The organism is Oryzisolibacter sp. LB2S (genome assembly GCF_040732315.1).
GTDB lineage: Bacteria > Pseudomonadota > Gammaproteobacteria > Burkholderiales > Burkholderiaceae_C > Alicycliphilus > Alicycliphilus soli.
The window spans coordinates 57672-506347 of record NZ_CP160388.1 but is presented as its reverse complement, the minus strand read 5'-3'; the positions used below and the strand labels follow the sequence as shown (position 1 = coordinate 506347).

General features: G+C 68.0%; 419 protein-coding genes, 6 tRNA genes, 3 pseudogenes and 1 riboswitch (2 of these 429 cut by a window edge). Of the genes and pseudogenes, 181 read left to right on the top strand and 247 right to left on the bottom strand.

What is annotated here, in order from left to right:
* On the bottom strand, positions 1 to 699 hold the 5' end (the start) of the coding sequence (gene fliD / locus ABUE11_RS02400) for a flagellar filament capping protein FliD (RefSeq protein WP_367067463.1). Its footprint begins 744 nt before the window's first position; 699 of the gene's 1443 nt are visible here — the first part of the coding sequence; its start codon is at positions 697 to 699; its stop codon lies off the left edge, out of view.
* A gap of 228 nt (positions 700 to 927) precedes the next feature.
* A complete protein-coding gene (locus ABUE11_RS02395) occupies positions 928 to 2409 on the bottom strand; it encodes a flagellin (RefSeq protein ID WP_367067462.1) in 1482 nt (493 codons plus the stop codon).
* A gap of 339 nt (positions 2410 to 2748) precedes the next feature.
* Here ABUE11_RS02395 and ABUE11_RS02390 point away from each other — a divergent pair, with 339 nt between their 5' ends.
* From ABUE11_RS02390 to ABUE11_RS02345, 10 genes are all read left to right on the top strand, one after another.
* Positions 2749 to 4227, top strand: coding sequence for a flagellin (locus ABUE11_RS02390; protein WP_367067461.1), 1479 nt, complete (start codon positions 2749 to 2751; stop codon positions 4225 to 4227).
* 248 nt (positions 4228 to 4475) lie between these two features.
* Positions 4476 to 5336, top strand: coding sequence for a flagellar motor stator protein MotA (motA, locus tag ABUE11_RS02385; RefSeq protein ID WP_367067459.1), 861 nt, complete (start codon positions 4476 to 4478; stop codon positions 5334 to 5336).
* 21 nt (positions 5337 to 5357) lie between these two features.
* Positions 5358 to 6293 carry a flagellar motor protein MotB gene (gene motB / locus ABUE11_RS02380; protein ID WP_367067457.1) on the top strand — a complete coding sequence of 312 codons (936 nt, stop codon included), beginning with the start codon at positions 5358 to 5360 and terminating at the stop codon, positions 6291 to 6293.
* Positions 6294 to 6362: 69 nt separating this feature from the next.
* Positions 6363 to 6749: a chemotaxis response regulator CheY gene (gene cheY / locus ABUE11_RS02375; protein ID WP_367067455.1), complete on the top strand. Its 387-nt coding sequence runs from the start codon at positions 6363 to 6365 to the stop codon at positions 6747 to 6749.
* A 2-nt stretch (positions 6750 to 6751) separates the two neighbouring features.
* A complete protein-coding gene (locus ABUE11_RS02370; RefSeq protein WP_367067454.1) occupies positions 6752 to 7387 on the top strand; it encodes a protein phosphatase CheZ in 636 nt (211 codons plus the stop codon).
* 143 nt (positions 7388 to 7530) lie between these two features.
* On the top strand, positions 7531 to 8724 hold the full coding sequence (locus tag ABUE11_RS02365; protein WP_367067453.1) for an EscU/YscU/HrcU family type III secretion system export apparatus switch protein: 1194 nt from the start codon (positions 7531 to 7533) through the stop codon (positions 8722 to 8724).
* Entirely contained in the window at positions 8721 to 10814 is a 2094-nt protein-coding gene (gene flhA, locus ABUE11_RS02360; RefSeq protein ID WP_367067452.1) for a flagellar biosynthesis protein FlhA, read from the top strand. The genes ABUE11_RS02365 and flhA overlap by 4 nt, the downstream gene beginning before the upstream one ends.
* Positions 10811 to 12379, top strand: coding sequence for a flagellar biosynthesis protein FlhF (gene flhF, locus ABUE11_RS02355; protein WP_367067451.1), 1569 nt, complete (start codon positions 10811 to 10813; stop codon positions 12377 to 12379). Before flhA ends, flhF begins: the two co-directional genes overlap by 4 nt.
* Positions 12369 to 13172 (top strand): hypothetical protein, encoded by an 804-nt coding sequence (locus ABUE11_RS02350; protein WP_367067450.1) that lies wholly within the window; start codon positions 12369 to 12371, stop codon positions 13170 to 13172. Before flhF ends, ABUE11_RS02350 begins: the two co-directional genes overlap by 11 nt.
* 4 nt (positions 13173 to 13176) lie before the next feature.
* Positions 13177 to 13893, top strand: coding sequence for an RNA polymerase sigma factor FliA (locus ABUE11_RS02345; protein ID WP_367067449.1), 717 nt, complete (start codon positions 13177 to 13179; stop codon positions 13891 to 13893).
* A 75-nt stretch (positions 13894 to 13968) separates the two neighbouring features.
* On the opposite strand, the gene ABUE11_RS02340 is transcribed toward ABUE11_RS02345, so the two are convergent.
* A complete protein-coding gene (locus tag ABUE11_RS02340; protein ID WP_367067448.1) occupies positions 13969 to 14991 on the bottom strand; it encodes an AraC family transcriptional regulator in 1023 nt (340 codons plus the stop codon).
* Positions 14992 to 15131: 140 nt separating this feature from the next.
* Here ABUE11_RS02340 and ABUE11_RS02335 point away from each other — a divergent pair, with 140 nt between their 5' ends.
* Complete coding sequence (locus ABUE11_RS02335; RefSeq protein ID WP_367067446.1) at positions 15132 to 15953, top strand: class I SAM-dependent methyltransferase; 822 nt, start codon at positions 15132 to 15134, stop codon at positions 15951 to 15953.
* A 100-nt stretch (positions 15954 to 16053) separates the two neighbouring features.
* A complete protein-coding gene (locus tag ABUE11_RS02330; RefSeq protein WP_367067445.1) occupies positions 16054 to 17421 on the top strand; it encodes a tetratricopeptide repeat protein in 1368 nt (455 codons plus the stop codon).
* Positions 17422 to 17432: 11 nt separating this feature from the next.
* On the opposite strand, the gene ABUE11_RS02325 is transcribed toward ABUE11_RS02330, so the two are convergent.
* The 3 genes from ABUE11_RS02325 to flgA all read right to left on the bottom strand — a co-directional run bounded on the left by ABUE11_RS02325 (position 17433) and on the right by flgA (position 18870).
* Complete coding sequence (locus ABUE11_RS02325) at positions 17433 to 17771, bottom strand: hypothetical protein (RefSeq protein ID WP_367067444.1); 339 nt, start codon at positions 17769 to 17771, stop codon at positions 17433 to 17435.
* A 28-nt stretch (positions 17772 to 17799) separates the two neighbouring features.
* Complete coding sequence (gene flgM / locus ABUE11_RS02320) at positions 17800 to 18120, bottom strand: flagellar biosynthesis anti-sigma factor FlgM (RefSeq protein ID WP_367067442.1); 321 nt, start codon at positions 18118 to 18120, stop codon at positions 17800 to 17802.
* 93 nt (positions 18121 to 18213) lie between these two features.
* Positions 18214 to 18870 (bottom strand): flagellar basal body P-ring formation chaperone FlgA, encoded by a 657-nt coding sequence (gene flgA / locus ABUE11_RS02315; protein WP_367068724.1) that lies wholly within the window; start codon positions 18868 to 18870, stop codon positions 18214 to 18216.
* Positions 18871 to 19149: 279 nt separating this feature from the next.
* Between flgA and flgB the strand changes: the two genes are divergently transcribed.
* From flgB to ABUE11_RS02245, 14 genes and pseudogenes are all read left to right on the top strand, one after another.
* Positions 19150 to 19566 (top strand): flagellar basal body rod protein FlgB, encoded by a 417-nt coding sequence (flgB, locus tag ABUE11_RS02310; RefSeq protein ID WP_367067441.1) that lies wholly within the window; start codon positions 19150 to 19152, stop codon positions 19564 to 19566.
* 15 nt (positions 19567 to 19581) lie between these two features.
* Entirely contained in the window at positions 19582 to 19986 is a 405-nt protein-coding gene (gene flgC, locus ABUE11_RS02305; protein ID WP_367067440.1) for a flagellar basal body rod protein FlgC, read from the top strand.
* Positions 19987 to 20003: 17 nt separating this feature from the next.
* Positions 20004 to 20666, top strand: a complete 663-nt coding sequence (locus ABUE11_RS02300; RefSeq protein WP_367067439.1) for a flagellar hook capping FlgD N-terminal domain-containing protein — start codon at positions 20004 to 20006, stop codon at positions 20664 to 20666.
* A gap of 33 nt (positions 20667 to 20699) precedes the next feature.
* Complete coding sequence (gene flgE / locus ABUE11_RS02295; RefSeq protein WP_367067438.1) at positions 20700 to 21863, top strand: flagellar hook protein FlgE; 1164 nt, start codon at positions 20700 to 20702, stop codon at positions 21861 to 21863.
* 25 nt (positions 21864 to 21888) lie between these two features.
* Positions 21889 to 22629 (top strand): flagellar basal-body rod protein FlgF, encoded by a 741-nt coding sequence (gene flgF, locus ABUE11_RS02290; RefSeq protein ID WP_367067437.1) that lies wholly within the window; start codon positions 21889 to 21891, stop codon positions 22627 to 22629.
* 117 nt (positions 22630 to 22746) lie between these two features.
* Positions 22747 to 23529, top strand: a complete 783-nt coding sequence (gene flgG / locus ABUE11_RS02285; protein WP_367067436.1) for a flagellar basal-body rod protein FlgG — start codon at positions 22747 to 22749, stop codon at positions 23527 to 23529.
* 11 nt (positions 23530 to 23540) lie between these two features.
* On the top strand, positions 23541 to 24224 hold the full coding sequence (locus tag ABUE11_RS02280; protein ID WP_367067435.1) for a flagellar basal body L-ring protein FlgH: 684 nt from the start codon (positions 23541 to 23543) through the stop codon (positions 24222 to 24224).
* A gap of 140 nt (positions 24225 to 24364) precedes the next feature.
* Positions 24365 to 25510: a flagellar basal body P-ring protein FlgI gene (locus ABUE11_RS02275; protein WP_367067434.1), complete on the top strand. Its 1146-nt coding sequence runs from the start codon at positions 24365 to 24367 to the stop codon at positions 25508 to 25510.
* On the top strand, positions 25510 to 26436 hold the full coding sequence (gene flgJ / locus ABUE11_RS02270) for a flagellar assembly peptidoglycan hydrolase FlgJ (RefSeq protein ID WP_367067433.1): 927 nt from the start codon (positions 25510 to 25512) through the stop codon (positions 26434 to 26436). Before ABUE11_RS02275 ends, flgJ begins: the two co-directional genes overlap by 1 nt.
* Positions 26437 to 26453: 17 nt before the next feature.
* Positions 26454 to 28433 carry a flagellar hook-associated protein FlgK gene (flgK, locus tag ABUE11_RS02265; protein WP_367067431.1) on the top strand — a complete coding sequence of 660 codons (1980 nt, stop codon included), beginning with the start codon at positions 26454 to 26456 and terminating at the stop codon, positions 28431 to 28433.
* A 1-nt stretch (position 28434) separates the two neighbouring features.
* A complete protein-coding gene (gene flgL, locus ABUE11_RS02260; RefSeq protein ID WP_367067430.1) occupies positions 28435 to 29688 on the top strand; it encodes a flagellar hook-associated protein FlgL in 1254 nt (417 codons plus the stop codon).
* A 58-nt stretch (positions 29689 to 29746) separates the two neighbouring features.
* Complete coding sequence (locus ABUE11_RS02255; protein ID WP_367067428.1) at positions 29747 to 30943, top strand: HDOD domain-containing protein; 1197 nt, start codon at positions 29747 to 29749, stop codon at positions 30941 to 30943.
* A gap of 96 nt (positions 30944 to 31039) precedes the next feature.
* Positions 31040 to 32434, top strand: a complete 1395-nt coding sequence (locus tag ABUE11_RS02250; RefSeq protein ID WP_367067426.1) for a sodium-dependent transporter — start codon at positions 31040 to 31042, stop codon at positions 32432 to 32434.
* 119 nt (positions 32435 to 32553) lie between these two features.
* Positions 32554 to 33534, top strand: a pseudogene (locus ABUE11_RS02245) (nitronate monooxygenase); the annotation flags it as partial.
* 49 nt (positions 33535 to 33583) lie between these two features.
* On the opposite strand, the gene ABUE11_RS02240 reads toward ABUE11_RS02245, so the two are convergent.
* A complete protein-coding gene (locus tag ABUE11_RS02240; RefSeq protein ID WP_367067425.1) occupies positions 33584 to 35044 on the bottom strand; it encodes a PLP-dependent aminotransferase family protein in 1461 nt (486 codons plus the stop codon).
* Between the two features lie 193 nt (positions 35045 to 35237).
* On the opposite strand from ABUE11_RS02240, the gene ABUE11_RS02235 reads away from it, so the two are divergent.
* From ABUE11_RS02235 to ABUE11_RS02215, 5 genes are all read left to right on the top strand, one after another.
* Positions 35238 to 36170, top strand: a complete 933-nt coding sequence (locus ABUE11_RS02235; protein WP_367067424.1) for a DMT family transporter — start codon at positions 35238 to 35240, stop codon at positions 36168 to 36170.
* Between the two features lie 111 nt (positions 36171 to 36281).
* On the top strand, positions 36282 to 37472 hold the full coding sequence (locus ABUE11_RS02230; RefSeq protein ID WP_367067423.1) for a PLP-dependent aminotransferase family protein: 1191 nt from the start codon (positions 36282 to 36284) through the stop codon (positions 37470 to 37472).
* A 166-nt stretch (positions 37473 to 37638) separates the two neighbouring features.
* Entirely contained in the window at positions 37639 to 38400 is a 762-nt protein-coding gene (locus ABUE11_RS02225) for a metallophosphoesterase (protein ID WP_367067422.1), read from the top strand.
* A 4-nt stretch (positions 38401 to 38404) separates the two neighbouring features.
* Positions 38405 to 39844, top strand: coding sequence for a bifunctional serine/threonine-protein kinase/universal stress protein (locus tag ABUE11_RS02220; protein WP_367067420.1), 1440 nt, complete (start codon positions 38405 to 38407; stop codon positions 39842 to 39844).
* A gap of 65 nt (positions 39845 to 39909) precedes the next feature.
* Positions 39910 to 40944 (top strand): serine/threonine protein kinase, encoded by a 1035-nt coding sequence (locus ABUE11_RS02215; RefSeq protein WP_367067419.1) that lies wholly within the window; start codon positions 39910 to 39912, stop codon positions 40942 to 40944.
* A 67-nt stretch (positions 40945 to 41011) separates the two neighbouring features.
* On the opposite strand, the gene ABUE11_RS02210 is transcribed toward ABUE11_RS02215, so the two are convergent.
* The 5 genes from ABUE11_RS02210 to ABUE11_RS02190 form a co-directional block, all read right to left on the bottom strand.
* Positions 41012 to 41989 carry an alpha/beta fold hydrolase gene (locus tag ABUE11_RS02210; RefSeq protein ID WP_367067418.1) on the bottom strand — a complete coding sequence of 326 codons (978 nt, stop codon included), beginning with the start codon at positions 41987 to 41989 and terminating at the stop codon, positions 41012 to 41014.
* Positions 41986 to 43503 carry a serine hydrolase domain-containing protein gene (locus ABUE11_RS02205; protein WP_367067416.1) on the bottom strand — a complete coding sequence of 506 codons (1518 nt, stop codon included), beginning with the start codon at positions 43501 to 43503 and terminating at the stop codon, positions 41986 to 41988. The genes ABUE11_RS02210 and ABUE11_RS02205 overlap by 4 nt, the downstream gene beginning before the upstream one ends.
* A gap of 32 nt (positions 43504 to 43535) precedes the next feature.
* A protein-coding gene (locus ABUE11_RS02200; RefSeq protein WP_367065164.1) for an IS5 family transposase occupies positions 43536 to 44299 on the bottom strand; the annotation gives its coding sequence in 2 pieces (ribosomal slippage) (positions 43536 to 43984 and positions 43984 to 44299; 765 coding nt in all).
* A 52-nt stretch (positions 44300 to 44351) separates the two neighbouring features.
* Entirely contained in the window at positions 44352 to 45431 is a 1080-nt protein-coding gene (locus tag ABUE11_RS02195; RefSeq protein ID WP_367067415.1) for a Tat pathway signal protein, read from the bottom strand.
* Positions 45432 to 45576: 145 nt separating this feature from the next.
* A complete protein-coding gene (locus tag ABUE11_RS02190; protein WP_367067414.1) occupies positions 45577 to 46557 on the bottom strand; it encodes a tripartite tricarboxylate transporter substrate binding protein in 981 nt (326 codons plus the stop codon).
* Positions 46558 to 47064: 507 nt separating this feature from the next.
* Between ABUE11_RS02190 and lldP the strand changes: the two genes are divergently transcribed.
* The 3 genes from lldP to lldD are packed head-to-tail and all read left to right on the top strand — an operon-like array spanning position 47065 to position 50709.
* A complete protein-coding gene (gene lldP, locus ABUE11_RS02185; RefSeq protein ID WP_367067413.1) occupies positions 47065 to 48750 on the top strand; it encodes an L-lactate permease in 1686 nt (561 codons plus the stop codon).
* Positions 48751 to 48770: 20 nt separating this feature from the next.
* Positions 48771 to 49559 (top strand): transcriptional regulator LldR, encoded by a 789-nt coding sequence (lldR, locus tag ABUE11_RS02180; protein ID WP_367067412.1) that lies wholly within the window; start codon positions 48771 to 48773, stop codon positions 49557 to 49559.
* 10 nt (positions 49560 to 49569) lie between these two features.
* A complete protein-coding gene (gene lldD / locus ABUE11_RS02175) occupies positions 49570 to 50709 on the top strand; it encodes an FMN-dependent L-lactate dehydrogenase LldD (RefSeq protein ID WP_367067411.1) in 1140 nt (379 codons plus the stop codon).
* Positions 50710 to 50719: 10 nt separating this feature from the next.
* On the opposite strand, the gene ABUE11_RS02170 is transcribed toward lldD, so the two are convergent.
* From ABUE11_RS02170 to ABUE11_RS02150, 5 genes are all read right to left on the bottom strand, one after another.
* On the bottom strand, positions 50720 to 51169 hold the full coding sequence (locus tag ABUE11_RS02170; protein ID WP_367067410.1) for a hypothetical protein: 450 nt from the start codon (positions 51167 to 51169) through the stop codon (positions 50720 to 50722).
* 26 nt (positions 51170 to 51195) lie between these two features.
* A complete protein-coding gene (htpG, locus tag ABUE11_RS02165; RefSeq protein WP_367067409.1) occupies positions 51196 to 53160 on the bottom strand; it encodes a molecular chaperone HtpG in 1965 nt (654 codons plus the stop codon).
* A gap of 116 nt (positions 53161 to 53276) precedes the next feature.
* Positions 53277 to 53990 (bottom strand): Crp/Fnr family transcriptional regulator, encoded by a 714-nt coding sequence (locus tag ABUE11_RS02160; RefSeq protein WP_367067407.1) that lies wholly within the window; start codon positions 53988 to 53990, stop codon positions 53277 to 53279.
* Between the two features lie 133 nt (positions 53991 to 54123).
* Positions 54124 to 54897, bottom strand: coding sequence for a general secretion pathway protein GspB (locus ABUE11_RS02155; protein ID WP_367067405.1), 774 nt, complete (start codon positions 54895 to 54897; stop codon positions 54124 to 54126).
* Between the two features lie 5 nt (positions 54898 to 54902).
* Positions 54903 to 56570, bottom strand: a complete 1668-nt coding sequence (locus tag ABUE11_RS02150) for an AAA family ATPase (RefSeq protein ID WP_367067403.1) — start codon at positions 56568 to 56570, stop codon at positions 54903 to 54905.
* A gap of 223 nt (positions 56571 to 56793) precedes the next feature.
* Here ABUE11_RS02150 and ABUE11_RS02145 point away from each other — a divergent pair, with 223 nt between their 5' ends.
* The 8 genes from ABUE11_RS02145 (at position 56794) to ABUE11_RS02110 (ending at position 66302) form a co-directional block, all read left to right on the top strand.
* Positions 56794 to 58725: an AMP-binding protein gene (locus tag ABUE11_RS02145; protein WP_367067401.1), complete on the top strand. Its 1932-nt coding sequence runs from the start codon at positions 56794 to 56796 to the stop codon at positions 58723 to 58725.
* Between the two features lie 10 nt (positions 58726 to 58735).
* On the top strand, positions 58736 to 59521 hold the full coding sequence (locus tag ABUE11_RS02140; protein WP_367067400.1) for an ABC transporter ATP-binding protein: 786 nt from the start codon (positions 58736 to 58738) through the stop codon (positions 59519 to 59521).
* Positions 59522 to 59542: 21 nt separating this feature from the next.
* A complete protein-coding gene (locus tag ABUE11_RS02135) occupies positions 59543 to 60472 on the top strand; it encodes a branched-chain amino acid ABC transporter permease (protein WP_367067399.1) in 930 nt (309 codons plus the stop codon).
* Between the two features lie 14 nt (positions 60473 to 60486).
* Positions 60487 to 61563 (top strand): branched-chain amino acid ABC transporter permease, encoded by a 1077-nt coding sequence (locus ABUE11_RS02130; protein ID WP_367067398.1) that lies wholly within the window; start codon positions 60487 to 60489, stop codon positions 61561 to 61563.
* Between the two features lie 40 nt (positions 61564 to 61603).
* Positions 61604 to 62950 (top strand): ABC transporter substrate-binding protein, encoded by a 1347-nt coding sequence (locus ABUE11_RS02125; protein WP_367067396.1) that lies wholly within the window; start codon positions 61604 to 61606, stop codon positions 62948 to 62950.
* Positions 62951 to 63086: 136 nt separating this feature from the next.
* On the top strand, positions 63087 to 63896 hold the full coding sequence (locus ABUE11_RS02120; RefSeq protein ID WP_367067395.1) for an ABC transporter ATP-binding protein: 810 nt from the start codon (positions 63087 to 63089) through the stop codon (positions 63894 to 63896).
* A gap of 87 nt (positions 63897 to 63983) precedes the next feature.
* Entirely contained in the window at positions 63984 to 65231 is a 1248-nt protein-coding gene (locus ABUE11_RS02115; RefSeq protein ID WP_367067394.1) for an AMP-binding protein, read from the top strand.
* Positions 65232 to 65312: 81 nt separating this feature from the next.
* On the top strand, positions 65313 to 66302 hold the full coding sequence (locus ABUE11_RS02110; RefSeq protein WP_367067393.1) for a tripartite tricarboxylate transporter substrate-binding protein: 990 nt from the start codon (positions 65313 to 65315) through the stop codon (positions 66300 to 66302).
* Between the two features lie 162 nt (positions 66303 to 66464).
* On the opposite strand, the gene ABUE11_RS02105 is transcribed toward ABUE11_RS02110, so the two are convergent.
* Both ABUE11_RS02105 and ABUE11_RS02100 read right to left on the bottom strand, forming a co-directional pair.
* A complete protein-coding gene (locus ABUE11_RS02105; protein ID WP_367067391.1) occupies positions 66465 to 67406 on the bottom strand; it encodes a tripartite tricarboxylate transporter substrate binding protein in 942 nt (313 codons plus the stop codon).
* A gap of 26 nt (positions 67407 to 67432) precedes the next feature.
* Positions 67433 to 68350 (bottom strand): LysR family transcriptional regulator, encoded by a 918-nt coding sequence (locus ABUE11_RS02100; RefSeq protein ID WP_367067390.1) that lies wholly within the window; start codon positions 68348 to 68350, stop codon positions 67433 to 67435.
* Between the two features lie 120 nt (positions 68351 to 68470).
* Between ABUE11_RS02100 and ABUE11_RS02095 the strand changes: the two genes are divergently transcribed.
* Together ABUE11_RS02095 and ABUE11_RS02090 are read left to right on the top strand one after the other, a co-directional pair.
* Positions 68471 to 69841: a hypothetical protein gene (locus tag ABUE11_RS02095; RefSeq protein ID WP_367067389.1), complete on the top strand. Its 1371-nt coding sequence runs from the start codon at positions 68471 to 68473 to the stop codon at positions 69839 to 69841.
* Between the two features lie 62 nt (positions 69842 to 69903).
* Positions 69904 to 70893 carry a tripartite tricarboxylate transporter substrate-binding protein gene (locus tag ABUE11_RS02090; RefSeq protein ID WP_367067388.1) on the top strand — a complete coding sequence of 330 codons (990 nt, stop codon included), beginning with the start codon at positions 69904 to 69906 and terminating at the stop codon, positions 70891 to 70893.
* Positions 70894 to 71015: 122 nt separating this feature from the next.
* Here the strand turns inward: ABUE11_RS02090 and ABUE11_RS02085 are convergent, their stop codons facing one another.
* Positions 71016 to 71339, bottom strand: a complete 324-nt coding sequence (locus tag ABUE11_RS02085; protein ID WP_367067387.1) for a DUF1840 domain-containing protein — start codon at positions 71337 to 71339, stop codon at positions 71016 to 71018.
* 24 nt (positions 71340 to 71363) lie between these two features.
* On the bottom strand, positions 71364 to 72656 hold the full coding sequence (locus ABUE11_RS02080) for a class I SAM-dependent methyltransferase (RefSeq protein ID WP_367067386.1): 1293 nt from the start codon (positions 72654 to 72656) through the stop codon (positions 71364 to 71366).
* A 257-nt stretch (positions 72657 to 72913) separates the two neighbouring features.
* Here ABUE11_RS02080 and ABUE11_RS02075 point away from each other — a divergent pair, with 257 nt between their 5' ends.
* On the top strand, positions 72914 to 73075 hold the full coding sequence (locus tag ABUE11_RS02075) for a hypothetical protein (RefSeq protein WP_367067385.1): 162 nt from the start codon (positions 72914 to 72916) through the stop codon (positions 73073 to 73075).
* Between the two features lie 49 nt (positions 73076 to 73124).
* Here ABUE11_RS02075 and ABUE11_RS02070 read toward each other — a convergent pair whose 3' ends face one another.
* The gene (locus tag ABUE11_RS02070; RefSeq protein WP_367067383.1) at positions 73125 to 73781 is read right to left on the bottom strand and encodes a DNA-3-methyladenine glycosylase I; all 657 of its coding nucleotides are present in this window, start codon (positions 73779 to 73781) and stop codon (positions 73125 to 73127) included.
* Positions 73782 to 73821: 40 nt separating this feature from the next.
* On the opposite strand from ABUE11_RS02070, the gene ABUE11_RS02065 reads away from it, so the two are divergent.
* The gene (locus ABUE11_RS02065) at positions 73822 to 74952 is read left to right on the top strand and encodes an aminopeptidase (protein WP_367067382.1); all 1131 of its coding nucleotides are present in this window, start codon (positions 73822 to 73824) and stop codon (positions 74950 to 74952) included.
* Between the two features lie 4 nt (positions 74953 to 74956).
* On the opposite strand, the gene ABUE11_RS02060 is transcribed toward ABUE11_RS02065, so the two are convergent.
* Together ABUE11_RS02060 and ABUE11_RS02055 are read right to left on the bottom strand one after the other, a co-directional pair.
* Positions 74957 to 75214, bottom strand: a complete 258-nt coding sequence (locus tag ABUE11_RS02060) for an acyl-CoA-binding protein (protein WP_367067381.1) — start codon at positions 75212 to 75214, stop codon at positions 74957 to 74959.
* Between the two features lie 67 nt (positions 75215 to 75281).
* Positions 75282 to 76487 (bottom strand): M20 aminoacylase family protein, encoded by a 1206-nt coding sequence (locus ABUE11_RS02055; RefSeq protein ID WP_367067380.1) that lies wholly within the window; start codon positions 76485 to 76487, stop codon positions 75282 to 75284.
* A 125-nt stretch (positions 76488 to 76612) separates the two neighbouring features.
* On the opposite strand from ABUE11_RS02055, the gene ABUE11_RS02050 reads away from it, so the two are divergent.
* Positions 76613 to 77560, top strand: a complete 948-nt coding sequence (locus ABUE11_RS02050; protein ID WP_367065231.1) for an IS481 family transposase — start codon at positions 76613 to 76615, stop codon at positions 77558 to 77560.
* Between the two features lie 117 nt (positions 77561 to 77677).
* Positions 77678 to 79711, top strand: coding sequence for a molybdopterin oxidoreductase family protein (locus tag ABUE11_RS02045; protein ID WP_367067378.1), 2034 nt, complete (start codon positions 77678 to 77680; stop codon positions 79709 to 79711).
* A 199-nt stretch (positions 79712 to 79910) separates the two neighbouring features.
* Here ABUE11_RS02045 and ABUE11_RS02040 read toward each other — a convergent pair whose 3' ends face one another.
* Positions 79911 to 80894 carry a fumarylacetoacetate hydrolase family protein gene (locus ABUE11_RS02040; protein ID WP_367067377.1) on the bottom strand — a complete coding sequence of 328 codons (984 nt, stop codon included), beginning with the start codon at positions 80892 to 80894 and terminating at the stop codon, positions 79911 to 79913.
* A gap of 45 nt (positions 80895 to 80939) precedes the next feature.
* On the opposite strand from ABUE11_RS02040, the gene ABUE11_RS02035 reads away from it, so the two are divergent.
* Positions 80940 to 82166: a DUF3108 domain-containing protein gene (locus ABUE11_RS02035; RefSeq protein ID WP_367067375.1), complete on the top strand. Its 1227-nt coding sequence runs from the start codon at positions 80940 to 80942 to the stop codon at positions 82164 to 82166.
* A gap of 33 nt (positions 82167 to 82199) precedes the next feature.
* On the opposite strand, the gene phbB is transcribed toward ABUE11_RS02035, so the two are convergent.
* Together phbB and ABUE11_RS02025 are read right to left on the bottom strand one after the other, a co-directional pair.
* A complete protein-coding gene (phbB, locus tag ABUE11_RS02030) occupies positions 82200 to 82946 on the bottom strand; it encodes an acetoacetyl-CoA reductase (RefSeq protein WP_367067373.1) in 747 nt (248 codons plus the stop codon).
* On the bottom strand, positions 82943 to 83401 hold the full coding sequence (locus ABUE11_RS02025) for a phasin family protein (protein ID WP_367067371.1): 459 nt from the start codon (positions 83399 to 83401) through the stop codon (positions 82943 to 82945). Before ABUE11_RS02025 ends, phbB begins: the two co-directional genes overlap by 4 nt.
* 277 nt (positions 83402 to 83678) lie before the next feature.
* Here ABUE11_RS02025 and ABUE11_RS02020 point away from each other — a divergent pair, with 277 nt between their 5' ends.
* Positions 83679 to 83966 (top strand): DUF3567 domain-containing protein, encoded by a 288-nt coding sequence (locus ABUE11_RS02020; protein ID WP_367067369.1) that lies wholly within the window; start codon positions 83679 to 83681, stop codon positions 83964 to 83966.
* 188 nt (positions 83967 to 84154) lie between these two features.
* Here ABUE11_RS02020 and ABUE11_RS02015 read toward each other — a convergent pair whose 3' ends face one another.
* The 14 genes from ABUE11_RS02015 to ABUE11_RS01950 all read right to left on the bottom strand — a co-directional run bounded on the left by ABUE11_RS02015 (position 84155) and on the right by ABUE11_RS01950 (position 102324).
* Positions 84155 to 84712, bottom strand: a complete 558-nt coding sequence (locus ABUE11_RS02015; protein WP_367067367.1) for a hemerythrin domain-containing protein — start codon at positions 84710 to 84712, stop codon at positions 84155 to 84157.
* A gap of 3 nt (positions 84713 to 84715) precedes the next feature.
* A complete protein-coding gene (locus ABUE11_RS02010) occupies positions 84716 to 85141 on the bottom strand; it encodes a ribonucleotide reductase subunit alpha (RefSeq protein ID WP_367067365.1) in 426 nt (141 codons plus the stop codon).
* Entirely contained in the window at positions 85142 to 85831 is a 690-nt protein-coding gene (locus ABUE11_RS02005; protein ID WP_367067363.1) for a nitroreductase, read from the bottom strand.
* 7 nt (positions 85832 to 85838) lie between these two features.
* A complete protein-coding gene (locus ABUE11_RS02000; RefSeq protein ID WP_367067361.1) occupies positions 85839 to 86516 on the bottom strand; it encodes a carbonic anhydrase in 678 nt (225 codons plus the stop codon).
* A 6-nt stretch (positions 86517 to 86522) separates the two neighbouring features.
* Complete coding sequence (locus ABUE11_RS01995; protein ID WP_367067359.1) at positions 86523 to 87350, bottom strand: peptidylprolyl isomerase; 828 nt, start codon at positions 87348 to 87350, stop codon at positions 86523 to 86525.
* A gap of 62 nt (positions 87351 to 87412) precedes the next feature.
* Entirely contained in the window at positions 87413 to 88141 is a 729-nt protein-coding gene (gene narI, locus ABUE11_RS01990) for a respiratory nitrate reductase subunit gamma (RefSeq protein WP_367067357.1), read from the bottom strand.
* Entirely contained in the window at positions 88138 to 88836 is a 699-nt protein-coding gene (narJ, locus tag ABUE11_RS01985; RefSeq protein ID WP_367067356.1) for a nitrate reductase molybdenum cofactor assembly chaperone, read from the bottom strand. The genes narI and narJ overlap by 4 nt, the downstream gene beginning before the upstream one ends.
* 12 nt (positions 88837 to 88848) lie before the next feature.
* Complete coding sequence (narH, locus tag ABUE11_RS01980; protein ID WP_367067355.1) at positions 88849 to 90372, bottom strand: nitrate reductase subunit beta; 1524 nt, start codon at positions 90370 to 90372, stop codon at positions 88849 to 88851.
* Between the two features lie 18 nt (positions 90373 to 90390).
* Positions 90391 to 94197 (bottom strand): nitrate reductase subunit alpha, encoded by a 3807-nt coding sequence (locus ABUE11_RS01975; protein ID WP_367067353.1) that lies wholly within the window; start codon positions 94195 to 94197, stop codon positions 90391 to 90393.
* Positions 94198 to 94242: 45 nt separating this feature from the next.
* Positions 94243 to 95688 (bottom strand): MFS transporter, encoded by a 1446-nt coding sequence (locus ABUE11_RS01970; RefSeq protein WP_367067352.1) that lies wholly within the window; start codon positions 95686 to 95688, stop codon positions 94243 to 94245.
* A gap of 33 nt (positions 95689 to 95721) precedes the next feature.
* Complete coding sequence (locus ABUE11_RS01965) at positions 95722 to 97008, bottom strand: nitrate/nitrite transporter (protein WP_367067350.1); 1287 nt, start codon at positions 97006 to 97008, stop codon at positions 95722 to 95724.
* Between the two features lie 214 nt (positions 97009 to 97222).
* Positions 97223 to 97900 (bottom strand): response regulator, encoded by a 678-nt coding sequence (locus tag ABUE11_RS01960; protein ID WP_367067349.1) that lies wholly within the window; start codon positions 97898 to 97900, stop codon positions 97223 to 97225.
* Positions 97897 to 99798 (bottom strand): type IV pili methyl-accepting chemotaxis transducer N-terminal domain-containing protein, encoded by a 1902-nt coding sequence (locus ABUE11_RS01955; RefSeq protein WP_367067348.1) that lies wholly within the window; start codon positions 99796 to 99798, stop codon positions 97897 to 97899. Before ABUE11_RS01955 ends, ABUE11_RS01960 begins: the two co-directional genes overlap by 4 nt.
* A gap of 93 nt (positions 99799 to 99891) precedes the next feature.
* Positions 99892 to 102324, bottom strand: coding sequence for an adenosylcobalamin-dependent ribonucleoside-diphosphate reductase (locus ABUE11_RS01950; protein ID WP_367067347.1), 2433 nt, complete (start codon positions 102322 to 102324; stop codon positions 99892 to 99894).
* 276 nt (positions 102325 to 102600) lie between these two features.
* Here ABUE11_RS01950 and ABUE11_RS01945 point away from each other — a divergent pair, with 276 nt between their 5' ends.
* A complete protein-coding gene (locus ABUE11_RS01945) occupies positions 102601 to 103500 on the top strand; it encodes a ChaN family lipoprotein (RefSeq protein WP_367067346.1) in 900 nt (299 codons plus the stop codon).
* A 273-nt stretch (positions 103501 to 103773) separates the two neighbouring features.
* On the opposite strand, the gene ABUE11_RS01940 is transcribed toward ABUE11_RS01945, so the two are convergent.
* Positions 103774 to 106038 (bottom strand): EAL domain-containing protein, encoded by a 2265-nt coding sequence (locus ABUE11_RS01940; RefSeq protein ID WP_367067345.1) that lies wholly within the window; start codon positions 106036 to 106038, stop codon positions 103774 to 103776.
* A 77-nt stretch (positions 106039 to 106115) separates the two neighbouring features.
* Here ABUE11_RS01940 and purU point away from each other — a divergent pair, with 77 nt between their 5' ends.
* The 4 genes from purU (at position 106116) to ABUE11_RS01920 (ending at position 110326) form a co-directional block, all read left to right on the top strand.
* Positions 106116 to 106964: a formyltetrahydrofolate deformylase gene (purU, locus tag ABUE11_RS01935; protein WP_367067343.1), complete on the top strand. Its 849-nt coding sequence runs from the start codon at positions 106116 to 106118 to the stop codon at positions 106962 to 106964.
* A gap of 20 nt (positions 106965 to 106984) precedes the next feature.
* Positions 106985 to 107878 (top strand): LysR substrate-binding domain-containing protein, encoded by an 894-nt coding sequence (locus tag ABUE11_RS01930; RefSeq protein WP_367067342.1) that lies wholly within the window; start codon positions 106985 to 106987, stop codon positions 107876 to 107878.
* Positions 107879 to 108082: 204 nt separating this feature from the next.
* Complete coding sequence (locus ABUE11_RS01925; RefSeq protein WP_367067340.1) at positions 108083 to 109582, top strand: FAD-linked oxidase C-terminal domain-containing protein; 1500 nt, start codon at positions 108083 to 108085, stop codon at positions 109580 to 109582.
* 48 nt (positions 109583 to 109630) lie between these two features.
* Positions 109631 to 110326: a MarC family protein gene (locus tag ABUE11_RS01920; RefSeq protein WP_367067339.1), complete on the top strand. Its 696-nt coding sequence runs from the start codon at positions 109631 to 109633 to the stop codon at positions 110324 to 110326.
* Positions 110327 to 110405: 79 nt separating this feature from the next.
* Here the strand turns inward: ABUE11_RS01920 and ABUE11_RS01915 are convergent, their stop codons facing one another.
* From ABUE11_RS01915 to ABUE11_RS01905, 3 genes are read right to left on the bottom strand one after another with little or no spacing between them, the layout of a single operon-like run.
* On the bottom strand, positions 110406 to 111758 hold the full coding sequence (locus ABUE11_RS01915) for a DUF445 domain-containing protein (protein WP_367067337.1): 1353 nt from the start codon (positions 111756 to 111758) through the stop codon (positions 110406 to 110408).
* A 45-nt stretch (positions 111759 to 111803) separates the two neighbouring features.
* Positions 111804 to 112943 (bottom strand): aminotransferase class V-fold PLP-dependent enzyme, encoded by a 1140-nt coding sequence (locus ABUE11_RS01910; RefSeq protein WP_367067335.1) that lies wholly within the window; start codon positions 112941 to 112943, stop codon positions 111804 to 111806.
* A gap of 45 nt (positions 112944 to 112988) precedes the next feature.
* Positions 112989 to 113714, bottom strand: a complete 726-nt coding sequence (locus tag ABUE11_RS01905) for a YggS family pyridoxal phosphate-dependent enzyme (RefSeq protein ID WP_367067334.1) — start codon at positions 113712 to 113714, stop codon at positions 112989 to 112991.
* A 38-nt stretch (positions 113715 to 113752) separates the two neighbouring features.
* Here ABUE11_RS01905 and ABUE11_RS01900 point away from each other — a divergent pair, with 38 nt between their 5' ends.
* The 4 genes from ABUE11_RS01900 (at position 113753) to ABUE11_RS01885 (ending at position 117638) form a co-directional block, all read left to right on the top strand.
* Positions 113753 to 114796, top strand: a complete 1044-nt coding sequence (locus tag ABUE11_RS01900; protein ID WP_367067333.1) for a type IV pilus twitching motility protein PilT — start codon at positions 113753 to 113755, stop codon at positions 114794 to 114796.
* Between the two features lie 56 nt (positions 114797 to 114852).
* A complete protein-coding gene (locus ABUE11_RS01895) occupies positions 114853 to 115476 on the top strand; it encodes a cyclic nucleotide-binding domain-containing protein (RefSeq protein ID WP_367067332.1) in 624 nt (207 codons plus the stop codon).
* A gap of 30 nt (positions 115477 to 115506) precedes the next feature.
* Entirely contained in the window at positions 115507 to 116643 is a 1137-nt protein-coding gene (locus ABUE11_RS01890; RefSeq protein ID WP_367067330.1) for a PilT/PilU family type 4a pilus ATPase, read from the top strand.
* A gap of 68 nt (positions 116644 to 116711) precedes the next feature.
* Entirely contained in the window at positions 116712 to 117638 is a 927-nt protein-coding gene (locus tag ABUE11_RS01885; protein ID WP_367067329.1) for an NAD(P)-dependent oxidoreductase, read from the top strand.
* Between the two features lie 12 nt (positions 117639 to 117650).
* Here ABUE11_RS01885 and ABUE11_RS01880 read toward each other — a convergent pair whose 3' ends face one another.
* The 3 genes from ABUE11_RS01880 to ABUE11_RS01870 are packed head-to-tail and all read right to left on the bottom strand — an operon-like array spanning position 117651 to position 119361.
* Positions 117651 to 118307 carry a BON domain-containing protein gene (locus ABUE11_RS01880; protein WP_367067327.1) on the bottom strand — a complete coding sequence of 219 codons (657 nt, stop codon included), beginning with the start codon at positions 118305 to 118307 and terminating at the stop codon, positions 117651 to 117653.
* A complete protein-coding gene (locus ABUE11_RS01875) occupies positions 118304 to 118900 on the bottom strand; it encodes an SIS domain-containing protein (protein WP_367067326.1) in 597 nt (198 codons plus the stop codon). Before ABUE11_RS01875 ends, ABUE11_RS01880 begins: the two co-directional genes overlap by 4 nt.
* Positions 118901 to 118959: 59 nt before the next feature.
* Positions 118960 to 119361 (bottom strand): YraN family protein, encoded by a 402-nt coding sequence (locus ABUE11_RS01870; RefSeq protein WP_367067325.1) that lies wholly within the window; start codon positions 119359 to 119361, stop codon positions 118960 to 118962.
* On the opposite strand from ABUE11_RS01870, the gene rsmI reads away from it, so the two are divergent.
* Positions 119361 to 120284, top strand: a complete 924-nt coding sequence (rsmI, locus tag ABUE11_RS01865) for a 16S rRNA (cytidine(1402)-2'-O)-methyltransferase (RefSeq protein WP_367067324.1) — start codon at positions 119361 to 119363, stop codon at positions 120282 to 120284. The genes ABUE11_RS01870 and rsmI overlap by 1 nt on opposite strands.
* A 108-nt stretch (positions 120285 to 120392) precedes the next feature.
* Here rsmI and ABUE11_RS01860 read toward each other — a convergent pair.
* The 21 genes from ABUE11_RS01860 to ABUE11_RS01760 all read right to left on the bottom strand — a co-directional run bounded on the left by ABUE11_RS01860 (position 120393) and on the right by ABUE11_RS01760 (position 140995).
* Positions 120393 to 120468: transfer RNA gene (locus ABUE11_RS01860), tRNA-Phe, on the bottom strand.
* Positions 120469 to 120531: 63 nt separating this feature from the next.
* Complete coding sequence (locus ABUE11_RS01855) at positions 120532 to 121224, bottom strand: response regulator (protein ID WP_367067323.1); 693 nt, start codon at positions 121222 to 121224, stop codon at positions 120532 to 120534.
* Between the two features lie 39 nt (positions 121225 to 121263).
* The gene (locus ABUE11_RS01850) at positions 121264 to 123552 is read right to left on the bottom strand and encodes an ATP-binding protein (RefSeq protein WP_367067322.1); all 2289 of its coding nucleotides are present in this window, start codon (positions 123550 to 123552) and stop codon (positions 121264 to 121266) included.
* Positions 123549 to 124133: a DUF4390 domain-containing protein gene (locus tag ABUE11_RS01845; protein ID WP_367068723.1), complete on the bottom strand. Its 585-nt coding sequence runs from the start codon at positions 124131 to 124133 to the stop codon at positions 123549 to 123551. Before ABUE11_RS01845 ends, ABUE11_RS01850 begins: the two co-directional genes overlap by 4 nt.
* A gap of 34 nt (positions 124134 to 124167) precedes the next feature.
* The gene (gene rsmB, locus ABUE11_RS01840; RefSeq protein WP_367067321.1) at positions 124168 to 125535 is read right to left on the bottom strand and encodes a 16S rRNA (cytosine(967)-C(5))-methyltransferase RsmB; all 1368 of its coding nucleotides are present in this window, start codon (positions 125533 to 125535) and stop codon (positions 124168 to 124170) included.
* Entirely contained in the window at positions 125532 to 126083 is a 552-nt protein-coding gene (locus ABUE11_RS01835) for a LemA family protein (RefSeq protein ID WP_367068722.1), read from the bottom strand. The genes rsmB and ABUE11_RS01835 overlap by 4 nt, the downstream gene beginning before the upstream one ends.
* Before the next feature lie 98 nt (positions 126084 to 126181).
* Positions 126182 to 130411 (bottom strand): DNA-directed RNA polymerase subunit beta', encoded by a 4230-nt coding sequence (rpoC, locus tag ABUE11_RS01830; protein WP_367067320.1) that lies wholly within the window; start codon positions 130409 to 130411, stop codon positions 126182 to 126184.
* Positions 130412 to 130542: 131 nt separating this feature from the next.
* Positions 130543 to 134667: a DNA-directed RNA polymerase subunit beta gene (gene rpoB, locus ABUE11_RS01825; RefSeq protein ID WP_367067319.1), complete on the bottom strand. Its 4125-nt coding sequence runs from the start codon at positions 134665 to 134667 to the stop codon at positions 130543 to 130545.
* A gap of 288 nt (positions 134668 to 134955) precedes the next feature.
* Positions 134956 to 135336, bottom strand: a complete 381-nt coding sequence (gene rplL / locus ABUE11_RS01820) for a 50S ribosomal protein L7/L12 (protein ID WP_367067318.1) — start codon at positions 135334 to 135336, stop codon at positions 134956 to 134958.
* Between the two features lie 51 nt (positions 135337 to 135387).
* On the bottom strand, positions 135388 to 135894 hold the full coding sequence (gene rplJ, locus ABUE11_RS01815; protein ID WP_367067317.1) for a 50S ribosomal protein L10: 507 nt from the start codon (positions 135892 to 135894) through the stop codon (positions 135388 to 135390).
* Between the two features lie 235 nt (positions 135895 to 136129).
* Positions 136130 to 136825, bottom strand: a complete 696-nt coding sequence (gene rplA, locus ABUE11_RS01810) for a 50S ribosomal protein L1 (protein WP_367067316.1) — start codon at positions 136823 to 136825, stop codon at positions 136130 to 136132.
* 1 nt (position 136826) lies between these two features.
* A complete protein-coding gene (gene rplK, locus ABUE11_RS01805) occupies positions 136827 to 137258 on the bottom strand; it encodes a 50S ribosomal protein L11 (RefSeq protein ID WP_367067315.1) in 432 nt (143 codons plus the stop codon).
* 165 nt (positions 137259 to 137423) lie between these two features.
* The gene (gene nusG / locus ABUE11_RS01800) at positions 137424 to 138014 is read right to left on the bottom strand and encodes a transcription termination/antitermination protein NusG (RefSeq protein ID WP_367067314.1); all 591 of its coding nucleotides are present in this window, start codon (positions 138012 to 138014) and stop codon (positions 137424 to 137426) included.
* Positions 138014 to 138397 (bottom strand): preprotein translocase subunit SecE, encoded by a 384-nt coding sequence (gene secE, locus ABUE11_RS01795; protein WP_367067313.1) that lies wholly within the window; start codon positions 138395 to 138397, stop codon positions 138014 to 138016. Before secE ends, nusG begins: the two co-directional genes overlap by 1 nt.
* A gap of 88 nt (positions 138398 to 138485) precedes the next feature.
* Positions 138486 to 138561, bottom strand: a tRNA-Trp gene (locus ABUE11_RS01790).
* A 9-nt stretch (positions 138562 to 138570) separates the two neighbouring features.
* Entirely contained in the window at positions 138571 to 139761 is a 1191-nt protein-coding gene (gene tuf / locus ABUE11_RS01785) for an elongation factor Tu (protein ID WP_367067312.1), read from the bottom strand.
* Between the two features lie 72 nt (positions 139762 to 139833).
* Positions 139834 to 139908, bottom strand: a tRNA-Thr gene (locus ABUE11_RS01780).
* A gap of 34 nt (positions 139909 to 139942) precedes the next feature.
* Positions 139943 to 140016, bottom strand: a tRNA-Gly gene (locus ABUE11_RS01775).
* Between the two features lie 37 nt (positions 140017 to 140053).
* Positions 140054 to 140139: transfer RNA gene (locus ABUE11_RS01770), tRNA-Tyr, on the bottom strand.
* A 95-nt stretch (positions 140140 to 140234) separates the two neighbouring features.
* Positions 140235 to 140310, bottom strand: a tRNA-Arg gene (locus tag ABUE11_RS01765).
* A 67-nt stretch (positions 140311 to 140377) separates the two neighbouring features.
* Complete coding sequence (locus ABUE11_RS01760; RefSeq protein ID WP_367067310.1) at positions 140378 to 140995, bottom strand: TetR family transcriptional regulator; 618 nt, start codon at positions 140993 to 140995, stop codon at positions 140378 to 140380.
* A 182-nt stretch (positions 140996 to 141177) separates the two neighbouring features.
* On the opposite strand from ABUE11_RS01760, the gene ABUE11_RS01755 reads away from it, so the two are divergent.
* The 4 genes from ABUE11_RS01755 to ABUE11_RS01740 all read left to right on the top strand — a co-directional run bounded on the left by ABUE11_RS01755 (position 141178) and on the right by ABUE11_RS01740 (position 147947).
* Positions 141178 to 142422 (top strand): efflux RND transporter periplasmic adaptor subunit, encoded by a 1245-nt coding sequence (locus tag ABUE11_RS01755; RefSeq protein ID WP_367067308.1) that lies wholly within the window; start codon positions 141178 to 141180, stop codon positions 142420 to 142422.
* A gap of 18 nt (positions 142423 to 142440) precedes the next feature.
* Complete coding sequence (locus ABUE11_RS01750; RefSeq protein ID WP_367067306.1) at positions 142441 to 145593, top strand: efflux RND transporter permease subunit; 3153 nt, start codon at positions 142441 to 142443, stop codon at positions 145591 to 145593.
* A gap of 23 nt (positions 145594 to 145616) precedes the next feature.
* Positions 145617 to 147053, top strand: a complete 1437-nt coding sequence (locus ABUE11_RS01745) for an efflux transporter outer membrane subunit (RefSeq protein WP_367067305.1) — start codon at positions 145617 to 145619, stop codon at positions 147051 to 147053.
* Between the two features lie 102 nt (positions 147054 to 147155).
* Positions 147156 to 147947 carry a c-type cytochrome gene (locus ABUE11_RS01740; RefSeq protein WP_367067304.1) on the top strand — a complete coding sequence of 264 codons (792 nt, stop codon included), beginning with the start codon at positions 147156 to 147158 and terminating at the stop codon, positions 147945 to 147947.
* A 47-nt stretch (positions 147948 to 147994) separates the two neighbouring features.
* Here ABUE11_RS01740 and ABUE11_RS01735 read toward each other — a convergent pair whose 3' ends face one another.
* Both ABUE11_RS01735 and ABUE11_RS01730 read right to left on the bottom strand, forming a co-directional pair.
* A complete protein-coding gene (locus tag ABUE11_RS01735) occupies positions 147995 to 148531 on the bottom strand; it encodes a DUF2946 family protein (protein WP_367067302.1) in 537 nt (178 codons plus the stop codon).
* 44 nt (positions 148532 to 148575) lie between these two features.
* A complete protein-coding gene (locus ABUE11_RS01730; protein ID WP_367067301.1) occupies positions 148576 to 149022 on the bottom strand; it encodes a nuclear transport factor 2 family protein in 447 nt (148 codons plus the stop codon).
* 139 nt (positions 149023 to 149161) lie between these two features.
* Between ABUE11_RS01730 and ABUE11_RS01725 the strand changes: the two genes are divergently transcribed.
* The 3 genes from ABUE11_RS01725 to ABUE11_RS01715 are packed head-to-tail and all read left to right on the top strand — an operon-like array spanning position 149162 to position 151266.
* Positions 149162 to 149767: a LemA family protein gene (locus tag ABUE11_RS01725; RefSeq protein ID WP_367067299.1), complete on the top strand. Its 606-nt coding sequence runs from the start codon at positions 149162 to 149164 to the stop codon at positions 149765 to 149767.
* Positions 149768 to 149787: 20 nt separating this feature from the next.
* Positions 149788 to 150687, top strand: a complete 900-nt coding sequence (locus tag ABUE11_RS01720; protein ID WP_367067297.1) for a TPM domain-containing protein — start codon at positions 149788 to 149790, stop codon at positions 150685 to 150687.
* Between the two features lie 21 nt (positions 150688 to 150708).
* Positions 150709 to 151266, top strand: coding sequence for a TPM domain-containing protein (locus tag ABUE11_RS01715; protein ID WP_367067295.1), 558 nt, complete (start codon positions 150709 to 150711; stop codon positions 151264 to 151266).
* 81 nt (positions 151267 to 151347) lie between these two features.
* Here ABUE11_RS01715 and ABUE11_RS01710 read toward each other — a convergent pair whose 3' ends face one another.
* From ABUE11_RS01710 to ABUE11_RS01670, 9 genes are all read right to left on the bottom strand, one after another.
* Positions 151348 to 151764: a F0F1 ATP synthase subunit epsilon gene (locus ABUE11_RS01710; protein WP_367067293.1), complete on the bottom strand. Its 417-nt coding sequence runs from the start codon at positions 151762 to 151764 to the stop codon at positions 151348 to 151350.
* 84 nt (positions 151765 to 151848) lie between these two features.
* On the bottom strand, positions 151849 to 153255 hold the full coding sequence (gene atpD / locus ABUE11_RS01705; RefSeq protein WP_367067291.1) for a F0F1 ATP synthase subunit beta: 1407 nt from the start codon (positions 153253 to 153255) through the stop codon (positions 151849 to 151851).
* Between the two features lie 30 nt (positions 153256 to 153285).
* Positions 153286 to 154152 carry a F0F1 ATP synthase subunit gamma gene (gene atpG / locus ABUE11_RS01700; RefSeq protein ID WP_367067290.1) on the bottom strand — a complete coding sequence of 289 codons (867 nt, stop codon included), beginning with the start codon at positions 154150 to 154152 and terminating at the stop codon, positions 153286 to 153288.
* Between the two features lie 18 nt (positions 154153 to 154170).
* Positions 154171 to 155730 carry a F0F1 ATP synthase subunit alpha gene (atpA, locus tag ABUE11_RS01695; protein ID WP_367067288.1) on the bottom strand — a complete coding sequence of 520 codons (1560 nt, stop codon included), beginning with the start codon at positions 155728 to 155730 and terminating at the stop codon, positions 154171 to 154173.
* 44 nt (positions 155731 to 155774) lie between these two features.
* Complete coding sequence (locus ABUE11_RS01690) at positions 155775 to 156317, bottom strand: F0F1 ATP synthase subunit delta (protein WP_367067286.1); 543 nt, start codon at positions 156315 to 156317, stop codon at positions 155775 to 155777.
* A gap of 16 nt (positions 156318 to 156333) precedes the next feature.
* Positions 156334 to 156804, bottom strand: a complete 471-nt coding sequence (locus ABUE11_RS01685) for a F0F1 ATP synthase subunit B (RefSeq protein ID WP_367067284.1) — start codon at positions 156802 to 156804, stop codon at positions 156334 to 156336.
* A gap of 37 nt (positions 156805 to 156841) precedes the next feature.
* Positions 156842 to 157090 (bottom strand): F0F1 ATP synthase subunit C, encoded by a 249-nt coding sequence (atpE, locus tag ABUE11_RS01680; protein ID WP_011803767.1) that lies wholly within the window; start codon positions 157088 to 157090, stop codon positions 156842 to 156844.
* A 53-nt stretch (positions 157091 to 157143) separates the two neighbouring features.
* Complete coding sequence (atpB, locus tag ABUE11_RS01675; protein WP_367067281.1) at positions 157144 to 158007, bottom strand: F0F1 ATP synthase subunit A; 864 nt, start codon at positions 158005 to 158007, stop codon at positions 157144 to 157146.
* Between the two features lie 22 nt (positions 158008 to 158029).
* Positions 158030 to 158518: an ATP synthase subunit I gene (locus ABUE11_RS01670; protein WP_367067279.1), complete on the bottom strand. Its 489-nt coding sequence runs from the start codon at positions 158516 to 158518 to the stop codon at positions 158030 to 158032.
* 249 nt (positions 158519 to 158767) lie between these two features.
* Between ABUE11_RS01670 and ABUE11_RS01665 the strand changes: the two genes are divergently transcribed.
* Positions 158768 to 159064: a DUF493 family protein gene (locus ABUE11_RS01665; protein ID WP_367067278.1), complete on the top strand. Its 297-nt coding sequence runs from the start codon at positions 158768 to 158770 to the stop codon at positions 159062 to 159064.
* A 23-nt stretch (positions 159065 to 159087) separates the two neighbouring features.
* Positions 159088 to 159777 (top strand): lipoyl(octanoyl) transferase LipB, encoded by a 690-nt coding sequence (gene lipB / locus ABUE11_RS01660; RefSeq protein ID WP_367068721.1) that lies wholly within the window; start codon positions 159088 to 159090, stop codon positions 159775 to 159777.
* A gap of 87 nt (positions 159778 to 159864) precedes the next feature.
* Here lipB and ptsP read toward each other — a convergent pair whose 3' ends face one another.
* From ptsP to ABUE11_RS01645, 3 genes are read right to left on the bottom strand one after another with little or no spacing between them, the layout of a single operon-like run.
* Positions 159865 to 161637 (bottom strand): phosphoenolpyruvate--protein phosphotransferase, encoded by a 1773-nt coding sequence (ptsP, locus tag ABUE11_RS01655; RefSeq protein WP_367067277.1) that lies wholly within the window; start codon positions 161635 to 161637, stop codon positions 159865 to 159867.
* Between the two features lie 22 nt (positions 161638 to 161659).
* A complete protein-coding gene (locus ABUE11_RS01650) occupies positions 161660 to 161929 on the bottom strand; it encodes an HPr family phosphocarrier protein (protein ID WP_367067276.1) in 270 nt (89 codons plus the stop codon).
* On the bottom strand, positions 161926 to 162333 hold the full coding sequence (locus tag ABUE11_RS01645; protein ID WP_367067275.1) for a PTS fructose transporter subunit IIA: 408 nt from the start codon (positions 162331 to 162333) through the stop codon (positions 161926 to 161928). The genes ABUE11_RS01650 and ABUE11_RS01645 overlap by 4 nt, the downstream gene beginning before the upstream one ends.
* A 188-nt stretch (positions 162334 to 162521) precedes the next feature.
* Between ABUE11_RS01645 and ABUE11_RS01640 the strand changes: the two genes are divergently transcribed.
* Positions 162522 to 163025, top strand: a complete 504-nt coding sequence (locus ABUE11_RS01640; RefSeq protein WP_367067273.1) for a TlpA disulfide reductase family protein — start codon at positions 162522 to 162524, stop codon at positions 163023 to 163025.
* 94 nt (positions 163026 to 163119) lie between these two features.
* Here ABUE11_RS01640 and ABUE11_RS01635 read toward each other — a convergent pair whose 3' ends face one another.
* On the bottom strand, positions 163120 to 163581 hold the full coding sequence (locus ABUE11_RS01635; protein WP_367067271.1) for a cytochrome c: 462 nt from the start codon (positions 163579 to 163581) through the stop codon (positions 163120 to 163122).
* A gap of 173 nt (positions 163582 to 163754) precedes the next feature.
* Here ABUE11_RS01635 and ABUE11_RS01630 point away from each other — a divergent pair, with 173 nt between their 5' ends.
* Both ABUE11_RS01630 and ABUE11_RS01625 read left to right on the top strand, forming a co-directional pair.
* Positions 163755 to 164423, top strand: a complete 669-nt coding sequence (locus ABUE11_RS01630) for a cytochrome b/b6 domain-containing protein (protein WP_367067269.1) — start codon at positions 163755 to 163757, stop codon at positions 164421 to 164423.
* Positions 164424 to 164522: 99 nt separating this feature from the next.
* Complete coding sequence (locus ABUE11_RS01625; protein WP_367068720.1) at positions 164523 to 164966, top strand: GNAT family N-acetyltransferase; 444 nt, start codon at positions 164523 to 164525, stop codon at positions 164964 to 164966.
* Positions 164967 to 165065: 99 nt separating this feature from the next.
* On the opposite strand, the gene ABUE11_RS01620 is transcribed toward ABUE11_RS01625, so the two are convergent.
* The 22 genes from ABUE11_RS01620 to ABUE11_RS01515 all read right to left on the bottom strand — a co-directional run bounded on the left by ABUE11_RS01620 (position 165066) and on the right by ABUE11_RS01515 (position 180528).
* The gene (locus ABUE11_RS01620) at positions 165066 to 165575 is read right to left on the bottom strand and encodes a peroxiredoxin (protein ID WP_367067268.1); all 510 of its coding nucleotides are present in this window, start codon (positions 165573 to 165575) and stop codon (positions 165066 to 165068) included.
* A gap of 83 nt (positions 165576 to 165658) precedes the next feature.
* Positions 165659 to 165928: a 30S ribosomal protein S17 gene (gene rpsQ, locus ABUE11_RS01615; protein ID WP_367067266.1), complete on the bottom strand. Its 270-nt coding sequence runs from the start codon at positions 165926 to 165928 to the stop codon at positions 165659 to 165661.
* A gap of 12 nt (positions 165929 to 165940) precedes the next feature.
* Positions 165941 to 166138: a 50S ribosomal protein L29 gene (rpmC, locus tag ABUE11_RS01610; protein WP_367067265.1), complete on the bottom strand. Its 198-nt coding sequence runs from the start codon at positions 166136 to 166138 to the stop codon at positions 165941 to 165943.
* A gap of 11 nt (positions 166139 to 166149) precedes the next feature.
* Positions 166150 to 166566 (bottom strand): 50S ribosomal protein L16, encoded by a 417-nt coding sequence (gene rplP / locus ABUE11_RS01605; RefSeq protein ID WP_013517326.1) that lies wholly within the window; start codon positions 166564 to 166566, stop codon positions 166150 to 166152.
* Positions 166567 to 166568: 2 nt separating this feature from the next.
* The gene (gene rpsC, locus ABUE11_RS01600) at positions 166569 to 167426 is read right to left on the bottom strand and encodes a 30S ribosomal protein S3 (protein ID WP_367067264.1); all 858 of its coding nucleotides are present in this window, start codon (positions 167424 to 167426) and stop codon (positions 166569 to 166571) included.
* Positions 167427 to 167442: 16 nt separating this feature from the next.
* Positions 167443 to 167775, bottom strand: coding sequence for a 50S ribosomal protein L22 (gene rplV / locus ABUE11_RS01595; protein ID WP_367067262.1), 333 nt, complete (start codon positions 167773 to 167775; stop codon positions 167443 to 167445).
* 9 nt (positions 167776 to 167784) lie between these two features.
* Positions 167785 to 168060, bottom strand: a complete 276-nt coding sequence (gene rpsS / locus ABUE11_RS01590) for a 30S ribosomal protein S19 (protein ID WP_003059413.1) — start codon at positions 168058 to 168060, stop codon at positions 167785 to 167787.
* 10 nt (positions 168061 to 168070) lie between these two features.
* Entirely contained in the window at positions 168071 to 168895 is an 825-nt protein-coding gene (gene rplB / locus ABUE11_RS01585; RefSeq protein ID WP_367067259.1) for a 50S ribosomal protein L2, read from the bottom strand.
* Between the two features lie 3 nt (positions 168896 to 168898).
* Positions 168899 to 169213 (bottom strand): 50S ribosomal protein L23, encoded by a 315-nt coding sequence (gene rplW / locus ABUE11_RS01580; protein WP_367067258.1) that lies wholly within the window; start codon positions 169211 to 169213, stop codon positions 168899 to 168901.
* The gene (gene rplD, locus ABUE11_RS01575) at positions 169210 to 169830 is read right to left on the bottom strand and encodes a 50S ribosomal protein L4 (protein ID WP_367067257.1); all 621 of its coding nucleotides are present in this window, start codon (positions 169828 to 169830) and stop codon (positions 169210 to 169212) included. The genes rplW and rplD overlap by 4 nt, the downstream gene beginning before the upstream one ends.
* The gene (rplC, locus tag ABUE11_RS01570) at positions 169830 to 170504 is read right to left on the bottom strand and encodes a 50S ribosomal protein L3 (protein WP_367067255.1); all 675 of its coding nucleotides are present in this window, start codon (positions 170502 to 170504) and stop codon (positions 169830 to 169832) included. Before rplC ends, rplD begins: the two co-directional genes overlap by 1 nt.
* A 247-nt stretch (positions 170505 to 170751) precedes the next feature.
* A complete protein-coding gene (rpsJ, locus tag ABUE11_RS01565) occupies positions 170752 to 171063 on the bottom strand; it encodes a 30S ribosomal protein S10 (RefSeq protein ID WP_005796953.1) in 312 nt (103 codons plus the stop codon).
* A 30-nt stretch (positions 171064 to 171093) separates the two neighbouring features.
* Positions 171094 to 172284, bottom strand: coding sequence for an elongation factor Tu (gene tuf / locus ABUE11_RS01560; RefSeq protein WP_367067254.1), 1191 nt, complete (start codon positions 172282 to 172284; stop codon positions 171094 to 171096).
* Between the two features lie 171 nt (positions 172285 to 172455).
* On the bottom strand, positions 172456 to 174564 hold the full coding sequence (gene fusA / locus ABUE11_RS01555; protein WP_367067253.1) for an elongation factor G: 2109 nt from the start codon (positions 174562 to 174564) through the stop codon (positions 172456 to 172458).
* Between the two features lie 84 nt (positions 174565 to 174648).
* Positions 174649 to 175122: a 30S ribosomal protein S7 gene (gene rpsG / locus ABUE11_RS01550; protein ID WP_317700500.1), complete on the bottom strand. Its 474-nt coding sequence runs from the start codon at positions 175120 to 175122 to the stop codon at positions 174649 to 174651.
* Between the two features lie 162 nt (positions 175123 to 175284).
* The gene (gene rpsL / locus ABUE11_RS01545; protein WP_367067252.1) at positions 175285 to 175662 is read right to left on the bottom strand and encodes a 30S ribosomal protein S12; all 378 of its coding nucleotides are present in this window, start codon (positions 175660 to 175662) and stop codon (positions 175285 to 175287) included.
* Between the two features lie 123 nt (positions 175663 to 175785).
* Positions 175786 to 176949, bottom strand: a complete 1164-nt coding sequence (locus ABUE11_RS01540; protein ID WP_367067250.1) for a D-alanyl-D-alanine carboxypeptidase family protein — start codon at positions 176947 to 176949, stop codon at positions 175786 to 175788.
* A gap of 82 nt (positions 176950 to 177031) precedes the next feature.
* Positions 177032 to 177673, bottom strand: coding sequence for an alpha/beta fold hydrolase (locus ABUE11_RS01535; RefSeq protein ID WP_367067249.1), 642 nt, complete (start codon positions 177671 to 177673; stop codon positions 177032 to 177034).
* Positions 177674 to 177758: 85 nt separating this feature from the next.
* The gene (locus ABUE11_RS01530) at positions 177759 to 178100 is read right to left on the bottom strand and encodes a (2Fe-2S) ferredoxin domain-containing protein (protein WP_367067247.1); all 342 of its coding nucleotides are present in this window, start codon (positions 178098 to 178100) and stop codon (positions 177759 to 177761) included.
* 9 nt (positions 178101 to 178109) lie between these two features.
* On the bottom strand, positions 178110 to 179207 hold the full coding sequence (locus ABUE11_RS01525) for a VanZ family protein (RefSeq protein ID WP_367067246.1): 1098 nt from the start codon (positions 179205 to 179207) through the stop codon (positions 178110 to 178112).
* A gap of 16 nt (positions 179208 to 179223) precedes the next feature.
* Entirely contained in the window at positions 179224 to 179652 is a 429-nt protein-coding gene (locus tag ABUE11_RS01520; RefSeq protein ID WP_367067245.1) for a CopD family protein, read from the bottom strand.
* A gap of 168 nt (positions 179653 to 179820) precedes the next feature.
* Positions 179821 to 180528 (bottom strand): ligase, encoded by a 708-nt coding sequence (locus ABUE11_RS01515; RefSeq protein WP_367067244.1) that lies wholly within the window; start codon positions 180526 to 180528, stop codon positions 179821 to 179823.
* An 84-nt stretch (positions 180529 to 180612) separates the two neighbouring features.
* Between ABUE11_RS01515 and hemB the strand changes: the two genes are divergently transcribed.
* The 9 genes from hemB (at position 180613) to ABUE11_RS01470 (ending at position 190367) form a co-directional block, all read left to right on the top strand.
* Positions 180613 to 181620 (top strand): porphobilinogen synthase, encoded by a 1008-nt coding sequence (hemB, locus tag ABUE11_RS01510; RefSeq protein WP_367067243.1) that lies wholly within the window; start codon positions 180613 to 180615, stop codon positions 181618 to 181620.
* Positions 181621 to 181659: 39 nt separating this feature from the next.
* Positions 181660 to 182826, top strand: coding sequence for a magnesium transporter CorA family protein (locus ABUE11_RS01505; RefSeq protein ID WP_367067242.1), 1167 nt, complete (start codon positions 181660 to 181662; stop codon positions 182824 to 182826).
* 141 nt (positions 182827 to 182967) lie between these two features.
* Positions 182968 to 183759: an IS4 family transposase gene (locus ABUE11_RS01500; protein WP_367067241.1), complete on the top strand. Its 792-nt coding sequence runs from the start codon at positions 182968 to 182970 to the stop codon at positions 183757 to 183759.
* Positions 183760 to 183953: 194 nt separating this feature from the next.
* Positions 183954 to 185477: an IS21 family transposase gene (gene istA / locus ABUE11_RS01495; protein ID WP_367067240.1), complete on the top strand. Its 1524-nt coding sequence runs from the start codon at positions 183954 to 183956 to the stop codon at positions 185475 to 185477.
* A 42-nt stretch (positions 185478 to 185519) separates the two neighbouring features.
* The gene (istB, locus tag ABUE11_RS01490) at positions 185520 to 186287 is read left to right on the top strand and encodes an IS21-like element helper ATPase IstB (RefSeq protein WP_367068719.1); all 768 of its coding nucleotides are present in this window, start codon (positions 185520 to 185522) and stop codon (positions 186285 to 186287) included.
* Positions 186288 to 186326: 39 nt separating this feature from the next.
* Positions 186327 to 186878, top strand: a complete 552-nt coding sequence (locus ABUE11_RS01485) for a transposase (protein ID WP_367067238.1) — start codon at positions 186327 to 186329, stop codon at positions 186876 to 186878.
* A 128-nt stretch (positions 186879 to 187006) separates the two neighbouring features.
* On the top strand, positions 187007 to 187534 hold the full coding sequence (locus ABUE11_RS01480; protein WP_367067237.1) for a MarR family winged helix-turn-helix transcriptional regulator: 528 nt from the start codon (positions 187007 to 187009) through the stop codon (positions 187532 to 187534).
* Positions 187531 to 188793, top strand: a complete 1263-nt coding sequence (locus ABUE11_RS01475) for an efflux RND transporter periplasmic adaptor subunit (protein ID WP_367067236.1) — start codon at positions 187531 to 187533, stop codon at positions 188791 to 188793. The genes ABUE11_RS01480 and ABUE11_RS01475 overlap by 4 nt, the downstream gene beginning before the upstream one ends.
* Positions 188790 to 190367, top strand: coding sequence for a DHA2 family efflux MFS transporter permease subunit (locus ABUE11_RS01470; RefSeq protein WP_367067234.1), 1578 nt, complete (start codon positions 188790 to 188792; stop codon positions 190365 to 190367). Before ABUE11_RS01475 ends, ABUE11_RS01470 begins: the two co-directional genes overlap by 4 nt.
* A 217-nt stretch (positions 190368 to 190584) precedes the next feature.
* Here ABUE11_RS01470 and ABUE11_RS01465 read toward each other — a convergent pair whose 3' ends face one another.
* From ABUE11_RS01465 to ABUE11_RS01445, 5 genes are all read right to left on the bottom strand, one after another.
* Positions 190585 to 191271 (bottom strand): dienelactone hydrolase family protein, encoded by a 687-nt coding sequence (locus ABUE11_RS01465; RefSeq protein ID WP_367067233.1) that lies wholly within the window; start codon positions 191269 to 191271, stop codon positions 190585 to 190587.
* 31 nt (positions 191272 to 191302) lie between these two features.
* A complete protein-coding gene (locus ABUE11_RS01460; RefSeq protein ID WP_367067232.1) occupies positions 191303 to 191926 on the bottom strand; it encodes an ABC-type transport auxiliary lipoprotein family protein in 624 nt (207 codons plus the stop codon).
* 78 nt (positions 191927 to 192004) lie between these two features.
* Entirely contained in the window at positions 192005 to 192982 is a 978-nt protein-coding gene (locus ABUE11_RS01455; protein ID WP_367067231.1) for an MlaD family protein, read from the bottom strand.
* On the bottom strand, positions 192982 to 193785 hold the full coding sequence (locus ABUE11_RS01450; RefSeq protein ID WP_367067229.1) for an ATP-binding cassette domain-containing protein: 804 nt from the start codon (positions 193783 to 193785) through the stop codon (positions 192982 to 192984). The genes ABUE11_RS01455 and ABUE11_RS01450 overlap by 1 nt, the downstream gene beginning before the upstream one ends.
* A gap of 2 nt (positions 193786 to 193787) precedes the next feature.
* Positions 193788 to 194849, bottom strand: coding sequence for an ABC transporter permease (locus ABUE11_RS01445; protein ID WP_367068718.1), 1062 nt, complete (start codon positions 194847 to 194849; stop codon positions 193788 to 193790).
* 313 nt (positions 194850 to 195162) lie between these two features.
* Here ABUE11_RS01445 and ABUE11_RS01440 point away from each other — a divergent pair, with 313 nt between their 5' ends.
* From ABUE11_RS01440 to rocF, 3 genes are all read left to right on the top strand, one after another.
* Positions 195163 to 196842 (top strand): GMC family oxidoreductase N-terminal domain-containing protein, encoded by a 1680-nt coding sequence (locus tag ABUE11_RS01440; protein ID WP_367067228.1) that lies wholly within the window; start codon positions 195163 to 195165, stop codon positions 196840 to 196842.
* A 278-nt stretch (positions 196843 to 197120) separates the two neighbouring features.
* Positions 197121 to 197879 (top strand): TSUP family transporter, encoded by a 759-nt coding sequence (locus ABUE11_RS01435; protein WP_367067227.1) that lies wholly within the window; start codon positions 197121 to 197123, stop codon positions 197877 to 197879.
* 22 nt (positions 197880 to 197901) lie between these two features.
* The gene (gene rocF, locus ABUE11_RS01430) at positions 197902 to 198813 is read left to right on the top strand and encodes an arginase (protein ID WP_367067226.1); all 912 of its coding nucleotides are present in this window, start codon (positions 197902 to 197904) and stop codon (positions 198811 to 198813) included.
* Positions 198814 to 198825: 12 nt separating this feature from the next.
* Here the strand turns inward: rocF and mrdA are convergent, their stop codons facing one another.
* Genes mrdA through ABUE11_RS01410 form a run of 4 tightly spaced genes read right to left on the bottom strand, consistent with a single transcriptional unit; the run spans position 198826 to position 203303 of the window.
* A complete protein-coding gene (gene mrdA / locus ABUE11_RS01425; RefSeq protein ID WP_367067225.1) occupies positions 198826 to 200769 on the bottom strand; it encodes a penicillin-binding protein 2 in 1944 nt (647 codons plus the stop codon).
* Positions 200770 to 200796: 27 nt separating this feature from the next.
* Positions 200797 to 201318, bottom strand: coding sequence for a rod shape-determining protein MreD (mreD, locus tag ABUE11_RS01420; protein ID WP_367067224.1), 522 nt, complete (start codon positions 201316 to 201318; stop codon positions 200797 to 200799).
* Entirely contained in the window at positions 201315 to 202232 is a 918-nt protein-coding gene (mreC, locus tag ABUE11_RS01415) for a rod shape-determining protein MreC (RefSeq protein WP_367067222.1), read from the bottom strand. Before mreC ends, mreD begins: the two co-directional genes overlap by 4 nt.
* A 27-nt stretch (positions 202233 to 202259) precedes the next feature.
* On the bottom strand, positions 202260 to 203303 hold the full coding sequence (locus ABUE11_RS01410; RefSeq protein WP_367067221.1) for a rod shape-determining protein: 1044 nt from the start codon (positions 203301 to 203303) through the stop codon (positions 202260 to 202262).
* Positions 203304 to 203511: 208 nt separating this feature from the next.
* On the opposite strand from ABUE11_RS01410, the gene gatC reads away from it, so the two are divergent.
* From gatC to gatB, 3 genes are read left to right on the top strand one after another with little or no spacing between them, the layout of a single operon-like run.
* Entirely contained in the window at positions 203512 to 203811 is a 300-nt protein-coding gene (gene gatC / locus ABUE11_RS01405; protein ID WP_367067219.1) for an Asp-tRNA(Asn)/Glu-tRNA(Gln) amidotransferase subunit GatC, read from the top strand.
* 10 nt (positions 203812 to 203821) lie between these two features.
* Positions 203822 to 205312: an Asp-tRNA(Asn)/Glu-tRNA(Gln) amidotransferase subunit GatA gene (gene gatA, locus ABUE11_RS01400; RefSeq protein ID WP_367067218.1), complete on the top strand. Its 1491-nt coding sequence runs from the start codon at positions 203822 to 203824 to the stop codon at positions 205310 to 205312.
* Between the two features lie 2 nt (positions 205313 to 205314).
* On the top strand, positions 205315 to 206760 hold the full coding sequence (gatB, locus tag ABUE11_RS01395) for an Asp-tRNA(Asn)/Glu-tRNA(Gln) amidotransferase subunit GatB (RefSeq protein ID WP_367067217.1): 1446 nt from the start codon (positions 205315 to 205317) through the stop codon (positions 206758 to 206760).
* Between the two features lie 55 nt (positions 206761 to 206815).
* Here gatB and ABUE11_RS01390 read toward each other — a convergent pair whose 3' ends face one another.
* Positions 206816 to 207472, bottom strand: coding sequence for a DUF4124 domain-containing protein (locus ABUE11_RS01390; protein ID WP_367068717.1), 657 nt, complete (start codon positions 207470 to 207472; stop codon positions 206816 to 206818).
* 84 nt (positions 207473 to 207556) lie between these two features.
* Positions 207557 to 208255: an orotate phosphoribosyltransferase gene (gene pyrE / locus ABUE11_RS01385; protein WP_367067216.1), complete on the bottom strand. Its 699-nt coding sequence runs from the start codon at positions 208253 to 208255 to the stop codon at positions 207557 to 207559.
* 10 nt (positions 208256 to 208265) lie between these two features.
* Between pyrE and ABUE11_RS01380 the strand changes: the two genes are divergently transcribed.
* Positions 208266 to 209066: an exodeoxyribonuclease III gene (locus ABUE11_RS01380; protein ID WP_367067215.1), complete on the top strand. Its 801-nt coding sequence runs from the start codon at positions 208266 to 208268 to the stop codon at positions 209064 to 209066.
* Positions 209067 to 209099: 33 nt separating this feature from the next.
* Here the strand turns inward: ABUE11_RS01380 and ABUE11_RS01375 are convergent, their stop codons facing one another.
* Positions 209100 to 210296: an acyl-CoA dehydrogenase family protein gene (locus tag ABUE11_RS01375; RefSeq protein ID WP_367067214.1), complete on the bottom strand. Its 1197-nt coding sequence runs from the start codon at positions 210294 to 210296 to the stop codon at positions 209100 to 209102.
* Between the two features lie 126 nt (positions 210297 to 210422).
* On the opposite strand from ABUE11_RS01375, the gene ABUE11_RS01370 reads away from it, so the two are divergent.
* Together ABUE11_RS01370 and ABUE11_RS01365 are read left to right on the top strand one after the other, a co-directional pair.
* Entirely contained in the window at positions 210423 to 211091 is a 669-nt protein-coding gene (locus ABUE11_RS01370) for a GntR family transcriptional regulator (RefSeq protein ID WP_367067213.1), read from the top strand.
* 41 nt (positions 211092 to 211132) lie between these two features.
* Positions 211133 to 212203, top strand: a complete 1071-nt coding sequence (locus ABUE11_RS01365) for a GNAT family N-acetyltransferase (RefSeq protein WP_367067211.1) — start codon at positions 211133 to 211135, stop codon at positions 212201 to 212203.
* A gap of 69 nt (positions 212204 to 212272) precedes the next feature.
* Here the strand turns inward: ABUE11_RS01365 and ABUE11_RS01360 are convergent, their stop codons facing one another.
* From ABUE11_RS01360 to ABUE11_RS01350, 3 genes are all read right to left on the bottom strand, one after another.
* Positions 212273 to 213106, bottom strand: coding sequence for a hypothetical protein (locus ABUE11_RS01360; protein ID WP_367067210.1), 834 nt, complete (start codon positions 213104 to 213106; stop codon positions 212273 to 212275).
* A gap of 400 nt (positions 213107 to 213506) precedes the next feature.
* Positions 213507 to 214163, bottom strand: a complete 657-nt coding sequence (locus ABUE11_RS01355) for a GNAT family N-acetyltransferase (RefSeq protein ID WP_367067209.1) — start codon at positions 214161 to 214163, stop codon at positions 213507 to 213509.
* Between the two features lie 42 nt (positions 214164 to 214205).
* The gene (locus ABUE11_RS01350; protein ID WP_367067208.1) at positions 214206 to 215330 is read right to left on the bottom strand and encodes a GNAT family N-acetyltransferase; all 1125 of its coding nucleotides are present in this window, start codon (positions 215328 to 215330) and stop codon (positions 214206 to 214208) included.
* A gap of 244 nt (positions 215331 to 215574) precedes the next feature.
* Here ABUE11_RS01350 and ABUE11_RS01345 point away from each other — a divergent pair, with 244 nt between their 5' ends.
* Positions 215575 to 216213 (top strand): MBL fold metallo-hydrolase, encoded by a 639-nt coding sequence (locus ABUE11_RS01345; protein WP_367067207.1) that lies wholly within the window; start codon positions 215575 to 215577, stop codon positions 216211 to 216213.
* Positions 216214 to 216286: 73 nt separating this feature from the next.
* Here ABUE11_RS01345 and ABUE11_RS01340 read toward each other — a convergent pair whose 3' ends face one another.
* The 17 genes from ABUE11_RS01340 to ABUE11_RS01260 all read right to left on the bottom strand — a co-directional run bounded on the left by ABUE11_RS01340 (position 216287) and on the right by ABUE11_RS01260 (position 230405).
* A complete protein-coding gene (locus tag ABUE11_RS01340; protein WP_367067206.1) occupies positions 216287 to 216478 on the bottom strand; it encodes a 2-hydroxymuconate tautomerase in 192 nt (63 codons plus the stop codon).
* A 27-nt stretch (positions 216479 to 216505) separates the two neighbouring features.
* Complete coding sequence (locus ABUE11_RS01335) at positions 216506 to 217489, bottom strand: tripartite tricarboxylate transporter substrate binding protein (RefSeq protein ID WP_367067205.1); 984 nt, start codon at positions 217487 to 217489, stop codon at positions 216506 to 216508.
* A 21-nt stretch (positions 217490 to 217510) separates the two neighbouring features.
* Positions 217511 to 218299, bottom strand: coding sequence for a 2-oxo-3-hexenedioate decarboxylase (gene dmpH, locus ABUE11_RS01330; RefSeq protein WP_367067204.1), 789 nt, complete (start codon positions 218297 to 218299; stop codon positions 217511 to 217513).
* A gap of 13 nt (positions 218300 to 218312) precedes the next feature.
* Positions 218313 to 219338, bottom strand: a complete 1026-nt coding sequence (gene dmpG, locus ABUE11_RS01325) for a 4-hydroxy-2-oxovalerate aldolase (protein ID WP_367065168.1) — start codon at positions 219336 to 219338, stop codon at positions 218313 to 218315.
* Between the two features lie 15 nt (positions 219339 to 219353).
* Positions 219354 to 220262: an acetaldehyde dehydrogenase (acetylating) gene (locus ABUE11_RS01320; RefSeq protein ID WP_367067202.1), complete on the bottom strand. Its 909-nt coding sequence runs from the start codon at positions 220260 to 220262 to the stop codon at positions 219354 to 219356.
* A 127-nt stretch (positions 220263 to 220389) separates the two neighbouring features.
* On the bottom strand, positions 220390 to 221172 hold the full coding sequence (gene dmpE / locus ABUE11_RS01315) for a 2-oxopent-4-enoate hydratase (protein WP_367067201.1): 783 nt from the start codon (positions 221170 to 221172) through the stop codon (positions 220390 to 220392).
* Between the two features lie 61 nt (positions 221173 to 221233).
* Entirely contained in the window at positions 221234 to 222694 is a 1461-nt protein-coding gene (locus tag ABUE11_RS01310) for a 2-hydroxymuconic semialdehyde dehydrogenase (RefSeq protein WP_367067200.1), read from the bottom strand.
* A gap of 249 nt (positions 222695 to 222943) precedes the next feature.
* Entirely contained in the window at positions 222944 to 223837 is an 894-nt protein-coding gene (locus ABUE11_RS01305) for a transporter (protein WP_367067199.1), read from the bottom strand.
* 38 nt (positions 223838 to 223875) lie between these two features.
* On the bottom strand, positions 223876 to 224319 hold the full coding sequence (locus ABUE11_RS01300) for a heme-binding protein (protein ID WP_367067198.1): 444 nt from the start codon (positions 224317 to 224319) through the stop codon (positions 223876 to 223878).
* A gap of 9 nt (positions 224320 to 224328) precedes the next feature.
* Positions 224329 to 225255, bottom strand: a complete 927-nt coding sequence (locus ABUE11_RS01295; protein ID WP_367067197.1) for a catechol 2,3-dioxygenase — start codon at positions 225253 to 225255, stop codon at positions 224329 to 224331.
* Between the two features lie 18 nt (positions 225256 to 225273).
* On the bottom strand, positions 225274 to 225630 hold the full coding sequence (locus ABUE11_RS01290) for a 2Fe-2S iron-sulfur cluster binding domain-containing protein (protein ID WP_367067196.1): 357 nt from the start codon (positions 225628 to 225630) through the stop codon (positions 225274 to 225276).
* 18 nt (positions 225631 to 225648) lie between these two features.
* Positions 225649 to 226713 (bottom strand): phenol 2-monooxygenase domain-containing protein, encoded by a 1065-nt coding sequence (locus tag ABUE11_RS01285; protein ID WP_367067195.1) that lies wholly within the window; start codon positions 226711 to 226713, stop codon positions 225649 to 225651.
* 107 nt (positions 226714 to 226820) lie between these two features.
* Positions 226821 to 227177, bottom strand: a complete 357-nt coding sequence (locus ABUE11_RS01280; protein ID WP_367067194.1) for a phenol hydroxylase subunit P4 — start codon at positions 227175 to 227177, stop codon at positions 226821 to 226823.
* Positions 227178 to 227196: 19 nt separating this feature from the next.
* On the bottom strand, positions 227197 to 228744 hold the full coding sequence (locus ABUE11_RS01275) for an aromatic/alkene/methane monooxygenase hydroxylase/oxygenase subunit alpha (RefSeq protein WP_367067193.1): 1548 nt from the start codon (positions 228742 to 228744) through the stop codon (positions 227197 to 227199).
* A gap of 32 nt (positions 228745 to 228776) precedes the next feature.
* Positions 228777 to 229046 (bottom strand): MmoB/DmpM family protein, encoded by a 270-nt coding sequence (locus tag ABUE11_RS01270; protein WP_367067191.1) that lies wholly within the window; start codon positions 229044 to 229046, stop codon positions 228777 to 228779.
* Between the two features lie 25 nt (positions 229047 to 229071).
* Entirely contained in the window at positions 229072 to 230064 is a 993-nt protein-coding gene (locus ABUE11_RS01265; RefSeq protein ID WP_367067190.1) for an aromatic/alkene monooxygenase hydroxylase subunit beta, read from the bottom strand.
* Between the two features lie 50 nt (positions 230065 to 230114).
* Positions 230115 to 230405, bottom strand: a complete 291-nt coding sequence (locus ABUE11_RS01260; protein WP_367067189.1) for a phenol hydroxylase subunit — start codon at positions 230403 to 230405, stop codon at positions 230115 to 230117.
* 249 nt (positions 230406 to 230654) lie between these two features.
* On the opposite strand from ABUE11_RS01260, the gene ABUE11_RS01255 reads away from it, so the two are divergent.
* Together ABUE11_RS01255 and ABUE11_RS01250 are read left to right on the top strand one after the other, a co-directional pair.
* The gene (locus ABUE11_RS01255) at positions 230655 to 232346 is read left to right on the top strand and encodes a sigma 54-interacting transcriptional regulator (RefSeq protein WP_367067187.1); all 1692 of its coding nucleotides are present in this window, start codon (positions 230655 to 230657) and stop codon (positions 232344 to 232346) included.
* Positions 232346 to 233080, top strand: coding sequence for a GntR family transcriptional regulator (locus ABUE11_RS01250; protein WP_367067185.1), 735 nt, complete (start codon positions 232346 to 232348; stop codon positions 233078 to 233080). Before ABUE11_RS01255 ends, ABUE11_RS01250 begins: the two co-directional genes overlap by 1 nt.
* Before the next feature lie 120 nt (positions 233081 to 233200).
* Here ABUE11_RS01250 and ABUE11_RS01245 read toward each other — a convergent pair whose 3' ends face one another.
* Both ABUE11_RS01245 and ABUE11_RS01240 read right to left on the bottom strand, forming a co-directional pair.
* Entirely contained in the window at positions 233201 to 235186 is a 1986-nt protein-coding gene (locus tag ABUE11_RS01245) for a TonB-dependent receptor plug domain-containing protein (protein WP_367067184.1), read from the bottom strand.
* 188 nt (positions 235187 to 235374) lie between these two features.
* Entirely contained in the window at positions 235375 to 236328 is a 954-nt protein-coding gene (locus tag ABUE11_RS01240; protein WP_367067182.1) for a helix-turn-helix transcriptional regulator, read from the bottom strand.
* 200 nt (positions 236329 to 236528) lie between these two features.
* Here ABUE11_RS01240 and ABUE11_RS01235 point away from each other — a divergent pair, with 200 nt between their 5' ends.
* The 5 genes from ABUE11_RS01235 (at position 236529) to ABUE11_RS01215 (ending at position 242121) form a co-directional block, all read left to right on the top strand.
* Complete coding sequence (locus tag ABUE11_RS01235) at positions 236529 to 237578, top strand: alpha/beta hydrolase-fold protein (protein ID WP_367067180.1); 1050 nt, start codon at positions 236529 to 236531, stop codon at positions 237576 to 237578.
* Positions 237579 to 237627: 49 nt separating this feature from the next.
* Positions 237628 to 239793, top strand: coding sequence for a TonB-dependent receptor (locus ABUE11_RS01230; RefSeq protein ID WP_367067179.1), 2166 nt, complete (start codon positions 237628 to 237630; stop codon positions 239791 to 239793).
* A 97-nt stretch (positions 239794 to 239890) separates the two neighbouring features.
* The gene (locus tag ABUE11_RS01225; protein WP_367067177.1) at positions 239891 to 240160 is read left to right on the top strand and encodes a hypothetical protein; all 270 of its coding nucleotides are present in this window, start codon (positions 239891 to 239893) and stop codon (positions 240158 to 240160) included.
* Entirely contained in the window at positions 240144 to 240443 is a 300-nt protein-coding gene (locus ABUE11_RS01220; protein WP_367067175.1) for a hypothetical protein, read from the top strand. Before ABUE11_RS01225 ends, ABUE11_RS01220 begins: the two co-directional genes overlap by 17 nt.
* A 16-nt stretch (positions 240444 to 240459) precedes the next feature.
* Complete coding sequence (locus ABUE11_RS01215; protein ID WP_367067174.1) at positions 240460 to 242121, top strand: PepSY-associated TM helix domain-containing protein; 1662 nt, start codon at positions 240460 to 240462, stop codon at positions 242119 to 242121.
* Between the two features lie 27 nt (positions 242122 to 242148).
* On the opposite strand, the gene ABUE11_RS01210 is transcribed toward ABUE11_RS01215, so the two are convergent.
* The 3 genes from ABUE11_RS01210 to ABUE11_RS01200 form a co-directional block, all read right to left on the bottom strand.
* On the bottom strand, positions 242149 to 243009 hold the full coding sequence (locus tag ABUE11_RS01210; RefSeq protein ID WP_367067172.1) for a M48 family metallopeptidase: 861 nt from the start codon (positions 243007 to 243009) through the stop codon (positions 242149 to 242151).
* An 11-nt stretch (positions 243010 to 243020) separates the two neighbouring features.
* Positions 243021 to 243914, bottom strand: a complete 894-nt coding sequence (locus tag ABUE11_RS01205) for an EamA family transporter (RefSeq protein ID WP_367067171.1) — start codon at positions 243912 to 243914, stop codon at positions 243021 to 243023.
* A gap of 165 nt (positions 243915 to 244079) precedes the next feature.
* Positions 244080 to 244775, bottom strand: a complete 696-nt coding sequence (locus tag ABUE11_RS01200; RefSeq protein ID WP_367067169.1) for an AraC family transcriptional regulator — start codon at positions 244773 to 244775, stop codon at positions 244080 to 244082.
* A gap of 50 nt (positions 244776 to 244825) precedes the next feature.
* On the opposite strand from ABUE11_RS01200, the gene ABUE11_RS01195 reads away from it, so the two are divergent.
* The 3 genes from ABUE11_RS01195 to ABUE11_RS01185 all read left to right on the top strand — a co-directional run bounded on the left by ABUE11_RS01195 (position 244826) and on the right by ABUE11_RS01185 (position 248429).
* Positions 244826 to 246163: an AmpG family muropeptide MFS transporter gene (locus ABUE11_RS01195; RefSeq protein ID WP_367067168.1), complete on the top strand. Its 1338-nt coding sequence runs from the start codon at positions 244826 to 244828 to the stop codon at positions 246161 to 246163.
* Between the two features lie 299 nt (positions 246164 to 246462).
* Positions 246463 to 247173 carry a response regulator transcription factor gene (locus ABUE11_RS01190; RefSeq protein WP_367067167.1) on the top strand — a complete coding sequence of 237 codons (711 nt, stop codon included), beginning with the start codon at positions 246463 to 246465 and terminating at the stop codon, positions 247171 to 247173.
* On the top strand, positions 247173 to 248429 hold the full coding sequence (locus tag ABUE11_RS01185; protein WP_367067166.1) for an ATP-binding protein: 1257 nt from the start codon (positions 247173 to 247175) through the stop codon (positions 248427 to 248429). Before ABUE11_RS01190 ends, ABUE11_RS01185 begins: the two co-directional genes overlap by 1 nt.
* Here ABUE11_RS01185 and ABUE11_RS01180 read toward each other — a convergent pair.
* Positions 248398 to 249375, bottom strand: coding sequence for a DUF808 domain-containing protein (locus tag ABUE11_RS01180; RefSeq protein ID WP_367067165.1), 978 nt, complete (start codon positions 249373 to 249375; stop codon positions 248398 to 248400). The genes ABUE11_RS01185 and ABUE11_RS01180 overlap by 32 nt on opposite strands.
* Positions 249376 to 249604: 229 nt before the next feature.
* Between ABUE11_RS01180 and ABUE11_RS01175 the strand changes: the two genes are divergently transcribed.
* Positions 249605 to 250204 carry a redoxin domain-containing protein gene (locus ABUE11_RS01175; protein ID WP_367067164.1) on the top strand — a complete coding sequence of 200 codons (600 nt, stop codon included), beginning with the start codon at positions 249605 to 249607 and terminating at the stop codon, positions 250202 to 250204.
* The gene (locus ABUE11_RS01170) at positions 250201 to 250929 is read left to right on the top strand and encodes an MOSC domain-containing protein (RefSeq protein ID WP_367067163.1); all 729 of its coding nucleotides are present in this window, start codon (positions 250201 to 250203) and stop codon (positions 250927 to 250929) included. Before ABUE11_RS01175 ends, ABUE11_RS01170 begins: the two co-directional genes overlap by 4 nt.
* Before the next feature lie 149 nt (positions 250930 to 251078).
* On the opposite strand, the gene ABUE11_RS01165 is transcribed toward ABUE11_RS01170, so the two are convergent.
* Positions 251079 to 252323 (bottom strand): YbfB/YjiJ family MFS transporter, encoded by a 1245-nt coding sequence (locus ABUE11_RS01165; RefSeq protein ID WP_367067161.1) that lies wholly within the window; start codon positions 252321 to 252323, stop codon positions 251079 to 251081.
* A 52-nt stretch (positions 252324 to 252375) separates the two neighbouring features.
* Between ABUE11_RS01165 and ABUE11_RS01160 the strand changes: the two genes are divergently transcribed.
* Together ABUE11_RS01160 and ABUE11_RS01155 are read left to right on the top strand one after the other, a co-directional pair.
* Positions 252376 to 253257, top strand: a complete 882-nt coding sequence (locus tag ABUE11_RS01160) for a LysR family transcriptional regulator (RefSeq protein ID WP_367067159.1) — start codon at positions 252376 to 252378, stop codon at positions 253255 to 253257.
* Between the two features lie 50 nt (positions 253258 to 253307).
* Positions 253308 to 254318, top strand: coding sequence for a nitronate monooxygenase (locus ABUE11_RS01155; RefSeq protein WP_367068716.1), 1011 nt, complete (start codon positions 253308 to 253310; stop codon positions 254316 to 254318).
* 67 nt (positions 254319 to 254385) lie between these two features.
* Here ABUE11_RS01155 and ABUE11_RS01150 read toward each other — a convergent pair whose 3' ends face one another.
* From ABUE11_RS01150 to radA, 7 genes are all read right to left on the bottom strand, one after another.
* On the bottom strand, positions 254386 to 255414 hold the full coding sequence (locus ABUE11_RS01150) for a glycosyltransferase family 2 protein (protein WP_367067158.1): 1029 nt from the start codon (positions 255412 to 255414) through the stop codon (positions 254386 to 254388).
* A complete protein-coding gene (locus tag ABUE11_RS01145; RefSeq protein WP_367067157.1) occupies positions 255411 to 256661 on the bottom strand; it encodes an O-antigen ligase family protein in 1251 nt (416 codons plus the stop codon). The genes ABUE11_RS01150 and ABUE11_RS01145 overlap by 4 nt, the downstream gene beginning before the upstream one ends.
* The gene (locus ABUE11_RS01140) at positions 256658 to 257755 is read right to left on the bottom strand and encodes a glycosyltransferase (RefSeq protein ID WP_367068715.1); all 1098 of its coding nucleotides are present in this window, start codon (positions 257753 to 257755) and stop codon (positions 256658 to 256660) included. The genes ABUE11_RS01145 and ABUE11_RS01140 overlap by 4 nt, the downstream gene beginning before the upstream one ends.
* Before the next feature lie 68 nt (positions 257756 to 257823).
* On the bottom strand, positions 257824 to 258030 hold the full coding sequence (locus tag ABUE11_RS01135) for a zinc-finger domain-containing protein (RefSeq protein ID WP_367067156.1): 207 nt from the start codon (positions 258028 to 258030) through the stop codon (positions 257824 to 257826).
* 2 nt (positions 258031 to 258032) lie between these two features.
* Positions 258033 to 258971: a branched-chain amino acid transaminase gene (locus ABUE11_RS01130; RefSeq protein ID WP_367067155.1), complete on the bottom strand. Its 939-nt coding sequence runs from the start codon at positions 258969 to 258971 to the stop codon at positions 258033 to 258035.
* 43 nt (positions 258972 to 259014) lie between these two features.
* Positions 259015 to 259443 (bottom strand): glycerate kinase, encoded by a 429-nt coding sequence (locus tag ABUE11_RS01125; protein ID WP_367067154.1) that lies wholly within the window; start codon positions 259441 to 259443, stop codon positions 259015 to 259017.
* A 76-nt stretch (positions 259444 to 259519) separates the two neighbouring features.
* Positions 259520 to 260902: a DNA repair protein RadA gene (gene radA / locus ABUE11_RS01120; protein WP_367067153.1), complete on the bottom strand. Its 1383-nt coding sequence runs from the start codon at positions 260900 to 260902 to the stop codon at positions 259520 to 259522.
* A gap of 141 nt (positions 260903 to 261043) precedes the next feature.
* Between radA and ABUE11_RS01115 the strand changes: the two genes are divergently transcribed.
* The gene (locus ABUE11_RS01115) at positions 261044 to 261658 is read left to right on the top strand and encodes a glutathione S-transferase family protein (RefSeq protein WP_367067152.1); all 615 of its coding nucleotides are present in this window, start codon (positions 261044 to 261046) and stop codon (positions 261656 to 261658) included.
* Positions 261659 to 261751: 93 nt separating this feature from the next.
* On the opposite strand, the gene ABUE11_RS01110 is transcribed toward ABUE11_RS01115, so the two are convergent.
* Positions 261752 to 262774, bottom strand: a complete 1023-nt coding sequence (locus ABUE11_RS01110) for a cytochrome-c peroxidase (RefSeq protein WP_367067151.1) — start codon at positions 262772 to 262774, stop codon at positions 261752 to 261754.
* Between the two features lie 155 nt (positions 262775 to 262929).
* On the bottom strand, positions 262930 to 264027 hold the full coding sequence (gene alr, locus ABUE11_RS01105) for an alanine racemase (RefSeq protein WP_367067150.1): 1098 nt from the start codon (positions 264025 to 264027) through the stop codon (positions 262930 to 262932).
* A 143-nt stretch (positions 264028 to 264170) separates the two neighbouring features.
* On the opposite strand from alr, the gene lplT reads away from it, so the two are divergent.
* Both lplT and ABUE11_RS01095 read left to right on the top strand, forming a co-directional pair.
* Positions 264171 to 265448, top strand: a complete 1278-nt coding sequence (lplT, locus tag ABUE11_RS01100; RefSeq protein WP_367067149.1) for a lysophospholipid transporter LplT — start codon at positions 264171 to 264173, stop codon at positions 265446 to 265448.
* A gap of 55 nt (positions 265449 to 265503) precedes the next feature.
* Positions 265504 to 266379, top strand: coding sequence for a DMT family transporter (locus ABUE11_RS01095; protein ID WP_367067147.1), 876 nt, complete (start codon positions 265504 to 265506; stop codon positions 266377 to 266379).
* A 106-nt stretch (positions 266380 to 266485) separates the two neighbouring features.
* Here the strand turns inward: ABUE11_RS01095 and ABUE11_RS01090 are convergent, their stop codons facing one another.
* The 7 genes from ABUE11_RS01090 to ABUE11_RS01060 all read right to left on the bottom strand — a co-directional run bounded on the left by ABUE11_RS01090 (position 266486) and on the right by ABUE11_RS01060 (position 273758).
* Positions 266486 to 267250 carry a PEP-CTERM sorting domain-containing protein gene (locus ABUE11_RS01090; RefSeq protein WP_367067146.1) on the bottom strand — a complete coding sequence of 255 codons (765 nt, stop codon included), beginning with the start codon at positions 267248 to 267250 and terminating at the stop codon, positions 266486 to 266488.
* Positions 267251 to 267748: 498 nt separating this feature from the next.
* Positions 267749 to 268591 (bottom strand): ProQ/FINO family protein, encoded by an 843-nt coding sequence (locus ABUE11_RS01085; protein ID WP_367067145.1) that lies wholly within the window; start codon positions 268589 to 268591, stop codon positions 267749 to 267751.
* A gap of 52 nt (positions 268592 to 268643) precedes the next feature.
* Positions 268644 to 269882, bottom strand: a complete 1239-nt coding sequence (gene glcF, locus ABUE11_RS01080) for a glycolate oxidase subunit GlcF (RefSeq protein WP_367067143.1) — start codon at positions 269880 to 269882, stop codon at positions 268644 to 268646.
* 73 nt (positions 269883 to 269955) lie between these two features.
* A complete protein-coding gene (glcE, locus tag ABUE11_RS01075; protein WP_367067142.1) occupies positions 269956 to 271077 on the bottom strand; it encodes a glycolate oxidase subunit GlcE in 1122 nt (373 codons plus the stop codon).
* Positions 271078 to 271229: 152 nt separating this feature from the next.
* Positions 271230 to 272645, bottom strand: coding sequence for an ammonium transporter (gene amt, locus ABUE11_RS01070; protein ID WP_367067141.1), 1416 nt, complete (start codon positions 272643 to 272645; stop codon positions 271230 to 271232).
* Positions 272646 to 272667: 22 nt separating this feature from the next.
* Positions 272668 to 273006 carry a P-II family nitrogen regulator gene (gene glnK / locus ABUE11_RS01065; protein ID WP_367067139.1) on the bottom strand — a complete coding sequence of 113 codons (339 nt, stop codon included), beginning with the start codon at positions 273004 to 273006 and terminating at the stop codon, positions 272668 to 272670.
* A gap of 20 nt (positions 273007 to 273026) precedes the next feature.
* Positions 273027 to 273758: a TorF family putative porin gene (locus ABUE11_RS01060; protein ID WP_367067138.1), complete on the bottom strand. Its 732-nt coding sequence runs from the start codon at positions 273756 to 273758 to the stop codon at positions 273027 to 273029.
* 136 nt (positions 273759 to 273894) lie between these two features.
* Between ABUE11_RS01060 and ABUE11_RS01055 the strand changes: the two genes are divergently transcribed.
* A complete protein-coding gene (locus ABUE11_RS01055; protein ID WP_367067136.1) occupies positions 273895 to 275436 on the top strand; it encodes a YifB family Mg chelatase-like AAA ATPase in 1542 nt (513 codons plus the stop codon).
* A gap of 168 nt (positions 275437 to 275604) precedes the next feature.
* Positions 275605 to 275805: pseudogene (locus ABUE11_RS01050) on the top strand (hypothetical protein); the annotation flags it as partial.
* 67 nt (positions 275806 to 275872) lie between these two features.
* Here ABUE11_RS01050 and ABUE11_RS01045 read toward each other — a convergent pair.
* On the bottom strand, positions 275873 to 276289 hold the full coding sequence (locus ABUE11_RS01045; RefSeq protein ID WP_367067134.1) for an ester cyclase: 417 nt from the start codon (positions 276287 to 276289) through the stop codon (positions 275873 to 275875).
* Between the two features lie 150 nt (positions 276290 to 276439).
* On the opposite strand from ABUE11_RS01045, the pseudogene ABUE11_RS01040 reads away from it, so the two are divergent.
* Positions 276440 to 276745, top strand: a pseudogene (locus ABUE11_RS01040) (IS110 family transposase); the annotation flags it as partial.
* 45 nt (positions 276746 to 276790) lie between these two features.
* On the opposite strand, the gene bioB reads toward ABUE11_RS01040, so the two are convergent.
* From bioB to ABUE11_RS01015, 5 genes are all read right to left on the bottom strand, one after another.
* A complete protein-coding gene (gene bioB / locus ABUE11_RS01035; protein ID WP_367067133.1) occupies positions 276791 to 277855 on the bottom strand; it encodes a biotin synthase BioB in 1065 nt (354 codons plus the stop codon).
* A 321-nt stretch (positions 277856 to 278176) separates the two neighbouring features.
* Positions 278177 to 281047 carry a C1 family peptidase gene (locus ABUE11_RS01030; protein WP_367067132.1) on the bottom strand — a complete coding sequence of 957 codons (2871 nt, stop codon included), beginning with the start codon at positions 281045 to 281047 and terminating at the stop codon, positions 278177 to 278179.
* A gap of 132 nt (positions 281048 to 281179) precedes the next feature.
* Positions 281180 to 282694, bottom strand: a complete 1515-nt coding sequence (locus ABUE11_RS01025; protein ID WP_367067130.1) for an ATP-binding cassette domain-containing protein — start codon at positions 282692 to 282694, stop codon at positions 281180 to 281182.
* Positions 282691 to 284598, bottom strand: a complete 1908-nt coding sequence (locus tag ABUE11_RS01020; protein ID WP_367067129.1) for an ABC transporter permease — start codon at positions 284596 to 284598, stop codon at positions 282691 to 282693. Before ABUE11_RS01020 ends, ABUE11_RS01025 begins: the two co-directional genes overlap by 4 nt.
* A gap of 16 nt (positions 284599 to 284614) precedes the next feature.
* On the bottom strand, positions 284615 to 285811 hold the full coding sequence (locus ABUE11_RS01015) for an ABC transporter substrate-binding protein (protein WP_367067127.1): 1197 nt from the start codon (positions 285809 to 285811) through the stop codon (positions 284615 to 284617).
* A gap of 192 nt (positions 285812 to 286003) precedes the next feature.
* On the opposite strand from ABUE11_RS01015, the gene ABUE11_RS01010 reads away from it, so the two are divergent.
* Complete coding sequence (locus tag ABUE11_RS01010; RefSeq protein ID WP_367067125.1) at positions 286004 to 286777, top strand: ferredoxin--NADP reductase; 774 nt, start codon at positions 286004 to 286006, stop codon at positions 286775 to 286777.
* Positions 286778 to 286842: 65 nt separating this feature from the next.
* On the opposite strand, the gene ABUE11_RS01005 is transcribed toward ABUE11_RS01010, so the two are convergent.
* Positions 286843 to 287592, bottom strand: coding sequence for a glycine zipper 2TM domain-containing protein (locus ABUE11_RS01005; protein ID WP_367067123.1), 750 nt, complete (start codon positions 287590 to 287592; stop codon positions 286843 to 286845).
* Positions 287593 to 287723: 131 nt separating this feature from the next.
* Positions 287724 to 288623, bottom strand: coding sequence for a YihY/virulence factor BrkB family protein (locus ABUE11_RS01000; protein ID WP_367067121.1), 900 nt, complete (start codon positions 288621 to 288623; stop codon positions 287724 to 287726).
* Positions 288624 to 288701: 78 nt separating this feature from the next.
* Here ABUE11_RS01000 and ABUE11_RS00995 point away from each other — a divergent pair, with 78 nt between their 5' ends.
* Positions 288702 to 289229, top strand: a complete 528-nt coding sequence (locus ABUE11_RS00995; protein ID WP_367067119.1) for a shikimate kinase — start codon at positions 288702 to 288704, stop codon at positions 289227 to 289229.
* A 33-nt stretch (positions 289230 to 289262) separates the two neighbouring features.
* Here the strand turns inward: ABUE11_RS00995 and ABUE11_RS00990 are convergent, their stop codons facing one another.
* Together ABUE11_RS00990 and metH are read right to left on the bottom strand one after the other, a co-directional pair.
* Positions 289263 to 289793: a superoxide dismutase family protein gene (locus ABUE11_RS00990; protein ID WP_367067117.1), complete on the bottom strand. Its 531-nt coding sequence runs from the start codon at positions 289791 to 289793 to the stop codon at positions 289263 to 289265.
* Between the two features lie 67 nt (positions 289794 to 289860).
* Positions 289861 to 292608 carry a methionine synthase gene (metH, locus tag ABUE11_RS00985; RefSeq protein WP_367067116.1) on the bottom strand — a complete coding sequence of 916 codons (2748 nt, stop codon included), beginning with the start codon at positions 292606 to 292608 and terminating at the stop codon, positions 289861 to 289863.
* A 34-nt stretch (positions 292609 to 292642) separates the two neighbouring features.
* A riboswitch (S-adenosyl-L-homocysteine riboswitch) is annotated at positions 292643 to 292759 on the bottom strand.
* 116 nt (positions 292760 to 292875) lie between these two features.
* On the opposite strand from metH, the gene ABUE11_RS00980 reads away from it, so the two are divergent.
* The 3 genes from ABUE11_RS00980 to ABUE11_RS00970 all read left to right on the top strand — a co-directional run bounded on the left by ABUE11_RS00980 (position 292876) and on the right by ABUE11_RS00970 (position 297894).
* Positions 292876 to 293526: a hypothetical protein gene (locus tag ABUE11_RS00980; RefSeq protein ID WP_367067114.1), complete on the top strand. Its 651-nt coding sequence runs from the start codon at positions 292876 to 292878 to the stop codon at positions 293524 to 293526.
* A 73-nt stretch (positions 293527 to 293599) separates the two neighbouring features.
* Complete coding sequence (locus tag ABUE11_RS00975; RefSeq protein ID WP_367067113.1) at positions 293600 to 296962, top strand: YCF48-related protein; 3363 nt, start codon at positions 293600 to 293602, stop codon at positions 296960 to 296962.
* Positions 296963 to 297057: 95 nt separating this feature from the next.
* Positions 297058 to 297894 (top strand): class III extradiol ring-cleavage dioxygenase, encoded by an 837-nt coding sequence (locus ABUE11_RS00970; protein ID WP_367067112.1) that lies wholly within the window; start codon positions 297058 to 297060, stop codon positions 297892 to 297894.
* A gap of 67 nt (positions 297895 to 297961) precedes the next feature.
* Here ABUE11_RS00970 and ABUE11_RS00965 read toward each other — a convergent pair whose 3' ends face one another.
* Complete coding sequence (locus ABUE11_RS00965) at positions 297962 to 299326, bottom strand: sigma-54-dependent Fis family transcriptional regulator (protein ID WP_367067111.1); 1365 nt, start codon at positions 299324 to 299326, stop codon at positions 297962 to 297964.
* A 286-nt stretch (positions 299327 to 299612) separates the two neighbouring features.
* Between ABUE11_RS00965 and ccoG the strand changes: the two genes are divergently transcribed.
* Positions 299613 to 301013, top strand: coding sequence for a cytochrome c oxidase accessory protein CcoG (gene ccoG, locus ABUE11_RS00960; RefSeq protein WP_367067110.1), 1401 nt, complete (start codon positions 299613 to 299615; stop codon positions 301011 to 301013).
* 34 nt (positions 301014 to 301047) lie between these two features.
* Here ccoG and ABUE11_RS00955 read toward each other — a convergent pair whose 3' ends face one another.
* Complete coding sequence (locus ABUE11_RS00955) at positions 301048 to 301518, bottom strand: PACE efflux transporter (RefSeq protein WP_367067109.1); 471 nt, start codon at positions 301516 to 301518, stop codon at positions 301048 to 301050.
* A gap of 190 nt (positions 301519 to 301708) precedes the next feature.
* Here ABUE11_RS00955 and ABUE11_RS00950 point away from each other — a divergent pair, with 190 nt between their 5' ends.
* Complete coding sequence (locus ABUE11_RS00950) at positions 301709 to 303001, top strand: Glu/Leu/Phe/Val dehydrogenase (RefSeq protein WP_367067107.1); 1293 nt, start codon at positions 301709 to 301711, stop codon at positions 302999 to 303001.
* A gap of 71 nt (positions 303002 to 303072) precedes the next feature.
* On the opposite strand, the gene ABUE11_RS00945 is transcribed toward ABUE11_RS00950, so the two are convergent.
* A complete protein-coding gene (locus ABUE11_RS00945; protein WP_367067106.1) occupies positions 303073 to 304359 on the bottom strand; it encodes a CaiB/BaiF CoA-transferase family protein in 1287 nt (428 codons plus the stop codon).
* A 102-nt stretch (positions 304360 to 304461) separates the two neighbouring features.
* Between ABUE11_RS00945 and ABUE11_RS00940 the strand changes: the two genes are divergently transcribed.
* On the top strand, positions 304462 to 305376 hold the full coding sequence (locus ABUE11_RS00940; protein WP_367067105.1) for a LysR family transcriptional regulator: 915 nt from the start codon (positions 304462 to 304464) through the stop codon (positions 305374 to 305376).
* A 245-nt stretch (positions 305377 to 305621) separates the two neighbouring features.
* On the opposite strand, the gene ABUE11_RS00935 is transcribed toward ABUE11_RS00940, so the two are convergent.
* The 4 genes from ABUE11_RS00935 to ABUE11_RS00920 all read right to left on the bottom strand — a co-directional run bounded on the left by ABUE11_RS00935 (position 305622) and on the right by ABUE11_RS00920 (position 308870).
* A complete protein-coding gene (locus ABUE11_RS00935; protein WP_367068868.1) occupies positions 305622 to 305999 on the bottom strand; it encodes a PaaI family thioesterase in 378 nt (125 codons plus the stop codon).
* Positions 306000 to 306102: 103 nt separating this feature from the next.
* On the bottom strand, positions 306103 to 307260 hold the full coding sequence (locus ABUE11_RS00930) for an acyl-CoA dehydrogenase family protein (protein ID WP_367067104.1): 1158 nt from the start codon (positions 307258 to 307260) through the stop codon (positions 306103 to 306105).
* 21 nt (positions 307261 to 307281) lie between these two features.
* Positions 307282 to 308490, bottom strand: coding sequence for a thiolase (locus ABUE11_RS00925; RefSeq protein WP_367067103.1), 1209 nt, complete (start codon positions 308488 to 308490; stop codon positions 307282 to 307284).
* A complete protein-coding gene (locus ABUE11_RS00920; RefSeq protein ID WP_367067102.1) occupies positions 308487 to 308870 on the bottom strand; it encodes an OB-fold domain-containing protein in 384 nt (127 codons plus the stop codon). The genes ABUE11_RS00925 and ABUE11_RS00920 overlap by 4 nt, the downstream gene beginning before the upstream one ends.
* A gap of 242 nt (positions 308871 to 309112) precedes the next feature.
* Between ABUE11_RS00920 and ABUE11_RS00915 the strand changes: the two genes are divergently transcribed.
* Together ABUE11_RS00915 and drt2 are read left to right on the top strand one after the other, a co-directional pair.
* A complete protein-coding gene (locus ABUE11_RS00915; protein ID WP_367067101.1) occupies positions 309113 to 310336 on the top strand; it encodes an ABC transporter substrate-binding protein in 1224 nt (407 codons plus the stop codon).
* Positions 310337 to 310634: 298 nt separating this feature from the next.
* The gene (gene drt2 / locus ABUE11_RS00910; protein ID WP_367067100.1) at positions 310635 to 311918 is read left to right on the top strand and encodes an antiviral reverse transcriptase Drt2; all 1284 of its coding nucleotides are present in this window, start codon (positions 310635 to 310637) and stop codon (positions 311916 to 311918) included.
* A 224-nt stretch (positions 311919 to 312142) separates the two neighbouring features.
* Here drt2 and ABUE11_RS00905 read toward each other — a convergent pair whose 3' ends face one another.
* The 7 genes from ABUE11_RS00905 to ABUE11_RS00875 form a co-directional block, all read right to left on the bottom strand.
* A complete protein-coding gene (locus tag ABUE11_RS00905; RefSeq protein WP_367067099.1) occupies positions 312143 to 313126 on the bottom strand; it encodes a tripartite tricarboxylate transporter substrate binding protein in 984 nt (327 codons plus the stop codon).
* 70 nt (positions 313127 to 313196) lie between these two features.
* Positions 313197 to 314177: a tripartite tricarboxylate transporter substrate binding protein gene (locus tag ABUE11_RS00900; protein WP_367067098.1), complete on the bottom strand. Its 981-nt coding sequence runs from the start codon at positions 314175 to 314177 to the stop codon at positions 313197 to 313199.
* A 112-nt stretch (positions 314178 to 314289) separates the two neighbouring features.
* The gene (locus ABUE11_RS00895; protein ID WP_367067097.1) at positions 314290 to 315498 is read right to left on the bottom strand and encodes an acetyl-CoA C-acetyltransferase; all 1209 of its coding nucleotides are present in this window, start codon (positions 315496 to 315498) and stop codon (positions 314290 to 314292) included.
* Positions 315499 to 315796: 298 nt separating this feature from the next.
* Entirely contained in the window at positions 315797 to 317086 is a 1290-nt protein-coding gene (locus ABUE11_RS00890) for an acetyl-CoA hydrolase/transferase C-terminal domain-containing protein (protein WP_367067096.1), read from the bottom strand.
* 12 nt (positions 317087 to 317098) lie between these two features.
* Positions 317099 to 317896 (bottom strand): enoyl-CoA hydratase/isomerase family protein, encoded by a 798-nt coding sequence (locus tag ABUE11_RS00885; protein WP_367067095.1) that lies wholly within the window; start codon positions 317894 to 317896, stop codon positions 317099 to 317101.
* A gap of 136 nt (positions 317897 to 318032) precedes the next feature.
* Positions 318033 to 318926, bottom strand: a complete 894-nt coding sequence (locus ABUE11_RS00880) for a MaoC/PaaZ C-terminal domain-containing protein (RefSeq protein WP_367067094.1) — start codon at positions 318924 to 318926, stop codon at positions 318033 to 318035.
* Between the two features lie 136 nt (positions 318927 to 319062).
* Positions 319063 to 319980 carry an SDR family NAD(P)-dependent oxidoreductase gene (locus ABUE11_RS00875; RefSeq protein WP_367067093.1) on the bottom strand — a complete coding sequence of 306 codons (918 nt, stop codon included), beginning with the start codon at positions 319978 to 319980 and terminating at the stop codon, positions 319063 to 319065.
* Between the two features lie 191 nt (positions 319981 to 320171).
* On the opposite strand from ABUE11_RS00875, the gene ABUE11_RS00870 reads away from it, so the two are divergent.
* The 6 genes from ABUE11_RS00870 (at position 320172) to ABUE11_RS00845 (ending at position 327338) form a co-directional block, all read left to right on the top strand.
* Positions 320172 to 321065 (top strand): MaoC family dehydratase N-terminal domain-containing protein, encoded by an 894-nt coding sequence (locus ABUE11_RS00870; RefSeq protein WP_367067092.1) that lies wholly within the window; start codon positions 320172 to 320174, stop codon positions 321063 to 321065.
* Between the two features lie 73 nt (positions 321066 to 321138).
* Entirely contained in the window at positions 321139 to 322305 is a 1167-nt protein-coding gene (locus ABUE11_RS00865; RefSeq protein WP_367067091.1) for an acyl-CoA dehydrogenase family protein, read from the top strand.
* Between the two features lie 164 nt (positions 322306 to 322469).
* Positions 322470 to 323672 (top strand): CaiB/BaiF CoA-transferase family protein, encoded by a 1203-nt coding sequence (locus ABUE11_RS00860; RefSeq protein WP_367067089.1) that lies wholly within the window; start codon positions 322470 to 322472, stop codon positions 323670 to 323672.
* Positions 323673 to 323785: 113 nt separating this feature from the next.
* Entirely contained in the window at positions 323786 to 325162 is a 1377-nt protein-coding gene (locus ABUE11_RS00855; RefSeq protein WP_367067087.1) for an MmgE/PrpD family protein, read from the top strand.
* The gene (locus ABUE11_RS00850) at positions 325159 to 326034 is read left to right on the top strand and encodes a CoA ester lyase (RefSeq protein WP_367067086.1); all 876 of its coding nucleotides are present in this window, start codon (positions 325159 to 325161) and stop codon (positions 326032 to 326034) included. Before ABUE11_RS00855 ends, ABUE11_RS00850 begins: the two co-directional genes overlap by 4 nt.
* A 113-nt stretch (positions 326035 to 326147) precedes the next feature.
* Positions 326148 to 327338 carry an MFS transporter gene (locus tag ABUE11_RS00845; RefSeq protein ID WP_367068867.1) on the top strand — a complete coding sequence of 397 codons (1191 nt, stop codon included), beginning with the start codon at positions 326148 to 326150 and terminating at the stop codon, positions 327336 to 327338.
* Here the strand turns inward: ABUE11_RS00845 and ABUE11_RS00840 are convergent.
* The 8 genes from ABUE11_RS00840 to ABUE11_RS00805 all read right to left on the bottom strand — a co-directional run bounded on the left by ABUE11_RS00840 (position 327327) and on the right by ABUE11_RS00805 (position 336962).
* Positions 327327 to 328442 (bottom strand): CaiB/BaiF CoA-transferase family protein, encoded by a 1116-nt coding sequence (locus ABUE11_RS00840; RefSeq protein ID WP_367067085.1) that lies wholly within the window; start codon positions 328440 to 328442, stop codon positions 327327 to 327329. The two genes, ABUE11_RS00845 and ABUE11_RS00840, sit on opposite strands and share 12 nt — an antisense overlap.
* A 297-nt stretch (positions 328443 to 328739) precedes the next feature.
* Positions 328740 to 329510, bottom strand: a complete 771-nt coding sequence (locus ABUE11_RS00835; protein ID WP_367067083.1) for a helix-turn-helix domain-containing protein — start codon at positions 329508 to 329510, stop codon at positions 328740 to 328742.
* Between the two features lie 29 nt (positions 329511 to 329539).
* Complete coding sequence (locus tag ABUE11_RS00830; protein WP_367067081.1) at positions 329540 to 330346, bottom strand: SDR family oxidoreductase; 807 nt, start codon at positions 330344 to 330346, stop codon at positions 329540 to 329542.
* A complete protein-coding gene (locus ABUE11_RS00825; protein WP_367067080.1) occupies positions 330339 to 332033 on the bottom strand; it encodes a long-chain-fatty-acid--CoA ligase in 1695 nt (564 codons plus the stop codon). Before ABUE11_RS00825 ends, ABUE11_RS00830 begins: the two co-directional genes overlap by 8 nt.
* Positions 332034 to 332196: 163 nt before the next feature.
* The gene (locus ABUE11_RS00820) at positions 332197 to 333741 is read right to left on the bottom strand and encodes a long-chain-fatty-acid--CoA ligase (RefSeq protein ID WP_367067078.1); all 1545 of its coding nucleotides are present in this window, start codon (positions 333739 to 333741) and stop codon (positions 332197 to 332199) included.
* Between the two features lie 9 nt (positions 333742 to 333750).
* Complete coding sequence (locus tag ABUE11_RS00815; RefSeq protein ID WP_367067076.1) at positions 333751 to 334743, bottom strand: tripartite tricarboxylate transporter substrate binding protein; 993 nt, start codon at positions 334741 to 334743, stop codon at positions 333751 to 333753.
* 87 nt (positions 334744 to 334830) lie between these two features.
* Positions 334831 to 335598, bottom strand: a complete 768-nt coding sequence (locus ABUE11_RS00810) for an SDR family NAD(P)-dependent oxidoreductase (protein WP_367067074.1) — start codon at positions 335596 to 335598, stop codon at positions 334831 to 334833.
* 182 nt (positions 335599 to 335780) lie between these two features.
* Entirely contained in the window at positions 335781 to 336962 is a 1182-nt protein-coding gene (locus tag ABUE11_RS00805; RefSeq protein ID WP_367067073.1) for a thiolase family protein, read from the bottom strand.
* Between the two features lie 207 nt (positions 336963 to 337169).
* On the opposite strand from ABUE11_RS00805, the gene ABUE11_RS00800 reads away from it, so the two are divergent.
* The 4 genes from ABUE11_RS00800 to ABUE11_RS00785 all read left to right on the top strand — a co-directional run bounded on the left by ABUE11_RS00800 (position 337170) and on the right by ABUE11_RS00785 (position 341991).
* Positions 337170 to 338717, top strand: a complete 1548-nt coding sequence (locus ABUE11_RS00800) for an AMP-binding protein (RefSeq protein ID WP_367067071.1) — start codon at positions 337170 to 337172, stop codon at positions 338715 to 338717.
* Between the two features lie 72 nt (positions 338718 to 338789).
* Positions 338790 to 339932, top strand: a complete 1143-nt coding sequence (locus ABUE11_RS00795; protein WP_367067069.1) for an acyl-CoA dehydrogenase family protein — start codon at positions 338790 to 338792, stop codon at positions 339930 to 339932.
* Positions 339933 to 339955: 23 nt separating this feature from the next.
* Positions 339956 to 340930, top strand: a complete 975-nt coding sequence (locus ABUE11_RS00790; RefSeq protein WP_367067068.1) for a tripartite tricarboxylate transporter substrate binding protein — start codon at positions 339956 to 339958, stop codon at positions 340928 to 340930.
* 56 nt (positions 340931 to 340986) lie between these two features.
* Positions 340987 to 341991 (top strand): tripartite tricarboxylate transporter substrate binding protein, encoded by a 1005-nt coding sequence (locus ABUE11_RS00785; RefSeq protein WP_367067066.1) that lies wholly within the window; start codon positions 340987 to 340989, stop codon positions 341989 to 341991.
* Positions 341992 to 341995: 4 nt separating this feature from the next.
* Here the strand turns inward: ABUE11_RS00785 and ABUE11_RS00780 are convergent, their stop codons facing one another.
* The 7 genes from ABUE11_RS00780 to ABUE11_RS00750 form a co-directional block, all read right to left on the bottom strand.
* Positions 341996 to 342457, bottom strand: a complete 462-nt coding sequence (locus ABUE11_RS00780) for a PaaI family thioesterase (RefSeq protein ID WP_367067065.1) — start codon at positions 342455 to 342457, stop codon at positions 341996 to 341998.
* A 10-nt stretch (positions 342458 to 342467) separates the two neighbouring features.
* Positions 342468 to 343478: a tripartite tricarboxylate transporter substrate binding protein gene (locus tag ABUE11_RS00775; RefSeq protein WP_367067064.1), complete on the bottom strand. Its 1011-nt coding sequence runs from the start codon at positions 343476 to 343478 to the stop codon at positions 342468 to 342470.
* Between the two features lie 31 nt (positions 343479 to 343509).
* The gene (locus tag ABUE11_RS00770) at positions 343510 to 345078 is read right to left on the bottom strand and encodes a class I adenylate-forming enzyme family protein (protein ID WP_367067063.1); all 1569 of its coding nucleotides are present in this window, start codon (positions 345076 to 345078) and stop codon (positions 343510 to 343512) included.
* Between the two features lie 8 nt (positions 345079 to 345086).
* Positions 345087 to 346037, bottom strand: coding sequence for a tripartite tricarboxylate transporter substrate binding protein (locus tag ABUE11_RS00765; RefSeq protein ID WP_367067061.1), 951 nt, complete (start codon positions 346035 to 346037; stop codon positions 345087 to 345089).
* Between the two features lie 100 nt (positions 346038 to 346137).
* The gene (locus ABUE11_RS00760) at positions 346138 to 347526 is read right to left on the bottom strand and encodes an L-serine ammonia-lyase (RefSeq protein ID WP_367067060.1); all 1389 of its coding nucleotides are present in this window, start codon (positions 347524 to 347526) and stop codon (positions 346138 to 346140) included.
* A gap of 193 nt (positions 347527 to 347719) precedes the next feature.
* The gene (locus ABUE11_RS00755) at positions 347720 to 348745 is read right to left on the bottom strand and encodes an integron integrase (protein WP_367067058.1); all 1026 of its coding nucleotides are present in this window, start codon (positions 348743 to 348745) and stop codon (positions 347720 to 347722) included.
* A 194-nt stretch (positions 348746 to 348939) separates the two neighbouring features.
* A complete protein-coding gene (locus ABUE11_RS00750; protein ID WP_367067056.1) occupies positions 348940 to 349080 on the bottom strand; it encodes a hypothetical protein in 141 nt (46 codons plus the stop codon).
* A gap of 77 nt (positions 349081 to 349157) precedes the next feature.
* Between ABUE11_RS00750 and ABUE11_RS00745 the strand changes: the two genes are divergently transcribed.
* From ABUE11_RS00745 to ABUE11_RS00735, 3 genes are all read left to right on the top strand, one after another.
* Positions 349158 to 349352, top strand: a complete 195-nt coding sequence (locus ABUE11_RS00745) for a hypothetical protein (RefSeq protein WP_367067054.1) — start codon at positions 349158 to 349160, stop codon at positions 349350 to 349352.
* A 69-nt stretch (positions 349353 to 349421) separates the two neighbouring features.
* The gene (locus tag ABUE11_RS00740; protein WP_367067052.1) at positions 349422 to 349832 is read left to right on the top strand and encodes a hypothetical protein; all 411 of its coding nucleotides are present in this window, start codon (positions 349422 to 349424) and stop codon (positions 349830 to 349832) included.
* 89 nt (positions 349833 to 349921) lie between these two features.
* Entirely contained in the window at positions 349922 to 350185 is a 264-nt protein-coding gene (locus ABUE11_RS00735; RefSeq protein WP_367067050.1) for a DUF1010 domain-containing protein, read from the top strand.
* A 300-nt stretch (positions 350186 to 350485) separates the two neighbouring features.
* Here ABUE11_RS00735 and ABUE11_RS00730 read toward each other — a convergent pair whose 3' ends face one another.
* On the bottom strand, positions 350486 to 351535 hold the full coding sequence (locus ABUE11_RS00730; RefSeq protein ID WP_367067049.1) for an IS110 family transposase: 1050 nt from the start codon (positions 351533 to 351535) through the stop codon (positions 350486 to 350488).
* A gap of 181 nt (positions 351536 to 351716) precedes the next feature.
* Between ABUE11_RS00730 and ABUE11_RS00725 the strand changes: the two genes are divergently transcribed.
* On the top strand, positions 351717 to 352391 hold the full coding sequence (locus ABUE11_RS00725) for a hypothetical protein (RefSeq protein WP_367067047.1): 675 nt from the start codon (positions 351717 to 351719) through the stop codon (positions 352389 to 352391).
* Between the two features lie 120 nt (positions 352392 to 352511).
* Positions 352512 to 353531, top strand: coding sequence for an IS30 family transposase (locus ABUE11_RS00720; RefSeq protein WP_367067046.1), 1020 nt, complete (start codon positions 352512 to 352514; stop codon positions 353529 to 353531).
* 3 nt (positions 353532 to 353534) lie between these two features.
* Here ABUE11_RS00720 and ABUE11_RS00715 read toward each other — a convergent pair whose 3' ends face one another.
* Positions 353535 to 353807, bottom strand: coding sequence for a hypothetical protein (locus tag ABUE11_RS00715; RefSeq protein ID WP_367067045.1), 273 nt, complete (start codon positions 353805 to 353807; stop codon positions 353535 to 353537).
* A gap of 375 nt (positions 353808 to 354182) precedes the next feature.
* Here ABUE11_RS00715 and ABUE11_RS00710 point away from each other — a divergent pair, with 375 nt between their 5' ends.
* The 3 genes from ABUE11_RS00710 (at position 354183) to ABUE11_RS00700 (ending at position 355364) form a co-directional block, all read left to right on the top strand.
* Entirely contained in the window at positions 354183 to 354410 is a 228-nt protein-coding gene (locus ABUE11_RS00710; RefSeq protein ID WP_367067044.1) for a hypothetical protein, read from the top strand.
* Positions 354411 to 354547: 137 nt separating this feature from the next.
* Positions 354548 to 354904 (top strand): DMT family protein, encoded by a 357-nt coding sequence (locus ABUE11_RS00705; RefSeq protein WP_367067043.1) that lies wholly within the window; start codon positions 354548 to 354550, stop codon positions 354902 to 354904.
* 76 nt (positions 354905 to 354980) lie between these two features.
* Entirely contained in the window at positions 354981 to 355364 is a 384-nt protein-coding gene (locus tag ABUE11_RS00700) for a YnfA family protein (RefSeq protein ID WP_367067042.1), read from the top strand.
* Between the two features lie 40 nt (positions 355365 to 355404).
* On the opposite strand, the gene ABUE11_RS00695 is transcribed toward ABUE11_RS00700, so the two are convergent.
* A complete protein-coding gene (locus ABUE11_RS00695) occupies positions 355405 to 356619 on the bottom strand; it encodes a multidrug effflux MFS transporter (RefSeq protein WP_367067041.1) in 1215 nt (404 codons plus the stop codon).
* Between the two features lie 76 nt (positions 356620 to 356695).
* On the opposite strand from ABUE11_RS00695, the gene ABUE11_RS00690 reads away from it, so the two are divergent.
* From ABUE11_RS00690 to ABUE11_RS00675, 4 genes are all read left to right on the top strand, one after another.
* Entirely contained in the window at positions 356696 to 357484 is a 789-nt protein-coding gene (locus ABUE11_RS00690) for an IclR family transcriptional regulator (RefSeq protein WP_367067040.1), read from the top strand.
* Between the two features lie 102 nt (positions 357485 to 357586).
* Positions 357587 to 357937 (top strand): gamma-glutamylcyclotransferase family protein, encoded by a 351-nt coding sequence (locus tag ABUE11_RS00685; protein ID WP_367067039.1) that lies wholly within the window; start codon positions 357587 to 357589, stop codon positions 357935 to 357937.
* A 91-nt stretch (positions 357938 to 358028) separates the two neighbouring features.
* Positions 358029 to 358673 carry a response regulator transcription factor gene (locus ABUE11_RS00680; RefSeq protein ID WP_367067038.1) on the top strand — a complete coding sequence of 215 codons (645 nt, stop codon included), beginning with the start codon at positions 358029 to 358031 and terminating at the stop codon, positions 358671 to 358673.
* Positions 358670 to 360382 carry a hybrid sensor histidine kinase/response regulator gene (locus ABUE11_RS00675; protein WP_367067037.1) on the top strand — a complete coding sequence of 571 codons (1713 nt, stop codon included), beginning with the start codon at positions 358670 to 358672 and terminating at the stop codon, positions 360380 to 360382. The genes ABUE11_RS00680 and ABUE11_RS00675 overlap by 4 nt, the downstream gene beginning before the upstream one ends.
* On the opposite strand, the gene ABUE11_RS00670 is transcribed toward ABUE11_RS00675, so the two are convergent.
* Positions 360383 to 361159, bottom strand: a complete 777-nt coding sequence (locus ABUE11_RS00670) for a hypothetical protein (RefSeq protein WP_367067035.1) — start codon at positions 361157 to 361159, stop codon at positions 360383 to 360385.
* Between the two features lie 317 nt (positions 361160 to 361476).
* On the opposite strand from ABUE11_RS00670, the gene ABUE11_RS00665 reads away from it, so the two are divergent.
* The 3 genes from ABUE11_RS00665 to ABUE11_RS00655 all read left to right on the top strand — a co-directional run bounded on the left by ABUE11_RS00665 (position 361477) and on the right by ABUE11_RS00655 (position 364756).
* Positions 361477 to 362433 carry an alpha/beta fold hydrolase gene (locus ABUE11_RS00665; protein WP_367067033.1) on the top strand — a complete coding sequence of 319 codons (957 nt, stop codon included), beginning with the start codon at positions 361477 to 361479 and terminating at the stop codon, positions 362431 to 362433.
* A gap of 19 nt (positions 362434 to 362452) precedes the next feature.
* Positions 362453 to 362611, top strand: coding sequence for a hypothetical protein (locus ABUE11_RS00660; protein WP_367067032.1), 159 nt, complete (start codon positions 362453 to 362455; stop codon positions 362609 to 362611).
* 186 nt (positions 362612 to 362797) lie between these two features.
* Positions 362798 to 364756, top strand: coding sequence for a RecQ family ATP-dependent DNA helicase (locus tag ABUE11_RS00655; RefSeq protein WP_367068866.1), 1959 nt, complete (start codon positions 362798 to 362800; stop codon positions 364754 to 364756).
* 48 nt (positions 364757 to 364804) lie between these two features.
* Here ABUE11_RS00655 and ABUE11_RS00650 read toward each other — a convergent pair whose 3' ends face one another.
* Both ABUE11_RS00650 and ABUE11_RS00645 read right to left on the bottom strand, forming a co-directional pair.
* Entirely contained in the window at positions 364805 to 365074 is a 270-nt protein-coding gene (locus ABUE11_RS00650) for a hypothetical protein (RefSeq protein ID WP_367067030.1), read from the bottom strand.
* 33 nt (positions 365075 to 365107) lie between these two features.
* On the bottom strand, positions 365108 to 365881 hold the full coding sequence (locus ABUE11_RS00645; protein ID WP_367067029.1) for an SDR family oxidoreductase: 774 nt from the start codon (positions 365879 to 365881) through the stop codon (positions 365108 to 365110).
* Between the two features lie 326 nt (positions 365882 to 366207).
* Here ABUE11_RS00645 and ABUE11_RS00640 point away from each other — a divergent pair, with 326 nt between their 5' ends.
* Positions 366208 to 367107 (top strand): LysR family transcriptional regulator, encoded by a 900-nt coding sequence (locus ABUE11_RS00640; protein ID WP_367067027.1) that lies wholly within the window; start codon positions 366208 to 366210, stop codon positions 367105 to 367107.
* 22 nt (positions 367108 to 367129) lie between these two features.
* Here ABUE11_RS00640 and ABUE11_RS00635 read toward each other — a convergent pair whose 3' ends face one another.
* The 7 genes from ABUE11_RS00635 to ABUE11_RS00605 all read right to left on the bottom strand — a co-directional run bounded on the left by ABUE11_RS00635 (position 367130) and on the right by ABUE11_RS00605 (position 374716).
* Positions 367130 to 368116 carry a CBASS cGAMP-activated phospholipase gene (locus ABUE11_RS00635; protein WP_367067025.1) on the bottom strand — a complete coding sequence of 329 codons (987 nt, stop codon included), beginning with the start codon at positions 368114 to 368116 and terminating at the stop codon, positions 367130 to 367132.
* Between the two features lie 8 nt (positions 368117 to 368124).
* Positions 368125 to 368583 (bottom strand): hypothetical protein, encoded by a 459-nt coding sequence (locus tag ABUE11_RS00630; RefSeq protein ID WP_367067024.1) that lies wholly within the window; start codon positions 368581 to 368583, stop codon positions 368125 to 368127.
* A 1-nt stretch (position 368584) separates the two neighbouring features.
* A complete protein-coding gene (locus ABUE11_RS00625) occupies positions 368585 to 368965 on the bottom strand; it encodes a hypothetical protein (RefSeq protein ID WP_367067022.1) in 381 nt (126 codons plus the stop codon).
* 66 nt (positions 368966 to 369031) lie between these two features.
* Positions 369032 to 369715 (bottom strand): anaerobic ribonucleoside-triphosphate reductase activating protein, encoded by a 684-nt coding sequence (locus tag ABUE11_RS00620; RefSeq protein WP_367067021.1) that lies wholly within the window; start codon positions 369713 to 369715, stop codon positions 369032 to 369034.
* Position 369716: 1 nt separating this feature from the next.
* The gene (gene nrdD / locus ABUE11_RS00615) at positions 369717 to 369905 is read right to left on the bottom strand and encodes an anaerobic ribonucleoside-triphosphate reductase (protein ID WP_367067019.1); all 189 of its coding nucleotides are present in this window, start codon (positions 369903 to 369905) and stop codon (positions 369717 to 369719) included.
* A gap of 209 nt (positions 369906 to 370114) precedes the next feature.
* A complete protein-coding gene (locus ABUE11_RS00610; RefSeq protein WP_367067018.1) occupies positions 370115 to 372145 on the bottom strand; it encodes a ribonucleoside triphosphate reductase in 2031 nt (676 codons plus the stop codon).
* A gap of 261 nt (positions 372146 to 372406) precedes the next feature.
* Positions 372407 to 374716 carry a nitric-oxide reductase large subunit gene (locus ABUE11_RS00605; protein WP_367067017.1) on the bottom strand — a complete coding sequence of 770 codons (2310 nt, stop codon included), beginning with the start codon at positions 374714 to 374716 and terminating at the stop codon, positions 372407 to 372409.
* A 150-nt stretch (positions 374717 to 374866) separates the two neighbouring features.
* Between ABUE11_RS00605 and norR the strand changes: the two genes are divergently transcribed.
* A complete protein-coding gene (gene norR, locus ABUE11_RS00600; protein ID WP_367067015.1) occupies positions 374867 to 376453 on the top strand; it encodes a nitric oxide reductase transcriptional regulator NorR in 1587 nt (528 codons plus the stop codon).
* Between the two features lie 22 nt (positions 376454 to 376475).
* On the opposite strand, the gene ABUE11_RS00595 is transcribed toward norR, so the two are convergent.
* Both ABUE11_RS00595 and ABUE11_RS00590 read right to left on the bottom strand, forming a co-directional pair.
* The gene (locus ABUE11_RS00595) at positions 376476 to 377285 is read right to left on the bottom strand and encodes a mechanosensitive ion channel family protein (RefSeq protein WP_367067014.1); all 810 of its coding nucleotides are present in this window, start codon (positions 377283 to 377285) and stop codon (positions 376476 to 376478) included.
* Between the two features lie 295 nt (positions 377286 to 377580).
* Entirely contained in the window at positions 377581 to 378993 is a 1413-nt protein-coding gene (locus ABUE11_RS00590; RefSeq protein WP_367067012.1) for an FAD-linked oxidase C-terminal domain-containing protein, read from the bottom strand.
* A 163-nt stretch (positions 378994 to 379156) separates the two neighbouring features.
* Here ABUE11_RS00590 and ABUE11_RS00585 point away from each other — a divergent pair, with 163 nt between their 5' ends.
* Both ABUE11_RS00585 and ABUE11_RS00580 read left to right on the top strand, forming a co-directional pair.
* Positions 379157 to 379738 (top strand): cob(I)yrinic acid a,c-diamide adenosyltransferase, encoded by a 582-nt coding sequence (locus ABUE11_RS00585; protein WP_367067011.1) that lies wholly within the window; start codon positions 379157 to 379159, stop codon positions 379736 to 379738.
* Between the two features lie 374 nt (positions 379739 to 380112).
* Entirely contained in the window at positions 380113 to 381279 is a 1167-nt protein-coding gene (locus ABUE11_RS00580; protein ID WP_367067010.1) for a diguanylate cyclase, read from the top strand.
* A gap of 14 nt (positions 381280 to 381293) precedes the next feature.
* Here the strand turns inward: ABUE11_RS00580 and ABUE11_RS00575 are convergent, their stop codons facing one another.
* Positions 381294 to 381716: a hotdog fold thioesterase gene (locus tag ABUE11_RS00575; protein ID WP_367067009.1), complete on the bottom strand. Its 423-nt coding sequence runs from the start codon at positions 381714 to 381716 to the stop codon at positions 381294 to 381296.
* A gap of 238 nt (positions 381717 to 381954) precedes the next feature.
* Between ABUE11_RS00575 and ABUE11_RS00570 the strand changes: the two genes are divergently transcribed.
* Positions 381955 to 383115, top strand: a complete 1161-nt coding sequence (locus ABUE11_RS00570; RefSeq protein WP_367067008.1) for an ABC transporter substrate-binding protein — start codon at positions 381955 to 381957, stop codon at positions 383113 to 383115.
* A gap of 46 nt (positions 383116 to 383161) precedes the next feature.
* Here ABUE11_RS00570 and ABUE11_RS00565 read toward each other — a convergent pair whose 3' ends face one another.
* Positions 383162 to 384646 carry an acetyl-CoA hydrolase/transferase family protein gene (locus ABUE11_RS00565; protein ID WP_367068865.1) on the bottom strand — a complete coding sequence of 495 codons (1485 nt, stop codon included), beginning with the start codon at positions 384644 to 384646 and terminating at the stop codon, positions 383162 to 383164.
* Between the two features lie 159 nt (positions 384647 to 384805).
* Here ABUE11_RS00565 and ABUE11_RS00560 point away from each other — a divergent pair, with 159 nt between their 5' ends.
* Positions 384806 to 385531 (top strand): zf-TFIIB domain-containing protein, encoded by a 726-nt coding sequence (locus tag ABUE11_RS00560; RefSeq protein WP_367067006.1) that lies wholly within the window; start codon positions 384806 to 384808, stop codon positions 385529 to 385531.
* Between the two features lie 72 nt (positions 385532 to 385603).
* Here the strand turns inward: ABUE11_RS00560 and ABUE11_RS00555 are convergent, their stop codons facing one another.
* From ABUE11_RS00555 to ABUE11_RS00545, 3 genes are all read right to left on the bottom strand, one after another.
* Positions 385604 to 386905, bottom strand: coding sequence for a solute carrier family 23 protein (locus tag ABUE11_RS00555; RefSeq protein WP_367067004.1), 1302 nt, complete (start codon positions 386903 to 386905; stop codon positions 385604 to 385606).
* 133 nt (positions 386906 to 387038) lie between these two features.
* Positions 387039 to 388310: a 5-demethoxyubiquinol-8 5-hydroxylase UbiM gene (gene ubiM, locus ABUE11_RS00550; protein WP_367067003.1), complete on the bottom strand. Its 1272-nt coding sequence runs from the start codon at positions 388308 to 388310 to the stop codon at positions 387039 to 387041.
* A gap of 279 nt (positions 388311 to 388589) precedes the next feature.
* Positions 388590 to 389498, bottom strand: a complete 909-nt coding sequence (locus ABUE11_RS00545; protein WP_367067001.1) for a LysR family transcriptional regulator — start codon at positions 389496 to 389498, stop codon at positions 388590 to 388592.
* Positions 389499 to 389688: 190 nt separating this feature from the next.
* Here ABUE11_RS00545 and ABUE11_RS00540 point away from each other — a divergent pair, with 190 nt between their 5' ends.
* From ABUE11_RS00540 to minE, 8 genes are all read left to right on the top strand, one after another.
* Positions 389689 to 390756: an alcohol dehydrogenase gene (locus tag ABUE11_RS00540; RefSeq protein ID WP_367066999.1), complete on the top strand. Its 1068-nt coding sequence runs from the start codon at positions 389689 to 389691 to the stop codon at positions 390754 to 390756.
* A 128-nt stretch (positions 390757 to 390884) separates the two neighbouring features.
* Positions 390885 to 392042, top strand: coding sequence for an acyl-CoA dehydrogenase family protein (locus ABUE11_RS00535; RefSeq protein ID WP_367066997.1), 1158 nt, complete (start codon positions 390885 to 390887; stop codon positions 392040 to 392042).
* A gap of 178 nt (positions 392043 to 392220) precedes the next feature.
* Positions 392221 to 393246: an acyl-CoA dehydrogenase family protein gene (locus tag ABUE11_RS00530; protein ID WP_367066995.1), complete on the top strand. Its 1026-nt coding sequence runs from the start codon at positions 392221 to 392223 to the stop codon at positions 393244 to 393246.
* A gap of 106 nt (positions 393247 to 393352) precedes the next feature.
* A complete protein-coding gene (locus ABUE11_RS00525; protein ID WP_367066993.1) occupies positions 393353 to 394141 on the top strand; it encodes a crotonase/enoyl-CoA hydratase family protein in 789 nt (262 codons plus the stop codon).
* Positions 394142 to 394204: 63 nt separating this feature from the next.
* The gene (pssA, locus tag ABUE11_RS00520; RefSeq protein ID WP_367066992.1) at positions 394205 to 394825 is read left to right on the top strand and encodes a CDP-diacylglycerol--serine O-phosphatidyltransferase; all 621 of its coding nucleotides are present in this window, start codon (positions 394205 to 394207) and stop codon (positions 394823 to 394825) included.
* A gap of 104 nt (positions 394826 to 394929) precedes the next feature.
* Positions 394930 to 395712: a septum site-determining protein MinC gene (gene minC, locus ABUE11_RS00515; protein WP_367066991.1), complete on the top strand. Its 783-nt coding sequence runs from the start codon at positions 394930 to 394932 to the stop codon at positions 395710 to 395712.
* A 43-nt stretch (positions 395713 to 395755) separates the two neighbouring features.
* The gene (gene minD / locus ABUE11_RS00510; protein WP_367066990.1) at positions 395756 to 396571 is read left to right on the top strand and encodes a septum site-determining protein MinD; all 816 of its coding nucleotides are present in this window, start codon (positions 395756 to 395758) and stop codon (positions 396569 to 396571) included.
* 6 nt (positions 396572 to 396577) lie between these two features.
* A complete protein-coding gene (minE, locus tag ABUE11_RS00505; protein ID WP_367066989.1) occupies positions 396578 to 396841 on the top strand; it encodes a cell division topological specificity factor MinE in 264 nt (87 codons plus the stop codon).
* A 3-nt stretch (positions 396842 to 396844) separates the two neighbouring features.
* Here minE and ABUE11_RS00500 read toward each other — a convergent pair whose 3' ends face one another.
* Entirely contained in the window at positions 396845 to 397327 is a 483-nt protein-coding gene (locus tag ABUE11_RS00500; protein WP_367068864.1) for a flavin reductase family protein, read from the bottom strand.
* Between the two features lie 159 nt (positions 397328 to 397486).
* On the opposite strand from ABUE11_RS00500, the gene ABUE11_RS00495 reads away from it, so the two are divergent.
* Both ABUE11_RS00495 and ABUE11_RS00490 read left to right on the top strand, forming a co-directional pair.
* Positions 397487 to 398269 carry an alpha/beta fold hydrolase gene (locus ABUE11_RS00495; RefSeq protein ID WP_367066988.1) on the top strand — a complete coding sequence of 261 codons (783 nt, stop codon included), beginning with the start codon at positions 397487 to 397489 and terminating at the stop codon, positions 398267 to 398269.
* A gap of 93 nt (positions 398270 to 398362) precedes the next feature.
* Entirely contained in the window at positions 398363 to 398974 is a 612-nt protein-coding gene (locus ABUE11_RS00490; RefSeq protein ID WP_367066987.1) for a TetR/AcrR family transcriptional regulator, read from the top strand.
* A 7-nt stretch (positions 398975 to 398981) separates the two neighbouring features.
* Here ABUE11_RS00490 and ABUE11_RS00485 read toward each other — a convergent pair whose 3' ends face one another.
* The 3 genes from ABUE11_RS00485 to ABUE11_RS00475 form a co-directional block, all read right to left on the bottom strand.
* Positions 398982 to 399404 (bottom strand): universal stress protein, encoded by a 423-nt coding sequence (locus ABUE11_RS00485; RefSeq protein ID WP_367066986.1) that lies wholly within the window; start codon positions 399402 to 399404, stop codon positions 398982 to 398984.
* A gap of 127 nt (positions 399405 to 399531) precedes the next feature.
* Positions 399532 to 400377, bottom strand: coding sequence for a metallophosphoesterase (locus ABUE11_RS00480; RefSeq protein ID WP_367068863.1), 846 nt, complete (start codon positions 400375 to 400377; stop codon positions 399532 to 399534).
* Between the two features lie 17 nt (positions 400378 to 400394).
* Positions 400395 to 401351, bottom strand: coding sequence for a LysR family transcriptional regulator (locus ABUE11_RS00475; RefSeq protein ID WP_367066985.1), 957 nt, complete (start codon positions 401349 to 401351; stop codon positions 400395 to 400397).
* A gap of 137 nt (positions 401352 to 401488) precedes the next feature.
* Between ABUE11_RS00475 and ABUE11_RS00470 the strand changes: the two genes are divergently transcribed.
* Positions 401489 to 401929 carry a hypothetical protein gene (locus tag ABUE11_RS00470; protein ID WP_367066984.1) on the top strand — a complete coding sequence of 147 codons (441 nt, stop codon included), beginning with the start codon at positions 401489 to 401491 and terminating at the stop codon, positions 401927 to 401929.
* A gap of 198 nt (positions 401930 to 402127) precedes the next feature.
* On the opposite strand, the gene ABUE11_RS00465 is transcribed toward ABUE11_RS00470, so the two are convergent.
* The 9 genes from ABUE11_RS00465 to ABUE11_RS00425 all read right to left on the bottom strand — a co-directional run bounded on the left by ABUE11_RS00465 (position 402128) and on the right by ABUE11_RS00425 (position 412991).
* Entirely contained in the window at positions 402128 to 403993 is a 1866-nt protein-coding gene (locus tag ABUE11_RS00465) for a phosphoenolpyruvate carboxykinase (GTP) (RefSeq protein ID WP_367066983.1), read from the bottom strand.
* Between the two features lie 331 nt (positions 403994 to 404324).
* Entirely contained in the window at positions 404325 to 404483 is a 159-nt protein-coding gene (locus ABUE11_RS00460) for a hypothetical protein (RefSeq protein WP_367066982.1), read from the bottom strand.
* A 77-nt stretch (positions 404484 to 404560) separates the two neighbouring features.
* Positions 404561 to 405760, bottom strand: coding sequence for a threonine ammonia-lyase (locus ABUE11_RS00455; protein ID WP_367066981.1), 1200 nt, complete (start codon positions 405758 to 405760; stop codon positions 404561 to 404563).
* 78 nt (positions 405761 to 405838) lie between these two features.
* Positions 405839 to 407497 (bottom strand): isovaleryl-CoA dehydrogenase, encoded by a 1659-nt coding sequence (locus ABUE11_RS00450; RefSeq protein ID WP_367066979.1) that lies wholly within the window; start codon positions 407495 to 407497, stop codon positions 405839 to 405841.
* A gap of 76 nt (positions 407498 to 407573) precedes the next feature.
* Positions 407574 to 408608, bottom strand: coding sequence for a homocysteine S-methyltransferase family protein (locus ABUE11_RS00445; protein ID WP_367066977.1), 1035 nt, complete (start codon positions 408606 to 408608; stop codon positions 407574 to 407576).
* A gap of 304 nt (positions 408609 to 408912) precedes the next feature.
* On the bottom strand, positions 408913 to 410076 hold the full coding sequence (locus ABUE11_RS00440) for an acyl-CoA dehydrogenase family protein (protein ID WP_367066975.1): 1164 nt from the start codon (positions 410074 to 410076) through the stop codon (positions 408913 to 408915).
* Positions 410073 to 410456, bottom strand: coding sequence for a cupin domain-containing protein (locus ABUE11_RS00435; RefSeq protein WP_367066973.1), 384 nt, complete (start codon positions 410454 to 410456; stop codon positions 410073 to 410075). The genes ABUE11_RS00440 and ABUE11_RS00435 overlap by 4 nt, the downstream gene beginning before the upstream one ends.
* Positions 410457 to 410628: 172 nt before the next feature.
* Positions 410629 to 411594, bottom strand: a complete 966-nt coding sequence (locus ABUE11_RS00430) for a tripartite tricarboxylate transporter substrate binding protein (RefSeq protein ID WP_367066971.1) — start codon at positions 411592 to 411594, stop codon at positions 410629 to 410631.
* 158 nt (positions 411595 to 411752) lie between these two features.
* Positions 411753 to 412991, bottom strand: a complete 1239-nt coding sequence (locus ABUE11_RS00425) for an MFS transporter (protein ID WP_367066970.1) — start codon at positions 412989 to 412991, stop codon at positions 411753 to 411755.
* Positions 412992 to 413057: 66 nt separating this feature from the next.
* On the opposite strand from ABUE11_RS00425, the gene ABUE11_RS00420 reads away from it, so the two are divergent.
* The 3 genes from ABUE11_RS00420 (at position 413058) to ABUE11_RS00410 (ending at position 415592) form a co-directional block, all read left to right on the top strand.
* Entirely contained in the window at positions 413058 to 413996 is a 939-nt protein-coding gene (locus tag ABUE11_RS00420; protein WP_367066968.1) for a helix-turn-helix transcriptional regulator, read from the top strand.
* A gap of 312 nt (positions 413997 to 414308) precedes the next feature.
* A complete protein-coding gene (locus ABUE11_RS00415) occupies positions 414309 to 414719 on the top strand; it encodes a sel1 repeat family protein (RefSeq protein WP_367066967.1) in 411 nt (136 codons plus the stop codon).
* 54 nt (positions 414720 to 414773) lie between these two features.
* Positions 414774 to 415592 (top strand): hypothetical protein, encoded by an 819-nt coding sequence (locus ABUE11_RS00410; protein ID WP_367066965.1) that lies wholly within the window; start codon positions 414774 to 414776, stop codon positions 415590 to 415592.
* 105 nt (positions 415593 to 415697) lie between these two features.
* Here the strand turns inward: ABUE11_RS00410 and ABUE11_RS00405 are convergent, their stop codons facing one another.
* The 5 genes from ABUE11_RS00405 to mnmG form a co-directional block, all read right to left on the bottom strand.
* Complete coding sequence (locus tag ABUE11_RS00405) at positions 415698 to 416618, bottom strand: ParB/RepB/Spo0J family partition protein (RefSeq protein WP_367066964.1); 921 nt, start codon at positions 416616 to 416618, stop codon at positions 415698 to 415700.
* Positions 416619 to 416623: 5 nt separating this feature from the next.
* Complete coding sequence (locus tag ABUE11_RS00400) at positions 416624 to 417166, bottom strand: alpha/beta hydrolase (protein ID WP_367066962.1); 543 nt, start codon at positions 417164 to 417166, stop codon at positions 416624 to 416626.
* A 76-nt stretch (positions 417167 to 417242) separates the two neighbouring features.
* A complete protein-coding gene (locus ABUE11_RS00395; RefSeq protein WP_367066961.1) occupies positions 417243 to 418013 on the bottom strand; it encodes an AAA family ATPase in 771 nt (256 codons plus the stop codon).
* A gap of 102 nt (positions 418014 to 418115) precedes the next feature.
* Positions 418116 to 418763, bottom strand: a complete 648-nt coding sequence (rsmG, locus tag ABUE11_RS00390) for a 16S rRNA (guanine(527)-N(7))-methyltransferase RsmG (RefSeq protein ID WP_367066960.1) — start codon at positions 418761 to 418763, stop codon at positions 418116 to 418118.
* Positions 418760 to 420715, bottom strand: coding sequence for a tRNA uridine-5-carboxymethylaminomethyl(34) synthesis enzyme MnmG (mnmG, locus tag ABUE11_RS00385; RefSeq protein ID WP_367066958.1), 1956 nt, complete (start codon positions 420713 to 420715; stop codon positions 418760 to 418762). Before mnmG ends, rsmG begins: the two co-directional genes overlap by 4 nt.
* A gap of 125 nt (positions 420716 to 420840) precedes the next feature.
* On the opposite strand from mnmG, the gene ABUE11_RS00380 reads away from it, so the two are divergent.
* From ABUE11_RS00380 to ABUE11_RS00365, 4 genes are all read left to right on the top strand, one after another.
* Complete coding sequence (locus tag ABUE11_RS00380) at positions 420841 to 421419, top strand: NAD(P)H-dependent oxidoreductase (protein ID WP_367066956.1); 579 nt, start codon at positions 420841 to 420843, stop codon at positions 421417 to 421419.
* Positions 421420 to 421430: 11 nt separating this feature from the next.
* Positions 421431 to 421712 (top strand): YkgJ family cysteine cluster protein, encoded by a 282-nt coding sequence (locus tag ABUE11_RS00375; RefSeq protein WP_367066955.1) that lies wholly within the window; start codon positions 421431 to 421433, stop codon positions 421710 to 421712.
* A gap of 32 nt (positions 421713 to 421744) precedes the next feature.
* Positions 421745 to 422353 (top strand): glutathione transferase GstA, encoded by a 609-nt coding sequence (gene gstA, locus ABUE11_RS00370; RefSeq protein WP_367066953.1) that lies wholly within the window; start codon positions 421745 to 421747, stop codon positions 422351 to 422353.
* 79 nt (positions 422354 to 422432) lie between these two features.
* Positions 422433 to 423545: an alkene reductase gene (locus ABUE11_RS00365; protein WP_367066952.1), complete on the top strand. Its 1113-nt coding sequence runs from the start codon at positions 422433 to 422435 to the stop codon at positions 423543 to 423545.
* Here ABUE11_RS00365 and ABUE11_RS00360 read toward each other — a convergent pair whose 3' ends face one another.
* Positions 423546 to 425378, bottom strand: a complete 1833-nt coding sequence (locus ABUE11_RS00360; protein WP_367066951.1) for a histidine kinase — start codon at positions 425376 to 425378, stop codon at positions 423546 to 423548.
* Between the two features lie 63 nt (positions 425379 to 425441).
* Here ABUE11_RS00360 and ABUE11_RS00355 point away from each other — a divergent pair, with 63 nt between their 5' ends.
* Positions 425442 to 426200 carry a response regulator transcription factor gene (locus ABUE11_RS00355; protein ID WP_367066949.1) on the top strand — a complete coding sequence of 253 codons (759 nt, stop codon included), beginning with the start codon at positions 425442 to 425444 and terminating at the stop codon, positions 426198 to 426200.
* Here ABUE11_RS00355 and ABUE11_RS00350 read toward each other — a convergent pair.
* From ABUE11_RS00350 to ABUE11_RS00320, 7 genes are all read right to left on the bottom strand, one after another.
* Positions 426157 to 428487: an HAD-IC family P-type ATPase gene (locus tag ABUE11_RS00350; RefSeq protein WP_367066947.1), complete on the bottom strand. Its 2331-nt coding sequence runs from the start codon at positions 428485 to 428487 to the stop codon at positions 426157 to 426159. The genes ABUE11_RS00355 and ABUE11_RS00350 overlap by 44 nt on opposite strands.
* A gap of 34 nt (positions 428488 to 428521) precedes the next feature.
* The gene (locus ABUE11_RS00345; protein ID WP_367066946.1) at positions 428522 to 429064 is read right to left on the bottom strand and encodes a quinol:electron acceptor oxidoreductase subunit ActD; all 543 of its coding nucleotides are present in this window, start codon (positions 429062 to 429064) and stop codon (positions 428522 to 428524) included.
* Positions 429065 to 429098: 34 nt separating this feature from the next.
* Entirely contained in the window at positions 429099 to 429914 is an 816-nt protein-coding gene (locus ABUE11_RS00340) for a 3-hydroxybutyrate dehydrogenase (protein WP_367066945.1), read from the bottom strand.
* Between the two features lie 72 nt (positions 429915 to 429986).
* Positions 429987 to 431141 (bottom strand): patatin-like phospholipase family protein, encoded by a 1155-nt coding sequence (locus ABUE11_RS00335; RefSeq protein WP_367066943.1) that lies wholly within the window; start codon positions 431139 to 431141, stop codon positions 429987 to 429989.
* A 33-nt stretch (positions 431142 to 431174) separates the two neighbouring features.
* Positions 431175 to 431723, bottom strand: coding sequence for a hypothetical protein (locus ABUE11_RS00330; protein ID WP_367066941.1), 549 nt, complete (start codon positions 431721 to 431723; stop codon positions 431175 to 431177).
* A 131-nt stretch (positions 431724 to 431854) separates the two neighbouring features.
* Entirely contained in the window at positions 431855 to 433510 is a 1656-nt protein-coding gene (locus ABUE11_RS00325) for a methyl-accepting chemotaxis protein (protein WP_367066939.1), read from the bottom strand.
* A gap of 125 nt (positions 433511 to 433635) precedes the next feature.
* Positions 433636 to 435852, bottom strand: a complete 2217-nt coding sequence (locus tag ABUE11_RS00320) for a heavy metal translocating P-type ATPase (RefSeq protein ID WP_367066938.1) — start codon at positions 435850 to 435852, stop codon at positions 433636 to 433638.
* 142 nt (positions 435853 to 435994) lie between these two features.
* Between ABUE11_RS00320 and ABUE11_RS00315 the strand changes: the two genes are divergently transcribed.
* From ABUE11_RS00315 to ABUE11_RS00285, 7 genes are all read left to right on the top strand, one after another.
* Positions 435995 to 436192 (top strand): cation transporter, encoded by a 198-nt coding sequence (locus tag ABUE11_RS00315; RefSeq protein WP_367066937.1) that lies wholly within the window; start codon positions 435995 to 435997, stop codon positions 436190 to 436192.
* On the top strand, positions 436189 to 436617 hold the full coding sequence (cueR, locus tag ABUE11_RS00310; RefSeq protein ID WP_367066935.1) for a Cu(I)-responsive transcriptional regulator: 429 nt from the start codon (positions 436189 to 436191) through the stop codon (positions 436615 to 436617). The genes ABUE11_RS00315 and cueR overlap by 4 nt, the downstream gene beginning before the upstream one ends.
* Before the next feature lie 479 nt (positions 436618 to 437096).
* Entirely contained in the window at positions 437097 to 438704 is a 1608-nt protein-coding gene (locus ABUE11_RS00305) for a class I SAM-dependent DNA methyltransferase (RefSeq protein ID WP_367066933.1), read from the top strand.
* Entirely contained in the window at positions 438701 to 439843 is a 1143-nt protein-coding gene (locus ABUE11_RS00300) for a restriction endonuclease subunit S (RefSeq protein ID WP_367066931.1), read from the top strand. The genes ABUE11_RS00305 and ABUE11_RS00300 overlap by 4 nt, the downstream gene beginning before the upstream one ends.
* A 225-nt stretch (positions 439844 to 440068) precedes the next feature.
* Positions 440069 to 440341 (top strand): helix-turn-helix transcriptional regulator, encoded by a 273-nt coding sequence (locus ABUE11_RS00295; protein ID WP_367066929.1) that lies wholly within the window; start codon positions 440069 to 440071, stop codon positions 440339 to 440341.
* Positions 440338 to 441609, top strand: a complete 1272-nt coding sequence (locus ABUE11_RS00290) for a HipA domain-containing protein (protein ID WP_367066927.1) — start codon at positions 440338 to 440340, stop codon at positions 441607 to 441609. The genes ABUE11_RS00295 and ABUE11_RS00290 overlap by 4 nt, the downstream gene beginning before the upstream one ends.
* Positions 441606 to 445076, top strand: coding sequence for a DEAD/DEAH box helicase family protein (locus tag ABUE11_RS00285; RefSeq protein WP_367066926.1), 3471 nt, complete (start codon positions 441606 to 441608; stop codon positions 445074 to 445076). The genes ABUE11_RS00290 and ABUE11_RS00285 overlap by 4 nt, the downstream gene beginning before the upstream one ends.
* A gap of 228 nt (positions 445077 to 445304) precedes the next feature.
* Here ABUE11_RS00285 and ABUE11_RS00280 read toward each other — a convergent pair whose 3' ends face one another.
* Complete coding sequence (locus tag ABUE11_RS00280) at positions 445305 to 445988, bottom strand: TetR/AcrR family transcriptional regulator (RefSeq protein ID WP_367066925.1); 684 nt, start codon at positions 445986 to 445988, stop codon at positions 445305 to 445307.
* Positions 445989 to 446130: 142 nt separating this feature from the next.
* On the opposite strand from ABUE11_RS00280, the gene ABUE11_RS00275 reads away from it, so the two are divergent.
* The 3 genes from ABUE11_RS00275 to ABUE11_RS00265 form a co-directional block, all read left to right on the top strand.
* On the top strand, positions 446131 to 447030 hold the full coding sequence (locus ABUE11_RS00275) for an ABC transporter ATP-binding protein (RefSeq protein ID WP_367068862.1): 900 nt from the start codon (positions 446131 to 446133) through the stop codon (positions 447028 to 447030).
* Complete coding sequence (locus ABUE11_RS00270; RefSeq protein ID WP_367068861.1) at positions 447030 to 447908, top strand: branched-chain amino acid ABC transporter permease; 879 nt, start codon at positions 447030 to 447032, stop codon at positions 447906 to 447908. The genes ABUE11_RS00275 and ABUE11_RS00270 overlap by 1 nt, the downstream gene beginning before the upstream one ends.
* Before the next feature lie 176 nt (positions 447909 to 448084).
* Positions 448085 to 448676, top strand: partial view of a branched-chain amino acid ABC transporter permease gene (locus tag ABUE11_RS00265; RefSeq protein WP_367066924.1) — the 5' portion only. Its footprint extends 446 nt past the window's final position; the window shows 592 of its 1038 coding nt (coding positions 1-592); its start codon is at positions 448085 to 448087; the stop codon falls past the right edge of the window.

Sequence of the window (448676 nt, the reverse complement as noted above, 5' to 3'; positions counted from 1 at the left end):
CTTCGCATATTCGGTGCTGCCGCCCGTCACCAGGCGCGAAAGGCCGGCAGCGTCACCATTGTCGCCATCGGCGTCAGTCACGCTCAAGCTGTAGCCCGCAGCCTCGCCCGTGGCGTTGCTGCGCAGCAGCAGACGCTCACCGGTGCCGTCGTTGAGCACGGTGGCGGTCACACCGGCCTTGGCACCATTGATCTTGCTCGCCACGTCTGACAGGGTATCCGTAGCGCTGACCTCTATGTTCACGGCGGCGGCGCTGCCCGCGGCAAAGGTCTTTGGCTCACCCGCCCAGCTGCCGACTTGCACCGTCAGCGTGCCCGCACCCACGGGCTGCTTGGCCGGCTGCAGCGACGCTGACATCGAGGACTGCGCCGACGCGAGGTTCTGCACCTGCACGCTGAAGGACGTGGCGGCCGCGCCACCCACGGCACTGACGGAGACGGACTCGGCGTTGGAGGACGAGGCCTTCACCCCGTTCCAACCCGTGACACTGGTCAGCTTGCCGGCCGCATCGGCCAGCGTCGACACCAGCGATTTGAAGTTTCCGAAGGCAGACACCTTGGAGTTGGTCAGTGCCGCCTGCTGCTGCAGGCCGCCGGTCTTGGTGATGGGCAGCTTGACCGCATCCACCGAGGCCTTGATGAGCGCATTCACGTCCACGCCGCCGCCCAAACCGATGCCGATGGATGAAAAACTGGCCATGTGCTACCTCCGTGTCTGTGTCCGCACCATCGCATGACACCCAAGATTGTCCGGCGCCCAAGGCCATGGCATGGCGCCGAAAAGCGAGACAGAAAGCCGCCAATCCCCGGCGTTCCCCCTGGCTGCGGGTCTTCGATTCCTGAATGGCAAACGCGGCGACGAGAGCACCCGCCGCCGCGCCTACAAAACCATGGGGGCAGCCGCCACGCCGCCGCCCCCTTTGCCGCATCAACGCAGCAGCGACAGCACGCCCTGGGGCAGCTGGTTGGCCTGGGCCACCATGGCGGTGCCGGCCTGCTGCAGGATCTGGGTGCGCGACAGGTTGGCGGTCTCGGAGGCGAAATCCGCATCCTGGATGCGGCTGCGCGAGGCCGACATGTTCTCGCCCGAGGTCTGCAGGTTGTTCACCGCGGTCTCAAAGCGCGACTGCAGGGCACCGAAGCTGGCACGCTGGCTGTTCACGGCGGCCAGGGCCGAGTCGATGATCTTCAGGGCCTTGGTGGAGCCGTCCACCGTCGAGACGTCGATCTGGTTAACCGAGTTCAGCTTAGACGCGGCCGACGTGCCGGGGAATACATCCACCGCTGGCGCCGTGGCAGGTGTAGCCACCGCGGTGCTGAAGCCCTTGTCGGAACTCAGCTCCACCGTGCCCATGGTGGTTGCACCAAACCCCCCAATCGCAATGCCCGTTTGCGCGGCTCCGAAGCCGCTTGCCTGAGAGGCATCAGCGGCCGCAAGGGAAAACGTAGCCGCCGCATTCGCAGAGTTGTTCACCAACCGAATGTTGTCCCCTGCCTCATTTGTCAGCGTTATCTTGCCGTTGTCCAGCTTGGCAGTAACGCCAGTTTTAGACGACACATCGTTGATCGCCTTCACTGCTTCATCCAAACCTCCCGCAGCAGAAACGCTGAAAGTCACATTAGCCGCCGTTGTGTTACTGGAGGTAATTGCCAACGAATAGGACTCACCCGCTGCTAGAGCCGACAGTTGCGACACATTGCGAGCCGATGCCGTGACGCCCGTCTTGTCTGCCTGCGCATTCACTTTGGCCGCCACCTGCGCGGCGCTGTCATTGGCCCCTAGCGTCACCGTTGCCTTCTCCAGGCCATTGATATCGACAGAAGTACCTATCGCGGGTGCAACTGCAGTACCTGCGGTGGCATCCTTCACTGCCTGCCCTTTGGACTGCATAAGTTGCGCACCATAGGTGGTGGTGCGGAAGTTGCCCGTCGTCGCCGTAATCGTCTGATTGGCGTTCGCCCCCACCTGGAAGGTGGCCGAGCCAAACGAGCCGTCGAGCAGCTTCTGGCCGTTGAACTCCGTGGTCTGGGCGATGCGGTCCATTTCCGACAGCAGCTGGCCCACCTCGGCCTGGATGGCCTTGCGGTCGCTGGCAGAGTTGGTGGCGTTGGCCGACTGCACGGCCAGCTCGCGCACGCGCTGCAGGATGTCGCCCGAGCTCTTGAGCGCGCCTTCGGCCGTCTGCGCCAGCGAGATGCCGTCGTTGGCATTGCGCACGGCCTGGTTCAGGCCGCGAATCTGGCTCGTGAAGCGCTCCGAGATCGCCAGACCGGCGGCATCGTCCTTGGCGCTGTTGATACGCAGACCCGAGGACAGGCGCTGAATGGAGGTGTTGAGCGAGTTCTGGCTCACGCCCAGGTTGCGCTGGGCGGTGAGCGAGGCGACGTTGGTATTGATCGTGGATGCCATGGCAAATCTCCCGAAAGATTGGACTGAATACGGCGTTGCCGCCAGCTGGGCCCAGAACCGTCTGGCCGCAGCGTTCACAGTGCCCACCCAGGCTGCCTGTTGAACGGCGGGCCGTCACTTCTTGTTTCAAACGGCCCGTTGCATGTGTTTTCGGGCCGCGCCGGAAAAACTTTAGGCCCTGCCGATGAATCCAGGGATTGAGCTGTTTTTGCGCCGTTTTTCGAGGCAACGCTCCGACGACGGCCACCCACAATCACCCCATCGTTCCCGAACCGTTGGCCGCAGAACACTGCCCGTGCCGACACCGATGTTCGACCCCAGCCTCGCAGGAGATCCGCCATGGCATCCACGATCAATACCAACGTCGCCTCGCTCACCGCCCAGCGCAACCTGGGCGTGAGCCAGAACTCGCTCAACACCTCCATCCAGCGCCTGTCCTCGGGCCTGCGCATCAACAGCGCCAAGGACGATGCCGCCGGTCTGGCGATCTCCGAGCGCTTCACGGCCCAGATCCGCGGCCTGAACCAGGCAGCGCGCAATGCCAACGACGGCATCTCGCTGGCGCAGGTGGCCGAGAGCGCACTGGCCGGCGCAGGCAACATATTGCAGCGCGTGCGCGAGCTGGCCGTGCAGTCGGCCAACGCCACCAACTCGGCCAGCGACCGCAAGGCCATCCAGGCCGAGGTGGGCCAGCTGCTGTCCGAGCTCGACCGCATGGCCCAGACCACGGAATTCAACGGACAGAAGCTGCTCGACGGTTCGTTTGGCTCGGCCACCTTCCAAGTGGGGGCGAATGCCAACCAGACGATCACGGCGACCACGGGCAACTTCCGCACCGCGACCTATGGCACGCAGCTCAAGCAATCCGCGCCGGTCGCGGTCACTGCCACCGCTACGCCCACGGCATTGACGGGCACGTTCGACGTGGCCGGTCTGCAGACCAAGCCCGTGAATTTGTCGAACACCGACACCATGGCCACTGCCGCCGCCAAGATCAATGCCCTGACCGAGGCCACGGGCGTGAGCGCCACCGCACGCAACCAGGTCGAACTGACCGGCTTTGCCACGAGCGGCTCGTACTCCCTGGCCGTGATGGGCGACAACAGCACGCCCGCCAACGTGACCTTCAGCGTGAGCGCCGCCGGCGCCACGGCGGCCGGCCTGGCCGAAAGCATCAAGGCCTTCAACGACGTGTCGTCGCAAACCGGCATCACGGCCAAGCTCAATGCGGGCGGCAACGGCGTGATCCTGATCAACGAAACGGGCGCAGACATCCAGATCCAGAACAATTCTGCGGCGGGCAACACTATCTCCCTGGGCGCCTACAATGCCCCCGCCTCCGCGACCTCGGGCACGCCGACCTTCGCCACCGGCGTTGCGGCCGCCCCCGCCGGCGGCTACGCCACGGCGCGCGGCTATCTGGAGATGAACTCCGACAAGGGCTTCTCGATCGGCAACCTCACGGGCACACCGCCGGTGACAGCCAGCGCCTCGACACTGAACTCGGTCAACACCATCGACGTCTCCACCGTCGACGGCTCGACCAAGGCGCTGAAGATCATCGACTCGGCCCTGGCCGCCGTGAACGGCCAGCGCGCCAGCTTCGGCGCGCTGCAGGCGCGCTTTGAGACCGCCATCGCCAACCTGAACACCTCGTCGGAGAACATGTCGGCCTCGCGCAGCCGCATCCAGGATGCGGACTTCGCCCAGGAGACGGCCAACCTGTCGCGCACGCAGATCCTGCAGCAGGCGGGCACGGCCATGGTGGCCCAGGCCAACCAGATTCCGCAGGGCGTGCTGTCACTGCTTAAAGGCTGAGCATCCTCCCGATACGGCATCCACTCCGTTTGAGCAGCCTCGTTGACATGCGCCTCAAGTCGGACTGGCGGAAGCAGCGACATGCCAGGGGCGGCACCCGGTCAACAGACGCCACGTCGTTGCAGCAATCCACCCGCCAGCCAAGTTTCATTTCATTTTTATTGAGACAGTCCGATACATAGTCCAGGCACATCGCATTGCGCTGCGCCCGGCTGATCGCCTCTTCCCAGCTATCGTCACTGCGCAGCATGTTCGTCATCCTCGGCTACCTCATCACCTTCGGCTGCGTCTTCGGCGTCTTCGTCGCCCATGGCGGCAACATCAAAGTGGTGCTGGAGGCGCTGCCCTTTGAGATGATCACCATCGGCGGTGCCGCCGCGGGCGCCTTCGTGGTGAACAACCAGCCCAAGGTGCTCAAGGCCACCATGGCGGCGCTGCCGCAGCTGCTCAAGGGCGGCAAGTACACCAAGGCGCGCTACATGGAGCTGCTGGCCATGCTCTACGAGATCCTGCAGAAGGCGCGCAAGGAGGGTCTGATGGCCATCGAGGCCGATGTGGACGCGCCCAAGGATTCGGAAATCTTCAAGAAATTCCCCACCGTGGGCACAGACCACCATGTGCTGGAGTTCACGACCGACTATCTGCGCATGATGGTCTCGGGCAACCTCAACGCGCACGAGATCGAGGCGCTGATGGACAGCGAGATCGAAACCCATCACCAGGAGGCGCACGCCCCCGTGGCGGCACTCACGCGGCTGGCCGGCGCGCTGCCGGCCTTCGGCATCGTGGCCGCGGTGCTGGGCGTGGTGAACACCATGGGCTCGGTGGGCCAGCCCCCGGCAGTGCTGGGCGGCATGATTGCCTCTGCCCTGGTGGGCACCTTCCTGGGCATTCTGCTGGCCTATGGCGTGGTGGAGCCGCTGGCCGGGCTGCTGGAACAGAAGGCCGAGGATGCGGGCAAGGAGTTCGCCTGCATCAAGTCCACGCTGCTGGCCAGCATGCAGGGCTACAACCCCGCCACGGCCATAGAGTTCGGCCGCAAGGTGCTGTTCTCTGGCGACCGGCCGAGCTTTTCCGAGCTGGAAAACCACGTCAAGGGCAAGAAATAAGGCGCACAGCCCACGCACACCATGGCCGAGAAAAAGCTCCAGCCCATCATCATCAAGCGCATCAAGAAGGGCGGCCACGCCGCCCATGGTGGCGCCTGGAAGATTGCCTACGCCGACTTCGTTACGGCCATGATGGCCTTCTTTCTGCTGATGTGGCTGCTGGGCTCCACGGCCAAGGGAGAGTTGCAGGGCATTGCGGCGTACTTTGCCTCGCCGCTGAAGGTCTCGATGCAGGGTGGAGATGGCGCGGGCAACAGCTCCAGCATCATCCCCGGCGGCGGCAATGACCTGTCCAAGGTGCATGGCCAGGTGCGCCGTTCGGACTCGGAGAGCCAGAGCAATCTGCGCAGTATCGACACCGTGCGTGCCGAGCGCGCCCGGCAGGACGCGCATCGCATCCGGACGCTGCAGGCCAAGATCGATGCCCTGATCACGGAAAACCCGCGCCTGAACGAATACCGCTCGCAGATCCGCATCGACGTGACGCCCGACGGACTGCAGATCCAGATCGTGGACGACCAGAACCGCCCCATGTTCGACAGCGGTAGCGCCCTGGTCAAACCCTATATGCGCGACATATTGCGCGAGATCGGCGCGGCCCTGGGCGGTGTCGAGAACCGCATCAGCCTGGCCGGCCACACCGATGCCGCGCCCTATGGCAATGGTGATCGCGGCTACAGCAACTGGGAGCTGTCGGCCGACCGGGCCAATGCCTCGCGCCGCGAGCTCGTGGCCGCGGGCATGCCCGATGACAAGCTGGGCCGCGTGGTCGGCCTGGCTGCGAGTGATCTGCTGGAGCCCGACAACCCGCGCGCACCGACAAACCGGCGCATCACCATCACCGTGCTCACGCACGAGGCCGAGGAACGCCTGATGGGCAGCAGGAACGCCCCGCCCACGACACCCACGGCCAGCACGGAATCGCCCGTTCTTTCTGACAAAATACCCGGCAATTAGTAACCAGATGTTCTAGTTGCCATCGCACTGCTCCACCATGACTCCCCACCCATTCCGAAAGGGTCCCTCGTGTCCTCTGCCCTTCGTTTCCTGATCGTTGACGATTTCTCCACCATGCGGCGCATCGTCCGCAACCTGCTCAAGGAGAGCGGCTTCGCCGACGCCGACGAGGCGGAGGATGGCGTGGTGGCGCTGCACAAGCTGCGCAACGGCAAGTTCGACTTTGTCGTGACCGACATCAACATGCCGAACATGAACGGCTTCCAGCTGCTCTCCGAGATCAAGAAGGACGACAAGCTCAAGCATCTGCCGGTGCTCATGGTCACGGCCGAGGCGCGCAAGGAAGACATCGTGGCCGCCGCGCAGGGCGGTGCGGCCGGATACATCGTGAAGCCTTTCACCAAGGCCACGCTGGAGGAGAAGGTGACGCTGATCCTCAAGAAACTGGGGCTTTGATCATGGCGGCCGAGGATCCAGCCCTGGTGCCAGCGGCAAGTGCCGAAGATGTGCATCAGAAGATCGGTCTGCTCACGCGGCAGCTGCATTCGGCGCTCAACGAGCTCGGCTTTGCCGATGCGCTGCGCGGCAGCATGGGCGAGCTGCCCGATGCGCAAAGCCGCCTGTCCTACATCGCGCGCCTCACGGGCGAGGCGGCCGAGAAGGTGCTCGGCCGTGTCGAACAGGCCAAGGCCCAGCATGACTACCTCGCCCACGAGACCGAGCGCGTGACCGCTTCCCTGATGGCCGACCCCGTGGCGGCCGTGGCCAAGGGGGAGGTCTACAACTTCCTCACGGACGTGCGACGCGTGACGCGAGAGGCCGACGCGCACCTGACCGAGATCATGATGGCGCAGGACTTTCACGACCTCACGGGCCAGGTGATTGCGCGCGTGGTCCATCTCGCGAACACCATAGAGCAGCAGCTCGTGCAACTGCTGATACAGACGGCGCCTGCGGGCACCAACCCCGCACCCAGCGCCGCGCCGCCGGTGCGCGAGGGGCTGCAGGGCCCCGTGGTCGAGCCCGACAGCACACCCGACGTGGTCACCAGCCAGTCGCAGGTGGACGATCTGCTGGCCAGTCTGGGCTTCTGAGCGGCCGAGCGCGGCCAGCCGCGGCCATGCGTCACGCGGGCGGCCGCGCGGCCCGATCAATAGCCGCCTCCATACCCCTTTTTTCGGGCTTTAGACCGCGGCCGAGCTCCCGACAATGGCCATGACTATCAGGTCATGCCGCCATGAGCTCCAGCCAAGACAAGCAACTCCCCGCAACCGAGCGCAAGCTGCAGAAGGCGCGCAGCGACGGCCAGGCCGCGCGCTCGCGCGATCTGTCGCACCTGGCCATCCTGGGGGTCGGGGCGCTGGCACTGCTGGTGCTGGCCCCCTGGTTCGTGGAATACCTGCAGCGCATGCTGCGCCAGCAGCTCGCGTTCGATGTGGCGACGGTGCAGGCCACGGGCCAGATGCTCACGCGGCTGCAGACCGTGGCCGTCGTGGGCGTGCTCGCCAGCCTGGCGTTTGCCCTGCTCACCAGCGGCGCCGTGCTGCTCAGCAGCGTGGGTGCCGGAGGCTGGATCTACAGCCTCAAGCCCATCACGCCGCAGTTCAACCGGCTCAACCCCCTGTCGGGCTTCGCCAACCTGTTCTCGAAGCAGCAACTCACCAACGTGTCCAAGATGGTGCTGATGACGGGCATTCTGAGCGCCGTCGCCTGGCAATACATGAGCGGCAGCATAGAGAGGATGGCCGCCCTGGTGCTGCAGCCCTCGCCCTTGTCCCTCGCCCATGCGGGGCAATGGATCATCTCGGGCATGGCGCTGCTGCTGCTGGTGGTGTTCGTGTTCGCCGTGGCCGACGTGCCGCTGCAGGCCTTCTTCTTCAAGCAGCGCCTGAAGATGAGTCACGAGGAGGTCAAGCAGGAGCACAAGGAATCGGACGGCAACCCCCAGGTCAAGGGCAAGCTGCGCCAGAAGGCGCGCGAGATCGCCGACCGCGCGAGCATGGCCGCCGTACCCAAGGCCGACTTCGTCGTGATGAACCCCACGCACTACGCCGTGGCCCTCAGGTACGACGAGGCCACCATGGGCGCGCCCCAGGTCGTCTCCAAGGGCACGGACCTGCTGGCCTTCAGGATCCGCGAGCTGGCCGAGCAGCATGGCGTGCCGGTGCTGCAGTCGCCCATGCTGGCGCGCGCGCTCTACGCCCATGCAGAGCTCGAGCAGCCCATACCGACCCAGCTGTTCACGGCCGTGGCCCAGGTGCTGGCCTATGTGTACCGCCTCAAGGCCGCGCTGCGCGGCGAGGGCGCCATGCCCGGCGAACAGCCCGTGCCGGACGCCCATATCCCGGCCGAACTCGATCCGCACCACCAGATCCCCGCGCATGACGTGGCAGCAGCCACCGGCGCCCTCACCCCGGCAGGCAAGGCATGACGACATCCGCCCCTCTCGACACCATGCGGCAATGGGCCGCAAACCATGGCCAGGCGCTGCAGGGCCTGGCCGCACCGCTGCTGGTGGTCGCCATCCTCGCGCTGATGGTGCTGCCGATTCCGGCCTGGCTGCTCGACACCTTCTTCACGCTCAACATCGCCGTGGCGCTGATGGTGATGATGGTCTCGGCCTACATGCTGCGGCCGCTGGACTTTGCCGCCTTTCCCTCGGTGCTGCTGCTCACCACCTTGATGCGCCTGTCGCTCAACGTCGCGTCCACGCGCGTGGTGCTGCTCGAGGGCCACACCGGCCCGGGCGCGGCCGGTGCGGTGATCGAGGCCTTCGGCCATTTCCTGATCGGCGGCAACTTCGCCGTGGGTTTGATCGTCTTCGCCATCCTCGTCGTCATCAACTTCGTCGTCGTGACCAAGGGCGCGGAGCGCATCGCCGAGGTCTCGGCGCGCTTCACGCTCGACGCCATGCCCGGCAAGCAGATGGCCGTGGACGCGGATCTGAATGCCGGCCTGATCGACGAGAAGGAGGCCAAGCGCCGCCGCGCCGAGGTGCAGGAAGAGGCCAACTTCTTCGGCTCCATGGACGGCGCGAGCAAGTTCGTGCGCGGCGACGCCGTGGCCGGCATCCTGATCCTGCTCATCAACATCGTCGGCGGCTTCTGCATAGGCATGCTCTCGCACGGCCTGTCGGCGGGCGACGCGGCCAACAGCTACATCCTGCTCGCCGTGGGCGACGCGCTCGTGGCGCAGATTCCGGGCCTTCTGATCTCTGTGGCGGCCGCCATGGTGGTCTCGCGCGTGGGCAAGGAAAAGGACATGGGCCAGCAGATCGTGCAGCAGCTGTTCCTGTCCCCGCGCGTGCTCGGCGTGACGGCGGGCGTGCTGATCCTGCTGGGCCTGATACCCGGCATGCCCCATGCCGTGTTCCTCGTCATGGGCAGCGGGCTGGCCTGGGGCGCGTGGCTGCTGCTGAGGCACCAGCAGCAGGCTGCCACGGCCGAGCCCGAGGCGGCGCCCGCACCCGTCAGCGATGGCGAGGCCAGCTGGGACGACCTGCAGCCCGTCGATCTGCTGGGCCTGGAGCTGGGCTACCGCCTGATCGCCCTCGTGGACAAGAACCGCCAGGGCGATCTGCTCACGCGCATCAAGGGCGTGCGGCGCAAGTTTGCGCAGGAGGTGGGCTTTCTGCCGCCCGCCGTCCATGTGCGCGACAACCTCGAGCTCAAGCCCAGCGCCTACCGCGTGCTGCTGCGCGGCGTGGTCGTGGGCGAGGGCGAGGCCTTCCCCGGCATGTTCCTGGCCATCAACCCCGGCGGCATCAGCACGCCGCTGATCGGCACGCCCACCACCGACCCAGCCTTCGGCCTGCCCGCGCACTGGATCGACGCGGCGCAGCGGGAAGCGGCGCAAATGGCGGGATTTACGGTCGTTGATCCGGAAACCGTCATGGCCACCCATTTGTCACACTTGATGCAAGTGCAGGCCGCCAGGCTCCTGTCGCGCACCGAGGTGCAGCAACTCGTGGAGCATGTGGCCAGGCTGGCCCCCAAGCTCATAGAAGAAGTGGTTCCCAAGATGGTCTCGATCACGACGTTCCAGAAAGTGCTGCAGCTCTTGCTGGAAGAGGCCGTGCACATCCGCGACATCCGCACCATCATCGAGACCCTGGCCGAGCATGCCGCCAGCACGCAGGACCCCGCGGAGCTCGCGCGGCGCGTGCGCATCGCGCTGGCGCCGGCCATCGTGCAGCAGATCTACGGCCCGGTGCGCGAGCTCGGCGTGATCGCCATCGAACCCGGTCTCGAGCGCCTGCTGGTGCAGGCCCTCTCCAATGCCAACGCCCCGGCGCTGGACCCCGGCGTGGCCGACCTGCTCACGCAGAAGGCGGCCGAGGTGGCACTCAAGCAGGAAGAGCTCGGCATGCCCGCCTGCCTGCTCGTGCCCGACGCCATCCGCGGCGCCATCGCCCGCCTGGTACGCCGCGTGGCGCCGCGCCTGCAGGTGCTGGCGCACAGCGAGATCCCCGAGACCCACACCATCCGCATCGGCCCCATCCTCCAAGGCGCATCGTCATGAACATCAAACGCTTTATCGCCCCCACCGCCCGCGAGGCACTGGCCAAGGCGCGCATGGCCTTCGGCGAGGGCACGCTGATCCTCTCCAACCGCCCCACGGCCGATGGCGTGGAGGTCATGGCCACGGCGGAGGACGCGCTGTCCTCCAGCCTGCAGGGCGAGGCCGCACCGGCGGCCGGCAGCCGGCTGCAGGAGCGCGCCGACGACATGGCCGCGACGAGGCCGGTCCGCAGGCCGCAGGAAGCACCCCGCCCGGCGCCCGAGTCCGGCGCACGCAGCATCGTCGCCAAGGACACCGAGCAGCTGGCCATGAGCACGCTGTCGTTCCAGGACTATGTGCGCGAGCGCATGCTGCGCCGCCGCCACGAGGCGCTGCATGGCGGCGCCGGCGCGCTGGCCGAGCGCGCTGCGTTCGAGCGCGTCGCTTCCCAGCCGGCTTTCGAGCGCGCCGTCGAGCCCCCGATGCGGCCGGCTGCGCCCCAGCCCCAGCCCATGTCCGTGGTGCGCCACAACCCGTTGCGCGGCATGCATGCGGCTCTCGGGGCCGAGCAGCTCGCGCCGCGCCGCGCCGAGCCCGTGGCGGCACCGGCCCCCACCCTGGCCGCGGGCGCGGGCCAGCAACACCTGATGAAGGAGCTGCAGTCCATGCGCGAGCTCATCGAGGAGCGCTTCAACACCCTGGCCTGGCTGGGCCAGGCCCGGCAGAACCCGATCCAGTCGCAGCTCATGCTCAAGCTCATACGCGCGGGCTACTCGCCCGCGCTCGCGCGCGCGCTGCTCGAACACCTGCCCGAGCAGATGGCCGCGGCCGATGCCGTGCGCTGGCTCATGGAGGTGCTCGAGCGCAACCTGCGCACCGACGCGCAGCAGGCGCCCATCTACGAGCGCGGCGGCATCTACGCCCTGGTGGGCGCGACCGGCGTGGGCAAGACCACCACGGCCGCCAAGCTGGCCGCGCTGTGCGCGCGCGTGCACGGCCCGGGCAGCATCGGACTGATCACGCTGGACACCTACCGCGTGGGCGCCCACGAGCAGCTGCGCAGCTATGGCCGCATGCTGGGCGTGGTGGCCCATCTGGCGCATGACCGCGCCGCGCTGCAGGACCTGCTGGGGCTGCTGGCGGGCAAGAGGATGGTGCTCATAGACACCACGGGCGTGGCCCCGCGCGACCCGCGCCGGCGCGAGCTGCTCGAGGTGCTGGACCTGCCCGAGGTGCAGCGCCTGCTGGTGCTCAACGCCAGCAGCCATGGCGACACGCTGGACGATGTCTTCGGCGCGTTCAAGACCGGCGGCGCACAGCAGGCCATCCTCTCCAAGGTGGACGAGGCCGTGAAGCTCGGGCCCGCGCTGGACGCGCTGATCCGCCACCAGATGGAGCTGCGCGGCGTGACCAACGGCCAGCGCGTGCCCGAGGACTGGGAGCGCGCGGACGCGCAGCGCCTCGTCGCCGCCTCCATGCGCAGCCGCACCAGCTCGGCCTTCGACCCCAAGGAGGCCGAGCTCAACTTCTTCTTCTCGCCGGCCACCGACGCGACCGCCGACCAAGGACTGCCCCATGTTGCTTGACTCCGTCGTTCACCAGGCTCAGGGCCTGCACAGCTACACCCCGCGGCGCGAGCTGCGTCTGCTGCCCGTGGTCGCACCGCCCGAGGATGGTCCATGGCTGGAGCTGCTCTGGCAGCTCTGCGCCCACCTGCAGCGGCTGGGCTACCCCGTGGCCGTGCTCGACGGCACGGCCCTGGAAAGCCACCACAGCCCGGGTCTGGCGCAGCTGCTGGGCGCCCGGCCCTGGCCCGGTGCGCAAGGTCTGGACGCCGGTGCCGCGCACGACCTGTCGCTGGCCGTGCTGCCCGCCGCGCGCGGCCTGGCCTGGCTCGCGGACCGGGCCCAGCTCGGTGACGACGGCGTGCTGCAACGCCTGCAGCCGCTGCTGCGCGCCTATGCGGCCGTGGTGCTCTACGCCCCGGCCGAGCGGCTTGCACCGCTGCTGCTGGGCAGCGCCAGCATTCCGCTGGTCATGACCGGCCCGGGCGCGCAGGGCATGGTGCGCAGCTACCGCCAGCTCAAACATCTGGCGCTGCATGCGGGTGTGCGCTGCACGGTCGCGGCCGTCGTGCCGCCCCAGGCCGCCGCGCAGCCCCACCAGACGGCGCAGGTCCTGGCCACTCTGCAGCGCAGTGCCCACAGGCATCTTGGGCTGCAGGTCCACACCACGACCGTGGCGACCCACAGCCCCAGGGAGATACAGCGTCTCGCCCTGCAGCTCATGGAGAACACCGTCCTGCTCGATTGCGCCATGCCACTGCAGCCGGCCCATGACGCCCCAGCCCATGCCAACGCCCGTACCTGGAGCCATTGAAGCGATGTACACCGCCAAAGGCCAGCTCAACCGCGACGCCATGTTCCACCAGCATGTGCCGCTGGTGCGGCGCATCGCCCATCACATGATTGCCAAGCTGCCACCGAACGTGGAGCTCGACGACCTGATCCAGGTCGGCCTGATCGGCCTCAATGACGCGCTCTCGCGCTACGAGGCGTCGCAGGGCGTGCAGTTCGAGACCTTCGCCAGCCAGCGCATACGCGGCGCCATGCTCGACGAGCTGCGCGACGGCGACTGGATGAGCCGCGGCGCACGCAAGAGCCAGAAGGACATAGAGCAGGCCCTGCAGCGCGTGGAGCAGCGCCTCGGGCGCAGCCCCCTGGAGTCGGAAATCGCCGCCGAGCTGGGGCTGAGCCTGCAGGACTATCAGGCGCTGCTGGGCAAGGTGCGCGGCACGCAGCTCGTGTATCTGGAGGACATGACCGGCAGCGACGAGGGCGACGAAGGCTTTCTGGACCGCCATGCGGCCGACGAGGGCGCGGACCCCATGTCCATGCTGCGCGACCGGCGCCTGCGCACGGCGCTGGTGGCTGCGATCGGACAGCTGCCCGAACGCGAGCAGCACATCATGGGCATGTACTACGAGCACGACATGAATCTCAAGGAGATCGCCGCCGTGCTCGGCGTGACCGAGTCGCGCGTGTGCCAGCTGCACAGCCAGGCCATCGCACGGCTGCGCACCAAGATGCGGGAACATTGACGATTTTTGGCTCCAGCACGCTTGCACAGTGCGCTGACAGCTATTCTTTCAATAGTACACAACAACAGCCAGCGGCTACTGGACGTCCACCGGCAGCTGCGTGCGCCGCCACGCCGCCGGCGGCAGTCCGGTGGCGCGCTTGAAGGCGCGCGCAAACGCGGCCTCGGACTCGTAGCCGACCTCCAGCGCCACCGCGGCCACGTTGGCATCGCCCTCGCGCAGCAGGCGCGCGCCGCATTGCATGCGCCAGTTGGTCAGGTACTGTGCCGGCGGCATGCCGGTCAGTGACACGAAGCGCTCGTGCAGGGCCGAGCGCGAGAGCCCGACGCGCTGCCCCAGCTCCTCCAGCGTCCACGGGTGCGCGGGTTCGGCATGCATGAGGCCTATGGCCCGCCCCACCTGACGGTCGCGCAGCGCGCCCAGCCAGCCCTGCGCCTCGGCCGGCAACGAATCGAGATAGCGCCGCGCGCCGTCGACGAACACCATCTCGCTCACGCGCTGCAGCAGCGCGTTGCCGCCGGGGCGCCGCAGGTCGGTCTCGCTGGCCGCCTGTTCGAGCATGGGCGCGACCCACGCGCCCATGCCACCGGCCGGCAGGTGCAGCAGCCTGGGCAGCGCATCGATCAGGGGATTGAAGGGCCTGAGGTCGCAGGCGATGAAGCCGCACAGGATGACCGTGCTGCTCTCCTCGGGCGGCAGGCCGCTGCCCGCCGCGAACATGCCGCCGCGGTAGCTGATCGGAATGGGCTTGGGGTCATCGCGCATGCGAAACAGCCAGTCGCCCTCGGCCGCGGCCTCGTCGGCCGGCGCCACGCCGGGCGCACTGGACACGACATGCCTGTCGCCATGCGGCAGCATCACGACCTCGCCCTCGTGCATGCGCTGCGGCGGCTCGCCGTCGATCGCGATCCACCCCTGGCCCTTGATGAACATGTGGTACTCGATCACATGTTCGGCGCCCGGCATCACCGCGGGGCCGAGCTCGCCGGACGGCGGCGCCAGCGCCGCCCACTCGTCGCGGCAGCTCACGTGAAAGAACACCGAGCCGCGCAGGCGCACGCTGCGCAGCACATCGGACAGGGGATCGAGCGTGGTCATCGCAACACCTCGGCGCATTGGTGGACGCTGGAGCAAAGAGTCAGGACGCAGGGTGAAGCGTCAAAGGCCGCACAAGCGAATCATCGGCTCACCGACCAACGATGTGTCGGCACCTCAACCAGCCAAGGGATACAGACACCATGACCACCACCTCGACAGCGCCGGATTTTGCGGCCATCAAGCAGCGTCAGCAAGCCACCTGGGCCAGCGGTGATTACGCCATCGTCGGCACCACCCTGCAGATCGTCGGCGAGAGCCTCGCCGAGGCCGCCGACATACGTGCGGGCGAGCAGGTGCTCGACGTCGCAGCGGGCAACGGCAACGCCACCCTGGCCGCGGCACGCCGCTACGCCCGCGTGACCTCCACCGACTATGTTGCCGCCCTGCTCGAGCGGGGCCGGCGCCGCGCCGAGGCCGATGGGCTCGAGGTCCGCTTCCTGACCGCCGATGCCGAGGCCCTGCCCTTCGAGGCGGCGAGCTTCGATGTCGTGATGTCCACCTTCGGCGTGATGTTTGCGCCCGACCAGGCCACCGCGGCGCGCGAGATGCTGCGCGTGGTGCGCCCGGGCGGCCGCATCGCCCTGGCCAACTGGACGCCGCCCGGCTTCATCGGCCGCCTGTTCAAGACCATAGGCGCCCATGTGGCACCGCCTGCCGGCGTGAAGTCACCGGCGCTGTGGGGCAGCGAGGAGCATCTCGTCTCGCTGTTCGGGCCGCACGCCCGCGACCTGCGCGTGCAGCACCGGCTGTTCAACTTCCGTTATCGCTCGGCCGAGCATTTCGTGCAGGTCTTTCGCGACTACTACGGCCCCACGCACAAGGCCTTCGCCGCACTGGACGCGACCGGCCAGGCCGCGCTCGAGCGCGACATCCTGTCGCTGCTGAACGAGCTGGACATAGGCCGTGGCCATGGCCTCGTGGTGCCAGGCGAGTACGCCGAGGTCGTGATCACGGTGGCATGACGTGATGGCGCACGGCCATCGGGGCCGCAAGGCGCAAGCCGACGGCCCCAGCCCACCGGGTGCACCACCCCTTTCTCCGCAAAGGTTCACGATGCCTGCCATGCACCGCAGCCCGCCCGGTCGGCGTCCCCACGACGCACGCGGCATTGCGCTGAGCGGCGCCACGACCGGCGCCGCGCACGCCTACGAGCGGGCACTGTGCGCCGCACGCAGCTGGCGCATGGGCGCCGACGCATGGCTGGACGACGCGCTGCACGCCGCGCCGGCCTTCGTCATGGCCCATGCGCTGCGCGCCTACCTGCTGCTGTGCAGCCGCGATCCGCGGCAGCATCGCGCGGCGCGGACCGTCCTGGATGCGGCGCGCGGCCTGCCCGCCGACCGGTTTGAGCGGCTCCACCTGACCGCCATCGGCGCCGCGCTCGACGACGACCTCGGGCGCATGCGCGCCTGCCTCGACCGACTGCTGGACGCGCGGCCCCATGACCTTCTCGCGCTGCAGGTGGCGCAATCGATCGACTACCTCACGGGCGACACGGTGCGCATGGGCGCGCGCGTGGGGGCCACGCTGCGGCGCCTTTCCCCCGGCATGCCGGGGTATGGCTCGGCGCTGGCCATGCATGCCTTTGCCCTGGTCGAGACCGGCGACCTGGCGCGCGCCGAGGATGCGGCGCAGCGCGCCCTGGAGCTGGACGCCCTCGATGCGCGCGCGCACCATGCGATGGCCCATGTCTTCGAAATGTCCGAGCGGCCCGACGAGGGCCTGCGATGGATGCATGCGCATGCCGCGGCCTGGTCCGATGGCACCACCTTCGCCACGCATGGCTGGTGGCACACGGCTCTGTTCCACCTGGCATGCGGCGACGCGGCGTGCGCACTCGCGATCTACGATCGACAGGCGCCCCACCCTCGGCTTTCCCCGGCGCTGTCGGACCTGATCGATGCCACGTCGCTGCTCTGGCGCATCCGGCTGCAGGCGCGCGATGCCGATGTCGGCGGGCGCGCCACCGATCTCGCCCTGGCCTGGGAGCCGCACATCGAGGACGGGACCTGCAGCTTCGCCGACGTGCACGCCATGCTCGCGTTCGCCATGGCCGACGACGGCGGCCGCGCCGAACGACTCGAGCAGGCGCTGCTGCGCAGCGCCGCGCGGCCCACGCGCCATGGCGAGACGACGCGCGAACTCGGCCTGCCCGCCGTGCGCGCGCTGCGCGCCTTCGTGCGTGGCGACCTGATGGTGGCGATTGCGCTGCTGGCCAGCCTGTCCCCAGTGGCGCACCGGCTCGGCGGCAGCCACGCACAGCGCGACGTTCTGCCGCTCACGCTGGTCGCGGCGGTCGAGGGCGCGCGACGGCCTGCCCGTGTGGCAAGACACTATCGCCCGACATCCGCGACCGGCAGGGAACGCACCCCACCCATTGGGCATGTGCTGCCCGCCATCGCACAGGCGGGAGCGATGCAAGCGCCGTGAGACAGGCAGGACTACCTTGGCGCGCGATGCAAGCGCGCCCTCTGCGCTCCGCCGGCGGGGCCATAGGTCACGCCCTGCACCGGCGGCAGCAGCGAGGCCGCCTGCCGCTCGGTCAGCGCCTGCACGCGCGCCAGCTGGTTGCGCACCAGGTTCAGCTGCGTGGCGGTGGCCAGCACGCGTTCGGTCATGTCCTCGGGCACGCCGGGGCCCATGGCCTGGGCGAGCCCAAGCACCGCCTCGCGCAGCTGAATGGCGGCCTGCTCCAGCAGTTGAGGATCCAGGGACAGAAGCGCAGCCTGCATCTCCTGCAGCTGCGCATCGATGTGGGAGAGGGTGTCGTCCAATGACATGCAGGTCTCCTCGCCTGGAGGCAATGAATCAGCCGCGGGTGTGCGACAGGACTTCCTGCGCGTTGGCCAGCAGCTTGTCGGCCACGGCCTCGGCGTCGACCTTGAAGGTACCGTTTTCGATAGCGGCCTTGACGGCCCTGACCTTGCCGGCATCGAAGTCCGCGGTGCTGCGGCCGGCCTCGACGCCGCGCGCCGCCGACGACAGCGTGACAGGCACTCCCGCCGTGGCACGCGACGCAGTCTGCGCTGCGGCCTCGGCGGCCGGCGCGGGCGCAGCCGCCCTGGCCTGCTGCCTGGCGGCGGCCTGGGACACGAGATTCGCGCTATCCGGGTTGTTGCCTATCTTCATCACACTCTCCACTCCCCCGCTGGACCGCAGGGCCGGTAGCCATGTTTTCGGTCAGTGGATCGGGGACTTTAGCGGTTTATTGAGGGCAAGCACTCACAAAGCCGCCTCTATCGTCCCGTCGGATAGAACAATGCCGCTTACTAGCCTGCCATTCGCCATGCGGACACGAATATTCTGCCCCTCGCTGCCGGCACTGAGGGCCCGGCCCACCGCTGTGACCGCGTACCCCTGCCCTTGAGCCACCACGCGCACCTGTGCGCCTGACTTGAACAAATCGGGCGCGCGCACCATGTCCTGGCGCAGCGCCTGACCGGCAAGCAGCGGGCGCGCGGCGATCTGTCCGACCCAGGCCTCGGGGTTGGCGACGATGGCGGCGCGCTCCGCGGCCCAGTCCACCTCGGACTCCATGGCATCGTGCTGCGTCAGCACGGTGCCCGTGGCCACATTGCCGGCCAGCACCCACGCAGGTCCGTAGGCCTTGACGGTGATGGGCAGAAACACGTTCCAGCGCACGCCACCGTCGACACAGCGCAGCCCCAGGCGCGTGCGCCCCCACAGGCGCGCGCCGGCGGGCAGATAGGGCTCGACCCGCGCGCAGGGCGCAAGGCGCAGGCGCGGATCGAGTTGGCCCACGCTCACCTCCATGCGCAGCGGCAGGGTGCCGCCCGTGGCTGGCTGCGCCAGCGCCTCGTCGAGCCAGCGCTGGGTGATGGCGCCGAGCTCGGGCGTCTGGTCGGCCCGGGCCGACATGGATAGGCACAGGCCGGCAACGACGGCCAGGCAGCGCAGCAAGGCGCCACGACGCGGGTGATGGGACGAACAGGACGGCATGGCAGATCTCCGGCAGCAGGGGCGCCCGCCGCATGGCCGGCCAGGGGCGCCATTCTTGAGCCGTCAATGTAGGGCGCGGTGCGGGCCGGGGAACGCCCGAACAACGCCTCAAACCCAGCGTTCTTCGCGCCTTCGCGCATGTGGGCCGTTTTGATAATCGACGCACGCCACCAACCGCTCACCTCAAGGCAGGCCACCATGCTCGACAAACTGACCCAGCGACTGGATTTTCACGGCAACGCGCTGCTGCTGCGTGCCGAGCGCCAGCGCGTCATCGCGAGCAACATCGCCAACGCAGACACGCCGGGCTATGTGGCGCGCGATGTCAGGTTTGCGGACGCCATGCGCGCCGCGCAGGGCATGCAGTCCCCGACCGGCATGCGCCAGCAGAGCACGAGCGATGCGCGCCATATCCCCCTGCCGGCCGCGACCGGCGGCAGCTCGGACAGCCGGCTCGGCTACGGCCTGCAGACCCAGCCCAGCCTGGACAACAACAGCGTGGACATGGACCGCGAGCGCGCCGCCTTCGTGGACAACGCCGTGCGCTACGAGGCCACGCTGCGCTTCATCAACGGCAACGCCAAGACCATGCTCAGCGCCATCCAGGGCCAGTAACCAGGAACCCAGACCATGTCCATGTTCTCCATCTTCAACGTCTCGGGCAGCGCCATCAGCGCGCAGTCGCAGCGCCTGAACGTCGTCGCCAGCAACCTGGCCAACGTGGACGCCGTGGCCGGCCCCGACGGCCAGGCCTACAGGGCGCGCCAGGTGGTGTTCCAGACCACACCCATGGGCCCGGACGGCGCCGCCGGCGTGCGCGTCTCCACCATCCAGGAGAGCGATGCACCGGGCCGGCGCGTGCACGACCCGGCCAACCCCGTGGCCGACGCCGAGGGCTATGTGACGCACGCCAACGTGAACGCGGTGGAGGAGATGGTCAACATGATCTCGGCCTCGCGCTCGTACCAGAACAACGTGGAGGTCATGAACACGGCCAAGTCGCTGCTGCTCAAGACCCTGCAGATGGGCCAGTAAGCCACGGAGAGCCTCGCATGTTTATTTCTCCCATAGACACCAGCGCCCTGGATGCCGGCGCCACCACCACCTCGACAAGGCGCGACTCATCCACCGACCCGGCCGCGATGCAGGACCGGTTTCTGAAGCTGCTCGTCGCCCAGCTCAACAACCAGGATCCGATGAATCCGCTGGACAACGCACAGATGACGACGCAGATGGCCCAGATCAACACCGTGACGGGCCTGCAGACGCTGAACCTGACCATGCAGACCATGGCCGAGCAGTTCAGCACCATGCAGCAGATCCAGGGCATCTCTCTGATCGGGCGCTCGGTGCTCTCCGAGGGCAACAACCTGACCTTCACCGACGACGCTGGCAAGGGCCTCTTCAACCTGGCCGGTGCCGCCACCGGCGTGAAGGTGGAGATCGTCACGCCCGGCGGCGTGGTGGTCGACACCATGGACATGGGTGCACTGGAGGGTGGCCGCCACAGCTTCGACTGGGATGCGGGCAAGTACAGCGGCAACGCGAGTGACCTGCGCTTTCGCGTGACGGCCACGAACGGAGAAAGCGCCGTCCAGGCCACCACACTCGCGCAGTCAAAGGTCATGGCCACGGGCTCCAATGCGGGAGCCCTGACGCTGACGCTGGACAACGGCAACACCGTCAACTACGCCAAGGTCCTGGGCGTGCTCTGATCACGCACACCAACAACCGACAGGGAGAACACCATGGGTTTCCAACAAGGCCTCTCGGGCCTGAATGCATCGTCGAAAAACCTGGACGTCATCGGCCACAACATCGCCAACTCGGGCACGGTGGGTTTCAAGGCATCGCGCACCGAGTTCGCCGACATGGTGGCATCTGCCATCGGCACCTCGGGCGGCACCAACGCCGGCATTGGCGTGCAGGTGGGCGCCGTGGCGCAGCAGTTCACGCAGGGCAACATCACCGTCACGGGCAACAACCTCGACGTGGCCATCAATGGCAATGGGTTCTTCATCCTTCAGCCAAGCAACGGCTCTCCACACACGTACACCCGCGCCGGCAACTTCAAGTTGGACGATCTTGGCAACCTGGTCACCAACAGCGGTGAAAAATTGATGGGCTACCCAGCCGGCAGCACCACGTTGGCTCCCATCGTGTTTCCGACGGGGGCGTACATCGCTCCGCAGAAGACCGGCAGTGTTTCCGCCGAATTCAATCTTGACGCTCGCGCGACGGTGGGCACCATGTACGGAACATCCATTCAGGTCTTTGACGATCTTGGGAAGCCCATCACGGTGGACTTCGAATTCACCAACACCGGCCCCAATGCCTGGAGCGCCACAGCAGCGGTGGCAGGGGGCGCCCCGATCACTCTGCCGCCCCTGAGCTTCGATCCCAGCAGCGGCTCCATCACGGCCGGAGCCACAGGAACGCTCAACATTCCCAGCCCGCCGGCTTCGACCGCCTTTTCAACCAGTGTTGATTTCAGCCGCGCAACGCAATACGGCGCGAAGTTTGCCGTCACCGATCTGACGCAAACGGGCTACACCGCAGGCAGCCTCACCGGCATCAACATCGGTGACGACGGACGGATCATGGCCCGCTACTCCAACGGCGTGACCAGATCGGAAGGATCACTGGCACTGGCGAATTTTCGCAACACCCAGGGGCTCGCGCCCATAGGCAACAACAACTGGGCGGCGACCATCGAGTCTGGCCCTGCCGTCCCTGGCCAGCCCGGCAGCGGCAACCTCGGCGCGCTGCGCTCGGGCGCGCTGGAGGACTCCAACGTGGACCTGACGGCCGAGCTCGTGAACATGATGACCGCGCAGCGCGCCTACCAGGCCAACGCGCAAACCATCAAGACGCAGGACCAGGTCATGTCCACCCTCGTCAACCTGCGCTGACACCCGCTGACGCAGAGGCCACGCCATGGACCGCATCATCTACACCAGCATGACCGGCGCGAGTGCGGCAGCGCACCGCCAGTCGGTGCTGTCGCACAACCTGGCCAACGTCTCCACGAACGGCTTTCGCGCCGAGATGTCCAACTTCCGCTCCGTGCCGCTGCAGGGCAGCGGATCGACCACACGCGTGTTCGCGCTCGAGGCCACCTCGGGTCATGTCGAGACCCCCGGCCCGGTGCAGCGCACGGGCCGCAACCTCGATGCCATGGCCATGGGCAATGCCTGGTTTGCCGTGCAGGGGCTGGACGGCACAGAGGCCTACACGCGCGCCGGCAACTTCGAGCTCACGCCCGAGGGCCAGCTCGTCACGCCCACCGGCCTGCCCGCGCTCTCGGACGGCGGCACACCCATCACCGCGCCTCAAGGGGCCGAGCTGACGCTGGGTGCGGACGGCACCATCACCGCCCAGGTGCCCGGCCAGCAACCGCAGAACCTGGGCCGGCTGAAACTGGCCACGCCCCAGCAGGACGACCCGCTGCAGCGCGGTGACGACGGGCTGTTTCGCACCGCCTCGGGCGAGCCCATGGCCAGCGACCCGGGCGCCCGCCTGCTGGCCGGCGCGCTCGAGGGCTCGAACGTGAACCCGGTGGAGGCCATGGTCGGCATGATCGCCGCGGCGCGCCAGTTCGAGCAGCAGATGCGCCTGCTGCAGACCGCCGAGAACGATGACAAGTCGGCAGCACAGCTGCTGAGCCTGAATGGCTAAACAACCGCCTCCCTGGCCCGTCATCCCCGCGCACGCGGGGATCCAGCGCCCGTCGTGCCGCCTGTGGATTCCCGCCTGCGCGGGAATGACAGCAGCTTCTTCCGAAGGAGAAAACCCATGATCAATTCCCTGTGGATCGCCAAGACCGGCATGAGCGCCCAGCAGACCCAACTGGACGTGATCTCGCACAACCTGGCCAACGTCTCCACCACCGGCTTCAAGCGCAACAACGCGGTGTTCGAGGACCTGATCTACCAGAACCTGCGCCAGGTCGGCAGCCAGACCAGCGAGGAGAACCAGCTGCCCACGGGCCTGCACCTGGGCCTGGGCGTGCGCACCGTGGCCACCAGCCGCAACTTCACGCAAGGCAGTCTGCAGCAGTCGAACAACAGCCTGGACGTGGCCATCAACGGCGACGGCTTCTTCGAGATCCAGCTGCCCGACGGCACCATTGGCTACACGCGCGACGGCTCGTTCCAGCTCGACTCGCAGGGGCGCCTGGTGACGTCAGGCGGCCTGCCCGTGGGCAACGGCATCACCGTCCCGCAGGGAGCGAGCAGCGTCAGCATCAGCGAATCCGGGGTAGTCAGCGCTGTCGTCGCGGGCAGCACCGCACCGGTGGAGCTGGGCCAGCTGGCCATGTCCAGTTTCATCAATCCCGCGGGGCTGCAGCCCGTGGGGCAGAACATGTACAAGGAGTCGGCCGCCTCGGGCCCACCACAGCAGGGTCAGCCGGGCACGAACGGCCTGGGCGTCATGCGCCAGGGCTTTCTCGAGACCTCCAACGTCAACGTGGTCGAGGAGCTCGTGACCATGATCCAGACCCAGCGCGCCTACGAGATGAACTCCAAGGCCATTCAGACCAGCGACCAGATGCTGGCCAAGCTGTCGCAGCTGTGAGGGCAAGCGCCATGACCGCCTCCTTGCGCCTGATCGCCCCCGCCGCCCTGGCCCTGCTGGCCGCGGGCTGCGCCAGCCTGAACCCACCGCCGCCCGTGGACCTGCTGCCCACGGCGGCGCCGCCCGTGGCCGCCACGCCGCGCCCCACGGGGCCGGCCACGGGCAGCCTGTTCCACGCCGCGAGCTACCGCCCGGCCTTCGAGGACCGGCGCGCGCGTCTGGTGGGCGACATCGTCACCATACAGATCGTGGAGAAGGTCACGGCCAAGCAGAACTCCAGCTCCAGCATCGACCGCAGCTCCAAGACATCGGCAGGCATCTCGGCCTTTCCGTTCGTCGGCGCGAGCAAGCTGGGCAAGCTGGACCTGGGCGCGACCAGCGCCAACGAGTTCTCCGGCAAGGGCGGCACGGAGAGCAGCAACACCTTCACCGGCTCGATCTCGACCACCGTCATCGAGGTGCTGCCCAACGGCCACCTGGTGGTGGCGGGCGAGAAACAGATCGGCGTGAACGAGAACGTGGACGTGCTGCGCTTCTCGGGCACGGTGGACCCGCGCTCGCTGCAGCCGGGCAGCGTGGTGGCCTCCACCCAGGTGGCCAATGCGCGCCTGCAGTCGCGCGGGCGCGGCGCGCAGAGCGAGGCCCAGGCCATGGGCTGGCTGTCGCGCGCCTTCAATTCCGTCGCCCCTTTCTGACTATCACTTTAATAGCTTCCAGCGCTTTACAGCAAAGCGCTTGAGGCCGTTTTCATTGAAATCCGTGTTGCGCAAAAAGGCGGCATTTCTCGCGTCTTTTTGATGCTTCGCGCGGCACATGGCAGCCCACAATCATCGCCATGACCACCTTTGTCCCGCTCCCCTCATCGGCCGCCGTCCGCGCGCTGCGGCAGCTTGCGGCGTTCGGGCTGCTGGCGCTGGCCGCGGCACTACCAGCGCACGCGCTGCGCATCAAGGAGGTGGCCGCCGTGCAGGGCGTGCGCAGCAACCAGCTCACGGGCTATGGCCTGGTGGTGGGGCTCGACGGCACGGGCGACCAGACCACGCAGATGCCGATCACCACCCAGGCCATGCAGAACTACCTGCAGCAGGCCGGCATCAGCCTGCCCGCGGGCGCCACGGCGCCGCAGCTCAAGAACGTGGCCACCGTGATCGTGACGGCCGAGCTGCCCGCATTTGCCCAGCCCGGCCAGACGATTGACGTGAGCGTGGCCTCCATGGGCAATGCCAAGTCGCTGCGCGGGGGCACGCTGATCGCCACGCCGCTGCGCGGCGCCGACGGCGAGATCTACGCCCTGGCCCAGGGCAACCTCGTGGTCGGCGGCGCCGGCGCTTCGGCCGGCGGCAGCAAGGTGCAGGTGAACCACCTGAGTGCGGGCCGCATCCCCGCGGGCGCCCTGGTCGAACGCACCGTGCCCACACCGCTGCACGACGGCGAGACCATCACCCTGGGCCTGAACGCCTCGGACTTCCAGACCGCGCGCAAGGTCGCCAGCGTCATCAACATGCGCCTGGGCGCGGGCACGGCCATGGCGCTCGACGGCCGCTCGGTGCAGGTGCGCGCGCCGCAGAACCCGGGTGCGCGCGTGAACTTCATCGCCGAGCTCGAGGAGCTGCAGCTGCCCGACTCCACACCCGCCGCCAAGGTGGTGATCAACGCGCGCACCGGCTCCATCGTGCTCAACCAGGCCGTGACGCTCGGCCCCTGCGCCATCGCCCATGGCAACCTGTCCATCACCATCAGCAGCACGCCCGTGATCAGCCAGCCCGCGCCGCTGTCGCAGGGCCAGACCGTGGTGGCGCAGAAGAGCGACATCCAGCTCAGGCAGGACGGCGGCAAGGTGATGCAGGTGCCGGCATCGCCACAGCTTGCCGACGTGGTGCGCGCGCTCAACACCCTGGGCGCCACGCCGCAGGACCTGCTCGCCATCCTGCAGGCCATCAAGGCCGCGGGCGCGCTCAATGCCGAGCTGGAGGTGATCTGATGGCCTTCTCTCCCACCCTCACGCACGCCGCGAACGCGCGCCAGTCGCTGGCCGTGGACGGGCGCGCGCTCAACGCGCTCAAGCTGCAGGCCGGCAACGGCGAGACCCAGGCCGACGCCACCCGCGAGGCAGCCAAGCAGCTCGAGTCCCTGTTCATGCGCGAGCTCATCAAGAGCATGCGCGAGGCCACGGCCAAGTCCGGCCTGCTCGACAGCGCCGAGGGCAATCTGGCGGGCGATCTGTTCGACCAGCAGCTGTCGGTGCAGATGTCCGGCCTGCCCGGCGGGCTGTCCGAGGCCATACAGCGCCAGCTGTCCAGGCAACTCGGCGGTGGCGAGACCACGCTGTTGCCAGGCTCCACGCTGAGCCTGGACAGTACCCTGCGCAAGAGCAGCCCCGTGGACAACCCGCGCGCGCGCGGCCCCAAGGGGCGCGAGGACTTCGTGCAGCACCACCATGCGGCCGCCACGCGCGTCGCGCAGGACAGCGGCATCCCGGCGAGCTTCATGCTCGGCCAGGCCGGCCACGAGACCGGCTGGGGCAGGAGCGAGATCCGCACCAGGGACGGCAGCAACTCCTTCAACCTGTTCGGCATCAAGGCCGGCAAGGGCTGGACCGGCAAGGTGGCCGAGGTCACAACCACCGAGTACGTGAACGGCCAACCGCGCAAGACGGTGGCCAGATTCCGCGCCTACGACTCCTACGAGGAATCGTTTCGCGACTACGCAAGACTGATCAACGAGAACCCGCGCTACGAGAAGGCGCGCACCCAGACCCACTCGGCCCAGGCCTACGCGGCGGCGCTGCAAAAGGCCGGCTACGCCACCGACCCGCAGTACGCCAGCAAGCTCAGCCGCGCCATCCAGAGCACGCTGGGCGTGGCGCGCTCGCCGCTGCTGGCGCAGGCCCAGGGCACACGTACCTGATGAAGAGACACTGAACCATGAGCCTGCTCAACGTCGGCGCCCGCGCCCTCCTCGCCAACCAGGTCGCCCTGCAGACCACAGGGCACAACATCGCCAACGTCAGCACGGCAGGCTATTCGCGCCAGAGCGTGTCCATGCAGACCGTGCAGGGCCAATTCAGCGGCGGCGGCTACATCGGCAACGGCGTGCAGGTGGCCACCATCCTGCGCAACCACAACGAGCTGCTCACGCGCCAGGCCGCGGCCGCCCAGGCCGTGCAGGCCGGCGACACGGTGCGCGCCGAGCGTCTGGCGCAGCTGCAGGACGTATTCAAGGGCGGCACCAGTGGCCTGGGCGCGGCCATCACCGACATGCTCAACTCGCTGGCCGACGTCGTCGCCTCGCCCAACGACATCACGGCGCGCACCGTCACGCTCACGCGCATGGACGAAATGGCATCGCGCATGCGCGGCAGCGCCGAACAGTTGCAGGAGATCGCATATTCGGTCACCGAGCAGCTGAACAACGACGCGACGCGCATCAACCAGCTGGCCAAGAGCATTGCCGAGGCCAACGAGCAGATCGCGCGCGTCAAGGGCAACGGCCAGTCGCCCAACGACCTGCTGGACCGGCGCGACCAGCTGATCCGCGAGCTCAACCAGTACATACAGACCACGCAGATCCCTGCCGACGACGGCACCGTGGGCGTGTTCATCGGCGGCAGCCAGGCGCTGGTGCTGGGCAGCGCGGCCAGCGAGGTGTCGGTGGGCGAGTCAACGCAGTTCCCGGGCAGCGGCCAGATGCGACTGTTCTTCAACCGCCAGGGCGCGGCGCCCGTGGAGATGGAGGACGGCACGCTCGGCGGTGGCGAGGTGGCGGGCCTGCTGCGCTTTGCCAACAACGGCCTGACCGAGGGGCGCAACCTGCTCGGGCGCATGGCGCTGGCCATTGGCATGAGCATGAACGCCCAGAATCGCCTGGGCCTGACGCTCGATGGAAACACCGGGGGCGACCTGTTCACCGTACCCGCCAGCAGCCCCGGCTACACCAAGAGCCTGACGGCCGTCGGCAGCACGGTGTCGTACAGCGATCCCACACGGTTCGCCGCTTCGGACTATGAGGTGCGATTCACCCCCAGCGGCGACCCGATGGTCGTTCGTCTGTCGGACAACCAGGCCACCTCGTTCACCGGCACCACCTACCCGGCTCAGCTCACCGTCGACGGGCTGACGTTCCACCTTCCTGCGGGAGGGGCTGCCGGCGAAAGCATTCTGTTCAAGCCGTTCACTGGCGCCGCCGCCACCATGCAGTCCCTGGTGTACTCGCCGCGCGAGCTGGCCGCTGCCAACCCCGTGAACGCGGCCATGGGCACGTCCAACGGCGGCACGCTGCAGCTCGCGAGCCTGAAGGCCACGGGCATCCCGGCTCTGACGCTCCCAGCCGCCGGAACCCCTGCGACCCTGACATTCAATGGCACAGGCGGCTTCACCATCACCAATGGCGGCACGCCGATGGACATCGCCACCACACCGCCGACGCCACTCACCCCCATCACCGTCGGCCCCCCTCCGGTCTATTCCTATACCTCGGGCCAGGCCATCAACATCGACGGCTGGCAGATCACCCTGCAGGGCAACCCCAATGCCGGTGACACCGTGACCGTGGGCAACGCCCTGGACCCGCTACACGGCGGCATCTACACCCGCAACGCCGGCAACGCCAGCGCCCTGATGGCGCTGCGCGACGTGAAGATGTTCGACGAGTCCACGCTGGCCGATGGCTACGCCGGCCTCATGGCCCAGGTGGGCACGCGCACGCAAAGCGCGCAGTACGCGGCCAATCTCTCGGAATCCATTGCCAGCAACCTGGAGGCCAGCCGCACGGCGGTCTCGGGCGTGAACCTGGACGAGGAGGCCGCCAAGCTGATCCAGTACCAGCAGGCCTACCAGGCCTCGGCAAAGGTGCTGCAGATCGCACAGAACATCTTCGACAACCTGATCCAGACCATGGGCCGATGAGATGACAAACTTCTACCGCGTCAGCACCGCCAACATGTACGACAGCACGCTGCGAAACCTGGCCGCGCGGCAAAAAAGCCTGGTGGATTTGCAGGAGAACCTGACCTCGGGCAAGCGCGTGGTGCGGCCCAGCGACGACCCCGTGGCCGCCGCGCAGGCCGAGCGCGCGCTCACGCGCATCAGCCGCATACAGACGGAGCAGCGCGCGCTGGAGGTGCAGCGCAACGCCATCGCCCAGGCCGAATCGACGCTGGGCGATGCCGTGGGTCTGGTGCAGGAGATTCGCCAGCTCGTCGTGGCCGCGGGCGGCGGCGCCCTCAAACCCGAAGACCGCAAGACCTACGCCAACCAGATCCAGAGCCTGCGCGAGCAGCTGTCCGAGGTGATCAACCGCAAGGACACCAATGGCATACCGCTGCTCGGCGCCCTGGGCAGCGCGCTCACGCCATTTACCGGCCCATTGAGTGCCGCCCCCGACTACATTTTCGATGGCCTGCCCGGCCAGGGCAGCAGCAGCGGCACCTCCATCACCACCACGCTCGATGGGCACGCGGCCCTGATGTTCGACCCCCGGCGCGACGGCGTGTACGAGGCCACCGTGAGCGCCGGCACGACCGGCAGCAGCCTCAGAACATCGGCCATTTCGCCGTCGGATCCGACCCAGATCACGGGCGATGGCTACCGCATCGACTTCACCGCCGTGGGACCGGGTGCCACGGCAGGCACCCTCTCTGCCACCTACACCATCACCAACACCACGACGGGCGTCACGTCCGCCCCCATCACGGCGCCCGACTTCGCGCCGGACAAGGGCGGCACCATCGCCGTCACCGGCGTGCCCGGCCTGACCTTCACCGTGAACGGCACACCGGCGGCAGGCGACGCCATCGCGCTCAAACCCAGCTCCAGCCTGATGAGCAGCATCGACAGCGCCATCCAGAACATAGGGGGCGCGACAGACAGCAGCGCCGCCGCCCAGGCCGTGAGTCAGGCACTGGCCAGCATCGACGCCGGCATGGAGAAGCTGCACAACATACGCGGCTACGCCGGCGAACTGCTCAACCGCGCCGACCGCATCACGGGCGACCAGACGAACCGCAGCATCCAGCTCGAGGCCGATCGCTCGCGCGCCGAGGACCTGGACATGATGCAGGGCATCTCGGACTTCCAGAACGCCAGCGTGGGCTACGAGGCCGCGCTCAAGTCCTATGCCCAGGTGCAGCGCCTGTCGCTGTTCAATTACATCAACGGATAGGCCGCCGCCACACCGGCGTGACAATGCCCACCTTCATCGTCCTGTCTGAATCCGTCCCATGGTCCAATCCGTTCTAGGCAGCCTGGTGCTGGGCTACCGGCCCCTGTGGAACGCCGCGCGCAAGCTGGCCGGCGTGCAGTTGTACATCCATGGCCAGGGTACGAGGCAGGTCGATGCCGCGCACCTGCTGCGCACCGTGCAGGAACTCTGGAGCGCCGGCTCGCCCCCGCTGCTGCTGTCGCCGCGCTCGCACCGGCTGCTGCTGGACCTGCTGCAGCACGCGCCACGCGGCGCGCCATGGATTGAGGTGCCGCGCGACGCGCTGGCCCAGCCCGCCATCCGCGAGGCCGCCGAGAAGGCACATGGCCGCGGCCTGCGCCTGGTCTGGCGCGGCCCGTATCACAGCCTGCCCGACGCGGACACGGCGCGGCTGTTCGACAACAGCCTGCTGCAGCTGTCGGGCCAGGACGCGCTGCAGGCCCTCACGGCCGCGGCGACCGCGGGGCAGACCAGCCCGTTGATCGCCGGGCAGATGTACGAGCATGTCGCAAGCCGCGCCCTGCTCACGCTGTGTCTGGACAGGGGCGGCGCGCTGGCCGTCGCCGGCTGGCCCATGGAGGATGTGCTCCACGACCTGCGCCTGCAGCCGCTCGCGCCCGCACACGAGGTGGTGCACAAGCTGCTCAAGGCCATAGACGCAGACCAGTCCATAGACCGCCTGGAGCACATCCTGGGCGAGGACCCGCTGCTGGCCTACCGCTTCCTCACCTACACCAACTCCGCGGCCATGGGCCTGCGCACGGGCGTGAACTCGCTGCGCCGCGGCCTGGTCATGATGGGCTATGGCTCGCTCTCGCGCTGGCTCATGGAGCTGCTGCCGCACGCCGCCACCGAGCCCGACCTGCGCCCCATACGCACGGCCATGGTGCTGCGCGCGCGCCTGACCGAGCAGCTGCTGCAGCCGGGATCGAGCACCGAGCTGCGCGGCGAGGTCTACCTGTGCGGCCTGCTGTCGCAGCTCGACGAGCTGCTGCACGAGCCCCTGAGCACCCTGTTGCGCCGCCTGCCGCTGTCCGAGCGCATCTTCAACGCCAGCGTGCTGCGCACCGGCGCCTATGCCCCCAGCCTGGAGCTGGCCTGCGCGCTGGAGCTCGACGACGCCGCACGCATCGACCAGCTCTGCGAGGCGCACGAGATGGCGATCGAGGACGTGAACCGCGCCCTGCTGCGCGTGCTGTCCGAGCTCAGAGACTGAAGGGCTGCGAGAGGCTGCGAGCGCGCCTCCCTTGCCCGATAATCGGCCTTATTTGCCCGCTGCGCCCGCCCACAAAGCGCAAGCAGCTATCAAATTATGAGCAAACAAGGCTCTCACCACGCGACCTCCGCCGCTGCCGGCACGCGCGGCGGTTTTTCCTCCGGCCTGGGCGTTCTGGCCGCCACGCTGGGCTCGGCCGTGGGTCTGGGCAATATCTGGAAGTTCCCCTCGCTCACCGGGGCCAACGGCGGCGCAGGCTTTCTGCTGATCTACCTGCTCTCCACGCTGCTCATCGGCCTGCCGCTCATGATTGCCGAGATCGCCATCGGCCGCCAGGCGCGCGCCAACCCCATCTCGGCGCTGCGCCAGCTCGCGCCCCGGGGCGCGCCCTGGTGGCTGATCGGCGCGGCCGGCATGGCGGCGGCCTTTCTGATCCTGTCGTTCTACTCCGAGGTCGTGGCCTGGGTCTTCGCCTACGTGGCCAAGGCGGTCGCGGGCCGCCTGCTGTCGAGCGACCCGGTGCAGACGCAGGCCAGCTTCGACGCCCTGGTGCGCGACCCGGTGCAGTCGCTCGTCTGGCAGTGGGTGGTGCTGGGCCTGATCGGCGGCATTCTGCTGCTGGGCGTCACCAAGGGCATCGAGGCCGTGACCAAGAGGCTCATGCCGCTGTTGTTCCTGCTGCTGGTGCTGCTGTGCGGCTACAGCCTGACGCTGCCGGGCCGGGCCGAGGCGCTGTCCTTTCTGTTCGCGCCCGAATGGCACAGGATCACGCCCGCCGTGGTGCTCACGGCCATGGGCCTGGCGTTCTTCAAGCTCTCCATCGGCATGGGCACGATGATGACCTACGGCAGCTACTTCACGCCCGGACAGAACATCCCCGCCACGGCCGTGCGCGTCATGCTGGCCGACCTGTCGGTGTCGCTGCTCGCGGGCATGGCCATCTTTCCGGCGGTGTTCAGCTTTGGCTTCGCGCCGTCGGCCGGGCCCTCGCTGGTATTCATCACCATTCCCGCGGTGTTCGCGCAGATGCCTGGCGGGCAGGTGCTGCTCGCGGCCTTCTTCATCCTCACGGCCATCGCCGCCACTGGCGCCATGCTGTCCATCATGGAGGTGCCGGTCGCCATCCTGCACGAGCGCTGGGGCCTGACGCGGCCGCGGGCCACGCTGCTCACGCTGTTCGTGCTGATGCTGCCGGGCGCGGGCTGCGCCCTGAGCCAGAGCACGCTGGCCCATGTGCGCCCCGGCGGGCGCACGCTGTTCGACTGGGCGGACTTCGTCTCGTCCAACCTGCTCATGCCCGCGGGCGGCATCGCCATCGCGCTCTTCGTCGGCTGGGCCTGGGGCGAGCGCGCGTTCGCCGCCCAGCTGTCCAACCAGGGCACGCTCGGCAACCAGGGCCTGGCGCGCGTGCTGTGCCTGCTGCTGCGCTGGGTCACGCCGGTGCTGATCCTGCTCGTCATGCTCACGGGCCTGGGGGTGTTTGCGGGCTGAGAGGCTGTGAGCGCGTGGGGCCGCGGCCCGGACAAAGCCCCTGCCGCCAGTGCCCGCGGCTTGCGCCCGGCACCGCGGCGCCGCATGATGGCCGGCCCGATCCGCCCGCAGGAGCCGCCATGCCAGACACCCTCCACCCCACCGCCCTGTGTCAACTGCTGGGCTGCCGCCTGCCCATCGTGCTGGCGGGCATGGGCGGCGTGGCGCGCTCGGAGCTCGTGGCCGCCGTCACCGAGGCCGGCGCCTTCGGCTTTCTCGGCATGGTGCGCGAGCCGCTGGCGCTCATCGACCGCGAGGTGGGCCAGGTGCGCGGCCGCACCCGGGCACCGTTTGGCGTAAACCTCATCCCGGCCGCCACGCCCGCGCCGCTGCTGCGCGCTCAGATCGACCTGTGCATCACGCTGCGCGTGCCCGTGGTCTGCCTGTTCTGGGACGTGGACCACGCCGTCGTCGCCCGCCTGCGCGGCGCGGGCATCACCGTGGTTCACCAGGTGGGCTCGGTGGCCGACGCGCTGGCCGCGCAGCAGGCGGGCGCGCAGGCCCTCATCGCCCAGGGCGTGGAGGCCGGTGGCCATGTGCGCGGGCGCCAGCCACTGGCCGAGCTGCTGGCCGATGTGCTGGCCGTGGCCCAGGTGCCCGTGGCCGCCGCGGGCGGCCTGGCCGACGGGCGCGACGTGGCGCGCGTGCTGACCCTGGGCGCCCAGGCCGCGGTGCTCGGCACGGCGCTCATCGCCACGCACGAATCCTTTGCGCACGACTACCACAAGCGCCGCCTGCTGGCCGCGCGCGCCAGCGACACGGTGCTGACCGAGGACTTCCACGTCAACTGGCCGCCCCACGCGGCCGTGCGCGTGCTCAGAAGCAGCGTCACGCGGGGCGAGCGCGGCGATCCATTCGCGGCCCCGCCCGCCACGGGCCGCGCGGTGGTCGGCGAGGAGGAAGGCCGCCCCATCCATCTGTTCAGCACCGACTCGCCGCTGCGCTCCATGACCGGCGACTTCGAGGCCATGGCCCTCTACGCCGGCCGCGGGGTCGACCGCATCACGGCACTGGAGCCCGCCGGCGACTGCGTGCGCCGCATTGCGGCCGAGGCGGCGGCGTGCGGCTAGCGCGCCATGTCTTGAGCGGATCAGTCGCTGCAACGCGCCGCTATTGCAGCTCCTGCACCACCCGCCTCCAGGCCTGCCAGAACGCCGGCTCCTGCGTGGTGGCGAAGTTGATGCGCATCAGCGTGCAGGGCCGGCGCGTGGCGCGGAAGAGCGCGCCGGGGGCGATCAGATAGCCCTCGTCGAGCATGCGCTGGGCCAGCAGGTCGGTGTCCACACCCGTGTCCACCCAGCCGAACATGCCCGCGGGCTCGGCGGCGAAGCGGCAACCCGCGGCCAGCGCCAGCTGCACGCTGCGCGCACGCGCCTGGGCCAGGCGCTGGCGCATGCGCTCGGCGTGGCGGCGCAGCTGGCCCTGTTCTATGCACAGGGCGAGCGCCTTCTCCAGCAGGGACGGCGTGGTCAGCGTGGACAGCAGCTTGGTGTCGAGCAGGCGCTCGACGAGCTCGGGCGGCGCGGCCAGGTAGCCCACGCGCCAGTTGGGCGCGAGGATCTTGGCAAAGCCGTTCACGTAGATGGTGCGGCGCAGGCCGTCGAGCGCGGCCAGGCGCGTCGCGTGCTCGGGCGCGATATGGCCGTAGGTGTCGTCCTCGACGATGTGAAAGCCATGCCGTTCGGCCAGCTGCAGCACCTGGTGCGCCACCGCCGGCGAGAGGCTGTAGCCCGTGGGGTTGTGCAGCACGCTCACGCTCACGAACAGCCTGGGCGCGTGCAGCTCGCAGTAGCGCGCCATGACGTCCAGGTCCGGCCCCGCGGGGCCGCGCGGCACGGGCAGCACGCGCATGCCCAGGGCGTCGAGGCGCGCGAACTCCACGCTCCAGCCGGGCTCCTCCACCATCACCGGGTCGCCGGCCTTGAGCAGCGCGCGGCTCACGATGTCGAGCGCCTGCGTGGCGCCCACGGTGGTCATGATCTGCTCGGGCGCCGCGGCAATGTCGATGTCGGCCATGCGCCGCGCCAGCGCCCGGCGCAGGCCCGCGTCGCCCATGGGCTCGCCATAGCTCAGCGACCCACCCTGCAGCGCCGGGCCGGCGGTGATCTTGCGCACGGCTGCGGGTAGAAAGCGCGCCTCCCCCAGCCAGGCCACGGGCAGCACGCCCGAGCCGGGCTGGGGCTTGGCCGACGCCTGGTAGAACATGCCGCGCATCAGCGCCGTGGCGTTGATCTGCGAGCCCGTCATGCGCACGCCTATCGTGCCCAGTGGCGATGCCTGCTCCGCTCCTGAAGACATAGCTGCCAGCGATTTACCCACCTGCCCTGGAGGCATATTCTGTGCAATATCGCGCACGAAGAACCCGCGCTGACGCCGCGCCTCCACCAGGCCCTGGGCGAGCAGCTTGTCGTAGGCCGCGACCACGGTGTAGGGGCTCACGCCCTGCTGGCGCGCGCATTCGCGCACCGAGGGCAGGCGCGCGCCCGCGGGCAGCAGGCGCGCGCGTATGCGCTCGGCAAAGCGCTCGGCCAGTTGTTCGGTCAGGCTGCGTTCGGGCGTGCGGGTGAGCATGGCTGTGTCAGTGGATGGGCCCATACAGATCGATTCTGTGTCAGAGCAACTGTATTGGTACTGTAATGGGCAACGGCCCTACAGTACAGGCTCGCCATCAAGAAGCCGCCATCCCCATGCCCTACCTTGCACACCCCATGCCCGCGCGCGACTGCAGCACAGCGCGCCTCGCCGCCCGCCGCAGGATGACGGCATGAGCACCCGCACCCACCACGCGGCCATGCCCAACACGCACCGCACCGAAACCCTGGGCCTGTGGCTGGGCGTGCTCGGCGTGGCGATCTTTGCCGTCACGCTGCCGGCCACGCGCCTGGCCACGGGCACACATGAGCATCCCCAGCTCTCGCCCTGGTTCGTCACGCTCGGGCGTGCGGCGCTCGCGGGCCTGCTGTCGGCGGTGTTTCTGCTGGTCACGCGCTCGCCGCGGCCCGCGCGGCACCAGCTCAGGCACCTGGGCTGGGCCGTGCTGGGCAATGTGCTCGGCTACCCGCTGCTGCTGGCCTATGCGCTGCGCAGCGTCACGGCCAGCCACGCGGCCGTGGTCACGGCGCTGCTGCCACTGGTGACCGCCGCCGTGGCCGCGCTGGTGCTGCACCAGCGCGCGCGCCTGGGCTTCTGGGTCTGCGCCGTGCTGGGCAGCGCGCTGGTGGTGGCGTTCTCGCTGCTGCGCGGCTGGCAGTTCGGCCATGGCTTCAGCGCGGAGCCGGCCGACGCGCTGCTCGTCGCCGCGGTGGTGGCGGCCTCGGTCGGCTACATCCATGGCGCGCGCATCACGCCCGACCTGGGCGCCGAGCGCGTGATCTGCTGGGTCTGCCTGCTGGCGCTGCCCGTCACGCTGCCGGCCGCGCTCTGGCTCTGGCCCACGCAGCCCGTGGCGGCGTCGGCCTGGGGCGGTTTTGTGTACGTGGGCGTGTTCTCGATGTGGGCCGGCTTCTTTGCCTGGTTCCGCGGGCTGGCCCTGGGCGGCGCGCTGCGCGTGAGCCAGACGCAGCTGCTGCAGCCGTTTTTCTCGATCCTCGCGGCCATGCCGCTGCTGGGCGAGCCGCTGGACCTGGTGACGCTGGGCTTTGCCGCGGCCGTGGTGGCCACCGTGGCCGTGGGCCGGCGCATGCCAGTGGGGAATTGAGCTTGCGTTATGCTGCGCGCGCCGCTCCACCCGCAGGGCGGCAGCATGCCGCACAACGGCAATTTTTTTGAGCAGATGGATGGCGTACCACGCCTTTTTGGAGATATACGAATGACGCACTGGACCCTGGCCGCACGCGCCGAAAAAATGAACCCCTCGGTGATCCGCGAGATCCTCAAGGTCACCGAGAAGCCCGGCATCATCAGCCTGGCCGGCGGACTGCCCTCGCCCAAGACCTTCCCGGTCCATGAATTTGCCGCGGCCTGCGCCACGGTGCTCACGCACGACGGCCAGTCGGCCCTGCAGTACGCCGCGAGCGAGGGCTACCCTGCGCTGCGCGAGGCCGTCGCGCAGTGGCTGCCCTGGGACGTGGATCCGGCCCAGGTGCTCATCACCACGGGCTCGCAGCAGGGCCTGGACCTGGTGGCCAAGGTGCTGGCCGACAAGGACAGCCGCGTGCTCGTCGAGACCCCGACCTACCTGGGCGCGCTGCAGGCCTTCACGCCCATGGAGCCGCGCATCGTGAGCGTGGCCAGCGACGACGAGGGCCCGCTGGTCGAGGACTTTGTCGCCCAGGCGGGCGGCAGCGCCGACCGCGCGCGCTTCATGTACCTGCTGCCCAACTTCCAGAACCCCACGGGCCGCACCATGAGCGAGGAACGTCGCGCCGCGCTGTCTGCCAGGGCGGCCGAGCTCGGCATCCCGCTGGTCGAGGACAACCCCTATGGCGACCTGTGGTTCGACCAGCCCCCGCCCGCGCCCATGACGGCGCGCAACCCCGATGGCTGCATCTATCTGGGCAGCTTCTCCAAGGTGCTGGCGCCGGGCCTGCGCCTGGGCTATGTGGTCGCGCCCAAGGCCATCTACCCCAAGCTCCTGCAGGCCAAGCAGGCGGCCGACCTGCACACGCCCAGCTTCAACCAGCGCATCGTCGCCGAGGTGCTCAAGGACGGCTTCCTCGATCGCCATGTGCCCACGATTCGCACGCTCTACAGGCAGCAGCGCGACGCCATGCTGGCCGCGCTCGAGCGCGAGATGGCCGGCCTGGGCGTGAGCTGGAACCGCCCGGCCGGCGGCATGTTCCTGTGGGTGCGCCTGCCCGAGGGCCTGAACGCCATCGAGCTGCTGCCCGCGGCCGTGGAGCGCAACGTGGCCTTCGTGCCCGGCGCCGCCTTCTACGCCGACCATGGCGACCCGCGCACGCTGCGCCTGTCGTTCGTGACCGCCAGCGCCGCGCAGATCGACATCGCCATCGCCGCGCTGGCCGCCACAATTCGAGCGCGACTGGAACGCCAGGGCTAGCCTGCCCCGCACCCGCCACCCACGCATGTGCCCGGCCAGGCGCATGCGCGGGCGCCGACTGGCTGCGGCGCAGTGGGCAAGACCTGGGCACCCAGCGTTTTCCCTAGTTCGCCGCCGCCCCGCGTGAAAGCCCACACTCAGCAACTGACGCCATCATGTCGGGATCATGAAGATCGCCCTGCTCTCCGACATTCACGCCAATCTGCAGGCCCTGGAGGCCTGCCTCGAACATGCCCACGCCCAGGGCGCGCAGCAGCTGGCCCTGCTCGGTGATCTGGTGGGCTATGGCGCCGACCCGGCGCCGGTGCTCGACCGGCTGATGCACCTGGTGAGCGACGAAGGCGCGCTGTGCGTGCGCGGCAACCACGATGCGGCCGCCCTCACGCCCCCCGCGGGCGCCCAGACCCTGGGCGAGCAGAGCGCGCAGTGGACCTATCCGCAGCTGAGCCCGCGGCATCGCGACTTTCTGGCCGGCCTGCCGCTGACCGCGCGCATGGGCCCGGACGCGCTGCTGGTGCACGCGAGCGCCGACGGCCCCGAGCGCTGGCACTACATCACCGACGGCAGTGCGGCCGAGCGCTCCATGGCCGCGGCCACGCGCATGGACCCGGCCATTCGCTACGTGTTCAGCGGCCATGTGCACGAGCAGGCGCTGTACTTCCTCACGCCCACGGCCAAGCTGATGCGCTTTACCCCGCAGCCGGGTGTGCCCGTGCCCGTGCCGCCACACCGGCAATGGCTGGCCATCGTGGGATCGTGCGGCCAGCCGCGCGACGGCGACACCCGCGCCATGTACGCGCTGTTCGACGCGGACGCGGCCACGCTCACCTTCCATCGCGTGGCCTACGACCACATCGCGGCGGCCGCCGCCGTGCGCGCGAGCGGCCTGCCGGCCTTCTTTGCCGACCGGCTGGAAAAGGGCCGGTGAATCCATGAAGCTGCTCGAGCCCGGCACCGAGATCGACGGCTTCGTGGTGCACGAGTGCATCCACGCAGGCGGCATGGCCCATATCTACCGCGTCGGCTATGCCAACGCCGCGCGCAATCCGGGCTTTGACCTGGCCATGAAGATCCCGCGCATGACAGCGAGCGACGGGGCCGAGAACATCGTGAGCTTCGAGGTCGAGCTGACCATATTGCCCACGCTGACCGGCCCGCACACGCCGCGCTTCGTGGCCGCGGGCGACCTCATGCGCCTGCCCTATCTGGTCATGGAATATGTGCCGGGCGACACGCTGCAGCACTGGCTGGACCGGCATGGGCCCGAGGACCACGCCGCGCGCAGCTTCGAGGCCATCGCGCGCATAGGCAGCGCCACCGCCATGGCCGCGCACAGCATCCACCAGCAGAACGTCTGCCACCTGGATCTGAAACCCGCCAACGTGCTGCTGCGTGGCGACGGCGGCGTGGTGCTGCTGGACTTCGGCCTGTCCTGCCACGCGCATTACCCCGACCTGCTGGCCGAGGAGATGCGCAAGGCCGTGGGCTCGCCCACCTGGATCGCGCCCGAGCAGGTGGTGGGCGTGCGCGGCGACCTGCGCAGCGACATCTTCGCCATCGGCGTCATGCTCTACGAGATGGCCACGGGCGAGCTGCCGTTCGGCTCGCCCACCACCCAGGCCGGCCTGCGCCAGCGCCTGTGGATGACGCCCGCACCGCCGCGCCAGCACCGCCCCGACCTGCCCGAATGGCTGCAGGAGGTGATCCTGCGCTGCCTGGAGCCCGAGGCCGCGCAGCGCTACCCCTCGGCCGCGCACCTGGCCTTCGACCTGGCCAACCCCGATCAGGTGCCCATCACCGAGCGCGGGCGGCGCCTGCGCGGGCCGGGCCTCGGGACCCATTTCAAGCGCTGGATCAAGGCCGCGGGCATGCACTACCAGCCCAGCCCCCTGCCCACGCGCCAGATCGCGGAGGTGCCCATCCTCATGGTGGCCGTGCCGCACGAGGACGTGCAGGACGCGACGCTGTATTCGCTGCGCGAGGCCGCCGCGCGCTCGCTCGGCATACGCCCGGGCGCGCGCCTGGCCTGCGTGTCGGTGATCAAGTCGTCGGCGAGCAGCACCTCGGACAGCACGCGCAGCGAGACCACGCTGCAGCGCCAGCATCTGGCGCGCCTCAAGCAATGGGCCGGCGGCCTCGACCTGTCGCAGCACAGCGCCAGCTACCACGTGCTCGAGGCCGGCGACGTGGCCCAGGCCCTGGTGCGCTTTGCCGAGGCCAACCGCGTGAGCATGATGATCCTGGGCGCGGCCACGCATGGGCTGCAGCTGCAGCGCTTCATCGACACCGTGCCCATACGCGTGGCGCGCGACGCGCCCTGCACCGTCATCCTCGTCAAGCAGCAGCTGCCGTTCGGCGCACTGGGCATGTAACCCCGCATGTGACCCCGCATGTAGCCCGGCATGCGAGCCGGCCAGCGACGCGCGACAATCGCCGCATGCGCACGCCCGACGACAGCCCCCACCCCTACGCCAGCCTCACGCCCGACCTGGTGCTCGACGCCCTCGCGGGCCTGGGGCTGAACGGCGACGGCCGGCTGATGGCGCTGGGCTCCTACGAGAACCGCGTCTACCAGGTGACGCTGGAGGACGGCAGCCGCGTCGTCGCCAAGTTCTACCGCCCCGGCCGCTGGAGCCAGGCGCAGATCCAGGAGGAACACGACTTCGCCCAGGAGCTGGCCGCGGCCGAGGTGCCCGTGGTGGCGCCGCTGATCCTGCAGGGCCGCAGCCTGCACCGGCACGCGGGCTTTGACTTCTCCATCAGCCCCTGGCGCGGCGGGCGCATGCCCGAGCTCGACGACTACGAGGTGCTCGAATGGCTGGGCCGGTACCTCGCGCGCATCCACAACGTGGGCGCAGAGCGGCCCTTCGTGGAGCGCCCGCGACTCGATCTGCAGAGCTTTGGCCAGGAGCCGCGCGACTGGCTGCTGGCGACGCGGATCATCCCGCTGGACCAGCAGGCGGCATGGCGCAGCGCCTGCGACGAAGCTCTTGAATTGATAGCTTCCAGCGCTTTCCCACCGGGCGCTGCAGGCCAATTTGGCCTCAAGGATGCAGAGGCCATCCGCCTGCACGGCGACTGCCACCCCGGCAATGTGCTGTGGACGCCCGTGGATGACGCGGGCCAGGGCGGCCCGCATTTCGTGGACCTGGACGACGCGCGCATGGGCCCTGCGGTGCAGGACCTGTGGATGCTGCTGTCGGGCGACCGGCGCCAGCGCTCGCTGCAGCTGTCGACGCTGCTCGAGGGCTACGAGCAGCTGCGCGCCTTCGACCGGCGCGAGCTCGCGCTCATCGAGCCGCTGCGCACGCTGCGCCTGATCCACTACAGCGCCTGGCTCGCGCGGCGCTGGGGCGACCCGACCTTTCCGCACAACTTCCCCTGGTTCGGCGGCAGCGCCTATTGGCGCGGCCAGGTGGACCTGCTGCGCGAACAGATAGAGGCCATGCGCGAGGAGCCGCTGGTGGGGTGAATGGTGCGGTGTCGGCGCGGGATTCTGCTGACCGAAAGACCATGACAAGCCTGCCGGCCACGGGGCTTCATGGCGCGACGCGCTCCCGCAGCAAGTCGATGATCGCCGCGTGCACCGCCTCATCGTGGCCCACAAGCAAATGGCCACCGCGGTCGAAGCCCATGAACCTCGCGCCGGGTATGCGACTGGCCGTGTAATGCGCCGTGGCGTAGGTGCCAAAGCCATCGTCGCGCGCGCTGATCACCAGGGCCGGCGCGCGAATAGACTCCAGCGCATAGGGTCCGAGACGCTTGCCCAGGCCGGTGTCGTCACGCAGCCCCGCGGCGCGCGCGGACACGGGCAGGATGCGCTCGGCCATGTCGTTGACCCGTGCCCGTTCCGCCGCACTGGCGCCTGCGACGAGCTCGGGCGCTGTGGCCAGCACATGACGGATGACCTGATCCCTGGCCACGTGCAAGGCCGTCCAGAACAGGAAGTCCGAACCGAGCAGATGCAGCAGCATCCTGTCCCTCGCGTCCGGTGCCGGTGGCGCGGAATCGGCCACCGCGCCCGGCTTGTAGGCAATGGGGACGACGAGCGCCAGGGCTCTGACGCGAGCCGGGTGGCGGATGGCGGTCTGCATGGCCGAGGGCCCGCCGGCAGAGATCCCCACCACGCCGGCCCGGGTGACACCCAGTGCATCGAGCAGACAGACATGGGCATCGGCTTGCGCCTCGGGCGAGGCGTCGGCCGGACGAGGTGTCCGCAGGTAGCCGAAGCGCGACATGGCGATCACGCGCACGCCTCGCCGCACCAGCGGTTGCGCCCAGGCCATCCCCTGGTCATGGCCGCCGCCGCTGCCGTGAATCACCAGCAGCGGGATGCCTTGACCGGCTTGCTGCACCTCGATGGGGCCGCAGCGCGTGGCCAGCAGCACGCCGCCCTGCGCGGCGCGCTCGGTGGCCGCTGCCAGATCGCGATCGAAGCGCGGCCTAATCACCACTGCTGCGGCCAAGACGACCGCAAAGGCGCCAGCGGTCAGGGCAAGGATGATCGAGCGCTTCACGGCTGCGATATCCGACCGCGATGGCGCCGTGCATGCCAGGCCCACGACCAGGCACGCCACAGCGCCGGCAGACACAGCACGCTGCCCAAGACGGCCAATACCAGCGCGAGGTCGGGCGCAGACGCCGCGAGCATGGCCGCCGTCAACCCCACGACACGCAGCACCAGGGCAGCGGCGACGGCCAGCAATGCCAACAGCAGCGACCAGCGCGCAAGCCGAGCACGCCCGGCCCGCCAGGCCAGCGCCACGCCCGCGGCGACGGCGAGCACCGCCGCCGCGTTAAACGGCACGTAGGATCGGCGCAGGCTCGGACCCTGCGGCGCAGGCTGGCCACGCAGCAGATTCACCACGCCTATCGGCAGGCGGCTCATCACCGCATTGACCTCGCCGAACGGCAGCTCGCTGTTGGCGTTGATCAACACCACGACGGCCTGCTTGGTATCGGGCAGCAGCACCATCCAGGCAGCAAACGACGCCAGGTTGCCCAGATGCCAGCGCGCATCGGTGGCCGCGCCAAAAGGGCCGACAAACCATCCTTCACCGTACCGAAAGCGGAAGTCCGAGGACATCAGCGTCGATCGGCTGGGCGGCGAAGCCGGCTCAAGCAGTTGCGTCACCGCCCCGGCCGACACCACGCGCCCGCCAGGCGCGGCACCGCCGGACAGCATCATCTGCAGGTAGCGCGCCATGTCGGCCGCGCTTGCGACCAGGCTTCCGGTGGGAGCAAAACCCGGCAGCAACGGTGTGTCATGCGCCACCGGTACGCCGAACCACATGCGGTGCAGCGCAGTCATGCCATCACGCCGGGCGCTGGCGTGGTCGGTGTGGCTGTGTGTCATCGCCAGGGGTTGCAGCACGCGTTCGCGCATCAACGCATCCCAGGGCTTGCCCGTCACGGCCTGCAGCACCGCGCCGAGCAAGACGTAGTTCAGGTTGCTGTATTCGAAGCGCTCACCTACGGGGCGGTTCAATGCCGTGGTTGCCATGCCGCGCGCGAGCTCCCCGACGCTGGCGTGGCTGCCCTGCAGCAGCGGCGCGATGCCGTCGGCGCGTGAGAAGCCACTGGTCTGATGGAGCAGATGGCGCAGGGTGATGCGTGGCGAGGCCTGCGCATCCGCGACACGAAACCAGGGCAGATAGCGCTGTACGGGTGCGTCGGCGTCAAGCTGCCCGGCGTCAATGGCCTGCCGCACGAGCAGCGCGGTAAAGGACTTGGTCAGCGAACCGATGGGAAACGGGGTGTCGCCGGTGATCGGGTTGCCATGTCCGTCATGACCGAAGCCGCGCACATGGGATGCCCGGCCGTCTTGAAGCACCGCGATTGCCACGCCCGGAATGCCCGAGTCGGCCGCTTGTTCGGCGACGAACGCGTCGATGCGGTGAAGGACGGCAGCGTCCTGCGGCGGCGGGCCTGCCTGGGCCGCGGCCGACGTCGCTGCGGCAACCAGCCAAGCAGCCACGCCACGCTGACGCAGGAGCGCGCCCCACGAAATGATGAAGGCCCGATCGAGCACGGTCCCGTCCCGAAGCGGGCTGCTAGGGCCTGTTAACACATCCGAAGCCCATCAGCGACGAGTACAAAGCTGATGAAGCCGAGGAACATGATGTCGAGTTTCTCGAACCGCGTGAAGATGCGCCGGAAGCCCTTGAGGCGGCGGAATAGACGCTCAACCTCGTTGCGGCGCTTGTACATCTCGCGGTCGTACTCCCAAGGCTCGACGCGGGTACGCAGCGGTGGCACGACGGGGATGTAGCCCAAATCGAGCGCCAACTGGCGCGTCTCGTTGCCCTCGTAGGCCTTGTCCATGAGCAGGTGCAGCGGCCGGTTCGGGGCGCCCAGGCTGGCGAGCAGTTCGCGCCCTTGTGGGGCATCGCCGGCCTGGCCCGGCGACAGTGAGAACGTTATGGCCGTTCGAGCATCCGCGGCAACCATATGAATCTTGGTTGTCCATCCACCTCGAGACTTGCCGATGGATTGGGGGCCGTTTTTTTTAGCGCGCCCGTGCCGTCTGGGTGCACCTTGATGCTTGTGGAGTCCAGTGACACCGCCTCGATCTTGATGCGCACAACCTGAGCCTTCTGCAGTTCCTCGAACATTCTGTCGAGGACCCCAGCCTTGGTCCAGCGGTTCATGCGCGTGTAGATCGTGTGCCAGTTACCGAAGCGCTTGGGCAGTCCACGCCACTTGCAGCCATGCTCGGCTACGTAGAGGATGGCGTTGACGACCTGCAAGTTGCTCAGGCTGACGTTTCCTCGCTGCGTGGGAAGGCAGTGCTCGATCTTGGCGAATTGTTCTGGCGTTATCTCCATGGCTGCCAGTCTGTGCCATGGCGGGCGCAAAAACAATTAGTGTTAACACGCCCTAGGCCAGCACGGCCTGCAGCGGGCGCCGCAGCGAAGGCGGCAGCGTCGGTCCGCGGCCGAAGCGCAGTACCAGATCCGGCCGCATCCCCGGCATGCCCAGGAAGTCCGCAAACTGCGGGCGCATGGATGCGACCTCGATCGGCTGGTTCAGATGTGCGGTGCGCACGCCCAGCGCAGTGGCCTGCAAGGCGAAGCGCTCATAGGCGCGACCCACTTCGATCCAGCCTGCCTTGTCGTTCGAAGATCCGACGAATACCGCGATGCCCGCAGAGCTGCGCACCTGCGCGGCGTACTTGTCGTTCTCGCCCCTGGCCGTGACGACGTGACTGAAGATCGCGTTTCCGAGCCAGGCAGGCAGCGTTGGGTTACCGGAGGACGCTGCGTACAGCCCGTCGCCAAGGCGCACCGCGTCGCTGCTGGAGAATCGAATCCACGCCTTCAGTTCGTCGACAAAGGCCTTGTCATTCATCTGGATGGTGTTGGCCTGCACGATGAACTCGAGCGCAGCCTCCAGCGCCGCCCTCCCGGTCAGCAGCACGAGCTGCACGGCGTCGCTGGCAGCGGCGCGCTCGAGCAGGCGCAGATCCTCAGGGGACAGGGGCTTGCCGTCGTACTCGGCCCGGGTGGACTGGCGCTGCGGGATCGCCCGGAACAATGGCGATGCCATCGCGGCCGTCGGCGTCAGCTCAACGTGCAGCCGGTCGCCGACCGCGTCGAAGCGCGCCTGCGCCGCCAGGCCGTGAGCGAGTGCGGCCTGCGCCAGGTTTTCGGCGGCGCAACCGAGCGAGACGAACATGTGGTGATCGTCGGGATCAACGACCGGGCAGCGGCGCGTCATGTCGGGCCGGATCGTGATGGCCCCGTCCTGCAGCGCGAACTTCCAGCACTGCGTGTTGTGGCTCGACGGCGCCAAGGTGGCACAGCGAACCAGCTCGTGCAGCAGCGCCAGACCGTCAAGGCCCGGTGAGGCGTCCAGCCGCCAGGTACGCGCTACCGCAGCGTCGTAGCTCTCGCCATCCGGAGCGCAGGCACCGAGCAGCAGAGGCGCCGTCATCGCGAACTCGCGTCGGGTGAGCATCGTGGGCCTTGCCTCCATGAACCTGGGCAGTCTGCTTCGGCAGGGTAACGCTGCCTTGCGAAAGATCAAGAGGCACGACTTGCTCAGCGTTGCCGTTGACCCTCGATGTCATTGAACCCAGCCGGGACCGCCTCCGGCAGCGGATTCATTCGGCCTTGACGCCGGAGATCTTCACGAGCTTCGCGATCACCGGATCGACGGCATCGAAATCCTTGTGGAACTGCGCCGAGCCGCCCGGCACGGACTCCAGGCCGAAGACCTGGAAGCGCGCCTTCATGGGCGTGGAGTGGATGATCTCCACGGACTCCTTCTCCAGGCGCTGCAGGATGGGCTTGGGCGTGCCCGCGGGCGCGAGCAGCGTGAACCAGGCGACGGTGTTGAACTCGGGGTCGGCAAAGCCCTGCTCGGCCATGGTGGGCACATCGGGCAGCTCGGCCAGGCGCCTCGGGCCGAAGATGGCGATGGGGCGGATGCGATGGTCCTTGATCACGCCCTGGGCCGCGGCGATCGTGCCCAGGCCCCAGGAGACCACGCCGCCGGCCAGGTCCTGGATGTGCGGCGCCTCGCTCTTGTAGGCCACATGGGTCATGTCGAGCTTGCGCGAGTCACTCAGGTAGGCACTCATCAGGTGGCCGGCCGAGCCCTGGCCGTAGGAGCCGTAGTTGATCTTGCCCTTGTTCTGCTGCGCCCAGGCCATGAATTCCTTCATGTTCGTCACGGGCACATTGGCGTTGACCATCATCACCAGGCTGGTGGCCGCCAGTTGGGTGATGAAGGCAAAGTCCTTGCGGATGTCGTAGGGCACCTTGGCGAAGATGTGGTGCGCGTAGAACACGGGCGTGGAATAGGCCACGAGCAGCGTGTGGCCGTCGGGGGCGGCGCGCGCCACGGCCTGGGTGCCGAGCATGCCCGATGCGCCGGTCTTGTTGTCCACCACCACGGCCTGTCCCAGGCGCTTGCCCAGCTCGTCGGCCAGCACGCGCGCCACCACGTCCGTGCCGCCGCCGGCGCCGGCCGGCACCACCAGGGTGATGGGGCGGCTGGGGTAGTTGCCGGTCTGCGCCTGGGCAGTGGCCGCGCAGCCCAGAGCCAGGGCCACGGTGGCCAGTACGGTCTTGATTCCCATGCGTTGTCTCCTGGTAATGGTCGAAATGGGGCATCGATGATGCGGGCGCGGGCCCGCGCTCCGCACTAGGGAATCCCTGCAAGCCCGGCGCCGCGCTGTCGCATGCAGGCGCCCAGAATTTGGCTCAAATTGGCCTCCAGCCCTTTGCTGACAAGCGCAGACAGCTATCAAAACAGAGGCAATCCGTCGATTCCCGTGCGTGCGACGAGCGCGAACCGGGCGGGCCTTGCAGGCGATCGACGACGGATATTGGTACGACCAATAATCAGAAAATGCAGAATTGGTTATGTTTCTAGGTACTAACCCTATAACCAAGGATTTGCCTACGGCACGAAAATCGCCGCACTCCGCGCCACAGACCATATTGGTTATACCAATTTGCAGACCACTCCCGGCCCATGCCGTGGCACGAGGCATGCAAGCCTCCCCTTGCCCCCGTCCGCGGGCGGCAGACGGGGGCGACTGACAACCGCAGGCCCTTGCGGCCCGCACCAACGCTTTTCGCCCATGCAAACCCTCTGGCAACAGAACTACGACCCTGCCGGGAACATCTGGATCTCGGCCCTGGTTGCCCTCATCCCCATCGTCTTCTTCTTTCTCGCGCTGACCCGGCTGCGCCTCAAGGGCTACCAGGCCGGCACGATCACGGTGCTGCTGGCCCTGGGCGTGGCGCTGCTGTTCTACCGGATGCCGGCCAGCGCGGCGCTGGCCTCGGCCGTGTACGGCTTCTTCTACGGCCTGTGGCCCATCGCCTGGATCATCGTGGCGGCGGTGTTCCTCTACAAGATTTCGGTCAAGACGGGGCAGTTCGACGTGATCCGCTCGTCCATCCTGTCGGTCACGCCGGACCAGCGGCTGCAGCTGATCCTGGTGGGCTTTTGCTTCGGCGCCTTCCTCGAGGGCGCGGCGGGCTTTGGCGCGCCCGTTGCGATCACGGCGGCGCTGCTCGTGGGCCTGGGCTTCAAGCCGCTGTACGCGGCCGGCCTGTGCCTGATCGGCAACACGGCGCCCGTGGCCTTCGGCGCCATGGGCATCCCCATCATCGTGGCCGGCCAGGTGTCGGGCGTGGACGCGTTCGCCATCGGCCAGATGGCCGGGCGCCAGCTGCCGTTCATGACCGTGATCGTGCTGTTCTGGCTCATGGCCATCATGGACGGCTGGCGCGGCGTCAAGGAGACCTGGCCCGCCGTGCTCGTCGGCGGCGGATCGTTCGCGCTGATGCAGTTCCTCACGGCCAACTACATCGGCCCCGAGCTGCCCGACATCACCTCGGCCATCGTCTCGCTGGTGGCGCTCACGGCCTTCCTCAAGGTCTGGCAGCCCAAGCGCATCTTCCGCTTCGAGACCGAGGGTGGCGCGCAGGGCGCGCACGATGTCAAGGCCGCCCGCCCGGCCGACACCCACCCGCCGCTGACCACAGTCACCATCCTCAAGGCCTGGTCGCCCTTCATCATCCTCACGGCCATGGTGACGATCTGGAGCGTCAAGCCCTTCAAGGCCCTGTTTGCCGCGGGCGGCCCGCTGGCCTCCACGGTCATCAACATCCCCGTGCCCATGCTGCACAACCTGGTGGCCAAGATGCCGCCCGTGGTGGCCGGCGCCACGCCCTACGGCGCGGTCTACAGCTTCAACTGGCTGCTGGCCACGGGTACGGCCATCATGATCGGCGCCATCATCACCATCGTCTTCTCGCGGCTGTCTCCGGCCAAGGCCGTGGCCACGCTGGGTGAGACCTTCAGGGAGCTGCTGGTGCCGATCTATTCCATCGGCATGGTGCTGGCGTTCGCCTTCATTGCCAACTACTCGGGCCTGTCGGCCACGCTGGCCCTGGCGCTGGCGCACACGGGCCAGGCGTTCACCTTCTTCTCGCCCTTCCTGGGCTGGATTGGCGTGTTCCTCACGGGCTCGGACACCTCGGCCAACGCGCTGTTTGGCGCGCTGCAGGCCACCACGGCGCAGCAGCTCGGCCTGCCCCAGGTGCTCACCGTGGCGGCCAACACCACGGGCGGCGTGACGGGCAAGATGATCTCGCCGCAGTCGATTGCCATCGCCTGCGCGGCCGTGGGTCTGGCGGGCAAGGAGTCGGACCTGTTCCGCTTCACGGTCAAGCACAGCCTGATCTTCGCGGTGATCATCGGCCTGATGACGACGTTGCAGGCCTATGTGCTGCCGTGGATGATTCCGGGTCACTGAAACCACCCACGATTGCCCCCATGCGTCTTGCCGATCACGTCGTCGAACAGCTTCTGGCCCTGATCCAGGCCCGCGGCCTGCAGGCCGGCCAGCGCCTGCCCGCGGAGCGGCTGCTGGCCGAGGAACTCGGCGTCTCGCGCACCTCGGTGCGCGAGGCCATACAGAAACTGACCAGCCAGGGCGTGCTCTCGGCGCGCCGTGGCGACGGCACCTATCTGCAGCCGCGCCCCACGGCCGACTGGCTGCAGCAGGCCATGCAGCCGCTGGCGGGCCTGATCAATGCCGACCCGCATTACCGCTACGACGTGCTCGAGGCGCGCCATGCGCTCGAGACCAGCACCGCCTGGCTGGCCGCGCAGCGCGCCACAGAGCAGGACAAGGAGCGCATCCGGCGCTGCTTCGACGTGATGCTCGCGCACCAGCAGGGCGGCCACGCCGAACTGGCCGCGCGTGCCGACGCGCAGTTTCACCTCGCGATCGCCGAGGCCTCGCACAACCTGGTGCTGGTGCAGGTCATGCACAGCCTGTTCACCCTGGTGCTGTCCACCGTGGAATGCAACCGCCACGAGATGTTCCACCAGAACACGCCGACGACGGTGCAGGCGCTGACGGCGCAGCACCAGGCGCTCTTGCAGGCCATCCTCGACGGCGATGCCCAGCGCGCGCGCGAATGCATGGGCGAGCACCTCGAGCATGTGCGCACGACCATACAGCGCCTCGACGAAGACCGCGCACGGCGCGAGCGCTCCATGCGCCTGACACCGGACCTGGTGCCGCCGCTGCTGACCACCACCAACCCTCTTGCCTGAGAACCCTGCCATGATCATTTCCTCCAGCGCCGACTACCGCGCCGCCGCAGAGAAGTTCCTGCCGCCCTTTCTGTTCCACTACATCGACGGCGGCGCCTATGCCGAGCAGACGCTCAGGCGCAACGTCGACGACCTGTCGGCCGTGGCGCTGCGCCAGCGCGTGCTCAAGGACATGAGTCAGCTCGACACCAGCACCGAGCTGTTCGGCGAGAAGCTCAGCATTCCCGTGGCGCTGTCGCCCGTGGGCCTGACCGGCATGTACCGCCGCCGCGGCGAGGTGCAGGCCGCGCGCGCGGCCGACGCGCACGGCATTCCGTTCACCATGTCCAGTGTCTCGGTCTGCCCCATTGAGGAGGTCGTGCCGCAGATCCGCCGCCCCATGTGGTTCCAGCTCTACGTGCTCAAGGACCGCGGCTTCATGCAGAACGCGCTCGAGCGCGCCCAGGCGGCCGGCTGCTCGACCCTGGTGTTCACCGTGGACATGCCCGTGCCCGGCGCACGCTACCGCGACGCGCATTCGGGCATGAGCGGCCCCAACGCCGCCATGCGCCGCTACCTGCAGGCCGTGCTGCACCCGCGCTGGGCGCTGGATGTGGGGCTGCTGGGGCGTCCGCACGACCTGGGCAACATCTCGGCCTACCGCGGCCGCCCCACGGGCCTGGAGGACTACATGGGCTACCTGGGTGCGAACTTCGACCCCTCCATCTCCTGGAAGGACCTGGAGTGGATTCGTGCGTTCTGGAAGGGACCCATGGTCATCAAGGGCATCCTCGACCCCGAGGACGCCAAGGACGCCGTGCGCTTTGGCGCCGACGGCATCATCGTCTCCAACCATGGCGGGCGCCAGCTCGACGGCGTGCTGTCCTCGGCGCGCGCGCTGCCGGCGATCGCCGACGCGGTCAAGGGGCAGATCAAGATCCTGCTCGACTCGGGCGTGCGCAATGGCCTGGATGTCGTGCGCGCCCTGGCCCTGGGCGCGGACTGCGCCATGATAGGCCGCGCCTACATCTATGCGCTGGCCGCCGCCGGCGAGGCCGGCGTCAAGCAGCTGCTGGAGCTGCTGGAGAAGGAAATGCGCGTGGCCATGACGCTGACCAGCGTGGCCCGCGTGGCCGACATCTCGGGCGAGATGCTGGTGCGCGAAGCCTGAGCCCGCAGGCTCAGCAGCCCCCCTCGACCCTGCAGGCCGGCACGACCCGGCCGCTGGAATCGCGCCACTCGACTGCGTCGCCGGCCGGTGCCGGCGTTTCGGTTTGAGCCGGCGCGGCATCGTTGCGTGCCGGGTCATGCAGCACCGTCGAGCTGCCCACGCCCGCACCCACGCGGGCTCCACCCACGCCGGTGGAGACGCCCACGCCGGCGCCGCCCAGCACCTGGCCGCGCTGGTTCACCCCGACGCCCACGCCCACCGGCCCGGCGCCCACACCCACGCCGGCGCTGACGCCGCCCGTGCCCAGCCCCACGCCAATGGAGACCGGGCCCACGGGGATGCCAACGCCCACGCCGCCGCCCACCGAGCCACAGCCCGCGAGCAGGCCCGCAAGCAGGCCGGCGATCGCCAGCCTCGGTGCCAGGGTGGCGCTCCATCGTGCAGGGAATCGATGGCGCATGGGTTCAGGTCCTCATGTGGGATGGGTTACGCGAGCAGCGCGTTCACGCGCTTGACGTAGGCCGCCGGGTCGTCGGGCAGGCCGCCTTCGGCGAGCAGCGCCTGGTCGAACAGGATATGCGCCAGGTCGTGGAAATGCACGCTGCCGTCGAGCTTCTTGACGAGGGCATGCTCGGGGTTGACCTCGAGCACGGGCTTGGTCTCGGGCGCGCTCTGGCCGGCCTGCTTGAGCATGCGCGCGAGCTGCGTGCTCATGCCGCCGTCCTGCACCACGAGGCAGGCGGGCGAATCGACGAGGCGCGTGGTCACGCGCACGTCCTCGGCCTTGTCCTTGAGCGCCTCCTTGAGCCTGGCCAGCACGGGCTTGAAGGACTCGGCGGCTTCCTCCGCCGCCTTCTTCTCGGCCTCGTCCTGCAGCTTGCCCAGGTCCACCGCGCCCTTGGCCACGGACTGCAGCGGCGTGCCGTCGAAGTCGTGCAGGTAGTTCAGCGCCCACTCGTCCACGCGGTCGGTCATGAGCAACACCTCGATGCCCTTCTTCCTGAAGACCTCGAGCTGCGGGCTGTGCTTGGCCGCGGCCAGGGTGTCGGCGGTGATGTAGTAGATGGCCTCCTGGCCCTCCTTCATGCGCGCCTTGTAGTCCGCCAGGGACACGGTGACGGCGTCGCTGCTCGTGGAGGCAAAGCGCAGCAGCTTGGCCAGGCGCTCGCGGTTGGCGAAGTCCTCGCCCAGGCCCTCCTTGAGCACGGCGCCGAACTCGGCATAGAACTGCGTGTACTTGCCCTCCTTGGCCTTGTCCTCCTCGCTCACCACATCGGTGACACCGTCGGCGCCTTCGGCCGCGGCCTCATGCCTGTCGTGCTTGGCCAGGTCTTCGAGCATGGAGAGCACGCGCTTGACCGATCCGTCGCGGATCAGGCGCACGTCGCGCGACTCCTGCAGCAGCTCGCGGCTCACGTTGAGCGGCAGGTCGGCGGAGTCGATCACGCCCTTGACGAAGCGCAGGTACTGCGGCATCAGCGCCTCGGCGTCGTCCATGATGAAGACGCGCTTGACATACAGCTTCACGCCCGCCTTCTTGTCGCGGTTCCACAGATCGAACGGGGCCTTGGCCGGGATGTACAGGAGCTGCGTGTACTCGGTATTGCCCTCGACGCGGTTGTGGCTCCAGGTCAGCGGCGCCTCGAAGTCATGGCTGATGGACTTGTAGAAGTCCTGGTACTGCTCGGGCGTGATGTCCTTCTTGGGGCGCGACCACAGGGCGCTGGCCTTGTTCACGGTCTCCCACTCGCCGGTCTTGACCATGCTGCCGGGCTCGCCCTCCTTCTCGCCCTCCTTCCATTCCTCCTTTTCCATGAGGATGGGCAGGCTGATGTGGTCGGAGTATTTGCCGATGATCTGCTTGAGCTGCCAGGCGTTGAGGTATTCCTCGGCATCGCCCCGCAGGTGCAGGATGACGCTGGTGCCGCGCGCCGCGCGCTCGATCTGCTCGACCTCGAAGTCGCCCGCGCCGCTGCTGGCCCAGCGCACGCCCTCGCTGGCCTTCAGGCCCGCGCGGCGGCTCTCCACGGTGATGCGGTCGGCGACGATGAAGCCCGAGTAGAAGCCCACGCCGAACTGGCCGATGAGCTGGCCCTGTTCGCTCGCAGTCTGCTTCTGGTCGCCCGTGAGGCGGCTCATGAAGTCCTTGGTGCCGCTCTTGGCGATGGTGCCCAGGTGGTCTATCGCCTCCTGCGTGCTCATGCCGATGCCGTTGTCGGTGATGGTGAGGGTGCGCGCGGCCTTGTCGAAGGACAGGCGCACCTCCAGGTTGGGCGCGTCCTCGAACAGCGTGGCGTCGTTGAGCGCCTCGAAGCGCAGCTTGTCGCAGGCGTCGCTGGCGTTGGAGACCAGCTCGCGCAGAAAGATTTCCTTGTTGGAGTACAGCGAATGCGTGACCAGGTGCAGCAGCTGTGCGACTTCGGCCTGGAACGAATGGGTGTGCTTGCTCATGGGCGTTTTCTGAATCGGATCGATCTATGACGTAGGCGTGATTTCCGGCAACGCCGGAACGCCACCGCATCTGGGGGCGAAAACGCCCGCTTCAAGGGCCCGGGAGACGGCGGCGCTCAGCGCAGAAACTGGCCGACGCGCAGCGCCTGCAGGTCGAGCACGCGCAGGCCGCCATATTCCACGCGGATCGCGCCCTGGTCCTGCAGCACGGCCAGGGCCTCGTTGACGCGCTGGCGCGACAGGCCCACGAGGTAGGCGAGCTCCTGCTGGGTGATGCGCAGCACCTCGCCCACGCCGGGGTAGAGCACGGGATTGAACAGCGCCGCGAGGTTGCGCGCCACGCGCAGGTCGGGGTTGGTGAGGCGGTCGATCTCGCGCACGGCGATGAACTGGCCCAGGCGCTCGTTGAGCTGGCTCATGACGAAACGGTTGAAGCCAATGGAATGGTCGAGCAGCCAGTGGAAGGTGTCTATGGGCAGACCGGCCACCAGGCTCTTGCGCAGCGCCTGCACGTTGTAGCGGTAGGGCTCGCGCTTGACGGCCGTGCCCTCGCCAAACCAGCCGCCCGGCGGCAGGCCGGCCAGGGTCATGCTGGCGCCGTCGGCGTTGTCGGTGTTCATCTTGAGCAGCCCCTGCACGACGCCAAACCAGTAGGTCACGGGCCGGCCCACGCGGCAGACATAGTCGCCGGGGTTGGCGTCACCCACGACCACGGCGGCCACGGCGCGCTCGCGCTCGGCGGGAAGCAGCCGCACCAGCCAGGGAATGCCGTCGAGCTCCTGCACGGTGGGCGGGCGGCGGCGCTGGTGCAGGGACAGTTCTTGGCTCATGGCCGCGAGCATCGCGCCAAAGCGCCACCGGGGGCAGCGGGAATACCACGAAGCCCGGCGGCAAACTATTGTTTCGATAGCTGCTTGCGCTTGTCAATAAAGGGCTAGGGCCCAATTTCGTTCAAACTCCAAGTCACTGCGAGGGCAGCGCATAGCGATAGCCGCGAAACGCCCAGACCGTGCGCCCGGGCTCTATGCGCTCGAGCACCAGCCCCGGGGCCGCCTGATCGCCCTCGTGCAGCACCTGGCCATTGACGATGACCATGCGGTACAGCGGGTTGGACGAATAGGTCACACCCGCGAGCTGCAGCCGGGGCAGCTGCTCGCGCACGGCCGGGGGCAGATCGGCCTGGGCAAACACCGGGGCCGAGGCGTTGGATTCCGGGGCGGCCGGGCGACCGGGCGCGGCGGCCGGCGGCGCCGCAGGCCTGCGCTCCGGTGCCGCGGCGGCCTTCTCCACGGGCTTGCGCGCGGGCCGGTCTGCGGCCCTGTCTGCCGCCTTTTCCGTGGGTTTCTGCGCGGCCTTCTCCGCGGATTTCCCGGCGGGTTTCTCGGCCCGTTTTTCCGCTGGCCTCTCAACCGGCCTCGATGCGGCAGGCCGCTCGGCAGGTGCCTGCGGCACCGCCGCGGGTTCGGCCGGTGCGGGCGGCGCGGCCGACACCGTGGCAGGCACGGGAGCCTGGGGCGCCAGGGCAGCAGGTGCCGGCGGCCGGGGCCAGAGCCACCAGGCGGCGCCCGTCAGGCCCGCGCCGACCAGCAACGCGGCGGCCAGCCAGGCCAGGCGCGCCGGGGCCGATGGTGCGGCCTGCGCGCGCAAGGCCGGCGGTGGCGGCGTGTGCAGGCCGGGAACCTCGCCCCGGCCGCGTTCGGCCTGGGCGCGCTGCAGGGCATCAAGAATGTAGGACATGGCAATCAATCATTGCTGCGCAGACGGGGCTCCTGCACGCCGGCGGCGCGGTTGAGCATCATCAGCGTCAAGGGGCCAGCCTGGCCGTCGGGCGTCAGGCCCTGGCTCAGCTGGAAGGCATGAATGCGGGCACGCAGCCGCTGTTCGGGCTTCTGGCCGCGCGCATCGGCTGCTGGAGTGCCGGCCGCGGTCAGGCGCCGCTCGAGCCAGGCGGCGCCCGCGGCGCTCGTCGTCACGCTCTCGCCGGGCGGCAGGTTGGCGGGTGCCTTCCACAGGGTGGCGATCTCGCCGCGCCACAGGGGCGCCAGATCGGCCACCGGCACCTGTTGGCGTGCGCCGCCCTCGCCCTCGAGCGTGGCCATGTCGCCGTCGAGCCGGCGCAGCATCACCACGACGGCCTGCGGCCCGGCCTCGGGCGCGGGCGATGGATGCAGGGTGAGCAGCACCGGCCGGTCGAGCAGGCGCAGCAGGCTCAGGCTGGCGCGGCGCTGGCGATGGCAGCGCAGCCCCTGCTGCGCGAGCTGCGCGCAGGGGTCGCCCGCGGCGAGCGGCCCCTGCGCCTGCCAGGCCCGGGCAAGCCACTGCCAGCCCGCGGGCGCGTCCGCCGCGGGCTGGCGCGCAAGAAACGACGCCAGCTCACCATCGCCCTGGCGCGGGCCGGTGCTCGGGGTCGGCGCAGCCTCCTGCGCGCCGGCCCCGGCTGGGGCCGGCGTCGCGGCGACGGACTGCGCCTTTTCGCCCGCCTGCATGGGCCGCCAGCCCATGCCCCAGCCAATGGCACCGGCCGCGACCGCGCCGGCCAGCGCGGCCGCCGCGGCCAGCCCCCAGCGGCGTGGCGCGGTGCGCGCGGCGGGCGCGCCGAACACCTCGCGCGCCGCCTGGCGCACCATGGCGTCGGTGACCTCGCGCGCTCCCGCGGCATAGGCGCCGAGCAGGGCCCGGTCGCACAGCAGATTGATGCGCCGCGGCACGCCCTGCGTGAGCGCATGCACGCGCGCGAGCGCCCGGCGCGCGAACGGCGGCGGCCCCTGCCATCCCGCGACGGCCAGGCGATGGGCGATGTACTGCTGCGACTCCTCGGCGCTCAGTGCGTCGAGGTGGTAGCGCGCGATCACACGCTGCGCGAGCTGCTCGAGCTCGGGCGCGGCGACCATGGTGCGCAGCTCGGGCTGGCCTATGAGGATGATCTGCAACAGCTTGCGCTCGCTGGTCTCGAGGTTGGTGAGCAGGCGCAGCTGCTCGAGCACGTCGGGCGCAAGGTTCTGCGCCTCGTCGATGATGAGCACGTTGTTGCGCCCGGCCGCATGCTGCGCGAGCAGGAACGCGTTGAGCGGGTCCAGGCAGTCCTTGACGGTTTCGCCCCCCGCCGCCGCGGCGCGGTGCGCCACGCCGAACTCGTCGCAGATGGAGCGCAGCAGCTCCGGCACCGTGAGCCGTGGATTGAAGATGTAGGCCACGTTGCAGTGCGCCGGAATCTGCTCCAGAAAGCAGCGGCACACGGTGGTCTTGCCGGTGCCGATCTCGCCCGTGAGCAGCACGAAGCCGCCGCCCGCCTCGAGCCCGTAGAGCAGATGCGCCAGCGCCTCGCGGTGGCGCGCGCTCATGAACAGGTAGCGCGGGTCGGGAGCGATGGAAAACGGCGCATGCGCAAGGCCGAAGAACGGGACGTACATGGGCGGGGAGGATAGCGCCCCCGCGCATCGGCGGCCGCCCGCATGGCCGCGCACCGGCTCGAACCAGCGAAAACAGGGTTTGACCTTCTAGGATTTACCCGAAGATTGTCGTCAGAAAGACACTATGGCGTCAAAGTATTCCCTACCATGCCCGCAATTCTGCGATGGCATGGCCCCCGCCGGTGCCTGTCCACCCGTTTCACAGAGTCCCATAGGAACCGGAATGACGACCACATTCCCCCATTTGCTGCTGCAGCACGCCGCCCAGCGCCCGGACGCCCCGGCGCTGCGCGAAAAAGAATATGGCATCTGGCAGACCTGGAGCTGGAAGGCCGCCGCCGCCGAGGTGCGCGCCATGGCCTGCGGCCTGCTGTCGCTGGGCTTTGCCAAGGGGCAGAACCTGGCCTTGATCAGCGACAACCGCCCCCATGTGTACATGGGCTTCGTCGCGGTGCAGAGCATAGGCGGGGTGCCGATTCCGCTCTACCAGGATGCCGTGGCCAGCGAGATGAGCTTCGTCATCGAGGACGCCGACATCCACTTCGCCTTCGCCGAAAACCAGGAGCAGGTGGACAAGCTGCTCGAGGTGCGCGAGTCCACCTCGGGCCTGACCCACATCATCTACGACGACCCGCGCGGCCTGCGCAACTACGACCAGCCCGGCCTGATCAGCCGGGCCGACCTCGTGGCCCGCGGCCGCAAGTGGGACGACGAGCATCCCGGCGTCTGGGAGGCCATGCTCGGCCAGATCGGCGCCCAGGACGTGTCGGTCATCCTCTACACCTCGGGCACCACGGGCAAGCCCAAGGGCGTGTGCCAGACGCATGCATCCTTCATCGGCGCGGCCAGCGGCGCGGCCGAGGTGGACAGGCTGGGCCCGAGCGACAGCATCATTTCCTACCTGCCGCCCGCCTGGGTGGGCGACCACCTGTTCTCGCTCGCGCAGTGGCTGGTGGCGGGCTACACCATCAACTGCCCGGAGTCTGCCAGCACCGTGAGCATAGACATGCGCGAGATCGGCCCCACGTACTACTTCGCGCCGCCGCGCGTGTTCGAGGGCATGCTGACCTCGATCCAGATCCGCATGGAGGACGCCGCGCCCTTCAAGCGCCGCATGTATGAAAAGGCCATGCAGCTCGCGCGCCGCGTGGGCTCGGACATTCTGGACGGCCGGCCCGTGGGTGCGCTCGACCGGCTCAAGTACCGCCTGGCCGATTTCGCCGTGTACGGGCCGCTGCGCAACGCCATGGGCCTGTCGCGCATCCGCGTGGCCTATACGGCGGGCGCGGCCATCGGGCCCGAGCTGTTTCGCTTCTTCCGCTCCATAGGCATCAACCTGAAGCAGTTCTACGGCCAGACCGAGACCTGCGCCTATGTCTGCCTGCAGCGCGACGGCCAGGTGGATCTGAACACCGTGGGCCAGGCCGCGCCGGGCATAGAGCTCAAGCTCGCCGACAACGGCGAGGTGCTGGTCAAGGGCGTGTCGGTGCTCAAGGAGTACTACAAGCGTCCCGACGCCACGGCCGAGGTGATCGACGCCAACGGGTGGTTTCACACGGGCGACGCCGGCGTGATCGACGCGCGCGGCCAGCTGCGCATCATCGACCGCGCCAAGGACGTGGGCAAGCTCGCCGGAGGCGCGATGTTCGCGCCCAACTACATCGAGAACAAGCTCAAGTTCTTCCCGCACATCAAGGAGGCCGTGTGCTTCGGCCATGACAAGGATCAGGTCTGCGCCTTCATCAACATCGACTTCGACGCCGTGGGCAACTGGGCCGAGCGCCAGAACCTGCCCTACGCGGGCTATGTGGACCTGGCCTCCAAGGCCAAGGTGCTGGAGCTGGTCGCCGACTGCGTGGCCCGGGTGAATGCCGACCTCGCGGGCGAGACCGGCATGGCCGACACCCAGGTGGCGCGCTTTCTCGTGCTGCACAAGGAGCTCGACCCCGACGACGACGAGCTCACGCGCACGCGCAAGGTGCGGCGCAACTTCATCGCCGACAAGTACGGCGTGCTCATCGATGCGCTGTATGCGGGCAAGAGCGAGCAGTTCATCGAGACCCAGGTGAAGTTCGAGGACGGGCGCAAGGGCAGTGTGAGCGCCACGCTCAAGATCGTCGACGCCAAGACCCACCCGGCCCGCGCCGCCGCCTGAGGAACACGCAATGACCAGCAAGAAGATCGGCGATGTCATCCTGGACATCAAGAACATCAGCCTGCGCTTTGGCGGCGTGAAGGCGCTCACGGACATCTCGTTCAACGTCAAGGAACACGAGATCCGCTCCATCATCGGCCCCAACGGCGCGGGCAAGAGCTCGATGCTCAACTGCATCAACGGTGTCTACACGCCGAGCGAGGGCTCCATCACCTTCCGTGGCAAGACCTTCGACCACATGAACAGCCGCCAGGTGGCCGAGATGGGCGTGGCGCGCACCTTCCAGAACCTGGCGTTGTTCAAGGGAATGAGCGTGATCGACAACATCATGTCCGGGCGCAACCTGAAGATCAAAAGCAACCTGCTCATGCAGGCGCTGCGCATAGGCCCGGCCGCGCGCGAAGAGATCGCACACCGCGAGTTCGTCGAGCACATCATCGACTTCCTGGAGATACAGGCGTACCGCAAGACCCCCGTGGGCCAGCTGCCCTACGGCCTGCAAAAGCGCGTCGACCTGGGACGGGCGCTCGCCATGGAGCCGCAGGTGCTGCTGCTCGACGAGCCCATGGCCGGCATGAACGTCGAGGAAAAGCAGGACATGTGCCGCTTCATCCTCGACGTGAACGACGAGTTCGGCACCACCATCGTCCTCATCGAGCATGACATGGGTGTGGTGATGGACATCTCCGACCGCGTCGTGGTGCTGGACTACGGCAAGAAGATCGGCGACGGCGCGCCCGATGAAGTGCGCAACAACGAGGACGTGATCCGCGCCTACCTGGGCGCCGGGCACTGAGGGCAAGGCAGGAGAGCAACCATGGCATTCTTTTTGGAAACCCTCATCGGCGGCCTGATGGCGGGCATGCTGTACTCGCTGGTGGCGCTGGGCTTCGTGCTGATCTTCAAGGCCTCGGGCGTGTTCAACTTCGCGCAGGGCGCGATGGTGCTGTTCGCGGCCCTGGCCATGGCGCGCTTCGCGGAATGGATCCCGGCGTGGACCGGCATCGAGAACATGGTGCTGGCCAACCTCGCGGCCTTCATCATCGCGGGTGCCATCATGTTCGTCTGCGCCTGGATCATCGAGCGGCTGGTGCTGCGCCACCTGGTGAACCAGGAAGGCGCCACGCTGCTGATGGCCACGCTGGGCATCACCTACTTCATGGAAGGCCTGGGCCAGACGCTGTTCGGCAGCGACATCTACAAGATCGACGTGGGCATGCCCAAGGACCCCACGTTCCTGCTGGAGTCGGTGTTCGAGGGCGGCGTGCTGGTGAACAAGGAAGACGTGATCGCCGCCGCCATCGCCGCCGCGCTCGTGGTGCTGCTGAGCCTGTTCTTCCAGAAGACTGGCACGGGCCGCGCGCTGCGCGCCGTGGCCGACGACCACCAGGCGGCACAGTCCATCGGCATTCCGCTCAACCGCATCTGGGTCATCGTCTGGTGCGTGGCCGGTGTCGTGGCCCTGGTGGCCGGGATGATCTGGGGCAGCAAGCTCGGCGTGCAGTTCTCGCTGACCACGGTGGCGCTGCGCGCGCTGCCGGTGGTGATCCTGGGGGGGCTGACCAGCGTGCCTGGCGCCATCATCGGCGGCCTGATCATCGGCGTGGGAGAGAAGCTCTCCGAGGTCTACCTCGGCCCCTTCGTGGGCGGTGGCATCGAGATCTGGTTTGCCTATGTGCTGGCCCTGGTGTTTCTCTTGTTCAGACCCCAGGGGCTCTTTGGGGAAAAAATCATCGATCGCGTCTAAGGGGGGAGCCGAGAATGTTCTACAGAGAAAACGGCCAGTTCAAGACCAGCTACCGCGCAGATCAGCAGATCTTCCCCATCGCTCAGGATCGCATCGTCGTCCTGGCCCTGGTGGCCGCGGCCTTCGTGCTGGTCCCCATGCTGGCCAGCGACTACTTCTACCGCGCCATCCTGATTCCGCTGGTCATCATGTCGATGGCGGCGCTGGGCGTGAACATCCTGGTGGGCTATTGCGGGCAGATCTCGCTGGGCTCGGGCGCCTTCATGGCCGTGGGCGCCTACGGTGCGTTCAACTTCTTCGTGCGCTTTCCGGGCATGCCGCTGGTTCCCGCGCTGATCCTTGGCGGTCTGTGCGCCACGTTCTTCGGCATCCTGTTCGGCCTGCCCAGCCTGCGCGTGCGCGGCCTGTACCTGGCGGTGGCCACCCTGGCGGCGCAGTTCTTCAGCGACTGGATGTTTCTGCGCATCAAGTGGCTCACGAACAACTCCGACTCCGGCTCGGTGTCGGTGAACGATCTGCAGGTGCTGGGCATGCCCATAGAAAGCGCGATGAGCAAGTACCTGTTCTGCCTGGCGCTGCTCGTGGTCGTGGCCCTACTGGCCAAGAACCTGGTACGCGGCGCCATAGGCCGCGAGTGGATGGCGATTCGCGACATGGACGTGGCCGCTGCGGTGATAGGCATCCGCCCCATGTTCGCCAAGCTATCGGCCTTCGCGGTCAGCAGCTTCATCATTGGCATGGCGGGCGCCCTGTGGGCCTTCGTCCACCTAGGCTCGTGGGAGCCGGCCGCGTTCTCGGTCGAGGTGTCCTTCAAGCTGCTGTTCATGGTCATCATCGGCGGCCTGGGCTCCATCATGGGCAGCTTCTTCGGCGCTGCCTTCATCGTCGTGCTGCCCATCTTCCTCAACCAGTTCCTGCCCGGATTCCTGGATCTGTTCGGCATCGAGATCTCCACCGCCGGGCTGTCCCACGCGGAACTCATGATCTTTGGCGCGCTCATCGTCTGGTTCCTCATCGTCGAGCCGCATGGCCTGGCCAAGCTCTGGTCCACCGCCAAGCAGAAGCTGCGCGTGTGGCCCTTCCCGCATTGACTCCCCCCTGCTTCCAACCACCTCTAACTAGGAGACAACCATGAAGCTATCGAAGATCGTGATCGCAACCGCCGTAGTGGCCGCAGGCGCCGCCGGCGTGGCCACCAACGCCTTCGCGCAGGCCAAGGAACAGTTCTTCCCGCTGCTGTCCTACCGCACCGGTCCCTACGCTCCCAACGGCACGCCCTGGGCCAACGGCAAGCAGGACTACATCAAGATGATCAACGCGCGCGACGGCGGCATCAACGGCGTCAAGCTCACGTTCGAGGAATGCGAGACCGGCTACATGACGGACCGCGGCGTCGAATGCTACGAGCGCCTCAAGAGCCGCCCCGGCGTGACGGTGTTCGACCCTCAGGCCACCGGCATCACCTTTGCGCTGACCGAGAAGGCGCCCGTGGACAAGATTCCGCTGATGACGCTGGGCTACGGCCTGTCCGTCTCGCAGGACGGCATGGCCTTCAAGTGGAACTTCCCGCTCATGGGCAGCTACTGGACGGGTGCCGACATCCTGATCCAGCACATCGGCAAGAACGCCGGCGGCCTGGACAAGCTCAAGGGCAAGAAGATCACCCTCGTCTACCACGACAGCCCGTTCGGCAAGGAGCCCATCCCGCTCCTGCAGGAGCGCGCCAAGATGCACGGCTTCGAGCTGCAGCTGCTGCCCGTGACGGCCCCCGGCGTGGAGCAGAAGGCCACCTGGCTGCAGGTGCGCAAGGACAGGCCCGACTATGTGCTGCTGTGGGGCTGGGGCGTGATGAACTCCACCGCCCTCAAGGAGGCCCAGGCCACGGGTTACCCGCGCGACAAGATGTATGGCGTGTGGTGGGCCGGTGCCGAGCCCGATGTGCGCGACGTGGGCGATGGCGCCAAGGGCTACCACGCGCTGGCGCTCAACGGCCATGGCACGCAGTCCAAGGTGATGCAGGACATCCTGAAGTACGTGCACGACAAGGGCCAGGGCACAGGTCCGAAGGACGAGGTGGGCTCGGTGCTGTACACGCGCGGCGTCATCATCCAGATGCTGAGCGTGGAGGCCGTGCGCCGCGCGCAGGAGCACTTCGGCAAGGGCAAGGTCATGACGGGCGAGCAGGTGCGCTGGGGCCTGGAGAACCTGGCGCTCGACCAGAAGAGGCTGGACGCGCTGGGCTTCAACGACGTGATCCGCCCCATCTCCACGAGCTGCTCCGACCACATGGGATCGACCTGGGCGCGCGTGCATACCTGGGACGGCAAGAACTGGAAGATGAGCAGCGACTGGTACCAGGCTGACGAGCAGATCATCAAGCCCATGGTGAAGACCGGCGCGGACAAGTACCTGGCCGACAAGAAGATGCAGCGCCGCGACGTGAAGGACTGCCAGTCCCCGGGGCAGGCATCGTCCTGAGGCGCCGCGCGCGAGAGCTGCCGCCCGATGCGGCGGCTCGTCGCGGCGGCCCTTGCACGGCGGCTGCCGGCCGGCAGCCGCCAATCGAGAGGGTTGCGAGCGCAGCCCTCCCGATTGGCAAAGCGAAGGCAACACCATGGACAGCAAAAACATCGTTCTGAGCGTCAACGGCATCGAGGTCATCTACAACCATGTGATCCTGGTGCTCAAGGGCGTCTCGCTCGCGGTGCCCGAGGGCAGCATCGTCGCCATCCTGGGCGGCAACGGCGCGGGCAAGACGACCACGCTGCGTGCCATCTCCAACCTGCTCAAGGCCGAGCGCGGCGAGGTCACCAAGGGCAGCATCGAACTGCGCGGCGAGCGCATCGAGAACCTCTCGCCCGCGGACCTGGTCAAGCGCGGCGTGGTCCAGGTGATGGAGGGGCGCCACTGCTTCGCCCACCTGACGATCGAGGAGAACCTCATGACCGGCTCCTACACGCGCACCGACAAGGCCGAGATCGCGCGCAACCTGGAGAAGGTCTACAACTACTTCCCGCGCCTGAAGACCCGGCGCACGAGCCAGGCGGCCTACACCTCGGGCGGCGAGCAGCAGATGTGCGCCATCGGCCGCGCGCTGATGTGCAACCCCAGCATCGTGCTGCTCGACGAGCCCTCCATGGGCCTGGCGCCGCAGATCGTCGACGAGGTGTTCCACATCGTCAAGGACCTCAACAGCAAGGAAAAGGTCACCTTCGTGCTCGCCGAGCAGAACACCAACATGGCCCTCAAGTACGCCGACTACGGCTACATCATGGAGAGCGGCCGCATCGTCATGGACGGCCCGGCCCAGGAACTCGCCAACAACGAGGACGTCAAGGAGTTCTACCTCGGAGTCGGCGGCGGCGAGCGCAAGAGCTTCAAGGACGTGAAGAGCTACAAGCGGCGCAAGCGCTGGCTCGCATGACCGCAATTTTCATAGCTGCTCGCGCTTTACTGGCAAGCGTTGGCGGCCATTTTTACCCATAGTCCACCCGCACAGGAAAGCATGGCCATGAATCCGTTTTACGACGCGCTGGAAACCCGCAGTCCCGAGGAGCGCGAAGCCGCGCTGATGGCTGCCCTGCCGCAGCAGATTGCGCACGCGCAAAAGTCCAGCAGCGCATTCGCGAGCATCCTGGCCGGCGTCGATGCCCGGGCCGTCACCAGCCGCGCGGCGCTGGCCCAGCTGCCCGTGACACGCAAGTACGAACTGCACGAGCGCCAGCAGGCCCAGCGCGCGGACAACGCCTTCGGCGGCTTTGCGACCACGGGCTTCGGCGCCGCCATGCCGCGCGTGTTCGCCAGCCCCGGTCCGATCTACGAGCCCGAGGGCGCGCGCTCCGACTACTGGCGCATGGCGCGCGCGCTGTACGCCGCGGGTTTTCGCGCGGGCGAGCTCGCGCACAACTGCTTCTCCTACCACTTCGTGCCCGCGGGCTCGATGATGGAAAGCGGCGCCCACGCGCTCGGCTGCACGGTGTTTCCGGGCGGCACGGGCCAGACCGAGCAGCAGGTGCAGGCCATGGCCGACCTCCGGCCCGCGGGCTACATCGGCACGCCGAGCTTTCTGAAGATCATTCTCGAGAAGGCCGCCGAGATGGGCGTCGAGCTCCCCAGCCTGACCAAGGCCCTGCTCTCGGCCGAGGCCTTCCCGCCCTCGCTGCGCGACTGGTTCGCCCAGCAGGGCGTCGCCGGCTACCAGTGCTATGGCACGGCCGACCTGGGCCTGATCGCCTACGAGACCAGCGCACGCGAGGGACTGGTGCTCGACGAGGGCGTGATCGTGGAGATCGTGCGCCCCGGCACGGGCGACCCCGTGCCCGAGGGCGAGGTCGGCGAACTGGTGGTCACCACGCTCAACCCCGACTACCCGCTGATCCGCTTCGGCACCGGCGACCTCTCGGCCGTGCTGCCCGGCGCCTGCCCCACGGGGCGCACCAACACCCGCATCAAGGGCTGGCTGGGGCGCGCCGACCAGACCACCAAGGTGCGCGGCATGTTCGTGCACCCGGGTCAGGTGGCGCAGGTCGTCAAGCGCTTCCCGCAGATCACCAAGGCCCGCCTGGTGGTCAGCGGCGAGATGGCCAATGACCAGATGGTGTTGCAGGTCGAGACCCAGGAGACCGCGCCCGGCCTGGCCGATCTGCTGCAGGATGCGCTGCGCGAGGTCACCAAGCTGCGCGGCGAGGTGCAGATGCTGCCCCCGGGCAGCCTGCCCAACGACGGCAAGGTGATCGAGGACGCACGCAGCTATCGCTGACACAGCACCGACACCGGCACCGAGGGGCTGGCGCCACGCAATTCGCGCCCTATCATTGCGCGTTTCAATCAAAGGAGCATCATGAACCACCCCTTCAAGCTCACACTGGCCACCGCCGCCATCCTGGCCGCGTTCTGCGCATCGGCCCAGACCTTCCCGGCCGCAGGCAAGTCCGTCACCATCGTCGTGCCGTTCTCGGCCGGTGGCCCCACCGACCGCGTGGCACGTGACCTGGCCGAGGCCCTGCGCAAGCCCCTGGGCGGCGCCACCGTCGTCATCGACAACGCCGCCGGCGCCGGCAGCACCATCGGCGTGGCCAAGGTCGCGCGCGCCCAGCCCGATGGCTACACCCTGCTGCTGACGCACATCGGCATGGCCACCATCCCCTCGCTGTACCGCAAGCTGTCGTTCAACGTGCTGAACGACTTCGAGTACCTGGGCATCGTCAACGATGTGCCCATGACCATCATCTCGCGCCCGACCCTGGAGGCGAAGAACTTCAAGGAGCTGTCGGCCTGGATCTCCCAGAACAAGGAGAAGGTCAACCTGGGCCATTCGGGCCTGGGCTCGGCCGGCCATCTGTGCGGCCTGATGTTCCAGAGCGCGCTGCAGTCGCACATGACGCCCGTGGCCTACAAGGGCGCTGCGCCGGCCATCACCGACCTGATCGGCGGCCAGATCGACCTGATGTGCGACCAGACGACCAACACCACGTCGCAGATCGAGGGCAAGAAGGTCAAGGCCTTTGCCGTCACCACCGCCCAGCGCCTGACCATGCCCGCGCTCAAGGATCTGCCGACGCTGCAGGAGAGCGGCCTCAAGGACTTCAGCGTCTCGGTCTGGCATGGCCTGTACGCGCCCAAGGGGACGCCCGTAGCGGTGCTCACGCGCATCAACGAGGCCCTGCAGGTGGCCGTCAAGGACCCCGATTTCATCAAGAAGCAGGAAGGCCTGGGCGCCGTCGTCGTGGCCGACAAGCGCGTACTGCCGGCCGAACACAAGAAGTTCGTGCAGTCCGAGATCGACAAGTGGGGCGCCGTGATCAAGGCCGCCAACGCCTACGCAGACTGATCTCCCGCAGGCGCAACGCCCCGAGCCCGGTGCCCAGGCACCGGGCTTTTTTGTGCGCCGATTGCGGGTAATCCTGCGGGCCGACGGCACGCCAACGCGCCTGCAAATGGTGCCTTCCTCACCGTGCACAGGAGAATGCATACAGCTCAAACGGCAAGTGGCCTAGCGCTCAGCCTTCTGCAACACCTCACGTGAGAAATCTACGACGGAACCATCGAAAGGTTGATTGTTGGCGGCGAGCAGCTTCTCGCGGATGGATGGCTCTCTCAATGCGTGCGCCACGCCGTCATGTACGCGTTCGACCAAAGACTCGGGTGTATGTGGTGGAGCAAACAGGCCGAACAAGGAGTCCAGATTTGCCTGTGCGTATCCCAGCTCCGCAAACGTTGGCACCTGCGGCAACACGGGCAAACGCTGCGGAGCACCCACAGCCAGCGCCCTGAGTTTTCTCCTGTGCAGCGCTTCAAGCTGGCGCGACGCCACGTTCGTAGACAAGAGTTCAAAGTGCCCGCCCAGCGCATCCGTAATCTGTTGCCCTCCCCCTTTGTAAGGCACATGAACGAATCGTATTCCCGTGGCACTGGCAATGCGTTGCAACACCGAGTGACCCGTCGTCCCCGTCCCTGTCGTTGCCCAGCGCAGACCTCCGGGGACCTGTCGTGCCTCGACCAACATCTCCGCAAAGGTGCTTGCCTTCAGCGCTGGTGTGCCTACCAGCAACATAGGCGTGCGCATCACTCCAGCCACGGGTACGACGCTCAGCCGCGGCGTATCGTTCCAAGCCTCGTCCAGCAATGCCACAGCAGTCACCGCGGCAAAAGCCAGGGTGTGCCCATCGGGCGCACTGCGTAACAGCGAACGCAAGGCAAGGGTGCCACTGGCTCCGGGCCTGTTCTCCACACGAACTTGCACCCCCCATGTGGCAGACAATTGTTCCGCCAGTACCCGGGCCATCATGTCGCTCACACCACCGGGCGGGTAAGCCACCAGCAGCCTGACGGCCTGACAAGGCCAGGCCTGCTGCGCCACTGCACGCGGCACAACCTCCGATGACCAATAGACAGAAAGGCAGATGGCCCGAAGCAAGCCACGACGCGACAGCATTGCGTGGTCCGTTTACATGCTGAGTTTCAACACGCCCTCTGAACGTGTCGCTGCGCAAGCTCACGCGCCAAGGCGACAAACCCGCCTATCGGGCCCGCGCAATCGTTCCGCCGATACGCAAGGGTAAGCGGTGCGCTTAAGCGCACCGAGGGCTCAAACACGCGATACACAACGGCATGTGGATGCATCCCGCGCACGGACTCCGGTACGATAGACAGCCCCACGCCAGCAGCCACCAGGTTCACATTGGTCATCATCCGCTCCACCTCGGCGGCAAGTTCCACATGCACTGCGTGTTGCGCACAAAGAGCCAGCAGGTTGGCGTAGAGCCCCGGCGCGCCGGGCCGACGGACCAGCACCAAGCGCTCACCGTGCAGTTCTTTGAGAGCAACCGGCCGCGAGCGCGCTCGCGCCAACCTGTGGTCCTTGGGAATTGCCAGCACCGCGTCTTCGTCAAGCAGAGGCTCAAAGACCACTCCTTCTGGCTGTGACACAGGCAAGCGCAAAAAACCGCAATGCAGTTGGCCTCCGGCCAGCGCCTCGGTGATTTCTGCGGCATTGTTTTCACGCACGTTCAGTGCGATGCCGGGGTAGCGCCGACGACATAAACGCAGCACCTCGGGAGTGAACGCATGGGCCGCCGCCGAACTCGTGAAGCCCACTTCGATGCGCCCATGCTCACCACGCACGAATGCCTGCATGCGACCGGTCATGGACTCGAAATCATTCATCAGTCGCATGGCTTCGGCACGCAGCTGACAACCCGCATGCGTGAGGTCCACACCCTTGGCATGTCGAACAAAAAGTTCTGTGCCCAGCTCTGCTTCCAGCGCGCGAATCTGATGTGACAGCGGAGGCTGCTGTATTCCCAGGTGCTCGGCGGCCCGGGTTATGTGCCCTGCCTCTGCCACGGCAAGGAAATAGCGAAGATGGCGCAATTCCATATGAACAACGTATTCAACTCATACATTAAAAATCTTTGAAATATTAAACAAGTCCTCCCAGAATCACCAGCAGGCGCTAACAACAGCCCTAGCACAACACCCCCACCCAAGGAGACATCCATGCATCGTTCATTGCGCCTCGGCGGCGCCACTCTTCTCGTTCTTTCGGGCGTTGCCGGCTGTGGTGGCGGCTCAGTGACGCTCAGCGGACCAGCCAGCTCCATTGAAAAGGCACCTCAAGCCACGACCTGCCCCACTGCAGTTCCAGCCACGGCCTCATGCCTGTCGGGAGTTGACTCTAAGGGCGCGTACTACCTGATTGCCAAGCCAGCCAACTGGAACGGCACTCTGGTTCTGCATGCACATGGAGGCCCTTCGTTGAGTGCGCCTACCATCGAACGAGCCGAAGAGGATCTGACGCGCTGGGCCATCATGGTCAAGGCAGGTTACGCCTGGGCCGGATCCACGTTCCGCCAGGGAGGGGTTGAGGCCCGTGCGGCGGCTGAGGATACCGAGCGCCTACGCGGAATCTTCCGCTCGCATGTGGGCAAGCCCGAGCGCACCATCTTGCATGGCCAATCGTGGGGCGCGGCTGTGGCCGTCAAGGCTGCGGAAACCTTCACCCAGGAAACAGTAGGCGAGCAGCCGTATGACGGCGTGCTACTGTCCAGTGGCGTGCTCGGTGGCGGTACGCGCTCATACGATTTCCGGACCGACCTGCGCGTTGTGTATCAATACCTATGCGGGAACCACCCACGCCCCAGCGAGCCTCAGTACGCTCTCAACCTGGGCTTGCCCGCAGGCACAAGCATGAAACAGGCAGATATCGCCAGCCGTGCCAACGAATGCCTAGCGCTCAATAAACCTGCATCACAACGTACGGCAGAGCAGCAGGCAAAAGTGCAAACACTGGTGAACGTGATACGGATTCCGGAAAGTCAAATCCTGTCGCATCTGAACTGGGGAACGCTGCACTTTCAGGACATATCCAGCAAGCGCACCGGTGGCGTCAGTCCATTTGGCAATGAAGGGGCCATCTACACGGGTTCGTCTGATGATGTCGCACTCAATGCAGGCGTGCTGCGCTACCGAGCCGACCCCACGGCCTATCGCAAGCTCGCCGACGACATGGATCCAACCGGCAAGATTCCCGTGCCCGTGCTCACGGTCAAATGGATCAGCGATCCGACCGCATTCGTAGAACTGGACGCATACTTTCGCTCGTTGATGCAGCGAGGCGGCAGCGCAGGGCGATTGGTACAAACGTTCACCAACGAGGGCACGCACAGCTACATCAGCGACCCCACCTATCCAACGCTTATGAAGGCGTTATTGCACTGGGTTGCAACCGGCACCAAACCAACTCCGGCTGAGATTGCATCCGCCTGTATCGAGTTCGAGGCGCAGTTCGGCGCTGGCTGCAGCTTCAGTCCATCCTACACACCTGCAGCATTGGAAACACGCGTGGCCGCACGCCAACGACCGGAATGAGTTCAACGCCTTCAACCAAGCTGTCGCCCCGCCTCTCCTGCACAACTTCCTCAGCTAGTCTCATGAAAATTGCTTTCAACATTTCCTTGGCCACCGCCGCCATCCTGGCCGCGTTCTGCGCATCGGCCCAGACCTTCCCGGCCGCAGGCAAGTCCGTCACCATCGTCGTGCCGTTCTCGGCCGGTGGCCCCACCGACCGCGTGGCACGTGACCTGGCCGAGGCCCTGCGCAAGCCCCTGGGCGGCGCCACCGTCGTCATCGACAACGCCGCCGGCGCCGGCAGCACCATCGGCGTGGCCAAGGTCGCGCGCGCCCAGCCCGATGGCTACACCCTGCTGCTGACGCACATCGGCATGGCCACCATCCCCTCGCTGTACCGCAAGCTGTCGTTCAACGTGCTGAACGACTTCGAGTACCTGGGCATCGTCAACGATGTGCCCATGACCATCATCTCGCGCCCGACCCTGGAGGCGAAGAACTTCAAGGAGCTGTCGGCCTGGATCTCCCAGAACAAGGAGAAGGTCAACCTGGGCCATTCGGGCCTGGGCTCGGCCGGCCATCTGTGCGGCCTGATGTTCCAGAGCGCGCTGCAGTCGCACATGACGCCCGTGGCCTACAAGGGCGCTGCGCCGGCCATCACCGACCTGATCGGCGGCCAGATCGACCTGATGTGCGACCAGACGACCAACACCACGTCGCAGATCGAGGGCAAGAAGGTCAAGGCCTTTGCCGTCACCACCGCCCAGCGCCTGACCATGCCCGCGCTCAAGGATCTGCCGACGCTGCAGGAGAGCGGCCTCAAGGACTTCAGCGTCTCGGTCTGGCATGGCCTGTACGCGCCCAAGGGGACGCCCGTAGCGGTGCTCACGCGCATCAACGAGGCCCTGCAGGTGGCCGTCAAGGACCCCGATTTCATCAAGAAGCAGGAAGGCCTGGGCGCCGTCGTCGTGGCCGACAAGCGCGTACTGCCGGCCGAACACAAGAAGTTCGTGCAGTCCGAGATCGACAAGTGGGGCGCCGTGATCAAGGCCGCCAACGCCTACGCAGACTGATCTCCCGCAGGCGCAACGCCCCGAGCCCGGTGCCCAGGCACCGGGCTTTTTTTCATCTCATGATGCAGCGCCGGTTGCAGACCTTGGGCGGTGCAGCCGGCGCCAGCGGGCAGCGGCAGGCGTCACCAGACCACGTCGTGGCCTTCGGCGGCGCTGCGGCGCAGCATGTCGATGAAGGGCGCGGCGCGCCGGCGCAGGCTCACGGTGTCGTGCTGCGGCGCGGCATCGTCCTCGGGCGTCTCCTGGTCGTCGTCGGCCTGCGGGCCGCGCGCGGCATCGTCGGCGCGCACGGCGGCCTCGAGTGCGGCAATGGCTGCAGGTATCTGCGCCGCGGTCACGATGCCGTGGGCGTCGGGCGTCTTGCCGATGATCTCCAGCAGCTGGCGCCCGTTGGGCTCGAGCATGATGAGATCGGCGGTGGCGCGGGATTTGAACTTGTAGAGCATGGTTGTGGTTCCGGAATCAAGGCGTCAGGGCGCAGGCCCCGAGGCCCCGTCGTTGTACATGTAGCTGCGGTTGAAAGCATAGTCCGACTGTGCGCCCCGCAGCGGCCCATGCTCCACATCGCCCGTGGGGCGCACGGCCAGCATCTGATGCAGCGCAATCCAGCCATGCTCGAAGGCCAGCGCACAGCCTGCCAGATACAGGCGGTAGGCGCGCAGGGCCTTCTCGCCGCGCTCGGCCCCATGCTGCTCGACGAGGATGCGGCGCGCGTCGTCCAGCTGCGCCTCCAGCGCATCCGACCAGGCCCAGAGCGTGCGCGCGTAGTGCGGGCGCAGGTTTTCCGTGTCCACCATCTCCAGCCCGGCACGCGCCATCTCCTGCAGCGCGCGGCTCACGTGCATGAGCTCCCCGCCGGGGAAGATGTAGCGCGCTATGAAGTCGCCCATGCCCGCGCCCAGGCCCGCGGCATTGTCCAGCCCGCCGGCCGTGATGCCATGGTTCATGAACAGGCCACCGGGGCGCAGCAACCGGAGCACGGTTGCGAAGTATTGCCCCATCTGCGCATGGCCGACATGCTCGAACATGCCCACCGAGGCAATCTTGTCGAAGGGCCGCTCGACCTGCAGCGCGCGGTAGTCGAGCAGCTGCATGCGCACCCGACCGCCCAGGCCGCGCTCCTCGATGAGCCGCTGCACATGGGCATGCTGGTGGCGCGACAGCGTGATGCCGGTGGCGTCCACGCCGTAATGCTCTGCGGCCCACAGCAGCAGGCCGCCCCAGCCCGCGCCAATGTCCAGAAAGCGCTCGCCGGGGCGCAGCATGAGCTTGCGGCAGATATGGTCGAGCTTGGCCTCCTGGGCCTGGGCCAGCGTCATGTCGGCGCTGCGGAAATAGGCGCAGGAATAGACGCGCCGCGGATCGAGCCACAGCGCGTAGAAGTCGTCGGACAGGTCGTAGTGGCTCTCGATATGCTGGGCGTCGCGCCCGCGCGTGTGCTGTGCGCGCGAGCGCGCACGCAGCAGCACACGCCGCCACCAGTTCACCTGCTCGTCGCGCGCCGGGTCATGGTGCAGCAGGGCCGCGGCCGCCGCCATGAGCGGGCGCATGCCGCCCTGCAGCTCGACGCGGCCCTCGACGATGGCCGCGCCCACATTGCCGATCTCGCCCATGGCCAGGGCCACGAGGGCCATGCGGTCGTGCAGCTGCAGGCACAGATCCGCCTGGGCCGGGCCCACGCGCCGGCCTCCCGGCAGCACCACGGCCAGGCCGACCGGCAGGCGGGCCAGCCGGGTCTCCAACGATCCCAGTAAATGCTTCATGGCATTGCCCTTCCTGTCCGGAAACCACGAGGACTGAGGCCCACCCATGCATGCGCCAGCCCGGGAGGACAAGACCCAGGAACAAGCCAAATCAGGCAACAGCCCCCGTAAATACGGCGCAAACAGCTACGTTATTTATAGTAACAACGGGCATCGCCGGCCGTTGTTCCCGCGCCCGGCTGCCCCATGGCTATCTTGGTCATCACGAATATGGCCTAATAGCGGGTTTTCACCGCTTTTTCATCGCAGGAGCCATCATGGGCAACAAAATCGTTACCGAAGCAGATCGCAAGCGCAGTCCCCGTCCCACCCCCATGCCCGGCATGCCCGTGGCCACGCACGGCCGCGGCCAGCGCGTGAGCCTGGAGCGTGGCTCGCACAAGCGTAGCAAGAAGAACCCCGGCAAGCGCCACGGCTGATTCTTCCCCGACGCCAGCACCGCGAACAGCCCTCCACGGAGGGCTGTTGTCATTGGGGTGGCACAAACGCGGCGCGTGCCGCCTCGGCCGCGGCGCGCGCGCTGCAGCCCTCGATATGGTCGTTGACCAGGCCCATGGCCTGCATGAAGGCGTACATGGTCGTGGGCCCGACAAAGCTGAAGCCGCGCTTCTTCAAGTCCTTGGACAGCGCGACCGACGCCGCGCTGGTCGTGAGCGCACGCACGGCCGTCGCCGTCATGCGCGCGGGCCGGTCCCGCGCGGCCAGCGGCGCATGGCGCCAGACATAGGCGGCGAGCGAGCCGAACTCGGCGCGCAGCTCCAGCACACGGCGCGCGTTGTTGATGGCCGACTCGATCTTGCCGCGGTGGCGCACGATGGCCGCATTGCCCATCAGGCGCTCGACCTCGGCCGGGCCGAAGCGCGCCAGGTCGTCGGCCTCGAAGTTGGCCATCGCGGCGCGAAAGGCCTCGCGCTTGTTGAGGATGGTGATCCAGGACAGGCCCGCCTGAAAGCCCTCGAGGCAGAGCTTTTCGAACAGCCGGCGCTCGTCCGTCACGGGAAAGCCCCATTCATGGTCGTGGTACGCGCGGTAGAGGGGCGACGCGCGGCACCAGAAGCAGCGCGCATGGCCGACCTCGTCCGTGAACAGGCCTTCGGTGTCGAGGGGATTGCTGGCGTCGGGCATGGCGGCATTGTGAGGCCATGGCGCTTGTTATGCTGGGCCGATGCCACGCTCGATCCGTACTGACATCCTGCTTCACCCCCTGCTGCTAGCCGCCGCGCTGCTGCTTGCCGGCTGCGCGCAGCCGGGCTATTACTGGCAGTCGCTGCGCGGGCATCTGGCCATCCTGCAGGCGGCGCGCCCGGTGCAGGACTGGACCGGCGAGCCGGGCACCCCCGAGCCGCTGCGCGCGCGCCTGGCGCTGGCGCAGAAGGCGCGCGACTTCGCCGTGAGCGAGCTCGCCCTGCCCGACAACGCCAGCTACCGCCGCTACGCGCGCCTGGAGCGCAAGGCCGCCGTATGGAACGTGGTGGCGGCCGGGCCCTATTCGCTCGAGCTCTACCGCTGGTGCTTTCCGATCGCGGGCTGCATCGGCTACCGCGGCTACTTCGACGAGGCCGAGGCGCGCGCCGAGGGCCGGCGCCTGGCCGCCACGGGCCTGGAGGTGAGCGTCTACGGCGTGCCCGCCTACTCGACGCTGGGCTACAGCAACTGGCTCGGCGGCGACCCGCTGCTGTCGACCTTCATCGCCTGGCCCGAGGGCGACTTCGTGCGCCTGCTGTTTCACGAGCTCGCGCACCAGCAGGTCTATGCCGCGGGCGACACGGCCTTCAACGAGTCCTACGCCACGGCCGTGGAGCGCCTGGGCGTGCGCCGCTGGCTCAACGTGCACGGCACGCCCGCGGCGCGCGCGCAGTTCGAGGCCAGCGAGCGCCACCGCGCGCAGTTTCGCGCCCTCACGCAGGCCACGCGTGCGCGGCTGGCACAGATTTATGCATCAAATATGGCCACAGCGCCGGACCAACAAGCGAAAGCAGCTATGAAATCAGAAGCAATGCAGCGCTTTCGCGACGCCTACGCCGCGCTGCGCACGCGCTGGCTGGCCGAGCACATGCCGCCCTCAAGGCTCGCGGCCCTGGACCTGTGGGTGCGCGAGGCCAACAACGCCAGCTTTGCCGCCCAGGGCGCCTATGACGATCTGGTGCCGGCCTTTGTGGCCCTGTTCGAGCGCGAGGGCCGCGACTGGCCGCGTTTTCATGCGGCCGTGCGCGCGCTGGCCGAACAGGCGCAGTCCGAGCGCGCGGCCGCGCTGCAGGCGCTGCTGCCCGCGCCCGCGGCGGGCAGCAGCGGGTAAAGAATCAGCCGCGCAGGGATTCGATCAGGTCGATGTACTGCTGCTTGGCCGCATCGGAGGCCGTGCCCTTGAGCTTCTCCCAGGCGTCCCACTTGGCGCGGCCCACGATGTCGGAGAAGCTGGGCTTTTTCTCGGCGTTGTCGCCCTCGGTGGCCTGCTTGTACAGCGAATAGATCTTGAGCAGCGTCGGATTGTCGGGCCGCTCGCTCAGCAGCTTGGAATTGGCGACGGCGGCCTCGAAGGCGGCGTTGAGGTCGGACATGTGGGTCTCCCTGTGATGAAAACCCACAGTGTAGCCAATACGCGAACGGTCGTTCTTTTTTATGCCGTCACGCCGTGGGCGCCGCGAGCCACTGGCGCGCCAGCTCCACCCAGTAGGTGCCGCCCAGCGGAATCAGCGCGTCGTTGAAGTCATAGCTCGGGTTGTGCAGCGTGCAGGGGCCGCCGCCATGGCCCATGTCGCGGTGGTCGCCGTCGCCGTTGGCGATGAACACATAGGCGCCGGGCTTGGCCTGGAGCATGAAGGAAAAATCCTCGGCGCCGCCCGTGGGCTCCTGCGCCAGCACCTTCTCCTCGCCCACGATGCCGACCATGACGCGGCGCGCGAACTCCGCCTCGGCCTCGGTGTTGATCGTGGGCGGGTAGTTGCGCACAAACTCGAACTCGCAGCGCGCCTCGAAGGCCGCGCAGGTGTGCTCGGCCACCTGGCGCATGCGCCGCTCGATCATGTCCAGCAGTTCGATGGAGAAGGTGCGCACCGTGCCCTGCAGCACGCAGAAGTCGGGCACGACGTTGGTGGCCTCGCCGGCCTGGATCATGGTGACCGAGATCACGCCGGCCTCGATGGGCTTCTTGTTGCGGCTGATGATGGTCTGGAAGGCCTGCACCATCTGGCAGGCCACGGGCACGGGGTCTATGCCCAGGTGCGGCATGGCGCCGTGGCTGCCCTTGCCATGGATGGTGATCTTGAACTCGTTGGAGGAGGCCATCACCGGCCCCGGGCTCACGGCAAAGCTGCCCGCGGCCATGCCGGGCCAGTTGTGCATGCCGAACACGGCCTGCATGGGGAACTTCTCGAACAGGCCGTCCTTGATCATCTCGCGCGCGCCGCCGCCGCCCTCCTCGGCCGGCTGGAAGATCAGGTACACCGTGCCGTCGAAGTCGCGGTGCTGGGCGAAATACTGCGCCGCGGCCAGCAGCATGGCCGTGTGGCCGTCATGGCCGCAGGCGTGCATCTTGCCCGCGTGCTTGCTGGCATGGGCGAAGGTGTTGAACTCCTGCATGGGCAGAGCATCGATGTCGGCACGCAGGCCCACGGCGCGGCCGCAGGCGCCGCCGTCGCGGCCATGGACGATGCCGACCACGCCCGTGGTGCCCAGGCCGCGGTGGATGGGAATGCCCCATTCGGTGAGCTTGGCGGCAATCACGTCGGCCGTGCGCTCTTCCTTGAAGCACAGCTCGGGGTGGGCATGGATGTCGCGGCGCACGGTGGCGATGGCGGGGGCGGCGGCTGCAATGGCGTCCAGTATTTTCATGATCGACTCGGAGCTTGTTGGCTTGGAACCGAGCAGTCTAGCTGTCGTTTCCCAAGAGGTTGTTCACCCGAGGTGAAGGAAGATGGCGGTTCTCACGCCAACCAGCTTTCTTCAGGACTCCCCGGATGAACATCCACAAGAATGCCTCATTGACGCCCAAAGGGCGAGCACACTTGATGCAAGAGATCGATCGCATTGGCCTGATGCCGGCGGCCGCGGCCGCCGGCATCAGCACGCACACGGCCCGCAAGTGGCTACGTCGCTACGCGGCCGAGGGCGCTGCCGGTCTGATCGATCGTAGCTCGCGGCCCCGGCGCAGCCCCCGACGCAGCCTGGCGAGCAAGCTCGAGCGTGCCGTGGCGCTGCGACGAATCCAGCGATTGACCTATGAGCGCATTGCCGAGCGCGTGGGCTTGTCGCGCAGCACGGTGGCGCGTGCCTGCAAGGCTGCCGGCGTTACCCATCTGCCTGCCCTGCAGCAGGCGGTGCCTGTGCGGCGCTACGAGCGCGCAGCGCCTGGTGAGCTGCTGCATCTGGACACCAAGAAACTCGCTCGTTTCGACAGACCGGGGCACCGCGTCACGGGTGACCGCACCCAGAACACGCCACATGCGGGCTGGCAAGCGCTGCATGTGGCCATCGACGATCACTCGCGTGTGGGCTTCAGCCTGGTGCTGGCCGATGAGACGGCCAAGAGTGCGTGCACCTTCGTGCTGGCGGCGCTGCGCTACTACAAGAGCCTGGGCGTGAAGATCGAGCAGGTGATGACGGACAACGGCTCGGCCTACAACTCGCGCCGCTTTGCCAAACTGCTGCGCCGCCTGGGCATCCGGCATATCCGCACCCGCCCGTACACGCCACGCACCAACGGCAAGGCTGAGCGCTTCATCCAGACTCTGCTGCGCGAATGGGCCTATGCGTTCGTCTATCCCAGCTCAGAGCTGCGCGCCCGTGAGTTGGCTCCTTGGATGTACCACTACAACTTCAACCGGCCACACTCTGCTACTTCCGGCAAACCGCCCATCACACGCCTCGGCTTCGATGGAAACAACGTGGTGAGAAACTACATCTAGCCCCGCGCGGCAGGCCTGCCAAACCGGGCCAAGAAACCCCGCGCCCAGCCCGAGCAGGGCATCGTGGTGCAATATCCGACCGCCCCACCACCTTCCCCACCATCCCTCCCCGCGACCATGCCCACCACCACCGTCCGCGGCGCGTGCCCGCACGATTGCCCCGACACCTGCGCGCTCATCACCACGGTGGAGAACGGCCGCGCCCTGCGCGTGCAGGGCAACCCCGATCACCCGCACACGGGCGGCGTGCTCTGCGCCAAGGTCTCGCGCTATGCCGAGCGCACGCACCACCCGGAGCGCATCCTCACGCCCCTGAAGCGCACCGGCCCCAAGGGCAGCGGCCGGTTTGCGCCCGTGTCCTGGGACGAGGCGCTGACCGACATCGCCCAGCGCCTGGGCACCATCGCCGCACGCGACCCCGAGGCCATATTGCCCTACAGCTACGCCGGCACCATGGGCCTGGTGCAGGGCGAGAGCATGGACAGGCGCTTCTTCCACCGCCTGGGCGCCTCGCTGCTGCACCGCAGCATCTGCTCCACGGCGGGCGGCGAGGCCCTGGTGCACACGCTGGGCGCCAAGATCGGCATGCGGGTGGAATTCTTTGCCGAGTCCAGGCTGATCCTGATCTGGGGCAGCAACTCCATCGGCAGCAATCTGCATTTCTGGCGCATCGCCCAGCAGGCCAAGCGCAGCGGCGCGCGCCTGGTGTGCATAGACCCGCGCAGGAGCGAGACCGCCGAGAAATGCCACGAGCATCTGCAGCTGCGCCCCGGCACCGACGCCGCCCTGGCCCTGGCGCTGATGCACGAGCTGATCGCCCACGACTGGCTGGACCATGACTACATCGCGCGCCACACCCTGGGCTGGGAGCAGCTGCGCGCACGCGCCCTCGAGTGGCCGCCCGAGCGCGCGGCCGCGGTCTGCGGGTTGGACGTGGAGCAGATCCGCCGCCTGGCGCGCGACTGGGGCACGACGCAGCCCGCCGCCATACGCCTGAACTACGGCGTGCAGCGCGTGCATGGCGGCGGCAATGCGGTGCGCGCCGTGGCCTGCCTGCCCGCGCTCACGGGCGCCTGGCGCCATCGCGCGGGCGGCCTGCTGCTGTCGAGCTCGGGCGCCTTCCCGGTGGACCGCGCGGCCCTGCAGCGCCCGGACCTGCTCGCCGGCCGCCGCCCGCGCACCATCAACATGGTGACGATTGGCGACGACCTGCTGCGCGAGGCCTCGCCCGACTTCGGCCCCAGGATCGAGGCCCTGGTGGTCTACAACAGCAACCCCGTGGCCGTGGCGCCCGACTCGCCCCAGGTGGTGCAGGGCTTTGCGCGGGACGACCTGTTCACCGTGGTGCTCGAGCATTTCCAGACCGACACCGCGGACTGGGCGGACTACATACTGCCCGCCACCACCCAGCTCGAGCATTGGGACGTGCACCTGGCCTACGGCCACACCGACGTGCTGCTCAACCGCCCGGCGATTGCGCCCCAGGGCCTCGCGCGCAGCAACGCGCAGATCTTTCGCGACCTCGCGGCGCACATGGGCTTTGACGAGCCCTGCTTTGCCGACAGCGACGAGCGGCTCTGCCGCCAGGCCTATGGCAGCCAGGTGGACTTTGCACTGTTGCTGGACCAGGGCTTTGCGCCCCTGGCCCTGCCCGAGGCGCCATTTGCCGAGGGCGGCTTTCCCACGCCGTCCGGGCGCTGCGAGTTCTTCAGCCAGCGCCTGGCCGACCAGGGCCTGGACCCGCTGCCCGGCCATGTGCCCAACCACGAGGTGGCCGAGGGCTCGGCCGACTACCCGCTGGCCATGATCTCGCCGCCGGCGCGCAGCTTCCTCAATTCGAGCTTCGTGAACCTGCAAAGCCTGCGCGACATCGAGGGCCGGCCGCTGCTGGAGATGCACCCCGCAGACGCCCACGCGCGCGGCATTGCCGACGGCGCCCTGGTGCGCGTGTTCAACGCACGCGGCAGCTACGAATGCCACGCCGCACTCAACGGCCGCGCGCGCCCCGGTGTGGTCAACGGCCTGGGCGTGTGGTGGCGCAAGCTGGGCCACAACGGCAGCAACGTCAACGAGCTCACGAGCCAGGCGCTGACGGACCTGGGCGCGGGGCCGACGTTTTACGACTGCCGCGTGCAGGTGGAAGCCGTTTAGCTATTCATTCGATAGCTGTTGGCGCTTGCACCACAATGGAAAATCGGCATTTCCCCGTCATTCCCGCGAACGCGGGAATCCATGGCCCGGCGCTACCACCGCCGTGCAGAGCGCGTGGATCCCCGCCTTCGCGGGGATGACGTTGCCGGGCGCGCCGGGATGTCCGCCTGCCAGCGCGCCAGCCAAGTGGAATCGCGGCTCAGCGCGGCGCCGCGATGCCCTGTTCGATGGCGCCAAACAGGCTCTGCCCATCCAGGCCCTTCATTTCGATGCGTATGGTGTCGCCGTACTGCATGTATTCCGTGCTCGGCTGGCCGTTCTCTATGGCCTCTATGCAGCGCTTCTCGGCGATGCAGCTGTAGCCCCGGGTCCAGTCCTTGTTGCTCACCGTGCCGCTGCCGACGATGGAGCCGGCGCGCACGTTGCGCGTGCGGGCGATGTGGGCGATAAGCTGGCCGAAGTGGAACGTCATCTCGGGCCCGGCCTCGCACATGCCGACCCTGCGGCCGTTCCAGGTGGACTGCAGCGTCAGGTGCACGCGCCCGCCCTTCCAGGCCGCGCCGAGCTCGTCGGGCGTCACGGCCACGGGGCTGAAGGCCGTGGCGGGCTTGGACTGGAAGAAGCCGAAGCCCTTGGCGAGCTCGGCCGGAATCAGGTTGCGCAGGCTCACGTCGTTGGCCAGCATCAGGAGGCGCACGCCGTCGAGCGCCTGATCGGCGCTCGCGCCCATCTTCACGTCGCCCGTGATGACGGCGATCTCGGCCTCGAAGTCTATGCCCATGGCCTCGCTGGGCACGACGATGTCGTCACAGGGGCCGAGGAAGTCGTCGCTGCCGCCCTGGTAAATCAGCGGGTCGGTGTAGAAACTCTCCGGCACCTCGGCGCCGCGCGCGCGGCGCACCAGCTCCACATGGTTGAGGTAGGCCGATCCGTCGGCCCACTGGTAGGCGCGCGGCAGCGGCGCCATGCATTGCTGCGCGTCGAACGCGAACGCATGGCGCGCGCGCCCGGCGTTGAGCTGGTCGTACAGGTCCTGCAGCTGCGGCGCCATGAAGTTCCAGTCATCCAGCACCTGCTGCAGGCGGCTGGCAATGCCGGTCGCATAATGCGCCTGCCCCAGGTCGCGCGAGACGACCACCAGTTGGCCGTCGCGCGACCCGTCCTTGTACGTTGCCAGCTTCATCGGGCATGCCCTCCATGCGGGGTTGGTTTCCTATCCAAAAATTCTATGCCGCGCCATGTCCTGCTTCTGCTCGCCGCCCTGGTGCTGGGCCTGCATGGGCTGATCCTGGTGGGCCTGCCGCTGGGCGACCAGGATCGTGGCAGGGCGCAGACCTTGGCATTTCACACGCGCATGGTGGAGCCACCACCACCCGCACCCGCGCCGGAGCCGGCACCCGAGGTCACGGCCAGGCCCGCCCCCCCGCCACGGCCGGCGCGCAAGTCGCGGCCCAGGCCCCGCCCTGCCCCGCCGCCCGAGGCCCCCAAGCCACAGCCCGAGCCGCAGCCCGAGCCGCAGCCACTGCCACCCGCACCTGCGGCGATGGCGGGTGACGCATCCCCGCCCGAGCCGACGGACACGACTGCCGACACCGCCGAGCCTTCACCGGATGTGGCCGCCCCCGACGCGGCCACAGCGCAGGCCGATGCCACCACGCCGGAGCCTGCCCCCGAACCCGCCACCGCAGCCCCTGCAGCGCCCGAGGCCGCCGCGCCACCACCGGCCGATGCGCCGCCGAGCGAGAGCGCGGGCGTGGAGATACGCCCGCCCGGCGCGGCCGGCGCCGTGGCCGACACCACGCCCCCGCCCGTGCGCCTGCCGCCGTCGACACGCCTGACCTTCGACGCCACCGGCGAGGTCAAGCGCTTTCACTACAGCGCCGGCGCCGAGCTGGTGTGGCGCCAGGAGGGCGAGCGCTACGAGGCGCGCCAGCAGATCAAGGCCTTTCTGCTCGGCTCGCGCTCGCAGACCAGCGTGGGGCAGATCACGCCCCAGGGGCTCAGGCCCGAGCGCTTCGGCGACAAGGCGCGCAGCGAGCGCGCAGCGCATTTCGACTTCGACCGGCACGAGGTCATCTTCAGCGCCAACACCCCGCGCGCCACCATTGGCGAGGGCGCGCAGGACAGGCTCAGCGTCTTCATCCAGCTCGGCGCCATGCTCGCGGCCGCGCCCGAGCGCTACCCCGTCGGCACGCAGATCACGCTGACCACCGTGGGCCCGCGCCGCGCCGACCGCTGGACCTTCACCGTGGATGGCCCCGAAACCCTGGAGCTGCCCGCGGGCAGCACGCCCGCGCTCAAGCTGCAGCGCGTGCCGCGCGCGGATCAGCATTACGAGCAGAAGGCCGAGCTGTGGCTGGGCACGCAGCTCGGCTATCTGCCGGTGCGCATCCGTCTGAGCCAGGCCAACGGCGACTTCGTCGACCTGCAGCTGTCCGGCCACGAGCCCCCGTGACCCATCACCTGTCCCGCGAGGGCCGCGCGCGGCTCAGTACATGTGCTGGCCGCCATTCATTGCCAGGTTGCTGCCCGTCATGAAGCCCGCCTCCTCGCTGGTGATGAACGCCACCAGCGCGGCGACCTCCTCGGGCCGGCCCAGGCGGCCCACGGGGATGGTGTCGATGATCTTCTGGCGCACCTCGGGCGGCACCGCCATCACCATCTCGGTGGCCAGGTAGCCGGGCGAGACCGTGTTCACGGTCACGCCCTTGCGCGCCACCTCCTGCGCCAGGGCCTTGGTGAAGCCATGGACCCCGGCCTTCGCGGCCGAATAGTTCGTCTGCCCGAACTGGCCCTTGGTCCCGTTGACCGACGAGATGTTGACGATGCGCCCCCAGCCACGCTCCGTCATCGGGTCGATGAACGGCTTGGTGACGTTGAACAGGGAGTCGAGATTGGTGCGCAGCACGGCGTCCCAGCCCGCCTTGTCGAGCTTGCGCAGCGTGGCGTCGCGGGTGATGCCGGCGTTGTTGACCAGTATGTCGACCTGATGGCCGTCGCCATGGACGCGCCGCGCCAGGTCCTGCGCCGAGTCGTAGTCGGACACATCGACGGCGTAGGCGGCAAACTGGTAGCCCTGCGCGGCCTGCGCCTGCAGCCACTGGGCCATTGCGGTGTTGCCCGGCGTGTGTGTGACGAGCACGCGGTGGCCGCCGTCGTGCAGGGCGCGTGCAATGGCGGCGCCCAGCCCGCGGCCGCCACCCGTGACCAGGGCCGTGCGTTGGGGATTCGTCATGACCGGCCTCCTTGCTTCTTGCCATCATCCTGGGGGCCGGCAGCCAGCCCCGCCCAGGGCTGCATCCACTGCTGGTAGATGCGTGCAGCGGAGGCCGGGTCGCCGCTCGCGCCGAAGGCCTCGGACACGGACTGCTGCCAGGCCAGCAGCGCCTCGCGCAGGCCGTCGGCAAAGGCGGCCTGGGTCTTTGCCGCCGCCTCGCCAAGTTCGCGGCCATCGCCGACCTGACCCTGGCACATGCGCCAGAACAGCTCGGCCGGCAAGGTCGCAAGCGCCTGCCAGTCGGCGGCCTGCTGCAGGCCCTGGATACGCATGCCGCTCTCGAGCACGCGGCTCGTGTTGATCTGCTGCATGGCATCGAGCCAGTGGCGGCCGCTCTCCTGCAGCAGGCGGTTGATCTGCAGCTGCAACTCGGCATTGGCCTTGTAGAGCTGGAGGGGCAGTTCATTGTTCATGGAAACACTCCTCGGTCAGGTTGCGCCCCGCAGGGCGGGTGCGGGCCGCTCGGACGACCGGCCCGTTCGATCCGCGGTCGCTGGCCCCATGCCGCGGGTGGAATGCCTGCCCATCGTGACACAGAACGCGGGTTGGTTGTCAAGTTCCAATTCCGCTCGCGCACGCAGTTCTGCGATTCATGGAATACTGGCCTCGGTGGCGCCGTCCTTGGCGGGGGGCTTGAACTTCCGCCCCGCGCTGCCATCTGAGCGGCATACCGACAGGGGGAACCACGCCATGCACATGCTCTACGACTCCGACTCCTTTGTGGTGGTCCACATGCTGCCGGACGCCGGCCGCAGCGGCACGGACGCCGACACCCCCCAACCACCCCAGCTGGCGCGCCACGGCTTCGAGATCGTGGACAAGCGCTCTGGCAAGGAGGTGTACCTGGACGGCTCCTGGGCCGAGATGTTCCAGCAGCAGATCCTGGCCTGGCAGCGCGAGACGCCCACGCAGGAGGAGGTCGAGGACACGCTCGACAGTTACACGGGATTGGCGCAGAATCCTGTCGTAGTGCATTGAGTTTCAGGGGCCTTGGCCCCTTAGCGGCCCGCCGCCGGCAGGCCGCCGCCCCGCCAAGGGGCACAGCGCGCCGTGGCTCCCCGCCACGGCGCCTTCGTTTTGGGGGACACATGATGCGGCCATGCGCGCACCGCATGATCACAAAATTCGCCTTCAGCCCCCATGCACCAAGCGCCGACAGCTATGCTTTATGAAGCACTCCGGCGCACGCCGCGGCGCGCCGCCATCTCCTCGCCCATGGCCTGCTGAGTCGTCACATCGAGCAGGGCGCGGGCCGCGGGGTAGATGCGCTCGTCCTCGTGGCGCAGGTGGTCGGCGTAGCAGTCGATGAAGCGGTCCAGGGCCGCCTCCTGCGTGGGCGCGAAGGCCGCGATGCGCGCCTCGGCCATGTCCTGCAGCGCACCGCGCGCCTGGGCCCAGCGCTCGGCCATGCGCACATGGTCCTGCTGCAGGGCGCGCACCAGCGTCGCGATCTCCGCGTCTCCCGCAGCCAGCAGCGGCGGGAAGACATGCAGCTCCTCGTCCTCGTGGTGCAGGGGCGCCGCGATGTCGAAGTAGCGCAGCACGTCGCGCGCGGCCTGGCGTGCGGAGTCGTCGCAGCCCTTGTCTCGCAGGTAGGCGCGCAGGCGCGCGAGCAGATCGAGCGAGCGGCGCACGCGGTCGTGGCAGGCGTCGAGCATCTCGAAGGGCTGGTCAAAGCCCGCGCCCGGGCTGCGCATGCCCGGCAGTGACACGCGGGTGCTCATCCTTCAGCCCAGCCGCACGGGCTGGCCCTCGCGGTTGAACGGCAGGTAGGCACCGAAGCCCCCGGTCTTGATGGCCTCGACCATGCGGCGCAGCACGGGGTCGGCATCCTCCTCGCTCGGCGGCCGGGCCGGTGTGCCCGAGAGCGCAGCGGCGAACACCAGGCGCCAGGGCTGGGCCGGGTTGTCGAACTGACGGGATTCGCTCACCAGGGCGGCGAACGAGTCCAGCTCCTCGGGCAGCTTGTCCACACACATCAGCGGCACCAGCGCCCCGCCCTCGCCGCGCGCAAAGCGCTCGCGCTGCGCGGGCGTGGCGTCCTCGGGCAGTTCGGAGCCGGCGAACACGAACAGGAGGCGCTGGCGCTCGCGCTGGCTGCGCGCGGCGCGCAGCAGGTCGTCAAAGTGGTTGATCTCGGTTGTCACGCTCATTCATTCCTCTTGCATGTGCCAGGGCTGCACGCCCCGGCCCGGCACCAGCGTGCCCAGATACTGCGCCGGCAGGGGCCGCACGCGCGCAGGCTTGCGCGAGAGCACCGTGCCCAGGCTGATGAAGCACAGCGCGCGCTCGCCGCCTTGCAGGCCAAACAGCGCGCGCAGCGCCTGCGACTGCAGGGCCTTGCCGCTCGTGAGTGCCGAGCCAAAGCCCTGCGCGGTGGCCATGAGCAGCAGATTCTGCACCGCGCAGCCGGCCGAGAAAATGCGCTCGGCCGGCGGCACGATGCCATCGCCCGAGAGCTCGTCCACCACCACCAGCAGCAGCACGGGCGCGCGAAAGGCCTTCTCGCGCGCCTGCGCCTGCTGCTCGGGCGTGGCCGCGGCGTCGCGCTCGCACAGGGCCTGGACGAAGACGTCGCCCAGGGCCGGGCGTGCGTCCTGCGGCACGAGCACAAAGCGCCAGGGCAGCAGGCAGCCATGGTCGGGCGCATGGGCCGCGGCGGCCAGGATGGACTGCAGCTGTGCTGCGTCGGGCCCGGGCGCGCCCAGGCGCTTGGGCAGGACGGTCTGGCGCGCGCGCAGCAGCGCGGCCAGCCCATCGGGCAGGACATGGGGCAGGACATGGTGACTCACATGATCGCCGGCGGGCGGCGGCTGCAAGGCGGGGGCGAGAGGTCTGTCCATCGATGCATCAATCCACGAGCACCTGCCCATCATGCTCCACATAGGGGGGATAGGGGCCGGTGCCGCTCGTCTGCGCCTTGGAGGCCGGGACAAAACCGCCGCTGTCCACGTCGAACACATGAACCTCGCCGTCCTCGATCACGAAATGCCAGCCATGGAGCGTGAGCTCGCCCTGCTCCACGCGCCGGCGCACCATGGGGTAGTCCATGAGCCGCTCGAGCTGCAGCACCACGGCGCGCTGCTCGGTGCGCCGCAGCACCTCGGCGCAGGGCTGCATGGGCAGCAGGGCGTCGCGCCCCAGGTCCAGCCAGCGCTTGAGGTTTTGCGCCTCCTCGGGCGTTTCGCCATAGAGCGCCTTGATGGCGCCGCAATGGCTGTGACCACAGACGACGATGCGCCGCACCGCCAGGCTGAGCACGGCGAACTCTATGGCCGCAGCCGTGCCATGGTGGCCGTGGGAGCCGTCGTAGGGCGGCACGAAGGCGCCGACGTTGCGCACCAGGAACAGCTCGCCCGGGCCCGCGCCGGTGAGCAGATAGGGCACGAGGCGCGAGTCGGAGCAGCCTATGAACAGCGTCGTCGGGCGCTGGCCGCGCGCCACCAGTTCCTCGAAGCGCTCGCGGTAGAGCGGAAACGCGTCGTGGTGGAAGCTGCGCAGGCGCGCGAGCAGTTCGTCCTCGGGCATGGGCGCCTACTGCACGAGGGGGCTGTCCGCGGCGTCGAGCTCCACGCCCTCGACCTGCGCCCGGCCCGCGAGCAGCTGCAGGTATTGGCGCAGCGCGTTGACCCAGGCCTGCTGGCGCAGCAGCAGCGCGATGCTGGCGCGCACGTCGTCGTAGGCCGTGGGCTGCGCGGCCTTGCGGCCGCAGACCTGCACCACATGCAGGCCGAAGCGGCTGTGCACCAGGCGCGCGAGCACGCCGACCTCCTGCGAGCCGAAGACCTCGCGCGCGAACTCGGGCGCGCAGTCCTCGGGCGTGAGCCAGCCCAGGTCGCCACCCTCGGCACCGCTGGGGCAGTTGGACCATTGGCGCGCGGCATCGGCAAAGGCCGGGCCGCCGTCGTCGGCGCAGCGCAGCTCGAGCAGCAGGGCCTCGGCGCGCTGGCGCAGCTGGCCCACGTCGACACCCGGGGTGACGGCGAACAGCACATGGCGCAGGTGCGCGCGCTCGCCCTGGCCGCCAAAGGCCGGGTGGGCCGCGTGGTAGCGGCGGCAGGCCTCGTCGGAGGGCTCGGGCACCTGCAGGGCCTGCTCGAGCAGCGCCTCGATGGCGCGCGTGGCGGCCTCGCTCGTGGCTCCATCGAGGCCCGGCGCGTCGTCCGCGGCCAGCAGGCCCTCCTGCTGCGCCTGCTGGCGCAGCAGTTCGGTGCAGGCGCGCTGGCGCAGCAGCTCGGCGGGCAGCTGTTCGCCGCTCGCGTGCAGGGCGACGCCGTTGATGCGCGCGATGGTTTGATCCACCGCGGCCGCGGCAGTGCCGCCGCAGCCGCAGGCATGGGATCCACAGGAGGAACTGGTCATGGTGGTTTCCTCAAAAAATTGGCCTCTAGCCCTTGCGCAACAAGGGCAAGAAGCTATTGTTTTCAGAGTGTGCGACGCGGCTGGTTCTGCCCCGCGGGCAGGTTGAGACGCCGCGCGCGCACGAGCTGGTAGGGGCGCAGCACATAGGCCAGCGTGCCGAAGCCGCTCCAGATGTGCACGAGGCGCGTGAACGGGAAGATCAGGAACACCGTCATGCCCAGGAACAGGTGGGCCTTGAAGATCCAGCCCGTGCCCACCAGCATCTCGACGGCGCCGCCGCGGAAGGTGACGATGCGCTGGCCCCATTCGGCCAGGCGCATCATGACCGAGCCGTCCAGGTGCTGGGCCGACAGCGGAATGGTCGCCAGGCCCAGCGCGAGCTGCACCCAGAAGATCCACAGGAGCGCGATGTCGCTGGTCTTGCTCGTGGCGCGGATGCGCGGATCCGTGAGGCGCCGGTGCAGCAGCAGCGTGACGCCGATGAAGGCCAGCACGCCGGCCACGCCGCCCGAGACCATGGCAAGCACCTGCTTCTGCCCGGCCGTGATGAAGGACTCGTACAGCACATGGGGCGTGAGCATGCCCACGAAATGGCCGAAGAACAGGAACAGCACGCCGATGTGGAACAGGTTGCTCGCCCAGCGCAGGCTGCCGGTGCGCAAGAGCTGCGAGGAATCGCTCTTCCACGTGTACTGGTCGCGGTCGAAGCGTATCCAGCTGCCCAGGAAGAACACGGCCAGACAGATGTAGGGGTACAGGCCGAAGAGGAAGTGGTCGATCCAGGTGGTCATGGTGCGACTCCTTGCGAGTTGTCGGGGCGTGCCTTGCGCACGAATTGCATGGGTTGGGGTTGGCCGGGGCGGTTCTGGCCGCGCGTGGCGCAGCCGTCGAAGGCCTCGGGCTCGGCCCAGGCCTCGTCCATGTCGGGCTCGGGCGTGATAGCCACGGACTGGGCCCTCTCGCCCGCGGCCTCGAGCACGGCGGCGACCACGCTCGCGTAGGGGCTGGCCTTGGACTGCAGCGCGCTGAACAGGGCGTTGAGGATGTGCGCCATCTCGGCCAGGAATTCGCGCGCCACGGCCGGCGGCTGGGTGGAGGCGAACTCCAGCACCACGCCGAGGTGGTCGGGCAGCTCCTTGCCGTCGAGGAACAGGCCGGCGCGCTCATAGGTCTGCGTGAGGTCTATGAGGGCCGGGCCGCGCTCGCGCGAGTCGCCGTGGATATGCTCGAACAGGTGCAGCGAGGTCTGGCGCCCGCGGTCGAAGGTGTCGACATAGCGTGCCTCGGCCTCGTACGGGTCCATGGCGCAGACCTGCTGCACCAGGGCCTGCAGCTCGGCCACGCGGGCCGCGGGCAGGACCTGCTCGGTGCGCAGCGCATCGATCAGCGAGGGCATCTGCGCGCGCAGCTCGGCACCGGGATAGGCCAGCAGGCGCGCCAGGGCCCGCAGCGTCAGGCGCATGGATTCGGGTGTCTTCTTGAACATCTGCGTGCCTCCTCAGACCACGGCCTTGATGGGGATGGTGCGCGGCTTCTTGCTGCCGAAGATGCTGATCTCGGTCGCGCCGTCGGAGCAGCCGTTGCCGAACGAGAAGCCGCAGCCGCCGCGCACGTCGAAGGCGTTCTCGGCGTATTCGCGGTGCGTGGAGGGGATGACGAAGCGGTCCTCGTAGTTGGCAATCGCCATGACCTGGTACATGTCCTGCACGTCGTGCTGTGTCAGGCCGACCTGCTTGAGCACGTCCATGTTCTGCACCTTGTCCACATGCACGCCGCGCTGGTAGGCGCGCATGGCCAGCATGCGCTCGAGCGCGCGCACCACCGGGCCGGTGTCGCCGGCCGTGAGCAGGTTGGCCAGGTACTGCACGGGAATGCGCAGCTGCGACACGTCGGGGATCTGGCCGTTGACGCCCAGGTGGCCGGCGTTGGCCGCCGAGGTAATCGGCGAGAGCGGCGGCACATACCAGACCATGGGCAGCGTGCGGTACTCGGGGTGCAGCGGCAGCGCGATCTTCCAGTCCACGGCCATCTTGTAGACGGGGCTGTTCTTCGCGGCCTCGAGCCAGTTGTCGGGGATGCCGTCAAGCTTGGCCTGGCGGATCACCTCGGGGTCATGCGGGTCGAGGAAGATGTCGAGCTGCGCCTGGTACAGGTCGCGGTCGCGCTCCACGCTGGCCGCCTCCTGGATGCGGTCGGCGTCGTAGAGCAGCACGCCCAGATAGCGGATGCGGCCCACGCAGGTCTCGGAGCACACCGTGGGTTGACCTGCCTCGATGCGCGGATAGCAGAAGATGCATTTCTCGGCCTTGCCGGTCTGCCAGTTGTAGTAGATCTTCTTGTACGGGCAGCCCGAGACGCACATGCGCCAGCCGCGGCACTTGTCCTGGTCGATGAGCACGATGCCGTCTTCCTCGCGCTTGTAGATCGAGCCCGAGGGGCACGATGCGACGCACGCCGGGTTCAGGCAATGCTCACACAGGCGCGGCAGGTACATCATGAAGGTGTTCTCGAACTGGCCGTACATGTCCTTCTGCACCTGCTCGAAGTTCACGTCGCGCGAGCGCTTCGCGAACTCGCCGCCGAGGATTTCCTCCCAGTTCGGGCCCCACTCGATCTTCTCCATGCGCTGGCCCGTGATCAGGCTGCGCGGGCGCGCCGTCGGCGGCGACTTCATCTCGGGCGCCGACTGCAGGTGGTCGTAGTCGAAGGTGAAGGGCTCGTAGTAGTCGTCGATCTGCGGCAGGTTGGGGTTGGCGAAGATGCGCATGAGCAGCTTCCACTTGCCGCCCTGGCGCGGGACGATGGAGCCGTCGGCCTGGCGCACCCAGCCGCCGTTCCACTTGTCCTGGTTCTCCCATTCCTTGGGGTAGCCGATGCCGGGTTTGGTCTCGACGTTGTTGAACCAGGCGTATTCCATGCCGGGGCGGCTGGTCCAGACGTTCTTGCAGGTGACGGAACAGGTGTGGCAGCCGATGCACTTGTCCAGGTTCAGCACCATGCCGATTTGTGCGCGTATTTTCATCGTGGTTCTCCTTCGTTCTTACGCATGGGTGCTGGCCGTGGTGCTGCCCGCCACCTCATCGAGCCAATCCACGCGACGCATCTTGCGCACCAGCACGAACTCGTCGCGGTTGGTGCCAATCGTCCCGTAGTAGTTGAAGCCGTAGCTGTACTGGGCGTAGCCGCCGATCATGTGCGTGGGCTTCAAGACCACGCGCGTGACCGAGTTGTGGATGCCGCCGCGCGTGCCCGTGGTCTCCGCGCCGGGCATGTTGATGGTCTTCTCCTGCGCGTGGTACTTGAGCACCATGCCGGGCTTGACGCGCTGGCTGACCACCGCGCGTGCGGCGATCGCGCCGTTGGCGTTGAAGATCTCCACCCAGTCGTTGTCCACGATGCCGCCGCGCTTGGCGTCCTCCTCGCTGATCCAGATCACCGGGCCGCCGCGGTTGAGCGTGAGCATGTGCAGGTTGTCGCTGTACGTGCTGTGTATGCCCCATTTCTGGTGCGGCGTGATGAAGTTCAGCGCCAGCTCCGGGTTGCCATTGGGCTTCTTGCCCTCGACCTCATGCAGGGCCTTGAGGTTGACGGGTGGGCGGTAGGCGCAGAAGCCCTCGCCGAAGTCGCGCATCCAGGGGTGGTCCTGGTAGAACTGCTGGCGGCCCGTGAGCGTGCGCCATGGGATCAGCTCGTGCACATTGGTGTAGCCGGCGTTGTAGCTGACCTTCTCGCTCTCAAGCCCCGACCAGGTGGGCGAGGAGATGATCTTGCGCGGCTGCGCCTGGATGTCGCGGAAGCGGATCTTCTCGTCCTCACGGTGCAGCGCCAGGTGCACATGGTCGCGCCCGGTCTGCTTGGACAGCGCCTCCCAGGCCTTGCAGGCCACATGGCCGTTGGTCTCGGGCGCGAGCATCATCACGGTCTCGGTGGCGTCGATGTCGGTCACTATCCTCGGGCGGCCCTGGGTCGCGCCCTCCTCGCGCACGCGGCCGTTCAGGTCGCCGAGCTGCTCGACCTCGGTCTGGGTGTTCCAGGCGATGCCCTTGCCGCCGTTGCCGATGCGGTCCATCAAGGGCCCCAGCGATGTGAAGCGCGCGTAGGTGTTCGGGTAGTCGCGCTCGACCACGGTGATCTGCGGCGCGGTGACGCCGGGGATCAGGTCACACTCGCCCGTCTTCCATTCCTTGACGCCATAGGGCTGGGCGAGCTCGCCCGCGGTGTCGTGCATGATGGGCGTGAGCACCACCTCCTTCTCGACACCCAGGTGGCCGACGCAGACCTCGCTGAAGGCCTTGGCAAAGCCCTTGTAGATCTCCCAGTCACTCCTGGCCTCCCAGGCCGGGTCCACGGCCGCCGACAGCGGGTGGATGAAGGGGTGCATGTCGCTGGTGTTGAGGTCGTTCTTCTCGTACCAGGTGGCCGTGGGCAGCACGATGTCGGAGTACAGACAGGTCGTGCTCATGCGGAAGTCCAGCGTCACCAGCAGATCGAGCTTGCCCTCGGGCGCGCTGGCATGCCACTTCACCTCCAGGGGTTTGGCCTCGTCCTGCCCCAGGTCCTTGCCCTGCACGCCGTTCTGCGTGCCCAGCAGGTGCTTCAAGAAGTACTCATGCCCCTTGCCCGAGCTGCCCAGCAGGTTGGAGCGCCACACGAACATGTTGCGCGGCCAGTTCAGCGGGTTGTCCGGGTCCTCGCAGCTCATGGTGAGCGAGCCGTTCTTGAGCGCCTGCACCACATAGTCCTTGGGGTCCAGCCCCTGGGCCTGTGCGTCCTTGACCAGCTGCAGCGGATTGGCCTGCAGCTGCGGCGCGCTCGGCAGCCAGCCCATGCGCTCGGAGCGCACGTTGAAGTCGATCATCGAGCCCTGGTAGGCGGACCGGTCGGCCAGCGGCGAGAGCACCTCGTCCACGCCGAGCTTCTCGTAGCGCCACTGGTCGGTGTGGGCGTAAAAGAAGCTCGTGGAGTTCTGCTGGCGCGGCGGGCGTATCCAGTCGAGTGCGAAGGCCAGCGCCGTCCAGCCGGTCTGCGGGCGCAGCTTCTCCTGGCCCACGTAGTGCGACCAGCCACCGCCCGACTGGCCTATGCAGCCGCACATCATCAGCATGTTGATGATGCCGCGGTAGTTCATGTCGCAGTGGTACCAGTGGTTCATGGCCGCGCCGATGATGACCATGGAGCGGCCCTGGGTCTTGTCGGCGTTGTCGGCAAACTGGCGCGCCACGGTGATCACCTGATCGCGCGGAACGCCGGTGATCTTCTCCTGCCAGGCGGGGGTGTAGGGCTGGTTGGCGTCGTAGCCGCCATCCTGTCCCTCGCCTTCCAGGCCGCGCAGCACGCCGTAGTTGGCCACCTGCAGGTCGAACACCGTGGCCACGGCCACGCGGCCGCTGACGCCCTCGCCGTTCAGATCGAGGTAGGTCACGGGCACACGGCGCACGACGACATCGCCGCCCTGGTCGTTGGCGTCGAAGTTGGGCGTCTCTATGCCGCCGAAGTACGGGAAGGCGACGTCGGTCACCTCATGGGCCTGGGCGCCGTCCTCGAGCACCGAGAGCTTGAGCCTGACGGTGTTGCCGTCGCGCGCGTCCTTGTCCTCGAGGTTCCACAGGCCCTGGTCGTCGCGCCCCTCCTTGCCCCAGCGAAAGCCGATCGACCCATTGGGCAGTGCCACCTTGCCGTCCACGTCATAGGCCACGGTCTTCCAGTCCGGGTGGTTGGTCTGGCCGAGCTTGTCCGCGAAGTCGCTCGCGCGCACATAGCGGCCGGGCACCTTGACGGTGCGGCCGTCGGGCAGCCGCTTGTCCTCGAGCACGACGAGCAGCGGCAGGTCGGTATAGCGGCGCGCGTAGTCGTCGAAGTAGGCGCTGCGCCCCTTGCCGCCATCCTTGAAGTAGAACTCCTTGAGGATCACATGGCCCATGGCCATGGCCACGGCCGCGTCCGTGCCCTGCTTGGGGTGCAGCCACAGGTCGGCCAGCTTGGCGACCTCGGAATAGTCGGGCGTGACAGAGACGATTTTTGCGCCCTTGTAGCGCACCTCGGTGAAGAAGTGGGCGTCGGGCGTGCGCGTCTGCGGCACGTTGGAGCCCCAGGCGATGATGAAGTTGCTGTTGTACCAGTCGGCCGACTCGGGCACGTCGGTCTGCTCGCCCCAGACCTGCGGGCTGGACGGCGGCAGGTCGCAGTACCAGTCGTAGAAGCTCATGGGCACACCGCCGATGAGATTCAGGTAGCGGCTGCCCGCGGCGTAGGAGATCATGGACATGGCCGGGATCGGCGAGAAGCCCATGATGCGGTCCGGCCCGTACTGCTTGATGGTGTAGACATTGGCCGCGGCGATCATCTGGTTGACCTCGTCCCAGCTCGAGCGCACAAAGCCGCCGAGACCGCGTTGCTGCTGCCATTCGCGGCGCGCGGCCTCGTTCTGCACCATGTTCGCCCAGGCCTCGACGGGGTTCTTGGCCACGGCCAGGGCCGCGCGCCAGTGCTTCAGAAGTCGCCCGCGCACGAGCGGGTACTTCACGCGGTTGGCGCTGTACAGGTACCAGGAGTACGAGGCGCCGCGCGCGCAGCCGCGCGGCTCGTGGTTGGGCAGGTCGGCGCGCGTGCGCGGGTAGTCGGTCTGCTGGGTTTCCCAGGTGACGATGCCGCCCTTGACGTAGATCTTCCACGAGCACGAGCCCGTGCAGTTCACGCCATGGGTGGAGCGCACGATCTTGTCGTGCGCCCAGCGGTCGCGGTAGGCGTCCTCCCAGGTGCGGTCTTCACCGTTGGTCTGGCCATGGCCATTCGAGAATTCCTCGCGCGGCTGCGCGAAGTACGAGAGACGGTCGAGAAAATGGCTCATCGTGGGACTCCTTGGAAATCGTTGCAGTCGTTGTAGTAATGCGGCTCAGCAGGGCATCTCGGCGTTCTTGCGCGCGTAGTACCACCAGGTGATGGCCACGCACAGCAGATAGAAGACGATGAACATCCACAGCGCGAACTCGGGGCCGCCCGTGGCGGCGATCGAGCTGCCGTAGCTCTTGGGAATGAAGAAGCCGCCATATGCGCCAAGCGCGCCGGCAAAGCCCACGGCGGCCGCGCCCTCGGTGTTGCCGTCCTTGATGGCCTGGGCCTGGGCGGCCTCGTCGTTGCCGCGCAGGGCACTCAGTTTCTGGTTCAGAAAGATCACGGGGATCATGCGGAAGGTCGAGCCGTTGCCAATGCCCGTGGTGCAGAACAGCACCAGGAACATCAGGAAGAAGCCCGTGAAGCTGCCCTCGGCCGGCCCGAACGGCAGCGAATACGGGCTCAGGCCCTTGGGCAGGAAGTACAGCACGCCGAACACGGCCAGCACCATGACGATGAAGTTCCAGAAGGTGACCACACCGCCGCCCACCTTGTCCGACAGCCAGCCGCCAAACGGGCGGATCACGGCGCCCAGCAGCGGCCCCATCCAGGCATAGGCCAGCGGGTTGACGGACGGGAACAGCGCCTTCATGAGCAGCGGAAAGCCCGCGGCAAAGCCGATGAAGGAGCCGAACGTGCCCAGGTACAGCACGCACATGATCCAGTTGTGCTTGGCGCGGAAGATCGCCGCCTGGGCCGCGAAGCTGGCCTTGGCATCGGCGATGTCGTGCATGCCGAACCAGGCGGCGAGCGAGACGATGGCGATCCACGGCACCCAGATGAAGGCCGCGTTCTGCGCCCAGACATGCTGGGGCTCGCCGTTGCGGATCATGACCTGTGCCTCGCCGCCGAAGATGCCGAAGATGCCCAGAGTGATGACCAGCGGGCTCAGGAACTGCACCACGGACACGCCCAGGTTGCCCAGGCCCGCGTTCACGCCCAGCGCCGAGCCCTTGCGCTCCTTGGGGAAGAAGAAGCTGATGTTGGCCATGCTGGAGCTGAAGTTGCCGCCGCCGAGGCCGCACAGCAGCGCCAGGATCAGCATGGTCGGGTAGCTGGTGGTGTTGTCCTGCACCGCAAAGCCTATGCCCAGCGCCGGTATCAGCAGCGACGCGGTGGACAGCGCCGTCCAGCGCCGGCCACCGAACACCGGCACCATGAAGGAGTAGAAGATGCGCAGCGTCGCGCCCGAGAGCGCGGGCGCCGCGGCCAGCCAGAACAGCTGGTTGGTCGAGTACTTGAAGCCCAGCGCCGGCAGGTTCACGGCGACCACGCTCCAGACCTGCCAGATGGCAAAGGCCAGGAACAGCGCGGGCACCGAGATCCACAGGTTGAGCTTGGCGATGGCCTCGCCCTCGCGCTCCCAGAAGGCCTTGTCCTCGGGCGTCCAGATGTGCAGCATGCGGCCCGTGCGGCCACTGTTCTGGGTTACAGCATTGCTCGCCATGATGGGATTCCGATCGTGATGAAGTGGCGGGAATCAGCGCTGGGCGGGTGCGGCATTGGCACCGGTCAGCAGGTCGGTGCGGCGCACCTCGGTCCAGTACATCCAGATGAGGGACACCCAGACCACGCCATACATGAGCATGAAGGCGCTCGAGCGTATGCCCGTCCAGTCCATGAGCGCACCGAACATGATGGGCAGGATGAAGCCACCCAGGCCGCCGGCAAGACCCACGATGCCGCTGATGGTGCCGATGTTTCCGGAGTAGTCGTCGCTGATGTACTTGAACACGCTGGCCTTGCCGAAGGCCCAGGCCACGCCCAGCACGGCCAGCAGCGCGGTGAACATGTAGACATTCAGGCCGAGGTGGAAGGTCTTGGGGCCGTCCACGGTCAGGATGGTGAAGTCCGTCTGCGGATAGGACAGCAGGAACAGGCAGATCCAGCTCACCCACATCACCCACCAGGTGACGCTGTGCGCGCCGTACTTGTCGGAGAGCACGCCGCCGATGGCGCGCAGCACGCCGCCGGGCAGCGAGAAGCAGGCCGCGAGCAGCGCCGCCACGCGGATGTCCAGGCCGTACTCACCCACGTAGTACTGCACCATCCACAGCGCCAGCGCCACATAGCCGCCGAACACGATGCTGTAGTACTGGCAGTACTTGAGCACCTTGGGATCCTTGAGCGCCTTGAGCTGGTCGGTGAACTTCACGTTGCTCGGCACCAGGTGCGCGGGGTCGCTGTGGCTGAACAGCCAGAACAGCACCAGCGTGCCCAGCATGATGGCCGCGTACACCTGGGGCACGGCCTGCCAGCCGAAGGCCACGAGGATGACGGGCGCCACGAACTTGTTCACCGCCGCGCCCGAGTTGCCCGCGCCGTACACGCCCATGGCCGTGCCCTGGCGGTTCTTGGGGAACCAGCGCGCGACATAGGGCGTGCCGACCGAGAACGAGCCGCCGGCAAGGCCCACGAACAGGCCGATGACGAGGAAATGCCAGTACTCGGTGGCGTAGCCCATGAGCCAGATGGCCGGCACCGTGCAGGCCATGAGCACGGCCATGACGATGCGGCCGCCGTACTTGTCGGTCCAGATGCCCAGCGGCACGCGTACCAGCGAGCCCGTGAGCACGGGCATGGCCGTGAGCAGGCCGAACTGCGTGGCGTTGAGGTCCAGCATCTTCTTGATCGGGATGCCGATGATGCCGAACATCATCCAGACCATGAAACAGACGGTGAAGGCCAGGGTGCTGACGATGAGCACCGACCAGGCCTGGCGATTGCGGCGGGAGTCGTTGGCCGCAGGTTGCGACGCGGTTGCCATGCAATAGTCCTCTCTGAGTGTTTGCATGGATGTTCGCCGAGCGCCTAGGGTTTTCCCATACCCCAGAGGGACAGATGGCCGGCTGCAGAAGAACTATGGGGCGCGGCGGCCGCCTACTCCCAAAGAACTATGGCAGCGTAGTGCCTTCAAGCCATAAACGGCTGCAGCGCTTTCCCCAAAAGCGCGAACAGCTATCAAAACAATAGTCGCAAAACTACTGCTCGGTGCGCAGCCGGTCCGACGCGTAGACCGCGGCCTGCACGCGCGAGCTCAGGCCGAGCTTGCGCAGGATGTGCTGCACATGGATCTTCACCGTGGTCTCGGCGATGTCCAGGCGGCGCGCGATCTCCTTGTTGCTCGCGCCCTGGGCGATCTCGCGCAGCACCTCCTCCTCGCGCGGCGACAGCTGCGGCCCGGGTTGCGCCGCCTCGGGTTCCGGCTCGGGCTCAGGCTCGGGCGCGCCCTGGGACTGGAAGGCCGCGACCAGCTTGCCCATCATCTCGGGGCTGACCACGGGCTCGCCGCGCGCGGCGCGGCGCACGGCCTCGGCCAGCAGGTCGCCGTCGATGGTCTTGAGCAGATAGCCCTGCGCTCCATGGCGCAGCGCGGTGGCCAGATCCGCGCCGTCCTCGCTCACGGTGAGCATGACCACGCGACTGTCGGGCGAGGCCTCGCGCAGGCCGGCGATGGCATCGACGCCGCGCACGCCGGGCAGGTGGTTGTCGAGCAGGATCACGTCCGGGCACAGGGCCGGCAGCATGCGCAGGGCCTCGCCGGCGTCGCCCGCCTCGCCCACCACGCGCAGGTCGGCCTGCTGACTCAGCAGCGCCACCAGGCCGCGGCGCAGCAAGGTGTGGTCATCGATCAGGAACAGGGTGATGGGCGCGCTCATAGGGCCGCCATGGTAGCGCCGCCGCCCGTCGTCTCGCGTGCCGTGGGCGGCAGCTGCAGGGTCACGCAGGTGCCCTGGCCGGGCGTGGCCTCGAGCGTGAGCTCGGCGCCTATGCGCTCTGCGCGCTCGCGCATGATGCCCAGTCCCACATGCAGCGAGTCGGGCGGCACGGCCCGCGGATCGAACCCCTGGCCATCGTCGCGCACCTCGAAGCGCCATTGCGGATGGCGCTGCACATCGAGCCAGACCTTGCGCGCCCCTGCATGCTTGCGCACGTTGGACAGCGCCTCCTGCACGATGTGCAGCACCTGGATCTGCACGTCGGGCGCGAGCGGCAGTCCCTGGCCCTGCATCGACAGCTGCGTCGACAGCCCGCTCTGGTGCTCGAACTTCGACAGCGTCACGCGCAGCGCCTCCTCGATGTCCTCGTCCTGCGTGCGCGTGCGAAAGTGCACCAGCAGCTCGCGCACGTCCGCGTAGCACTCGCGCACGCCGGTGTCGAGTTCGGCCAGGCTCTGGTCGCGCGCGGCCACGTTGGACTTGGCGATGGCGTCGCGCAGCAGCTGGGTCTGGATCTTCAGAAACGCGAGCGACTGGGCGATGGAGTCGTGCAGCTCGCGCGCGATCAGCGCGCGCTCCTGCGCCACCGCGGCCTCGCGCTCGAGGGCGCTCGCGCGCAGGCCCTCGAGCGCGGAGGCCAGATGCTGTGCCATGGTGGAGAGCAGCTCGCGCATCTCGTCGGACGGGGTGCGCATGCCGCGGTACAGCAGCGTCACCTCGCCGAGCACGCGCTGGTGCTGGCGCACGGGCACGCTGATCACGGTCTGGTAGCCCTCCTGGCCGCAATGCGGCAGCCGGTTCGAGGGCGTGGACTGGATCGGAATCACGCGCATCTGCGCCTGCACTCCGGGCGGGGCGCAGTCGCATTCGCCGGCGTGCAGGCATTGCTCGGCCTCGACCATGGCGCGCGGCAGGCCGTCATGGGCGAGCAGCAGATAGCGCTCGTTGGCCTCGTCGGACCAGCGCACGGCGGCCGCATCGGCCCCGGCGGCCTGCCGCATCTCGCGCGCAAAGCCCTGGGCCAGGGTCTCCAGGCTGCCGGCCTCACCCGCCAGGGCGCTCACCGTATAGAGCGCCGCCAGGCGCTGATTCTGCTCCGCGATGCTGGCCGTCTTCTCGCGCACCTTGCGCTCGAGATCCTCGTGCGAGGTCTGCAGCGCATGGGCCATGAGGTTGAAGCCCGCGGCGAGCTGGCCGAACTCGTCATCCGTCTCGACCGCCAGGCGCGTGCCGAGCTCGCCGCGGCGCATGGCCGCGAGTGCCTGGCGCAGCTGGTTCACGGGGTTGAGCACCAGCCAGTAGCTCAGCACCATGAAGGCCACGGCGGCCGCGATCGTCAGGCCCACGAGGAACAGCTGGAACAGGTGCAGCCCCGCGGTCCAGCGCATGATCTGCACCTCGATGGCGCCGACGAAGTCGTCGATCTCGCTGACATAGGCATCACCGCGCGCCACGGCATCTGCGGCGCTGGGCGGCTGAGGCCCGTTCCACTGCGCGCGGATCGACTGCCATTCGCTGCGCAGGCGCTCGTAGCGCGTGCGCGTCTCCTCGCTCCAGGGCACGAACAGCGGGCGCGCCGGGTCGCCCGTGCGCAGCAGCTCAAGCCCGTCCTCGAAGCGCTGCTCCAGACGCACGAAGTCGCTGCGCGACTCGTTCTGCTGCGCCAGGATCATGCGCAGCATGTTCATGCGCAGACGCCCGGCCTCGTTGACGGCCGCGGCGCCGCCTTCGAGCTGCCATGTCACCCATAGCGTGAAGCCTATGGATGCCAGGGCCACGAGCAGAAATGCCGTGCCCATGGTCAGCAGCTTGGTCGACAGCGTGAGCTTCTTGCGCATGGCTGTCAGTGTACGCAGACGACGGCGCCGCGCGCCCGCCAGCAACAAAAACGCCTGCCGCAGCAGGCGTTTGGGTCAGCAGGTCAGCGCGAATCAGCCGCAGCTGCCGATGGCGCCGCACTGCGTGCAGTAGTCGCAGCCGTCCTTGCGGATCACGGCATGGGCGCCGCATTCGTTGCACTTCTTGCCGGCCATGGTGGGCGGCATGCCCACCTGCACCTCGGGCTCGTCGAGCGGCAGCACCTGCTGCTGCGGCTCCTGGGTGCGGCGCGCCAGAATGGTCTGGATGGCGTAGGCGATGGCCGCGACCTCGGAGTCATGCCACAGCGGCACCTGCGCGCCGTCGGCGCGGGTGAACGAGCCCAGGCGCACCGGGCCACGGTCCCAGGCCACCTTGCGCATGTCCGACAGCGCGCGCTCGAGGAAGCCGCCGCGCGCGGCCAGCGACAGCAGGCGCATGCTGGAGGTGATCCACTGCTGCGACTCGCTGCTCTGGCCCACGGGCATGAAGAACTCGACGGCGCGCTCCACCGTCTTGCCACGGCCGTCGGACACGGGCAGGAAGGAGACGATGAGGTACAGGCGCTTGAGGCCTTCCTGGGTCCAGTATTCGATCTTCTCGGCCACGGCGTCCAGGCCGCCCTTGGGCCGGCTCTCGATCACCACGCGCTGCAGGTCCACGGGCGCCGGTGCAGGCGCCGGTTCGGCCTGGGGCTTGGCCTCGGTGGCGGCGGGCACCTCGAGCACGGCGCCCAGGATGCTGTTGGGGCGGTAGGTGGCCAGGCCCTTGAGGCGCGAGTGCCAGGCCTGCATGTACAGGCCCTTGAAGTCGTCGTAGGGATAGTCCTCGGGCACGTTCACGGTCTTGGAGATGGCCGTGTCCACATAGGGCTGCACGGCCTCCATCATGGCCACATGGTCGGCGGCGGCCATGTCCATGGCGCTCACGAAGTATTCGGGCAGCTTGTTCACGTCGCCGCCCAGGGTCTTGTACAGGCGCCAGGAGTAGTCCTCGACCACGTACTCGCTCTTGCTGCCGTCGGCCTCGCGCTTCCTGCGCGTGTAGGTCCAGGAGAACGGCGGCTCGATGCCGTTGGAGGCGTTGTCGGCAAAGGCCAGGCTCACCGTGCCCGTGGGGGCGATGGACAGCAGATGGCTGTTGCGTATGCCGTGCTTCCTGATCTGCTTCTGGATGTCCTCGGGCAGGCGGCTGGCAAACGTGCCCTTGGCCAGATAGCCCTCGGCCTTGAACTTGGGGAAGGCGCCCTTTTCCTTGGCCAGCTCGACAGAGGCGCGGTAGGCGGCGTTGCGCATGCGCTCGGCGATCTGCACCGCCATGTCGCGCCCGTCCTGACGGTCGTAGCGCTTGCACAGCATGGCCAGGGTGTTGCCCATGCCCGTGAAGCCCACGCCGATGCGGCGCTTGGCGGCCGATTCGGCCTGCTGCTGGGGCAGCGGCCAGAAGGTCACATCGAGCACGTTGTCGAGCGCGCGCACCTGGGTGGCGACGGCCTTCTCGAAGGCGTCGAAGTCGAACGCCGGCTCGCCGTGCAGGCCGAAGGGGTTGCGCACGAAGCGCGTGAGGATGATGGGCCCGAGGTCGCAGCAGCCATAGGGCGGCAGCGGCTGCTCGCCGCAGGGGTTGGTGGCCTGGATGACCTCGGTGTAGCCGAGGTTGTTGTCGTTGTTGATCTGGTCCAGGAACAGGATGCCGGGCTCGGCGAAGTCGTAGGCCGACTTCATGATGGTGTCCCAGAGCTCGCGCGCGCGCACCTTACGGTACACCCACTGGCCGTCGGCGCGGCGGTAGGCGCCGGCCTTGACGAGTTCGGTGCCGGGCTCGGCCGGGTGCACCAGTTCCCACTCGCCATCCTGCTCGACGGCGCGCATGAAGGCGTCGGGCACGCCCACCGAGACGTTGAAGTTGTTCCAGCGGCCCGGCGTGCGCTTGGCGGTGATGAAGTCCAGCACGTCCGGGTGGTCTATGCGCAGCACGCCCATCTGCGCACCGCGGCGCGCGCCCGCGCTCTCCACGGTGGAGCAGGACTGGTCGAAGACGTTGATGTAGCTGCACGGGCCCGAGGCCATGGAGGCCGTGCCCTTGACGCGCGCGCCGCGCGGGCGGATGCGCGAGAAGTCATAGCCCACGCCGCCGCCGCGGCGCATGGTCTCGGCGGCCTCGCGCAGGGCCTCGTAGATGCCGGGGTAGCCGGCGTCGTCCACGCCCTGGATGCAGTCACCCACGGGTTGCACGAAGCAGTTGATCAGAGTGGCCTGGATGTCCGTGCCGGCGGCGCTCATGATGCGGCCGGCGCCGATGGCACCGGCGCGCAGGTTGTCCAGGAAGCGGGCCTGCATGGCCTCGCGGATGTCCTCGCGCTCCACCGATGCCAGCGCCCGGGCCACGCGGCGGTACAGATCCTCGACATCGCTCTCGCCAGCCTTGAAGTATTTTTCCGTCAGCACATCCAGGCTGATGGGTTGGGTGGACAGGCTGGGGGCGAGGTCGGTGATTTCACGTTGCATGAAGGGGGCTCCGAAAGGGTTCAGTCGGGCACACCGCGAATCCCCTCGCGGTGGCAATCGGCGATTCTCCCACCGGGAGCCAGGCCATGCCGTGAACCTGCATCAAGACCTTGCAGCGGCGCATGACAGCAGGCCGCGCCCGGCCCGGCCGATCTACATTTCCTGTAGCACCCGGCCCCCAGGCCATGGGCCATGCCACTCATTACCGACGGCCCGTGGGCGCACGCAAGTGGAATTTACGACTGGTTGCAATGCCGCCACGCCTACCATTGCGGCATGCCATCGTCCCCCTCCTCCCCCGCTCTTTGCCTTCTTCGTCCCCTGCGTTCGCTGCGCACCCTGTGGTGGGCGTGGCTGCTGCTGGCGGCGCTCACGGGCTGCGCCCGGCTGCAGCCCCTGCCACCGGCCGCGCACGCCGGCGCCGATGCCGCCTGGCACGCGCAGCTCGAACGCTGGCCCAGGCCCGATGCCCTGCTGCTGGGCGAGCAGCATGACGCGAGCGCGCACCAGCGCTGGGAGGCCGACACCGTGCGCTGGCTGGCCACGCGCGGCCGCCTGGCGGCGCTGGTGCTGGAGATGGCCGAGGCCGGCACGCGCACCGACGGCCTGCCCGCCGATGCCGGCGCCGATCAGGTGCGCGCCGCCCTGCGCTGGAACGAGGCCGCCTGGCCCTGGGAGCGTTACCGCGAGGTCGTCATGGCCGCCGTGGCCGCGGGCGTGCCGGTGCGCGGCGGCAACCTGCCGCGTGCCCAGATGCGCGCGGCCATGCAGGACGCGTCGCTCGACGGCCACCTGCCGCCGCAGGCGCTGGCGCTGCAGCGCGAGGCCATCGCCGAGGGCCATTGCCATCTGCTGCCGCCCGAGCGCCTCATGCCCATGGTGCGCATACAGCTCGCGCGCGACGCCAGCATGGCCCGCGCCCTGCTCGAGGCGCGCACGCCGGGCCGCACCGTGCTGCTGGCCGCCGGCTGGGGCCATGTACGCCGCGACCTGGGCGTGCCCACCTGGCTGCCGCGGGATTTTGAGTCAAAAGTGGCAATAGCCCAGGCGGGACAAGCGCTGGCAGCTATCAAAACAGAGGCAGACTACATCCACCTCACGCCGGCCCTGGAGCCGCACGACCATTGCGCCGAGCTGCGCGCGCGCCCGCCCGGGGCGGCGCCTGCCAGGCCTTAGGGCCTGTTAACGCTACGCAAGAGGTCGCGAAGCTCGGCACAGCACGCCCATCAAGGCGCGCAACGCTGTGCGTACGTCGGTACGCACAAGGAGCGCAACGCCGAGGGGAGGGCTGTGCCGAGCTTCCCTTCGGGTTGCGCCGCAAAGGGACCGTCTGCGGCGTTGCCCGCGCTTGCAAGGCGCACGCCTTGCTGCGCACGGGCGCCTTGCATCCACTCCCTTTGCGAAGCAACGCGATCCCCTTGCGTAGCGTTAACAGGCCCTAGCCCGCCGTCACGCGGCGGACTGCGCCCGCAGCAGCCGCTCGAACTCCTGCGCCGGCACGGGGCGGCTGCACAGATAGCCCTGATAGCTGTCGCAGCCGCGCTCGCGCAGAAAGTCCAGCTGTGCGGTCGTCTCCACGCCCTCGGCCAGTACCGTCAGCCCCAGGCTGTGCCCCATGGCGATGATGGTGGCGCTGATCGCCATGTCGTCGGTGTTGGCCGGGATGTCGCGTATGAAGCCCTGATCGATCTTGAGCACGTCGATGGGAAAGCGCTTGAGATGCGAGAGCGATGAGTAGCCCGTGCCGAAGTCGTCCACCGCGATGCGCACGCCCTGGGCCCGCAGGCGCTGCAGCACCTGGCGCATGGTCTCGGGACGCTCGGCCAGGGCCGACTCGGTGAGCTCGAGCTCCAGGCAATGGGCCGGAAGACCGCTGACGCTCAGCGCCAGCGCGGCGCAGTCGGCCACATCGTCGATCTGGAACTGGCGCGGCGAGACGTTCACCGCCACCCGGATCTCCGGCAGGCCGGCCTGCCGCCACGCCTGTGCCTGGCGGCAGGCCTCCTGCATGACCCAGCGGCCCAGCGGCCCGACCACGCCCGAGGTCTCGGCGATGGGAATGAAGCGCGCGGGCGAGATCACGCCCTCCTCGGGGTCGCACCAGCGCACCAATGCCTCGGCACCCTCGATGCGGCCTGTGGTCACGCTCAGCTGCGGCTGGTAATGCAGCGCCAGATGCCCCTGGGCCAGTGCCACGCGCAGCCGCGCCTCGATCTCCAGCCGCTCGCGCGCGGCCTGGATCATCGAGTCGTCGAAGAAGGCGTGCGCCCTGCGCCCGCTGGCCTTGGCACCGTAGACGGCGGAATGCGCGCCTTGCAGCAGCTGCTCGGGCGTGCGCGCGTCCTCGGGGAACATGGCAATGCCCACGCTGATCCCGGTCGCCACCTCGATGCCGTCCGGGGTGCACCAGGCCTTGCCGGCGGCATCGATCAGATGGCGCGCCACGGCGGCCGCGCCTTCACGGTGGCGCAGATTGCGTGCGAGCACGGCCAGCTCGTCGCCGGCCATGCGCCCCATGAGGTCGCCCGGGCGCAGGCTCAGCCGCACCTGCTGCGCGATATGCCTGAGCACCTCGTCGCCCACGACATGGCCAAAGCTGTCGTTCACGTCCTTGAAGCGATCGACGTTGAGTATCAGCAGCGCCATCTGCTCGCCATGGTTGAGCGACTGGGTCATGGCGTCGCCCAGCTGCTCGACGAACCAGTCGCGGTTGGGCAGCCCCGTCAAGCTGTCGCGATGCGCCAGATACTCCAGGCGCTGGCGCTGTGCCTTCTCGTGCGAGATGTCGCTGAACATGCACACGTAGTGCGTGATCTCGCCTTCCGCATCACGCACCGCCGACAGCGACATGTGCTCGGGAAAGACCTCGCCGTTCTTGCGCCGGTTCCAGATCTCGCCCTGCCAGCGGCCCGTGCGCCGCACCGCGCCCCACATGGCCTCGTAGAACGCGCGGTCGTGGCGCCCGGACTGGAGGATGCGCGGATTGCGCCCCAGCAGCTCGCCCTCGGAATAGCCCAGCACGCGCGTGACCGCGGGGTTGACCGAGAGAATGTGGCCCTGGGCGTCGGCCACGATCACGCCCTCGACGGCGTTGTCCACCACGGTGCTGGCCAGGCGTTGACGCTCGTCGGCCGCGCGGCTGTCCGTGAGATCGGTGAGGATGCCCGAGAAGCGCACCGGCCGCCCCTGTGCGTCGCGATGGCACTGCCCGCGCGCCTGGAACCAGCAGTAGCTGCCGTCGAAGCATTGCAGGCGCGCGCTCTCGTCGAAGGGCTTGCCCGTGGCAATGGCGCGCAGCACCGCGCGGTGCAGACGCGGGCGGTCCTCGGGATGCAGGCGGCGCAGCAGGTTCAGCCGCTGCGGCGGCCGCTGCTCGCTGCAGCGCAGCAGGCGCCACAGGCCGGGCGATCCGCTCGTGCGCCGGCGCGCCAGATCCCAGTCCCACATGCCGCTGCCGCTGCCGTCGAGCGCCAGGCGCAGCATGGTCTCGCTGCGCTCGAGCGCGGCATGGCGCAGGCGCTCGGCGCTGCGCATCTGCGCGAGCAGCCACCAGGCCAGCAAGCCGGTGAAGACCACGTAGAGCCCGCCCTTGACGGTCTGCCAGCGCGCGAGCTGCTCGGGCGTGCGCACCCAGTGCTCAAGCAGCGCATCACCCACGGACACCCAGACAATGCCCGCCGCCAGATACAGCGCCATGCCCCACCACGGGGCCATCCGGAGGTCGCCCTCCGGCGCAATCGTTTTCATCATCACTCCGCAAAGGGCGGAAACCTGCTGCGACAATGCGCACCATGACTCCCGCCTACATACTTACCCTGTCCTGTCCCGACCGACTGGGGCTGGTGCACGCCGTCTCGGGCTTTCTGCTCGAGCATGGCGGCAACATCGAAGAGGCCGCCCAGTACAACGACGACGCCACCGGCCTGTTCTTCATGCGCGTGCAGTTCGCCTGCGCCGAGCATGACTGCGCCACGCTCAAGGAACACCTGGCGCGGTTTGCCGAGCCCTACGCCATGCGCTGGAGCCTGCACGCCAAGTCCGAGGCCATGCGCACCGTGCTCATGGTCAGCCGCGAGGGCCATTGCCTCAACGACCTGCTGTTCCGCGTGAAAAGCGGCCTGCTGCCCATCGACATTCGCGCCATCATCAGCAACCACCGCGACTTCTACCAGCTGGCCGCGAGCTACAACATTCCGTTTCACCACATTCCAGTCACCGCCGCCACCAAGGCCCAGGCCGAGGCACGGCAGTACGAGATCATCGAATCCGAAGGCGCCGAGTTGGTGGTGCTGGCGCGCTACATGCAGGTGCTGTCCAACGAGCTGTGCACCAAACTGGCGGGCCGCGCGATCAACATCCACCACAGCTTCCTGCCGAGCTTCAAGGGCGCCAAGCCCTATTACCAGGCGCATGACCGGGGCGTGAAGCTCATCGGCGCCACCGCCCACTACGTCACGGCCGACCTCGACGAGGGGCCGATTATCGAACAAGACGTGGCGCGCGCCGATCACACGGACGCCGTGGAGGATCTGACCGCACGCGGGCGCGACACCGAAAGCCTGGTGCTCGCGCGTGCCGTCAAGTGGCACAGCGAGCACCGCGTGCTGCTCAACGGCCACAAGACCGTGGTCTTTCGCTGATCCCCAGCCCGCCCGCCGCCATGGCCGCCTCGTTCAGCGCCAGCGCCGCAAGACGCATACCGCCCATCCAGTGCCTGCTGACCTTCGAGGCCCTGGCGCGGCTGCGCAGCGTGACGCTGACGGCCGACGAGCTGTGCGTCACGCCCAGCGCGGTGAGCCACCGCGTCAAGCAGCTCGAGCAGATCCTGGGCACGCGCCTGTTCGGGCGTGCCGACTTCTCCCTCACCACCGACGGCAGCGCCTACCTGGCCCATGTGCGCGAGGGCCTGACCGCGCTGCAGCACTTTCCGGGCGGCGGTGCAGCGCCGGGCAAGCGGCGCCTGAAGATCGCCGTCACCCCGACCTTCGCGCGCGCCATCCTGATCCCGCGCCTGCGCCAGTTCACCGAGGCCTACCCCGAGATCGACCTGGCGCTGCATGTCTCCATCCCGCTGCTGGACGTGCTGGCCGAGGATGCCGACCTGGTCGTGCGCTACGGCCCCGGCCACTATGCCGACGTGGAGCATGTGGAAATCTCGCGCGATGTGCTCACGCCCCTGGCCTCGCCCGCCTTCGTGCGCGAGCACGGCCCCTTCGACCGCCCCGAGGACCTGGAGGGACTGCCCCTGCTGCGCAGCCCGCTCGAGCCCTGGCGCAGCTGGTTTGCCGTCGTCGGCCTGGACTGGGCCGAGCCCAACGAGGGATCGCAGTTCAACGACGTGGGCCTGATGTGCGACGCCGCCGCCGCCGGCATGGGCGTGGCCCCGGCGCGCCTGAAGCTCGCCGCGCCCTGGCTGGAGCAGGGCACGCTGGTGCGGCTGTTCGACATCGACGCCCCCAGCCCCCACGCCCATTACCTGTGCTGGCACACCGGCACCATGGACCGCTGGGAATGCGCGGCCTTTGCCGACTGGCTGCGCCGGGCCATGGCGTGACATCCGCCCGAGCCGCTGCGCGCCCTCGCCGGGGCTGCACCCATTCCGATCGGCACAGGAAAATGTAGGCAAAACAAGGCTCCAGCGTCCGTCCATAAAGCGCTACAAGCTATTATTAAAATAGCGAACGGCACAAGCCCGTTCACACCGCTCTGCAAGAAAACTCACGCCATGGACGCGCCGTCTGGCCTACAGTTGCGCCCCATGAGCAGCAGCCCCTCCCCCACCGCTTCCGCCCCCGAACGTGCCGCGCGCCAGCAAGAAGTCGTGCAGGCCCTCTCGGCCTGCGTTCCGCAGCATGCGCTGCTGTGGCAGTCCGAGGACACCACCCCCTATGAATGCGACGGGCTCACGGCCTACCGCCAGCGCCCCCTGGTCGTCTGCCTGCCCGAGACCGAGGAACAGGTGCAGGCCGTGCTCAAGACCTGCCACCGCCTGCAGGTGCCGGTGGTGGCACGCGGCGCGGGCACGGGCCTGTCGGGCGGCGCCATGCCGCACGCCATGGGCGTGACGCTGTCGCTGGCCAAGTTCAACCGCATCCTCGATGTCGACCCCGTGAGCCGCACGGCGCGCGTGCAATGCGGCGTGCGCAACCTGGCCATCAGCGAGGCCGCGGCCCCCCACGGCCTGTACTACGCGCCCGACCCGAGCAGCCAGATCGCCTGCACCATAGGCGGCAACGTGGCCGAGAACTCGGGCGGCGTGCACTGCCTGAAATACGGCCTGACGGTGCACAACGTGCTGCGCGTGCGAGGCTTCACGGCCGAGGGCGAGCCCGTGACCTTCGGCAGCGAGGCCCTGGACACGCCGGGCTACGACCTGCTGGCCGCAGCCATCGGCAGCGAGGGCATGCTGGCCGTGGCGCTGGAGGTCACGGTGCGCCTGATACCGAGCCCGCAGCTCGCGCGCTGCATCATGGCCAGCTTCGACGATGTGAGGAAGGCCGGCGACGCCGTGGCCGCGGTGATCGCCGCGGGCATCATCCCCGCGGGCCTGGAGATGATGGACAAGCCCATGACCGCGGCCGTGGAGGACTTCGTCAAGGCCGGCTACGACCTCACGGCCGAGGCCATCCTGCTGTGCGAGAGCGACGGCACGCCCGAGGAGGTCGAGGAAGAGATAGGCCGCATGAGCGAGGTGCTGCGCGCCGCGGGCGCCACCGCCATCTCGGTGAGCCAGGACGAGGCCGAGCGCATGCGCTTCTGGAGCGGGCGCAAGAACGCCTTTCCAGCCAGCGGGCGCATCAGCCCCGACTACATGTGCATGGATTCGACCATCCCAAGAAAACGCCTGGCCGACATCCTGCTCGCCATCCAGGAGATGGAGAAGAAATACGGCCTGCGCTGCTGCAACGTGTTCCATGCCGGCGACGGCAATCTGCACCCGCTGATCCTGTTCGATGCCAACGACCCGGACGAGCTGCACCGCTGCGAGCTGTTCGGCGCCGACATCCTCGAGACCAGCGTGGCCATGGGCGGCACCGTGACGGGCGAGCATGGCGTGGGCGTGGAAAAGCTCAACAGCATGTGCACCCAGTTCACCACCGAGGAGAACGCGCAGATGATCGCCCTCAAGCACGCGTTCGACCCGTCCGGCCTGCTCAACCCCGGCAAGGTCATCCCCACGCTCAACCGCTGCGCCGAGTACGGCAAGATGCTGGTACGCGGCGGGCGCCTTGCGCACCCGGATCTGCCGCGCTTTTAGTCACCGCATCGCCATTTGCGGCGCTGCGGCGCGCGTACAGTAGCGCGCATGGACCTGCCCCTCCCACACCTGCTGCTCGCCTTCGGCAAAAGCCTGCTGTTCACCCTGGCGGGCGTGCTGCCCATCATCAACCCGCTGGCGACGGCGCCGGTGTTCGTGGACCTCACGCGCGGCATGAGCGACGGCGGGCGCGCGGCCCTGGCGCGGCGCATTGGCAAGAACATCGCGCTGCTGCTGGCCGGCGCCATGCTCAGCGGCTCCTACCTGCTGGACTTCTTCGGCGTGTCCTTGCCCGTGGTGCGCGTGGCCGGCGGCATGATCGTCGCCTCCATCGCCTGGCGCATGCTCAACGCGCAGCAGAGCACCAGCGAGGACACGACCCAGATGGCCCAGTCCCTGAGCGAGGACCGCGTGCGCATCAAGGCCTTCTACCCGCTGACCTTTCCGCTGACCTGCGGCCCCGGCTCCATCGCCGTGGCCATCGCCGTCGGCGCCAGCCTGCACTCCCGGCGCAGCGTGACGGAGACCATGGTCAACATCGCCGGCGGCCTGGTGGGCGCCGTGCTGCTCGGGATGCTGGTGGCGCTGACGTTTCGCTATGCCAACCGCGTACTGCAGCGCCTGGGCGAGACCGGGCAGATCGTGTTCCTGCGCCTCATGGCCTTCATGCTGCTGTGCGTGGGCGTGGAAATCATCTGGAGCGGCGCGCGCGTCCTGATCCTCGGCGTGATGAACGCGGGCTGATGGCCGCAGGTCAAACTCAAGGCAAAAAAACGGCTCCAGCGCCCAACCATAAAGCGCCGGCAGCTATCAAATCAATAGTTCACCCTGCCGTGACCAAGGCCCAGAGGGCGCCCGCATGCGACAGCGCGAACAGCAGCAGCCCTATGGCGCCGCCGACCACCGTGCCGTTGATGCGGATGTACTGCAGGTCGCGGCCTATGTGCAGCTCCACCAGGCGCGCCATCTCCTGGGCGTCCCAGCGCTGCACCGTGGTGCGGATATGTTCGGCCACGGACTGCGCGAGCTCGGACGAGAAGCTGGCCACCCACAGCTGCAGGCGCACGTTCAGGCGCACGCGCAGGGCAGCGTCACCGGCCAGCGCCAGGCCCAGCCACTGGCCCATGGCGGCCACGCGGCGTGACAGCTCCGAATCCCTGTTGGCCAGGTCGGCGCGCAGCCGCGCGCGCATGTCGGCCCAGAGCTCGCTCACGTAGCGGCCCAGCAGCTCGTCGTTCTGCAGGTAGGCGCGCACGTCTTGCGCGCGGCGCGCCCAGTCCGGGTCGGTCTGCAGGCGCGTGATGAGGCGCTGCACGCCGGCGTCCAGCGCCTCGCGCAGCTCGTGGCGCGGGTCCTCGGCCACGGTCTTGAGCAGCGTGTCCACGGCATGGGTGATGGCGGCCGCGCCCTTGCCCGAGAGCCAGTCGGTGGGCAGCAGCTTTTGCTTGAGCGGGTGCTCGCGCCGCAGCCACTGCACCAGCGTGTCGGCGACGAAGGCGCGCGTCTCCTCGTTGCGCACCATGGTGCCCAGGCGCTCGAGCAGGTCGTCGAGCAGCACCTGATGGCGCCCCTCGTAGGTCAGCGCGCCCAGGGCCGCGGCCATGGAGCGCGACAGGTCGATCTGCCCGAGCAGGGCGCGCGCCGCCTGGCTCAGAAAGGACTGGATCTTCGCGTCCTCCACCGTGTCCAGCGCCGTGAGCGCCAGACGCCCCACCTGGCGCCCGAGCAGTCCGGCATTCGCGGGCTCGGCCAGCCACTGCGCGAGCATGCCGGCCGGGTCATGGCGGCGGATCATGGCCACGAGCGAGGGGCCGTCGAGAAACTTGTCGCGCACAAAGCCCGCGAGATTGCCGCCTATGCGCTCCTTGTTGCGCGCAATGATGTCGGTGTGGCGCTGCAGCACGGGCAGCGGTATGCGCCGAAACAGCGCCGAGACGGCAAACCAGTCGGCCAGCGCGCCCACCATGGCCGCCTCGGACATGGCGCGCAGGCAGGCCTGCAGCAGGCCGGGCGGCAGCAGATAGGTGAGCGCGAACACGCAGACCACGGCCACGAGCAGCCCCGTGGCCTGGCGCTTGGCGCGCACGAGCTGGGCCTGGCGCTCCGGCACGCCGCCCGCCTGCGCATCAGCGGCTGCGCCAGCGGGTGTGTCAGTGGTGGGCTGTGGGTCGGGCATGGAGCGGGTGCCGGCGGCCGCCACGGCGCGCGCCGGCGGCCAGAATCAGCGACCCGGGGCCAGCCTGTCGAGCGCCGCCGCCAGATGGCCCACGGTGCGCTCCACGTTGTGCCATTTCTCGAGCCCGAACAGGCCGATGCGGAAGGTCTGGAAGTCCGCGCCCTCGTCGCACTGCAGCGGCACGCCCGAGGCGGTCTGCAGGCCGATCTCGAGAAACTTCTTGCCGCTCTGGATGCCCGGGTCGGTGGTGTAGCTCACGACCACACCGGGCGCCTTCCAGCCCTCGGCGGCCACGCTCGGAAAGCCGCGCGACTCGAGCAGCGCGCGCACCTTGGCGCCCAGCTCGATCTGCTCGGCGCGCACCTTGGCAAAGCCATAGTCACGCGTCTCCAGCATCACGTCGCGCAGCTGCACCAACGCGTCCGTGGGCATGGTGGTGTGATAGGCATGCTGGCCCTTCTCGTAGCCCTCGGCGATCTGCATCCATTTCTTCAGGTCGCAGGAAAAGCTCGAGCTTTGCGTGGCCTCTATGGCCTGGCGCGCGCGTTCGCTGAGCATGACCATGGCGCAGCAGGGCGAGCTGCTCCAGCCCTTCTGCGGGGCGCTGATGAGCACATCCACGCCCGTGGCCTGCATGTCCACCCACATGGCGCCCGAGGCCACGCAGTCGAGCACGAAGAGCGCCCCCACCTCGTGCGCGGCCGCGCTCACGGTGCGGATGTAGTCGTCGGAGAGCATGATGCCGCTGGCCGTCTCCACATGCGGGGCAAAGACCACGGCGGGCCGCTCGGCGCGGATGGCGGCTGCCACCTCCTCGGCCGGGCAGGGCGCCCAGGGATCCTGCGCGCCCGCGCCCTGGCGGCGCGCCTTGCATACGACGGCCCCGCCGCCCAGGCCCTTGTCGGCATCGAAGATCTGGCTCCAGCGGTAGCTGAACCAGCCATTGCGCACGATGAGCACCTTCTTCTGGTTGGCGAACTGACGCGCCACGGCCTCCATGCCAAAGGTGCCGCTGCCGGGCACGAGCACGGCGGTGTGCGCGTGGTAGACCTGCTTGAGCGTGCCCAGAATGTCCTGCATCACGCCGACGAAGCGCCGGGACATGTGGTTGAGCGCGCGGTCGGTATAGACCACAGAGAATTCGAGCAGGCCATCGGGATCGACGTCGGGCAACAGACCGGGCATGAGGGCAACTCCATTTCCATTGATGTGACGGGCCAGCTTAGCACCTCAGGCTGGTCGCGCGCCGTAATCACGCGCGCCGAAGATGCCCGAGCCCACGCGCACCATGGTGCTGCCCGCGGCGATGGCGGCCTCAAGGTCTGCGGTCATGCCCAGCGACAGGGTGTCGAACGCCTCGAAGCCCGGGCCGCCCTGCGTGCGCAGCTCGTCGAACAGCTCGCGCACACGCCGGTGCACGGCCAGCTCGGCCGCGGCATCGGGCAGAGGGTCGGGAATGCTCATCACGCCGCGCAGCCGCAGGCGGGGCAGCCGCGCGACGGCGCGCGCGAGCTCCAGGGCCTGCTGCGGCGCCACCCCCGACTTGGTGCCGCCGCCGTCGACATTGACCTGTATGCACACCTCGAGCGGCGCCAGGCCATCGGGCCGCTGCGCCGACAGGCGCTCGGCTGTCTTGAGCCTGTCGACCGTGTGCACCCAGTCGAAATGCTCGGCCACCAGGCGCGTCTTGTTGCTCTGAATCGGGCCTATGCAGTGCCACTCCAGCGGCTGCGGCAGGTCCATGGTGGCCAGCCGGGCCATCTTGTCCACGGCCTCCTGGATGTAGTTCTCGCCGAACAGGCGCTGGCCCACGAGCGCGGCCTCACGCACGGCCTCGGGGCCGAAGGTCTTGGACACGGCGAGCAACGCCACGGTATCGGGCGCACGGCCGGCCGTCAGGCAGGCCCGCGCGATGCGCGCGCGCACGCCCTGGAGGTTGCTGTCAATCATCGTCATAATATGTAGCCAAGCGTATCAAGTGCGAAGGATTATTTGTGGACATCACCCAGTTGCTCGCCTTCAGCGTCAAGAACAAGGCCTCGGACCTGCATCTGTCTGCGGGCCTGCCTCCCATGATCCGGGTACATGGCGACGTGCGGCGCATCAATGTCGATCCGCTCGACCACAAGACCGTGCATGCCATGGTGTACGACATCATGAGCGACGCACAACGCAAGGCCTATGAGGAGTTTCTGGAGGTCGACTTCTCCTTCGAGATCGATGGTCTGGCGCGCTTTCGCGTCAACGCCTTCAACCAGAACCGCGGCGCGGCCGCCGTGTTCCGCACCATTCCGAGCAAGATCCTGACGCTCGAGCAGCTCAACGCCCCCAAGATTTTTGCCGATCTGGCGCTCAAGCCCCGTGGCCTGGTGCTGGTGACCGGCCCCACGGGTTCGGGCAAGTCGACGACGCTGGCGGGCATGATCAACCACCTCAACGAAACCGAGTATGGCCATATCCTGACCATCGAGGATCCCATCGAGTTCGTGCACGAATCCAAGAAATGCCTGGTCAACCAGCGCGAGGTCGGCCCCATGACGCTGTCGTTTTCCGCCGCGCTGCGCTCGGCTCTGCGCGAGGACCCGGATGCCATCCTCGTGGGCGAAATGCGCGACCTCGAGACCATCCGCCTGGCCATGACCGCGGCCGAGACCGGCCACCTGGTGTTCGGCACGCTGCACACCAGCAGCGCCGCCAAGACCATAGACCGCATCATCGACGTCTTCCCCGCCGAGGAAAAGGAGATGGTGCGCGCCATGCTGTCGGAGTCGCTGCAGGCCGTGATCTCGCAGACCCTGTGCAAGCTCAAGGACGGCTCGGGCCGCGTCGCCGCGCACGAGATCATGCTCGGCACCAGTGCCATCCGCAACCTGATTCGCGAAGCCAAGGTGGCGCAGATGTATTCCACGATTCAGACCAGCAACAGCGTCGGCATGCAGACGCTGGACCAGAACCTGGCCGACCTGGTGCGACGCAACATCATCAGTCCCGCGGAAGCACGCAGCAAGGCCAAGATCCCGGACAACTTCCCGGGCTGAAACAGGCCGTTCACCGGATACGCTGCCATGCCCATCGCGCACATCGGAGCCCCGCCATGAAAGGCATGCTGAGCCTGCTTGGCACCAGGCGCCACAAGCACAACGTGGACGCCGGCGACTCCACGCTCTTCACCACGGCGTTCGCAAGCCAGGGCGTGGACGAGTCACGGCTCGTGCCCTGGGAGGCCCGCGCCGTGGAGGTCGGTGCAAGGCGCATGCCAAAGAGCCGCGGAGGCAGGCTGCTGCAGGATCTGTGGGCCAGGGACAGGCACATGGCCCATCTGGATCAGAGCGCCATGGAGCGCATGGACCGCTTCTTCGTGTTTGCCACGGTCGCATCCAACCGCGACCTGATCCGACAGGACGAGTACGGCAACTTCATGGTGGTGCTGCTCACCGGCACCATTGCCGTCGATCGCATCCAGCCCTGGGGCGAGCAGCTGCGCCTGGCCGAGACACGCCCCGGAGACATCCTCGGCGAGATGTCCCTGCTCGACAGCGGCATGCGCTTCTCGACCTGCACCACGCTCACGGACTGTGAGATCGCCGTGCTCAGCGCGCAGTCACTGGACGACATGGTGTCCCAGGATCCGCAGCTCGCCGCCAGTCTGGTGGCACTGCTGGCGCGCAAGCTGTCGCTGCGCCTGCGCGTGGTGAGCGCGCGTCTGAGTGAAGGCTAGCGCCGACCGGCGCGACAAAGGGAGGAAGACATGGAACGCGATCAGGCAAGCAAATTCATCAACGACCTGCTCAAGCTGATGATCAGCCGCAGGGGCAGCGACCTTTTCATCACCGCGGAGTTTCCGCCCGCGATCAAGGTGGACGGCAAGGTCACCAAGGTCTCGCCACAGCCCCTGACGCCTGCCCATACGCTCACGCTCGCGCGCTCGATCATGAGCGACAAGCAGATCGCGGACTTCGAGCGCACCAAGGAATGCAATTTCGCCATCTCGCCGGCCGGCATAGGGCGGTTTCGCGTGAACGCCTTCATTCAACAGGGCCATGTCGGCATGGTGCTGCGCACGATTCCCCTCACGCTGCCGACCATCGACGGTCTGGGCATGCCCGAGGTGCTCAAGGACGTCTCCATGACCAAGCGTGGCCTGTGCATTCTGGTCGGCGCCACGGGCTCGGGCAAATCCACCACGCTCGCAGCCATGGTCGACTGGCGCAACGAAAACTCCTTCGGCCACATCATCACCATCGAGGACCCTATCGAATTCGTGCACCCGCACAAGAACTGCGTGGTCACCCAGCGCGAGGTGGGCCTGGACACCGACAACTGGGAAGCCGCGCTGAAGAACACCCTGCGCCAAGCGCCCGACGTGATCCTGATGGGCGAGATTCGCGACCGCGAGACCATGGAGCATGCCGTGGCCTTTGCCGAGACCGGCCACCTGTGCCTGGCGACACTGCACGCCAACAGCGCCAACCAGGCGCTCGATCGCATCGTCAACTTCTTCCCCGAGGAGCGGCGCGCCCAGCTGCTCATGGACCTGTCGCTCAACCTGCGCGCCATGGTCTCGCAGCGCCTGATCCCCAAGCAGGACGGCAAGGGCCGGGCGGCCGCCGTGGAAATCATGCTCAACACCCCCCTGATCGCCGACCTGATCTTCAAGGGCGAGGTCGCCGAGATCAAGGAGATCATGAAGAAGAGCCGCAACCTGGGCATGCAGACCTTCGACCAATCGCTGTTCGACCTGTTCGAGGCCGGCATGGTCAGCTACGAGGACGCCCTGCGCAACGCCGACTCGGTCAACGACCTGCGCCTGCAGATCAAACTCTCCAGCCAGCGTGCCAAGACCACCGACCTGGCCTCCGGCACCGAGCATTTCGCCATCGTCTGAAGGCGTCTTCCCCGCGGCCCGCCCGTTACCATCGCGGGCGGGCCTTGTCATTTCCGGAGATCAGACACATGCGCAGCATCACCCCCCGCAGCTACGAACCCACCCCCACTCGCCGCGTGGCCTTTCTGGGCCTGGGCGTCATGGGCTACCCGATGGCGGGCCATCTGGCCACGGCCGGCCATCAGGTCACGGTGTACAACCGAACCGCTACAAAATCCGAAGCTTGGTGCGCTGAATTCACTGGCCCCAGCGGCACAAAACATGCCAAGACGCCGCGCGAGGCCGCGCAGGGCGCAGACATCGTCTTTTGCTGCGTCGGCAACGACGACGACCTGCGCAGCGTGGTGCTGGGTGCCGATGGCGCCTTTGCCGGCATGCAGCCGGGCGCCATCTTCGTGGACCACACCACTGCCTCCGCCGCGGTCGCACGCGAGCTCGATGCCGCCGCACGCGCGCTCGGCCTGCAGTTCATCGATGCGCCGGTCTCGGGCGGCCAGGCCGGCGCGCAGAACGGCCAGCTCACGGTGATGTGCGGCGGCGACCAGGCGGCCTTCGATGCCGTGCGCCCCACGGCCATGGCCTTTTCCCGCGCGTTCACGCGCATCGGTGACAGCGGCGCGGGGCAGCTCGCCAAGATGGTCAACCAGATCTGCATCGCCGGACTGGTGCAAGGCCTTTCCGAGGCCATCGCCTTCGGCATGCAGGCCGGGCTGGACATGCCGCTGGTGCTGGATGTGATCGGCAAGGGTGCGGCGCAGAGCTGGCAGATGGACAACCGCGGCAAGACCATGGTCGAGGGCCGTTTCGACTTCGGCTTTGCCGTGGACTGGATGCGCAAGGATCTGGGCCTGGTGCTCGACGAGGCCAAGCGCAACGGCGCATTGCTGCCCGTCACGGCCCTGGTCGACCAGTTCTACGCCGACGTGCAGCGCGCGGGCGGCAACCGCTGGGACACCTCCAGTCTGATTACCCGCCTGCGCCCGCCCCGGCCCTGAGGCAGCGCCCCGTCAGGGCTTGGTCGCCGCCGGGTCCTGCGTCACGGGCGCCGGCTGAGGCGTCATGCGCGCGAGCTCCTCCTCGGAGATGACCTCGAACACGCGCACCACCTTGTGCACGCCATCGACGCCGCGCGCGATCTCGGCCGAGCGCTTGGCCTCGCGCGGCGTGACGCGTCCCATCAGATAGACCACGTTGCGCTCGGTCACGACCTTGAAGGCGCTGGCCGTGAGGTCCTTGGCATCGACCAGGCTGGCGCGTACCTTGCCGGTGATGAAGGTGTCCTTGGAACGCTGAGACAGCGAAGAGTTGGCCATCACGCCCAGGTCGTTGACCACAGAGCGCACGTTCTCCACGGCCAGCACGGCCTGCTCCACCTTCTGACTGTCGGCCTCCGTGGGCACCTCGCCGGTCAGCAGCACCTGGCGGTTGTAGCTGGTCACATTGACATGCGCACGGTCGCCCAACAGCTCGCCGATACGATTGACTGCGCGCAGCTCTATGCCCTCATCCTCGACCTGCGTGCCCGTCGTGCGCCGGTCGATGGCCACCATGGTGCCGACAACGGCCCCGCCACCGACCACCAACGGCACGCAGGCCGCGAGTCCTCCCGCGACGGTGACCGCCGCCAGCATGGCGCAAAGGGCCCGCATCATTGGGTGCTTCATAACATGTTCTCCTGTTCTCCAAGTAACTGCGCATCGATGCCATCGCACAGGCAATGCAAGACCAGCGCATGCACCTCGCGCACGCGCGCCGCCCTGTCGTGCGGCACACTGATGAGCACGTCGGTTTCGCGCAGCAACGTGGCCAGCGCGCCGCCATCACGACCACACAGGGCCACCACGGTCATGTCGCGCTCATGGGCGGCCTGCACGGCATCGAGCAGTGCCGGTTCATCGCCGCCTGCGGTGAGGACGAGCAGCAGGTCACCGGCCTGGCCCAGCGCACGCACCTGGCGTGCCAAGGCCGCAATGTCCGCACCCGCCACCGATGGGGCGGCCCACAGGGCATCGGGCACCAGGGCGAGGGCCGCCAGCTCGGGCCGCTCGCGCTCGAAGCCCATCACGCACAGGGCCGCAAACTGCTCGGCCTGCGCCGCCGATGGGCCGGTTCCGCAGGCGAGCACCTTGGCGCCACTGGTGACGCATGCAAGGATCGCCTGAATGGCCGCGGCAATGGGTTGACCCAGGATCTGTGCCGCCTGGTACTTCAGGTCGGCGCTGTCGATGAAATGCTGTTGTATGCGTTGCTCGAGCATGGGTCGCGAATGATACCCGGCGGCGCTTCAGGCTTGGCAGCAAGCGGCATAGCCCTCACCTACCCCGCGTCGAAGGCGGCACGCAGCCATTGCACGCGGCCACCGTCGATCAGCACGGCGTCGAAGCGGCATGGCGGTGGCGCCGGCCAGCGCAGCAGGTAATGCCGGGCCGCAAAAACAATGCGCCGGCGCTTGGTCGCGCCAATGCTCGCCGCCGCACCGCCAAAGCCCGCACCACAGCGGCTGCGCACCTCCACGAACACCAGCGTGCCGTCGCGCTCGCGCATGATGAGATCGATCTCGCCGCCGCCACGCCCTGGCGTCCGATAATTGCGCTCCACCAACGCGAGACCCGCGGCGCGCAGATGGGCCAAGGCCTGATCCTCCGCGGCCTGTCCCAGCGAGCGCGTGGTGTGCGCAGCAGGCGCATCGCCATTGCCCGATCTTCCAAGGAATCCCATTGAGCGCATCCTTTGCCTCCGCCCTCGGTGCAGCGCACGACGCCGCATCACACCAGCATTATCCGCAGGGCGCCCTGTACGTGGTGGCCACGCCCATTGGCAATCTGGCGGACATCAGCCTGCGCGCCCTGCATGTGCTGCAGCTGGCCGACGCCGTCGCCTGCGAGGACACGCGCCACACCCAGGCCCTGCTGCGCGCCTATGGCATCGACAAGCCCGCCGGACAGCTGCTGGCCGTGCACCAACACAACGAGGCCCAGACCGCGCACAACGTCATAGAGCGCCTGCGGGCCGGCCAGCGCATCGCCTATGTCAGCGATGCCGGCACGCCCGGCGTGAGTGACCCCGGCGCACGCCTGGTCGCCGCCGTGGGGCTTGCAGGCCTGCGCTGCATGCCCCTGCCCGGCGCCAGCAGCGTGACCTGCGCCCTGAGCGTCGCCGGTGCCGTCGCCCACACGCCTGAAAACGGTGGCTTTCTGTTCGCGGGCTTTCTCTCCACCAAGGGGGCCGAACGCGCCGCCGCGGTCCAGCGCCTGGCTGCCGAACCACGCTGCGTGGTGCTGCTGGAGGCGCCGCACCGCATCCTCGATCTGGCACATGCACTGGCCGCCCTGGGCGAGCGTCCGGTGACGCTGGCGCGCGAGCTCACCAAGCAATTCGAGCACATCACCACCCATGCGGCCAGCGAGCTCGCCGCATGGCTGCAGGGCTCTCCCGAGCGCACCAAGGGCGAATTCGTGGTGCTGCTCCATCCCGTGCACGCGCAACAGGACAACAGCGCCGAGTCCGAGCGCGTGCTGCGCCTGCTGCTGGCGGAGCTGCCCACCAAGACCGCCGTCAGGCTCGCGGCCGAGATCACGCGGCAGCCGCGCAATGCGCTCTACGAGCAGGCGCTGCGCATCAAGCGAGACGCAGACGTCTGAAGCAGGGCTCGGACGGTGACGCTCGCGAGGCCATGCCCGGAATTCGCGCCAGCACTGGGGAACGCAGACGAAAAAAAACCAACCGAGAGTGGTTGGTTTCTGGAATTTTGGTGGCCTGGGACGGAATCGAACCGCCGACACAAGGATTTTCAATCCTCTGCTCTACCAACTGAGCTACCGGGCCTGAGCCTATGATTCTAACCGCAAAAAATGCCGGCTTTCCCAAAAGCCGAAAATTTCTCTCGATTCAGCCGCTGCGCTTGTTGCGCCCCAGGTCGACGCCCAGCTGACGCAGCTTGCGATAGAGGTGCGTGCGCTCCAGGCCGGTCTTTTCGGCCACGCGGGTCATGGAGCCTCCCTCGCGCGCGAGGTGGAACTCGAAATAGGCCTTCTCGAAGCCGTCGCGCGCCTCGCGCAGCGGTCTGTCGAGATTGAAGCCCTGATGCGACACCGGAAGCAGGTCCGCCGCAGACACGGCCGGCGCCGCGGTCTGGGCGTTGTTCAGGCCCATGGCACCGGCCGCCTGCTGCACCGTCGCGCCATCGGCGGGCGCGGCCGCCGGCTGGGGCGTGCCATGGCTGCGCGCCAGGCCCTGCTCCACCGCCTTGAGCAGCTTCTGCATGGTGATGGGCTTTTCGAGAAAGGAAAACGCTCCGATGCGCGTGGCCTCCACGGCCGTGTCTATCGTGGCATGTCCGCTCATCATGATCACAGGCATGGTCAGGGTACCGGCCATGGCCCACTCCTTGAGCAGCGACACGCCATCGGTGTCGGGCATCCAGATGTCGAGCAGCACCAGATCGTACTGGTTGGACTGGCGTGCGCTGCGCGCCTGCGAGGCGTTCTCCGCCAAGTCCACGCTGTGCCCCTCGTCGTTGAGGATTTCTGACAACAGATCCCGGATACCGAGTTCGTCGTCGACTACCAGTATGTTTGCCATGTGTGTAAATGCACCCTTGCTGCACCCGCTGCGGTGTGGTTATTGCGCCACCACCCTCTCAGGGGCGAATGATAGCGACACTTGTGCGCCCCTCACGACCTCGCCCTCGACGCGGTTGGAGAGGTCGATGCGCGCACCATGCTCATCAGCAATCTTCTTCACCACGGCCAGGCCCAGGCCCGTGCCGCGCGCCTTGGTGGTGACATAGGGCTCGAAGGCCCGCTGAAGGATATGCGCGGGAAAGCCCGGGCCGCAGTCGGTGACCGTGAGGCGCACGCGCTGCGCCGACTCGCTCCAGCGCGTGGCGATGGTCACGGGCGCGGGCGCATGGCCATCGGGCGCGGGCTGCAGCAAGGTGGCGTCCTGCGCGTTCTGCAGCAGGTTGTGCACGACCTGGCGCAGCTGCTGGGCGTCGCCCAGGATGCGCGGACAACGCTCGTCGAGCTCGGCCTGCACGGGCACTTGCGCCGTCTCCGGGCCGTAGAGGTGCAGCACGTCGGCCACGAGCGCATTCAGGTCCAGCGGCTGCAGCACCGCGGCGGGCAGGCGGGCATAGTCACGGAACTCGTTGACCAGACGCTTCATGGCGTCCACCTGATCGACGATGGTCTTGACCGACTTCGTCAGCACGGCCTGCTCCGCATCCGGGAGCTTGCCGCCGAGCTTGAGCTCCAGGCGCTCGGCCGACAGCTGTATCGGCGTGAGCGGGTTCTTGATTTCATGGGCCAGGCGCCGTGCGACCTCGCCCCAGGCCTGGGCGCGCTGGGCCGAGACGATCTCGGAAATGTCGTCGAACACCAGCAGGCGCTCGCGGTTGGGCAGTTCCGCGCCGCGCACGACGAGGCTGGTGCCCTGCACGTCGAGCCCCGCGCCACTCACATGCAGCTCGAAGGGATGCTGCCAGTGGTCGAGCCCGTGATAGCTGCGATCCAGCGCGAACTGGTCGAAATGCTGCTGCACCGTGGCCGCGAAATGCGCCAGGCCCGGCACATCCGCGAGCCGCTGCCCCTCGAAGGCCGCGAGCGGCGCGCGCAGGATGCGCGTGGCCCCGGGGTTGGAGGAGCGCACCGTGCCCTGCTGGTCGAGCACGATCACGCCCGCCGTCAGATTGTCCAGAATGGTCTGCAGATTGCCGCGCGCCGCATCAAGCTCGCCCATGCTTTGCTCGACGGCCGCGCGGGCATCGGCCAGCTGCTCGGTCATGAGCGCAAACGAGCGCGTGAGGCCGCCGAGCTCGTCCTTGCCCTGCAGCGCGGCCTTGGGCGCGAGGTTGCCGGCCGCCACCTCTCGCACGCCGTCGGCCAGCACCAGCAGCGGGCGCGCCAGCTGGTTGCCCAGCACCACGGCCAGCAGCACGGCGCCGAACACGGCCAGAAACAGCGCCAGCGTGAGCGTGCCGATGTACATGCGCTGCAGGCCGCCACGCGCCAGGGCGCGCTCCTGGTACTCGCGGTTGGCCTCCTGCACGGCGATGGCATTGGTCACTAGCGCCACGGGCAGCGGCAAGGTGGCCTGCACATAGCGCGGCTCGGCCAGCAGGCCCACGTCCTGATTGAGCACCTGCACGAGCACGCGCACGCGGGCGTTCTCCGCCGCGAGCGGGTCGGTCAGGTCATCGAGGCCTTCGATCTGGAAGCTGATGCGCTGCTGGCGCGCCACGCGCAGCTGCTGGGCCGTGGGGCGCTCGGGGTTGAGGGCGTAGCGCGACTGGCCCACGCCCGCCACGGCCTGGCCCGAGGCATTCCAGAGCACGACGTCGGTGGCGCCGAGCTGGTCGCGCATGCGCTCGAGCACCAGGCCTGCGGCCGCATCGGGCACCTGGGCCAGCTGGCTGCTGGCGTTGCGTGTCTTGGTGGCCAGGTCGTCGGCGATGGTGTCGAGCGTGACGCGCGCCAGGCTCACGCCGGCGTTCAGGGCCCCCTCGACCTTGACGTCGAACCAGCTCTCGATGGAGCGCGAGACGAACTGGTAGGACACCACGTAGACGAGCAGGCCCGGCACCACGCCCACGAGGGCGAAGATGGTGGCCAGCTTGATCAGCAGATGGCTGCCGAAGCGCCCGCGCCGCAGGCGCACGCCCAGGCGCACCGCACCCCAGACCAGTACCGCGAGCAGCGCCAGGGCCACGAGCACGTTCACGCCCAGCAGCCAGGAGTAGTTGCGCTCGTACAGGGCGCGGTTGTTGGTGGCCAGGGTGAGCAGGAACAGCAGCACCAGGCCGATGGCGGCCATCACGCCCACGCCCAGGCCCAGGGCCCAGCGCATGGCGCGGGCGCGGCTGGCCGCACGCCGCGCCGAGGCCGCCGGGCGCGCCTCGGGCGCGTTCATCGCGCCCCCTCCTGCGCGGGCAGGCGCACGCTGCGCGACAGCGCCACGTTCCAGCTCGATCCGCCCACGGCACCGATTTGCAGCGGCCGCGGCAGCTGGGACAGGTCCAGGCGGAACTCGAAGCGCACGGTGTAGTCGCTGTCGTCGTCGAGAACGCCCGGCTCCGCGATCTTCCAGCGCGAGACGCGCTGAATGGCCGCGAGCGCGTCGGACAGCTCGTCGAAGTTCTGGCCCAGCGACACGCCCAGGCCCGTCGCCGCGAACGGCACGGGCGACTGCATCAGGCGCCAGCGGCGGGTCAGCGGCTGGTAGCTCAGGCGCAGGTAGCGCGTGGCATGCGCCATGACCTTGTCGGACCAGTACCAGCGCTCGCGCAGCACCTCGGCCTCGGTCGTGAAGTGGATCGATATGCCCTTGAGCAGCGCGTCCCGCACCAGCTCGGGCAGCTCCAGCTGCAGCGCCGCCGAGAGGTACAGCCCCTCGGGGCTGCGCTGCAGCTGCAGCTCGCTCACCTCGCCGCCATGGCCTTGCGCACGCGCGGCCGGCAGCGCCAGCCAGAGCAGCAGCAGGCCCGCGAGCAGCGCGCGCAGGGCCACGCCGCGGCGTGCGCGCCGCTCAGGCGGTCTTGTGCAGCAGGGCGTAGAAGAAACCGTCGTGTTCACCCGGCCCATTGTCCCGGAGCCCATCGCGCTTGTCCGAATTCCCGGGCCACAAGTGGCCCGGCGAGGGCAGCAAAGACGCGTCGGTGTTGCGTGCAAGAAACGCCTGGATCTGCGCATCGCCCTCGGCACGGAACACCGAGCAGGTGCAGTACAGCATGCGTCCGCCGGGGCGCAGCAGCGGCCACAGCGCGGCCAGCAGGCGCGCCTGCTGCGCGGCGAGCTGAGCCACGTCGCTCTCGCGGCGCAGCCAGCGCACGTCCGGGTGACGGCGCACGATCCCCGAGGCCGTGCACGGCGCATCGAGCAGGATGGCGTCGAAGGGCTCGCCCGCACTCGCCTGCTGCCACCAGTCCTCGGGGCGCGCGGCATCGGCCACGAGCACCTGGGCCGCGAGGCCCAGGCGCCGCAGGTTGTCGTGGATGCGCTCGGCGCGCTGCGCGTCCACCTCCAGGGCCGTCACGCGCCAGGGTGCCTGCAGCGCCCGCGCGCAGTCGAGCAGATGGGCCGTCTTGCCGCCGGGCGCGGCGCAGGCGTCGAGCACATGCAGGGGCCGGCCGGCATCGAGCCCCTGCAGCAGCAGCGGCGCCGCCATCTGCGCGGCCGCATCCTGCACCGAGACCAGGCCCTCGGCAAAGCCCGGCAACTGGCCCACGGGCACGGGGCGGCGCAGCACCAGGCCTTGCTCCCCCACCGGGAATGATTCAATTTGTATAGCTTCCAACGCTTGCTGGTAAAGCGCCGGGGTCGTTTTTGACGCAGAAACCCTGAGCGCCATGGGCGCCGGCTCGTTGCTCGCCTGCAGGATCTGCTGCCATTGCCCCGGGTGGTCCTGGCGCAACCGCCTGATCCACCACGCGGGGTGGTTCCAGCGCGCCTGCTCGTCCTGCTGCGTCGCGCCGACCAGGGCCTCGCGCTCGCGCAGAAAGCGCCGCAGGCAGGCGTTGACGAACGATGCCTGCGGGCGCGTCGCCGCGTCGCGCTTGGCCGCCTCCACCGCCTGATTGACGAGGGTGTGCGGTTCATAGGGCGCGGCCGCGCTGTCCCAGGCCAGGGCCAGGGCCGTGCACAGCAGGGCATCCACGCGCGGCGGCGGCTTGCGCGCGGCCAGCCGGGCGCGCAGTGCCTGGGCGCGCCCCAGGTTGCGCAGCACCTGGAACAAGAGCGCCTGCACGCCCGGGCGCAGCGCGGGCTCCACCGCCTCCAGCGCGGCCGTGCCCGACTGTCCGGCGCGTATGGCCTGCAGCGCCGTGGCCGTGGCCTGCAGCAGTCGGCTCAAGGCCACCGACGCATGAGCCGATGACGGGTGGGAATCTGCGGTCACAGCGAACGCCCCTTCTTCATGCCGAACAGCCAGGCCAGCAGGCTCGCGGGAAACTGGCCCACGCCCTGGTTGTAGTGCTGCACGGCCACGTTGTACTGGCGCCGGGCCTCGCCCGTGTGCAGGGCGAGCTGCTCGCGCTGGTGTATCCAGGGCGCGAGTGCGGGCGGCGCAACGCCCTCGCTGGCCTGTGCGGCCGCGCGCAGCAGCGCCTGCCATGCCGTCTCCAGCACCTCGTCGGCGGTGGCCAGGGCCGCGACCGCGCCCTCGTCCAGCGGACGCGCGCGCGCCACGGCCAGCGAGGCGCTGAGCTGCGTGGCCGCCGCGACCAGGGCGGCATGGGCGTCGTCCGCGGCGCTGCGCGGCACGCCCTCACCGTCGGGCAGACGGCGCGCCGCCTCGTATTCGGCCAGCAGGGCCACCCAGCGCACGAGCTGCGCATCGAGCGCGCCAAAGGCCTGGAGCACGGCCGAGCGCAGGCGTATCAGCCGGTTGTAGGCACCAACTGCCCAGAACAGGAGCAAGGCCAGAACAATCGAGTAAGTCCACATAGTCATGCGTGCGGGGTCCGCAAAAAGAAACTCCCGGCCTGCCGGGAAGGCAGGCCGGGAGCGTTCACTGCCCGCATGGGAGCCGCGGGCTCGGGACCTCAGTCCGCCAGGTCGGCGCTGCCGTCGAGCTCGGCCGCGGCGCCGTCGGTGCCGGCACTGGCCAGCTCGGCGGCCTCGGCCTCGGCGATGGCGCGGCGCTCGGCCTCGTCCATGGCGTCCTTGGCCTTGCGTGCCTGGTGGTAGGCCAGACCCGTGCCGGCGGGGATCAGGCGGCCGACGATGACGTTCTCCTTCAGGCCACGCAGCTCGTCGCGCTTGCCCATGATGGCGGCCTCGGTCAGCACGCGCGTCGTCTCCTGGAACGATGCGGCGGAGATGAACGAGTCGGTCGACAGCGACGCCTTGGTGATGCCCAGCAGCACGTTGGAGTAGGTCGCGGGGATCTTGCCCTCCTTCTGCACGGCCTCGTTGGTGTTGAGGATCTCGCTGCGCTCGACCTGCTCACCCTGGATGTAGCCGGTCTCACCGGGGTTCTCGACCACGACGCGACGCAGCATCTGGCGCACGATGACCTCGATGTGCTTGTCGTTGATCTTCACACCCTGCAGGCGGTAGACGTCCTGCACCTCGTCGACGATGTAGCGCGACAGCTCCTCGATGCCCAGGAGGCGCAGGATGTCCTGCGGATCGGCCGGGCCGTCGACGATGAGCTCGCCCTTGTTGACCACCTGGCCTTCGTGCACGAGCACGTTCTTTTCCTTCGGGACCAGTTCGTCCCAGACCTTGCCGTCCGGGTCGGTGATCTGCAGGCGCACCTTGCCCTTGGTTTCCTTGCCGAAGGAGATCGTGCCGGTCATCTCGGCCAGCATGCCCTTGTCCTTGGGCGAGCGGGCCTCGAACAGCTCGGCCACACGCGGCAGACCGCCGGTAATGTCACGCGTCTTCTGGCCTTCGACCGGGATGCGCGCCAGCACCTCGCCGGGGCCCACTTCCTGGCCGTCGCGCACCTGGATCAGCGCGCCGATCTGGAAGCCGATGGCCACGGCATGGTCGGTACCGGGGATCTTCACCTCCTGGCCATTGCCGTCGATGAGCTTGACCAGCGGACGCACGACCTTGGCCGAGCCGCGGCGCTTGGGGTCGATGACCACGAGCGTGGACAGGCCGGTCACGTCGTCGACCTGCTTGGCCACCGTCAGACCTTCCTCGACGTTCTCGAACTTGGCCGTACCGGCGTACTCGGTGATGATGGGGCGCGTCAGCGGGTCCCAGTTGGCGAGGATGGTGCCGGCCTTGATCTGCTGGTCGGCCTTCACCGTCAGCGTCGCGCCATAGGGCACCTTGTGGCGCTCGCGCTCGCGGCCATGCTCGTCCTGGATGATGATCTCGCCGGAACGCGCAATCACCACCAGCTCGCCCTTGGTGTTGGTCACATAGCGCATCGTGGCATTGAAGCCGATGATGCCGTTGCTCTTGGCCTCGACGCTGGACGCCACAGCCGCGCGCGATGCCGCACCGCCGATGTGGAAGGTACGCATGGTCAGCTGCGTGCCGGGCTCGCCGATGGACTGGGCGGCGATCACGCCCACGGCCTCGCCGAGGTTGATCAGGCCGCCACGGCCCAGGTCGCGGCCGTAGCACTTGGCGCACAGGCCGTAGCGCGTCTCGCAGGTCAGCGCGGTGCGCACCTTGACCTCGTCGACGCCCGCGGTCTCGATCTCCTCCATCGTGTCCTCGTCGAGCATGCGGCCCGCGGGCACGAGCACGTCGCGCGTCTCGGGGTGCAGCACGTCCTCGGCCAGCACACGGCCGAGCACGCGTTCGCGCAGCGACTCGATGACCTCACCGCCCTCGACGATGGCGCGCATCAGCGAGCCATTGGAGGTGCCGCAGTCTTCCTCGGTCACGACCAGGTCCTGCGTCACGTCCACCAGACGGCGCGTGAGGTAGCCGGAGTTGGCGGTCTTGAGCGCCGTGTCGGCCAGACCCTTTCGGGCACCGTGCGTGGAGATGAAGTACTGCAGCACGTTCAGGCCTTCACGGAAGTTGGCCGTGATGGGCGTCTCGATGATGGAGCCGTCCGGCTTGGCCATCAGGCCGCGCATGCCGGCGAGCTGACGGATCTGGGCCGCAGAGCCGCGGGCCCCCGAGTCGGCCATCATGTAGATGGAGTTGAAGGACTCCTGGTCGACCTCCTTGCCGTGGCGGTCGATGGTCTTTTCCTTCTTCAGGTGGTCCATCATGACCTTGGAGATGTCGTCACCGGCCTTGCCCCAGATGTCCACCACCTTGTTGTAGCGCTCGCCGGCCGTCACCAGACCGGAGACGTACTGCTGCTCGATCTCCTTCACCTCGCGCTCGGCGCGGCCGATGATCTCGCTCTTCTGCGCGGGCACGAGCATGTCGTCCACGCAGATGGAGATGCCGGCGCGCGTGGCCAGGCGGAAGCCGTTCTGCAGCAGCTTGTCGGCAAACACCACGGTTTCCTTCAGGCCGCACTTGCGGAACGAGGCGTTGATGAGCTTGGAGATCTCCTTCTTCTTGAGCGCCTTGTTCAGGTTGCTGAAGGGCAGGCCCTTGGGCAGGATCTCGGACAGCAGGGCGCGGCCGACGGTGGTCTCGACGAGCTTGGTCTCGGGCTCGAATTCGCCCGTGGCCTTGTTCTTGTTCCACTCGGTCAGGCGCACGTTGATCTTGCTGGCGAGCTCAACCTCAGCGGCGTCGAGCGCGCGCTGAACCTCACCGATGTCGGTGAAGACCATGCCCTCGCCCTTGCCGTTGATCTTCTCGCGCGTGGCGTGGTACAGGCCCAGCACCACGTCCTGCGAGGGCACGATGGAGGGCTCGCCCGATGCCGGGAAGAGCACGTTGTTCGACGCCAGCATCAGCGTGCGGGCCTCGAGCTGTGCCTCGACCGACAGCGGCACGTGCACGGCCATCTGGTCACCGTCGAAGTCGGCGTTGAAGGCCGCGCAGACCAGCGGGTGCAGCTGGATGGCCTTACCTTCGATCAGGATGGGCTCGAAGGCCTGGATGCCCAGGCGGTGCAGCGTGGGCGCGCGGTTGAGCATCACGGGGTGCTCTTTGATGACCTCTTCGAGGATGTCCCACACCACGGGCGTGCCGGCCTCGACTTCCTTCTTCGCGGCCTTGATGGTCGTGGCGATGCCCATGGCCTCGAGGCGCGAGAAGATGAAGGGCTTGAAGAGCTCGAGCGCCATCAGCTTGGGCAGGCCGCACTGATGCAGCTTGAGGGTCGGGCCCACGGTAATCACCGAACGGCCCGAGTAGTCCACGCGCTTGCCCAGCAGGTTCTGGCGGAAGCGGCCGCTCTTGCCCTTGATCATGTCGGCCAGGGACTTGAGCGCGCGCTTGTTGGCGCCCGTCATGGCCTTGCCGCGGCGGCCGTTGTCCAGCAGGCTGTCGACGGCCTCCTGCAGCATGCGCTTTTCGTTGCGCGCGATGATTTCGGGCGCCTTGAGTTCCAGCAGACGGCGCAGACGGCTGTTGCGGTTGATGACGCGGCGGTACAGGTCGTTCAGGTCCGACGTGGCGAAGCGGCCGCCATCGAGCGGCACCAGCGGACGCAGGTCCGGCGGCAGCACGGGCAGCACGTCCAGAATCATCCACTCGGGCTTGATGCCGGACTTCTTGAAGGCCTCGAGCACCTTCAGGCGCTTGGCGTTCTTCTTGACCTTGACCTCGGAGCCCGTCAGATCACCGCGCAGGCGCTCGATCTCGATCTCGATGTCAATGCCCTCGAGCAGGTCCTTGATGCCCTCGGCGCCCATCTTGGCCTCGAACTCGTCGCCATATTCCTTGCGCTTGGCGTCGTAGTCGTCCTCGCTCATGATGGAGAACTTCTTGAGCGGCGTCATGCCGGGGTCGGTGACCACATAGGCTTCGAAGTACAGCACGCGCTCGATGTCGCGCAGCGTCATGTCCAGCACCAGGCCCAGACGCGATGGCAGGGACTTGAGGAACCAGATATGCGCGCAGGGCGCGGCCAGGTCGATGTGGCCCATGCGCTCGCGGCGCACTTTGGTCTGCGTGACTTCCACGCCGCACTTCTCGCAGATCACGCCGCGGTGCTTGAGGCGCTTGTACTTGCCGCACAGGCACTCGTAGTCCTTGATGGGCCCGAAGATCTTGGCGCAGAACAGGCCGTCGCGCTCGGGCTTGAAGGTGCGGTAGTTGATGGTCTCGGGCTTCTTCACCTCACCGAAGGACCAGGAACGGATCTTCTCGGGCGATGCCATGCCGATCTTGATGGCATCGAAATGCTCGTCGGGCGTGAATTGCTTGAACAGGTCGAGTAGCGATTTCATGTGACTCTTTCCCTTGTATCAAAAATCGTAGTGGCTCGCGCTTGCCTGCAGGGCGTTTGAGATAGAAAACACCTTCAAACCCTTGAGGAGCAAGCGCGAACAGCTCACTTTTTCTATAAAACCTGCCCCGATCAGGAGCGTTCCAACTCGATGTCCAGGCCCAGGGAGCGGATTTCCCTGACCAGCACATTGAACGACTCGGGCATGCCTGCCTCGATGGCGTGTTCGCCCTTGACGATGTTTTCGTAGACCTTGGTACGGCCCTGCACGTCGTCGGACTTCACGGTCAGCATCTCCTGCAGCACGTAGGCGGCGCCGTAGGCTTCCAGCGCCCACACTTCCATCTCACCGAAACGCTGGCCACCGAACTGGGCCTTGCCGCCCAGCGGTTGCTGCGTGACGAGCGAGTACGGGCCGGTGGAGCGCGCATGCATCTTGTCGTCCACCAGGTGGTGGAGCTTCAGGTAATGCATGTAGCCGATGGTCGTCGGGCGCTCGAAGCGGTCACCCGTGCGGCCGTCGTACAGATAGGCCTGGGTGCGCGTCTCGGTCAGGCCCTTGCGCGCCTGGATGTCGTCCGGGTAGGCGATCTTGAGCATGTCCTTGATCTCGGCTTCCGAGGCGCCATCGAACACGGGCGAGGCGAACGGCACGCCCGTGGTCAGCTCGCGCGCCATGGCCATGATCTCGTCATCGCTGAACTGCGAGAGCTCTTCCTTGCGGCCGCGCGAGTTGTAGACCTCCTCGAGGAACTGGCGCACCTCGGCGGCCTTGGCCTCGCGCTGCAGCATGTCACCAATGCGCTGGCCCATGCCCTTGCCGGCCCAGCCCAGGTGAACCTCGAGCACCTGGCCGATGTTCATGCGCGAAGGCACGCCCAGCGGGTTGAGCACGATGTCGGCGGGCGTGCCGTCGGCCATGTAGGGCATGTCCTCGACCGGAACGATCTTGGAGACCACACCCTTGTTGCCGTGGCGGCCAGCCATCTTGTCGCCGGGCTGCAGGCGGCGCTTGACGGCCAGATACACCTTGACCATCTTGAGCACGCCCGCGGGCAGCTCGTCGCCCTGCGTGAGCTTCTTGCGCTTTTCCTCGAAGGCCAGGTCAAAGCTGTGGCGAGTCTGCTCCATGGCGTTCTTCATGGATTCGAGCTGCGCGGCCACGGCCTCGTCGGCGGGGCGGATGTCGAACCAGTGGAACTTCTCCACGCCGGCCAGGTATTCCTTGTCGATGGTCGCACCCTTGGCGAGCTTCTGCGGGCCGCCGTTGGCCACCTTGCCCACGAGCAGCTTCTCGATACGGTCGAAGGCGTCGGCCTCGACGATGCGCAGCTGGTCGTTCAGGTCCAGGCGGAAGCGCTTGAGTTCATCGTCGATGATCTGCTGCGCGCGCTTGTCGCGCTGGATGCCTTCGCGCGTGAACACCTGCACGTCGATCACCGTGCCCGAGCTGCCCTGGTCCACGCGCAGCGAGGTGTCCTTCACGTCGGAGGCCTTCTCGCCGAAGATGGCGCGCAGCAGCTTCTCTTCGGGCGTCAGCGTGGTCTCGCCCTTGGGCGTGACCTTGCCGACCAGCGTGTCGCCGGGCTGCACCTCGGCACCCACGTAGATGATGCCGGACTCGTCGAGGCGGTTGAGCTGCTGCTCCGACAGGTTGGGAATGTCGCGCGTGATTTCCTCGGCACCGAGCTTGGTGTCGCGCGCCATGACCACGAGCTCCTCGATGTGGATCGAGGTGTAGCGGTCCTCGGCCACCACGCGCTCGGAAATCAGGATCGAGTCCTCGAAGTTGTAGCCGTTCCAGGGCATGAAGGCGATCAGCATGTTCTGACCGATGGCGATCTCGCCCAGGTCGGTCGATGCACCGTCGGCGATCACGTCACCCTTGGCCAGGCGATCGCCCTTCTTGACGATGGGACGCTGGTGGATGTTGGTGTTCTGGTTGGAGCGCTGGTACTTGATGAGGTTGTAGATGTCCACACCCACCTCACCGGCCACGGCCTCGGTGTCGTTCACGCGGATCACGATGCGGGTGGCATCGACGTAATCGACCACACCGCCACGGCGTGCCGTGACCACGGTGCCCGAGTCCACGGCCGCCACGCGCTCGATGCCCGTGCCCACCATGGGCTTTTCCGGGCGCAGCACGGGCACGGCCTGGCGCGACATGTTGGCGCCCATCAGTGCGCGGTTGGCGTCATCGTGCTCCAGGAAGGGCACGAGCGAGGCCGCCACCGACACGATCTGCGCGGGCGACACGTCCATGTACTGCACGCGCTCGGCGGACACGAGCGTGGATTCGCCCTGTTCACGCGCCGACACCAGGTCGCCCGTGAGGCGGCCCTCGGCGTCCAGCGTCGCATTGGCCTGGGCGATGATGTACTTGCCCTCCTCGATGGCCGACAGGTAGTCGATCTCGTTGGTCACCTTGCCATCGACCACGCGGCGGTACGGTGTCTCGATGAAGCCATACTCGTTCAGGCGTGCGTACAGGGCCAGCGAGTTGATCAGGCCGATGTTCGGGCCTTCCGGCGTCTCGATAGGGCAGACGCGGCCGTAGTGCGTGACGTGCACATCGCGCACCTCGAAGCCGGCACGCTCGCGCGTCAGACCGCCCGGGCCCAGGGCCGAGACGCGGCGCTTGTGCGTGATCTCGGCCAGCGGATTCGTCTGGTCCATGAACTGCGACAGCTGCGAAGCGCCGAAGAACTCCTTGAGCGCCGCGGAAATTGGCTTGGAGTTGATCAGGTCGTGCGGCATGAGCGGCTCTTGCTCGGCCTGACCCAGACGCTCCTTCACGGCTTTCTCGATACGTGCCAGACCGGTGCGGTACTGGTTCTCGGCCAGTTCGCCGACGCAGCGCACGCGGCGGTTGCCCAGGTGGTCGATGTCGTCAACCTCGCCCTTGCCGTTGCGCAGGTCCACAAGGATCTTGACCACCGACAGAATGTCGTCGTTGTCCAGCACCATGGGACCGGTCGCTTCGCTGCGGCCGATCTTGGCGTTGAACTTCATGCGACCCACGCGCGACAGGTCGTAGGTGTCGGGGTTGTAGAACAGGCGCTGGAACAGCGCCTGCACGGCGTCTTCGGTCGGCGGCTCGCCGGGGCGCATCATGCGATAGATGGCCACGCGCGCGGCGAACTCGTCCACCGTCTCGTCGATGCGCAGGGTCTGCGAGATGTAGGCACCCTGGTCGAGCTCATTGGTGTAGATGGCCTGCAGCTCCTGCACGCCGGCCGAGCGCAGCTTCTTGAGCAGCGCCTCGGTCAGCTCCTCGTTGGCCTTGGCCAGGATCTCGCCCGTGTCGGGGTCGACGATGTTGCGCGCCACGACGCGGCCGATCAGGAAGTCCTCGGGCACGCTGATGTGCGTGGTGCCGGACTGCTCGAGCTCGCGCGTGTGGCGCGCGGTGATGCGCTTGTCCTTGGCGACGACGACCTTGCCCGACTTGTCGGTGATGTCAAAGCGCGCCACCTCACCCTTGAGGCGCTCCGGCACGAACTCCAGCTGCGCGCCGCTGTCCATGAGGCGGAAGTTGTCGTTGACGAAGAAGTTCGCCAGGATGGACTCGGGCGTCAGGCCGATGGCCTTGAGCAGAATTGTCACCGGCATCTTGCGACGGCGGTCGACGCGGAAGTACAGGATGTCCTTGGGGTCGAACTCGAAGTCGAGCCAGGAGCCGCGGTAGGGGATGATGCGTGCCGAGAACAGCAGCTTGCCCGAGCTGTGCGTCTTGCCCTTGTCGTGCTCGAAGAACACGCCGGGCGAACGGTGCAGCTGGGAGACGATGACGCGCTCGGTACCGTTGATGATGAACGAGCCCTTGTCGGTCATCAGGGGCACCTCGCCCATGTAGACCTCCTGCTCCTTGACCTCCTTGACCACCTTGTTCTGCGCGGTGGACGAGTCGCGGTCGTAGATGATGAGCTGCACCCGCGCGCGCACGGCCGAGGCGAAGGTCAGGCCGCGCGTCTGGCATTCGCGCACGTCGAACGCCGGCTTGGCGAGGTTGTACTCGACGAACTTCATCTCGACGAAGCCGTTGTGCGAGACGATGGGGAAAGCGGAATTGAAGGCCGCCTGAAGGCCTTCGTTGACACGTTTTTGCGACGGCGTCTCGGCCTGCAGGAAGGCGGTGTAGGCGTCACGCTGCATCTGCAGCAGGTAGGGAACTTTGAGCACGCTGTCACGGCTGCCGAAGCTCTTGCGGATACGCTTGCGTTCGGTGTAGCTGTACGTGGATGTTTGGGCCATGAGATCTCCGGGCAAAGACATGGATTGAGGTCTTCGACGACTGCCCCACGAGGCAAGGGCCTGCGGGCTTGGCGGTTGGCCACTACCAACCATGGCGGACGGCGATGCGTTGCACATCGCCCGAACCAAGGCGTCTCCTGCTGTCGGACGGGACAGAAGACACTAGAAAACCACCGCGAGACAGGTGCGTCTCGAAACAGCTTTCTGGTGCGTTCTGGATGCAAAACCCATAAGCACCAAAGGCTGGAGGCCTTTTGCAAGACCTCCAGCCCGGGCAGACAAACCCAATTACTTGAGTTCGGCCTTTGCGCCGGCATCCACCAGCTTCTTGACGGCGGCTTCGGCGTCGGCCTTGGCAACGCCTTCCTTGACGTTCTTGGGGGCGCCGTCCACCAGGTCCTTGGCTTCCTTCAGGCCCAGGCCGGTGATTTCGCGCACGGCCTTGATGACCGCAACCTTGTTGGCGCCGGCGTCGGTCAGGACCACGTTGAACTCGGTCTTTTCCTCGGCAGCGGCAGCACCACCGCCGGCAGCGCCGCCGGCAGCGGGAGCGGCCATGGCGGCAGCGCTCACACCAAACTTCTCTTCAATGGCCTTGACCAGGTCATTGAGTTCCATGACGGTCATGCTGTCCAGAGCCGTCAGAAATGCGTCTTTATCGAATGCCATTTTGATTTCCTAACAATTGGTTTTCAGAGGGTTGCAAATGCTGTGCACGCATCAGGCGGCAACAGCCTCGCCTTCGCCTTTTTTGGCCGCCAGGGCACCCAGCACCACGGCGGTGCGGGAGATGGGCGACTTCAGCAAGCCACACAGCTGAGCCAGCAGCACTTCCTTGGAAGGGATGTTGGCCAGTTGCTTCACGCCGTTCACGTCCAGGGCCTTGCCCGCGAAGGCGCCACCGCGAATGACCAACTTGTCGTTGGTCTTCGCGAAATCGGCCACCACCTTGGCGGCGGCCACAGCGTCTTCGGAGAAGCCATAGATCAGGGGACCGGTCATCTGGTCGGCCACCACGTCAAACTGGCTGCCAGCCACAGCACGGCGTGCCAGAGTGTTCTTCAGAACACTCAGGGACACACCCTTGCTGCGTGCATCGACGCGCAGTTTGGTCATGTCGGCGACCGTGATGCCACGGTATTCCGCGATCACGAGCGTTTGAGCTTTAGCGGCGAGGCTGGTCACTTCATTGATGACCGCTTCTTTCTCACTGCGATTAAGACTCAAGGTCTACTCCTTCATATGCGCATTTCGGACGAATCCAGCCATGCGCGCTCTTGGGGTTTGCAGCGACCAACTGTTTCGGGAAAAAATCCATCTGCAGCGGGATCGCCATCTGCGTTGGCCCCTTGGGTTTAAGTGCAACCGACTTGCACACCAACGGTCTCGGATGGCCCGATGCGGCATGCCGCACCGGCCCACCACCGAAGCACCCTCGCGGGCACTTCAAGATTCATCGCAATCAGGCTGCGATGGATTGCGTGTCGACGCGAACGCCCACACCCATGGTCGACGACACTGCCACCTTGCGCAGGTAAACACCCTTGCTCGTGGCAGGCTTGGCCTTGTTCAGCGCCTCGATCAGTGCCGCGAGGTTGCCCTGCAGCTTGTCGTTGTCGAACGAGCGACGACCAATCGTGCTATGCACGATGCCGGCCTTGTCGACACGGAACTGCACCTGACCGGCCTTGGCGTTCTTCACGGCCGTGGCCACGTCGGGCGTCACGGTGCCCACCTTGGGGTTGGGCATCAGGCCGCGCGGGCCCAGGATCTGGCCCAGGGCACCCACGACACGCATGGCGTCGGGTGCAGCGATCACCACGTCAAAGGGCATGTCGCCAGCCTTGACCTGAGCCGCCAGATCGTCCATGCCGACGATGTCTGCACCGGCAGCCTTGGCCTCTTCGGCCTTGGCGCCTTGCGCGAACACGGCGACGCGCGTCGTCTTGCCGGTACCGTTGGGCAGAACCACGGCGCCACGCACCACCTGGTCGGACTTCTTGGCGTCCACGCCCAGCTGCACAGCCACGTCGATGGACTCATCGAACTTGGCCGTGGCGGCTTCCTTCACCAGGGCCACGGCCTCGGCAAACGAATACAGCTTGGTGCTGTCGACCTTGCCCTGCAGGGCCTTTTGCTTCTTGGTCAGCTTCGCCATTTCAGAGACCCTCCACCGTCACGCCCATGGAACGGGCAGAGCCTGCCAGCGTGCGCACGGCGGCGTTCACGTCGGCTGCATTCATGTCCTTGAGTTTGGTCTTGGCGATCTCTTCGAGCTGCTCGCGCGTGATCTTGCCCACCTTGGTGGACTTGGCGTTGGAGGAGCCCTTGTCCAGCTTGATGGCCTTCTTGATCAGCACCGTTGCGGGCGGCGTCTTGATGATGAAGGTAAAGCTCTTGTCGGCAAATGCCGTGATCACCACGGGCAGCGGCAGACCCGGCTCGACACCCTGGGTCTGCGCATTGAATGCCTTGCAGAACTCCATGATGTTGAGGCCACGCTGACCGAGCGCAGGGCCGATCGGGGGGGATGGATTGGCCTTACCAGCTGGCACTTGCAGCTTGATGAAGCCGACGATTTTCTTCGCCATGATTGCTCCTTGCGGGTGATATCGCCTGACGTCAGACAGGCTCCCCGGGGGTTATCGACTCGTTTTCATTGCTTCGCGCCGAGTCAGAAAGCGCGATTCACAAGATCTCCGATGTGCCGCGCCCAGTTGGAACGACGCGGAACACGAAGACCCATGTCTGTAGATCTATGTCTTTTCGACCTGGGCGAACTCCAGTTCCACAGGCGTGGAGCGCCCGAAGATCATGACCGAGACGCGCAGGCGGTTCTTCTCGTAATTGACCTCCTCCACCGTTCCATTGAAGTCGGTAAAGGGGCCTTCCTTGACGCGCACGAGCTCGCCGACCATGAACTCGATCTTGTGACGCGGCCGGTCCGTGCCCTGCTGCATCTGACTGACGATCTTCTGAACCTCGTCCTCGGAGATGGGCGCCGGCCGGTTCTTTGCGCCACCGACGAACCCCGTCACCTTGCTGGTGTGCTTCACGAGGTGCCAGGTGTCGTCATCCATCACCATTTCGACGAACACATAGCCAGGGAACAGACGACGTTCCGTCGTCTTGCGCTGGCCGTTCTTCATCTCCACGACCTCTTCGGTGGGAACGAGGATGCGACCGAACTTCTGCTGCATCCCCGCGCGCGAGATGCGCTCCTGGATGTTGCGCTCGACCGCCTTTTCCATGCCGGAATAGGCGTGCACGATGTACCAGCGAAGATCGGGGTTCACCGCGGCATCCACGGAAGACTGAACACCTCCAGCTTGAGCGGCATCCACCATTACTTCTTCCATCCCAAGATCAAGTCGTAGAGCACCCATTCCAAGGTCTTGTCGGTGAACCATAGGAAAAGCGCCATGAGAACGACGAACGCAAACACATAGCCCGTCATCTGCAGCGATTCCTTGCGCGTAGGCCAGACGACCTTCTTCACCTCACGAGAGGCGTCACGCGAAAAACCAATGAATTGACGGCCATACTCAGAAACCAAGACGAGCGCAACGGCCAACACCAAACCCAGCAGGAGTGCACCCCACTGAACCAGGGGACCATGCTTGCTCAGGGCATAGAACCCAGCGACAGCAGCGACAACGACAACCACCGCAGCGAACAACTTTGCCTTGTCCGCACCACCGGTGACCGTTTCAACCTGGGAAGTGGCCATAGATGAGATTTCCGTGCTCTTGGTCAGGCGCCTTACAAGACGCCGAAGCCCGCCAGATCGTGGCGGGCTTGTTCACCACCGATTCAGGTGGCAGGGGCAGTAGGAATCGAACCTACAACCTTCGGTTTTGGAGACCGACGCTCTGCCAATTGAGCTATACCCCTTTGCTTTGATTACTCAATGATCTTGGCCACCACGCCGGCGCCGACGGTACGGCCGCCTTCACGGATGGCGAAGCGCAGGCCTTCTTCCATGGCGATGGGGGCGATCAGCTTGACGGTGATCGACACGTTGTCGCCGGGCATGACCATTTCCTTGTCGGCGGGCAGCTCGATGGAGCCCGTGACGTCGGTCGTGCGGAAGTAGAACTGCGGACGGTAGTTGTTGAAGAACGGCGTGTGGCGGCCGCCTTCGTCCTTGGACAGCACGTACACCTCGGCCGTGAAGTGCGTGTGCGGCTTGATGGAGCCGGGCTTGCACAGCACCTGGCCGCGCTCGACTTCTTCACGCTTGGTGCCGCGCAGCAGCAGACCCACGTTGTCGCCGGCCTGACCTTGGTCGAGCAGCTTGCGGAACATTTCCACGCCGGTGACGGTGGTCTTTTGCGTGTCACGGATGCCGACGATTTCGATTTCTTCGCCGACCTTGATGATGCCGCGCTCGACGCGACCCGTGACCACGGTGCCGCGGCCGGAGATGGAGAACACGTCTTCCACGGGCATCAGGAAGGTGCCGTCGACGGCGCGCTCGGGCGTGGGGATGTAGGTGTCCAGGGCCTCTGCCAGGCGCATGATGGCGGGCTCACCCTTGTCGGACTGGTCGCCTTCGAGGGCCAGCTTGGCCGAGCCGCGGATGATGGGGGTGTCGTCGCCGGGGAATTCGTACTTGTCCAGCAGTTCGCGCACTTCCATTTCGACGAGCTCGAGCAGCTCTTCGTCGTCGACCATGTCGCACTTGTTCAGGAACACGATGATGTAGGGCACGCCCACCTGGCGGGCCAGCAGGATGTGCTCGCGGGTCTGGGGCATCGGGCCGTCAGCGGCCGAGCACACCAGGATGGCGCCGTCCATCTGGGCGGCGCCGGTGATCATGTTCTTCACGTAGTCGGCGTGGCCGGGGCAGTCCACGTGGGCGTAGTGGCGCGTGGCGGTTTCGTACTCGACGTGCGAGGTGTTGATGGTGATGCCGCGGGCCTTTTCTTCGGGCGCGTTGTCGATCTGGTCGTAGCCCTTGGCTTCGCCGCCGAACTTCTTGGCCAGCACCGTGGCGATGGCCGCCGTCAGCGTCGTCTTGCCATGGTCCACGTGGCCGATCGTGCCCACGTTCACGTGGGGCTTGGTGCGCTCAAACTTACCTTTTGCCATCTTTTCGACTCCGAAAAAACTACAACTACACGACAAAACTGATGCAGCCACCCGGGCTTGCACCATTGAATATGGTGCCCATGGCGGGAATCGGACCCGCGACCTCTCCCTTACCAAGGGAGTGCTCTACCACTGAGCCACATGGGCAATCAAAAAACACAAACTCAACAACCCGGAACCATGGAGCGGGAGACGGGAATCGAACCCGCGTCATTAGCTTGGAAGGCTAGGGTTCTACCATTGAACTACTCCCGCAAGGCATGGCGCCACACGACGCCTCGACTCACGATTCTGGTGGAGGGGACTGGATTCGAACCAGTGTAGGCGTAAGCCAACAGATTTACAGTCTGCCCCCTTTAGCCACTCGGGCACCCCTCCGAAGAATTTGCGATTCTAGCAGAAATTCCACCTCTCGCGCATGCAACCGAGGAATTTTCAATTCTCGCGTCGACACACCCCGCAAAGCGGCATTCTGGCGCGGCTGGCGGGGATCGAACCCACGACCCTTGGCTTCGGAGGCCAATACTCTATCCACTGAGCTACAGCCGCTACGACAACCGAACCCCGCCGCACTGGGCCACAGGACTCGGACGCAACGCAGCATTATTGCACGCCGCTACACATGAAAACCCAGGCCACGCAGATAGATCAGCACGGACGAACGAACGACCAACCGCAGGTCATAGCGCGCCTCGCGCAGTATCCATTGATGCAACAAGCCATCAAACAGCGCATGCAAGCCCGCCGCCGCCACCTCTACCCCCATGGGCAGCACCAGGCCGCACTCCCTCGCAGCCAGGCCAAGGTCACGGGACACAATCGCATGAAAGCGCGCCTGCACCGCCAGATGCCGCTCGCGCACGGCCCTGAGCTCCTCCACATACTCGACACGATAGAAGGCAATCTCAAACACCCGCCGGGTGCGCTCATCGCAGGTCACCACACCGACCACACGGTCGATCATCGCAAGCATGCGAACCAAGGCACCGCCATCCCCGCACCCATCATCCGCGCACACTTCCTCCAACGGAAGCGATACGCGATCCATCATTGCATTGAACAGGTCGACCTTGTCCTTGAAGTGCCAGTAGATCGCACCACGCGTCGCACCCGCAACCTGGGCGATCTCGCCGAGTGAGGCGCGCACAACACCCTTTTCATAGAACACGCGCTCGGCAGCGTCGAGCAAACTGCTGCGCGTGGCATCGGCATCTTCCTTGGTACGTCGCGCCATAGACGGCAAACCTCCTGCATGCGCTCGCCACCAGAGCCGAGCACGCCATTAATTATACATTCACGAATGTATGTACAATCGCAAGCCACACACGCGTATTCACAGGGAATTTACCGGGCGATGCCATCATCGTCCGCGCACCGATTCGGACAATCACGCATATCGTCTTTCAAGGGACTGCCATGCCTTTCTCAAACAACAATCACCACAACCCGCGGCCGCAAATCCGCTTCACAGCGATCGCCGTGGCCCTGGCTGGAGCGCTGGCCCTTGGCGCCTGCAGCAAGAAGGAGAACGCAGCGGCGGCGGGTGCGGGCCCTCAGGCGCCCGAAGTGGGTGTCGTCACCGTTCAGGCTGGAGACATCGGACTGGTAACCGAACTGCCTGGCCGCCTGGAAGCATCACGCATCGCCGAAGTCCGGGCACGCGCCGCCGGCATTCTGCAGAAGCGCCTGTTCGGCGAGGGCAGCGACGTCAAGGCCGGGCAGAAACTGTTCCTGATCGACAGCGCCCCCTACCAGGCCAGCCTCGCCCAGGCGGAAGCCAGCGTCGCTCAGGCGGAAGCCAGCCTGGCGCAAAGCCGGGCCCTGGTCGAGCGCTACCGCCCGCTGGTGGCCGTCAATGCCATCAGCAAGCAGGAATATGACAACGCCGTGGCATCAGAGAAGACGGCGCGCGCCAATGTGGCGGCTGCCAAGGCGGCGGTCACCACGGCGCGCATCAATCTGGGCTACGCCACCGTGACCGCTCCGATTTCCGGCCGCATTGGCCGGGCACTCGTCACCGAGGGAGCCCTGGTTGGTCAAGGCAGCGCCACCGCGCTGGCCATCATTCAGCAAATCGATCCGCTGTATGTCAACTTCACGCAATCGGCCTCCGACGCGCTCAAGCTGCGCGCGGCGGTCGCGAGCGGCAAGTACAAACAGGCAGGATCCGGCGCCGCCCAGGTGCGTGTGGTGCTGGAAGACGGCAGCGTATACCCGCAGGCCGGCCGCCTGCTGTTCACCGACCTGACCGTGGACTCCACCAGCGGCCAGGTGACGCTGCGCGCAGAGATCCCCAACCGCGATTTCGCCCTGCTGCCAGGCCTGTACGTACGCGTTCGCCTGGAACAGGCGCAGGTGGACAACGCCATCTTGCTGCCGCAGCAAGCCGTCACCCGATCGGCCAGGGCGGATACCGTGATGGTCGTGAACGCAGACAACCAGGTCAGCCCACGCACCGTCAAGCTCGGACCGGCCCAGGGCTCGAACTGGGTGGTGCTCGAGGGACTGCAATCCGGCGACCAGGTCATGGTCGATGGCTTCCAGAAGCTGCCTCGCGGCAAACCCGGCACACCCATCGTCGTGAAGCCCGTGCCCTGGCAGGGCGGCGGCGCCGCCAAGCCGGCGCAACCGTCTGTCCCGGCCTCCGCTGCAAAGTCTTAAGGATCAGGAGCGCGGCACATGGCCAAGTTTTTCATTGAACGCCCCATCTTCGCGTGGGTGATCGCCATCTTCATCATGGTGATCGGCGCAGTGTCGATCACCCAACTGCCTATTGCGCAGTACCCCACCGTGGCACCGCCGACGATTCAGGTTTCGGTGACCTACCCCGGTGCAACCGCCCAGACGCTGGAAGACAGCGTGCTGTCCGTCATCGAGCGCGAAATGAACGGTGCAACGGGCCTGGCATACATGGAAACCACCAGCCAGGCCAATGGCACCGGCTCCATCGTGCTGAGCTTCGAGCCGGGTACCAACGACGATCTGGCGCAGGTGGACGTACAGAACCGCCTGTCGCGCGCCACGCCACGCCTGCCGTCGGCCGTCACGCAACAGGGGGTGCGCGTGGAGAAGTCACGCTCCAACTTCCTGCTGATGACGCTGCTCACATCCGACAACCCGGATGTCGACATCGAGGCGCTCAATGACTACGCGGCACGCAACGTCACACCGGAACTGCAGCGCCTGCCCGGCGTCGGCGCGGTGACCCAGTTCGGCGCCGAGCGCGCAATGCGCGTCTGGGTCGACCCCGCGAAGCTCAAGGGTTTCAACCTGTCGCTCGATCAGGTGAACGCCGCCATTCGTGCACAGAACCTGCAGGTGTCGGCCGGCAACCTCGGCGATCTGCCCAGCACGCCGGGCCAGACCATGGCCGCCACTATCGTCGTTCAGGGGCAGCTGTCGACCACCGAGCAGTTCGGCAACGTGGTCCTGCGCGCCAACACCGACGGCTCGACCGTTCGCCTGAAGGATGTCGCGCGTATCGAGCTCGGGTCCCAAAGCTATGCAACCAGCGCCCGGCTCAACGGTGCGCCGGCCGTCGGCATGGGCGTGCAGCTCACGCCCAAGGCGAACGCGTTGGCCACGGCCAAGGCCGTCAAGGCCAAGCTGGAACAGCTGCGCCCGTTCTTCCCGCAGGGCGTCAAGTATTCCATTCCCTACGACACCTCTACCTTCGTCGCCGTCTCCATCGAGAAGGTGGTGCATACCTTGCTGGAAGCGGTCGTGCTGGTGTTTCTGGTGATGTTTCTGTTCCTGCAGAACTTCCGCTACACCATCATCCCCACCATCGTCGTTCCCGTCGCCCTGCTGGGCACTTTCGGCGCCTTGCTGGCCATGGGCTTCTCCATCAATGTGTTGACCATGTTCGGCATGGTGCTGGTCATCGGCATTGTGGTTGACGACGCGATCGTGGTGGTGGAGAACGTGGAGCGCATCATGAGCGAGGAGGGACTGCCGCCGCTCGAGGCCACGCGAAAGGCCATGAGCCAGATCTCGGGCGCCATCGTCGGCATCACGGTGGTGCTGATCTCGGTCTTCGTGCCACTGGCCTTCTTTGCCGGATCCACGGGCAACATCTACCGCCAGTTTGCGGCCACCATGGCCACGTCGATCGCGTTCTCGGCATTCCTCGCGCTATCGCTGACGCCAGCGCTTTGCGGCACACTGCTCAAGCCCGTGTCCGAAGATCACCATGAGAAGAAGGGCTTCTTCGGCTGGTTCAACCGGATGTTCAAGAACACCACGCGTGGGTACGAGGCCGGCATGTCGCGCATGCTGCGTCGCGGCGGTCGGATGATGGTCATCTACGCCGCCCTGATCGGCGCCGTCGGCATCGTGTACATGCGGCTTCCGACTTCGTTCCTGCCCAATGAGGACCAGGGCTACCTGATCGCCAACGTGCAACTGCCTCCGGGCGCATCGCTGGAGCGCACACGCGCCGCGCTGACTGCAGTGGAGGAGTTTGCGATGGCGCAACCCGAGGTGAAGGACATCATCACGGTGGCGGGATTCTCGTTCTCCGGACAAGGTCAGAACGCGGGTATTTCGTTCATACCCCTGAAGAACTGGAGCGAGCGGCCCGGCGTCGAGCATTCGGCCGACGCGATCGCGGGCCGCTTCATGGGCGCGCTCTCCGGCTATCGCGACGCGTTCATCTTCGCGCTGAGCCCACCACCCATCCCCGAACTGGGCACGGCCACGGGCTTCACGTTCCGGCTGCAGGACCGCGGCGCCAAGGGTCACGATGCGCTGCTGGCCGCACGCAACCAGCTGCTGGGCATGGCTGCCCAAAGCAAGGTCCTGACGCAGGTTCGCCCCGACGGCATGGAAGACGCACCGCAGATGACCATCGACATTGACCGTGACAAGGCCAACGCCCTGGGCGTGTCGTTCGACAGCATCAGCAGCGCCCTGTCCACGGCCATGGGCTCGTCCTATGTGAACGACTTTCCGAACCAGGGGCGCCTGCAACGCGTGGTGGTCCAGGCCGATGCGACGGCCCGCATGCAGCCCGAGGATGTGCTGGACCTGCCCATCCTCAACAACAAGGGGCAGGTGATCCCGCTCTCCACATTCGCCTCCACTCGCTGGATCACGGGCGCCATGCAGACCGTGCGCTACAACGGCTACCCCGCAATGAAGATTGCGGGCGGAGCCGCGCCGGGTTACAGCACCGGTGACGCCATGCAGGAGATGGAACGCCTGGCCGCGCAGCTTCCCGAAGGATTTGGCTTCGAATGGACGGGGCAGTCGCGCGAGGAAAAGCTCGCCGGCTCCCAGGCCATGGTGCTGTACGCGTTCTCACTGCTGGCCGTGTTTCTGAGCCTGGCGGCCCTGTATGAGAGCTGGTCGATCCCGTTCTCGGTGCTGCTGGTGGTGCCACTCGGGGTGCTCGGCGTGCTGCTGGCGACACTGGGCCGAGGCCTCTCCAACGATGTGTACTTCCAGATCGGTCTGGTCACCATCATTGGGCTGTCGGCCAAGAACGCCATCCTGATCATCGAGTTTGCCAAGGACCTGCAGGCCTCCGGCAAGGGCATCGTCGAGGCGGCACTGGAGGCGGCACATCTGCGCTTCCGCCCCATCGTCATGACCTCGCTGGCCTTCACCCTGGGCGTCATTCCGCTGTACCTGGCAACGGGCGCAAGCTCCGCCAGCCAACGCGCCATCGGCACCGGCGTGATCGGCGGCATGATCTCGGGCACAGTACTGGCCGTCATCTTTGTGCCGGTGTTCTTTGTGTTGGTGCGCAGCTTCTTCAAGGGCAGCCAGCGCCAGCGCGAGCATGACGCCAAGCACGCGATGGTGCACCACGGCGACCATACCGCGTGATCAGATTCGCAGGACCACACAACATGCTTATGCACACACTCAACGGGGCGCGCCACACGCTCTCACCACTGGTGATCTCCGCCTTGCTGGCCGGCTGCAGCTTCATCCCGAAGTACGAACGTCCGCAGGCACCGGTACCCGAAAAGTTTGCGCTGGCCGGCAGCGAGGCCCCTTCGGCGAATGCCGTTGCGGCCGCCGATATCGACTGGCGCGACTACTTCACCGACCAGCGGCTGCAGCGGCTCATCGGCATCGCATTGGGCAACAACCGCGATCTGCGCGTCGCCATGCTCAACGTGGAGCAGGCGCGCGCACAGTTTCAGATCCAGCGCGCCGGCCAGTACCCGACGGTGAACGCCATCGCGAGCGGCACGCGCCAGCCCGACACACAGGGCCACTACGGCAACAACTTCCAGGTGGGGTTGGGGGTTTCCGCCTGGGAGATCGACTTCTTCGGACGCATCGGGGCACTCAAGGAGCAGGCGCTTGCGCAGTACCTCGCCACGGACGAGGCGCGCAAGTCGGCGCAGATCAGTCTGGTGGCGGCGGTCGCATCGGGCTGGCTCACGCTCATGGCAGACGAGGAACTGCTGGACATCTCGCGGCGCACGCTGCAGACGCGTGAAGAATCCGTCAGGCTGACGCGCCTGCGCCTGGACAACGGCGTGAGCTCCGAGCTGGACAGCCATCAGGCCGAAAGCCTGGCGCAGGCCGCACGCGCCACCTACGCGCAACAGCAACGCCAGCGCCTGCTCGATGAAAACGCGCTCGCCCTGCTGGTCGGCCAGCCCCTGCCCGAGGACATACGTGCCAGCCTGTCGGGGCTGCGGCTCGACGATGCGGCGCCCATGCAGTCGCTTCCCGCGGGCCTGCCTTCGGATCTGCTGCAGCGCCGCCCGGACATACGCCAGGCCGAACAGCAGCTGATTGCCGCCAACGCCAACATCGGCGCGGCCCGTGCCGCGTTCTTCCCCCGCATCGCGCTGACCGCCTCCGTGGGGACGGTCAGCAACGAGCTGTCGGGCTTGTTCAAGAGCGGCAGCTGGGCCTTTTCGCTGGCGCCGCAGCTCGCCCTGCCCATCTTCGACGCCGGACGCAATCAGGCCGGCCTCGAATCGGCGCGCGCCGGCCGCGAAATCGCCGTCGCACAGTACGAAAAGTCGATCCAGACCGCATTCCGCGAAGTGTCGGACGCGCTGGCCGGGCAGGCCACCTTGCAGGCGCAGATCGACGCCCAGCGCGCCCAGACGCAGGCCGATGCGAAGCGACTGCAACTGTCGGATCTGCGCTATCGCAATGGCGTGGCCAGCTACCTCGATCTGCTGGACGCACAGCGCTCGCTGTATGCAACCGAGCAGGCGCTCGTGCAAGTGCGCCTGCAGCAACTGCAGAACCAGGTATCGCTGTACAAGGTGCTCGGCGGCGGATGGACGGACACGAAGCAGGCATCGCGCTCCTGATGCCGCAGGGGGGTCACCCTGCAGGCGCCGAAACTGGAGGCCGCTCCTATAATCGGCGCCTGTTTTCATTCGCCACGCACAACAAAATCACCCGAGGACCACATGAGCGACAACCACGACGAAGCGCACACGGGCGCCATCAAAAACCCAAAGCAGTTTCTACTCTCCACTGTTCTTGGCTTCGTGGTACCGATATTCATCATCATCGGTCTGGTCGTTTTCGTGAGCTCCGGCACCAAGCCCAATGCCGGCGTGGACAACCCGGAGCTGGCGATTGCGCAGCGCATTCAGAAGGTCGGCACTGTCGCGATTCGTGATGCCAACCGCCCCCTACGAGGCGGCGAGGAGGTCTACAAGGCGCAATGCTCGGCATGTCACGCGACCGGCGCCGCCGGCGCACCCAAGTTTGGCGATGCCGCAGCCTGGGGCCCGCGCATCAAGACCGGTTTCGAGGCGCTCGTGGAGTCGGCACTCAAGGGCAAGGGAGCCATGGCACCGCAGGGCGGCGGCGAGTTCAATGACACCGAGATCGCCCGCGGCGTGGCCTACATGGCAAACGCCGCCGGTGCGAAGTTCGCCGAGCCCGGTGCTGCATCCAAGAGCGAAGCCGGCGCTTCCACCGATGGCGGAGCCGCCGCGGCGGGCGGGACAGCGGCGGATGCCGGCAAGAAGGTGTACGAAGCCACTTGTGCGGCCTGCCATGCCAGCGGCGTGGCCGGCGCTCCCAAGTTCGGTGACAAGGGTGCCTGGGGCCCTCGCCTTGCCGCTGGCTTTGACGAGGTGCTGAAGATCGCCACCGAGGGCAAGGGCGCCATGCCGCCCAGGGGCGGCTCGACGGCCTCGGACGAGGACTTCAAGGCCGCCGTCGAATACCTGGTCAACGCGGCCAAGTAAGCATCGATCCACACCACAAAAAAGCCGATCATTGATCGGCTTTTTTGTCACTGCCCATCGCTCGCCATGGCCTCAGGGCTGACGACGAAACCATATTCCGGCGGCAGGTCCGCGGACCTTGCCTCGCGCGGCGCCCAGCGCCCGGCCTCGATCTGTTGCGCGACATAGCCCACATCCAGGCTGTGGACCAGGCCCAGCCCCAGGTCGCACGCCAGATACACCCGCCCCTCCTCGTCCAGCAGGCATTCGCGCACCGCTCCGGCCGCCGCGCCGGTATGGGCGATGACCTGCCCATCGGCATCGACCCTCCACACAAGCGGCGCCGCCTCCAGTTCGACATAGACGCGCTGCGGGCCATTCTGGAAGTACCAGCATCCCCGGGAGTCCGCCTCATAGTTGCGATGGATGAACTCCACGAGCTTGGCATGCTCCAGGCGACTGCCGCGCGACAGGGGAAAGCGCCCCGCCGCTTGCGTGGCGGCATCGCGCAAATACCACTGACCGCGCGCATCGAGCCCCAACCAGCCGTAGCAGTGAGGGACATGGGGCCATTTCGCGATGGCCTGCTTGACGATGTCATCCATGGTGTGAGGGTGCTTGTTGCGAGCGCGACATGCGCGTGTACGGTTCAATGCAGCAGCGTGGCATCGGGCGGTGCCGCGGGCGCATCGGCCCATGGCGCGAGGCTGGCATGGCGTGCCACCATGCGCCAGCCGATACCGGTCTTCTGATACACATGGGTCGCGAGGACGGTGGCGTCATGTCGACCGTCGGGCAGCATGGTGGAAACCCGCTCCACCACGCTGTGGACGCAGCTGGTCGGGCCCTGCAAGCGCATCTGCTGCGTCGGCCTCACCCACAGTCCCCCACGCTCCAGGATGGCCGCATAGGCCGCGCGGATCGCCGCCGGACCCAACAGGCGGGCGCCATCGGCAAACACGCACATGATTTCGTCCTCATCCGCCCAACAAGCCATGAGGCGATCCAGATCGCCCTTGTGCAGGGCGTCATAGAACGCGGCCTCAAGGTCATCGGGACTTTCGGCAGGAACGAGGCGTGGAGAGGTTCGGGCCATGGGAGACAACAAGGGCGTCGGTTGCTGCGACCGGGCCTTGATTGTCGGGCGTCATGCCGTCCTTGTCATCGACCGACGCAATCCATGCACAATGGCGGCGACAGTATGCCCGCCCACCCACTCCGGCCACCATCACGTCATGAAACACATCATCGCCATCCTGATGACCGCATTGCTTCTGTCTGGATGCGGCTACAACGACTTCCAACGACTGGACGAGCAGTCCAAGGCGGCCTGGAGCGAGGTACTCAACCAGTACCAGCGCCGTGCGGACCTGGTTCCCAACATCGTCGCCACGGTCAAGGGCGAGGCCGCGTTCGAGCAGGAGACACTGACCCGCGTCGTCGAGGCACGCGCCAAGGCGACCTCGATCCAGGTCACGCCCGAAACCCTGAACAACCCCGAGGCCTTCAACAAGTTCCAGCAGGCCCAGGGCGAACTCTCGAGCGCCCTGTCTCGCCTGATGGTGGTGGCCGAGCGCTACCCGCAACTCCAGGCCAACCAGGGCTTTAGGGACTTGCGCGTCACGCTCGAGGGGACGGAAAACCGCATCACCGTCGCGCGCAATCGCTACATCCAGGCCGTGCAGGAGTACAACGTGCTCGCACGCAGCTTCCCGACGAACATCACGGCCATGGTCTTCAGCTATGCGCCCAAGCCAAGCTTCACCGTGCAGAACGAGGCCGAGATCAGCACACCGCCCAAGGTCGACTTCTCGGGCAATGCGCCCGCAACCAAGCCTTGAACATTGATTTGTAACGAAATATGCCTTCAAGGCTTGTCATACAAGCGCTGATAGCTATATTTTTTATAGTTTTCGGCGCTTCCACGACAACGGCGCAGCCGCTTCGGCAGATCCCCGCACTGAGTGCACATGTCATCGATGAGACCGCCACGCTCGACGAGTCCCAACGCGAGGCCCTCGATGCGCGCCTGGCAGCCATAGAACAGCAGCATGGCTCCCAGGTTGTGGTGCTGATGGTGCCCAGTACGGCACCGGAGGACATCGCGGCATTCGCCAACCGCGTAGGCAATGCCTGGAAGATCGGGCGCAAGCAGGTCGGCGATGGTGTTCTGATCGTCGTGGCCAAGGACGATCGGCGCATGCGCATCGAGGTGGCCAAGGCCCTGGAGGGAGCGATTCCCGACATTGCGGCGGCCCGCATCATCGATGGCGCCATGAAGCCCCGGTTTCGCGACGGCGATTTCGCCGGCGGCCTGAACGCGGCCGTGCAACAGATCGGCCAACGCATTGCGGGTGAGTCACTCCCCCTGCCCGATACCGCCGACGCGGCAGATGGTGCGCGCGACTCCACGGACGCCGGTTGGTCGGATCTTGCAATCTTTCTGTTCTTTGGCGTGATGATCGTCGGGCCGGTGCTCAGGCGTCTTGTGGGACAGCGGCTCGCCGGCGTCCTGATGGGCGGCGGTACGGGCCTGCTCGCCTTCGTCATCACATCAAGCCTGTCGCTCGCGGTCGCGGCGGCCCTGGCGGCGTTGTTCTACACGTGGATTTTTGCCGGCCGCAACGCCCCGATTGGCGGTCTTGGAGGTCCCTGGGGTGGTGTGGGTGGCGGCAGGGACGGCGGCCACTGGGGCGGCGGTGGCTTCCGCTCGGGCGGCGGAGGTGACTTCGGCGGTGGCGGCGCCTCCGGCGACTGGTAGAGAACACAAGGCGATCCCCCCATGAAAGCTGCTGCTGCGACATCTCCCACTCCATCGGTACTGCGCGCCCTGCGCCGTCTGCTCGCGCACCGCTGGGCGGACGGCGGACTGCACCAGGCCCTCCCACCCGACATGCTCGAGCGCCTGGCGCAGCGCATCGCCGCGAGCGAGCGGCGCCACACGGGTCAGGTGCGCATATGCGTCGAGGGCGGCCTGCCCCTGTCCTACATCTGGCGCGGCGCCGGGGCGCGGGAGCGCGCCATCACCCAGTTCGGCAAGCTGCGTGTATGGGACACGGAATGCAATAACGGGGTCCTCATCTACCTGCTGCTGGCCGATCACGCCATAGAGATCGTTGCCGATCGCGGCCTCACCAGGCATGTATCCGGCACCACATGGCGTGACATGGTGGCGCATATGACCGATGCGTTTCGCGCCGGTCACTATGAGGAAGGCCTGACCCAGGCCCTCGCGGAAGTGTCGGCATTGCTCGTCGAACATTTCCCCCGTGATGAGGGTGACGACGAAACGCCTGACCGGGGCAATGAACTGCCCGATGCGCCAGTGGTCGCTCCCTGACCGCCCCACATCGGACCCGCGCCATCCATGCAAAAAAGGGACGCCATGGCGTCCCTTTTTTTGCATGCGCGTACCGCCGTTTCAGTGCTTCTGACGGAACTTGCGCAGCGCGGCAATCTGCGCGGCCATGATGGCCAGCTCGGACTGTGCGCGCGCGAGATCGATCTCGCTCTTGGCGTTCTTGAGGGCCTCCTCGGCGGCCGCCTTGGCCTCCTGAGCCTTCTGGTCGTCCAGGTCACTGCCACGGATGGCCGTGTCGGACAGCACCGTCACGCAGTTGGGCTGCACTTCCAGAATGCCGCCGGCCACGAAGACGAATTCTTCCTTGCCGTCGGGCAGTTCGATGCGCACCGAACCCGGCTTGATACGGGTGATGAGCGGTGTATGGCGCGGATAGATACCAAGCTCGCCCGCCTCACCAGGGAGCGCGACAAAGCGCGCCTCGCCGGAGAAGATGGCCTCCTCGGCGCTGACCACATCGACGTGGATGGTGTTCATGAAAACTCCTTGGGTTGAGCGTTTTACGTCTGGCGTTGAGTGCAGGTCACGCTGAATTCCCGGCACTCAACGCTCAACCTCAGATCACGCGAGCTTCTTGGCCTTCTCGAAGGCCTCGTCGATGGTGCCGACCATGTAGAAGGCCTGCTCGGGCAGGTGATCGCACTCACCGGCCACGATCATCTTGAAGCCGCGGATGGTTTCCGACAGCGGCACGTACTTGCCGGGCGAACCCGTGAAGACTTCGGCCACGTGGAAGGGCTGCGACAGGAAGCGCTGGATCTTGCGGGCGCGGGCCACGACCAGCTTGTCTTCTGGTGCCAGTTCGTCCATGCCCAGAATGGCGATGATGTCGCGCAGTTCCTTGTAGCGCTGCAGCGTGCCCTGCACCTGGCGGGCCACGTTGTAGTGCTCCTCGCCCACCACATGGGGGTCGAGCTGGCGGCTGGTGGAGTCGAGCGGATCGACGGCGGGGTAGATACCCAGCGCGGCGATGTCACGCGAAAGCACCACGGTGGAGTCCAGGTGGGCGAAGGTCGTTGCGGGCGAGGGGTCGGTCAAGTCATCCGCGGGCACGTACACGGCCTGGATCGAGGTGATCGAGCCCACCTTGGTGGAGGTAATGCGCTCCTGCAGGCGCCCCATTTCCTCGGCCAGCGTCGGCTGGTAGCCCACGGCGGAGGGCATACGGCCCAGCAGGGCGGACACTTCGGTACCGGCCAGCGTGTAGCGGTAGATGTTGTCCACGAAGAACAGCACGTCACGGCCTTCGTCACGGAACGATTCCGCAATGGTCAGACCCGTCAGGGCCACGCGCAGACGGTTGCCCGGGGGCTCGTTCATCTGGCCGTAGACCATGGCCACCTTGGATTGGGAGAGGTCTTCCTGCACCACGACCTTGGAGTCGCTCATCTCGTGGTAGAAGTCGTTGCCCTCACGGGTACGCTCGCCCACGCCCGCGAACACGGACAGACCCGAGTGCGCCTTGGCGATGTTGTTGATGAGCTCCATCATGTTCACGGTCTTGCCCACGCCGGCGCCACCGAACAGACCCACCTTGCCGCCCTTGGCGAACGGGCACACCAGGTCGATCACCTTGATGCCCGTCTCGAGCAGTTCCTGCGAGGGCGACAGCTCGTCATAGGCCGGGGCCTTGCGGTGGATCGAGGCGGTGAGCTCCTGGCTGACCGGGCCGCGCTCGTCGATGGGGTTGCCCAGCACGTCCATGATGCGGCCCAGGGTCGCCTTGCCCACGGGCACGGTGATGGGGTTGCCGGTGTTGGTCACCATCAGGCCGCGCTTCAAGCCGTCGGACGAACCGAGGGCAATAGTACGCACCACGCCGTCGCCGAGCTGCTGCTGCACTTCCAGCGTCAGGGCCGAACCTTCGAGCTTGAGGGCGTCGTACACCTTGGGCATCTGGTCGCGCGGGAACTCCACGTCCACCACGGCGCCGATACATTGAACAATCTTGCCTTGCACTTGAGCCATTTGTTTGCTCCAGAAATTTGTAAAACCGGTTTAGACGGCCGCCGCACCGGCGACGATCTCCGAAAGTTCCTTCGTGATCGCGGCCTGACGCGTCTTGTTGTAGACCAGCTTGAGCTCGTTGATGACGTTGCCCGCGTTGTCCGTGGCGGCCTTCATGGCCACCATGCGCGCCGACTGCTCCGAAGCCATGTTCTCTGCCACGGCCTGGTAAATCAACGATTCGACATAGCGCACCAGCAACTCGTCGATCACGCTCTGCGCATCGGGCTCATAGATGTAGTCCCAGCTCGGGCCCGACTTCTCGGCCTGCATACGCTCGGAGGACAGGGGCAGCAACTGCTCCACCACCGACTCCTGCTTCATGGTGTTGATGAAGCGGGTGTAGGCGAGGTACACCGCGTTGATCTTGCCCTCGGCATATGCGTCGAGCAGAACCTTCACCGGGCCGATGAGCTTGTCCAGATGCGGGGTGTCGCCCAGCCCCACGGACTGAGCCACCACCTTCGCGCCGACGCGGTTCAGGAACCCCAGGCCCTTGTTGCCAATGGCCACGGCCTGCGTCTGCACGCCCTGCTCCTGCAGTTCGCGCAGCTTGGCCGTGACGGCACGCAGCACGTTGGTGTTCATGCCACCGCAAAGACCCTTGTCGGTCGTCACCACGATGACCCCCGCCGCCTTCGCGTCGTTCGTCTTCATGAACGGGTGAACGTACTCGGGGTTCGCCTGGCCGAGGTGGGCCGCAATATTGCGGACCTTCTCGGCGAACGGACGAGCGGCGCGCATGCGATCCTGCGCCTTGCGCATCTTGGACGCGGCCACCATCTCCATGGCCTTGGTGATCTTCTTGGTGTTCTCCACCGATTTGATCTTGCCGCGTATTTCCTTGCCTGCTGCCATGATGACTCCTCGTCCGCTTTAGGCGAAGGTCTTCTTGAACGCAGTGATGGCTTGCGTCAACTCGGCTTCGTCCTTGCCTTCCTTGTCGAAGGCGCGGTTGGCTTCCAGGCGATCCAACAGGGCGGCGTGGCTGGTCTTCAGGAACTGGTGCAGCCCGGATTCGAAGGGCAACACCTTCTTCACATCCACATCGTCGAGGAAGCCCTTGTTCACGGCGAACAGCGACGCGGCCATCAGGCTGATGGGCAGCGGGCTGTACTGGGGCTGCTTGAGCAGTTCGGTCACGCGCGCACCACGGTCGAGCTGCTTGCGGGTTGCTTCGTCAAGGTCGGAGGCGAACTGGGCGAAAGCCGCCAGCTCACGGTACTGCGCCAGGTCGGTACGGATACCGCCGGACAGGCCCTTGATCAGCTTGGTCTGGGCGGCACCACCGACGCGCGACACCGAGATACCGGCGTTGATGGCGGGGCGGATACCGGCGTTGAACAGGCTGGTCTCCAGGAAGATCTGGCCGTCCGTGATGGAGATCACGTTGGTCGGAACGAAGGCAGACACGTCACCGGCCTGGGTTTCGATCACGGGCAGGGCCGTCAGCGAACCCGTCTTGCCCTTGACCTCACCCTTGGTGAAGGCTTCCACGTAGTCGGCGTTCACGCGGGCAGCGCGCTCGAGCAGACGGCTGTGGAGATAGAACACGTCGCCAGGGAAGGCTTCGCGGCCCGGCGGACGGCGCAGCAGCAGCGACACCTGGCGGTAGGCCACGGCCTGCTTGGACAGGTCGTCGTACACGATCAGGGCGTCCTGGCCGCGGTCGCGGAAATATTCGCCCATCGTGCAGCCGGAGTAGGCCGACACGTACTGCATCGCGGCAGATTCAGACGCCGATGCGGCCACGACGATGGTGTATTCCATGGCGCCGGCCTGCTCGAGGGCGCGCACCACGTTCTTGATCGACGAAGCCTTCTGACCGATGGCAACGTAGATACAGGTCACGCCCTGCCCCTTCTGGGCGATGATGGCATCGATGGCCACGGCCGTCTTGCCGGTCTGGCGGTCGCCGATGATCAGCTCACGCTGGCCACGGCCGACGGGCACCATGGAGTCGATGGACTTCTGGCCGGTGGCCAGAGGCTGGTCCACGGACTGACGTGCGATCACGCCGGGAGCGACCTTCTCGATCACGTCCGTCATCTTGGCGTTGATCGGACCCTTGCCATCGATGGGCTGACCCAGGGCGTTGACCACGCGGCCCACGAGTTCGGGACCCACGGGCACTTCCAGAATGCGGCCCGTGCACTTGACGGTGTCGCCTTCGGAGATGTGCTCATAGGCACCCAGAATCACCGCACCCACCGAGTCACGCTCGAGGTTCAGCGCCAGGCCGTAGCTGGGCTGACCCTCGGCATCGGCGGGGAATTCCAGCATTTCGCCCTGCATCACGTCCGACAGGCCATGGATGCGCACGATACCGTCGGTCACGGACACCACGGTGCCCTGGTTGCGGATGTCGCTGCTGGCTGCCAGCCCTTCGATGCGGCTCTTGATCAGTTCAGAAATTTCTGCGGGATTGAGTTGCATGACTCTTTCCTTCTTTCTTTAATAAGCCCAGACCTCGACCGCCATCAGGCGGTGAGGGCCGCTTTCATTTGTTCCAGACGGGCCTTGACCGATGTGTCGAGCACCTCGTCACCCACGACCACGCGCACGCCGCCGATGAGGGACTCGTCCGTCTGCACGGAGAGATGGAGGGTGCGGCCAAAGCGCTTTTGCAGCGTGACCGCCAACTCTGCCAGGGCGCCGTCGTCCAAGGGGAAGGCGCTGTAGACGATCGCGTCCGACGCACCCTTGCCCTGATTGACGAGCGCGCGGAACTGGGCCGCGATCTCGGGCAACACCTGCACGCGACCGTTGTCGATCAGGGTGCGCAGGAAGTTGTTGGCCATCTCGGGCAATGCCGTCTTGGCCACACCGGTGATGACGCCAAACAGCTGCTCTGCGGTCACCTTGGGGTTGTCCAGCAGCTGGCGCAGCTGGGAGTCGGCGGCAATCGCCGCCAGTTCGTCCACCCAGACGCAGACACCGCTCAGGTCCACACCAGACTTTCCGGTGCAGGCCTTGTACAGAGCCTCGGCGTAAGGGCGGGCAATGGTGGCGAGTTCAGCCATGAATGCTCCCTTACGTTTACAGCTCGGTCTTGAGGCGATTCAGCAGATCCGCATGGACACCAGCATTGACTTCCTTGCGGAGAATCTGCTCGGCGCCCTTGACCGCCAGTGCGGCCACCTGCTCACGCAGGGCCTCACGCGCGGCAATGGCCTGCTGCTCTGCCTCGGCACGGGCGGCGGCGACAATCTTGTTGCCTTCGTCGGTGGCGCGCGCCTTGGCCTCTTCGATGATGGCCTGGGCACGGCGCTCGGCATCGGCCAGGCGCGCGGCGGTTTCGTTGCTGGCGGCGGCCAGTTCCTGCTTGACGCGCTGGTCGGCGGCGGCAAGCTCGGTCTTGGCCTTGTCGGCAGCAGCGAGACCATCGGCGATTTTCTGGGCTCGCTCATCCAGTGCCTTCGCGATCGGGGGCCACACGAAGGTCATCGTGAACCACACCAGGATCAGAAAGACAATGGCCTGAACGAACAGGGTCGCGTTGATACTCACGGCAACACCTTTCTATTCTGGGCGTTGATCGGAGCGCTTAGGCCAGGACGAAGGGGTTGGCGAAAGCGAACAGCAGGGCGATGGCCACGCCGATCAGGAAGGCCGCGTCGATCAGACCGGCCAGAATGAACATCTTGGTTTGCAGCTCGTTGATCAGCTCAGGCTGACGAGCGGACGATTCCAGGAACTTGCCGCCCATCAGAGCGATACCGATCGAAGCGCCGATGGCACCGAGACCAACGATCAGACCGCAAGCCAGAGCGACGAGGCCGAGAATGTTTTCCATGATGACTCCTAGGTTGAAAAGAAAGAAAGGTTGAAGGAAAGGAAAGGGAAAGCTCAGTGAGCGTCATGCGCCTGGCCGAGGTAAATCAGCGCCAGCATCATGAAAATGAAGGCCTGCAGGGTGATGATCAGAATGTGGAAGATCGCCCAGATAGAGCCCGCAATGATGTGCCCCACAGGGAGCAACACACCAGAGAGCGACATGGCAGCCGCGCCGCCCATCAGGGCGATCAGCATGAACACCAACTCACCAGCGTACATGTTGCCAAACAGTCGCATGCCGTGCGAAACCGTCTTGGCAAGGTATTCGATGATCTGCATGGCCAGGTTGACCACGCCGAGGATGGCTGCGAACAGCGGATTCTTGCTGGTGCCGAACGGCGCCGTGAACAGCTCATGGATCCAGCCGCCCAGACCCTTGATCTTGATGCTGTAGTAGAAGCACAGCAGCAGCACGGCGGAGGACAGACCAAGCGTGGTGGACAGGTCCGCCGTGGGCACGACACGCAGATAGGCGTGGTGATCGCCCGTAGCGCCCTGCCACAGCACGGGCAGCAGATCGACGGGCAGCATGTCCATGGCATTCATCAGGAAAATCCAGACGAACACGGTGAGCGCCAGCGGCGCGATGAACTTGCGGCTTTGTGCGTTGTGGATGTTGGCCTTGGCCTGATTGTCCACCATCTCGACCAGGATCTCGACGGCAGCCTGGAAACGCCCCGGCACGCCCGAACTGGCCTTGCGCGCGGCAGACCAGAAGATCAGCAGCATCAGCACGCCCAGCGCGACGCTGACGACGATGGAGTCGATGTTGACGACATTGAAATCAACAATGAAACCCTGTTTGACGTTCTGCAGGTGCTGCAGGTGGTGAACGATGTATTCACTGGCGGTGGGTGCATTCGCTTCTGCTGCCATCGGACTACTCTTCTCTCAAATATCAATCAGTTCGTCGGACACCGGGGCGCACCAGCAGCGCAACCCAGTACGTTTTCATCGTTACCACCATGCCGGCCAGCAAAGCCAGCCAACTGAGCCCCGGCACCAGCCTGGGCGCCGCCGCCAGCATGGCGACGGTCAAAGCAATCTTCACAAACTCCCAGCCGAACAGGCCAACCATGGCCGCCCCGGCGGAGTGACGCTTGCGCGCCATGCCGCGCGCAAAAAGCGCCGCCGGCAACACCACGGACAAGGCCCCGTATCCGGCGGACCATGCCACTTGCGAGCGCCCCGTCAGTAACCAGGCCAACAACACCACCAGCACCCCCACCAGCGCCTGCAGTCCGACGATGCGCCAGACAGAGACGATCGGTTGGCGACTGCGCCATTCCTGCGCTTCTTCAGCGGTCAGGGGCTTGAAGTCGGAACCTTCGTCCTCAGATGCAGTCTCAGAGGCGGATGTTTTCTCGCGGGTGGATGGCTGCGCCACTTATCCAAGACCCTCACAAAGCCATTGATTATAGGTACAAACCCGGCCGGCCCACAATGGCGCCCTTGGTTGACGGCGATTGTTGGCGGTGATTTCCCAGGCAGCGGCGACGCACTGTGGTGGCCGACCAACGCATCCCCTCCAAAAAGACGATGCAAGTCTGTCGTTTGGCATCTGTGGTATTGCAGTTCCCACGGGCCTGCGCACGCGCAAGCATTCTTCCCCCCAACTCTCTCGGCCAACAACTTCATGACCACGCCCTCCGATACCGCCGCATCCGATCCTCGCAAGGACTCGCTGATCGAGTACCCCTCGCGCTTTCCCATCAAGGTCATGGGGGCCAACGTGAACGGCTTTGTGCATGCCGTGATCGAGGTGGCACGCCGCTTCGATCCGGAGTTCGACCCCTCCACGGTGGAGCTGCGCGACAGCCGCGGCGGCAACTACCTGGGTGTGACCATCACCGTGACCGCCACCAGCCGCGAGCAGCTCGACGAGCTCTACCGCGCGCTGACCTCCCATCCCATGGTCAAGGTCGTGCTGTGAAGGGCGCAGCGCCTGAGCTGCGCATGCTGGGGCGCGTGGACTATGTCCCGACCCTGGAGGCCATGCGCCGCTTCACCGAGCTGCGCGCCGGCGACACGCCAGATGAACTATGGATATGCGAGCACCCTGCGGTTTATACGCAAGGGTTTGCGGGCAAAAATACCCATATTCTTGCGCCCGGCTCCATCCCCGTGGTGGAGACCAATCGCGGCGGCCAGGTCACCTACCACGGGCCGGGCCAGGTGGTGGCCTACCCGCTCATCGATCTGCAGCGCGCGGGCTACTACGTGAAGGAATTTGTCTTTCGCATGGAGGACGCCGTCATCCGCACCCTGGGCCATTTCGGCCTCACGGGGCACCGTGTGGACGGCGCGCCCGGCATCTATGTGCGGCTGGACGATCCCGGCGGCCATGCGCAGCTGGCGCAGCGCCCGCAAAGGCGCGGCGATGACGGCGACAGGGGCCGGCGCCCCGAACCGGTGTTCACCGGCCTGGGCAAGATTGCGGCGCTTGGCATCAAGGTCGCGCGCCACTGCACCTACCACGGCCTGGCCCTGAACGTGGCCATGGATCTCGAACCCTATTCCCGCATCAACCCCTGCGGCTACGCGGGCCTGCAAACCGTGGACATGGCATCGGTGGGCGTGCACTGCAGCTGGGACGAGGTGGCCGCCGTGCTGGGCCGGCAGCTGGCACGGCGGCTGGCGCCTTGAGCCTTGTCCACGGGGCGCACTTTTCAAGTCTAAATCGGCTCTACGGCCCGCCCATCAAGCGTCGAAAGCTATTCAATGAATAGCACACTATGACGGTGGATTCATCACCGTCGCGGGCTCATCGGCCGTCAGCACCTGCTGCGCCCAGTCGGCGAGCCTGCGCACATCGGCGCGCAGCACCTCCTGCTTGACCGCAAGAATCTGCGCCGGCTGCATGGAGAAGCTGCGCAGGCCCAGGCCCAGCAGCAGCCGGGTCATGGCGACGTCGCCGGCCATCTCGCCGCACACGCTCACGCTCTTGCCTTGGCGCGCGCCCGCGGCGATCACGTCGGAAACCAGGCGCAGCACGGCCGGGTGCAGTGGGTCGTACAGCTCGGCGACGGCCTCGTCGGCCCGGTCGATGGCCAGGGTGTACTGGATCAGGTCGTTGGTGCCGATCGAGAGATAGTCGAAATGGCGCAGGAACTGCTCGACCATGAGCGCCGCAGCCGGCACCTCGATCATGGCGCCCAGCTGCACTGGGCCATAGGCCACGCCGCGCGCGTCGAGCTCGGCGCGCGCCAGGTCCACCTGGGCCAGCACCTGGCGGATCTCGTTCACATGGGCCAGCATGGGAAACAGCACTCGCACCGGCCCATGGGCGGCCGCGCGCAGCATGGCACGCAGCTGGGTGCGGAACATGGTCGGCTCGGCCAGGCTCCAGCGGATGGCGCGCAGGCCCAGCGCGGGGTTGAGCGAGTTGTCCTTGTGGCCCTTGTCCAGCGGCTTGTCCGCGCCGACGTCGATGGTGCGTATGGTGACGGGCCGGCCCTGCATGCCCTCCACGGCCTCGCGGTAGGCGCGGTATTGCTCCTCCTCGTCGGGCAGGCGCCCGCCACGCCCCATGAACAGGAATTCGCTGCGGAACAGGCCTATGCCCTCGGCACCCGCACGCAGCGCGGCCGCGACATCGCCGGGCTGCTCGATGTTGGCCTGCAGTTCGATGGCCTGCGCATCGAGCGTGACGGCCGGCGTGTGGCGCAGCCGGGTGAGCCGCTCGCGCTCAAGGTCGATCTCGCGCTGGCGGAAGCGGTACTCGGCCAGGATGATGGGCGAAGGGTCGACGATGATGGCGCCCGCATCGCCGTCGACGATGATCCAGTCGTCCTGGCGCACGAGCTGACTCGCGCTGCGCGCGCCGACGACGGCCGGAATGTCCATGCTGCGCGCGACGATGGCCGTGTGGCTGGTCTTGCCGCCCACGTCGGTGATGAAGCCCGCGAACACGCTGCGCTTGAACTGCAGCATGTCGGCCGGCGACAGATCGTGCGCCACCAGCACCAGCGGCACATCGGCGGCATCGCCCTGCAGGTATTCGGCCTCGGCGCCGGCCTCGGCCTGGCGGCGCGGGCTCGAGGGCGGCGGCGCCACCGGGCCGGCCACGCCCCGCATGCGCCGCAGAATGCGCTCGACCACCTGCTCCAGATCGGCCTTGCGCTCGCGCAGGTAGTCGTCCTCCATCTCGTCGAACTGCCGGCTGATGATCTCAAGCTGCGTGGTCAGCGCCCATTCGGCGTTGTAGAGACGGTCGGTGATCCAGTGCTTGACGCCGCTGACCAGCATCTCGTCCTGCAGCAGCATGAGATGCACGTCCAGCAGCGCCGCGAGCTCCGCGGGCGCGTCCGCCGGCAGGTCGTCACGCAGGCGCTGCAGCTCGTCAATGACGGCGTTGCGGCCATTGCGCACGCGCGCAATCTCGTCCTGAACCTGGTGCGGCTCGATGAAGTAATGCGCGACCTCCATGCGGCCTGACGCGGCGAGCACCGCGCGTCCAATGGCAATGCCGCGTGCGACGGCCAGTCCGTGGATGGAGAAGGTCATGTGCGCCTCGCCCGTTGCTTGCCTATTCGCCTTCGCCGAACTTGTCCTCGATCAGCGCGAGCAGGGCATCCATGGCCTCCTGCTCCTGGGGCCCATCGGTTTCGATGTCGACCTGCGAGCCGACGCCGGCGGCCAGCATCATCACGCCCATGATGCTTTTGGCGTTGATGCGGCGCTCGCCCTTGCTCATCCACACCTCGCACGGGTAGCCGCCGGCGAGCTTGGTGAACTTGGCCGATGCGCGGGCATGCAGGCCCAGCTTGTTGGTGATGGTGGTGGTGGTCTTGATCATGGCTGAGTGTTGGGTTTGGCCGCCGCCACGCGCACCACGCCCTGGGTCGCGCCGGCCAGGGCGCGCGCGGCCAGCGCCTCGAGGGGCTCGGCGCGATAGCACACGGCGCGCAGCAGCATGGGCAGGTTCACGCCCGCGACCAGGCAGGAATGCACATCGTCGACCAGGCGCTGGGCCACGTTGCACGGCGTGGCGCCGAGCACGTCGGCCAGCACCAGCACGGGCGACGCATCCTCGCGCGCGAGCAACGCCCGCGCCGTGGCCAGCGTCTGCTCCGGCGGCTCATGGGCCACGACATCGAGGGCCAGCACATCGTCCGCACAATCGGGAAACACATGCAGCGCGCAGTCACGCAGCGCATTGGCCAACGGGGCATGGGCGATGAGAAGAATGCGTGTGTTCATGGTGGCGGCAATGGCCTGCATTATCGCCGCGCACCCGGTGGGCCGGCGCCGGAGCCAGGGGCGGCGCGGGCGGCCGCGAACTTTTTCGCCGCGGGGCCAATCCCATGCACAGCGGCGTGGTTCGGCGCCTGCGGCACAATGGCCGCCCGGGGCCACGCCCTTCATCGACGCACAGCAAGGAACCAGGAATGAAAGTCAGACAGTGGCTCGCGGCCGGCGCCATCGCAGCGGTTGCCGCCGTAGGTGCAGTCATTGTGTCGGGCTCGGGCACGTCGGAGGCGCCGCAGTCGACCTTCGTGCTGCTCGATGGCTCGCAGCAGACCACGGCCGATCTCAGGGGCAAGGTGACGCTCGTGAACTTCTGGGCGACCAGCTGCACCACCTGCGTGGCCGAGATGCCCGACATCGTCGCCACCTACGAGAAGTTCAGGGGCCAAGGCTTCGAGACCCTGGCGGTGGCCATGAGCTACGACCCGCCGAGTTACGTGGTCAACTTCACCGAGACGCGCAAGCTGCCGTTCAAGGTCGCCATCGACAACACCGGCGCCGTGGCCAAAGCCTGGGGCGACGTCAAGCTCACGCCCACCACGTACATCGTCAACAAGCGCGGCGAGATCGTGAAGAGCTATGTGGGTGCGCCGGACTTTGGCGAGCTGCACAAGCTCATCGAGCGCCTGCTGGCCGAAGCCTGACACAGAGCAGCCTCGACAAAAAGGCCGGTTTTCATTGAAAACCGGCCTTTTTCTTTGCGCAGCAAGCGTGCGCAGCTATCAATAACGCAGTAGATCAGCGGTTGCGGAACGCGTCGTGGCAGGACTTGCACGACTGCGCCGCGGGGCCGAAGGCGGCCTTGATCTGATCGAGCTTGCCCGTCCTGGCGGCGGCGGCGAGCTTGCCGGCCTCGGTCTGGAAGGTCTGGGCATGTTCGTTGAACTTGGCCTGCTCGCTCCACACGGCCGGCTTGGCCTTGTGCGGCGCGCCCTTGTCCGTACCCGGACCGAACCCCGCCCAGGGCAGGGCCGCCATGGCGGCGACGATGTCGGCGTTGTCCTGCGCCGCCTTGGCGTCGAACGGCAGCTTGCCGTTGACCATGGCGCCGATGCGGCCGAAATGCTGGCCGATCACGAACAGGCTGCCCTGGCGGTACTTGATGGCCTCCTCGGCCTTCGCGAACTGGGCGCTGGCGGGCAGGGCCAGCAGGGTGCATGCGGCCGCGGCAACTGCGGCAACGGTGGTCTTGAATGTCATGTGCTTCATCTTCTTGGGGCTTGTGCAATGAGGCCGCGATGCGGCCGCCGCGAGTATCCCCAGCCAACGTAAAGCCCATGTGTCCGACCCCTGGGTTTCCTCGGATATCCAGCCAGGCCCACAGGGCATGGTGGGCACAATGCGCGCAGTCTCCGGTTTGATCTCCGCTCCACATGCAGCAACACAAGGTACGTGTCTGGGACCTGCCCACCCGACTGTTTCACTGGCTTCTGGCCGCCACCACGGTGGCCCTGGTCGCAACCGCCAAGGTCGGCGGCAACGCCATGCAATGGCATCTGTGGCTGGGCCATGTCATGCTGGCCCTGCTGCTGTTTCGCCTGGTCTGGGGCCTGGTCGGCGGGCGCTGGGCGCGTTTCTCGAGCTTTCTGCATTCACCGGCCCAGCTCTGGCGCTATCTGCGCGGCCGGTCCGACGAGCCGGTCGTGGGCCACTCGCCGCTCGGGGCATTGTCCGTGTTCGCCCTGCTCGGCGCATTGCTCGCCCAGGTGGCCAGCGGCCTGCTCAGCGACGACGAGATTGCCTTTGCCGGGCCGCTGGCGCGCTTTGTCTCCGGCGATACCGTGGGGCTGGCCACCTGGTTTCATTCCGACGTCGGCCAGTACCTCTTGATCGCCCTCGTGGCCCTGCATCTTCTGGCCATCGCCTTCTACGTGCTGGTGCGCCGCCACGCCTTGGTGCGCCCCATGCTCCATGGCGACAAGCTGGTGAGCCAGCCCACGGCGGCCTCTCGCGACGACGCGGCGACACGCGCCGGCGCGGCCGTGCTCGCGGCGCTGAGCTCCGCGCTCGCATGGTGGGTATCGGGCCTGGGCTCGGTCTGACTTGCCGCTAAACTGGGCGGCCACCCTCCAACAGCTTCTGCCCCAGCAGTGGATTCACAGCCCACCATCCGCCTGTTCACCCCCAGCCAGCCGCATGAGATGGACGCCGTGCGCGCCATCTTTCTGGAGTACGCCGAAAGCCTGGACGTCGACCTGGAGTTTCAGGGCTTTGGCGAGGAACTCGCCCAGCTGCCCGGCGACTACGCCGAGCCGCGCGGCCAGCTGCTGCTGGCCGAGGTCGACGGCAGCATTGCCGGCTGCTGCGCGATGCGCCCGCTGGACAACGTGGACTACGCCAACGCCTGCGAGATGAAGCGCCTGTACGTGCGCAAGGCGTTCCGTGGCTTCGGCCTGGGGCGCCAGCTGGCCGAGGCGATCCTGGATGCCGCGCGCCGCGCCGGCTACGCCTGCATCCTCCTGGACACGCTCGACAGCATGGAGGCGGCCCGCGCCCTGTACGCCGAGCTGGGCTTTGCGGAGATACCACCCTACTATCACAACCCGCTCGTGGGTTCGCACTACCTGAAGGCCGACATCATCTGATGTCATTTTGGGCTTCAGCGCTTTCAGGGTAAGCGTCAGTAGCTATTGTTTCAATAGTGAACGCCATGCCCCTTCCGGCGGCATGGCGCAGCCAGGGGCTTACTGGGCCTTGGCCTGAGCCAACATGGTGGCGGCGTCGCTGACCTCGAACTTGCCAGGGCCTTCGACATTCAGCGTGACCACCTTGCCGTCCTTGACGAGCATGGAATAGCGGTTGCTGCGCAGGCCCAGGCCCTTGCCCGTCAGGTCCAGCGTCAGGCCCGTGGCCTTGGCGAAGGCAGCGTCGCCGTCGGCGAGCATGCGCAGCTTGCCGCCCGTCTGCTGGTCACGCGCCCAGGCGCCCATGACGAAGGCGTCATTGACGGCCAGGCACCAGATCTCGTCGACGCCGGCGGCCTTCAGCGCATCGGCCTGCTCCACATAGCCCGGCACATGCTTTTGCGAGCAGGTCGGCGTGAAGGCGCCCGGCACGGCGAACAGGGCAATGGTCTTGCCCGCGGCGGCCTTCTGCACATCGACGGCATTGGGGCCGATGCTGCAGCCATTGCCCTCGACTTCCGAATATTCCATCAGCGTGGTTGCGGGCAGTTGGTCTCCGACCTTGATCATGAGTGACTCCTGTATGGGTGAAAAAAAACGACCCACATTGTGGGTCGTTTCATGGGGCATTGCTGCCCGGGTGCCGATTGGGCTTAGACCAGTGCGGCCTTTTGCACCAGACGCGTGGCCACCCAGTTCTTGGTCTTGGAGAGCGGACGGCTCTCCGTGATCTCGATGGTGTCACCCATCTTGTACTCGCCGTTCTCGTCGTGGGCGTGGTACTTGCTCGACTTGATCATGATCTTGTCGTAGATGGGGTGCTTGACGCGGCGCTCGACGAGCACGGTCACGGTCTTGGCACGCTTGTCGCTGACCACCTTGCCAACCAAGGTGCGCTTGAGGGATGGTTTAGCTTCCGTCATGTTCGCTTCCTATCACTTGGCGGCTTGCTTTTCAGCAAGAATGGTCTTGGCGCGCGCGATGTCGCGACGCGTGGCACGCAGCGTGGCGGTGTTGCCCAGCTGTTGCGTGGCCTTCTGCATGCGCAGGCCGAAATGGGCCTTTTGCAGCGACTTGACTTCGGCCTCCAGGCCGGCGACGTCCTTCTGACGGAGTTCAGCAGCTTTGGTCATGTTGATTCTCCTCAGGCGCCAATCTGACGTGCAACAAAGGTGGTGCGCAGCGGCAGCTTGGCGGCGGCCAGGCGGAACGCCTCGCGAGCCAGTTCCTCGGGCACGCCAACGATCTCGAACACCACCTTGCCGGGCTGGATTTCGGCCACGTAGTACTCGGGGTTGCCCTTGCCGTTACCCATACGCACTTCGGCGGGCTTGGTGGAGATCGGCTTGTCGGGGAACACGCGGATCCAGATGCGACCGCCACGCTTGACGTGACGCGAGATCGCACGACGTGCGGCCTCGATCTGGCGGGCCGTCAGACGGCCACGGTCCGTGCACTTGAGACCGAAGTCTCCGAAAGCCACCGAGTTGCCACGCGTGGCGATACCGGTGTTGCGGCCTTTTTGCTCCTTGCGGAACTTGCGGCGAGCAGGTTGCAGCATGTTTATTCTCCTTTGCCGTCCGCCGCTGCGGCAGCGGGCGCGCTCTTGACGCGCTTAACGGAATCGCCACCGGCGCCGGCAGGCTTGTCGCTACCGTCGGCAGGGGCTGCGTTCGTGCCCATGGGGCGGCGGCCACCACGGCCTGCGCCGTCACGGCGGCCATCGCGACGCGGACCACGCGGGCGGCGCTCTTCGTCCGGACGCGGCGTCTCTGCCACAGGCAGATCACCACGACCCAGCGTGTCGCCCTTGTACACCCACACCTTCACGCCGATGGCGCCATAGGTGGTGTGCGCTTCGGAGGTGCCGTAGTCGATGTCGGCACGCAGCGTGTGCAGCGGCACGCGGCCTTCGCGGTACCACTCGGTACGGGCGATTTCGATGCCGTTCAGACGGCCCGAGGACATGATCTTGATGCCCTGGGCGCCCAGGCGCATGGCGTTCTGCATGGCGCGCTTCATGGCGCGGCGGAACTGGATGCGCTTCTCGAGCTGCTGGGTGATCGAGTCGGCGATCAGCTTGGCATCGATCTCGGGCTTGCGCACTTCCTCGATGTTCACGGCCACCGGCACGCCCAGACGCGTGGCGAGTTCCTTCTTCAGGTTCTCGATGTCCTCGCCCTTCTTGCCGATCACCACGCCCGGACGTGCCGAGTAGATGGTGATGCGGGCGTTCTTGGCGGGGCGCTCGATCAGGATGCGCGAGACGGCGGCGTTCTTCAGCTTGGCCTTCAGGAACTCGCGCACCTTGATGTCTTCGGCCAGCATGCCGGCGAAGTCACGGTTGCTCGCGTACCAGCGGCTGGCCCAGTTGCGGGTCACCGACAGGCGAAAGCCGGTAGGATGGATTTTCTGTCCCATATTCTTCCTCTGGCCCTTAGTTGCCCACGGTCACGTAGATGTGGCACGTCGGCTTGCTGATGCGGTTGCCGCGGCCCTTGGCGCGCGCCGTGAAGCGCTTGAGCGTGGTGCCCTGCTCGACGTGGATGGTCTTGACCTTCAGCTCGTCGATATCGGCGCCGTCGTTGTGCTCGGCGTTGGCGATGGCGGACTCCAGCACCTTCTTGACGATGCCGGCAGCCTTTTTCTGCGTGAACGTCAGGATGTTCAGGGCCTGGTCCACCTTCTTGCCACGGATCAGATCCGCGACCAGGCGACCCTTGTCGACCGACAGGCGCACGCCACGGAGAACAGCACGTGTTTCAGTCATGTTCATTCCTTACTTCTTGGCCTTCTTGTCGGCGGGGTGGCCCTTGAAGGTACGCGTCAGGGCGAACTCGCCCAGCTTGTGGCCCACCATCTGGTCGGTCACGTACACCGGCACATGCTGCTTGCCGTTGTGCACGGCGATCGTCAGACCGATGAACTCGGGCAGCACCATGGAGCGGCGCGACCAGGTCTTGACGGGCTTCTTGTCCTTGGTGGCGATGGCCTTCTCGACCTTGGCCAGCAGGTGATGGTCGACGAAAGGACCCTTTTTCAAAGAACGAGTCATTGTCTACCCCTTACTTCTTGCGACGCGACACGATCATGTTCTGCGTGCGCTTGTTGTTGCGAGTGCGGTAGCCCTTGGTCAGGTTGCCCCATGGGTCAACCGGATGGCGACCTTCGCCGGTGCGGCCCTCACCACCACCCTGCGGGTGGTCGATCGGGTTCATGGCAACGCCGCGCACGGTCGGGCGGATACCCATCCAGCGCTTGACACCGGCCTTGCCGAGCTGGCGCAGGCTGTGCTCACCGTTGGCCACTTCACCGATGGTGGCGCGGCACTCGATGTGAATCTTGCGCACTTCGCCGGAGCGCATGCGCACCTGTGCGTACACGCCTTCGCGTGCCAGCAGCGTGGCGGACGTGCCGGCCGAGCGGGCGATCTGCGCACCGGCACCGGGCTTGAGCTCGATGCAGTGAATCGTGGAGCCCACGGGGATGTTGCGGATCGGCAGGGTGTTGCCGACGCGGATCGGCGCCTCGGAGCCGCTCACGATGGAGCTGCCCACTTCCAGGCTGCGCGGGGCGATGATGTAGCGACGCTCGCCGTCGGCATAGCACACCAGGGCGATGTGGGCCGAACGGTTCGGGTCGTACTCGATGCGCTCGACCTTGGCCGGGATGGCATCCTTGTTGCGACGGAAGTCCACCACGCGGTAGTGGTGCTTGTGGCCACCGCCCTTGTGACGGGTGGTGATGTGGCCGTTGTTGTTGCGGCCAGCCTTCTGGAACTGGGATTCCAGCAGGGGCGCGAACGCCGCACCCTTGTGCAGGTGGTCACGCGAGATCTTCACCGCGCCGCGACGGCCCGGGGAAGTCGGTTTGATCTTGATGACAGCCATGGTTTACGCGGCCTCCCCGGACAGGTTCAGCTCTTGACCTTCCTTGAGCAGGACATAGGCCTTGCGCACGTTGTCGCGGCGGCCAACGGTCTTGCCAAAGCGCTTGGTCTTGCCTTTGGTATTGAGCACGGAAACGCCCTTGACCTCGACCTTGAACAGCAGCTCCACGGCGGCCTTGATCTCGGGTTTGGTGGCGTTCTGCAGCACCTTGAACGTCACGGCGTTGGACTTCTCGGCGACCATGGTGGCCTTTTCGGACACGATGGGGGCCACCAACACCTGCATCAGACGACCTTCGTCAAACTTGAGCGTGCTCATGCGAACATCTCCTTGAGCTTGTCGATCGCGCCCTTGGTGACGAGCACTTTCTTGTAGTGCACCAGCGACACGGGGTCTGCGTAACGCGGTTCGACGATGAACACGTTCTTCAGGTTGCGCGAAGCGAGGTACAGGTTCTCATCGACCTCGTCGGCGATCACCATCACCGACTGCAGGTTCATGGCCTTGAACTTGTCGGCCAGCACCTTGGTCTTGGGCGAATCGACCTTGATCGAATCCACCACGGCCAGACGGCCTTCGCGGGCCAGCTGGGACAGGATGGACGCCATGCCGGCGCGGTACATCTTCTTGTTGATCTTCTGCGTGAAGTTTTCGTCAGGCAGATTCGGGAAGATGCGACCGCCCCCACGCCACAGCGGCGAGGAGGTCATACCGGCACGAGCGTTGCCGGTGCCCTTTTGCTTGAAGGGCTTCTTGGTCGAGTGACGCACCTGCTCACGATCCTTCTGGGCACGGGTGCCCTGACGGCCGTTGGCACGGTAGGCAACGACGATCTGATGGATCAGATCTTCGTTGTACTGGCGGTCAAACACGGTCTCGGGCACATCCACCTTGGATGCGGCCAGGCCCTGTTCATTCAGGAGTTCGAGCTGCATTAGTTCGCTCCTTTGGAAGCTTTGGCCTTGATGGCGGGACGCACCGTCACGAAGCCACCCTTGGAGCCCGGAACAGCGCCCTTGATCAAGAGCAGTTGACGTGCTTCGTCGATGCGAACCACGTCGAGGTTTTGAGTGGTAACGGTGACATCACCGAGGTGACCCGTCATCTTCTTGCCCGGAAACACGCGACCCGGATCCTGCGCCATGCCGATGGAGCCAGGAACGTTGTGCGAGCGGCTGTTGCCGTGCGAGGCGCGCTGCGAACCGAAGTTGTGGCGCTTGATGGTGCCGGCGTAGCCCTTGCCGATGGAGGTGCCTTGCACGTCCACCTTCTGGCCCACGGCGAACACGTCGGCCACAGGCACGGCGCTGCCTGCGGCGTACTTGCCGGCGACCTCGGCGGTCACGGGGAATTCGCGGATGATTTCACCGGCCTCGACACCCGCCTTGGCGAGATGACCGGCCTCGGGCTTGGTCACGCGCGATGCCTTGCGCGAACCGAACGTGACCTGCAGGGCCACGTAGCCATCGTTCTCTTGGGTTTTGACCTGGGTCACGCGGTTGTTGGACACATCCACCACCGTGACGGGAATCGCTTCCCCGTCATCGGTGAACAGACGCATCATGCCCACCTTGCGGCCCAGCAACCCCAGGGAGTTGCACAGACTCATTGGTTTTCTCCAAAACTTTCACCGCCTCGACTGCAATTGGCCCAGGCGTTTGCACTATCTGACCATCCAGGGTGCGTGAAAGAAGGTTGATAAAACTCCGCACTCTTGCGCCGCTCTTGGCAGCACCCGCGGGAAATCACGGGACGCAAAAATGCGAAGCCGCAAAGTATAACGCGGACTGCTCTTTCGAGCAAGTCCGCGTTACGTGGGGCGCAGACCACGGTCTGCGCCAGCGATGCCGCAGGGATTACTGCAGCTTGATCTCGACGTCGACGCCGGCCGGCAGGTCGAGCTTCATCAGCGCGTCCACGGTCTTGTCGGTGGGATCGACGATGTCCATCAGGCGCTGGTGCGTGCGGATCTCGAGCTGGTCGCGGCTGGTCTTGTTGACGTGCGGCGAGCGCAGGATGTCGAAGCGCTTCATGCGCGTCGGCAGGGGCACGGGGCCCTTGACGATGGCGCCGGTGCGCTTGGCGGTGTCAACGATCTCGGCTGCGGACTGGTCGATCAGCTTGTAGTCGAACGCCTTGAGGCGGATGCGGATTTTTTGCTTGGACATTGCGTATTCCTTGTCGGCAGTGGAACCGGATTACTCAATGATCTTGGCCACCACGCCGGCGCCGACGGTACGGCCGCCTTCACGGATGGCGAAGCGCAGGCCTTCTTCCATGGCGATGGGGGCGATCAGCTTGACGGTGATCGACACGTTGTCGCCGGGCATGACCATTTCCTTGTCGGCGGGCAGCTCGATGGAGCCCGTGACGTCGGTCGTGCGGAAGTAGAACTGCGGACGGTAGTTGTTGAAGAACGGCGTGTGGCGGCCGCCTTCGTCCTTGGACAGCACGTACACCTCGGCCGTGAAGTGCGTGTGCGGCTTGATGGAGCCGGGCTTGCACAGCACCTGGCCGCGCTCGACTTCTTCACGCTTGGTGCCGCGCAGCAGCAGACCCACGTTGTCGCCTGCCTGACCTTGGTCGAGCAGCTTGCGGAACATTTCCACGCCGGTGACGGTGGTCTTTTGCGTGTCACGAATGCCGACGATTTCGATTTCTTCGCCGACCTTGATGATGCCGCGCTCGACGCGACCCGTGACCACGGTGCCGCGGCCGGAGATGGAGAACACGTCTTCCACGGGCATCAGGAAGGTGCCGTCGACGGCGCGCTCGGGCGTGGGGATGTAGCTGTCCAGGGCCTCTGCCAGGCGCATGATGGCGGGCTCACCCTTGTCGGACTGGTCGCCTTCGAGGGCCAGCTTGGCCGAGCCGCGGATGATGGGGGTGTCGTCGCCGGGGAATTCGTACTTGTCCAGCAGTTCGCGCACTTCCATTTCGACGAGCTCGAGCAGCTCTTCGTCGTCGACCATGTCGCACTTGTTCAGGAACACGATGATGTAGGGCACGCCCACCTGGCGGGCCAGCAGGATGTGCTCGCGGGTCTGGGGCATCGGGCCGTCAGCGGCCGAGCACACCAGGATGGCACCGTCCATCTGGGCGGCGCCGGTGATCATGTTCTTCACGTAGTCGGCGTGGCCGGGGCAGTCCACGTGGGCGTAGTGGCGCGTGGCAGTTTCGTACTCGACGTGCGAGGTGTTGATGGTGATGCCGCGGGCCTTTTCTTCGGGCGCGTTGTCGATCTGGTCGTAGCCCTTGGCTTCGCCGCCGAACTTCTTGGACAGCACCGTGGCGATGGCCGCCGTCAGCGTCGTCTTGCCATGGTCCACGTGGCCGATCGTGCCCACGTTCACGTGGGGCTTGGTGCGCTCAAACTTACCTTTTGCCATTTTCAAACTCCAAAAGAGCAATGCCTGTGTGAGGGTTTAACGTCTGCACCCGGTTGCTGACTCCTGCCGCACAGTGCAACGGCAGGGCATCGGATCGCAGATTGCAAAGATTTGCTGAGAATTCATAGCTGCCAACGCTTATTGGATAAGCGTTGGCAGCATTTTTGCCAATTACTTGGCGCGGGCGGCGATGATCGCTTCGGCCACGTTGCGCGGAGCCTCGGCGTAATGCTTGAACTCCATCGTGTAGGTGGCGCGGCCCTGCGTCATGGAGCGCAGCTGCGTGGCGTAGCCGAACATCTCGGACAGCGGCACCTCGGCCTTGATGGCCTTGCCACCGCCGACCATGTCGTCCATGCCCTGCACCATGCCGCGACGGGAGGACAGGTCACCCATGACGGTACCGGCGTAGTCCTCGGGCGTCTCGACTTCCACGGCCATCATGGGCTCGAGGATGACGGGGTTGGCCTTCTTGGCGGCTTCCTTGAAGCCGAAGATGGCGGCCATCTTGAACGCCTGCTCGGACGAGTCCACGTCGTGGTAGGAACCGAAGGTCAGCGCGACCTTGACGTCCACCACGGGGTAGCCGGCCAGCACGCCAGCGGTCAGCGCCTCTTCCACGCCCTTTTGCACGGCGGGGATGTACTCGCGCGGCACCACGCCACCCTTGATTTCGTCCAGGAATTCGAAGCCCTTGCCCGGCTCGTTGGGCTCCAGACGGAACACCACGTGGCCGTACTGGCCCTTGCCGCCGGACTGGCGCACGAACTTGCCGTCCACGTCCTTGACGGTGGAGCGGATGGTTTCGCGGTAGGCCACCTGGGGCTTGCCGACGTTGGCTTCGACGCCGAACTCGCGCTTCATGCGGTCGACGATGATTTCCAGGTGCAGCTCGCCCATGCCGGCGATGATGGTCTGGCCCGATTCTTCGTCGGAGCGCACGCGGAAGGACGGATCCTCGGAGGCCAGGCGCGACAGGGCGATGCCCATCTTTTCCTGGTCGGCCTTGGACTTGGGCTCCACGGCCTGCGCGATCACGGGCTCGGGGAACACCATCTTCTCGAGCATGATGTGGTGATCCAGGTCGCACAGCGTGTCGCCGGTGGTCACTTCCTTCAGGCCCACGCAGGCGGCGATGTCACCGGCGCGGATCTCTTCGATTTCCTGGCGCTCGTTGGCGTGCATCTGCACGATACGGCCAATGCGTTCCTTCTTGCCCTTGACGGCGTTGTAGACCGTGTCGCCCTTGGTCAGGACGCCCGAATACACACGCACAAAGGTCAGCTGGCCGACGAAGGGGTCGGTCATGAGCTTGAACGCCAGGGCAGAGAACTTCTCGTTGTCGTCGGCCTTGCGCGAGAGCTTCTTCTCTTCGTCCTCGGGGTCGGTGCCGGCCACGTCCGGGATGTCCACTGGCGAGGGCAGCAGGTCGAGCACGGCGTCGAGCATGCGCTGCACGCCCTTGTTCTTGAAGGCCGAGCCGCACAGCATGGGCTGGATCTCGGTGGCAATGGTGCGCTGGCGCAGACCGGCAACGATCTCGGCCTCGGACAAGTCGCCTTCTTCCAGGTACTTGTTCATCAGCTCTTCGCTGGCCTCGGCGGCGGCCTCGACCATGTTCTCGCGCCACTTGTTGCAGGTCTCGACCAGGTTGGCGGGGATGTCGCCGTATTCGAACTTCATGCCCTGGGTGGCCTCGTCCCAGATGATGGCCTTCATCTTGAGCAGGTCGACCACGCCCTGGAAGTTGTCTTCGGCACCGATGGGCACGACGATGGGCACGGGGTTGGCGTTCAGGCGCAGCTTCATCTGGTCATAGACCTTGAAGAAGTTGGCGCCGGTGCGGTCCATCTTGTTCACGAAGGCCAGACGCGGCACCTTGTGCTTGTTGGCCTGGCGCCAGACGGTCTCGGACTGGGGCTGCACGCCGCCCACGGCGCAGTACACCATCACCGCGCCGTCGAGCACGCGCATGGAGCGCTCCACCTCGATGGTGAAGTCCACGTGGCCGGGGGTGTCGATGATGTTGATGCGGTGCTCGGGACGCGACAGGTCCATGCCCTTCCAGAAGCAGGTCACTGCCGAGGAGGTGATGGTGATGCCGCGCTCTTGCTCCTGCTCCATCCAGTCGGTCGTGGCGGCGCCGTCGTGCACCTCACCCAGCTTGTGGGTCACGCCGGTGTAGAACAGGATGCGCTCGGACGTGGTGGTCTTGCCAGCGTCGATGTGGGCCGAGATACCGATGTTGCGGTAGCGCTCAAGAGGGGTTTTGCGTGCCATGGTAATGGTCTTTCGTTAACGGCCAAGAGCCCGGTCGCCAGACAGGTGACGAGCGGGCTCCCAGCCTTCGAGGGGATGCGAGGATTAGAAGCGGAAGTGGCTGAAGGCCTTGTTGGCCTCGGCCATGCGGTGCACTTCGTCACGGCGCTTCATGGCGCCGCCACGACCTTCGGTGGCTTCCATCAGCTCGTTGGCCAGGCGCTGGGCCATAGACTTCTCGCTGCGCTTGCGCGCGGCCTCCTTGATCCAGCGCATCGACAGCGCCAGACGGCGCACGGGGCGCACTTCCACGGGCACCTGGTAGTTGGCGCCACCCACGCGGCGGGACTTGACTTCCACCATGGGCTTGACGTTGTTGATGGCCGTGGTGAACACCTCCAGGGCATTCTTCTCGGGCTGCTTCTTCTCGATCAGCTCCAGGGCGCCATAGATGATGCGCTCTGCAACCGCCTTCTTGCCGCCTTCCATGATCACGTTCATGAATTTGGACAGCTCGACATTGCCGAACTTGGGATCCGGCAGGATTTCACGTTTGGGGACTTCGCGACGACGTGGCATTTGTTACCTCAATCTTGCTTCAGTTGGCGCCGTTTCCGGACACCGCGAGAGCCAATCACAGGACTCTCACTTACTCGACCCGCGCACACCATGTGCGTTTGGGGTCACTACGCTGCACCACCGCGCCACGCGGGGACAGCACCGAATCTGTCAAGAGCCGAATTACTTGGCCTTGGGACGCTTGGCACCGTACTTGGAACGGGCCTGCTTGCGGTCCTTGACGCCTTGCAGGTCAAGCGAACCACGCACGATGTGGTAGCGCACACCGGGCAAGTCCTTCACACGACCGCCGCGCACCAGCACCACGCTGTGCTCCTGCAGGTTGTGGCCTTCACCGCCGATGTAGGAGATGACCTCGAACCCGTTGGTCAGGCGCACCTTGGCGACCTTGCGCAGAGCGGAGTTCGGCTTCTTGGGCGTCGTGGTGTACACGCGGGTGCACACGCCGCGGCGCTGCGGGCAGTTCTCCATGGCAGGGCTTTTGGATTTGACAACTTCGACCGTGCGGCCCTGACGCACGAGTTGGTTAATGGTTGGCATTAATACGTCCCTAAACGTGAATGAAAAGCGAAAACGTGAATCCCTTCGGAAATTCCGAAAAGCCTTCTAATGTACCAGCATGCCCCCGCGCAGGCAAGCCGGGCACGCAAATCCCCGCCCGGCCTACTTGATCCACAGGCGGATGGCGTCCCAGGCGCGGCCCAGCATGCCGGCCTGACCCACGTCCTCCAGCGCCACCAGGGGCAGCTCGGCCACCTGCTCCTCGCCGAGCTTGACCTTGAGCGTGCCCACGGGCTGGCCCTTGGCGAACGGGGCGATCAGCGGATCCTTGCGCACGATCTCGGTGCTCAGCTTGCCGGCGCTGCCCGAGGGCACGGTGATCACGATGGCCTGGTCACGGCCGATCTTGAGCGTGCCCTGCGCGCCCTTCCAGATCTGCGGCGTGGCCACGGCCTGGCCGGCGTCGAAGAGCTTGACGGAGTCGAACGCCGTATAGCCCCAGTTGAGCAGCTTCTGGCTTTCGTTGGCGCGCGCGTTCTCGCTGGCGGCGCCGAGCACGATGGAAAGCAGGCGGCGCTGGCCCACGTTGGGGAAGTCGCGCTTGGCCGTGGCCACCAGGCAGTAGCCCGCGGCCGCCGTGTGGCCGGTCTTCAGGCCGTCCACGGTCGGATCGCGGAACAGCAGCGTATTGCGGTTGTTGCTGTTGGAGGCCGGCGTGCCCTCGTAGCGGTACTGCTTGGTGGAGTAGTAGTGCATGTACTGCGGAAAGTCCTGCATCAGCCGCGTGGCCAGCGTCGCCAGGTCGCGCGCCGTGGTGGTGTGGCCCGGCTCGGTCAGCCCCTCGGGGTTCTTGTACTGCGTGCCCTTCATGCCCAGGGCCTTGGCCTGCTCGTTCATGAGGCGCACGAAGTTCTCGGCCGTGCCGCCCACGCCCTCGGCCAGGGCCATGGTGGCGTCATTGCCCGACTGCACGATCATGCCCTTGAGCAGATCGTCGACCGGAACCTGCATCTTGGGGTCGATGAACATGCGCGAGCCCGGCATCTTCCAGGCGCGCTCGGAGACAGGCAGCTTCTGCTCAAGCGTGATCTTCTTGGCGCGCAGCGCGTCGAACACCAGGTAGCCGGTCATGAGCTTGGTGAGCGAGGCCTGCTCCACGGGCGCGTCGATGTCCTTGGCGGCCAGCACCTGGCCCGCCGTCACGTCCACCAGCAGATAGTTGCGCGCGGCGATCTCGGGCGGCTGGGGCACCTGGGCCCAGAGCATGGCGGGGGCCATCAGGGCGGCGCAGACGAGGGATCGCAACTGGGGCAGGAGAGACTTCATGGCAGGAACAACAACGGAGAACGGAAACGAAACCGGCCGGGGCGGCCGGTCATGGGAAGAAGCGGGCGGAGGGAGATCGCGATCAGTGCATGGACATGGACTGCAGGTGGCGCGTCACAAGCCCCCTGAGAAGCGGCAATTGTCCGTGAAAGAAATGCCCACCACCGGGCACAACCGTAACCGGCAGTGTCTGCGGCCGGGCCCAGTCCATCACAGATGTGAGCGGCACGGTTTCATCATGCTCGCCATGCACGACGAGGGTGTGCAGATGGGCCTCGGGCGGCACGGGCGCGACCGTGAAGCGGCTCGCGGCAGTGCCCACGAGCACGGCGCTGGCCACCTCGCGCTCGCCCCATAGCCGCGCCAGCGCATGGCTGGTCACGAAGGCGCCGAAGGAGAAACCGGCCAGCGCAATCGGCCCCTCGGGGGCCACCTGGCGCACCACGGCGAGCAGGTCGTCGAGCTCGCCCCGGCCGTCGTCATGCACGCCGGCGGACGCGCCCACGCCGCGGAAGTTGAAGCGCACCGCCGTGTAGCCGCTGGCCACGAAGGCGCGCGCCAGGGTCTGCACCACCTTGTTGTCCATGGTGCCGCCATAGAGCGGATGAGGGTGGGCGATCACGGCCACGCCGCGCGGCGCCACGCCGGTGGCGGCCGCATCGCGCGCGGCCTCCACGGCGCCGGCGCCGCCCATCAGGGTCATGCGTTCGGTCTGGGAATTCATTGTGCTATTCAATCGAGAGCTGCAGACGCTTGATGGTCAAGCGCAAGAGACCAAAAACACTGTAAAAAAACCGGGCCATGCCCCATCAGCGCCCCAGCTCGGGCGGGGTCAGCAGACGCTCGACCACCACGCCGTTCTTGAGGTGCGACTCGACGATCTCCTCGATGTCGGCCACGTCCACATAGCTGTACCACACGCCCTCGGGGTAGACCACGGCGACGGGGCCTGCGGCGCAGCGGTCCAGGCAGCCGGACTTGTTCACACGCACCTTGCCCGGGCCGGCCAGGCCTTGCTGCTTGACCAGGGTCTTGCAATGCTCGAAGGCCTGTTGCGCGCCATGCTGGGCGCAGCAGTTCTCGCCGTTCGTGCGCTCGTTCAGGCAAAAAAAGATATGTCGCTGGAAATACGGGGGCTGGGTATCGCTCATGGGCCGATTTTAGGTTTGCACCTCGCGCCGCGACACGCGCAGCACCACATACAGCAGCGCCGCGTAGGGCCAGAGCCAGCCCAGCCACTGGCCCAGGCCGTAGAAGCGGATGAAGCGCCCCTGCTCCCAGGCCTGCAGCGTCTGCGCGAAGTAGGCCCCCGTGGGCGCCTGGTTGAGCAGGTTCAGATGCAGCATCAGCACCAGCAGCAACATGGCCGCACAACCGCGCCGCGGCATGGGTGCAAGGGCCAGCGCCGCGGCCAGCCCCGCCATCAGGCCGGCCTGCGTCGGCGCGGTCACCCATTCCCAGGCATGGCCGGGGCCGTAGCTGAGCGATGCGGACAGCGCCGTCGCCGCCACGCCCACGGCCAGCACCGCCAGTGCGAACACCATGCGCCGCCCGAGGTGGCGCATGATGCAGTAGCCGAGCAGGCAGGGAATGAGCAGACCCAGCGCGACGACCAGCAGCTCGCCCCCGGGCGACAGGGGCTTGAGCGGCCCGCCCGCCTCCGGCATCCAGGCCATGAAGGGCGTGCCCTCGAACAGGGCGACGAGCGCGGCCTCGAGCCGCTCCCACACCTGGCCCAGGCCCAGCGGCAGGGCCGCGGGAAACAACAGCGCCCAGGGCCAGAGCGCCAGCAGCACGAGCGCGCCACGCGCCTGCGGCACGAACCAGCGCTCGCGAAAGCGGCTCCAGTGCGAGATCGCGCCCAGGCGCTCGAGCAGCGCGGCCGCCAGAGCCCCGATCAACGTGCCCGCGGCGTTGAGCGCCAGGTCCATGTTGGAGGGCACGCGCCGCGGCAGGTAGATCTGCAGAAACTCCATGGACAGCGACAGCAGCGCCCCGGCCAGCGCCGCCAGCGGCACGGCCGCGCGCGGCCAGCCCATGCGCAGCAGGGCCAGCGCCAGCAGAAAGCCGAGCGGCGCATAGCCCGCCAGGTTCATGTTGACGTCGAACCAGGTCCAGTACGGCGGCGGCATGCGCGCCGAGAAGAACACCCAGGGCGAGATGCCCTGGGCGCGCCAGCCGTCGAACGGGAACAGGCTGGCAAAGACGATCAGCGCCGCATAGATCAGCGCCAGCGGCCAGGCCGATGTCTTGTGCATGGCACCGGGGCCGCCATCAGAAGGGCTTGACCACCACCAGCACCACGGCGGCGACGAGCATCAGCACCGGCAGCTCGTTGAACCAGCGAAACCAGCGGTGGCCGTGCTGGTCGACATTGGCCGCGAGCCGCCCCAAAAGCCGCGCGCAGCTCCAGTGGTAGAGCACCACCAGCAGCACCACGGCGAGCTTGGCATGCAGCCAGCCGTTGCCCGGCCCCTGGCCAATGCCATAGCCCAGCCACAGCCACAGGCCCAGGCCGATGGCGGGCACGGACAGCAGCGTGGTGAAGCGCAGCAGCTTTCTCGCCATGAGCAGCAGGCGCTCGCGCTCGGCCACCGAACCCGGCTGCACCATGGCCAGATTCACGAAGATGCGCGGCAGGTAGAACAGGCCAGCAAACCAGCTGGCGATGAAGACGATATGAAAGGCTTTGACCCAGAGCATCGGCGCAGTGTACGCGGCACGCTACAAAAAAAGAGGCCCGGACGAGGCCGGGCGGATCAAGCCCTGCGGCCATCGATGCCACCGGGCCCCGCCCAGGGAGGTGAAGCGGGGGGCGGCGAACCGCCCGGGCGCAATCTAGCACCGGCGAGGCGGCACGCGCAAGCCGGCCTACCCGGCCAGCGCCCGCCCCAGCGCCGCATGCAGCGCCAGCGCCAGCCGCTCGGCATCGGGCGCGGCTGCGCTGAGCTCGGCGCAGCTCACGGTGCGCCGGCGCATCGCGGCCTCGTCGCCGCCATGCTCCATGGCCTGGCAGAGCAGCGCCCAGTCGGGCGGCGTGACCAGGGTGCCGGCCACGAGCAGCACGCCCGTGCGCTGGCGCCGCTGGGCCAGGCCGACGAGCTTGCGCCCGCCGTCGTCCACCACCTCCCAGGGCGCGAGGCTGCCGTAGCAGGCCCAGGGCACGGTGGATCCGGTCAGCGCATTGGCGGCATCGACCTCGGCCGGCGGCAGGGCCCGCGAGGGCACACCCAAAGCGGCAAGCACATCGACATGCAGCCGGCCAAGGCCCAGGTAGCTGTCTGGCAGGCGGCCCTGCACCCAGGGGTGGGACAGCGGCAGCACGACGGAGCAGCTCACCATCCACGGCCCGACCAGCACCGCGCCGCCGCCTGAGGGGCGCAGCAGCAGGTCGACCCCGGGCGCCAGGCGCGCGCGCGCGCCCTGCTCGAAGCGGCGCTGCGAGCAGCCGAGCACGACGGCCGGCGCGCCATAGGTCCAGACGTGAAAGCGCGGCCGCTCTACGGGCGCGAGCATCTGCTCATGGTTCCAGGCCTGCTCCTGGGCGATGGTGGTAAGAAAGGACTGCGAATCGGACATGGGCGCGCAGCCTATCACCACCGTCACGGCCCGGCAGCGATGTGGAGAACGAGGTGACAAACGATGTGGGGGACAATTGCCCTCATGCATCTGTCCAACCCCACCCCCTTCCCCGCCAACCGCCCGCGCCGCCTGCGCCGCGACGCCTTCACGCGCAACCTGGTGCGCGAGACCCTGCTCACGCCGCACGACTTCATCTACCCGGTGTTCGTGCACGAGGGCTCCAGCCTGCGCGTGCCCGTGCCCTCCATGCCGGGCGTCGAGCGCCTCTCGCTCGACCTGCTGCTGCCCGTGGCCGAGGAATGCGTGCGCCTGGGCATCCCCTATCTGGCGCTGTTCCCCTCCATAGAGGCCGAGAAGAAGACGCCCGACGGGCGCGAGGCGCTCAACCCCGAGGGCCTGATCCCGCGCGTGGTGCGCGCGCTCAAGAAGGAATTTCCCGATCTGGGCGTGATGACCGACGTGGCGCTCGACCCCTACACCAGCCACGGCCAGGACGGCGTGCTCGACGACACGGGCTACATCCTCAACGACGAGACGGTGGAGATCCTCGTCGGCCAGGCCCTCACCCATGCCCAGGCCGGCGTGGACATGGTCGCGCCCAGCGACATGATGGACGGGCGCATCGGCGCGGTGCGCGACGCGCTCGAGGCCCATGGCCACATCCACACGCGCATCATGGCCTACAGCGCCAAGTACGCGAGCGCCTTCTACGGGCCGTTCCGCGACGCCGTGGGCTCGAGCGCCAACCTCGGCCGCAGCAACAAGGACGTCTACCAGATGGACCCGGCCAACACCGACGAGGCGCTGCGCGAGGTGGCGCTGGACCTGGCCGAGGGCGCCGACATGGTCATGGTCAAGCCCGGCATGCCGTACCTCGACGTGCTGCGCCGCGTCAAGGACGAGTTCAAGGTGCCGACCTTCGCCTACCAGGTCTCGGGCGAATACGCCATGCTCAAGGCCGCGGCGCAGAACGGCTGGCTCGATCACGACAAGGTGATGATGGAGGCGCTGCTCGCCTTCAAGCGCGCGGGCGCCGACGGCATCCTGACCTACTTCGCGATCGAAGCCGCGCGGATGCTCAAAAAATAATAGCTGCTCGCACTTGATGGACAAGTGCTGGAGGCCGATTTGACCGCAAACCCAGCCCCGCCGATCCGCGTCTTCCACCTGCAGCCAGGCCTGGCCGCCCAGGAGCTCGACGGCCTGCCCGAGGCGCCGCCCGCGCGGGGCTACTACTGGATTGCCTGCACGCGCACGGCCTTTGGCGCCGAACTCGCACGCCTGCAGGCTGCGCTGCAGCGGCTCACCGGCCAGCAGCTCGTGGACCTGCATGTCTCGGACCTGCTCAACGCCCAGCTGCCCTCGCATTACGACTACACCTCGCAGTACGACCTGCTGGTCGTGCGCCGCCTGGCCCAGGCCCAGGCTCCGGCCGCCGCGCCGCTCCCGGGCACGCGCGGCGCGCCGCCCAAGCTGCGGCGCATAGACACCAGCCCCGTGGGCTTTGCCGCCTTCGACGAGCTGCTGCTGTCCGTCCACCCCGAGGACTGCGGCGTGCGCGACGGCTACGCGGCCCGGCTGCTCGCGCCCGCGGGCGGCAGCGGCACGCCCGCCAGTGCCGCCGAGGCCGTGGTGCGCGAGCTGCGCAGCGGCCCCGTGCCCGGCACGCGCCTGCCGCCCAGCCCCGCCGACCTGATGCTGCGCGTGGTCAACCACATCGTGGACAGCTACCTGGACCTGCGCCGCGAGTTCTCGCGCCAACTCGACCACTGGCAGACCGAGCTGCTGCGCCCGCGCTCGCGCTTTGCCAACTGGGGCGCGCTGATGCAGGCGCGCATGGCGCTGCACCAGCTCGACGAGATCTGCGAGGACCAGCGCACCGCCGTGCGCGCCTGGCTCGACGCGCTCGAGGGCTGGGACATCCCGGACGACGCCGCCGCGCTGCGCGAGCTGGACCTGCTCAAGGTGCGCAGCCGCGACGTGCTCGAGCACATCGAGCGCGTCGTCACCCATGTGCGGCGCCTGGAGCACAGCACCGAGACCGCCGTGCAAATGCATTTCTCGGTGCAGAGCAACCGCACCAACGACATCATGCGCACGCTCACGGCGCTCACGGCCGTGTTCCTGCCGCTGAACCTGATCGCCGGCATCTTCGGCATGAACTTCGACTTCCTGCCCATCGTCCACCGCAAGGAAGGCTTCTGGTGGGCCATGGGCGGCATGGCCGCCATCGGCATCGCGCTCACGCTGCTGTTCTGGCGCAAGCGCTACCTGGCGCGCAGCAGCCAGGACTGATCCTGAGGTTTCCCCTCAAATTTTGCTTGTAAAACAATAGCATGCGGGATAGATTGGCTATCCAAAACAGCATGTCGGTGCATGCATGGTCGGTTGAGTCCCCCAATGGTGTTTCCACACAAGCCATCAGGAGACACCACCATGCACGCGATAGAGATTTTGCGCGATACGCTGGCACGCAGTTGCCCAGGCCTGCACAAGCGCAGACTGCAAACACTGATGAGTGCCGTCGAGGCCGCATTGCATGCGCGTAGCCACACCCTGTCCAACTTGGCTCGCGCTCTGAGCCGGGACACCAGCGTGCGCCAGCGCGTCAAATGCGTGGATCGCTTGCTTGGCAACGCTGCATTGCAGCGTCAACAAGGCGATATCTACGCTGGCATGGCCAGGCAAATACTCGCCGGCTGTAGCCAGCCGGTGATTTTGGTGGACTGGACAGATCTGAAGGCCGATCGCAGTGTCCAGATGATTCGCGCCAGCTTGGCCTTGCACGGGCGTAGCTTGAGTTTGCTCGAGCAGGTGTATCCATGCAAACAGGCGAGCACCCCGGGGGCGCATCAGCGTTTTCTACGGCAACTCAAGGTCATCGTGGGTGATCGGGTGCGCCCGATCATCGTCACCGATGCAGGCTTTCGCACCCCCTGGTTTGTCGCCGTGGAGAAATGGGGATGGCATTGGCTGGGACGCATTCGTGGGCGTGATCTGCTGCGCCCAGCAGGCGAGCCAAAGGCCCGCTGGATCAGCTGCCGCAGCGTGTGGGCTGACGCCAGTGGCCAGGCGACAGACTTGGGCGCCTATGAATGCGTACGCTCTCGCAGGCATATATCCCGCTTGGTACTCGTCAAACGTGCCCCCAAGGGGCGGCACAAGTGCACGGTGCATGGCATGTGGGTATTTCGGATCAACGTGACCGCTCATTTCGGAGCAACGTGACCGGTTGTTTCGGTCGAACGTGACCGGCTGTTTCGGTCCATCGTGACCGGTCATTTCGGCTGAACGTGACCGATTTGGGCCCCCTCCGAAATCACCGGTCACGATCCCGAGACGCAGTCATACACCGCCGAAACGGTGTTGCGCATACCGATCAACCTGGCGGGTAACCTGCCTGGCTTTTTGCCGGAGCCAGCATGCCCGCAGCAAGGACATCCATGCGCAAGATCAAGGACGTTTTACGCCTCAAACTCGAAGGCCAACTCTCGCACGAACGCATTGCCGCCGCCCTCAAGCTCTCCAAGGGCGTGGTGGCCAAGTACGTGGGCCTGGCAGCTGCTGCCGGCCTGGACTGGGCCACCATCGAGGAGCTGGACGAGACGGCGCTGCAGCGCCGTCTGCTGGCCGCGCCGCCCCGCCCACAGGACTTCGTGCTGCCCGACTACGGCCATGTGCACCTGGAGCTGCGCCGCAAGGGCATGACGCTCATGCTGCTGTGGCAAGAACACGTGGAGCGCCACCGCGACGCCCACACCCACCGCTACACGCAGTTCTGCGAGCACTACCAGCGCTACGCCAAGACGCTCAAGCGCTCGATGCGCCAGATCCACCGCGCCGGCGAGAAGCTGTTCATCGACTACGCCGGCCCCACGGTGGCTTTGTGCGATGGCAGCCGCGCGCACATCTTTGTGGCGGCCCTTGGCGCCTCCGGCTACACCTTCGCCTGCGCCACGCCGCGCCAGACGATGGCCGACTGGCTGGGCGCCTGTGCCCGCGCGCTGAGCTTCATCGGCGGCGTGCCGCAGCTGATCGTGCCCGACAACCCCAAGGCGTTGATCGCCAACCCCAACCGCTACGAGCCCCGCGCCAACGACACCGTGGAGGACTTCGCCCGTCACTACGGCACCTCGGTGCTGCCGGCGCGTCCCCATCACCCTCAGGACAAGGCCAAGGTCGAGTCAGCCGTGCAGGTGGTCGAGCGCTGGATCCTCATGCGCCTGCGCCACCAGCGCTTTGCCAGCGTCGATGATGTCAACGAAGCCATCGCCCCGTTGCTGGATCTGCTCAACCACAAGCCGTTCCAGAAGCTGCCCGGTAGCCGCGCCAGCACCTTCGCCGAGATCGACGCGCCTGCCTTGCAGCCGCTGCCGCGCCAGAGCTGGGAGTTTGCCACCTACAAGACGGTGCGCGTGCACATCGACCACCATGTCGAGATCGAGGGCCACCGCTACAGCGTGCCGCAGTCGCTGGTGGGCCAAAGCCTGGAGGCCCGCATCACCGCCACGGCCGTGGAGATCGTGCACAGGGGGCACCGCGTGGCCGCTCACAGGCGCTGCGCGCACAAAGGGGGCTTTACCACCTTGCCCGAGCACATGTCGGCGGCTCACCGCGCCCACCGCGAGTGGACCCCCGAGCGGCTCATCGACTGGGGCAACAGCATCGGCGCGGCCTGCGGCAGCGTCATCCGCCGACTGCTGGAGGAGCGCCGCCATCCCGAGCACGGCTACCGTGCCTGCCTGGGGCTGCTGTCGCTGGCCAAGAAGTACGGCAAGCCCCGGCTGGAGGCCGCCTGCCTGATCGCGCTGGAGCTGGGCACCAGCCGCTACAGCCACATCAAGGACATCCTGGACAACAGGCGCGACAAGGCGCCCCAGCAGGCGGCCAGTGACTGGACCAGCCCGCCACACGCTCATGTGCGCGGCCCTGGCTACTACCAGTGAACGAATGAATCGATGAACCTCACCGATACCAGAAAGACCACCATGATGATGAACACCACCCTGGCCCAACTGCGCGACCTCAAGCTGCTGGGCATGCTGGCCGCCGTGGACGAGCAGATGACGCAGGCTGCCCTGCATGGCATGAGCTTCGAGGAGCGCCTGGCTCTGATCGTCGAGCGGGAAGTGCATCTGCGCCATGACAAGCGCCGCACCCGACTGCTCAAGGAGGCCAGGCTGAGGTACCCGCAAGCGGCCATCGAGGACATCGACACCCGGGCAGGCCGGGGCCTGGATCGCAAGGCCGTCATGGGCCTGGTGCTCAGCGACTGGATCGACTGCGGCCACAGCGTGCTCATCAGCGGCCCGACCGGCGCGGGCAAATCCTGGCTCGCCTGCGCCCTGGCGCAATACGCCTGCCGCGGCGGGCGCTCGGCCCTGTACCAGCGCGTGCCCCGCCTGGGCGAAGAACTGCGCATCCGTCATGGCAACGGCACCTTCGGCAAGTGGCTCATCCAACTGGCCAAGACCGACGTGCTGCTGCTCGACGACTGGGGCATGGCCGGTCTGGATGCCCAGACCCGCGCCGATCTGCTGGAGATCATCGACGACCGCGTCGGCCATCGCGCCACCATCATCACCAGCCAGTTGCCCATCGAACACTGGCACGCCTGGATCGGCGATGCCACCATCGCCGACGCCATCCTGGACCGGCTCATGCAGCAAAACCACCGCTTTACGCTCAGCGGCGAGTCCCTGCGCAGCAAGGCGTCCAAAGCCATTAGAAAGGAGCTTCAGACCGACCCATCGTGACCGACACCCCTACAATTTGAACGCGCAACATCGCAGGCGATGACACCGGTCACGATCCTCCGAAATGACCGGTCACGATGGACCGAAACGACCGGTCACGTTCGACCGAAATGGGCGGTCACGTTGGCCGAAATACGCAGCATGCGCGCGCGCAGCCGGCATTCGCGCAAGAGCGCCAGCGCGCACACCGAGCCCTGGTTGTTGGCCACCTCGGTTCCACCAGAGCAGCTCAGTGCCGATGCCATCGTGGCGCTGTATGCCCAGCGCATGCAGATCGAGCAGTCATTTCGCGACACCAAGAATGCACGCTGGGGTCTGGGTCTGGAGCACAGCGGCACGCGTGCGCCCGAACGCCTGGCGGTGCTGGCGCTCATTGCCACGTTGGCGCAGTGGGTACTGTACCTGCTGGGGCAGTGGGCTTACGACTGCCAGCAGGAACGCAATTGGCAACTGACCAATCGCCGCAACCGCCGGGAGCTGTCGGTGCACCGACTGGGCTGGCTGATCGCCTCCGTCTTTGATCCGCCGACAGGGCAACTGCTGCAAATCATCAGCCGCTGGAGCAAGCCCAATGCGGTTCTGGAAATTTGAGGGGAAACCTCAGGGACTGATCCCTCCTACCACCAGCCACCCACCACCTGCCGCCCTCCACGGGCGGGACGGCCTGGGGCAAATAATTGTCTAGTCAAACATTGACCAATCAAATACCATTGCGCGCCATGTCCGACCACGCCCACCCATCTCCTGCTGGGCCCAGCCTCGGGCAGCTGCTCGAGCGCGGCATCGGCCTGCAGATGCGGCGCATCACCCTGCTGCTGGGCGCCGAGATCGACCGCCGCATGGAGCCCCTGGGCCTGACCGACGCGCAGTGGAAGCCGCTGCTGCGCCTGCTGCTGGGCGCGCCCGACACCGCCGCCGCGCTGGCGCGCGACTGCCAGATGGACGCCGGCGGCCTCACGCGGCTCATCGACCGCCTGCAGGCCAAGGGCCTGTGCCGGCGCGAGCGCAGCGCGCAGGACCGGCGCGTGGTCCACATCGCCCTCACCGCCGCGGGCCGCGCCGCGGCCGAACAGCTGCCCGCCATCCTCCTTGCCCTGCAGCACGACCTGCTGCGGGGCTTTGGCGCCGAGGACGAGGCGCGGCTGCGCGACTACCTGGCGCGCCTGCACGCCAATGCCCGCGGCCTGGCCGACCAGGCCGAGCGCCCTGCCCCCACGCAAGTCCCTGACACCACGCACCGCACATGACCAGCCCACAAGCCGCCCCCGCCACACCTGCCGACCAGCGCGCCGCTCGCGCGCGCCGGCGCAAGTCCCTGCTCACACTCGCCGGCGTGGTCGCCGTGGGCGCCATCGCCTGGGGCCTGTACGACTGGCTCGTGGCCAGCCACTACGAGCACACGGACAACGCCTATGTCGCGGGCAACCTGATCCAGATCACGCCGCAGACGGGCGGCACCGTGCTCGCCATTGGCGCCGACGACACCGACTTCGTGCGCGCCGGCATGCCCCTGGTGCAGCTCGACCCGGCCGACACGCGCGTGGCGCTGCAGCAGGCCGAGGCGGCGCTGGCGCAGACCGTGCGCCAGGTGCGCCAGCTCTACGCCAACAACCGCACGCTGAGCGCCCAGGTGGCGCTGCGCGAGACCGATGTGGCGCGCGCCGAGGCCGACGCCGCCCGCATGGCCAACGAGGTGCAGCGCGCCGAGGCCGACGCCGCGCGGCGCGGCGCGCTCGCGGGCCAGGGCGCGGTCTCGCGCGAGGAGCTGCAGCATGCCGAGAGCCAGCTCAAGACCATGCGCGCGCAGCTTGCCGCCGCGCGCTCGGGTCTGGCCACGGCGCGCGCCGGCGTGGTCGCCGCGCGCGAGCAGCTGGCCAGCAACCAGGCGCTGACCCAGGGCGTGGCCGTGGCCGAGCACCCGAGCGTGCAGGCCGCCGCGGCCAAGCTGCGCGAGGCCTGGCTCGCGAGCCGGCGCATGCAGCTGCCCGCGCCGGTCGACGGCTACATTGCCCGGCGCAGCGTGCAGCTCGGCCAGCGCGTGGCCGCGGGCACGCCGCTCATGAGCCTGGTGCCGCTGGCCGAGGTCTGGGTGGACGCCAACTTCAAGGAAAACCAGCTGCGAAACCTGCGCATAGGCCAGGCGGCCGAGCTCACGGCCGACCTCTACGGCAGCCAGGTCACCTACCACGGCCGCATCGCCGGCCTGGGCGTGGGCACGGGCGCGGCGTTTGCGCTCCTGCCCGCGCAGAACGCCACGGGCAACTGGATCAAGGTGGTGCAGCGCGTGCCCGTGCGCATCGCGCTCGACGCCGACGAGCTGCGCGCCCATCCGCTGCGCATCGGCCTGTCGATGAACGTCACCGTGGACACGCGCGATCAAGGCGGCCCGGCGCTGGCCGAGGCACCGCGCACCGAGCCGCTGGCCCAGACCCGCGTGTTCGCCGAGCTCGACGCCGGCGCCGACGCCGAGGTCGCGCGCATCATCGCAGCCCACCTGCCCCGATGAGCGCCCCCGCCCCAGCCCCGGCCATCGCCGCGCTGCCACCCCCGCCGCTGTCGGGCAGCGCGCGCGCCTGGGGCACGCTGGCCCTGTCGGCCGCGACCTTCATGAACGTGCTGGACACGTCGATCGCCAACGTCTCGCTGCCGGCGATTGCCGGCGACCTGGGCGTGAGCCCCACCCAGGGCACCTGGGTCATCACCAGCTTTGCCGTGGCCAACGCGATTGCCGTGCCGCTCACGGGCTGGCTGTCGCAGCGCTTTGGCCAGGTGCGGCTGTTCGTGGCCAGCGTCACGCTGTTCGTCATCGCCTCCTGGCTCTGCGGGCTGGCGCCCAACATGGCACTGCTCATCGCCGCGCGCGCGCTGCAGGGCTTCGTCGCCGGGCCCATGATTCCGCTGTCGCAGGCGCTGCTCCTGTCGAGCTACCCGCGCGCCCTCGCCGGCCTGGCCATGGCCATGTGGTCCATGACCACGCTGGTCGCGCCGGTGCTGGGGCCGGTCCTGGGCGGCTGGATCACCGACAACATCAGCTGGCCCTGGATCTTCTACATCAACGTGCCCGTGGGCATTGCCTCGGCGCTGGTCACCTGGGCGATCTTTCACCGGCGCGAGAGCCAGCGCCAGAGCCTGCCCATCGACGCCGTGGGCCTGGCCCTCATGGTCATCGGCGTGGGCAGCCTGCAGGTGATGCTGGACATCGGCAAGGAGCATGACTGGTTCTCCTCGCCCCTGGTCACGGGCTGCGCCATCGTCGCTGCCATCGGCCTGCTGGCGTTCTGGATCTGGGAGCGCGGCGAGGAGCACCCCGTGGTGGACCTGAGCCTGTTCAGAATCCGCAACTTCTGGGCCGGCGCGCTGGCCACGGCCGTGGGCTACGGGCTGTTCTTCGGCAACGTGGTGCTGCTGCCGCTGTGGCTGCAGCAGTTCATGGGCTACACGGCCACGCAGGCGGGCGAGATCATGGCGCCCGTGGGCCTGCTGGCGCTGATTCTCTCGCCCATCGTCGGCAAGAGCATAGGCCGCGTGGACCCGCGTCGCTACGCGAGCATTGCCTTCGTGGTGTTTGCGCTGGTGCTGTGGATGCGCTCGCTGTTCTCCACCCAGGCGGACTTCACGACCATCATGATCCCGACGATCGTCCAGGGCGTGTCCACGGCGTTCTTCTTCATCCCGCTGGTGACCATCACGCTGTCGGAGATCCCGCCGCACCGCATCCCCGCGGCCTCGGGGCTGTCCAACTTCCTGCGCATCACGGCCGGCGCCATCGGCACCTCGGTGACCACCACGCTGTGGGAGAACCGCGCCAGCCTGCACCACGCGCAGCTGACCGAGCACCTCACCGCAGACAGCCCGGCGCTCGCGCAGACGATGCAGACGCTGCAGGCCGCGGGCATGACGCCGGCGCAGGCGCTCGCCCAGGTCGAGCGCATGACCAACCAGCAGGCTTTCATGCTCGCGGCCAACGACATCTTCTGGGCCTCGGCCCTGCTGTTCATCGCGCTGATCCCGCTGGTCTGGCTCGCCCACCGGCCCACGCCCGTGGCCGGCGGCGCCGATGCGGCGGCCGGGGCGCATTGATCAAGCGGTAGCTATAAATTGAATAGCTGTTCGCGTTTACCCCGTGGGCTCTGAAGGCAGTTCAGCCTGATTGGTGACGTGACTCAGGTGGCACTCGGGCGATACCACGTCATTCCGGCGAAAGCCGGAATCCAGGAGCCTCGCAGCGTCCAAACTGCATGGATTCCGGCTTTCGCCGGAATGACGGTGATCTGAGGCCTGTACCTCATCAGGCAGTTCAGCCCACGTAATCGGCCAGGAAGGCGAGCGTGCGCTCGCGCGCCTTGCCGGCCGCGACGGCGTCGTAGCTCGCACGCTGGTCGCAGTTGAAGCCATGGTCGGCGTCGTAGAGCTCGACCTGCACCTCTGGGTGGGCTTGCGCGAAGGCCCGCACGCCATCCATGGGAATGAAGTGGTCACGCGCGCCGAAATGCGCGAGCACCGGCACCAGCGGCCGGCGTGCACTCTCCTGCGCCGTGGTCATGCCGCCGCCGTAGTAGGCCACGGCGGCCGACAGGCCTTCGAGCATGCAGGCGGCGCGCCAGGCGAGCAACCCACCCCAGCAATAGCCGAGCACGGCCACCTTGCCGTTGTGGCGCCGCGCATAGGCGATGGCGGCCTGGATGTCGGCCAGCACGCCGGGCGCGGGCAGTGCCTCGGCCGCGGCCTTGAGTGCCATGCCGGCCTGTCGGTCCTCGGCGCCATAGCCCAGGTCCACATCCTTTTGCAGCCGCGCAAAGGTGGACGGCGCCAGCGCCAGATAGCCATGGGCCGCGTACCAGTCGGCCACGGCGCGGATATGGCTGTTGACGCCGAAGATCTCCTGCAGCACCACCACGGCGCCCCGCGGCGCGCCATCGGTGCGCGCGAGCCAGGCGGGGAAGGTGTGGCCATCGGCCGCGGTCAGGTCTATCCATTGGCCCATGTCGTCTCCTTGTGTTCCATGGGAGCAGGCTTCAACGCCCCTGCTGGCGCACCCATTCGGCCAGTTCGTCGGCCAGCCGGGCGCTGGCCGCGGCCAGGGCGCGGGCGCCGCCGGCGGCGTCTGCCGTGGTGGCCGGCACGCGGGCGACGAAGACCTGCTGGGCCACGATGGTCTCGCCCGCGGTCGCCGCGTCCGACAGCATGGCGCGCACGCGCACCAGGCCGGCGCTGCTCTCGGGGCTGTCAAAGACCTGGCTGAACTCCTCAAGCTGCACGCGCAGCACGCCGGGCAGGCGGCCCTTGTCGGGCTGCATGGTGGCGGCTTCCTGGCCCGTGAGCACGATGCGCTGGCGCGCCAGGCGTTCGCGCAGCGCCTGCTGCAGCAGGGCCGCGGGCGGCTGGCTCCAGCGCGCGTGGGTGTAGGGCAGCAGCTGCTGGTCGTTGGCGTAGGCCAGGCGGTAATGCAGGGCGGCGCTGCCCTCGGGCGCGCCGTTGCGGCCCATGTCCAGCAGAATGAGCGGCGGCAGCGTCGCATCCTGGGCGACCTGGGCGATCTGGCTTGCCGGTACGGGCCCGGAGCCAAAGTCGTACACGGTGGCGCGGGGGGGCGGCTCGGGCAGGGCGGAACAGCCCGCGATCAGGCCGGCAAGAATCAAGAAAAAAACGGGTTTTGCGCTTGTCAGGCAAGCGCGAACAGCTATGGTTTTCATAGTTTTGCTTCCTGGATTGCGAGCTCAACGCTGCACGGTGGGCGCCACAAAGCCGGGTTCGCCCGGCCCTGCGGCCGCGCGGCCCGGGCCGTAGATGAGCGACTGCGGGTTGTCGCTGATGTCGCTGGCCGTGTTGCCCAGGCGGCGCGCGGCGCGCGCGGTCTCGTCGGCGGCGACGTTCAGGCGCGGCAGGGTCACGCGGCCGAAGCGGTCCACGGCCACGGCCAGCGACTGGGCGCTGCTGACCACCTCGGCCAGCGGCCCGCCCTCGGCGTTGAGCACGCGCATGCTCTGGCGCACCTCGTCGGCCGCGCCCGCGGCGCTGGCGCCCGCCTGGCGCAGCGCCTGCAGGGTCTGCTGCGCGTCCCGGGTCAAGGCGGGCACGCCGGCGAGCGCCGGATCCAGGCGCGTGGCAACGGTATCGTCCAGGCGTCGCACGAGCCGGTCGACGCTGCCCGCGGTCTCGCCCAGCCGCTCCAGCGCCGTGGCAAAGCGGCTCTGGTTGTCGTCGCCCAGCAGGATGTTGATGCGGTGCATCACCTCCTGCGCCTGGGCCATGATGGCCGGGCCCTGCTCGGCCAGCTGGCTGAAGGGCGAGCTGTGCAGCGGCAGGCGCGGCAGGCCGCTGGCGCCCGGCGCCGGAGCCGGCAGGGGCGCGTCGGCATCGTCGAGCTGGATATGGGCCAGGCCCGTGACGCCCTGGTAGCCCAGCGTGGCGAAGGTGGTGGGGCTGATGGGCGCATCGGTGTTCACGGCGATGCGAATGAGCACATGGCCCGTGGCCTGCGGGTCGAAGCCTATGGCCGTGACCTTGCCCACGGCCACGCCCTTGTAGCGCACGGCGGCCTGGGGCTGCAGGCCGGTGACGCTCTCCCTGCTCGAGAGCTCGTAGAGCTTGTAGTCGGTCTGGTCGCGCGTGAGCCACATGGCCAGGGCCGCGAGCAGCGCCGCCACCACGATCACGAACAGGCCCGCGGCCAGGGCATGGGACTTGTTTTCCATCAGGCCTCCTTGAGCGGGGCGCCGGGCGCCGGTGCCATGGCACGCTGGCCGCGCCCCCCGGAAAAATAATGCTGGATGAAGGGGTGGTCGAACCGCGCCACCTCCTGCGGCGTGCCGCTGGTGATGACATGGCGGTCGGCCAGCACGGCCACGCGCGTGGACAGCGCGAACAGCGTGTCCAGATCGTGCGTGACCATGATGACGGTGAGGCCCAGCGCGGCGTGCAGCTCGCGCAGCAGGTCGCAGAACTCGTCGGAGCTGTTCGGATCGAGCCCCGCCGTGGGCTCGTCGAGCAGGAGCAGCGGCGGGTCCATGATGAGCGCGCGCGCCAGCGCCACGCGCTTGATCATGCCGCCCGAGAGGTTGGCGGGCATGCGCGTGGCGTGTTCGGGCTTGAGGCCCACCAGGCAGAGCTTGACCATGGCCGCGTCGTTGACCACGGCCTCGGGCAGCGTGCCGAGCTCGCGCAGCGCAAAGGCGATGTTGTCGAGCACGTTGAAGGCCGAGTACAGCGCGCCCTGCTGGAACAGCATGCCCACGCGGCTGCTCGCGCCCTCGCCGCCGAGCTCCGGTGCCGGCCGGCCGAGCACCGTCACACTGCCGCGCGTGGGCCGGGTCAGGCCCAGGATATGGCGCAGCAGCACCGTCTTGCCCGTGCCCGAGCCGCCCACGAGCGAGAGGATCTCGCCACGGCGCACGGTGAGCTGCAGCCCGTCGTGCACGGTGAAGGCGCTGTCGCCCTGGCCGAACACGGTGGCCAGGTCACGGATCTCGACGACGGGGGGAGCGGATGCTTCGGTCATGCTCAAAATCCGACGCTTCGGAAGGCCACGGCGAACAGCGCATCGACGACGATGACCATGGTGATGGCGCTGACCACCGAGGCCGTCGTGCCCTGGCCCAGGCTCTGGGTGTTGGGTTGCACGCGCAGGCCCCAGTGGCAGCCGATGAGCGCAATGCACACCCCGAACACGGCGGACTTGGCCATGGCCAGCCACAGGTTGGAGACCTTGACCGCGGCCGGCAGCATCTGCACGAAGTAGGCCGAGGAGATGCCCATGGTCAGGTCCGCCGCCAGCATGCCGCCGGCGAGGGCCGCCAGCGTGGTCCACAGCGCGATCAGCGGCATGGCCAGGCCCAGCGCCAGCGCGCGCGGCATGACCAGGCGAAAGCCGTGCGCGATGCCCATGACGCGCATGGCGTCGAGCTCCTCGGTCACGCGCATGACGCCGATCTGCGCCGTGATGGCCGAGCCCGAGCGCCCGGCCACGAGGATGGCGCCGAGCATGGGCCCGAGCTCACGGATCAGCGAGATGCCGAGGATGTTGACGATGAAGGCCTCGGCGCCGAACTGGCGCAGCTGCAGGCTCATGAGGTAGGCCAGCACCACGCCGATCAGAAAGCCCACGAGCGCCGTGATGGGCAACGCCTTGGTGCCCATCTGGTACATGTGGCCCGAGATGTCGCGCCAGGGCCCGCGCAGCGGATTGCGCACAAGGCGCAGCACATCGAGCAGCAGCTGGCCCACGAGCTGCACGATGTGCAGCAGATGGCCCAGGGCGTTGACCACGAGCGCGCCCAGCAGGTCGATCTGATCGCTCAGGCGCCAGGGCGGCGCGGGTGCGGCGGGCGCGGTGAACTGCGCCACGCGCTCGAGCATCTCCCGCTGTGCGGCGCTGAGCTCGATCTGAGCGGGCCAGTTGCGGCCCCAGTGGTTCCACAGGATCTGCGCGCCCACATGGTCGAGCCGCCCCACGCCCGCAAGGCTCCAGCCGTGCCCCGGGCCGCAGGCCTTGAGCTCGCCGGCCAGGCGCCGCCAGGCCTGGCGCTCGGCAAACGCCGCGGCCACCCAGTCGCCCTGCAGCAGCGCGCGCGGCCGGGCCTGGCCGTCCTGCACGACCGAGGGGGGGGAAATGGTGGGCGTGGAACTGGTCACGAGATCTGCAAGTGCATGCCAAAAACCGATGCGGCGCATCATTTCACACAATGCGCGCACCCATGGGACGCGGTGCAAAAATACATCAAAACAGGCCGGTGACGCGCCCCCATGGCGCGCAGCGAGCAACAAAAATCATAGCATCACGCGGTTTCCCTATCGACACCCCGAAGCCGCCGCGCACAATCTGCGCCGGCAGCCGATACCGGCTTGCCAGTCCCTTCCCGACAGTCCACGGCCCTTCATGAGCGACACCACCTTCGACTACATCATCATCGGCGGCGGCACGGCCGGCGCCCTGCTGGCCAACCGCCTGAGCGCCGATGCGCACAAGCGCGTGCTGCTCATAGAGGCCGGCCGCAAGGATGACTACCACTGGATCCACATCCCCGTGGGCTATCTGTACTGCATAGGCAATCCGCGCACCGACTGGCTCTACCAGACCGAACCCGACGCGGGCCTCAACGGCCGCAGCCTGCGCTACCCGCGCGGCAAGACGCTGGGCGGTTGCTCGAGCATCAACGGCATGATCTACATGCGCGGTCAGGCGCGCGACTATGACCATTGGGCCGACATCACGGGCGAGGACGCCTGGCGCTGGGGCAATGTGCTGCAGGCCTTCAAGCGCCACGAGGACCATTGGCGCCTGGACCGGCCCGGCGGCGCGGACGAGGCCTTCGCACAGCTGCACGGCAACCGGGCCACGGGCAGCACCGGCGAATGGCGCGTGGAGCGCCAGCGCCTGCGCTGGGACATCCTCGACGCCTTCGCGGCCGCCGCGCAGCAGGCGGGCATACCGGCCACCGACGACTTCAACCGCGGCAGCAACGAGGGCGTGGGCTACTTCGAGGTCAACCAGAAGAGCGGCTGGCGCTGGAACACCGCCAAGGCCTTTCTGCGCCCCACCTGCTACGGGCGGACGAACTTCGAGCTGTGGACATCGGCCCTGGCATCGCGCCTCGTCCTCGAGCGCCAGGGCGACGCACGCATGCGCTGCACGGGCGTCGAGGTGTGGACGGGCGAGGAGATGGTCACGGCCCATGCGCAGCAGGAGGTGATCCTGAGCGCGGGAGCCGTCAATTCGCCTCAGCTCCTGCAGCTGTCGGGCATTGGCCCGGCGGCGCTGCTCCGGCAGCATGGCTTAGACGTGCAGATCGACCTGCCCGGCGTGGGCGCCAACCTGCAGGACCATCTGCAGATACGCGCCGTCTACAAGGTGCAGGGCGTGCCCACGCTCAACACCCTGGCCAGCAGCCTGCTGGGCAAGGCCAGGATTGGCCTGGAATACCTCTTCAAGCGCAGCGGCCCCATGAGCATGGCGCCCTCGCAGCTCGGAGCCTTCACGCGCAGCCGGCCGGACCAGCCGCACCCCAACCTCGAATACCACGTGCAGCCGCTGTCGCTCGAGGCCTTCGGCGAGCCGCTGCACGCCTTCCCCGCGTTCACGGCCAGCGTCTGCAATCTGAATCCCACGAGCCGCGGCACGGTGAGCATCAAGAGCCCGGACTTTCGCGCCGCGCCTGCGATCGCCCCCAACTACCTCAGCACGGCCGAGGACCGCCAGGTGGCCGCCGACAGTCTGCGCATCACGCGCCAGATCGTGGCCCAGCCGGCGCTCGCGCGCTACCGGCCCGAGGAATACAAGCCCGGCCCGCAGTACCAGAGCGACGAGGAACTGGCGCGCCTGGCCGGCGACATCGCCACCACCATCTTCCACCCCGTGGGCACGACGCGCATGGGCCGCGTGGACGACCCCGAGGCCGTGCTCGACCCGCAGCTGCGTCTGCGCGACGGACGCGGCGGCGTGGTCGCCGGCCTGCGTGTGGTGGACGCGGGTGCCATGCCCACCATCACCAGCGGCAACACCAACTCGCCCACGCTGATGATGGCCGAGATGGCCGCGCAGTGGATTCGCAAGGGCTGATCGCCATCGCGTGCCGCGATGGCAGACCAACCGGCACGCGATGGCGCGTTGCGGGTAAGCACCAATGTCTCTCAGGAGACTGATGCACTAAAGTTCACGCACTCGACGCGCAGCCTCGGCTCGCCAAGCGAGGGGACCGAGGAGACAAACCCCGAAATCAAGAATACCGACATCAATCTGGCATCCACAACGAGATGCCACCTCACAAGGCACCTGTTCCCAGGTGCCTTTTTTATTGCCCGCTGCCGCGCACCGGCCGACGTAGGACAATCGCGGCGATGGAATGGATCATCGTCTCAACGGCCTCGCTGCTGGCCGGGTTCGTGGATGCGATCGTGGGCGGGGGCGGCCTGATCCTGCTGCCCGCGCTGTTCGCCACCTTCGCCAGCGCGGCACCCGCCACGCTGCTGGGCACCAACAAGAGCGCCTCCGTCTGGGGCACGGCCATGGCCACCTGGCAGTACAGCCGGCGCGTGCAGGTGCCGTGGCGCACCATGCTGCCGGCGGCGGCCGCCGGGCTCGTCGGCTCGTATGCGGGCGCGTGGGTCGTGACCCAGGTCTCTCCCGACTTTCTGCGCAAGCTGCTGCCGCTGGTGATGCTGGCGGTGCTGGTCTACACGCTGGCCAAAAAGGATCTGGGCATGCACCACCAGCCGCGCTGGAGCGGTCGCGCCGAGGCCCTGGTGGCCTGCGCCATCGGCCTCGTGATCGGCTTCTACGACGGCTTCTTCGGCCCCGGCACGGGCAGCTTTCTCGTGTTTGCCTTCGTGCGACTGCTCGGCTATGACTTTCTCAACGCCTCGGTGTCGGCCAAGCTGCTGAACCTGGCAACCAACATCTCGGCGCTGGTGCTGTTCGCCGCCAAGGGCCATATCTGGTGGCATCTGACACTGCCGCTGGCCGTGGCCAATGTGCTGGGCAGCATGCTCGGCACCTATATGGCGCTGCGCCACGGCACGGGCTTCGTGCGCACCATCTTCATCCTCGTGGTGGGCGCGCTCATACTCAAGACCGGCTACGACGCATTTCTGCGTTGAACCCCTGCCAGGGAGCTCCGCCATGACCGACCTGACCCTGATTGGCGCCCCCACCGATGTGGGCGCGAGCGTGCTCGGCGCCAGCATGGGGCCCGATGCGCTGCGCATCGCGGGCGTTGCGCGCGCGCTGCAGGCGCTGGTGGCCGACGTGCAGGACCTGGGCAACCTCAGCGGCCCCGGCAACCCGCAGGCCGCGCCCAGCGGGGGCTTTCGGCATCTGGCGGAGGTCACGGCCTGGACCCGGGCCGTCCATGCGGCCACGCTGGCCACATTGGAGGCCGGCCGGCTGCCGCTGCTCATGGGGGGCGACCACAGCCTGGCCATGGGCTCCATCAGCGCCGCCGCGCAGCACTGCCGCCAGCACGGCCGGCGCCTGAAGGTGCTGTGGTTCGACGCCCATGCCGATGCGAACACGCCCGCCTCCTCGCCCAGCGGCAATCTGCACGGCATGCCCGTGGCCTGCCTGCTGGGCCATGGGCCGGCGCAGCTCACGACGCTCGCGGGCAGCGGGCCGGCGCTGCAGGCCCGGCAGATCACCCTGGTCGGCGTGCGCAGCGTGGACGCGGTGGAGAAGCGCCTGGTCAACACCCTGGGCATCGAGGTCTATGACATGCGCAGCATCGACGAGCTGGGCATGCGCGCCGTCATGCAGGCCGTGCTCAACGATGTGGACGAGAGCACGCACCTGCACCTGAGCTTCGACATGGATGGCCTGGACCCGGCCATCGCCCCCGGTGTGGGCACGCCGGTGCGCGGCGGGCCGACCTACCGCGAGACCCAGCTGTGCATGGAAATGCTGGCCGACAGCGGCGCCCTGGGTTCGGTCGACATCATGGAGCTGAACCCGGCGCTGGACATCCGCAACCAGACCGCCGAGCTGGCCGTGGACCTGCTCGAGAGCCTGTTCGGCAAGTCCACGCTGATGCGCGCCTAGCGCGGCGGCGCTTCAGGGCTCGGGCAGTACCGGCACCTCGTCGGCGCGGCGCGGCACACCCAGCGGGGCGGCTGCCTGGCCCTTGGCGACGGCGGCCAGGTCCTGCTCGTTCGGGTACTGGCCCAGCAGCCAGTAGTCGAACACGCGGCGCACGATGGGCGCGGCGGCGGCCGCACCGAAGCCCGCGTTTTCCACGATCACGGCCACGGCGATGCGCGGATCCTCGACGGGCGCGAAGGCGGCAAACAGCGAATGGTCGCGCTTGTGCTCCTCCAGCAGCCGGGCGTTGTACCTGACGTTCTGCCCCAGGCTCACGGCCTGCGCCGTGCCGGTCTTGCCCGCCGAGGTGTAGGGCGCGCCCAGGAAAACACGCCGCCCCGTTCCCGCCTGGTTCACGGCCATGAGGGCGTTGTTCACGATGGCCACGTTCTTCGGGTTGAAGCCCAGGTTTTCGCCGGGAGGCTGCTGCACCTCGGTGACCTGCCCCGTGACCTGATCCTTCACGGCCTTGATCAGATGCGGGCGGTAGCGCGTGCCCCCGTTGGCCAGCGTGGCCTCGGCCACGGCCAGCTGCAGCATGGTGAAGTTGTTGTAGCCCTGGCCAATGCCGAGCGACACCGTCTCGCCCGAGTACCAGCGCTTCATCTCGGGTCGCTTGTAGGTGTTGCGCTTCCACTCGGTGCTGGGCAGCACGCCGCGCACCTCTCCGCCCAGGTCTATGCCGGTGATCTGACCGAAGCCCAGCGGCTTCATGAAGTCATGGATGGCATCCACGCCCATCTCGATGCCCAGCGAATAGAAATAGGTGTTGCTCGAATACTGGATGGCGCGGTGCATGTCCACGCCACCCAGACCGCCCTCGTGACTGCGGAAGATGCGGCCGCCATAGCTGAAATAGCCCGGGTCGCTGAAGACCTGCGTGGCGGAGCGCTTCTTGAGCTCGAGCGCCGCGAGTGCCATGAAGGGCTTGTAGGTGGAGCCCGGCGGGTAGGTGCCGCGCAGCGCCCGGTTCAGAAGCGGCTTGTTGATGGACTCGTTGAGCGCCTTCCAGTTCTCGTGGTCTATGCCTTCGACGAACAGGTTGGGGTCGAACGTGGGCTTGGACACCAGCGCCAGCACCTCGCCATTGCGCGGATCGAGCGCGACGAGCGCGCCGCGGCGACTGCCGAACATGTCCTCGACGAGCTTCTGCAGCCGGATGTCCAGCGACAGCATGACCGTGTTGCCCGGCGTCGCCGGGTGGCTGTTGAGGCGCCGCACGGCATGCCCTCCCGCGGAGGTCTCCATGCGCTCGAAGCCCGTCTGGCCATGCAGCGTGGACTCGAAGCTCTGCTCCACGCCGAGCTTGCCGATGTAGTCCGTGCCGCGATAGTTGGCCGCCTCGTCGGAGTCCTCGATGCGCTCCTTCTCGCGCTGGTTGATGCGCCCTATGTAGCCAATGGCATGGCTGCCCACTTCGCCCAGCGGGTAGGTACGAAACAGCCGGGCCTTGATCTCCACGCCGGGGAAACGGTAGCGCTGTGCAGCAAAGCGCGCCACCTCCTCGTCGGTCAGGCGCGTGCGGATGGGCAGCGAGTCAAAGCTGCGCGACTCCTCGCGCAGGCGCTTGAAGCGGCGTCGATCGCGCGCCTGTATGTCGACGATGTCGGCCAGCTCGTCGATGGTGCCCTCCAGGTCGACGACGCGCGAGGGCGTGATCTCCAGCGTGTAGGCCGAATAGTTGGTGGCCAGCACCACGCCGTTGCGGTCCATGATCAGGCCGCGGTTGGGCACGATGGGCACGATGGCCGTGCGATTGCTCTCGGCCTGCGCGGCCAGATCGTCGTGGCGCGCCACCTGCAGCACCAGAAGGCGTGCCACGATGAGGCCGAAGGCCAGCAGCACCACGAGACCGAGCACGAAGACGCGCAGGCGGAACCGCCAGGCATCGGCCTCGACGTTGCGCAGCTCGGTCATTCGCGACAGCCCCTCATGTGCGCCCGGTCACAGGGGGCGATTGTCGTCCTGGTCCGGCGGGCGGCGCTGCGGCGCCAGCAGGATCCAGCTCACCAGGGGCCAGATCGCGGCCTCCAGCAGCGGCGCCAGCGCCGCCTCGAGGCCGGGCAGCAGGCCACCGCTGGCGAGCGCGCGCAGCGCCAGGGCCACGACATGGGCGGCGATGAACAGCGGCAGCAGCTGCAGGGCCTGCAGGAGCGGACCGAACCACAGCAGCCGCCGATGTGCGAGCTGCGCACCGAACATCAGGCCACAGTACACCAGCGCATGCTGACCCAGCAGTGCCGACTGGCTGACGTCGATGCACAGGCCCATGGCAAAGGCCACGCCCAGCCCCACGCGCTGGGGCTGGTGTATGCCCCAGAAGGCCAGCAGCACCATGACCCAGTCGGGCGTCCAGACCACACGGCCCAGCGGCAGCATGTTGAGCGCCAGCGCGACCACCAGGCTGGCGGCGATGAAGACGGGATTCACGGGCAGCAGCAACTGCTGGCCCTTGGGCATGATCATTGGCGCACCCCGCGCTTCTGGAGGGTGGCCTCGGGCTCGGGCCGTGGCGGCAGCTCGTTGGCAATGGGCTTGAGCACCATCACATGGCGTGCGCCATAGACCTGGGCCAGCGGTGTGCAAAAGATGCGCGCAAAGGTGGAGTCGGCACGGCGCTCCACACGCACCACGCGCGCGACGGGCAGGCCCGGAGGGTACACGCCGTCCACGCCGCTGGTGGTCAGCATGTCGCCCTCCTGCACATCGGCATTGCCCGGTGTGAAGCGCAGCTCCATGCCCCCGCCCAGGCCCGCCATCGGGTCACCGTAGGCGACGCTGCGCGCGCCGGTGCGCAGGTTGAGCACGGGAATGGCCTGGTCGCGGTCGACGACCAGCGTGACCTCGCTGAGCATGGGGTAGACGCGCGTGACCTGCCCGAGCACGCCGCCGGCATCGACCACGGGCGAGCCCGGCGCTATGCCCGCGAGCCGGCCGCGATCGAGCATCACGCGGCGCGTGTAGGGGTCTGCCGTGTCATAGACCACCTGTGCTGCCTGGCCCGGCGTGTCAAGGCGTGCGCGCAGCTCGAGCAGCTGACGCAGCTCGGCGTTCTCGCGCAGCAGCTGGTCGGCCTCGCCCGCGCGCACCGACATCCGCGCCATCTGCTTCTGCGCCTCGTCCGCCCCCTGCTGCGCCGCCTGCAGGGACTGGAAATACTGCGCGCCACGGCCGGCCAGCTCCACGGGCTGCAGCATCAGCCATTGCAGCGGATAGAGCACCGTGGCCACGGCCTTGCGCAGCGGTTCCGTGACGTGAAAGCGCGCGTCCGCCACCATCAAAAACAGCGCCAGGGCGCTGTAGAGGGCGAGGCGGGACAGGGGCGACGGCCCATGCTTGAACAGCGTGGGCGCCGAACGATCCAGGGTTCCCAGGGGCATGAGGGCGGCCCGCCTGAGCCTGCGCGCTTATTCGCTGGTGAAGATGCTGCCCTGGCGATCCATGCGCTCCAGGGCGATGCCGCAGCCGCGCACCACGCAGGTCAGGGGCTCCTCGGCCACGAGCACGGGCAGGCCGGTTTCCTCGGCCAGCAGGCGGTCTAGGTCGCGCAGGAGCGCGCCGCCCCCCGTGAGCATCATGCCGCGCTCGGCGATGTCCGCACCGAGCTCGGGCGGCGTCTGCTCGAGCGCCGTCTTGACGGCCGAGACGATCTGGTTGAGCGGCTCGGTCAGGGCCTCGAGCACCTCGTTCGAGGAAATCGTGAAGCTGCGCGGCACACCCTCGGAGAGGTTGCGGCCCTTGACCTCCATCTCCTTGACCTCGCTGCCCGGGAAGGCGCTGCCGATTTCCTTCTTGATGGCCTCGGCCGTGGGTTCGCCGATGAGCATGCCGTAGTTGCGGCGGATGTAGTTGATGATGGACTCGTCGAACTTGTCACCACCCACACGCACGCTGCCCTTGTAGACCATGCCGCCCAGGCTGATGACGCCCACCTCGGTAGTGCCACCGCCGATATCGACGACCATGGAGCCCGAGGCCTCGGACACCGGCAGGCCCGCGCCGATGCCGGCGGCCATGGGCTCCTCGATCAGGTACACGGCTGTGGCGCCCGCGGCCTCGGCCGCGTCCTTGATGGCGCGGCGCTCGACCTGGGTGGAGCCGCAAGGCACGCAGATGATGATGCGCGGACTGGGCGTGAGCACGCTGCGCGGGTGCACCATCTTGATGAACTGCTTGATCATCTGCTCGGTGATCACGAAGTCGGCGATGACGCCGTCCTTCATCGGGCGGATGGCCTCGATGTTGCCGGGCACCTTGCCCAGCATGGCCTTGGCCTCGCGGCCCACGGCCTGGATGACCTTCTTGCCATGCGGCCCGCCCTCGTGGCGGATGGCGACGACCGAGGGCTCGTCCAGGACGATGCCCTTGTCGCGGGCGAAAATCAGGGTATTGGCTGTGCCAAGGTCAATGGCCAGGTCGGTGGAGAAGTACCGACGGAAAGCTCCGAACATGCAGGAATCCTCTGGGGGCACGACAAACGCTTCGGCCTGCCGTCGCCGGGTGTTTTAAGGGGTGTTTGGGGACTTTGTTCGCACAATGACCGGCAATATCGAGGTCTTGCGGCAAAGGCGGGATAATAACGCATCCCCTGTGAATAACTCCACCGGACGGGGTGCCGATGACAGCTTTTAACATCCGGTTTCCTCGTTCCCATCCCCTATGGCACTGACACCCCAGGATATCGGGCGCATCGCCCATCTGGCGCGGCTGGAACTCAGCCCTGCCGAGAGCGAGCGCATGCTCGCGCAGCTCAACGGATTCTTCGGCATCGTGGACAAGATGCAGGCGGTGGACACCAACGGCGTCGCCCCCCTGCCCCATCCGGTCGCGGCCATCCAGAACGTGCAGCTGCGCCTGGCCGACGATGTCGCCAGCGAGACAAACCAGCGCGAGGCCAACCAGCAGAGCGCGCCGGCCGTCGAGCGCGGCCTGTACCTGGTGCCCCGGGTGATCGAATAAGGGCCGGGCCATGAGCAACACCGATCTGCACAACCTGGGCGTGGCCCAGCTGGCCGCCCTGCTGCGCGGCAAACAGGTGTCGGCCGTCGAGGCCGCCCAGCATTTCCTGACCCGCGCCCGTGCGCACCAGCACCTGGGCGCCTATCTGGCGATCGACGAAGACGTGACGCTGGCCCAGGCGCGCGCCCAGGACGCGGGCATTGCCGCCGGCGCCGCCGCCCCACTGGCCGGCGTACCCATTGCGCACAAGGACATCTTCGTCACGCGCGACTTTCCCACCACGGCCGCGAGCCGCATCCTCGCGGGCTACCGCTCGCCGTTCGACGCCACCGTGGTCGCGCGCCTGACCCAGGCCGGCTGCGTGACGCTGGGCAAGCTCAGCTGCGACGAATTCGCCATGGGTGCGAGCAACGAGAACGCCGCCATCGCCCCCGTCGGCCATGACGCAGCCCAGCCCGTGCGCAACCCCTGGAATACCGAGCATGTGCCCGGCGGCTCCTCGGGCGGCTCGGCCGCGGCCGTCGCCGCGCGCCTGGTGCCGGCCGCAACCGGCACGGACACAGGTGGCTCGATCCGCCAGCCCGCGAGCTTCTGCGGCATCACGGGCATCAAGCCCACCTATGGCCGCGCGAGCCGCTACGGCATGATCGCGTTCGCCTCCAGCCTGGACCAGGCCGGGCCCATGGCGCGCTCGGCCGAGGACTGCGCGCTGCTGCTCAGCCAGATCTGCGGCCCCGACCCCGAGCGTGACTCGACCAGCCTGGACCGTCCGGCCGAGGACTTCACGGCGCGCCTGAACGACAGCCTGGACGGCCTGCGCATCGGCGTGCCCACGGAGTTCTTCGGCGAGGGCCTGGCGGGCGACGTGCGCGCCGCCGTGGACGCGGCGCTCAAGGAGTACGAGAAGCTCGGCGCCAGGCTCGTGCCCATCCACCTGCCGCGCACCGAGCTGTCGGTGCCCGTGTACTACATCCTGGCGCCGGCCGAGGCCAGCTCCAACCTCTCACGCTTTGACGGCGTGCGCTACGGCCACCGCGCCACGCAGTACACCGATCTGCTCGACATGTACAAGAAGACCAGGAGCCAGGGCTTTGGCGACGAGGTCAAGCGCCGCATCATGATCGGCACCTATGTGCTGTCCGAGGGCTATTACGACGCCTATTACCTGCAGGCGCAGAAGATCCGCCGCATGATCGCCGACGACTTTCAGGCCGCCTTCCGGCAATGCGACCTGATCGCCGGCCCCGTGGCGCCGACCACGGCCTGGCGCCTGGGCAGCCAGACCGACCCGGTGACCAACTACCTGGCCGACATCTACACCCTGCCCGCCTCGCTCGCCGGCCTGCCCGGCATGAGCGTGCCCGCGGGCTTTGGCGCCGGCGGCATGCCCGTGGGCCTGCAGCTCATCGGCAACTACTTCGACGAGGCGCGCCTGCTCAATGCCGCCCACCGCCTGCAGCAGGCCACCGACTTCCACCTCCGGGCACCGGAGGGCATCTGACCATGACCGCGAAACTCATCCATGGCTACGAGGTCGTCATCGGCTTCGAGACCCACGCCCAGCTGGCCACCCAGTCCAAGATCTTCAGCCGCGCCAGCACCGCCTTTGGCGCCGAGCCCAACACCCAGGCCTGCGCCGTGGACCTGGCCCTGCCCGGCACGCTGCCGGTGATGAACCGCGCGGCCGTCGCCTGCGCTATCAAATTAGGATTGGCACTCGGCTCCCACATTGCGCCGGCGAGCGTTTTTGCGCGCAAGAACTACTTCTATCCGGACCTGCCCAAGGGCTACCAGATCAGCCAGTTCGAGATCCCCGTGGTGCAGGGCGGCGAGGTGAGCTTCTTCCTGGGCGAGGAGAAGAAGACCGTACGCCTGGTGCGCGCCCACCTCGAGGAGGATGCGGGCAAAAGCCTGCATGAGGAATTCCACGGCATGAGCGGCATCGACCTGAACCGCGCCGGCACGCCGCTCCTGGAGATCGTGACCGAGCCCGACATGCGCTCGACCGAGGAAGCCGTGGCCTACGCCAAGGCGCTGCACCAGATCGTCACCTGGATAGGCATCTGCGACGGCAACATGCAGGAAGGGAGCTTTCGCTGCGACGCCAACGTCTCGGTGCGCAAACCCGGCCAGCCGCTGGGCACGCGCCGCGAGATCAAGAACCTCAACAGCTTCCGCTACATGCAGCAGGCGATCGACTACGAGATCCGCTGGCAGATCGAGCAGCTCGAGGACGGCTACGCCATCCAGCAGGCCACGGTACTGTTCGACCCCGACACGGGCGAGACGCGCGCCATGCGTACCAAGGAGGACGCGGCCGACTACCGCTACTTCCCCGACCCGGATCTGCCGCCGCTGGTCGTCGCGCCCGAGTGGATAGAGCGCGTCAAGGCCGAGATGCCCGAGCTGCCGCAGGCCATGGCCGCACGCTTTGTTGAGCAATACGGCCTGCCCGAGTACGACGCCACCACGCTCACGCAGAGCCAGGCCATGGCGGCCTACTTCGAGGATGCGGCCAAGGGCTGCAGCCAACCCAAGTTGGCGAGCAACTGGGTCATGGGCGAGATCTCGCGGCGCCTGAACGCCGAGGAGATCGGCATGGAGGCCGTCAAGGTCACAAGCGCGCAGCTCGCGGCGCTGATCGGCCGCATCCAGGACGGCACCATCTCCAACAACGCCGCACGCCAGGTGTTCGAGGCGCTGTGGACCGGCGAGGGCCAGGACGTGGACGCGATCATCACGGCCAAGGGCCTCAAGCAGATGAACGACACGGGCGCGCTCGAGAAGATCATCGACGAGGTGATTGCCGCCAACCCGGCCAATGTCGAGCAGTACAAGGCCGGCAAGGACAAGGCCTTCAACGCCCTGGTCGGCCAGGTCATGAAGGCCTCCAAGGGCAAGGCCAACCCCCAGCAGGTCAACGAGCTTTTGAAGGCAAAACTGGCCTAAACCCGCTACAGCAAAGCGCTGGCAGCTATCAATAAGTGAGGGCCCTGCGGGGCCTTTACTTTTGCGGCGGCGCCGCGATGGGGCTTGGGCCCCATTGCTGGGACGAGGCGCGCTGCGCCGCCCAGAGCTGACGCAGCTGGGCCAGTTCGGCATCGAAGCGTTGGTGGATGCGGCGCTTCTCCAGATCCTGCATGGTCAGAAAGCGCTGCTGCTCGGCGATGTCGCGGTCGTTGTCCGCGAACTGGCGCTGCAGCTTCACGGGCGCCTTGTTCGTATCGCCCCGGTAGAACTCAAGCTCCTGGTCCAGACGCCTGCGCTCGGCCTTCAGCGCCTGTATGCGCTTGTGCGCGACCACGATGACCTCTTCGACCTGGTCGATCGCCGCATCGCGCTCGGCCTGGTGCGTGGCCTCGTCGGGATAGCGCGCCATGAGCACGCGTTCGCGCCGACGCTCCTCGGCGATGCGCGCGCGCTCCTCGGCCTCCCTGCGGCGCTGCACCTCCTGCGCCGCGCGCTCGTGTTCGGTGAGCGTGGGGCCGAGGCGACGGCGTTCCGTGCCCGTGTGGTCCAGCACGCGCTGCTCGCGGTCCGTGCATTCGGCAATCGGCCGGTCCGAGGTGATGCGCCTGCCTTGGCGGTCGATGCAGGTATAGACCTCCTGCGGCGACTTGGCCGGCTGCGCCCAGGTCTCAGGCAGGCCAACGGCCAGCAGGCCGGCCGCACAGGCCACCCGCCCCCAGATCTGTCTTGCTCCCACCGTCAAGTCCCCTCCCGTTGCGCCCCGTTGTCGGCGCCGTCAGTCTTCCACGCCATAGCGCTGGCGATAGGCCAGCACGCGCTCGTGGTGGGCATGCATCTGCGCGTCGCCCCCATCGGCAGCCAGATATTGCAGCAGGTCGGCGAGTTTGGCGATGGCACAAACCTGCATGCCAAGGGTGCGCTGCACATATTGCACCGCGCTGTGCGCGACATCCTTGCCGTCCTCGGTGGCCATTTCCTGGCGATCGAGCGCAATCGCGATGGCATGCGGTGTGGCACCCGCGGCGCGGATGAGCGCAATCGACTCGCGCGCGGCCGTGCCCGCGCTCATCACATCGTCGACGATGAGCACCCGGCCCGCAAGCGGCGCGCCCACGAGCGTGCCGCCCTCGCCATGGTCCTTGGCCTCCTTGCGGTTGTAGGCAAAGGGCACGTTCTTGCCCAGCCGCGCGAGCTCCACCGCCACCGTGGCGGCGAGCGGTATGCCCTTGTAGGCCGGGCCGAACACCATGTCGAACTCCATGCCGCTGGCCAGCAGCGCCTGTGCATAGAATTGCGCGAGCCGGCCCATCTTGGCGCCGTCGTCAAACAGCCCGGCGTTGAAGAAATACGGGCTCATGCGCCCCGCCTTGGTCTTGAACTCACCAAAGCGCAGCACGCCGGATTCGACCGCGAAACGCACAAAGTCCTGCGCCAGTGCATCCCGCCCGGGGTCTTGTGCGCTGTCTTTCACCATGGATGCATCCTTGTTCAAATTAACCAGTCTCAACCTCAACGGTATCCGCTCGGCCACGACCAAGGGCGTTCAGGCGTGGATGGAGCAAAGCCGCCCGGATTGTATTTGCGTGCAGGAACTCAAGGCCCAAGGCCCGGACATGGCGGGCCGCTTCGAGGAGCTGGCGGGCCTGAAGGGGCATTTTCACTATGCCGAGAAAAAGGGCTATTCCGGTGTGGGCATCTACACGCGCCACGAACCGAGCGACGTCATCACCGGCTATGGCTCGGCGGAGTTCGACGCCGAGGGCCGCTACGTGGAACTGCGCTTTGACCGCCCGGGGCGCCGGCTGTCCATCATCAGCGCCTATTTCCCTAGCGGCTCCTCGGGCGAGGAACGGCAGCTTGCCAAGTACCGCTTCCTCGACGAGTTCCACCCCCACCTCATGCGGCTCAAGGCCGAGCGCGAATTCATCCTCTGCGGCGACATCAACATCGCGCACCAGCAGATCGACCTGAAGAACTGGCGCAGCAACCAGAAGAACAGCGGCTTCCTGCCCGAGGAGCGCGCCTGGATGACGAAGCTGCTGGGCGATGATGCCGACGGCGGCCTGATCGACGTGTACCGCCGCCTGCAGCCCGACACGACGGACGCCTGCTACACATGGTGGAGCAACCGCGGCCAGGCCTATGCGAACAACGTGGGGTGGCGGCTGGACTATCACCTGGCCTCCCCGACCCTGGCCGAGGCGGCGCGCAAGGCGGCGATCTACAAGGATGTGAAGTTCAGCGACCATGCGCCGCTGACGATCGATTACGCGCTGGAACTTTGAGAGCCTGGGAGGCGCCGTCGCAGCGCCCAGCGCTCAGCCCCCTTCGCGCAGCAGCTCGGCCTCGGCCCGCTCGGCCATGTGCACGAGCTTTCTGGCCATGCTCCAGCGGTGCACCTCGCTCGGGCCGTCGTAGATGCGAAACGCGCGCATGTCGGTGAAGATGCGCATCACCGGGGTCTCGCCCGTCACGCCCTGGCCGCCCAGGATCTGCACGCAGCGGTCCACCACGCGCCACTGGGCCTCGGAGCACACGACCTTGGCGCGGCTCGACTCGAAGTTGCCCTTTTCGCCCCGGTCCAGCAACCAGGCCGTGTGCCAGATGTGCAGGCGCGCGGTGTGCAGGTCCATGTCGTTGTCGGCCAGCATGAAGCCCACGCCCTCGTGCTCGGCCAGTGGCCGGCCAAAGGCCTGGCGGCGGCGCGCGTAGGCCAGCGCCTGGTCGTGCGCGCGGCGCGCCTGGCCGAGCCAGCGCATGCAGTGCGTCAGGCGCGCGGGCGCCAGGCGCACCTGGGCGTAGCGAAAGCCCTTGCCGACCTCACCGAGCACGTCGCTTGCTGGCACGCGCAGGTTATCGAAGCGCAGCACGCCGTGGCCGCCGGTGAAGCAGGCGTCCATGGCGTCCATGTTGCGCTCGAGCCGGATGCCGGGGCTGTCCATGTCGGCGAGGAACATGGTGGCCGAGCCGTCCTCCATGCGCGCCATGATGATGGCGTAGCGCGCGCCCTCGGCGCCGGTGATGAACCACTTGTGGCCGTTGATCACGTAGTCGTCACCGTCGCGCACGGCCGTGGTCTGCAGCATCGAGGGGTCGGCCCCCGCGCCGGGCGCGGGCTCGGTCATGGCAAAGCAGGAGCGCCACTGGCCCGCCACCTGGCCGCGCAGCCAGCGCTCCTTCTGCGCGGGTGTGGCCACCTCCTCCATGAGGTGAATATTGCCCTCGTCGGGCGCGTGGATGTTGAGCGCCGTCGGGCCCAGCCAGGAGTAGCCCGCCTCCTCGAACACCACCGCCTTCTCGACATGCGACAGACCCAGTCCGCCCATGGCGCGCGAGGCGTGCGGCGTGAGCAGGCCGGCCTCCCTGGCGCGCGCCACCAGCTCGTCGCGCAGTGCCTCGCCGGGGCCGTGGAGCGACTGGCGCGCGTCGCCCTCCAGCGGAATCACCTGCTCGGCGATGAATTGCCGCACCTTGTCGCGCAGCGCGCACAGTTCGGGCGAAAGGGAAAAGTCCATGCAGCACCTCGTGAATTCGGTCGGCCGGAACGCCCGGCACATTGCAGATAATATTGTCGGACAATATTGAAAGCAAGCACCCTGGCGCTGTGCTAACGTTCACCGTCCCGTACCGATCTGCCGCCCATGCCTTCCACGCCGCCCCCCGAACCCGCAGCCGAGCACCCCGAGTCCGCCGCCGACACGGTGTTTCACGGCATCGTGCAGGGGTTGGCCGAGCAGCGCCTCGTGCCGGGTCAGCGTCTGGTGGAGGTGGATCTGGCCGCACAGTTCGGCGTCAGCCGCGCCTCGGTGCGCGAGGCGCTGCAGCGGCTCGCCGCTCAGGGGCTGGTGGAGCTGTTTCGCAACAAGGGGGCTGCCATACGCACGCTGTCGGCGCAGGAGACGCTGGACGTGCTGGACGTGGCCGAGCGCATGACCGGCCTGCTCGCACGCAGCGCCGCGCGCGCCGTGGCCACGGGCGCGCCGCGCGCACCGATCGATGCGGCCCTGGCGCGCCTGCACGCGGCCGACGCCGCCGCGGATGCCGACGCCTTCGCCAGCGCGCGCCGCGGCATGTATCGCGCGCTGCTGGCCACCAGCGGCAGCCGCGAGCTGCGCCGCCTGCTGCCCTCGATTCACATGCCCATCGTCTATGCCCAGCATCGCCCCGCCACGCTGCAGCAGGTGCGCATGCGCGACTACCAGGCCATGTGCCAGGCCGTCCTGGCCGGAGACGAGGAGGCTGCCGACCGCGCGGGCATGGACCATGTGCGCCATGTGCGCACGGCCATCCTGTCCAGACTGCACGGCTGACGGCCGCGCTGCGTCACCGCGGTAGCACGGGCGTGCCCACCATGACCTACAACTGGATACGCGCGGCGGTCCGAGACACCGAGCAGTGGCTTAAGCTTCGCCCCAGCGAGCAAAAGGAGGTAGGTTTGATAGGCGATATTTCAGGCAGTTCAGCTGTTTCCGGCGAGGGATCGCCGCTGCGTGTGCGTTTCAAGTTCCTGCTGGGCGAGTTGGTACTCGGCGAGTGGCGCCCGACCTTCATACCTGTGGTGTTCGAGGGCTCTGAAGAACTGCCTGAGTGGCCCGCTCTGGATAGGCTGCCGCCGTCCAATGTGCCTCCGAATGTGGCGGGTTACCAGCTCAGGCGCACCTTCGTCACGCGCTTTCCACGAGGGGTATCACGCCAGGGGCCATGGCTATGCTACAGCCCGCGCCGGGAGTATCTCTATTTTGTGAGCCTTCGTGGCAGCTTCGATGAGTATCTGAAGCTCAGATCTCCCAAAAGCCGGCAGAATCTCAAACGCTCCGTCAAGAAATTCCTGGAAAAAAATCCGGAGGCTTTCAGGATCTACACCGAACCCGAGTCCATGGAAGAATTCCACCGAGACGCGGTGTCCATTTCCAGCCAGACCTATCAGACATTGATGCTGAAAGCGGGGTTGCCCGATTCGCCAGAATTCTTGCGCGCGATGCGCGAAAAAGCCTCAAAGGGCGAGGCCAGGGGCTATCTGCTGCGCACACAGGAAAAACCCATCGCATTTGCCTGGTGTACAGCCAAGGGAGATGCCATGACCTATCAGGTCATAGGCTATCTACCCGAGTATGCGGAATCGTCACCGGGAACCGTATTGCTATATTTGATTCTTCAAGACCTGTTTTCTCTTGAGAAATACCGCATGCTCGATTTTGGCCCTGGCAGCGCATTCTACAAAGAAGCCTTTGCCACAGGCAAACTGGAGTTCGCCGACAGCTATCTGCTGCACCCCACCCTGGAAAATCGATGGAAATTGTGGCTACTCTGGAAGACCGAGTGCTTTTCAACGGCAGTGGGCAGCATGCTGGATCGAATAGGCCTGAAGAAAAAAATCCGCCAGTGGATGCGCAAGAGCGCACAAAAACTGCGAACGGAATAACCCGGCACACCGGAGTCCAGCTGAACAGCGGGGTTGCGCAGGCACCCCATGTTCTGCAGGCCAGACAACTCATCGATAGCCATAAAACAGATTCGCAACACCTTGCTCAACAATACGCAAGCCCTTGCGAAGCGAACTGGCAGGCGGAACGGCAATACTTTCCCGGCGCGACGCGACGCGTGGCGGATGCGAAATATACCCCCCGGTTTCCACGCCGCTCATCTGCGCCAAGCCTGCGCATATTTTTTCAAAACGGCGTCTCACTATCTTGTTTATTCGCGACCGGTCCCTGCTCATCAACTCGAAGCTGTGCGAAACCATGGTAAAGCAATCCATACCCTTGTCTCGTGCATGACGCAATGCGGATAGCATTTCCGCAGATGACAGAGCGGTTACTTGAGCGTGCCGCAAGCGATTGACACCGTCGGAAATACAACCGATCGGCACCTCGATCACACCGCAATGCTCGACAGGCGCTTGAATGTCCGATGACAGGCCAATATCGCACAGCGATGACGCAATGCCCGGGCAATGACTCGAGTCATAGCGCATGCCCAGCATTGAGAGCGATCGCAAGGTATCGTCATTTGCTCCATAGCTTCCCGCACGGAATGCGACAGGCTCGGGTGCGCCTGCGGAGACCAGGACATTCTTTGCATAGTCGAGCAACGCACATTGTTCGTCGACGGTGAAGTCCCTCATATTGTTTCCGACGCGCTCGCCCAAGGGGTTCCTGGATCCAGCAAGCGACAACCACTCAGTATGGAGATGCAGTTGCACATCATGACCTCGCGCCACAATTGGACGGACGACATCTTCTATGGCGGCAACACCCCAGATGAGTTCGGGCATAGGATCGACGAAGAACACCGCCTTCAATCCATGGTGATCCAGCACATCCATCTGGTATTCAACCCCGGCTGCCCCATGTGGAGTTACGCAATTGATGGATCGGATGAAATCTATTTCGTGTGTAGTCGCCCCAAAACGACGAGCAAATCCGAAGTCATACTCAACATCAACGGTGATATAGCAAGTTGTCATCTTTGACCAGTCCTGGACGCATCGCAATGGTGGGAGAGATCTGCATGCCATTGGGCCTGTCGCCACCGGCTTGTTGATTTTTCAGGATGGAGCATCTTAGCCCGATGAAGCTCGACCAGCGCCGCGCGGCGGCGCGGTAAAAATCCGTCCTTTGGCAACAAGACTGCGCACGCCTATTCTCAGGTGCAGCCATCCAATCGACAAAGTAACCGCGGATACAGAGTGAACGCCCTCCGCACCGTTGAGCGGGACAATGAGATCAACGCCCGCCTTGGCGTACTGGCAAAGCCTGCAAACCCAAGCGTCGCATACCCAATGCACCAAGCAACATTCCCGAGGTCTTGCTGAACACCAGGGCATTGAAACGGTAGCCCAGGTTCTTGAATGCAGCCATCGACGGCACATTGGTGGCGCGCACATGGGTCACGAGGCGCTTCAGCCCTCGCTCACGCAGGACTTGCTCGGTGGCCGCAATCAGCAGCTGCGCCGCGCCGCGGCGGCGAAACTCCGGCCAAGTGTGCAGGAAGCCGAGGAAGCTGTCGCCCTCGGCCAGATGCAGAGTGAGCTTGGGGTCATCCACTTCACAGGCCGGACTCGTCTCTATGTTGAGCTGAGCCACCACGGCGTCGCCGCACAGCAGGGCATGCAAGCTGGCACCGCGTCGCACCAGCTGCTCCGGCCCGGCCCCCGACTGAGCCCCCAACTGCGCCCGCACGCCCGGCTCAAGTGCTGCCACGTCGGCCGGGGTGCGCAACTCCACGTAGCGCCAGTCGGGTGGCAAGGCAGGCACGACGCCCGGCACCAGGGTCTTGGCGGCGAAGCGGAAAACCTCGGCTCCGGTCAAGGACTTGAAGCCAAAGAACAAGGCGGCCGTGCCCCCCCCCGGTCCGAGAAGAAATGACAGCTTCTGATTCATGCGTTCAAGGATGATCAAGGAAATCGTCCCGGCGCAAGCCGCTCAACGCGACATGTCCAGACGAGCATCCCAGCCGCGCAGGGCCTTGCCAGCAACCCAGGCCAGCAGCCCGCCGAACAGACCGGGCCGGAACGCTATGACATCGTATAGCAGGGACGCATCCTGTGCGCCCCAGCGTTGCTTGTAGCCAGAGTCCCCCTGCCCCCAGTCGAACAGGCGCTTGCGACGGGCGATTGCATCGCGCAACACCTCGTAGGTCAGGACGGAGCCGGGGCTGTGACTCTTCCATTGTTCGTCATAGGAGTTGGCCAGAACGTACAGCGCCGTGTCGGTTTCCACATGGGCCGAGAACGCTACCGGCTGCTCACCGCAGTACAGCACCCAGCACACGGAGCGGGCATGAGGGTCGGGCTCCCGACCCATCTGAGTCCAGAAACACTGATTTGCCGAACCCATGAACTTGAGATCGCCGCCCTTCCTGGCCAGCCAGGAGCGTGACTCGATGCCCGCCAGGATGTCTAGCAGCGCCTGATCATCGCCGCTCAGCTCGTGGCGCTCGCAGCGCACCTCGCCCATCGTCCGGGTCAGGCGCCTGCGCGAGTATTCGATATGCTTGAGCAGGGAATCGCTGCACTTTTGCTTGAGGGCATCAAGTCCTGCGGACAGATCGAGCTCGAACACCGCGCCGGTCGCCTTGGCCCGATAGCGCCAACCCGCGGCCACCAGCTGGCGCAGCACGGCGTGCATGGCGTCGTCCCGGCTGGAAATCGGCCCGAAGCGCAGCACCGCCCCCGGCGGTCTACGGGCCAGCGCATGCCCTAGGGCGCCAGCCACGTCCATGGCCCCTACGGGCTGCGCCGCCAGACGAAGGCTGCGAAACGGCCAGTAGTACCCGGCCAGGGAGTCGATGCGGAAGCAGGCGATCTGCTGCCGTGCGAATGGGATCAGGGCCTGCGACTGGCCGTTGCGCCGCAGGCGTACATAGCGCAAGGGCCCACTCCAGCCGCGTCCCGGCAGAAAGGCCTGGGCCCAGGCCCGCAGGGCGTGGGGTGTGCAGAATGCCTGATCACCGCTCGCATGGCCGTGAAGAGGGGTGTCCTTTTCCTGGGCCAGGACATCGTCAGTGACAATGTCGCAGACCCATGTGCTTTCCATCGACGGTTTCAAACCCACTCCCATTCCTTTTGCGGTCGGAACGCAGCCGTTGCAGCGCCGTTCCGATGGAACGTTTCATATTGTCATGGCGGGGGTAAACCAGCACGCCAGCTTCGACCGACCGATGCACCTTTTGCGCGACGATCCTACCAGTGTACCGATGGGAATCCGCAATCTGAATTGCCTCGCGCGCTGCCATTCTGTCCAAACTGCACGGCTGACGGCGGCCGGCGCGGGCCTGAGACAATCCCTCCCCATGCTCCACTACCTCACCATCCCCGTCACCGCCTTCCAGCAGAATTGCTCCCTCGTCTGGTGCGACCAGACCATGGAGGCCGCCGTCATCGACCCGGGCGGAGACCTGGATCGGCTGCTCGCCGAGGTGCAGCGCCTGGGCCTCTCGCTCAAGGCGATCTGGCTCACGCACGCGCACATCGACCATGCGGGCGGCACGGGCGAGCTGGCCGAGCGCCTGAAGCTGCCCGTCATCGGCCCGCACGAGGGCGACCAGTTCTGGATCGACGGCCTGCCGCAGCAAAGCGCGATGTTCGGCTTTCCGCCCGCGCTGGCGTTTGCGCCCACGCGCTGGCTGCATGACGGCGATCAGGTCACGATTGGCCGCGAGGCCCTGAACGTGCGCCACTGCCCGGGCCACACTCCCGGCCATGTGGTGTTCCACGCGCCGCAGATCGACCGCTGCTTCGTGGGTGACGTGCTGTTCGCGGGCAGCATAGGCCGCACGGACTTTCCGCAGGGCAACCACCAGCAGCTCATCGACAGCATCACCGGCCGCCTGTGGCCCATGGGCGACCAGACGGTATTCATTCCCGGCCACGGCCCCGAGAGCACCTTCGGGCGCGAGCGGCGCAGCAATCCCTATGTGGGCGGCACCTGAGGCCACGCTTTATTTTTGATAGCTTATCGCGCTTTCCCAGCAAGGGACAGGAGGCATTTTGACCAATGAATGGTCAGCGCCCCAAGTCCTTGGCGCTGACCCCGGCGATGCCCCAGTTTTCCTTGGGCACGTCGTGGATCCAGACGCGCACATTGGCCTGCGGCGCGCCCACGGCCTCGACGAGGGCCTGGGTGACCTTTTCGATGACGGCCTTTTTCTGCTCCTCGGTGCGGCCTTCGAGCATGTAGATCTGTGCAAATGGCATGGTGTCTCGCGGTGGTAGTCAAAAGGTTCAGCCGGCCTTGAGGCCCAGCCTGCGGATCAGCTCGCCCCAGCGGTGGCTCTCGGCGGCCATGAAGTCGGCAAACTGCTGCGGCGTGGTCACGCGCAGGTTGGCCGAGATGTTGTCGAAGGCGATCTGCGCCTCGGGCAGGTTGGCGCCTGCTGCCCAGGCGTCGTGCAGCCTGTTGACGATGGCGGGCGGCGTGCCGGCCGGCGCGATCAGTCCAAACCAGGTCTCTACCGCAAAGCCGGGGTAACCCGCTTCGGCCACGGTGGGCACGTCGGGCAGGGCCTTGGCGCGCTGCGGCGAGGTCACGGCAATCGCCTTGAGCCTGCCGGCGCGCACATGCTGCAGGGTGGTGGCGAGCGAGCTTTCCATGCTCATCATCACCGTGCCCGAGAGCAGATCGGGCACGATCTGGCTCGAGCCCTTGTAGGGCACGCTGGTCAGCTGTATGCCGGCCACGGATTGCAGCAGCTCGGCCGCCAGATGGTTGCTGGTGCCCACGCCCGATGTCGCGTAGCTGAGTTTGCCGGGATTGGCCTTGGCGTAGGCCACCATGCCCTGGAGGTCGGTAAACGGCGCACTGGGGTGCACGACCAGCGCGCAGGGCGTGGTACCGACGAGCGAGATCGGCACCAGATCCTTCTCGACGTTGAACGGCAGGCTGGCGTAGAGGTGCGGCGCAATCGCCAGGCTGCTGATGGCCGACAGGCCTATGGTGTAGCCGTCGGGCGCGGCCTTGGCCACGGCGTCGGTGCCGATGTTGCCGCCCGCGCCGGCCTTGTTCTCGACCACAAACTGCTGGCCCAGCCGGTCGCCCATGGCCTTGGCTGCCGTGCGGCCCATGATGTCGGTGGGCCCGCCTGGCGGGAAGGGCACGACCAGGCGCACCGGCCGGGTCGGGTAGGCGGCCTGTGCCCTGGCTGCGCCAGGCAGGCCGGCGCCGAGCGCGGCCAGCACGCCGGCGGCCATGAAATCACGTCGCTGCATGCCTGTCTCCTCTGCCGTTGATCACGCAAAGCGCAGGCCCACGCTGCCCATGCCCTGCACGCGCAGGCAGACGTTGTCGCCCGCTGCCACGGACACGGCCTCGGTGGCGCCGCCCGAGAGGATCAGCGTGCCGGCCGGAATCTCCTGGCCCCTGCGGCCCAGGTGGTTGGCCAGCGCGGCAATGGCCGCGGCCGGGTGGCCGAGCACGGCAGCGCCCGCGCCCAGGGCCACGGGCTGGCCGCTCTTCTCGAGCACCAGGCCCACGGTGCGCAGGTCCACGTCCTGCGGGCGCAGCGCGCGGCCACCGACGACGAAACGCGCGGCCGAGGTGTTGTCGGCCACCACGCTCTTGAGGTCGAACTTGAAGTCGCGGTAGCGGCTGTCGATGACCTCGATGCCGGGCAGCACATAGTCGGTGGCGGCCAGCACGGCGCCGATGTGGCAGCCCGGGCCCTTGAGCGCGGTCTTGAGCACGAAGGCGATCTCGGGCTCGACCTTGGGGTGGATGAGCTCGCTGGTCTGGATGGTCGCGCCCTCGGGCACGACGAACTCGTCGACGAGAAAGCCGAACACCGGGTCGGTCACGCCCATCTGCTGCATCTTGGCGTGTGAGGTCAGGCCAGCCTTCAGGCCCACGATGCGCGCGCCGCGCGCGAGCTTGCGCTGCAGGATGGCGTCCTGGATGGCGTAGGCGTCATCCCAGTCCATGTCGGGATGGTCGTCGGTGATCTTGGGCGTGTCCCGCGCCTCGAGCTGGCAGGACTCCAGATGCTCGGCGAGCTGGGCGATGGTGGAAGGGTTCAGTGCCATGTTGTTCTCCGATTCAAGCCACGTTCAGCCCACGCGCACGCGCCATGGTGATGGCCGTGTCTTCGATCATGTCCTCCTGGCCGCCGACCATGCCGCGCCGGCCCAGCTCCAGCAGCAGCTCGCGCGCGGGCACGCCGTACTTCTTCTCGGCGCGCTTGGCAAACAGCAGGAAGCTGCCGTACACCCCGGCGTAGCCCAGGGTGAGCGCGTCGCGGTCGATGCGAATCGGGAAGTCCATCAGCGGCACCACCAGGTCCTCGGCCACGTCCTGGATCTTCCAGACATCCACGCCGGTTTGAATGCCCATGCGGTCGAGCACGGCCACCAGCACCTCCATGGGCGTGTTGCCCGCGCCCGCGCCCAGGCCCGCGGCCGCGGCGTCGATGCGGTTGGCGCCGGCCTCAATCGCCGCCACGCTGTTGGCCACGCCCATGGCCAGGTTGTGGTGGCCATGAAAGCCCAGCTCCGTCTCGGGCTTGAGCGCTGCACGCACGGCGGCGATGCGCTCCTTGACCTGGTCGGGCAGCAGGTAGCCGGCCGAGTCGGTGACGTAGATGCAGTTGGCGCCGTAGCCTTCCATCAGCTTGGCCTGTTTCACCAGGCCCTCGGCGTTGTTCATGTGCGCCATCATGAGGAAGCCGACGGTGTCCATGTTCAGCTTGCGGGCCATGGTGATGTGCTGCTCGGAGACGTCCGCCTCGGTGCAGTGCGTGGCCACGCGGATGGTGGCGACGCCGAGCTCGTGGGCCATCTTGAGGTGATCCACGGTGCCTATGCCCGGCAGCAGCAGGGCCGAGACCTTGGCCTGCTTCATCAGCGGAATCACGGCGCCCAGGTATTCCTCGTCGCTGTGGGCCGGAAAGCCGTAGTTGACCGAGCTGCCGCCCAGGCCGTCGCCGTGGGTGACCTCGATCAGCGGCATGCCCGCTTGGTCGAGGCCCTGGGCCACGGACTTCATTTGCTCGAGCGTCATGAGGTGGCGCTTGGGGTGCATGCCGTCGCGCAGCGTCATGTCGTGCAGGGTGATTGTCTTTGTCATGGTGTGTGTCCTTGCTCAGGCGGCTTGCAGGGTGAGCTTGCCGGCGAGGATTTCCTCGGCAAACATCTCGGCGGTGCGGGCGGCGGCGGCCGTCATGATGTCCAGGTTGCCGGCGTACTTGGGCAGGTAGTCGCCCAGGCCTTCGACCTCCAGGTACACGCTGACGCGCTGGCCGTCGAACACCGGGCCGTTGACGAGTTTGTAGCCGGGCACGTATTTCTGCACCTCACGCAGCATGGCGTGAATGCTCTCGGTGATGGCGGCCTGGTCGGGCTCGCCCTCGACCAGGCAGTGCACGGTGTCGCGCATGATGAGCGGGGGCTCGGCCGGGTTGATGATGATGATGGCCTTGCCCTTTTTGGCGCCGCCCACGCGCTCGATGGCGCCGGCCGTGGTGCGGGTGAATTCGTCGATGTTCTTCCTGGTGCCGGGGCCGGCCGAGCGGCTCGATACCGTGGCGACGATTTCGGCGTAGGAGACGGCCTGCACGCGCGAGACGGCCGCCACCATAGGGATCGTGGCCTGGCCGCCGCAGGTGACCATGTTGACGTTCATCTCGCGCCGGCCCACATGTTCGGGCAGGTTCACCGGCGGCACGCAGTAGGGGCCGATGGCCGCGGGCGTGAGGTCGATCATCATCGCGCCCTGTTCGTTGACCTTGCGCGAGTTCTCGGCGTGCACGTAGGCGCTGGTGGCGTCGAAGACGATTTGCACGCCGTCCGCCTTCATGTGGGGCACGAGGCCGTCCACGCCTTCATGCGTGGTCTTGATGCCCATCTCGCGCGCGCGCTTCAAGCCATCCGACTCGGGGTCTATGCCCACCATCCATACGGGCTCGAGCACGGGGCTTCTCTGCAGCTTGGCCAAGAGGTCGGTGCCGATGTTGCCCGGGCCTATCAGGGCGCATTTGATCTTCTTGCTCATGCAAACTCCTTCATGATCTGTTCACCTCCCTCTCCCGCTGGCGGGAGAGGGTTGGGGTGAGGGTGTTGGTCACAGCCGGGTGCCCCCTCACCCCTGCCCTCTCCCCCAAGGGGGCGAGGGAGCAAATTCATACAAAACGCACCGAGCAGCCGCCGATGCCGCCGATGGTCACGCGCAGGTTGTCGCCGGCCTTGACCGGCACCATGATTCCGAGCGAGCCCGAGAGCACGACCTCGCCGGCCTCCAGCGCAATGCCCAGCGCGCCCAGCGTGTTGGCCAGCCAGGCCACGGCATTGGCCGGGTGACCCAGGGCGGCGGCGCCCGCGCCGGTGGCGACGATGTCGCCGTTCTTCTCCAGCACCATGCCGCAGGTGCCAAGGTCCACGTCGCGCGGGTCCACCAGGCGGTCGCCGAGCACGAACACGCCGCAGCTGGCGTTGTCGGCCACGGTGTCCTGGATCTTGATCTTCCAGTCGCGGATGCGCGAATCGACGATCTCGAAGCAGGCCATCACGCCCTCGGTGGCGGCGAGCACGTCGGCGGCGGTGACGCCCGGGCCCTTGAGGGTTTTCTTCAGCACGAAGGCGATCTCGCCCTCGGCCTTGGGCTGGATCAGTGTGTCCGCGGGGATGGCCTGGCCCTCGTTGTAGACCATGCCATCGGTGAGCCAGCCGAAGTCGGGCTGGAACACGCCGAGCATGTCCATCACGGCCTGGCTGGTGACGCCGATCTTCTTGCCCACGACCTTTTCGCCGGCGGCCAGGCGGCGCGCGAGCATGCGCTGCTGGATGGCGTAGGCGTCCTCTATGGTGATGCCGGGGTGGCGGTTGGTCAGGGGCTCGAGCATGCGTCGCTGCGTCAGCGCCTCGTAGAGCTCGGCGCCCAGTTGGTCGATTTGCGTGTGTTCCATGTTTACTATGCTTTCAATAGCTGACCGCGCTTGCCCCGCAAGCGCTTGAGGCCGATTAGGCCTAAAACTTCACCATCACATTGCGCAGCTCGGTGTAGAACTCCAGCGAGTGCACGCCGCCCTCGCGGCCTATGCCGGATTGCTTGGAGCCGCCGAACGGCGTACGCAGGTCGCGCAGGAACCAGGCGTTGATCCAGCACAGGCCGACCTCGATCTGATGCGCCAGGCGGTTGGCGCGGCCGATGTCCTGCGTGAAGACGGCCGTGGCCAGGCCGTAGCGGTTGGCGTTGACCTTGGAGAGCACCTCCTCCTCGCTGTCGAACGGGCTGATGTGGCAGCAGGGGCCGAAGATTTCTTCCGTCACCACGGTGGCGGTCTCGGGCAGGCCGGTCCAGATGGTGGGCTGGATCCAGGAGCCGTCCTGAAGCTGCTCGGGCATGTCGGGGATGCCGCCGCCGGTGACAATCTGCGCGCCCTCGTCCTTGGCGGTCTTGTACAGGCCCAGCACCTTGGCCTGGTGCTTCTTGCTGATCAGCGGGCCGATCTTGGTGTCCTTGTCGAACGGGTCGCCGGGCTTCATGGCCTCTGCACGCTCCTTCAAGGCAGCGACCACCTTCTCGAAGATCGGGCGCTCGACGTAGACGCGCTCGGTGCCCAGGCAGACTTGGCCGGCGTTCTCGAAGCACGAGCGCGTGAGCGTGTCTATCGTCACCTGGAAGTCGCAGTCGGCAAACACCACGGCGGCGTTCTTGCCGCCCATCTCCAGCGACACGGGGCGCACGCCGTCGGCGGCGGCCTTCATGATGGCGCTGCCGGTGCGCGTTTCGCCGGTGAAGGTCACGCCGTTCACACCAGGGTGCCTGGTGAGGAATTCACCCGCCGAGCCCGGGCCAAAGCCATGCACGACGTTGTACACCCCCCGGGGCATGCCGACTGCGTTCATGACTTCGCCTAGCAGCGTGGCCGTGGCCGGGGTTTCCTCGCTGGGCTTGACGACCACGGTGTTGCCGCAGGCCAGCGCCGGGCCGACCTTCCACGTCATGAGCAAGAGCGGCAGGTTCCAGGGGCAGACCACGGCAATCACGCCGCGCGGCACGCGCACGCCGTAGGAAAGCGCCGTCTTGCCGTCGGGCGTGCGCATGTTGAACGACTCGGTGGCCGTGCTCTTGATGGTGTCGATGAAGATCTGGAAATTGGCCGCGCCGCGCGGAATGTCCACGTGCGAGGCCAGGTGGTGGGGCTTGCCGGTGTCGGCAATCTCGGCCTGCAGGAAGTCGTCGAAGCGCCGGTTGATCTCGAGCGCCACGGCGTCCAGCAGCTTGCAGCGCTGGACCACCGACAGCCGGCCCCAGTCGCCCTTGAGCGCGGCGCGCGCCGCAGTCACGGCCGCATCGACCTCGGCCTGGCCGGCCTCGTGTATGCGGCCGATGACCTGGCCGTTGACGGGGTTGATGTTGTCGAACGTCTTGCCGCTGGTGTTGCGAACATATTCGCCGTTGATGAAGTTGAGAAACTCTTTCATGTCATTGCTTTGCTGTGGAAATGTTGAACACCTGTGCGGCCTGCGGACGACTTGAAGGCGACTTGAAGACGACTTGCAGTCGGCTTAAGGCGACGCTGAATAAGTCACCGCGACGGCGCGCGCCCTGATGTGGGATGGGATGCAAGGCGCAAACCGCAGCCATAGCCAGCGCTATGGCGAGGATTTGCAACGCAGCAGACAGCCCACAGCAGGGATGCGCGGCACGCGAGGGACTTGTTCAGCGTTGCCTTAAAACGCCTTGACGAGCGAGAAGCGCAGCAGCGAGCCCTTGGACTCGGGGCCGGTGCCGGCCTTGGCGCTCACCTCCTTGTACAGCGCGCCCTTGAGGAACAGGCCCGCGCCCGGCACGGGGTAGACCAGCTCGGCGCCCACGGCGTGGCGCGCGGACTTGTGGGTGCTGGCGCCCGCGCCGCTGTCGTTCGTGGTCTGCCACTGGCTGTAGCCGACGAGGCCGGCCGAGACGGCGCCGAAGGACTTGCCCAGGCTCCACTCCACGGTCAGCTGGTCGCCGGGGCGACGGCCCGCGTCGTTTCTGCCGTTGAACTCATAGCGCGCCAGGGCCGCGCCGGAGATGGTCTTGGCGCCGTCGAAGTAGTACGTCAGCCCGCCCGTGAGCATGGTGCTCTTGAAGCCCTTGCCGGGCGAGGCTGGGGAGCTGGTGCTGGCGTTGTCCAGCCACAGGCCGGCGGCCGCCACGGCGTCCCACTGCGGGCCGTGCCAGCCGAGCACCAGGGGGCCGAGGTAGATGTCGCCCACGCCGCTGCGCGAGTCGGAAATGCCGGCGGCGTTGATGGTCAGCGAGGTGCGCAGCACGGGCACGATGGCCTCCACGCCATAGTCGGCCCCCAGCAGCTTGTGCCCGGTCATCCAGACGAAGCGGTTGGCCAGGGCCGTGACGGTGCCGCGGTTGTGGCCGGGCAGGTTGCTGCTGGTGCCAGGGGCGCGGAAGTCGTCGATCTGGTAGTTCACCAGATAGCCCAGGTAGTACATGCCCGGTGGCGGCACGCTGGCCGCCTGCAGGCCTTCGACGCCGGCGACGTAGTGGCCCTCGGCCTGGGCGCCGCCTGCGGCCCACAGCCCGCACAGGGCGAGCGCCGCAGCGGCGATGGAGGTTTTCTTCATGGTTTGTCTCTCTATGCAATTTGTGATTTGTGAACGGCTCAACTGTCCAGGCCCAGCGCGTCAATGGCCGCGCGGGCGCAAAGCTCGTCCTGCTCGGCGCTGCCGCCCGAGACGCCGATGCCGCCAATCAGCACCCCGCCCTCGCGCAGCGGCAGGCCGCCGCCGAAGACGACGTTGCGCGGGCGCTGGGGCATGCCTAAGCGCAGCGCCTCGTCGCCCTGCAGGATGCCGGCCCACTGCGAGGTGGCAAAGCCAAAGCCGGCCGCGGTGTAGGCCTTGTCGATGGCGATGTCCACCGAGTGCAGAAAGGCCCCGGGCATGCGCAGAAAGGCCGCGAGCACGCCCGAGGCGTCGGTCACGGCAACATTGACGCGTATGCCCAGCTCACCGGCTCGGGCCACGGCCGCCGCCACGGCGGCGAGCGCCGCTTCGGCGGTGATGGCGCGTTGTTCGACGCTGTGTTGTGCCCTGTGTTGCGACATGTGCGCGCCTCAGGTCACCACGCTCAGGAAGGCGTCGTTGAGCTTGCGGTCGTGGTAGAAGATGCCGCGGCCCACCTCTTCCCAGCTCCAGGTGATGGGCTCCATGTCGGGGTAATGGTCGTAGCCGCCGGCAAAGGTCTCCAGGCGGTTGCCCGAGGGATCGAAGAAGTAGATGGTGGTGCCGTTGGTGATGCCGTGGCGCGTGGGGCCGATGTCGATGGAGACACGGTTCTTGCTCATGATGTCGGCCGCGCGCAGCACCTGCTCCCAGCTGCCGAGCTGGAACGACACATGGTGCAGCTTGTCGGCCTCGGCGTGGCGCACGATGGCGATGTCATGCGCCTTGGCGCTGCAGGTCAGCCACACGCCCAGGTCGGTCTGGCCGTCCTCGAGCTTGACGCGCTCGACCAGCGTGAAGCCCAGCACCTTGGTGAACAGGTCGGTCGCGCCATCCAGGTCGGTGCCGTAGATCAGCGCATGGTCCATGCGGATGGGAGTGATGCCGGGCTGGTCGATGATGTCCATGTCCGGGCTGTTCGTGCCCACGGCGCTGCCGACGGCGGTTTTCTCGGCGTAGAGCTCGATGGCGTGGCCCGTGGGGATCCGAAAGCGCACGCGCTCGCCCGTCTCCAGCAGGTCACCGGCGGGGATGCGCTCGGTGGCCACGCCGTATTCCTTGAGGCGGCGCTCGAAGTTGTCCAGCGTGGCCTTGTCCAGCACCTTGTAGCCGAAGAAGTCCATGCCGGCCTGATCGGCCTGGCGCAGGATGATGCTGTGGTGGTCCCGCTCGGCACGGGTCTTGAAGTAGGCGCGGCCCTGGGCATCGCGGCCCATGGGCTTCAAGCCCATTACTTCGGTGTACCACTTGACCGATTCTTCCAGGTCAAGCACGCGGATCTGGGCGTGGCCAGGTCGCAGAACGCCAGTCATTGCCATGGGGAGTCTCCTTTTGTTTCAGGGTTGGGGTGATGGATGTGGGGTGGTGTGCGCCGCTGCCTCGGCTGCGGGGCGGCAGACGTTCTTCTTCATCGCGCCTATGACGTGCAGGCGCAGGTCGCTGGTGGGTTTGATTCGGCAGGACAGCACGCAGCCGCTTGACTCCTCTTCGGCGCTCACATGGGCGCGACTCATCACGCGGCGCGTGTATTCGCCTTCGAGCACCTGCACCTTGCACACGCCGCAGCCGCCCTGGCGGCAGCCCACGGGTATGCCCTTCTTGCCCAGGGCCTCCATGCCTTCGAGCACGGTGCGCTGGTCGAGACAGCGGTAGCTCTCGCCGGTGTCGGCAATGGTGATGGTGTGGTAGGCCATGGCGCTGCGTCAGCCTCGTCAGATCTTCTTGAACAGCGGGCTGCGCACCTGCTGCGCGTCGGCGGCCGAGATGAATTTCTCGGTGTAGATGTCGCGCTCGAACAGCCGGCCCTGCATCAGCGTGGTGATGCAGGCGTCGATCATCAGCGGCGGGCCGCACAGATAGGCCTTGTGGCCGCGGAAGTCGTTGCTGAAATGTGCCTTGGCGGCCTCGTGCACGAAGCCGCGCGCGCCGTCCCAGTCGCTGCCCTCGGGCTCGTCGGACAGGGCGGCCACGTAGGTGAAATGCGGGTGCTGCTGCGCGAGCCGCACGAACTCGTCGTGGTGGTAGAGCTCGCTCCGATTGCGCGCGCCGTTGACCAGGGTGATGGGCCTGTCCTCGCCCGCTGCCAGCAGCTCCAGCACCATGGAGCGCGGGCTCGACAAGCCCGAGCCGCCGGCCAGGAACAGGTAGCCCAGGTTCTCCTTGGCGTGGGCGCTGGCGCGGATGAAGAAGCGCCCGTAGGGGCCGGTGACCTTGACGGCGTCGCCGGCCTGGAGCCTGTCGTGCACCCAGGCCGTGCCCATGCCGCCGGGCACGCGGCGGATGTTGAGCTCGATCTCGCGGCTCTCGCCCGGCGCGCTGGCGATGGAGAAGGCGCGCGTGCCCTCGCCCGGCACATGCAGGTTGATGTACTGCCCGGCCTGGAAGGTGATGGGCGCGTCGAGCGCGATCCACACGCCCTTGATGGTGGGCGTGAGGTCTTCGATGCGCGTGACGCGGCCCGCGTAGTCCTGCACCTGCAGGTTGAGCGCATCGGGCTCCTCGTCGATCTCGGCCTCGACGACGACATCGGACTCCAGCGTGGCGCAGCAGGCCAGGCACAGGCCCTCGTCGCGCTCGTAGTCCATCAGGGCAAAGCCGCTGGCCTCGCCATGCTCGATCTCGCCGTCGCTGACCTGGACCTTGCATGTGCCGCACAGGCCATGGCCGCAGGCATGGGGCAGGTAGATGCCGGCGCGCAGCGCGGCGTCCAGAATGGTCTGGCCTTCCTCGACGTCTATGGTCTGGCCCAGCGGTTCAATGGTGAGCTGGTGGCTCATGGCTTGTCTCACTAACTATAAAAACTAGAGCTGCTTGCGCTTTATGGATAACGCTTCGACCTCTTTTTTCCCTCTCCCGCTGGCGGGAGAGGGGGTGACGGGGCGCGTCAGAAGCAGGAGCCCTGCAGCCCCGTCAACCCCGGCGTGCGAAAGCGGATCACGCTCTTGTGGCCTATGCCGTGGTCGGCCAGGCTCTTGTCCATGTCGGGCGTGAAGGGCTTGCCGGACATGAACCACTCGGCCTTGTCCCAGTCGATCTGCGCAAACTCGGGATGCGCGCCGAACATGCCGGGCAGCGCGCCCTGGACCAGCTCGCCAAATTTCATGGTCGGCGGCATGGGGGCGCAGAACGGGGCGCAGAACATCTTGTGGTCTTCCCAGGCGATGTAGAGCAGCGGCGCCGGGAACTTGTCCACCGTGTCTTTCTGCGCGAACTCGTAGGGGGCTATGGATTTGACGGCCATGGCTGTGTCTCCTGTGCTGTTAGTTGCTCGTGGCCTGGGCACGCCAGGCCTCGAAGTTCTTCTTGTCCTCGGAATCGGCATAGTCGAGGTTGTCGCGGCCGAACTCCATCTTGTAGTAGCGCAGCACCTCCATCAGCGGGTCGAAGTCGGGCTTGCTCGGGTCCACGTCCGCGGGGAAGCAGTTGCCCTGGTAGATCTGGTGCACGGGCAGCCAGCTCTGTGCGTACTTCTCGGGCTCGTTGTCGAAGATGTGCTTGCAGCCGTCGGAGCAGCAGTGGTACTTCATGCCCTTGTACTCGCTCTCGCGGTAGGCAATCTTGGTCGGGTCGTCCGGCTCGGTGAAGAACATCGGCACCTGGCACACCTGGCACAGCATGGGCAGCGTGCCGTTGTAGAAGCGCCGGCCCTCGGCCTGCTCCTTGGCGTAGTGCGTCCACAGCGGGCGGTAGTACTTGTCGAAGGTCTCGGGGTACTTGGCCGAGAGCCACTCCATGTCCTTCTCGCTCGGCGCCCAGGTGTGGAAGGGGGCGGCGGCGCCGTAGTTGTAGAACACGTTCCAGGCCTGGTGCGACAGGTGATCCTTGTCCTTGCAGGCCTGTTCCCAGCCCTTGGGCACCTTGATGCCGTAGCGCGCCAGGTCGTTGAACAGGGCCGCACCGTTCTGCTCGGCGTAGACCTCCCAGGCCTCCTTCCAGCTCATCACGCGCTTGGGCAGCATGTAGTCCATCATCATGGCCACCAGGGTCAGCACGCGGTAGCCGCGCCAGAACCACTTGTCGAGCCAGGCCTGCACGATGGGCAGATTGTCCGGGTCTTGTTCCAGGATGAACTTGATGATCTCCAGCCCCAGCGTCATGTGGCGCGACTCGTCGCTCTGCGCCGAGAAACCGAACGCCATGGCGCCCATGTCGCCGTTGTAGGCCGCGCCCGAGATGAAGGGCACGAACAGCAGGTTGGTGAGCACGTATTCGAACGCAAAGCCGATGGCCACGATGAACTCGAACGGCCCGGCGCTCACGGCGTCGTCAAAGAAGCTCTTGGGCACCGACAGGTACCACACGCGGTCGTGCTGGTGGCGCCAGTTGGCAAAGCCGTTGTAGTGCTTGTTGTAGTTGGACAGGCTGTGGATCTGCGTCTGCGAATGGCGGATCTCGTCCAGGCTCTGCATCATGCAGGCCACGCGCGGGCCGGCGCCGGGGTACTGGCGGCCCACATGGGCAAAACCGCGGTGCGCCATGTATTCGAGCGGCGAGACGCCCGTCAGGAACAGCTTGAGCGCGTTGATGTAGCGCCCGTCCGTCACGCCCAGGTGACCGTTGTTCTGCGTGAAGGCGTCGATGATGGCGTAGAGCTTGCGCTCCTTCTCGGCCTGGTACTTCCAGTACGAGTCCATCGTCATGCGGAACGGGTCCTCGAACTTGTCCCAGTCATGGATCTTGATGCCCTCGTACTCCATGTACGGGAACACGTCCTTCACCGCCTGGTAGGTGGGCGTCCAGGCCAGGTCGCGCGTCATGAGGTTGTAGCGCTCTTTCAGGCCGAGCTTCTTGTTGGCTTTCATGTCCATGATGTGTCTCTCCTTGGGTCTTGCGCGGCGGATTACTGGTTCCAGGTGAGCGAGAACTCGTCGTCGGTTTCGTCGACGTTGCCGCTCATGGTGATGAGGTGCACCTGCATCTCCTGCAGGTCGAACTCGCGCCCGAGCTCTTCCTCGACGGTGGCCCGGCGCACCACCAGGCGGTGCGGCACGTCGATCTTCACCATGGCCGGCTGGTCGCTCACGATGGCGCCGGGGTTGTCGGCCAGGATGGCGTTGACGATGGCGCGCGAGTCTTCGTTCTTCTGGAATGCAATGAATACGTTGGACATCTGTGGGTCTCCTGATTCGGGGCGTTCACACAGTCAGGCCGGCCTTGGCCATGCGTGCATCGACGGCGGCCACGCTGCGCTCCAGGGCGGCTGCGCCATCGGCGCCCAGGGCCAGCTCGGCCACGGGGGCCAGGGCCTCCTGCACGCGGCCACGCCACTGTGCGTACCAGGTGCACAGCAGGTCACGGTTGGCGGGGCTCTCGGCGGCGGCGACCTTGATCACGGCGTCCACCCACTTGTTGGCGTCCTGGGCCCACTCGGCCTGGAAGCGCGTGAGCATGGACACCGTGGGGCCGGCCTTCTCGGTCAGCGCCTGGTCCACCTCCTTGTAGGCCAGGCCGAACAGCACGCCGTCGAGCACGACGTTCTGCGCCACGAACAGCTCGAACCAGTCCTTGAGCACCCAGCTGTCCTCGACCAGGCGGCGCAGGCCCTGCCAGGCGGGGGCATTGAGCCAGGCATGCTTGCCGGCCTCCAGGTCGGCGGGTGTGCCCAGCAGCAACCCCAGACGCGTGAGGTACTGCGCAATGCCCAGCTGGTCCATGCCCGCATACAGGCAGGGTTGGGTGATGGCCGTGCCGTAGCCGTAGGCGCATTGGAAGGCGCCATTCATGTTCGCGCCCCAGGCCACATGGCGCAGCGGCACGTAGAAGTCGATGGCCGTGCGGCGCGCGGCGTCGTCGTAGCTGTCGGCCAGGCCGCGCGACTCGACGAAGTCAAAGTCCGCCTCGGCCACCTCCTGCATGCGCGCGCGCGCCTGGGTGTAGGCGCCGTAGTAGAACTGGCGCGGATCCTTGAGCGCGTACCAGTCCTTCATCACCAGGCGGGTGCGGCTCGGGTCGAACAGCTCATGCTCCGGGTCCCAGGTGGGGCGGTAGTGGAAGTTGGCATCGGGCTGCACGTTCATCGTGCCCTCGATGTAGCGTGAGGCCGGCTTGTCCGCCCCCAGCCGCTCGGCAATGTGGTTGTAGGTCTGGCGCAGCGGCTCGATGCTGACGGTGCGCAGGTCGATTTGCATGGGGTCGTCTCCTGTGGTGGTCTATCTGAGGGAAGGGGGCAAGGGGGGAGTCAGGGCTCGTGGCGGAAATGCCGTTCGCGCGCGCTGCGCAGGCTCCAGTCCCATTCGTGCTCGGCACTGCCCTGCTCCTGCTCGGGCAGCGCGCCATGGGTGGGCTGCACGCCCTGGGTGGTGCAGAAGTCCTCGAACTGGGCGCGCGGCATCACCATCTCGACAAACAGGCCCGGCTCGCCCACGGCGAACTCGAACTCGACCATGCCGCTCGCGTGCTCCTGCACGATGCGGATGTAGCGGCGCTGGACATCCCAGCGGTCGTCGGAAGATTGGGGGGTGCTGCTCATGCCAACGCTGTTGCACAGGCCATGCCAAAAAACCGGAAGACCTCGGAAAATCTCGATAATTCATGGTTAATACCTAAGAATGTTGCCGGAACATCCGTGATTCCGAGATGAAAGACAACCGCTTATTCGCAGATATTGCAATGCAACATGATGATTTCATTCATTGAAAATCTGCAAAACTCATCATTTGATGAATTTCAGGATGGTGAAAGCCTTGCGATGATTCGCAACGTTCTCGATAATTTGGCTATGCCTGCCCTGCCCGCCCTGCCTTCGGACGCCGATCTGCGGCGCCAGATCCAGTTCTCCGCCGCCGACGGGCGCATCTGGCTGGCGGGCCAGCGCATGGTGCTGATGCATGCGGGCTCGCTGGGCATATTGCGCAGCGAGCTCATGCACACCCTGGGGCCCACGGCCGCGCGCCGGTTGATGATGCGCGTGGGCTACGCCTCGGGCGAGCGCGACGCGGCACTGGCACGCCAGCTGCGCCCGCAGGCCGATGCCTTTGCCATGTTCGGCGTGGGCCCGCAGCTGCACATGCTGCAGGGCGCCGTGCATGTGACGCCCGTGCAGCTGGAGATAGACCTTGCGGGCGGTCACTTTCACGGCATCTTCGACTGGCAGCATTCCTGGGAGGTGGAGACGCATCTGCGCGACTTTGGCCCGCAAGGTGAGCCCGTGTGCTGGACCCTGCTGGGCTATGCCTCGGGCTACACCAGCGCCTTCATGGGCCGGCCCGTGCTCTACAAGGAGGTGGCCTGCGCCGGCTGCGGCCAGGCGCATTGCCGCATCGAGGGCCGGCTGCTCGATGCCTGGCCCGATGCCGCCGAGCTCGCGCGCGACTACGCCCCCGACGCCCTGCCCGACCATGCCAGCCTCAGCCTCCTGCCGGCCTGGCCCGCACCGATGGCCGCCGAAGACCGCCCCGAGCCCCCGGCCGATGCGCTGGGCCCGCTGATCGGCCGCTCCGCCGGCTTTGCCGCCGCCACGGCCCTGCTGCGCAAGGCCGCGGCCACGCAGGTGACGGTGCTGCTCACGGGCGAGACGGGCGTGGGCAAGGAGCGCTTTGCGCGCGCGCTGCATGCGCTCAGCGCGCGCTCGACCAAGCCCTTCGTGGCCGTCAACTGCGCAGCGCTGCCCGGTGAGCTGGTCGAGTCCGAACTTTTCGGCACAGAAAAGGGCGCCTTCACCGGCGCCGACGCGGCGCGTGCCGGGCGCTTCGAGCGCGCCCACGGCGGCACGCTGTTCCTCGACGAGCTCGGCGAGTTGCCCCTGCCCGCGCAAGCCAAGCTGCTGCGCGTGTTGCAGGACGGGCAGATCGAGCGCCTGGGCGCCACGCAGCCGCGCCAGGTGGACGTGCGCCTGGTCTGCGCCACCCATGTGGACCTGATGGAGGCGGTGCGCGCCGGGCGCTTCAGACAGGACCTGTACTACCGCATCCACGTCTACCCGATACGCATTCCGCCACTGCGCGAGCGCCCGGACGACATCGAGCCCTTTGCGCGCCATCTGCTGGAGCGCTTTGCCCTTGCGCATGACAAGCACATCAGCGGGCTGACAGACCGCGCACTGCATGCACTGCGCAGCCACGCCTGGCCCGGCAATGTGCGCGAGCTGGAGAACCTGGTGGAGCGCAGCGTGATCCTGGCCGACGCGGGCGGCGCGGTAGATGTGGAGCATCTGTTCCCCGACAGCGCCCTCGCCGCACCCACGCACCAGCTGCAGCCCAGCGGGCGCCTGGGCCAGGTACAGGCACCCGCCTGCCACACGGGGCTGGTGGATCAGCTGCTGGCCCAGCCGCTCGATCTGGCGGCGCTGGAGGCTCAGCTCATCGAGGAGGCCGTGGCACGCCACCACGGCAACCTGGCCGCGGCCGCGCGCCTGCTGGGCCTGACGCGCCCGCAGCTGAGCTACCGCCTGAACAAGATCCGGGAGTTCTGATGGCCAAGCGTGCCCTGCTCCAGGCGCTGGACGACGACGCCCAGCCCATTGTGCGCACCCTCATCGAGCAGGCCTATGAGCGGCTGCGCGACGACATCATCGAAGGCCTGCTGCTGCCCGGCGAGAAGCTGCGCGTGGAGCACCTCAAGGACCGCTACGGCGTGGGCGCCGGCACGCTGCGCGAGGCGATCACCCGCCTGGCCAGCGATGCGCTGGTGGTAACCGAGGGGCAGCGCGGCTTTCGCGTCGCGCCGATCGCGCTCGAAGAGCTGGAGGACGTGACCAACCTGCGCGTGCAGATCGAGACTGAGGCGCTGCGCCGCTCCATCCGCGCCGGGGATGCGGCCTGGCGCGCCGCGCTGGAGCAGGCCTGGGCCGCGCTCTCGGCAGAGGAGCCCATCGCCCCCGAGCGGCGCAGCGCCTGGGAGCAGCTCAACCTGCGCTTTCACGAGGCGCTGCTGGGCGGCTGCGCATCGCCCTGGACGCTGCGCGTGCTGCGGCTGCTCACGCGCCACAGCGAACGCTACCGCAGCTACGCCATGCAGGTGCCGGGCAGCGTGCGCGACGTGCATGCCGAGCATCAGGCCATCTTCGAGTACGCCATGAGCGGCCAGGACGCGCGCGCCGCCCTGGCCCTGGAGGCGCATATCCGCAGCACGCCCGATCTGTTGATCAAGGCCCTGCGCGAGGGCCGGGCGTCGCTGCCCGGCTGCATCACCGCACAGGAGGACTGATCCACCGGCCCGGCCGCGGCGCTGCCATGCGCCACGGGCCGCGCTGCGTCATGCCGGCCGGCCGAAAAAAAGGCCGGCACAGGGCAGGCCAATACCTTGGAAGCGATGGTCGGCGGTGGCTCAGAACGTCCAGGTCACGCCCACCTGCAGGCTGCGGCCCGCGGCCGGGATGGGCACGACCCTGCGGCCCAGGTTCTGCGGGTAGCTGCCGCGGTAGTAGTACTGGCGATCGAACAGGTTGTCCACGGCCAGACGCACGGTCAGATCCTTGCGCCCCGCGGGGTTCCAGTCGGCCGACAGGCCGACCACGGTGTAGCTCGGCTGCTCCACATAGCCGGCGCTGGTCACTGCGCTGGAATAGCTTTGCTTGCCGGCGTAGCGCAGGTTGGCGCCCAGACGGGTGTTCCAGGACGGAATCTGGTGTTCGACGTAGAACGTGGCGGTGTCGCCCACGGGCATGAGATCGCCGCCGTCCGGCTCCAGGATGTCGGGCACGCCCTTGCTCACCTTGACCAGCGTGGCGTTCATGCCCACGGTGGTGCGGTCGAACTGCTGCAGCGCATGCAGCATCCAGCCGTGGCTGCGCAGGCGCGGACCATTGGTGCGCAGGCCCTGGTTGGCCGCGCCCACCGCGAGCACCGTGGGGGCGAGCAGGCGCGTGTCGAAGTAGCCGATGCCGGCCTTCCAGCGCTCGCCGAAGAAGTTCACACCCAGCTTGCGGTTGTGCGCGGTGGAGGTCTCGTAGCCGGCGGCCGTGGCGTAGTTGCGCGCGTGGTAATAGCCGGTCTGCGACCACTGATAGCCCAGGAAGGTGCGCGACGCGGCCACATAAGCCTCGGCATGGTCGCCCAGCAGGTAGGTCAGCGTGGCGTTGCCGCTCAGGCCGCCGTCGCTGACCTTGGCGCCGTCCTGCAGGCTCATGGCGTGGCGGTCGTAGCGCGCGCCGGCGGACAGGCCGAGGGCGCCAAAGCGCAGGCGCGCCTGGCCGTACAGGCCCTGCTGGCTGTCGTGCTCGCGGATATGGCCCTTGGGCGCGTTCACGCCGTCGTCATAGCGCTCGACATCGACGCCGGTGTGGCTCGCATCCACACCCACGGTGACCTTGCCCGAATCGATCCGGAAGCTGTTCTGCGCCTTCATGCCCCAGGACTTGTCCCAGACGTTGAAGTCGGTGCTGTTGGCATTGGGGAAGGCGTTGGGGCGCTCCATGTCGCTGCGGTTGTGCCAGAGCACGACCTCGGGGTCGTATACGGCCGTGGGCTGCGTGGTGGTGTAGCGCAGCGTGGCGGTGCTGCGCACGAGCTTGAGCGGATACGGCGTGTTGACGCGGCCGCCTGCGCTGTCCATGTTCATGCGCGTGGTGCGCAGCGTGTCGTCGCGGTTCTGCTCCAGCGTCAGCTCGTAGCGGTGTCCCTGGGGCTGCTGCAGGCCCAGCTTGGCCAGGCCCGAGGTCAGCTTCGGCGCCGTGCCGAGCACGGTCGCTCCATTGCCGTCCTCGTAGTCGCTGCCGTTCTGGCGCGCGCCCATCACCAGCCAGTCGACCTGGCCGCTCTTGCCATAGGCCGAGAGGTTGGTCGTGAAGCCCGTGCCGTTGCTGCCGTAGCCCAGGCGCACGCGGCCGCCCAGGGTCTGGCCGGGCTGCAGCAGGTCGAGCGCGTTCACGGTCTCGTAGCGCACCGCGCCCACGGCGGCGGCAAAGCCCGCGTCGGCAGCGGCGGCGCCGGCCTCTACCTCGACACGCTTGAGGAAGCTCGGGTCCACCAGGATGTTGCCCGCATGGTGCCAGGTGGTGCCGGGCTGGCGCGCGCCGTCGATGGTCACGGCCAGCATGGACTGCTCGAAGCCCTGCACGTACACGCGCTGCGCCACCTGTGAGCCGCCGCTGACCGACACGCCCGATTCGCGCTGGAAGATGCCTGCCGTGTCGCGCGGCTGCAGGCGCTCCAGGTCTTCGCGCGTGACCACGGCGCCGCCCGTGGCCTCCACCTGCTCCTCACCGTTTTCGATGACGGTGACCTGCTGAAGGCGGTTCTCCTGCGCCCACAGCGGCGCGCTCAGAACCAGCGCCAGCGCGGCGCACAGGGTATTGGGTGGGAACGGTTTCATGGCGTGACAGGATAAAAAATGAGAATCATTCCACTTCTTGTCGAGCGCGACCTGTGCGGGATCAAGAAAGATGTTTGCGCGCCGCACTCTTCAAAAAGATAGCTGCCGTCGTCCGCCAGATGGCGTCATTGCGCCATTTCAATCATCAAACCAAGCATGGATGGGCGGCACGCGCTCTCTTTTTTGCACTACACCCGCGCGCGCGCCAGCTTGGGCGGGGTGCCGAAGCGCCGCTTGTAGGCGGTGGCGAAGTTGGCGGCGCTGGTGTAGCCGGCCAGCTGCGCGGCCTGGCCTACGGTGACGCCGTCGCGCTCGAGCGCCTGGCGCGCGCGCTGCAGGCGCGCGTCGCGCAGGTAGTCGAACACCGTCGTGCCATAGACGGCGCGAAACTGGCGCTGCAGGGTGGTGGGATTGACGCCCGCCTGGCGCGCGATCTCGTCGAGCGACATGTCATCGGCCCGGCCCGAGGCCAGGAATGCGTGGAGCTCGCGCAGGCGCTGGTGCTCGCGCGGACGCAGGCGCTGCGCCGCCTCGGCCGGCGGCTGCGGGCAGAGCGCGCCCAGGGCCTCGCCCACCAGATCGAGTGCGCGGCTCTCCAGGTACATGTGCTGCAGCAGCGGCGCAAGCGGTGGCGGATGCACGATCTGCTCGGCCAGCGCCGCGGCGCGCGCGCTCACCTGCCAGCGCCTGGCGGTCAGGTGGCGGAGCATGAGGTCGTCCAGCATGTCGGGCGCGGCGCCGCACTGGGCAAGCCACTCCCACCCCAGGCTGACGTTGACGCGGCGCGAATACACGCCCTGGCGCGCCCTGCGCGTGAGCCGGTCGCGCTCGGTCAAGGCCACGAGCGCGGCGCTCGCGCGTCCCTGCGTGCTGGCGAGCGCCACGCGCTGCGCCCCGTAGGAGACATCGACCGCTCCCTCGAGCAGCACCACGATGCGCAGGCCCGCGCCGATCTCGGTCTGCGCGATCAGATCGCGCGCCTCCCGCGCATCCTCCCAGTGCAGCAGCAGGCCCGGGCGCAACAGGCGCGTGCGCTCCATGTGCGCGCGCAGCGCGGGCTCGGCCGGCGGGCAGCCCGGCGCGACCTCGCACCGTCTGGGCAGGCCCACCAAGGGCCTTGCTGAAAAGTGAGCGTCTTGCATGGAAAAAACTGGTGAGGAACCCGCGGAAACCCGGCGCCCGCAACGCGCGACAAACATCTTTCTTGGGCGCGCAAACAAAGGCCGCACGGGGATGTGGGATGCTTCACGGTCATTATAAGAAATGACAATCATTCTCAACATCGCCGCTCAAGCGCCGTGATGCGTCGGCCGCAAGGGCCGCGCCTTTTTGTCTGGCCGCCATGCCCTCGCCCCGTTCTCCGCACGCAATACCCCCGCAGCTCACGGCCGCGGCAGACACCCGCCGGGTGATGGCCCCCGAGGCCATGGCCGGCTCGGCGCGGCGCCGCGCCCTGCTCACATTCGGCGCGGCACTGGCCGTGCCCGGCTGCGCGCTGCGGCTCTCGCCCTCGCCCTCGCCCGCTACCGCGCCCACGCTCGACGGCGCGCCCCCGGTGGCGCTGCCCGGCACGCGGCAGATCGAGCTGCAGGCCGGCAGCCACCTGCACCGCATCATGCTGGCCGTGCCGCCCGCCGCGCCTCCGGCCGGGGGCTGGCCCGTGCTCTATGTGCTCGACGGCGACCTGCTGTTTGCGCCCACGGCCCAGCTCATGCGCAACCGCTTCGCGCGCGGGCCGAATGTGCCCGCCGAGGGCGCGCTGGTCGTGGGCCTGGGCTATGCGGCCGACCCAGCGGGCGATCGGGTGCTGGACCTCGATGCGCGCAGCCTGGACTACACGCCGCCCATTCCCGGGATGTCCCCCGGGCCCACCCACGACACACGCGGGCGCCGCGAGGGTGGGGCCGATGCCTTCCTCGACTTCGTCGACACCGTGGTGCGCCCGCTGGTCGAGCGCAGCGCGCCCGTGGACAGGGCACGCCAGACGCTGCTGGGTCATTCCTATGGCGGCCTGTGCGTGCTGCATGCGCTGTTCACGCGGCCCGGTGGCTTTCAGAACTACGTGGCGGCCAGCCCCTCCGTCTGGTGGCGCGACGGTGCCATCCTGCAGACCCAGGCACGTTTCGTGGCCGGCCGACGCGGCGACGCCGCGCCGCTGCGCCTGCTCATCACCGAGGGCGAGCGCGAGGCCCTGCCACCGGCCGACCCGGCCCGCGCCGCCCTGGTGCGCGAGCGCCGCGGTGGCGAACGCCTGCATGCGCTGCTCGCCGGCCTGCGCGGCGTGCCGGGCCTGGACCTGCGTCATGTCCGCATCCCCGGCGCCGACCATGGCGCGAGCATGCTGCCCGCCGCGCAGCTCGCGCTGGAGCTGGCACTGCAAGGGCGCGCATGAGGCCGCAGCCCATCCGTTCTCTTTCACCACATCACCCAAGGACGATTCCATGCATCCTTCCTCCCGCACCGGCACACCACGGCTTCATGCCATCGCACTGGCCCTGCTGGCCCTGGGCGCAGGCCCTGCCGCCCTGGCGCAGACCGCAGCCCCGGCCGTGACGGCCACCGGTGGCGAGGCCGCGGCCCTGCCCCAAGTCACCGTGCGCAGCAAGTACGAGCGCGAGGACCTGCCCGTGCGCGCCCCCGGCAACAAGGCCGCATCGGGCGCGCGCCTGGGCATTCTGGGCGCCACGGCCATCGTCGATGCCCCGGTGCACGTGAACGCCTACACGCGCGAACTGGCCGAGGACTGGTCGGCCCTGACGCTGCAGGACGTGCTGGAGAACGACTCCGCCGTGGTCTTCACGACCAACAAGAACCATCTGCTGCAGAACTTCAACCTGCGCGGCCTGGACATGACGGCCATGGACATCGCCACCAATGGTCTGTACGGCATTGCCCCGGCCAACTCGGTGCCCATAGAGATGTTCGAGCGCGTCGAGGTGCTGCGCGGCCCCAATGTGCTGCTGTCGGGCATGCCGCCGGCCTCCAGCGTGGCGGGCACGGTGAACATGGTGACCAAGCGCGCGCTGTCCCAGCCGATTGCCGATCTGACGCTGACCTACGGCACGCATTCCTACTACCAGGCCCATGTGGACCTGGGCAAGCGCTTCGGCGAGGAAAAGCGCCTGGGGCTGCGCTTCAACGGCGTCTATGGCGACGGCGAGATGGGCGCCAAGGACGAGAGCCAGCAGCGCCGCGTGGCCGCGCTGGGGCTGGACTATGTGGGCGACCGCGCGCGCTTCTCGCTCGATCTGTACAACAGCGTCAACAAGATCGACAACGGCAGCCCGGGCATGTTCAACTTCCTCGGCAACGCTGCCATCCCCGGCGTGGGCTACCTGCTGGCCCCGCCCGAGGGCGACACCAACATGTTCCGCGGCACCCATGGCAAGTACGACAACAGCGGCGTGCTGGCGCGCGCGGAGTTCGACTTCACGCAGGACTGGCAGGGCTACCTCGCGTTCGGCGGCTCCGAGGCCGAGGGCCAGGGCCTGCTGTTCGGCACCCGCTCCTTCGTGACCGGCGCGGACGGCACGACTCGCGGCGCCATCTACAACGTGCACACCCAGTCCGAGCGCCGCACGGCCGAGGCCGGCGTGATCGGCAAGTTCGCCACGGGCAACGTGCAGCACCGCCTGCAGCTGTCGGCCAACATCCTCAAGCACAAGGAAGGGACGGTGAACACCGCCTGCAACTACTGCTACACCACCAATATGTACAACCCGGTCAACCCGCCGCTGCCGGCTGCGCCGACCTGGAAGGGCTACACCGTGGAGAACGAGTTCCGCTCCTTCGCCATTGCCGACACCATGGCCCTGGCGGGCGACAGGGTGCTGCTCACGGTGGGCGGGCGCCACCAGACCGTGAAGACCCCGCTGGTGAGCGGCAAGGCATCGAACTACAGCGAAAGCCGCTTCTCGCCGATGGTGGCCGCCGTGGTGCGCCCCTGGGGCGAGAGCGTCTCGCTGTTCGGCAACTACACCGAAGGGCTGGAGCCCGGCCAGGTCGTCGGCGTGGGCTATGCCAACGCGGGGGAATCCCTGCCCCCGAAGCGCACCAAGCAGATGGAGCTCGGCGCAAAGCTGCAAAGCGGCGCGCTCACGCACACCGTCAGCGCCTTCCAGATCAAGCGCCCGTCCTACACCGGCACGGCCCCCGCGGCCCTCGTGGAAGGCGGCGAGCAGCGCCTCAAGGGCCTGGAGTGGAGCATGTTCGGCATGCTGACCCGCGACCTGTCGCTGCTCGGCGGCATCACCCACATCCAGTCCGAGCAGCGCAACACCGGCCGTGACACCTTTGGCGTGCCCGAATGGCGCGCGCGCATCGGCCTCGACTGGCAGACGCCCGTGCAGGGCCTGAAGGTCGGCGGGCGCGTGATCTACACCGGCACGCAATGGGCCGACTCGGGCAACCGCATCCGCGTGCCCGCATGGCGCCGCCTGGACCTGAACGCCAGCTACGCCACGCAGATCGCCGCCAGGCCCGTGCGCTTCAACGCCAGCGTGGAGAACGTGACCGACAAGAAGTACTGGATCGGCATGTTCACCGACGGTTTCATCATGCCCGGCGCGCCGCGCACCTTCAAGCTGTCGGCCACCATGTCGTTCTGATGCCGCTCTATGCTCCCTCGCCGGCCGCGGCAGAGGGAGTGAGAATCCACCACGGCCCGCACCACTCACATCACCCGCCCCCGCCTGGACACCGCCCATGCCCCTGTTCACCCTTCTGGGCCTCGCCGCCGCCACGCTGGCCTGTCTGTGCCTGTACGCGGCCTCGCCCCACCAGCGCCTCTGGGCCGCACCCTGGCCGCGCTGGAGGGCGCGCGCGGCCAGCCTGGTGCTGCTGGTGCTGTCCTGGCTGGCGCTGGTGCAGAACATGCAGCGGCTGACGGCGGCCTTCGTGCTCGGCACGGCGCTGATGCTGGTGCTGGCCCTTCTTCCCTATGCAGGAGCCTTCGTCCATGCCCGCCGCCACTAAGCCCACGGCAGACAAGCCCGCCATCCGCACGGACTGGCTGTCCAAGACCCTGGCCGGCCTGCTGCTGGGGCTGTCGCTGGCCCTGATCGCCTCGGGACTGCTGATGGCGCGGCTCGACGGCATGCCGCTGCCCGTGAGCGGCCAGCTCGCCATGTGGCTGGTGCCGCCCGTGTGGCTGCTGGTGCTGTCGCTGGTGTATTTCTTCAGGAGCGGCCTGCGCGCCTGGGCCTGGCTGCTCGCGGCCAATGCGCTGGCGCTGGGCCTGTGGTGGTGGCTGCGGTAGACCCAGGGGGCAAGACATGAGGGCCGACTACATCCGCATCTACAAGTCCGTCCACACCTGGACGGGCATCCTCGCCGGCATGGCGCTGTTCATCGCGTTCTACGCGGGCGCGCTCACGGTGTTCAAGGAGCCGCTGCGCCGCTGGTCCACGCCGCCCGCGGCACTGGTGCAGCCCATCCCCCTGGACGATGTGCAGCCGCTCATCGTGCAGACGCTCAAGACCACGCCGGAGGCGGTCAGGCGCGGCGTCACCCTGAGGCTCGAGGGCGGGCAGGCCATACCGCGGCTGGACTGGCAGGTGCGCGCGGCCGGCGCCGACGACCATGACGCCAGCGCCACGCGCCACTACAGCGCCATGCTGGCCGCGGACGGCGGCGTGCAGGTGCGCGAGGCCCCGCCCTCGCGGCTCGTCGAGTTCATCGACGTGCTGCACCGCGTCGTCGGCCTGCCCACGGACTCCGACCCGCACCGCTGGATCATGGGCGTGATCTGCGTGCTCTACCTCGTGGCCCTGGTGTCGGGCGTGGTGGTGCTGCTGCCCTCGCTGGTCAAGGACTTCTTCGCGCTGCGCGTGGGCAGGAACAAGAAGCGCATGTGGCTGGACGCGCACAACGTCGTGGGCATCGTGAGCCTGCCGTTTCACATCGTCATGGCGCTCTCGGCCGTGGTGTTCGCCTGGCACGACCAGATCTACGCCGTGCAGGACAGGCTGATCCACCAGGGCCAGTGGAGCCAGGGGCTCGCGCGCCCCCAGGGCGGGCCGGACTTCATGCGCGGCTTCATGCCCGAGCGCGACCCCGCGCGCATGCTGCCGCCCTCGCGCCTGGTGCAGGCGGCCCGGGCCGCGGCGCCGGGCTTCGAGCCCACGGGGCTGCAATACCTGCAGGTCACGGGCCTGCGGCCCGTGGTGCGCGTCTGGGGCCAGAACCCCCAGGGCATCGCGCCGCGCGCGCTCGGCGGCTTTGCCGCCATCGACCCGTACACGGGCGATGTGCAGTCCACCGACTTCCTGCCCGGGGCGCAGAACACGCCCAACCTCGTCATCAGCAGCTTCTTCGCGCTGCACATGGCGTCCTTCGGCGGCGCGGTCGTGCCCTGGCTTTACTTTCTGCTCGGGCTGGCCGGCGCCTGGCTGTTCTACAGCGGCAACCTGCTGTGGGTGGAGTCGCGGCGCAAGGCCCAGCGCAAGGGCGGCGCCCTGCCCGTGCAGCGGCGCGACACGGCCCTCATGGCCGCCGCCACGGTGGGCGTGTGCGTGGGCTGCATGGCCGGCATCTCGCTGACGCTGGCCGCCGCCAAATGGCTGCCGGGCCGCGTCTCCGACATGGCGGCGTGGCACATGGGCGTGTACTACACGGTGTTCTTCGCCAGCCTGGTCTTCGCCTTCTGGCGCGGCGCGGCACGCGCGGCCGCCCCCCTGCTGTGGCTGGCCGCGGCCTGCACCCTGGCCGTGCCCGCTTCCAGCCTGCTGGGCTGGCTGCTGCCGGCCAGCGGCGCCTGGGCCGATGGCGCGTCGCTGGGCGTGGACCTCACGGCCACGGCCGGCGCCCTGGCCCTGGCCTGGATGGCGCGCGCCACGGCGCGGCGCGTGCAGGGCGGCGCGCAGGACAGCGTGTGGTCTGCCGGGAACGCCACAACAAAATCAGAGGAAAAACAGGCTGTAGCGCTTACCCAGTAAGCGCCAAAAGCTATCAATAGTGCAGCATCACCGGCCGCGCGCCTGCTGGTACAGCCCCTCTACCTTGGGCACGTTGCGCTCGAGCTCGCGGATGCGGTCCGGCCCCGTGGGGTGGGTGGACAGAAAGCCTATGCCGCCATTGCCCGTGGCCTCGCCCATCTTGCGCCACAGGCTCACGGCGGCCTGGGGGTTGTAGCCGGCGCGCGCGGCCAGTTCCAGGCCGACGAGGTCGGCCTCGGTCTCGTCGCTGCGGCTGAACTTGAGCGTGAGCAGCTGCGTGCCCAGATTGGCCGCCACATTGCCCAGCTCACCCAGGCCCAGGAGCTGCGCGCCCAGCGACAGGCCGATGCTGGTGGCCTGGGTCTTGGCCACGCGCTCGCGCGCGTGCTCGCGCAGCGCATGCGCCATCTCGTGGCCCATGACCATGGCGATCTCATCGTCGGTCAGCTTGAGCCGGTCCAGGATGCCCGTGTAGAAGGCGATCTTGCCGCCGGGCATGCAGAAGGCGTTGATCTCCTTGCTGCCGATCAGGTTCACCTCCCAGCGCCACTGCGCGGCGCGCGGGTTCCACTGCACGGCAAACGGGATGATGCGCCGGGCGATGGCGCGCAGCTTGACGAGCTGCGGGTGGTTGTCCGGCGCGAGCGCGCGCTGGGCCTTGGCCTGGGCCAGCATCTGGCCGTACTGCTGGGTGGCCGCGCTCTCGAGCTGCTCGGCCGGCACGAGCCGGCGCAGGCCCGAGGCCGAGCCCACGTCCACCTGCGCCGCGGCCGGCAGCGCCACGGTGGCCGCTGCGGCGAGCACAAAGGCGCGCCGCGCCTGCCAGGGGCTGGCGGCGCAGCAGCGGCAAGCGGATGCAGAGGGGCTATCAGGCAGGGCTTGGGTCATGGACGGGAAGTCTACGACCGCGCCGGCGATTGCGCGCGCAGCTCCGCCCATACCACCAGCAGCAGACCGGCCAGCACCGCGCCCAGGCCCAGCCAGGCCAGGGCCTGCTGCGACTCGCCCACGACCCACACCGCGAGCACAAAGGCCGTCACGGGCTCGCCCAGCGCCAGCGTGACGCCGGTGGTGCCCGAGATATGGCGCAGCCCGCTGGAGAACAGCAGGTAGGCCAGGCCCGTGCTGACCAGCCCGAGGAACAGCACCACGGCCCAGGCACCGGCGCCGGCCTGCAGCGCCCCGCCCAGCGCCCAGGCCCAGGGCACGGACAGCAGCGCCGCGCTGGCGAACACCGCCAGATTGGCGCGCGCCGGACCCAGCGCCAGCACCAGGCCCTTGTTGACCAGGGTGTAGGTGGCATAGGCCAGGCCAGCGAGCAGACACAGGGCCACGCCCGCGGCACTCAGGCGCAGGCCGTCGCCCTGGCCCAGCGCCATGGCCGCGCCGCCGGCCACGCTCACCAGCGTGCCCAGCCACCACAGGGCCGGCGGCAGGCGGCGCGTCATCGCCGTCTGCAGCAGCCCGGCCCAGATGGGGCCGCTGCCGATGGCGATCGCCGTGCCCAGGGCCACGCCGCTGGCGCGCACGCCGGCGAAGAAGCTCAGGTTGTAGGCGGCAATGCAGGCGCCCGCGAGCAGCACGCGCGCCCAGGGCCTGCGGCCGGCGGGCCGGGGCGCATGCCAGGCCAGCAGCGCAAAGAAGGCGCTGGCGATGACCAGGCGCAGCGCCCCCACCCAGTAGGGCGAGAGCTGGGCCGGCGCCAGGCTTTGCGCCGTGCCCGTCGTGCCCCAGAGCATGGCGGCCAGCAGCACCAGCGCGATGCCGCGCGCGGAATGTCGTGAATCGGTCATGCCGACGATGCTGCGCCTTGCCGGGCGGGCAACTATCGAGCAACGCGCATGGTGCACAGGGGCTGGGAGCGCCGGCATCCTGCCGGCAAGATGCCGGCGCTCCAGCCCATGAAGCCAACATGGAAAACAGCCTCTAACGCCCGCCCTGTCAGCGCAAAATGCTATTTATTCGATAGTATTTGAGCGACGCAGCTCGCGCGCGCCCACGCCGCGCTCACGCCTGAGCGCGTAGGCCAGGGCGCTGGCGCTGGCGTAGCCGCAGGCCAGGGCCGTGGTCTCGAGCGGCTGGCCGCGCGCGAGCAGCCGCGCCGCGCGATCCAGGCGCAGCGCGCGCAGCCAGGCCTGGGGCGTGCGGCCCGTGAGCTCCATGAGGCGCGCGTGAAAGCGCTGCGGGCTCAAATGGCACAGGGCGGCCAGGCGGGCCGTGGGCCAGTCCTCGTGCAGGGCGGCCTGCACGGCCTGCGTGAGCCGCGCCAGATCCATGCGCCGGCGCGCGAGCAGGGCCGGCGCCTGCAGCACCTGGGCCACGCGCTCGGCCACGGCCCGGGGCGCCGCGGCGTCCCCCCGCCAGGCCGCGGGCACGGCAAAGCGGCGCATGCGCGCGAGCGCCGGCTGGTCGGGCGCGTCGATCACCAGGATGCGCGCGCTGCGCTCGGCCGCGTAGCCATGACCCGCGCCGGCCGGGATGACGATGCCGCTCGCGCAGTCGACAAAGGCCGCGCGCCCGGCGATATCGAGCTCCATCGAACCCTCGAGCGCATAGAGGATCTGCGCAAAGCCATGCTCGTGCGCACTGTGCTCGCCGCTGTAGCGGCGCACGGAGCAGCTCGGCTCGAAATGGGACGGTGAGGCAGAGGCCATGGCGCAATGGTAGGGCCGGATAATGCACCCGCCCCAGTGCGCCCATCCTCATGTCCGACAAAGCCACCACAGCCCCACCCGCCCCCCGCCACCCCTGGCTTGCCGCCTGGCGCGTCTACCTGGAGCCGGCCAGCCTGCGCATGCTGGCGCTGGGTTTTTCGGCCGGCCTGCCGCTGTTGCTGGTGCTGGGCACGCTCTCGTTTCGCCTGCGCGAGGCGGGCATAGACCGCACGACCATCGGCTATCTGAGCTGGGTGGGCCTGGCCTATGCGTTCAAGTGGGTCTGGTCGCCGCTGGTCGACCGGCTGCCGCTGCCGCTCATCACGCGCTGGCTCGGGCGGCGGCGCAGCTGGCTGCTGCTGGCGCAGGCGCTGGTCATCGCGGGCCTCATCGGCATGGCGCTGGCCGACCCGCGCCAGGGGCTCGACGCCATGGTCTGGTGCGCGCTGCTCGTGGCCTTTGGCTCGGCCACGCAGGACATTGCGCTCGACGCCTTTCGCATCGAATCCGCCGACACCGAGCGCCAGGCCGCCCTGGCCGCCACCTACCAGACCGGCTACCGCCTGGCCATGATCTGGGCCGGCGCGGGCGTGCTGTGGATCGCCGCGCGCGCCGAGGTCGACGGCGCCTCCGGCTACCAGGCCGGCGCCTGGGCCACGGCCTATCTGGCCATGGCCGCGTCCATGCTGGTCGGCACGGCGACGGTGCTGCTCTCGCCCGAGCCCCTGCCCCGCCCATTGCCGCCCGCGCGCGGCCTGGGCGAATGGCTGCGCGGCGCGGTGGTCGATCCGTTTGCCGACTTCATCGGGCGCTACCGCTGGCAGGCGGCGCTGATCCTCGCACTCATCGCTGTCTACCGCATCAGCGACGTCGTCATGGGCATCATGGCCAACCCGTTCTACGTGGACATGGGCTACACCAAGGACGAGGTGGCCGCGGTCACCAAGGTCTTCGGCGTGGTCATGACGCTGGCCGGCGCTTTTGTGGGCGGCGTGCTCTCCATGCGCCTGGGCGTGATGCGCGTGCTGATGCTGGGCGCGCTGCTCTCGGCCTGCAGCAACCTGCTGTTTGCCTGGCTCGGCCAGCATGGCCACGACGTGCGCGCGCTGGTGCTGGTCGTGAGCGCCGACAACCTGGCCGGCGGCATCGCCTCGGCGGCCTTCATCGCCTATCTGTCGGGCCTGACGAATGTGCAGTACTCGGCCACGCAGTACGCGCTGTTCAGCTCCATGATGCTGCTCGCGCCCAAGTGGCTCGCGGGCTTCTCGGGCCAGTTCGTGGACGCTCATGGCTATGGCGCATTCTTCACGGGCACGGCGCTGCTGGGCTTGCCGGTGCTGCTGCTGGTGTGGCTGACCTCAAGAGCCAAAATGACCTCCAGCGCTTGATGGGAAAGCGCTGGCAGCTATGTTTTTTTATACTTCAAGAGCGATGCCTATTGACCCCGTCATCCCCGCGCAAGCGGGGATCCAGGTGCCACACGAGCAGTTGGTTCGTCACTCCAGTGGATCCCCGCTTGCGCGGGGATGACGGTGGATGACGGTGGATGACGGTGGATGACGGTGGATGACGGTGGATGGCGGTGGTTGACCCATCAACGGAAATGGCCGCCCGAGCCCACGATGTGTTTACACAGCTTTACCCGCGCTTCAACACAGGCCGACAGCCCCGCGCCAAGATGCCCGCCATGAACTCGCAACTCCTGATGATCGAAGACGACCACCGCCTGGCGCAGATGGTGGGCGAGTACCTGGGCCAGTCGGGCCTGCAGGTCACGCACATGGCCGATGGCGCGAGCGGTCTGGCGCGGCTGCAGGGCAGTGATCTGCCCGACCTGGTGATCCTGGACCTGATGCTGCCCGACATGGACGGCCTGGAGGTCTGCCGGCGCATACGTGCCCTGCCCGGCCCCGCGGCGCAGGTGGCGGTGCTGATGCTGACCGCCAAGGGCGACCCCATGGACCGCGTGATCGGCCTGGAGATAGGCGCCGACGACTACCTGCCCAAGCCCTTCGAGCCGCGCGAGCTGCTCGCGCGCATACGCGCCATATTGCGCCGGCGCGAGGCCGGGGCCCAGCCGGCCGCCAACCATGTGCTGCGCTTTGGCAGCCTGGAGATCGACCGCGACGCGCGCACGGTGAGCGTGGCGGGCGAGCCGGCCGAGCTCACCTCCTACCAGTTCGACCTGCTCGTGGCCATGGCCGAGCGCGCGGGCCGCGTGCTCACGCGCGACCAGATCATGGAGGCCGTGCGCGGGCGCGAGCTCGAGGCCTTCGACCGCAGCATCGACGTGCACATGGGCCGCATCCGCGCGGCCATCGAGGCCGACCCCAAGACCCCGCGGCGCATCCTCACGGTGCGCGGCGTGGGTTATGTGTTTGCCAGGCAGCAAGACTGATGTCGCTGCTCAGCCCCCTCTCCCGGCGCCTGTACCTGCGCATCTGGCTGGCCATGGCCGGCGGCGTGCTGGTGTTCGCGCTGGCCGTGGGCCTGGCCTGGCGCTGGGCGGCCGAGCAGAACCAGCAGCAGCCGCCCACGCGCGAGATCGTGATCACCGACGCCCAGGGCCGCACGCTGGTGGACGGCACGGGCGTGCGCCAGCGCGGCGACCCCAGGGAGGGCGTGCGCTACCGCATCGAGGGCGACAACGGCGCCGTGTACGAGATGCACCTGTCGCCGCGCACCCCGCGCATGCGTCCCGACGACCACGGGCCCGCGTCCTGGCTGCGCCCTCCCCTGGGCTTTCTGTGGATGCTGGCCCTCGTGGGCCTGGCCGTGACCGTGGGCGTGTTTCCCATCATCCGCCGGCTGCTGCAGCGCCTGGAGCAGCTGCAGGCGAGCGTGCAGCGCTTTGGCGAGGGCGACCTGTCGGTGCGCGTGGCCGAGCAGGGCCAGGACGAGGTGGCGGCACTGGCGCGCCAGTTCAACGCCGCGGCGGCGCGCATCGAGGCGCTGGTGCAGTCGCACAAGTCGCTGCTGGCCAATGCCTCGCACGAGCTGCGCTCGCCGCTGGCGCGCATCCGCATGGGGCTCGAGCTCATGCAGGGCGGCGCGCCCTCGCCGGCGTTTCGCTCCGAGATCGAGCGCAACATCGCCGAGCTCGACCAGCTCGTCGACGAGATCCTGCTGGCCAGCCGCCTGGACGCGGGCGCGGCCGATGTGGGCACGGTGGAGCCCGTGGACCTCGTCGGCCTGGCCGTGGAGGAAGGCGCGCGCGTGGACGCCGAGCTGCTCGATGCCGAGCGGCTGTGGGGCGACGGCGCCGCCATCGAGGTGCCTGGCGTGGCCAAGCTGCTGCGCCGCGCCGTGCGCAACCTGCTGGAGAACGCGCGCCGCTACAGCCAGGGCGAGATCACGCTCGCCATCACGCGCGAGGGCGCCCAGGCCGTGTTGCGCGTGTGCGACCAGGGCCCGGGCGTGCCGCCCGCGCAGCGCGAGCGCATCTTCGAGCCCTTCTACCGCCTGCCCGGCGCCAGCGAGCGCTCGGGCGGCGTGGGCCTGGGGCTGGCGCTGGTGCGCTCCATCGCCCAGCGCCACGGCGGCAGCGTGCACTGCGAGGACCGGCCCGACGGCGCGGGCGGCGCCTGCTTCGTGCTGCGCCTGCCGCTGACGGCGCCCGCGGTCAACGCGCGCGCAGGCGCTGCACCGCGCTGACCACGCCCAGCACCAGCGCGCCCACCACGATGCCCGCGAGGGCGTTGAGCCCGTTGCCGACCAAGGCCTGCCACAGTCCGGCGAGCGCCCCCTGGGCGACGGCCTGCGCCGCGGCCTCGACGGCGTGGTGCAGCGGCGCGATGCCATGCACGACGATGCCGCCGCCCACGAGGAACATCGCCGCCGTGCCGGCCACCGAGAGGAACTTCATCAGCCAGGGCGCGGCCGCCAGCAGCAGGGTGCCCAGCGCCCGGGCCGGATGCGCGCCGCGGCGGCTGAGCCACAGGCCCAGGTCGTCTATCTTCACGATCGCGCCCACGAGGCCATAGACGCCCACGGTCATGAGGATGGCAATGCCCACGAGCACCGCCACCTGCTGCGCAAACGGCGCCAGCGCCACCGTGCCCAGGGCGATGACGATGATCTCGGCCGACAGGATGAAGTCGGTGCGCACGGCGCCGCGGATCTTCTCGCGCTCGAAGGCCACCAGGTCCACGGCCGGGTCGGCATTGGCCTGGGCATGGCGCTCATGCGCGGCGGCATCGTCCTCGCCGCGGTGCAGCAGCTTGTGCGCGAGCTTCTCCACGCCCTCGAAGCACAGAAAGGCGCCGCCGAGCATGAGCAGCGGCGTGATCAGCATGGGCAGCAGCGCGCTGATGGCCAGCGCCGCGGGCACGAGGATGGCCTTGTTCACCATGGAGCCGCGCGCCACCGCCCAGACCACGGGCAGCTCGCGCTCGGCGCGCACGCCGGCCACCTGCTGGGCGTTGAGCGCCAGGTCGTCGCCGAGCACGCCGGCCGTCTTCTGCGTGGCCACCTTGGTCATGGCGCCCACGTCGTCGGCCACGGCGGCGCTCTTCTTGGCGGCCACCTTGGTCATCAGCGCCACATCGTCGAGGATGGCGGCGATATCGTCGAGCAGGGTCAGCAGACTGGCTCCGGCCATGGCAGAGGTTCTTTCAATGAAAAAGGCGTGAAATCGTTGCAGGCAAAGCCCTGGCAGCTATTGTTTTGTTCAAAACCTGGCCGCAGGCTGCTGCATTGTGACGGAAAAGCCCGGCCCGCCCGGCGACGCCGGGGCGCCGTTGCCCAGCGCCTGGCAAGACCGCATTGCGGACGCGCCCGGGCCTGGCGCGCTAAGGTGGCGTCTGCCCTGGTCTGCCGGAGTCCGTTCCATGCACAGCGACGCCTACCACCCCCAAGCGCCCGAACTGCAGGTGGCGCAATGGTTCAACACGCGCACGCCGCTCACGCTCGAGGCGCTGCGCGGGCGCGTCGTGGTGCTGCACGCGTTCCAGATGCTGTGCCCGGGCTGCGTGGAGCATGGCATCCCCCAGGCGCGGCGCGTGGACGAGGCCTTCGCGCAGGACCGGCTCGTCGTCATCGGCCTGCACACGGTGTTCGAGCACCACGCGGTCCAGGGCCGGCCCGAGGCGCTGGCGGCCTTCATCCACGAGTACCGGCTGCGCTTTCCGATTGCGCTCGACCGGCCGCATGCCACGCGCGCCGTTCCACAGACCATGGAGGCGCTGATGCTGCAGGGCACGCCCAGCCTGGTGGTGCTCGACCGCGAGGGCCGCATGCGCCTGCACCACTTCGGCCGCCTGGACGACCTGCGCCTGGGCGCGCTGCTCGGGCAACTGCTCGGCGAGCCCGAGCCCCCGGCACGCGCCCCCGCCGACCCGCCCACCGCCGGTGCGGAGGGCGCTGAGGGCGCCGAGGGCGGCGCCTGCGACGACAATGGCTGTCCACGCCCGGACATGCCCCGCCCATGATCACCACGCCCCCGCATTCCACTGCACCCATCGGCCGGCTGCGCGCCCTGCTCACGGGCCACGCCCGGCCCTACACCCGCCCGGGCAGCCGCAGCGCCATCGCCAAGCAGGAGCGCCACGGCCCCGTCGAGGTTGGCCCCCTGGGCCTCGCGGGCGACGAGCAGGGCGACCCGCGCGTGCATGGCGGCCCCGACAAGGCCGTGCACTGCTACGCCTGGGCGCAGTACGCGCCCTGGCGCGAGGAACTGGCCGGCAACGCCCAGGCCCAGGCGCTGCTCGCGCGGCCCGGCGCGTTTGGCGAGAACTTCTGCCTCGACGGCATCGACGAAAGCCAGGTCTGCCTGGCCGACCAATGGCAGATCGGCAGCGCTCGCTTCGAGGTCAGCCAGGGCCGCCAGCCCTGCTGGAAGCTCAGCGACCGCTTCGACGTGCCCGACATGGCGCGGCGCGTGCAGGACAGCCTGCGCACCGGCTGGTACCTGCGCGTGCTGCAGCCCGGCCGGGTGCAGCAGGGCGACGGCGTCACGCTGCTGGAGCGCCCCTTCCCGCAATGGCCCATCACCCGGCTGCTGCGCGTGATCGCCGAGCGCGACTGCACGCCCGATACGCTGCGCGCCATCCTCGCGCTGCCGCTGCCGCCCTCCTGGCAGCGGCTGTTCACGCGCCGGCTCGAGCACGCCAGCGCCGAGGACTGGAGCGCACGCCTGGACGGCAGGCCGTCCTGAGCCGTCCGACCCCCGGTGCTACGGCAAAGGTATCTACACAGCGATTTTGATAGCGCACAGCGTTTGTCTGGCGCCGGTTTTGACTCCCTCGCCCCCTTGGGGGAGAGGGAGAAACAACCGCAAGACCGTTCATGTCAAGTCCCGGCTCCTCATCGTTCACCCTTCACCAACGGCCAGCGCCAGGCCGACGCCGCATACATCACGCCGCCCGCCACCAAGGCGAGCGCCGCCAGCGCCAGCCCCTGGGCAAAGCCCTGGGCCTGGCCGCCGCGCGCAAGCAGCCAGGCCACCATGGGCGGGCCCATGATCTGGCCCAGGCCGTAGACGGCAGTGATCAGGCTGGCAAAGCTGTCGGCCGAGCGCGGCCACAGGCGCCGCGCCTCCTGCAGGCCGTAGAAGGTGATGGCCGTGAACGGCAGGCCCAGCAGCAGGCTGCTCGCGGCAAAGCCCGCCGGCGTGGGCCACCACAGGCCCAGGCCTATGCCCAGCGCCTGCATGGCATAGGCGGCCACGAGCAGCCAGCGCCGGTCCCATGCGGCCGGCGCGCGCGTGCTCAGCGCCGCGCCCACGGCCACGCCGGCGCCGAAGATGGGCCAGAACCAATCGGGCCAGGGCGAGCCCGCGGGCAGCGCGCCGCGCGCGATCACGGGCAGAAACGTGGCCGTGACGATGTAGCCCAGCCCCGCCAGGCCATAGGCCAGCGCATGCACGCCGCGCGCCGCCGCCGTGCCGCCGCCCTGCGCCTTCCCCGCCGCGGCCGGCTGCGCCGCGCCCGCCCTGGCCGCACGCCCGCGCACCACGGGCCAGACCAGCGCGCACAACAGCACCGACAGCAGCCCGAACACCACCCAGCCCGAGGCCGCGCGCCATTCCGCCGCCACCATGGCGCCGGCCGCCAGGCCCGTGAGCGCAATGCCCACGCCCGGCCCGCAGAAGATCAGCCCGCCCATGGACGGGCGCCCGAGCACCGCCAGGCGCACCATGCACCAGGCCGACACATTGAGCAGCACAAAGGCGCTGGCCACGCCCGCGGCAAAGCGCAGCGTGGGCCAGCTGGCGGGCAGCGGCAGCGCCATGGCCACGGTCAGCAGCACCGTGGCCACAAGCCCCGCGCGTGCCAGCCGCGCCGGGTGCCAGCGCTGGTACAGCGCGGGCGTCACCCAGGGCAGGGCCATGCAGGCCAGCGCCCCCACCAGATAGCCGATGTAGTTGGCCGTGGCCAGCCAGCTGCCCGCGGCCAGCGTGACCACGCCGTCGTGCAGCATCATGGGCAGGAGCGGCGTGAAGGCAAAGCGCCCCACGCCCATGGCCACGGCCAGCGCCAGCATGCCGGCCAGGGCAATGGCCGCGGGCCGCTCGGACCAGGGGGTGGGCGCGTCGGGGGTGGCGATCATAAAATCTGATTTTGATATTGATTTTTGGCGAATCATCGCATAAGCAGATTTCATGGACCTGCTCGCACTGGACATCTTTCGCACCGTGGCCCAGGAGGGCAGCGTGACGCGCGCCGCCGAGCGGCTGGGCCGCGCCCAGTCCAACGTGAGCACGCGCCTGCAGCAGCTCGAGGAGCAGCTCGGATGCGCGCTGTTCCTGCGCGAGGGCCGGGGCATGCAGCTCACGGATGCGGGCCAGACCCTGCTGACCTATGCCGAGCGCCTGCTGGCCCTGGCCGAGGAGGCCCGCCAGGCGCTGCGGCCAGGGGAGCCCACGGGCCGGCTGCGCATGGGCTCGATGGAGAGCACGGCCGCAACCCGCCTGCCCGCGCCGCTTGCCGCAATCCACGCGCGCTGGCCGGCCCTGGTGCTGGAGCTGCGCACGGGCGCATCGCGCCCGCTGGTGGAGCAGGTGCTGGCCCATCAGCTCGACTGCGCCCTGGTGGCCTGGCCCCCGCCGGGGCTGGACGAGGACACGCCCGTGGCGCGCCACAGGGTCTACACCGAGGATTTGCTGCTGGCCCTGCCCGCGAGCCACCCACCCGTGAAAACGCCCGCCGACCTGCGCCTGCACCAGCTGGCGGCGTTTGCCCAGGGCTGCAGCTACCGGCGCATCGGCGAGGACTGGATGGGCCAGGGCGGCCGGCCGGTGGAGGTGCTGGAGCTCGCCTCCTACCCCGCCATCCTGGCCTGCGTGGCCGCGGGCCGCTGCGCCGGCGTGCTGCCGCAGTCCATGCGCGCGCTGCTGCACGAGCCGCCGGCGCTGCAATGGGTGGCGCTGGGCCCCTGCGACACCATGCTGGTGCACCGCCCGGGCTATGCCACGCCGGCGCTCGCCGCACTGCAGGAGGCTCTGGGCGGCGTGGACTCACCTATTCAAGGAGCTGAACCGTGACCACCCTTCTGCAACGCCTGAACATCCACCTGCCCATCATCCAGGGGCCGATGACGGGCTCGGACACGCCCGAGCTCGCGGCCGCCGTCTCCAACGCCGGGGGCCTGGGCTTTCTGGGCTGCGGCATGCGCGCGCCCGAGGCCATGGCCCAGGCCGCGGCCGCCGTGCGCGCCGCCACCGACAGGCCGTTCGGCATGAATCTGTTCGTGCTGGACACCCCCCAGCCCGACGCCGCCGAGGTCGCCGCGGCCCTGGAGCGGCTCGCGCCGCTGTATGCGCGCTTCGGCCTCGCGCCCACCGTACCCACGCGCTGGTGCGAGGACTTTGCCGCGCAGTTCGAGGCGCTGATCGCCGCCCGCCCGGCCGTGGCCAGCTTCACCTTCGGCATTCTGTCTGCCACCCAGGTGCGGCGCCTCAAGGCCGAGGCCGGCAGCCTCGTGATCGGCACCGCCACCACCGTGGCCGAGGCCCTGGCCTGGCAGCAGGTGGGCGCGGACGCGGTCGTCGCCAGCGGCATGGAGGCCGGCGGCCACCGCGGCACCTTTCTGGGCGACTGGGAGGGCAGCCAGATCGGCACCCTGGCCTTGGTGCCGGCCTGCGTGGATGCGCTCGACATTCCCGTCATCGCCGCCGGCGCCATCATGGACGGGCGCGGCATCGCCGCCGCCCAGGCCCTGGGCGCCCAGGCGGTGCAGATGGGCACGGCCTTCCTGGCCTGTCCCGAATCGGCCATAGTCCCCGCCCAGCGCGCCGCCATGGCCGCCGCCCGGGCCACCGACACGCGGCTCACGCGCATCTTCTCGGGCCGACCGGCGCGCGGCATTCAAAACGATGCCATGCGCGCGCTGCAGCCGCAGGAGACGCAAATCCCCGCCTACCCGGTGCAGAACGCCCTCATGGGCCCGATCCGCCGCGCCGCAGCCCAGGCGGGCGACGCGGGCCACATCGCACTCTGGGCCGGCCAGGGCGTGGGCGCGGCGCGGGCCATGGCTGCCGGGGAACTGGTGGCGCTGCTGGCGCGGGAATGGCGCGAGACCTGCGGCGGACTATCAAATCAATAGCTTCTGACGCTTACCAACAGGGCGCTACAGGCCTGTTTGACCCAAAAAAACGCCCCTCTGCGCGCGCTCACGCGGCTGGCAAGGCGTGGAACCAGCGCAGAAACTTGCGCCGGCGCAGCCACCAGCCGCGGCGCAGATAGGCGCGCGCGAGCTCCTCGGGCGCCAGGGGCGAGGCCGCGCGAAAGTCCTGGCGCAGGCGTTCGGCCAGCTCCTGCGGCCGGGGCTGCCCCACCTCGGGCCGGCGTTGGCTGACATGGCGCATGGCGCCCGTCAGGGCGCGCGCGGCCTGGTGCGCCAGGGCCAGGCGCAGCGCGCCCTGCTGCAGCTCGGGCCGGCCCTGCAGGGCGCGCGCCAGGGGCAGCAGCGCGGCGGACTGGTCCAGCGCCTTGGGCACGGTCATGGTGGCCAGAATGCTGCTGCCGCGCTGGCGGTAGGCCACCCAGGGGCGGGGCTCGTAGAAGAAACTGTCCGCGCGCAGGGCCATCAGCGGCATGGTCGCCATGTCCTCGAAGTAGCGCCCCACGGGAAAGCGAAGGCCGCCCGCATCGGCATCGCCCCAGAGCGCGCGGCGCGAGATCTTGGACCAGGCATGGAGCTCGCCGGTCATGAGCATGCCCGCGAGCAATGCGCCGCGATCGCGCACCAGGCGGCCGGCCGGGCCGTCGAAGCTGCGCCGGTGGCGCTCGCCGCGCAGCCGGTGCTTGAGCCGCATGCGCTCGCGCCAGACCTCGAAGTCGCACAGCACCACATCGGGCCCATGGGCCTGCACGATGGCACGCAGGCCGGCGATGGCGCCGGGCAGCAGCTTGTCGTCGGAGTCGAGAAACCACAGGTAGTCGCCCGTGGCGGCATCGATCATGGTGTTGCGCGCCGCGCTCAGGCCGCCGTTGCGCGCGTGGCGCAGCAGCTGCAGGCGCCCGGGCCAGCGCGCGTCAAGCCGCTGCATCAGCGCCCAGGAGCCATCGGTGGAGCAGTCGTCGAGCACCAGCAGCTGCACACCGCCCTCGGCCGGCAGCTGTGCGATCACCGAGGCCAGGCATTCCTCGAGATAGGGCTCGACGTTGTAGACCGGCACCAGGATGCTGAGCCAGGTCATGCGCGCGCACCCCGCTCCAGCCCGCGCAGCGCCGCCCACAGCACCATGGTGTAGAAGGCGAACACCATGATGCCGCTGTTGTGGTTGAAGAAGGGCTGGGACATGCCGAACATCAGATAGCACACAGGTACCAGACAGCCCATGGCGCGCAGGGCCAGGGCGTCGCGCCATGCGTCCGAGTCTTCACGCCAATGCTGCAGGCGCCCGGGGCTGGGCCAGAACAGATACAGCACATAGCCCAGCAATGCCAGCTGCAGCAGCAACCCGAGGATGCCGACCTTGACCCAGGCATCGAGAAAGATGTTGTGGATTTCGGGGTAACCCAGCATCGCAGGACCATAGCTTCCAGCCTCCACGCGGCGGTGCATCTCTGCCACAAAGCCGTGGGCGCCCCACCCCAGCCAAGGCTTGTGGGCAATCATGTCGGCGGCCAACTCGTACTGCTGCAATCGCACGCCCAGTGACGTCTCGCCCTGTCCCGTGTTCAGGTAGCCGGAAATCTCGCTGACCGCCAGCGCAATGCGTCCATGGAACCTGGGCGTCAGCCCCAATACCAGGACCAGCATGAGGGCCAGCGCGGCCAGCGTGGTCAAAGCGTGCCGCAGCCGATGGGGGCGCAGCCTAGCCACCCACAGCAGCCACACGGGAAGCACCACAAGCAACGCCAGCCATCCGCCGCGCGACTGCGACAACAGCGAGCCCCCCAGCCCCGCTAGGGCCGCCAGAACCATTCCCAACCGCCATGGCCATGGGCGCACACGCCAGAACACGACCACGCAGACCACGGTCATGCAGGCCAGCAGCAGGGCCGTGTTGCCCCACTGGATGGCATTGGTGAAGCCCTCCGCGCGCGGCAAGTGCTGACCCCAGGTCTGCCATGCGGCGAGCGCCCCCATGCCCAGGCAGCCTATGGGCAGGCCTGCCATGAACGCGCGCGGCCGGGGCGGATACGCGGCAAGAAAGAACAGGCAGGGCAAGGCCAGCAGCCACTTGCTGCCCTTGTCCCAGCGCGCTACACCGGGATCGAGCGACAACAGGAACCACATGCAACCCATGCCGGCAAACAACGCCGCGAGCCACAGGACTTCCGGCTCCGGGCGCCGGCGCAACCAGCGCGGCGCCAGACACAGCGCCCCGAGGAGCAGAAGCACGGCGGCATAGGAGTAGCCCGAAGGAACCCAGAGCGCCAGCGCCGGCAACAGAAACGCCGCCAGCGACGCCAGCCTGAACGCAATCGTCGAATTCATGAGATCCCGGTAACCGTTCCATCGAGCAGCGCGCGGTAGCGTCGCCACATATGTTCGTGCCCACCCGTCAGCAAGGCCTGCGCGCGCGCCGCGCGGCCCAGGCGCTCGGCCAGCTGCGCGTCCTGCAGCAACCGCCCGAGCGCACTGGCCAGTGCCACGGCATCGGCATGGGCCACGAGCAGGCCCGTGCGGCCATCCTCGAGCAGCTCGCGCGCGCCCACCACGTCCGAGGCGATGCAGGCGCAGCCCGCGGCCATGGCCTCGACCAGGGCCAGCGGCATGCCCTCCCAGTGGGTGGACAGCACGAACACCTGGGTCGCGGCCAGGCGCTGCGGCAGGTCGGCCACATTGCCGAGAAAGCGCACCTGCTGCTGCAGGCCCAGGCGGGCCACCAGCGCCTCGGCCTTGCGGCGCAGGCGCGCGCTGCCGGCGCCGGCAAGATCAAGCCGCGGCGTGAGGCCCCGATCGCGCAGCAGGGCCAGGGCCTGGATCAGCGTGGCGTGGTCCTTCTGGCGCGCAAAGCGCGAGGCCATGAGGATGGCGGGCTCGCGCTGCTCCCAGCGCTGCGGCAGCAGGCTGTCGGGAAAGCGCTGCAGGGCGATGCCGTTGGGAATGGCCAGGCATTTGTCGGGCGCAAAGCCGCGCTCCACCAGGGCCGTGCGCACGCCCTCGGATACGCCTATGCTGGCCTGGGTGAAGGGCTGCAGCGCCAGGGCCTGGCGCAGGCGCCTGGGCGTGTAGCGCTCGCGCGCGTTGTGCTCCACATGGTAGATGCGCGGCACATGCTCGGCCACGGCGGCGCGCCGGCCCCAGATATGGTCGCTGAAGCCATGGGCAAAGACCACGTCGGGGCGCCAGGCGCGGATGATCTTGCGCAGTTCCCAGACGGTGAACGCGTGCAGCCAGTTGGACACCACCTGCACCTGCAGGCCCTGGTCACGCAGCGCCTGCACACGCGCGGCCGAGGTGTTGCGCTTGCGCCTGAGCACCAGCAGGGTCTGCATGTCGGGCTCGCGCTGCGCGGCCAGGCACAGATCGACGGCCACCTGGGTGGCGCCGGAAAAGCCGCCCGTGACGAAATGCAGCACCCGCAGCGGGCGCTGACTCTTGCTGGACTCCTGCATGGGTGAAAGCAGCAAGCCGGCGGCCATGCCGCCCGGGCTCAATGCCCGCTGCCGACCACCTCACCCTCCTTGAGCCGATACAGCGTTCCGCAGTACGGGCATTGCGCATGCCCCTGGTGGCCGATCTCCAGGTAGATGCGCGGGTGGCTGTTCCACAGCTTCATATCCGCCTTGGGGTTGGGGCAGTACACGCCGCCGTTGCGGTCCAGGTCCTTGGCGAGCAGTTCGACAGTTGCTTGGGGCATGTTCAGACCTTGGTGAGCCAGTGGGCGTACTTGGGATTGCGGCCGTTGACGATGTCGAAGAAGGCCGTCTGGATCTTCTCGGTGATGGGGCCGCGGCTGCCGCTGCCGATCTGCACACGGTCGAGCTCGCGGATCGGCGTGATCTCGGCGGCCGTGCCGCTGAAGAAGGCCTCGTCGGCGATGTAGACCTCGTCGCGCGTGATGCGCTTTTGCACCAGATCGAGGCCCAGGTCCTTGCAGATGTGCAGCACGGTGTTGCGCGTGATGCCATTCAAGGCGCCGGCCGAGAGGTCGGGCGTGTAGACCACGCCGTCCTTGATGATGAACACGTTTTCGCCCGAGCCCTCGGAGACGAAGCCGGCGCTGTCGAGCAGCAGGGCCTCGTCGTAGCCGTCGTCCGTGGCCTCCATGTTGGCCAGGATGGAGTTGGTGTAGTTGCTCGAGGCCTTGGCCTGCGTCATCGTGATGTTGACGTGGTGGCGCGTGAAGCTGCTGGTCTTGACGCGGATGCCGCGCTGCATGCCCTCCTCGCCCAGATAGGCGCCCCAGGCCCAGGCCGCCACCATCAGGTGGATCTTGTTGCCCTTGGGCGAGACGCCGAGCTTTTCCGAGCCAATCCAGGTCAGCGGGCGCAGGTAGCAGGACTCGAGCCCGTTGGCGCGCACCACGGCGCGCTGCGCCTCGTTCACCTCGTCCTTGGTGAAGGGCATCTGCATGCGCAGGATCTTGGCGCTGTTGAACAGGCGGTCGGTGTGCTCCTGCAGGCGGAAGATGGCCGTGCCCTGCTCGGTCTTGTAGGCGCGCACGCCCTCGAAAGCGCCGCAGCCATAGTGCAGCGAGTGGGTCAGCACGTGGATCTTGGCATCGCGCCAGTCCACCATCTGGCCATCCATCCAGATCTTGCCGTCACGGTCGGCCATGGAGGGAACAACGGGGCTCATGGGGATCCTTTAGAGAACTGCGAAGGTCGCAAAGCCGGCTATTTTACGATTCGCCGGCGGGCGCCGGAGCGTCATCGCCGGGGGCCGCCGGACGCACGAGCTGCCAGCGCACCAGGCGGCCGGCCACGAACTCGCAGGTCACATGCGACTGCGTGCCGTCGGTCCAGCGGTAGATCTCGGGCTCCTGCCCCTCGGCGGAAAGCTGCTCGCCGAGGGCGCGCGTCATGGCCACCACGTGCATCAGATTCACGCCGGGCTTGAGCCTGGCGTTGAGCATCACGGCGCTGCCCACCCAGCCTATCGGGTTGTGGCGCGCCTTCTGCATCACGTTCATGAGCCGCGTGTAGTGCAGCAGCGCCCACATCACCAGGCCGCCGCTCACCGTGAGAATGCCCTGCGGACCATAGGCCCGCCAGGCCGCGAACACCAGGGCGACGATGCCCAGCGGAATGAGGAACTTGCGCAGATTCATGGGCGCATTGTCCTATGCGGGGTTTGAGGGGCGGCTGTGGATGCTGCGTAGCCCGCGCCGGCGCGGCCCTTGGCTCCTACGCCAGACCGCGCACGGCCTCCATGGCCTCCTCGACGCGCTCCACGGTGTGGATGGTGAGGCCGGCAATGGGCTTCTTGGGCGCGTTCGCCTTGGGCACCACGGCCACGCTGAAGCCGAGCTTGGCGGCCTCCTTGAGCCGCTCCTGGCCGCGTGGCGCGGGGCGCACCTCGCCGGCCAGGCCGACCTCGCCAAAGGCGATGAAGCCCCTGGGCAGGGCGCGGCCGCGCAGGCTGCTGGTAATGGCCAGCATCACCGCCAGGTCGGCCGCGGGCTCGCTGATGCGCACGCCGCCCACGGCGTTGACGAACACGTCCTGGTCCGCGCAGGCCACGCCCGCGTGGCGGTGCAAGACCGCCAACAGCATGGCCAGGCGGTCGCGCTCCAGGCCCACGGACAGGCGCCGGGGGCTCGGCCCGCCGCCATCGACCAGGGCCTGAATCTCGACGAGCAGCGGGCGCGTGCCCTCGAGCGTGACGAGCACGCAGCTGCCCGGCACGGGCTCGCTGTGCTGAGAGAGAAAAATGGCGCTCGGGTTGGCCACGCCCTTGAGGCCCCTCTCCGTCATCGCGAACACGCCGATCTCGTTGACCGCGCCAAAGCGGTTCTTGATGGCGCGCACCAGGCGAAAGCTCGAATGCGTGTCGCCCTCGAAGTACAGCACCGTGTCCACCATGTGCTCGAGCACGCGCGGGCCGGCCAGCGCCCCCTCCTTGGTCACATGGCCGACAAGCACCACGGCGATGCCCGTGGCCTTGGCCAGGCGCGTGAGGTGCGCCGCGCACTCGCGCACCTGGGCCACCGAGCCCGGCGCGCTCGTGAGCTGGTCGGAGTAGATGGTCTGTATGGAGTCGATCACGCACACCGCAGGTTGGGTGGCCTCGACCGTGGCGAGGATTTTCTCGAGCTGGATCTCGGCGAGCACGTTGACCTGGCTCGCGTCCAGCCCCAGGCGGCGCGAGCGCAGCGCGACCTGGGCGCCGCTTTCCTCGCCCGTCACGTAGAGCGTGGGCAGGCCTGTGCGCTGCAGCGCGTCCATGGCCTGCAGGAGCAGCGTGGACTTGCCAATGCCCGGATCGCCGCCTATCAGCACCACGCCGCCCTCGACCACGCCGCCGCCGAGCACGCGGTCGAGCTCCTCAATGCCGCTGGCCGTGCGCGCAACCTCGGTGGCCTCGATGGCCGCGAGCGGCATCACCGCCTGCGCCTGGGCCAGGCCCGCGTACTGGCCGGCGCCGCTCAGCCGGTTCTTGCCGGGGGCCGCCTCGGCCACGGTCTCGATGAGCGTGTTCCAGGCGCCGCAGGACGGGCATTTGCCGAGCCAGCGCGGGCTGCTGCCGCCGCATTCGGTACAGGTGAAGAGGGTTTTGTCCTTGGCCATGGGGTGGGCACTATAACGAGGGCTGGCCATCCCCCGGACGGGGCCATGGGGCGCGCCGTGTCGCCTCCCATATTTCATGGTCAAATTGGCACCCAGCGCTTTGCAGACAAGCGCAAACAGCTATAACTTAAGGAGCATTTCATGTCCGCACTGACCCTGTACTACGCCCCCGGCACCTGCGCCCAGGCCGTGCGCATCGCGCTCGAGGAGGCCCAGGCGCCCTACCACCTGGTGCGCGTGGACTTCGCGAGCGGCCAGCAGCGCTCGCCCGACTATCTGGCCGTCAACCCCAAGGGCCGCGTGCCGGCCCTGGTCACCAGACAGGGCACGCTGACCGAGACCCTGGCGCTGCTGACCTATGTGGCGCAGCGCTTTCCCGAGGCGCGGCTCGCGCCCGGCGACGCCTTTGGCCTGGCGCGCATGCAGGAGTTCAACGGCTACCTGGCCTCCACCGTCCACATCGCCCACGCCCACCGCCCGCGCGCCTCGCGCTGGGCCGACGAGCCCGAGGCCCAGGCCGCCATGCAGCGCAAGGTGCCGGCCAACATGACGGAGTGCTTTGACCTGATCGAACGGCACTACCTGGGCGAGCAGCCCTGGGTTATGGGCGCGCAGTACACCGTGGCCGATGGCTATCTGTTCACCATGGCCGGCTGGCTCAAGAGCGACGGCGTGGACATGGCGCAGTTCCCCAAGGTGGCGGCGCACCACGCGCGCATGGCCCAGCGCCCGGCCGTGCAGCGCGCGCTGGCCTGAAGTCGCGCCAGAAAAAAACGGCCGGAACCCCTCGTCAGGGCCCCGGCCGGTCAAAGGCCTGCAGGCAGGCCGGCTTTCATGCGGTGGCGCGCCTCACTCGAAGGGCTGGGGGCGTTTTGTCTTGTCGCTCGAGGGCGGCAATATCGGCATGACGAGCTTGGGCTGATCGCCCGTCAGCGTCTTGAGGAAGGCGACGATGTCGGCGTTCTCCTGGTCGGTGAACTTCTTGCCGAGCTGGATGCGGCCCATGGTGTCCACGGCCTCGGCCAGGGTGTCGGCGGCGCCGTCGTGGAAATAGGGGTAGGTCAGCTCCACGTTGCGCAGCGTCGGCACCTTGAAGTTGAAGCGCTCGGCGTCGTTGCCCGTGACGGCCGAGCGGCCCTCGGCCGGGTTGTCGGTCTTGTAGGGCTCGACCAGGCCCATCTTCTGGAACGACGTGCCGCCCAGGTTGGGGCCGTTGTGGCAGGCCACGCAGCCCGAATCCTTGAACAGCCGGTAGCCATTGAGCTCCTGCGCCGTGATGGCCTTCCTGTCGCCCTTGAGCCATTTGTCAAAGCGCGCATTGGGAGTGACCAGCGTCTCCTCGAACGCGGCGATGGCCAGCGTGACCTGGTCGATGTCCAGTCTGTCGTTGCCAAAGACCTTTTTGAACTCGGCCACGTACTGCGGGATGGAGCGCAGCATGTCCACCGCCAGGTCGTGCGTGAAGGCCATCTCGCCCGGGTTGGCGATGGGGCCGCCGGCCTGCTCCTTGAGGTCCTTGGCGCGGCCATCCCAGAACTGGGCCACGTTGAGGCTGGAGTTGAGCACCGTGGGCGAGTTGATCGGGCCCTTCTGCCATTTGTCGCCGATGGAGGTCTTGAGGTTGTCCGAGCCGCCCATGCTCAGGTTGTGGCACGAGTTGCACGAAATGAAGCCCGAGCGCGACAGGCGCGGATCGAACCAGAGCTTCTTGCCCAGCTCCACCCGGGCGGGGTGGCTCACCTTGGCGGGCGCGATGGGCTGCACGGGCTCGGCCGCGCGCAGCGGGGCCGAGGCCAGCAGCGCCGCCGTGGAGACGGCGCCCAGCGCAAGACGCAGGACATGGCGGGAATGGGGGGCGGGCTTCTTCTTCATGGGGCTCCTCTTGTCGTTGACGACAACCATCGGGGTTGCGGAGCCATTCTTAGGGTTAACCCGTGGCGGCTATTTGATAAAGCGCAAACAAGACCGTTTCCAGAAAATGGTCATTGAGCATAACTCATTTGTCGCCTCCCTTCCCCATGGGTGGCTCACGACTCCACCACAACCGGCACGCGCGGCGCCAGCGCGCACATGAGCTCGTAGCCCACGGTGCCCGCCGCCTGGGCCACCTCGTCGATGGGCAGCACCGCGCCGTTGGCCGCGCGGCCCCAGAGCGTGACCTCGCTGCCCAGTCCCGCCTGGGGCACGGGCGTCAGGTCGACGGTGATCATGTCCATGCTCACGCGGCCCACGGTGCGCGTGCGCACGCCGTCCACGAGCACGGGCGTGCCGGTGTCGCAGTGGCGCGGATAGCCGTCGGCGTAGCCGCAGGCGACCACGCCTATGGTCATGGGCGCCTCGGCCGTGAAGCGCGAGCCATAGCCCACGCTGTCGCCCGGCTGCAGCCGCTGCACGCCGATGAGGCGCGAGGCCAGCGTCATGGCCGGCCGCAAGTCCCAGTCGGCGGCGCTGCGCTCGGGGTGGTCGGGCGCGCTGCCGTAGAGCACGATGCCGGCGCGCACCCAGTCGAGGCGCACCTCGCCCTCGCCGCCATGGCGCAGGATGGCGGCGCTGTTGGCGATGCAGCGCTCGCCCGGCAGGTCGGCGGTGGCGCGGTGAAAGGCCTGCACCTGGTGGGCGATGCCGCGCGGCCCGTCGGCATCGGAGAAATGCGTCATGAAGGAGATCTCGTCCACCTGCGGCAGCGCATTGAGCCGCGCCCAGGCGCTGCGGTAGCGATCGGGCGTGAAGCCCAGGCGGTTCATGCCGCTGTTCATCTTGAGGAACACGCGGTGCGGCACCTGGGTCTTGTGCGCTGCCAGCCAGTCGATCTGCGCGTCGCAGTGCACGGCGTGCCAGAGCGACAGGCGCGAGCACAGCTCGAGGTCGCGCGGCTCGAACACGCCCTCGAGCAGCAGGATGGGGCCGCGCCAGCCGAGTTGGCGCAGCAGCTCGGCCTCCGCCAGGTCCAAGAGCGCAAAGCCGTCGGCCGAGCGCAGCCCCTCCCAGACACGTTCTATGCCATGGCCATAGGCGTTGGCCTTGACCACGGCCCACAGGCGCGCATCGGGCGCGGCGCGGCGCGCGCGCTCCAGGTTGTGCTGCACGGCGGCGGGGTGAATGGTGGCGAGTATCGGACGGGGCATGCGGCGCGGGCCTCCACAGGGCAAAGGATGGGCATTCTGGCACCGTGGCGCCGCCCTTGCGTGATATAACCGCCCGTCGCTCCACGGAGTGTTTCGATTTCTCACAAGCCATCGGCCGCGCCGATGGAGCCACCAGCCACCCGATGAAGCGCGGTTTCTACACCATCATGTCGGCGCAGTTTTTCAGCTCGCTGGCCGACAACGCCTTGTTCGTGACCGCGGTGGAGCTGCTGCGCACCGATGGCGCGCCCGAATGGCAGCGCGCGGCCCTGGTGCCCATGTTCGCGCTGTTCTACGTGGTGCTCGCGCCCTGGGTGGGGGCGTTCGCCGACTCCCTGCCCAAGGGGCGCGTGATGTTCATCAGCAATGCCATCAAGGTCCTGGGCTGCCTGATGATGCTGTTCGGCTCGCACCCTCTGCTGGCCTATGGCGTGGTGGGCCTGGGCGCAGCGGCCTACTCGCCGGCCAAGTACGGCATCCTCACCGAGCTGCTGCCGGCCTCGCAGCTCGTCAAGGCCAATGGCTGGATCGAGGGGCTGACCATCACCTCCATCATCCTCGGCGTGCTGCTGGGCGGCCAGCTCGTCGCGCCGCACATCGCCGGGCCGCTGCTCGCGCTGGACCTGCCGGGCCTGGACCTGGGCATTGACCTGCCGGCCGAGGCCGCCATCATGGCCCTGGTGCCCGTGTATGCGCTGGCCGCGGCCATCAATCTGCGCATACCGCTCACGGGCGTGGCGATGCGCCCCATGCCGCGCAACCCCATGGCGCTGCTGCCCGACTTCTGGGTCTGCAACCGGCGCCTGTGGCGCGACCGGCTCGGTCAGATCTCGCTGGCCACGACCACGCTGTTCTGGGGCGTCTCGGGCAATCTGCGCTACATCGTGCTGGCCTGGAGCGCCGTGGCCCTGGGCTACAACACCACCCAGGCCTCGTCCCTGGTGGGTGTGGTGGCCATAGGCACGGCCGCGGGCGCGGTGCTCGCGTCCATGCGCATGCGCCTGGAGCATGCGGTGCGCGTGCTGCCGCTGGGCATTGCCATGGGGCTGGTGGTCATGCTCATGAACGCCATCCACAGCATCTGGCTGGCCGTGCCCTTCCTCATCGTGCTCGGCGGCCTGGGCGGTTTTCTCGTCGTGCCCATGAATGCGCTCTTGCAGCACCGCGGCCACAACCTCATGGGCGCGGGCCGCTCCATCGCCGTGCAGAACTTCAACGAGCAGGCCGCCATCCTGGGCATGGGGGTGCTCTACAGCCTGTTCACCAAGATGGGGCTGTCGGCCTATGGCGCCATCACCGCCTTCGGCCTGCTGGTGGCGCTGGTCATGCTGGCCATTCTGCGCTGGCATGTGCACAACGTACGCCACCACCCCAAGGAGATGGTGCATCTGCGGCGCATGGCGCGGCGCGACCATCACTGAACATCAATTTTGATAGCTTTCGGCGCTTGACTGGCGGGCGTTGAAGGCCTTTTTCATGCAATCCCCCCTGCCCGTCTTCGCGCTGCTGTGCAACGCCTTTCTCTGGGGCCTGTCCTGGTGGCCCTTTCGCCAGATGCAGGCCGCGGGCCTGCACCCGCTGTGGGCCACGGCGCTCATGTACACGCTGGTGTGCGCGCTGATGCTGCTGGCGCGCCCGGACAGCCTGCGCGCGCTGCTCGCCCAGCCCGGGCTGTGGCTGCTGGCGCTGAACTCGGGCGTGAACAACATGGCCTTCAACTGGGCCGTCACGGTGGGCGACGTGGTGCGCGTGGTGCTGTTGTTCTACCTCATGCCCGCCTGGCTGGTGCTGCTGGCCTGGCGCCTGCTGGGCGAGCGTCCCACGCCGGCCGCGCTGGCGCGCCTGGCGCTGGCCTTTGGCGGCGTGGCTCTGGTGCTGCTGCCGGCGGGAGCCAGCCCGGGCAGCCTGCTGGCCAACCTGTCGCTGGCCGACGGGCTGGCCCTCATCGGCGGGCTGACCTTTGCCATGACCAATGTGCTGCTGCGCCGCCTGCACGCCGTGCCCGGCCCCGCGCGCATGCTGGCCATGTTTGCCGGCTGCATGCTGCTGGGCTGGGTCGGGGCCGGCGCCGGCGCGGCCCTCGGCGTGGTGCCGGCCTTCCCGGCCTTCGACCCGCGCTGGGCCGCCGTGGCCGTGGCACTGGCCCTGCTGCTGATGCTGGGCAACTGGGCGCTGCAATACGGTGCGGCGCGGCTGCCCACGGCCATCACCGGGGTGGTGATGCTGTCGGAGGTGCTGTTTGCGAGCCTGTCCTCGGTACTGCTGGGCGCGGCCGAGCTGCACGCGCGCACGCTCGCCGGCGGCGCGCTCATCGTGCTGGCCGCGCTGTGGGCAAGCCTGGAAAATCGTTGATCGATTGAGAGGCGCGCCAAAGCAAAAAGGCCGCAAGACTGCGGCCCTTGGCTTGCACACCGCCCGGCATGCCTGGGCGGCGCACTCGAATCAGGCAGCCTTCGAATCAGGCAGCCTTCTTCTGGCGTTGGCGTGCGGCGACCAACCCTGCAAAACCAAGACCCAGCAGGGCCAGCGAGCCGGGCTCTGGCACGTCGTTGGGCGGAACGACGGAGCCGAAGCCGTCGAGATAGACATAGCCGGCATGGCCGCCATAGGGGCAATCCGAGGCCAGCAGCGTCAACGTGAAGTCATGGCCCACCGCGTTCAGCGCAAGAAGGTCAATCTGCTCCACGACCCAGCCAGAGGAGTACCAACCACTGTAGTTGGTCCAGGTCACGCCCGAAGTGCCCGAGCCAATGGCCCCGGCAGAGCTATAGGCACGGCTCACCAGGTCCGTGCCAGTCGTGTCATCCCTCAGGGTGAGAGAGAAGTAGTCGGAGTCGCTCAGGCCATGGGAGGCCTCCAGCACCGCATTCCAGGCAAAAAAGATGCTGTTGTCCGTGTAGTTGGTCACCGACTGACGCAGGGTCGAGACCGAGTAGTTGTTGATGCTGTCATTCACCCGCACCGAATAGTTGCCGGTATAGACCCGGTTTGCGCCAGTGTAAGGATCAGTCCCGCCACTCATGATGGTGTTGTTGGGCGTGCCACCGTTATAGACGGCAGGGTTGACCGGTGCTGCGGGGCTCCCAGACCAGGTACCACCACCACCGGTCCAGCCGCCGAGGTTGCCGTCCTCGAAGCCTCCGTTGACAAATGTACCCGCATACGCCGATGTGCCGAGCGTCATCAAAACCGCAGCGGCCATTGAAACAAGTCTCTTGGTCATATCGATTCCTTTCAGGTGACGTTGACAATTGGTTGACACCCGAAAGTCCAAAAGCACAATTCGTGCCAAATATTAATATCGTTGATTTCATTGAGTTTTTTCTTGTTGATACGTAATTTGTCGACTGACTCGTAAAAAATTCCGACAAATTGCTGCGCGCTACTACTCACCGTTGATGCGATCTCTGAACCGACTCAGATGCACTCGAGGCGTCGCCTTCTCGAGGGCAGAGGGGGAGCAACAGGAAGCCCCGGACGAAACACATGGCGCCAACGCGCGCCAAGCGGCCCGATTGATGTTCATATTGACGTTCGCGCATCGGCCGGGGTTTGCAGCGCCCCAAGGGCACTGCGGCGATGGTCACGAACAGCGTGAACCACGTCCAACCCATGGCCGTCGGCGCCACTCAAGCGATTGGCCGCCACGCACTTGGGCGTCGACGGCGAACAGCAGCGTCAGCGCGCCGTTACCCAGCCCAATGGCGTGCTCCGACCAGCGTCAGGCGCCGCGCAGCTGGCGCGCGCGTGCCAGCGCGCGCTGCACGGCGTGCACATCCATGCCGTACATGTCGGCGAACTGCGCGGGCGTGGCGCCGCTGGCCTCAAAGGCGCGCGCCAGGGCCTCGGCGCGGGCGTCGCGTTCGGCGACCTCGGCAAAGGCCTCGTCGAGCAGGGCGTTGGCGCGCTCGTCGCGGCCGCGCACGAGGGCGTCATAGGCCTCGCGCGTGAGGCCCGAGGCCTCGAAGGCCTGGGCGATGCGCCGGCGCAGCGTGGCCGCAAGGTCCTCGCCCTCGCGCGGCTTGCGCCGGCGAAACACCTCCAGCAGCGCGTGGTGCACATGCTCGGGCGCCATGTCCTCCACGGGCTGGCCCTGCAGGTCGTGGCGCTTCATGCCCTGGGCCACGGCGTTCAGGTAGCGCGTGGAGCGCGTGTGGATGGAGAGCGCGAGCTTGAGCGCGTCCTTGTCGATGGCCTCGCCATGGGCGGCCATCAGGTCGTGGAAGATGCCGCGCTTGAGCGGCAGGAACTGCGCGCCAAAGAGCTGCGGATACCAGGCCGCGAGCTGCTCGAGCAGCAGGTGGGTGCGGCGCGGCTGGGGGCGGGCTGCGCCGGTCTTCTCCGGCGCGGGGGTGGCCTGACCGTCCTGCGCGGCCGGTTCACGGCGCTCGCCGCCACGGCGGCGCCCACCACGGCCACCACGGCCACCACGGCGCCCTGCGGGCCGGCCCGGCTCGGCGGCCTGCGGCGCGGCGTCTGCCACGGGAGCGATGGCGGGGGTGGACGATGCAGCCTCGGCGCTGGCCTGCTGCGTGACTTGGTCGGAGGTGACGTTGTCGTTCATGCTCAATGGCGCGCGGCATGGCAGCTAGCGCGCGGCGGGTCAAAACCCGCCATCATGCCAGCAATGCCTCGTCCAGCAGCTCGATCCAGTGGCGCACGGGGATCTCGGTGCCGCTTTGCAGGTGGGTGATGCAGCCCATGTTGGCCGACAGAATCGCCGCGGGCGGCTCCTCGGCAAAGGCCGCGCCGAGCACGCCGAGCTTGCGGTCGCGCAGCTGGTGGGAGATCTCGTGGTTGAGCACCGAGTAGGTGCCGGCCGAGCCGCAGCACAGGTGCGACTCGGTACGCGCCACGCGCAACTCAAAGCCCAGCGCCGCCATGTGCCGCTCCACGCCGCCGCGCAGCTTCTGGCCATGCTGCAGCGTGCAGGGCGGGTGGTAGGCAAAGGCACGGCCGGCCGGACGCACGCGGTCCTTGAGCAGCGGCACCAGGTCGGGCAGCAGCTCCGACAGGTCGCGCGTCAGGCCGCTCACGCGCGCGGCCTTGTCGGCGTACTGCGGGTCCAGGCGCAGCAAATGGCCATATTCCTTGACCGTGACGCCGCAGCCCGATGCGTTCATGACGATGCATTCGACCTCGCCGCGCTCGATGTACGGCCACCAGGCGTCGATGTTGGCGCGCATCTGGGCCAGCCCGCCCTCCTGATCGTTCAGGTGGAACTTGACGGCGCCGCAGCAGCCGGCCTCGCGCGCGACCACGGTCTCTATGCCCGCGGCGTCGAGCACACGCGCCGTCGCATGGTTGATGTTGGGCGCCATGGAGGGCTGCACGCAGCCCTCGAGCAGCAGCACCTTGCGCGCATGCGTGCGTGCGGGCCAGCTGCCCGGATCCTGGTGCACAGGCACCTTGGCGCGCAGGCGCTCGTGCAGCAGACCGCGCACGCTGCGGCCCAGCTTCATGGCCGGCGCGAACAGCGGCGAGGGCAGGCCCTCCTTGAGCACCCATCGCGTCGCACGTTCGGCGAGCGGGCGCGGCACCTTCTCCTCGACGATCTTGCGGCCTATGTCCACGAGGTGGCCGTACTGCACGCCGCTCGGGCAGGTACTCTCGCAGTTGCGGCAGGTCAGGCACCGATCCAGGTGCTGCTGGGTCTTGCGCGTGGGCGCCTGGCCCTCGAGCACCTGCTTGATCAGGTAGATGCGCCCGCGCGGGCCGTCGAGCTCGTCGCCGAGCAACTGGTAGGTGGGGCAGGTGGCGGTGCAAAAGCCGCAGTGCACGCATTTGCGCAGGATGGCCTCGGCCTCCTGGCCCTCGGGGGTGTTCTGGTACTCGGGGGCGAGCTGGGTCTGCATGGTGAATCCTTAACTCAATGGCTCCGCGCGGCGCCGGCCGGGCGGGCGCGCGCATGTGGCGATGGGCGCCGGCTTACAGCAGTCGGCCGGGGTTGAAGATGCCGGCCGGATCGAACGCGTCCTTGAGCCGTCTGTGGATGCCGACCAGGGCCGCAGAACCAAGATCAAAACCGGCCCCATCGCCATTCTGCTGGGCGCCGGAAGCTACGAAAAGAGAAGCACTTCCACCGACCTGCGCGGCCAGCTGGCGCAGCGCCGCGCCCTGCTCCGGCGCGGCCTGCACCCAGCGCAGACCGCCATGCCATTCGATGAGCGGCGCCGCCACACCCGCCGGCAGCACCAGCGCGGGCGCGGTCTGCGGCAGCGAGAGGCGCCACAGCGCGTGCTGCGGCGCACGCTGCGTGAACCAGGGCAGACGCTGGTCGCGGCAGGCCTGCCAGTCGTCCGGCACGTTGGGCGCGTCCTGCAGCTCGCCGCCCATGCCGCGGCAGGCGGCATCGACGGCCGCGCGCGCGCCGCGCAGGCGCACGTAGAGCCGACCCTGGCCGCCCTCCTCGACCCAGCAGCTGGCGTTGAGCGGCAAGGGCTTTGCGCCCCAGGCGTTCAGGCGCGCGAGCGCCTCGACCTGGTCGCAGTCAAAGCGCAGCGTGGCCTCGGCCGGCGGCACGGGCAGCACCTTGAGGCTGACCTCGGTGAGGATGCCCAGCTGCCCCCAGCTGCCGGCCATGAGGCGCGAGACGTCGTAGCCGGCCACGTTCTTCATGACCTGGCCACCAAAGCGCAGCAGCTCGCCACGGCCGTTGATGATCTCCACGCCGAGCACGTAGTCGCGCACCGCGCCCACGCTGGCGCGCGCCGGGCCCGACAGGCCGGCCGCAACCATGCCGCCCACGGTGCCCACGGCTGCGCCGCCCCTGGCAAAGCGCGGCGGCTCGAAAGGCAGGCTCTGGCCATGCTGGGCGAGCAGCGCCTCCAGCTCGGCCAGCGGCGTGCCCGCCAGGGCCGTGACCACAAGCTCGCTGGGCTCGTAGCTCACGATGCCCGCCAGCTGCCGCATCTCCAGCCGCTCGCCCACATGGTGCGGCGCGCCCGGGCCGTGAAAGTCCTTGGTGCCACCGCCGCAGATGCGCAGCGGGGCATGGCGCGCGGCGCTGTCGCGCACGCGGTCGATGATCTGGCTGAGGGCGGCTTGCATGGGGGGCGATGGTACTGCCGCAGCCCCGAAACGACGCCCCGGGCGGTTTTGATTTTTTTGAACGCCGGGCGTGAACACGGCGGCGCTGGGCGAAAAAAGGGCCCGCATGGAGCGGGCCCAAACACCTTGGAGGGTAGGTTGGTCGGTGTGACTCAGCGGTGGTAGGCCGTCTCGCCGTGGGCAGTGATGTCCAGGCCCTGGCGCTCGTCCTCCTCGGAGACGCGCAGGCCCACGATCAGGTCGGCGATCTTGTAGGCGATGAAGGACACCACACCCGACCACACGATGGTGAACAGCACGCTCTTGACCTGGATCCACACCTGCGCGCCCATGCTGAAGGTGTCGGGCGTGAGGCCGCCGGTACCACCCAGGCCCTGGGCCGCGAACACGCCGGTGAGGATGGCGCCGACGATGCCGCCCACGCCATGCACGCCGAAGACGTCGAAGGCGTCGTCCACCTTGAGCATGCGCTTCAAGCCACTCACGCCCCAGAGGCAGACCAGGCCGGCGATCAGACCGATGACGATGGCGCCCATGGGACCGACGAAGCCGGCGGCGGGCGTCACGGCCACCAGGCCGGCGACGGCGCCCGAGGCCGCGCCCAGCATCGAGGCCTTGCCCTTGTGCAGCGCCTCGCCGGCGCTCCAGCTCAGCGTCGCGGCGGCCGTGGCCAGCACGGTGTTGACGAAGGCCAGGCCCGCGGCAGCGTTGGCGGCACCGGCGGAGCCGGCGTTGAAGCCGAACCAGCCCACCCACAGCAGCGACGCACCGACCATGGTCAGCGTCAGCGAGTGCGGGGTGAACGCCTCGCGGCCGAAGCCAATGCGCTTGCCCACCATGTAGGCGCCCACCAGGCCGGCGATACCGGAGTTGATGTGCACCACGGTGCCGCCCGCGAAGTCGAGCGCGCCGTCAGCCCCGAGCAGGCCGCCGCCCCAGACGATGTGGGCCATGGGCACGTAGCTGAAGGTAAACCACAGCAGGGCGAAGATGAGCACGGCCGAGAAGCGCATGCGCTCGGCAAACGAGCCCACGACCAGCGCCACGGTGATGGCCGCGAACGTGCCCTGGAAGGCGAGGAACACGTATTCGGGGATGGTCGGCAGCGCGCCAAAGGTCTCCATGCTCACGCCCTTGAGGAAGACCTTGGCGAAGTCGCCGTAGAACTTGCCCTCGCCCGAGAACGCCAGGCTGTAGCCGTAGAGGGCCCACAGCAGCGACACCAGCGAGAACACCACGAACACCTGCATCAGCACCGACAGCATGTTCTTGGCGCGGCCCAGGCCGCCGTAGAACAGGGCCAGGCCCGGGATGATCATGAGGATCACGAGCAGCGTGGAGGTGAGCATCCACGCCGTGTCGCCCGAGTCGATCTTGGGCGCGGGGGCCTCGGCCGGCGCGGCCTCGGCGGCGGGGGCCGGGGCTGCGGCGGGCGCCGCATCGGGTGCGGGTGCGGCGGCGGCCGCCTCGGCCACCGGTTCGGTCGTGGCGGGCGCCTGCGCCAGGGCGGCGCCGCCGCCCATCAGCAGGCCCAGGCCCAGAGCCAGGGAAGCAATCAGTTTTCTCATGGCAAATCTCCGTGACTGGGGGTTACAGGGCCTGTCCACCGGTCTCGCCGGTGCGGATGCGCACGACCTGCTCCAGGTCGGAGACGAAGATCTTCCCGTCGCCGATCTTGCCGGTGCGGGCCGCGCCCTCGATGGCCTCGATGACGCGCTCGGCCAGCTCGTCGGCCACGGCGGCCTCGACCTTGACCTTGGGCAGGAAGTCCACGACATATTCGGCCCCGCGGTAGAGCTCGGTGTGGCCCTTCTGGCGGCCAAAGCCCTTGACCTCGGTGACGGTGATGCCCTGCACGCCGATGTCGGACAGCGCCTCGCGCACCTCGTCGAGCTTGAAGGGTTTGATGACGGCGGTGATCATTTTCATGACCGGCTCCTTTTGAAGAATTACAGGGTCTTGGTGAGGGTGACGATCAGGCGCGCCTTGTTCGCGTCGCCAAAAAAGCCCTTCTTGTTGGCGCCCGCGACGGCCGCGGACAGCGACAGGCCGGAGCCGAAGTCATAGGCACCGCCGAGGCTGTAATCGACATAGTTGGGCACGCCCAGGTCCTTGATGTCGCCGGCAAAGCGCGTGTAGCCCACGGCGGCCTTGAGCGTGACGGCGGGCGCCACTTCCTTGGCGAACGCCAGGTTCAGATAGCCCGTGCCGCGGCCGCGGTTGCCCGAGGACTTGGCGCCGGCCCAGCCGAAGTAGTCCTTGGACACGGTGTGCGAATACTTGGCCGTGAACGGGCCCCAGGTGGCCGCGCCGTACAGCTCGGTGGTGTTGCCGTTGTTGTTGCCGTGGTAGAGGTAGGTGAGCGCACCGACGTCCAGATCCACCTCGCCGGCCTTGAATTTGTAGCCGCCGTAGAAATCGGACTCGATGGAATTGCCCGCGAGCCAGTCCACGCTGGAGTTCCAGTTGCCCAGGTAGAAGCCGCTCTCGCCAAAGGTGTAGTCGAAGCCCCCCTGGATGGCCGGGTTGAAGCCCTTGATGCGGTTCACGTCCTGGTCCTGACCACGAAACTTGTAGTTGCTCGTCAGCGAGACGTTGGCCGTCAGCTCGGCGCTGGCCAGCATGGGCATGGCGGCCGCCACAAGGGCCAGGCTCAGGGACTTCAGGGTTGCGTAGGGCATGGATCCTCCGATAGGTGTTGAAAGCAGGTACAGCGCTCAATGCACAGACCGTGCCAACCCCAATCACAGGTACATTTGGCTGCAAACACGCATGGACGCCGTGGCGCCATGCACCAAGTTGGGGAGGGTTCACGCCATGAGTCTTGCTTTGGTGCAAAGCCGCGCCCTGCTGGGCCTGCAGGCGCCCAGCGTCACCGTGGAGGTGCATCTGGCCAACGGCCTGCCGAGCTTTGCGCTCGTGGGCCTGGCCGATGTCGAGGTCAAGGAGGCGCGCGAGCGCGTGCGCTCGGCGCTGCAGAACGCGGGCCTGGAGTTCCCCGCGAACAAGAAGATCACCGTGAACCTGGCGCCGGCCGACCTGCCCAAGGACTCGGGGCGCTTCGACCTGCCGATCGCGCTGGGCATATTGGCCGCCAGCGGGCAGATTGACCCGGCGCGCTTGGGCGGCTGGGAGTTTGCGGGCGAGCTGTCGCTGTCGGGCCAACTACGCCCGGTGCGCGGCGCCCTGGCCACCAGCCTGGCGCTGCGCGCGCAGCAGCTGCGCCTGGTGCTGCCGCCGGGCAGCGCCGAGGAGGCGGCCCTGGTGCCCGGCGCCGAGATCTGGCGCGCGCGCCACCTGCTGGACGTGGTGCGGCATTTTCTGCCCGCGGGCAGCACGCCCGAACCCGAACCCGAGGGCGACGACGACGGCTGGCGGCGCATGGTGGCCGCGCCGCCCGCAGTCCATGCCGATGGCCCCGATCTCGCCGACGTCAAGGGCCAGGCCGCCGCCAAGCGCGCGCTGGAGATCGCGGCCACAGGAGCACATGGGCTGCTGCTTGTCGGCCCGCCGGGCTCGGGCAAGTCCATGCTCGCGCAGCGCTTTGCTGGCCTGCTGCCGCCCATGCAGGTGGAGCAGGCGCTCGAGAGCGCGGCCATCGCCAGCCTGGCCGGGCGCTTCACACCGCAGCAGTGGATGCAACGCCCGACGGCCAGCCCGCACCACAGCTGCAGCGCCGTGGCCCTGGTGGGCGGGGGCTCGCCGCCGCGGCCGGGCGAGATCTCGCTCGCGCACGAGGGCGTGCTGTTCCTCGACGAGTTCCCGGAGTTCGCGCGCAGCGCGCTCGAGGCCCTGCGCGAGCCGCTCGAGAGCGGGCGCATCACCATCGCGCGCGCGGCGCAGCGCGCCGAGTTCCCGGCGCGCTTTCAGCTCGTCGCCGCCATGAACCCCTGCCCCTGCGGCTTTGCCGGCTCCACCCAGCGCGCCTGCCGCTGCACACCCGACCAGGTGGCGCGCTACCAGGGCAAATTGAGCGGCCCGCTGCTCGACCGCATAGACCTGCATGTGGAGGTGCCGCAGCTGCCGGCCACGGAGCTGCTGGGTGCGCCCGCCGGGGAATCGAGCGCCGCCGTGCGCGAGCGCGTGGCCCAGGCGCACGAGCGTGCGCTCAAGCGCCAGGGCATGCCCAACCAGGCACTGCAGGGCCGTCAGCTCGACGAGGTGGTGGCGCTCGACGAGGCCGCCGCGCGCTTTCTGCAGACGGCCGCCACACGCCTGGCCTGGTCGGCGCGCGGCACGCACCGCGCCCTCAAGGTGGCGCGCACGATTGCCGACCTCGCGGGCTCGGGCCCGGTGAGCGTGGCTCATGTGGCCGAGGCCATACAGTACCGGCGGGTGCTGCGTGCACAGGGCAGTTGATGCTAGCCTTTACATAGCTATCAACGCTTGACGGTATTGACATTGAGGCAATATTCATTAGAAACATGCCTCGGTTCACCGTTCGGTTTGGGCGCTGCGCGATTCCTGGATTCCGGCTTTCGCCGGAATGAGGTGACATCGTGTGAATGCTGACTCACCCGAACGCCCAAACAAGACTGCGTGAGCCACTGGGCGCGCGGCCTGACAGAGCGACGCGGCTACTGGCGGGCCGTGGTGGCCATCGCAGCCAAGAACGCCCGCATGTGCTGGGCCGTGCTGGATCCGCACCACCGAAGCGGTGCAACAAGACCGTCAGCAGATGTGCCGTCTGTTCCTCGTTTGCAGCATCGTCTCTTCGCGTCAACGTAGAAATACCGTCACCAAGGAATGTCGATGGCCTGCGCTTGTTGACTATGTGGGAAGTCCCGGTAAACAGTTAGTCTGCACTGTGACCAAGCTGCTTGAGCCCAGCAAGGTTGTCCCACTCGGCCCATGCCTCAACGATGCGCCCGTTCTCGAGACGGTAGATCGCGAGATAGGTGGCTTCAAGCACCTTTTCCGACGGCGGGAACTGACCCATGGGACCAAGCTGCGTGCCACGAAACAGATGGCGTGCGGCAACCTTGTCTCCCTCTGCCACGAGGTCAAGCAGAGTTTCGTGGGCGTCGGGAAACGTTGCGTACTCCGCCACCAGGAAAGCAACAAGATCCTCAGCCGAACGAACACCCGGTTCGCCGGCGGCGACGCTGTGACGCCTGAACTCAGGAGCAAGAACAGCGCGGAGGCGAGCCCAGTCTTTCGCATTGATCGCATCAACGAAGGCGCGGACGACGGACTTGCTGTTTACCTGCATGGATGCGCTGACGTGGATTGTGTCGCCTAACGAATGAACTGGACTTCCCCGTCCCGAGTGATCCGCGCAGTTGCGGGATACGGCATCAAAGTGCCACGATAGGAAGTGCAATCTCTCATCGACGCACTCGTTGTGAGAAAGGGAGAGTCCATGACCATCCTAACCGTAGGCATCGATCTGGCAAAGAACGCCTTCGCCGTGCACGGCGTGGACGCATCGGACAAACCGGCACTGGTGCGCCCCAGCGTGGCGCGCGAGAGGCTGCTCAAACTCATCGCCAGCCTGCCGCCGTGCCTGATCGGCATGGAAGCGTGCTCAGGCGCGCACCACTGGACGCGTGAATTTGAGAGGCTCGGCCACAGCGTGCGCCTGATGCCCCCCCAATTCGTCGCCCCCTGCCGCCTCTCGGGCAAGCGCTGCAAGAACGACGCCGCCGACGCCATCCGCGAGGCCGTCAGGCACTTCGCCAGTCAGGCATGTTGGCCTGACGGAGCAGCCGCCTCAGCCCCCGGCCACCTCCAGCCCCTTGAGCCCGAGCTTGCGCATGAGGTCGGTGTCGGCCTGCACGTCGGGGTTGCCGGTCACGAGCAGCTTGTCGCCATAGAAGATGGAGTTGGCGCCCGCCATGAAGCACAGGGCCTGGACGGCCTCGCCGAGCTGCTGGCGCCCGGCCGACAGGCGCACGCGCGCGCGCGGCATGGTGATGCGCGCCACGGCGATCACGCGCACGAAGTCCAGCGGGTCGACGGGGTCGCTGTCGGCCAGCGGCGTGCCGGGCACGGGCACCAGGCTGTTGATGGGCACGGAGTCCGGGTAGGGGTCCATGTTGGCGAGCTGGGCGATCAGGCCCGCGCGGTGCACCACCTCCTCGCCCATGCCAATGATGCCGCCGCAGCAGACGTTGATGCCGGCGTCGCGCACGGCCTGCAGCGTGTCCAGCCGGTCCTGGTACTGGCGCGTGCTCACGACGTCCTGGTAGTACTCGGGCGCGGTGTCCAGGTTGTGGTTGTAGTAATCCAGGCCGGCCTCGCGCAGCGCGCGCGCCTGGTGCGGCTGCAGCATGCCCAGCGTGGCGCAGGTCTGCATGCCCAGGCCCTTCACGGCGCCGATGAGTGCGTTCATCTTCTCGATGTCGCGGTCCTTGGGCGCGCGCCAGGCCGCGCCCATGCAAAAGCGCGTGGCGCCCGCGTCCTTGGCGGCCTGTGCCGCGCGCGTGACCTCTTCCACGCTCATGAGCTTCTCGGCCTTGACGCCGGTCTCGAAAGACGCGGATTGCGGGCAATAGCCGCAGTTCTCGGGGCAACCGCCGGTTTTTACCGACAGAAGCGTGGCGAGTTCGATCTCGCCCGCGGGCCAGTGGGCGCGGTGCACGGTCTGGGCCTGGAACAGCAGGTCCAGAAACGGCTTGTCCAGCAGGGCCTGGATGGCCTCCACCGTCCAGCGGGCGTTGGCCGGTGCGGCGGCGGGGCGGGCGGGCGCATGCCATTGCATGGGGCGTGCGGCGGCATCCTGGGTGGGCGTGGCATGGGTCATGGGCGATTTCTCCTTGGGCGCAATGGCGCGCATTGTGGCGAAATCGCGCACGCCTCGGACGCCCGGCGACGATCGCGCGGGTTGAGCGACGTTCACTGACATTCACGCGCAAATTCGATGCATTTACCGCGTTTTGATGCCATCTTGAAGCGCCTTTCCGGCCTCATGCTGCAACTGCGGCGAACCGGCCGCCTATTGCCGGCTTTAGACATCAAGCCCGGCTACGGAACATGAGCCCATGAATGCCGATATGCACAGATAGGCGCATGAAGACGACAGTTGACAACGACACCCACAGTCGCCATCGCAAACGACGCCGAACATCCCCAGGCGTCACTCGGGTATTGCAGCGCCTCAGTACCCGCGCAGGTCACGCGGCGGCTCGGGCAACGGCTGGCCGCAAATCTGCGCGAGCGAGGCGCCGACGATGGCCAGGTCGTTGTCGAAGGCGCCATGGCTCGCGGGGATGCGCACATCGGGCTCGGCCGTGAGCACCCGGTCGTCCTTCACGACCGTCAGGCGCGACTTGAGCCTGGCCTCGGCCGCGGCGCGGCGCCAGATGGACAGGGTCTCGCCCGTGGTGGAGGCGCCGTCCCAGCTGCTCTGGTCGTTCTCGCCGGTCAGGGCGCGCTCCAGGCCCAGCAGCGGCGTGCGCCGGTCCTGCTCGAGCGCGTTGGACACCAGGTAGAGCAGCGACTTGCGATAGATGTAGGCGGTGTTGTCGTCACGCTCGCGCGAGTCGCTGAGCACGGCGATATGGGTCTTGGCGAGCAGCGCCTTGTCGGCGAAATGTCGGTTGGCAAAGTCCACCGTGCAGGCCGGGGCGTAGAGGTGTATGCCGGCCACGGACTCGCGCAGGCTGGGCGCACCGGGCGTGGCCTGCACCTTGGCCAGCCAGGTCAGCATATGGCCCAGCCAGATGCTGCCGGCCGAATGCCCCATGAGGTGGATCTCCAGCTCGTCGCCCCAGAGCGCCTTGAGCTCGCCCAGGGCGCGCGCCAGCAGGTCGCCCGCGCGCGTGGCCTGCCAGGCGTAGCCGGCGTTTTCCTTCATCTCGCTCCAAAGCGCGCGCACCACGGTGCGGCCTATGGTCGATTCGATCAGCGCGTCGGTGCGCTCGGTCAGCCATTCCTTGATGCCGGCCGCGGCCGGGCGGCCGGCGCGCCAGTCCTCGAGGTAGTAGCCGATGCTCTCGAGCAGCCCGGTGTGCCAGACGACGAACAGCGGGTAGCAGCCATTGGCCTCGCACAGCCGCCCCAGCGCACGCGCGCGCTTGAGCCCATCGGCCTCGCTGTTGAGGCCGCCATGCACGTAGATCAGCAGGCGCTTTTTGCCCTGCGGTGCCTGGGTGCGAAACCACTGGTCGGGCAACACGCTGACCTGGTAGGAGAGGTTGCGCGTGCGCTCGTCGGTGGTCAGGTAGCGGCTCATGCGGCCGTCGTTGCCGACCGAGATCACATGGTCCAGCGTCTGGCTCTCGGACCAGCCCCGGCCCGTCGCGGCGCGCCCGGCCGCGGCCTGCGGCACGTTGCGCCCGCCGCCTATCAGGCCCGGCACGCCCAGGGCGACGACCCAGGCATCCATGGCGTGCTGCAGCCAGTCCTCGTAGCTCAGCACGGCAAAACCATGCGCTCCCCAGTCCGGGCCCCAGGAGTTCTGCAGCACGAAGCCGCGTTCGTTGTAGCCCACGAACGCATAGGCATGGCCCGCGTCGCGGCTGGGCACGCCGTCGAAGGCGATCACGGGCAGGCTCGCGTGGTTCTTGGGCAGGCTGCTCGTGGGCACCTGCTGCCAGCCGTCATGCACGTAGCTCGAGACATAGATGGCGCCCACGTTCATGATGGCCGCCTGCAGGTCCGAGATGCTCTTGGTGTCTATGCGGTAGTACACGCCCACGGTGGTGCCACGGGCACGCTCGGCATAGCCGAACCTTGGCGGCTTCTGCGCCGTGGCCTGGTAGGGCCAGTCCTCCTCCAGGCAGACGCCATGATTGAACCAGCCCTTGATGGCGCCGCGGCAGCTCGAGCCCTCGTAGTTCTCGCCCGCGTACTCGTCATAGCGCCGCGCCATGTTGTAGAACATGCGCGGGCTGACCGACTCCATGGTCTTGGGTGAGCCACTGCGCACCCAGCGCAGGTAGTTGACCACGCCCGCGAGGCCAAAGCCTGTGCAGGCGCCCTCGCGCCCCTGGTTGAGCACCAGGCCGGCCTTGGCATAGGCCGGCAGCCACTTGCTCACCACGTCGGCACGGGGCCATTCGGGGTCAAGGCTGATGGGGGGCGGGATGTAGGGGCGGTCGCGCAGGTCGGGCGCGTCGGCCGTGGCGTTGAGCTGGCGCTCGGGCACCTCCTCCGCGGGCGCCTTCCTGCGCGCGGCCGCGGCCACCACACGCTTGCCGGCGCGGGCCGCCGGCACGGCGGCGGCGGCCGGCAGGGCCTGCTGCGCGAGCGCGAACACGCTTTGGAATCGGTCCAGCCCGTGCGAGCCGCCATTGACGAGGCGGCGCGCGCCCTTGAGGTCGCCCTTGTCCAGGCAGGCCTGCATGGCGCCCTTGTGCGCGTCGAGGAACAGTGCAAGGAGCAGCGCCGCGACCTCGGGGGCGTTGGCCAGATCCGGCGCGGCGGTCAGGTCGATGCCCAGCTTGGCGCCATAGGTTTCATAGTTGACGCGCCCCGTGAGCTGCACGAAGCCGCGCCCGCGGAACATGGCGCCCTCGCCGCGACGATTGCCCAGCTTGCCGTCATAGAGCGCAAACGGCGCGCCGCCGGGCGCGGTGTTGTACTTGGACTGGAACTCGGAGATGGGCACAAAGCCCTCGGTCTCGGCGCGTATCGTGCCCAGCGCCGCGAGCACCATGTCGCGGCCCGTGAGATTCAGGGCGCGCAGCGCGGCCGTCACATAGTGCAGGTAGCGCGCGATGTTGACGGGCTTGGTCGCGGGAAACAGCGCATGGACGCTGTCCACGTCCAGCTTGCAATCGAGGCGCGGCCAGTCGGCCAGCCCCAGCGCGAGCATGTTGCTGGGCCCGACGATGCCGTCCGCGATGAGCCCGCGGCCGTTCTGCCAGAAGCGCAGCGCCGCATCCAGCGTGGCATCGAAGCTCGTGCCGCCCTTGTTCAGGTCCGGATAGCCGCCGGCCGCGCTCCCGAGCTCGACCGTCAGCGCCTTGCGCAGGCGCGTGACCAATGGATCCTGACTTCCCTGACGCAACAGATAGGTCGGCATGGCATCGTCTCCCGGGTCGGCCGCACGGCACGCTGCCGGAGGCATGGGCCGCATGACGCGTGCATTGTGCGTTTCGCACAGTGAGTCGTCACTACCGCAAACAATGTTGCGGGGTGTAGCGCTCACGGCCTCTCAAAGACCCAGGAACTGCCTGCGCGCGGCGGCGTCCCGCGCCAGCTCGGCCATCGGGGCCTCGTGCACGATGCGACCCTGCTCGAGCACATAGGCGCGGTCGGCCACGGACTGGGCGAACGGCAGGTTCTGCTCGCTGAGCACAATGCCCATGCCGCGCGCCTTGAGCGCGGCGATGGTGCGCGCCATCTGCTCGACGATGAGCGGGGCCACGCCCTCGGACGGCTCGTCGAGCAGCACCAGATAGGGCTGGCCCATGAGGGTGCGCGCCACGCTGAGCATCTGCTGCTCGCCGCCGCTCATGCGCCCGCCCGGGCGCCGCGGCATCTCGCCGAGGTTGGGAAACAGCGCAAAGAGTTTGTCGGGCGTCCAGTGCGGCACGGGCTCGCCGCCCGGCCAATGGCGCGGCGGCTGGCGGCCGACGTCGAGGTTTTCCAGCACCGTGAGCTCGGTGAAGATGCGCCGGTCCTCGGGCACATAGCCGAGGCCCGCGCGCGCGATGCGGTGCGGCGGCTGGCCGTCGATGCGCCGGCCAAGGAAGTCGATGCGGCCCTGGATGCGCGGCATCAGCCCGGCAATGCTCTTGAGCGTGCTGCTCTTGCCCGCGCCGTTGCGCCCCATCAGGGCCACGACCTCGCCGCGGCCCACGGTGAGCGACACCTCGTGCAGCACATGGGCCGCGCCGTACCAGGCGTTCAGCCCCTGCACCGAAAGCATTGGTGTTTTCGGCCTCCCAGGCGTTTCAGTAAAGCGCGAGCAGCTATCGATTTCAGAGTTTTCCGTGCCCAGATACGCGGCCTGCACGCGCGCGTCCCGGCGTATGGCGTCCGGCCTGCCCTCGGCCAGCAGGCGGCCGCGCACGAGCACGGCGACGCGGTCGGCATGGCCGAAGACCATGTCCATGCTGTGCTCGGTGAACAGCACGGCCATGCGGCGCTCGCGCGCCAGGCGCTGCACCAGCCGCATCAGCGCCAGGCGCTCGGCCGGGGCCATGCCGGCCGTGGGCTCGTCCATGAGCAACAGGCGCGGCCCATGGGCCAGGGCCATGGCCAGCTCCAGGCGCTTGACGTCGCCATAGGCCAGCGCGCTGCAGGGCCGCTCGGCCTGCGCCGCCATGCCCACCTGGTCGAGCAGCGCCAGCGCGTCGGCGCGGCGGTGGTGCTCGGCGCGGCGCCACCAGCGCCAGGCGCGGCCGTCGTGCGACAGCAGCGCAAGCTGCAGGTTCTGCAGCACCGTGAAGCTCGCAAAGGTCTGGGCAATCTGAAAGGTGCGGCCCACGCCCAGGCGCCAGATGGCGCGCGGCGGCAGGCCCGTGATGTCGCGCCCGTCCAGCAGCACGCGGCCGGCGTCGGGCGCGAGCTGGCCGCCGACCAGGTTGAAGCTGGTGCTCTTGCCCGCGCCGTTGGGGCCGATGAGGGCCAGCAGCTCGCCGGGCTCGAGCGTGAACGACAGGCCCTGCACCGCCTGCACGCCACCAAAGGACTTGCACAGGCCGTCGACGCGCAGCAGGCTCATGCGGCGCCCCCGGTTACTTTGTTTTTGATAGCTGCTTGCGCCCGCCACATCTGCGCAAACCCAGAAATTCCCTGCGGAAACAGCAGCACCAGCAGCAGCATGGCGGCGCCGAGCAGCGCGCGCCAGTAGTCGGTCTCGCGCGCCAGACTGTCGTGCAGCCAGGTGAAGACCGCCGCGCCCACGAGCGGCCCGGCGAGCTGCTGCACGCCGCCCAGCAGCACCATGACCAGGCCGTCGACCGAGCGCGTGACCGCGAGCGCATCGGGCGCCACGCCGCCCTTGGAGAAGGCCGACAGCGCCCCGGCCAGTCCCGCGAACGCCCCGGCGATGGCAAAGGCCGCCCATTGCACGCGGCGCGTGTGCAGGCCCACGGCCTCGGCGCGCGCGGCCGAGTCGCGCGCCGCGCGCAGCGACCAGCCCAGCGGCGCAAACAGCATGCGCCTCAGCAGATAGACGCCGGCCGCGGTCAGCGCCAGCACCAACCAGTAAAAGCCCGCGCCCTGCGCGGCCCAGTCGGGTGGCCAGACGCCGGCCAGGCCATTGCTGCCGCCCGTGACGGCGTCCCACTGGTAGGCGATGGCCCAGGTGATCTGCGCGAAGGCCAGCGTGAGCATGGCCAGGTACACGCCCGACAGGCGCACGCACAGCCAGCCATAGAGCAGCGCGCCGCAGGCCGCGAGCAGCGCGCCCAGCGCCAGCGCCGCGCCCATGGGCAGGCCCGCCGCGCGCGTGACCAGCGCCGCGCCATAGGCCCCGAGGCCAAAGTAGGCCGCATGGCCGAACGAATGCAGCCCGCCCGGCCCGAGGATGAAATGCAGGCTCGCGGCAAACAGCGCGGCGATCGCCATGTCGGTGAGCAGCACCAGGGCGTAGCTGCGCGCGCCCAGCAGCAACGGCAGCAGCGCCAGCGCCGCCGCCAGCAGCAGCCACGCGGCCGCCGCGCGCGCGCCCGCGCCGCGCGGCGGCGCCTCGCTCGCGCCCAGGCTGCGCACCGTGGCCTGGGGCCGGCCCATCAGGCCCCAGGGGCGCCAGACGAGCACCACGGCCATGACCAGGAACTCCACCACCAGCGTGAGCTTGGGGAAGGCCACCGCCACCCCGGCGATGGGCACCACGCCAAGCCAGATGCAGACGGCCTTGAGCTCGGCGATCAACAGCGCCGCCACGAAGGCGCCGGGCAGCGAGCCCATGCCGCCCACGACCACGACGACGAAGGCCGCGCCTATGGTCAGCATGTCGAGCTCCAGGCTCGCGGGCTCGCGCGGCAGCTGCAGCGCGCCGCCCAGGCCCGCGAGCAGCGCGCCGAGCGCGAACACGCCCGTGAACAGCCAGGACTGGTTCACGCCCAGGGCGCCGACCATCTCGCGGTCCTGCGTGGCGGCGCGCACCAGGCGGCCCCAGCGCGTGCGGTTGAGCAGCAGCGTGAGCAGCAGCAGCACCAGCGGGCCGACGGCGATCAGGAACAGGTCATAGGCCGGAAAGCGCCGCCCGAGCAGCATGACCGCGCCCTCGAGCCCCGGCGCGCGCGGGCCGAGCAGCTCCTCCGGCCCCCAGAGCCACAGCGCCGCGTCCTTGATGATCAGCACCAGCGCGAACGTGGCCAGAAGCTGCAGCAGCTCGCTCGCGCGGTAGATGCGGCGCAGCACCAGGAGCTCGACGGCCGCGCCCAGCAGCCCCACGGCCAGCGGCGCCAGCAGCAGCGCGGGCCAGAAGCCGAGCGCGGGCGCCAGATGCTCGACGCTGGAATAGGCCACGAACAGCCCGAGCATGTAGAACGAGCCATGGGCGAAGTTGACGATGCGCGTGACGCCGAAGATCAGCGACAGCCCCGCCGCCACAAGGAACAGCGTGGACGCGCCCGCCAGCCCGTTGAGCAGCTGGGCCAGAAGGCCGGAGAGGTTCATGCGTGCGCAGCCGCTCTCAGGGCGCGGCGGGCCGCAGCTTCTTCACCTCGGCGTCGCTGGGCTGGAACTTCGCGCCGTCCATGTAGTGGAAGTCCACCATCACGCCCTTGCCGCCGTACAGCCCGGTCTTGCCCACATAGGCGCCCATGGTGGACTGGTGGTCTTGCGGCCGGTAGGTGATGGGGCCGAACGGCGTGCGCACCTCCAGGCCCCGGAAGGCGGCGATGAGCTTCTCGGTGTCGGCGCTGCCGGCTTTCTTCAGGCCCGCGGCGATCGACTGGATGGCGTTGTAGCCCACCACCGAGCCGGCGCGCGGGTAGTCCTTGAAGCGCTTGCGGTAGGCCGTGGCAAAGGCGTCATGCTCGGCCGTGAAGATGGCGTACCAGGGGTAGCCCGTGACCACCCAGCCCTGCGGTGCCTCGCCCTTGAGCGGGTCCAGGTACTCGGGCTCGCCCGTGAGCAGGCTGACCACGCCGCGGCCCTCGAACAGGCCGCGCGTGTGGCCCTCGCGCACGAACTTCGCGAGATCCGCCGCGAACAGCACATTGAAGATGGCGTCGGGTTTGGCGTCGGCCAGCGCCTGCACCACGCTGCCCGCATCCACCTTGCCCAGCGGCGTGGCCTGCTCGGCGACGAACTCCACGTCGGGCTGGGCCGCCTTGAGCAGGCGCTTGAACGTGGCCACGGCCGACTGGCCGTACTCGTAGTTGGGGTAGACGATGGCCCAGCGCTTCTTCTTCATGGCCGCGGCCTCGGGCACCAGCATGGCCACCTGCATGTAGGTCGAGGGGCGCAGGCGGAAGGTGTAGCGGTTGCCGTTCTCCCAGACGATCTTGTCGGTGAGCGGCTCGGCGGCGAGGAAGAAGCGCTTCTTCTGCTGCGCGTAGTCCGTCAGCGCCAGGCCCACATGCGACAGAAAGCTGCCCATGAGCACGTCCACCTTCTCGCGCGTGACGAGCTCCTCGGCCGCGCGCACGGCGTCCGCGGGGTTGCCGTTGTCGTCGCGCGTGACGAGCACGAGCTTTCTGCCGTTCACGCCGCCGGTGATGTTGATCTGCGCCAGCGCCAGCTCCATGCCCTTTTTGTAGGGCTCGAGGAAGGCGGGCTGGGCCTTGTAGCTGTTGATCTCGCCAATGGTGTAGACCTCTTCGGCCTGGGCCGCGCCCAGGCCCCAGGCCAGCGCGGCCAGCAAGGCGGTAAAGCGTTTGTGCATCATGGAATCCTTTGCCTCAGGTCAGTCGCCGAGCGCAGCGACTGTACCGCCAGGCCGAGTTTGCCCGACAATGTGCGGGTTTGCCCGCATGGCCCGCGGGCCGCGCATTTCGGCTTATGCCCCAGGTGAATAAGAAAACGGTGACACTCGCCGAAATCCACATCATCCACCTTCCATTTTTTCCCTCCATCCATGAGCGCATTTCACGAAGAGCGTGTCCTGACGGTGCACCACTGGACCGATCGCCTGTTTTCCTTCACCACCACGCGCGACCCGGCGCTGCGTTTCTCCAACGGCCACTTCACCATGATCGGACTGAAGGTCAATGACAAGCCGCTCTTGCGCGCCTACAGCATCGTCAGCGCCAACTACGAGGAGCATCTGGAGTTCCTGTCCATCAAGGTGCCCGACGGCCCGCTGACCTCGCGCCTGCAGCACATCAAGGTGGGCGACTCCATCATCGTCGGCAAGAAGCCCACGGGCACGCTGCTCATCGACTACCTGCTGCCGGCCAAGCGCCTGTACCTGATGTCCACGGGCACGGGCCTGGCACCCTTCCTGAGCGTGATCCGCGACCCCGAGACCTACGAGAAGTTCGAGGAAGTGATCCTGATCCACGGCGTGCGCCAGGTGGCCGAGTTGGCCTACCACGACTACATCACCAAGGATCTGCCCAAGCACGAGTTCCTCGGCGAGCTCATAACCAAGCAGCTCAAGTACTACCCCACGGTCACGCGCGAGCCCTTCCGCAACCAGGGCCGCATCCCCAACCTGATCGAGAACGGCAAGCTGTTCACCGACCTGGGCGTGCCGCCGCTCAACCCGCTCGAAGACCGCGTCATGCTCTGCGGCAGCCCGGAGATGCTGGCCTCGCTCAAGACCATCCTCGAGCACCGCGACTTCGAAGAGGGCAATACCACGCGCCCGGGCGACTTCGTCATCGAGCGCGCGTTTGTAGAGAAGTAAGATCTTGCCGGCTCTCGGCTCAGGCGCCACGCCCCCCAGAGGATGAGGGCGTAGAACCCGGCGCCTCAATACCCCCCATCGCCCACGCGCACCGGCTGCGCACCCGCGCCGCTGTCGGCGCCGCCATCGTCGACGCGCCAGCTCTTGCCCTGCAGGCGCACGGGCGTGCCCTCTGCCAGGGGCTGGGCGCGCGTGAAGCTGCGCACCGAGCCATCCTGCATGCGCACGCGCATCTGGTAGACGGTGGTGCTGCGCGCGCGCTGCTCCACCTGGTGGCCCACATAGCCGCCGCCCACGGCGCCCACCACCGTGGCCACGGCGCGGCCCGAGCCCTTGCCGATCTGGTTGCCGAGCACACCGCCGAGCACGCCGCCCGCCACCGCGCCCAGGCCCGTGGCCGGCGCCGCCTGCTCCACGGCCTGCACCGACTCCACGCGCCCGCAGGTGGTGCAGACGGGCGCCGCCGGCCGGGCCTGGGCCGCGGGCTGCGGCGCGGCGTCGGCCGGGCGCGCCGCGACACGCCGCGGCTGCTGCGGCGCATGGCTGGGCGCGGCGTGTGGCGCTCCTGTATCAGGAGCTGTCAGCGCTTTACTGGCGGGCGTTTGAGTCGATTTTTCATTGATGATTTCAGACTCGGGCGTGCGCGCCGCGGCAGTCTGGGCCAGGGCCTGGGGCTGCGCATCACCGCGCAGGTTCTGCGCCAGCAGCGTGCCGCCCAGGGCCAGCACGCTCACGCCGAGCGCGCCCACGGCGGCCCACAGCCATTTGACATTCGCGGCAGGCTGGGCCGTGCCGGCAGTGGTGGAAGGGTTCATGCAACGATCCAATGGAGGAGTAGTCGGGGAAATCGCTGCGCCCGGCCTGATGCGGCCGGGCGCCGTGCGTCGAGGCTACCCCGCCCCCGGCTTCACAAAGCCGGGCCGGCTGTAACGGGCGTAAACAGCGGTCAGGACGGCGCGTCGGCGCCCTGGCGCGCCTCGTGCAGGGCGCGGGCGCTGCTCGCGGCGAACAGCAGCACGGCCGACGAGAAATAAATCCACATCAGAAACACCACCAGCGATCCCGCCGCACCGTAGGCCGACACCACGGCCGCGCGCGTGAGGTACAGCGCCAGCAACTGCTTGCCCCCGGTGAACAGCGCCGCGCCCACGGCCGCGCCCCACAGCAGGCAGGGCAACGGCGGCTTGGGGCCGCTGCCGATGCGCATCAGGCCCAGGAACAGCAGCACCACCACGCCAAAGGACACGGCCTCGTTGACCACCTGCAGCAGCAGGCCCGAGCCGAACGGCAGCAGTGCGCCGGCCCAGGTGGCCAGGGCCTTGATGACCGTGGACAGCACCAGCGACACCAGCAGCAGAAAGCCCAGCGCCAGCACATAGGCCAGACCGCGCAGCCGCAGCGAGGCCATGCGCCACCAGGCCTTGCGCTCGGGCGCGCTCTGGCCATGCAGCCACAGCCGCTCGAGCGCCTTCTGCAACTCTGCGAACACGCCCGTCGCGCCGGACAGCAGCAGCACAAAGCCCGCGACCGAGGCCAGCCTGCCCTGCGCGGGCGCCTGGGCGCTCGCGAGCGCCATGCGCACCACCTCGGCGCCGCGTTCGCCCATGACGGCGCGCACCTGGGTGATGAGGTTGCTCTCCAGGTAGGCCTTGTCAATCCACCAGCCCAGCAGCCCCACCAGCAGCAACAGGAGCGGCGCCAGGCTCAGCATGCCGTAGAAGGACATGGCCGCGCTCATGCGCAGGCCGTCCGCGTCCAGCCACAGTTGCACGGCACGCAGCAGGGGCGCCAGGGGGCGGGCAAGAGGCCGTGCCCATGCGGGCAGCCTGGAGTGGAAGTCGGGCATGGGCCGATTGTGCGCAAGCCGCCGGCGCGCCGGCCCGGCTCTTACACTCATGCCTCACCACACAGCATTCACGAACACATGCAAACGCGTTGCGCCCTGGTCGGCATGCCCGGCAGCGGCAAATCCACCGTGGGCCGGCATCTGGCGCGCCGCCAGGGCCTGCCCTTCGTCGACATGGACCAGCGGCTCGAGGAGCGGCTGGGCTGCAGCATCCGCAGCTACTTCGACCAGCATGGCGAGGCGGCCTTTCGCGACCATGAGTCCGCCCTGCTGGCCGAGCTCGCGGACCAGCCCGGGCCCATGGTGCTGTCGACCGGCGGCGGCATCGTGCTGCGCGCGGACAACCGCGCGGCCCTGCGCCGCGGCTTTGCCCATGTGATGTATCTGCGCGCCTCGCCCGAGGACATCTTCCGGCGCCTGCGCCACGACCGCACCCGCCCGCTGCTGCAGGTGGCCGACCCGCTCGAGCGCCTGCGCGAGCTCTACCGCACGCGCGACCCGCTCTACCGCGAGACCGCGCACTACGTCATAGAGACGGGCCGGCCCACCGTGAACACGCTCGTGAACATGGTCTTGATGCAGCTGGAGATGACGCCGGGCCCTTGATGTGGTCCTTGCCGTCAGCGGCCCTTGGGACCGTCAGGAGGCCGTGATGACCCCGCAGGCCAGGCGCGCGCCCGAGTTGCCCGTGGGCTGGGTCTTGTAGTCGTCCGGGTCCTTGTGCACGATCAGCGAGCGGCCCACGATGCTCGTGGGTCCGGGCGCCACGGTCACGCCCGTCACGCTGAAGCTCGCCACGGCCTTGCCGCTGGCGTCGGCCTTCAGGGCGGGCAGATCGCCGCCGTGATGCTCCCCATCCTGCGGGCCATGGGGTTTCGCGGTGGGGTTGAAATGGCCGCCCGCGCTCATGGCGTCGGGGGCCGAGCAGTCGCCCTTGTCGTGGATGTGAAAGCCATGTTCCTGCCCCGGCTGCAGGCCGCTGACCTGCACGCGCACCAGCACCTTGTCGCCGCTCTGCGTGAACTGCGCCGTGCCGGTGACGGACGAGCCGCTGCGCGGCTGCAGGCTGGCGCTGGCGCTCGGCCCCTGGCCGCCCATGTGGGCACAGGCCGTCAGCAGCGCAAGGCTGGCGCCCAGTGCGAGCGCGGGGGAGAGAGGTCGAAGGTTCATGGTCGGGCTCCTGCAGGGAATGGGACGGGCATGCAGTATGCGCCCGCCCGCAGCCACGACGATCGGCTCAGCCCAGGTTCGGCGCAAGCCGCCGGCGCAGCTCGTCGATGTCCATGCCGCGGCGTGCGGCCATGTCCTGCACCTGGTCGTCGCCGATCTGGCCGACGACAAAGTACCGGGCCTCGGGGTGCGCGAGGTAGAAGCCGCTCACGCTCGATGCCGGGAACATGGCCATGCTCTCGGTCAGCTCCATGCCGATCTCGTGCGCGGCGAGCGTCTCGAACAGCGCTATTTTTGCCGTGTGGTCCGGGCAGGCCGGGTAGCCGGGCGCGGGGCGTATGCCCTGGTATTTCTCGGCGATCAGATCCTCGTTGGTCAGCGCCTCGCCCGCGCCATAGCCCCAGAGGTCGGTACGCACGCGCTGGTGCAGGCATTCGGCAAAGGCCTCGGCCAGGCGGTCGGCCAGACCCTTGAACATGATGGAGCTGTAGTCGTCGAGCGCGTCGAGAAACTCCTTTTCCTTCTTCTCGGCGCCTATGCCGGCCGTGACGGCGAACAGCCCCGCGTAGTCGGCAATGCCCGACTCCTTGGGCGCGACGAAGTCGGCGAGACACCGGCTCGGGCGCATCTGGCCGTCGGCGCCGGGCTGCTTCTCGGTCTGCTGGCGCAGGCCGTACCAGGTCATGAGAACCTGGCTGCGCGTCTCGTCGGTGTAGAACTCAATGTCGTCGCCCACGCTGTTGGCGGGGAACAGGCCCATCACGCCGTTCGCCGTGAGCCAGCGGCCCTCGACAATCTTCTTCAGCATCGCCTGGCCGTCGGCATAGACCTTGCGTGCCTCGGTGCCCACCACTTCGTCATCAAGGATGGCCGGGAAGGCCCCCGCCAGGTCCCAGGTCTGGAAGAACGGGCCCCAGTCGAGGAAGGGTACGAGCTCGGCGAGGTCGAAGTTCCTGAACACGCGCCGGCCCAGCGCGCGCGGCGCGACCGGGGCGTAGGAGAGCCGCGTGGCGTTGGCGCGCGCCTGGGCCAGGGGCCACAGCGGCACCTTCTTCTTCCTGGCGTGCAGCTCGCGCACATGGTCGTAGTCGGCGGCCACCTCGGCCAGATAGGCGTCCTTGCCCTCGCCCAGCAGGCTTTGCGCCACGCTCACGCTGCGCGACGCGTCGGGCACATAGACCACCGGCCCCTCGTACTGCGGCGCGATCTTCACGGCCGTGTGCACGCGCGAGCAGGTGGCGCCGCCGATCAAGAGCGGAATCTTCTTGATGCGGAAATAGTCGTCCTTGTGCATCTCGCCGGCGACGTACTGCATCTCCTCGAGACTGGGCGTGATGAGGCCGGACAGGCCGATGATGTCCGCCCCCTCGGCCTTGGCGCGCGCCAGGATCTCGTGGCAGGGCACCATCACGCCCATGTTGATAACCTCGAAGTTGTTGCACTGCAAAACCACGGTGACGATGTTCTTGCCGATGTCGTGCACGTCGCCCTTGACGGTGGCGATCACGATCTTGCCCTTGCTCGACACGTCCAGGCCCGCGGCCTCCTGGGCCTTTTTCTCCTCCTCGATGTAGGGAATCAGGTGGGCCACGGCCTGCTTCATGACGCGCGCGGATTTCACCACCTGAGGCAGGAACATCTTGCCCGCGCCGAACAGGTCGCCGACGATGTTCATGCCGTCCATCAGCGGGCCTTCGATGACATGCAGTGGCCGGCCGCCGCCCTGCACCACGATCTGCTGGTAGGCCTCCTCGGTGTCTTCCACGATGAAGTCGGTGATGCCATGCACCAGCGCGTGCGACAGGCGCTCGCCCACGGGTTTGGGTGCATCGGGCGTGCCGCGCCATTCGAGCTTCTTGCCCTCGTCCTTGGCCGCGCCCTTGGCGGCCTCGGCGATCTCCAGCAGGCGCTCGGCCGCATCCGGGCGGCGGTTCAAGACCACGTCTTCCACGCGCTCGCGCAGTTCGGGCTCCAGGTCGTCGTACACGCCCACCATGCCGGCGTTGACGATGCCCATGTCCATGCCCGCGGCAATCGCGTGGTAGAGAAACACGGTGTGAATCGCCTCGCGCACCGGGTCGTTGCCGCGGAAGGAAAACGACACGTTGGACACACCGCCCGAGACCTTGGCGCCCGGCAGGTTCTGCTTGATCCAGCGCGTGGCCTCGATGAAGTCCACGGCGTAGTTGGCGTGCTCCTCGATGCCCGTGGCAATCGCGAAGATGTTGGGGTCGAAGATGATGTCCTCGGGCGCAAAGCCCACCTCATCGACCAGCACGCGGTAGGCGCGCTCGCAGATCTCGATCTTGCGCTGGTAGGTGTCGGCCTGGCCGGCCTCGTCGAACGCCATGACCACGGCGGCCGCGCCGTAACGCTTGATCAGCCTGGCCTGGCGCTTGAACTCCGCCACGCCCTCCTTCATGCTGATCGAGTTGACGATGCCCTTGCCCTGCAGGCAGCGCAGACCGGCCTCGATCACCTCCCACTTGGAGCTGTCCACCATCACCGGCACGCGGGCGATGTCGGGCTCGGAGGCGATGAGGTTCAGAAAGCGCACCATGGCGGCCTTGCTGTCGAGCATGGCCTCGTCCATGTTCACGTCGATGACCTGTGCGCCGTTCTCCACCTGCTGGCGCGCAACCGACAGCGCCTCCTCGTACTGCTCATTGAGGATCATGCGCGCGAAGGCCTTGGAGCCGGTGACGTTGGTGCGCTCGCCCACGTTGACGAACAGCGTGCCCTCGCCGATGAAGACGGGCTCCAGGCCCGACAGGCGCATGGGGGGAATGGCGGTGGTGTGGGGGGTTGCGGACATCTGGCTCACCTGTGAAAGACCCAAGGCTGAAAAGGACAGGTGAGCGCCGTTGCTGCACCCGTGTGGGGTCAAGCCGCCACCGGCCCGAGCCTGACGCGGCCGCACAAGGCTCGGGGCCTGTGCGGCAGGCGCTGCAGCGCTCCTCGGGAAGGGCGCGATTTTACGCGCGGCTGCAATCGCACGGCGCCGTCAGGGGCGGACCCTGTACGCAGCGCCGTCCCGTGACCATAATTTCGCCTGGACCTCAAGGCTCCGGAGGAACCCGACATGTCCAGCGCCCCTCGCGACAACGGTGAAGCCACCGTGATGCAGGCCGGTGCGCGAGCCCCGCGCGCCGAATCGTCCCCCGGCGCCGCTGCGCGCAGGCCGGCGGCGGCACGCGCCGCGTTGCGCATGCCCGCGGCGCTGCGCTGGGCGCTGCTCGCGCTGGTCTTTCTGTTGTTGCTGGGCAGCACCTGGTTCGCCTCACGCCAGGCGCCCCACCCCGACATGTTCCGCCCCATGGGCAACTGGGATGTCGGCAGCCTGGACTGGTGGCGCTACCCGCTGGAGCGCAATGCCTTCAAGCGCCGGATCGTGCGCGGCGACTTGAATGCAGTGTTTCTGCTACCGGGCACGCAAAAGCTGTGGGCGGTAGGCAGCCGCGGGCTTGTGCTGCACAGCGAAGACGGCGGAGCGACCTGGGCCCAGCAAATGCCTGCCCCCCACGACGCAGGACGGCGGCACGCGCACCAAGGTGTCGGCCGCTTGGTCAATGCTGCCGCAGGCGATTGCGGCGGAGCCTCCCGAACAAAAGGCACAGCCGGCACAGATGCCGGTGACTCAACCTGGGATGGACTCCGGCTCCAAGCCACCCGTGCCGATAGCGCCCGCCGCCACCGGCACTGCACGGCAGTCAACGCCCGCCAGGACGCCTGATGTCCAGCAAGCGCTACCCAAGCAGGCGCCACAGCCGAACGCGCCGCCGGCCAGCCCGGCCCCGGTGCCACAGGTGGATCCGCTGCAAGCCGATTTGACCGCAGTGTTCTTTGTCGACGAGCAGCGCGGATGGGCCGTGGGCGGCGACGGCGCCATCCTCGCCACGCGCGATGGTGGCGCCACCTGGACCGCCCAGGCCAGCGGCGTCAAGGCATGGCTCTACAGTGTGCAATTTGCCGCCGACGGCCAGCGCGGCTGGGCCGTGGGCGATGGCGGCACCATTCTCGCCACGCACGATGGTGGCAACTCCTGGGCCGCGCAGGCCAGCGGTACTGTGGCACCGCTCTTCAGCATGCAGTTTGCCGACGACGGCCAGCGCGGCTGGGCCGTGGGAAGTGGCGGCACCATTCTCGCCACGCGCGATGGTGGCAGCTCCTGGGCCGCGCAGCCCAGCGGTACCAAGGCATCGCTTCTCAGCGTGCACTTTCCCGCCGACGGCCTGCGCGGCTGGGCCGTGGGAAGGGCCGGCACCATCCTCGCCACGCGCGATGGCGGCAACTCCTGGGCCGAGCAGGCCAGCGGTATCACGGCAGGTCTCTACAGCGTGCAGGTCGCTGTCGACGGTCAGCGCGGCTGGGCCGTGGGCTATGACGGCACCATTCTCGCCACGCGCGATGGCGGCAACTCCTGGGTCGCCCAGACCAGCGGCACCGGGGCATGGCTCAATGGCGTGCAGTTTGCCATCGACGGGCAACGCGGATGGGTCGTGGGCTATGACGGCACCATTCTCGCCACGCGCGATGGCGGCAACTCCTGGGTCGCCCAGACCAGCGGCACCAGGGCATTCCTCTCTGGCGTGCAGTTTGCCACCGACGGGCAACGCGGATGGGTCGTGGGCTATGACGGCACCATTCTCGCCACGCGCGATGGCGGCAACTCCTGGGTCGCTCAGACCAGCGGCACCGGGGCATCGCTCTCCAGCGTGCACTTTGCCGCCGACGGGCAGCGCGGCTGGGCCGTGGGCCGTGACGGCACCATTCTCGCCACACTCGATGGCGGCCAGCGATGGAACACCATCGCCCTGTACCAACGCTACTGGGCCCCGTGGTACTTCGCGGCGCTGGTGCTGCTGACACTGGCGGCGTTCACCCTGCTCGCCTTCGTCGAATCGTCGCGCGCTGCCGCCACCGGCGGGGCGGCGACATTTTTACGCTCGGACCAGCCGGTCGCCGACAAGGCGCTGGATCGGCTCGGCGTGCGCCCGCTCGTCGAGGCGCTGTCCTCGTTCATGCGCAACCGTGATACCGAACCGCGCGTGACGATCGCCGTCACCGGCGAATGGGGCAACGGCAAGAGTTCGGTGATGCGTATGCTGCAGACCGACCTGAACCGCGCGGGCTTTCGCACCGCGTGGTTCAACGCCTGGCACCACCAGCAGGAAGGCAAGCAGATGAGCGCGCTGTTCAACGTGGTGCGCAGCCAGGGCGTGCCGCAATGGTGGCGCCAGCCGCTGGCCGCATGGCGCGTGCGCTCGCGACTGATCTGGGGACGCAGCTGGTTCTACAAGACCGTGGCCGTCGTGACGGCCATCATGCTGGTGCTGTTCGCGGGCAACCTGTTGTCCGACGGCTGGGGCAGGGCCTATGAGCGCATGCAGGCAAACTTTCGCCATCATGTGCTGCAGCACAAGCAGACCGCGATCACCGGCGCAAGCCTGGCCAGGCTCGACCCATTTGCGAAGACGGCATCCGCGTCAACGACGCTGCGCGCCGGCGAGCAAACCTTGCCCACCGTCCACCCATGCGACATGCCCACCCGTCTCCCTGGCCAGAGTGCCGTTCCGATCCGGCCCGAGGTCTTTTGCTATCTCAGGCGCAACCTGCAATGGGAAGAAGACGGCGACGCAAGCAACTGTGCAGTGCAACGCAAACCGTCTGCGCAGAACGGCCACAGCTGCGTGTTTCCCAAGCCAGAGGATCTGCTTGCCACCGTCGAGGCGAGCAATGTCGCCGGCGGCGGCAAGCTCCTGCCGAGCGAGCGCAAGGCCATACGCGCCGCCGCGGAGACGGTGCCGCCGCAGCCCATGTTCCCCTGGCTCGACAGCACGGCCTTTGGTGGCATCGCAGCACTGCTGGGTGCGTTGTTTGCGAAGGGCTTCACGGTCTACGGTCTGCAGTTCACGGCGCCGTTGCGCAGCCTGTTTGCTGCGGCGCAGGGCAAGTCGGAGGCCGGTGGCAAGGAGGCCAGCGGCACCGTGGAACGCTACCGCACCGAGTTCCGTCTGCTGTGCGACGCGCTGGACGGCAGGCTGGTGATCTTCATCGACGACCTTGACCGCTGCACGCCCGAGACCGTGAACGGAATGCTGGAGCTGACGAACTATCTTGCCGACGTCGGCCGTTGCTTCATCGTCATCGGCGCGGCGATGGAGCGTGTGCTCAAGTGCGTCAAGTCCCCCGTCGGCGAGGACCCGGACTATCCGACCGCCTACCTGCGCAAGCTCGTGCACATCGAGCTGCCGGTGCCGCAGCACCGCGACCGGCTGAACCAGCTTGCCTCTGCGCCGCCTGCGGCCGAGTCCCGGCGCCCGGGGTTGCCTCGCTGGGCGCTGCGAAGCGTCGGCGCCGTGGCGTTCCTGTCCGTGCTGTATCTGGCCTTCTTGACCGGAAGCGCGTTGCACGAAGGCAGCAAGGGCGAAGCTTTCGTGGTTGTCCCGCCCCCCGTCGCGCAGACAGGACCGTCTGGGCAGCCAGAGGAGGACCAGAAGTTGCCGTCACCTACGCCCCCATCGCCCACGGAGCTGCCGGCGCAAGACCAGGAGGTCGGCCTTGTACCAGCACGCCCGGCCGACAGGCCCTGGGCATGGCTGGGCGGCGCGCTGCTTGTGATATGCACGGCCCTTGGTCTGGCCTGGCTGCGCCGCAACAGGGAGCAGGTCGTGGTCGCGCTGGGCGGCGCGCTGCGATCCGAGGATTCCGATCGCTTCATGCAGGCACTGGGCATCTGGAACCCGGTCGTCATCAGCTACGACCCCACGCCGCGCCACGTCAAGCGTTTCTACAACCGCGCGCGGCTGTTCGCGGCGTACGAGCGGCAGCAAGGTGGTGACGGCGCGGCCAGCGACGAGTCGCTCGTCGCACTGGCCGCGATGCACCACCTCGACCCGGCGCTGCTCACGAGCCTGGCCGACGCATGGACCAAGGCCGATCCGGGCGCACGGGCCCCGGACGTGGTGCGCGCATGGCTGCAGGCACGCGCGCCCAGCGGCGCACAGGACCCGGCCCAGGCAAGCGGCCCTGACAGACCGGCGGACGCGCTGCGCAACCAGGCGCTGCGCGATGCCTGGACCGAGCATCTGACAACGTTCGACACGGCCCCCAGCCTGGAGCAGATCCTGCGCTTCGCGCGCCGCGTCGAAGGCATCATGGTGCGATGAGCCGTCACGATGAGTCGGCGCAATGAGCCGGCGCAATGAGCCGGCGCAGTGAGGCAGGGCCTGGACAATCCCGCATCCACCCTCACATGACGCCCATGACCCTGCCCCACCGCTCCACCGCCGCCACCGCTCGCATGCCCACGCTGTACATCCCGCACGGCGCCGGGCCCTGCTTCTTCATGGACTGGAACCCGCCGGGCACCTGGGATCGCATGGCCGCCTTTCTGCGCGCCATACCGGCCAGCCTGCCTGCGCGGCCGCGCGCCATCGCGCTCGTCACGGCGCATTGGCTGGCGCCGCAACCCAGCATGAGCAGCGCCGAGCGCCCCGGCATGCTGTTTGACTACTACGGCTTTCCGCCCCACACCTATGCGCTCGATTACCCCGCGCCCGGCGCGCCCCTGCTCGCCGATCGGGTGAGCGACCTGCTGGCGGGCGCGGGCCTTGCCCCGCAGCAGGATGGCGCACGCGGCTTTGACCATGGCAGCTTCATCCCGCTGATGCTGGCCTTCCCCGAGGCCGACATCCCGGTGCTGCAGCTGTCGCTGCTGCAAAGCCTGGACGCGGCCGACCACATCCGCCTGGGCCGGGCGCTGGCGCCGCTGCGCGAGGAGGGTGTGCTCATCATCGGCAGCGGCATGAGCTACCACAACATGCGCGGCTATGGCGACCCGCGCTCCGCGGCCATCAGCACCGCCTTCGACCAATGGCTCGCCGAGACCGTGGCCCTGCCCGCGCCCGAGCGCGAGGCGCGGCTGGCCGACTGGGCCAGCGCCAGCGGCCCGGCCGGGCGCCTGTCCCACCCGCCGGGCGCCGAGGAACATCTGCTGCCCCTGCATGTGGTGGCCGGCGCGGCCGGCGACAGCGCGGGCGCCAAGGTGTTCACCGATCGCGTGCTGGGGGTGGATGTGTCCGCGTTCAGATTCGGCTGAGCCCACGGTGCCGGGCGAAAAGTTCATAAAAAATAGCCTCCAGCCCTTTACCACAAAGCGCAGGTAGCTATTGTTTTTGCATTGACCGCAGCTTGCGGTAGAGCGTGCGCGGGCTGATGCCCAGGGCCGCGGCGAGCTCGCGCCGTGTGCGCCCGGGGGTCTGCAGGGCGCTGCGCAGGGCGGCGTCCTGCAGGCTGCGCAGGTCGGGCGCGGCCGGGGCGGGCGCTGGCGTCTGGCCCGTGGCCGCGGGCTGCAGACCGCCCTGGTCGAAGGTGAGCGCGCGCGCCACCGTGGCGGCCGTGATGGTGTCGCCATCGGTCAGCAGGGCGGCGCGCTCGAGCACGTTGCGCAGCTCGCGCACATTGCCCGGGAAAGGGTGCTGCGCCAGGCAGCGCAGCGCGGCCGGCGCCAGCGTCAGGCGCCGCCCCGGCGCCACGCGCTGCAGCAGCGATTCGGCCAGCAGCGGGATGTCCGGCGCGCGCTCGCGCAGCGCCGGCAGCGTGATGGGGAAGGTGCTCAGGCGGTAGTACAGGTCCTGGCGGAACTGCCCCGCGCGCACCATGGCGCCCAGGTCGCGGTGGGTGGCGGCGACGAGGCGGATGTCGGCGCGGCGCAGCTCGCTCTGGCCCACGCGGCGGTAGGTGCCGCTCTCGAGCAGGCGCAGCAGCTTGACCTGCATGGTCAGCGGTATGTCGCCGACCTCGTCGAGAAACAGCGTGCCGCCATGGGCCGCCTCCACCAGCCCGGCGCGTGCGGCGTGCGCGCCCGTGAACGCGCCCTTTTCGTGGCCGAACAGCTCGCTTTCGAACAGCGACTCGGGCAGGCTGGCGCAGTCCACGGCGACGAGCGGGCGCGCGGCGCGGGTGCTGGCCTCGTGCACGGCGCGCGCGGCCAGCTCCTTGCCCGTGCCCGATTCGCCCAGCAGCAGCACGCTGGCCTGCGAGGGCGCGACGCGCGCGATGAGCTCCAGCGCCGCGCGAAACGCCGGCGCGCGCCCGAGCATGGCCGGCGCATCCGTGCCCGCGCCCTGGGCAATGCGCAGCGGCTCCATGCGCTCCAGAAAGTAGAGCGGCTCACCGGCGCCCGCGCGCAGCGGCGTGAGCTCGATCTGCACATATTCACGGCCGCTGCGCGTGTGGTGCAGGTGCAGCACGCGCTCGCGCTGGCCGCTGACGAGCGAGCGCGCGAGCGGGCAGCTCTCGCCCGCCTGGTCGCAGGGCACGGCCGAGTGGTGCGACACGGCATGGCAGGTGCGCCCAAGCACCGACCCGCCCTGGCCGTACTGCTGCCGGTAGGCGCCGTTGGCGGCGACGATGCGATAGCTGCGGTCGAACAATATGTGCGGCTCGGGCAGCGATTCCAGCCACGCGTCGAGCAGCGCCGCGGGCGCCGGCGCTGCGCCCTCCTCGGTGGCGTTCACGGTTGTGTTCATGGGTGGGTCCTGGTTTGCGCCGTCGAGCTGTCACTGCCGACTGCCAGTTGGTGCCAATGTGGCAGCGATTGTCACCCACCATGGCAGTCGCGGCAAGTCTTGCCGCCCTCGCCAGGCAACGCCAAGCCCATGATCTGCATGGAAATTTTCCGGCGAAGTGCGGAAACCACGGGCTGGCACAAGTCTTGAGACAAGGCAAGACATGAGGCCTGCGCGGCCAGCCTGCCCGGACGGACAGACGCGCCGCCCATGCCGGCCGACCGGCCACGACGCCCCACGAGAAGCCATGACCACAGCCACGCCCCCGAAGCAGAAAACCATCCACTTCTACGCCGCCCGCACCAAGGTCTATCCGCGCGCCATCGACGGCGTCTTCAACCGCTGGCGCTGGGTCATGGTCTGGGTCACGCAGTTGCTCTTCTACGGCCTGCCCTGGCTGCAATGGGGCGAGCGGCAGATGGTGCTGTTCGACCTGGGCGCACGGCGCTTCTACCTGTTTGGCCTGGTGCTGTATCCGCAGGACTTCATCTACCTGACCGGGCTGCTCATCATCTCGGCGCTGTCGCTGTTTCTGTTCACCGCGGTGGCCGGGCGCCTGTGGTGCGGCTTCACCTGCCCGCAGACGGTGTACACCAAGATCTTCATGTGGCTGGAGAACCGCATCGAGGGCGACCGCAGCGCGCGCATGCGCCTGGACAAGGCGCCCTGGACCTCCTGGGAGAAGCTCTGGCGCAAGGGCGCCAAGCAGCTCAGCTGGATCGCCGTGGCGCTGTGGACGGGCTTTACCTTCGTCGGCTTCTTCGTGCCCATTCGCACGCTCGGCAGCGAGATCATTGCCCTGCACGGCACCTGGCAGCTGTTCTGGGTGGGGCTGTACAGCCTGGCCACCTACGGCTTTGCCGGCCACATGCGCGAGCAGGTGTGCAAGTACATGTGCCCCTATGCACGCTTTCAGAGCGCCATGTTCGACAAGGACACGCTCATCGTCACCTACGACAGCGAGCGCGGCGAGCCGCGCGGCGCGCGCAGCAAGAAGGTCGACCCCAAGGCCGCGGGCCTGGGCGACTGCATCGACTGCTCGCTGTGCGTGCAGGTCTGCCCCACGGGCATAGACATCCGCAACGGCCTGCAGTACGAGTGCATTGGCTGCGGCCTGTGCGTGGACGCCTGCAACAGCGTCATGGACAAGGTGAACTACCCGCGCGGCCTGATCCGCTTTGCCACGCAGAACGGCATGGCGCAGCGCTGGAGCGGCGCGCAGATGCTGCGCCGCGTGCTGCGCCCGCGCGTGCTGGTCTACAGCGCCGTGCTGCTGGGCCTGAGCCTGGCGCTGCTCACCAGCCTGGCGCTGCGCGTGCCGCTGAAGGTGGACGTGGTGCGCGACCGCGCGGCCCTCTCGCGCGTGGTGGCCGGCGGCCAGCTCGAGAACATCTACCGCCTGCAGATCATGAACGCCACCGAGCAGCCCCAGCGCTACCGCATCGGCGCCCATGGCCTGGAGGGCCTGACCGTGGCGTCGCAGGACGAGGTGGAGATAGCCCCGGCCGCCTCGCGCTGGGTGCCGGTGCAGCTGCACATCCCCTACGGCAGCGCGGCCGCGGGCTCGCACACCGTGTACTTCGAGATCAGCACCCCGGACGGCAGGGCGCGGGTGGTGGAGAAGTCGGTCTTCCTGGTGCCGCGCTGAGGGGCTGCGAGCGGCGCCATGGCCGCGCCGGCGCCTATGCCGACGGCAGGGCCGCGGGCAAGGCCTGGGCCGAGGCCGGCAGGCCGAAGATGCGGTCGAACACCCAGTTGAAGACGTAGGTGTAGACGAGGAAGAAGACCAGCAGGCCCGCCTCCATCAGCGTGGCCTGCCACAGGCTTACATCGAACCACCAGGCCATGAGCGGGATGAGCATGAGCGCCAGCCCCCCCTCGAAGCCCAGGGCGTGGACCACGCGCCGGCGCACCGAGCGGCCCTTGACGCTCTGGCGCGACTCCCATCTCTCAAACAGGTGGTTGAAGGTCAGGTTCCAGACGATGGCCAGCGTGGAGGCCACGACGGACATCACGCCCGACTCCAGCGCCCTCTGGCCTATGGCCATGAACAGCAGGCTGGAGGCAATGATGGCGATGAGCTCGTAGAGGGTGACGAAGATCACGCGGCGCCAGGGGCCCTGCAGGCCGCTCGCCGTAGGCGTTGCATTCATGGCGCGGCAGTATAGGAGCAGGCGCGGAAGGCGCGCCGCGCCAGGGGCTTGGCCACCATGCGCGGCCATTGCCGGGGATGCTCACAGGGTCTATGCATCGAATGCATTGCGCGCAAAAAGATACGCGTTGGACAGTGCACGCACCCAGGCATACAGTCTGCGTTCTTGATTTGTTTCACAAGGACAATCCATGACCTCGCCGACCGGCACCCACCCTCTGCCCTCGTATCTGGATCCCAACCACCTCGGCCCCTGGGGCATCTACCTGCAACAGGTGGATCGCGTCACGCCCTACCTGGGCAGCCTGGCGCGCTGGGTCGAGACCCTGAAGCGCCCCAAGCGCGCGCTGATCGTGGACGTGCCCATCGAGCTGGACAACGGCACCATCGCCCATTTCGAGGGCTATCGCGTGCAGCACAACACCAGCCGCGGTCCGGGCAAGGGCGGCGTGCGCTTTCACCAGGACGTGACGCTGTCCGAGGTGATGGCCCTGTCGGCCTGGATGAGCATCAAGAACGCGGCCGTGAACGTGCCCTACGGCGGCGCCAAGGGCGGCATCCGCGTCGACCCGAAGACGCTGTCCAGGGCCGAGCTCGAGCGCCTGACGCGCCGCTACACGAGCGAGATCGGCATCATCATCGGCCCCTCGAAGGACATCCCCGCGCCTGACGTGAACACCAACGCCCAGGTCATGGCCTGGATGATGGACACCTATTCGATGAACGTGGGCGCCACCGCCACCGGCGTGGTCACGGGCAAGCCCGTGGATCTGGGCGGATCGCTCGGCCGCGTCGAGGCCACGGGCCGGGGCGTGTTCACCGTGGGCTGCGAGGCGGCGCGCCTGACCGGCATGCCGGTGCAGGGCGCACGCGTGGCCGTGCAGGGCTTTGGCAACGTGGGCGGCACGGCGGGCAAGCTGTTCGCCGAGGCCGGCGCCAAGGTCGTCGCGGTGCAGGACCACACGGGCAGCATCCACAACGACAAGGGTCTGGACGTGCCCGCGCTGCTCGCCCATGTGCAGCAGACGGGCGGCGTGGGCGGCTTTGCCGGCGCCGAGCCCATGGCCAATGACGAGTTCTGGGGCGTGGCCTGCGACATCATGATCCCCGCCGCGCTGGAAGGCCAGATCACCGAGCACAACGCTGGCAAGATCCAGGCCAAGATGGTCATCGAGGGCGCCAATGGTCCCACGACGCCCGAGGCCGACGACATCCTGCACGACAAGGGTGTGCTGGTCGTGCCCGACGTGATCGCCAACGCCGGCGGCGTGACGGTGAGCTACTTCGAGTGGGTGCAGGACTTCTCGAGCTTCTTCTGGACCGAGGACGAGATCAACGCCCGCCTGGTGCGCATCATGAAGGAGGCCTTCGCGGCCGTCTGGCATGTGGCGCAGGAGAACAAGGTCAGCCTGCGCACCGCCACCTTCATCGTGGCCTGCAAGCGCATCCTGCATGCGCGCGAGATGCGCGGCCTGTACCCCTGATACGGGGCCACGCCTTCACCTCTTGGAGAGCGGCCTGCGGGCCGCTCTTTTCGTTGCACCCTGCAACACCCCTACAACACGCCCTTGGCGCGCAGCTCCTGCACGCGCGCCGCATCGAGCCCCAGGCGCTCGCGCAGCACCTCCTCGGTGTGCTGGCCCAGAGCCGGCGGCGCGTGGCGCAGCGTGACGGGCGTGTCCGACAGGCGCAGCGGGCTGGCCGTGGTCACCACGCGGTTGATGACCTCGCCGGCCGGCAGCTGGCCATCGGGGTAGCGCAGCTGCTCCACGCGCAGGCCGCGCGAGCGCACCTGCGCGTCGTCGAAGGCCTGGCCGATATGGTTGATGGGGCCGCAGGGCACGGCCTTGTCCTCGAGCAGCGCTATCCAGTCGGCCGTGGGGCGCGTGCGCGTGAGCTCGGCCATCATGGGGATCAGCGTCGCGCGGTGGATCACGCGGCCGGCGTTGGTGGCAAAGCGCTCGTCGCTCGCCCAGTCCACGCCCGCGGCCTCGCAAAAGCGCGCGAACTGGCCGTCGTTGCCTATGGCCAGCAGCATGTTGCCGTCCTGCGTGGGGAAGTCCTGATAGGGCACGACGCTGGGGTGGGTGTTGCCCTGGCGCTTGGGGATGTTGCCCGCGTTCAGAAAACCCGCGCCCTGGTTGGCCAGCACGGCCATGGCCACGTCCAGCAGCGCCATGTCGATATGCTGGCCGCGGCCCGTGCGGTGGCGCGCCTCGAGCGCGCCCAGGATGGCCGTGGTGGCGTACATGCCGGTGAACAGGTCGATCACGGCCACGCCCACGCGCATGGGGCCGCCGCCGGGCTCGCCATCGGCATGGCCGGTGATGCTCATGAGGCCGCTCATGGCCTGGACCAGCAGGTCATAGCCTGCGCGCGGCGCATAAGGCCCGGTGTGGCCAAAGCCCGTGACCGAGCAGTAGATCAGGCGCGGGTTCAGCGCCGACAGACTTTCGTAGTCCAGGCCGTAGCGCTTGAGCCCGCCGGTCTTGAAGTTCTCCACCACCACGTCGCTCTGCTTGGCCAGTTCGCGGATCAGCTCCTGCCCCTCGGGCGTGGCCATGTCCACGGTGACCGAGCGCTTGTTGCGGTTGCACGCGGCGTAGTAGCAGGCGTTCTTCGTGGGCTGGCCGCTCTCGTCGGGGAAGAACGGTGGGCCCCAGTGGCGCGTGTCGTCGCCATCGCCGGGCTTTTCGATCTTGATCACGTCGGCGCCCATGTCGGCCAGATTCTGGGTGCACCAGGGGCCGGCGAGCACGCGCGAGAGGTCGAGCACGCGAAGGTGGCTCAGGGCGCCGACGGCGGCGCTGGAGTGGTGTGGGGAGTTGGCGGCAGCGGTCATGGGCGTAGAAGAATCGTGTCTCGCGCATCCTACGCGCACCACCGCGGCGCGGCTTCGCATTTGTGAAAGCAGGCGTTCGCCGCGCTTTCTACAATGCCCGCCATGGCCATGCATTTCGATCTTGTGGACCTGCGCCTCATGGTGCACATCGCCGACGCCAACAGCATGACGCGCGGTGCCGAGCTGTCCTTCATCTCCCTGCCCGCCGCGAGCACGCGCATCAAGAACCTGGAGGAGAGCATAGGCACCAAGCTGCTCTACCGCACCAGCCAGGGTGTGACGCTGACGCCACCGGGCCAGGCCTTTGTGACCCATGCACGCATGGTGCTGGGCCAGATCGAACATCTGCGCGGCGACATGCAGGAATATGTGCGCGGCATCAAGGGCCATGTTCGCGTGTTTGCCAACACCACTTCGCTCGGCGAGTTCCTGCCGCCGGTGCTGCGCCACTTTCTGCGCAGCAATCCGGACGTGAACATCGACCTGCGCGAGCGCCCCTCGCACGACATCGTGCGTGCCGTGACCGAGGGCCAGACAGACATCGGCATAGTCGCCGGCCTGGTGCGCACCGAGAACCTGGAGACCCTGCCCTACCGGCGCGACCGCCTGGTGCTGGTGGTGCCGCAGGGCCATGCGCTGGCCGGACAGATGCAGATCGCCTTTGCCGACACGCTGGAGCTCGACCACGTGGGCCTGCATGAATCGACCGCCATCCACAGCTTTTTGCGCCAGGCCAGCGACCAACTGCACCGCCCGATCAAGCAGCGCATCCAGGTGGGCAACTTCGAGACGGCCTGCCGCATGATCGAGGCCGGCGTGGGCGTGGGCGTGCTGCCCGAGTCCGCCGCCAGCCGCCACGCCCAGACCATGGACATCGCCATCGTGCCGCTGTCCGACGCCTGGTCGGTGCGCGAGATGCAGATCTGCGTGCGCAGCCTCGACGCCCTGCCCAGCTTCGCGCAGGAGCTGGTGCAGATGCTGGTGGACGATGCGCAGGGACGGCTGGCGCTGGCCTGACGCTCCTTTAAATATAGCTATCTGCGCTTGATGGATAAGCGCTACAGGCTTTTTTGGCTTCAATCACGGATCAGGTGCCTGAATTTGTCGAGCCGCCTCGGCAAGGCCTCCGTCATCCCCGCGCATGCGGGGATCCAACGCGGTGACGAAGCCACGGCCTGGGTGGCACCTGGATCCCCGCATGCGCGGGGATGACGGGGCGGGGGCTGTCCAACCGGTGGCGTCGCTTGCGTCGCGCATGCTCCTCACTCGCGCGAGTCCCAGGTCGTGGGCGCGAGCCAGTATTTGAACGTGCCGCTGGCCGTGGCCACCACCTGGCCCTGCGCGTCGCGCAGCTCGGCGGCGCAGCTGCACAGGCTGCGGCTGCCATGCACCACCCAGCCCTCGGCCAGCAGCGCGCCGCGCGCGGGGCGGTGAAAGCGGCTGGACATCTCCACCGTCACCGCGGTCTGCGAGGGCGCGCCCGGCTGCAGCGCACAGGCGCGCGACATGACGGAATCGAGCAGCGCCATGATCACGCCACCATGCGCGGCGGGCAGCTGGTTGAGCAGCTCGGGGCGCAGCTCGGGCAGGCGCACCCACACCTTGCCTTCGGGCGCCGGCACCTGGGCCGCGCCCATCATGCGCAGAAAGGCGCTGCGCTCCTGGGGCTGTTGCGACGCGCTCACTGGACTACCCTCCGCGCTGCGCGCTGCGGGATTCGCACTTGGGAGCGGCCCGGCGTGCTCATGCGTCGCGGGCCTCGCGGATCATGTTGCGCGCAATGATGATCTGCTGGATCTGCGTCGTGCCCTCGTACAGCCGGAACAGCCGCACGTCGCGGTAGTAGCGCTCTATGCCGTATTCGGCCATGTAGCCCGCGCCGCCCAGGATCTGCACCGCGCGATCGGCCACACGGCCGCACATCTCGGTGGCGAACATCTTGGCGCAGGAGGCCTCGGTGGACACCGGCAGGCCATCGTCGCGCCGGCGCGCGGCGTCCAGCGTCATGCACTCGGCCGCGTAGAGCTCGGCCTGGCTGTCGGCCAGCATGGCCTGCACCAGCTGGAACTCGCAGATCGGCTGGCCGAACTGCTTGCGCTCCAGCGCATACGCCAGCGCGTCGCGCAGGATGCGCTTGGCCACGCCCACGGCCACGGCAGCGATGTGGATGCGGCCCTTCTCCAGCACCTTCATCGCGGTCTTGAAGCCCTTGCCTTCCTTCAGACCGATCAGGTTGGCCGCGGGCACCTTGACGTTATCGAAGATCACGTCGCAGGTGTGCGCGCCCTTCTGGCCCATCTTGACGTCGTACTTGCCGAAGCTGATGCCGGGGCTTTTCGCATCGACGATGAACGAGGACACGCCGCCCGCGCCCTTGTTCTGCGGATTGGTGCGCGCCATCAGCGTGAACATGCCGGCGTGCGGCGCGTTGGTGATGAAGCGCTTGGTGCCGTTGACGACGTAGTGGTCGCCATCCTTGACGGCCGTGGTGCGCAGCGAGGCTGCGTCCGACCCGGCCTCGGGCTCGGTGAGCGCAAACGAGGCAATCACCTCGCCCGTGGCCAGCTTGGGCAGCCACTGGGCCTGCTGCTCGGGCGTGCCGTCGATCAAAATGCCCTGCGAGCCTATGCCCACCGTCGTGCCTATCACCGAGCGGAACGCGGGCGCGGTCTGGCACAGCTCGAGCAGCACGCGGCATTCCTCCTCCATCGTCAGCTCCAGGCCGCCGAACTTCTCGGGGATGGTCATGCCGAACAGGCCGAGCTCGCGCATCTCCTGCACGATCGCCTCGGGGATCTCGTCGGTCTCGGCCACCTCGTTTTCGGCGGGCACGAGGCGCTCGCGCACGAAGCGGCGCACGCTGTCGAGCAGGGCTTCCAGAATTTCAGGGTCGCGGATCATGATCGATGCTCCTTTCGCTCTTCAGAGGGTGTCAAACGTGCCGAGGATGGCCGTGGACTGGCTCGACAGCGTACCGCCATTGCCATGCACCACGGCCGTGCGGTGTATTGGCAGCTGGCGCGCACCGGCCTCGCCGCGCAACTGGCGCACGGCCTCGATGAGCGCGAAGATGCCGTACATGCCCGGGTGCACGCAGGACAAGCCGCCGCCATTGGTGTTGACGGCCAGGCGCCCGCCGGGCGCGATGCCGCCGTCCTGCACGAAGGCGCCGCCCTCGCCCTTGGCGCAGAAGCCCAGGTCCTCCAGGAACAGGATGGTGTTGATGGTGAAGGCGTCATAGACCTGGGCCATGTCCATGTCGGCGGCCCGCATGCCAGCCATGGCGAAGGCCTGGGCGCCGGACTGCGCGGCCGCCGTGGTCGTCAGGTCGGGCATGCACGAGATCTGCCGGTGCCAGACCGCCGTGGCATTGCCCAGCACATAGACAGGGGGGCGCGGCAGATCGCGCGCGCGCTCGGCACGCGTGAGCACGATGGCGCCGCCACCGTCGGTCACCAGGCAGCAGTCGCGCACCGTGAGCGGGCTGGCGATGGGGCGCGCGGCCAGCACCTCGTCGATGCTGAGCGGGTCGCGCATGAAGGCCTCGGGGTTCTTCTGCGCCCAGGCGCGCGCGGCCACGGCCACCTCGGCCAGCTGCCGGCGCGTGGTGCCGAATTCGTGCATGTGGCGCGCCGCGGCCAGCGCGTAGGCCGTGACGGGCAGCACCGGCTCGTACGGAAACTCATAGGGCTGGGGGTCGAGAAAGCGCCGCGCGGCAATGCTTTCCTTGCGGCCAAAGGTGGCGCTGCGCTGGGCGCTGCCGTAGCACACCAGCACGGCCTTGCACTGCCCGGCCTCGAGCGCGCGGATCGCGGGCAGCAGGTGGGCGATGAAGCTCGAACCGCCGATCATCGTGCCGTCCACATAGGTCGGGTTGATGCCCAGATGCTCGATCACCGGCATGGGCCACATGCTCGCGTTGACGCTGCAGGTGGCCAGGCCGTCGATGTCCTGCATGGTGAGGCCCGCGTCGGCGACGGCCGCCTGCGCGGCGCGCACCAAGAGCGTCATGTCGTCCATGCCGGGCGCCTCGCCGCAGCCATAGGTGGCGGCGCCGGCAATGGCCACGCGGCCACGCAGGCCGCGGTTCACGGCGGCGGCGTCCAGATGCGATGGGGGGATGCGGCTCATGCGGCACCTCCCTGCGCGACGGGCGTGAACAGCACCAGGCCGCGCCCGTCCTTCTGGCCGACATGGGCCTGCACGCGCAGGCCAATGGTCACGGCCTCGGGCACCAGGCCCTCGACACGGCTCATCATGCGCACGCCCTCGTCGAGGTCGATCAGCGCCACGTTGTGGTTGCCACCCGCGTCCTGCTTGCGCGCAATGGTGCTCGTGGAATAGACCGTGCCCAGGCCGCTCGCGCGCACCCAGCGCAGGCCGCCGGCGCCGCAATGCGGGCACAGCTCGCGCGGGGCGAATACATGCCGCTCACAGGCGGGGCACTGCTGTATGCAGAAGCGGCCGGCATCGAGCTCGGCCTGGTAGTGGGTTTGGGCGCTCATTTGCATGAAGTGACGACCGGGCGAACCCCGGCATGTGAATGCAATTGCCCGCAGCATGCCCGCAGTGGCGGCGCGCTTCAATTCGGCAATTTGAAAGGGCGGCTTTCGCGGCGCCGCCGCGCAATGCCATGGCGCGGGATTTCCCGGCTTTCGCACAGCCGAACACCTTGTTTCGCAATCACGTAGCAAAGCCCGGCCGCCCATCCCTAGCATGCGGCGCTGATCGTCCATCAACAACCGGAGACAACATGCCGCACCGCCATCACCCGCTCTTTCTCTCGTGCCTGCTGGCCTGTGGCCTCGGGGCCGGCCTTGGCGCGCAGGCGCAAAAAATATCCGACGACGTGGTGCGCATAGGCGTGCTGTCCGACATGTCGGGCCTGTACGCCGACACCGCAGGGCGTGGCTCGCTGGAGTCGGCCAGGATGGCGGTGGAGGATTTCGGCGGTAGCGTGCTGGGCAAGAAGATAGAGGTCGTCTGGGCAGACCACCAGAACAAGGCCGACGTGGGCGCCACCCATGCACGCACCTGGTTCGACCGCGACGGCGTGGACCTGATCATCAACCTCAACAACACCGCCGTCGCCGTGGCCGTGAACAACCTGGCGCGCGAGCGCAGCAAGCTGGTGATGAACACCGGCGGCGCCTCCGACATTCTGACCAACGAGCATTGCGCGCCCACCGCCATCCACTACACCTACGACAGCTACGCGCTGGCCAAGGGCGCGGCCGACGGCATCCTCGCCCAGGGCAAGAAGGACTGGTTCATCCTGGGCGTGGACTACGCCTTCGGCAAGGCCATGGCGGCCAACCTGACCGAGTTCGTGCAGGCCGGCGGCGGCAGGATCGTGGGCAGCACCTTCCACCCGCTCAACGCCAGCGACTTCTCATCCTTCCTGCTGCAGGCCCAGGGATCGAAGGCGCCGGTGATCGCTCTGGCCAACGCCACCTCGGACACCGTCAACGCCATCAAGGCGGCCAACGAGTTCGGCATCACCAAGAGCCAGACCATCGTGCCCAGCCTCATGTTCATCAACGACATCCACGCGCTGGGCCTCAAGCACGGCCAGGGCATGGTGTTCACCACAGGCTTTTACTGGGACCGCAACGACGAAACCCGTGCCTGGGCGCGGCGCTTCTTCGGCAAGATGAAGAAGATGCCATCCATGATCCAGGCAGGCGACTACTCCGCCGTCACGCAGTACCTCAAGGCCGTGCAGGCCGCGGGCACCGACGATGCGCAGGCCGTGGTCAAGCAGCTGCAGGGCATGAAACTGTCGGACATGTTTGCGCAGAACGGCCGGCTGCGCGAGGACGGGCGCATGGTGCACGACATGTTCCTGGTGCAAGTGAAGAAGCCGGCCGAATCGAACTACCCCTGGGACTACTACAAGGTGCTGACAACCATTTCGGGCGACCAGGCGTTCAAGCCGCTGTCGAAGAGCACTTGCAAGTACTTGAAGGTCGGCTGATCTCGCAATAGCAAGCCCGCGCTACCATGTTAACCTTGCATCGCCTCAACAAAATTGTGTTGAGGGTATGTCACAGGATGTCAAGCCACCCGGCCATGCCGATCCAACTTGACCACTGCACTTGGAATCTCAGCCTCATGGTTGTCTCCAGGTAACTGTACGACATTGTTAACACGCGTGGCTACGCGGCCCTGTGTCGCAAGATGGTGATGAGTTGTCACTCGGTTAAGCCGGGGAGGGTGGTGAAGATTGCCACGGTCTTATCCCTCCCCGGTTTTGCTACCAAGCCCTACTTTGCATGCAGGACAAGCCAACCTGGTTTCGGCAACGCCGTTATTTGCACTTCGACGAGCCGTTGAACTTTCAGAAGGCTACGACCTTGGTCACGAATCCGGAAGCTGTGGCAGCGCACTCTTTCTGGCCCCTGATCCGGTTCCAGATTCATACCACCAAGATCAAGCAAGACAAGACCACCGGACAGCTTGATTGCCATCCTAAGGACCGCGAGATTTCATATGCGGCGCATGGCGATTCGCTGATCTTCAGCTTTTATGCAGAAGCTCTGAGCAAGCTGTACGAGGCAGTACTCGGGCAGCAAGGACTGGGTGACTGCGTCCTCGCGTTTCGCTCACTGGGAAAGAACAATATTGACTTTGCGAAAGCCGCTTTCGACGAGATCAGCGCGCGCGGAGACTGCGTGGCAGTCGCGCTGGATGTCACGAAGTTCTTTGACAATATTGATCACGCGCAGCTCAAGCAACGATGGATGCGCTTGCTGAACACCTCGTCCCTTCCGCGGGACCACTACGCTGTCTTCAAGGCGCTGACTAAGTTCTCATTCGTTGACCGCAATGACTGCTTCGCGGCACTTGGTGTGTCCGTGCACAACCCCCGAGGCGGCGGAAGACATCGCCTCTGCAGCCCTGCCGACTTCAAGCAGGACGTTCGCGCAGCTGGGCTCGTCAAGGTCAACCAGCACAAATGCGGCATTCCGCAAGGAACCCCGATCAGCGCCCTGCTCTCCAATATTTACATGCTCGACTTTGACGCAGCCGCGCACGGCTTCGCCAAGAGGCAAGGCGGTCTGTACATGAGGTACTGCGATGACATCCTCTTCATCATGCCCACGAGCCTGGCAGAGAAAACTAAGAAGTTCTGCATCGCCGAAGTAGGCAAGCTCAAGTTGACCATCAATCCAGCAAAAACCGACACCTGCTCCTTCGTCAAGAAGGGGGCAGCCCAAGCCTGCAATCAGCCCCTACAGTACCTGGGGTTCCTCTTTGATGGCAAGCGGATCCTCATTCGTTCGGCCGCATTCGCCAAGTTCTCGAACCGCATGAAGCGCGGCGTAAGCCTAGCTAAGCAGACGATGCGCAGCAGAAACAAGGCAAAGAACGCCAAGGGCGCCTACGAGCGGCAGCTGTACCAACGAAAGATCCTTGCCAGGTACTCCCATCTGGGCAAACGGAACTTCCTGAGATACGGCTACACGGCTGCACAGATGATGAACTCCAAGGAGATCCGAAGGCAACTGCGCCCACTCTGGGGGCGGTTGCAGACGGCCATCGCGAAGGAGCGGTAAACGATGGCTTGAAGTGGTGGGTCCTCATAGCTGACATTGGCCCGCACCCTGCTGGCCGAATGTCGACTTTGATACCAAGGGGTTGACGGACTTCAATCGCTGCCGAGCTGCCTGTCACACTCGTGGGCTAAACGTCTGCAATGGGTCAATAGCAGGTGGCAGAGCTACTGCTCCAGCCCCTGCAATCAACCCAACCGCACAGCGATCAGCAATCGGAGCACCTCTCACCCCGTCGTAATCCCCGCCGTCTTGATCACCCTGGCCCATTTGGCAATCTCGGCGCGCAGGAAGTCGCGCATCTCCTGCTGCGTTCCGGGCGCGGCCTCGGCGCCGGCGTCGAGCAGGCGCTGGCGCACGGCCGGGTCCTTGAAGGCCGTGTTGAAGTCGGCGTTGATCCTGTCCAGCACGGCCTGGGGCGTCCTGGCCGGTGCGAACAGCGCCGTCCAGGAATAGGCCTCGTAGCCGGGCAGGCCGGCCTCGGCGGCGCTGGGCACATCGGGCAGCATGGCCGAGCGCTTCTTGCTGGCCACGGCCAGCACCTTGACGCGGCCGGCCTTGATCTGCGGCAGCGCCGTGGGCGCGTCGCTGAACATGATCTGCACCTGGCCGCCGAGCAGATCGTTCATGGCCGGCGCGCTGCCCTTGTAGGGCACATGCTGCAGCTTGGTGCCGGCCTCCATGTTGAACAGCTCACCCGCCAGGTGCGTGCCGCCGCCGTTGCCCGATGAGGCGTAGCTCAAGGTGCTGCCGGGCTTCTTGGCCAGGGCGATCAGCTCCTGCACGGTATTGGCCGGCACCGAGGGGTGGACCACGATGAACACCGGGAACATGGCGGCGAAGCTGATGGGTGCGAAATCCTTCTCGATGTCGTAGGGCAGATTGCCCATGAGCGTGGGGTTGACCGAGTGATGAATGGCGCCCATGAACAGGGTGTAGCCGTCGGGCGCCTCGCGCGCCGCGGCCTGGGCGCCGACCACGCCGCCGGCGCCGGCGCGGTTGTCGATGACGGTGGGCGTGTTCCAGATCTCGCCCAGTTTCTGACCTGCGGCGCGCGCCGTGGTGTCCACGGGGCCGCCGGGCGGAAAGGGCACGATGAAGCGCACGGGCTTGCTCGGCCAGGCGTCGGCTGCCAGGGCAGCCAGGGGCTGGGCGGCCGCGGCCAGCAGGCCGCCTGCGACGATTTGGCGGCGGGTGGGGTGGATGGTCATGGGATGTCTCCTTGTGAAAGCGAGGAGGTTCGTGGGCCGCGTGAACCGCACCACGATGCGCCTGGGCTGCTCAATCCACGGCGATGCCGTGCGTCACCGTGGCCCACATGGCGCGCTCCTTGGCGGCGCGCTCGGCCAGGGTCTGGGGGCTGCCGGTCCACTCGTCGTAGCCCAGCTCCTTGTAGCGCTTTTTCAACTCGGGCTGGGCCAGCGCGGCATTCACGGCCTTGTTGAGCTTGGCCACGAGTTCGGGCGCCATGCCCTTGGGGCCGTAGATGCCGTACCAGCCGCCCACGTCGAAGCCCTGCAGGCCGTCTATGCCCGATTCGGCAAAGGTCGGCACATCGGGCAGTGCGGCATTGCGCTGCGGCGAGGTCACGGCCAGCGGGCGCACCTTGCCCGCGTGGGCGTAGTTGCTCGCGGTGCTGATGATGTCCAGCATCATGTTGAGCTGGCCGCCGATCACATCCGTCATGGCCGGCGCGTTGCCCTTGTAGGGGATGTGGTTCATCTCTATGCCGCTGCGCTGCGCGAACAGCAGCGCGCCCAGGTGGTTGGATGCGCCCACGCCGGCCGAGCCATAGGCCAGCTTGCGCGGGTTGGCCTTGGCGTAGGCGACGAGCTCCTTCAGGTCTTTGTACGGCTCGTTGTTGTTGACCACGAGCAGGTTGTAGTAGCTGAGGATGGGCGCCACCGGTGCCAGGTCCTTGGCCGGGTCGAACGGCATCTTGCTCATCACGTTGGGGCTGATGGTGATGGTGGGGCTGGCGGCATACCACAGCGTCAGGCCGTCGGGCTTGGCGCGCACGACCTCGCTGCCGGCAATGGTGGCGTTGGCGCCGGTCTTGTTCTCCACCATCACGCTGGTATTGAGCTCCTTGGCCAGGGCCTGGCCGAACAGGCGCGCGGCCTGGTCCACGGGGCCACCCGCGGCATAGCCGACGATGAGGCGCAAGGGTTGGCCGTCCTGGGCGGCGACGGGGGCCGAGGCCAGAGGTGCCAGGGCCAGGGCGGCCAGGGCGGCCAGCGAAAGGCGGCGCGAAGCGGTCATGCGATGTCTCCTGTGATTGAGTGATTGGCGCGGCGCATGGTGCGCGCCCGGCCGCGGCATGTGAATCTGCATTTGCCTAACCCGGGGTTCAGTCCTCGTTAGGCATGCACGCTCACACGCGCTCGAACACCGCAGCAATCCCCTGCCCGCCGCCTATGCACATGGTCTCGAGGCCGTAGCGGCCACGCCTGCGCTCGAGCTCGTGCAAGAGCGTGGCCAGGATGCGCACGCCCGTGGCGCCGATCGGGTGGCCGAGCGAGATGCCCGAGCCGTTGACGTTGAGCTTGTGCTCTATGGCCGCCTGGTCCTGCCAGCCCCAGCCCTTGAGCACGGCGAGCACCTGGCAGGCGAAGGCCTCGTTGAGCTCGACCAGGTCCATGTCGTCGAGCGTGAGGTTCAGGCGCGCCAGCAGCTTCTGCGTGGCCGGCACCGGGCCTATGCCCATGTGCGAGGGCTCGCAGCCCGCGGCGGCCCAGCCGACCAGCGTGGCTATGGGGGTCAGGCCCAGCTCGGCGAGCCTGTCCTCGGCGACGATGAGGCAGGCGGCGCTCGCATCGTTTTGCTGGCTGGCGTTCCCGGCCGTCACGGTGCCGTTTGGCATCAAGACGCGCAGCTTCGCGAGGCTCTCGGGCGTGGCGTCGGCACGAAAGCCCTCGTCCCGGGCAAAGGTGATGGGCTCGCCCTTGCGCTGCGGCACCTGCACGGGCACGACCTCGTCGGCAAAGCGGCCCGCGGCCCAGGCGGCCGCGGCCTTCTGGTGGCTGCGCAGGGCGTAGGCGTCGGCCTGCTCGCGCGTGATGGCGTAATCGCGCGCGAGGTTTTCGGCCGTCTCGATCATGCCGCTGATCTTGCCGAAGCGCTCCACGGGCTGCGAGCGCTCGCGCCCGCGGTCGAGCCGGTCATAGAAGCGCACGTTGCCCGAGCGCGCGCCCCAGCGCATGTCGGTGCTGTAGTACTCGATGTTGCTCATGCTCTCGACGCCGCCGGCAATCACCACGTCGGCCGCGCCGCTCTGCACCATCATCGCGGCCGTGGCCACGGCCTGCAGCCCACCGCCGCAGCGCCGGTCGAGCTGCATGCCCGGCACCGCCACCGGCAGGCCCGCCTGCAGCGCGGCCCAGCGGCCCACGCAGGGCGTCTCGCTGCTCGCGTAGGACTGGGCGAACACCACGTCGTCGATGCGCGTGGGGTCTATGCCGCTTCGCTCGACCACGGCACGCACCGTGGTGGCCGCGAGCTCTTCGACGGGCACGGGACGCAGGCTGCCGCCGAAGGTGCCGACGGCGGTGCGGACGGGGGTGACGATGGCGGCTCGGCGCATGGTGGGTCTCCTTGGGGTTTGATAAGAGAAATGGCTCTATCGCTTATGCATCAAGCGCAAGCAGCTATCAATTTGATTGTTTGAAACGACTTCTGCCGATGCCTCGCCCTCCGTCATCCCCGCGCAGGCGGGGATCCACGGCAGCGACGAATCGACGGCATGGGTAGCACCTGGATCCCCGCTTTCGCGGGGATGACCGCTCGCGACACACGGTATGTCTGTGGCGCCTGCCTGGATCCCCGCCTGCGCGGGGATGACGGTTGGTGTTCATTCTCAGAATCTGCGGCACACGCCACCTTCATGACAACACCGCGCCACAGCGGCGCAGCAGCGCATGCGCCTGGCGCTCGAGGTCTTCGCGGTGCTCGGGCGCGGCGATGTCGATCAGCCGGCGCACGCGGCGCGAGAGGGTCTGGCCGCGCAGGTCGGCCACGCCATGCTCGGTGACGATGAGGCCGGCGTCCGCGCGCGGCGTGCTCACGGGGCCGGACAGCTGCGCGACGATGCGGCTTGCGCCCTTGGCCGTGGCCGGCAGCGCGACGATGGGCAGGCCGCCGCGGCTGCGGGCCGCGCCGCGCAGAAAGTCCATGGCACCGCCCACGGCGCCCACGTAGCCGCCGGCGGCCACCTCGGCGTTGATCTGGCCCGTCAGGTCGACCTCGATGGCGGCGTTGATCGCGGCGAGCTTGTGGCTTGCGGCCAGCACCTCGGGGTGGTGCGTGTAGTTGGTGGCGCGCAGCTCGATCTGCGGGTTGCGGTGCGCCCAGCGGCGCAGGCGCTCGCCGCCCATGAGGATGCCGGCCACGCCCACGCCAGGGTCGATGCTCTTTTTCGCGTTGGTCAGCACGCCGGCCTCGGCCAATGCCGCTATGCCGTCGCCCACGGCGCCGCTGTGCAGGCCCAGGTCGCGGTGGCCATGCATGGCGGCCAGCACGGCCTCGGGCAGATTGCCCACGCCGAGCTGCAGCGTGGCGCCGTCCTCGATCAGGCCGGCAATGTGGTGCGCAATCGCCTGCTCGGCCGCGCCGCCCGCGCCGCGGCCGGGCTCGAGCGGCGGGTGTTCGGCATCGACGAGCAGCGCGAAGTCCGACGCCCTGAGGCAGGGGCCGCTATGGGTCCAGGGCACGGCGGGGTTGACCTCGGCGATCACCACGCGCGCGCGGCGCAGCACGGCGGGCAGGTATTCCTGCGCCATGCCCCAGCTGTGGCGGCCCTGGGCGTCGGCGGGCGATACCTGCAGCAGCAGCACATCGGCGGGCAGCCGGCCACTCTCTATGAGCCCGGGCAGGTGCGAGTAGTGGCTGGGCACGATGTCGAGCACCCCCGCGGCCGCCAGTGCCCGGTGCGCGCCGCCCGCGGCATAGCCGAAGAAGTCGAACACATCGGCCTGCGCGGGCTGCAGGGTGTCGGAGCCCGCCATGCCCACGAACACGCCGAGCCGCCCGCCGCGCGCGAGCGCATGGCGGTGCGCTACGACGGCGCGCGTGAGCGTCAGCGGCTCGGCCTGGGCCTGGCCCCACCACAGGGTATCGCCGGGGCGGATCAGCTGCTGCAGGCGCTCGGCCAGGGTAGCGTTGTCAGGGTTCATCGCGACCAGCCCTCATGCCGGCCTATCCCAATCGAAGCGCAGCGGCTCCTTGTTCTTGAAGCGCTGAATTGCCTCCTGGTGGTAGGGCGAGCTGCGGCACAGGCTCTGGCCGTAGGACTCGAGCTCGGCGATGGTGCGCGCGTCGCTCTCGAAGGACTGGTTCATGATGGTCTTGGCCATGCCGATGGCGGCCGTGGACGCATCGCCAAAGCGCCTTGCCAGCGCCTGCGCGGCCTCGGTCAGCGCGGTGCCGTCCTCCACGATGTCGCAGACCATGCCAAGCCGGCGCGCCTCCTCGGCGTCCAGGGTGCGCGCGGTGAAGACCAGTTCCTTGGCCTTCTGCAGGCCCACGATGCGCGGCAGCAGGTGCAGCGCGCCCAGGTCGGGGATCAGGCCGATGCGGCCGAACACGGCGCAGAACCGGGCACGGCGCGTGGCGAGCACGAAGTCCGCCGCCAGCGCCAGGCTCAGGCCCGCGCCGAAGGCCGGACCGTCGACGGCGGCGATCACGGGCTTTTCCATGTTCACGAGCTCGGGGAACCACTGGTGCAGCGCGCGCATGCCGTCGCGAAAGGTCAGGCCCTGGCGCGCCGGGTCGAGCATGGCCGAGATGTCGCCGCCCGAGCAGAACGCGCCGCCCGCGCCCGTGAGGATGACGGCGTGCACGGCCTTGTCGTCGCGCATCTGCGTGACGGCGGCGGCCAGGGCCGGCCGCATGGCCTGGCCGAGCGCGTTGCGCGCCTCGGGGCGGTTCAGGGTGATGGTGCCTATGCCGTCCTGCACGGCGGTCAATACGGGGGCGTCTTGCATGCGGTCTCCTGGTATGGACTCCCTCGCCCCCCCTGGGGGAGAGGGTGGGGGTGAGGGGGTGGTTTGGGCGCAATGCCGATGGCATGCCCCCTCCCCCCAGCCCTCTCCCGCACGCGGGAGAGGGAGTGGAAGCGGTTCAGGCCAACTCGGCGTAGCCGTGGCTCAGCACCAGCTTGTCGCGCACGGCCACGCGCGCGCGCAGCTGGTATTGGCCGTCCTGGCCGGGCACGCGCCAGATCTCGGTGACCAGGGTCTCGCCCGGGTAGACCGGCGCGGCAAAGCGGATATCGAGCGCCTTGAGCCGCGCCGCATCGCCGCCCGCGCATTGGCGCAGGAGCGCATGGGCCACGAGGCCATAGCTCGCCAGGCCGTGCAATATGGGGCGCTCGAAGCCCGCCTTGCGCGCCACCTCAGGGTCGGCGTGCAGCGGGTTGTAGTCGCCCATCAGGCGGTAGAGCAGCGCGGCCTCGGGGCGTATCGCCTGGCTGTCGCTGAAGTCCGGCGCGCGATCCTGCGGCGTGGGCGCCAGCGCCGGCAACGGCTCGTCGCTCGGCTGTCCGTCACCCTGCTGGCTGTAGCCGCCGTCGCCGCGCAGAAAGGTCACCTGCTGCATGGTGGCCAGGGGCTCGCCGGCCTCGGTCTCCAGGCGCCGCTCGGCAATCAGGATGGCACCCTTGTCCGCGCCCTTGTCCGTGAGGTGGGTGATGCGGCTTTTGCCGACCACGGCGCAGTCGGCCGGCAACGGCCTGTGCCAGCGCACGCGCTGCTCGCCGTGCAGCAGGCGCACCCAGTCGATGCCCGTGTCCGGCTCGCGCGCCCAGAAGCCCGGGTAGCCGAGCACCACGGCCAGCGTGGGCAGGGCGCGCAGGCCGCCCGGCATGCCCTCATAGACAAAGGGCAGCGCCGCGGCGGCGAGCGGGTCGTTGCCCAGGCCCAGGCTCAGCGCGTAGAGCATGGTGTCGCGCTCGGTGTAATGCTGGTGCACGGGCGCGAAGACCCGGTTCTTCAGGTGGTGGTAGTCGATGGCCATGGGCTTGTCCTTTGAGATGCCGCACCGCCCCCCCCCCCCGCGTCATTCCGGCGCAAGCCGGAATCCAGAGGAGGGGGCCTGGACCCCGGCGTTCGCCGGGGTGACGGTATTCATTTTTCTGCGGTCGTGAGGTTGGTCAGACGGGGTCCCATGAGAAGACGTCGCCCGAGCGCTCCATGGGCACGAAGCTGCTTTTCAGCGCCGGCATGCCATGCTCGGCGATGTACTCGGGCGTCCAGCCCTCGCTCCTGTGCACCGAGCGCACGGGGCGCGGCTGGCTCATCAGGAAGATCTCGTTGTTGCGCACGGCGAAGACCTGGGCGTTCACGTCCTTGGCCGCGTCCGACAGCAGGTAGACCGCCAGCGGTGCGATCTTGTTGGGCGTCATCTGCTGGATCTTGGCCACGCGCGCCTGCTGCTCTGGCGTGTCGGTGGGAATCGAGCCGATCATGCGGCTCCAGGCAAAGGGCGCGATGCAGTTGGAGCGCACGCCAAACTTCTGCATGTCGAGGGCAATGCTCTTGGACAGCGCGACCAGCCCGAGCTTGGCCGCGCTGTAGTTGGCCTGGCCGAAGTTGCCGATCAGGCCCGAGGTCGAGGTCATGTGCACGAAGGCGCCGCTCGCCTGCTCCTTGAAGTGGTTGGCCGCCGCGCGCGCCATGTAGTAGCTGCCGTAGAGGTGTACCTTGACCACGGCGTCCCACTCGTCCAGGCTCATCTTGTGGAAGAACCGGTCGCGCAGGATGCCGGCGTTGTTCACCACGCCGTCGATGCGGCCAAAGCTGTCCACCGCGCATTGCACGATGCGCGCGGCGGCAGCGGCCTCGGCCACGCTGTCGGTGTTGGCCACGGCCTGGCCGCCCGCGGCCTTGATCTCCTCGACCACCTTCTGCGCTGGGCCGGTGTCCGTTCCCTCGCCGCTGGTCGAGGTGCCGATGTCGTTGACCACCACCCTGGCGCCCGCCGCGGCCAGCGCCAGCGCCATGTCGCGCCCTATGCCGCCGCCGGCTCCCGTGACCACCACCACCTTGTCCTGCACCATCTTCTGCGCCATGTTCGTCGTCCTATGGGTTCGTTGTCGATCAGCGCGCAAGCATGAACGCAAAGGCCGGCGCGCGCCATTTCGCAATCGCTAGGCCGGGCTTTGGCTGCGTGAAAGCGCACCCGCATCAGGGTGGGGCTTCATGGGCGCGGAAGGCACGGTTTCACAAACGTGGATTGCACGGCCGCCCATCCGCCGCGACCATGGCGGCCATGACGGATACCACCATAGACGCCACCGAGCTGGCCCATCTGCAGACCTGGCAGGGCAGGAGCGAGACCTTGAGCGACAGCCTCGTGCCCGCGCCGGTACACGCCCTGGCGGCCACGCTCGACCGTGACGACCCGCCGCCCGCAGCCGGCATGGAGCTGCCGCCGGCCTGGCATTGGATGTACTTTGCGCCGCATGCGCGCGCCAGCGACATCGGGCCCGACGGCCACCCCAAGCGCGGCGGCTTTCTGCCGCCCGTGCCGCTGCCGCGGCGCATGTGGGCGGGCGCGCGCCTGGCCTGGCAGGCGGACAACCCGCTGCGCGTGGGCCAGCAGGTCGAGCGGCGCTCCACCATCCGCTCGGTCACGCACAAGGCGGGGCGCACGGGCGAGTTGATGTTCGTGCTGGTCGAGCACCAGTACCACAACGCCGAGGGCCTGGCGCTCACCGAGGAGCACGACATCGTCTACCGCGCAGAGCCCACGCCGGGCGCGCCGGCACCGGCGCCGCAGCAGCCGCCGCTGGCCGGCCAGGCGGCCTGGTCGCGCCGCATCACGCCCGACCCGGTGCTGCTGTTTCGCTACTCGGCCCTGACCTTCAACGGCCACCGCATCCACTACGACCGCAAGTACGTGACCGAGGTCGAGGGCTATGCGGGCCTGGTCGTGCATGGGCCCTTGATCGCCACGCTGCTGCTGGAGCTGCTGCGGCGCGAGCGGCCCCAGGCGCGGCTCGCGCGCTTTGACTTTCGCGCGGTGCGGCCTACGACCGACCTGCATCCTTTCTCCGTGCACGGCAGGCCCGATGCCGACGGCCGCACCGTGCACCTGTGGGCGCAGGACCACGAGGGCGCGCTCACCATGCAGGCCACGGCCGTGCTGGCCTGAATCACTATTCATTCAATAGCTACCAGCGCTTGATGGACGGGCGCTGGAGGCCAAAAACACTTGAAAGACCATCATGATCGAACAGACCAGCTCCAACAACCACCACGAGATCCGCGACGCGATACGCGCGCTGTGCGCCCAGTTTCCCGACGAGTACTTCCGCAAGGTGGACGAGCAACGCGCCTACCCGGCGGAGTTCGTCGATGCATTGACCCGCGCCGGCTGGATGGCCGCGCTGATCCCGCATGAGTACGGAGGCTCGGGTCTGGGCCTGCTTGAAGCCAGCGTGATCATGGAGGAGATCAACCGCGCGGGCGGCAACAGCGGCGCCTGCCATGGCCAGATGTACAACATGGGCACGCTCTTGCGCCATGGCAGCGCGGCGCAGAAGGAGAAGTACCTGCCGAAGATTGCGAGCGGCGAATGGCGCTTGCAGTCCATGGGCGTGACCGAGCCCACGACCGGCACCGACACCACCAAGATCAAGACCAGCGCCGTGAAGAAGGACGGGCGCTACGTGGTCAACGGCCAGAAGGTCTGGATCTCACGCGTGCAGCACAGCGACTGGATGATTCTGCTGGCGCGCACCACGCCGCTGGCCGACGTGCAAAAGAAAAGCGAGGGCATGTCCATCTTCATGGTGGACCTGGCGGAAGCCCAGAAGAAGGGCCTCACCGTGCGCCCCATTCCCAACATGGTCAACCACGAGACCAACGAGCTGTTCTTCGAGGACCTGGAGATCCCCGAGGAGAACCTGATCGGCGAGGAGGGCAAGGGCTTCAAGTACATCCTCGACGGCCTGAACGCCGAGCGCACGCTGATAGCGGCCGAGTGCATTGGCGACGGCTACTGGTTCCTCGACCGCGTGACCAACTATGTGCGCGACCGCCAGGTGTTCGGCCGCCCCATCGGCCAGAACCAGGGCGTGCAGTTCCCGATTGCCGACGCCTACATCGAGGTCGAGGCCGCCAACCTGATGCGCTGGAAGGCCTGCGAGCTGTTCGACGCGCACCAGCCCATGGGCGCCCAGGCCAACATGGCGAAATACCTCGCGGCCAAGGCGAGCTGGGAGGCGGCCAACGCCTGCCTGCAGTTCCACGGCGGCTTTGGCTTCGCCTGCGAATACGACGTGGAGCGCAAGTTCCGTGAGACGCGGCTGTACCAGGTGGCGCCCATATCCACCAACCTGATCTATTCCTACGTGGCCGAGCACATCCTGAAGCTGCCGCGCTCCTTCTGACGGCCGTTCACTCCCTCTCCCGCTGGCGGGAGAGGGCTGGGGTGAGGGTGGCAGCCAACATTCATGCACGGCTCAGCCCCCTCACCCCTGCCCTCTCCCCCGAAGGGGGCGAGGGAGAAACAGCCAACCAATCCTGCTTTTGATATTGCACCGGAGCCCTGTTCATGACTCGCCCCCTCGACGGCATCACCGTCATCTCCCTGGAACACGCGGTCGCCGCGCCCTTTGCCACGCGCCAGCTCGCCGACCTGGGCGCGCGCGTGATCAAGGTCGAGCGCCCCGGCGGCGGCGACTTCGCGCGCGGCTACGACCAGCGCGTGCGCGGCCAGTCGTCGCACTTCACCTGGCTCAACCGCAACAAGGAAAGCCTGGCGCTGGACGTCAAGCAACCCGAGGCCCGCGCCGCGCTCTTGCAGCTCCTCAAGACCGCCGACGTGCTGGTGCAAAACCTCGCGCCCGGCGCGGCCGCGCGCATGGGGCTGTCGTACGAGGCCCTCAAAGGCCACAACCCCAGGCTCATCGTCTGCGACATCAGCGGCTATGGCGCCGACGGCCCGTACCGCGACAAGAAGGCCTATGACCTGCTGATCCAGAGCGAGGCAGGGTTTCTGTCGGTCACCGGCACGCCCGAGACGCCGTCCAAGTCCGGCATCTCGGTCGCCGACATCGCCGCCGGCATGTATGCCTACACCAACATCCTGTCGGCCCTGCTGCTGCGCGGCAGGACGGGAGAAGGCAGCCATATCGACGTCTCCATGCTCGAGGCCATGGGCGAGTGGATGGGTTACCCGATGTACTACGCCTTCGATGGCGCGCCGCCGCCGCCGCGCACGGGCGCATCGCACGCCAGCATCTACCCTTATGGCCCGTTTGCCGCGGGCGACGGCGGCACCGTCATGCTGGGCCTGCAGAACGAGCGCGAATGGCAGGCCTTTTGCGAGCAGGTGCTGCGGCGCCCCGAGGTGGCGAGCGATGCGCGCTTTTGCTCCAACGCCGAGCGCAATGCGCACCGCACCGAGCTGCAAGCGCTGATCCTGCAGGAGTTCTCGGGCCTTTCCGCCGCCCAGGTGGTCGAGCGCCTGGACGCGGCAGGCATTGCCAACGCCCGCGTGAACGACATGTCGGGGCTGTGGGCGCACCCGCAGCTCAAGGCACGCGAGCGCTGGCGCGAGGTGGATACCCCCGTGGGCCGCATCCCGGCCCTGCTGCCGCCGGGCGTCAGCAGCGCGTTCGACTACCGCATGGATGCCGTGCCCGCCGTGGGCCAGCACAACGCCGCCATCCTGGCCGAGCTGGGCTGGACGGCCGAGCAGATCGCCGCGCTGGCCAACACTCCCTCTCCCGCTGGCGGGAGAGGGCAGGGGTGAGGGTGGTGGCCCCCGCTGCATACGCCACCCTGGCCCCCTCACCCCCGCCCTCTCCCCCAAAGGGGGCGAGGGAGCAACAGCCCACAAGCCTTTGATCCCGCCCCGGAGCCCCCATGAAGCAAGAACCCCAAGCCACCATCCATCCCCTGGCCCAATTCGCCGCCACGCTGCAGTGGAGCAACATCCCCGAGCCCGTGCAGCGCCGCGCCGTTGACCTGTGGGTCGACTGGTTCGGCTCGGTGCTCGCGGGCTGCAGGGCGCGGCCCGTGGTGAGCATCACGCGCTTTGCGCTGTCTCAGGGACCGCAGCAGGGGCCCAGCGAGGTCATCGCCCAGGGCGCAAGCAGCTCGCCCATGATGGCCGCGCTGGCCAACGCCGCGGCCAGCCACTTTGCCGAGCAGGACGATGTGCACAACGGCTCGGTGTTCCACCCCGCGGCCGTGGTCTTTCCGCCGGCCCTGGCCGTGGCGCAGGCTACGGGCGCGAGCGGCGCCGATCTCATGGCCGCCTGCGTCGCGGGCTACGAGGTCGGCATCCGCGTGGGCGAATTTCTGGGCCGCAGCCACTACCGCATCTTCCACACCACGGCCACGGCGGGCACGCTGGCCGCGGCCGCGGCCGTGGGGCGGCTGCTCCGGCTCACGCCCGCGCAGATGCAGCACGCGTTTGGCTCGGCCGGCACGCAGTCGGCGGGCCTGTGGGAGTTCTTGCGCAGCGCCGCCGACAGCAAGCAGCTGCACACGGCCCACGCCGCGGCCGCGGGCCTGATGGCGGCCTACCTCGCCCAGGACGGCTTCACCGGCGCGCAGGACATCTTCACCGGCCCCCAGGGCATGGCGGCCGGCATGTCGCAGGACGCCAACCCCGCCAAACTCACCGAGGGCCTTGGCACCCGCTGGGCCACGGCCGAGACCTCGTTCAAATGGCACGCCTCATGCCGCCACACCCACCCGGCCGCCGATGCGCTCCTGCAGGTCATGCAGCAGCACGGCGTGCGCATCGAAGACATCGCCCAGGTCACCTGCCATGTGCACCAGGGCGCCATCGACGTGCTGGGCCCGGTGACGGCGCCGACCACGGTGCACCAGAGCAAATTCAGCATGGGCACGGTGCTGGCCCTGGCCGCGCGCTTTGGCCACGCGGGCCTCACCGAATTCGACGCCGATTTCCTGGCGCCTGCCACCGTCGCGCTGCGCGAGAAGGTCACCATGGTGCTGGACCCCGAGGTGGACGCCGCCTACCCGCAGCGCTGGATCGGCAAGGTCACCGTGCAGACCGCGGATGGCCGCGTGCTGCACGGCCGCGTCGATGAACCCAAGGGCGACCCGGGCAACACCCTCGCGCGCGAGGAAATCACGGCCAAGGCCCTGCGCCTGGCCGCCTACGGCGGTGCGGTCGATGTGGCCAGTGCCCAGGCCGCCGTCACCGGCCTGTGGCAGGTGGCTCAGTGGCCGCGCGTGGGAGCGCTGCTGGCCGGGGATGCGGCATGACGGCGCTCGATACCCTCGCCCAGGCCTGCTCCTTCCTGTTCGTCCCCGCCACCCAGCCCGAGCGCATCCCCAAGGCCCTGGCCAGCGGCGCCGACATGGTCATCGCCGACTGGGAGGACGCCGTGGCGCCGGCCGACAAGGACGGCGCGCGCGCCGCACTGCTGGAGGCAGTGGCTCAGCTCGCTGACGCCGAACGCGCACGCCTGCTGGTGCGCATCAATGCCGAGGGCACGCCCTGGTTTGCCGACGACCTGCAGGCACTTTCGCGGCTCACGGCACTGGGCCTGGCCGGCGCCGTGAGCCCCAAGGCCGAGCGCATAGAGGCGCTGCAGGCCGTGGCGCGGGCCGCGGGGCCCGGCGCGGCGCTGCTGCCGCTGGTCGAGTCCGTCGCGGGGCTGGCCGCCGTCGATGCGCTGGCCGCCGCGCCCCAGGTGGCGCGCCTGGCCTTTGGCCACCTCGATTTCCAGGTCGATGCCGGCATGGCCTGCGACGCGGACGAGGCCGAGCTGCTGCCCATGCGCATGGCCCTGGTGCTGGCCTCGCGCCGCGCGGGCGTGGCCGCGCCCATCGACGGTGTGACCGTGGACACGCAAGACCCCGCGCGCATGGCCCAGGACGCCGCGCGCGCGCGCCGCATGGGCTTTGGCGGCAAGCTGTGCATACACCCGGCCCAGGTAGCGGTGCTGCACGCAGCCTTCGACCCCAACGCGGCCGCCGTGGCCCAGGCGCTGCGCGTGCAGCAGGCGCTGCAGCAGGCGGGCGGCGGCGTCTGCGTGCTCGACGGCCGCATGGTGGACGCGCCCGTGCTGGCCCAGGCGCGCCAGACGCTGGCGCGCCATGCGCGCGCGCAGGCGCGCACCCGCGGACAATAGCCCTGCAGGAGCAGGCCCGCGGGGTCACCTCCTGCGCCCTCCCACCGCCGTCGCAAGCCTCCGTGTCGACCCCATCGCCCACCTCTTCATCACCCACCCACCCGCTGTGGCTCATGCTGCTGGCCCTGCTGTCGGGCTTTGCGCTGAGCCAGGCCTACCGCACCGTCACGGCCATCGTGGCCCAGGGGCTGCAGCAGGATTTCGGCCTTTCGGCCCAGGCGCTGGGCGCATTCGCGGGGCTGTTCGGTCTGTCGTTCGGCGTGGCCCAGCTGCTCATGGGCATCGCCATGGACCGCTATGGCCTGCGCCGCACGGTGCTGGCCGCGGCGCCCCTGGCCATCGCGGGCGCCGCGCTGTCGGCGCTGGCGCCCAGCCATGGCTGGCTGATGCTGGGCCAGGTGCTCATAGGCGTGGGCTGCTCGCCCGCGTTTCTGGCCTGCACGGTGTTCATCTCGCGCCATTTCCCCGGCGAGCGCTTTGCCTTCTACTCGGGTCTGAGCCTGGGCCTGGGCGGCCTGGGGCTGATGTTCACGGGCACGCCGTTGGCCTGGGTGGTGCAGCACTGGGGCTGGCGCACGGGCTTTGGCATTCTGGCGGTGATGAGCGCCCTGTCCTGGCTCATCATCCTCGCGCTGGTCCACGAGCCCGGCGCACCTGACAGTCCAACCGAGCGCGCGCGCGAGGGCTGGGGCGAGTCGCTGCGCGGCCTGGCCATGCTGCTCACCCTGCCCCACACCTGGGGCATTCTGGTGCTGGGCATGTCGTGCTACGCGGCGTTTCTGTCGCTGCGCGGTCTGTGGCTTGGGCCGCTGCTCATGGGGCGCTTTCAGTTCACGCTGGTCGACAGCGGCAACGTGGCCCTGGTGCTGTCGGTGATCTCGCTGTTCGCGCCCGGCGTGTTCGGCCGCATGGACCCGGGGCCGCTGCGCCGGCGCGCCTGGGTGGCCAACCTCTCGCTGCTCATGGCCGCGCTGTTCGCCGTGCTGGCGCTGCTGCCGCATGCGGGCGCGAGCGTGGCGCTGATGATTGCCATGGGCCTGCTCTGGGGCTTTGGCGTGCTGCAGTACACCGATGTGCGCGCCTCCTACCCGGCCAGCCAGACGGGACGCGCGCTCTCGCTCTACACCATGGCCATGTTTCTGGGCGTGGCGCTGATGCAGGCCGCCACGGGCGCGGTCGCGGCCTGGGCCACGGGCCAGGGCCAGGAGCCCTATCGCGCGGTGCTGCTCGCGATTGCCGCCTGGGTGGCGCTGGCCTCGCTGGCGTTTCGCTTTCTGCCGGCGTCGCCGCTGTTACGGCGCTGAGCGCGGGCGCCAGACGGCGCCGGCGCCCTGCAGGCGCTCAAGCACCTCTTGCGTGTGCGCGCCGCTCGCGCAGAGGTCGCCGGACGCATAGGCCGCACCATCGAAGCGTGGTGCGGGCGCGGCCTGCAGCACGCCGTCCCGCTCCGTGTAGACACCACGCGCGCGCATGTGCGGATGATTTGCCGCCTCCACGGGGCTGAGCACAGCGCCGAAGCAGGCGTCGGTCGGCTCGAGCAGCGCCTGCCAATGCGCGCGCGGCTGGCTCAGGAACAGCGCGGCCAGGCGCGCGCGGCGCGCCGGCCAGGCGGCCTTGTCCCATTGCGCGCCGGCGAAGGCGGGGTCCCCCTCCAGGCCCAGCGTGACCAGCAGCAGGGCGTAGAACTGGGGTTCGAGCGCGCCCACCGTGACATGGCCGCCATCGGCGCAGACATAGGTGTCGTAGAAGGGCGCGCTGTCGTGCACGCTCTGGCCACGCGCGTCGGCCACCAGGCCGCTCTGGCGTGCGCTCAGCATCAGGTTCAGCATGTGCGCCGCGCCGTCGACGATGGCCGCATCCACCACCGTGCCGCGGCCCGTGGCGCGCGCCTGCACGATGCCCGAGAGCAGCCCCGTCATCAGGTACAGCGCGCCGCCGCCGATGTCGCCGAGCACGGCAAAGGGCGAGACGGGGCGCGCGTCCGCCGGGCCGCAGCCCCAGAGCGCGCCCGAGACGGCGGCGTAGTTGGTGTCATGGCCGGCGCGCGGCGCGAGCGGCCCGCTCTGGCCCCAGCCCGTCATGCGGCCATAGACCAGGCGCGGGTTCACGCCCAGGCAGTCCTCGGGCCCCAGGCCCAGGCGCTCCATGACGCCGGGGCGCATGCCCTCGATGAGCGCGTCGGCGTCGCGCACGAGGTCCAGCACCAGGCGCCGCCCCTCATCGGTCTTGAGGTCGGCAAACACCGAGCGCTTGCCGCGGTTGAGCAGGCTGCCGGTCGTACTGTTGCCCTTGTCCTGGCGCACGACGGAGATCACGTCTGCGCCCAGGTCCGCCAGATGCATGGCGCAGAACGGCCCGGGGCCCAGGCCGCCGATTTCGAGCACGCGTACGCTGTCCAATACCTTCATGGAGTCTCCTTGTTCAACAGCAACATCTCTTGGCCCCGGCCCTCTTGCCTGCCACTGCCCGGCAGAACACCCGCCGCCAACCGGCCGTCATCCCCGCGCATGCGGGGATCCATGTCCTGCACCTTCCGTCGACCCGTCACGCCGGTGGATCCCCGCGTTCGCGGGGATGACGGGGGCGGGGGCGTTCGTGGGGATGTCGGGTGAGTGGGTGGGCGCATTCGCGGGGATGACGGGTGGGTGGACGGGCATGTCATCGCCGGGTGGGTGGGCATGGCATGACGGCATGGCGCACGGGCGTCACAGCCCCAGCACGCTCTCGACCGAACGCACCAGGGTGCGCAGGCGCGGCCCCAGGTCGGCCTCGAGCTTGCTGTGGTGCGGGCTGAACACCGGCACCGATGCCGCAAAGATCCACAGCTCGCCGTCCTGCGGCTGGCTCATGGGCATGGCGATGGATTCGATCTCGCTGTGCAGGTCGCCGTGGCTGCGGCAAAAGCCGTGGCGCGCCATGTCCTCGCGCGCGTCCACCAGGCGCTGCGCGAGCCAGTCGGCGCGCTGCGGGTCGCTGGCCTGCAGATCGCGCAGGTAGGCCGCACGCTCGTCGTCGGCCATGGCCATCAGATAGGCGCGGCCCGAGGCCGTGCGCGACAGCGACATGCGCACGCCGACCTCGGGCCGGTAGACGTTGTTGCCCATGCCGTTGGCCAGTTCCACCAGGCACAGCTCGCGCCTGTGGCCCACGGCCAGCTGGACCTGGCCCTCGCACAGGTCGGCGAGGGCCTGCATGAGCGGGCGCGCAAACTGGCGCAGCGCCATGCGCGTGAGCACGGGCGAGGACAGCTCGAGCAGGCCCAGGCCCGGCACGTACTTGGACAGTCGCTCCGAGTAGCGCAGCAGGCCGAGCTCGCACAGGGTCTCGGTCAGGCGAAACAGCGTGGGCTTGGGCAGGCCGGTGCGCTCCATGAGCTCGCGCGCGCTCAGCTCCGTGCACTTGTGATCGAAGCAGCGCAATATGGTGATGCCGCGCACCAGGGCGCTGACGAGCTTGCTGTCGGCTTCGGTATTCACATGGACCTCGATGAAAACCCGCGATTGTCTCAGCCCGCACCGCGCGGGACGTAGGAGGCGCGCATGTCGCGCCCGCCGCTCAGGGACGAGCCCCCATCCACGGGAATGACGGCGCCCGTCACGTAGCCGGCCTGGGGCGAGGACAGGAACAGCGCCATGTTGGCGATGTCGTCGAGCGTGCCCATGCGCTGCAGCGGCACGCTGGCGACCACGTTGGCCAGAGCCTCGGCCGAAGGCGCGAGCCGGCGCATGCCCTCGGTGCCCGCGATGGGGCCGGGGCTGATGGCGTTCACGCGCACGCCCTCCTCGCCCCATTCCAGGGCCAGCACGCGCGTCATCATGTCGATGCCGGCCTTGGCCGCGCAGGCATGCACCTGGTAGAGCATGGGGTTGGTGCCCTGGGGCGCCGAGATGTTGATGACGCTCGCGCCCGGTTTCCTCAAGAGCGGCCAGGCCAGGCGCAGCACGTGGAACGTGCCGTTCAGGTCTATGTCCACCACGGTCTTGAAGCCGTTGGGCGACAAGTCCCTGGCCGGCGCGATGAAGTTGCCCGCCGCACCCGAGATCAGCACGTCGATGTCGCCAAAGCGCTCATGCGCCTGGCGCAGCGCGGCCTCCACCGCCGCCGCATCGCGCACGTCGGCGCTGATGCCCAGCGCCTGCGCGCCCAGGGCCTCGAGCCCCTCGGCCGCCTGGCGCACCTTGTCGGGCGAGCGGCTGATCACGGTGACATGGGCGCCCGCGCGCGCAAAGCCCTGGGCGATGCCGAGGTTGATGCCGCTCGTGCCGCCCGCGACAAAGACATGGCGGCCCGCGAAGAAGGATGTGTCAAGCATGGATGGATTCTTTCTGCGCCGCCTCCTGCAGCTGGCGCCACTGGATTTTGCCGGTCGCGGACTTAGGGAGCCGATCGACGAATTGCACCAGGCGCGGCACCTTGTAGGCCGCCATCTGCGTGCGGCACCATTCGATGAGCGCGTCCTCGCTCAAGGCGGCGCCGGGCCTGCGCACGACCACGGCCTTGACGGTCTCGCCACGGCGCGCGTCGGTCACGCCGATCACGCAGGCCTCGGCAATCGCGGGATGGGCGTAGAGCATGTTCTCCACCTCGGCGGGCCAGACCTTGTAGCCATTGCTGTTGATCATGCGCTTCAAGCGGTCGCGCATGAAGTAGTAGCCCTCGGCGTCCACGCAGGCCAGGTCTCCGGTGCGCAGGTAGCGCCGGCCATGGCGCTCGACGAAGGCGGCGCGGTCGGCCTCGTCGTTGTGCCAGTAGCCGCGCATGACCTGGGGGCCGCTCACCAGCAGCTCGCCCACCTCGCCCTGGGGCAGCTCCTGCAGCGTCGCGGGGTCCACCACCATGGCATGCACGCCCTGCGTGGCCATGCCAAGGCATTGGCGCTTGCCATGGTGCACGGGGTTGGCCAGCAGAAACGCGGCGGTCTCGGTCAGGCCATAGGCCTCGTTGTAGGCCAGGCCAAAGCGCTCGGCCAGCATGGCCGCCACGGCCTCGGGCATGGCCGCGCCGCCGCCGCCCAGCAGCAGCAGGCTGGAGACATCGACGCGATGCGCGTCGGCCTGGGCGAACAGGTCCATGACCATGCTGGGCGGTGCCGACCAGACGCTGACGCGGTGGCGCTCGATCAGGCGCGCGGCCTGCAGCGCGTCCCAGCGCGCCATCACCACCACGGTGGCGCCGGTGAACATGGGTGCGTTCATGCCGGCCTGCATGCCGAGCATGTGGAACATGGGCGCCACGGCCAGGCTCACCATCTCGGCATGGGTGCCGCGCCAGATCTGGCCCGCGACCAGCGGCGCCAGCACCGTTGCATGGGTGTGCATGCAGCCCTTGGGGTGGCCCGTGGTGCCCGAGGTGTAGGGCAGCAGGGCCAGGTCATCCGGCCCCACGCTGCGCGGCCCGGGCGCCAGCGCAGCATCGAGCGCGGCCTGAAAGCCGTGGTAGTTGCCCGCGGGCAGCGGCGCACGCGGCGCGGTCACCACGGCGGGCAGGCCGGCCTCGGGCTCGGGCGGCAGCAGGTCGCTGTAGGCGTGGACGATGGCGGCATCGAGCAGGCCCTCGTCCATGCAGGGCGTGACGCTCGCGAGCAGCTCCTGGGCCACGACGGCCACGCGCGCGCCGCTGTCCGCGGCGTAGTAGCGCAGCTCCTGCGCGGTGGTCATTGCGCTCACCGGCACCAGCACGGCCCCGGCGCGGAAGATGGCGTAGCTTGCGATGGTGAACTGCGGACTGTTCTGACTTTGCAGCAGCACCCGGTCGCCCACCCGCACGCCCAGGCGCTGCTGCAGATAGCCCGCCAGGGCCTGCACCTGGGCCCACAGCTGGGCGTAGCTGATGGTGGCGCCGCCGAACAGGATGGCGGGCTTGTCCGGCGCGCGGCGGGCATTGACCTCGAGGTAGTCGTCCAGCGTGACGCGCGGCACGCGCAGATGCTGCGGCACGCCCTTGGGCCAGTGGGGCAGCGCCGCCTGAGTCTGCCCCTCAATCTGCGTGGTGATATCCATCCGTCTGCTCCCATCGTTTGCGTCAACCCACCTGCCGCGCCGAGCGCGGTGCTGGCAGGGGCATAGCGCCCTCACCCAGAAGGTGAACATTCCGAAGTGGCGCAAGGTCTGAGTTCATGCGGCATTCCCAAGGGTTGTCAGCGGTCAACTGCAGTGTCTAGGTTCAATGGCTGGGGCTGGCCAGCTGCTCGCGCAGGCGGTTCTTCAGCACCTTGCCGGTGGGCGACAGCGGCAGGGCATCGAGCACATGCACCACGCGCGGGCATTTGAAGCCCGCGAGCTGGGCGCGCGCATGTGCGCGCAGCGCCTCGGGCGTGGCGGTTTGTTCGGGGCGCAGCACCACGGCGGCATGGACGGCCTCGCCCCATTGCGCGTCGGGCACGCCGACCACGGCGCACAGCGCCACTGCAGGGTGGCGCATGAGCGCGGATTCGACCTCCAGCGAGTACACGTTCTCGCCGCCGCTGATGATCATGTCCTTGAGGCGATCGACCAGGTGCACATGGCCGTCCTCGTCCATGTAGCCGCCGTCGCCGGTGTGCATCCATCCGTCCCGCAGCACCTGGGCCGTGGCCTCGGGTTGGCGCCAGTAGCCCAGCATCACGCTCGGGCCGCGCACGCAGATCTCGCCCACCTGCCCCACGGGCAGCGCCGCGCCATCGGGTCCGGCGATGCGCAGCTCGCAGCCCCAGCTCGCGCGGCCCACCGAGGTCAAATGCGCCAGATGCGCGCCATGGTTGGCCAGGGTGTAGGGGCCGTTCAAGCTGGCGCTGGCGGCGGTCTCGGTCATGCCGTAGGCCGCGGCGAACTCCACCTGCGGCAGGGCCTGCATGGCGCGCAGCAGCAGGGCCTGCGGCATGGGCGCCGCGCCATGCACGATGCGCCTGAGCGACGCCAGACGCGCGGCGTCGAAGTCCGGCGCGTCCAGCAGCATCTGCAGCATGCTGGGCACGAGCATGATCTCGCTGACCCCATGCTCGGCAATCGCGGCCAGCACGCGGTCGGGGCGGAACTGGGTTTCGATCACGCAGCTGCTGCCCTGCACGATCTGCCCCACCAGCCGCCCCAGACCAGCCACGTGAAACAGCGGCGTGGCGAGCAACGATGTGCCAGTTCCCGCCATCTGCGCCAGCCGCGCCGTGGTGGCCGACCAGAGGTTGGCGTGCGACAGCATCACGCCCTTGGGAAAGCCCGTGGTGCCGCCCGTGAACAGGATGACGGCCAGCGCGTCGCCGCCGTGGCGCTCATCCTCCAGCGGCTCGGCGGCAGCCAGCAGTGCCTCGGTGGCAGGCATGCCCTCGGGCGCCTGGCCCGTGCCCAGGAACATGCAAGGCAGAGCGGGCGTGGCATTGCGCAGCAGCTCATCGGCAGCATCGGCGCAGGCCGCATCGGCGAGCAGCAGGCGCGGCTGCACATCCCGCAGCGCATGCGCCATCTCGGCGCCGCTCCAGCGCGTGTTGAGCGGGCAGATGACAGCGCCGGCCCACCAGGTGGCGAGAAAGGCCTCGACGCTGTGGTCGCTGTTGTGCGCGAGCAGGGCCACGCGCTCGCCCGGCTGCAGGCCCGCCGCGCGCAGCACGGCCGCCAGACGCGCCACGCGCGCGACCAGCGTGCGCCAGTCCTGCCGGCGCGCGCCGCAGAGCGTGGCCAGGCGATGCGGGTGCTGCTGCAGCGCGCGGTGCAGGCCCTGGGTCAGATAGATCTGCACGGCGCGCCTTCAGTCCAGCCGCACGCCGGTTTCCTGGATGATGCGCGCGTACAGCGCATCGTCGGCCTGCACCTGGCGGCGGTAGGCCTGCAGGTCGTTGCCCACGGCAACCATGTCGATGGCCTCGATGGCCGAGGTCAGCTCGGGCGTGCGCAGGATGCGCGCGACCTCGCGGTTGAGCTTTTGCTGAATGGCCTCGGGCGTCGCGGCCGGCGCAAACAGGCCTATCCAGCCCTCGGCGTCGAGCGAGTGAAAGCCCTTTTCGGCAAAGGTCGGCACATCGGGCAGGCTGGGCCAGCGCTGGCGGCCGCTGGTGGCCACGAGCCGGACCGCATCACCCAGCGACCGCAGCGCCGCCACGTCGAGCAGGCCGGCCGACACATGGTTGCCCTTGAGCGCCACCAGCAGCGGCGCGCCGCCCTGGAAGGCCACGGGCGTGATCTCCAGCCCCGCCTGGCGCGCGAACATCAGGCCCTGCAGATGCGGCGTGGTGCCCGGACCATAGTTGGCCAGGCTGTACTTGCCGGGGTTCTTGCGCACCAGGGCGATGAACTCGTCGAGCGTGTTCACGCCAAGGTCCTTCTGCACCGCCAGCGTGAGCTGACCGCGCACCAGGCTGGTGATGGGCGCCAGATCGGCCATGGAATACGGCCTGCTCGGGCGCAGGTGGGGCTGCTGCAGCACCGAGGCCAGGTGCACGAGCAGCGTATGCCCGTCGGGCGCCGAGCCTATGACGGTCTTGGTGCCGAGGATGCCGCCCGCGCCAGGCTTGTTGTCCACGACCACGGGCTGGCCCCAGCTCTGCTGCAGGCCCTTGGCGACATGCCGCGCCAGCACATCGGTGGCGCCACCCGCGGGAAACGGCACGACGAGGCGGATTGGCTTGCTCGGGTAGGCGGTGGCATGGTCCTGCGCCCAGGCGCCCCCGCCAAGGCCTGAACCCATGGCGCCCAGGGCACCAAGTGCGCCGATGGCGCGGCGCCGGGTCAACGGATGTGGCATGGTGTTTGTCTCCCCTTGTTGCTTGTCGTCAAAACCAATTCCCGAGTCCGCCTCGGCTGCACCGGCGCCCCGGCCGTTCACTGCCTGTCAGCGCGGCTGCATGCGAATCGCGCCATCGAGGCGGATGGTCTCGCCGTTGAGCATGGGGTTCTCCAGGATGTGCAGAGCGGTCATCGCGTATTCGCTGGGGTGGCCCAGGCGCGCCGGGTTGGGCACGGAGGCGGCCAGCGACTGACGGATCTCGTCGGGCAGCTTGGCCAGGATGGGCGTGTCGAACAGGCCCGGCGCGATGGTGCAGACGCGGATGAACTTGGTCGCCAGGTCGCGCGCGGCGACGATGGTCATGCCGATCACGCCGGCCTTGGACGAGGCATAGGGAATCTGGCCGATCTGCCCCTCGTAGCCCGCCACCGAGGCGGTGAGCACGCAGGCGCCGCGCTCGCCGTCTATGGGCTCGTTCTTCGCCATGGCCACGGCCGCCAGGCGCAGCGTGTTGAAGGTGCCGATCTGGTTGACGCGGATGATGTTGACGAACTTCTCGAGCGACCCCGGGCTGCCGTCCTTTTCGATCAGGCGCACCGGGCCGCCTATTCCCGCGCAGTGCACCAGGGCGCGGAAATTGCCCATGTCTTCTGCCGCTGCGATCGCCTGCTGCATCTGGGTCTCATCAGAGACGTCGGCCTTCACGTAGCGCAGGCGGCCCACATACCTTTGCTCCATCGCCTGGCCGCGCTCGTCGTTGAGGTCCACGGCGACGACGTTCAGGCCGCGCTCGAGCAGGGCAATGGCCGTGGCCTCGCCCAGGCCCGAGACACCGCCGGTGACGAGGACGGTCATTCCTTGTTGCAGTTTCATGGGTTCTCCTTGTGTGTCTGGTTCTTGATGCAGCCGCGATGCGCTGCCCTGCCCCGTCATTCCCGCGAACGCGGGAATCCAGCCTCTGCGCCGCCCCATGGATTCCCGCTTTCGCGGGAATGACGGTGGTAGTGGCTGTGCGGCGCGGGAATGACGGCGGTAGTGGCTCGCGGTGCCGAGGCTCAGCGCAAAACCTCGATCACCGTCGCATTGGCCATGCCGCCGGCCTCGCACATGGACTGCAGGCCGTAGCGCTGGCCGCTGTCTTCGAGCGCGTGCAGCATGGTGGTCATAAGGCGTATGCCCGACGCGCCCAGCGGGTGGCCCAGAGCAATGGCGCCGCCGCGCGGGTTCAGGCGCTCGCCGTCGGCCTTCAATTCCTTCTGCCAGGCCAGGGGCACGCTGGCGAAGGCCTCGTTGATCTCGTAGTGGTGGATGTCGTCCAGCTTCATCCCGGCCTTGGCCAGCACGCGCTGGGTGGCTGGAATCGGCGCGGTGAGCATGTACAGCGGGTCGTCGCCCACCACGTCGAAGGCCACGAAGCGCGCGCGCGGCCTCAACCCCAGCTGCAGCGCGCGCTCCTCGCTCATGATCAGCATGGCGGCCGCGCCGTCGGTCATCTGCGAGGCATTGCCGGCCGTGGTGCTCCAGGCAATCTGCGGGAAGCGCGCCGACAGTTCTTCGCTCTCGAACACGGCCTTGAGGCCGGCAAGCTTTTCCACCGTGGTGCTGGGGCGAATGGTCTCGTCAGCCGTCACGCGGCCCGCGGGCGCGTCAATGCCCACGATCTCGCGCGCAAAACGGCCCGCGGACTGCGCGGCCGCGGCCCGCTGGTGCGAGCGCGCGGCGTAGCTGTCGAGTGTCGTGCGGGACAGCCCCCACTTGGCCGCCACCAGGTCGGCCGACACGCCTTGGCCCACGAGGCCGGGCGCATAGCGCGCATCGAAGCGCGCGCCGGTGGTGTTCTTGCCCATGCGGGAGCTCCCCATGGGCACGCGGCTCATGCTCTCCACGCCGCAGGCGATGACGATGTCCTGCGTGCCGGCCATGATGGCCTGGGCCGCGAAGTGCACGGCCTGCTGGCTCGAGCCGCATTTGCGGTCAATGGTGGTTGAGGGCACATGCGTGGGCAGGCCCGCGGCCAGCCAGGCCAGGCGCCCGGGCGTGCCGGCCTGCTCGCCGGCCTGGCTCACGCAGCCGCAGATCACGTCGTCGACCTGGCCGGGGTCGATACGGTTGCGCTCCACCAGCTGCTGCAGCACCTGGGACAGCAGATCCACGGGATGCACCTCGGCCAAGGCGCCATCGGGCTTGGCGCGGGCCATGGGACTGCGGATGGCATCGACGATGACGGGATTTTTCATAGGCACTCCATGCGTTTAATGAAACGAATGATCCATTAATAGTGATTTTTTGGCCGTTCGCATCTGCTTAAGAGCGTGTTTACCCGATGTTTTCCGGATCCATCGCCTGAAAAAATCCGATCACACATTGGAATTGTGAGACTCGCATTTCGCAATTCACACGGCGCAGCCATCCCGGCGGCGCCGTGCACACCACGGGTGACAGGCATGCAGGATTTCTTCGGCCGCGCCGCAGCGGCCCCCGATCGCACGGTCGTGGTCATGGCCGATCAGGGCCAGTGCCATGGCGCCGGTGCGCTGGCACAGATGGCCGAGCGCATGGCCCAGTGGCTCGCGGCCCAGGGGCTGGCCGCGGGCGAGCGCTTTGCCGTGCTGCTGGAAAACCGCGTCGAGATCCTGGCCCTGGCCCTGGCCGCGCGCCGGGCCGGCCTGTATGCCGCCGTGCTCAGCACCCATCTGACGGCCGACGAGGTGGCCTACATCGTGGCCGACAGCGGCGCGCGCCTGGTGGTGGCCTCCACCAAGACCCTGCCGCAGCTCGCCGGCGTGACCCTGCCCTGCTGGACGGTGGACGAGGCGACAGCCCAGGCCGCATCGCTGCATGCGGCGCTGGCCGCCCTGCACGGCGCGCCCGTGGACTTTTCCGACCGGCCGATAGGGCGCGACCTGCTCTATTCCTCGGGCACGACGGGGCGGCCCAAGGGCGTGCTCAAGCCCCTGTGGCCGGCCGCGCTGCGCGGGCAATGCGACCCCGAGGCGCTGGCCTCGGCGCGGCTTCTGGGCCTGGGCGAGGACACGGTCTACCTCTCGCCCGCACCGCTCTATCACGCGGCGCCGCTGCGCTACAGCCTGCGCGTGCTCGAGATGGGCGGCCAGGTGGTGGTGATGGAGCGCTTCGACGCCGAGCGCGCGCTGGCCCTGGTGGAGCTCCACCGCGTCACGCACAGCCAGTGGGTGCCGACCATGTTCTCGCGCCTGCTCGCCCTGCCCGCCGAGGTGCGCGCGCGCCACGACCTGTCGAGCCTGCGCATGGCCATCCACGCGGCCGCGCCCTGCCCGGTGGATGTCAAGCGCGCCATGCTCGACTGGTGGGGCGACATCCTGCTCGAGTACTACGCGGGCTCCGAGGGCTGCGGCACGACCATGATCGACTCCGCCGAATGGCGCCGGCGGCCGGGCTCCGTGGGGCGCGCGACCACGGGCCGGCTGCACATCGTGGACGACCAGGGCCGGGAGCTGCCCGCGGGCGAGATCGGCCAGGTGTTCTTCGAGGGCGGCGGAAGCTTCAGCTACCTGAACGACCCCGAAAAGACGCGCCAGGCCATCAACGACCGCGGCTGGGTCAGCTATGGCGACATCGGCCATGTGGACGCCGAGGGCTATCTTTTCTTGAGCGACCGGCGCGCCGACCTGATCCTGTCGGGCGGCGTGAACCTCTACCCGCAGGAGATCGAAAACGCGCTCGCGCGCCACGGCGCCGTGCTGGAGGTGGCCGTGGTCGGCGTGCCCCATGGCGACCTGGGCGAGGTGCCGCTCGCGGCCGTGGTGCTGCGGCCGGGCTCGGACGCCACGCAGGACACGGCCCGCGCCATTGCCGCGAGCGCCGCCGAGGTACTCGCGCGCCTGAAGCTGCCCCAGCGCATGGTGTTCGTGGACGAGCTGCCGCGCCTTGCGACAGGCAAGCTGCTGCGGCGCGAGCTCAAAGAACGCTTTCGCGACCAGCCGCAGGCGGGGTTTGCGCTGCGCAACTCTTAAAACAATAGCTGCCAGCGCTTGTTGGACAAGTGCTGGAGCCCGATTTCATTCAAACCACCGAAGGCAGGAACGATGCAAGACCTGATCGAACGCACCATCTACCGCGAAGACCACGAACAATTCCGCGCGCAGGCGCGGCGCTTCTTCGAGCGCGAGGTCGAGCCCTTTCACGCCCAGTGGGAGAGGGATGGCATCGTGCCCAAGGAGGTCTGGCGCAAGGCCGGGCGCGAGGGCCTGCTCAACCCCATGCTGCCCGAGCCCTACGGCGGCGGCGGCGACTTCGGCCATGCGGCCGTGCTGCTCGAGGAGATTGCACGCGCGGGCGCCAGCGGCGTGGGTTTTCCGCTGCACTCGGACATCGTCGCGCCCTATATCAACGCCTACGGCAGCAAGGAGCAGAAGGACCGCTGGCTGCCCCGCATGGCCGCGGGCGAGCTCATCGGCGCCATCGCCATGACCGAGCCCGGCGCGGGCAGCGACCTCAAGTCCGTGCGCACCACGGCGCGGCGCGAGGGCGATGAATACGTCATCAACGGCAGCAAGACCTTCATCACCAACGGCATCAACAGCGAGATCGTCATCGTGGTCTGCAAAACCGCGCCCGAGCTCGGTGCCAAGGGCGTGTCGCTGATCGTCGTGGAGGACGGCACACCGGGCTTCACCAAGGGCCGCAAGCTCGAGAAGATCGGCCTGATGGCGCAGGACACCTCGGAGCTGTTCTTCGACAACGTGCGCGTGCCCGTGGGCAATCTGCTGGGCGAGGAGAACATGGGCTTCAAGTACCTGATGAAGGAACTGGCCCAGGAGCGCCTGGTGGTGGCCGTGCGCGCGGCCGCCTCCATCGAGGTCTTTCTGCACAAGACCGTGAACTACACGCGCGAGCGCAAGGCCTTCGGCCAGCCGGTGTTCGACTTTCAGAACACGCGCTTCAAGCTCGCCGAGGCCAAGGCCCAGGCCACCATGCTGCGCGTGTTCGTCGACGACTGCATGCGCCTGCACCTGCAGCGCCGGCTCACGCCCGAACGCGCGGCCATGGTCAAGCTCAACGCCACGCAGCTCCAGAACAAGCTGCTCGACGAGTTCCTGCAGCTGCACGGCGGCTATGGCTACATGACCGAATACCAGGTGGGCCGCGCCTGGACCGATGCGCGCATAGGGCGCATCTATGGCGGCAGCGACGAGATCATGAAGGAGATCATCGCGCGCACGCTGTAAGCCGACCACACAAGGAGACACATATGACATTCGCACGACGCAAGACCCTGGCCCTGATCGCGCTGGCCGCCGCCTGCGCCATCGGCGGCGCACAGGCGCAGGAGCCGTACCCGAGCAAGCCCATACGCTTCATCGTGCCCTACCCCGCGGGCGGCGGCACGGACACCATCGCGCGCCTGATCGGCACGCAGCTGTCGCAGCGCTGGGGCCAGCCCGTGGTGGTGGAGAACAAGCCCGGCGCCAGCGGCATCCTGGGCAACGACCTCGTGGCCAAGGCGCCCGGCGACGGCTACACCGTGCTCATGGGCATCACGGCCGTGGTGCAGATACCGGCGCTGTACAAGAAAGTGCCCTACCGGCTCGAAGACCTCACGCCGGTGTCGCAGATCGCGAAATCAGCCGACCTGCTCATGGTGCCGCGCGACTCGGGCGTGACAACGCTCGCGCAGTTCGTCGACAAGGCCCGCGCCGCGCCCGGCACGCTGAACTACGGCACCTATGGCAACGCCACCTCGTCGCACATGAACGGCGAGCGCTTCAAGCAGCAGGCCGGCATAGCCATCACGCACATCCCCTACCAGGGCTCGGGCCCGGAGATGGCGGCCCTGCTCGGCGGGCAGCTGACGCTGGCCTTCGTGGACGCCACGGCGGCCTACCCGCACATCAAGTCGGACAAGCTCAACATCCTGGCCATCACGGGCGCGCAGCGCCACCCCGCCCTGCCCCAGGTGCCCACCATGACCGAGGCCGGCTACCCTGGCCTCGAGGCCAATGGCTGGTTCGGCATGTTTGTGCCCGCGAGTACGCCCCGTCCCATCGTGGACAAGCTGGGCGCCGAGATCAGCGCCATCGTGCAGTCGCCCGAGCTCAACAAGCGCCTGACCGACATGGGCCTGATCGCCGTGGGCTCGCTGCCGGGTGACTTCAAGACCCAGGTGGAAAAGGACGCCGCCCACTGGAAGGCCGTGGCGGAGTCGGCGCGGATTTCCATGGATTGATACCAAGCGATCGACAACGCATAACGGACAGGCCAACCACAACCAGGAGACACCGCATGAGCCATGACCACCATCTTCCGCATTGCAGCCGCCGCCAGCTGCTGGCCCTGGCCGCGGGCGCCGCGGCCGCGGGCCCGCTGCGCGCCCAGCCGGGCTTTGCCACGCGCCCGGTGCGCATCGTCGTGCCGTTTGCCGCGGGCGGCGCCACCGACGTCATCACGCGCGTGCTCGGCGAGCGCATGGCACAGACCTTCGGCCAGGCCGTGGTGGCCGACAACAAGCCCGGCGCCGCCGGCCTGCTGGCCGGAGACGCCGTCGCCAAGTCCGCCCCCGATGGGCATACGGTGCTGCTGGGCACGACATCGACCATGCTCACCAACCGCTACATGTTCCAGAAGATGCCGTTCGACCCGCTGACCGACCTCACGCCGCTCTCGCGCGTCTGCCTGGCCTCAATCGCACTGGTCGTCACTTCCGACGTTCCGGCGCGCAACCTGAACGAGTACATGGACTGGATACGCGCCCACAAGGGCCAGCTGTCCTACGGCAGCTACGGCATGGGATCGCATGGCCATCTGGTCTGCGCCACCCTGAGCGACGAGGCCGGGGCCGGCATGCAGCATGTGGCCTACAAGGGCGAGGCACCGATGGTGCAAGACCTGCTCGGCGGGCAGATCAAGGTCGGCATTGGCAGCATGGTCAACCTCAAGCCGCACATCGACAGCGGCAAGCTGCGCGCCCTGGCCGTGACGGGCCCGCGCCGCGTGCCGCTGCTGGCGGAGGTGCCGACCTTTGCCGAGGCCGGGTTCCGCCAGGACGCCCTGTCGCTCACCGGCTGGCTGGCCATCGCCGGCCCCAAGGGCATGGCGCCCGACGTGATGCGCCAATGGGGCCTGGCCGCCAACCACGCCATCGCCAGCCGCGAGGGCCGCGCGCGCATCATCGCCGCGGGCTTCGTGCCCGTGGACGACGACACGCCCGAGAAGTTTGCCCGCGCCTGGGCCGACGAGGCCCCTGTATGGGGCCGGCTGCTGCGGGCCGCGGGCGTCCAGCCCACCTGAGCCCCTACGCCGCGGACGGCGCGCGCGCGATCAGCTTGAAGCTGCCCGTGGCCAGGGCCACCAGCGTGCCGTCCTCGGCGCGCACCTCGCCACGCGCAAAGCTGATCGAGCGCCCGCGCCGCTCGCAATGCGCGATGGCAATCAGGTCGCCGCTGCCCGCGCTCACGTAGTGCAGCGTGAGGTCTATCGTGGCCACGCCGTAGGCGGCCGGATCATGCGAGCGCACGGCCGCGGCCAACGTGCAGTCGAGCAGCGTGGCAATCGAGCCGCCATGCACCTCGCCGCGGCTGTTGGCCTGGTCGCGCTGAAAACCCATGCGCACCTGGGCCCTGTCATGGCCTATGCGCTCGCCGCGCAGCGCCATGGCCCGTGCCATAGCCATGGGCAGGCCGAAGAACATGTCGGGTGCCTCGCCAGCGAAGGGGCTCGGGGGGATGTCGGGGGCAAGAGAAGACTGCTTGTGCATGGTGCGATTGTCAGTCCACCTTGGCGCCCGTCGCCTTGACCACGGCCGCCCAGCGCGTGATTTCGTTGTCGATATGCGCCTGCAGCGCATCGGGTGTGGAGCCCACAGGCTCGTAACCGCCTGCGGCAAGTTGCGACTGCAGCTGGGGCTGGCGCAAGGCCGTGCCGATTTCCTGGCTCAACCGCTGACGGATCTCGGCCGGCGTGCCAGCCGGTGCGATGAGTGCGTACCAACCGGTTACGTCAAAGCCGGTCATGCCCTGCTCCTGCACCGTCGCCAGCTCGGGCGCAAGAGAAGATCGCTTGGTACTGGTCACAGCCAGCGCATGCATGCGCCCGCTGCGGATATGCGGCATGGAGGTGGAGATGCTGTCGAAAGTCAGATCAATATCGCCGGCCAGCATGGCATTGACCACGCCGGCACTGCCCTTGTAGGGCACATGCGTCATCCTGATGCCCGCAAGGCTGCTGAAATACTCGGCCGCCAGATGCCCGGTATTGCCGTTGCCAGCCGAGCCAAAAGTGAGTTGGCCCGGTGCAGCCTTGGCGGCCTGCACCAACTCCTGGATGTTCCTTGCCGGCAGCTTGCTGCTGCCCGCTACGACCATGGGCAGATTGGCCACGAGCGACACCGGCGCGAAATCCTTGCGTGTGTCGTAGGGCAGCTTGGGATAGAGACTGTCGTTGATGGCGTGCGCAGCCAGCACCATCAGTACGGTATAGCCATCGGGCTTGGCGCGCGCCAAGTACTGCGTGGCCAGGGTGCCCCCGGCGCCCGGCTTGTATTCGAGCACCACGGGCTGGCCCAACTGCTGTTGCAGTTGCACCGCCAAGGGGCGTCCCAACAAGTCGGCACTGCCGCCAGGCGGATACGGAATCACCAGCTGAATCGGCTTGCTCGGCCAGGCATCGGCCGTCTGAGCCGAGACCGCCAAGGGCAGTAGAGCGCCGGTGGCAATGGCCAAGCCAGCCAGCAGGGCACGGCGCCGCCGCGAGCGATGAGTGAGAGGATGAGTGAGCACAGCTTGTCTCCTGATCGTTGGTGGTGGGAAATCAATGGGCGGCAGGCTTTCCCCGCACATAGCCATCACGCAGCTCCCGCTTCAAGACCTTGCCGATCTCGCTGCGCGGCAGGCTGGTGGCAAGGCACAGGTCGGCCACGCGCTGGGTCTTGCCCACGCGGGCGTTGAGCCATTCGCGCAGCAGCTGCGCGTCGACGGCCTCACCCGCGCGCGCCACGACGTAGGCCACAGGCGTCTCGCCCCATTGCTCGGAGGGCACGCCGATCACGGCACATTCCACCACCTGCGGGTGCTGCGCGAGCACGGCCTCGATGTCGCTCGGGTAGATGTTGAAGCCGCCGCTGATGATCATGTCCTTGCGGCGGTCGCCCAGCACGATGAAGCCGTCCTCGTCGAGCCGACCCACGTCGCCGCTGCGGATGAAGCGTCGGCCCGCGCCGTCGAACCACTCGGCCTCGGCCGTCTTGTCGGGCAGGCGGTAATAGCCGCTCATCATGCCGGCCGACCGGCCCACGATCTCGCCCTGCTCGCCGGGCGCGAGCTCGTTGCCCTGCTCGTCGATGAAACGGATCTCGGCGCCCTCGCCGGGGCGGCCCACGGTGTGCAGCTTGTTCGGAAACTCGTGGCAATGCAGCTCGCAGCGCACGCCGCCCTCGGTCATGCCGTAGTACTCGATGAGCCGGCCGGGCCAGCGCCGCAGCACCTCGGCCTTGAGCTGGGCGCTGAAGGGTGCGCTGGTACAGAACTTGTGCTGCAGCCGGCTCAGGTCCGTGCCGTCGAAGGCCGGGCAGGCCAGCAGGCGCTGGTACTGCACCGGCACCAGCATGGTGTGCGTGGCGCCATGCCGCTCGGCGAGCTGCAGGTACTGCGCGGCGTCGAACTTGCGCATCAGCACCAGCGTGCCGCCCAGCGCCAGCGTAGGCAGGGCCGCCACCAGCGTGGTGTTGGAGTACAGCGGCGTGGCGCACAGCGACACCGCATCGGGCCCATAGCCGTTGGTGACGGCGCGGCGCACATGGGCCCAGCGCATGGCCCAGGACTGCACGATGCCCTTGGGAACGCCCGTCGTGCCCGAGGAATAGATGACGTTGAACGGCCAGTCGGGCTCTGGCGTGATCGGCGCGGGCACGGCATCACCCGCGGCCAGCCATTGCGACCAGGACTCGCCCGCCTCGGGCGCGTCATCGAGCGCCACGCAGCGCAGCGCGGCGCCCGCGTGCAGCGGCCATTGCGCGGCCACCTCGCGGTCGCGCAGCACCAGGTGGGCGCCGCAGTTCTCGAGCATGGCGCTCAGGTGCGCGGCCGTGGCCGAGGGCGCCAGCGGCGCCACGGCCACACCGGCGCGCAGCGCGCCCAGGTAGGCCAGCACATATTCGACCGAGGTGCCGGCGCAGATCGCAACCACGTCGCCGGGGCCCCGCCCGTCGCGCTGCAGGCTTGCCGCGACGCGATCCATGCCGTCGCGCAGCGCGGCGTAGGTGAGGCGCCTATCGTCCTGGATCAGGGCCGCATGGCCAGGGCGGTGTGCGGCCTGGTGCGCTATCAGCTCGGGCAGCGAGCCGAAGGGCTGGGACAGGAGTTGTTCGATGTCTGCAAACATGGCCATGCTCATTCAAGGGACAGGCCGGCGGCCTTGACGATCTGGGACCAGCTCTTGCGCTCCTGGGCGATGAAGGCGTCGTACTCGGCGGGCGTCTCCCCGCCGGGCACGCCGCCCAGGTCGGCAAAACGCTGGCGTACCTCGGGCGACTGCATGGCCTTGAGGGCCGACTGCTGCAGGCGGTTCACGACCTCATCCGGTGTGCCGGCTGGCGCCAAAAGGCCAAACCAGGCCGTGACCTGCATGGGCACGCCGGCCTCGGTCATGGTGGGCACATCGGGCAGTTGTGCCGACCGCGCGGCGCTGGTGATCGCCAGGGCGCGGAACTTGCCAGACTTGATGTGTGGCAGCGAGCTGGGCAGGTTGTCGATCATGAAGTCCACCTGCTGCCCCAGCAGCGCCGTCACGGCCGGCGCCGCACCGGGGAATGGCACCAGGGTGACCTCGATACCGGCCTTCTGGCGGAACATCTCGGAGGACATGTGCGGCGACTGGCCCACGCCCGAGGTGGCCACGTTCAGCCTGCGCGTCTTGGCCAGGCTCACCAGTTCCTTCACGCTGTGCACGGGCGAGTCGGCATGGACCACGAGGATGTTGGGCACCGAGATCACGTTGGTGATGCCGCGCAGATCACTCTCCTTGTAGTTGAGCTGCTTGTAGAGGCTGAAGTTGATGGCTATGGGGCCGATGTTGCCCATCAGCAGCGTGTAGCCGTCGGCCTTGGCGCGCGCCACCTGGGCCGTGCCGATGCTGCCGCCGCCCCCGCCCTTGTTCTCTACGACGATGGCCGTACCCAGGTCCTTACCCATTTTTTCCGCGAGCACCCGCGCCGCGATGTCGGTGGTGCCGCCCGCGGCCGCAGGCACGACGATGGTGATGGGCCGATCCGGCCAGGCGGCCCAGGAAGCCAGTGGCAGTGCAGCCAGGCAGATAGCGAGCAGACGACGACGCAGAGGCATGGCAACTCCTTTTGCAATAGGCCTGCCACGATAAGGCGCCCGACGCGCCCCGTGTTTCGTGATTCGGCAACCCCTGCTTTGCCGAATCCAAAGCACCACCTCAGCACTCCACGATATTCACCGCCAGCCCGCCGCGCGAAGTCTCCTTGTACTTGCTCATCATGTCGGCCCCCGTCTCGCGCATGGTCTTGATGACCTGGTCCAGGCTTACGTGGTGCGTGCCGTCGCCGTGCAGCGCCATGCGCGCGGCGTTGATGGCCTTGACCGAGGCGAGCGCGTTGCGCTCTATGCAGGGGATTTGCACCAAGCCGCCCACCGGGTCGCAGGTCAGGCCCAGGTGGTGCTCCATTCCGATCTCGGCCGCGTTCTCGACCTGCGCCGGCGTGCCGCCCAGCACCGCGCACAGGCCCGCCGCGGCCATGGAGCAGGCCACGCCCACCTCGCCCTGGCAGCCGACCTCGGCGCCCGAGATCGAGGCGTTCTCCTTGTAGAGGATGCCGATGGCGCCGGCCGTGAGCAGAAAGTCGATCACGCCGGCCTCGTTCGCGCCCGCGATAAAGCGCCAGTAGTAGTGCAGCACCGCCGGCACGATGCCCGCCGCGCCGTTGGTGGGCGCCGTGACCACGCGCCCGCCCGCGGCGTTCTCCTCGTTGACGGCCAGGGCAAACAGGTTCACCCAGTCGATCACCTGCAGCGGGTCTTGCTGGGTACTGGGCGCCCGCTGCAGCGCCTGCAAGAGCGCGGGTGCGCGCCGGCGCACGTGAAAGCCGCCGGGCAGCTCGCCGCCCACGGCGCAGCCGCGCGCCACGCAGTCCTGCATGGCGCGCCAGATGGCCAGCAGGCCGGCGTCGATCTCGGCATCGCTCCTCCAGTGGCGCTCGTTGATGCGCATCACCTGCGCGATGGAGCCGCCCTGGCCCGCTGCCTGCGCGAGCAGCTGCGCGCCGCTGTGAAACGGCAGCGGCAGCACCTCGGTGTCGGGCGCGATCTGCGCCTGGCGCTGCACGTCCTGCGCCGCCTCTTCGCTCACGATGAAGCCGCCGCCCACCGAGTAGTACACCTGCGCGTCCAGCAGGCCACCCGCCGCATCGAAGGCCTCGAAGCGCATGCCGTTGGCGTGCAGCGGCAGGCACTCGTCGGCCACCAGGGGCAGGTCGGCGCGCCAGTCGAAGGCGATCTCGGGCCCGTCGGCCAGCGGCAGCCGGCCCTGGCTGCGGATGCGCGCGACGAGCGGCTCGATGATGGCCAGGTCCACCGTATCGGGCGCATGGCCGGCGAGGCCCAGCAGCACGGCGCGGTCGCTCGCGTGGCCGCGCCCCGTCGCGCCCAGCGACCCATAGAGCGTGCTGCGCACACGCGCCACGCGCGGCATATGGCCCTCGCGCGCCAGGCGCTGCACGAACAGCCGCGCCGCGCGCATCGGGCCCACGGTGTGCGAGCTCGACGGCCCTATGCCGATCTTGAACAGGTCAAAAACGCTGACTGCCATGGTGTTCTCCCTTCCTGACACCGTTATCCGCAGCTGTCCGCCACCCCGTGAGACACCGCTGCGCACCGCGGTCCGGCGCGGCAGCCACGCGCACAACGCCAGCCCCATGGCCATCGACCACGCCCTGCGTCATCCCCGCGAACGCCCGGACCCACGCGCCAAAAGCAGGGCAGCGCCATGGCGAGGCGCCCAGCTACAGCGCATCGAGCGGGCTCAACACGCCGCGCCCGCCCTTGTTGAGCACATGGGTGTAGATCATTGTCGTGCTCACGTCGGCATGACCGAGCAATTCCTGCACCGTGCGAATGTCATAGCCCGCCTGCAGCAGATGCGTGGCAAACGAATGGCGCAGCACATGGGGCGACACCGGCTTGGCAATCTCGGCGCGCCGCGCCGCCTCGCGCACGGCGCGCTGCACCGACTCGGGGTAGACATGGTGGCGCCGCTCCAGCCGCTCGCCACCGTGCGCGTCCGGGCGCGGGTCGAGCGAGCGCACCGGCGACGGAAATACCCACTGCCAGACCCAATCCCGATCGGCTCGCGGATATTTGACGGCCAGCGCATGCGGCAGCAATACCCGGCCAAAACCCGCAGCCAGGTCCTTTTGATGCAGAGCCTGGGATTTATTCAATTGCGCCTGCAAAGGCGCAATCAGATTTTCTGGCAATACCGTGACGCGGTCCTTGTTACCCTTTCCCTCGCGCACCACGATTTCACGGCGCTCGAATTCAATATCCTTGACGCGCAGGCGCAGCGCCTCCATCAAACGCAGGCCCGTGCCATACATCAACCGCACGATCAGCCCTGCCGTGCCCTCGGTATGCAATAACAGCGCGCGCACCTCGGACGGCGTGAGCACCACCGGCAAACGCCGCGGCCGCCGCGCCTGCACCACCTCATCGAGCCAGGGCAAATCCATGCCCAATACCTGTTTGTACAAATACAAAAGCGCCGCCTTGGCCTGATTTTGCGTAGAGGCCGACACCTGCCGGTCCACGGCCAGATGGCTCAAAAACGCCTCGACCTCGGCCGCCCCCATGTCCTGCGGATGGCGTTTGCCATGGAACAAGATAAAGCGCCGCGCCCAGTCGATATAGGCCTCTTCGGTACGTATGCTGTAGTGCCGGGTACGCAGATGGATGCGCATGCGATCGAGCAGCTTGGGCGGCTGCGCCTGCGTGGGAGCGGGGCCGGCGGGGGCTGCGGCGTCCTGTGTCATCCGCAAAATTTTAGGTTTGGCTAAGCGGCCGCACGAGAGGGTCTGCCCCTAGATGTTGCAAAATGTATTGCGTTGTACGACTTCATCCGCTAGGATCTCCGTCGTCTAATTCCAGTTAGTCCCGCTTTAAATCCGCTTTATTTGGCCCATGCTTTTTCAAACGGCATTTACTTTTTCAGGCGCTACTCAGCGCCTCACTTGCCGTTTCTCCGGGCTTCGCCTGCATTCGCTACGCCAATTTGTAGGTTTTTTATCAGCATCGCGCCGCCTCGGTAGCGTTGTGCTTTTTCATAGTTCGTGCCCGTCTTCAAATTGGGGTTTTCCTGTTTTGGCATTCGGGTCTAACCTTACGCTCAAGCCGACCCGCTAAAGCGGGCGGCTTATCTGGCCCGTTAGCTAAAAAGGAAACGCAATGAAGGCATCAGTCAAAGAAATTCAGGATTCCGGGAAAGTAATTGTTCTCGATGATGGTTCAAAGTGGTCTGTTAGCTCATTCGACGCCTTCAACACTCGTATGTGGATGCGTTTTGACAGCATCGAGATCAACTTTAATAAGCTCACCAACCTCAGCCGGGGAAGTCAAACAGTTGATGCGCGCCGCGTCTGATTATTCACCTAACCCGCCGCTCAAGCCGATCCGCCTACGGCGGCCGGCTTACCTTGTCCGTTGTGCTTTATGAAATTTCCTGCCTTACCTATTCTTGGTGGACTAGCGATCGCTTGCGCGAGCTTTATCGGTGGATGTCTTTACAAAGCACACTCTCAAGAAGCAATCACTGAGGTGAAATGCAGCAGCATTGAGGGCGGACGAGATTGTTTGATTAACGTCAAAAACAAGTCCATTCCAGATGCGCGTGTCTGCTGGGAAATGCACAGTGTTTGCAAGAATGGGAATAAGTCTATGGCTAAGAAATGTGTTCGATCTACATTGACGCCCGGGGTCGAAATTCGAGCGCTTGTAGCAAACCAAGAATTCTCTAATTATGAAATATGTGACCAAATCACCGCATCTGGCCTCGAGTCACTCTATGTCATTGGTGACTTCACCCGCATTGAATTCCCGGAAACGCCCACCCCTCAAAAATAGCGGCACAACCCGACGCTCAAGCGGATCCGCCTACGGCGGCCCGCTTAGCTAGTTCGTTAGTCCCGCTTTAAATCCGCTTTATTTGGCCCATGCTTTTTCCAACGGCATTCAGTTTCTCAGGCGCTATTCAGTGCCTTGCTGGCCGTTGTGCTGGGCTTCGCCTGCGGGCGGTTTGCTTGTTTCAAGCTTTTTTGGCCTTTGGCGCTTTCGCAGCAAGCGCTACCAGCTATCATTTTCCATGCGTTGCGTCGCCTCGGTGGCGCAGTGCTTTTTCGCAGTTCGCGCCCGTCGCCAAGTTGGGGTTTCCCGTTTTGGCCATCGGGTCTAACTGTTTACAGGGACTTCCCACATAGTCAACAAGCGCAGGCCATCCACATTCCTTGGTGACGGTATTTCTACGTTGGCGCAAAGAGACGATGCTGCAAACGAGGAACAGACTGCACATCTACAGACGGCCTTGTTGCACCGCTTCAGTGGTGCGGACCCAGATACGAACCGCTCGGTAAGGCCCCATTCCGTTCCCGTGGTAGTGGCCGCTATCGGCTCCACAAACAGTTAGTCGGGCTTGTCTCACCGCCGGTCTGACCTGTTCAAAGCATCTTCGGTATCACGCCTGGCAAGAAATCGGTTAAAAGAAAATCGCTTGCGGGGGTTCAGCCAGGTTTGACGCTGACGTGTCGCGCGTCATAGGCCTGCCCCTTGGTCATCACGGCCCACAGAATGCGGGCGTTCTTGTTGGCCAGTGCCACGGCCGCCTTCTGCCAGCCGCACTTCTCGCGCAGGCCATGTACCCAGCGCGAGACTGGGTCATCGCGCTTGTGCGCCGTCCACACCACCGACTTGGCTCCCTGGATGAGCAGCGTGCGCAAGTACATATCGCCCCGGCGGGTGATGCCACCCAGGTTGTTCTTGCCCCCGCTGGAGTGTTGCCGGGGTGTCAGGCCCAGCCACGCGCCGAACTGTGGGCCGTTGCGAAATTGCTTGAAGTCGCCCACGGTGGCGATGGCTGCCGATGCGCCCACCGGCCCCACGCCCATGAGTTGCTGCGCCAATGCAGCCTGCGCATCGGCCTTGATGTGGGCGCTGATGCGTTCATCGCACCAGGCCAGGTGGGCATCGAGTTCGGCCCACTGCGCCTGGGCGCGCTGCAGCGCCATGCGCGCTATCCCACCGAGTTCATTGCTGGCGTCTTCCAGCGCATCGGGCAGGGCCTGGCGCAGGGCCTCGGGCTTTTGCGGGAACACCAGGCCGAACTCGGCCAGTAGGCCGCGGATGCGGTTGATGCAGGCCGTGCGCTCGGCCTTGAAGCCTTCGCGCAGGCGGTGCACGCACAGCAGGCTTTGTTGCTCTACTGTTTTGATGGGCACGAAGTGCATGTGCGGGCGACCAGCGGCTTCGCAGATGGCGGCGGCATCATTGGCATCGTTTTTACCGGTCTTGCCCTGCATGCGGTAGGGGGCGACGAGGTGGGCGGCAATGATGCGGGCATCCAGGCCCATGGCGCGCAGGCGGCGCGCCCAGTGGTGCGCGCTGGAGCTCGCCTCCATGGCGAGCATGCAGCCAGGCGCAAGCTGGGCGCACCAGGCAAGAAATTTGTCACGGCTCAATGCGCGGCTGGTGATGCGCTGGCCTCTGGCATCAACGGCGTGAACCTGAAGGACTCGCTTGGCCAGATCGACCCCAACTCGTGTAATCTCGCTCATGGGACTTCCCCTTTCAACATGGGTTTCAGATTGACTTCCAAAACCAATCTTGGCACTTTGATGCCGTCGCCCGGAAGTGGGAAGTCCCTTCGTATTCCGTCGCAGCCGACCGCCTACGGCGTCGGCTGAACTCAGGGCGTTAGGCTTAAACCAATCAGCACAAGCTTCAATCGAGGGAAAAATGATTAATAAAAAGCAGTACATCCGATTAACCATCGTTCTTGTAATTCCCCTGCTGGCATTTGGTTGGTGGTTGGCCGACGAAGAGGTCCTCCTTTCACGGCACCACGTCATTAATTGCGAAGAGTTTGATTCACACATAAGTTGCCACAGCTTCTCCGTCACAAAGAACACCGCAGATAATTGGCTCCATCGAAACGGCGCCGTTACACTATGGGGCGCACGACTTGCAGGCGGTTTTCACCACCCGATAGTTACCTTAGGGCACTCCGAAATAAAGTTTGTCGATGGCAAAACGATCACTCTCCCTCCCACTGATGGCGGCATCAAGAAATTTTTAAACCTACCGCCAAGATCAATCGAAGACCATCCTTTTGCGTCATGCGAAATATCCCCATTTGCGGACGACATCAAAAACTGGGGGTACTCGTGCAGCGGACATGACTTTATTCCAGATGGCTTTTATTTCCAGGATGAGCAAACAAATCACAAGTTTCAAGAAGCCAGAAAACTTATTGGGAAACTACGCGCAAGCAACGAGAATATGCAAATCAGAGCATTTTTGGCCTCTTTTCTAGCTCCCATCATCTCCTACATCCTACTGTCTGTATCATTATTTTTAATAATGAAAATTGTCAAATATGTAGTCTATGGACGCAAGAGCGGTGCAGCCTAACAAATCATTCCAGCGGACGTTAGGCACTTCACCGTATGGATTCGCAAGTTTTAGCAGCAATAATCAGTGGGCGGTCTCAACTCCGAAGTGCAACACCCGCACCCGGGGTAATGTACGCAAATGAGATCGACATACACGCACTTGCAGCCTGAAGAGAGAATGACGCTGGCATCGCTGTACCAACAGGGCTGGAGCCTCAGGGCCATTGCCAAGCTGCAAGGGCGCAGCCCCAGCACCATCAGCCGCGAGCTGCGGCGCAATGCCTGCGAAGGCAGCTACGCCAGCGCAGTGGCCCAACGCCTGTGCACGCAGCGACGCATTGACTCCCGCCCCTTGCCCAAACTGCATGGCGATGGTTGTCTGTGGTACCTGGTGAGCACCATGCTCAGCTGGTTGTGGTCGCCTCAGCAAATTGCCCGCACACTCAAGCGCATGTACCCCAACGATTCGGCCATGCACGCCAGCCACGAGAGCATCTACACCGCCATCTACGCCTACCCGCGCGGGGAGCTGCGTCGCCAGCTCATCTCGCTGCTGCGCCAGGGCAAGAGTACGCGCCGCCCCCGGTCGGCGGGCCAGGACAGGCGCGGGCAGATTCCCGACATGGTCTCTATCCATGTGCGCCCGCCCGAGGTCAATGACCGCGTGATGCCGGGCCACTGGGAGGGCGACCTGATCAAGGGAGCGGGTAACAAGTCTGCTGTGGGCGTGTTGGTGGAGCGTTCGACCCGCCTGGTACTGCTGTGCAAGATGCCCGACGCCTCGGCCGAGAGTGCGCTTGCCGCGTTTACCAACAAGCTGCGCCAGATCGCCGAGCCCATGCGCCAGACGCTCACCTACGACCAAGGCAAGGAGATGGCGCGGCACAAGGAGCTCGCGGCGGCCACGGGCATGCGCGTGTACTTCTGCGATCCGCACAGCCCTTGGCAGAAGGGCAGCTGCGAAAACACCAATGGCCTGCTGCGCCAGATGCTGCCCAAGGGCACAGACTTGAGCGTGCATGACCAGGATGCGCTGGACTCCATGGCCGACTTGATGAACAACCGGCCCAGGCAGACGCTGGGCTGGGACTCGCCCTATCAGGCGTTCCAGAAATTCATGGCCGCCATCAACGAGAAAAACGCAGCTACCATTCATTGAATATCAACCAGTGGTGTTGCACTTCGGAGTTGAGACCGCCTTTCCATCCTCGCGGCAGCCGCAGCGTTTTTCTCGTTGTGCTTTTTGTTCGCCGGCACGCCAGACAATGCGGGATTGCTTGCGTTGCTCAATCCGGTAGACGCAGTAAATGGACTCGCCTTCACGCTGGCATTTGCTGCCGGCATGCCCACCGCGGCCGCGGTTGTCGCTGCCATCGCCGTGTTCGTCACGGCTCCTGTGGTGCTCTTGATCGTGCATCGGCTCGTTCGCCGTCATGGTGGCTAGCTCGCCCGACGGCACGGCTGTGGCGACCACGGCCGTGGGCCGCCTGAAAGGCGCCTGGGCAGGAAGGACAAGTCCGGCGATCGAGCCTGTCTGTGTGCTCTGCCCTCCGTCTTGCGCTACGCGTGTCCGGTTGGCAGTGTGGGTGTGCCTTGACGGCCCCAGAATCGGCAACAGGACAATGGCTATGACCATTGGCAATGCAGTTCAGCGTGGAGCATTCGTTTATGTCTACGACGACAAGAACGGCCGATAGCGTCCATCCCCATGGGAAGCGGCGAGGAAGTCGGCCTGGCGGGATACACGGGGTCTGCGGTGGCCGTTCGTTGCGGCGCGTTGATGCCTGTATTCGATGAGGCGGACCAACCCATGCGCCGATTCTGGTTTGGTATGTTGTGGGCCGTTGCGGGCTATGTCGCGGGGGCGTTTGGCGGCGGCCTGCTGGTGTCGCTGCTGTCGTCCAACACCCATGACCGCGCCATCGAGGCGGCGATGACCGGGGCGTTCATGTTCGGTCCGCTGGTTGCCGTGGCTGCGTTCGCGATCGGATTCGCCCGCGCCGGGCGCCGTGGCGGCACGGATGACGCGCGCAGATAGGCCGGGACGGGCCGGGCCTGCGGTGATCTGCCCGTGCAGCGGGCGCACAATCGCCCTCTGAACCAGCCAGCCGGCGGCAAGTCGTTCCACCATGACGACGCCGGCGTTTCAGGCATTGGACAACTGACAAACAACAAATGCGCTCGATTGGCCTATCCATTTTTCTGCTGATGGTCAGCAACGTCTTCATGACATTTGCCTGGTATGCGCATCTGAGGGATCTGAGCTCCAAGCCCTGGATCATTGCGGCCGTGACGAGCTGGGGCATCGCCTTCTTTGAATACATGCTGCAGGTGCCGGCCAACCGTATCGGCTATGCGGAGCTGTCGCTCGGGCAGCTGAAGATTCTTCAGGAGGTCATCACCCTGTCGGTGTTTGTGCCGTTTGCCATCTTCTACATGAAGGAGCCGCCAAAGCTCGACTATCTGTGGGCGGGTCTTTGCATTCTTGGCGCGGTGTTTTTCATTTTCCGCAGCAAATGGACCGGCGCGTGACCGATCGCTGTGGCGGGTGGGCAAGCGCCTGTGCTTGCCGCCGCCGGGTTCATGGCTGCACCCAACGGGAAAAGGCATGGAATTCTTCAAGGTGCTCGCCCTCTTCGCCCTGACGGCGCTCGCGGAGATCGTGGGCTGTTATCTGCCCTATCTGTGGTTGCGCCAGGGGCACAGCGCCTGGCTGCTGGTCCCGGCGGCCTTCAGCCTTGCGGCCTTTGCCTGGTTGCTCACGCTGCACCCTCAGGCGGCGGGGCGCGTCTATGCGGCCTATGGCGGGGTGTATATCGGCGTGGCGCTCGTCTGGCTCTGGGCCGTTGATTCCATCCGGCCCACGGTCACGGACGGCGTGGGGGTGGCCGTGTGCCTGCTGGGCATGGCCATCATCATGTTCGGGCCGCGCCATGCGCCGCAGGACGCCCCGTCCCAGGCCCCGACTTCGCAGCGGCAGGGGCACGGCTGAGTCTTGGCAAGGCCGCGCGCGGCGCAGGACCTTTGCGCCGCTATGCGAAGGCGGCGACCTTGCGTATGCGCGCCGGCGCCGCAAACCACAGCAGGCTGGCGAGCGCGCCGCACGCGGCGATGGCGCCCGTCATGGGCCAGGCGGTGCCGTTTTGCAGCGCGGCGACGATGCCGCTGACCAGGAAGGCGAAGCCGAACTGCGCCACGCCGATCAGCGACGACCCACTGCCGAAGGACTGGCGGCTGGCCGCCATGGCGATGGCGGCCGCGTTCGCGCCGATGAGGCCCAGCGAGCCTATGGCCAGCCACAGCGTGACCAGCAGGGCCGCCAGGCTGCCCGACGCCGCCGCGGCCAGCGTGCCCAGGCCGGCGGCCAGGTTCAGCACCAGCGCCGCGCCCATGACCGCGCCCGGCTCGGCCCGGCGCAAGGCCCAGCGGTTGACCTGCGAGAACACCACGAGCGCGCAGGCGATCAGCGCGAACAGCCAGCCATAGGCCTGGGCGCTGACCGAATGCAGCGTCATGAACACGAAGGGCGAGCCGGTGATGAACGCGAACATGCAGGCCTGGGCGAAGCCGCCGACCAGCGCGGGCACGACGAAGCGCCCGTCGCCCAACAGCGCGCCCCACATGCGCAGCACATGGGCCGGCGAATGGCGCTGGCGCCGCTGCGGCGGCAGGGTTTCGGGGATGTGCAGCCACACCAGCACCGCGCACAGCAGGCCGAAGCCCAGCATCACGATGAAGATGGTCTTCCAGCCGGCCTCGGTGATGATGAAGCCGCCCAGGATGGGCGAGAGGATGGGCCCGAGCGCCATCACCACCAGCAGCAGCGACAGCGCCCGCGCCCCCTCGCGCGGGTTGAGCAGGTCGGCAATGATGGCCCGGCCGACGATCATGCCCGCGGCCCCGCCGACCGCCTGCAGAAAGCGCAGTGCGGTGAAGAGATGGATGTCGGAGGTGACCAGGCACGCCAGCGTGGCGGCGATGTAGAGCGCGATGCCCGCGAGCAGCGGCGCGCGCCGGCCCCAGCGGTCGATCAGGGGGCCGTACAGGGCCTGCCCCACCGCGAGCCCGAGGAAGAAGACGGACAGCGTGACCTCGATGCCGCCCTCGGCCACGCCGAAGTATTCGGCCATCTTGTGAAAGCCGGGCAGGTACATGTCGGTTGCCAGCGGCGCGAAGGCCGCGAGCAGACCCAGGATGCCGATGATGCGCGGCATGTTCGCCGGGCCGGGGGCGTTGCTTTTGTTCATGAAATGGGGATGTGAGGTGGTGGGTTCGCTAGAATGACCGTACAGTGGTCACCTGGAACCATTACGCGGTTATTTTATGACGAACCCCACCATTTCGCAGGCGGCGGCCCGGCCATCGCAGGACGGCGACAGCCGCCAGGTCATCGCGCGCGCGGCCACGCTGCTGCGCGCGCTCGAATCTGCGCCCCAGGGCCTGACCATTGCCGAGCTCGCACGCGCCGCGGCACTGCCGCGCACCACGGTGACCCGGCTGGCCGCCGCGCTGCAGGCGGAGGGCCTGGTGGCGACCGACGGCCGGCGGCTGGGCCTGGGCCCGGCCCTTTTGCGCATGGCCGCCGCCATGCGGCCCGACGCGCGCGCCCTGGTCAGGCCGCATCTGGAGCGCCTGGCGCGCGATTCGCGCGAGACGGTGGACCTTTGGGTGGAGCGCGATGCCTTCGTCGAGATCGTCGACGAGGTGGTGTCCGATCAGGAGGTGCGCGTGGCCGCGACGCCCGGCATGCGCCTGCCCCTGCATTCGACCGCGCCGGGCAAGGCGCTGCTGGCCGCGCGCGACGACGCGCAGGTCGCAAGCCGGCTCGCCCGGGTTGGCCTGCCCATGCACACGGCCCGCACGCTCACGAGCACCGATGGACTCATGCAGGCGCTGGCAGAGGTGCGCCGCACCGGCCTGGCCATGGACGAGGAGGAGCATGCCGACGACGTATCGGCCATCGCCATGGTGGTGGACCTGGGCCTGCCCGAGCGCTACGCCATCGCCGTGGCCGCGCCCGCGCGCAGGTTCCGCCAGCAGCGCGAGCGCCTGCAGGCGGCGCTGCGCGGCTGCGTGGAGGCGATCCACGCCCAGACCATGCCGGCACGCTGACGGCATCAGCCGGTGGCGCCGGACGGCGACATGCCCGCGACAGTGAACAGGCGGGCGCCGGGTTCACAATGGCCCCCGCTATTCACTTCACCGCAATCACCCATGCCGCTTCTCTTCTCCTACGGCACGCTGCAGCAGGCCAACGTGCAGACCGCCACCTTCGGCCGACTTCTCGAGGGCCGGCCCGATGCCCTGGTGGGCTACGAACAGTCCATGGTCGCCATCGACGACCCCGAGGTCGTGCGCACGAGCGGCAAGACCCACCACCCCATCGTGCGGCATTCGGGCGACGCCACGGCGCGCGTCACCGGGACGGTGTTCGAGATCACGGACCAGGAGCTCGCGCAGGCCGACGAGTACGAGGTGGCGGCCTACCGGCGCGTGTGGGCGCCGCTGGCCTCGGGCGGCCATGCCTGGGTCTATGTCGATGCGCGGTTTGCGCCGCAGGCATAGCGCGGCGGTGGTGGCGGCCGCGGCATGCGCATGACCAAGGTCACCTCCCGGGCAGTTGTCGCACGGCTTGCCGAGGAGTACTCTGGCATGCATGACCGCCGAATCTCCTGCCCAGGGCATCTGGCCGCATGACGTGACCATCCTCATTGCCGACGACCACCATCTGGTGCGCGACGGCTTGCGGCTGATGGTGGGGGCGATGTTTCCGCACGCGCGCCTGGTCGAAGCCGCGGATGGCGCCGAGCTGATGCGCCAGGCCAGGCGGCTGGGCGGTCATGCGCTGGCGCTGGTCGATCTCAACATGCCGGGCATGGACAGGGGTGCCATGCTCGCGGCGCTGGCACGCGAGTTTCCGGGGCTGAGGGTGGTCGTCGTGTCCGCGCTCACGTCGCCGGACGTCGTGCGGCGCGCGCTGGCGCTGCCCACCGTGCACGCCTTCGTGCCCAAGAGCGCGGACACGCAGCGCATGCGCCGCGCCCTCGATGCCGCGCTGCGCGGCGAGCACCTGGCCTACGACCCGCCGCCGGAGGAGTCCGAGCCACCCGCCGATGCCGGCCTGACCCCGCGCATGCAGGAGATCCGCCTGCTGCTGCGCCAGGGCATGTCCAACAAGGCCATCGCGCAAAGGCTCCATCTGTCGGAAGGCACGGTCAAGAACTACATGACCGACATCTTCCGCGTGCTCAGCGTCAGCAACCGCACCCAGGCCGCGCAGTACAACACGGACACTTCATGAGCCTCATGCTGCCCCCGCCCGAGCATCGGGGTCAGACACAGACGTTGCAGCTGTATGTGCTGATTCGCGCCTGCGAGTTGCTGGGTGCACTGCTGTTCCTGCCGGCGCTGCCGTGGTGGCAGCCGACCCTGTGGTTCGTGCTGGTGGCCGCTGCCGGCAGCTGGGGCTTCTGGCGCGTGCGCCAGCCCGCATTCAAGCGCTTGCCCAAGGCGCAGCGGCGCGCCATCTACCGCCGCTATGTCTGGCAATCGTCGGTCGCCGTGGGCAGTGCGGGCTTTCTGCTCTATGTGCCGGGCAACCACAACCTGCACGCGCTGCTGGGGCTGTACATGACCATGGCCGCGGGCCTGGTGGCGATGTGGGGCGTGCGGGACCTGCAGCGCTCTGCGGTGGCCGTGTGCCTGATCATGAGCCCCATGGTGCTGCGCTTTCTGTACGACGGCGTGATGGGCCCGCGCCCGATGATGGTGGTGCTGGCCGGCTGCGGCGCGCTGCTGGGCGTGATCATCGTCTACACCGCCACGGTGCAGGCGCGGCGCATGGAGCAGGAGGCCGTGCTGCGCCGCCAGGCGGAACGCGCGGCCGACACCATGGCCGAGCTGAGCCTGGCCAAGTCGCGCTTCTTTGCGGCCGTGAGCCATGACCTGCGCCAGCCGGTGCATGCCATCGGCCTTTACCTCGAGCTGCTGACGCAGGCCCGCATGCTGCACGACGACCCCGATGCGCGGCGCAGCGTGGAGGGCATACGCCAGTCATGGGTGGCGCTGGACACGCTGCTGTCGCAGGTGCTGGATCTCACGCGCATGGATGCGGGCACGCTGCGCGCCAATCTCAGTGCACTGGAGCTCGCGCCGCTGATGCGGGCCGTCGTCATGCAGCACAGCGCTGCGGCGGAGAGCGCCGGCGTGCGCGTGATTGCGCTGCTCAAGGACGAGCAACCGCGCCATGTGTTCGCCGACGAGCTCATGCTGCGCCGGCTGCTCGGCAACCTGGTGGACAACGCGATCAAGTTCTCGCGGCCGGGGCAACGCGTGCTGCTGACATTGCGCCCCGGAGAGCAGTGCTGGCACATGCAGGTGCGCGACTGCGGGCCCGGCATCGCGCCCGAGCTGCACGAGAGCGTGTTCGAAGAGTTCGTCCAGCTCGACAACCAGGCGCGCGATCGCGCCCAGGGCTATGGCCTGGGCCTGGCCATTTCGCGGCGCTTTGCGCAGCTGATGCTGGGCCAGCTCACGCTGCGCTCCGCGCCCGGCCGGGGCAGCTGCTTCACACTGTCGCTGCCACGCGCCAGCGCACCGGTGGCGGCGACGGCGCTGCATGTCGACGGTGCGAACGCGCCGCCATCGGCCGATACCGGCATGGACCTGGCGCGGCGCGACATTCTTCTGGTGGAGGACGATCCCCTGGTGGCCGATGCCATGTGCCAACTGCTCGGCCGCTGGGGCCAGACGGTGCGCCATGTGGCGACCGCGCATGACGCCTGGGCCGCGCGCGACTTCGGGCAGCTGGCCATCTGCGACGTGCGCCTGCCCGGTGGCGGCAACGGCTTCGATCTGGCGTTGCAGCTGCGCGCGCTGGGCAAGCAGGTGGTACTCATCAGTGGCGAGACCGATGCCGCGCTGAAGACGCGCGCCGCGGCCGCCAATCTGCGCCTGCTCACCAAGCCGGTGTCGGGCGTGCAGATGCTGGCGATGCTGCGCGGGGGCTGATCAGCCGCCCGTGGTCGGGGCCGGTGCCAGGCCCCGCATCGGGTTGCCGTCCAGGTCGACTCCGGGCGGCAGGCTGGGGCCCGAGGCAACGCCCTGCAGACGGTTGAACGACACATCGAAGCGCCGCAGCCGATCGAGCCCGTCGAGCCTGGGAACGATGCCGCTGAGCTGGTTGTTCGACGCATCGAACTCGCGCAGCCGCGTGAGCCCGCGCATCGATGGCAGCGGGCCGTGCAGCGCGTTGTTGGCCACCACCAGGCGTTCGAGGCTGGGCAGCGCATGCAGCGAGGGAAGCGGCCCCGTCAGCAGGTTGTTGTGCGCCGTCACAACGCGCAATTCACGCATGCCGGCCAGCGGTGGCAACGCGCCTTGCAGGTAGTTGAGCGACACCCTCAGCACCTGCAGACGGCGCAGGGCCTGCAGCGATGGCAGGCGCCCGCGCAGCCCGTTGTTGGAAAGCTCCAGGGACACGACATGCTCGCCCCGCTCATCGCAGCGCACGCCGTACCAGCGGCATTCGGTGCCCGAGGGACCACCCCAGCCCGTGTTTATGGTCCACGCGGGGCCTGCCGTCCGCGCATACAGCGCCAGCAGGGCCTGGCGCTCCGACGGCGCAAGCGCGCCCGCGGGCGGCTCCGGCGCTGAGGCGCCACGGGCCGTACAGGCGATCAGGCCGGCAAACAGGCCCGTGAGCAGGCGGGCCACATGGCCCAGGCGCAGCGCGCGGGCTTCATGTTGCGCCGCATGGCGTGGCATTGATGGGATGGAAGCGGACATCTCGGTGCTCCTGACTCGGGTGAATGGTTCATCGCGCGACCCCAAGCCAGCCCCGCGCCGGCGCGATCGCCTCCAATGCAACCGCACTGCAGGTTAGGACTCGGCATCCACCGCGTCACCCTGAAGAAGGTCACCTCGACGATCACGGCGGCACACCGCTGCGGCCATCGCCCGGGCCACCTCCGAGGTCACCGGGGGCGCCATGCGTGATGCCCTCGCTGGGGTGACCAAGTTCACCTGTGCAGGCAGGTGGCCCATTCCTACATTGCATCCACGGCGCGGGCCCAAGGCCGGGCCGCACGAGAGCGAGGTTCACCATGTCTGCATTCCATACCCCGGCGCTGCCCACGGCGCCCCTGAGCTTCGGAGACGGTCAGGCAGCGCCGCGGCGCGTCGGCCGATTCGCGGAGACGCGGTCCGTACGCTGGCTGCGCCGCATGTTCGCGGTGCTCGGCCCCGTCACGCCCGAGCTCGCGGCCCGGCTGGCCTATCTGCTGCTGACCCGGCCACCGCAGGTGCCCGAGCGCGCCTGGCAGGCCCGCCTGCGCGAGCGTGCGCGGATCGACTGGTTGTCCGTCGGAGGCAAGTCCATACGCGTGTACCGCTGGGGCAGCGGGCCCATCGTGCTGCTGGTCCATGGCTGGGGCGCGCGGGGCACGCATCTGGGAAGAATGGTGCCCGCGCTGGTGCAGGCGGGCTACGGTGTCGTGGCCTTCGATGCGCTGGGTCACGGCGCGTCCAGCGGCCGCTCGAGCACCCTGCCCGAGTTCGCGCAGTCGGTCGCGGCGGTCGCCGCCCATGTCGGTGAGGTCCATACCCTGATCGCGCATTCGTTCGGCGTGGCCATGGCGCTGTGGGCTCAGCTCGATTTCGGGGTGCGCGCCCAGCGCCAGGTGCTGTTCAGCTCACTGGCCTACTGCAAGTGGGTCACGGAGGAGTTTGCACGCCTGGTCGGCCTGCCGCTGGCCGTGCTCGAACGCGGCCGCCAGATCATGGTGGAGCGTTGCAACGGTCTGCTGGACTGGGACAGGCTGTCGGTGGGCCAGATGCTCAACCAGACCACGCAGCCCACGCTGGTGCTGCACGACGTCGAGGACCCGGAGATCCCGTTCGAGCATCTTCTGGCCGTGATCACCGCCTGCCCCACACGCTCGCTGGAGCTGCACGTGACGCAGGGGCTGGGGCATCACCGCCTGCTGGGCGACCGGTCGGTGATCGAGCGGGTGCTGGAGTTCATCGGCCCACCGGCCGCGGCCCCGGGCCCCGCGGCATAGCGCGGACAGGGAGACGGCCATGAACCCACTCACATCCTCTGCCCTTGTTCTGGTGTCAGGCCTGCTCACGAGTGCGGTGCTGAGCGCCTGGTGGCTGGCCCTCTGGGTCATGCAACTTTCGGCACAACTGCCCGCAAGCAACGCCGACATGGTGCTGACCGAGCACCCGCTGGAATAAGAGACGCCTTGCCCCCTTCCCGGCGGCCCGCCACCGCCGTGCGACGCAGGACGCCAACTCTGCCCCTGAGAGGGCCTATGCCGCCGGGCGCACAATAGCCCCCTCCCCGGCCTTTCCGGCATTTGAATGAAATCGACGCCTTGCGCCCGCCAGCAAAGCGTCAGCAGCTATATTTTCAGTAGTATTTTGTCTCCCGCGCATTTCGTCCTGCACGACGTCTTTGGCTACGAGCAGTTCCGTGGCCCGCAGCAGGCCATCATCGAGCATGTGATCCAGGGCGGCGACGCGCTGGTGCTGATGCCCACGGGCGGCGGCAAGAGTCTGTGCTACCAGGTGCCGGCCATCGTGCGGCGCGATGCGGGGCGCGGCGTGACGGTCGTGGTCTCGCCGCTGATCGCCCTCATGCACGACCAGGTGGGCGCGCTGCACGAGGCCGGGGTGGAGGCGGCCTTTCTCAACTCCACACTCGACTGGCCGCAGACGCTCGAAGTCGAGCGGCGCCTCTCGCGCGGCGAGCTCACGCTGCTCTACGCCGCGCCCGAGCGCGTGGTGACCGAGCGCTTCATCGGCCTGCTCGACGACCTGCACGCGCGCGGGCAGCTGTCGATGTTTGCCATCGACGAGGCGCATTGCGTGAGCCAATGGGGCCACGACTTCCGGCCCGAGTACCGGCAGCTCACCCTGCTGCACGAACGCTACGCCGGCGTGCCGCGCATCGCGCTCACGGCGACGGCCGACGCGCTCACGCGCCACGACATCCTCGTTGGCCTGCGGCTGCAGGACGCGCGCCTGTTCGTCAGCAGCTTCGACCGGCCCAACATCCGCTATCGCATCGAGGAGAAGAAGCAGCCGCTCGAGCAGCTCTTGCGCTTCATCACGCGCGAGCATCTGGGCGACGCGGGCGTGGTCTATTGCCAGTCCAGAAAGCGCGTGGAGGAGATGGCCGCCGCGCTGCAGGACGCGGGCATCAACGCCCTGCCCTACCACGCGGGCCTACCCGCCGACCTGCGCCAGCAGCACCAGGACCGCTTTCTGCGCGAGGACGGCATCGTCATGGTGGCCACCATCGCCTTCGGCATGGGCATAGACAAGCCGGACGTGCGCTTTGTCGCGCACATCGACATGCCCAAGAACATCGAGGGCTACTACCAGGAGACGGGCCGCGCCGGGCGCGACGGGCTGCCCGCCGACGCCTGGATGGTCTACGGCCTGCAGGACGTGGTGAACCAGCGCCGCATGATCGACGAGGGCGACGCGGCCGAGGAGTTCAAGGCCGTGCTGCGCGGCAAGCTCGACGCCCTGCTGGCCCTGGCCGAGGCCACGGGCTGCCGCCGCGAGCGCCTGCTGCACTACTTCGGCGAGACCATGGCGCCCGCGGAGAACGCTTCTGAATCAATAGCTACCAGCGCTTGTCCCACAAGCGTTGGAGGCCAAAAACATTCGAAATCTGCCGCCCCCCACTATCGCCCCGGCTACTGCGGCGCCTGCGACAACTGCCTGCAGCCGCCCGAGGTCTGGGACGCGACCGACGCCGCACGCAAGCTGCTGTCCACCATCTACCGCGTGCACGAGGCCAGCGGGCTGACCTTTGGTGTGGGCCACCTCATGGACATTCTGCGCGGCAAGGACACGGACAAGGTGCGCCAGTTCGGCCACGAGCGGCTGTCCACCTTCGGCCTGGGCGCGCAGTACTCGGAGCAGCAGCTGCGCGCCGTGGCGCGCCAGCTGCTGGCCCTGGGCGCCGTGGGCGTGCACCGCGTCACCACCGAGGGCGGCCACGGCTTCGACACGCTGACGCTGACGCCGGGCTCGCGCGCCGTGCTGCGCGGCGAGCAGGGCGTGCACCTGCGCGAGGCCACGGCCAAGGCCGGCGCAAGGCCGAAGCGCCGCACCACGCAGACCAGCGCCGCGGCCGCGGAGCTGGGGCCGGACGCACAGGTGCGCTTCATCAACCTCAAGGCCTGGCGCGCCGAGGTGGCGCGCGAGCACAACCTGCCGGCCTATGTGATCTTTCACGACGCCACGCTGGCGGCCATTGCCGAGCGCAACCCGAGCAGCCTGGCGGACCTGGAGGGCATCAGCGGCATGGGCGCGAAGAAGCTCGAAGCCTATGGCGCCGAGGTGCTGCGCGTGGTGCGCGCCTGAGCTGGATTCCCGCATGCGCGGGAATGACGACTAGGTGCAACCGCGCGCTCAGCCATGGGACAGGCGCCAGGCCAGCAGGCCGGCGACCAGGGCTGGCACGCCGAAGACGAGCAGCAGAATGGGCAGCTCCTCGCGCACGCTGTAGCCCGCATGGGTCACGCCCACCCACATGTTGACGGCCGCCACCAGCGCCCAGGCCGGGATGAAGCAGCGCGCGGCCAGCGCCATGGCGGCGCTGCTGGCGCCCCAGAGCCAGCCGAACATCACGAACACCACCAGCAGCAGCGCGCCGGCGATCATCACCATGGCCATGTGCATGGCGCACCTCCTCGTCGTTGTGGCGCGCGGCGCTTACTTGGTGGTGTAGCCGCCGTTGATCAGAATCGTCTGGCCCGTGACCCACCAGCCATCACTGACCAGGTGGCGGATGAAGGGCACGACGTCCTCGATGTCGGTCAGCCCGGTCTTGCTGAAGGGCGAGAGCGCGGCGGCGCTCTTGTGGTAGGCCTGGGCGTCGGCGCTTTCCTGGCCGTAGAAGAAGGGCGTGTCCATGGGGCCCGGGCCCACGGCCGTGACCGAGATGCCGCGCGCGCCGAACTCCTTGGCGGCCGCGCGCGTGTAATGCTCGACCGGCGCCTTGGTGCCCGCGTAGGACGCGTAGAACGGCGTGAACGCGCCCAGCAGCGAGGTGACCAGCGTGCAGATCTTGCCGTTGTCGTTCACATGCCGGCCGGCCTCCTTGAGGAAGAAGAAGGCGCTCTTGTTGTTGACGGCGTCCATCTCGTCGAACTCGGCCTCGCTGATCTCGGCAAAGGGCTTCTTGAGCACCTTGCCCACGGTGTTGATGGCGATGTCGGGCCGGCCCACGGCGGCGATGCAGTCGGCAAACAGCTTTTCCATCGCCGCAGCCGTGGTCAGGTTGCCCTGCAGGGCCACGGCCTGGGCGCCGAGCTTTTGCACCGCGGCCACGGTGGCATCGGCAGCAGCCTTGGTGGCGGCGCTGTTGTAGTGGATGGCGACGGCTTTGGCGCCATGCTGCGCCAGATCGGTGGCCAGCAGGCCGCCAAGGTTCTTGGCGCCGCCGGCAATCAAGACGACCTTGCCCTGGATGCTGTGTTGGCTCATGGCTTGTTCCTTGATGCGGGTGGTTGGAGAAGCTCTCACTTTATTGGTCGGAAAAACTCAGATAAATCACAAAGTCGTGCCATTTCTATCCAGGAATAGCCAACAATCGAGGCTGTTTCGGCGCTTGAGTGCTGGCGCTGCCTGCCCACCGTCATCCCCGCGAAAGCGAATACGAGGGGATCCACAGCGGATGCGCATCCATGTGTGGGTTGCACGTGGATCCCCGCTTGCGCGGGGATGACGAGACCGTGGCATGGCCTTGACGGGGCCTTGACGCGGCCCTGGCCCGGCCCGGCGGATCAACCGTTTTCACTACCCGAACCCTCATGGACCGCATAGACCAACTGCGCATCTTTGCCCGCGTGGCGCACAGCGGCAGCTTTACCCAGGCCACCGACCAGCTGGGCCTGCCGCGGGCCACGGTGTCGCTGGCCGTGCAGCAGCTCGAGGCGCGCCTGGGCACGCGGCTGCTGGCGCGCACCACGCGCCGCGTGGGGCTGACGCAGGACGGCCAGACGCTGCTCGAGCGCGCCCAGGCCCTGGTGGCCGACATGCAGGAGCTCGAGCAGCAGTTCCGCCCCCAGGGCGGGGCGCTCACGGGCCGGCTGCGCGTGGACATGCCCAGCCGCATCGCGCGGCGCCTGGTCGCGCCCGCACTGCCCGGCTTTTTTGCGCTCCACCCCGGCGTGGAGCTGGAGCTGGGCAGCAGCGACCGCGCCGTGGACCTGGTGCAGGAGGGCGTGGATCTGGCCCTGCGCGTGGGCACGCCTCCCGCCAGCAGTCTGGTGGCGCGGCCGCTGGGGCTGCTGCGCATGGTGGGCTGCGCCAGCCCGGACTACCTGGCGCGCCACGGCACGCCGCAGTCGCCGCAGGACCTGGCCCAGCACCGGGCGGTGAACTACGCCTCGCCCAGCAGCGGGCGCGTGGCGCCCTGGGAATGGCAGCAGGCGGGGCAGACGCACACCCTTGCCATGGCCGGCAGCGTGACCGTGAACAACGCCGAGACCTATATCGCCTGCTGCCTCGCGGGCCTGGGCCTGATCCAGGTGCCGGCCTATGACGTGCGCGCGCATCTGGAGCGCGGAGAACTTGTCGAGGTACTGCCGGACTGGCCCGCGCCCGCCATGCCCATGCAGCTGCTCTACCCGCACCGGCGCCAGCTCTCGCGCCGCGTGCAGGCCTTCAGCCAGTGGCTGGGCGAGGTGCTGGCGCCCTGCTGGGCGTGACGCGGCGCTCCGTGCGCGTCGGCTATGTGACGATGGCCCGAAGCCGTTGCCAGTCGGCCGGCGACAGCGAGGCCAGGCAGTCGTCCGCGAGCGCGCGCAGCAGGTCGGTGCTGGTGGGGTTGGCCACGTCGAGGTCCAGCCGCGCCTGCTGCGCTGCGCTCGGGGGCAGGTTCAGGCGCAGGTAGCGGTGCGGGCCCATGCGGGCCGCGCATTCCTCGACGGCCAGCATTTCCTGGGCATTGGTGACCAGCTCGACCACGGGGCCTGCCCACATCAGGCCGCGCGCGGGCACGGCCGAGGGGTCGCGGCCATGCAGCGGGTTGGCCGTGCCTATGCTGAGCATGAGGATCTCCGCGCCCGGGTGCATCCGGCGCGCACAGCGCAGCGCGTGCAGGTCGGGTGCGTTGGCAGCCAGCCCGCCATCGACGAAGCGATGCTGCCGGAACCGGTGCACCGGGAAATGCGCGGGCGCGGCCGACGTGGCCAGCATGGCATCCATCAGCGTCAGGCCCAGCGTGTCGCGCAGGGTGCCGGTGGGCCGGCTGCCCAGCAGCTGCAGCCTGGAGCTGGTCCAGTTCACGGTGGTCAGCAGCAGGGCCGGCGCGTGCTCGCCCAGCGGCTGGTGGTCGGCATCGGGCAGCAGCGTGGCGATGGCCGCGCGCAGCCGCTCCGGGCTGTAGGGCGCGCGTCCGAGCAGCTTGCGCAGGCCACGCAGCCGCATGGGCGGGAAGATGTCGGCGCCGCGCTGCATCAGGAGCCGCTCGAGCGCGGTGGCGCCCACGCCGCAGCTCAGCGCCGTGGCCAAAATGCCGCCTATCGAGGTGCCGGCGATCAGGTCAAAGTACTGGCCCAGGGGCCGCGCCGCACCGGCGCCGAGCCTGGCCTCCAGCGCCCGCATCACCGCCGCCGTGAACAGCCCACGGTAGCCGCCGCCCGATAGGCTCAGCACCCGCACGCGCCCGGCGCCCGCGCGCGGCGGGGTGGGCGGCAGCGTGAAGGGTTCGTCCACGGCCGCGCTCACAGCGCCAGCACCCGCACGTTGGTGCCGGTCTGCAGCTGCTGCATGTAGAGGTCGGTGTATTCGGCATAGACCAGATCCATGACCGCGGCCGTGGTGATGAGCAGGCGCACGTCCTGGGCCAGCGGGGCGCTGCCGCGCGGCGTCCTGAAGTCCAGCGGTGCGTGGGTGCGGTACTCGTGAAAGCGCTCGAGCACGGTTTCGTTCACATCGACCAGGGTGGCGCCGCCGCCCTCCATGCGCGAGACGGTGGCGCTGAGCGCCTGGTGCCAGTCCTGGCGCTGCACCTCGGTGCGGCTGCCGTTGTTGATGACCGAGCGCACGATGGCAATCGCCAGGCGGCTCAGCACGCATTCGGATTCCTGCACCGTGGCCGCCCATTGCACGGCGCGCGGCTCCTTGCCGCACAGGCCAAGCAGCAGCTGCGGCCCGAGCAGGTAGCGGTTGGGGCGCGCCATGTCAGGCGCCCGGCAGGGTGAAGGGTTCGTGCCGCTCGCCGGACAGCAGGACCGAGGCCGTATCGAGCGCGCCCGACGGGGCCTGCACCGAGGCCAGCGTGTCGGCCAGCGTACGGCGCTGGCTGCTCGAGCGTTCCATGGCGATGACCTGCTCCTCGCTCAGCACCAGATAGCGCTCGCCGCCGCGCGAGATCTGCTGCAACTGACCGCTGCGGGCACCACGCAGGAGCCCGCTGTAGTCGGACTTGAAGCGGGAGATGGGCATGGGCGTGTCGCTCGCATCCACGCCGAGCTTGCGCGCCAGGCTTTCCACGGCCTTGGCGAACAGGTCGGTGCCGGGGGCGTTTTCGGTGGCTTGGGCAGTCTTGGCGGCCATGGTCATGGGGCGCCTCCTTCTGGTCAATCTGGTCAGGTATCCGGGTAATAGTCAGCCCAACCTGACCAGATGTCAAGCCATGCCCGCCAGGCCGCGGCGCAGCACAAAGCCGGCAAAGCGCTGCCGCCACTGCGCGAGCTGCGCGGGCGCGAGCGGCCAGGCCGGCGCGTCGGGCATGCGGCATTCCTGCAGCGCCCAATGCGCCACGCCGGCCTCGGCCAGCCGATCGGCCAGCGCCTGCAGGGTCGGGACGCCATACAGCCCGGCATGCCAGGTGGTGCGGCATTCGTGCGCCACGCCGCTGGCCAGCAGCAGCCGCAGCGACTGCCAGGCGCGCGCGCCGCTGCCCGGCGTGCGCGTGATGGCGTCGTAGTCGGCGGGCACGGCCTTGATGTCCAGCCCCACCCAGTCGAGCAGCGGCAGGGCCGCGGCCAGGCGCTCGGGGTACATGCCGCCGGTGTGCAGCGCAGTATGAAAGCCCATGTCCCGCACCTGTTGCAGCGCATCTGGCAGGGCCGACTGCGCAAGCGGCTCGCCGCCCGAGAACACCACGCCGTCAAGCAGGCCGCGGCGCTGGCGCAGAAAGTCCAGCACCGCGTCCCAGGCCATGGCGCCGGGCGCCGCAGCGTCGAGCAGCTCGGGGTTGTGGCAGTAGCCGCAGCGCCAGGGACAGCCCTGGCAAAAAACCACGGCCGCAAGGCGGCCGGGGAAGTCGATGGTGGTGAGCCGGGTCAGGCCACCGACGCGCAGCGTCATGTCAGCGGCTGGCTTCGCTGAAGAACTGGCGCTCGTTGTGCTCGCCCTGCTTGCCGACGTTGAAGCTGGCCACCGGGCGGTGGTAGCCCATGACGCGGGTCCAGACCTCGCAGGGCTGGCGTTCGCTGTCAAGCAGCTGCACGTCGGCGGCGGCCAGGGCGGTGGTCTCTTGGGTGGAGAAATGGGTCATGGTGAGCTCCTTGGTGGTGGTTAACTATGATTTTGATAGCTGTTTGCGTTTGCTGAATAAGCGCTAGTGCTCGATTTGCCTTGTATTCACTCCCCTCTCCCCCTGTGGGAGAGGGGCCGGGGGAGAGGGGGGATGCACACGCAGCGCCCGTGACCCACGCCCCCTCTCCCCGGTCCTCTCCCGCGAGGGGAGAGGGAGAAAGGCCCGGGTCACGCGGCCTGCAGTTGACGGCGCTTTTCTGCCAGGCGCTCCGCGTCGCACTTCGGGCAGAACTTGTGCTCGCCTTCCAGGTAGCCGTGGGTGGGGCAGATGGAGAAGGTGGGCGTGACGGTGATGTAGGGCAGGCGGAAGTTGGTCAGCGCGCGCTTGACCAGCTCGCGGCAGGCGGCGCCGCTGCTGATGCGCTCGCCCATGTACAGGTGCAGCACGGTGCCGCCGGTGTATTTGCCCTGCAAGGCCTCCTGGCGCGCCAGGGCCTCGAAGGGGTCGTCGGTAAAGCCCACGGGCAGCTGCGAGCTGTTGGTGTAGTAGGGCTGTGCGTCGCTGCCGGCCTGCAGAATCTGCGGCCAGCGCTTCTTGTCTTCCTTGGCGAAGCGGTAGGTCGTGCCCTCGGCGGGCGTGGCCTCGAGGTTGTAGAGGTGGCCGGTCTCCTCCTGGAACTGCACGATGCGCGCGCGCACATGGTCCAAGAGGCGCAGGGCGAAGGCATGGCCCCAGTCGCTCGTGATGTCGTGGGCATCGTGCGTGAAGTTGCGCACCATCTCGTTGATGCCGTTCACGCCCAGGGTGGAGAAATGGTTGCGCAGCGTGCCGAGATAGCGCTTGGTGTAGGGGAACAGCCCCTGGTCCATGAGGCGCTGGATGAGCTTCCTCTTGACCTCCAGGCTTTGCTTGCCCAGTTCCAGCAGGCGGTCCAGGGCCGCGAACAGGCCGGCCTCGTCGCCCGCGTGCAGATACCCTAAGCGCGCGCAGTTGACGGTGACCACGCCCAGGCTGCCGGTCTGCTCGGCGCTGCCGAACAGGCCGTTGCCGCGCTTCAGGAGCTCGCGCAGATCGAGCTGCAGACGGCAGCACATGGAGCGCACCATGTTGGGCGAGAGCTCGGAGTTCACGAAGTTCTGGAAGTAGGGCAGGCCGTACTTGGCCGTCATCTCGAACAGCGCGGCGGCGTTCTCGCTCTCCCAGGGAAAGTCGGGCGTGATGTTGTAGGTGGGGATGGGGAAGGTGAACACCCGGCCCTTGGCGTCGCCCGTGGTCATGACGTCGATGTAGGCGCGGTTGATGAGATCCATCTCGGCCTGCAGCTCGCCGTAGGTGAAGGGCATTTCCTCGCCGCCGATCACCGGCACCTGTTCGCGCAGGTCCTCGGGGCAGGTCCAGTCGAAGGTCAGGTTGGTGAACGGCGTCTGCGTGCCCCAGCGCGAGGGCACGTTGAGGTTGTAGATCAGCTCCTGCATGCACTGGCGCACGGCGGCGTAGCCCATGCCGTCCTTGCGCACAAAGGGCGCCATGTAGGTGTCGAACGACGAGAACGCCTGCGCGCCGGCCCATTCGTTTTGCAGCGTGCCGAGGAAGTTGACGATCTGGCCCACGGCCGAGCCCATGTGTTTGGCCGGCCCGGCCTCGACCTTGCCGGGCACGCCGTTCAGGCCCTCGTGCAACAGCGTGCGCAGCGACCAGCCGGCGCAGTAGCCGCTGAGCATGTCCAGGTCGTGGATGTGGATGTCGCCGCTCCTGTGCGCCTCGCCGATCTCGGGCGCATAGACATGCGAGAGCCAGTAGTTGGCCGTGACCTTGCCCGCCACGTTGAGGATCAGCCCGCCGAGCGAGTAGCCCTGGTTGGCGTTGGCATTCACGCGCCAGTCGGCGCGCGTGAGGTATTCGTTGATCGAACTCTCCACATGCACCAGGGTCTGGCGGTCGGCGCGCAGGGTGGCGTGGCGCTCGCGGTAGGCGATGTAGGCGCGGGCCGTGCCCAGGTGGTTGGCGGCGATCAGGGTCTGCTCGACCACGTCCTGGATCTGCTCTATGGTCGGCGCCTCGCCGCGGAAGCGGTGGATCAGCACCTTGGTCGCCTGGGCCGTGAGCAGCTGCGCCTCGTCCTGGCCGAACTCGCCCGTGGCGTTGCCCGCGCGGGCGATGGCGGAGCGGATGCGGGCGGCATCGAAGGCGGTACGCTCGCCGTTTCTCTGGATGACGTCGCGCGGCAGGGTGGCGAGCAGGGGTTGGCTGATGGTCATGGCGGCCTTTGAACACTACATATGGTGTTTACGATACATATCGAACACCATATGTAGTTTGATCAGGCGCAAACCCGGGGCGCATCGCCGGACACAAAAAAAGCCGGCGTGAAGCCGGCTGAAGGGCAAGCGGTCCCTGAGGGTCTTGCCGATGGAGTCAAAACTGGCTGCGGCGCTTTATGGGCAAGCGCGGCCAGCTATCAATATTGAATCGCTGTGCTCGATCGTGAGGCCTGGTCGGCCCCACGATCGATGGCGGCGTCAGCGACGTGCGCCGGCCAGTGCACCGGTGCTGGGGGCGGCCGGGGCGCGGCTGCCGAACAGCACGGCGCTCACCACCTGCCAGCTCACGCACAGGGCGCCGGTGATGAACACCAGGTCACCAAAGGTGCGCACCCAGCGCAGCGTCTCGAGGAAGGGCTGCTGCAGGAATTCCTCGCTGCGGGCGTACCACAGGCCGTGGGTCACGCTGGCGTGGAACTGGAACAGGCCGATGGGCAGCAGGCTGGTGGCGATCATCAGCACCAGGCCGGCGTTGAGCCACCAGAAGCCGGTCTTCATCAGGCGCTCGTTGAATTCCATGTTCGGGCGCACATAGCGCAGCACCAGCAGCGTGAAGCCCAGGGCCAGGAAGCCATAGACACCGAACAGGGCGGCGTGGGCGTGCACGGGCGTGGTGTTCAGGCCCTGGATGTAGTACAGCGAGATCGGCGGGTTGATCATGAAGCCGAAGACACCGGCACCGAGCATGTTCCAGAAGGCCACGGCCACGAAGCACATCAGCGGCCAGCGCAGACGACGCATCCACTCTGCCTTGTGCTGCAGGCTCCAGTGCTCCCAGGCCTCGTGGCCCAGCACCACCAGCGGCACCACTTCGAGCGCGCTGAAGGATGCACCGACGGCCATCACCGGGGTGGTGGTGCCGGCAAAGTACAGGTGGTGGAAGGTGCCGGGCACGCCGCCCAGCATGAAGAGGGACGCCGAAGCCAGGCTGGCGGCCGTGGCCATGCGATAGGACACCAGGCCCAGGGTCGAGAAGATGAAGGCCAGTGCCGTGGTGGCGAACACTTCAAAGAAGCCCTCCACCCACAGGTGCACCACCCACCAGCGCCAGTACTCCATCACCGAGATGTGGGTGCGCTCGCCGTAGAACAGGCCGGTGCCGTAGAACAGGCCGATACACACGACCGAGGAGGTCAGCAGGGCCAGCAGGTTCTTGTCCTGGCCGTTGGGGGCCAGCAGTGCGGGGAAGATGGCGCGTGCCATCAGCACCAGCCAGAAGGCGATGCCGGCGAACTTGCCGATCTGCCACAGGCGGCCCAGGTCGACATATTCATAGCCCTGGTGGCCGAGCCAGAAGTTCCACTCCTGGGGCATGACATGGGCAATCGTCAGGTAGTTGCCGATGAACGAGCCCACGCAGACCACGACCAGCGCCCAGAACAGTACGTCCACGCCGAGCTTCTGGTACTTGGGGTCCTTGCCGCCGTTGATGACGGGTGCCAGGAACAGGCCCGCGGCCAGAAAGCCCGTGGCGATCCAGAACAGCGCCGCCTGCAGGTGCCAGGTGCGCACCAGCGAATAGGGCAGCCACTGCGAAATGTCCACGCCGTAGAAGGTCTGGCCTTCCACCGTGTAGTGGGCCGTGAAGCCGCCGAGGAAGACCTGGGCACAGAACAGGGCCACGACCAGGAACAGGTACTTGCCCAGTGCGCGCTGCGAGGGCGTGAGGGCCACGCGGGTCAGCGGGTCATGGGCGGGAGGAGTCGGGTCCTGCTCGTCATGCTTGCGCAGGAAGGCCCAGCCCCACACGAGGAAGCCCACGCCGGCCATCATGACCACAACGCTCATGATGGACCAGACGACGTTCTCGCCCGTGGGCACGTTGCCGATCAGCGGCTCGTGCGGCCAGTTGTTGGTGTAGGTGGCACCGGTGCCGCCGCCCAGATCGGCCGGACGCTCGGTGGCGGCGGCCCAGGCGGTCCAGAAGAAGAAGCCGGCCATCTGCGCGCGACGCTCGGCGCTGGGCAGGGTGTTCTCCTTCATGGCGAAGCTCTCGCGCGACTTGCGCAGCGACGGGTCGTCGCCAAACAGCTTGTCGTAGTACTTGGCCGTCTCGGCAATGGCCTGGGCGCGCAGCGGCGTGATCGTCACCGTGTCCGTGGCCTTGTCGAAGGTGTTGGTGCGGTACTCGGTCTTGAGCCGGTCACGCAGCACCGCCTGCTGGCCCACGTCGAGGTCTGCAAAGGCCTTGCCGTAGTCCTTCTGCGCGGCCAGCTCGAGCCAGGCGGTCAGCTCGCGGTGCAGCCAGTCGGCCGTCCAGTCGGGGGCCTGATAGGCGCCGTGACCCAGGATGGAGCCCAGCTGCATGCCACCCGTGGACTGCCAGGCCGTTTGGCCATCGAGAATGCTGTCCTTGGTGTAGAGCGGCTTGTCGCTGCCCTGAACCAGCACCTGCCCCGGAATCGGTGGCGCGGTGCGATAAACCTCGGCACCGTAGAAGCCCAATAGGCTGAAGGTGACGATTAACACGCCTATGAGCGTGTACCAATACTTGGCGTATTTCCCCATGCAGGGCCTCCATCGTGTTGCACTATGAACGCCCTGTTTCACGCAAACTTGATGCCAGCATGTTGCACCGCAGTAAATCAAGGGTTTACACCGACATAGGTAAAATTAACCCAAGTCAAAAACGGTGAAAATTACCTAAACAGGGTTTTTATGACCACGAAAGAGACGGAGCTCGTGGAGGCGCTGGTGGCCTTGTGTGCCGACCTCGGCGCGGAGCTGCCCCAGGCCGTGCGCCTGCAGCGTCTGGTGGACACGCTGCGTGCCCAGTTCAACTGCGGCGCCGTGGCGCTGCTGCGCCTGGAGGACGAGCGCCTGCGCCCCATGGCCGTCAACGGCCTGGTCAGCGACACGCTGGGCCGGCGCTTCATCGTCGGCCAGCACCCGCGCCTGGCGGCCATCATGGCGCGCCATGAGGTGACCTGCTTCGAGCATGACAGCCAGCTGCCCGACCCCTACGACGGCCTGCTCGACACCCTGGTGGGCGAACCCCTGCCCGTGCACGACTGCATGGGCGTGGGCCTGCAGGTGGACGGCCGCCCCTGGGGCGTGCTGACGCTCGATGCGCTGGCCACCGGCACGTTTGGCCAGTCCGCGCGCCGGCGCCTGGCGTACAGCGTGCCGCTCATCGAGGCGGTGATCCGTGTGGCGCGCCTGGAGCAGGAGCTGCGCACGCTGCGCATGGCGGCCACGGGCTCGGGCGCAGGCGGCGCCGCGCTGGCATCGTCGGAGCGCGGCGGCACGGGCGAGCTGGAGATCGTCGGCGAGAGCCCCGCGCTCAAGCGCCTGCTGCACGAGCTGGGCATCGTCGCCGGGTCGGAACTGCCCGTGCTGCTGCTGGGCGAGACCGGCGTGGGCAAGGAGCTGTTCGCGCGCCTGCTGCACCAGCAGTCGCCGCGCCACCAGCAGCCGCTGGTGCATGTCAACTGCGCGGCCCTGCCCGAGTCTCTGGCCGAGAGCGAGCTCTTCGGCCATGTGCGCGGCGCGTTCTCGGGCGCGGTGAACGACCGGCCCGGGCGCTTCGAGGCCGCCGAGGGCGGCACGCTGTTCCTCGACGAGGTGGGCGAGCTGCCGCTGTCGGTGCAGGCCAAGCTCTTGCGCACGCTGCAGAACGGAGAAATCCAGCGCCTGGGCGCCGATCGTCCGCGGCGCGTGAACGTGCGCGTCATCGCCGCAACCAACCGCAACCTGCGCGAACAGGTGGCCAGCGGGGCGTTTCGCGCCGACCTCTACCACCGCCTCTCGGTCTATCCGGTGCCCATCCCGCCGCTGCGCGAGCGCGGCAACGACGTGCTGCTGCTGGCCGGGCGTTTTCTGGACTTCAACCGCGCCCGCCTGGGACTGCGCAGCCTGCGCCTGTCACCCGATGCCCAGGCGGCGCTGCGCCGCTACAGCTGGCCCGGCAACGTGCGCGAGCTCGAGCATGTCATCAGCCGCGCGGCCCTCAAGGCCCTGAGCCGCGGCGCCGACCGCAACACCATCGTCACGCTGGAGGAAGGGCTGCTCGACCTCGACGCGCTCGCGGCGCCGGCCGTGAGCGCCTCGCCTGCGGCCGCGGCCAACGCCCATGCCGCGCCGGCCCACACCACGCTGCGCGAGGCCGTCGATGCCTGCCAGCGCCAGACCGTGCTGGCCGCGCTGGACCGCCACCAGGGCAACTGGGCCCAGGCCGCGCGCGCGCTCGAGGTGGATTCGAGCAACCTGCACAAGCTCGCGCGGCGGCTGGGTCTGAAGACCTGAAGACGCCGCGACCGCATCCCCGTCAGGCGCTGCGGTAGGCCATGGGCGTCTCGGGCACGGGGTAGCCGGCGGCGCCAAAGGTCTCGACGATGGCCTTGTGGGTGTCGAAGTACACCTGCCAGTAATGGTCGGTGTGGGTGTAGGGGCGCACGCAGAGCTTGGGGCCTTCGGGCGTGAATTCCAGGATCTCGATGTCCGGCGCGGGCGAGGCGGCCACATTGGGAATCGCGGCGATCACGGGCTTGAGGCGCGCAATCGCGTCCAGCGGGTTCACGCTGTTGGCCACCTTGGCCACGCAGTCCACGCGGCGCACGGGCAGGGCGCTGAAGTTCTGGATGTTGTCGCCAAAGATCTTGCCGTTGCCGACCACGGTCATCACGTTGTCGGGCGTGGTCAGCGTGGTGGCGAACAGGCCGAGCTCGGTCACCGTGCCCACCACACCGCCGGCGCTGATGAAGTCGCCCACCTTGTAGGGGCGCAGCACCTGCATGAACACGCCCGCGGCAAAGTTGCCCAGCATGCCGCTCCAGGCCGCGCCAATGGCCAGGCCTGCGCCGGCCAGCAGCGCGGCGAACGAGGTGGTCTTGACGCCGAAGATGTCCAGGATCGCGAGGATCAGGACGATGTTGAGCAGCACGCCGGTGATGGACTTGAGGTAATGCGCAAGCGTGGCGTCGATCTTGCCCCCGCGCTGCAGCAGCTTGCCCATCAGGCCGACGGCCAGGTTGATGAGCCAGCGACCGATGATCCAGGCCGCAATGGCCGTGGCCAGCTTGATCGCGAAGTCCGTGCCCTGGGTGGTCAGGAAATCCCAGATGTCGGTGGTGTTCATGTGCGTCCTGAAGGTTGAAAAAACGCCCCAGATTAGCGCAAGCCGCTGGCGCGCAATGTGAACCATTGTGTGCGCAGCACTGCACTGGCAAGGCGCCGGCCGTGGGCGTAAGCTGCGACCAGGGCCAGCCTGGCACGCATGCGCGCGCAGGCCGCCCGTCCCTCAGATCGAGCGAAAGGACTGACCATGTTGTCCCATGCCGCCGTGACGACCATGCTGCCGGTCAAGGACATGGCGCGCGCGCGCCTTCTACGAGGACATTGCGCCGGCCTGAGGGCTTCGGGCCAGCCCGGGCTCAGAGCGCGAAGATCTTGCCCGGGTTGAGGATGTTCTGCGGATCGAGCGCCTGCTTGATGGCGCGCATCATGTCCACCGCACCGCTGCCGGCCTCGTCGAGCAGGAAGCCCATCTTGTGGATGCCCACGCCATGCTCGCCCGTGCAGGTGCCGCCCATGGACAACGCGCGCGCGACCAGCCGGTGGTTGAGCGCCTCGGCGCGTGCGCGCTCGTCGGCGTCGTCGGGGTCGATCAGGTAGCCGAAGTGGAAGTTGCCGTCGCCCACATGGCCGACGAGGAAGTAGGGGATGCCGCTGGCGTTGGCCTCCTGCACCGATTCGAGCAGGCAGTCGGCCAGGCGCGAGATGGGCACGCAGGTGTCGGTGCTGATGGCGCGGCAGCCCGGGCGGCTCTGCACGGCGGCAAAGTAGGCGTTGTGCCGCGCCGTCCACAGGCGCGTGCGCTCCTCGGGCGTACTGGCCCATTCGAAGGCCTGACCACCCCATTCCTGGGCGATGTCCTGCACCGTCTCGGCCTGCTCGCGCACGCCGGCCGGGCTGCCGTGGAACTCCATGAGCAGCAGCGGTTCCTCGCGCAGCGTGAGCTTGCTGTGTGCATTGACCATGCGCACGCTGTTGGCGTCGATGAGCTCCACGCGCGCGATGGGCACGCCGAGCTGAATGGTCTGGATCACCGTGCGCACGGCGGCCTCGATGCTCGGGAAGGAGCAGATGGCGGCACTCACCGCCTCGGGCAGCGGGTACAGGCGCAGCGTGACCTCGGTGAAGATGCCCAGCGTGCCCTCGCTGCCCACCATCAGGCGCGTGAGGTCGTAGCCGGCGCTGCTCTTCTTGGCGCGCGTGCCGGTGCGGATCACCTCGCCGCTGGCCGTGACGACCTCGAGCGCGAGCACGTTCTCGCGCATGGTGCCGTAGCGCACGGCGTTGGTGCCGGAGGCGCGCGTGGCCGCCATGCCGCCAATGCTGGCGTCGGCGCCGGGGTCTATGGGGAAGAACAGGCCGCTGTCCTTGATGGCCTCGTTGAGCTGCTTGCGCGTGATGCCCGGTTGGGCGGTCACGGTGAGGTCGTCGGCATTGATGCTGAGCACCTGGTTCATGCGCCCCACGTCGATGCTGATGCCGCCCTGCACGGCCAGCAGATGGCCCTCGAGCGAGGAGCCCGCACCATAGGCGATCACCGGCACGCCATGCTGCGCGGCCAGACGCACGGCGTCCTGCACATCCTGCGTGCTTTCGGCAAACACCACGGCGGCGGGCGGCGGCGCGCTGATCGAGCCCTCGTCACGCCCATGCTGCTCGCGCACGGCCTGGGCGCTGGAGTATTGCGCGCCAAAGCGTGCGCCCAGCGCATCGAGCAGCGCCTGTGGCACGGGGCGGGTCTGTTGTGGGGCGCTGGGGGTGGCAGTGGTCATAAGGCTCTCCTGGGCTGGGGGCCGTAATTCTAGAAGGCTGCGGGCGATGCGGGTGGCGTGAACAAGGTCGCACCCCGATGTCGCACCCCGATGTCGCACCCCGATGTCGCACCCCGATGTCGCGCACAATCGGCGCCCCGGCCCAAGATCAGGAGAAACGCAGATGGGAAAACGACTGACACAGATTGCCACGCGCACCGGCGACGACGGCACGACCGGCCTGGGCGACAACACGCGCGTGTCCAAGGCCAGCGGCCGCCCGCAGGCCATGGGCGACGTGGACGAGCTCAACAGCCACATCGGCCTGCTGCTGTGCGAACCCATGCCGCAGGACATGCGCGAGCTGCTTATCGACATTCAGCACCAGCTGTTCAACCTGGGCGGCGAGCTGTGCATGCCAGGCTACGAACTGCTCAAGGACGACGGCCTGCTGCAGCTGGACCAGGCGCTCGCGCGCTACAACGCCGAGCTGCCGCGGCTGCAGGAATTCATCCTGCCCGCGGGCACGCGCGCGGCTTGCCAGGCCCATGTGTGCCGCACCGTGGCGCGGCGCGCCGAGCGCTCCGTGGTGGCGCTTCAGCAGGGCGAGGCCATGCGCCCCGCGCCGCGCCAGTACCTCAACCGCCTGTCCGACCTGCTGTTCGTGCTCGCGCGCGTGCTCAACCGCATGGACGGCGGCAGCGAGGTGTACTGGAAGAGCGAGCGCCTGGCGCGACAGGCGGATGACTATCAAATAGATAGCTGATCACGCTTTCAGAATAAGCGCTGGCGTCGTTTTTCCTTTTAGGCAGGCGGCATCCCGGCAGATTGCACATGCGATGCGCCTGTCATGTGCCGGGTCATCACGCCGTCCCTGCGCTCGGGGGCCGCAGGCCGTTCGCCTAGCCTTTTCTGGCGCACGACAACGTCTCCCACGCGACACGGCTGGACACCCTCCGCGCGCCCGGCGCCACGGGTTGCACGCCAATATGTTGCAAACTATTACATCGCCTTGGCCGAGCGCAATGGCACGGCCCTGACAAGGGCTGGCGGCCCGTTGCGCACCAAGGACCTGGTCGGCTTCGGCATGAAGACCATGCTGCCGCACAGCATTGCAGTTGCCTATTGGAAGGGAGATGGATGCCCCAGCAGACGTCACGACACACCCGCCGCTTGCAGCGCGTGCTGACGGCCTTGCTCACCCGCGATCCGCACCAGCGCATCCGCCTTACCATGACCGGCATGGCCGCGCTGTTGATGCTGTGCAGCATCGCAGTCATGCAGCTGGTCACCGCGCCGGACACGACGCGGTTTGTCTGGGTGCAGTGGTGGAGCCTGGTGTGCTGCATCGGCCTGGTGATGGTGTACGCGCTGATCCGCAGCGGCTACAGCCAGCGCTGGCGCGACCCGGCGATGACGCTGTTCCAGATCATCTCGTCCATCACCTGCACCGCGGTCGCCTATGTCATCGCCGGTCCCGCGCGAGACATCGTGCTGCCGATCATTGCGGTGATCCTGGTATTTGGCTCCTTTGGGCTGACGCGCAGGCAGATGCTGTCGGTCATGCTGTATGGCCTCACGGTTTTTGCGCTGGCTGTGGCCGCGGTGCACTGGTGGCCGGGCGCGGGTGCGCAGTCGCCGCGCATGTCGGCGGCGACCATGATCATGGTCTTCGTGGTCATGGCCTGCAGCACCCTGCTGAACATGCGCATCTCCGCCGCGCGCGAAAAGCTGCGGCTGCAGAAGCTGTCGGTCGAACGCGAGCGCGACCTGGCGATGCGCGACGCGCTCACCGGCCTGCCCAACCGGCGCTACATGCAGGACATCATGGTGCGCGAAGCAGGCCGCGTTCAACGCAGCGAGCGTGACGAGCCGCCGCTGCTGATCGCCCAGCTGGACCTGGACCACTTCAAGACCATCAACGACAGCCATGGCCATGCCGCGGGCGATGAGGTGCTGTGCGTCTTTGCCGAGCGTGTCAGCGCATGCATTCGCAGCGGCGACGTCCTGGCACGCTGGGGCGGCGAGGAATTCGTGCTGCTCATGACCCAGGCCACGATGGAGGACGGTGCCGGCGCGCTGGAGCGCCTGCGCGCCGAGATTGCGGGCACGCCGCTGTTGCTGTCGAATGGCGTGGCCGTTGGTTTGACGGTCTCCATAGGCGCGGCCCAACTGCAAAGGGGCGAGTCGGTCGCCAAGTGGCTGCACCGTGCCGACATGGCCTTGTATGCGGCCAAGACCGGCGGCCGCAACCAGGTCGTGTGGTTCGGCCCACGGCAGACGCACGAGGCGCTGCCCCTGGGCTGAGCACCGCACTTGCGTTACGAGTTGGCCAGCACCGCCATGGTGATGCGCGAAACGCAGGTGATCTGCCCCGCGTCGTTCACCATGTCGATCTGCCACACCTGGGTGGTGCGGCCCACGTGCACGGGCCGCGCCGTGCCCGTCACCCAGCCGCTGCTGACGGCGCGGATGTGGTTGGCGTTGATGTCCAGGCCCACGCCGCGATGCCCCTCGGGGCAGGCGAAGTAGGTGCCGATGGAGCCCAGCGTCTCGGCCAGCACCACGCTCACGCCGCCGTGCAGGATGCCGAAGGGCTGGCGCGTGCGCTCGTCCACGGGCACGCGAGCGCGCAGATAGTCCTCGCCCACCTCGGTGAACTCTATGCCCAGGTGCGAGCCTGCGGTGTTGGCATTGGTCTGGGTGAGCAGTTCCAGCGAGATCGGCTTTTTCCAAAGGGACATGGCGTACTCCATTCAATAGGCAGTTCAATAGGCAGAAAAGGGAGCGTTTGGGTGGCTTTCCCGGGCCTGCGCGGGCGCATGAAGCGGGCCATGCGCACACTAGAATGCCCCGCAGCCCTGCATCCCGGATGGCGTCGAGCTTATCCAGTCTGCGCGGGCGGCGCTGTCGCCTCGGGTACGGCCCGTGGCGACAGGCTCAGCGACAGTTGACCTTTCACATCCAACGAGACAAGTCTTCATGCAACGTCGTCAATTCGTTCATCATGCCGGACGCGCCGCGCTGCTGGCGGCAACCACGCCCCTGTTCACCGGCCAGGCCCTGGCCAACGAGGCGCCGGGCGTGAGTGCCCGCACCATCACCATCGGCTGCTCGGCGCCGCTGAGCGGCCCCCTGGTGGACTTCGGCAAGGACATTCAGACCGGTGCGGGCGCCGCGTTCGCCGAGGCCAATGCGCGCGGCGGGGTGCACGGGCGCAGCGTGCAGCTCAACATCCTGGACGATGGCTACCAGCCCGAGCGCAGCGTGACCAACGTGCGCAAGTTCATTGCCGAAGGCGGCGCGCTGGCGCTGCTGTCCTGCGTGGGCACGCCGAACAACACCGAGACCCTGCCACTCGTGGAGGAGGCCGGCCTGCCGCATGTGGCCCCCATCACCGGGGCCACGTCGCTGCGCAAGAACGCGCGCAGCGTGTTCCATGTGCGCGCCAGCTACGGCGACGAGATGCTGCGCCTGGTCAATCGCCTGACGGACATGGGCCTCAAGGGCATTGGCATCGTCTACCTGGACAACGGCTACGGCCGCGAGATGCTGGAGGTGGGCACCAGGGCGCTGGCCGCCAAGGGCATGCAGCCCGCGGTGCAGACGGCGCTGGCCACCGACGGCAAGAACCTGGCCCAAGTGCTGGCCGCCGTGGCCAAGGCGCGGCCCGCGGCGGTGCTGCTGGCCACCGCCGGCACCGTTTCAGTGGGCCTGGTGCACGGGCTGAAGAAGGATTCGCCCGGCCTGCTCATGGCGGGGCTGAGCGTGAGCCTGCCGAGCTCCAGCCTGGCCGGGCTGGGTGAGGACGCGCGCGGGCTGGCGCTGACCATGGTGGTGCCGGACCCGGCCAGCACCAAGCTGGCCGTGGTGCGCGAGTACCAGGCCGCCATGCGCGCCGGCGGCTTTCAGGGCTACACCCAGGGCAGCCTCGAGGCCTACATCAACGCCCGCGTACTGCTCGAAGGGCTGGAGCGCGCCGGCAAGGACCCGACGCCGGCCCGGCTGCGCAGCGCCCTGGCGGGCATACGCGACATGGATGTGGGCGGCTTCAAGGTCGGCTTCGGCGCTCAGCCGCCGTTCGTGGGCTCGCGCTACGTCGAGCTCGGCGTACTCGGCGCCGCGGGCCGTTTCATCGGCTGAGGCCCACCGGCGCCGACACGCCGTGGGCGGCCGCGGCCCTGCCGGCTCACAGGCACACGGTCTCCAGGGGGCGCATGCTGCCCGTCTCCAGGCAGCGCTGGTGCCAGCTCAATGCCTCGCCCAGCAGGTGCGGCGTGTGCCTTGCGCCCTGGCGCTGGGCGCGGTCGAAGTAGTCCTGCAGCAGCGGACGCCATTCGGGGTGGGCGCAGCGGTCGATGATCAGCTGCGCGCGTTTGCGCGGCGACAGACCGCGCAGGTCGGCCAGGCCCTGCTCGGTGACGATGATCTGCGTGTCGTGCTCGGTGTGGTCCACGTGCGAGACCATGGGCACGATGCAGCTGACGGCGCCGCCCTTGGCCACCGAGGGCGTGACGAAGAACGACAGATAGCCGTTGCGCGCGAAGTCGCCCGAGCCGCCGATGCCGTTCATCATGGCCGAGCCCATGACATGCGTGGAGTTGACGTTGCCGTAGATGTCGGCCTCGATCATCGCGTTCATGGCGATCACGCCCAGGCGGCGCACCAGCTCGGGGTGGTTGCTGATCTCCTGCGGGCGCAGCACGATGCGCTCGCGGTAGAAGTCAATGTTCTCGGTGAACTCGCGCATGGCGTCGCCCGACAGCGAGATCGCCGTGGATGAGGCGGCGCGCATCTTGCCGCGCTTGAGCAGTTCCAGCATGCCGTCCTGCAGCACCTCGGTAAAGCCCAGCAGGTCGTCGAACGGGCCATCGAGCAGCCCGGCCAGCACGGCATTGGCCACATTGCCCACGCCCGACTGCAGCGGCAGCATGTCCTTGGGCAGGCGGCCCATCTTCACCTCGTGCGTGAGGAATTCGATGATGTGGCCCGCGATCTGCTGGGACACGGCGTCGGGCCTGGCAAACGGCGTGTTGCGGTCGCTCGCGTGCGTCTCGACCACGGCCACCACCTTGGCCGGATCGACGCGCAGATAGGGCTCGCCGATGCGCTCGGTGGCCTGCGTCATGGCGATGGGCTGGCGCCGCGGCGGGATGGCCGTGCCGTAGTAGATGTCATGCATGCCCTCCATCTCGGCGGGAAGCTGGCCGTTGACCTCCAGGATGACCTTGTCGGCAATCTCCAGCCAGGTCTTGTTGTTGCCCACGGCGGCCGAGGGGATCAGGCGCCCGTCGGGCAGGATGCCCAGCACCTCGATCACGGCCACGTCCATGCGGCCGAAGAAGCCGAACCAGGCATGCTGGGCCACATGCGAGAGGTGGAGGTCCACATAGTCGATCTCGCCGCCGTTGATGCGCTCGCGGCAGGCCGGGTCGGACTGGAACGGCAGGCGCTGACGCAGCCCGCCCACCTTGGCCAGCAGGCCGTCGAGCTCGGGCGAGGTGGAGGCGCCGGTCCACAGGTTGATCTGGAACGGCTGCCCCTGTGCATGCGCGGCCTCGATGCGCGCGGCCAGCGCCTGCGGCACGGCCTTGGGGTGGCCCGATCCGGTAAAGCCGCTCATGCCCACGGTGTGGCCGGGGGCGATCAGCGCGGCCGCCTCGGCGGCGCTCATCAGTTTGCCGCGCAGGCCGGCGTGCTGGATGCGGGAAGTGGACACTACAAACTCCTACAGACGCAAAAAAACGCGCGGCATCTTAGCGCCGCACAAGGGTAAACCCTTGCTTTAATTCCTAGGGTTTACCCTAGATCGAAACAGATTAGGATGGCCCGCATGCCACATCAGACGCCCTGCCCCTCCTGCCGCCAGCCCATGCACATCACGCGCTTGGACGCCAGCGACGGGCGCGCCGTGGAGCTGGATCTGTGCTTTGCCTGCCAGGGCCTGTGGTTCGACCCGAGCGAGAACACGCGGCTCGCGCCGGCCGCCGTGCTGCAGTTGTTCGAGCTGCTGCACGACCATCACGGCGACGCCCACCAGCCGCTCGCCACGCGCCTGGCCTGCCCGCGCTGCACCAAGGACCTGGTCAAGGGCTACGACATCGCCCAGGGCGGGCGCTACGTCACCTACCGCTGCGCGGCGCGCCACGGGCGCTTTTCCACCTTTGGCTCCTTCATGGTCGAAAAGGGCTTTGTGCGCCACCTGAGCCAGAGCGAGCGCGAGGCCCTGGCGCAACGCGTGGGCACCATCGCCTGCACGCAATGCGGCGGCAGCGTCGACATCCGCCATGAGCATGCCTGCCCCTGGTGCCGCTCGGCCCTGTCGCTGCTCGACCCGCAGGCCGTGGAACGCGCGCTGCAGCGCTACGGCGCGATGATGGACTCCGCGCGCGAGCAGCGCAGCCCCGACAAGCTGGCCGACGCGCTGGTGGCGCTCGAGCGCATGAACGCGCGCGAGGAACGCGAACGCCAGCGCGAACGCGTCGAGGGCCGCACCGGCCTGCAGTTCGACCTGGTGACGGCGGGCGTGGAGCTGGTCTGGTCGCTGCTGCGGCGCTGATTCAGCATCAAAATGGCCTCTAACGCCTGTCCATAAAGCGCAGGCAGCTATTGTTTTCGCAGTGCCTGACGATCAGGCCGCCCGACCGCCTGCGTCGCGGTTGAGCAGCGCGTAGAGCACGATGGCGCCAAAGGTCGCCGTGCCTATACCGCCCAGGGCAAAGTCGCCGAACTTGAGCGTGAACTCGCCCGTGCCCAGGATGAGCGTGATGGCGGCCACGATGAGGTTCTTGTTCTGCGAGAAGTCCACGCGGTTGTCCACCCAGATCTTGGCGCCGGCAATCGCGATCAGGCCGAACACCACGATGGACACGCCACCCATCACGGGCAGCGGAATCGCCTGGATGAGCGCGCCGAACTTCGGTGAAAAGCCCAGCAGCACGGCAATGCCCGCGGCCACCAGAAACACCGCCGTGGAGTAGATGCGCGTGGCGGCCATCACGCCGATGTTCTCGGCGTAGGTCGTCACGCCCGTGCCGCCGGCCGCGCCCGAAACCATGGTGGCAATGCCGTCGCCGATGAAGGCGCGGCCCATGTACTGGTCGAGGTTGCGGCCGGTCATGGCGGTGACGGCCTTGATGTGGCCCAGGTTCTCGGCGACGAGGATGATGACCACCGGCACGATGAGCAGCATGGCCGGCGCGCTGAACACCGGCGCGTGGAACTGCGGCACGCCGAACCAGGGCGCGGCCGCCACGCCCGACAGATCCACCGGCTTTCCGAGCCCCATGCCGTTGGTGAACACGGCGTAGAGCACGCTGGCGGCCAGCAGGCCGACGAGGATCAAGAGGCGCTGCACCATGCCGCGGGTGAACACGGCCACCAGGGCCACGCAGACGAAGGTCAGCGCCTGCATCCAGGCCTCGAAGTTGTTCGCAGCCATGTTCTTGATCGGTATCGCCGCCAGGTTCAGGCCGATCACCGCCACCACCGCACCCGTGACCACGGGAGGCATGAAGCGCTCTATCCAGCCCGTGCCGACCAGGTGCACGATGACGCCCACGGCCGCGTACACGGCGCCGCAGGCGATGATGCCGCCCAGCGCCACGCCGATGTTGGCGTTGGCCCCCTTGCCCGCATAGGCCGTGGCCGCGATCACCACGCCGATGAAGGCGAACGACGAGCCCAAGTAGCTCGGCACGCGGCCGCCGGTGATCAAAAAGAAGATGAGCGTGCCTATGCCGCTCATGAACACCGCGAGATTCGGGTCAAAGCCCATGAGGATGGGCGCCAGCACCGTGGAGCCAAACATGGCGATCACATGCTGTATGCCCATGAGCCCCGTCTGCCCCCAGGGCAGGCGCTCCTCGGGGCCTATCACCCCCCCGTTTGCCAGCGCCTGTGCCGGGCGCTCGCTCCATTGAAACATCCCCATTTGTTCGCTCCTGTTGTTGGGTGGGGCGATGGTAGAGGGTTTGGCAAGAGCCGCGTAAGCCAGGCACAAAAATAGCCTCTGGCGCTTGTTGCACAAGCGACAGAAGCTATGAAAACGGAAGTGGCGCCAAAGCTCAGGGCGCCAGCGTGGGCCAGGCCGGGCGCCTGCCCGTGAGCTGGCTCACGATCAGCCCCTTGAGCGGCGGCAGCCGGTTGGAGCCGGCGAGCACCGCCTGGCGCAGCAGGCGCGGCAACGCCCGGGCGTCGGTGTACAGGCGCACGATGGCGTTCGTGCCCTGGTAGAGCGGCCAGGCATGGCGGTGGTGGTCGCGCGCGTAGGGGGCGAGCACGCTGGCCGCGCCGATGTCGGCGCCATGGGCATGGGCCGTGGCGATGGCGCGCGTCAGGCCCTCGACGCCGGCCAGCCCGAGGTTGTAGCCATGGGCCGTGACCGGGTGCATGCCCACGGCGGCGTCGCCCAGCAGCGCGCAGCGCGGCGCGGCGAAGCGGTGCGCGTAGACGGCCACCAGCGGGTAGGAATGGCGCTCTCCCACGAGCTGCATGGCGCCCAGGGGGTGCTGGAACTGCGCCTGCACGCGCGCCGCGTATTCCTCGGGCGGCAGGGCCAGAAGCTCCTGCGCCTGGGCCGCGCCGGTGGTGATCACGGCCGAGCATTGCGGGCTGCCGTCGATCAGGTCGGGCGGCAGAGGCAGGATGGCCAGGGTCTGCTCGTAGCCGAAGCATTCATGCGCCACCTCGTGGTGCGGCAGCTCGTGGCGCAGGCGGCAGACGATGACGGTGCGGCCGAAGTCGTACATCGACGCGCCTATGCCGAGCTGGCGCCGGATGCTGGAAAACCGGCTGTCGGCCGCCACCAGCAGCGGCGCGCGCAGGCTCTGGGCGGGCTGGCCATCCTGGCTGTAGTCGAGCTCGGCATGGGCCGGGGTGACGGCCACGCGCGTCACGCGCGCGCCGGTGATCAGGCGCACCAGCGGCTCGCGCGATGCGACCTCGTAGGCCGTGCGCCGCAGCGCGTGGTTGGGCACGATCCAGCCCAGGTGATCGACGCCGCTGCCGCCCGCGTGCAGCTGCATGGCGCCGCGCTGGCCCACGGGGCCGTCGTGCACCTGGGCCTCGCGCAGCAGGCCGATCTCGTGCTCGGCCAGGCGCTGCCAGCTGCCCAGGCGCTGCAGCGTGGCCACGCTGGGGTGGGTGAGGGCAATCTCGCGCCCGTCGGGCGGCGGGTCGGCGAGCACGGACTCGGCCTGCTGCTCGAGCACCGTGACGCGCAGGCCGGCCTGCGCCAGCGAGGCCGCCAGCGACAGCCCGGCCGGCCCGCCGCCGACGATGAGCACGTCGGCGCCGGCCTGGGGCGGCGAGGAGGGGGTGGAAAGGGAATCGGTCATCACATCGGTCATAGCCATGGGGCGGCATTGTCCGCCGGCTCTCGGGGTGGGGGCTTGTTGGGGGTCAAGTCGGGATGACGATGGATGCGTCAACCACCGTCATCCCCACGAACGCGGGGATCATGCATTGTCGGCCTGGATGGCAGGTGGATCCCCGCGTTCGCGGGGATGACGGGCATGGTGAACAGGGCATGCCAGGGGCACGCATCCACCTGCGCCCTGCACAAACTTCAAAATATATAGCTGCTTGCGCCCTCCAGATAAGCGCCGCAGGCCAATTCAACCCCAACTCCCCTGCCCCCGCGCACATTCGAGCGCATGGTCGGCAAGGCGCTGCACCAGGCGGCTTGTGTCGCCCGCGCGGCGCGCCAGCGCGATGCTCACGTGAAAGCCCGGCGGGTTGTCGGTGAGGCGCAGGCATTTCACGCCGCGCGGCACCACCTGGCGCGCCACGCCGGCCACCAGGCCCACGCCCAGGCCCGAGGCCACCAGGCTCATGATGGTCTGCACCTGGGCAGCCTCCTGCGCCACGCGCGGCACAAAGCCCGAGAACTGGCAGCGCATCATGGCCAGCGCCGCCAGGCCCGGCACCTTGGCGCGCGGGTAGATGATGAAGGGCTCGTGCGCCGCCTCGCTCAGCGCGATGGACTCGCGTGCGGCCAGCGGGCTGGTCTCGGCCACGGCGAGCACGAAATCGTCGCGCTCGAGCGGCAGCAGCTCGAAGCCGCTCGCGTCGAGCAGCGGATAGCGCAGCAGGCCCGCGTCCAGGCGCCGCGCGGCCAGGCCTTCGAGGATCTCGGACGATGTGGCCTCGGACAGCTCCAGCGTGATCTGCGGGTAGCGCGCGCGCAGCGAGGGGATGAACCGCGGCAGCAGCGCATAGGTGGCCGAGCCTATGAAGCCCAGACGCAGCCGCCCGCCCGTGCCCTCGCACGCGTGCTGCACGGCCTGGCGGCATTGCTCGGCATGCAGCAGCGCACGCCGCGCCTCGTCCAGCATGGCCTGGCCCGCGGCGGTGAGCAGCACGCCGCTGCTGGAGCGCGCAAACAGCGCGCCGCCGAGCTCCTCCTCGAGCCTGCGGATGGACACCGACAGCGGCGGCTGCGCCATGTGCAGGCGCTCGGCCGCACGGTGGAAGTTGCCGGTCTCCGCGAGGGCGACGAATTGCTGGAGCTGGCGCAGCTTCATGTGATACCTGCCGAATATTGAAAATGCTTTTTTAAATATTAGACACCGCCACGCCGACTTGCCTACAGTGCAGCCGATGCAGGGCGCACGGGGCCCGGTGCATGGCCCGGCGCATGGCCTCGTGTATCTTGTGCCCCGGCCATGGCACCGGCCGCGGCCCCAACACCATCACCCACAAAGAGGAGACAGCATGATCAGCTACGACGTCGCCGAGCTTGGCCAACCCCTGGTGCGCACCGAGCGCCCCACCCCCCAGCCCACGGGCGACCAGGTGCTGGTGCGCATCGAGGCCGCGGGTGTGTGCCATTCGGACCTGCACATCTGGCATGGCTCGTACGACCTGGGCCATGGCAAGACCCTGTCCATGACCGACCGCGGCATGAAGCTGCCGCTGACCATGGGCCACGAGATCGCCGGCGAGGTCATCGCCGTGGGCGAGCAGGTCACGGGCGTGCAGGTGGGCAAGCGCTATGTCGTCTTCCCCTGGCATGGCTGCGGCGAGTGCAAGGTCTGCCTGCGCGGCGACGAGAACCTGTGCATGGCCGGCCGCTCCATGGGCGTGTACCAGCCCGGCGGCTATGCCGACCATGTGCTGGTGCCCAAGTCGCGCTACCTGGTCGACATCGGCGACATGTCGCCCGTGCACGCCGCGCCCTATGCCTGCTCGGGCCTGACGACCTACAGCGCGATCCGCAAGTTCGCGCCCGCGGTGCTCGCTGACGAGAAGATCGTGATCTTCGGCGCGGGCGGCCTGGGCCTGATGGCGGTGATGCTGGTCAAGGCCCTGGGCGGCGCCGGCACGCTGGTGGTGGACCCCGACGAATCCAAGCATGGCGCGGCCCTGGCCGCGGGCGCCGACGCCGCCTTCAACCCGCGCAGCGAGACCTTCATGGCCGACATCAAACGCGCCGCCGGCGGCGCCGTCTGGGCGGTGATGGACTGCGTGGGCTCGAGCCAGACGGTGCAGGCCGCGATCGACATGATGGCCAAGGGCGGCCACCTGGTGCAGATCGGCCTGTTCGGCGGCCATGTGGACATTCCCACGCCCTTCATGCCGCTGCGCGCCACCACCTACCAGGGCACCTACGTGGGTAATCTGCGCGAGCTGCAGGAGCTCATCGCCCTGGCGCGCGAAAAGCACCTGCCCCCCGTGCCCACGACCTGCATGCCGCTCGGCAAGGCCTTCACCGCCCTGCTGGCGCTCGAGGAGGGCAAGGCCATAGGGCGCCAGGTGCTGACGCCGGGCACGGACGCCTGACGTGGCGCGCGGCACGGCCTGCCCACCCGTCATCCCGGCGCAAGTCGGGGTCCAGGGTCGCACCCCGTGGACAGTGGTGGGCGCGGCCGCAGCGGCGCATGGCCCGCTTTTGCACAAGGAACACCGGCATGAGCACCCTGGATTCCCTCGCGCTCACGCGCATCCCCCCCGAGGACGAGGCCCTGCGCGCCGAGGTGCGCGCCTTTTTGCAGGGCGCCATCGCCCGCCTGCCGGCCCATGTGCGGGCACGCTCCTGGGGCGGCTACAACACCGAGCTCAGCCGCAAGCTGGGGGCCAAGGGCTGGATAGGCATCACCCTGCCCCAGGAATACGGCGGCGGCGGGCGCAGCGCGTTTGCGCGCTATGTGCTGGTCGAGGAATACCTGGCCTGCGGCGCGCCCGTGGGCTCGCACTGGATCGCCGACCGCCAGAGCGCGCCGCTGATCCTCAAGTACGGTACCGAGGCGCAAAAGCGCTTCTACATTCCGGCCATCTGCCGCGGCGAGGCGTTCTTCTGCATAGGCATGAGCGAGCCTGGCTCGGGCTCGGACCTGGCCAGCGTGAAGACGCGCGCCACGCCCAATGACAAGGGCTTTGTGCTCAATGGCCAGAAGATCTGGACCACCAACGCCCACCACTGCCAGTACATGATCGCGCTGGTGCGCACTTCCGGCGCGGCCGAGGACCGGCACAAGGGGCTGTCGCAGGTCATTGTCGATCTGCGGCTGCCGGGCGTCACCGTGCGCCCCATCGAGGACCTGTCGGGCGACCGCCATTTCTGCGAGGTGTTCTTCGACAACGTGCAGCTCGGCCCCGACGCGCTCATCGGCGCCGAGGGTCAGGGCTGGGAGCAGGTGACGGCGGAGCTGGCCTTCGAGCGCAGCGGCCCGGAGCGGCTGTTCTCCTCCATCGTGCTGTTCGACCAGTGGCTGGCCTACGTGCGCACGCCGCAGGGCCGCACCGACTCGGCCACGCGCCTGGCGGGCAAGGTGCTGACCCAGCTCGCGCCGCTGCGCGCGATGTCGGTGGCGATACAGGACAAGCTGGTGCGCGGCGAGAGCCCCATCGTCGAGGCCGCGCTGGTCAAGGAGCTGGGAACGACGCTCGAGCAGATGATCCCCGCGGCGATCGCCGACGATCTGTTCTCGCGCGAGGCCGAGGACATGCCCGTGGAGCTGCTCATGACGCTCAAGTACATCACCGAGGCCTCGCCCTCGTTCTCGCTGCGCGGCGGCACGCGCGACATTCTGCGCGGCATGATCGCGCGCGGTCTGGGGCTGAGATGAGCGCGCCGGCCGGCACGGCATTTCTCCCTCTCCCCTTGCGGGAGAGGGCTGGGGAGAGGGGTGACTCGGCGTGGCATTGGCGGCCAGGCACCCTCGCCACCAACTCCTCCCGCGCAAGGGGGGAGTGCTTGAGCAACGCTGTGCCCGGCATGGACATGAGTCTCTGAAAGGACAGTGCATGGACAACGATCTCTTTGCCGACGCCGCGCGCCAGCTGCTGGCTGGCGAATGCACGAGCGCCATGGTGCGCGCCATCGAGGCCGGAGGGCGCGATGCGCCCGAGGCCGGCGCGCTGTGGCAGCACATCGAGGCCGCGGGCCTGGCCGATGCGCTGCTGAGCGAGGACGCGGGCGGCGCCGGCCTCACGCTGGCGCAGGTGTTTGGCGTGCTCGCGCAATGCGGCGCGCATGCGCTGCCGCTGCCCCTGGCCGACACCCTGCTGGCGCGCGCCCTGCTGGCCGCGGCCGGTCTGCAGCGGCCCACGGGCAGCATCGCCCTGGCGCGCGGCGCGCATCTGCCCGACGGCGGCCTGCGCTGCGCCCTGGTGCGCGGCGGGCGCGTGGCGCAATGGGTGCTGGTGCAGGCAGGCGACCAGTGGCGCCTGCTGGCCACATCGGGCGCGCAGGAAGCGCCCCAGGCGCTGGCCCTTGATGCCGGCTTCGCCTGGTCTGCCGCGCAGCTGCAGGCCGCGCCCGCCGTTGCCGTGGATGCCGACGCGGATGCGCGCACGCTGCAGGCCGCGGTGATCGCGCCGCAGATGGCGGGCGCGCTGGATACGGTGTTCCAGCGCACGCTGCGCTACGCCAACGAGCGCCAGCAGTTCGGCCGCCCCATCGGCAAGTTCCAGGCCATACAGCACCAGCTCGCGGTGATGAGCGAGCATGTGTTCGCCGCGCGCATGGCGGCGCAGCTCGGCTGCAGCGGCGCGGCACTGCGGCCCGAGCGCCTGCGCGTGGCCACGGCCAAGGCGCGCTGCAGCGAGGCGGCGCTGGCCGTCTGCGAGCTCGCGCACGCCATCCACGGAGCGATCGGCTTCACGGCCGAATACGACCTGCAGCTGTTCACGCGCCGCCTGCACGCCTGGCGCCAGACGGCCGGCAGCGAGTCGTACTGGCATGACGTGGCCGGCAGCGCCCTGCTGGCGCACGAGGGCATGACGCTGGACCTGGTGCGGCGCATCACCGATGTGGCGCCGGCGACATGAAAACCATAGCTGCTCGCGCTTGCCCGTATTGTGTTTCAGACAAATAATCAACTGAAATCATTGACTGGCAAGCGCAAGCAGCTTCTATTTTGATAACGGAGTCCCCATGGCCTTTCTGAACCAAGAGCGCGACGGCGCCATCCTCACCGTCACCATGAACCAGCCCGAGACGCGCAATGCGCTCACCGGCAACACGGCGGTGGCCGAGTTCGTGCGGCTGTGCGACGACGTGCGCAAGGACGCGGGCGTGAAGGTGATCATCCTCACCGGCGCCGGCCCCATCTTCAGCTCGGGCGGCAACGTCAAGGACATGCGGCGCTTCTTCGACGACGCGCTCACGCCCGACCTGATACGCGAGGAATACCGCCAGGGCATTCAGCAGATTCCGCTCGCGCTGCAGCAGCTCGACGTGCCCGTGATCTGCGCCGTCAACGGCCCGGCCATCGGCGCGGGGCTGGATCTGACCTGCATGTGCGACATCCGCATCGCCAGCGAGACGGCCACGTTTGCCGAGAGCTTTGTGCGCGTGGGCATAGTCCCGGGCGACGGCGGCGCCTGGCTGCTGCCGCGCGCCGTCGGCATGGCCAAGGCGGCCGAGATGGCCTTCACTGGCGAGGCCATCAGCGCCCAGGAGGCGCTGGCCTGCGGCCTGGTCAGCCGCGTGGTGGCGCCGGACGAGCTGCTGCCCACGGCGCGCGCGCTGGCCGGAAAAATAGCCGCCAACCCCGGCGCCGTGATGCGCATGACCAAGCGCCTGCTGCGCGAGGGGCAGCTCGGCAGCCTTGCGAGCGTGCTCGAGCTCTCGGCCGCCTGCCAGGCCATCGCGCACAAGACGGCCGACCACCGCGAGGCCGTCACCGCCTTCATCGAGAAGCGCGCCCCGCGTTTTCAATAGCAGCGCGCCCTGCGCTTTCAGCGATCTCCGGGTGGGGGCCCGGCGGGCACCGATAATCACGCCATGGCCCCTTCCCACAAACGCTTCTCGATGATCCGCGAGTTCCACCTCGCGGACTGGTTCACGCTGGGCAACGCGGTGTGCGGCGTGGGCGCGCTGTTCTCGAGCATGACCTATCTGGAGACGGCGGACCTGCTGCACATCTACTTCGCCTGCGCGCTGGTGCTCGCGGCGCTGGTGTTCGACGTGCTCGACGGGCGCATAGCACGCTGGCGGCAGAAGAGCTCTGCCATGGGGCGCGAGCTCGACTCGCTGGCCGACGTGATCTCGTTCGGCGTGGCGCCGGCCATCATCGCCTACGCCTGCGGCATGCAGGGCCTGTACGACCGCGTGGTGCTGACCTTCTTCGTGGCCTGCGGCGTATCGCGCCTGGCGCGCTTCAACATCACGGCCGAGACGCTGGCCGACGACAGCGGCAAGGTCAAGCACTTCGAGGGCACGCCGATTCCCACCTCCATCGTGCTCGTGGGCCTGCTGGCGCTGGCCGCCGCCATGGGCGCGGTGCGCGAGCAGCTGTGGCTGGGCCGGATGACGATCGCCGGCTTCACGCTGCACCCGCTGGTGCTGCTGTTCGCGCTGTCGGGCTCGCTGATGATCAGCCGCATCCGCATCCCCAAGTTCTGACGGCGACTGCGGACACTTCCTGATGCAGTCCCGACGCGGCTGCCGGGTACACTTTGCGGCTTTGAGACGCTGCCGCGCGGCTCCTGTTTATTCCCCCTCGTTTCATGGCCGTTGATACGGCGGGCCAGGCCCGCACCCACCTAGATCTCAAGAGCGCTCAGCTGTCCGTCGTGGCCCTGATGCTCAAGACCGCGGACGTCCCGGCTGTGGACGCCGACCTGACCGCCCGCCGGGCCAACGATCCGGAATTCTTCGACAACGACCCGCTGCTCATCGACCTGTCGGCCGTGCAGGCCGAGGACCAGCCCATAGACTTTGCCGCACTGGTGCAGGTGCTGCGCAGCCACCGCACCCAGCCCGTGGCCGTGCGTGGCGGCAGCGACGCGCAGATGGCCGCAGCCCATGCCGCGGGCCTGATCGCCGCGCCCGATGCGCCCGCCCCTCGCGCCCAGCCGCGCGCCCAGCAGCCCGAAGGCGCCATGCGCGAGGTGGTGCGCGAGGTCGTGCGTGAAGTGCAGGTCCAGGTACCCGTCGAGGTCCCCGTGCCGGCGCCCGCGCGCGCCACCCTGGTGGTGGACAAGCCGCTGCGCTCGGGCCAGCAGGTGTACGCGCGCGGCTCGGACCTGGTGGTGTTGGCCATGGTGAGCTTTGGCGCCGAGGTGATCGCCGACGGCAACATCCATGTCTACGCCCCGCTGCGCGGCCGCGCCATTGCCGGCGCACGTGGCGACACCAGCGCCCGCATCTTCAGCACCTGCCTGGAGCCGCAACTCGTCTCCGTGGCGGGCATCTACCGCACGACGGAGACCGAGCTGCCCGACAACGTGCGCGGCAAGCAGGCCCAGGTGCGGCTCGACGGCGAGAAACTGCTCATCGAGCCGCTGTAACCCATCACTCATTCAAGACAGCAACCCAAGGATTCATCAGAACATGGCCAAAATCGTCGTCGTGACCTCCGGCAAGGGGGGTGTGGGCAAGACCACCACCAGTGCCGCTTTCGCATCGGGCCTGGCGCTCGCCGGCCACAAGACCGCCGTCATCGACTTTGACGTCGGCCTGCGCAACCTGGACCTCATCATGGGCTGCGAGCGCCGCGTGGTGTATGACCTGATCAACGTCATCCAGGGCGAGGCCAACCTGCACCAGGCCCTCATCAAGGACAAGCAGTGCGAGAACCTGTTCGTGCTGGCCGCGAGCCAGACGCGCGACAAGGACGCGCTCACGCTCGACGGCGTGGGCAAGGTGCTCAAGGACCTGGCCGAGATGGGCTTTGACTACATCGTCTGCGATTCGCCCGCTGGCATCGAGAGCGGCGCGCTCATGGCCATGCATTACGCGGACGAGGCCCTGCTCGTGACCAACCCCGAGGTGTCCTCGGTGCGCGACTCCGACCGCATCCTGGGCATGCTCAGCAGCAAGACCCGCCGCGCCATCGAGGGTCAGGACCCCATCAAGGAGCATCTCCTGATCACGCGCTACAACCCCAACCGCGTGCAGGACGGCCAGATGCTGAGCCTGGAGGACATCCAGGACATCCTGCGCATCAAGCTCATCGGCGTGATCCCCGAGTCCGAGGCCGTGCTGCAGGCCTCCAACCAGGGCCTGCCGGCCATCCACCTGAATGGCACGGACGTGTCCGAGGCCTACAAGGATGTGGTGGCGCGCTTTCAGGGTGAGGACAAGCCCCTGCGCTTCGTCGAGGCGGTCAAGCCCGGCTTCTTCAAGCGCATCTTCGGCGGGAGGTAAGCGGCCATGTCCCTGCTGTCCTTTCTGCTCGGCGAGAAGAAGAAGACCGCCGCCGTCGCCAAGGAGCGCCTGCAGATCATCCTGGCGCACGAGCGCAGCGGCCGCAACGCCGGCACGCCCGACTATCTGCCGGCGCTGCAGCGCGAACTGGTCGCCGTGATCTCCAAGTACATCAAGATCAACCCCGACGACCTCAAGGTGCACTTCGAGCGCCAGGACGATCTCGAGGTGCTCGAGGTCAAGATCGAACTGCCCGAAGGGGCCAAGTAGGGCTCACTTGCCCATGGGGCCGGCCGCCTTCGGCGAGAGGCGGCCCAGCGGGTGCTCGGTATAGAACATGCCCCCGTGGAACAGCAGGGGCGAGGCACCGCGCTGGTGCCCGCAGCGCTGCACCTCGCCGACGAAGATGGTGTGGTCGCCCTCCGCGTACTGGCTGCGCACACGGCATTCGAACACCGCGGCCGCCCCCTCGATCACCGGCACATCGTGCAGGCCCGGGTGGTGAGGCACGCCCGCCCAGCGATCGATGCCGCGCGTGGCGAAGCGCTCGGCCAGCGGGCGCTGCGCCGCCGTCAGCACATGGATGGCGCAGTGCCGCGTCGTCGCCAGCACGCTCAGCAGCGATGAGCGCTGCGCGAGGCTCCACAGCACCAGCGGCGGCTCGAGCGACACCGAGTTGAACGAGTTGATGGTCATGCCCACGGGCATGCCATCGGCGCCGCGTGCCGTGACGATGGCCACGCCCGTGGCGAACATGCCCAGCGCATCGCGAAACTCGCGCGGCGAGAACTCGGGGGGATGGGCGACGGCGGTAGGGGAAATCGGCTGAGTCACGAAAGGCACGGAGCGCAAGGCCCCGCAGCAGATGGCGAGGGGGGCTATTATCGACCGCAGCGTCAAGCCTGCAGGCCAGCCATGTCTTTGCTCCCCACCTTCTCCGTCCTGGGCAGCGGCCCCACCGTGCTGCTGCTGCACGACGCCGATGGCGGCCACCTGAGCTTTGCACCGCAGCTCGAGACCCTGGCCACCGCGGGCTGGCGCGCCGTGGCCTGGGACATGCCGGGCTATGGCCGCAGCGCCCCCGTCGAACCCTACGGCTTCAAGGGCCTGGCCCAGCGCGCCCTGCTGCTGCTCGACGCGCTGCAATGCGACGCGGCCACGCTCGTCGGCCACGGCTTCGGCGCCATGCTGGCACTGGAGCTTGCCTTGCGCGAGCCCGCGCGCGTACGCCGCCTGGTGCTGTGCGCGGGGGGGCCGCCGCTCGATGCAGCCTCCCACGCCGCCTGGGTGGCGCCGCGCCTGGCGCGGCTGGAACAGGGCCTGGACATGGCCGCCCTCGCGGCCCAGGTGGTCGAGCGCGACGCCGGCGCCCAGGCCCTTCCCGAAGGCCTGCAACTGGCGCGCCACGCGCTCGGCCATGTGCACGCGGCCACCTACCGCCGCGCGCTGCAGGCCCTGACGAGCTTCACCCACGGCGCCGCCGCGCTCATGCGCGTGGGCATGCCTACCTTGCTCGTCGGCGGCGAACAGGATCGCTGCACCCCGCCCGAGGCCCTGCTGGCGCTGGCCCATGTGCTGCCCGATGCGCGCGTGCAGCTCATGCCGGGCGTGGGACATTGGCCGCAACTGGAGAACCCCGAGGCGTTCGAGCAGGCGCTGCTGGAGTTTCTCGCCGAGCCCGCGCGGCGGCTGCACTGAGCCGAACGCAGCCGCAGGCGGACACCTGGCGCGCAAGCATCCGACGTCTCACAGGGTCTTTGGGGTTATCCCAGTCTGGCTAACATGCATTGCATGAACACCTTGTCGCCATCCCGCCCCTCGTTCAAGGCGCAGATGCACCGGGCGCGCGAGGATGCCATCGTCGAGGCCGCGAGCCGCCTGCTCGGCGAAAAGGGCTTCGAGACCATGACCGTGGACGAAGTGGCCGCGGCCGTCGGCATTGCCAAGGCCAGCCTCTACAAGCATTTCTCGGGCAAGGACGATTTGTGCACAGCCGCCATGGTGCATCTGGTGGAGCGCCTGCAGCGCTTCCTCGGCGGCCTGCCCGACGAGCTCTCGGCCCTGCAGCGCCTGCAGGCCCTGCTGCGCTGGTCGCTGGAGCTGCAGCTCGACGACGAGACGCCGTTTCTGCCCCAGCGCAACTCGGCCCTGGCCCAGGCGCTGCGCTGCTGCGGCGCCTACCAGGCATCGATGCAGGAGGTGAATGCGCGCATCCTGGGCTGGATCACCGAGGCCCAGGCCCAGGGGCAGTTGCGCGCCGAACAGCCGCCGGACGTGGTTCTGTGCGCGCTGCTCGCACGCTCGGCCGACCCCATGCTCGACCTGCTGCGCGAGCGCGGCTACGACCGCTCCCAGATCGTCGACTGGGCCATGGCCACCTGCCTTGGCGGCCTCACGGCCTGACCAACTGTCAGCGCACCAGCAGCACGGGCACCGTGCAGTTGGCGAGCACCTGGGTGCTGACCGAGCCCATGACCAGCTTGCCCAGCGAGCCATGGCCGTGCGTGCCCATGACGACGAGGTCGTACTTGCCCGATTCGGCCACCTTGGCAATGGTCTCGCCGGCCGGGCCCACCTTGGTGATGGTCTTGAGCTGCACGCCATGGCGTGCCATGAACTTGACCACGGGAGACACCACCTTTTCGCCCTCCTCGGCGTAGTAGCTGTCCACGGTCTCCTTGCCCAGCGCGGCGCGCGCGCGCGGCGGCAGCGGGGGCTGCACGGTGATGGCCGTGTAGCTGTGCGTGGTGCCCAGCATCTCGTCGTGCGCGGCCAGATAGGCCAGCATCTTCTTGGTGTAGGGACTGCCGTCGACGGCAAGCAGAATATTCATGAGTGGTTACTCCATCAGCGGTGTTTCAGACTAATTCGCGCCTGCGCCTGTTGTCTTGACCTGGGTCATCTTTGTCGTGCGGTAGGGGCATGAGCCCTGGAGCATGGGCATGCTCCAAGCCTTGTCATCATACGGTGAGCACGCAGTGGTGCCGAAACGCATCCTGCTCCCCCTTGCGCGCGTAGCCCAGGGGATTGGCGACCACGCGACAGCGCCAGGGCCGGCCATCGCCATGCCTGCCCTGGACCATGTAGTCGCTGGGCGCATGCAGATGGCCATGCAGCCACAGCCGCGCTTGGGGCAGCAGCTCATCGATGGCGTTGCAGAAGCCGGCCGTGCCGGGGCTCAGGCCATAGCGCGGGTCGGCACTGCGCAGGCTGGGGGCGAAATGCGTGACCACCACCGTGGGGCCGGAAAAGGGCCGGGCCAAGGCCTCGCGCAGCCAGGCCTGGCAGGCCAGGCCCTGCTCGCGCAGCTGTGCGGCCAGAAAGGGCTCGCCCCGGCGCGTGCCACCCGTCTTGGCGAGATAGAAGTTGGCTGCCCGAAAGGCCTTCTCGCGGCGCTGCAGGCGCCGGGCCGGATCGGTCTCGCCATGGTGCACGGCAAGCGCGTCGAAGTCGCTCCACAGCGTGGTGCCCAGCAGGCGCACGCCCTGGTGCACGACGGTCTCGCGCTCCAGCCAGATCAGCCCGAGCCGGTCGCAGGTGCGGCGCAGGCGCGCGTGCGCGGCGTCGAAGTCCTGGGCGTCGTACTCGTGGTTGCCGGGCACGAAGACCACGGGCGTGGGCCAGCCGGCATATTGCGGCAGCGGCGAAAAGCGCGCCAGGCCGAAGTCCTCGTCCGTGAGCAGGGAGCCATGTTGGTACGAACCTATGTCTCCGGCGAGCACCAGCAGGTCGGCACCCGGGGCGGGGTCGGGCATGAAGCCCGGGTGGGTCTCCAGGTGCAGGTCGGACAGCAGTTGCAGCTTCATGGGGCCGGTGGTGGTGCTCATGCGGGCGCGGCGATGCCGACGGCACGCGCAATGGTCGCGCGCAGCCAGCGGTGCGCCGGGTCATGGCTGCGCCGGCCATGCCAGAGTGCATCCACATGCACCGCGGGCAGCTGCAGGGGCAGGGGGCGCCAGACGAGGTGGTCGTCCACGTTGGCCAGCCCCACGAAGTGGCGCGGCAATATGGTCAGCAGATCGCTCGTGGCGACGACGCGGCCGGCCGTGAAGAACTGGTTCACCGTGAGCACGATGCGCCGCTCGCGCCCCAGGGCCGTGAGGGCTCCGTCGATGAAGCCATAGGGCTTGCCGGAAAAGCTCACCAGCAGATGGCGTGCGGCGCAATAGTCGTCGAGCGTGAGCGGCCCCTGGGCCAGCGGGTGGCCGGCGCGCATCACGCAGACATATTCGGTGGTGTACAGGCGCGTGCTGTCATGCGTGACCACGGTGTCGGTCTGGGCACGCGCCGTGAGGTCGGCCAGCGCCGCGGGAAAGTAGCCCACGGCCAGATCGACGCTCTCGTCGTCGAGCAGCGGGCGCGGGTCGCGCGTGGTCAGGGGCACGACGCGCAGGGAGATGCCCGGCGCCTCGCGTTCCACGAGCTCGATGAGCCGCGGCATCAGCGTGGCAGCGGTCGCATCGGACATGGCCAGCACGAAGTCGGTGTGCGCCGCGGCCGCGTCGAAGTCCCCTGGCGCCAGGCTTTCCTGCAGCTGCGCCAGGGCCTGGCGCACCGAGGGCCACAGGGCCAGGGCGCGCGGCGTGGGCTCCACGCCATGGCCGGCACGCACCAGCAGTTCGTCGCCGACGGACTCGCGCAGGCGGCGCAGCGCATTGCTCACGGCCGGTTGGGTGATGGCCAGCTTCTCCGCCGCACGCGTGAGGTTGCGCTCGGCCATGACCTCGTCGAAGACGCGCAGCAGGTTCAGATCCAACGTACGGAAGTTCAGGGGCGGCATGCCGAATCATGGCATACATATCACCCACATGAATATCGGAGATTCAAACTATCCATTGGACATAGCCTAGGGTTAACCCTAGTATCACCCCTGTCGCCAGGGCAGTTCCGCCATCCGCGGCGACAAGGCTTTTGATCATGACCCAATTTGTTGCTATCGACCTTCCCCTTGAGCATCGCGGCGTTGCCCGCATCGAAGGCGCGATCCACCACCTGCGCGACAGCGCCACCCGTTTCGATGCCGTGCGCAGCGGCACCCCTCTTCTGTTGGCTGCCCTGGTGGCGGCGCTGATGGCCCTGGCCAACCAGTTCATGGACAGCTGGAGCGATGGCCATCTGCTGGCCAGCTGGACGCTGATGTGGCTCGTCGCCTTTGTCAGCATGGCGCTGCTGGCCACGCCGGTGCGCCGCGCTCTGGTGGCCCTGCGCGGGGCCCTGCGGGCCTGGTCGGAGGCTCGCCGCCGCCATGCCGAGGACGAGGCCACGTGGAACGCCGCCCTGCAGGACGCCCGCCTCATGGCCGACCTGAGCCGCGCGATGAATGGCATCGCCGTCGAGGACATCCGCCGCTATCGCTGATGCGCCATGGCCCCCGGGCCGCGCGCGAACCAGAGGGCACCTTCGGGTGCCCTTTTTGTTGCCCTTGTTGTTGCCGGTGGGTCGCGTGGACTCCCGGCCCATGCCGGCAGGCAAAGAAAAGCCCGCCACGGCAAGGGCGGGCTTGCTGGGTGCGGCGCGCGGCACCGGGCAGGGTGCCCGGTGCTGCGGGTTGGCACGTCAGGCGGCCAGGCGCTTTTCCAGCTCGGCCTTGGTGGCCAGCAGCTCCTGGGGCAGGCCCTGGGCCAGCTTGTCGAAATGCTCGGCGTGCAGCTTCAGCTCCTCGGCCCAGGCGGCCTTGTCGATGCTGGTCACGCTCTCGAACTGGGCGGGGCTGAATTCGAGGCCGGTCCAGTTGATCTCGGCATATTGCGGGGCGATGCCGAAGGCCGTCTCCTGGCCCTGGGCGCCGCCCTCGATGCGGTCGATCATCCACTTGAGCACGCGCATGTTGTCGCCATAGCCGGGCCAGACGAACTTGCCCTCGGCGTTTTTGCGGAACCAGTTGGTGGTGAAGATCTTGGGCAGGCTGGCACCCTGGCCGGCGATCCTGGCGCCCATGTTCAGCCAGTGCTGGAAGTAGTGGCTCATGTTGTAGCCACAGAAGGGCAGCATGGCAAACGGGTCGCGGCGCACCACGCCCTGGGCGCCGAAGGCGGCGGCCGTGGTCTCGCTGCCCATGGTGGCGGCCATGTACACGCCCTCGGTCCAGTTGCGCGCCTCGGTCACGAGCGGCACGGTGGTCGAGCGGCGGCCGCCGAAGATGAAGGCGTCGATCTTCACGCCGGCCGGATCGTCCCAGGCCTCGTCCAGCGCCGGGTTGTTGGTGGCGGCGACGGTAAAGCGTGCGTTGGCGTGCGCCGCCTTGCGGCCGGCCTTGCCGTCCTCGGGCGTCCAGTCCTTGCCCTGCCAGTCGATCAGGTGGGCGGGCACCACGCCCGTGTCCTTTTCCATGCCTTCCCACCACACGTCGCCGTCATCGGTCAGCGCGACGTTCGTGAAGATCACGTTCTTGTCCAGGCTGGCCATGCAGTTCGGGTTGGTGTGGTAGTTCGTGCCCGGGGCCACGCCGAAGTAGCCGGCCTCGGGGTTGATGGCGCGCAAGCTGCCGTCGGCCTGAGGCTTGATCCAGGCGATGTCGTCGCCAATCGTCGTGACCTTCCAGCCGTCGAAGGCCTTCGGGGGCACGAGCATGGAGAAGTTGGTCTTGCCGCAGGCGCTCGGGAAGGCGGCGGCCACGTGGTACTTCTTGCCCTGGGGGCTGGTCACGCCCAGGATCAGCATGTGCTCGGCAAGCCAGCCCTGGTCGCGCCCCATGTTGGAGGCGATGCGCAGCGCCAGGCATTTCTTGCCCAGGAGGGCGTTGCCGCCGTAGCCCGAGCCGTAGGACCAGATCTCGCGCGTCTCGGGGTAGTGCACGATGTACTTGGTCGTGGGGTTGCAGGGCCAGCTGGTCTCGTCCTTCTGGCCGGCGGCCAGCGGCGCGCCCACGGTGTGCATGCAGGGCACGAACTCGCCGTCGGCGCCGATCACGTCGTACACGGCGCGGCCCATGCGCGTCATGATCTTCATGTTCACGGCCACATAGGCGCTGTCGGACAGCTCCACACCCACATGGGCGATGGGCGAGCCCAGCGGGCCCATGGAGAACGGCACGACGTACATGGTGCGGCCGGCCATGCAGCCGTCGAACAGCGGCTGCAGCGTGGCGCGCATCTCGGCCGGGGGCATCCAGTTGTTGGTCGGGCCGGCGTCTTCCTTCTTCTCGGAGCAGATGAAGGTGCGGTCTTCGACGCGCGCCACGTCCGACGGGTCGGACCAGGCGAGGTAGCTGCCGGGGCGCTTGGCGGGGTTGAGCTTCTTGAAGGTGCCGGCATCGACGAGCTGCTGGCACAGCTGGTCGTACTCCTCCTGGCTGCCGTCGCACCAGTGGATCCTGGCGGGCTTGCACAGGGCGGCCATTTCGGCGACCCAGGCGATCAGCTTGGCGTTCTTGACGTAGGCGGGGGCCTGGATGTTCAGACCTTGTGCGGTGGGAGCGTTCATGGTGGGCTTCCTAAGTTGAAAAGCAGTTTTTTCAAAGAAAGCGCACCGCGGACTCGTCGCTCGCCCCGCGCACTGGACGCTGCCTTTGAAAAAACGGCTTGGCATGGCGGCCGGCTCGCGGGTGGAGCATGGGCCGGGGCAGGTGCATGCATGTCGCGCGGCGACCGAACCGACGATTCTATGAAGGTGCCCCGAATTTGTCTTCAGGGCCGGCGGCAAATCAATGCAAAAATAACATGACTTTATGCGCGCAATGAGGCCTGTCGATGCGACCGCCCGAAACGACGAGGCCCCGCGATGCGGGGCCCCGACTGTGCTGCGTCGAAGGTTGTCAGGCCATGAACACGGCGATCATGGCGAGCAGAAAGATCATGATCGCGCCCACGGCGGGAATCACCACGGGGATCACGTTCACCACGGTCTCGATGGGGTCGGTCGCGGTGGCCACTTCGACATCTGCCGCATTGGGCGCTATGGGGTGATGGGTCACGGGCTTGTCTCCTGAATGGGGTTTGCGGACCAGTGTAGCGGCAATGCATGCGGCGCGGCGCCCGGGCCTTACCCGCATCAGCGCAGCTCGGCCTCCATGTGGGCCGCGCGCAGCCGCTCCAGCACCTGCTGCACATGTTCCTTGCCGCGCGTCTGCAGCACGAGCTCGATCTCCACGTTCTGCGCAGCCAGCATGGTGAAGGCGCGCTGGTGGTGCACCTCCTCGATGTTGGCGCCTGCGTCGGCCACGGTGGCGGTGATGCGCGCGAGCACGCCGGGCACGTCGCGTGCGCTCACCAGGATGCGCGCCAGGCGCCCGGAGCGCACCATGCCGCGCTCGATGATGGCGGCCAGCAGCAGCGGGTCGATGTTGCCGCCCGAGAGCACCAGCCCGACCTTTTTGCCGCGAAAGCGCTCGGGGTAGCGCAAGAGCGCCGCCAGGCCCGCGGCGCCCGCGCCCTCGACCAGGGTTTTTTCGATCTCGAGCAGCATGAGCACGGCCTGCTCGATGTCGCCCTCCTGCACCAGCACCAGCTCATTGACCAGGCGCGCGATGGCGTCGCGCGTCATCTCGCCGGGCTGGCCCACGGCAATGCCCTCGGCGATGGTCGATTGGCCCTGCGGGTGCTGCGTGCCCTGGATGGCGTTGACCATGGACGGAAAGCGCGCCGCCTGCACGCCCACGATGTCCAGGTCGGGCTTGAGCGCGCGCGCCGCCGTGGCGATGCCCGCGAGCAGCCCGCCGCCGCCGATGGCGACCACGAGCGCGTCGAGGTCCGGCTGCTCGGCCAGCATCTCCAGCGCGATCGTGCCCTGGCCCGCGGCGATGGCCTCGTCGTCATAGGGGTGGACAAAGGTCAGGCGTTGCTGCTCCGCCAGCTGGTAGGCGTGCGCGCGCGCCTCCTCCAGCGTGTCGCCGTGCAGCACGACCTCGGCGCCGAAGCCGCGCGTGCGCTCGACCTTCACGCCGGGCGTGAAGCGCGGCATGACGATGACCGCGCGCAGCCCCAGGCGCTGGGCGTGGTAGGCCACGCCCTGGGCGTGGTTGCCCGCACTCATGGCGACGACGCCATGCGCGCGCTCCTCGGGCGTGAGCAGCGCCAGCTTGTTGCAGGCGCCGCGCTCCTTGAACGAGGCGGTGAACTGCAGGTTCTCGAACTTGAGAAAGACCTGCGCGCCCACGATCTGCGAGAGCGTGCGCGACTCCACGCAGGGCGTGTCGAGCACCTGGCCGCGCAGCCGCGCCGCGGCGTCCTGGATGTCTTGGAGGGTGAGCATGGTGTTTACTATGAATAAGTGAGCTGCTTGCGCTTTATACGCTTGCGTCAAAGCCTGTTTTGACTGTGATTTCTTTGTTCAACCGGGATAGGCCCGGCCGAGGATGGCCGCCACGTTCATGCCGCGCAGGTCCACGGCCCCGGCGACCCGGCCTGCGGCAATCGGCCCCAGGCGCGTGGAAATGAAGGCGTCGGCCACGGCCGCGGGCGCGTGCCGGCGCAGCAGGCAGGCCTGGGCCAGCAGCACCAGGCGCTGGGCCAGCAGGCGGCCCAGGGGCTCGAGCTCCTCGGGCGGCAGGGTCAGCCATGCGATCAGCTCCTCAAGGGCCGCGGCCAGCGGCGGCTCGCCCGCGGCCACGGCACGCAGCTCGGCCAGCAGCGCCGCGGCCGCATCGCGCTCGCGCGCGAGGGCGCGCAACAGGTCCAGGCACATGACGTTGCCCGAGCCCTCCCAGATGGAGTTGACCGGCGCCTCGCGGTACAGCCGCGCGAGCACGCCGTCCTCGACATAGCCGTTGCCGCCCAGCACCTCCATGGCCTCGCCCGTGAGCTCCACGGCGCGCTTGCAGACCCAGAACTTGGCGGCCGGCGTCATGATGCGCTTCCAGGCGCGCTCGGCGCCATCCTCGGCCTCGCGCTCGAAGGCCTGGGCCAGGCGCATCAACAGCAGCAGCGCGGCCTCGCTCTCGAGCGCCAGGTCGGCGAGCACGGCGCGCATCAGGGGGTGATCGGCCAGCGGCCGGCCAAAGGCCTGGCGCCGGCGCGCATAGGCCAGCGCCTGCACCGTGGCCTGGCGCAGCATGGCGGCGCTGCCCACCACGCAGTTGAGGCGCGTGTAGCCCGCCATCTCGATGATGGTGGGAATGCCGCGGCCCTCCTCGCCCATGAGCACGCCCCAGGCGTCCTCGAACTCCACCTCGCCGCTGGCGTTGCTGCGGTTGCCCAGCTTGTCCTTGAGGCGCTGCACGCGCACGGCGTTCCTGCTGCCGTCGGGGCGCCAGCGCGGTACGTAGAAGCAAGCGAACGGCCCATCCGCCCCCACGCGCGCCGTGACCAGATGCGCGTCGCACTGCGGCGCCGAGAAGAACCACTTGTGGCCGCGCAGCAGGTATTCGCCGCCGCGCCCGCCCGCGCCCAGCGCGCTGGCCACGGTGGTGTTGGCGCGCACGTCCGAGCCGCCCTGCTTCTCGGTCATGCCCATGCCGAGCCAGACGCTGGCCTTGTGCGCCGCGGGCAGATCGCGCGCGTCGTAGGCGTCGCTGTAAAGCCTTGCGCCGAGCTCGGCCCAGAGCGCGCCCTCTTTCTGCAGCAGCGGTATCGCGGCCTGGGTCATGGTTGCGGGGCACAGCGTGCCCTGCTCCACCTGGCCGTGCAGATAAAAGCCCGCGGCCCAGGCGGCCCAGCGGCCCGCGCGCCGCTCCTTGAACGGCAGGCTGACCAGGCCCTGGGCGCGGTACAGCGCCATCAGTTCGTGCCAGGCGGGGTGAAAGTCCAGCGCGTCGATGCGCCGTCCGCGGCTGTCATAGCGGTGCAGCTCGGGCCCATGGCGGTTGGCCTGGGCGGCCAGCGCATAGGTTTCGGCGCGTCCCAGGCGCTGGGCGTAGGCATCGAGCGCCGGGCGCGCCCAGGCAGCGCCGGCGCGCGCGAGCGCCTCGCACAGCGCGGCGTCGGTGGCCAGCGGGTCGTAGTCGGCCAGATCGGGGTACTGGTTGAAGACCTGATGGGTGTGCCATGGCATGCCGCAACTCCTTTTCAGGCCAAATTGGCCGCTGGCGCGCTTGTATCAAGCGCAGGTAGCTATAAACAAACTAGCATCACGCGGGCTGCGGCTGGAACAGCCGGCGCGTGCCCACGGGCGCGACGGCGCGCGCGATGGCGCCGATATGGTCCGGCGTGGTGCCGCAGCAGCCGCCCACGATGTTCACCAGCCCCTCGGCGGCAAACTCATGCACCAGGCGGCTCGTGACCTCGGGCGTCTCGTCGAAGCCGGTGTCGCTCATGGGGTTGGGCAGGCCGGCGTTGGGGTAGCAGCTGATGAAGGTGTCGGGCGCCGCGCGGTTGAGTTCCTGGATGTAGGGCCGCATCAGCGCCGCGCCGAGCGCGCAGTTGAGGCCGATCGACAGCGGATTGGCATGGCGCACGCTGTGCCAGAAGGCCGTCACCGTCTGGCCCGAGAGGATGCGGCCCGAGGCGTCGGTGACCGTGCCGCTGATCATGATGGGAAGAACCTCGCCGGTCTGCTCGAAGGCCTCGTCGATGGCGAACAGCGCGGCCTTGGCGTTCAAGGTGTCGAAGATGGTCTCGACCAGCAGCACGTCGGCGCCGCCCGCGATCAGACCCAGGGTCTGCTCCAGATAGGCCGCGCGCAGCTGCTCGAAGGTGATGTTGCGCGCGCCGGGGTCGTTCACGTCGGGGCTGATGCTGGCGGTCTTGGGCGTGGGGCCGAGCGCGCCCGCGACGAAGCGCGGCTTGTCTGGCGTGGAGAATTTGTCGCAGGCCGCGCGCGCGATTTTTGCGCTCTCCACATTCATCTCGTAGGCCAGCTCGCCCATGCCGTAGTCGTCCTGGGCTATTGATGTGGCGCCAAAGGTGTTGGTCTCGACCAGGTCGGCGCCGGCGGCCAGATACCCCTCGTGGATGTCGCGGATCACGTCGGGGCGCGTGAGGCTCAGGAGCTCGTTGTTGCCCTTCACGTCGCGCGGGAAATCGGCAAAGCGCTCGCCCCGGTACTGCGCCTCGGTGAGCCTGAAGCGCTGGATCATGGTGCCCATGGCGCCGTCGAGGATGGCGATGCGTTGTTCGAGGATGGCGGGCAGCGCCTGGGCACGGGTGTAGCGGGGCAGAGTCATGGGGCCGATTGTAGGAAGGCGTCGCGCAGCTGCAGCGCGCTGCCCTCTTCGTCATTCCCGCGCATGCGGGAATCCACCGTGCCGCACTGCCACCGCGCCGGGACTGGATCCCCGCGTTCGCGGGGATGACGGGTCGGCGGTGGTTGGGTTCGTTGTCTGTTGCATGGCGCTGCGCCACCTGTGCCGTCATTCCCGCGCATGCGGGAATCCACCGTGTTGCCCTGCGCCTGCGCCGGGACTGGATCCCCGCGTTCGCGGGGATGACGGGTCGGGGGGGGCGGCTGGGCGCGGCTCAGTACGCGGCTCAGTACGACTTGGGCAGCCCCAGCACCTTCTCGGCAATGAAGCACAGGATGAGCTGCGGGCTCACCGGTGCCAGGCGTGGGATCCAGGACTCGCGCAGGTAGCGCTCCACGTGGTATTCCTTGGCGTAGCCCATGCCGCCATGCGTGAAGATGGCGCGCTCGCAGGCGCGGTAGCCGGCCTCGGCGGCCAGGTACTTGGCGGCGTTGGCCTCGGCGCCGCAGTTCTGCCCCTGGTCGTAGAGCCAGGCGGCCTTGTGCACCATGAGGTGCGCGGCCTCCAGATCCATCCAGGCCTCGGCCAGCGGGTGCTGTATGCCCTGGTTCTTGCCGATCGGGCGGCCGAAGACCTCGCGCTCGGCCGCGTAGCCCGCGGCGCGCGCAAGGGCCGCGCGGCCCAGGCCCACAGCCTCGGCGGCGATCAGGATGCGCTCGGGATTCATGCCGTGCAGGATGTAGGAAAAGCCCTTGCCCTCCTCGCCCACGCGGTCCTCCACGGGGATGCGCAGGCCGTCGATGAAGAGCTGGTTGGTGTCCACGCATTTGCGGCCGAGCTTTTCGATCTCGCGCACCTCGACCTTGCTGCGGTCGAGGTCCGTGTAGAACAGCGTCAGCCCCTCCGTGCCCTTGCATTCCTCCACGGGCTTGGTGCGCGTGAGCAGCAGAATCTTGTTGGCCACCTGGGCCGTGGAGATGAACACCTTCTGCCCATGCACGACGTAGTGGTCGCCCTCGCGCACCGCGCGCGTCTGCAACTTGAGCGTGTTCAGGCCCGCATTGGGCTCGGTCACGCCGAAGCAGGCCTTGTCCCGGCCCTGGATCAGCGGCGGCAGCCAGCGTTTCTTCTGCGCGTCGGTGCCGAACACCACGGCGGGGTGCAGGCCAAAGATGTTCATGTGCACGGCCGACGCGCCCGACAGGCCCGCGCCCGTGGCCGAGATGGTGTGCATCATCAGCGCCGCCTCGCTGATGCCCAGGCCCGCGCCGCCATATTCCTCGGGCATGGCGATGCCCAGCCAGCCCGATTTGGCCAGCGCCTGGTGAAAGTCATGCGGGAAGCCGCCCTCCATGTCCTTCCTGAGCCAGTAATCGGCATCAAAGGGCGCGCAGACGCGCTCGATGGCGGCGCGGATCTGTTCCTGCTCGGGGCTGAGTGCGAAGTTCATGGGCGTATGACCTTGTCGGGGGATTCGCCATAGGGCGGGCTGTAGATGACGAGCAGCTTCACGGGCTGCTCGCTGGTGACGGTGAAGACATGCATCTGGTCGGCCGGGAAGAAGCACATGTCGCCCGGCACCATGTCGAAGGCCTCGCCCGCGACTTCGGCGCGGGCCGTGCCCTCGAGCAGATAGCAGGCCTGCTCTATGCCCGGATGCGCATGGGGCAGCGCGCCGCCGCCCTTGTGCAGCGTGCCCAGCAACACCTCCATCTGCCGCGCGCCCACGGTCTCGGGGCCGATCAGGCGCTGGTTATGCGTGTGGTGGTGGTTGGCGGGCTGGTAGCTGGGTACCTCGGCGGCGCGCACCAGGTAGCGGGATGTAGTCATGTGGGGTCTTTCTCCATTGCGTCGCGCACTGTCAGCAGTCGATGAAACAGGCGCGCCCATGCGAGGGCCACCGTGCAAGGGCCGCCCCGCAGCACCGGTGGCGTCCCCCTTCCCACGCGAAGCGTGAGAGAAGGGGGAAGCGGCACAGCCGCTCAGGGGGTTGTCGCATTCTTCACTCGGGCTGAATGCCGGCCTGCTGGATCAGCGTGCGCCAGTGCGTGAGTTGCCCGGCCACGTACTGCGCAAACTCATCGGGCGTCTTGCTGGGCCAGACACGAAAGCCGATCTGCGCGAGCTTGTCCTGCAGCGCCCTGTCGGCCAGCACGGCCTGCAGCTCGGTGTTCAGGCGCTGCACCACGGCCGGCGGCAGGCCCGCGGGGCCGAAGATGCCGTTCCACGAGGTCAGGTCAAAGCCCTTGACCGTCTGGCCTATGGGCGGCACGCCCGGCAGCAGCGGCGTGGGCTCGGCCGTGGTGATGCCCAGCGTGCGCACCTTGTCGGTCTTGAGCATGCCCATGCCCGAGCCCAGGTCGGCCACATACACCTGCACCTGTCCGCCGACCAGATCCGTCATGGCCTGAGGGCTGGACTTGTAGGGCACGCCGAGCACGTCGATCCCGGTGATGTGCTTGATGCTCTCCATGGCCACCAGCGAGGTGCTGTTGGGCGTGGCGTAGCTCAGCTGGCCCGGGTGGGCGCGCGCGTAGTCGAGCAGCTCGGCCAGCGTCTTCACGGGCAGCGACGGGTGCACGGCCAGCGCGAACGGCAGCTCGCCCACGCGCGCCACGGGCGTGAAGTCCTTGATCGGGTCGTACTTGAGGTTCTTGTACAGCGCCGGGTTGGCCGAATGCGAGGTGTTGGTCGTCATGAACAGCGTGTAGCCGTCCGGTTTGGCCTTGGTGACGAACTGCGCCGCCACCTGGGCATTGGCGCCGGGCTTGTTGTCCACGATCACCGGGTGGCCGAGCCGATCGGCCAGCCCCGCGGCCACGGCGCGCGCCACCGAGTCGGTGCCGCTGCCGGCCGCAAACGGAACGACCAGGGTGACGGGGCCGCTGGGGTAGGTCTGAGCCAGGGCCGCTGCGGCCGCGCATGCCAGCGCGCAGGCGGCCAGGGCGCCGCGAAGCACAGTCTTCATGGTTTGTCTCCGATGTTGTGATGGCTGTGCGCGCCATTCTTCGACGATTGACCGTCCGCGTCCAATTCAATCCACGGACCGATCGATAGCCCATGCGAATGGTTGACGCGGCACGCGCGCGCACCCCAAAGGAGACAGGGGCCTTCCGCCCCCCAGGTTCAGGCTGCCCGCAGCCGCCGCGCCGCCACGCCCGCGCCCACGAAGCCGGCCGAGACCACGCTCAGCACCAGGGCCAGGGCCGAGCCATGGAAGATGCTGGCATTCATCTGCGCGTCCAGCATGGCGCCGAACACCGGCGCCGCCAGGCAAAAGCCCAGGTCCAGCCCCGAATACACCGTGCCATAGACGCGCCCCGTGGCGCCGGGCGGCGCGGCGCGCTTGATGAGCATGTCGCGCGAGGGGCCCGCAATGCCTATGCCCATGCCCGCGAGCGAGGCCACCACCAGCGCCACCATGCCCGGCAGCACGCCCAGGCCCACCAGCACCAGCAGCGTGGCCGAGGCCAAGAGGCAGATGCTGATGGTCTTCTCGAGCCGCTCCACGCGGCCCACGAGGAAGCCGCCGATGACCATGCCCGCGGCGCCGCAGAGCATGTAACCGGTGACGACCATGGTGGTCAGCGACAGCGGCAGGCCATAGAGGTTCTGCAGCGACGGCGCGGCAAAGCTCTGGATGGCGCTGAGCGAGCAGGTGCTCCAGAAGAAGAACGAGAAGCACAGCCACACGGCCGGCAGCTTGAGGAAGGCCATGGGATGCTCGGGCGCCGCCGTGCCGCCCGCCACGCCCTTGGCCTGGTGCGCCCAGGCGCCCTGGCGGTCGTCGAGCGCGTCGCGGTGCCAGACCATGATGGCCAGCACCAGCAGCGCCAGCAGCGCGCCGCTGAAGCAGGCCATGCGCCAAGAGCCCGTGGCCGTGGCGATGCCGGCCATGAACACCGGCGCCGTGGCCCAGCCCAGGTTGCCCGAGATGCCGTGCACCGAGAAGCCATGGCCCAGCCGCGCGGGCGACACGCGCTTGTTGAGAATGGTGAAGTCCACCGGGTGAAACGGCGCATTGCCCAGGCCCGCGAGCACCGCCGCCAGCACCAGGCCCGTGTAGCCGCCGGCGCTGCCCGCCACCAGCCCGGCCGTGGCAAAGCTGGTCAGCGCCGCGAACAGCACCGGGCGCGCGCCCACCTTGTCCACCAGAAAGCCCGACAGCGCCTGCCCCGTGCCCGAAACCACGAAGAACACCGAGAGCAGCAGGCCGAGCTCCGAATAGCTGTAGCCGAAGTCCGCGATCAGGAACGGGAACAGCGGCGGCAGCAACATGTGAAAGAAATGCGAGGAGCCATGCGCCAGGCCGATCAGGCCGATGGTGCGCGCGTCCTGGCGCAGGGAGGGGGTGGCGGTCGTCATGGTGGCTGATGTTAGGCAAGGCGACCGAGTCCGATATACGATAGTCGGCCAATTGCTGTCGCGATCATGCCAACCCATACTGCACCGCACCAATCTGCCGACGCCGTGGCCGCCCAGGCACAGACCCAGGCCCAGGCGCCGCGTGCGACACGCGTGCTGTCCTATGTGGAGTCGCTCACGCCGCACCTGTTCGTGCCCAGCCGTGCGCGCCCGGTGCGCGCCAAGCACCGCGAGCTGCGCGCCGACACCCATGTGCGCCCGCACAGCCACCCCTGGGCGCAGGTGGCCATCTCCACCAGCGGCGTGCTGCGCCTGACGGTGCCGCATGGCGCCTACATCGTGCCGCCCTCGCGCGCGCTGTGGATTCCGCCCGGCGTGGAACATGCCGTGACCATGGTCGAGGACGCCGACCTGCGCACGCTCTACTTCCACCAGCCGCCCGGGCGCTGCGGCCCCGGCGTGGCGCGCGAGCAGGAGGATCCGTGGCGCCAATGCCGCGTGCTGGAGGTGTCCGACCTGCTGCGCGCCCTGGTGCGCGAGATGCCCACCGAACCCGACGACGGCGCGCCGCTGCCGCCCGAGGCGCTTGAGCGCGAGCGCCACCTGAGCGCCCTGATCCAGGACGAGCTGCGCCGCGCCCAAAGCGTGCGCCTTGGCGTCGATCTGCCGCGCGACAAGCGCCTGCGCCTGCTGTGCGAGGCGGTGATTGCCGACCCCACGCTGCACGAGACGCTGGCCGACTGGGCGCAGGACACCGGCGCGAGCCCGCGCACCGTGGCGCGGCTGTTCCGTCAGGAGCTAGGCTGCACCTTCACTCAGTGGCGCCAGCAGGTCATCCTCGCGCGCGCCGTGGCCCTGGCCGCGGGCCGGCGGCCCATCAACCAGATCGCGGCCGAGCTGGGCTACAACAGCCCGAGCGCCTTCAGCGCCATGGTGCGGCGCACGGTCGGCATGCCCCCGGCACGATTCGTCGGCATGCACAGCGGTGCGTTGCAGGGCGCGTGAAAGCTGTGGCCCGCTCACGCGGCACACAAGGAGTTCGGAGGCCATCTCCCACTCGCAGACGAAAAATCTGCACGATATACTTTTGCATCAATTTGCATCAAGAATCCCAAGGAGTCTCCCATGCGCGTCGTTATCACCTGCCTGTCCCTGACGGTCGTGGCATTGGCGGGCTGTGCCAGCCAGACCCCTGCGGAACAGATCAATCGAGCGCCCACCGTACGCCTTTGCGTTGGCGGCAACCAATGTTCGGATCAGCCACGTGACATCGCCACCTTCCGGGGCGAGCCAGTCAACGCCGAATCCGAGCGCCGCATGGCAGCCCTGACCGCGCTGGCCGAACGCGACCCCAAGGCCGCATACGATCTGGGCCTGCGCCTGCTGCGCGGGGACGGCGTGGAGCGCAACACCCACCAGGCCATCGAATGGATGCGCAAAGCGGGCGGCCGCGGCCATGGCGCCGCCCAGTTCGAGCTCGGCCGCATGTATCTGGTGGGAATCGAGGAGATGGGCCCCGATCCGGCAGAGGCCGAATCCTGGCTCACCCTCGCCGCCGCACAGGGCAACAAGGAGGCTGCACGCCTTTTGCCCCAGGCACAGGCCGCCAAACGAGACGCCCAGGGCAACTACCAGGCGCGCAAGGAACTGCGTGACTCCTGGTACGGCTGGTACATCCACGCGCCCTATTACTGGGTCTGGGGTCCATCGGGCTGGTACCTGCGTTGATGCGTGCTGCAACGCCTCCTTATCCCAACCCTCATCACCATTGAAAGCACTTTCATGACCAAGAAAACCTTCATTGCCCTGGCGGCCACCCTGGCTCTGGCCGGCTGCGTCACTCCTGGCGGCGGCATCGTCAACACCGGCACGGCACCCACGGCCGCCACGGGCGCGGCCGGTGGCGCCGCCAGCGTGGATGCCAATCCCTCGCTGGAGCGCTGCGACGCCCCCTTGGGCACGCTGGCCGTGGATGACGGCCGGGGCAAGGAGTGGTATGCCAGCTTTGGCGCCGCCACCAAGATCACCACCATCGAGCCGCTGATCCGCCTGGCCGTGCAGCAATCCAACTGCTTCGTGATCACCTCCATCGGCAACAACCGCACCGAGAGCAAGCTCAGCGCCATCACCGACAAGCAGCGCAACTCCGGTGAATTCCGCGCGGGCTCCAAGCAGCAAAAGGGCCAGCGCGTGGCGGCCGACTACTTCATGGAGCCCTCCATCATCATCGACAACGACGCCACGGGCCAGATGGCAGCCGGGGTGGGCGGCCTGTTCGGCCGGGCTGGCGCGCTGATCGGCGGTGCCATGCAGAGCAAGGCCTCGGTCGTGACGCTGAGCATGTTCGACATCCGCTCGGGCGTGCAGATCTCGATCTCCGAAGGCAACGCCACGGCCACCAACTTCGGCGCAGCCATGGGTGCCTTCGGCGGTGGCGCTGCGGGCGGCCTGGGCGGCTTCTCGCGCTCTCCCGAAGGCAAGGCCACCGTGGCCGCCTTCATGGATGCCTACAACAACATGGTGATCTCGCTGCGCAACTACAAGGCGCAGGAAGTCAAGGGCGGCCTGGGCCGCGGCGGCCAGCTCAAGGTCGGCAACTAATTCGGACCAACCGCCCGGCGAGGCGCAGAGCCTCCCCCGCTGCAATGCCAGTCAGCCCAACGCTGACTGGCATTTTTCTTGTCGGCTACCGGCCAAATCCACCGTTCATGACCTGCTCAGACGCTCGATGAGGCCGTTGAGCTCCTCGAGCGAGCCGAAGCCTATGGCCAGCTCGCCCATCTCGTCCACGCGGCTGCCGCGCTTGACGCGCTTTTTCACGCGCACCTCGACCTCGGCCATGAGCAGGTCCGACAGTTCCTCCTCGATGCGCCTGACGTCGCGCGACTTGTCCTTCTTGGGCTTTTGCGGCGTCAGATTGAACTCGGCGCCCAGCTTCTTCACCAGGCCCTCGGCCTCGCGCACCGAGAGCTTCCTGGCCGCGATCTGGTTGCCCGCCGTGATCTGCGTGGCGCGGTCCAGCGACAGCAGCGCGCGCGCATGGCCCATGTCGATGTCGCCGGCCATGAGCATGGTCTGCACCGGCTCGGCCAGGTTGAGCAGCCGCAGCAGGTTGCTGGCCGCGCTGCGCGATCGGCCCACGGCCTGGGCCGCCTGCTCGTGCGTGAGGCCGAACTCGCGCACCAGGCGTTGCAGGCCCTGGGCCTCCTCGAGCGGGTTCAGATCCTCGCGCTGGATGTTCTCTATGAGCGCCATGGCGGCGGCGGACTCGTCGGGCACGTCGCGCACCAGCACCGGCACCTCGCTGAGACCCGCCAGGCGCGAGGCCCGAAAGCGCCGCTCGCCCGCGATGATCTCGTACTTGCCCGCATGCTCGCCACCGGCCAGGCGCCGCACCAGGATGGGTTGCATCACCCCCTGGGCCTTGATGGATTCGGCCAGCTCGTAGAGCGCACCCTCGTCCATGCGCGTGCGCGGCTGGTAGACGCCGGGCACGAGCTGCTCCAGCGCCAGCGTGCTGGGCAGGCCCTGGGCCGCAGCAGCGGCCTGCTCCACCCTGTCCTCGACCTTGGGGCCCAGCAGGGCCTCGAGGCCGCGTCCCAGGCCCTTGGGTTTCTTGGTGACCATGTCGTTCAATCCTTGTTCGTCAGTGAGAGCAGCAGCGCCCTGCCCTCGGTCCATTCGCCCAGCCCCGATTCGGCGTTGATATGGCCGCGCCGGCCCAGATCGACGAAGCGCGCGCCCCAGTCCTCGGCCAGGGCGCGTGCGCGCTCGGGGCTGCAGTACGGGTCGTCCTGGCTGCCCACGACCACGGAGGGAAAGGGCAGCGGCCGGCGCGCGACGGGCGCCCAGCCACGGATCTGCGCCGACAGGTCGGGCCGCTCCACATCCCCCGGCGCCACGAGCAGCGCCCCCGCCACCTTGTCTGCGTGGCGCGTGTGCGCGGCCCACCACGCGACCAGAATGCAGCCCAGGCTGTGCGCGGCCAGCAGCACCGGAGCCTGCGTGTCGGCCACGACCTCCTCGAGCCGCGCGCTCCAGTCGCCGCGCAGCGGACGCATCCAGTCATGCTGCTGCACGCGCAGGTCGCCGTGCAGCCGCTCCCATTCGCTCTGCCAATGGCCGGGGCCGGAGTTCTGCCAGCCGGGCAGGAGGAGTACGCTGGGTTGCTTCATTACTATAATTTATATAGCTGCTCGCGCTTGATGGGAGGGCGCTGGAACCGTTTTTTGCTCATAGCGATCGTCGGCATCACATGCGCTTGATGCGCTCCACCATCTCGCGCGCAAACCCCACGAAGGCCTGGCTGCCCTTGGCCGATGGGTCGAACACCACGCCGGGCAGGCCGTAACTGGGCGCCTCGGCCAGGCGTACGTTGCGCGGGATCACGGTGTCGAACACCTTGTCGCCAAAATGGTCCTTGAGCTGGGCGCTGACCTGGCTTTGCAGCGTGATGCGCGGGTCGAACATGACGCGCAGCAGGCCGATGATCTGCAGCTCGCGGTTCAGGTTGGCGTGCACCTGCTTGATGGTATTGACCAGGTCCGTCAGACCCTCGAGCGCGAAGTACTCGCACTGCATGGGCACGATCACGCCATGCGCGCTGCACAGCCCATTCAGGGTCAGCATGGACAGGGACGGCGGACAGTCGATGAGCACGAAGTCGTAGTCGCCATCGACCTCGGCAAGTGCCGCCTTGAGGCGCCGCTCACGCTGCTCAAGCGGCACGAGCTCGACCTCGGCGCCGGCGAGCTCGCGGTTCGCGCCGAGCACGTGGTAGCCACATTGCTCGGCAAGCACGGCGGCCTCCTTGACAGATGCGGACTCGAGCAGCACGTCATACACGGACAGCTCCAGCGCGCGCTTGTCCACGCCCGAGCCCATGGTGGCATTGCCCTGCGGGTCCAGGTCCACGAGCAGCACGCGTTGGCCTATCGTTGCGAGGCCGGCGGCGAGGTTGACGGCGGTGGTGGTCTTGCCTACGCCACCCTTCTGGTTGGCAATGCAGAAAATCTTGGCCATGCGCTGGTCTTGCTTGGAATGGGCCAGCGCTATGCCGGCAACTGATGTTCCGCTGCCCGCGATGCCGAACCGGACGGAAAGCGGGAGGGAGAGACTCCGAGTTTAAGCCACGGGCCGCAGCCAGCAGATGCAGCGCTCGGCATCGAGCCCCGGCACGTGCAGCTGTTCCACGTGAAACAGCTCCACTTGGGCGGGCAGCGCGGCGATCTCGTCCTGCGGATGGCGGCCCTTCATCGCCAGCCACACGCCCTGCGGCGCGAGCGCCCGGCGCGACCAGGCCGTGAAGTCCGCGAGTGCGGCGAAGGCGCGGCAGCTCACCACGTCGTAGGGGCCGGTCAGCGTCTCCACCCGCGCGTGGATGCCATGCAGATTCTTCAGCCCCAGGGCGGCGGCCGCCTGCTGGATGAAGGCCGCCTTCTTGGCCACGGTGTCCACGCAGCTCACATCCAGATCCGGGCAGCAGATGGCAAACACCACGCCCGGCAGACCGCCGCCGCTGCCCACGTCCAGCAGGCGCCGCCCTGCCCCGCCGGCCAGATGGCGCTCGAGCGGCACCACGGCCGCGAGGCTGTCGAGCAGGTGGTGCGTGAGCATTTCCTCGGGATCGCGCACGGCCGTGAGGTTGTAGACCTTGTTCCACTTCTGCAGCAGCGCCATGAAGTCGATCAGGCGCGTGATCTGGCCCTCGTCGAGCGCCAGGCCCAGCTGCCGCACACCGGCACGCAGGCGGTCCGCCAGCGCGGTCGTCATGCCGCGGCCTCCGCGGCAAAGCCCTTGAAGCCGCCCTTCTTCAGGTGCACGAGCAGCAGCGAGATGGCCGCGGGCGTCACGCCCGAGATGCGCGAGGCCTGGCCCAGGGTCTCGGGCCGGTGCTTCTGCAGCTTCTGCCGCACCTCGATGGACAGGGCCGCGACCTGCATGTAATCGAGCTCGGCCGGCAGGCGCAGCTGCTCGTAGTGCGCGGCGCGCTGCACCTCGTCCTTCTGCCGGTCGATGTAGCCCGAATACTTGGCGGCGATCTCCACCTGCTCGATCACGGGCTCGCTCAGCGCGCCCAGGGTTTCACGTGAAACATCGGCGCTCGCGTAGCGGCCGCCGTCCAGGCTCATGAGGCTGTCGTAACTCACATCGGGCCGGCGCAGCAGGTCGAACAGGTTGTATTCACGCTCTATGGCCTTGCCCAGCACGCGCTCGGACTCGGCCGCGGCGAGGATGCGCGGGTTCACCCAGGTGCTCTTCAGGCGTTCTGTTTCACGTGAAACGGCATCACGTTTGCGGCTGAAGGCGTCCCAGCGCGCGTCATCAATCAGGCCCATGCGGCGCCCGGCCTCGGTCAGACGCATGTCGGCGTTGTCCTCGCGCAGCTGCAGGCGGAACTCGGCGCGGCTGGTGAACATGCGGTAGGGCTCGGTCACGCCCTTGGTCACCAGGTCGTCGACCAGCACGCCCAGGTAGGCCTCGTCACGGCGCGGCAGCCAGGGCGCCTCGCCGCGGCATTGCAGCGCGGCGTTGATGCCGGCAAACAGGCCCTGGGCCGCTGCCTCCTCGTAGCCCGTGGTGCCGTTGATCTGGCCGGCAAAGAACAGACCCTGGATCTGCCGCGTCTCGAAGCTGCTCTTGAGCGCGCGCGGATCGAAGTAGTCGTACTCGATGGCGTAGCCGGGGCGCAGGATATGGGCGTTCTCCAGCCCGCGCATGCTGCGCACCAGTGCGTACTGGATGTCGAACGGCAGGCTGGTGGAGATGCCGTTGGGGTAGAACTCGTGCGTGGTCAGGCCCTCGGGCTCCAGAAAAATCTGGTGGCTCTCCTTGTCAGCAAAGCGGTTGATCTTGTCCTCCACGCTCGGGCAGTAGCGCGGGCCCACGCCCTCGATCTTGCCGGTGAACATGGGGCTGCGGTCAAAGCCGCTCTTGATGATCTCGTGCGTGCGCGCGTTGGTGTGCGTGATCCAGCACGGCACCTGGCGCGGGTGCATGGTCGCCGAGCCCATGAAACTGAACACCGGCAGCTGCCCCTCGTTCACGCCGCCGGGCATGCCGTCGCCGGGCTGCTCCTCGCATTTTGAAAAGTCGATGCTGCGCCCGTCGATGCGCGGCGGCGTGCCGGTCTTGAGCCGCCCCTGGGGCAGCTTCAGCTCCTTGAGCCTGCCAGAGAGGCTCACGGCGGGCGGGTCCCCTGCCCGGCCGGCGGCGTAGTTGTTCAGGCCCACATGGATCTTGCCGTCGAGAAAGGTGCCGGCCGTGAGCACCACGGCACGCGCGCGAAACGCAAGGCCGATCTGCGTCACGGCGCCGACCACGCGGTCGCCCTCCACCATCAGGTCGTCCACGGCCTGCTGGAACAGCCACAGGTTCGGCTGGTTCTCCAGCATGCGCCGGATGGCGGCCTTGTACAGGATGCGGTCGGCCTGGGCACGTGTGGCGCGCACGGCCGGTCCCTTGCTGCTGTTGAGGATGCGGAACTGGATGCCGCCCTCGTCCGTGGCCAGCGCCATGGCGCCGCCGAGCGCGTCCACCTCTTTCACCAGATGGCCCTTGCCAATGCCCCCTATGCTGGGGTTGCAGCTCATCTGGCCCAGGGTCTCGATGTTGTGGGTCAGCAGCAGCGTGCGGCAACCCATGCGCGCGGCCGCCAGCGCGGCCTCGGTACCGGCATGGCCGCCGCCGACGACGATGACGTCAAATTCCTGGGGGTAAAGCATGGGCGTACTGTGCAAGGGGAAACCTGCAATTTTCCCATCTTTGCCTTTGCCCGTCGTGCCGGCCCATGTTTCACGTGAAACCCATGCAGGATTGTTGCGCCGCCGCTGTGCTCCAATCCGCAGCCATGAAACTACTCGTCTTTGCGGGCAGCACCCGCCAACAATCGTTCAACCGGCGCCTGGCGCGCATTGCGGCCGACCTCGGGCGCGAGGCCGGCGCCGAGGTTACGCTGCTGGAGCTCTCCGAGCTCGACATCCCCATGTACAACGCCGACCTCGAGGCGCGCGGCACGCCGCCGGACGTGATCCGCCTCAAGGAAATCATGGACGCCCACCCGGCCTGGATCATCTGCTCGCCCGAGTACAACGGCAGCTACACCGGCCTGCTCAAGAACACCATCGACTGGGCCTCGAGCCCCGTGGCCGGCCACCCGGTCTGGACCGACATGAGCCGGCCCTTCGCCGGCAAGGTGGTGGGCGTGCTCAGCGCCTCCAACGGCGCCCTGGGCGGCCTGCGCTCGCAAAGCCATCTGGCGCCGCTGCTGGTGCTGCTGGGCTGCTGGCTTGCGCCGCGCAACTACGCGCTGGCGCGTGCCGCAACCGCCTTCGATGACGCCGGCCATCTCATCGACGCCGGGCAGCGCGATCAGGTGCGCGGCGTGGTCGAGCAGGTGCTCTGGGCCGCGCAGCGCCTGACCGCCTGAGGGGCCTCCCCATGGATTGCCGCCCGCGCTGCGGCGCCTGCTGCACCGCGCCGTCGATCAGCAGCCCCATACCCGGCATGCCCCAGGGCAAGCCCGCGGGCGTGCCCTGCGTGCAGCTGGACGAGGATTTGCGCTGCCGCATCTTTGGCCACCCTGACCGGCCCGCGGTATGCGCCTCGCTCCGGCCCCACCCGTCGATGTGCGGCGGCTCGCGCCAGCAAGCCATGGACATGCTCACGCGGCTCGAGCGCATGACCGCCCCCCGGGGTGCAAAGGCGGCGCACAAGGCATAGCATTGGAGCCTCATCAACGAGGACCCCCGACCATGAAGCTGTACTACTCCACCGGCGCCTGCTCCCTGGCTCCCCATATCGTGCTGCACGAGGCCGCCCTGGCCCATGAACCCGTGCTGGCCAGCACCAAGACGCACAAGCTGCCTGACGGCACCGACTTCTACAGCATCAACCCGCTGGGCTATGTGCCGGTGCTGGAGCTGGACGACGGCACGCGTCTGCGCGAATGCCAGGCCATATTGCAGTACCTGGCCGATCAGGCACCGCAGAAGAACTTGGCACCGGCCAACGGCACGCTGGCGCGCTACCGTCTGCAGGAGTGGCTGAGCTTCATCAGTTCCGAGGTACACAAGGGCTTCGGTCCACTGTGGGTGCCGACAACGCCCGAGGACTACAAGCCCGTGGTCCAGCAGCGTGTGCTGGCACGCCTGCAATGGCTCGACGGCGAACTCGCGAACAGGCAGTACCTGATGGGCGACCAGTTCAGCGTGGCCGACGCCTACCTGTTCACCGTCAGCAATTGGGCGCAATATGTGGGCCCGGACATTTCGGAACTGAAGAACTTGGCCGCCTACCGCGCGCGCATCGCCGCCCGCCCGGCAGTGCAGGCCGCCATGAAGGCAGAAGGCCTGCTCAAGTAGGCGCCATCGGCCAAGTGCCGCGACACCTCTGTTTCACGTGAAACAGGGTGATTTCGACCATTTCCACGGGCCTCGCAACATGACTTCCCTGTTCGACCCCATCCAGGCTGGCGACCTGCATCTGGCCAATCGCATCGCGATGGCGCCGCTCACGCGCAACCGCTCTCCCCAGGCCATTCCGCAGGACATCACCGCCACCTACTACGCCCAGCGCGCCGGTGCCGGTCTCTTGATCACCGAGGGCACGGCCATCAGCCCGCAGGCCCAGGGCTACTCCGATGTGCCCGGCCTGTACGGCAGCGAGCAGCTCGACGGCTGGAAGAAGGTCACGCGCGCCGTGCACGCGGCCGGCGGAAAGATCGTCACGCAGCTGTGGCATGTGGGGCGGGTGTCGCATTCCCTGCTGCAACCGGGCCGGGCCGCACCCGTGGCGCCCTCGGCCGTGCAGGCCCATGCCAAGACCTATGTCGTGGATTCGGACAGCGGCACGGGGCAGTTCGTGCACACCTGCATGCCGCGGGCGCTCGAGGTGCAGGAGCTCCCGGGCATTGTGCGCACCTTCGCCACCGCCGCGCGCAACGCGGTGCAGACGGCCGGCTTCGACGGCGTGGAGCTCCATGGTGCCAACGGCTATCTGCTGGACCAGTTCCTCAAGGACGGCGCCAACCACCGCACGGACGACTATGGCGGCACCATCCCGCGCCGCACCCGCTTCATGCTCGAGGTCGTGCGCGCCGTGGCGGACGCCATCGGCGGCGGTCGCGTGGGCGTTCGTTTGTCTCCCGTCACGCCGGCCAACGACATTCACGACAGCCACCCCCAGCCGCTGTTCGAGTACCTGGCGCGCCACCTGGCGCCGCTGTCCCTCGCCTACATCCACGTCATCGAGGGTTCGACGGGTGGCCCGCGCGAGGTCGAGGGCCGGCCCTTCGACTACGCCGCCTTCAAGGCCGCCTACCGCGACGCCGGCGGGCGCGGCGCCTGGATGGTCAACAACGGCTACGACCGCGACATGGCCCAGCAGGCCGTGGCCAGCGGCCAGGCCGACATGGTGGCCTTCGGCCGCGCCTTCATCTCCAACCCCGACCTCGTGACCCGCCTGCGGCGCAACGCGGAGCTCAACGCCTGGGACCGCGCCACCTTCTACGGCGGCGGCGAGAAGGGCTACATCGATTATCCGAGCCTGGACTGATCAGGCCGCAAACCGCAGCCGCACCCGGCATCCCTGGCCGGGCGCGCTGTCCAGCGCCAACTGCGCACCGATCTGCTGCGCCTGCTCGCGCAGGCCCTGCAGGCCATAGTGGCCCGGCGGCACGGCCGCGGGGTCGAACCCCCGGCCATCGTCGGTCAGCGTCAGGCGCCAGCACATGTCCGCGTCGGCATCGCCCCCCTCCTCGGGCTGCAGGCTGAGCGCGAGCGTGCTCGCCCCCGCATGCCGGCGCACATTGCGCAGCAGCTCGCGCACCATGTTCAGCACCGTGGCGGCGCGCTCGCTCACAAGATCCGCGCTCGCCGGGTCCACAAGCGCCCGGACATGCACGCCGCTGTCCTCGGAAAACCTGTGCAGCAGGGCCTGCAGCGCGGGCCCCAGGCCGCTGTCGTGCACTTCGCTGTCGCGCATCTGGCCTATGACCGCGCGCGCCTCGGCCAGGCCGTCGGCGGCCAGCTTCTCGGCGTCGCGCAGCTCGGCGTCAAGCCGTTCGCGGCTCCACTGCGCACCGAGCTTGCGCATCAGGCGCACCTGCGTGAGCAGCGCCATGAGCGACTGCGCCAGCGTGTCGTGCAGGCCGCGCGCCAGGCGCAGGCGCTCGCGCGTGACGGCGGCGCGCCGTGCGTCCTGGGCCAGCCGCTCGATATGGGCGGTGCGTGCCGCCACGCGCATGTCGAGCTCGGCATTGAGCCGCGTCAGCGCCGCCTTCTCCTCCTGCCAATGGCCGATGAGCTGCGCCAGCGTCACGCCTATGCCATGCACCTCGTCGCGCCCCGCGGGTAGGTCCACGGCATCGCGCGTGCCGGCACGCACCGCCCTGGCCTGCTCGGCGAGCAGGTTGAGCCGACGCAGCAGCCGGCGCGCCACCAGCACGGCCGCCAGCGCCGCCAGCAGGCCCACGGCGAGCACGCCGACGAGCACGGCGCGATGCGTCTGGCGCGCGGGCGCGAGCGCCTGGCGCGCATCCTCGCGCACCCACAGCCGCCAGGATGCGGCCGCGAAGCCCGCGTCCTGCGCCTCCTCGTAGGCGCCGGGGGCATCGGAGCGCGCCACCAGATAGTGCCCGCCCTCGGCCAGATCGGCGTCGGCCGCCAGGCCCTGCAGCGCCGGCGGCCCGGCCAGCACCCGCCCGCCCGCCCCCGTGAGCAGCAGCTCCATGGGCAGGCCGCCGCCGATGGCACGCAGCCTCGCATCGAGCTCGGCCTGCAGCCACAGCCAGGGCAGTTGCGCGACCAGCACGCCCGCGGCGCCGCCCCCCTCGCGCACCAGCGGAACGGCCAGCACCAGCGCATCGACCCTGTCCTCGCCCTGGCCGCGGTGCAGCACCACCAGCGGATTGCGCCGGGCGCGCGCAAGCCAGGGCTGACCCTGCAGCGCCCGGGCCTGCGGCCAGGGCCCCGTGGCGGCAAGCCAGCGGTCCGTCGCATCGAGCACCCCTATCCAGCCGAGCTCGGGCTGCTGCACCTGCAGGGCCTGCAGGCGCAGCAGCAGCGCGGCCGGCGTATCACCCGGAGACAGGGCCCATTGCGCGGCCGTGGCGCGCATCGCGGCCAGGCGCGTCTGCAGCTGGGCCAGCAACGCGTCGGCCGTCTGGTTGGCGGTCTGCTGCAGGCGCGCGCGTGCGCTCATGGCCACATGGCGCTCGGCCTCGCTCGCGGCCCATTCGGCGGCCACCACGGCGCCCGCGACAACAAGGGCAAACATGGCCCAGCCCAGCGCCGCGGCGAAATGTCGCCAGGGGTTCAGGCGCTGCCACCAGTGCTCGCGCGGCGGCCCCTTCGGTGAATCGTGCTGCTGGGGTAAGCTGGTGCGCATGCGGATCACGCCTCATTCGATCGGGCCATTGTGCGGCAGCGCCGCGGCGGGAGTGCCGCGGCCATGAATGCGCCCAACGCCGGCGGCATGGCCGCCCCGTCGCTGCGGCTGCTGATCGTCGATGACCAGCCCATCATCCGCCGCGGCCTGGCGCTGATGCTCGGCGCCGAGCCCGGCATCGAGGTCGTGGGCCAGGCCGGCGATGGCCAGGAGGCGCTGGACCTGGCGCTGACGCTCGCGCCCGACGTGGTGCTCATGGACCTGCAGATGCCGCGCCTGGGCGGCGTGGCAGCCACGCGCGAGCTCACCGCGCGGCTGCCGCACACGCATGTGGTGGTGCTGACCACGTTCGACGACGACGAGCTCGTGTTCGAGGCCATACAGGCCGGCGCCCAGGCCTATCTGCTCAAGGACGCGGCCGAGGAGCTCGTGCTCGAGACCGTGCGCGCCGTGCACCGCGGCGAATCGCGCCTGTCGCCCACCGTGGCGCGCAAGCTGCTGCAGCAGTTTCGCGACCTGGCCGCGGGATGGGCGGCCGCACCGGGCGCGGCGCCGGCCCGCGGCGGCGATCGCGCCACGCCCCCCGACGAGGCCCTGAGCGACAGGGAGGAGCAGGTGCTGGCCCTGCTGGCCGAGGGCCTGTCCAACCGGCAGATCGCGGCCCGCGTCTTTCTGGCCGAGGGCACGGTCAAGAACTACGTCAGCCGCATCATGGAAAAGCTCCATGCCCGCAACCGCACTGAGCTCGCCGTGCGAAGCGCGGCGCGGCGCGGCCCCGTCACAGCCCCAGGCGGGCACTCGCCAGACGGCGCAGGCCATTGAGCGCCGGCGCCAGCAGCGCCGACGCGGCCAACACGCCCAGCACCACGGCGCCAGGCAGGGGCGCGGTGATCGCGCCGCCCAGTGCCACGCCCACGCCTATGAGCAGGTCCGCCACGCTGGCCGCGACGAGCCAGCGGCCCGGGGGCGTCTCCCAGAGCCAGCCACGCACGCGGATCGCGTAGATCGTCGCCTGACCGGCACAGACCAGGGTCAGAAAGGCCAGCGTCATGAGGGCCTCGGGCGCCAGGTGCAGCCAGAACGCGCCGGCCGCGAGCACGCCCAGGGCAAACAGCAGCTGCGCCAGGCCCAGCACCACCGCCACCGCCGTGAGCGCGCCAATGCGCCAGACATTGGGCAGGCGCGCGGGCGTGACGCGGTCCGTCGTGAGGGCCATGGACAGCAGGTCGCCCACCACGAGCAGCACGATCATGAGCAGGGGGCTCAGAATCGCCTGCCCCGTCATCATGAAGCCCGCGGCGATGAACAGCACCGTCGCCACCTTCTTGATGATGGAGTTGAGCGCATAGGTCTGCACGCGCCCGAACGTGCGCCGCCCCTCCTCGATGGCGCTCATGATGCCGCCCAGGCCCGGCTCGGTCAGCACCAGCCCGGCCGCGGCCTTGGCCACATCGGTGGCCTGGGCGACGGCGATGCCCATGTGCGCCTGGCGCAGGGCCGGCGCGTCGTTGGCGCCGTCGCCGCACATGCCCACCGTATGGCCCGCAGCCTGCAGGCCCTGCACCAGCCGGTATTTGTCCTGCGGCAGCACGCCGGCGAGCACGGCGCAGCGCTCGGGCCGCGCCATGGCCGCCGCATCGTCGGGCGTGCAGACCGGCCCCTCTATGCCCACCCTGCGCGCCACCGCGGCCGCCGTGGCCGGTGCATCTCCCGTCACCATGAGCACGCGCACGCCATGGTCGTGCAGGCGCGCGACGATCTGCGCGGCATCCTCGCGCGGCGGGTCGCCAAGCGCGACCAGGCCCGCCATGCGGCCGCCCGCGCCGTCCTGCAGCGCCACCGCCAGCACCCGGTGGCCCTGGGCCTCGAGCGCCTCGGCCGCGCGGCTCTGCCCTTCCGCGCTGCCCACGGCCGCGGCAATGGTCGCAAACGCGCCCTTCATGACGCGCATCTCGCGCCCCTGGGCATCGACCACGCGTGCCTGGGCGCGCCGGGTCTGGGGGTCGAAGGCCTGGAAGTCCAGCCGCCTGGGCCAGGGCACAGACGGCCCGGCGGCCGCGCGTATGGCGGCGTCCACGGGGTCGCTGCCGCCGTCCGAGCTGGCCAGCGCCGCAAGGGCCAGCAGGCGCGCCTCGTCAAAGCCGTCGAAGGGCTGCACGCGCGCCACCTGCAGCGCGTTGCGCGTGAGCGTGCCGGTCTTGTCCGAGCACAGCAGGTCCATGCTGCCCGCCTCGTCCAGCGCCGACAGCCGCGTAGCCAGCACGCCACGCCCGGCCAGCGCATGGGCCGACAGCGCCGCCGCCATCGTGAACGTCGCGGGCAGCGAGACGGGAATGGAGGCCAGGAACGCCGTGAGCACCAGCGGCTCTATGGCCCGCAGGCCCAGCCCCTGGTGCCAGGCATACAGCACCAGCAGCGCGATCACGGCGCCGTTGAACAGCGCCAGGTTGCGCACCACATGCAGCACGGCCTTCTGCTGCGTGCCCTGCGCATGGGCCGATCGCACCAGCTCGGCGGTGCGGCCAAAGCGCGTGCGCTCGCCCGTGGCCGTCACCAGCGCCTCGGCCTCGCCGCGGCAGACCAGCGCGCCGGCATGGGCGCTCGCGCCCGCGCCCAGGTCCACGGGCACCGATTCGCCCGTCAGCATGGACTGGTCGAGCAGCACATCCCCCGTGGTCAGCCGTGCGTCGGCCGGCACCACGGCGCCCAGCGACAGCTTGACCAGGTCGCCCGGCACCAGCTCGCGCGCGGGCAGCGTGACCCAGGCGCCGTCGCGCCGCACCGAGGCGTTGAGCGCCAGGCGCGATCTGAGCGCCGCCAGCGCCTGCTGCGCCCGCCCCTCCTGGGCCAGCGCCACCACGGCGTTGAGCAGCACCAGCGCGGCGATGATGGCCGCCTCGGCCTGCTTGCCCAGCGCCAGCTCGAGCAGCACGGCAGCCTCGAGCATCCACGGCACGGGCGCCCAGAGCTTGCCCAGGGCGCGGCGCGCCAGGCCCTCGCGCGGCTGGGCGATCTCGTTGGGGCCCACGCGCGCCAGCGCCTCGCGGGCCTGGGACATGCTCAGGCCGGTGCCGGCGCCGGCGCTGTCGGTCGATGGCGCGGTCTGCATGGCGCGGGGTCGGACAAGATGGTCGAACGGGCCGTCACTTCAGGGCCTGGTCCTCGATGTCGCTGCCGCCGGCCTCGGCCAGCAGCGCGCGGATGCGCGCCACGTCCTGCTCCTGCGCGTGCACGCTGACCAGGAACTGGTCGGCCTTGAGCGCGGTGTCGTAGCGCAGCACGGTATTGCGCGGCAGTCCCAGGGCCATGAGCGCGCCCGTCAGGGCCGAGGCCCCGCCCGCGAGCACCGCGCCCTCTATCCCGCCGACGATGCTCGAGGTCAGCGGCCCCAGCACCACCATGGGCCCGACCGCGGGCACGAAGAAGAAGCCCGAGCCCAGCAGCAGCCCCGCGAGGCCGCCCCAGAAGGCGCCCCATTTGCCGTAGAACAGCGCACGCTCGCCGACGTTGAAATAGCCCAGGGGCTGCTCCTCGCTGTGGTAGTTGCGCCCCACGACCGAGATGGCGGACAGCGGCACGCCGCCGGCATCGAGCCGGCGCACGCAGGCATCCGCCAGCGCATGGGTGGAGAACAGGGCCACGACGATGTGGCTGGCCGCGGCGGTCTGGAGTCCGGATTCGCTCATGACATGCCTCCTTGCGCGGGAAACGGGACCGCCCTCACTGCATGAACCAGCCATGGCTGACGACCAGCGACTGGCCCGTGAGCGCATTGCTCGGCCAGGCCGCAAAGGTCAGCGCCGCCTGGGCCACATCGTCCACGGTGGTGAACTCGCCGTCCACCGTGTCCCTGAGCATCACGTTGCGGATCACCTCCTCCTCGCTGATGCCGAGCTCCTGCGCCTGCTCGGGAATCTGCTTTTCCACGAGCGGCGTGCGCACGAAGCCGGGGCAGATGACGTTGCTGCGGATGTTGCAGGCCGCGCCCTCCTTGGCGATGACCTTGGCCAGGCCCTCCAGGCCATGCTTGGCCGTGACATAGGGCGCCTTGAGCCTGGAGGCCTCCTTGGAATGCACCGAGCCCATGAAGATGATGCTGCCCCCGCGCCCCGAGGCCATCATCTGGCGCATGGCCGCGCGCGCGGTCAGAAAGCCGCCATCGAGGTGCACGGCCAGCAGCCGCTTCCAATCTCCGAAGCGGAAGTCCTGCAGCGGCGCGACGATCTGTATGCCGGCGTTGCTCACCAGGATGTCCACGGCGCCGAGCCGCTGCTGCGCCAGCGCAAAGCCCATGTCCACGGACTCCTCGTCGGTCACGTCCATCGCAACGGCCAGGGTCCTGGCGCCCTTGGCGCCGATGGCGTCGGCCGTGGCCTGGGCGTCGGCAAGCCGGAGATCGGCAATCACCACGCTCGCGCCCGCATCGGCGAAGACCTCGGCAATGCGTTTGCCCAGACCGCTGGCCGCCCCCGTGACCAGCGCCGTCCTGCCCGCGAGGCTGAGCCTTGTGCCCGCATGAACTTCCGCGTTGTGCATGATGACCTCCATTGCAAGTAAAAACCATTGCCAGCCCTTGTCCATCAAGCGCCAGCAGCTATCAAATCAATATCACTTCCGGCGCACGACGCGGGCCACGCTGGCGTCGGGCCGGTAGTCGAGCACGCGAAACTCACCGGGACGCGCCGGGCCGCTCTGCGCCAGCAGCCGCAGCGAGGCCGCCATGTCGGCCTCGCCCGCGGCCCAATGCTCGACCATGGACAGGCGCGAGAACTCGTAATCCTTGGTCTGCGTCTCGTAGGGCTTGCGCCGGTGGATCACGTGCACCAGCGTGATCGGCGGATCGCTGGTGTCGGCCAGCAGCGCCTGCACGGCCGCGCTATGGCGCTGCGCCGGCGGCACATGCTCGGCCAGCGCGCGCAGGCGCCGGTGCAGCGCGTGGCGCTCGCGCACATGGTCGCTCACCATGCGCGTGCGGCTCGAGTACTGGATGTCCTTCTGCCGCTCGGCCACATCGGCGAGCGTGTGCGGCAAGGCACCGCGCGCGCCAAACAAATCCACCTGGAACAGGTTCACGGGCCGGTCGGCCGCGCCGTCGAGGTGGCGCATCACATGCGCCAGCGGCGTGTTCGACACCAGGCCCCCGTCCCAGTACCAGCGCCCGTCCACGGGCACGGCGGCAAAGCCCGGCGGCAGCGCGCCGCTGGCCATGATGTGTTCGGGGCCGATGCGCTCGACCCGGTTGTCGAAATAGGTGAAGTTGCCGCTCTGCACATCGACGGCGCCCACCGAGAAGCGCATGGGCCCATCGTTGAGCAGGTCAAAGTCCACGAGCTCGAGCAGCGTCTCGCGCAGCGGCGTCGTGTCGTACAGGCTCTCGGGCGGCTGCGGCCACCAGGCCCAGGGCGGGCGCGGCCGGAAGAAGCCCGGCACGCCCTGCCAGGCGCCCAGCAGCGCCATGGCGTTGTCCCACCAGCCGCGCATCGCGCCGAGATGCTCGCCCGCCGAGGGCGAGGGCAGCAGCGCGAGGCTGACCTGCTCCCAGAACGCATGCAGCCGCTGCACGCGCCGCTGCGGCGGGTTGCCCGCGATCAGCGCCGCGTTGATCGAGCCGATCGAGATGCCCGTCACCCAGTCCAGCGGCTCGGGCCAGGCCGACAAGGCCTCATACGCGCCGGCCTGGTAGGCGCCGAGCGCGCCGCCGCCCTGCAGCACGAGCGCGTTGATCGAGCGGCCCTCGCGCTGCGCCTTGGTGTGGACTGCCATGGTGGCTGCTCCTCATGCCCTGCGCGCGCCCGGTCAGATGGCCCAGTGGAAGTTGGCGTCCAGCCCCTTGGGGCCTACATGGACCATGCGCGTGAGCATGTCGTTCTTGTAGCTGGCCGTGATGCGGTACTCACCCTGTGGCAGCTGCACATAGGTCATGGGACCGGCGTCCTTGAGGCGCAGCACGGCGCGGCCGTTCCTGTCGAAGATCTTGAGCTTCACGTCCGCGACGAACTCGTTGTTCGAGCGGTCGGAGAAGGTCATGCGCAGCGGCCAGTGGTGCGCATCCTTGTGCATGCGCGCCTGCTCGTCCTTGCCGATGCCGCCATTGAGGTACACGGTGCCGGGCACGAGCTCGAACACCGTCACATCCTCCTCCACCGCCACAGGCTGGTCGGCCCTGGGTTGGTCGGCCTTGGCCTGGCCGCCTCCGTTGGCCGGCGCTGCGGCCGCCGGGCCCGCGGCCGAAGCCGCGGCCGCGCCGGCCGCCCAGGCCGGCAGCGCCACCGCGCCCCCCATGGCCATGACCAATGCCAGCGTGGCACCGCGTGCCAGGGTGATATGCATTGCGCGTGCGTTCATGATCGACTCCTTGTCCCGCTCACCAGCGGGCATGGAGCACACGATAGGACCGCGAGGCGCCGGCGCACAGTGCCAAAGGTCACAACCCGGCGTGACCTGCGCCATCGGCCGGGGGCCGATTCAGAGCCGATTCAGGCCCGGCCCAGGCGCAGCATGGGCGTGTCGGCCGCGAGCGCGGCGCGCGGCCGCATGGCATGGGCGGGCAGGTCGGCGGCCTGCGGCCCATCGGCCAGCCTGAACTGCTGCACCGCCTGCGACAGACGCCGGGCCTGCTCATGCAGCGACTCGGCGGCCGCGGCCGATTCCTCCACGAGCGCGGCGTTCTGCTGCGTCATGCGGTCGATCTCGGCCACCGCGGCATTCATCTCGCCAATGCCCGTGGCCTGCTCGGTGGCGGCCGAATGGATCTCGCCGATCATGTCGGTCACGCGCTGCACGCTGGTGACGATCTCCTGCATGGCCGCGCCCGCGTCCTCGACATGGCGCACGCCGCCATCGACGGCGCGCACGCTGGACTGGATCAGGCCCTTGATCTCGCTGGCCGCGCCGGCGCTGCGCTGGGCCAGCTGGCGCACCTCGCCAGCAACCACGGCAAAGCCGCGCCCCTGCTCGCCCGCGCGCGCGGCCTCCACGGCGGCGTTGAGCGCGAGGATGTTGGTCTGGAAGGCGATGGAGTCGATCAGGCCGATGATGTCGCCAATCCTGCGGCTGGTGCTCTCGATCTCGTGCATGCTGGCCACGGCCTGCTGCACCACCTGTCCGCCGCGCATGGCCTGGCCCGAGGCCGATGCCACGAGCTGGTTCGCCACCTGCGAGGACGATGCCGTCTGCTGCACCGTGGCCGTGAGCTGCGACAGCGAGGCCACGGCCTGCTGGGCGTGACTCGCGGTCTGCTCGGTGCGCGCCGACAGGTCCTGGTTGCCCGTGGCGATCTCCTGGCTGGCCACGGTGATGCTGCCGCCGGCATCGCGCACCTGGGCCACCATGGCCGACAGGTTGCCCTGCATCTCCAGCAGCGCGCGCTGCAGTTCCGCCACCTCGTCGCGGCCATCGACGCGCATGCGCTGCGACAGATCGCCGCCCGCAATCGACTGCGCGAGCGCGCGCGCGGCCTCGAGCGGCCGGCAGATGGACACCATGTTCAGCAACGTGAGCGGCACCACCACCACCACGGTGATGAGCACGGCCAGGCCGAACAGCCAGCGCGTCTGCGCCGCGATGTGCTCCTGGTGCGCGATGGCCTCGTCCACCTCGGCGACCAGCGCCTTGTCCAGCGCCTGGAGCTTTTCCGCCGCGGCATCGAACTGCGCCACGGCGCGCGTGCTCATGCGGTTGGCCACGGTGGCCGAGTCGTAACCGCCCAGCTCCAGCTGGCGCGCCACATGGGCGAACTGGTCGCGGTAGGCGTCCAGCGCGGTGGCAATGTCGCGCGCCAGGGCCAGTTCCTCCTGCAGCGGCAGACGCCCAATGCCCGCCGCCGCGGCCTTGGCGCCGTCCAGCGCCGCCAGCCAGCGCTGGTGCGCGGCGCGCACGGCGTCGGGCTTCTCGTAGTGGATGATCATGTCCTTCTCGGCCTGGCGGACCTGCCCCATCCCGCCGCGCAGCTCACCGAGCAGGCGCATGGCCGCATGGGGCTGTGCAATGAAGTCCTGGCTGGCCCCATGGATGCGGAACATGCCCAGCATGCCCGCCCCGCCCAGCAGGGCCAGCAGCGACAGCACCACCGCAATCGCGCCGAGCATGCGCACGCGAATCGAGAACCAGCGCATGAGCGCGTAAATCGTCATTACCGTCTTCCTTTGTCTTCTGTGGCGGCGCTCCACGGGCGCCACGCGTAAATATGCAACAAAGTGCTGCAATCTACCAGCAATGGAAAGACATTTTGTTGACAATTATTGCTTGTGGAGATTACTTACTTGACGCGCCAGCGCTTGAGCAGCAGCGCATTCGTCATCACGCTCACCGAGCTCAGCGCCATGGCCGCGCCGGCCACCACGGGGTTCAGATAGCCCAGGGCCGCCAGCGGAATGCCGGCCACGTTGTAGGCAAAGGCCCAGAACAGGTTCTGCCGGATCTTGGCCACGGTGCGGTGCGAGATGTCCAGCGCCGCCGCCACCAGGGCCGGGTCTCCACGCATCAGCGTGATGCCGGCCGCGTGCATGGCCACGTCCGTGCCATTGCCCATGGCCATGCCCACGTCGGCCGCGGCCAGCGCCGGCGCGTCGTTCACGCCGTCGCCCACCATGGACACGATCTGGCCGTCCTTCTTCAACGCCATCACCGCCGCGGCCTTGTCGCCGGGCAGCACCTCGGCCATGACCTCGCCGGCGGCCGGGTCCAGCCCCAGGCGGCGCGCCATGGCCTCTGCCGCGCCGCGGTTGTCGCCCGAGATCATCACGCAGCGCACGCCCTGGGCCTTGAGCGCAGCCAGCGCCTCGCGCGCGCCGGGCTTGGGTTCGTCGCCAAAGGCCAGCAGGGCGCGCGCAGCCAAACCATCCGTGACGCGCTCGGCCACGGCCGAGACGGTGGCGCCCTGCCCCTGCAGCACGGCGGCTTCCGTTGCCAGCGCGCCCAGCTCCACGCCCAGCTCCTGCATCCAGCGCAGGCTGCCCACGAGATAGCTGCGCCCCGCGACCTCGCCCTCGGTGCCGCGGCCGGGCACGGCGCGCACGCCCTCGGGCTGGGCCACGCTCAGGCCGCGCGCCTGGGCCGCGGCCACCACGGCGCGCGCGAGCGGGTGCTCGCTGCCGCTCTGCACGGCGGCCACGGCGGCCAGCAGCGCCGGCTCATCCACGCCCGGCGCGACCTGCAGGCCCGTCAGGCGCGGCCGGCCCACGGTCAGCGTGCCGGTCTTGTCGAAGGCCACGGTGCTCACGCGGTGCGCCAGCTCCAGCGCCTCGGCGTCCTTGATCAGAATGCCGTGCCTGGCCGCCACACCCGTGCCGGCCATGATGGCCGCGGGCGTGGCCAGGCCCAGCGCGCAGGGGCAGGCGATGACCAGCACCGCCACGGCGCGTATCAGCGCCGTCTCGAGTCCCACGCCGGCCCAGAGCCAGGCCAGCAGCGTGACGAGCGCGATCGCCATCACCGTGGGCACGAACACGGCCGACACCTTGTCCACCAGGCGCTGTATCGGCGCCTTGGCGGCCTGCGCCTCCTCCACCAGGCGGATGATGCGCGCGAGCACCGTCTCGCCGCCCACGGCCGTGACCTGCATCACGATGCGCCCGTCGCCGTTGATCGAGCCGCCCGTGAGCTGCCCGCCGGCCTCGCGCGGCACGGGCAGGGGCTCGCCCGTCAGCATGGACTCGTCCACCTGCGTCTGGCCCTCCTGCACCAGGCCGTCCACCGGAATGCGCTCGCCCGGGCGCACCACAAGGCGGTCGCCGGCCATGACCTCGGCGATCGGCACATCCACCTCGCCGTCACGGCCCAGCAGATGCGCCACCTCGGGGCGCAGCGCGTGCAGCGCGCGGATGGCCTCCGTGGTCTGGCGCTTGGCACGGGCCTCCAGCCACTTGCCCAGCAGCACCAGCGTGATGACCACGGCCGAGGCCTCGAAGTACAGATGCGGCGCATGGCCCGGCGCGGCGGTGAGCCAGAGCCACAGCGACAGGCCATAGCCCGCGCTCGTGCCCAGGGCCACCAGCAGATCCATGTTGCCGGTCAGCGCGCGCGCCGCATGCCAGCCCGCCTTGTAGAAGCGCGCGCCTAGCCAGAACTGCACCGGCGTGGCCAGCAGCCACTGCGCCCAGGCCGGCAGCATCCAGTGCCGGCCGAACAGGTCGCCCAGCATGGGCAGCACCAGCGGCATGGAGAGCACCAGGCCCACGGCCACGGGCAGAAAGCCCGCCCAGGGGCCCTGGGCGTCCTGCTCGGCCTCCTGCTCGGCCAGGCTGCGCGGCTCGTAGCCCGCGTTGCGCACGGCGCGGCGCGCGAGCTGCTCCATGTCGGCGCGACCCGCGTCGAACGTCAGGTGCACGGACTCGGTCGCCAGATTCACCGCCGCGTCCTGCACACCGGGCACCTTGCGCAGTGCGCGCTCCACCCGGGCCACGCAGCTCGCGCAGGTCATGCCGCCCACGCCCAGGTCGAGCTGGCCGGCGGGGGTTGCGTTCAAGGAAGTCATGCTGTGCCTTCGTTCGTTCATGGGAGATGGGGGCTAGGCTAAACCCTGCCATCATGTCAAAGTCAAGCCCCGGCCCACGCTTGACTTTGACACCGTGTCAGGGTTCAAGATAGCGCCATTCATCACCCCCAGGAGCATCAGCATGCAATACCAATTCACCGTCGAAGGCATGACCTGCGGCCACTGCGAGCGCGCCGTGGTTCACGCCGTGCGCGAGGTCGACACCGAGGCCGTCGTCAAGGTCGACCTGGCCACCAAGCAGGTCAGCGTGGAGAGCGACAAGGCACGCGAAGTCATCGCCAACGCCATTACCGAAGAAGGCTACAAGGTCGCCGCATGACGCCCGCCGCCGCGCAGCACTGGCCCGTGTCGATAGGCACGGCCGCAGAGCGCGCCGGCGTTTCCGCGCGCATGGTGCGCCACTACGAGGGCCTGGGCCTGCTCGCCGGCGTGGCGCGCACCGACAGCGGCTACCGCCAATACACCGAGGCCGACGTGCACACCCTGCGCTTCATCCGCCGCGCGCGCGACCTGGGCTTTTCCATGGACGAGATCGCCCAGCTGCTCGGCCTGTGGCAGGACAAGGCGCGCGCGAGCAGCCAGGTCAAGCAGATCGCGCAAAGACACATCGCCAACTTGAGCGAACGCATCGCCGCCATGCAGGCCATGCAGCGCAGCCTGCAGGCACTCGTCGGCTGCTGCCACGGCGACGAGCGGCCCGACTGCCCCATCCTCGACGACCTGGCCGGGCCGCCAGCCTTCTGAAGCTATTTTTTATAGCTGGTCGCGCTTGCCTGGCAAGGCCTGCAGGCCAAAAAATTCCATACTTCACCGCCGTTCCTGCGCAAGAACGTCACCCCGGACTCCGATCCGGGGCCGGAATCCAGAACCCTCGCCGCCCCCACCGCTTGCAATCCGGCCCACGCCAGAATGACGCGGCATCGCCCACCCTGTGGACAAGGTTGCGAAATGCGCTGGCACAACCCGGCCCTTGTCCACAGGCACGAGGCCCGCGCGCCGTTTGTCCCCATTTCCGCCATGGCCGGCGCCCCGCCCCATCCCCATGCTTGCGGGCCACGCAAGCCATTGATCTTCAAGAGCATTGCGGGCTTGTCCACAGCCTGGGGCGGGGCCTACTACTACTATCAATCTTCAATAGAACTACCAAGACAATAAAGATAGGGGGCAGGGCCAGCGTGGCAGACTTGCGGGCTTTCCTCCTCCCAAACCCCCTGCCTCCCCACATGCTCACCGGCGACCTGCGCAACAAAGTGGATCAAATCTGGAATGCCTTCTGGTCCGGCGGCATCGCCAACCCCATCGAAGTCATAGAGCAGATCACCTACCTGCTCTTTCTGCGCGCGCTCGACAGCGACCAGACGCGCGAAGACAACAAGGCCCTGCGCCTCAAGACCCAGCCCGTGCGCCTGATACCCGCAGGCGTGGACGCGCAAGAGCGCCCGCACGACAACATGCGCTGGTCGCGCTTCAAGAACATGGCCCCGGCCGAGATGTTCGATGTGCTCAGCAACCAGGTCTTCCCCTTCCTGCGCGGGCTGCAGGCCTCGGGCGGCCCAGCGGCTGAAAGCGCCTTTGCGCACCACATGCAGGGTGCCCGCTTCACCATCCCCACGCCCAACCTACTGGCCAAGGTGGTGGACTTGCTCGACACCATTCCCATGGAGGACCGCGACACCAAGGGCGACCTGTACGAATACATGCTCGGCAAGATCGCCGCCGCCGGGCAAAACGGCCAGTTCCGCACCCCGCGCCACATCATTGATTTGATGGTGGCTCTCACGGCCCCCACACCGCAAGACACCATTTGCGACCCAGCCTCGGGCACCTGCGGCTTCCTCGTGGCTGCAGGCGAATACCTGCGCCGCACCTACCCCGACATGCTGCGCGTGCCCGCGCAAAACCAGCACTTCCACAGCGGCATGTTCCACGGCTACGACTTTGACAACACCATGCTGCGCATCGGCAGCATGAACATGCTGCTGCACGGCGTGGAACACCCCGCCATCGAGTACCGCGACTCGCTGGCCCAGGGTGCGGCGGGCGATGCCGAGGCCTACAGCCTCATCCTGGCCAACCCACCCTTTGCGGGCAGCCTGGACATTGAGACCACCGCCAAGGACTTGCAGCAAACCGTCAAAACCAAGAAGACCGAGCTGCTGTTTCTGGCCCTGTTCCTGCGCCTGCTCAAGACCGGCGGGCGCGCGGCCGTCATCGTGCCCGACGGCGTGCTGTTTGGCTCCAGCCGCGCCCACAAGGAGCTGCGCCGCAAGCTGGTGGAAGAGCAAAAGCTCGACGCCGTCATCAGCCTGCCCGGCGGCGTGTTCAAGCCCTACGCGGGTGTCAGCACCGCCATCCTGCTCTTCACCAAAACCATGAGCGGCGGCACCGACCACGTGTGGTTCTACGACATGCAGGCCGACGGCTGGAGCCTGGACGACAAACGCCAGCCGCTGCTGGATTCAAGCCTTTTGGGCATCCAGCCCGTGCTGGACAAGCGCGAGCAGCTATCAGAAGAAGAGCACGCCAAGAACAACCTGCCCGACATCCTGGCGCGCTGGCGCTCCCTGCATTCACACCCTCTCCCTCTGGGAGAGGGCAGGGGTGAGGGCTCCCCCAGCCCCGAACGCGACCGCCCCCGCACCGCGCAAAGCTTTTGCGTGCCCAAGGCGGAAATCGAGGCCAATGGCTATGACCTGAGCATCAACCGCTACAAGGAAGTGGTGCACGAGGTGGTAGCGCACCGCCCGCCCGGCGAGATACTGGCCGAGCTGCGCGCGCTGGAGGGGGAGATAGCGCGGGGGATGGGGGTGTTGGAGAACCTGCTGGCATGAACAAGCTCTTCAAATCCGATCAGTGGACTTCCCATCCTCTTATTGAGGTGGCCACATTGCAACGTGGCTATGACCTACCCGTTCAAGACCGGAATGTAGGTTCGTTCCCCATCTTTGCTGCCAACGGCCCCGTGGGTTTTCATGACACTGCGAAATGCAAAGGCCCCGGAGTCGTCACAGGTCGCAGCGGCACGATTGGAAAGGTCCAATTCGTTGAAGGTGACTACTGGCCGTTAAACACCTCTTTGTACGTAACTGATTTCCACGGAAATCACCCTAAATGGGTTTACTACATGCTGCAGTCATTTGGACTGGAGAAATATGCACAAGGGGCAGGAGTTCCCACACTCAACCGCAACTTAGTTCATCACGAGCCTGTGCGTGTTCCCCCGCTGGAAGAACAACGCCGCATCGCCGCCATTCTCGACCAGGCCGAAACCCTGCGCACCCAACGCCGCAGCGCCCTGGCCCTGCTCGACAGCCTCACCCAGTCCCTCTTTCTTGAGATGTTTGGGGACCCGGTGGCAAATCCGAAGGGGTGGGGCATGTCAACGATTGGCGATCTGGCCGAAGTACAAGGGGGCCTGCAAGTCACCAGCGCCCGTAAGAACCTGCCTGTTGAGGTGCCTTATCTGCGGGTTGCGAATGTGTACCGTGGAGTGCTTGACCTTTCAGAGATCAAAACCATTCGCGCAACGCCAGCGGAGATGCAGCGGACGACGCTGGTGAATAACGATCTGCTGGTCGTCGAAGGCCACGGCAACCCCAACGAAATCGGACGAGCTGCGCTATGGAACGGGGAAATCGAGCAGTGCGTTCACCAGAACCACCTTATCCGTGCGCGCTTTGACTGCACAAAAGTTGAGCCGGTTTTCGCCAGCGAGTACGTGAATTCACCGGGAGGGCGGCAACATCTGCTTCGGGCAGGTAAGTCAACTTCGGGCCTCAACACGATCAGCGTTTCAAACGTGCGAGAAACACCGATTGCACTCCCCCCCCTCCCCCTCCAACAATCCTTCGCCACCCGCATCGCCGCCATCGAAGCCCTCAAGGCCACCCACCGCCGCGCCCTGGCCGCGCTCGATGAACTGTTTGCCTCGCTGCAGCAGCGGGCGTTTGCCGGGGCGCTTTCAACCTAGAAACAGCAGCCATTTGCAGCGGCCCCTGAATTTGCCCCTACAAGAGCAATTCGTACCAGATTTGCCCCAAATTCGATCAATTTGACCCTATGAGAGCGCCCAGACTCAGCGTTGCGCTGTGATTCACTGTGCCGCACGGTGCGCCGCAGAATTCTGTTCTTTCAAGAGCAATTTTCTGGACTTCAGGCCAATAGACCTCCAAAATGTCCCGCCAAGGACACTTTTATGCACCTCACCACCGAGTCACTCCCCGCCCTGGCCGCTCGGCTGATGGCCGAGCGCAAGCGCCAGAAGCTCTCGCGCGAGCAAGCGGCCGCCGTGTGCAATGTCAGCACCTCGTTCATCCGCGATGCGGAAAGCGATCCTGCGCGCTGCTCTCTGGGCAAGCTGCTGCTGCTGATGCGCGGCCTGGGCCTGGGCCTGCAGGCCGAGGGCTGGTCGGATGAGCCGCCGCCTGCCCAGGTGGTGGCGGTGGGCGCAGGGCCGGGCCCCGCATGATCCGCCTGCGCGTCTGGGCGAATGCCCGGCCCATGGGCTGGTTTGGCCACGCGGCGGGCGAGTTCTTCTTCGAGTACGACCCGCAATGGCTGGAGCAGCCGGGTGGCTATGTGCTGGCGCCGCACTTTGCGCTCTCGCCGCAGCGCTTCCAGGGTGTGCTGGTGCGCAATTTCTTTGAAAACCTGCTGCCCGAGGGCCAGGTGCTGGAGGATGTGCTGGCGGCCATCCAGTTGCGCGATGCCTCGCCGTTCGACGTGCTGGGCGCGCTGGGCCGGGAACTGCCGGGCGTGCTCAGCCTGTTGCCCGACAACCAGGTGCGCGCGCAGCAGCAGGCTTACGAGCCGCTGCCGCTGGCCGCATTGAGCCAGCGCATCGCTGCGCGCGAGCAGGTGCCGCTGCTGGTGGCCAACGAGCGGGCCACCATGTCACTGGCCGGAGCGCAGGACAAGGTGGGCCTGCGTTTTGACAGTCGAAAGAAGCGGCTGTGGGACAGCGTGGGGCAGTCGCCCACCACGCACATCCTCAAGCCCGACACGCGCCAGCAGCGCTACACACCCAGCGCCATCAACGAATACGCCTGCATGACGCTGGCGCGCGCCCTCAAGCTGCCCGTGCCCAAGGTGTGGCTGCTGCGGGTGCCCGAGGCGGCCTATGTGGTCGAGCGCTACGACCGCCAAGTGCCCGCGCACGGGGACATCGCATGCCTGCACCAGATGGATGGCTGCCAGTTGCTCGGGCATGGCGCGGCCTGGAAGTACCAGCGCAGCGGCGCGCTGGTCAGCCTGGAGAAGCTGGCCCATGCCCTGCGCGCGCTGGGAGTACGCGGCAAGGACATGCTGGCCTTTCAGCGCTGGGTGATGTTCAACTACCTCATCGGCAATGCCGACGCGCACGCAAAAAACCTCTCGGTGCTGATCGACGGCGGACGGCCTGGCTACCGGCTGGCGCCTTTCTACGACTTGGTCTGTGTGCGCGCCTATGGCGACACGGGGCTGGCACTTTTCATTGGCGACGAGGACAGGTTCGACGCCGTGGGCCTGCATTCCTGGGAGGCCTTCTGCCAGGACTGCGGCTTTGCCACGCGGGAGACTCTGATGGAATTGCAGGCCATGGCCACGGCCCTGCTCCCGGCCTGGGACAAGGTGCGCGCGCATATCGACAGGCACAACCAGCCCACCGACGCGGAACGCGCCGTGCTGGAAAAGATGACGGCAGTGTTCCGGCTGCACCAGGGCCATGTGATGTCCATGCTGGGAGGGAATGGATGACGATCAGCAACTTCACCTTTCTGCAACCCGACTGGCCCGCCCTGCTGATGGAGGCCCGCCGCGCCGAGGCCGCCGCCCATGCCGACCCACGCACCGCCTGCTTCTACGCCCGGCGCACGCTGGAGCTGGCCGTGGCCTGGCTCTACCGGGCCGAGGGCGGCAAGGACGGTAGCCTGCGCCTGCCGTACAAGGTGGATTTGTCGGCGCTGCTGTTCGAGCCCAGCTTTCAGCAGCTGGTGGGGCCAGCGGTACACGCCAAGATGGATGTGATTCGCCGCCTGGGCAACAAGGCGGTGCACGATGCGCGCCCCGTGGCCGCGCAGGATGCGCTGGCCGCCCTGCGCGAGCTGTTCCACGTGGCCTTCTGGCTGGCGCAGCACTATGCGCGGCGGGTGAGCGACCGCCCTGCGGCGGGGCTGCAGTTTCGCGCGGACCTGCTGCCACCGCCTGCCAGCACGGCAGCGGCGCAAGAGCAAGCCGCCAGCCGCGCCGCCCAGGTGGCGGCGCAAGAGGTACTGGCCAAGCAAGCCCAGGCCCTGGCAGAGCGCGACGCGGCCCTGCGCGAAGCCGCCGCACGCAATGCAGCGCTGGATGCCGAACTGGCCCAGTACCGCGCCGAGATCGCCGCCGCCAAGGCAGCCAACGCCGCACAGCCCGCGACCGAGCACGACTACAACGAGGCCGCCACGCGCGACCTGTTCATCGACCTGCTGCTCAAGGAAGCGGGCTGGACACTTTCTGACGCCCGCGACCGCGAATTTGAGGTGCGGGGCATGCCCAGCGCCACGGGCAATGGCCAAGGCAAGGGCTTTGTCGATTACGTGCTGTGGAGTGGCGAAATTCCCCTGGCCATCGTCGAAGCCAAGCGCAGCCGCCGCAGTGCCAAAGAGGGCGAGCAGCAGGCCCGCCTGTATGCCGATTGCCTGGAGAAAAGCACCGGCCACCGCCCCGTGATCTATGGCAGCAACGGCTACGAGCATTGGCTGTGGGACGACACCACCAGCGCGCCGCGCCCGGTGCAGGGCTTTCACACCAAAGACGAGCTGGAGCTGATGGCCCAGCGGCGCACCTGCCGCAAGCCCCTGGCCAGCCTGTCGATTGCGCCCGGCATCGTGGAGCGCCACTACCAGCAGCGCGCCATTCGCCGCGTGGCCGAGGCCTTCGAGCGCGAGCACCAGCGCAAGGCGCTGCTGGTGATGGCCACGGGCGCGGGCAAGACGCGCACGGTGATTGCGCTGGTCGATCTGCTGATGCGCGCCGGCTGGGTCAAGCGCGTGCTGTTTCTGGCCGACCGCGTGGCGCTGGTGAACCAGGCCGTGAATGCCTTCAAGGCGCATTTGCCCGATGCGGCGCCCGTGAACCTGGTGACCGACCGCACCACCGAGGGGCGCGTGTACGTCAGCACCTACCCGACGATGATGGGGCTGATCAACGAGAGTGCCGCCGAAGGCCAGCGCCGCTTTGGCGTAGGCCACTTTGACCTGATCGTGGTGGACGAAGCGCACCGCTCCATCTACCAGAAGTACCGCGCCATCTTTGCCTACTTCGACGCGCTGCTGGTGGGCCTGACGGCCACGCCCAAGGACGAGATCGACCGCAACACCTACGGTCTTTTCGGGCTGGAGAGCGGCGTGCCCACCGACGCCTACGGCCTGGACGACGCGATTGCCGAGGGCTACCTGGCGCCGCCGCGCGCCATCTCGGTGCCGCTCAAGTTCCAGCGCGAGGGCATTCGCTACGCCGACCTGAGCGAGGCGGAAAAAGAGCAGTGGGATGCGCTGGAATGGGACGAAGAAGGCAGCGAGCCCCCCGATGCCGTGAGTGCCGACGCAGTGAACCAGTGGCTGTTCAACCAGGACACGGCGGACAAGATGCTGGCCCTGCTGATGGCGCGCGGCCACAAGGTGGCGGGCGGCGACCGGCTGGGCAAGACCATCATCTTTGCCCGCAACCAGCCGCACGCGGAGTTCATCGCCGAACGCTTCAACGCCAACTACCCCGAGTACCGGGGCGATTTCGCGCGCATCATCACCTTCCAGACCGAACACGCGCAGTCGCTCATCGACGCCTTTGCGCGCAAGGACAGCGCGCCGCACATCGCCATCTCGGTGGACATGCTGGACACCGGCATCGACGTGCCCGAGGTGGTCAACCTGGTGTTCTTCAAGATCGTGCGCTCCAAGGCCAAGTTCTGGCAGATGCTCGGGCGCGGCACGCGGCTGTGCCCGGATCTGTTCGGGCCCGGGCAGGACAAGCGCGACTTCTTCATCTTCGACTTCTGCCAGAACCTGGAGTTTTTCAGCCAGAACCTGGAGGGCAGCGAGGGCGCGCTGGCCCAGCCACTGTCGCAGCGCCTGTTCAATGCGCGGCTGGAGCTCCTGGGCCTGCTGGATCGGCGCCTGGCCGCAAGCGCAGTCGCCGAGGCCACGCCCCCCGCCTACGCGCTGACCGAGCAAGCCATGCGCAGCGACATCGCCGCGCTGCTGCAGGGTGTGGTGGCGGGCATGTCGCTCACCAACTTCGTCGTGCGCCCGCAGCGCCGCTGGGTCGAGACCTGGGCCCAGGCCGACGCCTGGCAGCGGCCCACGCCCGAGCAGCTGGCCGAGGTGGCCGAGCACCTCTCCGGCCTGCCCAGCAGCGTGCGCGACGACGACGAGGACGCCAAGCGCTTTGACGCCCTGCTGCTGGGCACGCAGCTGGCCCTGCTGCGCGCCGAGCCCGCGCTGGCGCGCCTGCAGACGCGCGTGCAACAGCTGGCCAATGCGCTGCTGGAGCTGGCCCACCTGCCCAGCGTGCGCGAGCACCTGGTGCTGATCGAGTCCGTGGCCGGCGACGAGTGGTGGCAGGGCGTGACCCTCAGCATGCTGGAGCAGGCGCGGCGCAGGCTGCGCGGCCTCATCAGGCTCATCGAGAAATCCGGCCGCAAGCCGGTCTATACCGACTTTGCCGACGCGCTGGGCGAGGCCACCGAGGTCGATCTGCCCCTGGTGGCGGGCGCCGTGGACTTCGAGCGCTTTCGCGCCAAGGCGCGCGCCTTTCTGCGCGCCCACGACGACCGGCTGGCGCTGCACAGACTGCGGCGCAACCTGCCGCTGACGGCCACGGACCTGGCCGAACTGGAGGCTCTGCTCCATGAAGCGGGTGGCAGCGACGGCGACATCGCCCGCGCGCGCCAGCTGCACACCAGCCTGGCGGCCTTCATCCGCTCCCTGGTCGGCCTGGACCGCGAGGCCGCCAGCGCCGCCTTTGCCAGCCTCATCGCCCCCGGCACGGCCAGCGCCAGCCAATTGCAGTTCATCGACGAGATCGTGCAGCACCTGACCGAGCATGGCGCCATGCCGGCCGAGCGCCTGTACCGCTCGCCTTTCACCGACATCCACGCCCAGGGGCCCGATGGAGTGTTCGAGGAAGCCAAGGTGGAGCAGCTGTTCCAGGCGCTCGAACAGCTGGAGCTCAGGCAGGCGTGAGAGTCTGTGAGCATTCCAGGCCCATCACAGGTGCGCCGCATGGGCGTGGTGGTGGAATCTGGATCCCCGCCTTCGCGGGGATGACGGGCTTCGCGCAGCTCGCGTGCGCTGGAGGGATGAATCGATGGATAACGTCGCAAACTCAATATTTTTATAGCTGACTGCGCTTGCCTGACGCAGGCTACCAGCGATTTTCACCTCAACCAACGGTGACAACCGCCTCGCCCGCTACCGGTTCACCACCCCCGACAGCAGCGTGCCAATGCACTGCTCGGCCAGCTGCTCGGGTGTGTACGCGCCCCCGGGCTGGTACCAGCGCCCTATCCAGCTCAGGGCGCCGGCGATCACAAAGGCTGTGATCTTGGGGTCGCAGGGCGCAAGCGAGCCCTCCTGCACGCCCTGCGCGACGAGGCGCCGGAAGGCCTGGTCGATCTCGCTCTTCATGCGGCGCAGCTCGGTGCGGCTGGGCTCGGGCACCTCCTCGTCGCCCACGCGGATCAGGCACATGCCAAAGGGCTGCATGACGATGTCGGCATAAACCTGCATGCAGGCGCGCAGCTGGTCCACGGCGTTGCCGCCGGCCGCGCGCGAGGCCTCGATGCCGTCGAGCGTCATCCTCAGGCCCTGGTTCACGCATTGCAGCAGGATGTCGTCCTTGTTCTTCACGTAGTAGTACAGCGTGGGCTTGCTGACATGCAGGCGCGCGGCGATGTCGTCGAGCGAGGTGGCGTGAAAGCCGCGCTCGTTGAACATCTGCGCGGCCGTGGACAGCACGGCGTTGCGCTTGGCCTCGCGCTGTTGCTCGCGCGCGGCGGCGCTCGCCCAGGGGGATTCCTGCCGGCCCGTGCGCGCCACGCGCTTGGCGGCGGGCCTGGCCGCCTTGGCCTTGGAAGCTGCGGGTGATGTGCCCATGCCGTTGCTCCTGCGTCTCCCGGGTTAGTCCTGATGTCCGGACGACCCATTGCATCCAAAAATCTACTTTCAAGTAACCAGTCTACGTAAAAGTAGAGCACGGCCGGTTCGCACAAACCCGTAGAGGATGCCCAGCATGCCGATGGAGACAGATCACGCAGCGCCCAGCGCCCCGCCCCTGCTGCAGGTCGACGGGGTCACGCTCGCCTTTGGCGGCGTGCGCGCGCTCTCGGGCGTGAGCTTTGGCGTGCAGCCGGGCTCGATCACCGCCGTCATTGGCCCCAATGGCGCGGGCAAGACCTCGCTGTTCAACACCATCTCGGGCTTTTACCGCCCCACCGAGGGCCGCATCCGCTTCCGTGGCCAGGACATCACGCGCCTGCACGCGCCGCAGCGCGCGCGCATGGGTCTGGGGCGCAGCTTTCAGAACATTGCGCTGTTTCGCGGCATGACGGTGCTCGACAACATCAAGCTCGGGCGCCACGCGCACCTCAAGACGAATGTGTTCGACGCGCTCCTCTATCTGGGCCGCGCGCGCCGCGAGGAGGCCGAGCTCCGCCGCGACATCGAGGAGCGCATCATCGACTTCCTCGAGATCGACCACATCCGCCACGCCCCCGTCTCGGCCCTGTCCTACGGCCTGCAAAAGCGCGTGGAGATGGCGCGCGCCCTGGCCATGCAGCCCGAGGTGCTGATGCTCGACGAGCCCGTGGCCGGCATGAACCGCGAGGAGACCGAGGACATGGCGCGCTTCATCCTCGACGTGCGCGCCGAATGGGGCGTGACGGTACTCATGGTGGAGCACGACATGGGCATGGTGATGGACCTGTCGGACCATGTGGTGGTGCTGAACTTCGGCCAGGTCATCGCCCAGGGCGTGCCCGCCGTGGTGCAGGCCGACCCCGAGGTGGGCCGCGCCTACCTGGGTTCGGGCAATGTCGACGAGCTGCGCGCGCGGCTGCAGGCCGCCGCCCGGCCCCGCCCCGGTGCGGCCGTCGCCGCACCCGTCCACACCACGACCGCCGCCGCAGGAGCCGCATGATGGACTGGGCCTATCTATTCGAGATCAGCCTCACCGGCATTGCCAGCGGCGGGCTGTACGCGCTCGCGGCGCTGGCCTTCGTCATGGTCTACAAGGCCACGCGCGTGGTCAACATCGCCATCGGCGAGATGCTCATGGCCGGCGGCTACCTGTTCTTCACCTTTGCCGCCATGTGGGCGCTGCCGCTGTGGCTGGCCATCCCCGCGGCCGTGCTCGCCTGTGGCCTCCTGGGCGCGGTGATAGAGCGCACCGTGATCCGCCCGCTGCTCGGCGAGCCGGAGATCTCCGTCTTCATGGTGACCGTGGGTCTGTCCTCGGTGCTCATAGGCCTCGTGGAGATGATCTGGACGGCCGACCAGCGCCGCCTGCCCGAGTTCATGCCCGGCGACCCCATCATGGTGGGCGACGCCTTCCTCGCGCCCAAGGTGTTCTGGGGCGCGGTCGTGGCGGCCGTGTTCATCGCCGCCGTGCTGCTGGTGTTCCGCTACTGGCGCGGCGGCGTGGCGCTGCGCGCCACGGCCAGTGACCAGGCGGCCGCGTACTCGGTGGGCATCAACGTGCCGCGCGTGTTCTCGCTGGCCTGGGTGGCCTCCAGCATGCTCGCGGCCATCTCGGGAATCATCGTCGGCTCCATCGGCGGGATCTCCAGCAGCATGGGCGTGTTCGGCCTGTCGGTGCTGGTCGTCGTCATCGTGGGCGGCCTTGACAGTGTGCTCGGCGCGCTCGTGGGCGGCGTGCTCATCGGCCTGGTCGAGGCCCTGGCCGGGGCGTATCTGGGCGGCGAATACAAGCTGCTGGCGACCTTTGTGGTGCTGGTGGCCATCCTCATGCTGCGCCCCTACGGCCTGTACGGCACGCGCGAAATCGAAAGACTATGAAACACCCCCTGAGCCGCTGCGCGTCTTCCCCCTCCAGGGGGACACCGCCACTGGCCCGGCAAAGCCGGCTCCACGGCGGTCACTGGCATGGCCTGCTCCGCGGCCTTCCGCACCGTGGTGTTTTTGCGCATGGACTGGCGATGTCACAGGCCCACGGCGTTCTGGAGAAGTGATCGATGCGTATCGGAACCCTCAAGCAAAGCTATGTCGCGGACGCCGCGCTGTTCGACTCGCGCACCCAGCATGTGTGGCTCGCGCTGGGCGCGGCGCTGCTGCTGCTGTTTCCCTTCATGGCCAGCGACTACTGGCTCTACATGGCCTGCCTGGTGGCCATCAACGTGGCCAGCAGCACGGGGCTGAACATCCTCACGGGCTACACCGGCCTGGTCAGCCTGGGGCAGGCGGCCTTCATGGGCCTGGGCGCCTACACCGTGGCGATTCTGCAGACGCGCTGGGGCACGCCGTTTCTGCTCAACCTGCTGGCCGGCGGCGTCGTGGCCATGGCAGGCGGCATCGTGGTCGGCATCCCCTCGCTGCGCGTCAAGGGGCTGTACCTGGCCATCGCCACGATTGCGGCCTCGTTCATCGCGCATTTCCTGTTTGCCAACTTCGACTTCACGGGCGGCACGGCCGGGCTGTCGCTGCCGCCGGCGCATTTTTTCGGCATCGACCTGGACACGTCGTTTCGCCTGTACTGGCTCATCGTGCCGGTCACGCTGCTCATGCTCGTCGGTGCGGCCAACCTGTTTCGCACGCGCATAGGCCGGG

Bases quoted from the DNA above. Each gene is read 5' to 3' on its own strand.
- ABUE11_RS01320 (WP_367067202.1), bottom strand. From the start codon at position 220,262: ATGAGCAAGAAGATCAAATGCGCCCTGATAGGCCCGGGCAACATCGGC.
- ABUE11_RS02190 (WP_367067414.1), bottom strand. From the start codon at position 46,557: ATGGGAATCAAGACCGTACTGGCCACCGTGGCCCTGGCTCTGGGCTGC.
- ABUE11_RS00535 (WP_367066997.1), top strand. From the start codon at position 390,885: ATGAGCACCCTGGATTCCCTCGCGCTCACGCGCATCCCCCCCGAGGAC.
- ABUE11_RS01055 (WP_367067136.1), top strand. From the start codon at position 273,895: ATGAGTCTTGCTTTGGTGCAAAGCCGCGCCCTGCTGGGCCTGCAGGCG.
- ABUE11_RS00990 (WP_367067117.1), bottom strand. From the start codon at position 289,793: ATGAACCTTCGACCTCTCTCCCCCGCGCTCGCACTGGGCGCCAGCCTT.
- lldD (WP_367067411.1), top strand. From the start codon at position 49,570: ATGATCATTTCCTCCAGCGCCGACTACCGCGCCGCCGCAGAGAAGTTC.
- ABUE11_RS01715 (WP_367067295.1), top strand. From the start codon at position 150,709: ATGAAAGCTGCTGCTGCGACATCTCCCACTCCATCGGTACTGCGCGCC.
- ABUE11_RS00605 (WP_367067017.1), bottom strand. From the start codon at position 374,716: ATGGGGAAATACGCCAAGTATTGGTACACGCTCATAGGCGTGTTAATC.
- ABUE11_RS02250 (WP_367067426.1), top strand. From the start codon at position 31,040: ATGAGCAAACAAGGCTCTCACCACGCGACCTCCGCCGCTGCCGGCACG.
- ubiM (WP_367067003.1), bottom strand. From the start codon at position 388,310: ATGACCGATTCCCTTTCCACCCCCTCCTCGCCGCCCCAGGCCGGCGCC.
- atpE (WP_011803767.1), bottom strand. From the start codon at position 157,090: ATGGAAAACATTCTCGGCCTCGTCGCTCTGGCTTGCGGTCTGATCGTT.
- ABUE11_RS00455 (WP_367066981.1), bottom strand. From the start codon at position 405,760: ATGCTCACCCTCCAAGACATCCAGGACGCCGCGGCGCGGCTGCGCGGC.
- ABUE11_RS01525 (WP_367067246.1), bottom strand. From the start codon at position 179,207: ATGCACAAGACATCGGCCTGGCCGCTGGCGCTGATCTATGCGGCGCTG.
- flgB (WP_367067441.1), top strand. From the start codon at position 19,150: ATGCTCGACAAACTGACCCAGCGACTGGATTTTCACGGCAACGCGCTG.
- ABUE11_RS02065 (WP_367067382.1), top strand. From the start codon at position 73,822: ATGCCACGCTCGATCCGTACTGACATCCTGCTTCACCCCCTGCTGCTA.
- ABUE11_RS00915 (WP_367067101.1), top strand. From the start codon at position 309,113: ATGCCGCACCGCCATCACCCGCTCTTTCTCTCGTGCCTGCTGGCCTGT.
- ABUE11_RS01915 (WP_367067337.1), bottom strand. From the start codon at position 111,758: ATGCCCGACCCACAGCCCACCACTGACACACCCGCTGGCGCAGCCGCT.
- ABUE11_RS00475 (WP_367066985.1), bottom strand. From the start codon at position 401,351: ATGCCGCCCCTGAACTTCCGTACGTTGGATCTGAACCTGCTGCGCGTC.
- ABUE11_RS01535 (WP_367067249.1), bottom strand. From the start codon at position 177,673: ATGAATTCCCAGACCGAACGCATGACCCTGATGGGCGGCGCCGGCGCC.
- ABUE11_RS00580 (WP_367067010.1), top strand. From the start codon at position 380,113: ATGCCCCAGCAGACGTCACGACACACCCGCCGCTTGCAGCGCGTGCTG.
- ABUE11_RS00840 (WP_367067085.1), bottom strand. From the start codon at position 328,442: ATGAAGGTATTGGACAGCGTACGCGTGCTCGAAATCGGCGGCCTGGGC.
- ABUE11_RS02280 (WP_367067435.1), top strand. From the start codon at position 23,541: ATGACCGCCTCCTTGCGCCTGATCGCCCCCGCCGCCCTGGCCCTGCTG.
- ABUE11_RS01160 (WP_367067159.1), top strand. From the start codon at position 252,376: ATGGACCTGCTCGCACTGGACATCTTTCGCACCGTGGCCCAGGAGGGC.
- ABUE11_RS01265 (WP_367067190.1), bottom strand. From the start codon at position 230,064: ATGCAAATCGACCTGCGCACCGTCAGCATCGAGCCGCTGCGCCAGACC.
- ABUE11_RS01870 (WP_367067325.1), bottom strand. From the start codon at position 119,361: ATGGGATTCCTTGGAAGATCGGGCAATGGCGATGCGCCTGCTGCGCAC.
- ABUE11_RS01220 (WP_367067175.1), top strand. From the start codon at position 240,144: ATGCCCGCCGCCACTAAGCCCACGGCAGACAAGCCCGCCATCCGCACG.
- ABUE11_RS01195 (WP_367067168.1), top strand. From the start codon at position 244,826: ATGTCCGACAAAGCCACCACAGCCCCACCCGCCCCCCGCCACCCCTGG.
- ABUE11_RS00810 (WP_367067074.1), bottom strand. From the start codon at position 335,598: ATGAAACTGCAACAAGGAATGACCGTCCTCGTCACCGGCGGTGTCTCG.
- ABUE11_RS00340 (WP_367066945.1), bottom strand. From the start codon at position 429,914: ATGCACAACGCGGAAGTTCATGCGGGCACAAGGCTCAGCCTCGCGGGC.
- ABUE11_RS01170 (WP_367067163.1), top strand. From the start codon at position 250,201: ATGATCACCACGCCCCCGCATTCCACTGCACCCATCGGCCGGCTGCGC.
- ABUE11_RS01975 (WP_367067353.1), bottom strand. From the start codon at position 94,197: ATGAGCCATTTTCTCGACCGTCTCTCGTACTTCGCGCAGCCGCGCGAG.
- ABUE11_RS00730 (WP_367067049.1), bottom strand. From the start codon at position 351,535: ATGAGCGAGATTACACGAGTTGGGGTCGATCTGGCCAAGCGAGTCCTT.
- alr (WP_367067150.1), bottom strand. From the start codon at position 264,027: ATGCCCCGTCCGATACTCGCCACCATTCACCCCGCCGCCGTGCAGCAC.
- ABUE11_RS02235 (WP_367067424.1), top strand. From the start codon at position 35,238: ATGAGCACCCGCACCCACCACGCGGCCATGCCCAACACGCACCGCACC.
- ABUE11_RS00735 (WP_367067050.1), top strand. From the start codon at position 349,922: ATGCTTTTTCCAACGGCATTCAGTTTCTCAGGCGCTATTCAGTGCCTT.
- flgA (WP_367068724.1), bottom strand. From the start codon at position 18,870: ATGTCGGCCCGGGCCGACCAGACGCCCGAGCTCGGCGCCATCACCCAG.
- ABUE11_RS01955 (WP_367067348.1), bottom strand. From the start codon at position 99,798: ATGCGCAAGAAGCTCACGCTGTCGACCAAGCTGCTGACCATGGGCACG.
- ABUE11_RS02170 (WP_367067410.1), bottom strand. From the start codon at position 51,169: ATGCGCCATCGATTCCCTGCACGATGGAGCGCCACCCTGGCACCGAGG.
- ABUE11_RS00450 (WP_367066979.1), bottom strand. From the start codon at position 407,497: ATGCCATGGCACACCCATCAGGTCTTCAACCAGTACCCCGATCTGGCC.
- ABUE11_RS01485 (WP_367067238.1), top strand. From the start codon at position 186,327: ATGACACCGGTCACGATCCTCCGAAATGACCGGTCACGATGGACCGAA.
- ABUE11_RS01145 (WP_367067157.1), bottom strand. From the start codon at position 256,661: ATGAATTCGACGATTGCGTTCAGGCTGGCGTCGCTGGCGGCGTTTCTG.
- ABUE11_RS01005 (WP_367067123.1), bottom strand. From the start codon at position 287,592: ATGAACCCTTCCACCACTGCCGGCACGGCCCAGCCTGCCGCGAATGTC.
- ABUE11_RS02105 (WP_367067391.1), bottom strand. From the start codon at position 67,406: ATGCTGTCGCGTCGTGGCTTGCTTCGGGCCATCTGCCTTTCTGTCTAT.
- ABUE11_RS00275 (WP_367068862.1), top strand. From the start codon at position 446,131: ATGGAGACAGATCACGCAGCGCCCAGCGCCCCGCCCCTGCTGCAGGTC.
- ABUE11_RS02090 (WP_367067388.1), top strand. From the start codon at position 69,904: ATGAAAATTGCTTTCAACATTTCCTTGGCCACCGCCGCCATCCTGGCC.
- ABUE11_RS00760 (WP_367067060.1), bottom strand. From the start codon at position 347,526: ATGGCAGTCAGCGTTTTTGACCTGTTCAAGATCGGCATAGGGCCGTCG.
- ABUE11_RS01690 (WP_367067286.1), bottom strand. From the start codon at position 156,317: ATGGCTGAACTCGCCACCATTGCCCGCCCTTACGCCGAGGCTCTGTAC.
- ABUE11_RS00365 (WP_367066952.1), top strand. From the start codon at position 422,433: ATGACTTCCCTGTTCGACCCCATCCAGGCTGGCGACCTGCATCTGGCC.
- ABUE11_RS00765 (WP_367067061.1), bottom strand. From the start codon at position 346,037: ATGCCTCTGCGTCGTCGTCTGCTCGCTATCTGCCTGGCTGCACTGCCA.
- ABUE11_RS00825 (WP_367067080.1), bottom strand. From the start codon at position 332,033: ATGGATATCACCACGCAGATTGAGGGGCAGACTCAGGCGGCGCTGCCC.
- ABUE11_RS01455 (WP_367067231.1), bottom strand. From the start codon at position 192,982: ATGGAAAACAAGTCCCATGCCCTGGCCGCGGGCCTGTTCGTGATCGTG.
- fusA (WP_367067253.1), bottom strand. From the start codon at position 174,564: ATGGCACGCAAAACCCCTCTTGAGCGCTACCGCAACATCGGTATCTCG.
- ABUE11_RS00595 (WP_367067014.1), bottom strand. From the start codon at position 377,285: ATGAACACCACCGACATCTGGGATTTCCTGACCACCCAGGGCACGGAC.
- ABUE11_RS02395 (WP_367067462.1), bottom strand. From the start codon at position 2,409: ATGGCATCCACGATCAATACCAACGTCGCCTCGCTCACCGCCCAGCGC.
- ABUE11_RS00470 (WP_367066984.1), top strand. From the start codon at position 401,489: ATGACCCAATTTGTTGCTATCGACCTTCCCCTTGAGCATCGCGGCGTT.
- lldR (WP_367067412.1), top strand. From the start codon at position 48,771: ATGCGTCTTGCCGATCACGTCGTCGAACAGCTTCTGGCCCTGATCCAG.
- ABUE11_RS02005 (WP_367067363.1), bottom strand. From the start codon at position 85,831: ATGGACAGACCTCTCGCCCCCGCCTTGCAGCCGCCGCCCGCCGGCGAT.
- ABUE11_RS00920 (WP_367067102.1), bottom strand. From the start codon at position 308,870: ATGCAAATGAGCGCCCAAACCCACTACCAGGCCGAGCTCGATGCCGGC.
- rpsQ (WP_367067266.1), bottom strand. From the start codon at position 165,928: ATGACGGAAGCTAAACCATCCCTCAAGCGCACCTTGGTTGGCAAGGTG.
- ABUE11_RS01760 (WP_367067310.1), bottom strand. From the start codon at position 140,995: ATGGCGCGACGTACCAAGGAAGATGCCGATGCCACGCGCAGCAGTTTG.
- ABUE11_RS01725 (WP_367067299.1), top strand. From the start codon at position 149,162: ATGAAACACATCATCGCCATCCTGATGACCGCATTGCTTCTGTCTGGA.
- rpsG (WP_317700500.1), bottom strand. From the start codon at position 175,122: ATGCCACGTCGTCGCGAAGTCCCCAAACGTGAAATCCTGCCGGATCCC.
- ABUE11_RS01130 (WP_367067155.1), bottom strand. From the start codon at position 258,971: ATGAGCCCCGTTGTTCCCTCCATGGCCGACCGTGACGGCAAGATCTGG.
- ABUE11_RS00785 (WP_367067066.1), top strand. From the start codon at position 340,987: ATGAGCCATGACCACCATCTTCCGCATTGCAGCCGCCGCCAGCTGCTG.
- rplV (WP_367067262.1), bottom strand. From the start codon at position 167,775: ATGACTGAAACACGTGCTGTTCTCCGTGGCGTGCGCCTGTCGGTCGAC.
- ABUE11_RS00805 (WP_367067073.1), bottom strand. From the start codon at position 336,962: ATGAAAAATCCCGTCATCGTCGATGCCATCCGCAGTCCCATGGCCCGC.
- ABUE11_RS01025 (WP_367067130.1), bottom strand. From the start codon at position 282,694: ATGAGCCTGCTGCGCGTCGACGGCCTGTGCAAGTCCTTTGGTGGCGTG.
- gstA (WP_367066953.1), top strand. From the start codon at position 421,745: ATGAAGCTGTACTACTCCACCGGCGCCTGCTCCCTGGCTCCCCATATC.
- ABUE11_RS01930 (WP_367067342.1), top strand. From the start codon at position 106,985: ATGGCCGCCTCGTTCAGCGCCAGCGCCGCAAGACGCATACCGCCCATC.
- ABUE11_RS01375 (WP_367067214.1), bottom strand. From the start codon at position 210,296: ATGGACTTTTCCCTTTCGCCCGAACTGTGCGCGCTGCGCGACAAGGTG.
- phbB (WP_367067373.1), bottom strand. From the start codon at position 82,946: ATGACGAATCCCCAACGCACGGCCCTGGTCACGGGTGGCGGCCGCGGG.
- ABUE11_RS00320 (WP_367066938.1), bottom strand. From the start codon at position 435,852: ATGACTTCCTTGAACGCAACCCCCGCCGGCCAGCTCGACCTGGGCGTG.
- rsmG (WP_367066960.1), bottom strand. From the start codon at position 418,763: ATGACGACCGCGCTGGCGGACCGCCTGCGTGCCGGTGTGCGGCAGCTG.
- ABUE11_RS02075 (WP_367067385.1), top strand. From the start codon at position 72,914: ATGGGCAACAAAATCGTTACCGAAGCAGATCGCAAGCGCAGTCCCCGT.
- ABUE11_RS00540 (WP_367066999.1), top strand. From the start codon at position 389,689: ATGATCAGCTACGACGTCGCCGAGCTTGGCCAACCCCTGGTGCGCACC.
- ABUE11_RS01995 (WP_367067359.1), bottom strand. From the start codon at position 87,350: ATGACCAGTTCCTCCTGTGGATCCCATGCCTGCGGCTGCGGCGGCACT.
- ABUE11_RS02300 (WP_367067439.1), top strand. From the start codon at position 20,004: ATGTTTATTTCTCCCATAGACACCAGCGCCCTGGATGCCGGCGCCACC.
- flgK (WP_367067431.1), top strand. From the start codon at position 26,454: ATGAGCCTGCTCAACGTCGGCGCCCGCGCCCTCCTCGCCAACCAGGTC.
- ABUE11_RS00295 (WP_367066929.1), top strand. From the start codon at position 440,069: ATGCACCTCACCACCGAGTCACTCCCCGCCCTGGCCGCTCGGCTGATG.
- rpoB (WP_367067319.1), bottom strand. From the start codon at position 134,667: ATGGCCCAAACATCCACGTACAGCTACACCGAACGCAAGCGTATCCGC.
- ABUE11_RS02345 (WP_367067449.1), top strand. From the start codon at position 13,177: ATGTACACCGCCAAAGGCCAGCTCAACCGCGACGCCATGTTCCACCAG.
- ABUE11_RS01500 (WP_367067241.1), top strand. From the start codon at position 182,968: ATGCACGCGATAGAGATTTTGCGCGATACGCTGGCACGCAGTTGCCCA.
- ABUE11_RS02215 (WP_367067419.1), top strand. From the start codon at position 39,910: ATGCGCACGCCCGACGACAGCCCCCACCCCTACGCCAGCCTCACGCCC.
- glcF (WP_367067143.1), bottom strand. From the start codon at position 269,882: ATGCAGACCCAGCTCGCCCCCGAGTACCAGAACACCCCCGAGGGCCAG.
- rpsJ (WP_005796953.1), bottom strand. From the start codon at position 171,063: ATGTCCAAGCAAAAAATCCGCATCCGCCTCAAGGCGTTCGACTACAAG.
- ABUE11_RS01520 (WP_367067245.1), bottom strand. From the start codon at position 179,652: ATGCTCTGGGTCAAAGCCTTTCATATCGTCTTCATCGCCAGCTGGTTT.
- mreD (WP_367067224.1), bottom strand. From the start codon at position 201,318: ATGATCATGCCCAAGGGCCAGCAGTTGCTGCTGCCCGTGAATCCCGTC.
- ABUE11_RS01135 (WP_367067156.1), bottom strand. From the start codon at position 258,030: ATGCCCCAAGCAACTGTCGAACTGCTCGCCAAGGACCTGGACCGCAAC.
- ABUE11_RS00860 (WP_367067089.1), top strand. From the start codon at position 322,470: ATGACTCGCCCCCTCGACGGCATCACCGTCATCTCCCTGGAACACGCG.
- rplC (WP_367067255.1), bottom strand. From the start codon at position 170,504: ATGAGTCTGTGCAACTCCCTGGGGTTGCTGGGCCGCAAGGTGGGCATG.
- ABUE11_RS00305 (WP_367066933.1), top strand. From the start codon at position 437,097: ATGCTCACCGGCGACCTGCGCAACAAAGTGGATCAAATCTGGAATGCC.
- ABUE11_RS02365 (WP_367067453.1), top strand. From the start codon at position 7,531: ATGAGCTCCAGCCAAGACAAGCAACTCCCCGCAACCGAGCGCAAGCTG.
- ABUE11_RS02120 (WP_367067395.1), top strand. From the start codon at position 63,087: ATGGACAGCAAAAACATCGTTCTGAGCGTCAACGGCATCGAGGTCATC.
- purU (WP_367067343.1), top strand. From the start codon at position 106,116: ATGACTCCCGCCTACATACTTACCCTGTCCTGTCCCGACCGACTGGGG.
- ABUE11_RS02080 (WP_367067386.1), bottom strand. From the start codon at position 72,656: ATGAAGCATTTACTGGGATCGTTGGAGACCCGGCTGGCCCGCCTGCCG.
- ABUE11_RS01480 (WP_367067237.1), top strand. From the start codon at position 187,007: ATGTCCGACCACGCCCACCCATCTCCTGCTGGGCCCAGCCTCGGGCAG.
- ABUE11_RS00740 (WP_367067052.1), top strand. From the start codon at position 349,422: ATGAAATTTCCTGCCTTACCTATTCTTGGTGGACTAGCGATCGCTTGC.
- ABUE11_RS01185 (WP_367067166.1), top strand. From the start codon at position 247,173: ATGTCGCTGCTCAGCCCCCTCTCCCGGCGCCTGTACCTGCGCATCTGG.
- gatC (WP_367067219.1), top strand. From the start codon at position 203,512: ATGGCACTGACACCCCAGGATATCGGGCGCATCGCCCATCTGGCGCGG.
- ABUE11_RS02055 (WP_367067380.1), bottom strand. From the start codon at position 76,487: ATGAAAATACTGGACGCCATTGCAGCCGCCGCCCCCGCCATCGCCACC.
- ABUE11_RS00725 (WP_367067047.1), top strand. From the start codon at position 351,717: ATGATTAATAAAAAGCAGTACATCCGATTAACCATCGTTCTTGTAATT.
- ABUE11_RS00620 (WP_367067021.1), bottom strand. From the start codon at position 369,715: ATGACGCTGCGCGTCGGTGGCCTGACCCGGCTCACCACCATCGACTTC.
- ABUE11_RS01015 (WP_367067127.1), bottom strand. From the start codon at position 285,811: ATGCACAAACGCTTTACCGCCTTGCTGGCCGCGCTGGCCTGGGGCCTG.
- ABUE11_RS02370 (WP_367067454.1), top strand. From the start codon at position 6,752: ATGGCGGCCGAGGATCCAGCCCTGGTGCCAGCGGCAAGTGCCGAAGAT.
- ABUE11_RS00290 (WP_367066927.1), top strand. From the start codon at position 440,338: ATGATCCGCCTGCGCGTCTGGGCGAATGCCCGGCCCATGGGCTGGTTT.
- mreC (WP_367067222.1), bottom strand. From the start codon at position 202,232: ATGCCCCTGGGAACCCTGGATCGTTCGGCGCCCACGCTGTTCAAGCAT.
- ABUE11_RS02225 (WP_367067422.1), top strand. From the start codon at position 37,639: ATGAAGATCGCCCTGCTCTCCGACATTCACGCCAATCTGCAGGCCCTG.
- ABUE11_RS00485 (WP_367066986.1), bottom strand. From the start codon at position 399,404: ATGAATATTCTGCTTGCCGTCGACGGCAGTCCCTACACCAAGAAGATG.
- ABUE11_RS01095 (WP_367067147.1), top strand. From the start codon at position 265,504: ATGCAATCCCCCCTGCCCGTCTTCGCGCTGCTGTGCAACGCCTTTCTC.
- ABUE11_RS00575 (WP_367067009.1), bottom strand. From the start codon at position 381,716: ATGTCCCTTTGGAAAAAGCCGATCTCGCTGGAACTGCTCACCCAGACC.
- ABUE11_RS01175 (WP_367067164.1), top strand. From the start codon at position 249,605: ATGCACAGCGACGCCTACCACCCCCAAGCGCCCGAACTGCAGGTGGCG.
- amt (WP_367067141.1), bottom strand. From the start codon at position 272,645: ATGAGAAAACTGATTGCTTCCCTGGCTCTGGGCCTGGGCCTGCTGATG.
- ABUE11_RS01440 (WP_367067228.1), top strand. From the start codon at position 195,163: ATGAGCGACACCACCTTCGACTACATCATCATCGGCGGCGGCACGGCC.
- ABUE11_RS00570 (WP_367067008.1), top strand. From the start codon at position 381,955: ATGCAACGTCGTCAATTCGTTCATCATGCCGGACGCGCCGCGCTGCTG.
- ABUE11_RS01180 (WP_367067165.1), bottom strand. From the start codon at position 249,375: ATGGCCGGAGCCAGTCTGCTGACCCTGCTCGACGATATCGCCGCCATC.
- ABUE11_RS01465 (WP_367067233.1), bottom strand. From the start codon at position 191,271: ATGGGCCAATGGATAGACCTGACCGCGGCCGATGGCCACACCTTCCCC.
- ABUE11_RS02330 (WP_367067445.1), top strand. From the start codon at position 16,054: ATGCACCGCAGCCCGCCCGGTCGGCGTCCCCACGACGCACGCGGCATT.
- ABUE11_RS02095 (WP_367067389.1), top strand. From the start codon at position 68,471: ATGCATCGTTCATTGCGCCTCGGCGGCGCCACTCTTCTCGTTCTTTCG.
- ABUE11_RS02015 (WP_367067367.1), bottom strand. From the start codon at position 84,712: ATGAGCACCCGCGTGTCACTGCCGGGCATGCGCAGCCCGGGCGCGGGC.
- ABUE11_RS01000 (WP_367067121.1), bottom strand. From the start codon at position 288,623: ATGCCCGACTTCCACTCCAGGCTGCCCGCATGGGCACGGCCTCTTGCC.
- flhA (WP_367067452.1), top strand. From the start codon at position 8,721: ATGACGACATCCGCCCCTCTCGACACCATGCGGCAATGGGCCGCAAAC.
- ABUE11_RS00795 (WP_367067069.1), top strand. From the start codon at position 338,790: ATGCAAGACCTGATCGAACGCACCATCTACCGCGAAGACCACGAACAA.
- ABUE11_RS00705 (WP_367067043.1), top strand. From the start codon at position 354,548: ATGCGCTCGATTGGCCTATCCATTTTTCTGCTGATGGTCAGCAACGTC.
- ABUE11_RS00430 (WP_367066971.1), bottom strand. From the start codon at position 411,594: ATGAAGACTGTGCTTCGCGGCGCCCTGGCCGCCTGCGCGCTGGCATGC.
- ABUE11_RS01645 (WP_367067275.1), bottom strand. From the start codon at position 162,333: ATGAACACACGCATTCTTCTCATCGCCCATGCCCCGTTGGCCAATGCG.
- flgM (WP_367067442.1), bottom strand. From the start codon at position 18,120: ATGAAGATAGGCAACAACCCGGATAGCGCGAATCTCGTGTCCCAGGCC.
- rplB (WP_367067259.1), bottom strand. From the start codon at position 168,895: ATGGCTGTCATCAAGATCAAACCGACTTCCCCGGGCCGTCGCGGCGCG.
- narJ (WP_367067356.1), bottom strand. From the start codon at position 88,836: ATGTTCAAGAAGACACCCGAATCCATGCGCCTGACGCTGCGGGCCCTG.
- ABUE11_RS02085 (WP_367067387.1), bottom strand. From the start codon at position 71,339: ATGCTCTACAAGTTCAAATCCCGCGCCACCGCCGATCTCATCATGCTC.
- ABUE11_RS01245 (WP_367067184.1), bottom strand. From the start codon at position 235,186: ATGAAACCGTTCCCACCCAATACCCTGTGCGCCGCGCTGGCGCTGGTT.
- ABUE11_RS00440 (WP_367066975.1), bottom strand. From the start codon at position 410,076: ATGAACTTCGCACTCAGCCCCGAGCAGGAACAGATCCGCGCCGCCATC.
- ABUE11_RS01635 (WP_367067271.1), bottom strand. From the start codon at position 163,581: ATGACATTCAAGACCACCGTTGCCGCAGTTGCCGCGGCCGCATGCACC.
- ABUE11_RS00490 (WP_367066987.1), top strand. From the start codon at position 398,363: ATGAACACCTTGTCGCCATCCCGCCCCTCGTTCAAGGCGCAGATGCAC.
- ABUE11_RS00865 (WP_367067091.1), top strand. From the start codon at position 321,139: ATGATCGAACAGACCAGCTCCAACAACCACCACGAGATCCGCGACGCG.
- rpmC (WP_367067265.1), bottom strand. From the start codon at position 166,138: ATGACCAAAGCTGCTGAACTCCGTCAGAAGGACGTCGCCGGCCTGGAG.
- ABUE11_RS01090 (WP_367067146.1), bottom strand. From the start codon at position 267,250: ATGACCAAGAGACTTGTTTCAATGGCCGCTGCGGTTTTGATGACGCTC.
- tuf (WP_367067312.1), bottom strand. From the start codon at position 139,761: ATGGCAAAAGGTAAGTTTGAGCGCACCAAGCCCCACGTGAACGTGGGC.
- ABUE11_RS00715 (WP_367067045.1), bottom strand. From the start codon at position 353,807: ATGACGGCGAACGAGCCGATGCACGATCAAGAGCACCACAGGAGCCGT.
- norR (WP_367067015.1), top strand. From the start codon at position 374,867: ATGACCACGAAAGAGACGGAGCTCGTGGAGGCGCTGGTGGCCTTGTGT.
- mrdA (WP_367067225.1), bottom strand. From the start codon at position 200,769: ATGACCGAGCTGCGCAACGTCGAGGCCGATGCCTGGCGGTTCCGCCTG.
- ABUE11_RS01855 (WP_367067323.1), bottom strand. From the start codon at position 121,224: ATGGCAAACATACTGGTAGTCGACGACGAACTCGGTATCCGGGATCTG.
- rplW (WP_367067258.1), bottom strand. From the start codon at position 169,213: ATGAGCACGCTCAAGTTTGACGAAGGTCGTCTGATGCAGGTGTTGGTG.
- ABUE11_RS01650 (WP_367067276.1), bottom strand. From the start codon at position 161,929: ATGATCAAGACCACCACCACCATCACCAACAAGCTGGGCCTGCATGCC.
- nusG (WP_367067314.1), bottom strand. From the start codon at position 138,014: ATGGTGGATGCCGCTCAAGCTGGAGGTGTTCAGTCTTCCGTGGATGCC.
- ABUE11_RS00855 (WP_367067087.1), top strand. From the start codon at position 323,786: ATGAAGCAAGAACCCCAAGCCACCATCCATCCCCTGGCCCAATTCGCC.
- ABUE11_RS01365 (WP_367067211.1), top strand. From the start codon at position 211,133: ATGACCTACAACTGGATACGCGCGGCGGTCCGAGACACCGAGCAGTGG.
- ABUE11_RS00360 (WP_367066951.1), bottom strand. From the start codon at position 425,378: ATGCGCACCAGCTTACCCCAGCAGCACGATTCACCGAAGGGGCCGCCG.
- ABUE11_RS00900 (WP_367067098.1), bottom strand. From the start codon at position 314,177: ATGACCGCTTCGCGCCGCCTTTCGCTGGCCGCCCTGGCCGCCCTGGCC.
- ABUE11_RS00465 (WP_367066983.1), bottom strand. From the start codon at position 403,993: ATGAACGCTCCCACCGCACAAGGTCTGAACATCCAGGCCCCCGCCTAC.
- ABUE11_RS01255 (WP_367067187.1), top strand. From the start codon at position 230,655: ATGCCTGCCCTGCCCGCCCTGCCTTCGGACGCCGATCTGCGGCGCCAG.
- ABUE11_RS01150 (WP_367067158.1), bottom strand. From the start codon at position 255,414: ATGACCTGGCTCAGCATCCTGGTGCCGGTCTACAACGTCGAGCCCTAT.
- ABUE11_RS01515 (WP_367067244.1), bottom strand. From the start codon at position 180,528: ATGTCCGATTCGCAGTCCTTTCTTACCACCATCGCCCAGGAGCAGGCC.
- nrdD (WP_367067019.1), bottom strand. From the start codon at position 369,905: ATGACCCATTTCTCCACCCAAGAGACCACCGCCCTGGCCGCCGCCGAC.
- ABUE11_RS01620 (WP_367067268.1), bottom strand. From the start codon at position 165,575: ATGATCAAGGTCGGAGACCAACTGCCCGCAACCACGCTGATGGAATAT.
- flgJ (WP_367067433.1), top strand. From the start codon at position 25,510: ATGGCCTTCTCTCCCACCCTCACGCACGCCGCGAACGCGCGCCAGTCG.
- ABUE11_RS00955 (WP_367067109.1), bottom strand. From the start codon at position 301,518: ATGAATGCAACGCCTACGGCGAGCGGCCTGCAGGGCCCCTGGCGCCGC.
- ABUE11_RS01740 (WP_367067304.1), top strand. From the start codon at position 147,156: ATGAGCGACAACCACGACGAAGCGCACACGGGCGCCATCAAAAACCCA.
- ABUE11_RS00870 (WP_367067092.1), top strand. From the start codon at position 320,172: ATGGCGGCCATGACGGATACCACCATAGACGCCACCGAGCTGGCCCAT.
- ABUE11_RS00905 (WP_367067099.1), bottom strand. From the start codon at position 313,126: ATGACCATCCACCCCACCCGCCGCCAAATCGTCGCAGGCGGCCTGCTG.
- ABUE11_RS00965 (WP_367067111.1), bottom strand. From the start codon at position 299,326: ATGAACACAACCGTGAACGCCACCGAGGAGGGCGCAGCGCCGGCGCCC.
- ABUE11_RS02195 (WP_367067415.1), bottom strand. From the start codon at position 45,431: ATGCTCACCCGACGCGAGTTCGCGATGACGGCGCCTCTGCTGCTCGGT.
- ABUE11_RS00400 (WP_367066962.1), bottom strand. From the start codon at position 417,166: ATGAAGCAACCCAGCGTACTCCTCCTGCCCGGCTGGCAGAACTCCGGC.
- ABUE11_RS01165 (WP_367067161.1), bottom strand. From the start codon at position 252,323: ATGATCGCCACCCCCGACGCGCCCACCCCCTGGTCCGAGCGGCCCGCG.
- ABUE11_RS01950 (WP_367067347.1), bottom strand. From the start codon at position 102,324: ATGCAACGTGAAATCACCGACCTCGCCCCCAGCCTGTCCACCCAACCC.
- ABUE11_RS02115 (WP_367067394.1), top strand. From the start codon at position 63,984: ATGAATCCGTTTTACGACGCGCTGGAAACCCGCAGTCCCGAGGAGCGC.
- ABUE11_RS01085 (WP_367067145.1), bottom strand. From the start codon at position 268,591: ATGAACGACAACGTCACCTCCGACCAAGTCACGCAGCAGGCCAGCGCC.
- ptsP (WP_367067277.1), bottom strand. From the start codon at position 161,637: ATGACCTTCTCCATCCACGGACTGGCCGTCGCACGCGGCATTGCCATT.
- ABUE11_RS01895 (WP_367067332.1), top strand. From the start codon at position 114,853: ATGAAAGGCATGCTGAGCCTGCTTGGCACCAGGCGCCACAAGCACAAC.
- ABUE11_RS01030 (WP_367067132.1), bottom strand. From the start codon at position 281,047: ATGCCGACCTATCTGTTGCGTCAGGGAAGTCAGGATCCATTGGTCACG.
- ABUE11_RS00590 (WP_367067012.1), bottom strand. From the start codon at position 378,993: ATGACCACTGCCACCCCCAGCGCCCCACAACAGACCCGCCCCGTGCCA.
- ABUE11_RS02050 (WP_367065231.1), top strand. From the start codon at position 76,613: ATGAACATCCACAAGAATGCCTCATTGACGCCCAAAGGGCGAGCACAC.
- rpoC (WP_367067320.1), bottom strand. From the start codon at position 130,411: ATGAAATCGCTACTCGACCTGTTCAAGCAATTCACGCCCGACGAGCAT.
- ABUE11_RS00815 (WP_367067076.1), bottom strand. From the start codon at position 334,743: ATGCCACATCCGTTGACCCGGCGCCGCGCCATCGGCGCACTTGGTGCC.
- flhF (WP_367067451.1), top strand. From the start codon at position 10,811: ATGAACATCAAACGCTTTATCGCCCCCACCGCCCGCGAGGCACTGGCC.
- ABUE11_RS02160 (WP_367067407.1), bottom strand. From the start codon at position 53,990: ATGAGCCAAGAACTGTCCCTGCACCAGCGCCGCCGCCCGCCCACCGTG.
- ABUE11_RS00420 (WP_367066968.1), top strand. From the start codon at position 413,058: ATGCCAACCCATACTGCACCGCACCAATCTGCCGACGCCGTGGCCGCC.
- narI (WP_367067357.1), bottom strand. From the start codon at position 88,141: ATGACCACCTGGATCGACCACTTCCTCTTCGGCCTGTACCCCTACATC.
- ABUE11_RS00650 (WP_367067030.1), bottom strand. From the start codon at position 365,074: ATGCACATGGCCATGGTGATGATCGCCGGCGCGCTGCTGCTGGTGGTG.
- ABUE11_RS01275 (WP_367067193.1), bottom strand. From the start codon at position 228,744: ATGGACATGAAAGCCAACAAGAAGCTCGGCCTGAAAGAGCGCTACAAC.
- ABUE11_RS02125 (WP_367067396.1), top strand. From the start codon at position 61,604: ATGAAGCTATCGAAGATCGTGATCGCAACCGCCGTAGTGGCCGCAGGC.
- rpsS (WP_003059413.1), bottom strand. From the start codon at position 168,060: ATGACTCGTTCTTTGAAAAAGGGTCCTTTCGTCGACCATCACCTGCTG.
- ABUE11_RS02140 (WP_367067400.1), top strand. From the start codon at position 58,736: ATGACCAGCAAGAAGATCGGCGATGTCATCCTGGACATCAAGAACATC.
- ABUE11_RS01060 (WP_367067138.1), bottom strand. From the start codon at position 273,758: ATGCCCTACGCAACCCTGAAGTCCCTGAGCCTGGCCCTTGTGGCGGCC.
- ABUE11_RS00710 (WP_367067044.1), top strand. From the start codon at position 354,183: ATGCGCCGATTCTGGTTTGGTATGTTGTGGGCCGTTGCGGGCTATGTC.
- hemB (WP_367067243.1), top strand. From the start codon at position 180,613: ATGCATCTGTCCAACCCCACCCCCTTCCCCGCCAACCGCCCGCGCCGC.
- ABUE11_RS02010 (WP_367067365.1), bottom strand. From the start codon at position 85,141: ATGAGCGTGACAACCGAGATCAACCACTTTGACGACCTGCTGCGCGCC.
- ABUE11_RS00395 (WP_367066961.1), bottom strand. From the start codon at position 418,013: ATGGCCAAGATTTTCTGCATTGCCAACCAGAAGGGTGGCGTAGGCAAG.
- ABUE11_RS00545 (WP_367067001.1), bottom strand. From the start codon at position 389,498: ATGAAGCTGCGCCAGCTCCAGCAATTCGTCGCCCTCGCGGAGACCGGC.
- ABUE11_RS01020 (WP_367067129.1), bottom strand. From the start codon at position 284,598: ATGAACCTCTCCGGCCTTCTGGCCCAGCTGCTCAACGGGCTGGCGGGC.
- ABUE11_RS01360 (WP_367067210.1), bottom strand. From the start codon at position 213,106: ATGGATGTGCTGGATCACCATGGATTGAAGGCGGTGTTCTTCGTCGAT.
- ABUE11_RS02275 (WP_367067434.1), top strand. From the start codon at position 24,365: ATGACCACCTTTGTCCCGCTCCCCTCATCGGCCGCCGTCCGCGCGCTG.
- ABUE11_RS00830 (WP_367067081.1), bottom strand. From the start codon at position 330,346: ATGCTTGACACATCCTTCTTCGCGGGCCGCCATGTCTTTGTCGCGGGC.
- ABUE11_RS00270 (WP_367068861.1), top strand. From the start codon at position 447,030: ATGGACTGGGCCTATCTATTCGAGATCAGCCTCACCGGCATTGCCAGC.
- ABUE11_RS01200 (WP_367067169.1), bottom strand. From the start codon at position 244,775: ATGGCCTCTGCCTCACCGTCCCATTTCGAGCCGAGCTGCTCCGTGCGC.
- ABUE11_RS00335 (WP_367066943.1), bottom strand. From the start codon at position 431,141: ATGGCAGTCCACACCAAGGCGCAGCGCGAGGGCCGCTCGATCAACGCG.
- rocF (WP_367067226.1), top strand. From the start codon at position 197,902: ATGACCGACCTGACCCTGATTGGCGCCCCCACCGATGTGGGCGCGAGC.
- flgC (WP_367067440.1), top strand. From the start codon at position 19,582: ATGTCCATGTTCTCCATCTTCAACGTCTCGGGCAGCGCCATCAGCGCG.
- ABUE11_RS01190 (WP_367067167.1), top strand. From the start codon at position 246,463: ATGAACTCGCAACTCCTGATGATCGAAGACGACCACCGCCTGGCGCAG.
- ABUE11_RS00425 (WP_367066970.1), bottom strand. From the start codon at position 412,991: ATGACGACCGCCACCCCCTCCCTGCGCCAGGACGCGCGCACCATCGGC.
- ABUE11_RS00355 (WP_367066949.1), top strand. From the start codon at position 425,442: ATGAATGCGCCCAACGCCGGCGGCATGGCCGCCCCGTCGCTGCGGCTG.
- rplP (WP_013517326.1), bottom strand. From the start codon at position 166,566: ATGCTGCAACCTGCTCGCCGCAAGTTCCGCAAGGAGCAAAAAGGCCGC.
- ABUE11_RS01875 (WP_367067326.1), bottom strand. From the start codon at position 118,900: ATGCTCGAGCAACGCATACAACAGCATTTCATCGACAGCGCCGACCTG.
- ABUE11_RS01335 (WP_367067205.1), bottom strand. From the start codon at position 217,489: ATGCAGCGACGTGATTTCATGGCCGCCGGCGTGCTGGCCGCGCTCGGC.
- ABUE11_RS00665 (WP_367067033.1), top strand. From the start codon at position 361,477: ATGTCTGCATTCCATACCCCGGCGCTGCCCACGGCGCCCCTGAGCTTC.
- ABUE11_RS00630 (WP_367067024.1), bottom strand. From the start codon at position 368,583: ATGGCGCGCCCCAACCGCTACCTGCTCGGGCCGCAGCTGCTGCTTGGC.
- ABUE11_RS00445 (WP_367066977.1), bottom strand. From the start codon at position 408,608: ATGACTCTGCCCCGCTACACCCGTGCCCAGGCGCTGCCCGCCATCCTC.
- ABUE11_RS00945 (WP_367067106.1), bottom strand. From the start codon at position 304,359: ATGACCGCTGCCGCCAACTCCCCACACCACTCCAGCGCCGCCGTCGGC.
- atpD (WP_367067291.1), bottom strand. From the start codon at position 153,255: ATGGCTCAAGTGCAAGGCAAGATTGTTCAATGTATCGGCGCCGTGGTG.
- motA (WP_367067459.1), top strand. From the start codon at position 4,476: ATGTTCGTCATCCTCGGCTACCTCATCACCTTCGGCTGCGTCTTCGGC.
- glcE (WP_367067142.1), bottom strand. From the start codon at position 271,077: ATGCAAGCCGCCCTCAGCCAGATCATCGACCGCGTGCGCGACAGCGCC.
- ABUE11_RS01115 (WP_367067152.1), top strand. From the start codon at position 261,044: ATGTCCGCACTGACCCTGTACTACGCCCCCGGCACCTGCGCCCAGGCC.
- ABUE11_RS01745 (WP_367067305.1), top strand. From the start codon at position 145,617: ATGCTTATGCACACACTCAACGGGGCGCGCCACACGCTCTCACCACTG.
- dmpE (WP_367067201.1), bottom strand. From the start codon at position 221,172: ATGGAACACACGCAAATCGACCAACTGGGCGCCGAGCTCTACGAGGCG.
- ABUE11_RS01300 (WP_367067198.1), bottom strand. From the start codon at position 224,319: ATGTCGCAACACAGGGCACAACACAGCGTCGAACAACGCGCCATCACC.
- ABUE11_RS00640 (WP_367067027.1), top strand. From the start codon at position 366,208: ATGGACCGCATAGACCAACTGCGCATCTTTGCCCGCGTGGCGCACAGC.
- ABUE11_RS01530 (WP_367067247.1), bottom strand. From the start codon at position 178,100: ATGAGCGATACCCAGCCCCCGTATTTCCAGCGACATATCTTTTTTTGC.
- ABUE11_RS02020 (WP_367067369.1), top strand. From the start codon at position 83,679: ATGCACATGCTCTACGACTCCGACTCCTTTGTGGTGGTCCACATGCTG.
- minD (WP_367066990.1), top strand. From the start codon at position 395,756: ATGGCCAAAATCGTCGTCGTGACCTCCGGCAAGGGGGGTGTGGGCAAG.
- ABUE11_RS01640 (WP_367067273.1), top strand. From the start codon at position 162,522: ATGAAAGTCAGACAGTGGCTCGCGGCCGGCGCCATCGCAGCGGTTGCC.
- ABUE11_RS01750 (WP_367067306.1), top strand. From the start codon at position 142,441: ATGGCCAAGTTTTTCATTGAACGCCCCATCTTCGCGTGGGTGATCGCC.
- ABUE11_RS02045 (WP_367067378.1), top strand. From the start codon at position 77,678: ATGCCCACCACCACCGTCCGCGGCGCGTGCCCGCACGATTGCCCCGAC.
- ABUE11_RS00755 (WP_367067058.1), bottom strand. From the start codon at position 348,745: ATGACACAGGACGCCGCAGCCCCCGCCGGCCCCGCTCCCACGCAGGCG.
- ccoG (WP_367067110.1), top strand. From the start codon at position 299,613: ATGACCACAGCCACGCCCCCGAAGCAGAAAACCATCCACTTCTACGCC.
- flgF (WP_367067437.1), top strand. From the start codon at position 21,889: ATGGACCGCATCATCTACACCAGCATGACCGGCGCGAGTGCGGCAGCG.
- ABUE11_RS01305 (WP_367067199.1), bottom strand. From the start codon at position 223,837: ATGAAGAAAACCTCCATCGCCGCTGCGGCGCTCGCCCTGTGCGGGCTG.
- ABUE11_RS01310 (WP_367067200.1), bottom strand. From the start codon at position 222,694: ATGAAAGAGTTTCTCAACTTCATCAACGGCGAATATGTTCGCAACACC.
- ABUE11_RS01155 (WP_367068716.1), top strand. From the start codon at position 253,308: ATGACGGGCTCGGACACGCCCGAGCTCGCGGCCGCCGTCTCCAACGCC.
- atpG (WP_367067290.1), bottom strand. From the start codon at position 154,152: ATGGCAGCAGGCAAGGAAATACGCGGCAAGATCAAATCGGTGGAGAAC.
- ABUE11_RS00415 (WP_367066967.1), top strand. From the start codon at position 414,309: ATGGCAGCCCTGACCGCGCTGGCCGAACGCGACCCCAAGGCCGCATAC.
- ABUE11_RS01410 (WP_367067221.1), bottom strand. From the start codon at position 203,303: ATGTTCGGAGCTTTCCGTCGGTACTTCTCCACCGACCTGGCCATTGAC.
- ABUE11_RS00495 (WP_367066988.1), top strand. From the start codon at position 397,487: ATGTCTTTGCTCCCCACCTTCTCCGTCCTGGGCAGCGGCCCCACCGTG.
- ABUE11_RS01540 (WP_367067250.1), bottom strand. From the start codon at position 176,949: ATGAAGTCTCTCCTGCCCCAGTTGCGATCCCTCGTCTGCGCCGCCCTG.
- ABUE11_RS02150 (WP_367067403.1), bottom strand. From the start codon at position 56,570: ATGTACGTCCCGTTCTTCGGCCTTGCGCATGCGCCGTTTTCCATCGCT.
- flgE (WP_367067438.1), top strand. From the start codon at position 20,700: ATGGGTTTCCAACAAGGCCTCTCGGGCCTGAATGCATCGTCGAAAAAC.
- mnmG (WP_367066958.1), bottom strand. From the start codon at position 420,715: ATGCTTTACCCCCAGGAATTTGACGTCATCGTCGTCGGCGGCGGCCAT.
- glnK (WP_367067139.1), bottom strand. From the start codon at position 273,006: ATGAAAATGATCACCGCCGTCATCAAACCCTTCAAGCTCGACGAGGTG.
- ABUE11_RS00880 (WP_367067094.1), bottom strand. From the start codon at position 318,926: ATGGCCATCGACTACCACCACCTGAAGAACCGGGTCTTCGCGCCCGTG.
- flgL (WP_367067430.1), top strand. From the start codon at position 28,435: ATGACAAACTTCTACCGCGTCAGCACCGCCAACATGTACGACAGCACG.
- ABUE11_RS00720 (WP_367067046.1), top strand. From the start codon at position 352,512: ATGAGATCGACATACACGCACTTGCAGCCTGAAGAGAGAATGACGCTG.
- ABUE11_RS00845 (WP_367068867.1), top strand. From the start codon at position 326,148: ATGCTGCTGGCCCTGCTGTCGGGCTTTGCGCTGAGCCAGGCCTACCGC.
- ABUE11_RS01945 (WP_367067346.1), top strand. From the start codon at position 102,601: ATGCCATCGTCCCCCTCCTCCCCCGCTCTTTGCCTTCTTCGTCCCCTG.
- ABUE11_RS01045 (WP_367067134.1), bottom strand. From the start codon at position 276,289: ATGCAGGTAAACAGCAAGTCCGTCGTCCGCGCCTTCGTTGATGCGATC.
- ABUE11_RS01270 (WP_367067191.1), bottom strand. From the start codon at position 229,046: ATGTCCAACGTATTCATTGCATTCCAGAAGAACGAAGACTCGCGCGCC.
- rplA (WP_367067316.1), bottom strand. From the start codon at position 136,825: ATGGCGAAGCTGACCAAGAAGCAAAAGGCCCTGCAGGGCAAGGTCGAC.
- ABUE11_RS00660 (WP_367067032.1), top strand. From the start codon at position 362,453: ATGAACCCACTCACATCCTCTGCCCTTGTTCTGGTGTCAGGCCTGCTC.
- secE (WP_367067313.1), bottom strand. From the start codon at position 138,397: ATGGCCACTTCCCAGGTTGAAACGGTCACCGGTGGTGCGGACAAGGCA.
- flgG (WP_367067436.1), top strand. From the start codon at position 22,747: ATGATCAATTCCCTGTGGATCGCCAAGACCGGCATGAGCGCCCAGCAG.
- ABUE11_RS02340 (WP_367067448.1), bottom strand. From the start codon at position 14,991: ATGACCACGCTCGATCCCCTGTCCGATGTGCTGCGCAGCGTGCGCCTG.
- ABUE11_RS01905 (WP_367067334.1), bottom strand. From the start codon at position 113,714: ATGACGATGATTGACAGCAACCTCCAGGGCGTGCGCGCGCGCATCGCG.
- ABUE11_RS00950 (WP_367067107.1), top strand. From the start codon at position 301,709: ATGACCTCGCCGACCGGCACCCACCCTCTGCCCTCGTATCTGGATCCC.
- ABUE11_RS01970 (WP_367067352.1), bottom strand. From the start codon at position 95,688: ATGGCGAGCAATGCTGTAACCCAGAACAGTGGCCGCACGGGCCGCATG.
- ABUE11_RS00890 (WP_367067096.1), bottom strand. From the start codon at position 317,086: ATGAACCCTGACAACGCTACCCTGGCCGAGCGCCTGCAGCAGCTGATC.
- drt2 (WP_367067100.1), top strand. From the start codon at position 310,635: ATGCAGGACAAGCCAACCTGGTTTCGGCAACGCCGTTATTTGCACTTC.
- ABUE11_RS02325 (WP_367067444.1), bottom strand. From the start codon at position 17,771: ATGTCATTGGACGACACCCTCTCCCACATCGATGCGCAGCTGCAGGAG.
- ABUE11_RS00885 (WP_367067095.1), bottom strand. From the start codon at position 317,896: ATGCAAGACGCCCCCGTATTGACCGCCGTGCAGGACGGCATAGGCACC.
- ABUE11_RS01285 (WP_367067195.1), bottom strand. From the start codon at position 226,713: ATGAGCCACCAGCTCACCATTGAACCGCTGGGCCAGACCATAGACGTC.
- ABUE11_RS00500 (WP_367068864.1), bottom strand. From the start codon at position 397,327: ATGTTCGCCACGGGCGTGGCCATCGTCACGGCACGCGGCGCCGATGGC.
- ABUE11_RS01355 (WP_367067209.1), bottom strand. From the start codon at position 214,163: ATGAATCAGAAGCTGTCATTTCTTCTCGGACCGGGGGGGGGCACGGCC.
- bioB (WP_367067133.1), bottom strand. From the start codon at position 277,855: ATGCGCGCCATTGCGCCCAAGGAGAAATCGCCCATGACCCATGCCACG.
- ABUE11_RS00970 (WP_367067112.1), top strand. From the start codon at position 297,058: ATGACCCTGCCCCACCGCTCCACCGCCGCCACCGCTCGCATGCCCACG.
- ABUE11_RS01885 (WP_367067329.1), top strand. From the start codon at position 116,712: ATGCGCAGCATCACCCCCCGCAGCTACGAACCCACCCCCACTCGCCGC.
- ABUE11_RS00745 (WP_367067054.1), top strand. From the start codon at position 349,158: ATGAAGGCATCAGTCAAAGAAATTCAGGATTCCGGGAAAGTAATTGTT.
- ABUE11_RS00315 (WP_367066937.1), top strand. From the start codon at position 435,995: ATGCAATACCAATTCACCGTCGAAGGCATGACCTGCGGCCACTGCGAG.
- atpA (WP_367067288.1), bottom strand. From the start codon at position 155,730: ATGCAACTCAATCCCGCAGAAATTTCTGAACTGATCAAGAGCCGCATC.
- ABUE11_RS00280 (WP_367066925.1), bottom strand. From the start codon at position 445,988: ATGGGCACATCACCCGCAGCTTCCAAGGCCAAGGCGGCCAGGCCCGCC.
- ABUE11_RS00285 (WP_367066926.1), top strand. From the start codon at position 441,606: ATGACGATCAGCAACTTCACCTTTCTGCAACCCGACTGGCCCGCCCTG.
- ABUE11_RS02110 (WP_367067393.1), top strand. From the start codon at position 65,313: ATGAACCACCCCTTCAAGCTCACACTGGCCACCGCCGCCATCCTGGCC.
- ABUE11_RS00690 (WP_367067040.1), top strand. From the start codon at position 356,696: ATGACGAACCCCACCATTTCGCAGGCGGCGGCCCGGCCATCGCAGGAC.
- ABUE11_RS00935 (WP_367068868.1), bottom strand. From the start codon at position 305,999: ATGATGGGCGCGGCCCAGGTGCCGGCGCCCGAAGGCAAGGTGTGGGTG.
- rplD (WP_367067257.1), bottom strand. From the start codon at position 169,830: ATGCAGCTCGAACTCCTGAATGAACAGGGCCTGGCCGCATCCAAGGTG.
- ABUE11_RS01965 (WP_367067350.1), bottom strand. From the start codon at position 97,008: ATGGCAACCGCGTCGCAACCTGCGGCCAACGACTCCCGCCGCAATCGC.
- ABUE11_RS02390 (WP_367067461.1), top strand. From the start codon at position 2,749: ATGGCATCCACGATCAATACCAACGTCGCCTCGCTCACCGCCCAGCGC.
- ABUE11_RS02070 (WP_367067383.1), bottom strand. From the start codon at position 73,781: ATGCCCGACGCCAGCAATCCCCTCGACACCGAAGGCCTGTTCACGGAC.
- ABUE11_RS02335 (WP_367067446.1), top strand. From the start codon at position 15,132: ATGACCACCACCTCGACAGCGCCGGATTTTGCGGCCATCAAGCAGCGT.
- ABUE11_RS00585 (WP_367067011.1), top strand. From the start codon at position 379,157: ATGGGAAAACGACTGACACAGATTGCCACGCGCACCGGCGACGACGGC.
- lldP (WP_367067413.1), top strand. From the start codon at position 47,065: ATGCAAACCCTCTGGCAACAGAACTACGACCCTGCCGGGAACATCTGG.
- pssA (WP_367066992.1), top strand. From the start codon at position 394,205: ATGGCCCCTTCCCACAAACGCTTCTCGATGATCCGCGAGTTCCACCTC.
- ABUE11_RS01230 (WP_367067179.1), top strand. From the start codon at position 237,628: ATGCATCCTTCCTCCCGCACCGGCACACCACGGCTTCATGCCATCGCA.
- ABUE11_RS00995 (WP_367067119.1), top strand. From the start codon at position 288,702: ATGCAAACGCGTTGCGCCCTGGTCGGCATGCCCGGCAGCGGCAAATCC.
- ABUE11_RS02130 (WP_367067398.1), top strand. From the start codon at position 60,487: ATGTTCTACAGAGAAAACGGCCAGTTCAAGACCAGCTACCGCGCAGAT.
- ABUE11_RS02135 (WP_367067399.1), top strand. From the start codon at position 59,543: ATGGCATTCTTTTTGGAAACCCTCATCGGCGGCCTGATGGCGGGCATG.
- ABUE11_RS01215 (WP_367067174.1), top strand. From the start codon at position 240,460: ATGAGGGCCGACTACATCCGCATCTACAAGTCCGTCCACACCTGGACG.
- ABUE11_RS01735 (WP_367067302.1), bottom strand. From the start codon at position 148,531: ATGGATGACATCGTCAAGCAGGCCATCGCGAAATGGCCCCATGTCCCT.
- minC (WP_367066991.1), top strand. From the start codon at position 394,930: ATGGCCGTTGATACGGCGGGCCAGGCCCGCACCCACCTAGATCTCAAG.
- dmpH (WP_367067204.1), bottom strand. From the start codon at position 218,299: ATGGCACTGAACCCTTCCACCATCGCCCAGCTCGCCGAGCATCTGGAG.
- ABUE11_RS00780 (WP_367067065.1), bottom strand. From the start codon at position 342,457: ATGCACAAGCAGTCTTCTCTTGCCCCCGACATCCCCCCGAGCCCCTTC.
- lipB (WP_367068721.1), top strand. From the start codon at position 159,088: ATGCTGGGGCGCGTGGACTATGTCCCGACCCTGGAGGCCATGCGCCGC.
- ABUE11_RS00435 (WP_367066973.1), bottom strand. From the start codon at position 410,456: ATGACTACATCCCGCTACCTGGTGCGCGCCGCCGAGGTACCCAGCTAC.
- ABUE11_RS01110 (WP_367067151.1), bottom strand. From the start codon at position 262,774: ATGAAGAAGAAGCCCGCCCCCCATTCCCGCCATGTCCTGCGTCTTGCG.
- ABUE11_RS01625 (WP_367068720.1), top strand. From the start codon at position 164,523: ATGGACGCCGTGCGCGCCATCTTTCTGGAGTACGCCGAAAGCCTGGAC.
- ABUE11_RS01665 (WP_367067278.1), top strand. From the start codon at position 158,768: ATGACCACGCCCTCCGATACCGCCGCATCCGATCCTCGCAAGGACTCG.
- ABUE11_RS01720 (WP_367067297.1), top strand. From the start codon at position 149,788: ATGCCTTCAAGGCTTGTCATACAAGCGCTGATAGCTATATTTTTTATA.
- ABUE11_RS02000 (WP_367067361.1), bottom strand. From the start codon at position 86,516: ATGCCCGAGGACGAACTGCTCGCGCGCCTGCGCAGCTTCCACCACGAC.
- ABUE11_RS00625 (WP_367067022.1), bottom strand. From the start codon at position 368,965: ATGACCATGGCCGCCAAGACTGCCCAAGCCACCGAAAACGCCCCCGGC.
- ABUE11_RS01925 (WP_367067340.1), top strand. From the start codon at position 108,083: ATGAGCAGCAGCCCCTCCCCCACCGCTTCCGCCCCCGAACGTGCCGCG.
- ABUE11_RS01280 (WP_367067194.1), bottom strand. From the start codon at position 227,177: ATGGCCGTCAAATCCATAGCCCCCTACGAGTTCGCGCAGAAAGACACG.
- ABUE11_RS00530 (WP_367066995.1), top strand. From the start codon at position 392,221: ATGGACAACGATCTCTTTGCCGACGCCGCGCGCCAGCTGCTGGCTGGC.
- istB (WP_367068719.1), top strand. From the start codon at position 185,520: ATGATGATGAACACCACCCTGGCCCAACTGCGCGACCTCAAGCTGCTG.
- ABUE11_RS00940 (WP_367067105.1), top strand. From the start codon at position 304,462: ATGGCCATGCATTTCGATCTTGTGGACCTGCGCCTCATGGTGCACATC.
- ABUE11_RS02145 (WP_367067401.1), top strand. From the start codon at position 56,794: ATGACGACCACATTCCCCCATTTGCTGCTGCAGCACGCCGCCCAGCGC.
- ABUE11_RS02230 (WP_367067423.1), top strand. From the start codon at position 36,282: ATGACGCACTGGACCCTGGCCGCACGCGCCGAAAAAATGAACCCCTCG.
- ABUE11_RS02025 (WP_367067371.1), bottom strand. From the start codon at position 83,401: ATGAACAATGAACTGCCCCTCCAGCTCTACAAGGCCAATGCCGAGTTG.
- ABUE11_RS01730 (WP_367067301.1), bottom strand. From the start codon at position 149,022: ATGGCCCGAACCTCTCCACGCCTCGTTCCTGCCGAAAGTCCCGATGAC.
- ABUE11_RS00330 (WP_367066941.1), bottom strand. From the start codon at position 431,723: ATGAACGCACGCGCAATGCATATCACCCTGGCACGCGGTGCCACGCTG.
- rplL (WP_367067318.1), bottom strand. From the start codon at position 135,336: ATGGCATTCGATAAAGACGCATTTCTGACGGCTCTGGACAGCATGACC.
- istA (WP_367067240.1), top strand. From the start codon at position 183,954: ATGCCCGCAGCAAGGACATCCATGCGCAAGATCAAGGACGTTTTACGC.
- ABUE11_RS02155 (WP_367067405.1), bottom strand. From the start codon at position 54,897: ATGTCCTACATTCTTGATGCCCTGCAGCGCGCCCAGGCCGAACGCGGC.
- ABUE11_RS00380 (WP_367066956.1), top strand. From the start codon at position 420,841: ATGAAACTACTCGTCTTTGCGGGCAGCACCCGCCAACAATCGTTCAAC.
- minE (WP_367066989.1), top strand. From the start codon at position 396,578: ATGTCCCTGCTGTCCTTTCTGCTCGGCGAGAAGAAGAAGACCGCCGCC.
- atpB (WP_367067281.1), bottom strand. From the start codon at position 158,007: ATGGCAGCAGAAGCGAATGCACCCACCGCCAGTGAATACATCGTTCAC.
- ABUE11_RS01630 (WP_367067269.1), top strand. From the start codon at position 163,755: ATGCAGCAACACAAGGTACGTGTCTGGGACCTGCCCACCCGACTGTTT.
- ABUE11_RS01225 (WP_367067177.1), top strand. From the start codon at position 239,891: ATGCCCCTGTTCACCCTTCTGGGCCTCGCCGCCGCCACGCTGGCCTGT.
- ABUE11_RS00480 (WP_367068863.1), bottom strand. From the start codon at position 400,377: ATGAAGCTGCAACTGCTGTCCGACCTGCACCTGGAGACCCACCCGGGC.
- ABUE11_RS01890 (WP_367067330.1), top strand. From the start codon at position 115,507: ATGGAACGCGATCAGGCAAGCAAATTCATCAACGACCTGCTCAAGCTG.
- ABUE11_RS01345 (WP_367067207.1), top strand. From the start codon at position 215,575: ATGCTCCACTACCTCACCATCCCCGTCACCGCCTTCCAGCAGAATTGC.
- ABUE11_RS02035 (WP_367067375.1), top strand. From the start codon at position 80,940: ATGCCGCGCCATGTCCTGCTTCTGCTCGCCGCCCTGGTGCTGGGCCTG.
- ABUE11_RS00560 (WP_367067006.1), top strand. From the start codon at position 384,806: ATGCCACATCAGACGCCCTGCCCCTCCTGCCGCCAGCCCATGCACATC.
- ABUE11_RS01240 (WP_367067182.1), bottom strand. From the start codon at position 236,328: ATGCAAGACGCTCACTTTTCAGCAAGGCCCTTGGTGGGCCTGCCCAGA.
- ABUE11_RS01755 (WP_367067308.1), top strand. From the start codon at position 141,178: ATGCCTTTCTCAAACAACAATCACCACAACCCGCGGCCGCAAATCCGC.
- gatB (WP_367067217.1), top strand. From the start codon at position 205,315: ATGACCGCGAAACTCATCCATGGCTACGAGGTCGTCATCGGCTTCGAG.
- ABUE11_RS00770 (WP_367067063.1), bottom strand. From the start codon at position 345,078: ATGTTTGCAGACATCGAACAACTCCTGTCCCAGCCCTTCGGCTCGCTG.
- metH (WP_367067116.1), bottom strand. From the start codon at position 292,608: ATGTCCGCAACCCCCCACACCACCGCCATTCCCCCCATGCGCCTGTCG.
- ABUE11_RS01205 (WP_367067171.1), bottom strand. From the start codon at position 243,914: ATGACCGATTCACGACATTCCGCGCGCGGCATCGCGCTGGTGCTGCTG.
- ABUE11_RS00525 (WP_367066993.1), top strand. From the start codon at position 393,353: ATGGCCTTTCTGAACCAAGAGCGCGACGGCGCCATCCTCACCGTCACC.
- ABUE11_RS01850 (WP_367067322.1), bottom strand. From the start codon at position 123,552: ATGAACGCGCCCGAGGCGCGCCCGGCGGCCTCGGCGCGGCGTGCGGCC.
- ABUE11_RS02220 (WP_367067420.1), top strand. From the start codon at position 38,405: ATGAAGCTGCTCGAGCCCGGCACCGAGATCGACGGCTTCGTGGTGCAC.
- ABUE11_RS01235 (WP_367067180.1), top strand. From the start codon at position 236,529: ATGCCCTCGCCCCGTTCTCCGCACGCAATACCCCCGCAGCTCACGGCC.
- ABUE11_RS01910 (WP_367067335.1), bottom strand. From the start codon at position 112,943: ATGCCCGGTCTGTTGCCCGACGTCGATCCCGATGGCCTGCTCGAATTC.
- ABUE11_RS00345 (WP_367066946.1), bottom strand. From the start codon at position 429,064: ATGAGCGAATCCGGACTCCAGACCGCCGCGGCCAGCCACATCGTCGTG.
- ABUE11_RS00555 (WP_367067004.1), bottom strand. From the start codon at position 386,905: ATGGGGATGTTTCAATGGAGCGAGCGCCCGGCACAGGCGCTGGCAAAC.
- ABUE11_RS00565 (WP_367068865.1), bottom strand. From the start codon at position 384,646: ATGAGCGCCGCCGAGGCGGCCGCGCTGATCGCCCCCGGCCACACCGTG.
- dmpG (WP_367065168.1), bottom strand. From the start codon at position 219,338: ATGACAAAGACAATCACCCTGCACGACATGACGCTGCGCGACGGCATG.
- ABUE11_RS00680 (WP_367067038.1), top strand. From the start codon at position 358,029: ATGACCGCCGAATCTCCTGCCCAGGGCATCTGGCCGCATGACGTGACC.
- ABUE11_RS01470 (WP_367067234.1), top strand. From the start codon at position 188,790: ATGAGCGCCCCCGCCCCAGCCCCGGCCATCGCCGCGCTGCCACCCCCG.
- ABUE11_RS00685 (WP_367067039.1), top strand. From the start codon at position 357,587: ATGCCGCTTCTCTTCTCCTACGGCACGCTGCAGCAGGCCAACGTGCAG.
- ABUE11_RS00410 (WP_367066965.1), top strand. From the start codon at position 414,774: ATGACCAAGAAAACCTTCATTGCCCTGGCGGCCACCCTGGCTCTGGCC.
- ABUE11_RS02060 (WP_367067381.1), bottom strand. From the start codon at position 75,214: ATGTCCGACCTCAACGCCGCCTTCGAGGCCGCCGTCGCCAATTCCAAG.
- ABUE11_RS01835 (WP_367068722.1), bottom strand. From the start codon at position 126,083: ATGTGGACTTACTCGATTGTTCTGGCCTTGCTCCTGTTCTGGGCAGTT.
- cueR (WP_367066935.1), top strand. From the start codon at position 436,189: ATGACGCCCGCCGCCGCGCAGCACTGGCCCGTGTCGATAGGCACGGCC.
- ABUE11_RS00925 (WP_367067103.1), bottom strand. From the start codon at position 308,490: ATGAGCCGCATCCCCCCATCGCATCTGGACGCCGCCGCCGTGAACCGC.
- ABUE11_RS01940 (WP_367067345.1), bottom strand. From the start codon at position 106,038: ATGGCCCCGTGGTGGGGCATGGCGCTGTATCTGGCGGCGGGCATTGTC.
- htpG (WP_367067409.1), bottom strand. From the start codon at position 53,160: ATGAGCAAGCACACCCATTCGTTCCAGGCCGAAGTCGCACAGCTGCTG.
- ABUE11_RS00675 (WP_367067037.1), top strand. From the start codon at position 358,670: ATGAGCCTCATGCTGCCCCCGCCCGAGCATCGGGGTCAGACACAGACG.
- ABUE11_RS00750 (WP_367067056.1), bottom strand. From the start codon at position 349,080: ATGCCAAAACAGGAAAACCCCAATTTGAAGACGGGCACGAACTATGAA.
- rplK (WP_367067315.1), bottom strand. From the start codon at position 137,258: ATGGCGAAGAAAATCGTCGGCTTCATCAAGCTGCAAGTGCCAGCTGGT.
- ABUE11_RS01250 (WP_367067185.1), top strand. From the start codon at position 232,346: ATGGCCAAGCGTGCCCTGCTCCAGGCGCTGGACGACGACGCCCAGCCC.
- ABUE11_RS01295 (WP_367067197.1), bottom strand. From the start codon at position 225,255: ATGGCAATGACTGGCGTTCTGCGACCTGGCCACGCCCAGATCCGCGTG.
- ABUE11_RS00325 (WP_367066939.1), bottom strand. From the start codon at position 433,510: ATGACGATTTACGCGCTCATGCGCTGGTTCTCGATTCGCGTGCGCATG.
- ABUE11_RS00930 (WP_367067104.1), bottom strand. From the start codon at position 307,260: ATGATCCGCGACCCTGAAATTCTGGAAGCCCTGCTCGACAGCGTGCGC.
- ABUE11_RS00350 (WP_367066947.1), bottom strand. From the start codon at position 428,487: ATGCAGACCGCGCCATCGACCGACAGCGCCGGCGCCGGCACCGGCCTG.
- ABUE11_RS00300 (WP_367066931.1), top strand. From the start codon at position 438,701: ATGAACAAGCTCTTCAAATCCGATCAGTGGACTTCCCATCCTCTTATT.
- ABUE11_RS00695 (WP_367067041.1), bottom strand. From the start codon at position 356,619: ATGAACAAAAGCAACGCCCCCGGCCCGGCGAACATGCCGCGCATCATC.
- pyrE (WP_367067216.1), bottom strand. From the start codon at position 208,255: ATGGTGAAAGACAGCGCACAAGACCCCGGGCGGGATGCACTGGCGCAG.
- ABUE11_RS02255 (WP_367067428.1), top strand. From the start codon at position 29,747: ATGGTCCAATCCGTTCTAGGCAGCCTGGTGCTGGGCTACCGGCCCCTG.
- ABUE11_RS01450 (WP_367067229.1), bottom strand. From the start codon at position 193,785: ATGACCGAAGCATCCGCTCCCCCCGTCGTCGAGATCCGTGACCTGGCC.
- rpsL (WP_367067252.1), bottom strand. From the start codon at position 175,662: ATGCCAACCATTAACCAACTCGTGCGTCAGGGCCGCACGGTCGAAGTT.
- narH (WP_367067355.1), bottom strand. From the start codon at position 90,372: ATGAAAATACGCGCACAAATCGGCATGGTGCTGAACCTGGACAAGTGC.
- ABUE11_RS00875 (WP_367067093.1), bottom strand. From the start codon at position 319,980: ATGGCGCAGAAGATGGTGCAGGACAAGGTGGTGGTGGTCACGGGAGCC.
- ABUE11_RS00790 (WP_367067068.1), top strand. From the start codon at position 339,956: ATGACATTCGCACGACGCAAGACCCTGGCCCTGATCGCGCTGGCCGCC.
- ABUE11_RS01210 (WP_367067172.1), bottom strand. From the start codon at position 243,009: ATGACCCAAGCCCTGCCTGATAGCCCCTCTGCATCCGCTTGCCGCTGC.
- ABUE11_RS01475 (WP_367067236.1), top strand. From the start codon at position 187,531: ATGACCAGCCCACAAGCCGCCCCCGCCACACCTGCCGACCAGCGCGCC.
- ABUE11_RS02040 (WP_367067377.1), bottom strand. From the start codon at position 80,894: ATGAAGCTGGCAACGTACAAGGACGGGTCGCGCGACGGCCAACTGGTG.
- ABUE11_RS01960 (WP_367067349.1), bottom strand. From the start codon at position 97,900: ATGAGCGCGCCCATCACCCTGTTCCTGATCGATGACCACACCTTGCTG.
- ABUE11_RS00700 (WP_367067042.1), top strand. From the start codon at position 354,981: ATGGAATTCTTCAAGGTGCTCGCCCTCTTCGCCCTGACGGCGCTCGCG.
- ABUE11_RS01010 (WP_367067125.1), top strand. From the start codon at position 286,004: ATGAGCGCATTTCACGAAGAGCGTGTCCTGACGGTGCACCACTGGACC.
- ABUE11_RS00980 (WP_367067114.1), top strand. From the start codon at position 292,876: ATGTCCAGCGCCCCTCGCGACAACGGTGAAGCCACCGTGATGCAGGCC.
- ABUE11_RS01880 (WP_367067327.1), bottom strand. From the start codon at position 118,307: ATGAAGCACCCAATGATGCGGGCCCTTTGCGCCATGCTGGCGGCGGTC.
- radA (WP_367067153.1), bottom strand. From the start codon at position 260,902: ATGGCCAAGGACAAAACCCTCTTCACCTGTACCGAATGCGGCGGCAGC.
- tuf (WP_367067254.1), bottom strand. From the start codon at position 172,284: ATGGCAAAAGGTAAGTTTGAGCGCACCAAGCCCCACGTGAACGTGGGC.
- ABUE11_RS00645 (WP_367067029.1), bottom strand. From the start codon at position 365,881: ATGAGCCAACACAGCATCCAGGGCAAGGTCGTCTTGATTGCCGGCGGC.
- ABUE11_RS02100 (WP_367067390.1), bottom strand. From the start codon at position 68,350: ATGGAATTGCGCCATCTTCGCTATTTCCTTGCCGTGGCAGAGGCAGGG.
- ABUE11_RS01710 (WP_367067293.1), bottom strand. From the start codon at position 151,764: ATGAACACCATCCACGTCGATGTGGTCAGCGCCGAGGAGGCCATCTTC.
- ABUE11_RS01370 (WP_367067213.1), top strand. From the start codon at position 210,423: ATGCCTTCCACGCCGCCCCCCGAACCCGCAGCCGAGCACCCCGAGTCC.
- ABUE11_RS00405 (WP_367066964.1), bottom strand. From the start codon at position 416,618: ATGGTCACCAAGAAACCCAAGGGCCTGGGACGCGGCCTCGAGGCCCTG.
- ABUE11_RS00375 (WP_367066955.1), top strand. From the start codon at position 421,431: ATGGATTGCCGCCCGCGCTGCGGCGCCTGCTGCACCGCGCCGTCGATC.
- lplT (WP_367067149.1), top strand. From the start codon at position 264,171: ATGAAGCGCGGTTTCTACACCATCATGTCGGCGCAGTTTTTCAGCTCG.
- ABUE11_RS01125 (WP_367067154.1), bottom strand. From the start codon at position 259,443: ATGAATCTGCGCAAGTTCCTCATTCCGCTGGGCATCGTCGCCCTGGTG.
- ABUE11_RS00670 (WP_367067035.1), bottom strand. From the start codon at position 361,159: ATGTCCGCTTCCATCCCATCAATGCCACGCCATGCGGCGCAACATGAA.
- ABUE11_RS01290 (WP_367067196.1), bottom strand. From the start codon at position 225,630: ATGGCCTACCACACCATCACCATTGCCGACACCGGCGAGAGCTACCGC.
- ABUE11_RS01435 (WP_367067227.1), top strand. From the start codon at position 197,121: ATGGAATGGATCATCGTCTCAACGGCCTCGCTGCTGGCCGGGTTCGTG.
- ABUE11_RS00895 (WP_367067097.1), bottom strand. From the start codon at position 315,498: ATGCGCCGAGCCGCCATCGTCACCCCCGTCCGCACCGCCGTCGGCACC.
- ABUE11_RS02240 (WP_367067425.1), bottom strand. From the start codon at position 35,044: ATGCTCACCCGCACGCCCGAACGCAGCCTGACCGAACAACTGGCCGAG.
- rpsC (WP_367067264.1), bottom strand. From the start codon at position 167,426: ATGGGACAGAAAATCCATCCTACCGGCTTTCGCCTGTCGGTGACCCGC.
- motB (WP_367067457.1), top strand. From the start codon at position 5,358: ATGGCCGAGAAAAAGCTCCAGCCCATCATCATCAAGCGCATCAAGAAG.
- ABUE11_RS00800 (WP_367067071.1), top strand. From the start codon at position 337,170: ATGCAGGATTTCTTCGGCCGCGCCGCAGCGGCCCCCGATCGCACGGTC.
- ABUE11_RS00850 (WP_367067086.1), top strand. From the start codon at position 325,159: ATGACGGCGCTCGATACCCTCGCCCAGGCCTGCTCCTTCCTGTTCGTC.
- ABUE11_RS01340 (WP_367067206.1), bottom strand. From the start codon at position 216,478: ATGCCATTTGCACAGATCTACATGCTCGAAGGCCGCACCGAGGAGCAG.
- gatA (WP_367067218.1), top strand. From the start codon at position 203,822: ATGAGCAACACCGATCTGCACAACCTGGGCGTGGCCCAGCTGGCCGCC.
- ABUE11_RS01260 (WP_367067189.1), bottom strand. From the start codon at position 230,405: ATGAGCAGCACCCCCCAATCTTCCGACGACCGCTGGGATGTCCAGCGC.
- ABUE11_RS00610 (WP_367067018.1), bottom strand. From the start codon at position 372,145: ATGACCATCAGCCAACCCCTGCTCGCCACCCTGCCGCGCGACGTCATC.
- ABUE11_RS01920 (WP_367067339.1), top strand. From the start codon at position 109,631: ATGGACCTGCCCCTCCCACACCTGCTGCTCGCCTTCGGCAAAAGCCTG.
- ABUE11_RS02350 (WP_367067450.1), top strand. From the start codon at position 12,369: ATGTTGCTTGACTCCGTCGTTCACCAGGCTCAGGGCCTGCACAGCTAC.